The 461373-nt window shown below is 61.0% G+C and carries 390 protein-coding genes, 4 tRNA genes, 11 pseudogenes and 1 riboswitch (2 of these 406 only partly in view); of the genes and pseudogenes, 210 read left to right on the top strand and 195 right to left on the bottom strand.

Features of this window, described 5'->3' with window-relative positions; translation table 11 throughout:
- On the bottom strand, positions 1–110 hold the start of the coding sequence (pbpC, locus tag C4J87_RS03180; RefSeq protein ID WP_124365694.1) for a peptidoglycan glycosyltransferase PbpC. 2221 nt of this gene lie to the left of the window's left edge; only the first 110 of its 2331 coding nucleotides appear in the window; it begins with the start codon at positions 108–110; its stop codon lies off the left edge, out of view.
- 90 nt (positions 111–200) lie between these two features.
- Here pbpC and C4J87_RS03175 point away from each other — a divergent pair, with 90 nt between their 5' ends.
- Entirely contained in the window at positions 201–494 is a 294-nt protein-coding gene (locus C4J87_RS03175; protein WP_124365693.1) for a hypothetical protein, read from the top strand.
- 137 nt (positions 495–631) lie between these two features.
- On the opposite strand, the gene C4J87_RS03170 is transcribed toward C4J87_RS03175, so the two are convergent.
- Positions 632–5527, bottom strand: coding sequence for an alpha-2-macroglobulin (locus C4J87_RS03170; protein WP_124365692.1), 4896 nt, complete (start codon positions 5525–5527; stop codon positions 632–634).
- Between the two features lie 289 nt (positions 5528–5816).
- Here C4J87_RS03170 and C4J87_RS03165 point away from each other — a divergent pair, with 289 nt between their 5' ends.
- Entirely contained in the window at positions 5817–7160 is a 1344-nt protein-coding gene (locus C4J87_RS03165; RefSeq protein ID WP_124365691.1) for an MATE family efflux transporter, read from the top strand.
- Between the two features lie 129 nt (positions 7161–7289).
- Here the strand turns inward: C4J87_RS03165 and speA are convergent, their stop codons facing one another.
- The 4 genes from speA to C4J87_RS03145 form a co-directional block, all read right to left on the bottom strand.
- The gene (gene speA, locus C4J87_RS03160; protein ID WP_124361102.1) at positions 7290–9203 is read right to left on the bottom strand and encodes an arginine decarboxylase; all 1914 of its coding nucleotides are present in this window, start codon (positions 9201–9203) and stop codon (positions 7290–7292) included.
- 142 nt (positions 9204–9345) lie between these two features.
- The gene (locus C4J87_RS03155) at positions 9346–9717 is read right to left on the bottom strand and encodes a translation initiation factor Sui1 (protein WP_124365690.1); all 372 of its coding nucleotides are present in this window, start codon (positions 9715–9717) and stop codon (positions 9346–9348) included.
- 88 nt (positions 9718–9805) lie between these two features.
- Complete coding sequence (locus C4J87_RS03150) at positions 9806–10342, bottom strand: NUDIX hydrolase (RefSeq protein ID WP_124365689.1); 537 nt, start codon at positions 10340–10342, stop codon at positions 9806–9808.
- A 2-nt stretch (positions 10343–10344) separates the two neighbouring features.
- The gene (locus C4J87_RS03145) at positions 10345–11412 is read right to left on the bottom strand and encodes a DUF2333 family protein (protein WP_124361099.1); all 1068 of its coding nucleotides are present in this window, start codon (positions 11410–11412) and stop codon (positions 10345–10347) included.
- 297 nt (positions 11413–11709) lie between these two features.
- On the opposite strand from C4J87_RS03145, the gene C4J87_RS03140 reads away from it, so the two are divergent.
- From C4J87_RS03140 to C4J87_RS03070, 13 genes are all read left to right on the top strand, one after another.
- The gene (locus tag C4J87_RS03140) at positions 11710–13380 is read left to right on the top strand and encodes a PleD family two-component system response regulator (RefSeq protein WP_124361098.1); all 1671 of its coding nucleotides are present in this window, start codon (positions 11710–11712) and stop codon (positions 13378–13380) included.
- A gap of 53 nt (positions 13381–13433) precedes the next feature.
- Complete coding sequence (locus C4J87_RS03135; protein ID WP_124365688.1) at positions 13434–15395, top strand: methyl-accepting chemotaxis protein; 1962 nt, start codon at positions 13434–13436, stop codon at positions 15393–15395.
- 296 nt (positions 15396–15691) lie between these two features.
- On the top strand, positions 15692–16147 hold the full coding sequence (gene aroQ, locus C4J87_RS03130) for a type II 3-dehydroquinate dehydratase (protein ID WP_065951442.1): 456 nt from the start codon (positions 15692–15694) through the stop codon (positions 16145–16147).
- Positions 16148–16171: 24 nt separating this feature from the next.
- Positions 16172–16630, top strand: coding sequence for an acetyl-CoA carboxylase biotin carboxyl carrier protein (gene accB, locus C4J87_RS03125; protein WP_057724122.1), 459 nt, complete (start codon positions 16172–16174; stop codon positions 16628–16630).
- 17 nt (positions 16631–16647) lie between these two features.
- Positions 16648–18009, top strand: coding sequence for an acetyl-CoA carboxylase biotin carboxylase subunit (gene accC / locus C4J87_RS03120; RefSeq protein WP_124365687.1), 1362 nt, complete (start codon positions 16648–16650; stop codon positions 18007–18009).
- A 281-nt stretch (positions 18010–18290) separates the two neighbouring features.
- Positions 18291–19169 carry a 50S ribosomal protein L11 methyltransferase gene (gene prmA / locus C4J87_RS03110; protein WP_124365685.1) on the top strand — a complete coding sequence of 293 codons (879 nt, stop codon included), beginning with the start codon at positions 18291–18293 and terminating at the stop codon, positions 19167–19169.
- Between the two features lie 30 nt (positions 19170–19199).
- Positions 19200–20414 carry a DUF3426 domain-containing protein gene (locus tag C4J87_RS03105; protein WP_124365684.1) on the top strand — a complete coding sequence of 405 codons (1215 nt, stop codon included), beginning with the start codon at positions 19200–19202 and terminating at the stop codon, positions 20412–20414.
- Between the two features lie 185 nt (positions 20415–20599).
- On the top strand, positions 20600–21613 hold the full coding sequence (gene dusB, locus C4J87_RS03095) for a tRNA dihydrouridine synthase DusB (protein WP_124365683.1): 1014 nt from the start codon (positions 20600–20602) through the stop codon (positions 21611–21613).
- The gene (gene fis, locus C4J87_RS03090; RefSeq protein WP_003221275.1) at positions 21610–21930 is read left to right on the top strand and encodes a DNA-binding transcriptional regulator Fis; all 321 of its coding nucleotides are present in this window, start codon (positions 21610–21612) and stop codon (positions 21928–21930) included. The genes dusB and fis overlap by 4 nt, the downstream gene beginning before the upstream one ends.
- A gap of 81 nt (positions 21931–22011) precedes the next feature.
- Positions 22012–23619: a bifunctional phosphoribosylaminoimidazolecarboxamide formyltransferase/IMP cyclohydrolase gene (gene purH / locus C4J87_RS03085; RefSeq protein WP_124365682.1), complete on the top strand. Its 1608-nt coding sequence runs from the start codon at positions 22012–22014 to the stop codon at positions 23617–23619.
- 129 nt (positions 23620–23748) lie between these two features.
- Positions 23749–25041, top strand: a complete 1293-nt coding sequence (gene purD, locus C4J87_RS03080; protein ID WP_124365681.1) for a phosphoribosylamine--glycine ligase — start codon at positions 23749–23751, stop codon at positions 25039–25041.
- Between the two features lie 99 nt (positions 25042–25140).
- Positions 25141–27912, top strand: a complete 2772-nt coding sequence (locus C4J87_RS03075; protein WP_124365680.1) for a hybrid sensor histidine kinase/response regulator — start codon at positions 25141–25143, stop codon at positions 27910–27912.
- 196 nt (positions 27913–28108) lie between these two features.
- A complete protein-coding gene (locus tag C4J87_RS03070; protein ID WP_065883442.1) occupies positions 28109–28705 on the top strand; it encodes a MarC family protein in 597 nt (198 codons plus the stop codon).
- Here C4J87_RS03070 and C4J87_RS03065 read toward each other — a convergent pair.
- The 5 genes from C4J87_RS03065 to cobG all read right to left on the bottom strand — a co-directional run bounded on the left by C4J87_RS03065 (position 28702) and on the right by cobG (position 34052).
- Complete coding sequence (locus C4J87_RS03065) at positions 28702–29481, bottom strand: hypothetical protein (RefSeq protein ID WP_124365679.1); 780 nt, start codon at positions 29479–29481, stop codon at positions 28702–28704. The two genes, C4J87_RS03070 and C4J87_RS03065, sit on opposite strands and share 4 nt — an antisense overlap.
- 237 nt (positions 29482–29718) lie before the next feature.
- Complete coding sequence (cobJ, locus tag C4J87_RS03060; protein ID WP_124365678.1) at positions 29719–31356, bottom strand: precorrin-3B C(17)-methyltransferase; 1638 nt, start codon at positions 31354–31356, stop codon at positions 29719–29721.
- The gene (locus C4J87_RS03055) at positions 31356–32087 is read right to left on the bottom strand and encodes a precorrin-2 C(20)-methyltransferase (protein WP_124365677.1); all 732 of its coding nucleotides are present in this window, start codon (positions 32085–32087) and stop codon (positions 31356–31358) included. Before C4J87_RS03055 ends, cobJ begins: the two co-directional genes overlap by 1 nt.
- A complete protein-coding gene (locus C4J87_RS03050) occupies positions 32087–32713 on the bottom strand; it encodes a precorrin-8X methylmutase (protein ID WP_124361086.1) in 627 nt (208 codons plus the stop codon). Before C4J87_RS03050 ends, C4J87_RS03055 begins: the two co-directional genes overlap by 1 nt.
- Positions 32706–34052 (bottom strand): precorrin-3B synthase, encoded by a 1347-nt coding sequence (gene cobG / locus C4J87_RS03045; protein ID WP_124365676.1) that lies wholly within the window; start codon positions 34050–34052, stop codon positions 32706–32708. Before cobG ends, C4J87_RS03050 begins: the two co-directional genes overlap by 8 nt.
- Before the next feature lie 38 nt (positions 34053–34090).
- Between cobG and cbiE the strand changes: the two genes are divergently transcribed.
- Positions 34091–35296, top strand: a complete 1206-nt coding sequence (cbiE, locus tag C4J87_RS03040; protein WP_124365675.1) for a precorrin-6y C5,15-methyltransferase (decarboxylating) subunit CbiE — start codon at positions 34091–34093, stop codon at positions 35294–35296.
- Positions 35293–36012, top strand: coding sequence for a cobalt-precorrin-6A reductase (locus C4J87_RS03035; protein WP_124365674.1), 720 nt, complete (start codon positions 35293–35295; stop codon positions 36010–36012). Before cbiE ends, C4J87_RS03035 begins: the two co-directional genes overlap by 4 nt.
- Before the next feature lie 116 nt (positions 36013–36128).
- On the opposite strand, the gene C4J87_RS03030 is transcribed toward C4J87_RS03035, so the two are convergent.
- A complete protein-coding gene (locus C4J87_RS03030; protein ID WP_124365673.1) occupies positions 36129–36380 on the bottom strand; it encodes a DUF6124 family protein in 252 nt (83 codons plus the stop codon).
- Between the two features lie 660 nt (positions 36381–37040).
- Between C4J87_RS03030 and C4J87_RS26275 the strand changes: the two are divergent.
- The 19 genes and pseudogenes from C4J87_RS26275 to ureC all read left to right on the top strand — a co-directional run bounded on the left by C4J87_RS26275 (position 37041) and on the right by ureC (position 53325).
- Positions 37041–37374 (top strand): annotated as a pseudogene (locus C4J87_RS26275) (type II toxin-antitoxin system RelE/ParE family toxin).
- Between the two features lie 5 nt (positions 37375–37379).
- On the top strand, positions 37380–37703 hold the full coding sequence (locus C4J87_RS03010) for a DNA-binding protein (protein WP_124365671.1): 324 nt from the start codon (positions 37380–37382) through the stop codon (positions 37701–37703).
- A gap of 144 nt (positions 37704–37847) precedes the next feature.
- A pseudogene (locus C4J87_RS26270) lies at positions 37848–37940 on the top strand (DNA-binding protein); the annotation flags it as partial.
- Positions 37941–38036: 96 nt separating this feature from the next.
- Complete coding sequence (locus C4J87_RS03000) at positions 38037–38429, top strand: DUF2946 domain-containing protein (RefSeq protein ID WP_124361079.1); 393 nt, start codon at positions 38037–38039, stop codon at positions 38427–38429.
- A gap of 47 nt (positions 38430–38476) precedes the next feature.
- Positions 38477–38959 carry a copper chaperone PCu(A)C gene (locus C4J87_RS02995; protein WP_124365670.1) on the top strand — a complete coding sequence of 161 codons (483 nt, stop codon included), beginning with the start codon at positions 38477–38479 and terminating at the stop codon, positions 38957–38959.
- A 10-nt stretch (positions 38960–38969) separates the two neighbouring features.
- Complete coding sequence (locus C4J87_RS02990; protein ID WP_124365669.1) at positions 38970–39359, top strand: DUF2946 domain-containing protein; 390 nt, start codon at positions 38970–38972, stop codon at positions 39357–39359.
- Between the two features lie 93 nt (positions 39360–39452).
- On the top strand, positions 39453–41513 hold the full coding sequence (locus C4J87_RS02985; RefSeq protein ID WP_124365668.1) for a TonB-dependent copper receptor: 2061 nt from the start codon (positions 39453–39455) through the stop codon (positions 41511–41513).
- A gap of 157 nt (positions 41514–41670) precedes the next feature.
- Positions 41671–43032 carry a PepSY domain-containing protein gene (locus C4J87_RS02980; protein ID WP_124365667.1) on the top strand — a complete coding sequence of 454 codons (1362 nt, stop codon included), beginning with the start codon at positions 41671–41673 and terminating at the stop codon, positions 43030–43032.
- 196 nt (positions 43033–43228) lie between these two features.
- The gene (urtA, locus tag C4J87_RS02975; protein ID WP_124365666.1) at positions 43229–44494 is read left to right on the top strand and encodes an urea ABC transporter substrate-binding protein; all 1266 of its coding nucleotides are present in this window, start codon (positions 43229–43231) and stop codon (positions 44492–44494) included.
- Positions 44495–44630: 136 nt separating this feature from the next.
- Positions 44631–46133, top strand: a complete 1503-nt coding sequence (gene urtB / locus C4J87_RS02970; protein ID WP_124365665.1) for an urea ABC transporter permease subunit UrtB — start codon at positions 44631–44633, stop codon at positions 46131–46133.
- Positions 46133–47200 carry an urea ABC transporter permease subunit UrtC gene (urtC, locus tag C4J87_RS02965; RefSeq protein ID WP_124365664.1) on the top strand — a complete coding sequence of 356 codons (1068 nt, stop codon included), beginning with the start codon at positions 46133–46135 and terminating at the stop codon, positions 47198–47200. Before urtB ends, urtC begins: the two co-directional genes overlap by 1 nt.
- On the top strand, positions 47197–48030 hold the full coding sequence (gene urtD / locus C4J87_RS02960) for an urea ABC transporter ATP-binding protein UrtD (protein ID WP_164484508.1): 834 nt from the start codon (positions 47197–47199) through the stop codon (positions 48028–48030). Before urtC ends, urtD begins: the two co-directional genes overlap by 4 nt.
- Before the next feature lie 88 nt (positions 48031–48118).
- Positions 48119–48817 (top strand): urea ABC transporter ATP-binding subunit UrtE, encoded by a 699-nt coding sequence (urtE, locus tag C4J87_RS02955; protein ID WP_124365663.1) that lies wholly within the window; start codon positions 48119–48121, stop codon positions 48815–48817.
- A 31-nt stretch (positions 48818–48848) separates the two neighbouring features.
- The gene (locus C4J87_RS02950) at positions 48849–49688 is read left to right on the top strand and encodes an urease accessory protein UreD (RefSeq protein ID WP_124365662.1); all 840 of its coding nucleotides are present in this window, start codon (positions 48849–48851) and stop codon (positions 49686–49688) included.
- Between the two features lie 144 nt (positions 49689–49832).
- On the top strand, positions 49833–50135 hold the full coding sequence (gene ureA / locus C4J87_RS02945) for an urease subunit gamma (RefSeq protein ID WP_003171437.1): 303 nt from the start codon (positions 49833–49835) through the stop codon (positions 50133–50135).
- 9 nt (positions 50136–50144) lie between these two features.
- Positions 50145–50657 carry a GNAT family N-acetyltransferase gene (locus tag C4J87_RS02940; RefSeq protein ID WP_124365661.1) on the top strand — a complete coding sequence of 171 codons (513 nt, stop codon included), beginning with the start codon at positions 50145–50147 and terminating at the stop codon, positions 50655–50657.
- 5 nt (positions 50658–50662) lie between these two features.
- The gene (locus C4J87_RS02935) at positions 50663–51196 is read left to right on the top strand and encodes a GNAT family N-acetyltransferase (RefSeq protein ID WP_124365660.1); all 534 of its coding nucleotides are present in this window, start codon (positions 50663–50665) and stop codon (positions 51194–51196) included.
- Positions 51193–51501, top strand: coding sequence for an urease subunit beta (locus tag C4J87_RS02930; protein ID WP_124361066.1), 309 nt, complete (start codon positions 51193–51195; stop codon positions 51499–51501). Before C4J87_RS02935 ends, C4J87_RS02930 begins: the two co-directional genes overlap by 4 nt.
- A 123-nt stretch (positions 51502–51624) precedes the next feature.
- Positions 51625–53325 (top strand): urease subunit alpha, encoded by a 1701-nt coding sequence (ureC, locus tag C4J87_RS02925; RefSeq protein ID WP_124365659.1) that lies wholly within the window; start codon positions 51625–51627, stop codon positions 53323–53325.
- Positions 53326–53453: 128 nt separating this feature from the next.
- Here ureC and C4J87_RS02920 read toward each other — a convergent pair whose 3' ends face one another.
- Positions 53454–54392, bottom strand: coding sequence for a DnaJ C-terminal domain-containing protein (locus tag C4J87_RS02920; protein WP_124365658.1), 939 nt, complete (start codon positions 54390–54392; stop codon positions 53454–53456).
- Between the two features lie 236 nt (positions 54393–54628).
- Here C4J87_RS02920 and C4J87_RS02915 point away from each other — a divergent pair, with 236 nt between their 5' ends.
- Positions 54629–55897 (top strand): Hsp70 family protein, encoded by a 1269-nt coding sequence (locus C4J87_RS02915; RefSeq protein ID WP_124365657.1) that lies wholly within the window; start codon positions 54629–54631, stop codon positions 55895–55897.
- A 124-nt stretch (positions 55898–56021) separates the two neighbouring features.
- Here the strand turns inward: C4J87_RS02915 and C4J87_RS02910 are convergent, their stop codons facing one another.
- A complete protein-coding gene (locus C4J87_RS02910; RefSeq protein ID WP_124361062.1) occupies positions 56022–57035 on the bottom strand; it encodes an AI-2E family transporter in 1014 nt (337 codons plus the stop codon).
- Between the two features lie 177 nt (positions 57036–57212).
- Entirely contained in the window at positions 57213–57512 is a 300-nt protein-coding gene (locus tag C4J87_RS02905) for a PsiF family protein (protein ID WP_124361061.1), read from the bottom strand.
- A 236-nt stretch (positions 57513–57748) separates the two neighbouring features.
- On the opposite strand from C4J87_RS02905, the gene C4J87_RS02900 reads away from it, so the two are divergent.
- Entirely contained in the window at positions 57749–58279 is a 531-nt protein-coding gene (locus C4J87_RS02900) for a bacterioferritin (protein WP_124365656.1), read from the top strand.
- A 117-nt stretch (positions 58280–58396) separates the two neighbouring features.
- On the opposite strand, the pseudogene C4J87_RS02895 reads toward C4J87_RS02900, so the two are convergent.
- A pseudogene (locus C4J87_RS02895) lies at positions 58397–60462 on the bottom strand (AsmA family protein).
- Positions 60463–60819: 357 nt separating this feature from the next.
- Between C4J87_RS02895 and C4J87_RS02890 the strand changes: the two are divergent.
- Complete coding sequence (locus tag C4J87_RS02890) at positions 60820–61188, top strand: hypothetical protein (protein ID WP_124365655.1); 369 nt, start codon at positions 60820–60822, stop codon at positions 61186–61188.
- Positions 61189–61339: 151 nt separating this feature from the next.
- Positions 61340–61972, top strand: coding sequence for a TetR family transcriptional regulator (locus C4J87_RS02885; protein WP_057702615.1), 633 nt, complete (start codon positions 61340–61342; stop codon positions 61970–61972).
- A gap of 4 nt (positions 61973–61976) precedes the next feature.
- On the opposite strand, the gene C4J87_RS02880 is transcribed toward C4J87_RS02885, so the two are convergent.
- Positions 61977–62474, bottom strand: a complete 498-nt coding sequence (locus tag C4J87_RS02880; RefSeq protein ID WP_124361056.1) for a C40 family peptidase — start codon at positions 62472–62474, stop codon at positions 61977–61979.
- A gap of 339 nt (positions 62475–62813) precedes the next feature.
- Between C4J87_RS02880 and ureE the strand changes: the two genes are divergently transcribed.
- The 5 genes from ureE to C4J87_RS02855 all read left to right on the top strand — a co-directional run bounded on the left by ureE (position 62814) and on the right by C4J87_RS02855 (position 66472).
- Positions 62814–63314 carry an urease accessory protein UreE gene (gene ureE / locus C4J87_RS02875; protein ID WP_124365654.1) on the top strand — a complete coding sequence of 167 codons (501 nt, stop codon included), beginning with the start codon at positions 62814–62816 and terminating at the stop codon, positions 63312–63314.
- Positions 63311–63985: an urease accessory protein UreF gene (locus C4J87_RS02870; protein WP_124365653.1), complete on the top strand. Its 675-nt coding sequence runs from the start codon at positions 63311–63313 to the stop codon at positions 63983–63985. Before ureE ends, C4J87_RS02870 begins: the two co-directional genes overlap by 4 nt.
- A gap of 22 nt (positions 63986–64007) precedes the next feature.
- Positions 64008–64622, top strand: coding sequence for an urease accessory protein UreG (ureG, locus tag C4J87_RS02865; protein ID WP_017849719.1), 615 nt, complete (start codon positions 64008–64010; stop codon positions 64620–64622).
- 20 nt (positions 64623–64642) lie between these two features.
- Entirely contained in the window at positions 64643–65215 is a 573-nt protein-coding gene (locus C4J87_RS02860) for a HupE/UreJ family protein (RefSeq protein ID WP_124365652.1), read from the top strand.
- A gap of 156 nt (positions 65216–65371) precedes the next feature.
- Positions 65372–66472, top strand: a complete 1101-nt coding sequence (locus C4J87_RS02855) for an AGE family epimerase/isomerase (RefSeq protein WP_124365651.1) — start codon at positions 65372–65374, stop codon at positions 66470–66472.
- A gap of 108 nt (positions 66473–66580) precedes the next feature.
- On the opposite strand, the gene C4J87_RS02850 is transcribed toward C4J87_RS02855, so the two are convergent.
- The 9 genes from C4J87_RS02850 to C4J87_RS02805 form a co-directional block, all read right to left on the bottom strand.
- Positions 66581–67486 carry a cation diffusion facilitator family transporter gene (locus C4J87_RS02850; RefSeq protein ID WP_124365650.1) on the bottom strand — a complete coding sequence of 302 codons (906 nt, stop codon included), beginning with the start codon at positions 67484–67486 and terminating at the stop codon, positions 66581–66583.
- A gap of 186 nt (positions 67487–67672) precedes the next feature.
- Positions 67673–68437 (bottom strand): SDR family oxidoreductase, encoded by a 765-nt coding sequence (locus C4J87_RS02845; protein WP_124365649.1) that lies wholly within the window; start codon positions 68435–68437, stop codon positions 67673–67675.
- A gap of 772 nt (positions 68438–69209) precedes the next feature.
- On the bottom strand, positions 69210–69926 hold the full coding sequence (locus C4J87_RS02835; protein WP_124365647.1) for an ABC transporter ATP-binding protein: 717 nt from the start codon (positions 69924–69926) through the stop codon (positions 69210–69212).
- Positions 69923–70798 (bottom strand): ABC transporter ATP-binding protein, encoded by an 876-nt coding sequence (locus C4J87_RS02830; RefSeq protein ID WP_124361048.1) that lies wholly within the window; start codon positions 70796–70798, stop codon positions 69923–69925. Before C4J87_RS02830 ends, C4J87_RS02835 begins: the two co-directional genes overlap by 4 nt.
- The gene (gene livM / locus C4J87_RS02825; RefSeq protein WP_124365646.1) at positions 70795–72072 is read right to left on the bottom strand and encodes a high-affinity branched-chain amino acid ABC transporter permease LivM; all 1278 of its coding nucleotides are present in this window, start codon (positions 72070–72072) and stop codon (positions 70795–70797) included. Before livM ends, C4J87_RS02830 begins: the two co-directional genes overlap by 4 nt.
- Positions 72073–72074: 2 nt before the next feature.
- The gene (locus tag C4J87_RS02820; RefSeq protein ID WP_048727385.1) at positions 72075–72989 is read right to left on the bottom strand and encodes a branched-chain amino acid ABC transporter permease; all 915 of its coding nucleotides are present in this window, start codon (positions 72987–72989) and stop codon (positions 72075–72077) included.
- 200 nt (positions 72990–73189) lie between these two features.
- The gene (locus C4J87_RS02815) at positions 73190–74326 is read right to left on the bottom strand and encodes a branched-chain amino acid ABC transporter substrate-binding protein (protein WP_124361046.1); all 1137 of its coding nucleotides are present in this window, start codon (positions 74324–74326) and stop codon (positions 73190–73192) included.
- A gap of 374 nt (positions 74327–74700) precedes the next feature.
- Complete coding sequence (locus tag C4J87_RS02810; protein ID WP_124365645.1) at positions 74701–75984, bottom strand: FAD-binding oxidoreductase; 1284 nt, start codon at positions 75982–75984, stop codon at positions 74701–74703.
- Positions 75985–76139: 155 nt separating this feature from the next.
- Positions 76140–77630 carry an aldehyde dehydrogenase family protein gene (locus C4J87_RS02805; RefSeq protein WP_124365644.1) on the bottom strand — a complete coding sequence of 497 codons (1491 nt, stop codon included), beginning with the start codon at positions 77628–77630 and terminating at the stop codon, positions 76140–76142.
- A gap of 154 nt (positions 77631–77784) precedes the next feature.
- Between C4J87_RS02805 and C4J87_RS02800 the strand changes: the two genes are divergently transcribed.
- The 3 genes from C4J87_RS02800 to nadE all read left to right on the top strand — a co-directional run bounded on the left by C4J87_RS02800 (position 77785) and on the right by nadE (position 80885).
- On the top strand, positions 77785–78672 hold the full coding sequence (locus tag C4J87_RS02800; RefSeq protein WP_124365643.1) for a LysR family transcriptional regulator: 888 nt from the start codon (positions 77785–77787) through the stop codon (positions 78670–78672).
- A gap of 167 nt (positions 78673–78839) precedes the next feature.
- Positions 78840–80054, top strand: a complete 1215-nt coding sequence (pncB, locus tag C4J87_RS02795) for a nicotinate phosphoribosyltransferase (RefSeq protein WP_124365642.1) — start codon at positions 78840–78842, stop codon at positions 80052–80054.
- A gap of 3 nt (positions 80055–80057) precedes the next feature.
- Positions 80058–80885: an ammonia-dependent NAD(+) synthetase gene (gene nadE, locus C4J87_RS02790; RefSeq protein ID WP_124365641.1), complete on the top strand. Its 828-nt coding sequence runs from the start codon at positions 80058–80060 to the stop codon at positions 80883–80885.
- A 136-nt stretch (positions 80886–81021) separates the two neighbouring features.
- Here the strand turns inward: nadE and azu are convergent, their stop codons facing one another.
- Complete coding sequence (gene azu, locus C4J87_RS02785; RefSeq protein WP_124365640.1) at positions 81022–81468, bottom strand: azurin; 447 nt, start codon at positions 81466–81468, stop codon at positions 81022–81024.
- Positions 81469–81800: 332 nt separating this feature from the next.
- Here azu and C4J87_RS02775 point away from each other — a divergent pair, with 332 nt between their 5' ends.
- Positions 81801–81983, top strand: coding sequence for a hypothetical protein (locus C4J87_RS02775; RefSeq protein WP_057724239.1), 183 nt, complete (start codon positions 81801–81803; stop codon positions 81981–81983).
- Between the two features lie 115 nt (positions 81984–82098).
- Here the strand turns inward: C4J87_RS02775 and C4J87_RS02770 are convergent, their stop codons facing one another.
- The 7 genes from C4J87_RS02770 to C4J87_RS02735 all read right to left on the bottom strand — a co-directional run bounded on the left by C4J87_RS02770 (position 82099) and on the right by C4J87_RS02735 (position 94483).
- Complete coding sequence (locus C4J87_RS02770) at positions 82099–82989, bottom strand: transglutaminase family protein (RefSeq protein ID WP_124365639.1); 891 nt, start codon at positions 82987–82989, stop codon at positions 82099–82101.
- Positions 82989–85475 (bottom strand): circularly permuted type 2 ATP-grasp protein, encoded by a 2487-nt coding sequence (locus tag C4J87_RS02765; protein ID WP_124365638.1) that lies wholly within the window; start codon positions 85473–85475, stop codon positions 82989–82991. Before C4J87_RS02765 ends, C4J87_RS02770 begins: the two co-directional genes overlap by 1 nt.
- 160 nt (positions 85476–85635) lie before the next feature.
- Positions 85636–88926, bottom strand: a complete 3291-nt coding sequence (locus tag C4J87_RS02760) for a DUF2126 domain-containing protein (RefSeq protein WP_124365637.1) — start codon at positions 88924–88926, stop codon at positions 85636–85638.
- Positions 88927–89113: 187 nt separating this feature from the next.
- Entirely contained in the window at positions 89114–89563 is a 450-nt protein-coding gene (locus tag C4J87_RS02755; RefSeq protein WP_124365636.1) for a hypothetical protein, read from the bottom strand.
- Between the two features lie 1025 nt (positions 89564–90588).
- Entirely contained in the window at positions 90589–91038 is a 450-nt protein-coding gene (locus C4J87_RS02745; RefSeq protein ID WP_124365635.1) for a hypothetical protein, read from the bottom strand.
- Positions 91035–91967, bottom strand: coding sequence for an NAD synthetase (locus C4J87_RS02740; RefSeq protein WP_124365634.1), 933 nt, complete (start codon positions 91965–91967; stop codon positions 91035–91037). Before C4J87_RS02740 ends, C4J87_RS02745 begins: the two co-directional genes overlap by 4 nt.
- Positions 91968–92179: 212 nt before the next feature.
- Positions 92180–94483, bottom strand: a complete 2304-nt coding sequence (locus C4J87_RS02735; protein ID WP_012721927.1) for a YgiQ family radical SAM protein — start codon at positions 94481–94483, stop codon at positions 92180–92182.
- Positions 94484–94701: 218 nt separating this feature from the next.
- Between C4J87_RS02735 and C4J87_RS26265 the strand changes: the two genes are divergently transcribed.
- Both C4J87_RS26265 and C4J87_RS02730 read left to right on the top strand, forming a co-directional pair.
- Positions 94702–95127, top strand: coding sequence for a dermonecrotic toxin domain-containing protein (locus C4J87_RS26265; RefSeq protein WP_256679962.1), 426 nt, complete (start codon positions 94702–94704; stop codon positions 95125–95127).
- Positions 95121–98657 (top strand): dermonecrotic toxin domain-containing protein, encoded by a 3537-nt coding sequence (locus C4J87_RS02730; protein WP_372238439.1) that lies wholly within the window; start codon positions 95121–95123, stop codon positions 98655–98657. Before C4J87_RS26265 ends, C4J87_RS02730 begins: the two co-directional genes overlap by 7 nt.
- A 6-nt stretch (positions 98658–98663) precedes the next feature.
- Here C4J87_RS02730 and dnaB read toward each other — a convergent pair whose 3' ends face one another.
- The 7 genes from dnaB to rnr all read right to left on the bottom strand — a co-directional run bounded on the left by dnaB (position 98664) and on the right by rnr (position 105950).
- On the bottom strand, positions 98664–100061 hold the full coding sequence (dnaB, locus tag C4J87_RS02725; RefSeq protein ID WP_003188079.1) for a replicative DNA helicase: 1398 nt from the start codon (positions 100059–100061) through the stop codon (positions 98664–98666).
- Positions 100062–100172: 111 nt separating this feature from the next.
- Positions 100173–100619, bottom strand: a complete 447-nt coding sequence (gene rplI / locus C4J87_RS02720; protein WP_003171376.1) for a 50S ribosomal protein L9 — start codon at positions 100617–100619, stop codon at positions 100173–100175.
- 18 nt (positions 100620–100637) lie between these two features.
- The gene (locus tag C4J87_RS02715; RefSeq protein WP_124365633.1) at positions 100638–101531 is read right to left on the bottom strand and encodes a hypothetical protein; all 894 of its coding nucleotides are present in this window, start codon (positions 101529–101531) and stop codon (positions 100638–100640) included.
- 36 nt (positions 101532–101567) lie between these two features.
- The gene (gene rpsR, locus C4J87_RS02710) at positions 101568–101798 is read right to left on the bottom strand and encodes a 30S ribosomal protein S18 (RefSeq protein WP_002551829.1); all 231 of its coding nucleotides are present in this window, start codon (positions 101796–101798) and stop codon (positions 101568–101570) included.
- 28 nt (positions 101799–101826) lie between these two features.
- The gene (gene rpsF, locus C4J87_RS02705; protein WP_003236224.1) at positions 101827–102249 is read right to left on the bottom strand and encodes a 30S ribosomal protein S6; all 423 of its coding nucleotides are present in this window, start codon (positions 102247–102249) and stop codon (positions 101827–101829) included.
- A gap of 309 nt (positions 102250–102558) precedes the next feature.
- On the bottom strand, positions 102559–103320 hold the full coding sequence (rlmB, locus tag C4J87_RS02700) for a 23S rRNA (guanosine(2251)-2'-O)-methyltransferase RlmB (protein ID WP_124365632.1): 762 nt from the start codon (positions 103318–103320) through the stop codon (positions 102559–102561).
- Positions 103317–105950: a ribonuclease R gene (gene rnr, locus C4J87_RS02695; protein ID WP_124365631.1), complete on the bottom strand. Its 2634-nt coding sequence runs from the start codon at positions 105948–105950 to the stop codon at positions 103317–103319. The genes rlmB and rnr overlap by 4 nt, the downstream gene beginning before the upstream one ends.
- Before the next feature lie 225 nt (positions 105951–106175).
- On the opposite strand from rnr, the gene C4J87_RS02690 reads away from it, so the two are divergent.
- A tRNA-Leu gene (locus tag C4J87_RS02690) sits at positions 106176–106262 on the top strand.
- Between the two features lie 8 nt (positions 106263–106270).
- Here the strand turns inward: C4J87_RS02690 and C4J87_RS26060 are convergent.
- Complete coding sequence (locus tag C4J87_RS26060) at positions 106271–106441, bottom strand: hypothetical protein (protein ID WP_164485227.1); 171 nt, start codon at positions 106439–106441, stop codon at positions 106271–106273.
- Between C4J87_RS26060 and C4J87_RS02685 the strand changes: the two genes are divergently transcribed.
- The 3 genes from C4J87_RS02685 (at position 106416) to C4J87_RS02675 (ending at position 109222) form a co-directional block, all read left to right on the top strand.
- Positions 106416–106502 (top strand) — tRNA-Leu (locus C4J87_RS02685). The two genes, C4J87_RS26060 and C4J87_RS02685, sit on opposite strands and share 26 nt — an antisense overlap.
- A gap of 141 nt (positions 106503–106643) precedes the next feature.
- Positions 106644–107669: an iron ABC transporter substrate-binding protein gene (locus C4J87_RS02680; RefSeq protein ID WP_124365630.1), complete on the top strand. Its 1026-nt coding sequence runs from the start codon at positions 106644–106646 to the stop codon at positions 107667–107669.
- Positions 107669–109222 (top strand): iron ABC transporter permease, encoded by a 1554-nt coding sequence (locus C4J87_RS02675; RefSeq protein ID WP_124365629.1) that lies wholly within the window; start codon positions 107669–107671, stop codon positions 109220–109222. Before C4J87_RS02680 ends, C4J87_RS02675 begins: the two co-directional genes overlap by 1 nt.
- 91 nt (positions 109223–109313) lie before the next feature.
- Here the strand turns inward: C4J87_RS02675 and C4J87_RS26585 are convergent, their stop codons facing one another.
- The 13 genes and pseudogenes from C4J87_RS26585 to C4J87_RS02615 form a co-directional block, all read right to left on the bottom strand.
- The gene (locus C4J87_RS26585; protein WP_372238438.1) at positions 109314–110018 is read right to left on the bottom strand and encodes a methyl-accepting chemotaxis protein; all 705 of its coding nucleotides are present in this window, start codon (positions 110016–110018) and stop codon (positions 109314–109316) included.
- 201 nt (positions 110019–110219) lie between these two features.
- A pseudogene (locus tag C4J87_RS26580) lies at positions 110220–110273 on the bottom strand (hypothetical protein); the annotation flags it as partial.
- A 1115-nt stretch (positions 110274–111388) separates the two neighbouring features.
- Entirely contained in the window at positions 111389–112678 is a 1290-nt protein-coding gene (locus C4J87_RS02665) for an adenylosuccinate synthase (protein ID WP_124365627.1), read from the bottom strand.
- 54 nt (positions 112679–112732) lie between these two features.
- Positions 112733–113920 (bottom strand): ATP phosphoribosyltransferase regulatory subunit, encoded by a 1188-nt coding sequence (locus tag C4J87_RS02660; protein WP_124365626.1) that lies wholly within the window; start codon positions 113918–113920, stop codon positions 112733–112735.
- A gap of 293 nt (positions 113921–114213) precedes the next feature.
- A complete protein-coding gene (gene hflC / locus C4J87_RS02655; protein WP_003188064.1) occupies positions 114214–115080 on the bottom strand; it encodes a protease modulator HflC in 867 nt (288 codons plus the stop codon).
- Complete coding sequence (gene hflK, locus C4J87_RS02650; RefSeq protein ID WP_124365625.1) at positions 115080–116255, bottom strand: FtsH protease activity modulator HflK; 1176 nt, start codon at positions 116253–116255, stop codon at positions 115080–115082. The genes hflC and hflK overlap by 1 nt, the downstream gene beginning before the upstream one ends.
- A gap of 96 nt (positions 116256–116351) precedes the next feature.
- Positions 116352–117653 (bottom strand): ribosome rescue GTPase HflX, encoded by a 1302-nt coding sequence (hflX, locus tag C4J87_RS02645; RefSeq protein WP_124361023.1) that lies wholly within the window; start codon positions 117651–117653, stop codon positions 116352–116354.
- Between the two features lie 12 nt (positions 117654–117665).
- Positions 117666–117926 carry an RNA chaperone Hfq gene (gene hfq / locus C4J87_RS02640; protein WP_016976904.1) on the bottom strand — a complete coding sequence of 87 codons (261 nt, stop codon included), beginning with the start codon at positions 117924–117926 and terminating at the stop codon, positions 117666–117668.
- Positions 117927–118019: 93 nt separating this feature from the next.
- The gene (miaA, locus tag C4J87_RS02635; RefSeq protein ID WP_124361022.1) at positions 118020–118991 is read right to left on the bottom strand and encodes a tRNA (adenosine(37)-N6)-dimethylallyltransferase MiaA; all 972 of its coding nucleotides are present in this window, start codon (positions 118989–118991) and stop codon (positions 118020–118022) included.
- Positions 118991–120904 (bottom strand): DNA mismatch repair endonuclease MutL, encoded by a 1914-nt coding sequence (gene mutL, locus C4J87_RS02630; RefSeq protein ID WP_124365624.1) that lies wholly within the window; start codon positions 120902–120904, stop codon positions 118991–118993. The genes miaA and mutL overlap by 1 nt, the downstream gene beginning before the upstream one ends.
- Positions 120904–122325: an N-acetylmuramoyl-L-alanine amidase gene (locus C4J87_RS02625; RefSeq protein WP_124365623.1), complete on the bottom strand. Its 1422-nt coding sequence runs from the start codon at positions 122323–122325 to the stop codon at positions 120904–120906. Before C4J87_RS02625 ends, mutL begins: the two co-directional genes overlap by 1 nt.
- Before the next feature lie 15 nt (positions 122326–122340).
- Positions 122341–122811, bottom strand: a complete 471-nt coding sequence (gene tsaE / locus C4J87_RS02620) for a tRNA (adenosine(37)-N6)-threonylcarbamoyltransferase complex ATPase subunit type 1 TsaE (RefSeq protein WP_124365622.1) — start codon at positions 122809–122811, stop codon at positions 122341–122343.
- Positions 122799–123659 carry an NAD(P)H-hydrate dehydratase gene (locus tag C4J87_RS02615; protein ID WP_124365621.1) on the bottom strand — a complete coding sequence of 287 codons (861 nt, stop codon included), beginning with the start codon at positions 123657–123659 and terminating at the stop codon, positions 122799–122801. Before C4J87_RS02615 ends, tsaE begins: the two co-directional genes overlap by 13 nt.
- 63 nt (positions 123660–123722) lie before the next feature.
- Here C4J87_RS02615 and queG point away from each other — a divergent pair, with 63 nt between their 5' ends.
- On the top strand, positions 123723–124787 hold the full coding sequence (gene queG, locus C4J87_RS02610; RefSeq protein WP_124365620.1) for a tRNA epoxyqueuosine(34) reductase QueG: 1065 nt from the start codon (positions 123723–123725) through the stop codon (positions 124785–124787).
- On the opposite strand, the gene C4J87_RS02605 is transcribed toward queG, so the two are convergent.
- Both C4J87_RS02605 and orn read right to left on the bottom strand, forming a co-directional pair.
- Positions 124784–125401, bottom strand: coding sequence for a trimeric intracellular cation channel family protein (locus tag C4J87_RS02605; protein WP_177412764.1), 618 nt, complete (start codon positions 125399–125401; stop codon positions 124784–124786). The genes queG and C4J87_RS02605 overlap by 4 nt on opposite strands.
- 178 nt (positions 125402–125579) lie before the next feature.
- Positions 125580–126122: an oligoribonuclease gene (gene orn, locus C4J87_RS02600; RefSeq protein WP_010213620.1), complete on the bottom strand. Its 543-nt coding sequence runs from the start codon at positions 126120–126122 to the stop codon at positions 125580–125582.
- A gap of 108 nt (positions 126123–126230) precedes the next feature.
- Here orn and rsgA point away from each other — a divergent pair, with 108 nt between their 5' ends.
- Complete coding sequence (gene rsgA / locus C4J87_RS02595; protein WP_005784215.1) at positions 126231–127262, top strand: small ribosomal subunit biogenesis GTPase RsgA; 1032 nt, start codon at positions 126231–126233, stop codon at positions 127260–127262.
- Positions 127263–127548: 286 nt separating this feature from the next.
- Complete coding sequence (locus C4J87_RS02590) at positions 127549–127944, top strand: type II toxin-antitoxin system PemK/MazF family toxin (protein WP_124365619.1); 396 nt, start codon at positions 127549–127551, stop codon at positions 127942–127944.
- A gap of 60 nt (positions 127945–128004) precedes the next feature.
- Here C4J87_RS02590 and motB read toward each other — a convergent pair whose 3' ends face one another.
- Together motB and motA are read right to left on the bottom strand one after the other, a co-directional pair.
- Entirely contained in the window at positions 128005–129024 is a 1020-nt protein-coding gene (gene motB, locus C4J87_RS02585; RefSeq protein WP_124365618.1) for a flagellar motor protein MotB, read from the bottom strand.
- 3 nt (positions 129025–129027) lie between these two features.
- Positions 129028–129879 carry a flagellar motor stator protein MotA gene (gene motA / locus C4J87_RS02580; RefSeq protein ID WP_124365617.1) on the bottom strand — a complete coding sequence of 284 codons (852 nt, stop codon included), beginning with the start codon at positions 129877–129879 and terminating at the stop codon, positions 129028–129030.
- A 167-nt stretch (positions 129880–130046) separates the two neighbouring features.
- On the opposite strand from motA, the gene C4J87_RS02575 reads away from it, so the two are divergent.
- From C4J87_RS02575 to asd, 3 genes are read left to right on the top strand one after another with little or no spacing between them, the layout of a single operon-like run.
- Positions 130047–131582, top strand: a complete 1536-nt coding sequence (locus C4J87_RS02575; protein ID WP_124365616.1) for an HDOD domain-containing protein — start codon at positions 130047–130049, stop codon at positions 131580–131582.
- A 57-nt stretch (positions 131583–131639) separates the two neighbouring features.
- A complete protein-coding gene (locus C4J87_RS02570; protein WP_124365615.1) occupies positions 131640–132455 on the top strand; it encodes a rhodanese-like domain-containing protein in 816 nt (271 codons plus the stop codon).
- Positions 132456–132471: 16 nt separating this feature from the next.
- Complete coding sequence (gene asd / locus C4J87_RS02565; RefSeq protein ID WP_124365614.1) at positions 132472–133332, top strand: archaetidylserine decarboxylase; 861 nt, start codon at positions 132472–132474, stop codon at positions 133330–133332.
- Between the two features lie 116 nt (positions 133333–133448).
- On the opposite strand, the gene serB is transcribed toward asd, so the two are convergent.
- Positions 133449–134663: a phosphoserine phosphatase SerB gene (gene serB, locus C4J87_RS02560; RefSeq protein ID WP_124361009.1), complete on the bottom strand. Its 1215-nt coding sequence runs from the start codon at positions 134661–134663 to the stop codon at positions 133449–133451.
- 133 nt (positions 134664–134796) lie between these two features.
- On the opposite strand from serB, the gene C4J87_RS02555 reads away from it, so the two are divergent.
- The gene (locus C4J87_RS02555) at positions 134797–136329 is read left to right on the top strand and encodes an AhpA/YtjB family protein (protein ID WP_124365613.1); all 1533 of its coding nucleotides are present in this window, start codon (positions 134797–134799) and stop codon (positions 136327–136329) included.
- Between the two features lie 187 nt (positions 136330–136516).
- On the opposite strand, the gene C4J87_RS02550 is transcribed toward C4J87_RS02555, so the two are convergent.
- From C4J87_RS02550 to C4J87_RS02530, 5 genes are all read right to left on the bottom strand, one after another.
- Positions 136517–137227, bottom strand: a complete 711-nt coding sequence (locus C4J87_RS02550; protein WP_124365612.1) for a membrane integrity-associated transporter subunit PqiC — start codon at positions 137225–137227, stop codon at positions 136517–136519.
- A 173-nt stretch (positions 137228–137400) separates the two neighbouring features.
- Positions 137401–139665: a DNA topoisomerase IV subunit A gene (parC, locus tag C4J87_RS02545; protein WP_124365611.1), complete on the bottom strand. Its 2265-nt coding sequence runs from the start codon at positions 139663–139665 to the stop codon at positions 137401–137403.
- A gap of 70 nt (positions 139666–139735) precedes the next feature.
- Positions 139736–140731, bottom strand: coding sequence for an esterase-like activity of phytase family protein (locus C4J87_RS02540; RefSeq protein WP_124365610.1), 996 nt, complete (start codon positions 140729–140731; stop codon positions 139736–139738).
- Complete coding sequence (gene parE / locus C4J87_RS02535; protein ID WP_124365609.1) at positions 140731–142635, bottom strand: DNA topoisomerase IV subunit B; 1905 nt, start codon at positions 142633–142635, stop codon at positions 140731–140733. The genes C4J87_RS02540 and parE overlap by 1 nt, the downstream gene beginning before the upstream one ends.
- A 46-nt stretch (positions 142636–142681) precedes the next feature.
- Positions 142682–143290: a YqiA/YcfP family alpha/beta fold hydrolase gene (locus tag C4J87_RS02530; RefSeq protein WP_124361003.1), complete on the bottom strand. Its 609-nt coding sequence runs from the start codon at positions 143288–143290 to the stop codon at positions 142682–142684.
- Between the two features lie 222 nt (positions 143291–143512).
- On the opposite strand from C4J87_RS02530, the gene C4J87_RS02525 reads away from it, so the two are divergent.
- The 4 genes from C4J87_RS02525 (at position 143513) to C4J87_RS26255 (ending at position 147044) form a co-directional block, all read left to right on the top strand.
- On the top strand, positions 143513–144433 hold the full coding sequence (locus C4J87_RS02525; protein ID WP_124365608.1) for a LysR family transcriptional regulator: 921 nt from the start codon (positions 143513–143515) through the stop codon (positions 144431–144433).
- 222 nt (positions 144434–144655) lie between these two features.
- Complete coding sequence (locus C4J87_RS02520; protein ID WP_124365607.1) at positions 144656–145972, top strand: MFS transporter; 1317 nt, start codon at positions 144656–144658, stop codon at positions 145970–145972.
- Positions 145973–146061: 89 nt separating this feature from the next.
- Positions 146062–146526 (top strand): succinylglutamate desuccinylase/aspartoacylase family protein, encoded by a 465-nt coding sequence (locus tag C4J87_RS26260; RefSeq protein WP_256679960.1) that lies wholly within the window; start codon positions 146062–146064, stop codon positions 146524–146526.
- Positions 146526–147044, top strand: a complete 519-nt coding sequence (locus C4J87_RS26255) for a hypothetical protein (RefSeq protein ID WP_256679959.1) — start codon at positions 146526–146528, stop codon at positions 147042–147044. Before C4J87_RS26260 ends, C4J87_RS26255 begins: the two co-directional genes overlap by 1 nt.
- Before the next feature lie 15 nt (positions 147045–147059).
- Here C4J87_RS26255 and cpdA read toward each other — a convergent pair whose 3' ends face one another.
- The 3 genes from cpdA to C4J87_RS02500 all read right to left on the bottom strand — a co-directional run bounded on the left by cpdA (position 147060) and on the right by C4J87_RS02500 (position 149027).
- Positions 147060–147872 (bottom strand): 3',5'-cyclic-AMP phosphodiesterase, encoded by an 813-nt coding sequence (gene cpdA / locus C4J87_RS02510; protein ID WP_124365606.1) that lies wholly within the window; start codon positions 147870–147872, stop codon positions 147060–147062.
- Between the two features lie 97 nt (positions 147873–147969).
- On the bottom strand, positions 147970–148419 hold the full coding sequence (locus C4J87_RS02505) for a DUF1249 domain-containing protein (RefSeq protein ID WP_017138485.1): 450 nt from the start codon (positions 148417–148419) through the stop codon (positions 147970–147972).
- On the bottom strand, positions 148410–149027 hold the full coding sequence (locus C4J87_RS02500) for an NUDIX domain-containing protein (protein ID WP_124365605.1): 618 nt from the start codon (positions 149025–149027) through the stop codon (positions 148410–148412). The genes C4J87_RS02505 and C4J87_RS02500 overlap by 10 nt, the downstream gene beginning before the upstream one ends.
- A gap of 194 nt (positions 149028–149221) precedes the next feature.
- On the opposite strand from C4J87_RS02500, the gene C4J87_RS02495 reads away from it, so the two are divergent.
- Complete coding sequence (locus C4J87_RS02495) at positions 149222–149968, top strand: RsiV family protein (RefSeq protein WP_124360996.1); 747 nt, start codon at positions 149222–149224, stop codon at positions 149966–149968.
- Here the strand turns inward: C4J87_RS02495 and cytX are convergent.
- Positions 149937–151226 (bottom strand): putative hydroxymethylpyrimidine transporter CytX, encoded by a 1290-nt coding sequence (cytX, locus tag C4J87_RS02490; RefSeq protein ID WP_124365604.1) that lies wholly within the window; start codon positions 151224–151226, stop codon positions 149937–149939. The two genes, C4J87_RS02495 and cytX, sit on opposite strands and share 32 nt — an antisense overlap.
- Positions 151227–151370: 144 nt before the next feature.
- Positions 151371–153275 carry a phosphomethylpyrimidine synthase ThiC gene (thiC, locus tag C4J87_RS02485; protein WP_124365603.1) on the bottom strand — a complete coding sequence of 635 codons (1905 nt, stop codon included), beginning with the start codon at positions 153273–153275 and terminating at the stop codon, positions 151371–151373.
- Positions 153276–153423: 148 nt separating this feature from the next.
- Positions 153424–153529: riboswitch (TPP riboswitch) on the bottom strand.
- A 195-nt stretch (positions 153530–153724) separates the two neighbouring features.
- Here thiC and C4J87_RS02480 point away from each other — a divergent pair.
- Positions 153725–155164 (top strand): TolC family outer membrane protein, encoded by a 1440-nt coding sequence (locus C4J87_RS02480; protein WP_124365602.1) that lies wholly within the window; start codon positions 153725–153727, stop codon positions 155162–155164.
- A 124-nt stretch (positions 155165–155288) separates the two neighbouring features.
- Here C4J87_RS02480 and waaA read toward each other — a convergent pair whose 3' ends face one another.
- Positions 155289–156566 (bottom strand): lipid IV(A) 3-deoxy-D-manno-octulosonic acid transferase, encoded by a 1278-nt coding sequence (gene waaA / locus C4J87_RS02475; RefSeq protein ID WP_124365601.1) that lies wholly within the window; start codon positions 156564–156566, stop codon positions 155289–155291.
- Between the two features lie 23 nt (positions 156567–156589).
- Complete coding sequence (locus C4J87_RS02470; protein ID WP_124365600.1) at positions 156590–157480, bottom strand: LysR family transcriptional regulator; 891 nt, start codon at positions 157478–157480, stop codon at positions 156590–156592.
- Between the two features lie 103 nt (positions 157481–157583).
- Here C4J87_RS02470 and C4J87_RS02465 point away from each other — a divergent pair, with 103 nt between their 5' ends.
- Genes C4J87_RS02465 through C4J87_RS02450 form a run of 4 tightly spaced genes read left to right on the top strand, consistent with a single transcriptional unit; the run spans position 157584 to position 160966 of the window.
- Positions 157584–157919 carry a multidrug efflux SMR transporter gene (locus C4J87_RS02465; protein WP_124360990.1) on the top strand — a complete coding sequence of 112 codons (336 nt, stop codon included), beginning with the start codon at positions 157584–157586 and terminating at the stop codon, positions 157917–157919.
- Positions 157920–157974: 55 nt separating this feature from the next.
- On the top strand, positions 157975–159150 hold the full coding sequence (locus tag C4J87_RS02460; protein ID WP_124365599.1) for an FAD-binding oxidoreductase: 1176 nt from the start codon (positions 157975–157977) through the stop codon (positions 159148–159150).
- On the top strand, positions 159147–159959 hold the full coding sequence (locus C4J87_RS02455) for an aldo/keto reductase (protein ID WP_124365598.1): 813 nt from the start codon (positions 159147–159149) through the stop codon (positions 159957–159959). Before C4J87_RS02460 ends, C4J87_RS02455 begins: the two co-directional genes overlap by 4 nt.
- Before the next feature lie 41 nt (positions 159960–160000).
- A complete protein-coding gene (locus tag C4J87_RS02450; protein ID WP_124365597.1) occupies positions 160001–160966 on the top strand; it encodes a metal ABC transporter ATPase in 966 nt (321 codons plus the stop codon).
- 24 nt (positions 160967–160990) lie between these two features.
- Here C4J87_RS02450 and hldE read toward each other — a convergent pair whose 3' ends face one another.
- Positions 160991–162415, bottom strand: a complete 1425-nt coding sequence (hldE, locus tag C4J87_RS02445; RefSeq protein ID WP_124365596.1) for a bifunctional D-glycero-beta-D-manno-heptose-7-phosphate kinase/D-glycero-beta-D-manno-heptose 1-phosphate adenylyltransferase HldE — start codon at positions 162413–162415, stop codon at positions 160991–160993.
- 210 nt (positions 162416–162625) lie between these two features.
- Positions 162626–164431, bottom strand: coding sequence for a lipid A export permease/ATP-binding protein MsbA (gene msbA / locus C4J87_RS02440; protein WP_124365595.1), 1806 nt, complete (start codon positions 164429–164431; stop codon positions 162626–162628).
- Between the two features lie 158 nt (positions 164432–164589).
- On the opposite strand from msbA, the gene C4J87_RS02435 reads away from it, so the two are divergent.
- Positions 164590–166455, top strand: coding sequence for a bifunctional O-antigen ligase/aminoglycoside phosphotransferase family protein (locus C4J87_RS02435; protein WP_124365594.1), 1866 nt, complete (start codon positions 164590–164592; stop codon positions 166453–166455).
- A 109-nt stretch (positions 166456–166564) separates the two neighbouring features.
- Here C4J87_RS02435 and C4J87_RS02430 read toward each other — a convergent pair whose 3' ends face one another.
- The 6 genes from C4J87_RS02430 to C4J87_RS02405 form a co-directional block, all read right to left on the bottom strand.
- Complete coding sequence (locus tag C4J87_RS02430) at positions 166565–167446, bottom strand: glycosyltransferase (RefSeq protein WP_124365593.1); 882 nt, start codon at positions 167444–167446, stop codon at positions 166565–166567.
- The gene (locus C4J87_RS02425) at positions 167443–168591 is read right to left on the bottom strand and encodes a glycosyltransferase family 4 protein (RefSeq protein WP_124365592.1); all 1149 of its coding nucleotides are present in this window, start codon (positions 168589–168591) and stop codon (positions 167443–167445) included. Before C4J87_RS02425 ends, C4J87_RS02430 begins: the two co-directional genes overlap by 4 nt.
- An 86-nt stretch (positions 168592–168677) precedes the next feature.
- Positions 168678–170084: a PIG-L deacetylase family protein gene (locus C4J87_RS02420; RefSeq protein WP_124365591.1), complete on the bottom strand. Its 1407-nt coding sequence runs from the start codon at positions 170082–170084 to the stop codon at positions 168678–168680.
- Positions 170081–170977, bottom strand: coding sequence for a GNAT family N-acetyltransferase (locus C4J87_RS02415; protein ID WP_124365590.1), 897 nt, complete (start codon positions 170975–170977; stop codon positions 170081–170083). The genes C4J87_RS02420 and C4J87_RS02415 overlap by 4 nt, the downstream gene beginning before the upstream one ends.
- On the bottom strand, positions 170978–172735 hold the full coding sequence (locus tag C4J87_RS02410; protein WP_124365589.1) for a carbamoyltransferase: 1758 nt from the start codon (positions 172733–172735) through the stop codon (positions 170978–170980).
- A gap of 132 nt (positions 172736–172867) precedes the next feature.
- Positions 172868–173203, bottom strand: coding sequence for a YceK/YidQ family lipoprotein (locus C4J87_RS02405; RefSeq protein WP_124365588.1), 336 nt, complete (start codon positions 173201–173203; stop codon positions 172868–172870).
- A gap of 205 nt (positions 173204–173408) precedes the next feature.
- Here C4J87_RS02405 and C4J87_RS02400 point away from each other — a divergent pair, with 205 nt between their 5' ends.
- Complete coding sequence (locus tag C4J87_RS02400) at positions 173409–175487, top strand: TonB-dependent receptor (RefSeq protein WP_124365587.1); 2079 nt, start codon at positions 173409–173411, stop codon at positions 175485–175487.
- A gap of 127 nt (positions 175488–175614) precedes the next feature.
- Here the strand turns inward: C4J87_RS02400 and C4J87_RS02395 are convergent, their stop codons facing one another.
- The 8 genes from C4J87_RS02395 to glnE are packed head-to-tail and all read right to left on the bottom strand — an operon-like array spanning position 175615 to position 185567.
- Entirely contained in the window at positions 175615–177066 is a 1452-nt protein-coding gene (locus C4J87_RS02395) for a lipopolysaccharide kinase InaA family protein (RefSeq protein WP_124365586.1), read from the bottom strand.
- Entirely contained in the window at positions 177066–177818 is a 753-nt protein-coding gene (locus tag C4J87_RS02390; RefSeq protein WP_124365585.1) for a lipopolysaccharide kinase InaA family protein, read from the bottom strand. Before C4J87_RS02390 ends, C4J87_RS02395 begins: the two co-directional genes overlap by 1 nt.
- The gene (locus C4J87_RS02385; RefSeq protein WP_124365584.1) at positions 177815–178549 is read right to left on the bottom strand and encodes a lipopolysaccharide kinase InaA family protein; all 735 of its coding nucleotides are present in this window, start codon (positions 178547–178549) and stop codon (positions 177815–177817) included. Before C4J87_RS02385 ends, C4J87_RS02390 begins: the two co-directional genes overlap by 4 nt.
- Entirely contained in the window at positions 178549–179355 is an 807-nt protein-coding gene (rfaP, locus tag C4J87_RS02380) for a lipopolysaccharide core heptose(I) kinase RfaP (protein ID WP_124365583.1), read from the bottom strand. The genes C4J87_RS02385 and rfaP overlap by 1 nt, the downstream gene beginning before the upstream one ends.
- Positions 179352–180476 carry a glycosyltransferase family 4 protein gene (locus C4J87_RS02375; protein WP_124365582.1) on the bottom strand — a complete coding sequence of 375 codons (1125 nt, stop codon included), beginning with the start codon at positions 180474–180476 and terminating at the stop codon, positions 179352–179354. The genes rfaP and C4J87_RS02375 overlap by 4 nt, the downstream gene beginning before the upstream one ends.
- A complete protein-coding gene (waaC, locus tag C4J87_RS02370) occupies positions 180476–181537 on the bottom strand; it encodes a lipopolysaccharide heptosyltransferase I (RefSeq protein WP_124365581.1) in 1062 nt (353 codons plus the stop codon). Before waaC ends, C4J87_RS02375 begins: the two co-directional genes overlap by 1 nt.
- A 1-nt stretch (position 181538) precedes the next feature.
- On the bottom strand, positions 181539–182573 hold the full coding sequence (gene waaF / locus C4J87_RS02365; RefSeq protein ID WP_124365580.1) for a lipopolysaccharide heptosyltransferase II: 1035 nt from the start codon (positions 182571–182573) through the stop codon (positions 181539–181541).
- A 54-nt stretch (positions 182574–182627) separates the two neighbouring features.
- Positions 182628–185567, bottom strand: coding sequence for a bifunctional [glutamate--ammonia ligase]-adenylyl-L-tyrosine phosphorylase/[glutamate--ammonia-ligase] adenylyltransferase (glnE, locus tag C4J87_RS02360; protein ID WP_124365579.1), 2940 nt, complete (start codon positions 185565–185567; stop codon positions 182628–182630).
- A 383-nt stretch (positions 185568–185950) separates the two neighbouring features.
- On the opposite strand from glnE, the gene aceE reads away from it, so the two are divergent.
- The 4 genes from aceE (at position 185951) to msrA (ending at position 193965) form a co-directional block, all read left to right on the top strand.
- Positions 185951–188596: a pyruvate dehydrogenase (acetyl-transferring), homodimeric type gene (aceE, locus tag C4J87_RS02355; RefSeq protein ID WP_124365578.1), complete on the top strand. Its 2646-nt coding sequence runs from the start codon at positions 185951–185953 to the stop codon at positions 188594–188596.
- A gap of 11 nt (positions 188597–188607) precedes the next feature.
- Positions 188608–190248, top strand: a complete 1641-nt coding sequence (gene aceF / locus C4J87_RS02350; protein ID WP_124365577.1) for a dihydrolipoyllysine-residue acetyltransferase — start codon at positions 188608–188610, stop codon at positions 190246–190248.
- 303 nt (positions 190249–190551) lie between these two features.
- Positions 190552–193245: a bifunctional diguanylate cyclase/phosphodiesterase gene (locus tag C4J87_RS02345; RefSeq protein WP_124365576.1), complete on the top strand. Its 2694-nt coding sequence runs from the start codon at positions 190552–190554 to the stop codon at positions 193243–193245.
- Positions 193246–193317: 72 nt separating this feature from the next.
- Positions 193318–193965: a peptide-methionine (S)-S-oxide reductase MsrA gene (gene msrA, locus C4J87_RS02340; protein WP_124365575.1), complete on the top strand. Its 648-nt coding sequence runs from the start codon at positions 193318–193320 to the stop codon at positions 193963–193965.
- A 137-nt stretch (positions 193966–194102) separates the two neighbouring features.
- On the opposite strand, the gene C4J87_RS02335 is transcribed toward msrA, so the two are convergent.
- From C4J87_RS02335 to putP, 4 genes are all read right to left on the bottom strand, one after another.
- Positions 194103–194939, bottom strand: a complete 837-nt coding sequence (locus C4J87_RS02335) for a 23S rRNA (adenine(2030)-N(6))-methyltransferase RlmJ (RefSeq protein ID WP_124365574.1) — start codon at positions 194937–194939, stop codon at positions 194103–194105.
- Positions 194940–195017: 78 nt separating this feature from the next.
- Positions 195018–195743, bottom strand: coding sequence for a DUF4123 domain-containing protein (locus tag C4J87_RS02330; RefSeq protein WP_124365573.1), 726 nt, complete (start codon positions 195741–195743; stop codon positions 195018–195020).
- Entirely contained in the window at positions 195743–197761 is a 2019-nt protein-coding gene (tssI, locus tag C4J87_RS02325) for a type VI secretion system tip protein TssI/VgrG (protein WP_124365572.1), read from the bottom strand. The genes C4J87_RS02330 and tssI overlap by 1 nt, the downstream gene beginning before the upstream one ends.
- A gap of 201 nt (positions 197762–197962) precedes the next feature.
- Positions 197963–199447 (bottom strand): sodium/proline symporter PutP, encoded by a 1485-nt coding sequence (gene putP / locus C4J87_RS02320; protein WP_124365571.1) that lies wholly within the window; start codon positions 199445–199447, stop codon positions 197963–197965.
- A gap of 461 nt (positions 199448–199908) precedes the next feature.
- On the opposite strand from putP, the gene putA reads away from it, so the two are divergent.
- On the top strand, positions 199909–203862 hold the full coding sequence (gene putA, locus C4J87_RS02315) for a trifunctional transcriptional regulator/proline dehydrogenase/L-glutamate gamma-semialdehyde dehydrogenase (protein WP_124365570.1): 3954 nt from the start codon (positions 199909–199911) through the stop codon (positions 203860–203862).
- Between the two features lie 273 nt (positions 203863–204135).
- A complete protein-coding gene (locus C4J87_RS02310) occupies positions 204136–205938 on the top strand; it encodes an acyl-CoA dehydrogenase (protein WP_124365569.1) in 1803 nt (600 codons plus the stop codon).
- Here the strand turns inward: C4J87_RS02310 and C4J87_RS02305 are convergent.
- Both C4J87_RS02305 and C4J87_RS02300 read right to left on the bottom strand, forming a co-directional pair.
- Positions 205935–206225: a cell division protein ZapA gene (locus C4J87_RS02305; RefSeq protein ID WP_057724383.1), complete on the bottom strand. Its 291-nt coding sequence runs from the start codon at positions 206223–206225 to the stop codon at positions 205935–205937. The two genes, C4J87_RS02310 and C4J87_RS02305, sit on opposite strands and share 4 nt — an antisense overlap.
- A complete protein-coding gene (locus C4J87_RS02300; protein WP_124360957.1) occupies positions 206222–206452 on the bottom strand; it encodes a hypothetical protein in 231 nt (76 codons plus the stop codon). Before C4J87_RS02300 ends, C4J87_RS02305 begins: the two co-directional genes overlap by 4 nt.
- Positions 206453–206728: 276 nt before the next feature.
- Between C4J87_RS02300 and C4J87_RS26575 the strand changes: the two are divergent.
- The 5 genes and pseudogenes from C4J87_RS26575 to selO form a co-directional block, all read left to right on the top strand.
- Positions 206729–207499, top strand: a pseudogene (locus C4J87_RS26575) (MCP four helix bundle domain-containing protein); the annotation flags it as partial.
- Positions 207482–208354, top strand: coding sequence for a methyl-accepting chemotaxis protein (locus C4J87_RS26570; protein ID WP_371850830.1), 873 nt, complete (start codon positions 207482–207484; stop codon positions 208352–208354). The pseudogene C4J87_RS26575 and the gene C4J87_RS26570, both read left to right, overlap by 18 nt.
- Positions 208355–208581: 227 nt before the next feature.
- Positions 208582–210324 carry a potassium/proton antiporter gene (locus tag C4J87_RS02290; protein ID WP_124365567.1) on the top strand — a complete coding sequence of 581 codons (1743 nt, stop codon included), beginning with the start codon at positions 208582–208584 and terminating at the stop codon, positions 210322–210324.
- A 49-nt stretch (positions 210325–210373) separates the two neighbouring features.
- Positions 210374–213751 carry a mechanosensitive channel MscK gene (gene mscK, locus C4J87_RS02285; protein ID WP_124365566.1) on the top strand — a complete coding sequence of 1126 codons (3378 nt, stop codon included), beginning with the start codon at positions 210374–210376 and terminating at the stop codon, positions 213749–213751.
- 48 nt (positions 213752–213799) lie between these two features.
- Complete coding sequence (selO, locus tag C4J87_RS02280; RefSeq protein ID WP_124365565.1) at positions 213800–215263, top strand: protein adenylyltransferase SelO; 1464 nt, start codon at positions 213800–213802, stop codon at positions 215261–215263.
- A gap of 4 nt (positions 215264–215267) precedes the next feature.
- On the opposite strand, the gene C4J87_RS02275 is transcribed toward selO, so the two are convergent.
- Both C4J87_RS02275 and C4J87_RS02270 read right to left on the bottom strand, forming a co-directional pair.
- Positions 215268–215669: a type II toxin-antitoxin system HigA family antitoxin gene (locus C4J87_RS02275; protein ID WP_124365564.1), complete on the bottom strand. Its 402-nt coding sequence runs from the start codon at positions 215667–215669 to the stop codon at positions 215268–215270.
- Positions 215666–215962, bottom strand: coding sequence for a type II toxin-antitoxin system HigB family toxin (locus C4J87_RS02270; RefSeq protein WP_124365563.1), 297 nt, complete (start codon positions 215960–215962; stop codon positions 215666–215668). The genes C4J87_RS02275 and C4J87_RS02270 overlap by 4 nt, the downstream gene beginning before the upstream one ends.
- A 223-nt stretch (positions 215963–216185) precedes the next feature.
- Between C4J87_RS02270 and trxC the strand changes: the two genes are divergently transcribed.
- Positions 216186–216620, top strand: a complete 435-nt coding sequence (gene trxC, locus C4J87_RS02265) for a thioredoxin TrxC (protein WP_124365562.1) — start codon at positions 216186–216188, stop codon at positions 216618–216620.
- A gap of 128 nt (positions 216621–216748) precedes the next feature.
- Here trxC and C4J87_RS02260 read toward each other — a convergent pair whose 3' ends face one another.
- Both C4J87_RS02260 and C4J87_RS02255 read right to left on the bottom strand, forming a co-directional pair.
- Positions 216749–216973: a DUF6124 family protein gene (locus C4J87_RS02260; protein ID WP_124365561.1), complete on the bottom strand. Its 225-nt coding sequence runs from the start codon at positions 216971–216973 to the stop codon at positions 216749–216751.
- Between the two features lie 481 nt (positions 216974–217454).
- Positions 217455–218225 (bottom strand): ParA family protein, encoded by a 771-nt coding sequence (locus C4J87_RS02255; RefSeq protein WP_124365560.1) that lies wholly within the window; start codon positions 218223–218225, stop codon positions 217455–217457.
- Positions 218226–218540: 315 nt separating this feature from the next.
- Here C4J87_RS02255 and C4J87_RS02250 point away from each other — a divergent pair, with 315 nt between their 5' ends.
- The 20 genes from C4J87_RS02250 (at position 218541) to C4J87_RS02155 (ending at position 236028) form a co-directional block, all read left to right on the top strand.
- A complete protein-coding gene (locus tag C4J87_RS02250; RefSeq protein WP_124365559.1) occupies positions 218541–219260 on the top strand; it encodes a beta-ketoacyl synthase chain length factor in 720 nt (239 codons plus the stop codon).
- A complete protein-coding gene (locus C4J87_RS02245; protein ID WP_124365558.1) occupies positions 219236–220048 on the top strand; it encodes a 1-acyl-sn-glycerol-3-phosphate acyltransferase in 813 nt (270 codons plus the stop codon). The genes C4J87_RS02250 and C4J87_RS02245 overlap by 25 nt, the downstream gene beginning before the upstream one ends.
- Entirely contained in the window at positions 220026–220295 is a 270-nt protein-coding gene (locus C4J87_RS02240) for a phosphopantetheine-binding protein (RefSeq protein ID WP_124365557.1), read from the top strand. Before C4J87_RS02245 ends, C4J87_RS02240 begins: the two co-directional genes overlap by 23 nt.
- 9 nt (positions 220296–220304) lie before the next feature.
- Positions 220305–220559, top strand: a complete 255-nt coding sequence (locus C4J87_RS02235; RefSeq protein WP_003209389.1) for an acyl carrier protein — start codon at positions 220305–220307, stop codon at positions 220557–220559.
- Positions 220556–221101 (top strand): hypothetical protein, encoded by a 546-nt coding sequence (locus C4J87_RS02230; RefSeq protein WP_124365556.1) that lies wholly within the window; start codon positions 220556–220558, stop codon positions 221099–221101. Before C4J87_RS02235 ends, C4J87_RS02230 begins: the two co-directional genes overlap by 4 nt.
- The gene (locus tag C4J87_RS02225) at positions 221098–222765 is read left to right on the top strand and encodes an acyl-CoA synthetase family protein (RefSeq protein ID WP_124365555.1); all 1668 of its coding nucleotides are present in this window, start codon (positions 221098–221100) and stop codon (positions 222763–222765) included. The genes C4J87_RS02230 and C4J87_RS02225 overlap by 4 nt, the downstream gene beginning before the upstream one ends.
- Positions 222766–222936: 171 nt before the next feature.
- Complete coding sequence (locus tag C4J87_RS02220; RefSeq protein WP_124365554.1) at positions 222937–223671, top strand: glycosyltransferase family 2 protein; 735 nt, start codon at positions 222937–222939, stop codon at positions 223669–223671.
- Positions 223668–224603 (top strand): glycosyl transferase, encoded by a 936-nt coding sequence (locus tag C4J87_RS02215; RefSeq protein ID WP_124365553.1) that lies wholly within the window; start codon positions 223668–223670, stop codon positions 224601–224603. The genes C4J87_RS02220 and C4J87_RS02215 overlap by 4 nt, the downstream gene beginning before the upstream one ends.
- On the top strand, positions 224587–226128 hold the full coding sequence (gene hutH / locus C4J87_RS02210) for a histidine ammonia-lyase (protein WP_124365552.1): 1542 nt from the start codon (positions 224587–224589) through the stop codon (positions 226126–226128). Before C4J87_RS02215 ends, hutH (C4J87_RS02210) begins: the two co-directional genes overlap by 17 nt.
- The gene (locus C4J87_RS02205; RefSeq protein WP_124365551.1) at positions 226121–226546 is read left to right on the top strand and encodes a thioesterase family protein; all 426 of its coding nucleotides are present in this window, start codon (positions 226121–226123) and stop codon (positions 226544–226546) included. The genes hutH (C4J87_RS02210) and C4J87_RS02205 overlap by 8 nt, the downstream gene beginning before the upstream one ends.
- Positions 226543–227226 (top strand): outer membrane lipoprotein carrier protein LolA, encoded by a 684-nt coding sequence (locus tag C4J87_RS02200; protein WP_124365550.1) that lies wholly within the window; start codon positions 226543–226545, stop codon positions 227224–227226. The genes C4J87_RS02205 and C4J87_RS02200 overlap by 4 nt, the downstream gene beginning before the upstream one ends.
- Positions 227210–229528, top strand: a complete 2319-nt coding sequence (locus tag C4J87_RS02195) for an MMPL family transporter (protein WP_124365549.1) — start codon at positions 227210–227212, stop codon at positions 229526–229528. Before C4J87_RS02200 ends, C4J87_RS02195 begins: the two co-directional genes overlap by 17 nt.
- Before the next feature lie 33 nt (positions 229529–229561).
- A complete protein-coding gene (locus C4J87_RS02190) occupies positions 229562–230809 on the top strand; it encodes an NAD(P)/FAD-dependent oxidoreductase (protein ID WP_124365548.1) in 1248 nt (415 codons plus the stop codon).
- Positions 230806–231555 carry a class I SAM-dependent methyltransferase gene (locus tag C4J87_RS02185; protein ID WP_124365547.1) on the top strand — a complete coding sequence of 250 codons (750 nt, stop codon included), beginning with the start codon at positions 230806–230808 and terminating at the stop codon, positions 231553–231555. Before C4J87_RS02190 ends, C4J87_RS02185 begins: the two co-directional genes overlap by 4 nt.
- A complete protein-coding gene (locus C4J87_RS02180; RefSeq protein WP_124365546.1) occupies positions 231552–232034 on the top strand; it encodes a hypothetical protein in 483 nt (160 codons plus the stop codon). Before C4J87_RS02185 ends, C4J87_RS02180 begins: the two co-directional genes overlap by 4 nt.
- On the top strand, positions 232031–233197 hold the full coding sequence (locus tag C4J87_RS02175; protein WP_124365545.1) for a beta-ketoacyl-[acyl-carrier-protein] synthase family protein: 1167 nt from the start codon (positions 232031–232033) through the stop codon (positions 233195–233197). Before C4J87_RS02180 ends, C4J87_RS02175 begins: the two co-directional genes overlap by 4 nt.
- On the top strand, positions 233194–233655 hold the full coding sequence (locus C4J87_RS02170; protein WP_124365544.1) for a hotdog family protein: 462 nt from the start codon (positions 233194–233196) through the stop codon (positions 233653–233655). The genes C4J87_RS02175 and C4J87_RS02170 overlap by 4 nt, the downstream gene beginning before the upstream one ends.
- Complete coding sequence (fabG, locus tag C4J87_RS02165; RefSeq protein ID WP_124365543.1) at positions 233652–234380, top strand: 3-oxoacyl-ACP reductase FabG; 729 nt, start codon at positions 233652–233654, stop codon at positions 234378–234380. Before C4J87_RS02170 ends, fabG begins: the two co-directional genes overlap by 4 nt.
- Positions 234380–235606, top strand: a complete 1227-nt coding sequence (locus C4J87_RS02160) for a beta-ketoacyl-ACP synthase (RefSeq protein WP_124365542.1) — start codon at positions 234380–234382, stop codon at positions 235604–235606. Before fabG ends, C4J87_RS02160 begins: the two co-directional genes overlap by 1 nt.
- 26 nt (positions 235607–235632) lie before the next feature.
- A complete protein-coding gene (locus C4J87_RS02155; RefSeq protein ID WP_124360929.1) occupies positions 235633–236028 on the top strand; it encodes a hypothetical protein in 396 nt (131 codons plus the stop codon).
- 164 nt (positions 236029–236192) lie between these two features.
- Here the strand turns inward: C4J87_RS02155 and C4J87_RS02145 are convergent, their stop codons facing one another.
- Positions 236193–237086 (bottom strand): LysR family transcriptional regulator, encoded by an 894-nt coding sequence (locus tag C4J87_RS02145; RefSeq protein WP_124365541.1) that lies wholly within the window; start codon positions 237084–237086, stop codon positions 236193–236195.
- 171 nt (positions 237087–237257) lie between these two features.
- Between C4J87_RS02145 and C4J87_RS02140 the strand changes: the two genes are divergently transcribed.
- Positions 237258–238484: an MFS transporter gene (locus C4J87_RS02140; RefSeq protein WP_372238437.1), complete on the top strand. Its 1227-nt coding sequence runs from the start codon at positions 237258–237260 to the stop codon at positions 238482–238484.
- 35 nt (positions 238485–238519) lie between these two features.
- Here C4J87_RS02140 and C4J87_RS02135 read toward each other — a convergent pair whose 3' ends face one another.
- Positions 238520–239896, bottom strand: a complete 1377-nt coding sequence (locus C4J87_RS02135) for an L-serine ammonia-lyase (protein WP_124365539.1) — start codon at positions 239894–239896, stop codon at positions 238520–238522.
- Between the two features lie 416 nt (positions 239897–240312).
- On the opposite strand from C4J87_RS02135, the gene C4J87_RS02130 reads away from it, so the two are divergent.
- The 3 genes from C4J87_RS02130 to choV all read left to right on the top strand — a co-directional run bounded on the left by C4J87_RS02130 (position 240313) and on the right by choV (position 243350).
- On the top strand, positions 240313–241260 hold the full coding sequence (locus C4J87_RS02130) for a choline ABC transporter substrate-binding protein (protein ID WP_124365538.1): 948 nt from the start codon (positions 240313–240315) through the stop codon (positions 241258–241260).
- Positions 241261–241329: 69 nt separating this feature from the next.
- The gene (choW, locus tag C4J87_RS02125) at positions 241330–242175 is read left to right on the top strand and encodes a choline ABC transporter permease subunit (protein ID WP_003194913.1); all 846 of its coding nucleotides are present in this window, start codon (positions 241330–241332) and stop codon (positions 242173–242175) included.
- Positions 242172–243350 (top strand): choline ABC transporter ATP-binding protein, encoded by a 1179-nt coding sequence (gene choV / locus C4J87_RS02120; protein ID WP_124365537.1) that lies wholly within the window; start codon positions 242172–242174, stop codon positions 243348–243350. The genes choW and choV overlap by 4 nt, the downstream gene beginning before the upstream one ends.
- A gap of 143 nt (positions 243351–243493) precedes the next feature.
- Here the strand turns inward: choV and C4J87_RS02115 are convergent, their stop codons facing one another.
- On the bottom strand, positions 243494–245428 hold the full coding sequence (locus C4J87_RS02115) for a BCCT family transporter (protein ID WP_256657488.1): 1935 nt from the start codon (positions 245426–245428) through the stop codon (positions 243494–243496).
- Positions 245429–245818: 390 nt separating this feature from the next.
- Between C4J87_RS02115 and betI the strand changes: the two genes are divergently transcribed.
- From betI to yccS, 10 genes are all read left to right on the top strand, one after another.
- Entirely contained in the window at positions 245819–246412 is a 594-nt protein-coding gene (betI, locus tag C4J87_RS02110; protein ID WP_124360922.1) for a transcriptional regulator BetI, read from the top strand.
- 110 nt (positions 246413–246522) lie between these two features.
- A complete protein-coding gene (betB, locus tag C4J87_RS02105) occupies positions 246523–247995 on the top strand; it encodes a betaine-aldehyde dehydrogenase (RefSeq protein WP_124365536.1) in 1473 nt (490 codons plus the stop codon).
- A gap of 77 nt (positions 247996–248072) precedes the next feature.
- A complete protein-coding gene (betA, locus tag C4J87_RS02100) occupies positions 248073–249779 on the top strand; it encodes a choline dehydrogenase (protein WP_124365535.1) in 1707 nt (568 codons plus the stop codon).
- 209 nt (positions 249780–249988) lie between these two features.
- Positions 249989–251431, top strand: coding sequence for a TldD/PmbA family protein (locus tag C4J87_RS02095; protein WP_124365534.1), 1443 nt, complete (start codon positions 249989–249991; stop codon positions 251429–251431).
- Complete coding sequence (locus tag C4J87_RS02090; RefSeq protein WP_124365533.1) at positions 251431–252747, top strand: TldD/PmbA family protein; 1317 nt, start codon at positions 251431–251433, stop codon at positions 252745–252747. Before C4J87_RS02095 ends, C4J87_RS02090 begins: the two co-directional genes overlap by 1 nt.
- A gap of 182 nt (positions 252748–252929) precedes the next feature.
- The gene (locus C4J87_RS02085; protein ID WP_124365532.1) at positions 252930–253820 is read left to right on the top strand and encodes an alpha/beta fold hydrolase; all 891 of its coding nucleotides are present in this window, start codon (positions 252930–252932) and stop codon (positions 253818–253820) included.
- 35 nt (positions 253821–253855) lie between these two features.
- Positions 253856–255283: a multidrug transporter subunit MdtD gene (mdtD, locus tag C4J87_RS02080; RefSeq protein WP_124365531.1), complete on the top strand. Its 1428-nt coding sequence runs from the start codon at positions 253856–253858 to the stop codon at positions 255281–255283.
- A 130-nt stretch (positions 255284–255413) separates the two neighbouring features.
- The gene (dbpA, locus tag C4J87_RS02075) at positions 255414–256751 is read left to right on the top strand and encodes an ATP-dependent RNA helicase DbpA (protein ID WP_256657486.1); all 1338 of its coding nucleotides are present in this window, start codon (positions 255414–255416) and stop codon (positions 256749–256751) included.
- Between the two features lie 158 nt (positions 256752–256909).
- A complete protein-coding gene (locus tag C4J87_RS02070) occupies positions 256910–258088 on the top strand; it encodes an NAD(P)/FAD-dependent oxidoreductase (protein WP_124365530.1) in 1179 nt (392 codons plus the stop codon).
- Positions 258089–258247: 159 nt separating this feature from the next.
- A complete protein-coding gene (gene yccS, locus C4J87_RS02065; protein ID WP_124365529.1) occupies positions 258248–260431 on the top strand; it encodes a YccS family putative transporter in 2184 nt (727 codons plus the stop codon).
- 85 nt (positions 260432–260516) lie between these two features.
- On the opposite strand, the gene C4J87_RS02060 is transcribed toward yccS, so the two are convergent.
- Positions 260517–261254: an ABC transporter substrate-binding protein gene (locus C4J87_RS02060; protein ID WP_124365528.1), complete on the bottom strand. Its 738-nt coding sequence runs from the start codon at positions 261252–261254 to the stop codon at positions 260517–260519.
- 199 nt (positions 261255–261453) lie between these two features.
- On the opposite strand from C4J87_RS02060, the gene C4J87_RS02055 reads away from it, so the two are divergent.
- Positions 261454–261906, top strand: coding sequence for a GNAT family N-acetyltransferase (locus tag C4J87_RS02055; protein WP_124365527.1), 453 nt, complete (start codon positions 261454–261456; stop codon positions 261904–261906).
- Positions 261907–262010: 104 nt separating this feature from the next.
- On the opposite strand, the gene C4J87_RS02050 is transcribed toward C4J87_RS02055, so the two are convergent.
- Genes C4J87_RS02050 through C4J87_RS02040 form a run of 3 tightly spaced genes read right to left on the bottom strand, consistent with a single transcriptional unit; the run spans position 262011 to position 264973 of the window.
- Complete coding sequence (locus tag C4J87_RS02050) at positions 262011–262307, bottom strand: helix-turn-helix domain-containing protein (RefSeq protein WP_124365526.1); 297 nt, start codon at positions 262305–262307, stop codon at positions 262011–262013.
- Positions 262308–262324: 17 nt separating this feature from the next.
- Positions 262325–262825, bottom strand: coding sequence for a M48 family metallopeptidase (locus C4J87_RS02045; protein ID WP_124365525.1), 501 nt, complete (start codon positions 262823–262825; stop codon positions 262325–262327).
- Positions 262826–262867: 42 nt separating this feature from the next.
- Entirely contained in the window at positions 262868–264973 is a 2106-nt protein-coding gene (locus C4J87_RS02040) for a bifunctional diguanylate cyclase/phosphodiesterase (RefSeq protein WP_124365524.1), read from the bottom strand.
- 310 nt (positions 264974–265283) lie between these two features.
- Here C4J87_RS02040 and C4J87_RS02035 point away from each other — a divergent pair, with 310 nt between their 5' ends.
- Together C4J87_RS02035 and C4J87_RS02025 are read left to right on the top strand one after the other, a co-directional pair.
- The gene (locus C4J87_RS02035; protein ID WP_124360908.1) at positions 265284–265949 is read left to right on the top strand and encodes a polysaccharide lyase family 7 protein; all 666 of its coding nucleotides are present in this window, start codon (positions 265284–265286) and stop codon (positions 265947–265949) included.
- 485 nt (positions 265950–266434) lie between these two features.
- Positions 266435–266728 carry a fructose-bisphosphate aldolase gene (locus C4J87_RS02025; RefSeq protein ID WP_124365522.1) on the top strand — a complete coding sequence of 98 codons (294 nt, stop codon included), beginning with the start codon at positions 266435–266437 and terminating at the stop codon, positions 266726–266728.
- 58 nt (positions 266729–266786) lie between these two features.
- Here C4J87_RS02025 and fba read toward each other — a convergent pair whose 3' ends face one another.
- The 6 genes and pseudogenes from fba to tkt form a co-directional block, all read right to left on the bottom strand.
- Entirely contained in the window at positions 266787–267851 is a 1065-nt protein-coding gene (gene fba / locus C4J87_RS02020) for a class II fructose-bisphosphate aldolase (protein ID WP_003177554.1), read from the bottom strand.
- A gap of 270 nt (positions 267852–268121) precedes the next feature.
- Positions 268122–268454, bottom strand: coding sequence for an MliC family protein (locus tag C4J87_RS02015; protein WP_124365521.1), 333 nt, complete (start codon positions 268452–268454; stop codon positions 268122–268124).
- A gap of 60 nt (positions 268455–268514) precedes the next feature.
- Positions 268515–268742 (bottom strand): hypothetical protein, encoded by a 228-nt coding sequence (locus tag C4J87_RS02010; protein ID WP_124365520.1) that lies wholly within the window; start codon positions 268740–268742, stop codon positions 268515–268517.
- A gap of 31 nt (positions 268743–268773) precedes the next feature.
- Positions 268774–269937, bottom strand: coding sequence for a phosphoglycerate kinase (locus C4J87_RS02005; RefSeq protein WP_057014011.1), 1164 nt, complete (start codon positions 269935–269937; stop codon positions 268774–268776).
- A 17-nt stretch (positions 269938–269954) separates the two neighbouring features.
- A pseudogene (epd, locus tag C4J87_RS02000) lies at positions 269955–271009 on the bottom strand (erythrose-4-phosphate dehydrogenase).
- Between the two features lie 169 nt (positions 271010–271178).
- On the bottom strand, positions 271179–273176 hold the full coding sequence (gene tkt, locus C4J87_RS01995; RefSeq protein WP_124360904.1) for a transketolase: 1998 nt from the start codon (positions 273174–273176) through the stop codon (positions 271179–271181).
- Positions 273177–273435: 259 nt separating this feature from the next.
- Between tkt and C4J87_RS01990 the strand changes: the two genes are divergently transcribed.
- The 4 genes from C4J87_RS01990 to C4J87_RS01975 all read left to right on the top strand — a co-directional run bounded on the left by C4J87_RS01990 (position 273436) and on the right by C4J87_RS01975 (position 278008).
- Positions 273436–274431 carry a metalloregulator ArsR/SmtB family transcription factor gene (locus C4J87_RS01990; protein ID WP_124365519.1) on the top strand — a complete coding sequence of 332 codons (996 nt, stop codon included), beginning with the start codon at positions 273436–273438 and terminating at the stop codon, positions 274429–274431.
- 19 nt (positions 274432–274450) lie between these two features.
- Entirely contained in the window at positions 274451–275641 is a 1191-nt protein-coding gene (gene metK / locus C4J87_RS01985) for a methionine adenosyltransferase (RefSeq protein WP_124365518.1), read from the top strand.
- 270 nt (positions 275642–275911) lie between these two features.
- Positions 275912–277573 carry an NAD-dependent DNA ligase LigB gene (ligB, locus tag C4J87_RS01980; RefSeq protein ID WP_124365517.1) on the top strand — a complete coding sequence of 554 codons (1662 nt, stop codon included), beginning with the start codon at positions 275912–275914 and terminating at the stop codon, positions 277571–277573.
- 39 nt (positions 277574–277612) lie between these two features.
- The gene (locus C4J87_RS01975; RefSeq protein WP_124365516.1) at positions 277613–278008 is read left to right on the top strand and encodes a DUF1090 domain-containing protein; all 396 of its coding nucleotides are present in this window, start codon (positions 277613–277615) and stop codon (positions 278006–278008) included.
- A gap of 5 nt (positions 278009–278013) precedes the next feature.
- On the opposite strand, the gene C4J87_RS01970 is transcribed toward C4J87_RS01975, so the two are convergent.
- Entirely contained in the window at positions 278014–278463 is a 450-nt protein-coding gene (locus C4J87_RS01970; RefSeq protein WP_124365515.1) for a cytochrome c, read from the bottom strand.
- Between the two features lie 127 nt (positions 278464–278590).
- Between C4J87_RS01970 and C4J87_RS01965 the strand changes: the two genes are divergently transcribed.
- From C4J87_RS01965 to C4J87_RS01955, 4 genes and pseudogenes are all read left to right on the top strand, one after another.
- Positions 278591–279781, top strand: a complete 1191-nt coding sequence (locus C4J87_RS01965) for a murein transglycosylase A (RefSeq protein WP_124365514.1) — start codon at positions 278591–278593, stop codon at positions 279779–279781.
- A gap of 274 nt (positions 279782–280055) precedes the next feature.
- A pseudogene (locus tag C4J87_RS26565) lies at positions 280056–281114 on the top strand (methyl-accepting chemotaxis protein); the annotation flags it as partial.
- The gene (locus C4J87_RS26560; protein WP_372237489.1) at positions 281100–281972 is read left to right on the top strand and encodes a methyl-accepting chemotaxis protein; all 873 of its coding nucleotides are present in this window, start codon (positions 281100–281102) and stop codon (positions 281970–281972) included. The pseudogene C4J87_RS26565 and the gene C4J87_RS26560, both read left to right, overlap by 15 nt.
- Before the next feature lie 133 nt (positions 281973–282105).
- On the top strand, positions 282106–284013 hold the full coding sequence (locus tag C4J87_RS01955) for a methyl-accepting chemotaxis protein (protein WP_124365512.1): 1908 nt from the start codon (positions 282106–282108) through the stop codon (positions 284011–284013).
- Positions 284014–284065: 52 nt separating this feature from the next.
- Here the strand turns inward: C4J87_RS01955 and C4J87_RS01950 are convergent, their stop codons facing one another.
- From C4J87_RS01950 to hutC, 19 genes and pseudogenes are all read right to left on the bottom strand, one after another.
- The gene (locus C4J87_RS01950) at positions 284066–284800 is read right to left on the bottom strand and encodes an amino acid ABC transporter ATP-binding protein (RefSeq protein WP_124360894.1); all 735 of its coding nucleotides are present in this window, start codon (positions 284798–284800) and stop codon (positions 284066–284068) included.
- On the bottom strand, positions 284793–285752 hold the full coding sequence (locus tag C4J87_RS01945; RefSeq protein ID WP_124360893.1) for an amino acid ABC transporter permease: 960 nt from the start codon (positions 285750–285752) through the stop codon (positions 284793–284795). Before C4J87_RS01945 ends, C4J87_RS01950 begins: the two co-directional genes overlap by 8 nt.
- Before the next feature lie 133 nt (positions 285753–285885).
- On the bottom strand, positions 285886–286683 hold the full coding sequence (locus tag C4J87_RS01940) for a transporter substrate-binding domain-containing protein (RefSeq protein WP_124360892.1): 798 nt from the start codon (positions 286681–286683) through the stop codon (positions 285886–285888).
- Positions 286684–286893: 210 nt separating this feature from the next.
- Positions 286894–287703, bottom strand: coding sequence for a transporter substrate-binding domain-containing protein (locus tag C4J87_RS01935; RefSeq protein WP_124365511.1), 810 nt, complete (start codon positions 287701–287703; stop codon positions 286894–286896).
- 182 nt (positions 287704–287885) lie between these two features.
- Positions 287886–290458, bottom strand: a pseudogene (gene mdoH, locus C4J87_RS01930) (glucans biosynthesis glucosyltransferase MdoH); the annotation flags it as partial.
- Positions 290451–292202: a glucan biosynthesis protein G gene (locus tag C4J87_RS01925; protein ID WP_124365510.1), complete on the bottom strand. Its 1752-nt coding sequence runs from the start codon at positions 292200–292202 to the stop codon at positions 290451–290453. The gene C4J87_RS01925 and the pseudogene mdoH, both read right to left, overlap by 8 nt.
- Before the next feature lie 267 nt (positions 292203–292469).
- Positions 292470–292907: a D-aminoacyl-tRNA deacylase gene (dtd, locus tag C4J87_RS01920; protein WP_124360888.1), complete on the bottom strand. Its 438-nt coding sequence runs from the start codon at positions 292905–292907 to the stop codon at positions 292470–292472.
- Positions 292904–293875 carry a prolyl aminopeptidase gene (pip, locus tag C4J87_RS01915; protein ID WP_124365509.1) on the bottom strand — a complete coding sequence of 324 codons (972 nt, stop codon included), beginning with the start codon at positions 293873–293875 and terminating at the stop codon, positions 292904–292906. Before pip ends, dtd begins: the two co-directional genes overlap by 4 nt.
- 121 nt (positions 293876–293996) lie before the next feature.
- On the bottom strand, positions 293997–294797 hold the full coding sequence (gene hutG / locus C4J87_RS01910) for an N-formylglutamate deformylase (protein ID WP_124365508.1): 801 nt from the start codon (positions 294795–294797) through the stop codon (positions 293997–293999).
- Between the two features lie 11 nt (positions 294798–294808).
- On the bottom strand, positions 294809–296014 hold the full coding sequence (hutI, locus tag C4J87_RS01905; protein ID WP_124365507.1) for an imidazolonepropionase: 1206 nt from the start codon (positions 296012–296014) through the stop codon (positions 294809–294811).
- Positions 296015–296177: 163 nt separating this feature from the next.
- Positions 296178–297710 (bottom strand): histidine ammonia-lyase, encoded by a 1533-nt coding sequence (hutH, locus tag C4J87_RS01895; protein WP_124365506.1) that lies wholly within the window; start codon positions 297708–297710, stop codon positions 296178–296180.
- Positions 297711–297749: 39 nt separating this feature from the next.
- Positions 297750–299258: a histidine ammonia-lyase gene (gene hutH, locus C4J87_RS01890; protein WP_124365505.1), complete on the bottom strand. Its 1509-nt coding sequence runs from the start codon at positions 299256–299258 to the stop codon at positions 297750–297752.
- 132 nt (positions 299259–299390) lie between these two features.
- The gene (locus tag C4J87_RS01885) at positions 299391–300215 is read right to left on the bottom strand and encodes a glycine betaine/L-proline ABC transporter ATP-binding protein (RefSeq protein WP_124360880.1); all 825 of its coding nucleotides are present in this window, start codon (positions 300213–300215) and stop codon (positions 299391–299393) included.
- Positions 300212–301063, bottom strand: a complete 852-nt coding sequence (locus tag C4J87_RS01880) for a proline/glycine betaine ABC transporter permease (protein WP_124360879.1) — start codon at positions 301061–301063, stop codon at positions 300212–300214. The genes C4J87_RS01885 and C4J87_RS01880 overlap by 4 nt, the downstream gene beginning before the upstream one ends.
- A gap of 71 nt (positions 301064–301134) precedes the next feature.
- On the bottom strand, positions 301135–302100 hold the full coding sequence (locus tag C4J87_RS01875) for an ABC transporter substrate-binding protein (RefSeq protein ID WP_124365504.1): 966 nt from the start codon (positions 302098–302100) through the stop codon (positions 301135–301137).
- A 68-nt stretch (positions 302101–302168) separates the two neighbouring features.
- Complete coding sequence (locus C4J87_RS01870) at positions 302169–303629, bottom strand: cytosine permease (RefSeq protein WP_124365503.1); 1461 nt, start codon at positions 303627–303629, stop codon at positions 302169–302171.
- An 80-nt stretch (positions 303630–303709) separates the two neighbouring features.
- Positions 303710–305413, bottom strand: coding sequence for a urocanate hydratase (hutU, locus tag C4J87_RS01865; protein WP_124365502.1), 1704 nt, complete (start codon positions 305411–305413; stop codon positions 303710–303712).
- Between the two features lie 383 nt (positions 305414–305796).
- Positions 305797–306357, bottom strand: a complete 561-nt coding sequence (locus C4J87_RS01860) for a HutD family protein (protein ID WP_124365501.1) — start codon at positions 306355–306357, stop codon at positions 305797–305799.
- The gene (hutC, locus tag C4J87_RS01855; RefSeq protein WP_177412738.1) at positions 306354–307133 is read right to left on the bottom strand and encodes a histidine utilization repressor; all 780 of its coding nucleotides are present in this window, start codon (positions 307131–307133) and stop codon (positions 306354–306356) included. The genes C4J87_RS01860 and hutC overlap by 4 nt, the downstream gene beginning before the upstream one ends.
- Before the next feature lie 78 nt (positions 307134–307211).
- Here hutC and C4J87_RS01850 point away from each other — a divergent pair, with 78 nt between their 5' ends.
- On the top strand, positions 307212–308576 hold the full coding sequence (locus C4J87_RS01850; RefSeq protein WP_124365500.1) for a formimidoylglutamate deiminase: 1365 nt from the start codon (positions 307212–307214) through the stop codon (positions 308574–308576).
- Positions 308577–308670: 94 nt separating this feature from the next.
- Here the strand turns inward: C4J87_RS01850 and C4J87_RS01845 are convergent, their stop codons facing one another.
- The 4 genes from C4J87_RS01845 to C4J87_RS01830 all read right to left on the bottom strand — a co-directional run bounded on the left by C4J87_RS01845 (position 308671) and on the right by C4J87_RS01830 (position 313439).
- On the bottom strand, positions 308671–309240 hold the full coding sequence (locus tag C4J87_RS01845; protein ID WP_124360872.1) for a lipocalin family protein: 570 nt from the start codon (positions 309238–309240) through the stop codon (positions 308671–308673).
- 30 nt (positions 309241–309270) lie between these two features.
- Complete coding sequence (locus C4J87_RS01840) at positions 309271–309525, bottom strand: lipoprotein (RefSeq protein ID WP_033897714.1); 255 nt, start codon at positions 309523–309525, stop codon at positions 309271–309273.
- A 176-nt stretch (positions 309526–309701) separates the two neighbouring features.
- A complete protein-coding gene (locus tag C4J87_RS01835) occupies positions 309702–310712 on the bottom strand; it encodes a class 1 fructose-bisphosphatase (protein WP_124365499.1) in 1011 nt (336 codons plus the stop codon).
- Between the two features lie 276 nt (positions 310713–310988).
- Positions 310989–313439 carry a glycogen/starch/alpha-glucan phosphorylase gene (locus C4J87_RS01830; RefSeq protein WP_124365498.1) on the bottom strand — a complete coding sequence of 817 codons (2451 nt, stop codon included), beginning with the start codon at positions 313437–313439 and terminating at the stop codon, positions 310989–310991.
- Positions 313440–313667: 228 nt separating this feature from the next.
- On the opposite strand from C4J87_RS01830, the gene C4J87_RS01825 reads away from it, so the two are divergent.
- Complete coding sequence (locus C4J87_RS01825; RefSeq protein WP_003237464.1) at positions 313668–314102, top strand: YkgJ family cysteine cluster protein; 435 nt, start codon at positions 313668–313670, stop codon at positions 314100–314102.
- 175 nt (positions 314103–314277) lie between these two features.
- Here C4J87_RS01825 and typA read toward each other — a convergent pair whose 3' ends face one another.
- On the bottom strand, positions 314278–316098 hold the full coding sequence (gene typA, locus C4J87_RS01815) for a translational GTPase TypA (RefSeq protein WP_124365497.1): 1821 nt from the start codon (positions 316096–316098) through the stop codon (positions 314278–314280).
- A 139-nt stretch (positions 316099–316237) separates the two neighbouring features.
- The gene (gene thiI / locus C4J87_RS01810; RefSeq protein WP_124365496.1) at positions 316238–317692 is read right to left on the bottom strand and encodes a tRNA uracil 4-sulfurtransferase ThiI; all 1455 of its coding nucleotides are present in this window, start codon (positions 317690–317692) and stop codon (positions 316238–316240) included.
- A gap of 334 nt (positions 317693–318026) precedes the next feature.
- Here thiI and glnA point away from each other — a divergent pair, with 334 nt between their 5' ends.
- The 4 genes from glnA (at position 318027) to ntrC (ending at position 323056) form a co-directional block, all read left to right on the top strand.
- Positions 318027–319433, top strand: a complete 1407-nt coding sequence (glnA, locus tag C4J87_RS01800) for a glutamate--ammonia ligase (protein ID WP_124360867.1) — start codon at positions 318027–318029, stop codon at positions 319431–319433.
- 182 nt (positions 319434–319615) lie between these two features.
- On the top strand, positions 319616–320152 hold the full coding sequence (locus tag C4J87_RS01795; RefSeq protein WP_124365494.1) for a chorismate mutase: 537 nt from the start codon (positions 319616–319618) through the stop codon (positions 320150–320152).
- Between the two features lie 385 nt (positions 320153–320537).
- Positions 320538–321623 (top strand): nitrogen regulation protein NR(II), encoded by a 1086-nt coding sequence (gene glnL, locus C4J87_RS01790; protein ID WP_005783937.1) that lies wholly within the window; start codon positions 320538–320540, stop codon positions 321621–321623.
- Complete coding sequence (ntrC, locus tag C4J87_RS01785; protein WP_124365493.1) at positions 321620–323056, top strand: nitrogen regulation protein NR(I); 1437 nt, start codon at positions 321620–321622, stop codon at positions 323054–323056. The genes glnL and ntrC overlap by 4 nt, the downstream gene beginning before the upstream one ends.
- A gap of 450 nt (positions 323057–323506) precedes the next feature.
- Here ntrC and C4J87_RS01775 read toward each other — a convergent pair whose 3' ends face one another.
- Entirely contained in the window at positions 323507–323947 is a 441-nt protein-coding gene (locus C4J87_RS01775; protein WP_124365492.1) for a hypothetical protein, read from the bottom strand.
- Here C4J87_RS01775 and C4J87_RS01770 point away from each other — a divergent pair.
- Positions 323946–324401 (top strand): tRNA (cytidine(34)-2'-O)-methyltransferase, encoded by a 456-nt coding sequence (locus tag C4J87_RS01770; protein ID WP_034095446.1) that lies wholly within the window; start codon positions 323946–323948, stop codon positions 324399–324401. The two genes, C4J87_RS01775 and C4J87_RS01770, sit on opposite strands and share 2 nt — an antisense overlap.
- 120 nt (positions 324402–324521) lie before the next feature.
- Here the strand turns inward: C4J87_RS01770 and secB are convergent, their stop codons facing one another.
- The 3 genes from secB to C4J87_RS01755 are packed head-to-tail and all read right to left on the bottom strand — an operon-like array spanning position 324522 to position 325705.
- Positions 324522–325001, bottom strand: a complete 480-nt coding sequence (gene secB, locus C4J87_RS01765; RefSeq protein ID WP_012721755.1) for a protein-export chaperone SecB — start codon at positions 324999–325001, stop codon at positions 324522–324524.
- A 34-nt stretch (positions 325002–325035) separates the two neighbouring features.
- A complete protein-coding gene (gene grxC, locus C4J87_RS01760; RefSeq protein WP_124365491.1) occupies positions 325036–325290 on the bottom strand; it encodes a glutaredoxin 3 in 255 nt (84 codons plus the stop codon).
- Position 325291: 1 nt separating this feature from the next.
- Positions 325292–325705, bottom strand: a complete 414-nt coding sequence (locus tag C4J87_RS01755) for a rhodanese-like domain-containing protein (protein ID WP_124360862.1) — start codon at positions 325703–325705, stop codon at positions 325292–325294.
- A 151-nt stretch (positions 325706–325856) separates the two neighbouring features.
- Here C4J87_RS01755 and gpmI point away from each other — a divergent pair, with 151 nt between their 5' ends.
- From gpmI to C4J87_RS01735, 4 genes are all read left to right on the top strand, one after another.
- Entirely contained in the window at positions 325857–327383 is a 1527-nt protein-coding gene (gene gpmI, locus C4J87_RS01750; protein WP_124365490.1) for a 2,3-bisphosphoglycerate-independent phosphoglycerate mutase, read from the top strand.
- Positions 327384–327641: 258 nt separating this feature from the next.
- Positions 327642–328937, top strand: coding sequence for a murein hydrolase activator EnvC (locus C4J87_RS01745; RefSeq protein WP_124365489.1), 1296 nt, complete (start codon positions 327642–327644; stop codon positions 328935–328937).
- Positions 328938–328967: 30 nt separating this feature from the next.
- Positions 328968–330284 (top strand): S41 family peptidase, encoded by a 1317-nt coding sequence (locus C4J87_RS01740; RefSeq protein ID WP_124365488.1) that lies wholly within the window; start codon positions 328968–328970, stop codon positions 330282–330284.
- A 1-nt stretch (position 330285) separates the two neighbouring features.
- Positions 330286–331059, top strand: a complete 774-nt coding sequence (locus C4J87_RS01735) for a divergent polysaccharide deacetylase family protein (RefSeq protein WP_124365487.1) — start codon at positions 330286–330288, stop codon at positions 331057–331059.
- 110 nt (positions 331060–331169) lie between these two features.
- Here the strand turns inward: C4J87_RS01735 and C4J87_RS01730 are convergent, their stop codons facing one another.
- From C4J87_RS01730 to C4J87_RS01700, 7 genes are all read right to left on the bottom strand, one after another.
- Positions 331170–331925 (bottom strand): ABC transporter substrate-binding protein, encoded by a 756-nt coding sequence (locus C4J87_RS01730; RefSeq protein WP_124365486.1) that lies wholly within the window; start codon positions 331923–331925, stop codon positions 331170–331172.
- A 63-nt stretch (positions 331926–331988) separates the two neighbouring features.
- Positions 331989–332759: an imidazole glycerol phosphate synthase subunit HisF gene (gene hisF / locus C4J87_RS01725; protein WP_003171107.1), complete on the bottom strand. Its 771-nt coding sequence runs from the start codon at positions 332757–332759 to the stop codon at positions 331989–331991.
- A gap of 9 nt (positions 332760–332768) precedes the next feature.
- On the bottom strand, positions 332769–333506 hold the full coding sequence (hisA, locus tag C4J87_RS01720) for a 1-(5-phosphoribosyl)-5-[(5-phosphoribosylamino)methylideneamino]imidazole-4-carboxamide isomerase (RefSeq protein WP_027605077.1): 738 nt from the start codon (positions 333504–333506) through the stop codon (positions 332769–332771).
- Between the two features lie 39 nt (positions 333507–333545).
- Complete coding sequence (locus C4J87_RS01715; RefSeq protein ID WP_005783916.1) at positions 333546–333803, bottom strand: DUF2164 domain-containing protein; 258 nt, start codon at positions 333801–333803, stop codon at positions 333546–333548.
- Complete coding sequence (gene hisH, locus C4J87_RS01710; RefSeq protein ID WP_124365485.1) at positions 333804–334442, bottom strand: imidazole glycerol phosphate synthase subunit HisH; 639 nt, start codon at positions 334440–334442, stop codon at positions 333804–333806. It abuts the gene before it with no gap.
- Positions 334442–335035 (bottom strand): imidazoleglycerol-phosphate dehydratase HisB, encoded by a 594-nt coding sequence (hisB, locus tag C4J87_RS01705; RefSeq protein WP_003237513.1) that lies wholly within the window; start codon positions 335033–335035, stop codon positions 334442–334444. The genes hisH and hisB overlap by 1 nt, the downstream gene beginning before the upstream one ends.
- Positions 335036–335314: 279 nt before the next feature.
- Positions 335315–336976 (bottom strand): OFA family MFS transporter, encoded by a 1662-nt coding sequence (locus tag C4J87_RS01700; RefSeq protein WP_124365484.1) that lies wholly within the window; start codon positions 336974–336976, stop codon positions 335315–335317.
- 324 nt (positions 336977–337300) lie between these two features.
- Here C4J87_RS01700 and C4J87_RS01695 point away from each other — a divergent pair, with 324 nt between their 5' ends.
- The 4 genes from C4J87_RS01695 to C4J87_RS01680 all read left to right on the top strand — a co-directional run bounded on the left by C4J87_RS01695 (position 337301) and on the right by C4J87_RS01680 (position 341029).
- Positions 337301–339517, top strand: coding sequence for an AsmA family protein (locus C4J87_RS01695; protein ID WP_124365483.1), 2217 nt, complete (start codon positions 337301–337303; stop codon positions 339515–339517).
- On the top strand, positions 339514–340581 hold the full coding sequence (mutY, locus tag C4J87_RS01690) for an A/G-specific adenine glycosylase (RefSeq protein WP_124365482.1): 1068 nt from the start codon (positions 339514–339516) through the stop codon (positions 340579–340581). Before C4J87_RS01695 ends, mutY begins: the two co-directional genes overlap by 4 nt.
- Complete coding sequence (locus tag C4J87_RS01685) at positions 340578–340850, top strand: oxidative damage protection protein (protein ID WP_124360851.1); 273 nt, start codon at positions 340578–340580, stop codon at positions 340848–340850. The genes mutY and C4J87_RS01685 overlap by 4 nt, the downstream gene beginning before the upstream one ends.
- Positions 340851–340953: 103 nt before the next feature.
- Positions 340954–341029 (top strand) — tRNA-Phe (locus tag C4J87_RS01680).
- A 175-nt stretch (positions 341030–341204) separates the two neighbouring features.
- On the opposite strand, the gene C4J87_RS01675 is transcribed toward C4J87_RS01680, so the two are convergent.
- Both C4J87_RS01675 and C4J87_RS01670 read right to left on the bottom strand, forming a co-directional pair.
- Positions 341205–342812, bottom strand: a complete 1608-nt coding sequence (locus C4J87_RS01675; protein WP_124365481.1) for a glycosyltransferase family 39 protein — start codon at positions 342810–342812, stop codon at positions 341205–341207.
- Positions 342813–342913: 101 nt separating this feature from the next.
- On the bottom strand, positions 342914–343864 hold the full coding sequence (locus C4J87_RS01670) for an arsenic resistance protein (RefSeq protein ID WP_124365480.1): 951 nt from the start codon (positions 343862–343864) through the stop codon (positions 342914–342916).
- 140 nt (positions 343865–344004) lie between these two features.
- On the opposite strand from C4J87_RS01670, the gene C4J87_RS01665 reads away from it, so the two are divergent.
- Positions 344005–344418: a hypothetical protein gene (locus tag C4J87_RS01665; protein ID WP_124365479.1), complete on the top strand. Its 414-nt coding sequence runs from the start codon at positions 344005–344007 to the stop codon at positions 344416–344418.
- A 117-nt stretch (positions 344419–344535) separates the two neighbouring features.
- On the opposite strand, the gene gabP is transcribed toward C4J87_RS01665, so the two are convergent.
- Positions 344536–345927 carry a GABA permease gene (gene gabP, locus C4J87_RS01660; protein ID WP_124365478.1) on the bottom strand — a complete coding sequence of 464 codons (1392 nt, stop codon included), beginning with the start codon at positions 345925–345927 and terminating at the stop codon, positions 344536–344538.
- Positions 345928–346479: 552 nt separating this feature from the next.
- Here gabP and C4J87_RS01655 point away from each other — a divergent pair.
- From C4J87_RS01655 to C4J87_RS01635, 5 genes are all read left to right on the top strand, one after another.
- Complete coding sequence (locus tag C4J87_RS01655) at positions 346480–347253, top strand: ABC transporter ATP-binding protein (RefSeq protein WP_124365477.1); 774 nt, start codon at positions 346480–346482, stop codon at positions 347251–347253.
- A gap of 13 nt (positions 347254–347266) precedes the next feature.
- Positions 347267–348019, top strand: a complete 753-nt coding sequence (locus C4J87_RS01650) for an ABC transporter substrate-binding protein (protein ID WP_057725474.1) — start codon at positions 347267–347269, stop codon at positions 348017–348019.
- Between the two features lie 74 nt (positions 348020–348093).
- Positions 348094–348789, top strand: coding sequence for an ABC transporter permease (locus C4J87_RS01645; protein WP_065883173.1), 696 nt, complete (start codon positions 348094–348096; stop codon positions 348787–348789).
- A 38-nt stretch (positions 348790–348827) separates the two neighbouring features.
- Positions 348828–349517: an ABC transporter permease gene (locus C4J87_RS01640; RefSeq protein ID WP_124365093.1), complete on the top strand. Its 690-nt coding sequence runs from the start codon at positions 348828–348830 to the stop codon at positions 349515–349517.
- Positions 349498–350685: a methyltransferase gene (locus C4J87_RS01635; protein WP_124365476.1), complete on the top strand. Its 1188-nt coding sequence runs from the start codon at positions 349498–349500 to the stop codon at positions 350683–350685. Before C4J87_RS01640 ends, C4J87_RS01635 begins: the two co-directional genes overlap by 20 nt.
- A gap of 241 nt (positions 350686–350926) precedes the next feature.
- On the opposite strand, the gene bcsQ is transcribed toward C4J87_RS01635, so the two are convergent.
- Entirely contained in the window at positions 350927–351826 is a 900-nt protein-coding gene (gene bcsQ, locus C4J87_RS01630) for a cellulose biosynthesis protein BcsQ (RefSeq protein WP_124365475.1), read from the bottom strand.
- Positions 351827–352154: 328 nt separating this feature from the next.
- Between bcsQ and C4J87_RS01625 the strand changes: the two genes are divergently transcribed.
- The 4 genes from C4J87_RS01625 to C4J87_RS01610 all read left to right on the top strand — a co-directional run bounded on the left by C4J87_RS01625 (position 352155) and on the right by C4J87_RS01610 (position 355596).
- A tRNA-Thr gene (locus C4J87_RS01625) sits at positions 352155–352230 on the top strand.
- Between the two features lie 163 nt (positions 352231–352393).
- Positions 352394–353713, top strand: a complete 1320-nt coding sequence (locus C4J87_RS01620; RefSeq protein WP_124365474.1) for an integrase arm-type DNA-binding domain-containing protein — start codon at positions 352394–352396, stop codon at positions 353711–353713.
- A gap of 344 nt (positions 353714–354057) precedes the next feature.
- Positions 354058–354327: a hypothetical protein gene (locus C4J87_RS01615; RefSeq protein WP_256679953.1), complete on the top strand. Its 270-nt coding sequence runs from the start codon at positions 354058–354060 to the stop codon at positions 354325–354327.
- Between the two features lie 291 nt (positions 354328–354618).
- On the top strand, positions 354619–355596 hold the full coding sequence (locus C4J87_RS01610; protein ID WP_124365473.1) for an integrase domain-containing protein: 978 nt from the start codon (positions 354619–354621) through the stop codon (positions 355594–355596).
- A 374-nt stretch (positions 355597–355970) separates the two neighbouring features.
- Here the strand turns inward: C4J87_RS01610 and C4J87_RS01600 are convergent, their stop codons facing one another.
- Positions 355971–356150 carry a hypothetical protein gene (locus tag C4J87_RS01600; RefSeq protein ID WP_256679951.1) on the bottom strand — a complete coding sequence of 60 codons (180 nt, stop codon included), beginning with the start codon at positions 356148–356150 and terminating at the stop codon, positions 355971–355973.
- A 653-nt stretch (positions 356151–356803) separates the two neighbouring features.
- Here C4J87_RS01600 and C4J87_RS01595 point away from each other — a divergent pair.
- Entirely contained in the window at positions 356804–357358 is a 555-nt protein-coding gene (locus tag C4J87_RS01595; RefSeq protein ID WP_124365471.1) for a Panacea domain-containing protein, read from the top strand.
- A gap of 1 nt (position 357359) precedes the next feature.
- Positions 357360–357779, top strand: a complete 420-nt coding sequence (locus tag C4J87_RS01590) for a hypothetical protein (RefSeq protein WP_124365470.1) — start codon at positions 357360–357362, stop codon at positions 357777–357779.
- 109 nt (positions 357780–357888) lie between these two features.
- Here C4J87_RS01590 and C4J87_RS01585 read toward each other — a convergent pair whose 3' ends face one another.
- The 5 genes from C4J87_RS01585 to C4J87_RS01565 form a co-directional block, all read right to left on the bottom strand.
- Positions 357889–359082: a hypothetical protein gene (locus C4J87_RS01585; RefSeq protein ID WP_124365469.1), complete on the bottom strand. Its 1194-nt coding sequence runs from the start codon at positions 359080–359082 to the stop codon at positions 357889–357891.
- Positions 359063–360094 carry a nucleoid-associated protein gene (locus tag C4J87_RS01580; RefSeq protein ID WP_124365468.1) on the bottom strand — a complete coding sequence of 344 codons (1032 nt, stop codon included), beginning with the start codon at positions 360092–360094 and terminating at the stop codon, positions 359063–359065. Before C4J87_RS01580 ends, C4J87_RS01585 begins: the two co-directional genes overlap by 20 nt.
- 507 nt (positions 360095–360601) lie before the next feature.
- Positions 360602–361195, bottom strand: coding sequence for a hypothetical protein (locus tag C4J87_RS01575; protein WP_124365467.1), 594 nt, complete (start codon positions 361193–361195; stop codon positions 360602–360604).
- A complete protein-coding gene (locus C4J87_RS01570; RefSeq protein ID WP_124365466.1) occupies positions 361186–361986 on the bottom strand; it encodes a hypothetical protein in 801 nt (266 codons plus the stop codon). The genes C4J87_RS01575 and C4J87_RS01570 overlap by 10 nt, the downstream gene beginning before the upstream one ends.
- Complete coding sequence (locus C4J87_RS01565; protein WP_124365465.1) at positions 361987–362913, bottom strand: DUF5655 domain-containing protein; 927 nt, start codon at positions 362911–362913, stop codon at positions 361987–361989. It abuts the gene before it with no gap.
- A 636-nt stretch (positions 362914–363549) separates the two neighbouring features.
- On the opposite strand from C4J87_RS01565, the gene C4J87_RS01560 reads away from it, so the two are divergent.
- Both C4J87_RS01560 and C4J87_RS01555 read left to right on the top strand, forming a co-directional pair.
- A complete protein-coding gene (locus C4J87_RS01560; RefSeq protein ID WP_124365464.1) occupies positions 363550–364365 on the top strand; it encodes a hypothetical protein in 816 nt (271 codons plus the stop codon).
- A gap of 412 nt (positions 364366–364777) precedes the next feature.
- Complete coding sequence (locus tag C4J87_RS01555) at positions 364778–365935, top strand: AAA family ATPase (protein ID WP_124365463.1); 1158 nt, start codon at positions 364778–364780, stop codon at positions 365933–365935.
- 225 nt (positions 365936–366160) lie between these two features.
- On the opposite strand, the gene C4J87_RS01550 is transcribed toward C4J87_RS01555, so the two are convergent.
- Positions 366161–367720 (bottom strand): MFS transporter, encoded by a 1560-nt coding sequence (locus tag C4J87_RS01550; protein WP_124365462.1) that lies wholly within the window; start codon positions 367718–367720, stop codon positions 366161–366163.
- Between the two features lie 158 nt (positions 367721–367878).
- On the opposite strand from C4J87_RS01550, the gene C4J87_RS01545 reads away from it, so the two are divergent.
- Complete coding sequence (locus C4J87_RS01545; RefSeq protein WP_124365461.1) at positions 367879–368778, top strand: LysR substrate-binding domain-containing protein; 900 nt, start codon at positions 367879–367881, stop codon at positions 368776–368778.
- A gap of 51 nt (positions 368779–368829) precedes the next feature.
- On the opposite strand, the gene C4J87_RS01540 is transcribed toward C4J87_RS01545, so the two are convergent.
- Positions 368830–369405 carry a TetR/AcrR family transcriptional regulator gene (locus C4J87_RS01540; protein ID WP_124365460.1) on the bottom strand — a complete coding sequence of 192 codons (576 nt, stop codon included), beginning with the start codon at positions 369403–369405 and terminating at the stop codon, positions 368830–368832.
- Between the two features lie 144 nt (positions 369406–369549).
- Between C4J87_RS01540 and C4J87_RS01535 the strand changes: the two genes are divergently transcribed.
- From C4J87_RS01535 to C4J87_RS01525, 3 genes are all read left to right on the top strand, one after another.
- Positions 369550–370650, top strand: a complete 1101-nt coding sequence (locus tag C4J87_RS01535; protein WP_124365459.1) for an alkene reductase — start codon at positions 369550–369552, stop codon at positions 370648–370650.
- 66 nt (positions 370651–370716) lie between these two features.
- On the top strand, positions 370717–371505 hold the full coding sequence (locus tag C4J87_RS01530; protein WP_124365458.1) for an SDR family oxidoreductase: 789 nt from the start codon (positions 370717–370719) through the stop codon (positions 371503–371505).
- Between the two features lie 59 nt (positions 371506–371564).
- Entirely contained in the window at positions 371565–372563 is a 999-nt protein-coding gene (locus C4J87_RS01525; RefSeq protein ID WP_124365457.1) for an NADP-dependent oxidoreductase, read from the top strand.
- Between the two features lie 103 nt (positions 372564–372666).
- Here C4J87_RS01525 and C4J87_RS01520 read toward each other — a convergent pair whose 3' ends face one another.
- The 4 genes from C4J87_RS01520 to C4J87_RS01505 form a co-directional block, all read right to left on the bottom strand.
- Positions 372667–373953: an OprD family porin gene (locus C4J87_RS01520; protein WP_124365456.1), complete on the bottom strand. Its 1287-nt coding sequence runs from the start codon at positions 373951–373953 to the stop codon at positions 372667–372669.
- 398 nt (positions 373954–374351) lie between these two features.
- Positions 374352–374567: a hypothetical protein gene (locus C4J87_RS01515; protein ID WP_124365455.1), complete on the bottom strand. Its 216-nt coding sequence runs from the start codon at positions 374565–374567 to the stop codon at positions 374352–374354.
- A gap of 237 nt (positions 374568–374804) precedes the next feature.
- A complete protein-coding gene (gene aguA / locus C4J87_RS01510) occupies positions 374805–375911 on the bottom strand; it encodes an agmatine deiminase (RefSeq protein ID WP_124365454.1) in 1107 nt (368 codons plus the stop codon).
- A 121-nt stretch (positions 375912–376032) separates the two neighbouring features.
- On the bottom strand, positions 376033–378939 hold the full coding sequence (locus C4J87_RS01505; protein WP_124365453.1) for an aminotransferase: 2907 nt from the start codon (positions 378937–378939) through the stop codon (positions 376033–376035).
- Positions 378940–379090: 151 nt separating this feature from the next.
- Between C4J87_RS01505 and rfbB the strand changes: the two genes are divergently transcribed.
- The 7 genes from rfbB to C4J87_RS01470 are packed head-to-tail and all read left to right on the top strand — an operon-like array spanning position 379091 to position 386174.
- Complete coding sequence (gene rfbB / locus C4J87_RS01500) at positions 379091–380173, top strand: dTDP-glucose 4,6-dehydratase (protein WP_124365452.1); 1083 nt, start codon at positions 379091–379093, stop codon at positions 380171–380173.
- The gene (gene rfbA / locus C4J87_RS01495; protein WP_124365451.1) at positions 380170–381045 is read left to right on the top strand and encodes a glucose-1-phosphate thymidylyltransferase RfbA; all 876 of its coding nucleotides are present in this window, start codon (positions 380170–380172) and stop codon (positions 381043–381045) included. The genes rfbB and rfbA overlap by 4 nt, the downstream gene beginning before the upstream one ends.
- Positions 381042–381587 carry a dTDP-4-dehydrorhamnose 3,5-epimerase gene (rfbC, locus tag C4J87_RS01490; protein WP_124365450.1) on the top strand — a complete coding sequence of 182 codons (546 nt, stop codon included), beginning with the start codon at positions 381042–381044 and terminating at the stop codon, positions 381585–381587. The genes rfbA and rfbC overlap by 4 nt, the downstream gene beginning before the upstream one ends.
- Positions 381584–382465, top strand: coding sequence for a dTDP-4-dehydrorhamnose reductase (rfbD, locus tag C4J87_RS01485; protein ID WP_124365449.1), 882 nt, complete (start codon positions 381584–381586; stop codon positions 382463–382465). The genes rfbC and rfbD overlap by 4 nt, the downstream gene beginning before the upstream one ends.
- A gap of 36 nt (positions 382466–382501) precedes the next feature.
- On the top strand, positions 382502–384310 hold the full coding sequence (locus C4J87_RS01480) for an ATP-binding protein (RefSeq protein ID WP_124365448.1): 1809 nt from the start codon (positions 382502–382504) through the stop codon (positions 384308–384310).
- A complete protein-coding gene (locus tag C4J87_RS01475; protein ID WP_124365447.1) occupies positions 384307–385692 on the top strand; it encodes a sigma-54 dependent transcriptional regulator in 1386 nt (461 codons plus the stop codon). The genes C4J87_RS01480 and C4J87_RS01475 overlap by 4 nt, the downstream gene beginning before the upstream one ends.
- Before the next feature lie 26 nt (positions 385693–385718).
- Entirely contained in the window at positions 385719–386174 is a 456-nt protein-coding gene (locus tag C4J87_RS01470) for a thioesterase domain-containing protein (RefSeq protein ID WP_124368926.1), read from the top strand.
- Between the two features lie 275 nt (positions 386175–386449).
- Here the strand turns inward: C4J87_RS01470 and cysQ are convergent, their stop codons facing one another.
- Together cysQ and nudE are read right to left on the bottom strand one after the other, a co-directional pair.
- Complete coding sequence (cysQ, locus tag C4J87_RS01465; RefSeq protein ID WP_124365446.1) at positions 386450–387286, bottom strand: 3'(2'),5'-bisphosphate nucleotidase CysQ; 837 nt, start codon at positions 387284–387286, stop codon at positions 386450–386452.
- A complete protein-coding gene (nudE, locus tag C4J87_RS01460; protein WP_124360813.1) occupies positions 387283–387849 on the bottom strand; it encodes an ADP compounds hydrolase NudE in 567 nt (188 codons plus the stop codon). Before nudE ends, cysQ begins: the two co-directional genes overlap by 4 nt.
- 87 nt (positions 387850–387936) lie before the next feature.
- Here nudE and yrfG point away from each other — a divergent pair, with 87 nt between their 5' ends.
- Positions 387937–388599, top strand: coding sequence for a GMP/IMP nucleotidase (gene yrfG, locus C4J87_RS01455; protein WP_124360812.1), 663 nt, complete (start codon positions 387937–387939; stop codon positions 388597–388599).
- A gap of 109 nt (positions 388600–388708) precedes the next feature.
- On the opposite strand, the gene lysM is transcribed toward yrfG, so the two are convergent.
- Complete coding sequence (gene lysM / locus C4J87_RS01450) at positions 388709–389149, bottom strand: peptidoglycan-binding protein LysM (protein WP_003187704.1); 441 nt, start codon at positions 389147–389149, stop codon at positions 388709–388711.
- A 211-nt stretch (positions 389150–389360) separates the two neighbouring features.
- On the opposite strand from lysM, the gene fdhD reads away from it, so the two are divergent.
- The 3 genes from fdhD (at position 389361) to C4J87_RS01435 (ending at position 393284) form a co-directional block, all read left to right on the top strand.
- Positions 389361–390200 carry a formate dehydrogenase accessory sulfurtransferase FdhD gene (gene fdhD / locus C4J87_RS01445; RefSeq protein ID WP_124365445.1) on the top strand — a complete coding sequence of 280 codons (840 nt, stop codon included), beginning with the start codon at positions 389361–389363 and terminating at the stop codon, positions 390198–390200.
- Positions 390197–392545: an FdhF/YdeP family oxidoreductase gene (locus tag C4J87_RS01440; protein WP_124365444.1), complete on the top strand. Its 2349-nt coding sequence runs from the start codon at positions 390197–390199 to the stop codon at positions 392543–392545. The genes fdhD and C4J87_RS01440 overlap by 4 nt, the downstream gene beginning before the upstream one ends.
- Before the next feature lie 259 nt (positions 392546–392804).
- Positions 392805–393284 (top strand): glycine zipper domain-containing protein, encoded by a 480-nt coding sequence (locus C4J87_RS01435; RefSeq protein WP_124365443.1) that lies wholly within the window; start codon positions 392805–392807, stop codon positions 393282–393284.
- Between the two features lie 244 nt (positions 393285–393528).
- Here the strand turns inward: C4J87_RS01435 and C4J87_RS01430 are convergent, their stop codons facing one another.
- From C4J87_RS01430 to C4J87_RS01420, 3 genes are all read right to left on the bottom strand, one after another.
- A complete protein-coding gene (locus C4J87_RS01430; RefSeq protein WP_124365442.1) occupies positions 393529–393960 on the bottom strand; it encodes a thioesterase family protein in 432 nt (143 codons plus the stop codon).
- A 23-nt stretch (positions 393961–393983) separates the two neighbouring features.
- Entirely contained in the window at positions 393984–395921 is a 1938-nt protein-coding gene (locus C4J87_RS01425; RefSeq protein ID WP_124365441.1) for an ATP-dependent DNA helicase RecQ, read from the bottom strand.
- A gap of 210 nt (positions 395922–396131) precedes the next feature.
- Entirely contained in the window at positions 396132–397307 is a 1176-nt protein-coding gene (locus tag C4J87_RS01420; RefSeq protein WP_124365440.1) for a tetratricopeptide repeat protein, read from the bottom strand.
- Positions 397308–397355: 48 nt separating this feature from the next.
- Between C4J87_RS01420 and C4J87_RS26240 the strand changes: the two genes are divergently transcribed.
- The 5 genes from C4J87_RS26240 (at position 397356) to C4J87_RS01390 (ending at position 400469) form a co-directional block, all read left to right on the top strand.
- Positions 397356–397583 (top strand): YhfG family protein, encoded by a 228-nt coding sequence (locus C4J87_RS26240; RefSeq protein WP_124365439.1) that lies wholly within the window; start codon positions 397356–397358, stop codon positions 397581–397583.
- A 171-nt stretch (positions 397584–397754) separates the two neighbouring features.
- Positions 397755–398054, top strand: a complete 300-nt coding sequence (locus tag C4J87_RS01410) for a hypothetical protein (protein WP_124365438.1) — start codon at positions 397755–397757, stop codon at positions 398052–398054.
- Positions 398055–398342: 288 nt separating this feature from the next.
- Positions 398343–398813, top strand: a complete 471-nt coding sequence (locus C4J87_RS01400) for a hypothetical protein (protein ID WP_124365436.1) — start codon at positions 398343–398345, stop codon at positions 398811–398813.
- Between the two features lie 277 nt (positions 398814–399090).
- A complete protein-coding gene (locus C4J87_RS01395; RefSeq protein WP_124365435.1) occupies positions 399091–399447 on the top strand; it encodes a DUF1493 family protein in 357 nt (118 codons plus the stop codon).
- A 158-nt stretch (positions 399448–399605) separates the two neighbouring features.
- A complete protein-coding gene (locus C4J87_RS01390) occupies positions 399606–400469 on the top strand; it encodes a DMT family transporter (RefSeq protein ID WP_256679947.1) in 864 nt (287 codons plus the stop codon).
- Positions 400470–400526: 57 nt separating this feature from the next.
- On the opposite strand, the pseudogene C4J87_RS01385 reads toward C4J87_RS01390, so the two are convergent.
- A pseudogene (locus C4J87_RS01385) lies at positions 400527–400778 on the bottom strand (phosphoenolpyruvate carboxykinase (ATP)); the annotation flags it as partial.
- Between the two features lie 314 nt (positions 400779–401092).
- On the opposite strand from C4J87_RS01385, the gene C4J87_RS01380 reads away from it, so the two are divergent.
- Together C4J87_RS01380 and C4J87_RS01375 are read left to right on the top strand one after the other, a co-directional pair.
- Complete coding sequence (locus C4J87_RS01380) at positions 401093–402154, top strand: hypothetical protein (RefSeq protein ID WP_124365434.1); 1062 nt, start codon at positions 401093–401095, stop codon at positions 402152–402154.
- A complete protein-coding gene (locus C4J87_RS01375; protein WP_124365433.1) occupies positions 402155–403705 on the top strand; it encodes a hypothetical protein in 1551 nt (516 codons plus the stop codon). It abuts the gene before it with no gap.
- A gap of 43 nt (positions 403706–403748) precedes the next feature.
- Here C4J87_RS01375 and C4J87_RS01370 read toward each other — a convergent pair whose 3' ends face one another.
- Positions 403749–405290 carry a phosphoenolpyruvate carboxykinase gene (locus tag C4J87_RS01370; RefSeq protein ID WP_124365432.1) on the bottom strand — a complete coding sequence of 514 codons (1542 nt, stop codon included), beginning with the start codon at positions 405288–405290 and terminating at the stop codon, positions 403749–403751.
- A gap of 179 nt (positions 405291–405469) precedes the next feature.
- A complete protein-coding gene (hslO, locus tag C4J87_RS01365) occupies positions 405470–406372 on the bottom strand; it encodes an Hsp33 family molecular chaperone HslO (protein WP_124365431.1) in 903 nt (300 codons plus the stop codon).
- Between the two features lie 124 nt (positions 406373–406496).
- Between hslO and C4J87_RS01360 the strand changes: the two genes are divergently transcribed.
- Entirely contained in the window at positions 406497–407300 is an 804-nt protein-coding gene (locus C4J87_RS01360) for a phosphatase PAP2 family protein (protein WP_124365430.1), read from the top strand.
- A 136-nt stretch (positions 407301–407436) separates the two neighbouring features.
- On the opposite strand, the gene C4J87_RS01355 is transcribed toward C4J87_RS01360, so the two are convergent.
- Positions 407437–407844 carry an RNA-binding S4 domain-containing protein gene (locus C4J87_RS01355; protein WP_124365429.1) on the bottom strand — a complete coding sequence of 136 codons (408 nt, stop codon included), beginning with the start codon at positions 407842–407844 and terminating at the stop codon, positions 407437–407439.
- 116 nt (positions 407845–407960) lie between these two features.
- Between C4J87_RS01355 and C4J87_RS01350 the strand changes: the two genes are divergently transcribed.
- From C4J87_RS01350 to rimK, 3 genes are read left to right on the top strand one after another with little or no spacing between them, the layout of a single operon-like run.
- Complete coding sequence (locus tag C4J87_RS01350; RefSeq protein ID WP_124365428.1) at positions 407961–408740, top strand: EAL domain-containing protein; 780 nt, start codon at positions 407961–407963, stop codon at positions 408738–408740.
- Positions 408741–408752: 12 nt separating this feature from the next.
- Complete coding sequence (locus C4J87_RS01345; protein WP_124365427.1) at positions 408753–409235, top strand: ATP-dependent zinc protease; 483 nt, start codon at positions 408753–408755, stop codon at positions 409233–409235.
- Positions 409232–410137, top strand: a complete 906-nt coding sequence (rimK, locus tag C4J87_RS01340) for a 30S ribosomal protein S6--L-glutamate ligase (protein WP_007949201.1) — start codon at positions 409232–409234, stop codon at positions 410135–410137. The genes C4J87_RS01345 and rimK overlap by 4 nt, the downstream gene beginning before the upstream one ends.
- Before the next feature lie 140 nt (positions 410138–410277).
- Here the strand turns inward: rimK and C4J87_RS01335 are convergent, their stop codons facing one another.
- Both C4J87_RS01335 and ompR read right to left on the bottom strand, forming a co-directional pair.
- Positions 410278–411591, bottom strand: a complete 1314-nt coding sequence (locus C4J87_RS01335; RefSeq protein ID WP_124360795.1) for an ATP-binding protein — start codon at positions 411589–411591, stop codon at positions 410278–410280.
- A 116-nt stretch (positions 411592–411707) separates the two neighbouring features.
- The gene (gene ompR / locus C4J87_RS01330; RefSeq protein ID WP_003236035.1) at positions 411708–412448 is read right to left on the bottom strand and encodes a two-component system response regulator OmpR; all 741 of its coding nucleotides are present in this window, start codon (positions 412446–412448) and stop codon (positions 411708–411710) included.
- Positions 412449–412803: 355 nt separating this feature from the next.
- Between ompR and C4J87_RS01325 the strand changes: the two genes are divergently transcribed.
- The 7 genes from C4J87_RS01325 to tauD all read left to right on the top strand — a co-directional run bounded on the left by C4J87_RS01325 (position 412804) and on the right by tauD (position 421014).
- Complete coding sequence (locus C4J87_RS01325) at positions 412804–415128, top strand: Tex family protein (protein WP_124365426.1); 2325 nt, start codon at positions 412804–412806, stop codon at positions 415126–415128.
- Complete coding sequence (locus C4J87_RS01320; RefSeq protein WP_124365425.1) at positions 415128–415511, top strand: PaaI family thioesterase; 384 nt, start codon at positions 415128–415130, stop codon at positions 415509–415511. Before C4J87_RS01325 ends, C4J87_RS01320 begins: the two co-directional genes overlap by 1 nt.
- A gap of 214 nt (positions 415512–415725) precedes the next feature.
- Positions 415726–417309 (top strand): glutamate--cysteine ligase, encoded by a 1584-nt coding sequence (gene gshA, locus C4J87_RS01315; RefSeq protein WP_124365424.1) that lies wholly within the window; start codon positions 415726–415728, stop codon positions 417307–417309.
- Positions 417310–417559: 250 nt separating this feature from the next.
- A complete protein-coding gene (gene tauA / locus C4J87_RS01310) occupies positions 417560–418537 on the top strand; it encodes a taurine ABC transporter substrate-binding protein (protein ID WP_124365423.1) in 978 nt (325 codons plus the stop codon).
- Positions 418538–418550: 13 nt separating this feature from the next.
- Positions 418551–419330, top strand: a complete 780-nt coding sequence (tauB, locus tag C4J87_RS01305) for a taurine ABC transporter ATP-binding subunit (RefSeq protein WP_124360790.1) — start codon at positions 418551–418553, stop codon at positions 419328–419330.
- Positions 419327–420163 carry a taurine ABC transporter permease TauC gene (gene tauC, locus C4J87_RS01300; protein WP_124365422.1) on the top strand — a complete coding sequence of 279 codons (837 nt, stop codon included), beginning with the start codon at positions 419327–419329 and terminating at the stop codon, positions 420161–420163. Before tauB ends, tauC begins: the two co-directional genes overlap by 4 nt.
- Before the next feature lie 14 nt (positions 420164–420177).
- A complete protein-coding gene (tauD, locus tag C4J87_RS01295) occupies positions 420178–421014 on the top strand; it encodes a taurine dioxygenase (RefSeq protein WP_124365421.1) in 837 nt (278 codons plus the stop codon).
- 146 nt (positions 421015–421160) lie between these two features.
- Here tauD and mgrA read toward each other — a convergent pair whose 3' ends face one another.
- The 3 genes from mgrA to epsC all read right to left on the bottom strand — a co-directional run bounded on the left by mgrA (position 421161) and on the right by epsC (position 425631).
- A complete protein-coding gene (gene mgrA / locus C4J87_RS01290) occupies positions 421161–422198 on the bottom strand; it encodes an L-glyceraldehyde 3-phosphate reductase (RefSeq protein ID WP_124365420.1) in 1038 nt (345 codons plus the stop codon).
- A 141-nt stretch (positions 422199–422339) separates the two neighbouring features.
- Positions 422340–424301 (bottom strand): choline transporter BetT, encoded by a 1962-nt coding sequence (gene betT / locus C4J87_RS01285; RefSeq protein WP_164487677.1) that lies wholly within the window; start codon positions 424299–424301, stop codon positions 422340–422342.
- 403 nt (positions 424302–424704) lie between these two features.
- Positions 424705–425631: a serine O-acetyltransferase EpsC gene (gene epsC / locus C4J87_RS01280; protein ID WP_124360785.1), complete on the bottom strand. Its 927-nt coding sequence runs from the start codon at positions 425629–425631 to the stop codon at positions 424705–424707.
- Between the two features lie 164 nt (positions 425632–425795).
- Between epsC and C4J87_RS01275 the strand changes: the two genes are divergently transcribed.
- From C4J87_RS01275 to C4J87_RS01215, 13 genes and pseudogenes are all read left to right on the top strand, one after another.
- Positions 425796–426791, top strand: a complete 996-nt coding sequence (locus C4J87_RS01275) for a D-cysteine desulfhydrase (protein ID WP_124365418.1) — start codon at positions 425796–425798, stop codon at positions 426789–426791.
- A 279-nt stretch (positions 426792–427070) separates the two neighbouring features.
- Complete coding sequence (tcyJ, locus tag C4J87_RS01270; RefSeq protein WP_124365417.1) at positions 427071–427865, top strand: cystine ABC transporter substrate-binding protein; 795 nt, start codon at positions 427071–427073, stop codon at positions 427863–427865.
- Positions 427865–428530 carry a cystine ABC transporter permease gene (gene tcyL / locus C4J87_RS01265; protein ID WP_003187646.1) on the top strand — a complete coding sequence of 222 codons (666 nt, stop codon included), beginning with the start codon at positions 427865–427867 and terminating at the stop codon, positions 428528–428530. Before tcyJ ends, tcyL begins: the two co-directional genes overlap by 1 nt.
- A gap of 3 nt (positions 428531–428533) precedes the next feature.
- The gene (gene tcyN, locus C4J87_RS01260; protein WP_124360781.1) at positions 428534–429280 is read left to right on the top strand and encodes an L-cystine ABC transporter ATP-binding protein TcyN; all 747 of its coding nucleotides are present in this window, start codon (positions 428534–428536) and stop codon (positions 429278–429280) included.
- Positions 429281–429590: 310 nt separating this feature from the next.
- Positions 429591–430367, top strand: a complete 777-nt coding sequence (locus C4J87_RS01255; protein WP_124365416.1) for a hypothetical protein — start codon at positions 429591–429593, stop codon at positions 430365–430367.
- A gap of 187 nt (positions 430368–430554) precedes the next feature.
- Positions 430555–431796 carry an SfnB family sulfur acquisition oxidoreductase gene (locus C4J87_RS01250; RefSeq protein ID WP_124365415.1) on the top strand — a complete coding sequence of 414 codons (1242 nt, stop codon included), beginning with the start codon at positions 430555–430557 and terminating at the stop codon, positions 431794–431796.
- A gap of 24 nt (positions 431797–431820) precedes the next feature.
- Positions 431821–433014 carry an SfnB family sulfur acquisition oxidoreductase gene (locus C4J87_RS01245; RefSeq protein ID WP_124365414.1) on the top strand — a complete coding sequence of 398 codons (1194 nt, stop codon included), beginning with the start codon at positions 431821–431823 and terminating at the stop codon, positions 433012–433014.
- On the top strand, positions 433014–434366 hold the full coding sequence (locus C4J87_RS01240; protein ID WP_124365413.1) for an LLM class flavin-dependent oxidoreductase: 1353 nt from the start codon (positions 433014–433016) through the stop codon (positions 434364–434366). The genes C4J87_RS01245 and C4J87_RS01240 overlap by 1 nt, the downstream gene beginning before the upstream one ends.
- A 17-nt stretch (positions 434367–434383) precedes the next feature.
- Positions 434384–434473, top strand: a pseudogene (locus C4J87_RS26235) (outer membrane lipoprotein carrier protein LolA); the annotation flags it as partial.
- Positions 434474–434483: 10 nt separating this feature from the next.
- Positions 434484–435278, top strand: a complete 795-nt coding sequence (locus tag C4J87_RS01230) for a MetQ/NlpA family ABC transporter substrate-binding protein (RefSeq protein WP_124365412.1) — start codon at positions 434484–434486, stop codon at positions 435276–435278.
- Positions 435275–436390, top strand: a complete 1116-nt coding sequence (locus C4J87_RS01225; protein WP_124365411.1) for a methionine ABC transporter ATP-binding protein — start codon at positions 435275–435277, stop codon at positions 436388–436390. Before C4J87_RS01230 ends, C4J87_RS01225 begins: the two co-directional genes overlap by 4 nt.
- Positions 436380–437024 carry a methionine ABC transporter permease gene (locus C4J87_RS01220; RefSeq protein ID WP_034117212.1) on the top strand — a complete coding sequence of 215 codons (645 nt, stop codon included), beginning with the start codon at positions 436380–436382 and terminating at the stop codon, positions 437022–437024. Before C4J87_RS01225 ends, C4J87_RS01220 begins: the two co-directional genes overlap by 11 nt.
- Before the next feature lie 39 nt (positions 437025–437063).
- Entirely contained in the window at positions 437064–437690 is a 627-nt protein-coding gene (locus C4J87_RS01215; protein WP_124365410.1) for a bifunctional 2-polyprenyl-6-hydroxyphenol methylase/3-demethylubiquinol 3-O-methyltransferase UbiG, read from the top strand.
- Between the two features lie 109 nt (positions 437691–437799).
- Here the strand turns inward: C4J87_RS01215 and C4J87_RS01210 are convergent, their stop codons facing one another.
- The 4 genes from C4J87_RS01210 to C4J87_RS01195 form a co-directional block, all read right to left on the bottom strand.
- Positions 437800–439971, bottom strand: coding sequence for a glycoside hydrolase (locus tag C4J87_RS01210; RefSeq protein ID WP_124365409.1), 2172 nt, complete (start codon positions 439969–439971; stop codon positions 437800–437802).
- Between the two features lie 250 nt (positions 439972–440221).
- The gene (locus C4J87_RS01205) at positions 440222–443278 is read right to left on the bottom strand and encodes an efflux RND transporter permease subunit (RefSeq protein WP_124365408.1); all 3057 of its coding nucleotides are present in this window, start codon (positions 443276–443278) and stop codon (positions 440222–440224) included.
- Positions 443275–444345, bottom strand: a complete 1071-nt coding sequence (locus tag C4J87_RS01200; RefSeq protein WP_124365407.1) for an efflux RND transporter periplasmic adaptor subunit — start codon at positions 444343–444345, stop codon at positions 443275–443277. Before C4J87_RS01200 ends, C4J87_RS01205 begins: the two co-directional genes overlap by 4 nt.
- Positions 444342–445424 carry an efflux RND transporter periplasmic adaptor subunit gene (locus C4J87_RS01195; RefSeq protein ID WP_124365406.1) on the bottom strand — a complete coding sequence of 361 codons (1083 nt, stop codon included), beginning with the start codon at positions 445422–445424 and terminating at the stop codon, positions 444342–444344. Before C4J87_RS01195 ends, C4J87_RS01200 begins: the two co-directional genes overlap by 4 nt.
- A 121-nt stretch (positions 445425–445545) precedes the next feature.
- On the opposite strand from C4J87_RS01195, the pseudogene C4J87_RS01190 reads away from it, so the two are divergent.
- A pseudogene (locus C4J87_RS01190) lies at positions 445546–445830 on the top strand (AAA family ATPase); the annotation flags it as partial.
- Positions 445831–446149: 319 nt separating this feature from the next.
- Here C4J87_RS01190 and C4J87_RS01185 read toward each other — a convergent pair.
- The 11 genes from C4J87_RS01185 to C4J87_RS01135 form a co-directional block, all read right to left on the bottom strand.
- The gene (locus C4J87_RS01185) at positions 446150–447004 is read right to left on the bottom strand and encodes a transporter substrate-binding domain-containing protein (protein WP_124365405.1); all 855 of its coding nucleotides are present in this window, start codon (positions 447002–447004) and stop codon (positions 446150–446152) included.
- Positions 447001–447777, bottom strand: a complete 777-nt coding sequence (locus tag C4J87_RS01180; protein ID WP_124365404.1) for an amino acid ABC transporter ATP-binding protein — start codon at positions 447775–447777, stop codon at positions 447001–447003. Before C4J87_RS01180 ends, C4J87_RS01185 begins: the two co-directional genes overlap by 4 nt.
- Positions 447774–448433 carry an amino acid ABC transporter permease gene (locus C4J87_RS01175; RefSeq protein ID WP_124365403.1) on the bottom strand — a complete coding sequence of 220 codons (660 nt, stop codon included), beginning with the start codon at positions 448431–448433 and terminating at the stop codon, positions 447774–447776. Before C4J87_RS01175 ends, C4J87_RS01180 begins: the two co-directional genes overlap by 4 nt.
- On the bottom strand, positions 448414–449079 hold the full coding sequence (locus C4J87_RS01170; RefSeq protein ID WP_124365402.1) for an amino acid ABC transporter permease: 666 nt from the start codon (positions 449077–449079) through the stop codon (positions 448414–448416). The genes C4J87_RS01175 and C4J87_RS01170 overlap by 20 nt, the downstream gene beginning before the upstream one ends.
- Before the next feature lie 227 nt (positions 449080–449306).
- On the bottom strand, positions 449307–450671 hold the full coding sequence (locus C4J87_RS01165) for a TcdA/TcdB catalytic glycosyltransferase domain-containing protein (protein WP_164487643.1): 1365 nt from the start codon (positions 450669–450671) through the stop codon (positions 449307–449309).
- A gap of 323 nt (positions 450672–450994) precedes the next feature.
- Positions 450995–451777: a MetQ/NlpA family ABC transporter substrate-binding protein gene (locus C4J87_RS01160; RefSeq protein ID WP_124365400.1), complete on the bottom strand. Its 783-nt coding sequence runs from the start codon at positions 451775–451777 to the stop codon at positions 450995–450997.
- Between the two features lie 106 nt (positions 451778–451883).
- Positions 451884–452810, bottom strand: coding sequence for a sigma 54-interacting transcriptional regulator (locus C4J87_RS01155; protein ID WP_124365399.1), 927 nt, complete (start codon positions 452808–452810; stop codon positions 451884–451886).
- Between the two features lie 47 nt (positions 452811–452857).
- On the bottom strand, positions 452858–453439 hold the full coding sequence (locus tag C4J87_RS01150) for an alpha/beta hydrolase (protein WP_124360762.1): 582 nt from the start codon (positions 453437–453439) through the stop codon (positions 452858–452860).
- Between the two features lie 466 nt (positions 453440–453905).
- Complete coding sequence (locus C4J87_RS01145; protein ID WP_124360761.1) at positions 453906–454307, bottom strand: biopolymer transporter ExbD; 402 nt, start codon at positions 454305–454307, stop codon at positions 453906–453908.
- Position 454308: 1 nt separating this feature from the next.
- Positions 454309–455031, bottom strand: a complete 723-nt coding sequence (locus C4J87_RS01140) for a MotA/TolQ/ExbB proton channel family protein (RefSeq protein WP_124368924.1) — start codon at positions 455029–455031, stop codon at positions 454309–454311.
- 25 nt (positions 455032–455056) lie between these two features.
- Positions 455057–455860 carry an energy transducer TonB gene (locus tag C4J87_RS01135; protein ID WP_124365398.1) on the bottom strand — a complete coding sequence of 268 codons (804 nt, stop codon included), beginning with the start codon at positions 455858–455860 and terminating at the stop codon, positions 455057–455059.
- 357 nt (positions 455861–456217) lie between these two features.
- Between C4J87_RS01135 and C4J87_RS01130 the strand changes: the two genes are divergently transcribed.
- Entirely contained in the window at positions 456218–457417 is a 1200-nt protein-coding gene (locus tag C4J87_RS01130) for a CynX/NimT family MFS transporter (RefSeq protein ID WP_124365397.1), read from the top strand.
- Here C4J87_RS01130 and C4J87_RS01125 read toward each other — a convergent pair.
- A complete protein-coding gene (locus tag C4J87_RS01125) occupies positions 457388–459727 on the bottom strand; it encodes a TonB-dependent receptor (RefSeq protein WP_124365396.1) in 2340 nt (779 codons plus the stop codon). The two genes, C4J87_RS01130 and C4J87_RS01125, sit on opposite strands and share 30 nt — an antisense overlap.
- Positions 459728–459882: 155 nt before the next feature.
- On the opposite strand from C4J87_RS01125, the gene C4J87_RS01120 reads away from it, so the two are divergent.
- Positions 459883–460827: a LysR family transcriptional regulator gene (locus tag C4J87_RS01120; protein WP_124365395.1), complete on the top strand. Its 945-nt coding sequence runs from the start codon at positions 459883–459885 to the stop codon at positions 460825–460827.
- Positions 460828–460948: 121 nt separating this feature from the next.
- Positions 460949–461373, top strand: the start of a protein-coding gene (locus C4J87_RS01115) for an alkaline phosphatase family protein (protein ID WP_124365394.1). 1183 nt of this gene lie beyond the right edge of the window; 425 of the gene's 1608 nt are visible here — the first part of the coding sequence; the start codon lies at positions 460949–460951; its stop codon lies beyond the right edge, outside the window.

Genomic DNA, 461373 nt, shown 5'->3' with positions numbered 1-461373 from the left:
AGGTCGTCCTGGGGCAGCGGCAAGGGCCAGATACGGTCGGCCAGCCATAGCAGGGCAATGACCAACAACAGGCTCACCAGTGTCCAGCGGGCAACAAAACGCAAATTCAAGCGGGCAAACCTCTATGCTTGTAGGGAACTCGCCTGTCGCTACAACGACCAAAGGCACAGTTACGCCCACCTTCTTATCAGGACACGCACATGCAGGTAGAAAGCTTTTTCGAGTGGTTGGGCCAGGCGCTCGGCTCCGTCATCCGCTTTATCGTCGACGGTCTGAGCGGCTTGTTCGGAGCCCTGACCCACGCCGGCGGCAACTTTATCGATGGCTTGTCGCGCACCCTGGGCATGGACACCTCGATCATCAGCATCCTTACCCTGATCGTAGGGCTATTGCTGCTGTACTCGGCCGTGCGGGCGTTCATGCGCGCGTCGATCATCATGGGGATTATCTGGTTGATCCTGGGGTTGTGGCTGCTCAGTTGGGTTGTGCACTAGATCCAAGAATGTCCCCGATCCCATGTGGAAGGGGGCTTGCTCCCGATAGCGGTGAATCAGTCAAAACATCATTGGCTGACACTCAGCTATCGGGAGCAAGCCCCCTCCCACATTAGTTTCGATTCCAGGTTGAGCGATCAGCGTCCCTTGATCACCATATCTGCCGGGGTTTCGCCCACCGCCTGCCAGTTCGGCCGGTACATCGACTCCACCTGCGGCGGCGGCACGCGGTAGGTGCCCGGCGTTACAGCCCGCGCCAGATAGAGCAAGTGCGTCGTCCCATAGCCATCCAGGTTCATCGCCGCCACATAACGGTCATCACGAAACTCCTGATGCTTGAGCGAGGCGTTCTGCATCGATTCGCGCCACTCCTTCACCTGACTGCTGGCGTTCTCCAGGCTGGCCGCGCTCTGCGCCAGGTTCTGGTTTTCCAGTTCCAGGCCGGCGGGCAGCAGGTCGACCACCAGGGCGTCCGGCACCCGTTGTTTGGCGCTGACCGCCAAGTGCACCAACACCAAATCACCGCTGTTGAGGCTGTGCAGGTTCAGCGGCTGGCCGTTCATGCCCAGGTATTCGCGACGGATGCTCAGATTCTCGCCGCCCGCTGCCGGTGGCACTTGTGGATAACCGGAAAGGGTCAGTTGCTGGTACACCGGCGTTTCGCCCTGGTTGCTCAGGGTCAAGTCGCTGGACAGCAGCTTGTCATCCAGTTGCAGCGTCGATTGCTGATTGTTCAGTTCGCGCACCGCGCCACTGCCGGTCAGCGACACCTGCCAGCTCGCCTCTGGCTGGGCGAGCCCAAGGCGCCCAGCGAGGAACAGTGAATTACGCTCCTGGGTCGACAGATACGGGCTGGCCGCCAACTGGTCCGCCAGGGTAAACAAACGTTCCTCGCGCTTGCCCTTGGCCAGGTCATTTTCTTCCAGCAAGGCCAGGATCATCGCCTGGTCGCGCAATGGGCTGCCGTAGTCGGCCAACCATTCCTTGGCGCTGCGCTGCGCCGCCAGGCCCGCGAGCAACGCCTGGTCCGCACGCGGCTGGTCGCCCATTTTCTGCAGGGCGATGGCCAGCTGCACCAGCGGCAAGCCGGAACGCGCATCACTGCGGCGTTCGAAGATGCTGCGCAAGGCCCCCAGCGGCGCCTGCTGACTGCGCGCCAGGACCATGCCGGCGTAGGCCTGCACGGCGAAACGGGTGTGGTCGGCGTTGTCGCTGTAGTCGACTTCGATCAGGTTGCGCTCCTGCACGTAGCGCAGCAGACGCTCACTGGCTTTCTTCAGCGCCTCGGCCGGTACGGCAAAACCCTGGTCGCGGGCGCGCAGCAGGAAGTCGGTGACGTAGGCGGTCAGCCAATATTCTTCCTCGCCGTCAGCGCCCCACAAACCGAAGCTGCCGTTGTAGCGCTGCATGCCCAACAGGCGTTCGATGCCCAGCTCGATCTTGCGTTTACGCTCGGCATCCGGCTCGCCCTTGATACTCAGGCGTTCGAGCAGCGCGTCGTCGGCATAGAGCGAGGGGTACAGACCGCTGGCGGTTTGTTCCAGGCAGCCGTAGGGGTAAGCCTTGAGCGCACTGATCTGCGCGCCGAGGTTCAACGGCGGCCGGCTGGACAGGCTCAACAACGCCTCGCGTCCAGAGCTGTCGAACTGCTCCAGGGTGCCTGCCGGCAAGCTCCACGGCTGGTCCTTGAGCACGGCGCGGTAATGCTTGAGCAACGCCGGGTAAGCAGGGCGCACGCCCAGGGTCCATTCACGGCTGAACGGCGGCAGGGTTTCACCGGGCAGGTCCAGGCCATTGACCGTGACCTTCACTTTGCCCTGCCCCAGGCCGCCCCAGGCTTTCACCGGGATACGCAGGGTGGTGCGCTGGCCTTGCTTGAGTTCGACCGTTTGCGCGCCAGTGTTGACCAACTCCAACTGCCCTTCGGCACTCAGTTGCACGTCAAGCTTCTGCGCCTTGCCCGAGAGGTTGGACAGGTCCAGCGCCAAGGTGGTCTGGTCACCCCCGGCCAGGAAGCGCGGCGCGGACAGCTCGGCAATCAGCGGCGCGGCGATGACCGTCTTGGCTTGCGCCATGCCATAGCGATCATCGCTCCAGGCCTGGGCCATCAGGCGCAGTTCGCCGTTGAAATCCGGAATATTGACGCTGACTTCACCCTCGCCCTTTTCGTTGAGGGTGACCGGCGCGCTTTGCAGGGCGACGATGGTCACGCTGGTGTCCGGGCGCTTGCCACCCTTGGCCAGTGCCGCATCGCCACCGAACGCCAGGCTGGCCAGGCGGCCCTGCCCGGCTTCGATCAACTGGCCGTAGATGTCGAACTGGTCCACGCCGTAGGCCTTGCGGCCGAACAGGCTGGCGTACGGATCGGGTGTGGGGTATTCGGTGATATTGAGAATGCCCACGTCTACTGCGGCCACCAGCACGTGCACCTGCTTGGGCACACTGCCGTCGGCATTCCTGGCGGCGATCTTCACCGTCAGCGGCTGTTTGGGGCGCATTTTTTCCGGCGCGGTCAGCGTGAGGCCAAGCTTGCGCTGGGTACGATCCAACGGCAGGTGCAGCAGGCCCACCGCGCGCTTGGGGGTGATATTGGCTTTGCGCTCGCCAGGGCGGATTACCAGTGCACTCACGTACAAATCATGCCGCGACCATTTCGGGTCGAGCTTCACGGCGAAGCTTTTACCTTCGGCCGGCACGTCGATTTCCTGCCACCACAGCGGCCCTTCGGCGGACTCCACCAGCAGGTAGCCTTTGCCGGCAGCCGGCGGGGTGACGGTGACATTGGCGGTGTCGCCATCGCCATAGGCGGGTTTATCCAGCGCCAGTTTGACCTGGTCGGGGCGCACGGCGCCGCCTTCGGTGTTGTCCTGGGCCTGGTAGCCGGCCCAGAAGCGCAGGCTGCTGATCAGGCCGGTCTGCGGGTCTTCGACCTCCACGCGGTAAGGGCCCCACTCCACCTGGAAGCTGACCTTCGCGGTATCTCCAGCCTTGATGTCGAGGGTCTGTTCGTCGAGGTTGAGGAATTTCTCGTTGTAGTGATAGCTCCAGCCATCATTGTCGGAGTAGTTCCAATAGTAGTCGCGGCGCTCACGCACCAGACGCACCTTGAGGTTCTGCGCGGCGAGTTTCTGCCCGTCCTGGTTGGCCACCAGCACTTCAAATTCCGCCGGGCCGTCGCCGTTGGTTTCAGTGCCGTCAAACAGCCCGCGCAGGCCCGGCAACTGCTCGGCCGGCCAGATCGGCTGTACCAGGCGCCGGGTGATCGGCCGCCCGCCCGACTCTTGCAGGCTGGCTTGCACGATCAGTTGCAGCGGCGACTTGGCCTCGGCCCATTTGCTTTCCAGGGTCAGTTCTTCCTGGCCCTTCGCGTCGAGCGTGCTTTCGTCCAGTTCGAAATCCTGGCTCAGCTCTTCTTCGGTGACCGAACCGAACTGGAAGCCCGGCAGGGCTTTGACCGCCTCACGCAGCGGGCGCACATAAACCTGCCCGCTGACCCGATTGCCCGAGGCCGGCGCGCCGTACAGATAACGGCCGTTGACCTGGATGACCGGGTCATCCGCCGGGCTCAGCGCGGTGTCGCTGCCCTTGAGTTCCAGCGCCAGGCGCTCGGGCAGGAAGTCTTCGACGAGGAATTCATATAACTGCGGCTTACCATCGCCCAGGTCAAACACCAACTGCCACCGCCCGGTCGGTGCTTCGCCGGCCAGTTGCAGCGCGTATTGATAGAGGCCGGAGGCGTCGGCGTCCCACACGAATTTTCGGCTGACCTGCTCATCCGGGCGGCGCACTTCGACGCTTACCGGTTGCGGCTTGACGACGTTGCCGTCCTTGTCGCGCAACAGCGCGTTGAGCAGCACGGTTTCACCGGGACGGTACAAATCACGCGGGCCGAACACGAAAAACTGCAGCGGATGGGACGGCTGGCCAGCGATGTCGAACTCGGCCAGGTCCAGCGCGGCGCTGTCGAGGCGCAATAAGCTGGTCTGTTCGCCTTGTTTGGCCAGCAGCACCTGGGCTTTTTTCGGCAGCGGCAACTCGGCGTGGCCACCGTCTTCGGTCTTGCCCTGGCCGAGCACACGGCCTTCGGCATCGAGAATTTCCAGCTCGACGCCGTTCAGCGCCTTGCCACCTTCCAGCGCCTGGGTAAACACATCCAGGCGATTGGCATAGCGGTGCACCGACAGGCCGATATCGCTCAAGGTGAACAACGTGGCCGGTTGCGAATAATTGTAGGTGCCTGAGGCGCGCATCACCGCCAGGTACACACCGGGCTGCTGCAATTGCTTGAGGCCGGCAATCGGCAGCAACAGGGTTTCGCGGGTGTTGCGCGCCGGGTTCAAGTCGAAACGCCCGCCGTAGACCAGATCGGCCATCGGTAGCAATTCGCGGGACTCGTAACTTTGCAGGCTGGTATTGCGCCCCCACTGCGCCAGGAACGACGGCAGGGACTCGGGCTTGATGCGGAAGAATTCGACGTCAATCTTGTCGACGTTCAGCGCGATCACCGGCAAGCCTTCGGCCAGGCGCGTGGGCAGCAACGTGCCGCGGCTGGCGAAGCCGACGGTGGCTTGCAGGTCACGGGTTTCCAGGCGGGCGCTGTACTCGGCGGGCAGCAGGTTGTTATTCACCGCTCTGACACCGGGGTCCACCGTGAGCACCAGCTTGCGCTGCGGCTCCAGGTGGCGCAGGCGCAATTCCATCAGGTTGTCGGAGAGTTCCCAGGCGCCATCGACCTTGCCCGAGGTGCTGTCCACCAGATGGACTTTGTCGGCGAACTTCTGATCCGGGTCCAGGGGAATGGAGAAACTCACCGACAAGGTGCTGGCCCCGTCCAGCTGCACCTCGGACACGTCCACCACACTCAACTCGCGCCCGGCGTAGCGCTGCTTCAACGCCGCCACATCCACCGTCGCCTTGGCCGGCTTGGGCGCCACGCTCGCCGCCGGGGCGGAGGGTGCAGACGGTTTATCGGAAGAATCGCAGGCGCTCAGCAGGGCCAGCGCGCAGGCCAGGAACAATCCTTTGTTAAGCATGGGGCACTCGTCGTCAGAGGAAACCGGGGGGTGAACTATATATCAGCGCAAGCCAGGCCGCTGTGGCGGCGATCACATTGACCGACAGAGGGGTGAGCGGGCCTGAATCCAAGCCCGATGCCACAGCCATCGGGGATCGAAATGTGGGAGGGGGCTTGCTCCCGATAGCGGTGGGTCAGAACTGGAGTCAACCACTGACACACCGCCATCGGGAGCAAGCCCCCTCCCACATTGGTTCTGCGGTGTGGCGGGTGGACGGTTACAATGCGCCACCTTCGAAGGAGCCTTCATGACCACCCTGCTCGCCGACTGGCGCCACCGCCCCACCCATCGCCGTGTCTGGGCCCTGGCCGCGCCGATGATCCTGTCGAATATCTCCGTGCCGCTGGTAGCCCTGGTCGACAGCATGGTCATCGGCCACCTGCCCCACGCTCACCAACTGGGCGCCGTGGCCGTCGGGGCCAGCCTGTATACCTTCCTCGCCTGGGCCATGGGTTTCCTGCGCATGGGCTCCACCGGTTTCGCCGCCCAGGCCGCCGGGCGTAATGACGGCGCGGCCTTGCGCCAGATTCTGCTGCAGGGTTTGTTGCTGGCGCTGGGGTTGGCGATGTTGCTGGGAACCGTCGGCATTCCGCTGAGCCACCTGGCCCTGGAGTGGATGCAGCCCTCCGCCGAACTGAACCAGCTGACCCGCGAGTTCTTCCATACGCGCCTGTTTGGTTTGCCTGCCGCACTGGCCACTTATGCGCTGGTCGGCTGGTTCCTCGGCACCCAGAACGCCCGTGCGCCGCTGGCGATTCTGCTGACCACCAACCTGGTCAATATCGCGCTGAACCTGTGGTTCGTTCTCGGCCTGGACTGGGGCGTGGTCGGTTCGGCCCGCGCGTCGGTGATTGCCGAGTGGACCGGCGCCCTGCTCGGCCTGGCCCTCACGCAAAAAGCCCTGCGCGCCTACCCCGGGCATATCGCCTGGGGCGCATTGAAACTGTGGGAAAGCTGGCGCCCGCTGCTGGCGGTGAACCGCGACATCTTTATCCGCAGCCTGGCGTTGCAGTCGGTGTTTTTCATGATCACGGTACAAGGCGCGCGCCTGGGCGATGCCACCGTGGCGGCCAATGCGCTGTTGCTCAACGGCCTGCTGCTGACCGCTCACGCTTTGGACGGCCTGGCCCACGCGGTGGAAGCCCTGTGCGGCCACGCCATCGGTGCGCATGATCGCCAGGCGTTGAGACGTTCATTGGTGGTGGCCTGTGGCTGGTCATTGATCGCCAGCCTGGGCTTCGCATTGCTCTTTACCTTCGGCGGCCATGTGTTTATCGCCATGCAGACGGATATCCCCAGCGTGCGCGAAACCGCCGATATCTACCTGCCCTACCTTGCGGTATTGCCGTTGATTGCGGTGTGGAGTTATTTACTGGATGGGCTGTTTATCGGCGCAACGCGGGCGCGGGAAATGCGCAATGGGATGTTGCTGACGGTGCTGTTGGTGCTGCCGCTCGCCTGGGCACTGCAGGGGTTGGGCAACCACGGGTTGTGGATAACCTTCCTGGTGTTCATGGCGGTGCGCAGTCTAACCCTGTGGGCGATTGCGTGGCGGTTGAATCGGCAGGGCCTGTGGCTGGGCGCCAGCTGAAGAAACCCGATCCAAATGTGGGAGGGGGCTTGCTCCCGATTGCGGTGTGTCAGCCACTAATGTTCTGACTGATCCACTGCTATCGGGGGCAAGCCCCCTCCCACATTTTTAGAGCTATATCAGCTGCTATTACGAGGACAGGTACGACGACCGCGTCAGGCCCAGGCGCAGCGCATCCAGGAACTGGGTGCGCTCCGACGCGGAGATCTTCGCGCTCGCGCATTTGTCACGGTAATGCGTCATCAACTCTTCCGGCGACAAGTGCACATAGCGCAGCATGTCTTCGATGGTGTCGTGGGTCTCGATACCGGCGCTGTACACCGAACCGTCTTCACGCTGATAGATGTTTACCGAGTCGGTGTCGCCGAACAGGTTGTGCATGTCACCGAGGATTTCCTGGTAAGCCCCCACCAGGAAAATACCCAGCAGGTAGTCTTCGCCCTCGTTCAGGGCATGTACCGGCAGGCTGGTCTCGATGCTCTGCTCGTCGACGTACTGCTTGATCTTGCCGTCGGAGTCGCAGGTCAGGTCTTGCAGCACGGCGCGGCGCAGCGGCTCTTCGTCGAGGCGATGCAGCGGCAGGATCGGCAGTACCTGGCCGATGGCCCAGGTGTCCGGCAGGCTCTGGAACACCGAGAAGTTGCAGATGTACTTGTCGGCCAACTTGTCGTTGAGTTCGTCCAGCACCTGGCGATGCGAGCGCTGGCGCGCCTTGAGCGAGTTGTGCAAGCGGCGGCACACGGCGAAGTAGCACTGTTCGGCCAGGGCTTTCTCGGCCAGGGTCAGTTTGCCGTCGGCATACTGGGTAGCCACGTCGCTCATGTAGTGGGTGGCGCGCCAGTAGGTTTCGGTGACCATCTCGATATCGGTCGGGCCGAGCAGGTCTACCAGCCATTGCACGGTTTCCGGCAGGCTTTCCTTGTTTTCGATAGTCGGGATTTCGTCGTTGTGTTTCTCGACGTCGGTCACCTGCACCACCAGCATGGCGTGGTGGGCGGTCAGGGAACGGCCGCTTTCGGAGAAGATGTGTGGGTGCGGCAGGCTCTGCGCGTCGCAGAATTCCTTGAGCATGCCCACCACCACGCCGGCGTAGTCGTCCATGTCGTAGTTGATCGAGCTGGCGTTACGCGAGTGGGTACCGTCGTAGTCCACGCCCAGGCCACCGCCTACGTCGATGTGGTCCACCGGCAGGCCGAGGTTGCGCAACTCGCCGTAGTAACGAATGGCTTCCTTGAACCCGTGCTGGTAGTCGGCCAGGTTGGCGATCTGCGAGCCCATGTGGAAGTGCAGCAGGCGGATGCCCTGGTCAAGGCCCGCCGCGCGGAAACGCTCGACCACCGACAGCAGTTGCGCCGCCGACAAACCGAACTTGGACTTTTCACCGCCGGTGTCAGCCCACTTGCTCGAAGCCAGCGACGACAGGCGCACACGCAAGCCGACCTGCGGCTTGACCTTGAGGCTGGCAGCCTCTTCGATCACCAGCCCCACTTCGGATTCTTTTTCGATCACGATAAACACGTTGTGACCGAGCTTCTGGCCCATCAGCGCCAGACGGATGAACTCACGGTCCTTGTAACCGTTGCAGACGATGGTGCCGCCCTTCGGCGCCAGGGCCAATACGGCCAGCAGCTCAGGCTTGGAGCCGGCTTCCAGGCCGATGGAGACGTTCTGGGTGGCGATGATGTTCTCGATCACCGCTTCCTGCTGGTTCACCTTGATCGGGTACAGCGCGGTGTATTGGCTCTGGTATTCCAGGCGTTCGATGTTCGAATCGAAGGCACCGGTGAGCTGACGGACACGGTCTTGCAGGATATCGGGGAAGCGCACCAGCAGCGGCAACGACAGGCCGCTTTTGCGCAGCGCGTCGACTTGCTCGTACAGATCAACGGGCGTGCTGTTCGGACCGTTCGGACGGACTTCTACGCGACCGGCTTCATTGATCGCGAAATAACCGGCCCCCCAATGGCGAATCCCATAAACGCTGCGGCTGTCCGCAACTGTCCATTGGCTGCCATCGTCTTTGCGTGTGCGTCGTACGGACATCGAAGTCCCCTATAAATGAAGGCGAAGGCGCCACCTCAAGCGGAGGCTGGCGCAGTCTAAAGAATGAAAATGACGATTTGCCTGTAAGGGAGGTAGACCCCGCTTGCAGGACAGAGTTTAGACACAGGTTGGCAAGAGGCTTTCAGCCGCCGGACTTCTTGGCCTTGTAACCGAGCTTGATCAACTCGGCCAACAGCAGTTCGACGTGATCGCCCTGGATTTCGATGACCCCGTCTTTCAACGCGCCACCCGTGCCGCAGCGCTTTTTCAGCGCGGTGGCAAGCTCCTTGAGCGCCTCTTCGGCCAGCGGCACGCCGGTGATGGTGGTCACCGTCTTGCCGCCTCGGCCTTTGCTCTCGCGGCGTACGCGGGCAATGCCGTCGCCTTCGGGAATCAGGGTGTGTTTGCAGGTGCACGAATCCACGGGCTGACGACAGTCCGGGCAGTGTCGACCTGCATCGGTGGAAAATACCAGGCCACCGAGGGCGGCGAAGGATGCGGCTTTCTTGGCCACCGGCAATCCTCTAGGGGATGAAAAGTGGCGCAGTGTAACGGCAAAAAGCCAAGTTGCTAAGGGCCAAATGGCGCCATTTCATGCAACTTTAGCGACGCAACGCCAGATAGCGCCGCAGGCCCTCTTTAGCGTCCGGGCAGTAAGACTTGTGTTTCGCCTCGCTCAACACCGTTTCAACCGGCAGGAAGCGCGCTTCCATGACTTCTTCGGGCTGCAGGCACAGTGGCCCGTCCCATACCGCAGAGTAGGAGGTGCACCAAAGCCTGCTGTCGCCGTCTTCGAAATAGAAATGGTCATGTTCGGCCAATTCCACGCCGCTGACGCCGAGTTCTTCTGCAAGCTCACGAGCCGCCGAATCGGCATAGGTTTCCCCTGCCGCGACCATCCCGCCCGCGGCCGTGTCCCAGAACCCGGGGTACAGTGCTTTGCTCAGGGTGCGCCGATGCACGCACAACTCACCCTTGGCATTGAACAAAAATATGAAGGTGCAACGGCCGATCAAGCCACGCCGGCGAAGGTCGGACCTGACCAGGTGGCCGAGCAGGTTGTCCTGCTCGTCGACCCAACAGATCAGTTCAGCATCGGAGGCCTCGCGGTGGGCGGCCTCCCTTTGAATAGCGTCCATCATCAACCCTGGTTGAGGAGCTGACGCAAGTCGATCACCGCAGCGTTGGCCCGGGAAATGTAGTTGGCCATTACCAACGAATGGTTCGCCAGTACGCCGAAACCACTGCCATTGAGAATCATCGGACTCCACACCGGTTCCTGCGAGGCCTCCAGCTCACGAATGATCTGGCGCACGCTGACGGTGGCGTTTTTCTTGGCCAGCACATCGGCGAAATCGACTTCGATGGCGCGCAGCAGGTGGGACAGTGCCCACGCCTGGCCACGGGCCTCGTAGAACACGTTGTCGATCTGCATCCAGGGGGTTTCCACCACTTCCTCATCGACCTGCGGCACTTCACCCGGCGCCAGCGCTTCGGTTTTCAGCGCGGTGTTCAGCTTGACCCGGCCCACGCTGGCCGACAGGCGCTGCGACAGCGAACCCAGGCGGGTGGCGACATCGCCCAGCCAGTTGTTCAGGTTGTCGGCGCGGGAATAGAACAGCGCGCCCTTCTGGTTCGGGTCGGACAGGCGTGCTTCGTAGCGGTTCAGGGAGTTGATGCCTTCCTGGTATTCCGACTCGCTGGACGGCAGCACCCAGCTCTTGTTGTCGAAGTTGAAACGCGGCTCGGCCTTGGCCAGGTCAGCGTCTTCAGCCGACTGCGACTGGGAACGGGCGAAGTCTTTGCGCAAGGCACGGGTCAGGTCACGCACCTGCACCAGCACGCCGTACTCCCAGCTGGGCATGTTGTCCATCCACAGGCCTGGCGGGAAACGGTCGTTGGAAATGTAGCCACCTGGCTTGTTCAGCAAAGTGCCGACCACGGTTTTCAGGGTTTCGACGGTGGTGTAGCCGATCACCATCTGCTTGCCTTCCTTCTCGGCGGCCAGCTGGGCGTTTTGCTGGACCGGGAACAACGCGGGTTCCTGACTCCAATACCAACCCAGGCCACCGGTGACCAGCAAGTACAAGCAGATCACGCTGAGCAAGGCGCGGCTCATCAGCAGGTTGCGAACGTAGCTGCGGTTGGCCGACTTGGGCTCAGGGGCGGGGCCTTTGGCACTGCCTTCGCGGTTTTTCCAGTCCAGCATGGCGATATCCTTTCAATCACTTGAGTTCATGCACATCAATTGTCCGGGTGCGGTCAAACATTCCGACCACAACCCTACCCCATCGTGCCCATCGGTGCGGGCTTTTAAACCAAATTGGCGCATACCGAAGGTTGGACTATAAAGGATGCACACTTTTTACACAGCGCGACCACGAGGTCAAAAAATGAATACCGCAGACACGTACTTAATTGACGTATGACACTCATGCAGCAGAAAAGAGATGCTAGCATAGAGCCATCAGTCGACCTCAGCATGCACCCGCACAGTAGTCAGGATATGACCGAGTCAGAAGACCCCAGCCGCGAGCGTCTCAAGCAGCACTTTGCCCAGCGGGTAATTCATCAGGCACGTCAAATTCTTGAGATCTGGCAGCGCCTGCAGCGTAGCGAATGGTCCAACGCGGATTTCTCCGAGCTCAATGAAGCCAATCTGCGCCTGCAGCGCTTTGCCGAGCGTTTCGAACAGCCCGAACACCGCCAACTGGCCCAGCACATTGGCGAGTCCCTCAAAGCGGTGGATGAAAACCGCGGGCGCCTGAGCAGCCAATTGATCACCGAGCTCAATCGCTTGATGCAGCGCTTGTCGCGCACCGGGCTGCGCCAGGGCGATCAGCTGGAACAAACCCTGCTGCCGCCGATGCGCAAGCCGATCTACGTGATGCTGGCCGACCACAACCGCGCCGAGCGCCTGGCCAAGCAGTTGGAATTCTTCGGCATGAGCGCCCAGTCCCTGGACAGCGTCGCAGCCTTTCGCGCCGCCATGGCCGAGCGCCTGCCTTCGGCCATCGTGATGGACGTGGATTTCTGCGGCACCGGCCTGGGCCTGAAACTGGCTGCCGAAGCCCAGGAAGGCCTGGAGCAAAAGCTGCCGCTGCTGTTTTTCAGCCTGCATGAAACCGACACCCCGACCCGCCTGGCCGCCGTGCGCGCCGGCGGCGAAGAATTCCTGACCGGCACGCTGGAGGCCTCGAGCCTGCTGGAAAAGATCGAAGTGCTGACCTGCGTGGCTCAATATGAGCCGTATAAAGTGCTGATCATTGACGACTCCCGCGCCCAGGCGTTGCATACCGAGCGCCTGCTCAACAGCGCCGGCATCGTCACCCGCACGTTGATCGAGCCGATCCGGGCCATGGCCGAACTGGCCGACTTCCAGCCCGACCTGATCATCCTCGACATGTACATGCCCGCCTGCACCGGCACCGAGCTGGCCAAGGTGATTCGCCACAACGACCGCTATGTCAGCGTACCGATTATCTATCTGTCGGCCGAAGACGACCTGGACAAACAGCTGGATGCGATGAGCGAAGGCGGTGACGATTTCCTGACCAAACCGATCAAGCCGCGCCACCTGATCACCACCGTGCGCAACCGCGCGGCGCGTGCGCGCAATTTGAAAGCGCGGATGGTGCGCGACAGCCTGACCGGGCTGTACAACCACACGCATATCCTGCAACTGCTCGAAGACTGCAGCTTCCGCGCCCGCCGCGAGAACAAGCCGCTGAGCTTTGCCATGCTCGATATTGACCACTTCAAGCGGGTCAATGACAGCCACGGTCACCCCATGGGCGACCGCGTGATCAAAAGCCTGGCGTTGTTTCTCAAGCAGCGTTTGCGCAAAAGCGACTATATCGGCCGCTATGGCGGTGAGGAATTCGCCATTGTGATGCCCGACACCGACCTCGAATCGGCCTGCAAAGTGCTGGACGAGATTCGTGGGCGTTTTGCGGAAATCCACTACCCGGCCCAACCCCAGGATTTATGGTGCACCTTCAGCGCCGGGCTGGTGGAATTGTGCGACGGTTCCGACAGCCTGACGATGGCCGCCCAGGCCGATGAGGCGCTGTACCGCGCCAAGCATGCCGGACGTAACCGCGTGCAAGCCGCTCGCACATCAAAGCAAAGTGCCATCTTTTCACCGGAATCCACTGATTCGGTCATAACTTTGTAATGTAAACGCAATAACTTCAGGCACTTATCTTTTGCTGTCGGTTGAAACCACGCATGCGCCTGAAGCTGCTGACCAATCTCAATACCCTTTTGTTGGTGGCCGTGTGTCTGGCGCTCGGGGCGACGCTGTGGTGGTCGCAACGAGCACTGGAGCGCCCGTACCTGTTGATGGAGCGCTATCTGGGGCTGTCCCAGGCCTTCGAGAACCAGGCCGCACGCAATATCGACGACTACCTGGCCAGCGGCGATGCCCTGCGCTTGAGCAGCGCCGGCCAGAGCCTGGAAAGCCTGCTGCAGCAGCTCGATTCATTGCCGCCCGAGTTGGCGCAGAACCTGCGACCCAGCCTCACGGAGCTAGACACCTTCAGCAAAACCGACCTGCTCGCCGCCGGCAAACTGGCCGGCGACCCGCAAGCGCTGTTATTGCAGGCCGAACGCGAGCTGGGGGCGAACCTGGAGCAACTGAGCCAGTACGCCAGTGCCGTGAATGCCCCGGACGCGGCGCGCTATCTGCCGCCACTGCTGGCCGCCTCGCAACACCTGGGCAAGCTGTCCCTGGCCCGGGACAAACTGGTGAGCAGCGGTCGCGCCGAATTGGCGGATGATGTCGAGCGTGAAATCGCCAACATTCGTACCCAGGCCGACCTGTTGGCCCAGCTGCCTTTGCTGGGGGTGAAGGCCAGCGCCGAATCCAGCAGCGACGATTTTTCTGCGTTGATGGGCCTGGAAAACGCTGAAAAAACCGAAGCCCAGGATACCGGCGTCGACCTCAAACGTGAACTCAACAGCCTGTTGACCCGCTACCCCGCCGAACTCAAGCGCACCCGCGAACAGATCCAGCAACGCACCGACCTCGCCGCCGCCACACACATCAAGATCACCCGCGTGCGACAAGCCATCGCCGGCCTGGAGCCGGTGGTGCGCGCACAGCACGCCAACATCCAGGGCGAAGTGCGTCTGATGCAGGGGCTGATGATTGGCCTGATCCTGCTGATCGCACTGTTGATCGATACCCTGCAACGCCGCCTGGCGCGGGTGCTGACCCACCTCGCCCCGGCGCTGTCCACCTGGGCCGAAGGCAACTTCAGCCAGCCGATCGCCTTGGGCAGGACCAATCGCGAACTGCGCGACATCGAAGCCTCGCTGAACCGCCTGCGCGCTTATCTGGTGGACCTCGTCGGCACGATCCGCGGCAATGCCGAAGAAGTCGCCGGCAGCAGCCGCACCCTGGCCGAACTGAGCAGCGGTTTGCACGACGGCGCCGAACGCCAGGCCGGGGACACCGCGCAGATTCGTGACTCCCTGGGCGAACTGGAGGCGACCATCCAGCAAGTGGCGGGTGATGCCAGCCAGGCTGCAGGCGCGAGTCGCAGTGCCGGCGTCGCCGTGGAACAAGGCCAGCGGGTGATCGGCCTGAGCCTGGCCGGGCTCCATGCCCTGGTGGGTGAAGTGCAGCAAAATGCGCAGATGATCGAGAAACTCGCCGCAGAGTCCGCGACCATCGGCGGCGTGCTTACGGTGATCCGCTCGATCGCCGACCAGACCAACCTGCTGGCGCTCAACGCGGCGATCGAAGCGGCCCGCGCCGGTGAGGCCGGACGGGGTTTTGCCGTGGTCGCCGACGAAGTGCGCTCCCTGGCCCAACGTACCGCCGGCGCCACCGCCGAAATCCAGGGCCTGATCGCCGGCCTGCAAACCGCCGCCCACCAATCGGTACAAGGCATGCGGGCCCAGGTCGAACACGCCGAAGCCACCGCCGAGCAAGCCCAGGCCGCCGATGGCGCGCTGGATGAAATCGTCGGGGCGATCCAGACCATCTCCGCGACCGCCGTACGCATCGCTGACGTGACGGCGCAGCAAAGCGGGGCCGTGAGTGAGATTCGCGACAACAGCGAAAGAATTCACCAACTGGGTGAAGACAACCTGCGGCGTATCGGCCAGGGACGCAGCCAGGGCGAGCATCTGCTGGTGCTGGGCGGGCAGCTCAATACGGCTGTAAAAGCCTTTCGGGTCTGACCCGACCTTGCGCCCAGTGAAGATCAAAATGTGGGAGGGGGCTTGCTCCCGATAGCGGTGGGTCAGTCGAAGCATTTATAACTGACACACCGCAATCGGGAGCAAGCCCCCTCCCACAGTGGATCCCCATTGAATTCATAACAGTGTTGCCAATGACCAGATCCTGAGCCACAGTCACAAATTTCGCGCAATCCTCGCTAATCGTGCTGGCTACTGCATAGAACTGGACAGTCACAAAGGCTTTGCGGCATAGTCGCCGGGTTCTGCCGTACCCCACCAATAACAAGGAACAGCCGATGGCGACCTTACTGGTTCTTCACGGACCCAACCTGAACCTGCTCGGCACCCGTGAACCGGGCGTCTACGGGGCAGTGACCCTGGATCAGATCAACCTCGATCTGGAACAGCGGGCCCGTGTCGCCGGCCACCATTTGCTCTACCTGCAAAGCAATGCCGAGTATGAATTGATTGATCGCATCCATGCCGCGCGTGGCGAAGGCGTGGATTTCATTCTGATCAATCCCGCCGCTTTTACGCACACAAGCGTTGCATTACGTGACGCGCTGCTGGCGGTGAGCATCCCATTCATCGAAGTGCATTTATCGAACGTGCACAAACGCGAAGCTTTCCGCCATCACTCTTACTTCTCCGATGTAGCGGTAGGAGTGATCTGCGGCCTTGGCGCCAGCGGTTACCGACTGGCCCTGGAGGCCGCCCTGGAACACGTTGAAGAACAGGCTAAACGCCCCTGACCGACCCTTGGGAGTTGATGATTCATGGATATCCGTAAAGTTAAGAAACTGATCGAACTGCTGGAAGAATCCGGTATCGACGAGCTGGAAATCAAGGAAGGCGAAGAGTCCGTACGGATCAGCCGTCACAGCAAGACCCCGGCTCAACAGTTCTACGCGCCACAGATGCAAGCACCGGCTCCGGCCGCTGCCGCACCTGCCGCTGCTCCAGCCGCCGCGCCTGCAGCGCCAGCAGCCCCTGCGCTGAACGGTTTCGTGGTCAAGTCGCCAATGGTCGGTACTTTCTACCGCACCCCGGCACCGACCTCGCCAGCCTTCGTTGAAGTGGGCAAGACCGTGAAAGTGGGCGACACCATCTGCATCGTTGAAGCGATGAAGATGATGAACCACATCACGGCTGAAAAAGCCGGCGTCATCGAATCCATCCTGGTAGAAAACGGTCAGCCGGTTGAGTACGACCAGCCGCTGTTCACCATCGTTTGAACCGCGGAGCGCCTTCGATGTTGAAACCTGCGAAGAAACTGCAAAAAGTCCTGATCGCCAACCGCGGCGAGATCGCGCTGCGTATCCTGCGCGCCTGTAAGGAAGAGGGCATCAAGACCGTCGCTGTTTACTCGACGGCCGATACCGAATTGATGCACGTGAAACTGGCGGACGAGAGCATCTGCATCGGCCCGCCCCTGGCGACCAACTCGTACCTGAAAGTCTCGAACATCATCGCTGCCGCCGAAGTGACCGGCGCCGATGGCATTCACCCAGGCTACGGTTTCCTCGCGGAAAACGCCGATTTCGCCGAACAGGTGGAAAAATCCGGGTTTGCCTTCATCGGCCCGAAAGCCGAAACCATTCGCCTGATGGGCGACAAGGTCTCGGCCAAGGACGCCATGATCGCGGCCGGCGTGCCTACCGTTCCCGGCTCCGACGGCCCGCTGCCGGAAGACGAGGAAACCGCCCTGCGCATTGGCCGTGAAGTCGGCTACCCGGTGATCATCAAGGCCGCCGGTGGCGGTGGTGGTCGCGGCATGCGCGTGGTGCACAAGGAAGAAGAACTGATCGAAGCCGCCAAGCAGACCCGCTCCGAAGCGGCTGCCTGGTTCGGCAACCCGATGGTCTACCTGGAGAAGTACCTGACCAACCCACGTCACGTGGAAGTGCAGGTACTGTCTGACGGCCAGGGCCATGCGATCCACCTGGGCGACCGCGATTGCTCGCTGCAGCGTCGTCACCAGAAGGTACTGGAAGAAGCCCCGGCACCGGGCCTGGACGAGAAAGCCCGCCAGGAAGTCCTGGCGCGCTGCGTCAAGGCGTGCATCGACATCAACTACCGTGGCGCCGGTACTTTCGAGTTCCTCTACGAGAACGGCCGTTTCTACTTCATCGAGATGAACACTCGCGTGCAGGTAGAGCACCCGGTGTCGGAGATGGTCACCGGTATCGACATCGTCAAGGAGATGCTCAGCATCGCCGCCGGCAACGTGCTGTCCTTCACCCAGGACGACGTGAAGATCCACGGCCACTCCCTGGAATGCCGGATCAACGCCGAAGACCCGCAAACCTTTATGCCGAGCCCAGGCCTGGTCAAGCATTTCCACGCGCCCGGCGGCAACGGCGTACGTGTGGATTCGCACCTGTACAGCGGCTACAAGGTTCCGTCCAACTACGACTCGCTGATCGGCAAGCTGATCACCTGGGGCGCGACCCGCGATGAGGCCATGGCCCGCATGCGCAACGCCCTGGACGAAATCGTGGTCGACGGCATCAAGACCAATATCCCGCTGCATCGGGACCTGGTGCGTGATGAAGGCTTCTGCGAAGGTGGTGTGAACATTCACTACCTGGAACACAAGCTGGCCAACCAGTAAGTGCTCCACCCAACATAGCCGCCTTCGGGCGGCTTTGTTGTTTCTGGCAGCCACACACCAACCACCTGTGGGAGGGGGCTTGACTGATCGTTCCCACGCTCGGCGTGGGAACGCATCTTGTGACGCTCCGCGTCACGGACGCGGAGCGTCCAGAGCAGCATTCCCACGCGGAGCGTGGGAACGATCATCAGCAATGTCGTCTTCTGCTGTTCGCTCGCGTAAACTTGCGCGCTTTCGCAGCCCCATCCCGCTGCACACTCATTTTTTCAAAGGTGCCCGCCATGCCTTGGCTGCAAGTCCGTCTCGCCATCAGCCCAGAACAAGCCGAAACCTACGAAGACGCTTTCCTCGAAGTCGGCGCCGTGTCGGTGACCTTCATGGACGCTGAAGACCAGCCGATCTTCGAACCGGAACTCAACACCACCCCGCTGTGGTCCCACACCCACTTGCTGGCCCTGTTCGAAGACGGTACCGAGGCCGCCAGCGTGCTGGCCCATCTGGAATTGCTCACCGGCACCCCGCTGCCGGAGCATCACAGCGAAGTGATCGAAGACCAGGATTGGGAACGCAGCTGGATGGACAACTTCCAGCCCATGCGTTTCGGCCAGCGCCTGTGGATCGTACCCAGCTGGCACGCCGCCCCCGAGCCGGATGCCGTCAACCTGCTGCTGGACCCGGGCCTGGCGTTCGGCACCGGCACTCACCCCACCACCGCGCTGTGCCTGGAATGGCTGGACGGCCAGGACCTGAGCGACTGCAACGTGCTCGACTTCGGCTGCGGCTCGGGGATCCTGGCCATCGCCGCGCTGCTTCTAGGCGCCAAGCAGGCCGTGGGCACCGATATCGACGTGCAGGCCCTGGAAGCTTCCCGCGATAACGCCGGGCGCAACCACATTCCCGAAGGCAAGTTCCCACTCTATTTGCCTGAGGATTTGCCCCAGGTACAGGCCGATGTGCTGGTCGCCAACATCCTCGCCGGGCCGTTGGTGTCGCTGGCGCCGCAGTTGTCGAACCTGGTCAAGCCTGGCGGGCGCCTGGCACTGTCGGGCATTCTCGCCGAGCAAGGTGAAGAGGTCGCCGCCGCCTACGCCAGGGATTTCGAGCTGGACCCCATCGCCAACCGTGACGGCTGGGTACGCATCAGCGGTCGTCGGCGCTAGAATGAGCGCTTGTCTGAATCGGATGGCCGCATGAGCGACAGTTTCGTCACCCAGTGCCCGCATTGCCAAGCACGCTTTCGCGTCAACCACGCTCAATTGAGCGTGGCCCGTGGCGTGGTGCGCTGCGGCTCCTGCCTGCAGGTGTTCAACGCTGCGCGCCAGTTGCTGGAGCAGCGAGCCTCGGTGCCGGCAGCGCAACCTGAACAGTCCGGCGCTGATGAACCCACGCCTGAGCCGCCGCGCGCAATCAGCCAGAAACAGTGGACAGCCCAAGAGCTGGACCTGGACAACCTGGACCTGGACGAGGAACTGGCCAAGCTCGAGCGCCGCGAAATTCAGCACACCCAGCCCGTCGGCGCGGACCGCCGCCAGCCCGGTGCCGAGCGTCGGCACAGGGAAGATGCCCTCAGCGCCAGCCGCAATACAGTCAAGGCCGAGGAAGAAAAGTGGGCCGCCAGCCTGTTCAGCGAGCCGCCGCAAGAGCGCGTCCTGCCCGCCGAAGCCGAGCCGGAGCCGAGCGAGCGCACCGAGCCGTCCCTGTCGTTTCACCGCGACGATCTCGACGACGACGAACCGCCACTTCGCTCGACCCCGGACGACGATCCCGATCCACCCTTCACGCCCCTGACGCCAGCGGCGCAAGCCACCGACGACCGCCCCCACGCCCGGCGCAAGCGCGCGCGTGCCGAGGCCAATGTCGACGAGGTGTTCCAGGACCTGGAGGACGACCCGCTGCACCTGTATGCGCAGAAGCGTCCGTCAGGCCTGGGCCGCCGCCTGACCTGGATCGTGCTGGTACTGCTCGCCGCCGCGGGCCTGGCGGGCCAGTACATTGCCTACCAATTCGACGAACTGGCCCGCCAGGACGCCTATCGTCCGTGGTTCCAGCAACTGTGCCCGAAATTGGGCTGCACCGTGCCATCACGGGTCGACATCGCCCACATCAAGAGCAGCAACCTGGTGGTGCGCAGCCATCCGGAGTTCGCCGGGGCGCTGGTGGTGGATGCGATCATCTACAACCGCGCGACCTTCTCCCAGCCCTTTCCGCAGCTGGAGCTGCGCTTTGCCGACCTAAACGGCGGCCTGATCGCCAGTCGGCGCTTCAAGCCGGCCGAGTACCTCAGCGGCGAGTTGGCCGGGGTCAGCGAAATGCCGTCGCAGACACCGATCCACATCTCCCTGGACATCCTTGACCCCGGCAGCAAAGCGGTGAACTACAGCCTGAGCTTCCATTCGCCCGAGTGAAGCTGCGCCAGAACCGAGGTTTGACGGCGGTTTATTGACTGCGCCGACGTCAACCAAACCGCTGGCGATAAAAAAATAACTGTTCAGATTTTATCCAATTCAGCCTTTATCCAGTCATCGAGAGCGGGTATCATGCCAACCCTTTTTCGAACTCTAATGATCCGGCCCCACAACAGGGAAGTCCTATGTCGGCGGTACGCATCGGCCCATATACATTGCACAACGGCTTGATCCTCGCCCCGATGGCGGGCGTCACGGACCAGCCCTTTCGTCAGCTCTGCAAACGTTTGGGCGCGGGTCTAGTAGTCTCTGAAATGGTCACCAGCGACATGAGTTTGTGGAACACCCGCAAGTCGCGGATGCGCATGATCCACGAAGGTGATCCCGAGCCACGCTCGGTGCAGATCGCCGGGGGTGATGCGCAGATGCTGGCGGAGGCGGCCCGGGCCAATGTGGAGCTGGGCGCGCAGATCATTGATATCAACATGGGCTGCCCGGCCAAGAAGGTCTGTAACAAGGCCGCAGGCTCCGCCCTGTTGAAAGATGAGCAGTTGGTTGCCGAGATCCTGCAGGCCGTTGTCGCCGCAGTCGATGTGCCGGTGACCCTGAAGATTCGGACCGGCTGGGACCGGGACAACAAGAATGGCCTGACGGTGGCGAAGATCGCCGAACAGGCAGGTATTGCAGCGCTGGCGGTGCATGGCCGCACCCGTGCCGACCTTTACACCGGGGAAGCCGAATACGACACCATCGCCGCGATCAAGCAGGCGGTGTCGATGCCGGTGTTTGCCAATGGCGATATCGATTCAGCCGAGAAAGCCCGGCGCGTTCTGCACGCAACCGGCGCCGATGGCCTGTTGATCGGCCGGGCCGCCCAGGGGCGGCCATGGATTTTCCGTGAGATCGAGCATTTCCTGCGTACCGGCAACGTGTTGCCGGCACCGGGACTGACCGAGGTGGAACGTATTCTGCTAGAGCATCTGGCCGCCCTGCACACCTTCTATGGGGATGTGATGGGCGTACGCATTGCTCGCAAGCATGTCGGCTGGTACCTCGCCACCTTGCCGGGCGCCAGGGAATTTCGCGCTCAGTTCAACCGTTTGGATGAAACGCAGGCACAGGTCGCCACCGTTCGTGAGTTCTTCGCCGAACGTGACAAGAGCCTGGGAACAGGGGATGGAGAAGGGGTGGCCGCATGACGATGATGACCGAGACTTTAGTGAGTGGAACAGCACCCGTGAGCGACAACGTCAATTTGAAACAGCACCTCAACACGCCGAGCGAAGAAGGCCAGACCCTTCGCGGGAGTGTCGAGAAGGCGCTGCACAATTATTTCGCCCACCTCGAGGGCGCTTCCGTCACGGACGTGTACAACCTGGTGCTCTCCGAAGTCGAGGCGCCCCTGCTCGAAAGCGTGATGAACTACGTCAAGGGCAACCAGACCAAAGCCAGTGAGCTGCTGGGCCTCAACCGGGGCACGTTGCGCAAAAAGCTCAAGCAATACGATTTGCTGTAAGCATTCAATCAAACCAGAAAGGCGCCCGCGTAAAAACGGTCGCCTTTTTTGCTGACTCCTTTGCTTTTGATGGAAATTGAGATGACCGACCAGACTACCCGCCTGCCGATCCGCCGCGCCTTGATCAGTGTTTCCGACAAGACCGGGATCCTCGAATTTGCCCGGGAGCTGGAAGCCCTTGGCGTGGAAATCCTCTCCACGGGCGGGACCTTCAAACTGCTGCAGGACAACGGCGTGGCCGCAGTAGAAGTCGCGGACTACACCGGTTTCGCGGAAATGATGGACGGTCGGGTCAAGACTCTGCACCCGAAAATCCACGGCGGCATCCTGGGCCGTCGCGGTATCGATGACGCCATCATGAACGAGCACGGCATCAAGCCGATCGACCTGGTGGCGGTTAACCTCTACCCGTTCGAAGCCACCATCAACAAGCCAGGCTGCGACCTGCCGACCGCCATCGAAAACATCGATATCGGCGGCCCGACCATGGTTCGCTCGGCCGCCAAGAACCACAAAGACGTGGCCATCGTGGTCAACGCCAGCGACTACACCCAAGTGCTCGACAGCCTGAAAGCCGGTGGCCTGACCTACGCCCAGCGGTTTGACCTGATGCTCAAGGCGTTCGAACACACCGCCGCCTACGACGGCATGATCGCCAACTACATGGGCACCGTGAACCAGGCCGCCGACGTCCTGAGCACCGAAGGCCGCAGCCAGTTCCCACGCACCTTCAACAGCCAGTTCATCAAGGCCCAGGAAATGCGCTACGGCGAGAACCCGCACCAGAGCGCGGCGTTCTACGTGGAAGCCAAGCCGGCCGAAGTGGGCATTGCCACCGCCACCCAGTTGCAAGGCAAGGAACTGTCCTACAACAACGTGGCCGACACCGACGCCGCGCTGGAGTGCGTGAAGAGCTTCGTCAAGCCGGCCTGCGTGATCGTCAAGCACGCCAACCCGTGCGGCGTGGCCGTGAGCCCGGACGCTGAAGGCGGGATCCGCCAGGCGTACGAACTGGCCTACGCCACCGACACCGAATCGGCATTCGGCGGCATCATTGCCTTCAACCGTGAACTGGATGCCGAGACGGCCAAGGCCATCGTCGAGCGTCAGTTCGTCGAAGTGATCATCGCGCCAAGCGTCAGCGCAGAGGCCCGCGCCATCGTTGCCGCCAAGGCCAACGTGCGCCTGCTGGCCTGCGGCGAATGGTCGGCTGAGCGCGCCGCAGCCTGGGACTACAAGCGCGTCAATGGCGGTTTGCTGGTGCAGAGCCGCGACATCGGCATGATCGGCAGCCAGGACCTTAAGGTCGTGACCAAACGCGCGCCGACCGAGCAGGAGATCAACGACCTGATCTTCGCCTGGAAAGTCGCCAAGTACGTTAAGTCCAACGCCATCGTCTACGCCAAGAATCGCCAGACCATCGGTGTCGGCGCCGGCCAGATGAGCCGCGTGAACTCGGCACGTATCGCTGCGATCAAGGCCGAACACGCCGGTTTGCAGGTAGCCGGCTCGGTAATGGCTTCCGATGCGTTCTTCCCGTTCCGTGATGGTCTGGACAATGCCGCGAAAGCCGGTGTGACCGCCGTGATCCAACCGGGCGGTTCGATGCGTGATGCTGAAGTCATCGCTGCTGCCGACGAAGCTGGCATCGCCATGGTCTTCACCGGCATGCGCCACTTCCGCCACTGATCGATCGTTCCCACGCTCCGCGTGGGAATGCCTCTTGTGGCGCTCTGCGTCACGCTTTGGGACGCGGAGCGTCCCGTGTTGCATTCCCACGCAGAGCGTGGGAACGATCATGCTAACGAGGTTTTTGAAATGAATGTTTTGATCATTGGCAGCGGTGGCCGTGAACACGCCCTGGCCTGGAAAGTTGCCCAAGACCCACGCGTCCAGAAAGTTTTCGTTGCCCCGGGTAACGCCGGTACCGCCATTGAAGCCAAGTGCGAGAACGTCGCTATCGACGTGCTGGCCCTTGAGCAACTGGCAGATTTCGCCGAGAACAATGTCTCCCTGACCATCGTCGGCCCGGAAGTGCCGCTGGTGGCCGGCGTCGTCGACCTGTTCCGCAGCCGTGGCCTGGATTGCTTCGGGCCGACCGCCGGCGCCGCTCAATTGGAAGGTTCGAAAGCTTTCACCAAGGATTTCCTGGCGCGCCACAAGATCCCGACTGCCGACTACCAGAACTTCACCGAGATCGAGCCGGCCCTGGCTTACCTGCGTGAAAAAGGCGCGCCGATCGTGATCAAGGCCGACGGCCTCGCTGCGGGTAAAGGCGTGATCGTCGCCATGACCCTGCAGGAAGCCGAGGACGCCGTGCGCGACATGCTCGCCGGCAACGCCTTTGGTGACGCCGGTTCGCGCGTGGTAATCGAAGAATTCCTCGACGGCGAAGAAGCCAGCTTCATCGTGATGGTCGACGGCAAGAACGTACTGCCAATGGCCACCAGCCAGGACCACAAGCGCGTCGGCAACGGCGACAGCGGCCCGAACACCGGCGGCATGGGGGCTTACTCCCCGGCGCCGGTGGTCACCGCCGACGTGCACCAGCGCGTCATGGACCTGGTGATCTGGCCGACCGTGCGCGGCATGGCCGACGAAGGCAACGTCTACACCGGCTTCCTCTATGCCGGCCTGATGATCGACAAAGCCGGTAACCCGAAAGTCATCGAGTTCAACTGCCGCTTTGGCGACCCGGAAACCCAACCGGTGATGCTGCGCCTGCAGTCGAGCCTGGTGCTGCTGGTGGAAGCCGCGCTGGCCCAGGCCCTGGACAAGGTCGAAGCCCAGTGGGACCCACGCCCGAGCGTCGGTATCGTGCTGGCGGCCGGCGGTTACCCTGCCGATTACGCGAAGGGCGATGTGATCGAGGGCCTGGAGGCAGCAGCCGCGCTGGAAGGCAAGGTGTTTCATGCTGGCACTGCGCTGAAGGACGGCCAGATCGTCACCGCCGGTGGCCGCGTGCTGTGCGCCACCGCGATGGGCGCCAGTGTCGACGCCGCGCAGCAACAGGCGTACAAACTGGCCGCGAAAATCGACTGGAAAGGCTGCTTCTATCGCACCGACATCGGTTACCGCGCCATTGCCCGTGAACGTGGCGAGAGCAACTGAGTAGCTATCCGTTCGGGTAGGTAAGGGCCTCTGGCCCTTGCCGTACTCATGCCCCCGCGCATAGTTAACCCGTGCATTCACCTACGAAGGGACTTCGCCTTGCGCTGGCTCAGGATCGCCTTAGCTTTTACAGTCAGCCTGCTGACCTTGCTCTGCCTGGCCCCGGCTCAAGCCGCTGCGCAAGGCAGTGGTTGGGCAGTATTGCTCGATGAGCAGGCCGACCTGCAACTGAGCGATATCCGCTCCGCCCGCTACACCAATCAATTCAGCCCCATCGAACTGGACCGGATTACCGCCGCGCAGCCAGACGGTGCGTTGTGGGTACGCTTCAAGCTGCAACCCGGCAAGCATGAACAAGTGCTGCGGGTGTTCGCGCCGGACCTGTCGCACCTGAGCCTGTATGTGTTGGACGGCGATACCCTGGTGGAACAGCAGACCACCGGCACGCGCCAGCCCCAGGCCGAGCGCCCGCTGCCGAGCAGTGACTTCATGCTCCCGATGCCGCAGAGCCAGCGCCCGCTCGAGGTGTACCTGCGCCTGGTGTCGGAGCACGAGCTACGCCCTTACATCACGCTGGAACCCGCCGTACTGGCCGCCGCCAACCAGAACCAGACGCTGCTCTATGGCCTGTTGTTCGGCGTGCTGCTGATGCTGATCCTGCATAACCTCACACGCTTCGCCTACCACCGCTCGCGCAGCAGCCTGTGGCTGGCGGCCTGCGAAGTGCTGTTGATGCTCAGCCTGGCGCTGTTGCTCAACGTGGTGGGGCCATGGCTGCCGAACTGGCATGCGATCCAGACCCCAGGCGCCTACCTCGCGCTGCTGCTGACCGCGCCCTGCGGGCTGATGTTTGCCTATCGTTTCTTCATGCCCCTGGGCCCACACCCGCTGAACAAACTGTTGATGGCCGACATCTTGTTGATCGTGCTGTGTGGCCTGCTGCTGTTGTTCGTCAACACCCTGCCGCTGAACATCATCACCTACGCCCTGGTCGCGCTGGCCGGCCTGAGCATGCTGTTTGTCTCGGCCTATCACTGGCAAAGAGGCTATCGCCCGGCGCGCCTGTTCGTGGCCGGCATGGTGGTGTTCAACATCGGCACGCTGATCATTCTGCCCGCCCTGCTCGGCCTCACGCTGGTGGCGCCGCAAGGCCTGATCGTGACCCTGCTCACGTTTATCTGCCTCAGCGGCCTGTTGATGAGCCTGGCCCTCGGCGAGCGCCAGCGCGCCATTGTCGAAACCCGCTTCAGCCTCAGCCGCGACCTGGCCGCCAGCAACGCCGAAATTGCCGCCAAGGCCGAATTCCTGGCGAAGATCAGCCACGAAATCCGCACCCCCATGAACGGCGTGCTGGGCATGACCGAGTTGCTGCTGGGCACGCCGTTGTCGGTGAAACAACGCGACTATGTGCAGACCATCCACAGCGCCGGCAACGAGTTGCTCACGCTGATCAACGAAATCCTCGACATCTCCAAGCTCGAGTCGGGGCAGATCGAACTCGATGATGTGCAGTTCGACCTCAACGCGCTGATCGACGACTGCCTGAGCATCTTCCGCGCCAAGGCCGAGCAGCAGAATGTCGAGCTGATCAGTTTCATCCAGCCCCAGGTGCCGCGCGTGATCAGCGGTGATCCGACACGCCTGCGCCAGGCGTTGCTGAGCCTGCTGGAAAACGCCCTGCACAAAACCGACGAGGGCGAAGTGCTGATCGTCGTGGCCCTCGACGAACGCAGCACCAAGCCACGCCTGCGCATCGCGGTACAAGACAGCGGCGTGCCGATGGAAGCCGCCGAACGCGACGCCCTGCTGCACAGCGAACTGCACAGCAAGAACTTCCTCTCGGCGACACGCTTGAGCGGCCACCTGGGCCTGGTTATCGCACGCCAGTTGATCCTGTTGATGAACGGCGAGTTCGGTATAAAGAGCGGCAGTCACCAAGGCAGCACGCTGTGGCTGACCCTGCCGCTGGACCCGGAACGCTTGGAGCATCCGACCTCCGATCTCGACGGCCCGCTCAAGGACGCACGCGTACTGGTGGTGGACGACAACGACACCTGCCGCAAGGTGCTGTTGCAGCAATGCTCGGCCTGGGGCCTGAACGTCAGCGCCGTGGCTTCCGGCAAGGAGGCCCTGGCCCTGCTGCGTACCAAGGCGCACCTGCGCGATTACTTCGACGTGGTGCTTCTGGACCAGAACATGCCCGGCATGACCGGCATGCAACTGGCGGCGAAGATCAAGGAAGACCCGAGCCTGAACCACGATATCCTGCTGATCATGCTCACGGGCATCAGCAACGCGCCGAGCAAGATCATCGCGCGCAACTGCGGGATCAAACGCATCCTGGCCAAACCGGTGGCCGGCTATACGCTCAAGACCACACTGGCCGACGAACTGGCCCAACGCAGCAAAGGCGTGACCCACCCTCGCCCCGCTCCAGCCGCCCCGGCAGTGATTACGGTGCCCAGCGACTTCCGCATCCTGGTGGCCGAAGACAACAGCATCTCCACCAAAGTGATACGTGGCATGCTCGGCAAGCTCAACCTCAACCCGGACACCGCCAGCAACGGCGAAGAAGCGTTGGAGGCGATGAAAGCCCAGCGTTATGACCTGGTGTTGATGGACTGTGAAATGCCGATCCTCGATGGTTTCTCCGCCACCCAGCAGCTGCGCGCGTGGGAAGTCAGCCACCAACGTGTACGCACGCCGGTGGTGGCGCTGACTGCGCACATTCTTTCGGAACACAAGGAACGTGCGCGCCAGGCCGGGATGGATGGGCATATGGCCAAGCCGGTGGAGCTGTCGCAGTTGCGCGAGCTGGTGGAATTCTGGGTGGCGCAGCGCCAACAACGGCCAGAGCACGCCCCCTCCTGACTGATCGTTGACTGATCGTTCCCACGCTCCGCGTGGAAACGCCGCCTGGGACGCTCCGCGTCTTGCGCCTGGCGTGACGCGGAGCGTCACCGGATGCTTCCCACGCGGAGCGTGGGAACGATCAGCCCCCTCCCACATTTGATCTCTGGCGCCTGATAGACTCCTCCACACTTCCACCACCCGCGAGCCGCCCCTCATGCTCCATGTGTTGTTCAGCGTTTACCTGAAGATGCTGGTGCTCTATAGCCCGTTCTTTGTGCTGTCCTGCTTTATCAGCCTGACCCGTGGTTATTCCAGCAAGGAGCGGCGGCGCCTGGCGTGGAAAGTCGCGCTGGCGACGCTGGTATCGAGCGTGCTGCTGTACCTGTTCGGCCGGGTGATTTTCAGTGTGTTCGGTATCACTGTGGATGCCTTCCGCATCGGTGCCGGCAGCGTGCTGTTTATCTCCGCCCTGGGCATGGCCCAGGGCAAGTCGGCGGTGCAGACCGATAACGTGCAGCAGGACGTGACCATCGTACCGCTGACCATCCCGCTGACGGTCGGCCCCGGCACCATCGGCGCGCTGCTGGTGATGGGGGTAAGCCAGCCCCACTGGGACGACAAGCTCACCGCTATCCTCAGCATCGCCCTGGCCAGCCTTACCGTGGGCGTGGTGCTGTACCTGTCCAATCGGATCGAACGAATTCTCGGCGACCAGGGCTTGCAGATTGTCAGCCGGTTGATGGGGTTGTTCGTGTGTGCCCTGGCCGCGCAAATTATCTTTACCGGGGTGCGCGGTTATCTGGTGACCTAGATCCGGTATTTGGCAATGGCCGACTGCACCTTGTCGCCCGCGCTGTCACGCATCAGCTGAAGGGTCTTCTCGTTGACCACCGAGGTATTCAGCACCAGGCAGGTCTGCCCGCTGAAGGCCTCGAACGATGAGCTGTCCCATTCAAGGAACGGCAAACCCACCTGTTTACTCACGCCATGGCTGCTGTAGGTCACCAGCACCATCATCACTTCGCCATTAGTTTGCGCGCAGGACGCCACGCCAAAGTCACCGCCCTGGTGCACGCTGCAGTTGCGCTTGAACAAATCGAACGACGCCGGCTGTTGCTTCAAGGCTTCCAGCGCATCCGCGGCCAGTTTCGGCAGCAGGCTGAGCAGCGGCCCCGACAACGACATCGAAGCGAGCATCGCGCCGATGATATTCAGTGCGGCCAGTTGCACCGTCAGCCCCTCGCCGACCCGTGAGACTCGCTCAAAACTGCTGCGCAACGGTAACCAGCCGAGGCTGACCATGACCTTGATAAATTCGTCGTACCAGGCCTCGGTGCCCCGATGAACCTTCAATACATCGCTCACATAGCTGCTGGCCAACAGGTAGCTTTTGCGAATGTACTCGCGGTTAAGCCCGGACAACCCCTCGGCGAAAGAAATCACGCCGTTGTTGACCACCGCCGCATTGCAGTCATCTTCGGTGTCCAGCGGTGAAGCCGCGTGCGTAGCTGGCGCACCCGGCAATTTGTAGGCGGCAATCAACTTGCGCCTTTTGGTACTGTTGATCCTTCTGTGATGTCGCTCCATTTCCAATTCTCCACGTACACCCCGACTCGGGGCTTGTAACCACACTAGTCCACTGACCGGCGGGCTTTCCAGACGACAAACATCCCTTGGCGCGGCTCGGCCAAGCGCGCCGTCCAGCAATAGCGCGGCATGCACGAAGGGCTTCATGGTTTCGCCGTGAAAAAAAGAAAAAGCCCCGGACGACTACAGGAAAATCCTCGAGTCATTCGGAGCTTTCGGACCACCGCCGAGGTGTTTTCAGGAGGCGGGTTTACCGCCGTACCAGCGCGGTGTGTACACCCATTCCCCGCCGCCGGCACGCGCAAAGGTGCAGGTGGTGGACGAGCCGACCAGCACCATGGTGCGCATATCCACTTGGTCCGGGGTGAGCTGGCCCAGCGTGGTGACGCGCAGCGTCTGGCCGGGGCGACCGATATCACGGCCCAGTACCACCGGTGTTTCAGGCGTGCGGTGCTGCGCGACGATCTCCAGCGCACGCCCCAGTTGCCACGGACGCGCACGGGAAATCGGGTTATAGAACGCCAGCGCCAGGTCGGCCTGGGACGCGAGGTCCAGACGCTTTTCGATGATCGACCAGGGCTTGAGGTTATCCGACAGCGACATCACACAGAAATCATGCCCCAGCGGCGCGCCCGCCTGGGCAGCGGTGGCCAGGGAAGCCGAGACGCCAGGCAGGATTTGCAGCTCGACCTGATGCCAGGCCGGGTCGCTGGACTCATGCAACGCCTCGATCACCGCAGCGGCCATGGCGAATACACCGGGGTCGCCGGACGACACCACCACCACCGAGCGCCCTTGGGCGGCCAGTTCGAAGGCGTGACGTGCGCGCTGCATTTCTTCGCGGTTGTCCGTGCAGTGCTGCACCTGGTCATCACGGAACGGCCCGGCCATGCGCACGTAGGTTTCGTAGCCCAGCACATCGGTGCAGCGCGCCAACTCAGCCTTGACGGCCGGCACCATCAAGTCAGCGGCGCCAGGGCCAAGGCCGATCACGGCGAGACGGCCACGCGGGCGGCCTACCTGTGACACATCCACCGGCTGCTCGGCCACGCTGAGGGTGATGTCCGCGTGCGGCTCAAGCTTGGCAAAGCGCAGCGGCACACCCAGCTCCGACGCGGCCTCATGCAACGAGGCTTCGGCCATCTGCCTGTCGCTCGCCAGCAGGCACGCCAGCGCTTGCACGGCAACGCCGGCCTCGTGCAAAGCCTTGCGCACACGTGTCGCCAGGTGCGCACCCGGCTTGCAGGTGACGCAGACCGTCTTCGGGTAGATCAGCAATTCGTTGGCGGCAGGCGTACGCTCGGCACTGCCCACATGAATCGCCAGGCGTGCCCTCGGGTCCTGCGGCAAATTGGCCTGCTCCAGCCAGGGCGCCGCGCCTTCGATGCGCACGCGCTCACCGGCCAGCAGGTCCGAGACAAAGCGCTTGCCCAGCTCCAAGTCCGCCAGCTCGTAACCCTTGGGCGGGTTGAGCAGGCAGGTGCCGAACCGCAACTCGCCGCTGGTGGTGATCGCCGCTGCCACGCCCAACGCGGCGGCAATCTCCCGCGCCATCACATTCACGCCGCCCAGGCCGCCCAGCAGCGGCACCACGGCGCTGCCGTCTTCGGCGACGGCCAGCACGGCCGGCTCCTCACCCTTTTCGAGCAAGAGCGGCGCGAGGGTGCGGATCACGATGCCGGCGGCGCACAGCGCAATCAGCGGCGTGCCTTGCTGGTAGAGCTGGCGCAGGGTGGCGCCGAATTCGCTGTAGCGTTGGTCTGCACCCTCAACCCGACCGTCCAGGCCATGGATCAGCGCAGCCGGGTAAAGCTGCTGGATCCTGCGCGCGGTCGCCAGGCTGCCCTGGCCCAGAATGACAATCGCCGGGCTCATCAACCTTGCCACCGTTCACCGGGTACGATGATCAACGAGAAATACGGCGACGACATCGGCTCCACCTGATCCAGCGGCACGATTTTCTGATTGGCCATGGTGGCGCGCTCCACATACAGCGCGCGCCCGGCCAGACCGAGTTCTTCCAATACCTGGCGCACCTTGGGAAAGTTGCGCCCCAGCTTCATGATCACCGCCGCATCCGCGTCCGCCAGTCGGCGCTTGAGGTCATCGTGGGGCAACACGCCAGAGAGCACCGACAGGCTCTGATTGCGATACACCAGCGGCGCGCCCAATACCGAAGCACCGCCCAGCATCGAACACACGCCCGGGATGACCTGCGCCTCATAGCGTTCGGCGAGGCGGTCGTGCAGGTACATATAAGAGCCGTAGAAGAACGGGTCGCCTTCGCAGATCACCGCCACATCGCGGCCGGCATCCAGGTGCGCGGCCACAGCGACACTGGCCGTGTCGTAGAAATCGCTGATCACTTGCTCATAGGACAGCGGCGCCGGCAGCGCCTCGGTGGTCACCGGGTACACCAGCGGCATCAGGGTTTGCTGGGGCACCAGGTGGTCTTCGATGATGCCGAAGGCATTGCCCTTCTTGCCCTTGGCCACGAAGTACGCCACCACCGGCGATTCGCGCAGCAGGCGCAGCGCCTTGAGGGTGATCAGTTCCGGGTCACCGGGCCCTACGCCCAGGCCGATCAGACGTCCGCGTGCAGGCATTATTCAACCTCCGTGGCGAGCGCATTGACGGCGGCGGCGGCCATGGCGCTGCCACCCAGGCGGCCCTGCATGATCACGAACGGCACGCCACGGCTATCGGCGGCGAGCATCGCCTTGGATTCGGCGGCACCAACAAAACCCACCGGAAAACCCAGGATCAACGCCGGTTTCGGCGCGCCGGCGTCGAGCATTTCCAACAGGTAGAACAAGGCGGTCGGCGCGTTGCCGATCACCACCACGCTGCCGGCCAAATGCGGGCGCCAGAGTTCCAGGGCAGCGGCGGAGCGTGTGTTGCCAAGCTCGCGCGCCAGCTCCGGCACGCTGTCGTCACGCAGGGTGCAGATCACCTTGTTGTTGGCCGGCAGGCGCGCACGGGTCACGCCTTCGGAGACCATCCGCGCATCGCATAAAATCGGTGCGCCCGCCGCGAGCGCGTCGCGCCCGGCCTTGCCTGCGCCGTCGGAAAATTGCAGGCCGTCGATGGCCTCGACCATGCCGCATGCATGAATCACCCGCACCGCGAGTTTCTCCAGGTCCGCCGGGATACGCGCCAGGTTGGCCTCCGCGCGAATAATGGCGAAGGAGTTGCGATAGATCTCCTGACCGTCGCGGATGTAATCAATCATCGGTGTTGCTCCGTGGGCGAGCGCGCAGCAAGGCGCCCGCCGCGTCAATAGAAAGAGTGCGCGCGTGCAGCCGGCCAAAACCTGGATGAGCAGCGTCGCGAAAATAGAGGTCGTAGTGGCCGGGGCTCACCGCCAGCAAGGTGACCGGCGCGGTGTGTGCAGCGGCGCAGGAGCGCGGGCAGCCGGACAGGTGAACGTCGTGACCCGGTTGCAGGGCGGCCAATTGCACGGCGTCGGCCTTGGTATCCGACAAGCCTTTGCCGCAGCCGCTGGAACCGGTGCAGGCGATCATGCGCGCCAGGGGTTGATCGGCTGCGCAGAGAAAGCCCAGTTGCGCCAACTGCTCGGTCACCACGCCTGGCTGTGTGAGGTTAGGCAGCAGCACGCCCTGCCAAGGGGTGAACCGCAAGGTCGCGTCGCCATACTCGCAGGCCAGCTGTGCAGCGCCCTTGAGCATCGCCGAATCCAGGCGGCCCAATGGCGCGGCGGCGGAGACATAGAACCGGCCTTGCTGGCGCTGTGGATAACTGCCCGGATGGTCTGACGCGCCGCTGGCCGGGCGGTTGAAGCCATCCGCAGGCAGTAGCGGCAGGCGCAGGCGGCTCAGTAAGTTATCCACAACCAGATGGCGCATGCGCGTTTGTTCCGGCGTGGCCAGGTCGAGAAAGGCTTCGAGCACGGCCACCACCAGGGCATGGCCCTGGTCCAAGCGCACAGCGGCCAACGGTGCATTCAGGCCAGGACAGCCGGCCAGGCCGAACGCGAGCAGGGTTTCACCCGCCTGTTCGAAGGCCGACAGCCACAGATCGTGATGATGTTCGAGCATCGCCAAGGCCTCGAAGCCATCCAGCTGCACGGCGAATTTGGCCGACAGCTCATGAAAGCGTGGATGGTTTTCCAGGGTGGCGAGGATCTGCCCGGCCAGTGGGCGCGTGTCGAGCAGCATCTGCGAGTCGATGCCGGCGCTGGGGCTGAGCATCAGGTTGCGCACGTCATCACCGCCCGCATTGCTCGGGCCGAGGCCTGCCGCCAGCAACATCGCGATCAAGGCCTCCTGCTCGGCGCCGATCCCGCGAATCTGCAGGTTGGCGCGGTTGGTCGCCTCGATCACCCCGCCCGCGTACGCCTGGGCAGCGTCCGCCACGGCGTTGGCCTGGGCCGCGGTGATCGAGCCACCGGCCAGTTTGATCCGACAAATACCGCCGTCCAACGCCTGGACGATGCGCAACAACCCCGGACAAGCCGAGGGGCGCAAGGTATTCAGAGCGGGCGTTGGGTTCACGGGGCTTCCGGTTGACGGGTAAAGGCGCGGTATTATGCCTGCTTTGTCCGGCGGCATGAAAAGCCTGCCCGTCGGATGTCGTTCAAGGAATTGATATGTCGCCCTGGCTGACGGTAGTAGGCATCGGTGAAGACGGCTTCAAGGGCCTGGGCAGAAACGCCCGGCACGCCTTGCTGCGCGCCACACGGATTATAGGGGCGCAGCGCCAGTTGGACCTGTTGCCGGTGTGCATTCGCGGTGAGCGCGAGTTGTGGCCGAGCCCGTTCTCCCTGGAACCGGTACTGGCGCGGCGCGGTACGCCTGTATGTGTGCTCGCCAGCGGCGACCCGATGTTTTATGGCGTGGGCGCCAGCCTGGCGCGACAGATTGCGGCGCAAGAGTTGCTGATTGTGCCCGCGCCGTCGTCGGTATCCCTTGCAGCCGCGCGTTTGGGCTGGCCGTTACAGGACGTGGTGACGTTATCCGTGGTGGCTCGGCCCGTCGCGGCAATCAACGCGCATCTGGCCAGCGGTGTGCGTTTGTTAGTGCTGAGTAATGACGGTGGCAGCCCTGCGTTGATCGCGGCTGTGTTGACCGAGGCCGGGTTCGGGCCGAGCCGATTGAGCGTGTTTGAACACTTGGGCGGGGCGAATGAGCAACGTGTCGACGGCCTGGCCGAGGGTTGGCAGCACCACTCGGCCGCCGATCTGAACCTGGTCGCCATCGAGTGCCTGGCCTCGCCCGACACGCCACGCCTGTCGCGCCTGGCAGGCCTGCCGGATAGCGCCTTTAAGCACGACGGCCAACTGACCAAGCGCGATGTGCGCGCCATGACCCTCGCGCGCCTGGCCCCCATGCCTGGCGAGCTGCTGTGGGACGTGGGCGCAGGCAGCGGTTCCATCGGTATCGAATGGATGCGCACTCATCCCAGTTGCCGCGCACTGGCGATTGAAGCCGACGCAGGCCGCCAAGACTTGATCGAACACAATCGCGACGCCCTCGGCGTGCCCGGTCTGCACCTGGTACGCGGCACCGCCCCGGACGCCCTGCATGGCTTGCCGACACCCGACGCCATCTTCATCGGCGGCGGCGTCACCCGCGACGGCGTGCTCGACAGCTGTTGGCAACAGCTGCGCCCCGGCGGTCGACTCGTCGCCAACGCCGTAACCCTGCAAAGCGAAATGACCCTGATGAACTGGCGCGCCGAGCACGGCGGCGAACTGACGCGCATCCATGTGGCCCAGGCCCAGCCGCTGGGAGAGTTCGATACCTGGCGCCAGGCATTGCCGATCACCTTGCTGGAAGTGGTCAAGCCGCTATGAAACGGATTCTGCTGCTGGGCGGCGTGACCGAAGCGCTGGCCATCGCGCGGACGTTAGGGCCGCAGCATATCTACAGCCTGGCGGGCGTGGGACGTGTGCCGACCGATCTCACCTGCCAGGTACGGGTCGGCGGTTACGGTGGCGCTGAGGGCCTGGCGCAGTTTGTTCGGGATGCGGGGATCAGCCTGATCCTCGACGCGACCCATCCTTATGCAGCGCAGATCAGCCAGAACGCGGCGCGGGCGGCGCAGTTGTGCGGTGTGCCCTGCTGGGCGTTGCGCCGACCGGCATGGCAGCCGCAGGCCGGTGACGATTGGCGTGAGGTCAGTGATTGGGCCGAGCTGATCGAAGCACTCAAACCGTTCAATCGTCCCCTCTTCACCTTGGGTCGCGAACCGTTGCAGCACCTCGACGAAATCCCCGCCAACCAATTCTGGACGCTGCGCGCGCTGGATGTGTATCCCGGCAATGATCGCTGTGAAGTGATTGGCGCGCGTGGGCCGTTCCTCATCGAAGAAGAACGCGCGTTGTTTGAACGATGCGGGATTGATGTGCTGATCAGCAAGAACAGTGGCAGCACAGCCACCGAGCCGAAGCTGGAAGTGGCGCGGGAACGGGGGGTGCCGGTGTTGGTGTTGAAGCGGCCGGTGTTGGCGGCGGTGGATCGAGAGTTCTCCACAGTGACAGCGGCCTTGGAGGCCATCCACGCTCACTGAACAACACCGGTCCAATGTGGGAGGGGGCCCGCCCCCGATTGCGGCGTGTCAGTCAATGTCTTATTGGCTGATCCACTGCATCGGGGGCAAGCCCCCCCCACATTTACGCCGAGTTGTCAGTTGCCTGCCACTATGGCCTGCCCGACACCATCATGAGCTCGTTCGGCTAACAACTGCGCAAGCTCAATCAACTGCGCGACGCCCAGCAATTCCTCTCTTTTCGATCCTTCCAGGTCAAAGGCAATGTCGCAACTCAGCGCATTGGCCGAGGCGAGTGTTTCGCTGAGGTTGACCAGCAGGTCTTCGGTGCTGACTCCATCGGCTACGGTGAACAGCCGGATGGGGGGATTGGGGGTGGGTTTGATCATTGTGAAGCTCCTTAATCTAAGTGGAGCTGCCAACTAATCGCCGCGACGCGATGGGGGTGGCAGCTGTGCGCAGGTTCGCGGACCGGAGATTAAGGAAGCCGGCATACCCGAAGGTATCCCGCGCACAGCCACCATAGCGCCGCACAGTAGACGATAAAAAAGCGTCAACTGAAAGGAGGCAATGCTTAATCAATCCGAGCCGCGACGCCCGACCGCTGCGTTTGCAGCGGTGTACGGAGACTAGAGATTGAGTTTCCTACCGGCAACCTCAAAGAGTTGTCGGAGATTTCTGTTTGATCGTTCCCACGCTCCGCGTGGCAACGCATCCCGTGACGCTCCGCGTCACAACCTCTAGAGCAGACGCAGAGCGTCCTGGGCGGCATTCCCACGCAGAGCGTGGGAACGATCGAAACCTCAAAGAGTTGTCGGACGTTTCTGGTCAGGTCTCACTCTTGATCGTTCCCACGCTCCGCGTGGTAACGCACTCCTTGACGCTCCGCGTCACAACTTGAGAAACGGACGCCGGCCGATATTGGCTCAAGTAGACAAAAAACTCCTGTCGCCTGAAGAAACACTCAGCTCGTTGGCAAATTTCATTTGATAAGTCAGGATCGCTCGCTTGCTTGATCAGTAACCTATTTGTTACCTTCAGGACGGCTAATGATTGAGATTGAAGAATACCGACGCGCTAACGAATCCAGTCCGTTCGATGAGTGGTTTTCATCTTTGAGTGTCCCAGCGGCAGCTCGAGTTTCAACCGCTTTGGTTCGACTTGAAACGGGCAACACCAGCAACATCAAGTGGTTCGATGGGCTAGGCGAATACCGCATCGATTGGGGGACCAGGCCTGCGAATCTATCTGATACAAGAAGGCCACCGATTAATCATCCTGTTCGGTGGTGGCGACAAGTCCAGTCAAAAACGCGATATCAAAGTCGTAAATTCGCTGATCAATGAGCATCAGCGTGGCAAGAAATTGAAACAAAAGAGGTAACCAACATGGCGCTTACCCGCAGCTACAAACACACCATCGCCGAACGTGCTCAGCGCGACCCCGAATTTGCCCAAGCGCTCCTTGATGAGGCCGCTACGCTGTTTCTCAATGGTGAGCCGGAAATATCGCGCGTGATTCTACGTGATTTGGTCAACGCCACCGTTGGCTTTGAAGGCCTGGCGAAAGAAACCGCCAAACCGAGTAAAAGCCTGCACCGGATGCTGTCAGCCGGCGGCAATCCTAGTATGGATAACCTCGCGGCGATTTTTGCAGTGATTAGAAAAGCCTTAGGTGTCGATATGCAGGTCCACGGAGTTCCTATTGCATAATTCGCGATACCAAACGTCCAACGTGACTTGATCGTTCCCACGCTCCGCGTGGCAACGCATCCCGTGACGCTCCGCGTCACAATTACTAGAGCAGACGCAGAGCGTCCTGGGCTGCATTCCCACGCAGAGCGTGGGAACAATCGAAAAGCCCTCTCCAGCACTGGCAATCCCGAGTTCGCGACTATCATGAAAGTAATGAAGGCCTTGGGTCTCAAGCTTCACGCCACGGCAATCTGATAGCACTGCGACACCAAACCACACCGCCCCTTTTTACTTATCCCCCCGATCAGGCTAAATACCCGCCTGATCGATTAACCCTACGGATTATCCGCCATGGCCCGTCAACGCTTTGCAATTGCCTGGATCGCCTGCCTTGCAGTGCTGTTCAATGCGTTTGCCATGCCGCTGGCCGGTGCGATGCAGCAGGTGGATGACCCGGTCAAGCGTCTGATGTGGGGCAGTTTCTGCTCTTCCAACGGCGCCAGCTTGAAGACGCTAGCCCTAAGCACGCTGGAGATTCCGGCGGCGCCGGATGATCACTCTGCCATGCAGCATTGCTGGTGTTGCTCAGGTTCGGCATCGTGGGTGGCGTTGCCGGGGCATGTGCCGCAGCTGTATGTCACACGGTTCGAAGCCCTGCGCAGCCTGCCGGCGCCTGCACTGCAAAACCCCACGCCACGCCAGCAATGGCCGAGCCTCAACCCCCGAGCCTCTCCAACGGTCTGATCTGCTTCGCAAGTGAACTGCGTTTAGAACTGTTCTGGAGAACTGCCATGCTCAAATCTTCCCTGCTTCTGGCGGCGTTGCTGCTGCCGGTGTTCAGTGCCGCCAATGCCGAGGACTACAAGGTCGGCGACCTGTTGGTCAGCGATCCCTGGTCCCAGGAATTGCCGCCAAATGCGCCCACCGTTGCGGCGTACTTCGTGATTCATAACAGCGGCGCTTCGTCGGATCGCCTGCTCAGCGTCGAAACCAGCGTCGCTGAAAAAGCCGAGCTGCACGAACATGTGATGCAAGGCGACCTGATGAAGATGCGCCAAGTGCCCAGCGTCGCCGTGCCGGCCAAGGGCGAGCTGACCTTCGCGCCGATGGCTTACCACGTCATGCTGCTGGGCCTCAAAGACCCTAGCCTGTTGGCCGACGGCAAGCAGTTCCCGCTGACCCTGACCTTTGAGAAGGCCGGCAAGGTCGACGTGAACGTATCGGTTCAGAAAACGCCGCCTATGGCCGCCCACGCGCACCAGCACGCCCAATAGGCTGACGTCGATGGGCGCCCTTCGCGCCAGGTCGTCTCCACGCCCGCGCTTGATGCGTGGCAGTTGGATCAGCCTGTTCGCCATGCTGATGATCTTTGTCGGCCCGCTGATTTCCCAAGCGATGCCGATGGATCATCACGCCGGTATGTCGATGGACATGCCGAGCTGCCATGGCGAGCCCAAGCCCACCAAGGCCCCCGACGAGCACCACGTACTCTGGGAAAAGTGCGGCTATTGCAGCCTGCTCTTCAGTTGCCCGGCACTGCCCGGCGGCGTGTCCTTCATTGCCCTCGACGCCCCGCCGCCCGCCAACGCCCTTCCCCCCGCCCCGCGCCTGGGCCATGCCCGGCAAAGCATCTTTCCCGGCGCCCGCAGTCGTGCGCCGCCCATCGCCTCGTAAGCCCCTCATAGCGCTACTTCATACCGGCCGACTTTAAACAGACAGCCGCAGGCTGCTGGCCGTGTCGTTTACGATTGATTGATGGAATTTTTCATGTCCAGGTTTTCTGCCGACACCCGTTTGGGGGTTGCCCCTGCTTTTGCCGTACTGTGCGGCGCACTGCTTGCTCCGCAGGCCCACGCGGACGAACACGAATTGAGCCCCACGGTGATCACCGCGATCGCCCCCAGCTCGCCACTCACCGTGGTCACCAACCCGAAAGACCCACGCCAGCCAGTGCCCGCCAGCGATGGTGGCGACTACCTCAAGACCATCCCCGGCTTCGCCCTGGTACGCAATGGCGGCACCAATGGCGACCCGGTGCTGCGCGGCATGTTCGGCTCGCGCCTGAATATCCTCACCAACGGCGGCATGATGCTCGGCGCCTGCCCAGGCCGGATGGATGCGCCCACCTCGTACATCTCGCCGGAAACCTACGACAAGCTCACCGTGATCAAGGGCCCGCAAACCGTGCTGTGGGGCCCCGGTGCGTCAGCCGGCACCGTGCTGTTCGAGCGTGAACCGGAACACTTCGGCGAGCTGGGCACGCGGCTCAACGCCAGCGTATTGGCCGGTTCCAACGGCCGTTTCGACAAGGTCATCGATGCCGCTGCCGGCGGGCCGCTGGGCTATGTGCGGGTGATCGGCAACCAGGCCCATGCCGACGATTACAAGGACGGCAACAACGACACGGTCGCGTCGCGCTATGACAAATGGAACGGCGACGTCGCCGTCGGCTTCACCCCCGACGCGGATACGCTGCTCGAGCTCACCGCCGGCCGTGGCGATGGCGAGGCACGTTACGCCGGGCGCGGTATGGACGGGTCGCAGTTCCTGCGCGAAAGCCTGGGGCTGCGCTTCGAGAAGTCCAACCTCGGCGAGGTGCTGGATAAGCTTGAGGCTCAGGTCTACTACAACTACGCCGACCACGTGATGGACAACTACAGCCTGCGCGTACCGTCCGGCACCGGCATGATGGCCGGGCCCATGGCCTCCAACGTCGACCGCCGCACCCTCGGTGCAAGGGTCAAGGCCACGTGGCGCTGGGCCGATGTGCAGTTGATCGGCGGCCTGGACGCGCAGACCAACGAACACCGCGCGCGCAGCAGCATGGGCGTCGACACCTACAAGGAGCTGCCGCGCGACAAGGACGCCAACTTCCACAACTACGGCGTATTTGGCGAGCTGACCTGGTACGCCGCCGACCGCGACCGCCTGATCACCGGCGCACGCCTGGACCGCGCCTCGGCCAAGGATTTTCGCCAACGCACCGGCTCGGGAATGATGTCGCGCCCCAACCCGACCGCCGGCGACACCCGCGCCGATACCTTGCCGTCCGGCTTTGTGCGCTACGAGCACGACCTGGCGGACACCCCCACCACGCTGTATGCCGGCGTGGGCCACGCCGAACGCTTCCCGGATTACTGGGAGCTGTTTTCCCCCAACACCGGCGCGCTCGGCTCGGCCAATGCCTTCGACGGCGTAAAGCCCGAGAAGACCACCCAGCTGGATTTCGGCGCGCAATACAAAACCGCCGACCTGCAAGCCTGGGCCTCGGCTTACGTCGGCCAGGTGCGCGACTTCATCCTGTTCGACTACCGGCCCGGCATGATGGGCACCACCTCCCAGGCGCGCAATGTCGACGCGCGCATCATGGGCGGTGAACTGGGTGCGGCCTACACACTGACGCAACACTGGAAAGCCGACGCCAGCCTCGCCTACGCCTGGGGCAAGAACAGCAGCGACGGCAAGGCACTGCCACAGATGCCGCCGCTGGATGCGCGCCTGGGCCTGACCTACAGCGAAGATGATTGGAGCGCCGGGGCCTTGTGGCGCGTGGTCGCGGCGCAAAACCGTATCGACCCGAACAAGGGCAATGTGGTCGGCAAGGACTTCGACAAGAGCGGCGGCTTTGGGGTGTTCTCACTGAACGCGGCGTACCGCATCAATAAAAACTTCAAGGTCAGTACCGGTGTCGACAATTTGTTCGGCAAGGCTTATGCCGAGCATTTGAACCTGGCCGGCAACGCCGGGTTCGGTTACCCGGCCAGCGACCCGCAAGCCATCAAGGAGCCGGGGCGCACCCTCTGGACCAAGGTGGATATGAGCTTCTAAAAGCGTCGGGGGCAAGTCGAATCGTCGCACCGCCCCTCCCACATTGGATCGGGTTCACAGATTGAGCCTTGTGAACACAGTCAAGTGTGGGAGGGGGCTTGCCCCCGATGGCGGCCTGACCAACGACAAAAATTCAAGCTTTTGCGGAGCATCCCTGATGACCACTCAAAAAATCTCCTTCTACAACCTGGCCTGGCGCTGGCACTTCTACGCCGGGCTCTTCGTCGCCCCCTTCATGGTGCTGCTGGCCCTGACCGGCATCATCTACCTGTTCAAACCCCAGCTCGATCCCCTGATGTACGGCGACCTGCTCAAAGTGCCCGCCGCCGCGCAGGCACTCAGCGCCGACGCGCAACTGCAACGGGCCAAGGCCGCTTACCCTCAGGCCGCGATCAGCAAATACCTGCCGCCCGCCGACGCCACCAGCAGCGCGCAGTTCGTGATGCAACACCAAGGCCGCGAAATCACTGTATTCGTCGACCCGTATCGCGGCACCGTCCTCGGTGAGCAGGACGCCAAGAACAACCTGCAAGCCATCGCCCGCGCCCTGCATGGCGAGCTGATGATCGGCATCACGGGTGATCGCCTGATTGAGCTTGCTGCCGGTTGGGGCGTGATGCTGGTGGTGTCCGGCCTGTACCTGTGGTGGCCGCGCGGTCAGTCATCGGCGGGTGTGTTATGGCCACGCCTGGGCAGCCGAGGGCGGTTGTTCTGGCGCGACCTGCACGCCGTAGCCGGTTTCTGGGGCGCGGCATTCCTGCTGGTGATGCTGCTCAGCGGCATGACCTGGACGGGGTTCTGGGGCAAGCAATACGCCGACCTGTGGAACACGTTCCCGGCGGCGATGTGGAACAACGTGCCGCAATCGGACCAGCAGGCGCGCAGCCTCAATACCGCCAGCCAGCAGACCGTGCCCTGGGCGATGGAAAACACGCCGATGCCGATGTCGGGCGATCATGCCGAACACATGAATCACGGCGCCATGCATGCAGGCCCCGCCGCGCCCACCGTCAGCCTGCAACAGGTGGTCGACCTGGCCACGGCGCGCCAGGTCGAGCCCGGCTACAGCATCACCTTTCCCACCACGGCCACGGGCGTGTTCACTGTCGCGGTGTTCGCCGACGACCCACGCAACGACGCCACGCTGCATGTGGACCAGTACACCGGCAAGGTGCTCGCCGACGTGCGCTGGGCCCATTACAACGGCGTCGCACGCGCCACCGAAACCGGCGTGATGCTGCACGAAGGCAAGATGTTCGGCTGGGTCAACCAGCTGATCGTGCTGGTGATCTGCCTGATGATCCTGCTCAGCGCGGTGAGCGGCGTGGTGATCTGGTGGAAGCGTCGGCCGCAGGGCGGGCTGGGTGTGCCGCCTCTGCGTCATGATTTGCCCAGATGGAAAACCGCCATGGCGATCATGCTCGGGCTGGCAATCATTTTCCCGTTGGTGGGCGCTTCGCTGATCGTCGTGTGGGTGCTGGACCGCCTGATCCTGTCACGGGTCAGCGTCACCGCTTAGTAGTGGATTGCGCAACGCCCTGTTTTGAAGCTTGCCGTGCACTGCGCAACGGAATGTGGCGCCATGCTGGTGCGCCACTGTGCCGAGGCGCCTCCCGAAACCGCCTGTAATCCTGTGCCTCGCGTAGCAGGCACAGCCCTTGCAAAGTCGTGTGTATCTGCCCAACAAAAACTATCGGTTTTACGGAGATCGCACCATGAAGCGTCGCAGCTTGATCAAGGCTTTCACTTTGTCGGCATCCATTGCCGCCATGGGCATGACCTGGACCCTCCAGGCCGCCGAGACCATCAAGGTCGGCATCCTGCACTCGTTGTCCGGGACCATGGCGATCTCCGAAACCTCGCTCAAGGACATGGCGCTGATGACCATCGACGAGATCAACGCCAAGGGCGGTGTGAACGGCAAGATGCTCGAGCCGGTGGTGGTCGACCCCGCGTCCAACTGGCCGCTGTTCGCCGAGAAAGGCCGTCAGTTGCTGACCCAGGACAAGGTCGCCGTGGTGTTTGGCTGCTGGACCTCGGTGTCGCGCAAATCGGTCTTGCCGGTGTTCGAAGAGCTCAATGGCCTGCTGTTCTACCCGGTGCAATACGAAGGCGAAGAAATGTCGCCGAACGTGTTCTACACCGGCGCGGCGCCGAACCAGCAGGCGATCCCGGCGGTGGAGTACCTGATGAGCGAAGAAGGCGGCGGCGCCAAGCGCTTCTTCCTGCTGGGCACCGACTATGTGTACCCGCGTACCACTAACAAGATCCTGCGCTCGTTCCTGCATTCCAAAGGCGTGGCGGACAAAGACATCGAAGAGGTCTACACCCCGTTCGGCCACAGCGATTACCAGACCATCGTCGCCAACATCAAGAAGTTCTCCGCCGGCGGCAAGACCGCAGTGATTTCCACCGTGAACGGCGACTCCAACGTGCCGTTCTACAAGGAACTGGCCAACCAGGGCCTGAAGGCGACCGACGTACCGGTGGTGGCGTTCTCCGTGGGTGAAGAAGAGCTGCGCGGCATCGACACCAAGCCACTGGTGGGCAACCTCGCGGCCTGGAACTACTTCCAGTCGGTGGAGAACCCGGTGAACCAGAAGTTCGTGGCCGACTGGAAAGCCTACGCCAAGAAACACAACCTGCCAGGCGCAGACAAGGCCGTGACCAACGACCCGATGGAAGCCACCTACGTGGGCATCCACATGTGGGCGCAGGCGGCGGAGAAGGCCAAGTCCACCGACGTCGACAAAGTGCGTGAAGCCCTGGCCGGCCAGACCTTCGCCGCACCGTCCGGCTTCACCCTGACCATGGACAAGACCAACCACCACTTGCACAAGCCGGTGATGATCGGCGAAATCCAGGCTGACGGGCAGTTCTCGGTGGTGTGGCAGACCAACGAGCCGATCCGTGCACAACCGTGGAGCCCGTACATTCCGGGCAATGACAAAAAGCCCGATTACGCCGTGAAGAGTAACTAAAGCCCCACCACAGGCCAAATGTGGGAGGGGCTTGCTCCCGATTGCGGTGGCTCAGTAGCAACTGTGCTGGCTGACACACCGCTATCGGGGGCAAGCCCCCTCCCACACTGTCCGCGCATGATCAGGACATTTTGTTATGCCTACTGCCCTGCACCGCTATTTATTCGCACTGCTGCTGTGGCTGCCTTTGGCCGCACACGCCAGCGACGCCGAAGACTTCATCAACGCCAACCCGGCGCAGCAAGCCAAGCTCCTCCAGGACTGGGCCGCCCAGCCAGACCCGGCGCGCATCGAACTGGTGGACGCGCTGCAACAAGGCCAACTCACCGTCAACGGTGAAACCAAGACCGTACGCCTGAACAACCGCCTGCGCGGCCTGATCGATAATGTACAGGCCAGCCAGCGACTGCTCGCGGCCGATCCCAAGGTACGCCTTGATGCGGCGCGCACCCTGCAAAAAAGCGCGGTGCCGGCCCAGCTTGAATTCCTCGACCAACGGCTCGCCACCGAGCCCGATGAGCAAGTGCACAGCGCCCTCAGCCTGGCCCTGGCCAACCTGCAATTGGTCGACAGCGACCCGGTGGTGCGCCTGGCCGCCGTGCGCTTGCTCGGCAGCACGGGCGATCCGCTGGCCCGCACGCGCCTGGAGACGTTGCTCGCGCCCGGCGTCGAAACCGATGCCACCGTGCATACCGCCGCCGAGACCAGCCTGGCCCAGGTCAAACGCAAATTGATGGTCGGGGAGATCCTCGGCCAAGCCTTCAGCGGCATGTCGCTGGGCTCGATTCTGCTACTCGCGGCCCTGGGCCTGGCGATCACCTTCGGCCTGCTGGGGGTGATCAATATGGCCCACGGCGAAATGCTGATGCTCGGCGCCTATTCCACCTATGTCGTGCAGTTGCTGATGCAGCGCTACGTGCCCCAGGCCATCGAGTTCTACCCGCTGATCGCGCTGCCGGTGGCGTTTTTTGTCACCGCCGCCATCGGCATGGCGCTGGAGCGTACGGTGATTCGTCACCTGTATGGCCGCCCGCTGGAAACCCTGCTCGCCACCTGGGGCATCAGCCTGATGCTGATCCAACTGGTGCGGTTGGTGTTCGGCGCACAGAACGTCGAAGTGTCCAACCCCGCCTGGCTGTCCGGGGGCATTCAGGTGCTGCCCAACCTGGTGCTGCCGTACAACCGCCTGGTGATCATTGCCTTTGCGCTGTTCGTGGTGGTGCTGACCTGGCTGCTGCTGAACAAGACGCGCCTGGGTCTCAACGTGCGCGCCGTCACCCAGAACCGCAACATGGCCGCCTGCTGCGGTGTGCCGACCGGGCGGGTAGACATGCTCGCCTTTGGCTTGGGGTCCGGCATCGCGGGGCTGGGCGGCGTCGCCCTGAGCCAGATCGGCAACGTCGGCCCGGACCTGGGCCAGAGCTACATCATCGACTCGTTCCTGGTGGTGGTGCTCGGCGGTGTGGGCCAGCTCGCCGGCAGCGTCACGGCGGCCTTCGGCCTGGGCATCGCCAACAAGATTCTTGAACCGCAGATCGGCGCCGTGCTCGGCAAGATCCTGATCCTCGCGCTGATCATTCTGTTTATCCAGAAACGCCCGCAAGGACTCTTCGCACTGAAAGGACGGGTGATCGACTGATGAACCAGCCATTGATGCTTACGGCAGCACAGAAAGCCGGCCCCAAGGTGACGATCACCGTCGGCGCGATCCTGCTCGCGGTGCTGCTGGCGCTGCCGTTGCTGTCGCTGTTGCCGGCGGAAAACGCCTTTCATATCTCCGCCTACACCTTGACGCTGGTGGGCAAGATCCTCTGCTATGCCATCGTCGCCCTGGCGCTCGACCTGGTGTGGGGCTACGCCGGGATGTTGTCCCTGGGCCACGGTTTGTTCTTCGCCCTGGGCGGTTATGCGATGGGCATGTACCTGATGCGCCAGGCGTCCGGCGATGCGTTGCCGGCGTTCATGACCTTCTTGTCGTGGACCGAATTGCCCTGGTACTGGGCGGGCACCCAACACTTCTGGTGGGCGCTGTGCCTGGTGGTGCTGGCGCCGGGGTTGCTGGCCCTGGTGTTCGGCTTCTTCGCCTTCCGCTCGCGGATCAAAGGCGTGTATTTCTCGATCATGACCCAGGCCCTGACCTTTGCCGGGATGCTGCTGTTCTTTCGCAACGAGACCGGGTTCGGCGGCAACAACGGCTTTACCAATTTCCGCAGCATCCTGGGCTTCGGCATCACCGAGCCGGGCACGCGGGCGGTGTTGTTCGTGGCCACGGTGCTGCTGCTGGTGACGAGCCTGTACCTCGGTTGGCGCCTGGCCCAGAGCAAGTTCGGCCGGGTGCTCACCGCCTTGCGTGATGCGGAAAACCGTCTGATGTTCTGCGGCTATGACCCGCGCGGCTTCAAGCTGTTCGTGTGGGTATTGAGCGCAGTGTTGTGCGGCTTGGCGGGGGCGTTGTATGTGCCGCAAGTGGGCATCATCAACCCCAGCGAAATGTCGCCGACCAACTCCATCGAAGCCGCCGTGTGGGTGGCGCTCGGCGGGCGTGGCACCTTGATCGGCCCGTTGCTCGGCGCCGGCGTGGTCAATGGCATGAAGAGCTGGTTCACCGTGGCCTTTCCGGAATACTGGCTGTTCTTCCTCGGGGCGTTGTTCATTCTCGTCACCCTGTACCTGCCCAAGGGCGTTATCGGCCTGCTGAAGAAATGAGGAACGTCATGCTTGAACCTATTTTCGACGCGGGCAGCGGCCGCGAGGCCATCGGTATCGGCCAGGCTGCGGGCAAGGGCCTGAACACCCGCCACGGCACCATCCTGACCCTGGAAGACATCAGCGTCAGCTTCGATGGCTTCAAGGCCTTGAACGACCTCAACCTCTACATCGGCGTCGGCGAGCTGCGCTGCATCATCGGCCCCAACGGCGCAGGCAAGACCACGCTGATGGACGTGATCACCGGTAAGACCCGGCCCAGCCACGGCAAGGCCTGGTTCGGCGAAACCCTGGACCTGACCGGCATGAGCGAAGTGCAGATCGCCCAGGCGGGTATCGGCCGCAAGTTCCAGAAACCCACGGTATTCGAAGCCCTCACGGTGTTCGAAAACCTCGAGCTGGCGCAGAAGACCGACAAGTCCGTCTGGGCCAGCCTGCGCGCGCGCTTGAGCGGCGAGCAAAAAGACCGCATCGACGAGGTGCTCGACACCATCCGCCTCACGGCCTCGGCACAGCGCCCGGCCGGGTTGCTGTCCCACGGGCAGAAGCAGTTCCTGGAGATCGGCATGCTGCTGATGCAGGACCCGCAACTGTTGCTGCTGGACGAACCGGTGGCGGGCATGACCGATGCCGAAACCGAATTCACCGCCGAACTGTTCAAGGGCCTGGCGGGCAAGCATTCGTTGATGGTGGTGGAGCATGACATGGGCTTTGTCGGCTCGATCGCCGACCACGTCACCGTGCTGCATCAGGGCAGCGTGCTGGCGGAAGGGTCGCTGGAGCAGGTGCAGGAAAATGAGCGGGTGATCGAGGTCTACCTCGGTCGCTGATCGTTCCCACGCTCCGCTGATCGTTCCCACGCTCTGCGTGGGAATGCCGCCCTGGACGCTCCGCGTCGTTTCATTAGGAGGTTTGAGAATGCTGCAAGTCGACAAGCTGCACCAGTACTACGGCGGTAGCCATATCCTGCGCGGTCTGTCGTTTGACGTGCAGATCGGCGAAGTCACCTGCCTGCTCGGCCGTAATGGCGTGGGCAAGACCACCCTGCTCAAATGCCTGATGGGCCTGCTGCCGGCCAAGGAAGGCGCGGTGAGCTGGGAGGGCAAGCCGATCACCGGGTTCAAGCCGCATCAGCGCGTACATGCTGGCATTGCCTACGTGCCACAGGGCCGGGAAATTTTCGGCCGGCTGACGGTGGAAGAAAACCTGCTGATGGGCCTTTCGCGCTTCCCCGGTGCCCAAGCCAAGGAAGTGCCGGCCTTTATCTACGAGCTGTTCCCGGTGCTGCTGCAGATGAAGCACCGGCGCGGAGGGGATTTGTCCGGCGGCCAGCAGCAACAGTTGGCCATCGGCCGCGCCTTGGCGAGTCGCCCGCGCTTGCTGATTCTCGATGAGCCCACCGAAGGCATACAGCCCTCGGTGATCAAGGAAATCGGCGCGGTGATCAAGAAACTCGCGGCACGCGGTGACATGGCGATTCTCTTGGTGGAGCAGTTCTACGACTTCGCCGCTGAACTGGCCGACCAGTACCTGGTGATGTCCCGTGGCGAAATCGTGCAGCAGGGCCGGGGCGAAAATATGCAAAGCGAGGGTGTACGCGGACTGGTAACCATCTAATCTGTAGCGTCCTAACGATAAGCACAAAACCATGAACCTGCCCGTTACCCCTGCCCTGTTCACCCCCAGCTGGCGCGCCGAGCTGGAACTCGGCTATGCGCGTTTCGGCGACACCACACGCCCGGTGCTGCGCCGCCACCTCGGCCCGCTGCGCGTACAAAAACACCTGTACGCCGAAGGCCCCGAGGTGTGCCAGCACATCATCGTGCACCCGCCGGGCGGCATTGCCGGCGGTGATCGCCTCGACATCAGCGCGCAGGTTGCCCAAGGCGCCTGGGCGCAATTGACCAGCCCCGGCGCGGCCAAGTGGTACCGCGCCAGCGGCCCGGCGTTTCAGCAGTTGGATTTGCGCGTGGAGGCCGGCGCGACCCTGGAATGGCTGCCCCAGGAAACCATCGTGTTCAGCGCCGCCCAGGCCGAACTGAGCACGCGCATCGACCTGCACGGCGATGCGCGGTTGTTCTACTGGGACGTGGTCGCCCTCGGGCGCCCGGCCAGCGGCGAGCAGTTCGACCTCGGCCACTTTCAATCGCACCTTGATATCCGCCGCGACGGCCAGTTGCTCTGGCATGAGCGCCAGCGCATTGTGGGCGGCGATGGGTTGCTGGACTCGCCTATCGGGCTGGATGGGCAACCGGTGTTTGCCACGTTGCTGGTGACCGGTGAAATCGATGCTCAATTGCTCGAACACTGCCGCTCACTGCCCCACGCGGTGCGCGGCGATTTGACCCAACTGCCCGGTTTGCTGGTCGCGCGCTGCCTGGCCAGCGAAGCGCTGCTGGCGCGGGGATGGTTGATTGAATTATGGAAACTGTTGCGCCCGGCGCTGCTTGGCCGCGAAGCGGTATCACCGAGAATCTGGAGCACATGAAGATCAAAATGTGGGAGGGGGCTTGCTCCCGATAGCTGAGTGTCAGGCAATGCATCTGCTACGGACCCACCGCTATCGGGAGCAAGCCCCCTCCCACACTTGATCTGCATTGTATTTAAGAATGTATTTAAAGGACCTTGAACCATGGATTTGACCCCACGGGAAAAAGACAAACTGCTGATCTTCACCGCCGGCCTGGTAGCCGAACGCCGCCTGGCGCGTGGGGTGAAGCTCAACTACCCGGAAACCATCGCCTATATTTCCGCCGCGCTGATGGAAGGCGCCCGCGATGGCCGCACTGTGGCCGACCTGATGCACTACGGCACGACCCTGCTCAGCCGTGAGCAAGTGATGGAAGGCATTCCGGAAATGATCCCGGACATCCAGGTCGAAGCCACCTTCCCGGACGGCACCAAGCTGGTCACTGTCCATCAACCCATTGCGTGAGGCGCGGCAATGATTCGTGATGCTACCGAGCAAGACCTGCCGGCAATCCGCGATATCTACAACGACGCGGTGTTGAACACCACGGCGATCTGGAACGAACAGCCGGTCGACCTGGCTAACCGCCAGGCGTGGTTCAGCGCCCGCCAGGCCCAGGGCTATCCGATCCTGGTGGCGGTGGAAAACGCCGAAGTCACCGGCTACGCCTCGTTCGGCGACTGGCGGCCCTTTGAAGGCTTTCGCTACAGCGTCGAGCACTCGGTGTACGTGCGCAACGACCAGCGCGGCAAGGGCCTCGGCCCGCGCTTGCTGCAGGCCCTGATCGAGCGCGCGCGCAGCTGCGGCAAACAGGTAATGGTGGCGGCCATCGAAAGCGGCAATCTGGCCTCGATCCACCTGCATGAACGCCTGGGTTTCGTCATCACCGGGCAGATGCCACGCGTGGGTATCAAGTTCGGCCGCTGGCTCGACCTGACCTTTATGCAACTGGCCTTGAACCCGGGCGCCGAACCGCCCAAGGAGTGAGATCGATGAGCGCTGCGCAACTGCGTCGAGTCAATGCTGAAAGCTTTGCCCATTACCGCCTCGGCTTGATCGAGCTGTTGCTGGACGCGGTCCGACATGGCGCCTCGGTGGGCTTCATGGCCGACTTCGATGAGACCCAGGCCCGCGCCTACCTGACCGGTGTGCAAGCCGGCATCGAAGACGCCAGCCTGTTGCTGTGGGTGGTGGTGCGCGATGAGCAGGTGGTCGCCAGCGTGCAGTTGGCGCTGTGCCAGAAAGCCAATGGCCTGAACCGTGCCGAGGTGCAGAAGCTGCTGGTGCACAGCCGTGCGCGGCGCCACGGCCTGGGGCAGCAATTGATGAATGCCCTGGAACTCGCCGCACGCCAGCACAAGCGCGGCTTGCTCTACCTCGACACCGAAGCCGGCTCCGGCGCCGAGGCCTTCTACCAGTCGCTGCGCTACACCAAGGTCGGCGAATTGCCCGACTACTGCCAAAGCCCGGACGGGCGCTACAGCCCGACCGCCATTTACTTCAAGACCCTGGGGCAACCTGCATGATTCCTGGCGAATTCCAGATCCAGCCTGGCGAGATCGAACTGAACGTGGGCCGGCGCACCATCAGCCTGAGCGTGGCCAACAGTGGCGACCGGCCGATTCAGGTGGGCTCGCATTATCATTTTTTCGAGACCAATGATGCGCTGACCTTCGACCGCGCCGCGAGCCGCGGCATGCGCTTGAATATTCCGGCGGGCACGGCGGTGCGGTTTGAGCCGGGGCAGAGTCGGGAGGTCGAGCTGGTGGACTTGAGCGGTGGGCGCCGGGTGTTTGGGTTTGCCGGTCGGATCATGGGCGACCTCGACTGATCGTTCCCACGCTCCGCGTGGGAATGCCGCCATGGACGCTCCGCGTCCGCTCTTAACATCGTGACGCAGAGCGTCACAGGATGCATTCCCACGCAAAGCGTGGGAACGATCGAGGACACACACATGAAGATTTCCAGACAAGCCTACGCCGACATGTACGGCCCCACCGTTGGCGACAAGGTCCGCCTGGCCGACACCGAGTTGTTCGTCGAAGTGGAGCAGGACTTCACCGTGTATGGCGAAGAAGTGAAATTCGGCGGGGGCAAGGTGATCCGTGACGGTCAGGGCCAAAGCCAGTTGCTCGCCCATGAAGTGGTCGACACCCTGATCACCAACGCGCTGATCATCGACCACTGGGGCATCGTCAAGGCCGATGTGGGCCTGAAGAACGGCCGCATCCACGCCATTGGCAAAGCCGGCAACCCCGACATCCAGCCCGGCGTGACCATGGCCATCGGCGCCAGCACCGAAGTGATCGCCGGCGAAGGCATGATCCTCACCGCCGGCGGTATCGACTCCCATGTGCATTTCATCTGCCCGCAGCAGATCGAAGAGGCGCTGACCAGTGGCGTCACCACCATGATCGGCGGCGGCACGGGACCTGCCACCGGCACCAACGCGACCACCTGCACCTCAGGGCCTTGGCACCTGGCGCGCATGCTGCAGGCCAGTGATTCGTTCCCGATGAACATCGGCTTTACCGGCAAGGGCAACGCAAGCCTGCCCGAGCCGTTGATCGAACAGGTCAAGGCCGGCGCCATTGGCTTGAAGCTGCACGAAGACTGGGGCACCACGCCCGCCAGCATCGATAACTGCCTGAGCGTCGCCGATGCATACGATGTGCAGGTGGCAATCCACAGCGACACCCTCAACGAATCCGGCTTCGTCGAAACCACCCTCGCCGCGCTCAAGGGCCGCACCATTCACACCTACCACACCGAAGGTGCCGGTGGCGGGCATGCGCCGGACATCATCAAGGCCTGCGGCTTGCCGAATGTGCTGCCCAGTTCCACCAACCCGACGCGGCCGTTCACCCGCAACACCATCGACGAACACCTGGACATGCTGATGGTCTGCCATCACCTGGACCCGAGCATCGCCGAAGACGTGGCCTTCGCCGAAAGCCGCATCCGTCGCGAGACCATTGCCGCCGAAGATATCCTGCACGACCTCGGTGCGTTTTCGATGATCAGTTCCGACAGCCAGGCCATGGGCCGCGTCGGCGAAGTGATCACCCGCACCTGGCAGACCGCCGACAAGATGAAAAAACAGCGCGGCGCCCTGCCGGGTGACGGCCCGGGCAACGACAACTTTCGCGCCAAACGCTATATCGCCAAGTACACCATCAACCCGGCGATCACCCATGGCATCAGCCATATCGTCGGCTCCATCGAAGTCGGCAAATGGGCCGATCTGGTGCTGTGGCGCCCGGCGTTCTTCGGGATCAAGCCCACGCTGATCCTCAAGGGCGGCGCGATTGCCTCCAGCCTGATGGGCGATGCCAACGCTTCGATTCCGACACCGCAGCCGGTGCACTACCGGCCGATGTTCGCCAGCTTCGGCAGCTCACTGCATGCCACCAGCCTGACCTTTATCAGCCAGGCGGCGCAGGAGGCCGGCCTGCCCGAGGCCCTGGGTTTGAAAAAGCAGATTGCGGTGGTCAAGGGCTGTCGCGAGGTGCAGAAGAGCGACCTGATCCATAACGATTACCTGCCGGATATCGAGGTGGACCCGCAGACGTATCAGGTCAAGGCCGATGGTGTATTGCTGTGGTGTGAACCGGCTGAAGTACTGCCGATGGCGCAGCGGTATTTCCTGTTCTAACAACCGCCTCACTGTAACTGTAGGAGCGAGCTTGCTCGCGAAGCACTCAAGGACGCCGCGTTTATTCAGGTTGTACGCGTTATCGTTGACGATCTTCGCGAGCAAGCTCGCTCCTACATTAAGGCAGCTTAGAAGTTCTCGCGCGGGTTGAAGTTGGCTTTCTTGGCCAGCTCCTGCCACAACGCTTTCACCTCGTCGCTACCTGCCGGCGGCATCACCGCCTTGAGCTGCACGAACAGGAAACCACGCTGGCCAGCCTTGTTCAGCAACCCGTGGCCCTTGGCGCGCATGCGCTGGCCGTTCTGGCTGCCGGCGGGCACCTTGAGGTTGATCTTGCCGGTCAGCGTAGGCACCGGGACTTCCGTGCCCAGCGCCAATTCCCACGGCGCCAGCGGCAGGTTGATCACCAGGTTTTCGCCATCCACTTCGAACTTGGCGTGGGGCGCGAACTTGATGATCAGGTACAGATCACCGTTGGCGCCGCCGCCAATTCCGGGCGCGCCCTGGGCCTTGAGGCGGATGCGTTCACCGTCGGCCACACCGGCCGGGATCTTCACGTTCAGGTTCTTGACCGTATTGCTCACGTGCCGGCCAGAAGCGTCGTACTGAGGCACCTGGAAGCTGATCTGCTTGGACTCGGTGGACAGCGTCTCCTCGAGGGACACCGACAACTGCATCTCTACGTCCTGGCCCTTGCGTCCGGCAGGGCGGCGCTGGCCGCCGCCGAACCCGTCGTTGCGCGAGCCGAAGATCGAGCTGAAGAAGTCCGAGAAATCCTCAGTGCCCGCGCTACCGCCAAAGCCGCCACGGCTCTGCCAGCCAGGTGGCCCCTGGAACGGCTGACCGTGCTGGCCATATTTGCGCAGCTCGTCGTACTCGGCACGCTTGTCAGCGCTCTTGAGGGCTTCATAGGCTTCAGACGCGTCCTTGAACTTGGCTTCGGCGTCTTTTTCCTTGCTCACGTCCGGGTGATATTTGCGCGCGAGCTTGCGATAGGCGGCTTTGATTTCCTTGTCGTCGGCGCTCGGCTCGACACCCAGAATCTTGTAGTAGTCTTTGAAATCCATCGGTGGTTCACCATCCTTAAACGAGATCGCACAGCCCGGACACAAGGTGCGCTGGTTTGCACGTGTTGAGTCTTGCGGCCTGGGGTGCGTCGGAGTTTTACAGGCACTTGCCGTATGCACCAGATGTGGGGGCGAATCACGCGCTTTCAAGCGCTATTTAACGGATGGTCGGCCTACGCATCCGGCGTCGACTGGCATACACTGCGCGGCCGTTTTGCAACCGGAACCCGATCGACATGAAAAACCCATCCCCAGCCCGTGCCTGCGGCATCGACTTCGGCACGTCCAACTCCACCGTCGGCTGGATCCGCCCCGGCGAGGAGACGCTTATCGCGCTGGAGGACGACAAGATCACCCTGCCGTCAGTGGTGTTCTTCAACTTCGAGGAACGCCGCCCGGTGTACGGTCGCCTGGCGCTGCACGAATACCTGGAGAACTACGAAGGCCGCTTGATGCGCTCGCTCAAGAGCCTGCTGGGTTCCAAGCTGATCAAGCACGACACCAGCGTATTGGGCACGGCGATGCCGTTCACCGACCTGCTGGCGCTGTTCATCGGCCAGCTCAAGAGCCGCGCCGAAGCCACCGCCGGCCGCGAGTTCGAAGAAGTGGTGCTGGGGCGCCCGGTGTTTTTCGTCGATGACGACCCGATGGCCGACCAGGAAGCGGAAAACACCCTGGTCGACGTGGCCCGCAAGATCGGCTTCAAGGACATCTCGTTCCAGTACGAACCGATTGCCGCCGCGTTCGACTATGAGTCGACCATCGAAAAAGAAGAGCTGGTGCTGATCGTCGACATCGGCGGCGGTACCTCCGACTTCTCCCTGGTGCGCCTGTCGCCGGACCGTCGTCACAACGACAACCGCCAGAGCGACATCCTCGCCACCGGTGGCGTGCACATCGGCGGTACCGACTTCGACAAGCAGCTCAGCCTGCAAGGCATGATGCCGCTGTTCGGCTACGGCAGCCGCATGAAAAGCGGCGCCTACATGCCGACCAGCCACCACATGAACCTGGCTACCTGGCACACCATCAACTCGGTGTACTCGCAGAAATCCCAGCTGGCCCTGAGCAGCATGCGCTACGACATCGAAGACACCGGCGGCATCGACCGCCTGTTCAAGCTGATCGAACAGCGTGCCGGGCACTGGTTGGCGATGGAAGTGGAAGAGACCAAGATCCAGCTGACCCATGAAGACAGCCGCCTGGTGTTGCTGGACCGGGTTGAGCCTGGCTTGAGCGTGGAACTGAGCCGCAACCTGTTTGAATCGGCCATCGATGGCCTGCTCGAGCGCGTGCGCAACAGCGTGACCCAACTGCTCAACGACGCCTCGGTGGATGTGGCCCAGGTGGACACGGTGTTCTTCACCGGTGGTTCCAGCGGGATCCCGGCACTGCGCCACAGCATCTCGGCGATGCTGCCGAATGCGCGGCATGTGGAAGGGAATATCTTTGGCAGTATCGGCAGTGGGTTGGCGATTGAGGCCAGCAAACGTTACGGCAACTGAGTTGTAACTTGAATCTGCGGCGCCCCCATCGGGAGCAAGCCCCCTCCCACCTTTGATTTGTGAACACGGTCAAAATGTGGGAGGGGGCTTGCTCCCGATGGCGTCAGCCCAGGCAACACAAAACCTAAACCATCCCACCGAGCTTCAGCTCACTCTTCAAATACGCATAATAAATCGGCCCCGCCACCACCCCCGGCAAGCCGAACGCGGCCTCGAACACCAGCATCGCCAACAACAACTCCCACGACTTGGCACTGATCTGCCCGCCGACGATGCGCGCGTTGAGGAAGTACTCGACCTTGTGAATCACGATCAAATACCCCAGCGCCGCCACCGCGACCCAGATCGACAGCGACAACGCGACGATGGTGATCAGGGTGTTGGACATCAGGTTGCCGATTACCGGCAGCAGGCCGAGCAGGAAGGTCAGCACGATCAGGGTTTTGGTCAGCGGCAGGTGAATGCCACACAGCGGCAGCACCACGGCGAGGAACACGGCGGTGAAGGCGGTGTTGAGCGCGGCGATCTTGATCTGGGCGAAGACGATGTTGCGAAACGCCTGGACCAACAGGTGCAGGCGGTCGAACAACGCGGCGGCCAGGGGTTTGCGCTTGGTCAGGTCGGGCACGCGCTGCAGGGCGATGATCGCGCCGAGCACCATGCCGATCAGCAAGGTGACGAACATATGAGCCGCGTCTTTGCCGACCAGTTGCAGTTCGCTCAGGTGTTTGCTCAGCCAGTCGCCGATGGCAACGCGGAATTCGGCGGCGCTGGCGGGCAGATAGGCATCGATGGACGGCGGTAACTGGCCGCGTGCGCGGTCGACCACATGCATGAATTTATCCAGCGAGGCGCCGGGGTTTTCCGCTTCGTGCAGCAGGAAGCTGATCGCGCCGGCGAAGATCAGCGTGAGCACGCTGACGATCAAGGTACCCAGCAAGGCCACCGCCAGCCAGCGCGCACGCCGCCCTTCGATCAGGCGCTGTAGCTGGGGCGTAAGCATGTTGACCAGTTCATAGACCAACAGGCCAGCCAGCAGGCTGGGCAGCAGTTTCAGCGGCAGCACCAGCAGCAACCCGCCGAAAATGATGATGTAGCTGGACAGCAACAACACATGACGCTGAGAAAACGTTGGCATACAGCCTCAAAACGAACGGCGTTAAAGGATGTGCAGGAGCGAGCTTGCTCGCGAAGGTCGCCAACGATAACGCGTTTATTCTGAATAAACGCGGGGGTAATTGAGTTCTTCGCGAGCAAGCTCGCTCCTACAGGGGGGCTGTGTACGAGTGTCGCAGCCTTCTATGGCCTGGGGCTATCAATTCTTCAGGCAAGTACTCATGAAGGTCTTGCGCGCATCACCGGCCAACGCCTTGGTTTTCGCCGACGCGTTGCAATCCTTCATCTTCTGCTGCTGCGGGGTCAGGGTCTTGGCGTCATTGGCCGCCGGGGCCGACAGGCAGGTCTTCATGAAGGCCTTGCGCTCGTCGCCCTTGAGGGTCTTGGTGGAGGCTTCGGCATTGCAGGTGGTCATTTTGTTTTGCTGGGCGGTGGCGGCAAAACCTTGGGAACACAGCAGCAGGCTCATCATGATCAACGGAATACGCAGCATCTTCATGGAGTTTTCTCCCGGTTACCGTGCCGAAGGGCGCGGCCTACAGCGCAGTGTAGTCAAAACTCGTTACAACTTCACCGGCCATGGATATTCCAGTCGCCGCGATGCCAGTACACGGAGTGCTCATGACACATCCGGTTAAATCCGATAAAACTTTTCGCCCTTTGCGCGACTCACAACCTGGAGCGATCACGCCGGCAGAGCGTGGCGTAAAACCGGATTAGCCCCAGGAGATTGAGATGACTGAAGCACACTTGACTGACGTTGCGACCCTGCGCAGCCGCGCCCGCCAGAACGTCGAAAACGGTGCCGTGACCGAAGGCTATAACGCCGACCGCGAAGAAATCATCCGCCTGCTCAACGAAGCGCTGGCCACAGAGCTGGTCTGCGTGTTGCGCTACAAGCGTCATTACTTCATGGCCAGCGGCCTGAAAGCCAGCGTCGCCGCCGACGAGTTCCTGGAGCACGCCACCCAGGAAGCCGAACACGCCGACAAACTCGCCGAACGCATCGTGCAACTGGGCGGCGAGCCGGAGTTCAACCCCGACCTGTTGTCGAAGAATTCCCACGCCCAATACGTGGCGGGCAATTCGCTGAAAGAAATGGTCTACGAAGACCTGGTGGCCGAGCGCATCGCGGTGGACAGCTACCGCGAGATCATTCAGTACATCGGCGATAAAGACCCGACTACCCGTCGCATCTTCGAAGAGATCCTGGCCCAGGAAGAAGAACACGCCGATGACATGGCGGATATTCTGCAGGGTCTGTAACCCGCAACACCGCAATACCCCTGTGGGAGGGGCTTGCTCCCGATAGCATTGTTTCAGTCAAAGATTGATTGGCTGATACACCGCTATCGGGAGCAAGCCCCCTCCCACATTTCGTTATTACTTCACGGTTTTCGGCGCCTTGCCTTCTCGCATCTGTTGCAGCAACGGTGCGCACGCATTCGGCTCGCCGCCACTTGGGGCGACCAGTGCAAGCAACCCGGCAGCCGGGCCGGCGATCACACCCAGGGCGACCATGCCCGCGCCGCGCAGCGCCAGGGGGATGGCTTTCACCCCGGCATTGGGCTTGATGAACGGCCCGTTCACATATAACGGCGAGCGCAGGGAGAACAGACGAAAGCCCTTGGACTCCGGCGTGATGGTCAGGTCCAACTGCTCGGTCGCCATATTCGCTGTGCCATCGACGTAGATGATCGCGTTCTCGGTATCGAACACAAACAAGCGTGTCGTCGCCAAACCGGTCTTGATGCCGAAGTCCGCCGCCGCGCAGTTGATCTTCACTTCCTTGTCGCCAAACAGGCGCCCCACCACGTAGTTGCCCACGTTAAGGCCAGCGATTTCCATCAGGCCACGGCTGATGGCGCCGTCGTTGATCAGCATCTTCAAGTCACCGTTGGCCGTGCCCAGCAGTGCTGCCACGGAGTTGCCGCGCCCGGCAATATCGGCGTCGCCGTTGAGTTCACCAAAGCTGGTTTTCATCGGTTCAAAGGTCGGGAACAGCTGTTTGAGCTTGAAGTTACGCGCCGTGAGTTTCGCGCGGCCTTCCATCGGCGTGGTGCGGCCGTTCAAGCGGATCTGCGCATCGAGTTTGCCGCCGGCCACGCCGAAGCGCAGGGGCTCGAGGCTCAGCTCACCATCATTGAGCACCAGGTGCGTATAGAGGTCGGTGAAAGGCAGGTCGGCGCTGTGCACAATGCGTTTGCCGGTGAATTCCACGTCGGCATCCATCTCGCGCCAGCGCTCGGTGCGGAACTCTTCAACCGGCAAGACTTTGGTGGCCGGTTGTTTGCTTTCGCCGCCACGGGCTTTCTGCTTGGCGTTGGAGTCGGCGCCGATCAAGGGTGCCAGGTCATCCATCAGCAGCTGGTTGGACACCAGCGCGCCGCTGAGCTTGGGCCGTGGCTGGCTCGCAACGTAGGCCAGGTTGCCGTGGATGTCGCTGTTGCCGATCTTGCCGTTGAAGTTTTCATAACGAAATGAAGCGCCGCTGGCTTCGTGCAGCTTGGCGATCAAATGACCGTCGGTTGAGTACGCCGGCGAATCGGGCAATGTCACGCCAGTCAACGGGTAGAGGTTGCCGAGGCTGCTGCCCGACAGCTTCAGGCGCAGGTCGAGGGCGCCGAGGTTGAGCGGGTCGGTCAGGGTGCCGGCCAGGGCGATGCTGGTGTCGGCGATCTGGACCTGGGCCTGCAGCGGGAACGGCTTGGCCGCGTCCTGCAAGGCGAGCAGCCCGCCAATCTTGCCGGTGCCGGCGAGCGTCTGGCCATGGTATTGGCCTTTGACCTTGAGGCCGAACGCATAGTCCTGCGGCGCCGAGCCTTTCTCCAAGGCCTTTTTGGCATCGGCGTCACCGACGATTTCACCGAAAGGAATCGGTTTGCCCAGCGGGTCGATGATCACATCGAGGCGGGTCTTGAGGGTCTGGTCGTCGAGGGTGACGTGGCCCTTGTCGAAGCCGATGGCGCCGATGTCCACCACCCAGCTGGAAGGCTCGGCGTCGGGGTCCTTGGGGTCGAACTTGAAGGTCCAGTTGGCCCGGCCGTCCGCCAGGCGCTGCAGGTCGGCGCTCGGTTCGGTGAGGTCGATACGCGGGATCACCACACGTTGTGCCAGCAAGGCCAATGGCGAAATACGCAACTCGACTTTCTTCAGCGTGACCATCTGCGGCTGCTTGGACCAGTCGGGGTTGCCCAGGCTCAGGTCTTCGGCAATCACATGGGGCCACGGCACCCACGCCCGCCAGCCGCCTTCGTCGGGCTCGCGCTGCCACACCACCGCCAAGTTGCCATTGATGGCGAACGGGCGGTGCAACTCTTCGGAGACCTTGGCATTGAGGGGGGCTTGATGCGGTTCCAGTCGAAGAACACCAGGACCAATACCGCGATGGCAATCAACAGAACGAAGCTGGCGCAGCTCCAAGCGACAATTTTTCGAGTGCGCGTCATTGCACAGGGCTCCTGAATACGACTGGCTGGGCAACAGCCTTTGACACAGCTTATAGGACTACGACTGGCAAAGTGCCTGGGGGTTTAACGCAACGGCCGATTTAGCCGAAAAAACCGATTTTCCTGATCAATCCGACAAGGTTGATCATCAACGACGCACCATTGTTACCCAGGTTCGTGTCGAAAATACCCACCCCGGTGCAAAACCGCGTGCTTGAGAGGCGCGTTCTAGAGCCTCCCGTGGGAACAATCAATTCTGTTGATTATTACCATTGTCTTTATGAACTTTTATATCGACTTATCAAGAGTAGCATTAGCCCTGTACCCACTTTATCGCCCTCCCAAGGAGCAACCCTCATGAAACGCCAAGTCGCTACCGTCCTGTTATCCATCCTGGCTTCCAGTGCCTTTGCCCTGCCAGCTGCCGAACAGGCCACCCCACAGAACAAAGCCCAAGCCGTGCAGTCCAGCCAGACCCTGGCGCGCAGCGGTTCGCAAGAAGACGAAAATCGTGACTACGCCAAAGGCGCCGTCGCTGAAAACGGTTCGGAACAGGCCAACAAACGCGCCTACACCGAAGGCCTGACCGAAGGTGGCAACGACCGCCTGCAAGAAAAAGGTCTGGTAGAAGGCGGTGCTGAACAAGCCAATGATCGTGCCTACACCCAAGGTCTTGCCGAAGGCGGTGCCGACCGTCTGGAAGAACTGCATCAAGCACAGAGCTAAGCCCATGGTGGCCCAGAAAAAAGCCCGGTCTGTCGATCGGGCTTTCGCTTTTATATAGACCGCGTCACGTCTCGCCCCCGCCAAGTTCGACGCCGGCAAAGCGGTTTTGCTAGAGTGCGTCGCTGTACTCGCCGACAAAGCCCATCCGCTCATGCTGCCCCGCGCCGAACAGAAGCAACAGACCCGCCTCGCCTTGATGGACGCTGCCCGCCATCTGATGGAGTGTGGCCGTGGGTTTGGCAGCCTGAGTCTGCGCGAAGTGGCCAAGACAGCGGGTATCGTGCCTACCGGGTTCTATCGCCATTTCGCCGACATGGACGAGCTTGGGCTCGTATTGGTCAGTGAAGTCGGCCAGACCTTCCGCGCCACGATTCGCCTGGTGCGCCACAACGAATTCGTAATGGGCGGGATCATCGATGCGTCTGTGCGGATCTTTCTCGATGTGGTCTCGGCCAACCGTTCCCAATTCCTGTTCCTGGCCCGCGAACAATATGGCGGTTGCCTGGCGGTGCGCCAGGCCATCGGCGCCCTGCGCGAAGACATCACCCGCGACCTGGCGGCCGACCTCACGCTGATGCCCAAGCTGCAACACCTGGATGCCGAAGGTTTGCACGTAATGGCCGACCTCATCGTCAAAAGCGTATTCGCCACCCTGCCCGACATCATCGACCCACCCGCCCACGCGTTGCCTGCCCATCTCACGCCCCAGGCGAAGATCACCCAGCAATTGCGCTTCATCTTTATCGGCCTCAAGCATTGGCAAGGCCTGGGCAGTACCGAGTAATGCCTCAGCCGGCCGTATGAAAGCGCTTGGCCGTGGTGTAGTTCTTGCTCCAATAGGTATTGCTCAACGAATCGATACGCACATTTTTGCCGGTACGCGGTGAATGAATGAATTTGCCTTCGCCGATATACAGCCCGACGTGACTCACCCGCCCCTGCCCGTTGCCTTTGAAAAAGACCGCGTCGCCCGGCTTCAACGCAGTGCGCTTGATGGTCGCGGCGGTGGAACGGTGCATCGCAGCCGTAGTGCGCGGAAGCTGAATATTCGCTTCGGTCTTGAAGAGATAGACCAGGAAACTGCTGCAATCGAACCCTTGCTCGGTAGACGTACCGCCCCACTTGTAGGGTGTGCCGAGCAATTGATGGGCCCGGTCGATCACATCGTCGACCGAGGACGATGCGGGCTTGGAAACAAAGGTGGGCGGCTGTTGAAGAGTGGCCGAGGCTGATGAGATAAGGCACGACAGGCTGACAATGACGGAACAGATAAGTGACTTGAACATGATGAACATCGCAGTGAATTAAACACGGCGCGAATCTTAAACAACCCCCGTGTAACTTCACGAAGGCCGATTCCCGTAGCCTTGTGGGAAAAATCCTTAAAAACGCCACGAAGAATTGGATGAAAGAAGTTTCATGCAACACACGGCCGCTCACCACGCAAAATGCCCTTTTCCGGTGCTAAAACCCGCTTAAGCGCACCAAATTGCAACACAGATGCACTCAGCGAGTGCCCTGCCTTGTGGCGCTCGCGCCCTGCTGACAGGAAATTCCTACGCGCCTGCCGGGTTGGCAAGCCCCTTGCTCTAGCTCCCTTATCGCTCATAGCCGGAAGCTTTCTGATGCTGGTGATCCACCGCCGAATCGCCCCGCAAGCCCTCTGGGCCGCCGAACTGCTGCTGAACTTCGAAGCCCGCAGCAAAAGCCGCCTGCGCTGTTTCAGTGCCGAGGGTGAAGACGTCGGCCTGTTTCTGGAGCGTGGGCAACCGCCGCTGCATGATGGCGAATTCCTACAAGCTGAAGACGGACGCGTCGTACGTGTCTGCGCGCGCCCTGAACAGCTGCTGCATGTCACCTGCCGCAACGCGTTTGAACTGACCCGCGCCGCCTATCACCTTGGCAACCGCCATGTGGCCCTGCAGGTTGGCGATGGCTGGCTGCGCCTGCTCGATGACTATGTGCTCAAGGCCATGCTTGAGCAGCTGGGCGCCGACGTGCACACCATTGAGGCGCCCTTCCAGCCTGAACACGGGGCCTACGGTGGTGGCCATCATCATTCGCGGCATGGCGATGAAGCCTTCAACTACGCGCCCAAGCTGCATCAGTTCGGCGTGCGTCTATGAACCCAGCCTGGGCGCTGTTGCGCCTGGCCAGTCCGCAGTTGCCGATTGGTGGCTACAGCTATTCCCAGGGCCTGGAAATGGCCGTGGACAACGGCCGCGTCAACGATGCCGCCAGCGCGCGGCGCTGGATCAGCGATCAATTGCTGCTCAACCTCGCGCGTTTCGAAGCGCCGTTGCTGCTCGCCCATTGCCGCGCGGCCACAGAACAGGCGTGGCCACGCCTGGCGCAGCTGTGTGAAGAACACCGTGCCAGCCGCGAAACCCGCGAGCTGTATCAGGAGAGCCGGCAGATGGGCTACTCCCTGCAGCAACTGCTCAATGGCTTGCCGGAACTGGACGCCGCCGCCCGCGACTTTCTTGCCCAACACCCTGAACCCCATCTCGCCCTCGGCTGGGCGCTGGCCGCGCGGGCCTGGGCAATCAGCCCCGAAGACGCGCTCGCCGCCTGGCTATGGAGCTGGCTGGAAAATCAACTGGCCGTGCTGATGAAAACCCTGCCCCTGGGCCAGCAAGCCGCGCAGCGCCTGACCAGCGAGCTGCTGCCGCTGTTGCAACAGGCCCAGCAGGAGGCCGACCGCATCGAACCCGATCATCTGGGCAGCGCCGCCTTTGGCCTGTCTTTGGCGTGCATGGCTCATGAACGCCAGTACAGCCGCCTGTTCCGTTCCTGAGACTGTTTTTGGAGAACCTGACATGAACACACAACCCCTGCGCGTCGGCATCGGCGGCCCGGTAGGCTCCGGCAAGACCGCCCTGACCCTGGCCCTGTGCCTGGCGCTGCGCGACCGCTACAACCTGGCGGTGGTCACCAACGACATCTACACCCGCGAAGACGCCGATTTCCTGGTGCGCAACCAGGCCCTGGCGCCGGAGCGCATCATCGGCGTGGAAACCGGCGGCTGCCCGCACACGGCCATCCGCGAAGATGCCTCGATCAACCTGGAGGCGGTGGACCAACTCAACCGGCGTTTTCCCGGCCTGGACCTGATTCTGGTGGAGTCCGGCGGCGACAACCTGTCGGCGACGTTCAGCCCCGAGCTGTCAGACCTGACCATCTATGTGATCGATGTGTCCGCCGGCGACAAACTCCCGCGCAAGGGCGGGCCCGGTATTTGCAAATCCGACCTGCTGGTGATCAACAAGATCGACCTCGCGCCGCTGGTGGGTGCCTCGCTGGAGTTGATGAACAGCGACACCCAACGCATGCGCAATGGCAAACCCTTTGTGTTCAGCAACCAGAAAACCGGCGTCGGCCTGGATGAAATCGTCGCCTTTATCGAACGCCAAGGCCTGCTGACCGCTGCCTGATCCCCCTACGGAGCCTGTGTATGAACCTCAAGAAACTGTTCGCCGCCGCCACGTTGCTGCTGGCCCCCGCCCTCGCGTTTGCTCACCCGGGTCACGGCGACAATGGCCTGGTTGCCGGCATCAGCCACCCGCTGGGCGGTCTCGATCACTTGCTGGCCATGGTTGCGGTCGGGTTGTGGGCGGCGCAGCAAAAAGGCAATGCACGCTGGGCTCTGCCTTGCGCTTTCGTCGGCACCATGTTGATTGGCGGCATGCTGGGGTTTGAAGGCCTGCAATTGCCGGCGCTGGAAAGCGGGATTGCCGCCTCGGTGCTGGCGCTGGGCCTGGCGGTGGCGCTGGTAGTACGGCCGCCGTTGTTCGTGGCGGTGGCGGCGACGGCGTTGTTTGCCCTGTTTCACGGCGTGGCCCATGGCTTGGAACTGCCGGACATGTCCAGCCCCTGGGCGTATGCGGCGGGGTTTGTCGGCGCAACTGCGGCGCTGCACGCGGCGGGCTATGCGGTGGTACGTTTGCTGCCAGCGGCGGCGGCACCGTTGGTGCGGGTGGCCGGGGCTGCGTCGGCGGCGACTGGGGTCTGGTTGTTGGCGGGCTGATAGATCGTTCCCACGCTCCGCGTGGGAATGCAGCCGGGGACGCTCCGCGTTCCTACGCATGACGCGGAGCGTCATGAAAAGCATTCCCACGCAGAGCGTGGGAACGATCAGCCTGATACCATGCGCGCCACACCCCTGCCGTGACGACGCCAGCCGATGCCCCAACCTCTTTTGAACTCCGTGCTCACGCACTTCCACAACCTGATCGTGCCGCTCTGGCAGGGCCCGGGCTGGAATGCCGACCTGGCGCTGCCGTACGAGGCACTGGACGCCGATCACCAGCCGTTACCCCCACAACGCTACCGCGCCATGGCCTGCGCCCGGCAGTTGTACCTGTTCGCCAGCCTGATCGGCGAACCCGGTGCAGCCTTTGCCGAGGAACGCGCCGCCACACTGTTCCGCTCCTTGCAACGACACTTCCACGACGCCGAACACGGCGGCTGGTTCTACAGCATCGACCCGGCCGGGCAGCCGCTGGATAAACGCAAAGACCTCTACACCCACGCCTTCATCATCTTTGCCTGCGCCCATTATTGGGCCAAGGTGCGTGAACCGTTGGTGGAATCGGTGCTCAATGCCGCGCTTGCCGTGGTCGCCGAACGCTTCGCCAGCGGCGACGGCCTCTACGAAGCGGTGCTCGAGCGCAACTGGTCAAGCCTCAAGTCGGGCCCCTTGCAGAACCCGCTGATGCACCTGGCCGAAGGCTTTCTCGCCACACTGGCGGTGCGTGACGATCCCCTCACGCGTGACGCATTGCTGGACTTGGCCGGCGCCCTGCAAAAGCGCTTTATCGACCGCCAGCACGGCGTAATGATGGAAAAACCCCTGGGCGCTGTGGATAACTGGTTCGAGCCAGGGCATCAGTTCGAGTGGTTCTTTTTGCTCGAGTCGTCGCAGGTGCTGCGCGGTACAGCGCTGCATGCCTCACTGACGCGAGCGTTTGCGTATGCCGAGCAAAAGGGTGTGGATAAGTTAAGCGGTGCGGTCAGCGGCATGCTGTCTGTGGATGGCACGGTGCGCGACGGCACCCAGCGTATCTGGGCGCAGGCTGAATACCTGCGGGCGTTGACCCTGAGACCTGACAGCGAGGCAGTGCTGCAGCGTCAATTGCTGGCGCTGCAAGAGCATTTCCTGCATGGGAAGGGTTGGCATGAATGCCTGGATGCCGACGGTCAGGTGAGCCGCCGGGATATGCCTTCTACCACACCTTATCATTTGGCGACTTGCTATCAGGGTCTGACCCAGCATTTGGGCTGACCTTCAGGCCTCATCGGGAGCAAGCCCCCTCCCACACTTTGATTTGTGAATGCATTCAAATGTGGGAGGGGGCTTGCTCCCGATGGCCTCACCTCGGTCTAACTGACTTCACGCAATCCACTTGCGATCCCCCGTAAAACTGATCGTCAGCCAGCGAGCCGCATCCGGCGTGCCGAGCCCAGTGGATATCTCTTCGCGCAGCCGGTCGAGGGTCGCGACGTTATCCACCGGGTAATCCGCCGGCAACACCACATGAATTTCGATGAACCGCGCCCGCCCGTGCTTTTGCACATAGGACACGTAGTCGTCGAAGCCATGCCTGGCCTTGGCCGCGTCCATCACTTCACGCACGGTGTCGTCCAGGTGATCCGGGGCGATCCCCAGCACCTCACGCAACGCCGGGCGCAGGATCTTGAACGCCGGTGCCAGCATGCTCAGGGCCAACAGGATCAGGATCAGCGGGTCGACATACACCGCCCATTCGCCATACCCCTGGGACTTGAGCAGCAGTGCCGCCAGAAAGCTGATCAACAGGCCTACCGACAGCATCGCATCCACCAGCCAACTGATGTTGTCGAACTGGATCAGCGAGGATTTCAGCGTGCGATTGCGGTAGCGCACATAGAAGAAGTAGGCGAACTCCACCACGGTAAACACCGCCGCATAAATGATCACCAGCCCCAACTCGATCTCGCGCCCGCCGTTGATGATGCCGAACACGCCGTTGAGAAACGCATAGATGGCGATCAACAGCAGAAAGCTGCCTTCGATCAACAGCACCATAGGCTCCAGGTGCCAGTAACCGAACTGGAACCGCTCGTTGCTTTTCTTGGCGATCAGCTTGGCCGTGATCAGCATCAACACCTTGATGGCGGTGGCGATCAGCGAGAAAAAGCCGTCGAACAGAATGGATTGGGCGCCGGATATCACACCCGTGACAATCCCGGCGATCGCAACTGCGAACATCAGGATGGTCGATTGTTTGAGCAGTGCCTGCTCACCTCGGTTACTCACATTTCCTCCCGTCAAAACCTTTAAACCGCACAGTGCGGAGGGTTTTCAGGAGCGGAGTGTACCTTTGATCGTTCCCACGCTCTGCGTGGGAATGCATGGTGTGACGCTCTGCGTCACCAGCAAAGCGCGACGCAGAGCGTCCCCGGCGGTATTCCCACGCGGAGCGTGGGAACAATCAGTTGAGCCTTACTTGGCCCCACGCTCAATCGCAAACCCAGCCCAGGTCTGGCTCACCGGCATCAGCTCCAAGCGGTTGATATTCACGTGCGCCGGCGTATTCAGCACCCAGAAGATCGTGTCGGCAATATCCTGCGGCTGGATCGGCTCGGCGCCCGCGTAGGTCGCGTCATAACGCGCCTGATCACCGCCGAAACGCACCAGGGAAAATTCGCTCTCGCACAAGCCCGGCTCGATGTTGGTCACCCGCACACCGGTGCCTTGCAGATCGCAGCGCAGGTTCAGCGAGAACTGCTTCACGAACGCCTTGGACCCGCCATACACATGGCTGCCCGGATAAGGGTAGTTACCGGCGATGGAACCCAGGTTGATGATCCCGGCGCCACGGCCATGGGCGATCAGGCGCGGCAGCAGCAGGTTGGTGGTGGTCAGCAGCCCTTTGATATTGGTGTCGACCATGGTTTCCCAATCGTCGAGGTTGCACTTGGGCGCAGGGTCGGTGCCCACGGCCAGGCCGGCGTTGTTGATCAGCCCGCGCAACGTGGCGAACGAGGGCGGCAGGTTGGCAATGGCGTCTTCCATGCCTTTGCGATCCCGCACGTCCACCACCAGGCCATGCACTTCGGTCTGCTTGGAGAGCTCTTCGACCAGCGCATTCAAGCGCTCGGCACGCCGGCCGGTGAGCACCAGTTTCCAGCCGGCGTCGGCAAAACGGCGGGCACAGGCTTCACCGAAACCTGAAGTGGCGCCAGTAATAAACAGCGTGTCGGACATGGTGGTCTCCTTGCGGGCAACGGGAAAAGTTGCCAGCAGAATGCCCTTACGCTGCCCTCGCGGCAACCGCTACGCGCGCATCTTCCTACTCGCCTGATCACTTTTTAACCACGCCGGGCAGAGCTATGCAGATCAGGGCCTGCAGCCACATACGCGCAGGTTATCCACAACTGCGCCCACAGTCTTTGGGGGCAAGTGCAAATCGCCTTGAGCCGCGTGATACAAGGCCTGCAGGAGCTTTTAGAAAGTTTTTTGCTTGACCTGGAAAGAGGCGTATGTAGGCGTTTTCCCCGGTGAACATCTAGACGATGGCTCCAGGCCAGTCATTCCGGCCTCTGCGGCAGTCTTTCCAGAGTTTAGTCACAGACTTATCCACAGGCAGGAGTGACATGCAACGGTCATATACCTGTGTCTTTAAACAGGTTGACAAACCCCTCGAAGGGTCGCGAAAAAGTGGCTGATCAAATACTAACCACACCGCTGCAAGCCACGGTTTCAGAGGCCTGCAGCCAGCTACTCCCACCTTACCCACAGCCGGTTCCACAGCGGATGGGGACAAGTCAAAACTGTGACAAAACAGGGATTTGCGGCGGCTATATGTCGCGCTTTGGAGGGGAGCTGAATTTGTTTTCCACAATTTGGCGCAGGCCTTGTGGATCACACAAAACAATGTGGGAGGGGGCTTGCTCCCGATAGCGTTTTGTCAGTCAGCACATCTGAAACTGACACTCCGCTATCGGGAGCAAGCCCCCTCCCAGAGGATACCGCGCAGTCAGTGCCCGCCCAGGTAGGCGTTGCGCACTTCCTCATTCACCAGCAGTTCCTTGCCCGTACCGGTCAGGCGAATCTCGCCGTTGACCATTACATAGGCGCGGTCCGACAAGCGCAGGGCGTGGTTGGCGTTCTGCTCCACCAGGAAGATGGTCATCCCGGTGGAGGCCAGCTCGCGCAGGGTGGAAAAGATCTGCTTCACCACGATCGGCGCCAGGCCCAGGCTTGGCTCATCGAGCAGCAACAGCTTGGGCCGGCTCATCAGCGCGCGGGCGATGGCGAGCATTTGCTGCTCGCCACCAGACATGGTCATTGCGCGCTGGTTACGCCGCTCCTTGAGCCGTGGAAACAGCTCGAACATGCGCTGCATGTCTTCCTGCGCGAACTTGTCGCCAATGGGGATGGTGCCCATCAGCAGGTTTTCCTCGACGGTCATGTCGGGGAATACCCGCCGCCCTTCCGGCGATTGCGCGATGCCGTTGGAGGCGATGTAGTGGGACGACTTGTGGGTAATGTCCACGCCGTTGTAGAGAATCTGCCCCGACTCGGCCCGTGGCTGGCCGAAGATCGACATCAGCAGCGTGGATTTGCCCGCGCCATTGGAGCCGATCAGGCTGACGGTTTCGCCCTCGTTGATGTGCAGCGAGACTTTTTTCAGGGCCTGGATCGGGCCGTAGAACACGTCCAGGTCCTTCATTTCGAGGATAGGCCCGTTCATACGAGTTCCTCTTCGTCTGCGCCCAGGTAGGCGGCGATCACTTTCGGGTCGTTGCGGATCGCGTCCGGCCCGCCTTCGGCGATCACGTTGCCGTGGTCCAGCACCACGATGTGGTCGGAAATACTCATCACCATGCCCATGTCGTGTTCGATCAGCACCACTGTGAGGTCGTGTTCGTCGCGCAGCAGGCGAATCATCGCGCTGAGGGCTTCGGTTTCCTGAGGGTTGAGGCCCGCTGCCGGTTCATCCAGGCAGATGATCTGCGGCCGCGTGCACATCGCGCGGGCGATTTCCAGGCGGCGCTGCTGGCCGTAGGAAAGCTCGCCGGCGAGGCGGTTGGCGCAGTCCACCAGGTCGACCACTTCCAGCCAGTAGAAGGCGTGGTCGAGGGCATCGCTTTCAGCTTTGCGGTAGCCCTTGGTGTTGAGGATACCGGCGAGCATGTTGCGGTTGACCCACATGTGCTGGGCCACCAGCAGGTTTTCCAGCACCGACATTTCCTTGAACAGGCGAATGTTCTGGAAGGTCCGCGCCAGGCCCGCGCGGTTCACCAAATGGGTGCCGCCGAACATCTTGTAGTACACCCGGCTGAAAAAGCTTTTCGGCGAGACGAAATCGGTGGCCTGGAAGCGCTCACCCAATAACTGGATCACATTGGTCTGCTTGCCACGCACGTTGAGTTCGATCTTGCCGCCACTGGCCTTGTAGAAACCGGTGAGGCAGTTGAACACGGTGGTCTTGCCTGCGCCGTTGGGGCCGATCAGGGCAAAGATCGAGTTGCGCTTTACCTTGAGGCTCACGTCGCTCAAGGCCTTGATGCCACCGAAGTGCATCATCAGGTGTTCAACGGAAAGGACGACTTCCTTGCTCATGGCGCCACTCCTTTACGTGGTGTCACACCGGTACGGCTGATGCGGATCAAGCCGCGCGGTCGCCAGATCATCATCACCACCATCAGCACGCCAAACAGCAGCACGCGGTATTCAGAGAAGCTGCGCAGCAGTTCCGGGGCAACGGTCAACACGAACGCCGCGATCACCACACCGACCGTCGAGCCCATGCCGCCCAAGACCACGATGGCCAGGATCAGCGCCGACTCGAAGAAGGTAAACGACGACGGGTTGACGAAGCCCTGGTAGCTGGCAAAGAACACCCCGGCCAAACCGGCCGTGGAGGCACCGATGGTGAACGCCGAGAGCTTGACCAGTACGTGGTTCAGGCCCATCGAGCGACAGGCGATTTCATCTTCGCGCAGGGCTTCCCAGGCACGCCCGACCGGCATGCGGGTCAGGCGATGCTTGATGTACAGCACGGCCAGCACCACCAGGAACAGCACGATGTAGATGAACATGAACTTGATATTGGGGTTGTAATCAATGCCGAAGAACTCGTGGAACGGGATGCCGCCGTCCTTGGCACGCTTGCCGAACTCCAGGCCGAGGAAGGTCGGCGAAGGCACCGGCATGCCGTTCGGGCCACCGGTGAACGACAGCCAGTTGTTGAGCACCAGGCGAATGATTTCACCGAAGCCCAGGGTCACGATGGCCAGGTAGTCACCATGCATTCGCAATACCGGAAAGCCGAGTATGCACCCCGCCAACGCCGCCGCGATGGCGGCCAGCGGCAGCACCGTCCAGAAACCCAGGCCGAGGTATTGGTAACCCAGCGCCAGGCCGTAGGCGCCGATGGCGTAGAACGCCACATAACCCAGGTCGAGCAGACCGGCCAGGCCCACCACGATGTTCAGGCCCAGGCCGAGCAATACGTAGATCAGCCCGAGGATCACCACGGTCAGCAGGTACTTGTTGGCAAAGATCGGAAACACGATGGCGATCACGATCAACGCCGGAATGATCCAGCGCAGCCGCGACTTGTAGTCCGGCGCCAGCACGTGCACGCCGGAGCCGCTGCTTTCGAAACCCTGCAGGATCTTCACGCCCTTGGGGGTTTGCAGGAACAGGCTGAGGGCAAAGCGCCCGGCCATCACAATGGCGACCAACGTGGCCACGCGCGCCGGTTCCAGGTTGAAGCTGTAGCCGTCGAGCACCACGCCGACGATCGGGCCGAACACGATCAGCGAAATCAGCCCGGCGAGGACCGTATCGACCACACTTTTCTTGATATCGATAGATTTGGCAGCAGACATGTTTACACCTTCGCCACAAGTGGGCGACCAAGCAGGCCCTGGGGACGGAAAATCAGAATCACCACCAGCAGGGAGAAACTGAACACGTCTTTGTAGTCGGAGTTGATCAACCCCGAGAACAGCGACTCGGAGATACCGAGGATGATCCCGCCCAGCATCGCCCCAGGCAGGGAGCCGATGCCGCCGAGTACCGCTGCGGTAAACGCCTTGATGCCGATGATGAAGCCGGCATAGAAGTCGAAGGTGCCGTAATTGAGGGTGATCAGCACGCCGGCCAGCGCGGCCATGGCGGCGCCGATGACGAATACGTAGGAGATCACGCGGTCGGTGTTGATGCCCAGGATCGAGGCCATCTTGCGGTCTTGCTGAGTGGCGCGGCACATGCGGCCGAGCTTGGTGTATTTGATGATGTAGGTGAGCAGCGCCATGCCGGCGAATGCCGCCACGAGGATGAACACTTTGGTGTAGGTGAGTTGCACGAACCCGGTGCCGATATCGACGCGCCAGGCGCCGGCCAGCAGGGTGGGAATGCCTTGTTGCTTGGCGCCTTGGGCGATCTGCGCGTAGTTCTGCAGGATCAGCGAGATACCGATGGCGCTGATCAGCGGAGCCAGTCGGGTGGAGTTGCGCAGCGGTTTGTAGGCGACACGTTCGATGACCCAACCGTACACGCCGGTGACGACGACGGTGAAGACCAAAGTGCCGAGGATGAGCAGCGGGAAGGATTCGATGCCGAAGTAAGCCAGCAGTGCCAGACTGATCGCCGCGAGGTAAGCGGAAATCATATAAACCTCGCCGTGGGCGAAGTTGATCATGCCAATGATGCCATAGACCATTGTGTAGCCGATGGCGATCAGGCCATAGACCGACCCGAGGGTCAGGCCGTTGACCAGTTGCTGCAGGAAAATACCATCCATAACGCAATCTCACGCGGTGAGCACCTGCACACCGGTGGGTGTGCGGCGCTTCTGGAGGAAAAGACAGATCTTGATAACAGCACGGTCTCCTGTGGGAGGGGGCTTGCTCCCGATTGCGGTGTGCCAGTCAATAGATTTGAACCTGATCCACCGCTATCGGGAGCAAGCCCCCTCCCACATTGGGACTGTGGTGCAGAGCCTTACTTCTGCTTTTCCAGCTGGTGGTATTTACCGTCTTTGTCCCACTGGTAAACCACATAGTCGGAGATTTTCAGGTCGCCCTTGGTATCCCAGGCCTTTTCGCCCATGACGGTTTTAACCGGGTGAGCCTTCAGCCACTTGGCCGCGTCCTCGCCCTTGTTCGACTTGGCGCCGTTGAAGCCGGCGGCCAGGGCCTGGATCGAGGCGTAGGCGTACAGGGTGTAGCCTTCGGGTTCGGTGCCGTTTTTACGGAACTGCTCGACCACCGCCTTGCTGTCCGGCAGCAGGCGCGGGTCGGCGCCGAAGGTCATGTAGACGCCGTCCACGTACTGCGCACCACCGGCGGTCGCCACCAGTTCGTCGGTCACTATGCCGTCATCGGACATGAACTTGACGTCTTTCAAACCAGCTTCACGAATCTGGCGAACCAGCGGGCCGGCTTCCGGGTGCAGGCCGCCGAAGTACACGACGTCGGCGCCCAGGGAGCGGATCTTGGTGACCAGCGCGCTGAAGTCTTTCTCGCCACGGGTCAGGCCTTCTTCCAGCACCGGCTTCACGCCGCGCTTGGTCAACTGGGCAGCGGTGGCGTCGGCCAGGCCCTTGCCGTAGGTGTCCTTGTCGTTGATGACCGCGACTTTCTTGCCCTTGAGCACGTCGACGATGTAGTCGCCGGCGACGATGCCTTGCTGGTCGTCACGCCCGCACATGCGGAACATGGCGCCCAGGCCGCGCTCGGTCACCTGGGGGTTGGTGGAGCCTGGGGTGATTGCAATGATGCCCGCTTCGTCATACACCTCGGAGGCCGGGATGGTGTTGGAGGAGCAGAAGTGCCCGACCACGCCGATCACTTTGTCCTGGTCGGCCAGGCGGTTGGCCACGGCCACCGCTTGTTTCGGCTCGCAGGCGTCATCGCCGGCCACCAGCACGATCTTCTCGCCGTTGACGCCACCCGCCTTGTTGACCTCATCGGCTGCCGCCTGGGCACCCTTCATGTACTGCTCACCGAAAGCGGCGTTGGCACCCGTCATCGGGCCTGCCACGCCAATTTTCACATCAGCTTGAACAAACGTAGAAACACCCAGCGCCGCTGCAACGGCGAGGGCCAGAAAACCTTTCTTGTAAAACGTCTGGGACATGAGTGGTGCTCCGATATTTTTGATTTTTGGCACGACAACTTGCATTCAAACTTTTCACTGAAAGCTCAGAGCAAGCCGCGTGCCATTACTTTTTTATTCTTCAAAAAGACACGGTGTCATTGTTATTGCTGGCGTTTCGAGTCCTTTCGCCAGGACGTGCAACCGTCTAGCCCCGACAGGTGCAACCGGCAAGCAAAAAAAGTACAACCCCGAACGGTGGCACCTGCAACCGGAGGGATAAACGACCGCTCCGCTAGTTGTAACCAGGTGCGTAACGGAACTGCACATTTACAGTGCGCGATTGCTACGACTTGCACCAATACAGATGGGTAGCCGGCTAAGAAAATGCCGGCTTCCGCGCGCTATTTCGCGGATCAGATCACGATCCGCAGGCATTGCCCCGCGTGATACAGCGAGAATCCCGCTTCATACAGGCAACTGCGCAGGCCTGCGCCCGCCAGCGGCTGCATCGGTGTAAAGGGAATCGGCAGCGCCTGGGGATTCTGGTGACACAAATAGTCGGCAAACGCTTTACCGACCACGCTGCCGGTGGTCACTCCCCGCCCGTTATAGCCGGTGACCGCCACCAGCCCCGGCGCCGGCTCGAACAAACGCATCAGGTGATCGGGCGTAAAGGCGATGCAGCCGGTCCAGGTGTATTCCCACTGCACCGATTTGAGATACGGGAAGTAGTGCTGCTGCACCCGATCGGCCCACGCCTTGAGGAACCAGGCCGGTTTCTGGTTGCCGTTGCCCAGGCTACCGAGCAACAGGCGGCCATCGGCATCGCGGCGGATGCTGCTCAGCACCTGGCGCGTATCCCATGAACCCTGGCCACCCGGCAGGATGCGTGTGGCGGCGTCATCGGTGAGCGGTGCCGACGCAACCTGATAGTAATAACCTGGGAAGAAATTGCGGCGCAGCTCGGTCCATTCGCCTTCGGTGTAGGCATTGGAAGCGATCACCACCTGTGCGGCCCGCACCGCGCCATGGGCGGTCTGCACCAGCCAGTCTGCGCCCTGGCGCTCAAGCTGGGTAACCGGGGAATGATCGAATAACTGCCCGCCCAACCCGACTGCCGCATTCGCCAGGCCGCAGGTGTAGGCCATCGGGTTCAGGGTACCGGCGCGTCGGTCCAGCAACGCGGCGGCGATTTTCGTGGTGCCGGTGGCCTGCTCGCACGCCTGCCCGGTCAGCAACTCGACCGGCGCACCGCGGCGCTTCCATTGCGCTTCGCGGCTGCGCAAGTCCGCCTCGCCACGAGCGTTGTGTGCCATGTGCAAGGTGCCCTCGCGGCGCAGTTGGCAATCGATGGCGTATTTGTCGATCAGGCCGAACACCAGCGACGGCGCGGCGCCCAACATGCGGTTGAGCTGACTGCCCACGGCTTCGCCGAAACCGGCTTCGATCTCATCCGGCGGGATCCACATGCCGGCGTTGACCAGCCCGACGTTGCGCCCCGAACCGCCATGGCCGGTGCGGTGAGCCTCCAGCACCGCGACGCTTTTACCCTGTTCCAGCAAGTGAATGGCCGCCGACAAACCGGTGATGCCGGCACCGATCACGCACACATCCACCTTGATTTCGCCTTTGAGCGCAGCGCGATCCGGCCGGCTCGGGGTGAGGTGTTCCCACAAACATGTTTCGCGTAAAGGCATTGCCAGACTCCGGGATGGACCCACCACCGATCGTTCCCACGCTCTGCGTGGGAATTTAGCCCTGGACGCTCCGCGTCCGCTTTAACGTCGTGACGCGGAGCGTCACAGGATGCAGTCCCACGCGGAGCGTGGGAACGATCATCATCACTGCGGCTTTAGTCGAATGTAATGCCTTGAGCTAATGGCAACTCCAGCGAGTAGTTCACGGTATTGGTCTGGCGCCGCATATACCCGCGCCACGCATCCGAGCCCGACTCACGCCCGCCGCCCGTCTCCTTCTCACCGCCAAACGCACCACCGATTTCCGCGCCACTCGGGCCGATGTTGACGTTGGCAATGCCGCAGTCACTGCCCACCGCCGACATGAACTGCTCGGCTTCGCGCACATCGGTCGTGAAGATGCATGACGACAAGCCCTGTGGCACCGCGTTGTTCAGGCGCAGGGCCTCGGCGAAGTCGGTGTAGCCGACCACATACAGAATCGGCGCGAACGTTTCGGTGCACACTACGTCGCTCTGCTCGGGCATTTCCACAATCGCCGGCGACACGTAGTAGGCGTTGGGGAACTGGTCTTCGAGCTGGCGCTTGCCGCCGAACACCTTGCCGCCCTCGCTCAGAGCTTGCTCCAGGGCGTCCTGCATGTTGTCGAAGCCGTGCTTGTCGATCAGCGGACCGATCAGGTTGCCTTCCAGCGGGTGGCCGATGCGCACCTTGGCGTAGGCGGCCTTGAGGCGGGTGACGATGTCGGCCTTGACCGACTCATGGGCAATCAGCCGGCGCAGGGTGGTGCACCGCTGGCCGGCGGTGCCGACCGCACTGAACAGGATGGCGCGCACGGCCATGTCCAGGTCGGCGCTGGGGCTGAGGATCATCGCATTGTTGCCGCCCAGTTCGAGGATGCTGCGGGCAAAGCGCGCGGCAACTTTCGGCGCCACTTCGCGGCCCATGCGGGTGCTGCCGGTGGCGCTGATCAGCGCCACACGCGGGTCATCCACCAGCGCGGCGCCGGCATCGCGACCGCCGATAATCACTTGGCTGAGGTACTGCGGTGCATCCTTGAAATTCTTCAACACCCGTTCGAACAGCGCCTGGCAGGCCAGCGCGGTGAGCGGGGTCTTTTCCGACGGTTTCCAGATCACCGCATTGCCGCACACCAGCGCCAGCGTGGTGTTCCACGCCCACACGGCAACCGGGAAATTGAACGCGCTGATCACGCCGACCACGCCCAGCGGGTGCCAGGTTTCCCGCATATGGTGGCCGGGGCGCTCGGAGGCGATGGTCAAGCCGTAGAGTTGGCGTGACAAGCCGACGGCGAAGTCGCAGATGTCGATCATTTCCTGTACTTCACCCAGGCCTTCCTGGGTGATCTTGCCGGCTTCCCAGGATACCAGCTCGCCAAGGTCGGCCTTGTACTGGCGCAACATGTCGCCCAACTGGCGCACCAGCTCGCCGCGACGCGGGGCCGGCACTTTGCGCCAGGCGTCGAATGCATGCTCGGCGCGACTGACCTGCTGCTCCACCTCGGCGGCGCCTTCCCAGTGCACACTGCCGATACGGCTGCCATCGATCGGCGAATGCACGGGTTGTGTACCCGCCTGGTACAGCGCCGGGTCTACCCCTAGACGGTCAAGCAATGCGGCAACCATGGGTCACTCCTTCAAACAAAAGCAGAAAAATGTGCGCCGCAACCGGCGCGGCGATCCAGGCCTCATTTGTAGCTGGCCCAAGACTTGCCAACAAACGACGATTAGGCGAGATATCATTCCGTTTATTCATGCAAAGAATAAAAAGAGGCATGCCGTGCTGAACAAAAGACATTTGCCCTCGATCACCGCCCTGCAGTGTTTCGAAGCCGCCACCCGCCACCTGAGCTTTACCCGCGCCGCCGAGGAACTGAACCTCACCCAAAGCGCGGTGAGCAAACAGGTGGCGCAGCTGGAAGAGTTGCTGCAACACCTGCTGTTTCGCCGGGTGCGGCGCCGCTTGCAGATGACCCCGGCGGGCGATCTGTACCTGGTGGAAGTGCGCAAGATCCTCACCCAGGTGGAGATGTCTACCCATTACCTGCGTTCCTACGGCGGCGAAACCGAAGTACTGCGCGTGTCCACGCCCTACACCTTCGGTGCGCGCTGGCTGGTGCCGCGCCTCAAGGGCTGGCGCCTGCGCCACCCGCAGATTCATTTGGACCTGTGCAACGAACAGGAACCGGACGAACTGCTGCAAGGCAAGGCCGACATGGCGTTCTACTTCGGCCAGGGTTCACGCCCCGGCACCGAAAGCCTGAAGTTGTTCAGCGAAGAACTCATCCCTGTGTGCGCCCCGGAGAGCCTGCCGACAGCGCCGTTCACCGACCCCACCCAACTGAGCGAGCTGGTGCTTCTGCAAAACGCCTCACGCCCTCAAGGCTGGCATGACTGGTTCGCCAGCCAGGGCTTCCACACCGAGCACAGTTACCACGGGCCGCGCTTTGACACCTTTTATATGTGCATTCGCGCGGCGCAAGTCGGCTGCGGCGTGGCGCTGCTGCCACGCTTTCTGGTGGAAGAGGAACTGGCCGACGGCAAGCTGGTGATTCCCTGGCAGCATGCAATGCCGAGCCAGGATGCGTATTACCTCTCCTATCCGGAGCATTCGGCGGAGGTGCCCAAGGTGCGCGAATTTGTGAAGTGGATGCTGGAGCAGGTCTGATTCTGGGATGCATTTCAACTGTGGGAGGGGGCTTGCTCCCGATGAGGCCAGTAGCCACACCAAAAAAATCACTGGCAAAACCCCACAGGTCTATGCGCCACTAGCCCCCTTCCTCAATTGAGCGTAAAGGCCGGCGCCCCTCGCCGACCCGTCTGGAGATTCCCGTTATGAGCGAGAGTGTGTTTGCCGATCGCATCGTGCAGAACCTGCTCGACACCGACTTCTACAAGCTGACCATGATGCAGGCGGTGCTGCACAACTACCCGAACGTGGAGGTTGAATGGGAGTTTCGTTGCCGCAACAGCGAAGACCTGCGCCCTTACCTGGCGGAGATTCGCTACCAGATCGAGCGCCTCGCCGAGCTGAGCCTGAGCCCGGACCAACTGGGCTTCCTGGAACGCATCAGCTTCATGAAGCCGGATTTCTTGCGTTTTCTCGGGCTGTTCCGTTTCAACCTGCGCTACGTGCAGACCGGTATCGAGAACGGCGAGCTGTTTATCCGCCTGCGCGGGCCGTGGCTGCATGTAATCCTGTTTGAAGTGCCGATGCTGGCCATCGTCAGCGAAGTGCGTAACCGCTACCGCTACCAGACCGTGATCCTGGAGCAGGCCCGCGAGCAGCTGTACCGCAAGTTCGACTGGCTGACCGCCAACGCCAGCAGCGATGAGCTGTCCGAGTTGCAAGTGGCCGACTTCGGCACACGTCGGCGCTTCTCGTACCGGGTGCAGGAGGAAGTGGTCAGCGTGCTCAAGCACGACTTCCCTGGGCGTTTTGTCGGCACCAGCAACGTGCACCTGGCCCGCGAGTTCGATATGAAGCCGTTGGGCACCATGGCCCATGAGTGGATCATAGCCCACCAGCAACTCGGCCCGCGCCTGATCGACAGCCAGATCGCCGCCCTTGATTGCTGGGTCCGCGAGTACCGTGGCCTGCTGGGCATCGCCCTGACCGACTGCATCACCACCGACGCGTTCCTCGGCGACTTCGATTTGTACTTCGCCAAGCTGTTCGATGGCCTGCGCCACGACTCCGGCGACCCGGTGCAGTGGGCGGAAAAAGCCATCGCTCATTACCACAAGCTCGGCATCGAGCCGATGAGCAAGACCCTGGTGTTCTCCGACAGCCTCACACTGCCCAAGGCCCTGGAGATTTTCCGTGCGCTGCGCGGTCGCATCAATGTGAGCTTTGGCATCGGCACCAACCTGACCTGCGATATTCCAGGGGTGGAACCGATGAGCATCGTGCTTAAAATGACCGCCTGCAATGGCCAGCCCGTCGCGAAGATTTCCGATGAAGCGGGCAAGACCCACTGCACCGACCCCAATTTCGTCGCCTATTTGCGTCACGTTTTCAAAGTACCTGCCCTATCCAGCAAGGAGTGAATCATGCAAGCCGTACAGCGTGAGATTGCGCAGCAGCTCAAGGTGCAAGCGCCGTTCAAAGACCAGGCCGCCCTTGAGGCAGAAGTCGCCAGGCGCGTGGCCTTTATCCAGGACTGCCTGCGCAATTCCGGGCTCAAGTCGTTGGTACTGGGCATCAGTGGCGGTGTCGACTCCCTGACCGCAGGCCTCTTGGCCCAGCGCGCCGTGCAGGAACTGCGCGCCAGCAGCGGCGACGAGGCCTTTCGGTTTATCGCCGTGCGCCTGCCCTACGAAACCCAGTTCGACGAACTCGAAGCCCAGGCGTCGGTGGACTTCATCGAACCGGACGAGCGCCACACCGTCAACATCGGCCCGGCGGTCAAAGCCCTGGCCAATGAAGTCGCGGCGTTCGAGGGCAAACCGGTGGCCTCCCGCGACTTCGTGCTGGGCAACACCAAGGCGCGCATGCGCATGGTCGCGCAGTACACCATCGCGGGCGCGGCCGGTGGGCTGGTGATCGGCACCGACCATGCGGCAGAAGCGGTCATGGGCTTCTTCACCAAGTTCGGTGACGGCGCCTGCGACCTGGCGCCGCTGAGCGGGCTGGTGAAAAACCAGGTGCGGGCGATTGCGCGGCATTTCGGCGCGCCGGAGTCGTTGGTGGAGAAAGTGCCGACCGCCGACCTGGAAGACCTGTCGCCGGGCAAGCCGGACGAAGCGTCACATGGCGTGACCTATGCCGAGATCGATGCGTTCCTGCACAGCGAGCCGGTGCGTGAGGAGGCGTTCAGGATTATTTGCGAGACGTACCGCAAGACTGAGCACAAGCGCGTGATGCCGTTTGCGCCTTGAGGTGAGGCAGAGGGTTTTGCGTTGATTGTCAGAATGCCATCGGGAGCAAGCCCCCTCCCACATTCGACCGCATTCTCATGCTGGAACTCGGTCAACTGTGGGAGGGGGCTTGCCCCCGATGAACGATAACGCGGTCTTATTTGACGACCACAGTCCCTTTCATCATCGAGATGTGGCCTGGGAACGAGCAGAAGAACGCGTAATCGGTACCTGCGGCCAGTTTAGACACATCGAAGGTCACCGAATCTTTCTCACCAGCGCCAATGATCTTGGTGTGGGCGATGATGCGGTCGTCACCTGCTTTCAGGTAGTCCTTGTCGATGCCAGCGGCCATGCCGTCGGTGGCAACTGGCTGCATGTTGGCTGCGCTGGTCAGCACCCAGTTATGGCCCATGACGTTTTTCGGCAGGCTGCCAGAGTGAGTCAGCTCAACGGTGAACTGCTTGCAGCTCTTGTCGATGGTGATTTCTTTGGTGTTGAACGACATCTGGTCGGTGGAGTCGACAGTGACCTTGCACTCTGCGGCAAGCAACTGGCCGCTAGCCAGAGTCAGCAGGGAAACAGCAACGAGTTTGGCGAACATGTGAATCTCCAAGGCAGGGTTGAATAACGCGTATTGCGACAAGGGTGCCTCATTCAGGCGTGAGTTCTTATGATCTGCATCAACAGATTGTATACAACTTTAGGCTATCAGCCTGATCAATACAATCTACCAGCCAACGTCGCGGCAACCGAATATGATCGGCCCATCCCCCTTGGAGCCTGAGCCATGCACCTCAATCAACTGTTCAACGGCCTGCTGGCCGCTTACGCCAGCGGTAAGTGAAGGCCAAGCGCGCTGCGAAGCTGCTACCATAGCGACCCAAGGCAGCCGCGCGCCGCCCACCCTCACCTTCGTACCCTAGAGGATCGCCCATGGCCAAACCTAATTACTCCTTCGCCAAACGTCAGAGAGACTTGGCCAAGGAACAGAAGAAAGAGGAAAAGCTGCAACGCAAGAAAGCCGCTGCAGATGAAGAAGCGGGTGCACTGAACCCGGATGCGGAAGGTGAAGTGGCAGCAGACGAGACTGAAACCCCGAAAGACCCGGCTGAATAATTGATCGTTCCCACGCTCTGCGTGGGAATGCAGCCTTGGACGTTCCGCGTCCCGGCGCACAGTGACGCTGAGCGTCACCGCAGGCGTTCCCACGCAGAGCGTGGGAACGATCCCGTTACATCAGCGGCATCACCGTCACCCGCACCTCCGGGTCATGGCTCCCTCCTCCCAGGATCACCCCTCGCAACGGCGACACATCGGAAAAATCCCGGCCCCACGCCAGGGTGATGTGCTCCAGCGCCGGCTGCACATTATTCGTTGGATCGAAGTCTACCCAGCCCGACTCCGGGCAGAACACCGACACCCATGCATGCGACGCATCGGCGCCGATCAGCCGTGGCTGGCCGGGCGGTGGCTGGGTCAGCAGGTAGCCGCTGATATAGCGTGCCGCCAGCCCCCGCGAACGCAGGCAGGCGAGCATCAGGTGGGCGAAGTCCTGGCACACGCCGCGACGGCGCTCCAGCACTTCCACCAGCGGCGTGGCGACCTGCGTGGCTTCGGCATCAAAGGTGAATTCGCTGAAGATCTTGTGCATCAACGCCTGCACGCCTATCAACAACGGCGCGCCAGGCGGGAAGCAGCTTTCGGAGAATTCGACGAAGGTTTTTTTCAAATGCACGTAAGGCGATTCGAAGCGATAGCGGCAGGCTTCGATCACCTCCAGCGACAGCGGTTGGCTGCTGTAGGTGAGGCTGTCACGGGTGCGGTCCCACGGCGGCGATTGCCAAAAGTCCAACGCGGGTCGCGCCAGCACTTCCACGGTCAGCCCTGCATTGACCAACAGTTCATCATGGGGCCGCTCGAACGCCAGGCGCGTGATCGGGTTGCCGAACACGTCCAGTTCATCGCGGCGTGAAGAGGGCTGCGGGCTGATATCCAGGGTTTGCCAGGTGCAGCGTTGCCACGCACAGGGCCGTGGCCATAAATGCGCCAGCTGCTGGGCCAGGGACACCGGACTGTCGTAGTGATAATGGGTGTCATGGAAAATCTGGTAGCGCGCACTCATCACACCGACACCGTTTGCTGGCTGACATCATCCACATGGGCAAAGTGACGCAAGGCCAGGCGATCCGACACTTGCCCACTCTCATCGGCCACCGCTTGCAGCAGGTCGGCCAGGCCATCCAACGCGGCACGCACGCTGGATTCGCCGAACAGCGGGTTCTCCAGGCACCCCAGGTCAAAGCGCGCCAACTGCTCCACCAACGGCCCCAGGCCGGTTTCCCGTGGTACGCCGAAATCATCGTTCAAGCGCCGCAAGGTACGGCTCACCAGTTTCAGCTGGAACAGCACCGCATGGGGGTTCTGCTCGTCGAGCAACAGCAGGTCGAGCACCGGAATCAGTTGCGGCACTGCGAGGTAACGCGAGCGGTAGGTGATGCTGCTGTTGCCCAGCTCCAGCAACCACTCCAACCCCGCCTGATCGAATACCGCCACACCGCGCAGGAACGCGGCAAGGCTGCTGCTGAGAAACTGCAGGCGCTCGATACGCCGCCCCATCATCAAGAAGCGCCAGCCTTCATCGCGGGTCATGTCGTCCAGGGCAAACCCCGACAGCGCCGCCAGGGACATCACCAGGCGGTTGAGGAAATCCAGCAGTTGACCGAAGTCTGGGGTTTCGCTCTCTAGCTCCATGGCTTCGCGTTGCAGTTCCACCAGGGCCTGCCAGTTTTCCCGGGACAACTTGCCGCGCACCTGGGACGCCGCCCACTGCAAGCGCTGCAGATTGGCGCGCAGGCTCGACGGCCAGTCATCGCCGAGCAACGCGGCCAGCAAGCGTTCGGGAAGCGCCCCTTCATCCGGCAACAATCGCAGGCTCTCACCCAGCTCCACCGCCGCCTGCAGCGCCAACGGATCGTCGCCGTCGACATAGCGCGCCAGCACGATACGCAGCCAGCGCGCGCTGTCATCACAGCGCTCGCAATAACGCCCAAACCAGAACAGGTTTTCTACCACGCGTGACGGCAGATACGGATCGCGGCGCACCAGGTCGTGTGCGCCGATCGCGCGCTGGGCGCGCCATTGCTCGCCACCGGGGGCACGCTCGCCGAGTACCCAGGTGTCCTTGCTCGCACCGCCGCGCTGCATCGACACCACTTCGGCGTCGGCGTCGGCGGCCACGCGGGTCAAGCCGCCGGGCAGTACGCGGTAGCCGTCGTCACTGGCCACGGCGTACACGCGCATGCCGATGGCGCGGTGTTGCAAGTGGTCATCCACGGTGTGCCACACCGGCGCCTGGGACAGCTGCGCCAACTCCTGGGCGACGTAGGCGTAGGGCCGCGCGCGCATGCGTTCGGCCAGGGCCTGGCGTTGTTCGGCGTTCAGGTCGCGCCCGAATACCGGGGCGAAACTCTGCGAGGGGAATGCCGGTTTGATCAGCAACTGCGGCAGCTTTTCCAGCGCCTCGGCCAGCACCGGCGCCTCACCGCACCACCAGGTGGCGATGGACGGCAGGATCAGTTGTTCACCAAATAAAAACTCGTTGATCTTCGGCAGGAAACCGAGCAGCCCCGGCGACTCCAGCACGCCACTGCCCAGGGCATTGGCCACCAGCACATTGCCTTGGCGCACGGCATCGAGCAGGCCGGGTACGCCGAGGGCCGAATCGGTGCGCAGCTCCAGGGGGTCGCAAAAGTCGTCGTCCAGGCGACGCATGATCGCGTTGACGCGGCGCAGGCCACTGAGGGTTTTGAGGAACACCGTGCTGTCACGCACGGTGAGGTCGCCGCCTTCCACCAGCGGGTAACCGAGCTGACGGGCGAGGTAGAGATGTTCGAAATAGCTTTCGTTGAAGCGCCCCGGCGTGAGCAATACGATCAGCGGCGGCTGGTCATCGCCGGGCGCCTGGCGGGCCAGGGTGTCCTGGAGGGTGCGGAAGAAACCGGTGAGGTGTTGCACCTGCAGGTCACGGTACAGATCCGGGAAGGCGCGGGACACGATGGTACGGTTTTCCAGGGCGTAGCCGGCGCCCGACGGGGCTTGGGTTCGGTCGGCGGTCACCCACCAGCGACCATCCGGCGTGCGGGCCAGGTCCACGGCGAACAGGTGCAGAAAGGCCCCGTCCGGCGGCTGGATGCCCTGGCACGGCCAGAGAAAGTTGTTGTGGCCAAAGACCAGCTCGGCGGGCAGCAGGCCTTCTTTGATCAGGCGCTGCGGGCCATAGAGGTCGGCGAGGACGGCATTGAGCAGACGCGCCCGCTGGGCAATACCGGCCGACAGATGCTGCCACTCATCAGCAGCCAGCACATGGGGCAACAGGTCCAGTTCCCACGGACGATCGGCGCCCTTGGGGTCGGCGTAGACGTTGTAGGTCACGCCGTTTTCCTGAATCTGCCGGGTCAGCAATGCCTGGCGCTGGGCCAGTTGGGCCGGCGTGCTGCGTTGCAGGTGGTCGAGCAGGCGCTGCCAATGGGCCCGCACTGCGCCGCTGTCATCCAGCAGTTCGTGATAGGTGCCTGGGGTAAGGGGGTAACGGTCGAGCAAGTCGGACATGGAACGCTCGGCAGAGGCAAGGGAAGTCAGGTTAACTCAACAAACACTGCAAATCCCCTGTGGGAGGGGGCTTGCTCCCGATGGCGGTGAATCAGTCAACTCATGTATCGGCTGATGCTGCGCCATCGGGAGCAAGCCCCCTCCCACATCTGGATCGCGTTCAATCATTTTTATTGGGGAAACGCCGCAGGTCGAGAGTCATTGGCAATTCATCGTTGATAACTACAGTTGGTACGTCCAGCTTGCCTGGACTATGCCCCAAGCGGAAAAACCGCGCCATCCGCCGGCTCTCGGCTTCATTGGCATTCACCGGCAAGCTGTCGTAATTGCGCCCGCCCGGATGGGCCACGTGGTATTGGCAGCCGCCCAGCGAACGCTGCATCCAGGTGTCCAGCAGGTCGAACACCAACGGCGCATGCACCGCGATGGTCGGTTGCAGGCAGTTGGACGGTTGCCAGGCACGGTAACGCACGCCGGCGACGAACTCGCCGACGCGGCCGGTGGGCTGCAGCGGCACCGGGATGCCGTTGCAGGTCAGCAGATAGCGTTGCGCCGGCAAGCCGCTCAATTTCACCTGCAGGCGTTCCAAGGACGAATCCACATACCGTACCGTGCCGCCCACCGCGCCCTCCTCGCCCAGCACATGCCAAGGTTCCAGGGCCTGACGCAGCTCCAGCTCGATACCACTGACGGCATAGTCGCCGACCTTGGGGAATCGGAATTCCAGGTGCGCGGCAAACCACTCGGCGCGCAGCGGGTAACCGGCGGCGTTGAGCTCGACGATCACATCCGCGAAATCCTGCTCGATAAAGTGCGGCAGCAAGAAGCGGTCATGCAGTTCGGTGCCCCAGCGCGCCAGCTTCGGTGGCGCATAAGGCTCACGCCAGAAACGCGCGACCAGCGCCCGCAACAGCAATTGCTGGGTGAGGCTCATGCGCGCATGGGGCGGCATTTCAAATGCGCGCAGTTCCAACAGGCCCAGACGGCCGGTGGCGCCGTCGGGGGAATAGAGCTTGTCGATGCAGAACTCGGCACGATGGGTATTGCCCGTAACATCGATCAGCAGGTTGCGCAGCAGCCGGTCGACCAGCCAGGGCGGGCATTCTTCGCCCGGCGCGGGCATTTGCGCAAAGGCGATTTCCAGCTCATACAGTGCGTCGTTGCGCGCTTCATCCACCCGGGGTGCCTGGGACGTCGGGCCGATAAACAGGCCGGAAAACAGATAGGACAGCGATGGATGGTTGTGCCAGTAACTGATCAGGCTGCGCAGCAGGTCGGGCCGGCGCAGGAACGGTGAGTCCTTGGGTGTCGCGCCGCCCAACACGAAATGGTTGCCGCCGCCGGTGCCGGTGTGGCGGCCGTCGATCATGAATTTCTCGGTGGTCAGGCGGGTTTGCCGCGCCTCTTCGTAAAGAAACTCGGTGCGTTCCACCAACTCGTCCCAGGTGGCGGACGGCTGTACGTTGACCTCGATCACGCCAGGGTCCGGCGTGACGCGAAAGTTGCTCAGGCGCGTATCGGCCGGCGGCTCATAGCCCTCCAGCAACACCGGGCAATGCAGTTCTTCAGCGGTGGCCTCGATGGCCGTCACCAGCTCCAGATAGTCTTCCACGCGCTCCAGCGGCGGCATGAACAGATAGAGGCGCCCTTCCCGTGCTTCGGCACACAGCGCGGTGCGGGTCAGCCAGTCGGCGGATTCATCCAGCTGTGGCGCACGCTCTTCACTCGGCGCGGGCTCACCATGGCTTTGCAGTTGCGCGGTGGTCGGCAGTTGCGGTTGATCCTGATTCGGGTCGGTCGGATGCACGAACGGATATTCCGCCGCCGTCACCCAAGGCTGCGAGGCCAACGGCAGTCGATAACCCAACGGCGAATCGCCGGGCACCAGGCGGCAGTGATTGTCGCGCAGGTACCAGCGCCCGCTCTGCCAGCGATCATTGGCGGCAGTGCGCGCCAGCGGCAGCACCTGGCCGATGATTTTATCCAAGCCTTGGCCGAAGACTTTGCGCAGGCGTTCGCGCTCCAGGTCGTCGGTTAAACGCGGGTCCTGGGCAGTGACGTTTTGCGGCAGCGCGCCTTCGCGCCACAGGTAGTAGAAATTGTCTTCGAACGCCGGAAACACAAAGCGCGCCGGCAGCTTGAGGCGTTCGGCAACGCTGGCCAGGAAGCGCCCGGCCAACGGGCCATCCGCACCATAGTCTGCTTGCTCATCGGCGATCAGCGCACTGTTGTGCCAGATCGGCACGCCGTCGCGGCGCCAGTAGCAGTTGAGCGACCAGCGCGGCAGTTGCTCGCCGGGGTACCACTTGCCCTGGCCGAAGTGCACCAGGCCCTGGGGCGCGTAGTGCTTGCGCAGGCGCTGGAAAAGTTCAGCGGACAAGCGGCGCTTGTCCGGCCCCAGGGCGGCGGTGTTCCACTCGGCGCCGTCGGGGTCGTCGATGGACACGAACGTCGGTTCGCCGCCCATGGTCAGGCGCACATCGTCCCTGAGCAGGTCACCATCGATCTGCCGACCCAGGGCCTGGATCGCCAGCCACTGCTCTTCGGTGTAGGGCTTGGTGACCCGTGGGGCCTCCCAAATTCGCTCTACCGACATTTCGTGCGTGAATTCGCACGCGCACGGTTCCACCAGCCCACTGATTGGTGCGGCGGATGACGGATCGGGACTGCAAGCCAAAGGAATATGCCCTTCACCGGCGAACAACCCGGAGGTGGCATCCAGGCCGATCCAGCCGGCGCCGGGTAGATACACCTCGCACCAGGCGTGCAGGTCAGTGAAGTCCACTTCGGTACCGGAGGGGCCGTCCAGGGCTTTGACGTCGGCGGTGAGCTGGATCAGGTAGCCAGAGACAAACCGCGCTGCCAGCCCCAGGTTGCGCAGCAGTTGCACCAGCAGCCAGGCCGAATCGCGGCACGAGCCCGAGGCGTTTTCCAGGGTGAATTCCGGGGTTTGCACGCCCGGTTCCATGCGGATCAGGTAGCCGATATCGGCGGCCAGGCGCTGGTTGAGCCCGACCAGGAAATCCACGGCCGGCAACGGTGTGCGGTCGATACCGGCCAGGTAGGCGGCAAACTTCGGCGTCAGCGGCAAGGTTTCCAGGTAAGGCGCCAGCTCGCGCTGCTCATCGGCGGCGTAGCTGAAAGGGATGTTCTCGGCGTAGGGCTCGAGGAAAAAGTCGAAAGGGTTGAAGACCGCCATCTCGGCGACCAGATCGACTTCGATGCGCAGCTGGTCAGTCTTTTCCGGAAACACCAGGCGTGCCAGGTAGTTGCCCTGGGGGTCTTGCTGCCAGTTGATGAAATGCTGCTCGGGCAGCACTTTCAGCGCATAGGACAAAATCCGCGTGCGGCTGTGGGCAGCCGGGCGCAAGCGCACAATCTGCGGCCCGAGTTCGACAGCGCGGTCGTAGCGGTAATGCGTAACGTGGTGCAACGCGACATGAATCGACACGGCGGCCTCCTGCGAGCCAGGGCATGGGCACAACGCGCGCAAGACTTATGCCAGAGCGGCAGTCATTGCGCTTTATCGTGGAGCCCGGTGCAGTACAGCACCAAAACAACGCCATCGTACGTGCCATGGTGCAGCCGCCGCACATATTTGTGGCGAACCTTTGGAGGGAGGTGGCGAATCTACCCAGTCATGGGGCCTTGTGCCTGGCGCCGAGGGCTTGGCGCAGGTGGCGAATTTCAACGAGTTTGGCGCGCATCTCGCGCTGCCCCTTGCTGTTGAGTATCAGCAGCCCGAACAGTGGAAAAACCAGCGCCAACCCATAAAGAACACGATGAGGGCCGTATTGGATCATCGGCAACACAAACAGCAGGCAGGCGACGTAGATACCGACCATCACCCATGTCCAAGCGGGCTTACCGCGCAAGATCATAAAGTTGCTATGCACCGTCAGCAGCGTGAACACCGCCCCGGCCAGCATGATCTTGAGCCCGACTTGAGCAAGGGGCGCATCATCAAAATAGGTGACGAACGCCAGCGCCACGGCCAACGCCAATGAAAAATACGCCGCAAATACGCCGCCCAGAAACGTCAGAAAGTAATGCCTGAAAAAGTCCCGGAGCGTCATCAATTCGCCCATTCTTTTACTTCCTCGTACAGCCCGATCGCGATGGTATTGACGTTTCCGGAGTAGGCGCTCCCGCCGAACCCTACGACTGCGCTCAGGGCGTCCTTGATCTGCCAATCGTTGACCTCGGGCCTGCCACCTCAAGCGTTGTGCGGGCAAGCCATTGATGCATTGCAGCGAACTCGCGCCCGCCGCCTACCCTATCACCACGACGACGGAACTAGCGACCGCACTGAACGGCACCAGGAGGGTACCGCTGGCAATCGCAGCCCAACTGATGACAGCACCCAGACAGGAGATCCCGGTGTTCACGGCCTCGCCGATCAGCCTGGACTCTCTGGGGTGCTCATCACATGTTGAGCGAATTGTGTCGGCCGATGCTGAACAGGGGGTTGCTCATGGGGGCTCGTCCTTGAAAGGGGGTGACTGAACTGACGCTATCGGGGGCAAGCCCCCTCCCACACTTGGATGTGTGAATACATTCAAAATGTGGGAGGGGACTTGCCCTCGATAGCCGTAGGTATCTACACACTTTGGCGTAGCCCTGAACCTGTGGCGAGGGAGCTTGCTCCCGTGGCGAGCTGGCGGCCTATAGCTATCTGACTGATGCCGCGCGATCCAAATGTGGGAGGGGGCTTGCTCCCGATAGCGGCCTGACAGCCGACCAAGATGTTGGATCAAGGCGAGTACATATCCGTTGCTGCGGTAACGGCTGCTATGGGTTCCGCCCTTACGGCGGCTCACTTTTGAAAAGCGCAAAAGTAAGCAAAACGCTCTTGCCCACCACTCGGCACCTCGCTTAGGCTCGGTGTGCCCGTAATCCGACATTGATTTGGGGGGCCGCCGCCACGCGCCATCCATGGCGCGGGGCGGCTAAACCGGCATCCCTGCCGGTTTACCCCCCAAATCAATATCGAATTCCGGCCAGCGTGGTTTAACGGGGCGCCTAGATCAAAAGCAAGATCACAAGCAAGAGCGGCTCGCTTCGCATCGTGATTACCGTAGGCTGCTACACAGTTATGTAGATACCTATGCAGTCATGGGGCCTTGTGCCTGGCGCCGACGGCTTGTCGCAGGCGCCGTATTTCAAGTAGCCGCTGACGCATTTCGCGATGGCGCTTGCTGTTGAGCAACAGCAACCCCAGCAGAGGGAATAACACCGCCGAGCCGTACACCAGGCGATTGAGGTCGTACTGAATCATCGGCAAGACGAACAACAGGCATGCGCCTAGGTATCCCGCCACCAGCTTGGCCGCCCAGGGATAGCCACGCGCGATCATCACGTTGCCAAACACCAGCACCGCCACCAGCAGCAGGATCGCAGCCCCGGAATAATTGGACTTGAGCGCTGGCTCTACCCCACGCAAATAGGTCACGCCCGCCGTGGAAACGGCAACTGAGCCGGAGAAGATCGCCATGAAAACAGTCCCCATGAACACCGGAAAATAACGGGCGAGAAAACTGCGCATATCGGGGAAGCCGCTCATTCGGTCAAATCCTCGTACAAGCCGATCGCAATGGTGCTGGCCGTACCGACATGCCCTGTTCGATAGCTACCGGTGATACCCAATAGGCCGCCCAGCGCATCTTTCAATTGGGTCAGGGTGGCGTGACGGATTTCGGTGGAGCTGTAGCTCTTGGTCAGCTTGCCGGCGCGCTGCTGCAGCTTGAGTAACTTGGGCGTCAGGCTCGGATCGCGCAGGCTGAGCAACTCCTTGGTCAACTTCTTGCGCTCCTGACGGCTCAGGCCCTTGAGCAGTTCATACCAACTCTTACCCAACGCGGCGGCCTTGTTGGCCTTGAGCAGCCTAACCGTGGTCAAGGCCCCCGTGCCAATACCCACCAGCGAGGCCGCATCAAGGATGGGTGAAACCGCGCCATACCATTCGGCGTCGTCCATGCGGTCGTTGGCATCTGGGTCAAGCACTTCGTTATAGGTACGCGCAACACCAAACCCGCATTGGGCGCTGCTGGCCAGCGCCGCCGTAATGCCAATGCCCACGACAAAAGCGCTGGCACCGGCTGTGAACGGAACGGCGACGCTGCCGCTGAACACCACGATCCAACCGATCACCGCTGCGCCGCAGGAAAGCCCCATATCAAATGCCTCCTTCTGGAGGCGTCCTTCACGGGGATCTGTCTTCACCTGTTCCACAAACTGGGCAGGCGAAATGTACTTCTGCGCCTCGCGTAAAATGATGCGCTTGGGCTTGATACTGCAAATCGGCTTGAATTCGCGCAGGGTAATGACGTTGAAGTCAGCGTCGATGTAGACGACGCCTGCGCCAACGATGCCTGGGTCGGCGTCGATGGCCGCGAACAGGCGCGGCAGGTTGATCTGGCTTTCAATACGCTGGCGCGCCATGAACTGGGAGCGGTTGGAGTCCATGCCGATGGTGAGCAGGGGGTTGCTCATGGGGCGTTCTTCCTTGGTTTGGGTGGGGACTGGACGGGCGCTATCGGGAGCAAGCCCCCTCCCACATTTTGAATGTATTCACAGGTCAGAATGTGGGAGGGGGCTTGCTCCCGATAGCGATCCAATGCCCGCCACCTTACCAAACAGGCTCACCACCGGCCAGAAAGCAAAACGCCAGCACGAGGCTGGCGTTCTGCATATTTAAGCTGCGATCAACGCGGCACAACCGGCTTGCGCGCAGGCTTGCCGCCTTTGCCCTTCGCCGCATCGGTACGTTCCTTCGCCGCCTGCTTGTTCCGTGCCTGGGCCGCGGCCTTGGCTTGCTCACGCTTGTCCCACGGGTTGCTGCCGTCGCTGCCACGGGGTGGCAGGCCGGTGTGCTGGGTGAGAATTTTGGTGGTGGTTTCCTTGGCGACCTTATGGCTGCCGGCCGGCGTCGAGTTCTTGCGACGGGCGCTCTGGTAGCTGTCGGTGGACGGCTGGTGCAGCGGGATCAGTTGGTCCTTGCCCGGCCCGATCAGGTCGGCGCGACCCATGCGGGTCAGCGCTTCACGCAGCATCGGCCAGCCTTTCGGGTCGTGGTAGCGCAGGAACGCCTTGTGCAGACGGCGCTGCTCCTCGCTCTTGACGATGGTCACCGCGTCGCTCTTGTAGGTGACCTTGCGCAGCGGGTTCTTGCCCGAGTGGTACATCGCGGTGGCGGTAGCCATCGGCGACGGGTAGAACGCCTGCACCTGGTCGGCGCGGAAGCCGTTGCCCTTGAGCCACAGGGCCAGGTTCATCATGTCTTCATCGGTGGTGCCGGGGTGGGCGGCGATGAAGTACGGGATCAGGTACTGTTCCTTGCCGGCTTCCTTGGTGTACTTCTCGAACATGCGCTTGAACTTGTCATAGCTGCCGATGCCCGGTTTCATCATCTGGTTGAGCGGACCTTCCTCGGTGTGTTCCGGGGCGATCTTCAGGTAGCCACCGACGTGGTGGGTGACCAGCTCTTTCACATATTCCGGCGACTCGACGGCCAGGTCATAGCGCAGGCCGGAGGCAATCAGGATCTTCTTCACACCCGGCAACGCACGGGCGCTGCGGTACAGCTGGATCAACGACGAGTGGTCGGTGTTCAGGTTCGGGCAGATGCCGGGGAACACGCACGACGGCTTGCGGCACGCGGATTCGATTTCCGGGCTCTTGCAGGCGATGCGGTACATGTTCGCGGTCGGGCCGCCGAGGTCGGAAATCACCCCGGTAAAGCCCGGCACCTTGTCGCGGATCTCTTCGATCTCGCGAATGATCGACTCTTCGGAACGGTTCTGGATGATGCGGCCTTCGTGCTCGGTGATCGAGCAGAAGGTGCAGCCGCCGAAGCAGCCACGCATGATGTTCACCGAGAAACGGATCATGTCGTAGGCCGGAATCTTCTCCTTGCCATACGCCGGATGCGGTACGCGGGCGTACGGCATGCCGAACACGTAGTCCATTTCTTCAGTGGTCATGGGAATGGGCGGCGGGTTGAACCACACGTCCACTTCACCGTGCTTCTGCACCAGGGCGCGGGCGTTGCCTGGGTTGGTTTCCAGGTGCAACACGCGGTTGGCGTGGGCGTAGAGCACCGCGTCGCCACGGACTTTTTCCACCGACGGCAGGCGGATCACGGTCTTGTCGCGGGTCATGCGCGGGCTGGCCAGGATCTGCACGACCTTGGCCTCTTCCGGATCGTCGACAGGGCCTTTCTCTTGCTCGATAGCGCAAGCCTGGGTGTCCTGGGTGTTGACGTACGGGTTGATGATCTTGTCGACCTTGCCCGGACGGTCGATGCGCGTGGAGTCCACTTCGTACCAGCCGGCCGGGGTGTCGCGGCGAATGAACGCGGTGCCGCGCACATCGGTGATGTCTTCGATCTTGTGGCCCCACGACAGGCGCTGGGCGACCTCGACAATCGCGCGCTCGGCGTTGCCGTACAGCAGGATATCGGCGGTGGCGTCGATCAGGATCGAGTTGCGCACGCGGTCCTGCCAGTAGTCATAGTGGGCGATGCGGCGCAGGGAGGCCTCAATGCCGCCGAGCACGATCGGCACGTTCTTGTAGGCTTCCTTGCAGCGCTGGCTGTACACCAGGCTGGCGCGGTCCGGGCGTTTGCCGGCCATGCCGCCTGGGGTGTAGGCGTCGTCGGAACGGATTTTCTTGTCGGCGGTGTAGCGGTTGATCATCGAGTCCATGTTGCCGGCCGCGACGCCGAAAAACAGGTTCGGCTCGCCGAGCTTCATGAAGTCGTCTTTGGACTGCCAGTTCGGCTGGGCAATGATCCCGACGCGAAAGCCCTGGGACTCCAGCAGCCGGCCGATGATCGCCATGCCGAACGACGGATGGTCAACGTAGGCATCACCGGTGACGATGATGATGTCGCATGAATCCCAGCCAAGCTGATCCATCTCCTCCCTGCTCATCGGCAGGAATGGCGCAGGACCGAAACATTCGGCCCAGTACTTGGGATAGTCAAATAACGGCTTGGCTGTTTGCATGACGGTGACCGGTGTTGAGATGAAAAATCGCGGGCGCGGAATATAGCACAAATTTTGACCAATTCCGACGGTAATGGTCGGCTTTTAAGCCAGAGGCTCACGGGGCTGCAGACCACGCTCCTTTAATAGAAGGCGCGGGGGCTAATCCGCTAACCGTTGATCGAAAATTCCATGGGTAATCTGCGGCAGGTCAATCATCACTCCGGATGGCCTAGCCCATGAGCAGTCCCTTGCCACAATCGCCCCACAAGGCATTCATCAAATCCAACTTACCGGCCTGGCTGACCCAGGCGCCGGCTTCGCAGCTCGCAGATTTTCGCCGCGACCTGATCAGCAGCAATCAGGCCAGGCACGACCTCAAGGCCCTGATGGATGAACTGCAGAACCCCGAGGAGTTTGCCCGGCCTTTGTTACGCCAGACCCTGCGAACCGAGTTTTTCGGTTTGCAGGACGACGAGAACGCCATCCTGTCCCGTGAATGGAAAAACCATCATCTGCTGGGCCTGATCCGTACACACGCCCGCACCACCCGGCAGACGCTGCTGGAAGCGGCCCTGCAGAATTTCGAAGCGACCGAAGCCGAGACCGGCGGCATGGAACCGGCAGCGCCATTTACAATCCCGGCCCCACCGGCGAAGTGCTGAGCATTATTGCTGCGACACGCTTCGCCAGCGTCTGCCGCAACCTGGATATCGGCAGCCAGTACCTCGCGCATATCGATAACGTGCTTGAACCCGCGCCCAACTCCGGCACGTCCCGTACCGCCGCCGAGGTCATGCAACTCTTGTCCAGTCAAGAGCAGCTTGCCTTTGGGGTCGCACTGCATATCGCCTACCTGCAAAATGCGTTCACCACCTGGCAGTTTCTGCAACTGCGCAGCCTCCAGACCACTGGAAATAACATCGACATACGGTGCAGCCTTTTGACCCTCCAGGATGTTGTTCTGCCCAATGTCATGGTGATTCAGGCGTCGGCGATCGGGCTGCCGATGGTTCTCTACACACCCCAGGACCCCAGCGCGGCGTTTCGCCTGCATCCAACCTGGGAGGATCTCCACCACGGCCTGGCCGAACGCCTGGAACAGCCGCAGTACCTGGCTTTTTTCACTCGCCTGGTACCGTTGCAACATCAGGACAGCCTGTTGCATCTGGCCCCGCGACCGTCGCCGAATGCGCGCCCGAGCCTGGTGAGCACGCTCAGCCTGACCCCGGTCCGTACGCATGTGTTTCAGGACATGGCTACGCAACGCATCATCCAGATCAGGAATGACGCACGCATCCTGGCGGTGCCCACTGCCGACGTCGACCTGGTGAGCCGGCAGAAGCGTCTTCAGGGCTATCTGGAACTGGGTAAGTCACTGTTGTTTTTTGCCGCGTCATTCATTCCAATCGTCGGTGAAGTGCTGTTGGCCGTCAGCGCCTTGCAGCTGCTCAATACCGTCTATGACGGCTTCGCCGCCTGGAGCCGCGGCGATAGCGAAGAGGCCTTGAACGACTTTCTCGACGCGGTGGACGACGTCGCGATGGCAGTCGCCACCGCAGGCGTGATCAAGACCGCCGGCTTCGGTGTAAAACTGCTGAAAGTGCACGTGGCCAACAAGGGCTTGCGCCTATGGAACCCCGACCTGACCCCCTACCGGCATCCCAAGATGCTGCCCGACGGCCTGGTCGCGGATAAGCAGGGTTTGTATGAACACGCGCAGCAGCATTACCTGAAGCTCGATGATCAGGTTCATGCCTTGCAACGGGCGCCCGATAGCCAGCAATGGCAGTTGTCCCACCCCACCGACCCCGACGCCTACGCGCCGCCCGTGCGGGGCAACTCTGTCGGCGGATGGCGCGTCGAGCATGAGACCCCCGCCGACTGGGACGACCTCAAGCTGATCCAACGCCTGGGCCCGGACGGGGCCACGATCAAACAGCCCGCCGTTGAGCCGATCCTGCTGCTCGGCGGCATGGACAGCGCCGGCCTGCGCGAACTCCATCAGGACATGCTGAGGCCGCCGCCGTTGCTGCGGGACACGATCAAGCACTTCAACCTGGACCAGGAGATCGCCGACTTCAACCTCGATCGCGCCGAAGGCACTAAGGTTACACCGCAGTCCCCCTTCATCCAGTTTCACTTGGTGTGTGCATTGCCGGAATGGCCCGCGACCCGGCGGCTGAAAATCGTCGACGAACGGCAACAGGTACTGATCAGCCACGGTAACGGCGCCAACGCGATCGAGGTGAGCGCTTCACGCTTCAGAAAAGGCGAACTGCTGCATTCACTGCAGGAGCAGATGCCGCGGGCAGAATTCAATCAATTGCTACCTGCGCTGTACATCGACTATTTCACCCCGGTCGAAAACCTTGCCTCACGCCTGCAGGAAAGCGTTCCGGCACAACGCCAGCGCCTGTTTTCGTTGCTCGATAGCCACGGCGAGGAACCCGTCAGCCAGGTTGAACAGGATCTTCGCCCAACCATGCCCGAACTGTCCAAGCGTCACCTTGAAGAAATGGAAACCACCCTCAGCTCGCAGGAACGGCAACGCCTGCACCAGGAGAAAAAACTGCCGTCAACACAAGAGTGGGAGGCCACCCAATACCGCGACGTGGCGCGCAGCGCACGCATCCACAAAGGCATTTTTCTCGATTCGATGAGCAGTAACGAGAGCGTGCCACTGGTGCTGCACACTCTGGAACAGTTGCCAGGCTGGCCAGGCGCACGCCGTATCGAGGTGTACGAAAATGATAACAGCGGCCCGCTGCTGGGACATATTGGCAGCGAACAGGACAGTCTGCGTCACATCCTGATCCGCCAGGGCGAACAGTACGCCGTGCAGGACGCCGAGGCGACAGAGCTGCATGCACCGAGCACGCTGTTCAGCGCGCTGGAACATACGCTGACCGAGGCCGAACGCAGCGCGCTTTTGCGTGAGTCGAATGCACGCACGCTCAAACAAGCCATCCACCAGCATAGCCTGGCAATGATCGCCAAACCGCCGCTGCCGCCGCTCGCCAGGCTAGCCCCAACGGCGCCAGTGCAGGCCCTCGGGATTGCGCTTGATCCACTGTTCGCCACGCAAACCGCCCCGGCAGGCCTGACGCTGCGCGCTGATGGTATCCATCAGTCAGCTCCGCTGCCCAACGGTGGCTATCACTATTACGTCCTGGAGGGCGGGAACTACTTTCAGGTCAAAGCCGAAGGGCAGAAATGGCGACTGATCGATGCCCGCAGCCCGTTCAGGGCTTACCGGCCCTACCTGCGCGCAAAAACCTCCGGTGGCTGGGATATCGATCCGAGCAGCCAGGGGTTGATGGGTGGCATGCAAGCGGCTGCTTTGCCGTCGGGAGAGCCGATGGAGCTTAGCGACGAGTTTGAGTCGGCGCACTCATCCAGCGAATACGACTCAGCAGAAGAAGGCACGGTCAACAGCCTGTATACGCCGAAGGAGATGGAGACCATGCGCTCCACACGAAGCTATCAACACAGCCAGAACTATCGACGCATTTATGATCGCGCCAACAATGGCCGCTACCCCCTGCGCGATTTAACCGGTCGCCCATTGCGGATCAGAAGCATACAAATCCGCAGCAAATCGCTCACGTCCGATCAAACTTTCAGCAAGGAACTGATCCTGCCTTTTTTGCAGTGGGAAGGGTATGAACGGGTTGCACGCCTCTATGAAGACAAACTAGAAGTGACACCCTTCACCGCGGCCCACCAAAAGTGTGTGCAGGAGGCAGTGATGATCGGCGAGCAGACCGTCATAAGCAGGAAGCCGCTGATAAAAGGTGAGGCGCTCGGCGTCTATGGCGGGGAACTGGTGCCGTATTATGTGGCGGCTTATCGGCAGGATCCCTATTTGATCGACGTCAAACCTTTTGAACCCATTCCCGCTGCACCACAGCCGGTCATTTTGTCGGGTGACAACGTACTTTCGCGAATAAATACGATTTTTGAGTACGAAGCAAATCTGCCGATCAGGCAGGCATCCACGGGCTATAACGTAGAGGTTGCGCGGTTCAACGTCACGACACAGATTGCTGAGCAACCCAGGGACAACTTTTTCCTCAGTGCATTCTTTGCCAGTGAAGATATCCCTGCCGGTACCGAGTTGCGCTGGAACTACCAATACAACGAGCCCACGGTGAGGGCGCTGTTCGGTGCGCTCCCTCAGGCAAACGCCTGAAGCCGATTACTCATCGTCATCGAAGTTGTAGCTGCCCGGCGCGAGGTTCTCAAAGCGTGTGTACTTACCGATGAACGCCAGGCGGATAAAACCGATCGGGCCGTTACGCTGCTTGCCGATGATGATTTCGGCAATGCCCTTGTGCTCGGTTTCGGGGTGATACACCTCGTCGCGGTACACGAACATGATCACGTCGGCATCCTGCTCGATCGCGCCGGACTCACGCAAGTCGGAGTTCACCGGACGTTTGTTGGGACGTTGTTCCAGGGAACGGTTGAGCTGGGACAGCGCCACCACCGGGCAGTTGAATTCCTTGGCCAGGGCCTTGAGGGATCGGGAGATTTCGGAAATCTCGTTGGTGCGGTTGTCGCCGCTGGAACCCGGAATCTGCATCAACTGCAGGTAGTCGATCATGATCAACGCAATGTCGCCGTGTTCACGCACCAGGCGACGGGTGCGCGCGCGCATTTCGGACGGGCTGATACCGGCAGTGTCATCGATGAACAGCTTACGGTCGTTGAGCAGGTTGACCGCCGAGGTCAGGCGCGGCCAATCGTCATCCTCGAGCTGGCCGGAACGCACTTTGGTCTGGTCGATACGGCCGAGTGACGAAAGCATACGCATGATCAGCGATTCGCCTGGCATCTCGAGGGAGTACACCAGCACCGCCTTGTCACTGCGCAGTACGGCGTTTTCCACCAGGTTCATCGCAAAGGTGGTCTTGCCCATCGACGGACGGCCGGCCACGATGATCAAGTCGGACGGCTGCAGGCCGCTGGTCTTCTCGTCGAGGTCGGTGTAGCCGGTGGAAATACCGGTAATTGCGGCATCGGTGTTGAACAAGGTGTCGATGCGGTCGATGGCCTTGGTCAGCAGGTCATTGACGCTGACCGGGCCGCCGGTTTTCGGGCGGGCTTCGGCGATCTGGAAGATCTGGCGCTCGGCTTCGTCGAGGATCTCGGCGGCGGTGCGGCCTTCGGGGTTGAAGGCGCTGTCGGCGATTTCGGTGCTGATGCCGATCAACTGGCGCAGGGTGGCGCGCTCGCGGACGATCTGCGCATAGGCCTTGATGTTGGCGACGGACGGCGTGTTTTTCGCCAGTTCGCCGAGGTAACCCAGGCCGCCGACTTGGGAGGTCTGGCCTTCCTTGTCCAGTTGCTCGGCCAGGGTCACCACGTCGATCGGTGAGTTCTGGTCGGCCAGCTTGGCGATAGCACGGAAGATCAGGCGGTGGTCATGACGATAGAAATCCCCGTCCGAGACTTGATCCAGCACGCGTTCCCAGGCGTTGTTGTCCAGCATCAAGCCACCGAGCACGGCCTGTTCGGCCTCGATGGAATGCGGCGGCACCTTCAGGGCAGCGGTTTGCAGATCGTATTGCTCAGGAGCGGAGATTTCGTTCATGGCCACTTGGAATTTAGGGGTGTGTAGAAAAACAAAAGGCACGACCTGTAAACAGGATCGTGCCCGATGTTAACCGGCTGACACGCGAGGTGCCAGTCAGTTAGGTGCGGCTTAAGCTGCTACCACGACAACGCGTACGGTGGCTTCAACTTCGGCGTGCAGGTGCACGGCTACGTCGAATTCGCCTACGTTGCGGATGGTGCCGTTCGGCAGACGAACTTCGCTCTTCTGCACTTCAACGCCGGAGGCGGTCAGTGCATCAGCGATGTCGTGGGTGCCGATCGAACCGAACAGCTTGCCTTCGTCACCGGCGGTGGCAGTGATAGTCACTTCCAGCTCAGCCAGTTGGGCAGCGCGAGTTTCGGCCGAAGCTTTTTTGTCTGCTGCTGCTTTTTCCAGCTCGGCACGACGCTCTTCAAACGCAGCCAGGTTGGCAGCGGTTGCAGCGGTGGCTTTGCCGTATGGCAGCAGGTAGTTACGACCGTAGCCGGCCTTAACGTTCACTTTGTCGCCCAGGTTGCCCAGGTTGGCGACTTTTTCCAGAAGGATCAGTTGCATGTGAAAATCCTCTAACTTTTAACCTTCACCGTTCGCGCTATCGGCATCTTTCGACGCCAGACGTCCGCGAAAATCAATCAGGCCGTCGACAATGGCCAAAACCACGAGTAACGGATAGATCAGCTGCATGAACAGCAACAGCGTGACGTACAACCCCACCAGCCAGAACCTGGCCAGGCGCTTGCGCGCAACCAGCCCATGAATCAGGGCCAGCCCGGCAAATACCAGCGGTACACTGCAAATCGGCGCCAGCAAGGCCATCTGTGGACCGAAGTTCGGTCCGACAACCATGCACGCCAGCAGCAACATCGCCGGCCCCGCAGGAATTCTGATACTGCGAAATTCGCGACCAAAACCACCCGGGTTGTACAACAACGCCTGCCAATAACGCCCAAGAATCAGGCTCAGCACGCTGACACCCTGCAACAAAGCCGCAATCAGGCCGGTCAGGACCGGCGCAATCAGTGACGCAAACCGCGCTCGCTCATCTACCGACAATTGCTGGTAGAGATCCCCGAGGGCCAGCGGCAGGATCTTGACGATTTCCTGCGCCAGCGCCTCGATTTGCGGGCGGAAAGCCGCGCCAAGCATCACTGAGTACACCAACCCCAATGCCACGCTGACCAGCAGCGTGCGGACCCAGGACTCACTTGCGCGTAAAACCAACGCAAGGCTCGATGACCCCAGCAGTACCAGAAGTACCCGTGGATCACCCATTTGCAGCCACCAGATCAAGGCCGGCAACAAACCCAGGGCAAGAACGCCAAGGGCGTCCTTCAAACCGCGCCGCAGGAGCACAAGGCAACCTGCGGCAGCACCCAACCAATAAAGCAACGGCAATGCTGCACAGCCAGCCACTACCAGAGTGGCCTGCATACGACCGCGCATGATGAACTCAGCTAAGGCGCGCATGCATTCAATCCCTTACTACTTGTCGACTGCCCGGTCTCAGCGGCCGTGGCTGTCGGTGTAGGCCAGCAGGGCCAGGAAGCGGGCGCGCTTGATAGCGGTGGCCAGCTGACGCTGATAACGTGCTTTGGTACCGGTGATACGGCTTGGAACGATTTTGCCGGTCTCGGATACGTAGGCTTTCAGAGTGTTGAGATCTTTGTAATCGATCTCTTTCACGTCTTCAGCGGTGAAGCGGCAGAATTTACGACGACGGAAGAAACGTGCCATTTGATAGGCTCCTTAAAAGGTCCGTGGATTACTCGTCAGCGTTATCGCTGTTGTCGCTGTCATCACTATCAGCGCTATCAGCGCCTTCGTGCTCAGGACGGTCGCGACGCTCACGGCGCTCACTGCGGTTTTCTTCAGCCTTGAGCATCTCGGATTGGCCGGTAACGGCTTCTTCGCGACGGATGACCAGGTTACGGATCACTGCATCGTTGTAGCGGAAGTTGTCTTCCAGCTCGGCCAGGGCCTTGCCAGTGCATTCAACGTTCAGCATCACGTAGTGAGCCTTGTGAACATTGTTGATTGCGTAGGCCAGTTGACGACGGCCCCAATCTTCCAGACGGTGGATTTTGCCGCCGTCTTCTTCGATCAGCTTGGTGTAACGCTCAACCATGCCGCCGACTTGCTCGCTTTGATCCGGGTGGACCAAAAAGATGATTTCGTAATGACGCATGAATGCTCCTTACGGGTTGTAGCCTGCCGCTCAAAAACGGTCAGACAAGGAGTGAATGACACTTATGGATCTTGCCGCAGGGGAGGCACATGCGTGCCTGCCAGGTGGGCAAGGGGCGCAATTGTAGAGAAGGGGAAGGAGCGGCGCAAGGTGATTGGTGATTATTTGAACAATCCCCCAAACACCACAAAAACAAATGTGGGAGGGGGCTTGCTCCCGATGGCGGTGTTTCAGTTACAGATGTTGTGACTGACTCACCGCAATCGGGAGCAAGCCCCCTCCCACAGTTTGATCCGGGCCAGGCCTGGCTTACTTCTTGGGCTTGGCCTTCGCTTTCGCGCCGCGCTGACGCTGGGCTTCGAACAGGCACACGCCCGTTGCCACCGAAACGTTCAGGCTGCTGACGCTACCGGCCATCGGCAAGTGCACCAGGTAATCGCAATGCTCACGGGTCAAGCGGCGCATGCCCTTGCCTTCGGCGCCCATGATCAGGATGGTCGGGCCGGTGAGGTCCTGGTCATAGATGCTGACTTCAGCCTCCCCCGCCGTGCCGACAATCCACAAGCCGCGTTGCTGGAGCTTTTCCAGGGTGCGCGCCAGGTTGGTCACGGCCACCAGCGGAATCACTTCCGCCGCGCCGCAGGCGACTTTACGCACGACCGGCGTGAGGGTCGCCGACTTGTCTTTAGGCACGATCACCGCCAGCGCGCCGGCGGCATCCGCCGAACGCAGGCAGGCGCCGAGGTTGTGCGGGTCGGTCACGCCGTCCAGCACCAGCAGCAACGGCGCGCCTTCGGTACGGTCGAGCAGCTCGTCGAGCATGGCCTCGCCCCACACCTGGCTCGGGCTGACGTCGGCAACCACGCCTTGGTGAACGCCTTCTACCCATACGTCCATTTCACGGCGTTCAGCCTGGCCGATGGCAACCTTGTTCTGGTTGGCCAGCTCGACCAGCGCCTGCACGCGTGGCTCGCTGCGACCTTCCGCCAACCACACTTGCTTGACGCGCTTGGGGTGGTGACGCAGCAGTGCTTCTACGGCATGCACGCCGTAGATTTTTTCCAGACTCATGGCTTGGCCTTAGATTTGCGCGACCCGCCGCTTTTCGCGGGGGCCGAACCCGCTTTGGGCGGGCCTTTACGGTGTTTACTGGGTTTGCTCGAGGGTTTTTCCGCCCCTTGGGACTTTCCCCCAGACGCCGCTTTACCACCGCTTTTGGCTTCGTTGAGCAACTGCTGCTTCAACTCGCGACTCTTGCGCAGCTCGGCATTTTTCGCCGCAGCGTCGCTTGGGCGATAGGCTTCCGGGGCCTTTTCCTTGGCCGACGAACGACGACCAGCCTTGGCCGGCGCAGGCTCGGCGGCCGCCGCTTTCGCAGGAGCCCCTTTGCCTTTGCTGGCCGGCGCGGTGGTTTCGCCGCCACGCTTTTTGCGACCCGCAGGCTCGGCCGGCTTGTCAGGCATACCGAAGTCGATCTTGCGTTCGTCGAGGTCGACGCGCATGACCTGCACTTCCACCGTGTCACCCAGGCGGAAACTGCGCCCGGTGCGCTCGCCCGCCAGGCGGTGATGCACTGGGTCGAAGTGATAGTAGTCGCCCGGCAAGGCGGTGACGTGCACCAGGCCCTCGACGTAGATGTCGGTCAGCTCGACGAACAGGCCGAAACCGGTCACGGCGGTGATCACACCCGGGAACGACTCGCCCACGCGATCCTTCATGAATTCGCACTTGAGCCAATTCACCACATCGCGGGTGGCTTCATCGGCGCGGCGCTCGCTCATGGAGCACTGCTCGCCCAACTGTTCCAGGGCCGCTTCGTCGTACGGATAGATCCGTGCCTTCGGAATGGTCATGGCGCCGGCGCGCTTGACGTGCGGGGTGTTCTGCTTGGAATGGATCACGCTGCGGATCGCGCGGTGCGTGAGCAGGTCCGGGTAACGACGGATCGGCGAAGTGAAGTGGGTGTACGCCTCATAATTCAGGCCGAAGTGGCCCTGGTTATCAGCGCTGTACACCGCCTGGCTCAACGAGCGCAGCATGACGGTCTGGATCACGTGATAATCCGGACGGTCCTTGATGCTGGCCAGCAGAGCCTGGTAGTCCTTCGGCGTCGGGCCGTCCTTGCCTTTGTGCAGGGACAGGCCGAGCTCACCGAGGAAGGCGCGCAGTTTTTCCAGGCGCTCCGGCGGCGGGCCGTCGTGCACCCGGTACAGGGCAGGAATCTCGTGCTTTTTCAGGAACTCAGCGGTGGCCACGTTGGCGGCCAGCATGCATTCCTCGATCAGCTTGTGCGCGTCGTTACGCGTCGTTGGGGTGATCGCGGCGATCTTGCGCTCGGAACCGAAGACAATCCGGGTTTCCTGGGTTTCAAAATCGATCGCGCCACGCACATGACGGGCACCCAGCAACACTTTGTACAACGAGTACAGCTGCTTGAGGTGCGGCACCACGTCGGCGTACTCGGTACGCAGGGCTTTGGCTTCGCTGGTCTTCGGCGCTTCCAGGATGGTGCTGACCTTGTTGTAGGTCAGGCGCGCCTGGGAATGGATCACCGCTTCGTAGAACTGGTAATCGGTCATTTCGCCGGTTTTCGAGATGGTCATCTCGCACACCATGGCCAAACGGTCGACTTTCGGGTTCAGGGAGCACAGGCCGTTGGACAGCTGCTCGGGCAGCATCGGGATGACGCGCTCAGGGAAGTACACGGAGTTGCCGCGCACCTGGGCTTCGTTATCCAGGGCCGAACCGATCTTCACGTAGCTGGACACGTCGGCAATCGCGACGAACAGCTTCCAGCCGCCGGAGAACAGGCGCAGTTTGCCAGGCTTGGCTTCGCAGTAGACCGCATCGTCGAAGTCGCGGGCGTCTTCGCCGTCGATGGTGACGAACGGCAGATGGCGCAGGTCGATGCGCTTCTCTTTGTCCTTGTCTTCGACTTCCGGCTTGAGCTTGGCGGCTTCCTTGAGCACAGCGTCGGGCCAGACGTGAGGAATATCGTAGGTGCGCAGCGCGACGTCGATCTCCATGCCCGGCGCCATGTAGTTGCCGACCACTTCAACGATGTCGCCCTGGGGCTGGAAGCGCGCAGTTGGCCAGTGGGTGATTTTCACCTCGACGAACTGGCCGACCTTGGCGGCGCCATTGCGGCCCGGGGTGATCAGCACTTCCTGCTGGACCTTCGGGTTATCCGGCACGACGAAGCCGATACCGCCTTCTTCGAAGTAACGGCCGACGATGGACTCGTGGGCACGGGACACCACTTCGACGATCACGCCTTCACGACGACCACGACGGTCCAGCCCGGAAACACGCGCCAGCGCACGGTCGCCGTCAAACACCAGGCGCATTTGCGCAGGGCTCATGAACAGGTCGTCGCTGCCGTCATCCGGGATCAGGAAGCCGAAGCCGTCCCGGTGACCGGCGATGCGGCCGAGGATCAGGTCGAGCTTGTCGACCGGCGCATAGGTGCCACGGCGGGTGTAGATCAGCTGAGCGTCGCGCTCCATCGCACGCAAACGGCGGCGCAGGGCTTCGAGCTGGTCTTCGGTGGTCAGACCGAATTCTTCAACCAGCTGCTCACGGCTAGCAGGCGAACCCCGATCGGCGAGGTGCGCCAGGATCAGTTCGCGGCTAGGAATAGGGTTTTCATATTTTTCCGCTTCACGAGCGGCCTCGGGATCGAGGGACTGCCAATCGGCCATTAGAGAGTTTTCACCTTGTCTATATGCGGGTTAGTTTGGCATACGCGTATTGAAACGGGAAATTTCAGGCATCAACAAGTGTTTAAAAGCCCTTTGTAGCCCACCGACGCATACCTTGCACGACCATTGAGGGAATTTTCCAGGCTTTTTTCATACCGGGGGTTTACAGCTGAAAAAGGGCTCCGTATAGTGCGCGCCATCGACGACGGCAACGTTGTTGATGCTGCCCAGGTGGTGAAATTGGTAGACACGCCAGCTTCAGGTGCTGGTGATCGCAAGGTCGTGGAAGTTCGAGTCTTCTCCTGGGCACCAAATTCAGATCAAACCCGCGAAAGCGGGTTTTTTCGTTTCAGGTCTTTGATTCTTAACGTAAAACCTGATTTATTTTTTTGAATCAGGGGTTTACAGATCAAAAAGCCCGCCGTATAGTTCGCCCCATCAACAGCGGCAACGTTGCTTGATAATGCCCAGGTGGTGAAATTGGTAGACACGCCAGCTTCAGGTGCTGGTGATCGCAAGGTCGTGGAAGTTCGAGTCTTCTCCTGGGCACCAAATTCAGATCAAACCCGCGAAAGCGGGTTTTTTCGTTTCTGGGGTTTAAAACTTGGTGGTGGGGCCTGCTCATGCGCACTTGAGAAGGTTTATCGTTTATCCTTGTAAGAATTTGTAGCTTACAAGTGAGGAAAACCCCGGATGATGATCCGCGATACCCGTCTCAAGACCTCCCTTCTGCGTGGCCTGACCATCACTCTGCTCGGCCTGACCCTGCTCTCGCCCGCCGCCCATAGCGCCGAAAAGATCTCCCTGACCCTGTACAACGGTCAGCACAAGGAAGTCGGCGATGAACTCGCCAAAGCCTTCGAAGCCAAGACCGGCATTCACGTCAATGTACGCAAAGGCAGCAGCAATCAACTGGCCAGCCAAATCGTCGAAGAAGGCGACCGCTCGCCTGCCGACGTGATCTACACCGAAGAATCACCGCCGCTGAACAAGCTGGGCGAGCAAGGCCTGCTGGCCAGGATCGACGCCAGCACCCTCGATGTATTGCCCAAGGACTATGTCGGCAGTAACGGCGACTGGATGGGCGTGACCGCACGCACCCGCGTCGTCGCTTTCAATCCCAAGCTGATTGCCGAAAAAGACCTGCCCAAATCGGTGCTGGATTTCGCCGGTCCCGAGTGGCAAGGCAAGGTTGGCTTCGTGCCCACCAGCGGTGCGTTCCAGGAGCAGGCGGTGGCTATCATCAAGCTGCACGGGCGTGAAGCCGCAGAAGAATGGCTGACCGGCCTGCGCGCATTCGGCAAGGTGTACAGCAACAATATGGTTGCGCTCAAAGCCGTGGAAAACGGCGAAGTCGCCACCGTGCTGGTGAACAACTATTACTGGTTTGCCTTGAAGAAAGAGAAAACCAACCTCGACTCCCAACTGCACTATTTCACCGACGGCGATGCCGGCGGCCTGATTACCGTGTCTTCGGCTGCCGCGCTGAAATCCAGCAAACACCCCAAGGAAGCCCAGCAACTGCTGGCGTTCATGGCCAGTGAAGAAGGCCAGCGCGTGATCACCAACACCTCGGCTGAATACCCGCTGCGCAAAGGCATGCAGTCCAATCGCGGCCTCAAGCCTTTCAACGAACTGCAGCCGCCGAAAGTCACCCCCGCCGACCTGGGCAATGCCGAAGAGGCCCTGGAGCTGGAACGTGACGTTGGCTTGAACTGATGAACCCATCGCTCAGCGCCGCAGGTTTTCGCCCCCGGCGCAAACGCCCTTCGATCTGGCTGCTGTTGCCGGTGCTATTCCTGGTAGGCCTGAGTCTGTTGCCGCTGGCCTATGTCGGGCTCAAGACCTGGCAGGCTGGTTGGGCGCAGGCGGTGCATCTGCTGTGGCGACCTTATGTCTTCGGGCTGCTGCGCAACACCCTGGCGCTGATGGTGGGCGTGACGGTGGTGTGCGGCGTGGTCGGCCTGTCCCTGGCCTGGTTGCTGGAGCGCAGCAACCTGCCTGGACGGCGCCTCTGGGGGGTGATCCTGTGTCTGCCGTTTGCGGTGCCGGCGTTTGTCAGCAGCTTCACCTGGGTGTCGCTGAGCGCCAACTTCGAAGGCCTCGGCGGCGCGATCCTGGTGATGAGCCTGTCCAAATACCCGCTGGTGTTTCTGCCGGTGGCCGCGACACTGCGTAATCTTGATCCCGCCCTGGAAGAATCAGCGCGCACCCTGGGCCTGAATCGCTGGGGCGTATTCCGGCGCATCACCTTGCCGCTGTTGTGGCCCTCGCTGGTGGCCGGCGCGCTGCTGATTGCGCTGCACATGCTGGTGGAGTTCGGGGCTTTGTCGATCATCGGCTTGCAGACCTTCACGACCGCGATCTATCAGCAATTCGAGCTGGAGTTCAGCAACGCCAATGCGGCGATGCTCTCGGCGGTGCTCCTGGCGATGTGCCTGACCCTGCTGTGGCTGGAACTGCGCATGCGTGGCAAGGGCCGCCATGTACGTATTGGCCAGGGCGCGGCGCGGCATGCCGAACAGGTGAAATTGGGCAAGTGGGCGCCGCTCGGTCAGCTGTATTGCCTGGCGCTGGCAGTCATCGGCAGCGGCATTCCGCTGGGGATGCTCGGTTATTGGCTGGCCGTGGGCTCATCGGCGGCGTTTCCGGTGGCCGAGATCAGTGAAGCGTTGTTATCGTCCCTGGCGCTGTCCCTGGGTGGCGCAGCGGTGTGCCTGGCGTTGGCGGTGCCGGTAGGCTTGCTGGTGGTGCGCTATAAAGGCCGACTGGCGATCTGGGCTGAACGCCTGCCCTACCTGCTGCACGCCCTGCCCGGCCTGGTGATTGCACTGACCCTGGTGTATTTCGCCCTGCATTACGTGCCGGCGCTGTATCAAACGTCGGCGCTGCTACTGATCGCCTACGCGCTGTTGTTTCTGCCGCTGGCCCAGGCGCCGATACGCACGGCATTGAACAAGGCCGCGCCCCAGCTGGAAGAGGCAGCGCGGACGCTCGGGGCATCGCCCTTCAGTGCGTTTTGCCGGGTGACACTGCCGATCATCTTCCCGGCACTGGGTGCGGCGTTTGCCCTGGTGTTTCTGGATGCGATGAAGGAATTGACGGCGACCTTGCTGTTGAGTCCGACTGGGTTGAACACCTTGGCGACTGCCGTGTGGGCGCATACGTCGAATGTGGAGTTTGCGGCGGCGGCGCCTTATGCGGCGTTGTTGATCCTGGTGTCGGGGCTGCCGGTTTATTTGCTGACGACGCGGATGTATCTGAGTCGCTGAGACAGCTATCGGGGGCAAGCCCCCTCCCACATTTGGAATGCGTTCCCATGTGGGAGGGGGCTTGCTCCCGATGAGGCCAGAACAGGCAACACTAAGCTCGGAACTGCCCCAAACTCGCCTTCAACTGCGCCGCCAGCCCGTCCAGCACCTTGCCACTGGCCGTGGTTTCCACCACCGCCTGGGCAGCACGCTCAGCCTGGGCGTGGATCACCTCGACGCGCCCACGCACCGCATGCGCGCCCTGGGCCTGGTGCTCGGCCGCGCGGGTCGCCAGGCCTATTGCCGCATGCACCTGCTCCACCGAAGCCTGCACCGTGTGCTGCAAACGCACGCTCTCGCGCAGTACCAGCAAGCCCTCACTGGCCTGGCGCCCGGCTTTGCCGATGGTGTCCACCGCCTCACGCGCGCCCTGTTGCAACGCCACGATATGCGCCTGGATATCACCGGTGGAGCTTTGGGTTTTACTGGCCAGTGCGCGCACTTCGTCTGCAACCACCGCAAAACCGCGCCCCGTTTCACCGGCGCGCGCCGCTTCGATGGCGGCGTTCAGGGCGAGCAGGTTGGTTTGCTCGGCGATCCCATGGATCACCGTCAGCACCACTTCAATCTGCTCACTCTGTTGGGCCAGGCGCTCAATGACCTGGGACCCCGCCTGCACCTGCCCCGCCAACGCCTCGATCAAACTGCCAACTTCGGCCGACGTGCGTGAGTTCTCATCCGTCGCCTGGCGAATCTCCACCACCTGTTGCAGCGCCGCCTGCATGGCATGGCTTTCGGCCTGGGCCTCATCGGCCATCTGCGACAGTGCGCGCAGGCTCTCGGCGACTTCATCACGCTGCAAACCGGCAGCCTTGTCGGCACCCGCATTGCGCAAGGTCATCGCGCCGATTTCCACACCGGTGCGCTGGGCCACCTCACCCGCTTCGCGCACGATGGGCTGCAACTTATCCACAAAGCGATTGACCGCCGACGCCATGTCGCCGATCTCATCCTTGCTGCTGATTTGCACCCGCTTGGTAAGGTCGCCCTCGCCCGCCGCCAAATCATCCATGGCAGCGATCAGCAGCTTCAAGCGGTTGACGACGCGGCGACCGAGCACGATGGCGATCAGCAGTAATACGCCAAGACCGACCAGCGCCAGGCCCATGCCGATGCGCCAGCGCAGGGTGCCGGCGGCCTCTTGAACCGCGCTGGTGGTGTTGGCGGTCATCTGGGTGGCGGTGGCTTGCGCCGATTGCAGGCGCGCGCCCATGGCCGCAGCGCTATCCGCCGCTGCGCCTTTGAGGCTGTCACCGACCAGTTGATCACCGCTGGCAATCAGCGCGGCAAAACGCTTGTCCAGCGCTTGCAGATCGGCCTCGACCGACGCGGTGGAAACCCCCATGCGGACCTTGCCGATCTCCACGCCGTTGGGGCTGATCGAGGCTTCGACGTAATACACCGCAGGATCAGTCTTGGCCGCGTCCAGCACTTTATCCAGGGCCCGCTCCCCCGCGCCCTTTGCCAACAGGGCCTGGTTGATCGGGTTTTCACGGTTCAGGTAACGGGTCAGGTGCTCGCCCGCCGCGTCGTCATACACCACGAACAACACGTTGGGATTGCGCTGCGCACGCCGGGCGAACTCCGACAAGGTTGGCACATCGCTGTCCCACATGGCTCGCGGCGCCACCGACGCCAGCAACTGCGCCATGTCATTGGCAGAGTCCTGCAGATCTTTTTCCAGGGTCGCACGCAATTGCTTCTGCTCTTGCTGAAGGCGCGTGGAAAGCCCTGCGGTCAGACGCTGACGGGTGCTGGTGGACAAACTGTCCAGACTGGACGTGACTTCCTTGCCGGCCTGGGCCAATTCGCCGGACAGTTTCTGGCTGTCGATGCCCAGGCGATTACCCAAATCTGCCTCCAAGGCGGTGACTGTGCTCCGCGTCAGCGCGACGGCCACCAGCACTTGCACCAAAAGAGCGATACCTAGGGTAACGAATACTGGCCGCAACAGACGACTTTGTAACAACGAGAGAACGGCAGACACTGGGAATCCCTCCACCACGGGTGCCATTAAATTGATAGCACCTCGGAAAGAAGGAAACACAGCAAGGGTCGTGCCGCTTGCCAGACACAAACGACAAAGGGCTCCCGAAGGAGCCCTTTGCTTTTTACATCAACAGCTTATTAAGCGAACGGATGACGCAGAACGATGGTCTCGTTACGGTCCGGGCCCGTCGAAATAATGTCGATCGGCGCGCCAATCAGCTCTTCAACGCGCTTGATGTAAGCACGGGCATTGGCTGGCAGCTCTTCCAGGGTCTTGGCGCCCACGGTCGACTCGGTCCAGCCCGGCACTTCTTCGTACACAGGCTGCAGGCCCACGTAGCTGTCGGCGTCAGTAGGAGCGACGTCATTACCTGCGGCGTCTTTGTAACCGGTGCAGATGTTGATGGCTTCCAGACCGTCGAGCACGTCCAGCTTGGTCAGGCAGATGCCCGAGATGCTGTTCACATCGATAGCGCGACGCAGGATAACAGCGTCGAACCAGCCACAACGACGGGCGCGGCCAGTGGTTGCGCCGAACTCGTGGCCTTGCTTGGCCAGGTGCGCGCCGACTTCGTCGAACAGCTCAGTCGGGAACGGGCCCGAACCTACGCGGGTGGTGTAAGCCTTGGTGATGCCCAGGATGTAGTCCAGGAACATCGGGCCAACGCCCGAACCGGTAGCAACGCCGCCAGCGGTGGTGTTGGAACTGGTCACGTACGGGTAGGTGCCGTGGTCGATGTCGAGCAACGAACCCTGGGCGCCCTCGAACATGATGTCTTTGCCGGCGCGACGCAGGTCGTGCAACTCGGCCGTCACGTCCAGCATCAGCGGCTTGAGCAGCTCAGCGTATTCCTTGCATTCGGCCAGCGTCTTTTCGAACTCGATGGCCGGTTCTTTGTAGTAACCCACCAGCATGAAGTTGTGGTAATCCACCAGTTCACGCAGCTTGTCTTCAAAGCGCGGCATGTTGAGCAGGTCGCCCACACGCAGGCCACGGCGCGCCACCTTGTCTTCGTAGGCCGGGCCGATGCCGCGACCGGTGGTGCCGATCTTCAGCTCGCCACGGGCCTTTTCACGGGCCTGGTCCAGCGCCACGTGGAAGGACAGGATCAGCGGGCAGGATGGGCTGATACGCAGGCGCTCACGCACCGGTACCCCTTTCTCTTCCAGCTTGGTGATCTCGCGCAACAGGGCGTCCGGTGCAACCACCACGCCGTTGCCGATCAGGCACTGCACGCCTTCGCGCAGTACGCCCGACGGGATCAGGTGCAAGACGGTTTTTTCGCCATCGATGACCAGGGTGTGCCCCGCGTTGTGGCCACCTTGGTAGCGCACTACGGCGGCAGCATGTTCGGTCAGCAGATCAACGATCTTGCCTTTGCCCTCATCACCCCATTGGGTGCCCAGGACTACGACATTCTTACCCATAACACTTGTCCTCATTCGCGCAAACTTGGTGCCGGCGATGGCCGGCAGGAAAACTCAAGAAGCCAGTGGCGATACTTGCCAAAGCCCGTTCTGCTGAATCAATTGTCGGTCGCAGTCCGCTTCACCGGCGGCGGCCAATGGCTGCCCAGGCAAGGCCTGGACGACACGCTGACCCTCACTGCGCAACTGGCAAACCTGCTGCCAGAGTGCCGCGTCCGTACTGTCGGGCATCCAGATGCCACCAGACGGCAGCTCGACCTCAGCACGCCCCAGGGTCACCAGGGTTTTCAAATCGGTGGAAAAGCCAGTGGCCGGACGGGCGCGACCGAAGTCGGCGCCGATATCGTCGTAGCGACCGCCCTGGGCGATGGCCTGGCCAACACCCGGAACGAACACCGCGAACACCACACCGGTGTGGTAGTGGTAGCCGCGCAACTCGCCCAGGTCAAAATACAGCGGCAATTGCGGGAAGCGCGCCGACAACTGCTCGGCAATCGCCAGCACATCGTCCAGGGCCGCCAACACCGGCGCTGGCGCATTGGCCAGACGCTCACGCGCAGCCACCAGCACTTCACGGCCGCCGCACAGGTTGACCAACGCGCGCAACATCTGCGCGAGGTCAGCCGGCACGCCTTCGGTGAGGGCGATCACTTCGTCAATCGCCTTGCGTTGCAGGGCGTCGAACAGTTGTTGCTCGGCTTCACCGGACAAACCAGCGGCACGAGCGAGGCCACGGTAGATACCGACGTGGCCCAGGTCCATGTGCACGTCCGGCACATCAGCCAGTTGCAGCATGGCCAGCATCAGGCTGATCACCTCGATGTCGCTGCTCGGGCTCGCATCGCCATACAGCTCGGCGCCCAACTGGATCGGGCTGCGGGACGATGACAAGGCACGTGGCTGGGCATGCAGCACGCTGCCGGCGTAGCACAGGCGGCTCGGGCCTTCGCGGCGCAGGGTGTGCGCATCGATACGCGCCACTTGCGGCGTGATGTCGGCACGAAACCCCATCTGCCGGCCCGATTGCGGGTCGATAACCTTGAAGGTGCGCAGATCCAGGTCCTGGCCCGCGCCGGTCAGCAGGGATTCCAGGTACTCGATATGGGGAGTCACGACAAACTCGTAACCCCAGCTCTGGAACAGATCCAACACCTGGCGACGCGCTATTTCAATGCGCGCAGCTTCTGGTGGCAGTACTTCTTCGATGCCATCTGGCAGCAGCCAGCGGTCTACCGTTGCCATTACGCCATTCCCCTATGATCCGGGCGGCCAGCCCTCGGCCGAGCCTTGAGTGAAGCAGAAAATACCCGCCGCCTGCATAAACCACGCGCAAGAGCGACGTGACGAACGACCTGTAACCGGCCTCGTCGGGCACTTTCCTCGAAAAACCTGTCACGCCTGCCGAATCGAACATGCAGACGCAAAAAAGCCGGGAATTTCCCGGCTGCCGCATCATACACCCGTTTTCTGAAAGGATCACCCCGCCAGGCATTTTAGCCGCCCGACGGAGTGGTTCCTACAAAGAGACAGGCCTGTTACTTGGACTTTTCCAGGTAGCGGAAGAAGTCGCTGCTTGGGTCCAGCACCAGCACGTCGGTCTTGTTCGCGAAGCTTTCACGGTAGGCACGCAGGCTACGGTAGAACGCGTAGAACTCCTGGTCCTGGCCGTAAGCCTTGGCGTAGATCGCTGCGGCTTGAGCATCACCATCACCACGGGCCTCTTCAGACTCGCGATAGGCTTCTGCCAGCAGTACACGGCGCTGACGATCGGCATCCGCACGGATACCTTCGGCCAGCTCGTTACCCTTGGCGCGGTGCTCACGGGCCTCACGCTCACGCTCAGTGCTCATGCGCTCGAACACGCTGCGGTTCACTTCCTTGGGCAGGTCAATGGCCTTGACGCGCACATCGACCACTTCGATACCCAGCTCTTTCTCCGCCATGGTGTTCAGCGAACGAGTGATGTCAGCCATCAGCGCATCACGTTCACCGGATACCACCTCATGCAGGGTGCGCTTACCAAACTGGTCGCGCAGGCCCGATTCCAGACGGCGCGACAAACGCTCGTCGGCAATCTGCTTGAGGCCGGAAGTCGCGGTGTAGAAGCGCTCGGCGTCCTTGACGCGCCACTTGGCGTAGGCGTCAACCATCACGGCTTTCTTTTCCAGGGTCAGGAAGCGCTGTGTCGGTGCATCCAGGGTCATCAGGCGGGCGTCGAACTTGCGCACCTGGTTGACGTAGGGGACTTTCACATGCAGGCCCGGCTGGACATCCGCCTGGACCACGCGACCGAATTGCAGCAGCACCGCACGCTCGGTCTGAGCCACGATGTAGAAGCAGTTCCAGGCAGCGATGACCACGACGACGCCCACAATCAGGGCGGTCAGCGATTTATTGCTCATCAACGGCTCTCCCTGGTACGTGTTTGCTGTTGCAGCAAGTCAGCGGCCGCACGGGCGCTCGCTTCGTTGGCAGCGGCATTCGAACCGGTGGACGGCGCGCTGGCGCCGCTACGACCACCTTCGATCATCTTGTCCAGCGGCAGGTACAGCAGGTTGTTCTGCCCACCCTTGCTGCCGGTCACGAGAACCTTGCTGGTATTGCTGAAGACTTCCTGCATGGTGTCCAGGTACAGACGCTCACGGGTCACCTCAGGTGCCTTGCGGTACTCGGCAACCAGTTTGGTAAAGCGGTCTGCCTCACCCTTGGCACGGGAGACCACTTCGTCGCGATAACCGTTGGCATCTTCGAGGATGCGCTGGGCTTGACCACGGGCTTCCGGCACCACGCCATTGGCGTAGGTTTCTGCCTGGTTGCGCGAACGCTGCTCGTCTTCACGGGCACGGATCACGTCGTCAAAGGCTTCCTGCACTTCACGCGGTGCGGCAGCGCTCTGTACGTTGACCTGGGTGACCGTGATACCGGTGCGATAGGTATCGAGGAACCGTTGCAGGCGCTCCTTGATTTCGCTGGCCATCAATTCACGCCCTTCGGTCAGCACCTGGTCCATGGCGGTGGAACCCACCACATGGCGCAAGGCACTTTCGGTTGCGTGTTGCAGGCTGATTTCCGGCTGGTCGACGTTCAGCACGAAGTCCTGCAGGTTGGTGATCTTGTACTGCACGGTCAGCGGCACTTCGACGATGTTCTCGTCTTCGGTCAGCATCTGGCCCTGCTTGGTGTAGGCACGCTCACGCGTGACGTTCTCCATGTACTTCTTGTCGATCGGCGGGAAATAGATGTTCAGGCCTGGCCCGACAGTCTCGTAGTACTTGCCGAAGCGCAGCACCACGGCTTGCTCCTGCTCGTCCACTACATAGACCGCGCTGTACAGCCAGACGGCCGCAAGCACGACAAGGCCCAGGCCCAGCAGGCCATAGCCACCGCCCTTGCTCGTGCGACCACCCTCGTCACTACCGCGTTTTTTTCCACCACCGAACAACCCATTCAGGCTTTCCTGCAGCTTTCGGAAGGCCTCGTCGAGATCCGGTGGCCCCTTGCGGTCGCCATTATTGCGGCGCTTACCACCCCAAGGATCCTGATTATTCGAGTTGCCACCCGGCTCATTCCAAGCCATAGCGCTCTCCATCTGATAAAGCAAAGACGCACCCACGGCGCGCCGACCAATGCTACAGAATGCCTGCCACCGCGGCACAACCGCTTTCTCAGGCTTTTATTGCAAAGTGTGTTGCTCGATGAACTCTGCCGGTACAACACCCTCGCGACTGACCAGTCGATTGAGCTCCGAGCGCGGCAATCGAACGTCCAGCAAGCTGACACCTTCTTCGTCGTGTTCTTCTTTCTGTACCGCGCCCAGCTCGAAAAACTGTGCACGCAGTCGAGCAAAACGCTGCGGCAAGCGCAAGGTGCCCACGAACAAATCGCTGCCGAGCAACTCGGCAATGGCTTGTTCCAGCAGCTCCAGGCCACTGCCATCACGCGCCGACAGCCAGACCCGCTGAGGCTTGCCGTTCTCGTCGCGCTGAATTTGTGGCTCGACGCCTTCAAGCAAATCGAGTTTGTTATAGACCTCGAGGATCGGCAAGTCCTGTGCACCAATCTCGCCCAGCACTACCATCACCTGCTCGATCTGCAGCATGCGATCCGGTTCAGCCGCATCGATTACGTGCAACAGCAGGTCGGAATTGCTCGACTCTTCGAGCGTAGACCGAAATGCCTCGACCAGCTTGTGCGGCAAGTGCCGGATGAAACCCACGGTATCGGCCAGGACGATCGGCCCCAGGTCGCCGATATCCAGGCGGCGCAGGGTCGGGTCGAGCGTGGCGAACAGTTGGTCTGCCGCGTACACGTCCGATTTCGTCACGTTGTTGAAGAGTGTGGATTTGCCGGCGTTGGTGTACCCCACCAGTGACACGGTAGGGATATCCGCACGCGAACGGCCTCGACGCGATTGCTCGCGCTGGCTGCGCACTTTTTCCAGGCGGCCCTTGATCTGGCGCAGGCGAACCCGCAACAGGCGTCGGTCGGTTTCCAGCTGGGTTTCACCCGGGCCACGCATGCCGATGCCGCCGCCCTGGCGCTCAAGGTGAGTCCAACCGCGCACCAGGCGGGTGCTCATGTGGTCAAGCTGGGCCAGTTCGACCTGCAGTTTGCCTTCATGGGTACGCGCGCGTTGGGCGAAAATATCGAGAATCAGACCGGTGCGGTCGATCACGCGACACTCGAAGACACGTTCGAGGTTACGTTCCTGACTGGGCGTGAGGGTGTGATTGAAGATCACCAGATCGGCTTCTTCAGCGTGGACCAGGTCGCGCAATTCCTCGACCTTGCCGCTGCCGATCAGGTATTTGGCGGTTGGCCGATGACGCGGCACGTTAAAAAACGCAACGGTCTCGGCGCCGGCCGAATTTGCCAACTCCTGAAACTCCTGCGGATCTTCGCGCGCCTCAGGGTCCTGTCCATCCAAGTGAACGAGGATTACTCGCTCACCACCACCGTGGCGCTCAAAGAACAAAGGAGACTCCTATCAGGCGTTACCTGGCTCAGCGTCAGCTGCTTCATCACCTGCTGCGCTAGGCAGACGGATCGGACGAACAGGGACGACTGTAGAGATAGCGTGTTTGTAAACCATCTGGCTGACGGTGTTTTTCAGCAGGATCACGAACTGGTCGAACGACTCGATCGTACCTTGCAACTTGATACCGTTGACCAGATAGATGGAAACCCCCACTTTCTCTTTACGTAAAGTATTCAAGTAAGGGTCTTGTAGCGAATGCCCTTTTGACATGTGCCGCACTCCTTTAAGGATCAATAATAAAAATCGGAAAATAAATAGCTCATGGCCGTCACACCCCCAAGGATAGACGGCAATTGCAAGGACTCAGCTCAATATGGAGACCGTTCCCAAGTATTTCAAGGCGCGTGACAGATTGTCGCTGTCCAGGCTGTCCAGCCAGTGCAAATCGCTCCAGCTGCGCAGCCAGGTGAACTGGCGCTTCGCCAATTGGCGCGTGGCAATGATGCCGCGCTCCTGCATTTCGGCTGACGTCAGCTTGCCATCCAGATGATCCCAGACTTGGCGGTAGCCTACAGCACGTATCGAAGGCAATCCTGGATGCAGATCACCTCGGGAACGCAGTGCTACGACCTCCTCCACAAACCCCTGTTCCAACATAATTGTGAATCTTTGTGCAATTCGTTCATGCAGCACCTGGCGATTTGCCGGAGCGATGGCCAGATTCGCCACAGTATAGGGCAATTGTGACTGACCAGATGCGTCTGCATCAGCACTTTGCGCAGTTTGTTTCAGCCTGTGTTCAGTCATGGTCTGGCCGCTGACGCGCCAGACTTCCAGCGCACGGGTAAGCCGCTGGGGGTCGTTGGGGTGGATGCGCGCCGCAGACACCGGGTCTACCGCCGCCAGCTGGTCGTGCAGGGCCTGCCAGCCGAGGCGCGCGGCTTGATCTTCAAGCTCGGCGCGCACCTGGGCGTCAGCGGGCGGCATGTCCGCCAGGCCCTCCTGCAGAGCCTTGTAATACAGCATCGTGCCGCCGACCAGCAGCGGGATGTTGCCCCGCGCGGTGATTTCAGCCATGGCGGCCAGGGCGTCGGTACGGAAATCTGCGGCCGAATAGCTTTCGGACGGGTCGATAATGTCGATCAACCGATGCGGATGCCGGGCTAACAGCTCTTTCGAAGGCTTGGCCGTGCCGATGTCCATGTCCCGGTAAACCAGGGCAGAGTCGACGCTGATCAGCTCGCACGGCAAGACCTTGGTCAGCTCGATGGCCAGGTCGGTCTTGCCCGCGGCCGTCGGGCCCATCAGGAAGATCGCGGGGGGCAAGGCACTCATCAGCGACCGCGCAGGAACAGTTTGTCCAGATCATCCAGGCCCATCTGGGTCCAGGTCGGTCGGCCATGGTTGCATTGGCCACTGCGCTCGGTGTTTTCCATGTCGCGCAGCAGGCCGTTCATTTCCGGCAGGGCCAGTCGGCGGTTGGCGCGGATGGCACCGTGGCAGGCCATGGTGCCGAGCAGTTCGTTGATATGCGCCTGGATACGGTCGCTGGTGCCGTATTCCATCAGGTCCGCCAGTACGTCGGACACCAGGCGATTGGCCTCAGCCTGCTTGAGCAGCGCGGGAATCTGGCGGATCGCCAGGGTCTCCGGGCCCAGGCGTTGCAGTTCAAAGCCCAGCTTCTGGAACACGCCGTGGTGTTCCTCGGCACAATCGGCTTCCCGCTGGCTGACTGCCAGGGATTCCGGCACCAGCAGTGGCTGACCACTGAGCCCTTCACTGGCCATGGCGATCTTCAGGCGCTCGTACATGATCCGCTCGTGGGCGGCGTGCATGTCTACCAGCACCAGGCCGTGGGCATTTTCCGCAAGGATGTAGATGCCCTTGAGTTGCGCCAGCGCGTAGCCCAGCGGCGGAATATCACCGCCGCCCTCGGGCAAGGCAACCGTGCCCGGCTCGGCACCCGGCAACGGCGCGAAGAATTCACGGTAAGCCGCCTGGGCCTCAGCCACCGGCACGGTCGATTGCGGCCGTGGGGTGTATTGATATTGATAACCCGCGCCGGCGCCCGAGTTGGGTGCCGTGTAACTCGGCTGCGGCTGCGATGATTGCAACAGGTTACCGGCGAGGCTCATTTCGCCCTGGGGACCGAACTCGCCGGCCTCAGGGCCGCTCGGGCGGACCACCGCCGTTACGATTGGCGCGGACAACTGGTCATCCGGGCGCACATCGCCCAGGGCGCGATGCAGGGTCCCGTAGAGGAAGTCATGCACCATGCGCCCGTCGCGGAATCTCACCTCGTGCTTGGTCGGGTGCACATTGACGTCGACCACCGAGGGGTCGACCTCGAAAAACAGCACAAACGTCGGATGCCGACCGTTGAACAATACGTCGCGGTACGCCTGGCGAACCGCATGGGCCACCAGTTTGTCGCGCACCGCACGGCCGTTGACGAAGAAATACTGCAAATCGGCTTGGCTGCGGGAGAAGGTCGGCAAACCGACCCAGCCCCATAGGCGCAAGCCATTGCGTTCGATTTCAATCGGCAGCGCCTGCTCCAGGAACCCGGCACCGCACACGGCCGCCACTCGCCGAGCGCGCGCGGCGTCATCATTGGCTTCGTGCAGGCTGAGGATGGTCTTGCCGTTGTGGCGCAGATGGAACGCCACATCGAAGCGCGCCAGGGCCAGGCGCTTGATCACTTCCTGCAGGTGGTCGAATTCGGTTTTCTCGGCCTTGAGGAATTTGCGCCGCGCCGGGGTGTTGAAGAACAGGTCGCGCACTTCCACCGAGGTGCCCACCGGATGGGCTGCCGGCTGGACCCGCGGCGCCATGTCGCGGCCTTCGGTCTCTACTTGCCAGGCCTGTTCGGCGCCGCGCGTACGGGAAGTCAGGGTCAAGCGGGCCACGGAGCTGATGGAGGCCAGGGCCTCACCGCGAAAGCCCAGGCTCATCACTCTTTCAAGGTCTTCCAGGTCGCGAATCTTGCTGGTGGCGTGACGGGCCAGGGCCAGCGGCAGGTCATCCGAAGAGATGCCGCTGCCATCGTCACGCACCCGCAGCAGCTTGACGCCGCCCTGCTCCACATCTACGTCGATGCGCTTGGCGCCGGAATCGATACTGTTTTCCAGCAGTTCCTTGATCACCGACGCCGGGCGCTCGACCACCTCACCTGCGGCGATCTGGTTAGCCAGGCGCGGGCTGAGCAATTCAATGCGCGAGCCACTATTCAACACAGATTCGCTCATTACTGCGCCGCCAATTCAGTGCCGGGGATGGTCAACATCTGGCCAATTCTCAACTCGTCGGTTTTCAGGTTGTTAGCGCTGCGCAAGGCGGCGGGGGTGACCTGGAAACGTACGGCCAGCATCGCCACGGTGTCGCCAGGCTGCACGCGGTGGTCACGCGGGCCCTGGGCGATTTTGCCGGAGTCACGCAACCAGGCGATGTAAGTGCCCGGTGGCGGGTTCTGTTGGAAGAACTGGCGCACGCCGGCGCTGATCGAGCGCGCCAACGCTTGCTGGTGGCTGGCACTGGCCAGCTTCGAGGCCTCGTTGGCGTTGGAAATGAAGCCGGTTTCGACCAGGATCGACGGGATATCCGGCGACTTCAACACCATGAACCCGGCCTGCTCCACGCGCTGCTTGTGCAGCGAGGTGACCCGGCCAATGTTACTCAGGACTTTCTGGCCGACGTTCAGGCTGGACGTCAGCGAGGCGGTCATCGACAAGTCGAGCAGTACGCCGGCGAGCATTTTGTCTTTGTCATCGAGGGAGACGTTGCCGGCCCCGCCGATCAAGTCGGAACGGTTTTCACTGTCGGCCAGCCAACGGGCGGTCTCGGACGTGGCGCCACGATCGGACAAGGCAAACACCGACGCACCGAACGCCGCCGAGGATGGGGCGGCGTCGGCGTGGATCGATACGAACAGGTCCGCGCCCTTCTTGCGGGCGATTTCGGTACGCCCGCGCAACGGGATGAAATAGTCACCGGTACGGGTCAGTTCGGCGCGATAGCCTTTCATGCCGTTGACCTGGCGTTGCAGTTCGCGGGCGATCGCCAGCACCACGTCTTTTTCATGCTGGCCGCGCGAGCCGGACGCGCCGGGGTCTTCGCCACCGTGGCCGGCATCGATCACCACGATAATGTCGCGCTTGCCTGCCGGAGCGGGCGGCGGCGGTGGCAGCTTGACCTGCGGCTGCGAGGGGTTGACCGGCACCGCCGGCACCGTCGCCACGCTGGGCGTCGGCGCAGGCGGCGGGGCGGCATCGGCGGGGTTGTCGAACAGGTCGACCACCAGGCGGTTGCCATATTGGGCGTTGGGCGCCAGGGAGAAGCTTTTGGGGGTGACCGCTTTTTTCAGGTCGATGACCACGCGCAAATCGGTCGGCGTACGCTGGGCCGAACGCATCATCGTAATCGGGGTGTTGGCGGTGGAGACTTTCAGCGGTGCAGCCAGGGTCGCACCGTTGATGTCGATCACCAGGCGATCAGGCGCCGTGAGGGTAAAGACGCTGTGCTGGACCGGGCCCGACAGGTCGAACACCAGTCGCGTGTTATCCGGCGCTCGCCACAGGCGGACACTCTTGACCTGTGAAGCAGCCACAGCATTGACAGTCATTGCCGCAAGCAACACCCCCACGACAGCAACCAACGCGCGAAAGCGCATACCTAACCCCACCAATTATTTGAATTCCAATGCCAGAGCATCACGCCACGCTTCACCGCGCGGGCTCTGGGGCAACAACTTCAGCTGACGTCCGTGCTCGTGCGGCGTAATGGTAATGGTCATGTCAGGCTTTGGCAAAAAGCCTGTGCCTTTATCTGGCCACTCGATCAGGCACAGCGCGTCTTCGTCGAAGTAATCACGAATGCCCATGAACTCCAGCTCTTCAGGGTCGACCAGGCGATAGAGGTCGAAGTGGAAGGCACGCACGTCACCGATCTCGTAGGGTTCGACCAGGGTGAACGTCGGGCTTTTTACCGCACCGGCATGGCCCAACCCGCGAATGATGCCCCGGGACAGCGTAGTCTTGCCCGCCCCCAGGTCACCTTCGAGAAAGACCAGCCCCGCCCCGCCCGTCACCCGTGCAATAGCGTGACCGAACGCGACCATCGCGTCTTCATCGGCCAGGAAAAGATTTACTTCAGGCACGGCGACTGCTGCTCCAGCAATTGACGAATGGCAGGTATCAGGTCGCTCGCTGCCAGCCCGCGACCGAAGGTGCCCTGGCGATCCCCTGCCGTTGCGTGCAGCCACACGGCCAGGCAGCTGGCCTCATACGCCGGCATGCCCTGGGCGAGCAATGCGCCCACGAGGCCGGCCAATACGTCACCGAGCCCTGCCGTCGCCATGGCGGGATGGCCCTGGTCACAACGTGAAACGCGCCCGTCCGGGCTTGCAATCAAACTGCCGGCACCCTTGAGAATAGCCACTGCGTCGAATTTACGGCTCAACGCGCGCGCCACCTTAAGGCGGTCGGCCTGAACCTCGGCTGTCGAAATGCCCAGCAGCCGTGCGGCTTCGCCTGGATGCGGGGTGATCACGCAATTGGCGGGCAGGCTGACGCTGCCGGTCGCCAATTGATTCAAGGCATCGGCGTCCCAGACTTGCGGCAGGTGCGCGTTGGCGGCGACGGACAGCAGGCTTTTACCCCAGGACGCGTCACCGAGACCGGGGCCGATCACAATGACCGAGATTTTTTCCAGCAAGCCCATCAGTTGATTGGCCGAACTCACGCCTACGGTCATCACTTCCGGCAAGCGCGCCAGCGCGGCGGGAACATGCTCCACGCGGGTCGCCAGGGACACCATGCCGGCGCCACTGCGCAACGCGCTCTCGGCACTGAGCAGCGCGGCGCCGCCAAAGCCTCGGTCGCCGCCAATCACCAATAGATGGCCAAACTGCCCTTTATGGGCGTCCGGTGAGCGCGCAGCCAGTTGCGGCAAGTGGCCGGGCAACAGCGGCTGCACGTCGGTTATTTCGTGTTTTGTCTGAGGCATGCGTCTTCAAGCTCCGATGTCTGGCAGAATTATACGCATCTAACCTGTGGTTTCCCGTGTCTCATGCCCGCTATTACCTCCGATCTGCCCGCCCTCGCCCAATCGATCAAAGACTGGGGCCGCGAGCTGGGTTTCCAACAAGTCGGCATCAGCGGTCTCGACCTGGCTGAGCATGAACAGCACCTGCAACGCTGGCTCGACGCGGGCTACCACGGCGAGATGGACTACATGGGCGCCCATGGCAGCAAACGCTCCCACCCCGAAGAACTGGTGCCCGGCACCTTGCGCGTGGTGTCACTGCGCATGGACTACCTGCCCGGCGACACGCAAATGGCGCAACTGCTGGCCGAGCCGGAAAAAGCCTATGTCTCGCGTTACGCCCTGGGCCGCGACTATCACAAGCTGATCCGCAAGCGCGTGCAGCAACTGGCTGACCGTATCCAGGCGCAGATCGGGCCGTTCGGCTTTCGAGCCTTTGTCGACAGCGCACCCGTACTGGAAAAAGCCATCGCCGAACAGGCCGGCCTCGGCTGGATCGGCAAGAACACCCTGGTACTCAATCGCAAGGCCGGCAGCTATTTCTTCCTGAGCGAACTGTTTGTCGATTTGCCGTTACCGGTCGACCCACCCCATACCACCGAGCACTGTGGCCGCTGCACGGCGTGCCTGGACATCTGCCCCACCAACGCGTTCGTCGGCCCTTACGTGCTGGATGCCCGGCGCTGCATTTCCTACCTGACCATCGAGCTCAAGAGCGCCATTCCCGAGGACCTGCGCCCACTGATCGGCAACCGGGTATTTGGCTGCGATGACTGTCAGATCGTTTGCCCGTGGAATCGTTTCGCCCGACCCACTGGCGAAAGCGATTTCAAGCCACGGCACAATCTGGATAACGCGACCCTGGCCGAACTGTTTATGTGGGACGAGGATAAATTCCTCAGCAGCACCGAAGGCTCACCCTTGCGCCGGGCCGGATACGAGCGCTGGCTGCGCAACCTGGCGGTGGGCCTGGGTAACGCACCCTCGAGCATTCCGGTGCTGGAAGCCTTGAAGGCGCGGCGCGACTACCCGTCGGAACTGGTGCGTGAACATGTGGAATGGGCGCTGAACCAGCACGCCGCTCGCTAGTGGACGTCGTCGTTGTAGACGAACTTGGGCATTTCCCAGTGAAACCGGATCGCCAACAGGCGCAGTAGAAAGCCGCTGAACAAGGTCAGCAGGATCGCCTGTTCGCTGGGCAATTCCAGATACAGGCACAGCAAGTAAAACCAGGCGGCGAGGAACGACACGCTGGCGTACAGCTCACGGCGGAAGATCAGCGGGATGTCGTTACAGAAGATGTCCCGCAGGATGCCGCCAAATACGCCGGTGATCACCCCGCTGACCGACGCAACCAGCATGCCGTGCCCCATTTCCAGGGCGGTCATGCAGCCGATCAAAGTGAACGCCACCAACCCCACGGCATCCAGCGCCAGGAACAGCGAGCGCAGATGGCGCATCAACGGTGCGATAAAGATAGTCACCAGTGCGGCGACGGAGGTCAGCACCAGGTATTCAGGGTGCTTGACCCAGGTCAGCGGGTAATGCCCCAGCAACATATCGCGCACCGAACCGCCACCCAGCGCCGTTACGCAAGCGATCAGCACCACGCCAAACCAGTCCATACCACGCCGGCCGGCGGACAAGGCGCCCGTCATGGCTTCGGCGGTGATGGCGATGAGGTAGAGCATCAGCAGCATGATGGCGATCCTTGCAGAGAGGCCGGCAGTCTAATCATTTGCTGATGGCACCAAAAGGGGGCGCTTGGCGATAAACCGAGTCGCCTGCCATCGGGGGCAAGCCCCCTCCCACATTGGGACGCAGAGCGTCCTGGGCTGCATTCCCACGCGGAGCGTGGGAACGATCCAAGGCGGAAGGTCTTCAAGCCTTGATGAAATGCTTGCGGTAATGCTGCAACTCGGCGATCGACTCGCGAATATCATCCAGCGCCAGGTGCGTGCTGCCTTTATGGAAGCTGTCTTTGACCTCCGGCGCCCAGCGTGCAGCCAGCTCTTTCAAGGTGGACACGTCCAGGTTGCGATAATGGAAGTAGCTCTCCAGCGCCTTCATATGCGTATAAAGGAAGCGACGGTCCTGGCAGATACTGTTACCGCAGATCGGCGATTTACCCTTGGGCACCCATTTTTCCAGGAACGCGATGGTTTCGGCTTCGGCTTCGGCCATGCTGATGCGGCTGTCGCGTACTCGCTGGGTCAGGCCGGAGTTGCCGTGGGTGCGGGTATTCCATTCGTCCATGGTGGCGAGCACCGCATCGCTGTGATGGATGGCGATCACCGGACCTTCGGCCAAGGTGTTGAGGTTGCTGTCGGTGACAATCGTTGCCATCTCGATGATGACGTCGGTGTCGGGGTTCAGACCGGTCATTTCCAGATCGATCCAAATCAGGTTCTGTGGGTTTTGCATGGCTTGATTCTCTTGGCACCTTGGCGTAGCCGGGCAGTTTAGCAGGCGGCGCCGTGCTAGACTCGCGACCGTTTCACCCAACTTTTGCATTATCGACACGGAACACCAATGGCCAAACGCCAGCTCAATCGTCGCCAAAACTGGCGCATCGAAAAGATTCAAGGCGAACGCGCAGCGCGCGCCGCCAAACGAGAGTCCTCCGCCGTGGAAGCGCTTGAGGGCGGCGACCTGGGTCCCGAACAAACGGGCCTGGTGATCGCGCACTTCGGCGTACAGGTCGAAGTCGAGGCGCTGGAAGGCGAGCTCGCCGGCTCGGTATCCCGCTGCCATTTGCGCGCCAACCTGCCTGCGCTGGTGACCGGCGACAAGGTGGTCTGGCGTGCCGGCAACCAGGGCATCGGCGTGATCGTCGCCCAGTTGCCCCGCAGCACCGAGCTGCGCCGCCCCGACAGCCGCGGCCAGCTCAAGCCGGTGGCGGCCAACGTCGACATGATCGTGATTGTGTTCGCGCCGCTGCCCGAGCCCCACGCCAACCTGATAGACCGCTATCTGGTCGCCGCCGAGCATGCCGGTATCCGTCCGCTGTTGCTGCTGAACAAATTTGACTTGATCGACGAGCAGAACGCGCCGGCGCTTAACGCATTACTGGCGGTCTACCGCACGCTGGGTTATCCGGTACTGGAAGTCTCGGCACACCACGGCAACGGCATGGAACAGCTGCAACAGCAGTTGGACGGGCGTATCAGCGTGTTTGTCGGCCAGTCCGGCGTGGGCAAATCGTCGCTGGTCAACAGCCTGCTGCCGGAAGTCGACACCCGTGTCGGCCCTCTGTCGGAGCTGTCCGGTCAGGGCACCCACACCACCACCACCGCACGGCTGTTCCACTTCCCCGGAGGCGGCGAGCTGATCGACTCCCCAGGCATTCGTGAATTCGGCCTCGGTCATGTCAGCCGCAGCGACGTGGAAGCAGGCTTCATCGAGTTCAACGACCTGATCGGCACCTGCCGCTTCCGCGACTGCAAACACGACCGCGAGCCGGGCTGTGCATTGCTCAAGGCCCTGGAAGATGGCCGCGTGCAGCAGCAACGGATGAATAGCTATCGGTCGATTATTGCGAGTTTGCCTGAGAGCAGTTACTGATGGTCAACTTCTTGGTACATATAAATCAGGACGCCGATCCTCATAATCCATTGATTTAATAGGTGCAGGCATCAAGAATTCAGGCCAACTCGGTGGCTTACAAACACAAGCTGGCTTGTATTCGGATTTTCTGATGCCCATAATTGCTCCGTCACCAGCGAAAGCTGGCAGGAGTCTGGATCCTTTTCGGAGTTGATCCAGCGGCGCAGAAGGGGCGAAGCAAGCTCCGCTGCGTGTCGAATGAAGCCGCCTTCGGGCGGCTTTGCTTTTTGTGGGGTATTAACAATTGGCTCTCTACTATCACCCCAAACAGGGCGATGTACTGCTGTGCGACTTCACGCGGGGCTTTGTGGCTCCGGAGATGCTGAAGATCCGTAAGGTCGTAGTGATATCCCCAACCTCTACGCACAATCGCAAACTGTGCACCGTGGTGCCGATTTCCTCTACTGCACCAGATATCCGGCACGACTGGCACCATCTGCTACGCGCCAACCCACTTCAATCCGACGGTTACAAAGAGCTGTGGGTAAAGTGCGACATGATTTACACCGTCAGCTTCGAACGCCTCGACAAACTGCACAGAAAGACCCGCTCCAAGGGTCGAGAGTACTTCGTACCGCGCCTGTGCGCGGATGATATGCGAGGCGTAATCGGTGGCGTCAAAGCGTACCTGCCACTCTGACCGCAAATGAAAACGCCCCGGCTGATCGGGGCGTTTTCATTTCTGGCTTATAGAGACCGCTTACGGCGCAGGCGCAGGCGCCGTCGGGTCCTTCACGCCACCATCATCAAACAGGTTCAGCTTCTGGCGCAGTTCATGGGCCGGCAGCGGCTCCTGCCCTGGTGGGAGCGCATTCGGGTCCGCCGGTACTTCACCGGGGGCGCCTTCACCCTGAGCCGGCTGTGGCGGTGGCGGTTGATCGCCCTCGATCGCACGCTGGGCCTTTTTGGTCAGCACGACGATGTCGATCCGACGGTTGATCGGGTTGAACGGCTCCTTGGGGTCAAACAGCTGCGATGACGCAAAGCCCACCACCCGCGCCACTTGCGGGTCCGGGTAGCTGCCAGCCACCAGCGCACGGCGGGCGGCGTTGGCGCGGTTGGCCGAGAGCTCCCAGTTGCCGAAGTCGCCCTGCCCCGCGTAGGGCTTGGCATCGGTGTGGCCGCTGATACTGATCTTGTTCGGCACCGCCTTGATGGTGTCGGCCATGGCCAGCAAGATATCTTCGAAGTACGGCTTCAAGCGTGCGCTGCCGGAATCGAACATCGGCCGGTTGGCGGCGTCGGTGATCTGGATGCGCAAGCCTTCCGGAGTGATCTCGAAGGAAATCTGATCCTTGAACTTCAGCAGTTGCGGGTTTTCCTCAACTTTGGTCTGCAGCTCCTGCAACAACAGCTCGAGGCGTTCTTTCTCGACCTGTTCGGCCATGGTTTCGACCTTATCGCGCTCGATCGGGATTTTTTCCTGGGGCGATTCGGTCTGCACTTCCGGGTTGATGGTGCGCTCCGGCGCCAACTGCGGCGAGCCACCCAGGTCGATCACGAAGGGCGTGCCACTTTCCGAAAAACCAATCGGGTCCTTGAAGTAACCCGCGATGGCAATCTTCTGTTCAGGGGTAGCGGTGGACATCAGCCACAGCACCAGGAAGAACGCCATCATTGCCGTCGCGAAGTCGGCAAAGGCGATTTTCCAGGCGCCGCCATGGTGCCCCGCTGCGAAGCGCTTGACGCGCTTGATGATGATCGGCTGGTTGTTTTCCATGGCTTAGCGACCGCGAACCGCTTGTTCCAGCTCGGCGAAACTTGGGCGATGTTTCGGGTACAGCACTTTGCGTCCGAACTCTACCGCCAGCGACGGCGGCATGCCGGATGCCGAAGCCACGAGGCACGCCTTGATCGCTTCGTAGAGGTTGATCTCTTCCTTGGCATCGTGGGCCAGCGACGTGGCAAGCGGGCCGAAGAAACCGTAGGCCGCGAGAATACCGAAGAAGGTACCGACCAACGCCGCGCCGACGTGCATGCCGATGGCCGCCTGGTCGCCCTCGCCCAGGGAAGCCATGGTCACCACGATACCCAGCACCGCCGCAACAATACCGAAACCGGGCATGCCGTCGGCAATGCCAGTCACCGCGTGGGAAGGATGCTCCAGCTCTTCCTTGAGGCTGAACAGCTCCATGTCGAACAAGCCTTCGAGCTCATGGGGGGCCATGTTGCCGGAGGACATGATGCGCAGGTAATCGCAGATATACGCGGTCATGCGCTCGTCCTTGAGCACGGCGGGGTACTTGGCGAAGATCGGGCTGGCGGCGGCGTCTTCGATGTCTCCTTCAATCGCCATCATGCCTTCGCGGCGGCTCTTGTTGAGGATCTCGTAGACCAGCCCCAGCACTTCCAGATAGAACGTGTGCGAGAAGCGCGAGCTGAACATGCCCAGCGACTTCTTGATCACATGCATGGTCATGTAGCCGGGGTTGGCCTGCAGGAAGGCGCCAAAGGCGGCGCCGCCAATGATCAACACTTCGAAAGGCTGAATCAGCGCGGCAATTTTACCGTGGGACAGGACGTACCCACCGAGCACACTTGCGAGGACGACAATGATGCCGATAATTTTAGCCATAGGGGATCTGTACTTGCGCCGTCGGGTTCATGGACATAGTGGGTGCAGCTGAAAAACTCTTGTTCTACTTATCGGCAAAACTGCGCCAGACTATAGCCCGTTAAGGCGAAAAGCCAATTCAGCCCGTTCAGGGCGTGTTGAACACAAGTGACGATCGCGCCCCAATCATGGCTAATGAAACGACAGTCCCAACTGCAAAACCCGCCACACTCGCCGCCTGGATCAAGTGCCTGGACGACGTGCTGCTGCCCGTTCCCCAGGCCAGCCACGAGCGCGTGTGCAAAGCCATTCGCGACAGCCGCAGCTCGTTAAGGGACATTGCCGAACTGATGCAAGACAGCCCGGCCCTGGTGCTCAGCGTGATGCGCGAGGCCAACAGCCACACTCACGGCAGCCTGGCGGAACCGGCGGAAAACCTCGAAGTGGCGCTCAACCGCCTCGGTCTCAAGCGCGCCGAAGAACTGCTGGCACGCCTGCCTTCGGTGCCGGCCCTTGAAATTCCCGTAGCGCTGCGCCAGCTGCTGCTGATCAGCCAGCATGCCTCGCAACAGGCCAACGGCTTGTTCGGCAACCGCCTGGCGCGTCTGTGGCAGGACATTCATTGGGGCAGCCTGTTGTTTCTGTCACCGTTGTGGCCGATGGCCGTCGCCTACCCCAAGCTCTTGGAAGAATGGGAACTGCGGGTGATCCACAAAGGCGAGTCGGCGCGCCAGGTCGAGCAGCAATTGTTCGGCGTGCGCCTGCTGGACCTGTGCCTTGGCCTGACTGCGGCCTGGCACCTGCCGATCTGGGTGTCCCAGGGCTACAATCTGTTACTGGGCGAGCGGCGCCTGCTGGTCAAGGCCTTGCGTATCGCCCGCGAAGACGACCCTCTGCGCCACCAACAATTACTCGATGCCGAACCCAACCTGCGCCGCTGGCTGAACCAGCCGGCCAACACCGTACTGCTGGCCAACGGCCTGGCGATGTCGGCGCAGGAGTCCTGGGCCTGCCCACACACTGAACGCTGGCAACACCTCACTGCGCTGTACCTGCAGGAACCACTGGGCGATGTGCAACAGCAGGTGCACCAGCAAGCGGTAACCAGTGCCCGCAGCACCCTGATGCCTGACCTCTGGCACCCGGCGCTGTCGCTGATCTGGCCGTGGCATGTGCAAAAAGTCCATCGTGGCCTGTTGCCCGCGCCGCCGCCGACGGCCGAATCGCTGGCCGTGTGGCGCAGCCGCTGCACGGAGCTGCTGGTCGAGCCGAGCCGCTTTGCCAACGCGATGCACCTGACCACTTGCGCCAGGGAAGCCCTGGTCGCCAGCGGCATGCAGCGCGTATTGCTGTTCATGGCGGATCGTGCCTTGAGCACCTTGCGCGTGCATCAGGCCGATGGCTTGCCCAGGGACGCTGCCAACCTGAGCCTGGATGTGGTCAACAGTACATTGCTGCAACGCCTGCTGGAAAAGTCCGCCCAGGTGCGTCTCAGCCCTGACAACCATGCGCAGTTCTCCGCCCTGCTGCCACCGATCCTGCGGCGCCTGTTTACCGGCGAGCACCTGCTGTTGCGCTCGCTGAGCTGCAATGGCCGCGTGGTGATGCTGATGGTGGCGGACCAGGGTGGCGGGCCGTTCTCGGAAACCACCGTGCAAGCCTTTGGTAAAACCGCGCAATGCATCGAAAAGGCCCTGCACAGCTTTACCAACCGCAGCGCCTGATGCTTGCGCTACAATCGCCCTCCTTTATTGCCAATATTCGTGCCCAGGAGACCTCACATGCCTGACTTCTCTGGCTTGCCGCTGGTGATCGAATCCAGCGACCTGCAAGGTCGCCTGGATGCCGACCACCTGATTCTGGTGGACCTCACCAGTGCCGCCCGCTACGCCGAAGGGCATATCCCCGGCGCGCATTTCGTTGACCCCAAGCGCACCCAATTGGGCCGGCCCCCCGCGCCAGGCCTGCTGCCGCACAAGACCGACCTGGAAAAGCTGTTCGGCGAGCTGGGCCACACCCCCGACGCCACCTATGTGGTCTACGACGACGAGGGCGGCGGCTGGGCCGGGCGCTTTATCTGGATGCTCGACGTCATCGGCCACCAGAAATACCACTACCTCGACGGCGGCCTTCTGGCGTGGCTGGAGGAAAAACACCCGGTTTCTACCGAGGAGCCCGCGCCAGCCGGTGGCCCGGTCAGCCTTACGCTGCACGACGGCCCCACCGCCACCCGCGAATACCTGCAAAGCCGGCTCGGCGCAGCCGACCTGGGTATCTGGGACGCACGCGGCCCGCTGGAGTATTCCGGCGAAAAAGTGCTCGCGGCCAAAGCCGGGCACATCCCTGGCGCGGTGAACTTCGAATGGACCGCTGGCATGGACAAGGCGCGCAGCCTGCGTATCCGCCGCGACATGCCGCAAATCCTCGAAGACCTCGGGCTGACCCGCGATAAAGAAATCATCACCCACTGCCAGACCCACCACCGCTCTGGCTTCACCTACCTGGTGGCCAAGGCGCTCGGTTATCCGCGAGTCAAAGGTTATGCCGGTTCCTGGGGCGAATGGGGCAACCACCCCGACACCCCCGTCGAGATTTGAAGCTTAAGGACACTTAATGAAAAAGCAGTTGTTTATCCTCAGTCAGTACTTGCTGCCGCACCACCTGCTGTCGCGCTTGGCCGGCTGCATTGCCGAGTGCCGCGTGCGCTGGTTCAAGAACGCCTTCACCCGCTGGTTCGCCAAGCGTTACCAGGTGGATATGTCCCAGGCGCTGGTTGAAGACGTGACCGCCTACGAGCATTTCAACGCCTTCTTTACCCGCGCACTGAAAGACGGTGCGCGCCCACTGGACCAAACTCCGGGCGCCGTACTGAGCCCGGCCGATGGTGCGGTCAGCCAGCTCGGCCCGATCGAGCATGGCCGTGTGTTTCAGGCCAAGGGCCACAGTTTCAGCGTGCTGGAATTGCTCGGCGGCGACGCCGCGCTGGCTGCGCCGTTCATGGGCGGTGACTTCGCCACTATCTACTTGTCGCCCAAGGACTATCACCGCGTACATATGCCACTGGCCGGTACCTTGCGCGAAATGGTCTATGTGCCGGGGCGGATTTTCTCGGTGAACCAGACCACCGCCGAGAACGTGCCGGAACTGTTTGCGCGTAACGAGCGGGTTGTCTGCCTGTTCGACACCGAACGCGGCCCGATGGCCGTGGTATTGGTGGGCGCGATGATCGTAGCCTCGATCGAGACGGTGTGGGCCGGGCTGGTAACACCACCGAAGCGCGAGCTGAAAACCTTCCGCTATGACGAAGCTGCTCGCGCACCGATTCACCTGGAGAAAGGTGCGGAGTTGGGTCGCTTCAAGTTGGGTTCTACTGCGATCGTGCTGTTTGGGCCGGACCAGGTGCAGTGGGCGCAGGAACTGGCGGCGGGCACGCCGGTGCAGATGGGCCAGGGTATCGGCTCACCTAAAGCCTGATGATCATTCCCACGCTCTGCGTGGGAATGCAGCGCAGGGCGCTCTGCGCCCCCAAAGCCTGACGCAGAGCATCACAGAAGGCATTCCCACGCGGAGCGTGGGAATGATCTGTCGAGTTAGAGCTGACCGTCGCGATCGCGCAAGCCCAGCAGATACAGCACCCCATCCAACCCCAAGGTCGAAATCGCCTGTTTGGCCGATTGCTTGACCAACGGCTTGGCACGAAACGCCACACCCAACCCGGCAATCGCCAGCATCGGCAAGTCGTTCGCGCCGTCGCCGACCGCAATGGTCTGCTCCAAACGCAAGCCTTCCTTGTGCGCCAGCTCCTTGAGCAGGTCCGCCTTGCGTTGTGCATCGACAATCGGCTCCACCGCCACGCCGGTCACTTTGCCATCCACCACTTCCAGCTCGTTGGCGAATACATAGTCAATGCCCAGCTTGGCCTGCAGCTGCTTGGCGAAATAGGTGAAGCCACCAGACAGGATGGCCGTCTTGTAGCCCAGGCGCTTGAGTTCGGCGAACAGGGTTTCGGCGCCCTCGGTCAGGCGCAGGGACGCGCCGATTGAATCGAGCACGCTCACATCCAGGCCCTTGAGCAACGCCAGGCGCTCCTTGAAGCTGGCGCGAAAATCCAGCTCGCCGGCCATCGCGCGCTCGGTAATAGCCGAGACTTGCTCACCCACACCGGCGGCCTTGGCCAGTTCGTCGATGACTTCGGCTTCGATTAGCGTGGAGTCCATGTCGAACACCGCCAGGCGACGGTTGCGTCGGAACAGCGAGTCCTCCTGGAAAGCGATGTCGACATTCAGCTCCTGGGCCACGCTCAGGAATTCAGCGCGCAGCGCCTGCGCATCGGCCGGCTCGCCCCGTACGGAGAACTCGATGCAGCCCTTGCCTTTGTCTGCGGGTGTGTCCAAAGGCATGCGACCCGACAGACGGTCGATATGGTCGATGTTCAAGCCGTAGTGCGCCGTGATCGAGCTGACGCGCTGCAACTGTTCGGCCGTGACCTTGCGGGTGAGCAAGGTCACGATATGGCGTTTTTTGCCCTGGCCTTCGACCCAATGCTGGTAATCGGCTTCTGACACCGGCGTGAAACGCACCTGCTGATCCAGCTTGTAGGCCGTAAACAGGATGTCCTTGAGTACCGACGAAGCCTGCTCGTTGCTGGGGATTTCCACCAGGATGCCGAACGACAGGGTGTCGTGGATCACCGCTTGGCCGATGTCGAGAATGTTCACACCACCCTGGGCCAGAACGCCGGTAATGGCAGCGGTGAGACCCGGTCGGTCAAGACCTGTGATGTTGATCAGGACAATTTCGCGCAAAGCGCACCCCCAGGCTGGAAAAAAACCGCATTCTACCCACTTTCAGTGATCATCGGGCACAGCCAGCGCTTTGCCGGTCATGGGCCTGTCGCTATACTGCGCGTCAACTTCACGGACCAAGAGCCGAGCGCAAGTGAACCGGCCCACGCCAGTAAAAACCGATAACTTCTTCCTGCTGATCTTCCGGGCACTGCGCCACCGCCGTGTACCGATCGCATTACGCATCGCCAGCCATAACGTGATCCTGGTCGCCCTGGCCCTGGTGATCTACGCCTGCGTAATGGGTTTGCAGTTCAAGCAGGCCATGCACGAGCAGGCCGACGCCCTCGGCGAGAGCCTGACCACCCAGACCGCCACCTCGGCGACTGAGTTGTTGGTGTCCAACGACATCCTCAGCCTCAACGTGCTGCTCAACAACCTGACCAAGAACCCGCTGGTGGCCCACGCCGCCATTTATAGCGTGGACAACCGGATCATGGCCGAAGCCGGGCAGCGCCCGAAAAACGGCCTGCTGGGCGAAGCCGAGGGCCTGTATCAGAGCAATATCACGTTTCAGGATGTAAAAGCCGGCCAATTGCGCATCAGCCTGGACATGCAGCAATTCCAGCAGCCGATGACCATCAGCCTGCAGAGCATGGGCATCTTGAGCGCGATCCTGCTGGCCCTGGCCCTGGCGTTGAGCCTGCGCCTGGGACGGCATATCTCCACGCCGTTGATGCAACTGCGCATCTGGCTGCGCGATATCGACGAACACACCCCAGCCACCGACCGCCAGGACGAAATCGGCGACCTGGCGCGCCAGCTGCATGCCAGCTTCGCCCCGGAGCCGACCGTGCCTGAGGTCGAACCCGAACCCGAGTACGACGACGCCGACTACACCGACGAACCTGAGTTTGAAGTACGCGACCTGCGCGACCCAGGCTTCGACGAAAGCGCTCCGGTAGCGGGCTTGAAGCCTGCGCCGCGGCATGTAATCAAGGCCGAAGAAGACGAGCTGGACGACGAAGACCCGTTCGCCGACCTGCGCGATACCGCCGAGGCCGCGCCCGTCGTGGCGCCGAAGCCGCTTCCCGCCAAAAGCAGCGAACCTCAGTACAGCGCCGTACTCGCTGTGCAACTGGGTGCCCAGGACCAACTGCGCCGCCTGCCCCGCGCTCGCTTGACGGAGCTGCTGGAACGCTATCGCGACTGCCTCGACCAGGCCGCCTCGCTCTACCAGAGCGAACTGCACACCCTGAACGACGGCAGCACGCTGATGCTGTTCCACAGCGAAGACAGCGGCGAGGACTACCTGACCAACGCCATCTGCTGCGGCGAGTTGCTGCGCGCCCTGGGCCACGCCCTGCAGATCGAAGTAGCGGACAGCGGTATCACGTTGCAACTGCAACTGGGCTTGACGGTGGGTGATGACCTGTTCGGCATCAGCCAGATCGACCTGCTGCTGACCGAGATCGCCCAGGATGCCTTGGCCTTGTCGCAACACAGCCGCAACCTGCTGCTGGTGGAGCGCAAGATCAGTGAAGACACGCTGATCCGCCAACGCGCACGCATCCGCCCGATTGCCAGCCCTGAGGGCGCCAGCTGTGTGGAGCGCTTGATGGAACCTTATCCCTCAATGCTGGAACGGCAGCTGGCGCGGATGCATGAGACCCGCACAAGGACATAAGGCACGCAATTGCTCCGTGTGGGAGGGGGCTTGCCCCCGATAGCGGAGTATCAGTCAGCACATCACTCACTGAACCACCGCCATCGGGGGCAAGCCCCCTCCCACATTTGACTGCGCCATGGCTTCTATTTCAGATACAAAAAAGGCCCGCTTACTCAGCGGGCCTTTTGTTTGTCTGCTATTCAGATCAAAACCTGAACACTTCCAAATCCGTACGAATCGGTGTCGCCATCGGCATCTTGGGTTTTTCCGGTGTGGCCGGCTTGGCCTGTGCCGGCGTCTGTTTGCGCGGGGCCTCGGCAATCGGCGGCTGGTTGGCCAACGGCTTGATCGCCACCGACAACTGTTGCGCCAGGTGCTGCAACAATACGCCCTGGGCCTGGACCTGGGACGCCGTGGTGCCGCTATGTTCTTCCTGCAGGTGCACGATGCGGTTGTCCCGAACCTGGCCGCGACGGTCGATCAGGCGCCACTGTGCATCCAGGATCGCCGGCTGCGAGGTACCGGAGTCAAGCCGCGTGATCGTCAGCAGCACCTGCACATCCGGGGTAAACCCGGAGGGCCCCGGCGCCAGCACCACACGCTGGCTGTCCAGCTGACCGGCCACCTGACGCAACATCAATTGATTGATATCGGAGGACAGGCTGCCCGCCCAACGACCATCGGTGGAACCTTGCAGGCTGCCGTCGTTCTGACGTTGCAGCAGGGTTTCGCGTTGCAGGTAATCGGCAACGATTACCGGCCCCAGCAGAACGGCCATGCCGGCGGTTTGTGCTGGCTGAGCCGGACTTCCGCTGTCCAGCTGGTACAGCGACACCGGCTGGTGCGTGCTGCAACCCGCCAGCCCCAACAGGCCAGCGAGCATCAAAAATAGAGGAAGGCGTGGAGCAGTCATCATCCCATCCAGGTGGCTGCCGCACGGCGAACCACAATGTAATACTAAAAATAACCTAAATACGCTCGGCCACGCCGGCGCTGGAAAGGCCATATCATCCGTGAATATGCGCCATGACTCCAGCGCCAAAGCGTCGATCTACGCGTTAAATCGTAGATCAAGGCCTCTAGTACGCCTTAAGCAGGCGTTTCTACCAACAAAGCATCCACTCTCTGGAAGCCGCGAGGCAGTTTGTTACCGCGTCGACCGCGCTCGCCCTTGTAATGTTCAAGGTCGTCAGGGCGCAGGGACAACGTGCGCTTGCCGGCCTGGAGCACCAGGGTTGAGCCTTCCGGGATGACGGCGATGTCGGTCACGTACTCTTCGCGACTGGCCACCCGCTCTCCAGGGATACCGATGATCTTGTTGCCCTTGCCCTTGCCCAACTGCGGCAAGTCGCTGATCTTGAACACCAGCAAGCGCCCTTCGGTGGTCACCGAGGCCAGCCAGTTATGCTCGCGATCCTCCACCGGCCGCGGCAGGATCACCTTGGCGTTGTTCGGCAGGCTCAACAACGCCTTGCCCGCCTTGTTCTTGGCCTGCAGGTCTTCACCCTTGACCACGAAACCATAGCCGGCGTCGGACGCGATGACGTACAGCGAATCATCGTCCGGCAACAGCACGCACTCGAAATTCGCCCCCGGCGGCGGCGTGAGGCGCCCGGTCAGCGGCTCGCCCTGCCCGCGTGCTGAGGGCAAGGTGTGGGCCGGCACCGAATAACTGCGCCCCGTCGAATCGATAAACACCGCAAATTGGTTGGAACGCCCAGCCGCCGCAGTCTTGAAGCCATCACCGGCCTTGTACGACAGGCCGGTGGCATCAATATCATGCCCTTTGGCGGAACGAACCCAACCCTTTTCCGACAGAACGACGGTAATTTTCTCGTTAGGCAACAGCTCGGTTTCTGTCAGAGCTTTCGCTTCTGCGCGCTCGACAATCGGCGAGCGGCGGTCATCGCCGTAGGTTTCGGCGTCTTTGATCAGTTCACTGCGCACCAGCTTCTTGAGCTTGGTTTCGCTGCCCAGCAGCGCCTGCAGCTTGGCTTGTTCCTTGAGCAGCGCGTCCTGCTCGTCGCGCAGCTTCATTTCTTCCAGGCGTGCCAACTGGCGCAAGCGGGTGTCGAGGATGTAGTCAGCCTGGATTTCGCTCAGCTCGAAGCGCGCGATCAGCTCGGCCTTCGGGTGCTCGGCGGTACGGATGATATGAATCACTTCATCCAGGTTGAGGTAGGCAATCAGCAAGCCGTCCAACAGGTGCAAGCGGCGCTCGACCTTGTCCAGGCGAAATTGCAGGCGGCGGCGCACGGTCTGCACGCGGAACTCCAGCCATTCCACCAGCAAATTGCGCAGGTTCTTGAGCTGTGGCTTGCCGTCCAGGCCGATGATGTTGACGTTGACCCGGTAGCTGGACTCAAGGTCGGTGCTGGCAAACAAATGCTGCATCAGCACTTCATGATCAACCCGGCTATTGGTCGGGATGATCACGATGCGGCAAGGGTTTTCGTGGTCGGACTCATCGCGCAGGTCGGCGACTTGCGGCAATTTCGACGGTTTGGCCTGCATCAACGCGGCGATCTGCTCCAGCACCTTGGCGCCGGATACCTGATGCGGCAACGCGGTCACAATAATGTCGCCGTCTTCGACGTGGTACACCGCGCGCATGCGCACCGAGCCCTTGCCGGTTTCGTACATCTTCAGCAGGTCGGCGCGCGGCGTGATGATTTCCGCCTCGGTCGGGTAGTCCGGGCCCTGGATATGCTCACACAGCTGCTCGACCGTGGCTTTTGGCTCATCCAACAGGCGCACGCAGGCCGTGGCGACTTCGCGCAGGTTGTGCGGCGGCACGTCGGTGGCCATGCCGACCGCGATGCCGGTGGTGCCATTTAGCAGGATGTTCGGCAAACGTGCCGGCAATACCAGGGGTTCGTCGAGGGTGCCGTCAAAGTTCGGCCCCCAGTTCGCGGTGCCTTGGCCCAGCTCGCTGAGCAGTACTTCCGAGTAGCGCGACAGGCGCGCCTCGGTATAACGCATGGCGGCGAAGGACTTGGGATCATCCGGCGCACCCCAGTTACCCTGGCCATCGACCAGGGTGTAACGGTAGCTGAATGGCTGGGCCATCAGCACCATGGCTTCATAGCACGCCGAATCGCCGTGGGGGTGGAACTTACCGAGCACGTCACCGACGGTACGCGCCGACTTCTTGTGCTTGGAGTCGGCGTCCAGGCCCAACTCACTCATGGCGTAGATAATGCGCCGTTGTACCGGCTTCAGGCCGTCGCCGATATGCGGCAGGGCACGGTCCATGATCACGTACATGGAGTAGTTGAGGTAGGCATTTTCGGTGAAGTCAGCCAGCGATCGGCGTTCTACGCCATCTAAGCTGTCTGCGAGGATGTCACTCATGCGGGCCTCATCATGGGGTAAGGCGCAACGGAATTGCCGCTGCGCTGATTCAATTCAAATTCGTGACGGCTCATGGCTGGGCACTCCAGCCACCGGCCGGGGCGGCGAAACGATAGACCACCGGGCGCTTTTCACCATCGGCACGCGCGCCGAAATTATTGTCGATGCCAATCCAGGCACCGTCGGCGTCCACCGCCAGGGCTTCGGCCAGGCCGTAAGGCTGGGGGTAACGCCGCTCGGGCGTCAGGGTTTCGTCGGCAAACGACCAGCACAGCTCAACCTTGGCCGTCACCGTATCGCGCCGGCAAATCTGGAACGCATTGCGCTCCAGGGTAAACAGCTTGCCGTTGAACAGCGCGAGGTCGGCAAAGTCCTTCGACACCGCCTTGGCGTTGGGGAACTGCGCCGGTTGCACTTCCAGGCCGGCCTCGCTCAACAACACGCAAGCACCGTCGCAATCCCACACGCTCTGCCCGCGCTTGATCGAAACCAGGCCGCGGCGCTCACGCTCGGCCGCCAGCCAGATCCGATCGCCTTGCGGGTTCACCGTCAGGCCCTCGAACAACGCATTGAAGTGCAGCAACATGCCGCTGGCCCGGGCCTCGCGCACCATGCCTGGGGCAATTTTCAGCCACTCGGGTGCGCCTGCTACCGGCACCTGCAACACCGCCGCGTGGGCTTCGCTGACGATGTAGCGGTTGCCTGCGGCATCACAGCTGATGCCTTCGAAATCCAGGTCGCCACCGCGAACGAACGAAGCCGCCTTGGTGCGCGAGCGCAAACCCCACGGCAGGCCGGATTCGGGCACGGGGGGTACGTCGATCTTCACCACTTCGGCGGTCCAGGTCGGCGCGCGGGTGTCCAGGCGATAAATCTGCTCATCATCACGGTCCGACACGGTCCACAATTGCTCGCCACATAGCGCCAGGCCCGACAGGTTCCCGCCGCGCATGCCGTCTACCGGGTGTTCCGACACCAGCTTGAGCTCAGCCACGGGCGCGGCAACCACTTCGGTGGTCGCCAACCCGCACACCATCAGGATCGCCAGGGCGACGCCTGTGCGCATCAGCCCAGAACCTCGGCCAGGTTGCCTTTGGATTCGAGCCAGGCTTTGCGATCCGGTGCGCGCTTTTTCGCCAGCAGCATGTCCATCATTTCCGACGTGCCGGCGAAGTCTTCCAGGGTCAACTGCACCAGGCGCCGGGTGTTCGGGTCCATGGTGGTTTCGCGCAGTTGCGGCGGGTTCATTTCGCCCAGGCCCTTGAATCGCGTGACCTGTGGCTTGCCGCGTTTCTTCTCGGCCACCAGGCGGTCGAGAATGCCATCGCGTTCGGCTTCGTCCAGGGCGTAGTAAATCTCCTTGCCCAGGTCGATCCGGTACAGCGGCGGCATGGCGACGTAGACGTGACCGGCATCCACCAACGGGCGGAAGTGCTGCACGAACAACGCACACAGCAGGGTTGCGATGTGCAGGCCGTCGGAGTCGGCGTCGGCGAGGATGCAGATCTTGCCGTAGCGCAACTGGCTGATGTCCGCCGCGCCCGGGTCGACGCCGATGGCTACGGCAATGTTGTGCACTTCCTGGCTGGCCAGGACTTCGCTGCCGTCGACTTCCCAGGTGTTGAGGATCTTGCCGCGCAACGGCAGGATCGCCTGGAACTCCTTGTCCCGCGCTTGCTTGGCGGAACCACCGGCGGAATCACCTTCCACCAGGAACAGCTCGGAACGCATCGGGTCCTGCCCGGCGCAATCGGCCAGCTTGCCGGGCAATGCCGGGCCCTGGGTGATGCGCTTGCGCTCGACCTTCTTGCTGGCCTTGAGGCGACGACCGGCGTTGTTGATCGCCAGTTCCGCCAGGGCCAGGCCCAGCTCCGGGTGCTCGTTGAGCCACAGGCTGAAGGCATCCTTGACCACACCGGAGACAAACGCCGCCGCCTCGCGGGACGACAGGCGCTCCTTGGTCTGGCCGGAAAATTGCGGCTCCTGCATTTTCATCGACAGCACGAAGGCGATGCGCTCCCACACGTCTTCCGGCGCCAGCTTCACGCCGCGTGGCAGCAGGCTGCGGTATTCGCAGAATTCGCGCATGGCATCCAGCAGGCCCTGGCGCAAGCCATTGACGTGGGTGCCGCCCTGGGCGGTGGGGATCAGGTTGACGTAGCTTTCCTGCACGCTGTCGCCGCCTTCGGGCAACCACAACAGCGCCCAGTCGACGGCTTCCTTGTTACCGGCCAGGCTGCCGCAGAACGGCGCGTTGGGCAGGCGCTCGAAGTCGCTGACGGAGTCTTCCAGGTAGGAGCGCAGGCCGTCTTCGTAGTGCCACTCGACCTTCTCCCCCGTGCCTTTGTCTTCAAAGCTCACCAGCAGGCCCGGGCACAGCACGGCCTTGGCCTTGAGCACGTGCTTGAGGCGGCTGATGGAGAATTTCGGCGAATCGAAGTATTTCGGGTCCGGCGCGAAGTACACGCTGGTGCCGGTATTGCGCTTGCCAACGGTGCCGATCACCTGCAGGTCGGTGGCTTTGTAGCCATCGGCGAAGGTCATCTCGTACTCGTTGCCGTCGCGCTTGACCTTGACCCGGACGTGGTTCGACAGCGCGTTGACCACCGAAATACCCACGCCGTGCAGGCCGCCGGAGAACTGGTAGTTCTTGTTGGAGAACTTGCCGCCGGCGTGCAGCTTGGTAAGGATCAGCTCGACGCCCGACACACCCTCTTCGGGGTGGATGTCCACTGGCATGCCGCGACCGTCATCGGACACTTCCAGGGAGTGATCGGCGTGGAGAATGACCTGCACCGACTTGGCGTGGCCGGCCAGGGCTTCGTCAACGCTGTTGTCGATGACTTCCTGGGCGAGGTGGTTCGGCCGACTGGTGTCGGTGTACATGCCGGGGCGTTTGCGCACCGGGTCGAGGCCCGAGAGGACTTCGATGGCGTCGGCGTTATAAGAGCTAGCGCTGGGAGTGGCCATGGGGTCTCGTCGTGAGTCGTTCGATTAAAAAAGTGACCCGCGATTTTTACAGTGACGAAAAATCGAAGGATTGATACTGATCTGCGCCAATGCCGGCAAAGCTCAACAGTGCCGGCAATTGCTGGGCGAACCCTTGGTAACCATGGTCGCCACCGGCCTGGATGCGCAAGGCACAGGCCCGGTAATACTGCTGGGCCAGGCGATAATCCAGGGTTTCATCCCCGGTCTGCAACCACACCTGATAACGCGCGGCGTCTTGAGGAGCCGGCACTTCCAGCTCGGCCAGCGCTGTGACGTGATCGTGGGTCAATTCCCAGGTTTCATCGGTGTAGAGGTTCTTCTGGGTGCCCAGGTAACCGTCAAACATCCGATGGGGGCTGACCGCCGGGTTGACCAGCAACGCCTTGAGGCCATGGCGTTCGGCAAGATGGGTTGCATAGTAGCCGCCGAGTGAGCTTCCCACCAGCAGTGGCCGACCCAGTTGCGCGATGGCTTCCTCCAATTGAGGAATCGCCTGACGCGGGTGGTGATGCAGGGCCGGTACACGCAACTGGTCGGCCAGGCCGAGGCTGTCCATCACGGTCATCAACTGGCTGGCCTTGTTGGACGCCGGTGCGCTGTTGAAACCGTGGATATACAAGATTGATGCGGACATGCCGGGCTCTCCATGCTTGCGCCAAAGAGGCGCAGTTTACAGGTAACAGCGGGGTCGTGGGTGCAGCCCATCGCCGCTGGCGTTACTATCCGTTCCACGACCCTTAAGCACCTGATCGGCTGCAAATTGCTCATTTTTTGATCAGCGCACCCTTTCTTCATTGCTTGTGGAATTCGCCGGTACTGGCGGCGCGTTAAATAGGTCGCCGAGCGGGAAAACAGCATGCAACTGGAATGGCTTGAGGACTTTATTGAACTGACCCGCACCCGCAGCCTGTCGCGCGCGGCGGAAAATCGGTGCGTCACGCACCCCGCGTTCGGGCGACGTATCCGGGCGCTGGAAGAATGGGTCGGCACGCCATTGATCGAACGTACACAACCGGTGTCACTGACCCCTTGCGGCGTACTGTTTCTGGATGCTGCAACCCAATCGCTGGAACTGCTGACCGCCGTCAGAGCGCAATTCAAAGGTGGCCCCCTGAGCCGCGATGAACCCGTGCGTATCGCCACCGGGCGAACCCTGGCCTGTGACTTCTTCCCCGACTGGTACGAGTCGCTGCACCCGCAATTGGGCAGTTTTGCGGTGTCACTGCTCACCAGCGGTGCGCAAGAGGCCATCAGCCGGCTGTCGGCTGGCGAAGTCGATCTGCTGCTGAGCTTTTCCAGCCCGCTGACCCAGTCATTGATCGACCCGCAGCGTTTTGACTCTCGAGTGCTGGCAAAGGAGCAATTGCTACCGGTCAGTGCGCCGGACGCTCAGGGCCAACCGCGCCAGCAGATAGCCGCAAGCAGTAACGCCCTCCCCATTCCCTGGCTGGCCTTTTCACCTTCCCTTGCGCTGCGCGGCGTGCTGGCGCAGCACCTGGAGCGACTGCCACAGCGCCTGGCGTTGCGGATGGTTTACCAGGCCGATTCCTATGATGCGATTCTGGAAATGGCCAAGCGTGGCAAGGGCCTTGCGTGGTTACCGCAGATGGTCGTCAACGATGCGCTGGCGTCGGGCGAACTGCTGATTGCAGGCGGCGCCGAGTTTTGCGTCAGCTTCGACGTCTCGCTGCATCGGTTACGCGATAACCAGAGCGAGATGGTGATGAAGATATGGGAAGCGTTGGCAGCGTTTGAAACGCTGCCGCCCCCCTCATAATCGCCCGTTTTTCCGCTTCACCACCGCTACCAGCCGCGGCTGGCCTGGCCCGTGCCAAAACAGCTCAAACCTGTGCCAAATCAGCAATTGCCGCTACACCGCTATTGATTCACTTTCATCCGGGCTTTCACCCATAACAATTAACGCTTTCGATCTCGCCAGGCCGCGTAGCAGCTTGGGCGAATCCGAATGCCAAACGTGAAATACACCCGGGGCACACCCATGACCGCTCAATCACCCGTCTTACCCTCGGCAACGACCCCAGCCCGACGAGGCCCATGGAAGGAAATCATCGCTGCCAGTTTCGGCAATGCGCTGGAGTTCTATGATTTGTTGATCTACGGCTATTTTGCAGTCGTCATCGGCAAACAGTTTTTCCCCTCCGATAACGAAACCACCTCACTGCTGCTGGCCGTGGGCTCATTCGGCATTTCCTTTCTGATGCGTCCGCTGGGCGCAATTGTGCTGGGTTCCTACACCGACAAAGCCGGGCGTAAAGCCTCGCTGACACTGTCGATCATGATCATGTTGCTCGGCACCGCAACAATCACTTTCGCACCCACCTATGAACAGATTGGCTTGGCCGCGCCGCTGTTGATCATCGTTGCGCGCATGCTTCAGGGGTTCTCCACAGGCGGTGAGTTCGGCGCCGCGACGGCGTTTATGGTCGAACACGCAGACGCCAAGCGCCGGGGCTTCTTTGCCAGCTGGCAACTGTCCACCCAAGGGCTGGCAACCGTCCTGGCAGCGGGGGTCAGCGCGATCCTCAGTTATGTACTGTCGGATGTGCAGTTGAACGAATGGGGCTGGCGCGTCGCATTCGGTTTCGGCCTGCTGATCGGGCCGGTGGGCTATTACATTCGTACACAAATCGATGAAACCCCGGACTTCAAGAAAACGCTGGTCAGCAGCACGGCCAAAACCCCGCTGCGAGATGTCTTGATCAAGGGGCATGTCAGCCTGCTGCTGGCTATCGGTGTAGTGGCCGGTGCGACCGCATTCAATTATGTCCATAAGTTGTACATGCCGATCTACGCGTTCAAGCAACTGAACATCACCGCCACGTCTTCTTACCTCGGGGCGCTGATGACGGGCGTGACGTTAATGCTGATGGCGCCGGTATTTGGCGGGCTTTCAGACCGCTACGGACGATACCGGGTACTGACCATTGCGCTGTTGATTACCGGGTTTTCGTCTTACCCGATGTTCGTGCTGCTCAACACCTTCCCCAGCTTCACCACACTGCTGATCGTGCAAGCCCTTGTTGGCTTGTTGATCGCAGCCTGCCTGGGGCCGATTCCAGCGATGCTTTCCGACATTTTCCCGACCAGCATTCGCGGCACGGGCCTGGCGCTGAGCTACAACTTTTCCGTCACCCTGTTTGGTGGTTTTGCGCCATTGATCGTGACCGCGTTGATCGAAGCCAGCGGCAGCAAGCTCGCACCGAGCTTTTACGTGATGGGGACCATCTTGATCAGTGTCGTGTCGATCGTCTGCCTCGGCCGGCGCATGCGCGGTACGCAACCTTCGGCCAGTTGAGCCGGGCCCTTATAAAAGCCAGCTTCCCAATTGTGATTGTCGCGCCCTATCTGGCGACACGTCTAAACGTTGGTCTATCGGAGACAGAAATGAAAACCTTAGAGCAAGTGCGTGCATCCCTGAAGCCATATCCGGTTGAGGTTAACTTCCCCGACCTCAGCCCATGGAAAAACGGTAATGGCGAGATCGACTACGTTTACAGCTTCGACAGCGGCGAACCGGGGCCGCATGTTTTGATCATGGCATTGACCCATGGGAATGAAGTCAGCGGAGCCATCGCGGTAGACACCCTGTTACGCAGCGGTATCCGTCCGCGCAAGGGCCGCTTGTCACTGGCGTTCGGCAACGTTGAGGCCTATCAACGCTTCGACCCGCAAAACATCGACGCGTCCCGCTTCATTGACGAGGACATGAACCGTGTGTGGCTGCCTTCCGCACTGGACGGCGAGCGAGAGTCTGTCGAGTTGTGCCGCGCCCGTAAGCTGCGACCGCTGATCGACGACGTCGATTTTCTGCTCGATATCCATTCAATGCACGAAGAGTCCCCCCCCTGATGATGTGCGGGGCGTGCGCCAAAGGCCTGGCATTTGCAAAATCGTTGGGTGTACCGGCCACCGTCGTCGCCGACGCCGGCCACGCCAATGGTCGACGCATGCGTGACTACGGCGGGTTTGGTGACGCCAAAAGCACCAAAAACGCGCTGCTGATCGAAACAGGTCAGCACTTTTCAAAAAAGAGCGAACACGTCGCCCTCGATATAGCCGCTCGTTTCCTGGTGGCGACTGAAACCGTCACCGGGGCTGACGTTTCGAGGTTTCTAAGCCGGGAACAGCCCGTTGCCCAGCACTGTTTGCAGGTCACCGATCCGGTGATCGCGAACAGCATGGACTTCAGTTTTACCGATGACTTCCGTGGCCTGGAACGGATCGCTCACGCGGGAACAGTGATCGCCCGAGACGCCGAACGCGAAATCCTCACGCCGTATGACAACTGCGTGTTGATCCAGCCCTCGCTGCGACACTTGGGGCAAGGCGTTACCGTGGTCAGGTTGGCGAAGGCGCTGGACCTATAGCCGCGCCGTCGGTGGTCAATAGCCGTTGCTGCCGTAGTCCACCTGGAACGCGAAGCCTTCGAGCCTCTCTACGCCGGTCTCCAACCGCCCGTCGGCATGCAGGCGCAGCCAGCGATAGCCCGGCGCTTGCTCGCTGACCTTGAAGTGCTCACTGCCGGGTGCGAACTGGATGCACGTGGACGGCGAAGCCAGCAGGCGTACACCATTGCGCTCGCGGTCGATTTCTTGGTGCACATGGCCCCAGAGCACCGCCTTGACCTGCGGGAAGCGGTCGAGCACGGCAAACAACGCATCGGGGTTGCGCAGGCCGATAGGCTCCATCCAGGCACAGTCGATCGACACCGGGTGATGATGGAAGCACACCAGATGATGCCGGTTCGGCGCTTCGCTCAAGGCCTGGGCGAGTAATTGCAGTTGCTGGTCTTGCAGGTAGCCGGGCACGGAGCCGGGTACGGCGGAGTCCAGCAGGATGATGCGCCAATTGCCGACATCGACCACCGGCTCCAGCAGGTCGCTGTGCACGGCAGCCTGGGCCATGACCTGCGGCTCATCGTGGTTGCCGGGAATCCAGCGCGCGGGAGCACCTATCGGCGCGGTCATATCGCGAAATTGTTGGTATGACGCCAATGTGCCGTCCTGGGAAAGATCCCCGGTGGCCAGCACCAGATCGATAGACGGCTGCTGTTCGCGGACCAATTCGATCACCCGCTGCAGGCTTTCGCGGGTATTCATACCCAGCAGCGTGCCGTCGGCCTCGGCAAACAGATGGCTGTCGGTCAGCTGCACCAGCAGCACAGCGTCAGGGTTCACGGCGGATACGCTCGGCAAGGCGCTCTCCCTAGCAATCACAGGAATAGATAGTTGGGGCAATTATGCTAGGGCAGGACACAAAGAGGAAACCTGGACAAACGGACACCGTTCACATCTAACGCACGACTTCGAACTCATGGCCCAAGGCCAGGCAGTGGCTCAACCATTCGCCGAGGAACACATTGAGCTGGGCCTTCTCATCGGGCTGGTGCATGAAAACGTTCGGGTAAGGATAGATGCTGCGAAAGCGCCGTGCATGTTCGGCGCTGATCACTTCGGCCATGCGCGCATCGTGGTACACCTGCACTTCCAGCTGCGGCACCGGCAACCACGGCAGGCTGTGTTCCTGGCGCACGCGCAGGGTGGTGGTGTACGGGCAATTGACGATGACTTCCAGGGTCAGCACGCCGAGCATCTGGTCGCCGTGGGTCACGGCGATGCGCCGCGCCTCGGGCGCGTGGCGCATATCGGGGAGCAGGCGCATCAGCCGCGCATAGTTGGCCTCGCACGCGGCTTGCAGCCCGATCAGGTCGACCCGATAACGTTCCCGTGCCTTTACTGCCATAACCCCCTCACTTCCGCGCGATTAAGCGCAAGCCATTGCAGGGCGATAATGCTGGCTGCGTTGGAAATCTTACCGTCGCGTACCGCCTGCAACGCATCTTCGAATGCCCAGGTGGTGACGCGAATGTCTTCTGCCTCTTCTTCCAATCCATGGATACCACCCGCCTGGGCGCTGTCACAACGGCCCAGGTACAAGTGGACAAATTCGGTGCTGCCGCCAGGCGAGGGGAAATACTTGGTGATCGGCCACAGTGCGGAGAACGTCAGCCCAGCTTCCTCCTCGGCTTCGCGGTGTGCAACCTCCTCCGGCTGCTCGTCCTTGTCGATCAGGCCGGCGACCATTTCCACCAGCCAGGGGTTGTCGGTACGGCCCATGGCGCCCACGCGGAACTGCTCGATCAGCACCACTTCATCGCGCTGCGGGTCGTAGGGCAGCACGCACACCGCATCATGGCGCACGAAGACTTCACGATTGATCACGCGGCTCATGCCGCCGTCAAACTTCTCGTGGCGCAGCTGCACGCGATCGAGCTGGTAGAAGCCTTTGTAGGCAGAGTCGCGCTGAACAATTTCGATTTTATTCGGCGTCGACTTCGTAAAATCCGTCATATCCTTCCTCGTCATAAGCCGTGCAATGGGCGCCATCCTAACGCGCCCATGCAGGTTGGCGCAGCCCCTTTCCGGTTGCCGGGATAGACGGCGGGCGTCAAACTCACTCTAATCAGTCTAGTGGCGAACTGGCGGCCTTGTTGGCAGTCCAAGCGCTACTCTTTTCGCTTTCCATCGATTTACGAAGGACACACATGTCGCTTTTAAAAATCGCCTCCGTGGCTTGCATTGCCTTGACCCTGGGTGCCTGCCAGAGCCTGTTCCAACCCAGCCAGCTCAAGCCGCTGGACGTTACCACCGACAAGTCGGAGCAAACCAAACCCGGCTGCGGCAGCCCTGACTGCCCGCTGGTGAACATCGATACCGTGCATTTCCCCGCCGACCCGCAACTCGACAGCCTGGTGGAGCAGCGCTTGCTGCAGATGACCCGCACCAGCCCCGGCGCCAGCGTTCCGGCAACCCTGAATGCCTACCGGGACAAGTTCCTGCGCGAATCCCCCGACCGCCACAGCATGTATTTGCAGGCCAAGGTACGCGAGCAGCATGACGCCCTGGTGATCGTCGAAGTGTCCAGCTACCTCGACACCGGCGTAGCCCACGGTGAGCCTGGCCGCGGGTTCATCAACTATTCACGTGTGCTGCATAAAGAGCTGGGCCTGGCCGACATGCTGTTGCCCGGCCAGGAGCAGGCCTTCTGGAATACGGCAAAAGTTGCCCACAATAGCTGGTTGATCAACACCAAGATGGACCGCGATCCGGAGTTCGTGAAGAACTGGCCGTTCCAGAAAACCCCGAACGTGGCCTTGACCAGTGGCGGCGTGGTGCTCAAGTACAACGTGAGCACCATCGCGCCTTATGCACAGGGGTTGATCGAAATCACCATCCCCTATGCGCGCCTTACCGGTGTGATCAAGCCTGAGCTGATGCCCGCGCGCCACTGACCGCCCGCCCCAGGATGAACTGCAGCAGCCCCGCCAGCAGCAATGCCGGCAGGGTTGCGCCGATATCCGGATAGAGGTTGGCCAGCAGATGATAGGTAGCGATGCCGCCCAGCCAGGCCACCAGCGCTGGCCAGTGCAGCTGGGTCACCGCGCCCTGGCGCCGATGGCGCAGGATGAAGTGATCCACCAGTACCACGCCGAACAGTGGTGCAAATACTGAACCGATCAGCAACAGGAAGTTCTGGTATTGCGCCAAGGGCGCAAAGCAGGCGATCAGGGTGCAGATCACACCAATGGCCAACGCCAAGTGCTCGACCTTCAAGCGCAGCAGAATCCCGCTCGACACCGCTGCCGAGTGAATATCGGCAAACGCGTTTTCCGACTCGTCCAGCAGGATCAGCAACAGCGGAATACCCAGGCCGGCGCCGGCCAGGGCCAGCAGCAATGCATTGACCTCACCGCTTGGCGCAAATGCCAGGGTGTACGCCACCCCCAGGCTCATCAGCCAGAAATTACCCACAAAGAACCCCAGCGCAGTGCCGCCGAACACGCTTTTGGCGCGCTTGCCGAAGCGTGAGTAGTCGGCAATCAACGGCAGCCAGGACAGCGGCATGGCGATGGCAATGTCGAAGCCCACCGCAAACGGCATCGAGCCATCACCGGCCTGGGCCCACAGGGCAGCGAGGTCGGCCTTGGCGAACAGGTTCCAGGTCAGCCACAGGCAGGCCGCAAGCAGCAGCCAGATACCCCATTTGCGCAGGATCTGCCGCACGAAGGTCAGAGGGCCGCTCACCGCCAGCAAGGTGGCAAGGCCGCCGAAGAACAGCGTCCACAGCAAGGGGCTCGTCAGCAGGCTGCCTTCGCTGAACGCTCTTGTGCCCAGCAGACTGGCGGCATCGCGCATCACGATGATTTCGAACGAGCCCCAGCCAATCAATTGCAACAGGTTCAACAGCGCCGGCAGGCTGGCGCCCTTGGCACCGAGGCTGAGCTTGAGTGCGGCCATGGCGGACAAGCCGGTGTCGCTGCCGATCACACCGACGGATGCCAGCAACAGCACGCCCACCAGGGTGCCAAGGAAGATGGCCAACAATGAGCCGGACAAACCCAGGCCCGGCGCCAACAGCGCGCCGGTTTGCAGGACCATCAGGCCGATGCCGAGGGAGAACCACAGGGAGAACAGGTCGCGGGCGCCGAAGACGCGCTTGTCGGTGGGCACCGCGATGTCGGGGGAGTAGGTACTCGGTTGAATGTCCAAGGGGGGCATCTCTGAGGGGCATTTTTTGTTTGGGAGATAGCTATCGGGGGCAAGCCCCCTCCCACCTTTGACTGTGTGAAACCGATCAAATGTGGGAGGGGGCTTGCCCCCGATGAGGCCCATACAGGCACCTTAAATCCCGGATCAGACCTTCTTGTACAGCTGACTGCCTTCCTGCTTGAACCGCTCCGCCTGCTCGGCCAGGCCCTTGGCCACGTCCACATCCACCGCTTCAATGCGCTGGTTAGCGGCGTACTCACGCACTTCCTGGGTAATCTTCATCGAGCAGAATTTCGGCCCGCACATCGAGCAGAAATGCGCGACCTTGGCCGAATCCTTCGGCAGGGTTTCGTCGTGATAGGAACGCGCGGTGTCCGGGTCCAGGCCGAGGTTGAACTGGTCTTCCCAGCGAAACTCGAAGCGTGCCTTGCTCAGCGCGTTGTCGCGTATCTGCGCACCCGGATGGCCCTTGGCAAGGTCGGCAGCATGCGCCGCGATCTTGTAGGTAATGATGCCGGTCTTCACGTCATCCTTGTTCGGTAAGCCCAGGTGTTCCTTGGGCGTGACATAGCAGAGCATGGCGCAGCCGAACCAGCCGATCATCGCCGCGCCGATACCGGAGGTGATGTGGTCATAGCCTGGCGCAATATCGGTGGTCAGCGGCCCGAGGGTGTAGAACGGCGCTTCGTCGCAGCACTCCAGCTGCTTGTCCATGTTTTCCTTGATCAACTGCATCGGCACGTGGCCCGGGCCTTCGATCATGGTTTGCACGTCGTGCTTCCAGGCGATCTTGGTCAGCTCGCCAAGGGTTTCCAGTTCACCGAATTGCGCGGCGTCGTTGGCGTCGGCGATCGAGCCAGGGCGCAGGCCGTCGCCTAGGGAGAAGCTGACGTCATAGGCCTTCATGATTTCGCAGATCTCGTCGAAATGCGTGTAGGTGAAGTTCTCTTTATGGTGGGCCAGGCACCACTTGGCCATGATCGAGCCGCCACGGGACACAATGCCGGTGACGCGCTTGGCGGTCAGCGGTACGTAGCGCAACAACACGCCGGCGTGGATGGTGAAGTAGTCGACGCCCTGCTCGGCCTGTTCGATCAAGGTGTCACGAAACAGCTCCCAGGTCAGGTCTTCGGCGGCGCCACCGACTTTTTCCAGGGCCTGGTAGATCGGCACAGTACCGATCGGCACCGGCGAGTTGCGGATGATCCACTCGCGGGTTTCGTGGATGTGCTTGCCGGTGGACAGGTCCATCACCGTGTCCGAACCCCAGCGAATACCCCAGGTCAGTTTCGCCACTTCTTCTTCAATGGACGAGCCCAGCGCGCTGTTGCCGATGTTGCCGTTGATCTTCACCAGGAAGTTACGGCCGATGATCATCGGTTCCAATTCGGTGTGGTTGATGTTGGCCGGGATTATCGCGCGGCCACGGGCGATTTCTTCACGCACAAATTCAGGGGTGATGATTTTCGGCACGCTGGCGCCGAAGCTGTGGCCGGCGTGCTGCTGGTCAAGCAAGCCACTGGCGCGGGCTTCTTCAAGCTTCATGTTTTCGCGGATGGCAACGTATTCCATCTCGGCGGTGATGATGCCCTTGCGCGCGTAGTGCATCTGCGTGACGTTAGCCCCGGCCTTGGCGCGGCGCGGGTTCTTTACATGGGCGAAACGCAGGGCGGTCAACTTGGCATCGCTCAGGCGCTGTTGACCGAAGTGCGAACTCAGGCCCGACAGGCGCTCGGTGTCGCCGCGAGATTCGATCCAGGGCGAGCGTACATCGCCCAAGCCTTTGCGCACGTCGATGATCACGTTGGGGTCGGTGTACGGACCGGAGGTGTCGTAGACCACCACGGGCGCGTTGATTTCGCCGCCGAAATCGGTGGGCGTCACATCCAGGCTGACCTCGCGCATCGGCACACGAATGTCCGGGCGAGTGCCTTGTACGTAGATTTTCTGCGAGCGGGTAAACGGCTGCACGGAGCCGGAGTCGACCTTGGCCGATTCACTCAAGTGCACGGTGTTTTTCAGTTTTGTACTTTTTATTTCTGTGCTCATCACGGGCTCTCCAACTCTCCAGGCGGTGGATGTTTGTCGGAGCGAACCTGTGACGGACGGAGGCACTGGAACCAGTGCTGTGCTTGGCGCACGAGGGCTGTTCGATTGTCGAACAACATCCCGGACGAAGCACAAGAGGACTCGCCGGGTGACGAGAAATCTTGTTCCCTACGCAGGCGCTAACCTGATCAGGTTCAACGGGATCCGGTATTTACCGATCTCAGCCTTCCAACAAGGCACCCCGACAAGAACGCGGCCAGTCTAGACCATGGCGTGGGCAAATTGCCAATGGCGCCGCATTGGGCATGATAAATGGCGTGATTGCAGGATTGTTGTGCCGCGGTCCGGCCACTACACTCGGGAGCTGCCTCAAGGCTTGACGCTCCAGTTGGGTCACCGTAGCCTTGGCCAACAAATTATCATCGTAATATTTACTCAGGGATCGACTCATGCTGCGCAAACTTTCACTGGCAGTTGCCGTGTCTTGTGCGACCCACACAATGGTCTGGGCAGCTGAAGCGCCCTTGTCTGCCAGGACCGACCTGGTCAGCGTCTATCAGGAAGCGGTGGACAACAACGCTGATCTGGCCGCCGCACGCGCCCAGTACGGCGCGCAGAAAGAAGTAGTGCCCCAGGCTCGCGCCGGGTTGCTGCCGAACCTGACCGGCGGCGCTGATATCAACAACGTACGCACCCAGATCGACACGCCGGCCGCCACCGCCAATCGCGATGCGCACTCCTGGCGTGCAACCCTGAGCCAGCCGCTGTTCCGTGCCGACCGCTGGTTCCAGTTGCAAGCTGCCGAAGCCACCAACGAGCAGGCGGCGCTGCAGCTCTCGGCGACCGAACAGAACCTGATCCTGCAGAGCGCCGAAAGCTACTTCGCCGTGCTGCGCGCCCAAGACAACCTGGCCTCGACCAAGGCCGAAGAAAATGCCTTCAAGCGCCAGTTGGACCAATCCAATGAACGCTTCGATGTGGGCCTGTCGGACAAGACCGATGTGCTGCAATCCCAGGCCAGCTATGACACGGCACGAGCCAACCGCATCCTCGCCCAGCGCCAGGTGGAAGACGCCTTCGAGGCGCTGATCACCCTGACCAATCGCCAATACAATTCGATCCAGGGCATTGTCCATACGCTGCCGGTGTTGCCACCGCTGCCGAACGACGCCAAAGCCTGGGTCGAAACCGCCGGCCGCCAGAACCTGAACCTGCTGGCCAGCAACTACGCCGTCACCGCCGCCGAGGAAACCCTCAAGCAGCGCAAGGCCGGCCACGCGCCCACCTTGGACGCGGTGGCGCAGTACGAAAAAGGCGATAACGATGCCCTGGGTTTCAGCAACCCGAATGCATTCCGCACGCCTTATCGTGGTGACGTCGAACAGCGCACCATCGGCCTGCGCCTGAACATTCCGATCTACAGCGGCGGCCTGACCAGCTCCCAGGTCCGTGAGTCCTACTCGCGCCTGGGCCAGACCGAGCAGCAACGCGAAGGCCTGCGCCGCCAGGTCGTGGAAAACACCCGCAACCTGCACCGCGCGGTGAATACCGACGTGGAGCAGGTACAGGCGCGCCGCCAGTCGATCATCTCCAACCAGAGCGCGGTGGAAGCCACGGAAATCGGCTATCAGGTGGGCACGCGCAATATCGTCGACGTGCTCGACGCCCAGCGCCAGCTCTACGCGTCGGTGCGCAACTACAACAACAGCCGCTACGACTACATCCTCGACAACCTGCGCTTGAAGCAGGCTGCGGGCACGTTGAATCCAGGAGACCTGCAGGACCTGACGCGCTACCTCAAGGCCGACTACAACCCGGACAAGGACTTCCTGCCACCGGACCTGGCCAAAGCCGCCGCCGAGCAACTGAAGGCCCGCCCGGGTTCTTGAGAACACTGCAAAACCAATGTGGGAGGGGGCTTGCCCCCGATGACGAAGTGTCAGTTAAAACCATTTAAACTGACAGATCGCTATCGGGGGCAAGCCCCCTCCCACATTTTGGATCGGTGTTGGGTCAGTGACTTATCAGTCTGTCCAGCCCATCCAGCAAGCGCTTAAGCGCGCCCTGGTTGGCCTGCATCACCTTCAATCCCGCCTGCGCCATCCTGCGCGCATCCTGCGGCAACTCGAACAGCTGCCGCACAGCCTCGGCCAAGCCTTCTGCATCATCCACTTCACGCAACGCCCCGGCGTCGCGCATCATCGCGGTGATTTCCAGGAAGTTGAACAGGTGCGGCCCCATGATCACCGGCTTGCCCAGCGCGGCAGGCTCCAGCGGGTTGTGCCCACCGGTCGGGACCAGGCTGCCGCCGACAAAGGCGCTGTCGGCCAAGGCGTAGAGAAACAGCAACTCGCCCATGGTGTCGCCGAGCAACACTGAGGTGTTTACGGTGACCGGCTCGCCACTGGAACGACGTACCGTGGCAAAGCCCTGCTGCACGCAACGCTCAAAGGCCGGGTCAAAGCGTTCCTGGTGACGCGGTACCAGGATCAGCAAGGCGTTGGGGTAGCTGGCGAGCAATTGGCGATGGGCCGCAAGCACGACTTCGTCTTCACCTTCGTGGGTGCTGGCGGCGATCCACACCGGCCGCTCGCCGGCACCCCATTGTTCGCGCAGGGCAGCGGCGCGGGCCGGCAGTTGCGGGTCGACGGTCAGGTCGAACTTGATCGAGCCGGTGACTTCAACGGTTTCAGGACGCGCGCCGAGGCTGCGAAAGCGTTCGGCCTCGGTCTCGGTCTGCACCGCAATCAAGTTCATTTGCGCCAGCATCGGCGCGGTCAGCCTGGCAAACCGGGCGTAGCCCTTGGCCGAGCGCGCCGACAACCGCGCATTGGCCAGGGCCACCGGAATACCGCGCTGGGCGCAGGCGTGAATATGGTTAGGCCACAACTCGGTCTCCATGATCACCGCGAGCCTGGGCTGTACCCGATCGAGGAAACGCTTGGCGGCGCAGGGCAAGTCGTACGGCAGATAGCAATGTTGAATGCGCGGCTCATTGGCGAACAGCGCCTGGATTCGCTCGGAACCGGTGGGCGTCATGCAGGTGACGGTCATCGGCAACTGCGGATAACGCTCCAGCAGGGCGCGGATCATCGGCGCGGCGGCGATGCTTTCGCCCACCGACACCGCATGCACCCAGATGCCGCCGGGCTGCATCACCGGCAAGCCATAGGAAAACCGCTCGCCCACGCGCTTGGCATAGGCCGGCGCCTTGCGCGCGCGCAACCATAGACGTAAAGCCACCAACGGCAGCGCCAGGTAAAACAGACAGCTGTAGAGAGTTCTATTCATGGCGGCGGAGTTTATCGGCTTTTTCAGTCGATCGCCTGCAGGCACTCGGCAAAACGTTCAGCCAAAAAACGCGCGGCGGGCCCAAGGTGCTCATCGCGGCGCCACACCAGTTCAACCACCAGCGCCGGCGGGGTCCATTCGCTGTCCAGTTCAACCATCTGTTGCTGGTAGGTCGGGTATTGCACGATATGCCGTGGCAACCAGGCCCAACCGAGGCCGCTCATCAGCCATTCGGCCAATACGTAGAAGCTGTCGGCCCGCCACACCAGCGGGCTGGCGGCTTCGCTGCCGGGGTAGACGCTGGTCTGGGTCGACATCAGCAACTGGCGAAACTGCGCCAGTCGTTGGCAATCCACGTACTTTTCCTTGGCCAAAGGGTGATTCACTCCGCACACCGTGACCATTTCCACACTGCCCACCACCCGCCGCTCGAGGGCTTCGGGGATCTGGTCGTGGTAGAACAACAGGCCCAGGTCGGCCTGGCGTTCCACCAGCTTGCGCGCCACATCGCCCTGAGCGGCGCTGGACAACTGCACTTCAAGCAACGGATAGCGCACGGCCAGCGCTTCCAAGCTGTCGAGCACCGGCTGGAACAACATCGCCTCGTCCTGGGCCAGGCGCAGGCACGCTTCCTCGCCACGGGTCAACGACAATGCCCGCCCCGTCAGGCGCTCGCACTGGCGCAGCACTTCGCGCGCCTCCTCCAGCAGCACACTGCCGGCTTCGGTCAGGCGCGGCTGTCGGCCGCTGCTACGCTCGAACAGGCTGACGCCGAGGTCCGCCTCCAACATCGCAATAGCGTTGCTGATGGCCGATTGCGCCTTGCGTTGCCCGCGCGCCACGGCAGAGAACGAACGCTGCTCGGCTACGCTGACAAACAGGCGCATCTGTTCCAGATCCCACTGCACACTCATGGCTGAACCTATCTTGAATTCGGATAGGTAATGACTTTACCCCATCTGTTGAACCTCTAGAATGCCGACCTTATCAAACGAGCTTCACCTTGAGGAACGCACCATGAACGCCGCCTACTGTTACTTGGCCATCGCCATCTGCTCGGAAGTGATCGCGACCGTTTCCATGAAAGCCATCAAGGGCTGGAGCACCCCCATCCCGCTGCTGCTGGTGATCGTCGGTTATGGCGTGGCGTTCTGGATGCTTACGCTGGTGGTGCGCACGGTGCCGGTGGGCGTGGCGTACGCGGTATGGGCAGGGTTGGGCATCGTGATGGTCAGCATTGCGGCGTTGTTCATCTACGGGCAGAAGCTGGATATCCCGGCCATGCTGGGGATGGGGCTGATTGTGCTGGGCGTGGTGGTGATTCAGCTGTTCTCGAAAACCGCCGGTCACTGACCGCCACTCAACAGCCTGTATACTGCGCCTCTTGTCTTGAACATTGAGGTCGCCGATGCCATCCGTTATTTCCACCGACGTTCTGATTGTCGGCGCCGGGGTTGCCGGCCTCTGGCTCAATGCGCGCCTGCGCCGCCAGGGGTTTTCCACGGTGCTGGTGGAGAGCGCGACCCTGGGCGGCGGGCAAAGCGTGAAGTCTCAGGGAATCATCCACGGCGGCGCGAAATACGCCCTGCACGGCGCCCTCACCGGCGCCTCCGAAGCGATTGCCGACATGCCGCGCCGCTGGCGTGAAGCCCTGGCCGGCACTGGCGAGCTGGACCTGTCCGGCGTGCGCCTGCTTTCTGAAGCCCACTACCTGTGGTCCCCCGGCACCCTCGCCGGTAATCTCACCAGTTTTTTCGCCAGCAAGGCGGTGCGCGGTCGCGTGGATCAGGTCAAGGGCGACGAACTGCCCCCGGCGCTGCAAGATCGCCGCTTCAAGGGCAAGGTCTATCGCCTGGCGGAATTGGTAGTGGACGTGCCAAGCCTGATTGAACGCCTGGCGCATCTGGCCGGTGACGGTTTGCTCGCAGGCCGGCAGATCGAACCGCTGCTCGACGACGACACGCTGGTCGGCTTGAAGGTCGATGGCCGCGACATCCGCGCCCAGCGCATCGTACTGAGCGCCGGCGCCGGCACGGCGGATCTGCTGGCGGCCCTGGGCTTGAGCCAGCCGGCGATGCAGACCCGCCCGCTGCACATGATCATCGCCAAAGGCCCAGGCCTCAAGCCGTTGTATGCCCACTGCCTGGGCGGCGGCACCAAGCCGCGCCTGACCGTGACCACCCACCCGGCCGCCGACGGTCGCTGGGTGTGGTACATCGGTGGCGATATCGCCGAGGCCGACGGCGTGGCACGCACGCCGCAAGAGCAGATCGCGACCGCCCAGAAAGAGCTTGCCCAGTTGTTGCCGTGGATCGACATGAGCCAGACCCAGTGGGCCACTCTGCGCGTCAACCGCGCCGAACCACTGCAATCGGGCCTGACCCGTCCCGACAATGCCTTCGTGGCCGAACAGGGTCGCCTGTTGGTGGGCTGGCCGACCAAGCTGGCCCTGGCACCGGACTTCGCCGACCGAGTCATCGCCCGCCTGGAACGCGATGGCATCCGCCCAAGCGCCAGCGCCCCCCTGCCCGAGCTGCCAAAGCCGGCTATCGGCCAACCCGCCTGGGAGCAACTGTTGCCATGAGCCTGCCAACCCTGCACGACCTGCATCGCCCCCTGGGCAGTACCGGCTTGCTGGTGTCGCCACTGGGCCTGGGCACCGTCAAGCTGGGCCGCGACCAAGGGGTGAAATACCCCAGCGGCTTCAAGATTCCGGATGACGACGAGGCGCGGATGTTGCTGCGCCAGGCGCGCCAGCTGGGCATCAACCTGATCGACACCGCGCCCGCCTACGGCCGCAGCGAAGAGCGCCTCGGGCCTCTGCTGCGCGGCCAGCGCAAGGATTGGGTGATCGTCAGCAAGGTCGGTGAGGAATTCGAAGCGGGTGTATCCCGCCACGATTTCAGCGCTGCCCATACGCGGATGTCAATCGAGCGCAGCCTGAAAAGACTTGAAACGGATTTTATCGACCTGGTGTTGGTGCACTCCGACGGCAACGACTTGCATATCCTCAATGATTGCGAGGTGTACCAGACCCTGGCGGCGCTGAAAAAAGAGGGCAAAATTCGCGGTTTCGGCTTCTCCGGCAAGACCGTTGAAGGCGGCGTGAAGGCGCTGGAACAGGGTGATTGCGCAATGGTCACTTACAATTTGAACGAACAAGCTGAAAAAGCCGTCATTGAATACGCGGCGGCCCATGGCAAGGGCATCCTGGTGAAAAAAGCCCTGGCCAGCGGCCACGTGTGCCTGGAGCCTGGAATGGATCCAATTCAGGCCAGTTTCATGTTGTTGTTTGCGCAAACGGGCGTCGCCAGTGCTATTGTCGGGACCATTAATCCGCTGCACCTGGCCCATAACGTGGCAACCGCTGCCCGAGTCATTCGTCAACTCTGATGCCGCCCACGCGGCCGACCCCGTCGCAAAAAGGAGCCGACATGCCGCGTACGCTCATAAGAAAGAACCCCAGCAACTTCAAGACACTGCCGCTGCACGTAGAAGCCACACCCGAAGGCCTGAGCTACCAAAGCGTCGGCATGCCGCTCAACTTCGCCCAGACCCTGCAACGGCGCAAGCCGGTCGAGGTGCCGGACGCAGAACGCTTCACTCTGGAGCTGGCGAACCTCGGCGTCTCGGTGCGCCTGACGCTGCACTGGCAAAACAAGGATTACTGGGTACTGGTGCGCCAGCGGCGCCAGGATCGCGGCGATGTGGTGCTCAAGCTGATCTCCGGCTACGTCCCGGCCCATGAACTGAACCTGCCGCTGCATACCGCCATCCAGGAAATTGCCGAAGAGTGCCTGCTGGAAACCCCGGAAGGCTGGCTCGGCGGGCGCTTCAACGACACGTGGCTGCCGGCGCCCTACTCCGCCGCGCTGCATTACCGTGAAGCCCTGCCGTTTCGCCTGAGCCCGCTGTCCGGCGCCGCGCGCCCGGTGCGCTGTGCGACCACCCAGTTGATCGAGCGCCCACGGGCCTATGTGCACCTGCCGACGGCGTCACTGCAGCTGATTTACGATCTGCGCCTGGAAGTGCCGAAGGAGGCCAAGTCGCTGAGCCTGTTTCATGTGGATGAGCGCCTGGAAGGTGACCAACTGGTGGCGCGCCTGGATCGACAGCGTCCGGATCTGTACTTGATGCCGCTCAAAGACGGCGAGCCGCTGGCCGAGCTGTACACGGTCAAGAAAGATCAGTTGTACCCGGCGAGCACGCGTGGTTTGTACCTGGCCGAAAGCTTCGCCCAGCAGGAGGGCTGGCTGGTGCGTGATGAGCGGATTCGCTGGAAGGACTGGCTGCGCCAGCAAGGCCTGGCAGAACCGGAAAAAGAGTCGAAGCTCAAGCGCTTGACCGGCAAGGCGCAGCAGATGCTGCGCAAGATCGTGCCGAAGAAAACCAGCCGCTAGGCGCGAGCCCAGCGGCCACAGGCTTTATTCGTTATTGCGGATTTTCTCGACGATCGCGGTGGTCGAGCTGTTTTCCACCAGCCCCAGCACTTTGACCGTGCCGCCGTAGGCGCTGACGATGTCCGCACCGACCACCTGGTCGACGGAATAGTCACCGCCCTTGACCAGCACGTCTGGCTTGACCTGGGCCAACAGGTTTTCCGGGGTACCTTCAGAAAAACTGATCACCCAGTCCACCGCACCCAAACCCGCCAGTACCGCCATGCGCCGGTCGACGCTATTGATCGGGCGGCCAGGGCCTTTCAAGCGACTGACGGACGCGTCATCGTTGACCGCGACGATCAGGCGATCGCCCTGGGCGCTCGCTTGCTCAAGATAAGTCACATGGCCGGCGTGCAGGATGTCGAAGCAACCGTTGGTGAAGACAATGCTTTCGTTGTGGGCGCGAGCGTCGTCAATCGCCAACAGCAATTGCTCGAGCCCCAGCACGCCGCGCTCCGAGCCTTCGGAGCGCTGGATGGCGCGACGCAACTCGGGTGCGCTGATGGCAGCGGTGCCCAGCTTGCCAACCACGATGCCCGCCGCCAGGTTGGCCAGGGCCACGGCGTGGGGCAGCTCCTCACCGGCGGCGATGGACGCGGCCAGGGTGGAAATCACCGTGTCACCGGCGCCGGTGACGTCGAACACTTCCCGCGCACGCGCCGGCAGGTGCATCGCCGGATGGCCTGGACGCAGCAGGGTCATGCCGTGCTCGCCACGGGTCACCAGCAGGGCGCCGAGCTCAAGATCGGCCATCAGCGCCGCGCCCTTGCTCACCAGCTCGTGCTCATCGGCGCAACCACCGACGACGGCTTCGAACTCGCTGAGGTTTGGCGTGATCAGGCTGGCGCCCCGATAAATCGAGAAGTCCTTGCCCTTGGGATCGGCCAGCACCGGAATGTTGCGGGCCCTGGCGGCCTGGATCAGCATCTGGTGGTTCTTCAAGGCGCCTTTGCCGTAGTCGGACAACACCAGCACCTTGACGCCTTCGAGCAACTCCTCGACCTGGCTACTGAGGGCCAGGGCGTCGGTGGCGAAGGGTTCTTCGAAATCGATGCGCAGCAATTGCTGGTGACGGCTCATGACCCGCAGCTTGACGATGGTCGGCTGATGCGCGATGCGCTGGAACAACGCGCGCACGCCCGCCCCGCGCAGGCTGTTGGCCAGGCTGTCGGCCGCTTCGTCGTCACCGGTCACACCCACCAGGGAGGCCGGGGCACCGAGCGCGGCAATATTGAGAGCAACGTTGGCAGCGCCACCTGGACGGTCTTCGATTTGCTCGACCTTGACGACCGGTACCGGCGCCTCAGGGGAAATCCGTGAGGTACCACCATGCCAGTAACGGTCGAGCATGACATCGCCGACCACCAAGACAGGGGCTTGATTGAATCGCGGCATGGACAACTTCATGGAGCAACCCACATACAAAATGAACAGGGGCGCGATATTAGCACAGGGTTTGCGCTGGCTTGCGACTGGCGCGATGCCGAATCAAGCGCAGGGCAAATGTGGGAGGGGGCTTGCTCCCGATGGCGGTGGGTCAGCTGGCATTTGTGCAAGCTGACACTGCGCTATCGGGGGCAAGCCCCCTCCCACATTTGAGGTGTGGCGCCTGTTGGATCAGGTGATATCGGCGGGTACCGGCGCATCCAGGCCCATGGCATGCAGGCGGGCGTAATAGCCGTTCTGCGCCAACAGTTCGCCGTGGGTGCCGCGCTCGACGATCCGCCCATCGTCCATCACCAGGATCAGGTCAGCCTTTTCGATGGTGGACAAGCGGTGTGCGATCACCAGCGTCGTGCGGCCCTGCATGACCTTGTCCAGCGCGGCCTGGATATGCCGCTCGGACTCGGTGTCGAGGGCCGAGGTGGCCTCGTCGAGAATCAACACAGGCGCATTCTTGAGCAGGGCACGGGCGATCGCCAGGCGCTGGCGTTGGCCGCCGGACAACAGCACGCCGTTCTCGCCGACCTGGGTATCGAAGCCCTTGGGCAACTGGTCGATGAAGTCCCTGGCGTTGGCATCTGCCGCCGCCGCCTCGACGTCCTCGCGTGGCGCGCCGGCCAGGTCACCGTAGGCGATATTGTTGGTCACGGTGTCGCTGAACAGGGTCACGTGCTGGGTCACCTGGGCGATGTGCTTGCGCAGGTTGAGCAGCTTGTAGTCTTCGATCTCGATGCCGTCGAGCAGGATTTCACCGCTTTCGTGGTGATAGAACCGCGGGATCAGGCTGGCCAGGGTCGACTTGCCACTGCCCGAGCGCCCCACCAGGGCGATCATCTGCCCAGGCTCGGCGGTAAAGCTGATGTCCTTGAGCACATGGCGCTCGGTGCCCGGGTAGGTGAAGTTCAGGTTGCGCACTTCCAGGCGGCCGCTGACTTTTTCACGCTCGAGGGTGCCGTGGTCGACCTCTACTTCTTCGTCCAGCTGTTCGAAAATGCTTTCGGCACCGGCCACGCCTTTCTGGATAGTCGAGCTGACTTCCGACAGTTGGCGGATCGGTTTAGGCAACAAACCGGCCAAGGTGATGTAGGCCACCATGTCACCGGCCGACGCATCGCCTCGCAGGTACAACACCAGGAACATCAGCACCGCCATCGCGGAGTAGATCACCAGTTGCAGCGCCGGCGTGTAGATCGCCCCGGTACGGGTCATGCGCAATTGCTTGTTGGTGTTGCTCTGGCTGGCCTTGAAGAATCTTTTTTCCTCGTAGACCTCGCCGCCGAAGCTGCGCACCACGCGGTAGCCCTGGATGGTTTCCGAGGCGACGTGGGTGACGTCACCCATGGCCACCTGGATCTTCTTGCTCTGCTTGCGGAATTTCTTGCTGGCAGTGCTGACCATAACCGCAATCAACGGCAGGATGGCGATCATCACCAGCGTCAGGCGCCAGTTCATGAACAGCAGCGAGGCGAACAGGAAGATCACCGTCATGCCTTCGCGGATCACCACCTTGATGGCATCGGTTGCCGCCCCCGTGACCATGGTCACGTTGAAGGTGATACGGGAAATCAGGTGGCCGGAGTTATGGTTGTCGAAGTAACGGTTTGGCAGCGTCAGCAGGTTGTTGAACAACTGCACGCGCAAATCGTGGACCAGCCCCAGGGAGACCTTGGCCAACAGGTAGTTGCCCAGGAATGAGCCCAGGCCCTGCCAGGCCGCGATCAGAATGATCAGCAGCGGCACCGCTTGCAGCAACTGCAGGTCGCGCAAGAACGGCACGGTCGGAAACAGCACGGCTTCGGGGTTGGACAGGCCGTCGACGAAGTATTTGAGGATGTAACCCAGCATCGGTTGGGTCGACGCGAAAATCAGAAATCCAAGGATACTCAACGCGAACAAGCCCATATAAGGCTTAACGTAACTGAGCAGGCGGAAGTATATTTTCAAGCTCGAAGGGCTTGCGCTCGGACTGGAGTCGGTCATATCACGCGGCGTTTTGAAAAAGGAGGCTGACTTTAGCACAGCTTCTCTGTTGTACTTGCACCCGGCGTAACCCGCAGCCCGGTTGGATCAGACGGGCGACATTACATAGCCACTACCTTAAGATGGTCGGCTTTCTCTTTCTGGAATGGCTTTATCGTATGCACTCAAAGCGCCTTATCTATGGCTCAAATCGCGTTTTCGACTTCCTGGTCCTGTGGATTTTGCCTGTTGGCTTGTTGTTGCTCTTGAGTGCGCTGTTCTTCGTCGGCAACCGTAACGTACTGCACCGGATTTTCTACATCCTGTTCAGCGTGCCCACCTTGTTGCTGTTGTGCATGCGTCCCCGGGAACTCAAGGACCTGCTGCGCGAACCTATCGCCCTGGCGTTCCTGGCGTTCTGCGCCTGGGCCTTGACCAGCCTGCTCTGGAGCCCCGAGCACAGCACCGACACCGATTTTTTCAAACGCCCGTTGAACACCTTCATGCTGTTTGGCGGCTGCGCGCTGCTGCTGCATTACCGCAACGAGTTGCTCAAGCCGATTTTCTTCGGTGCCGCAGTGATTGCACTGGTGGTGTGCCTGGCCAACCTGATGGCGTTCGCCAAGGGCTACCAACCTGGCATGCGCATGATCGGCGGCCTTGGCGCCCTCGACAATCCGCTGCTCAGCTCTCACCTGTTCGGCTTTTTCACGGTGTATTGGCTGTACGTGTGCATGACGACCCAGCGCCTGAAAGTGTTGTGGTTCAGCGTGCCGGCCCTGGCGATCATGACTATGGCGGTGCTGGCAACCGGCTCACGTACCCCGTTGGTGGCGTTGATGCTGGCGATTGGGTGGATGGCTTTAATCAGCCGCAATCGTCGTTCGGTGCTGCTTATCGCCGGTACGGTGGTGGGAGCGGCTGTGCTGGTAGTGTTCTATCCCGAATGGATTATTTCGCGCGGCAGCTCGTTCCGCCTGGAGCTGTGGAGCATGTCGCTGCAGCTTATCGCCGAGCGTCCCTGGATCGGCCATAGCTATAATTCCGAGCTGTACCTGACATTGGCAGACGGCTACCAACTGCGCGAACCCCACAGCTTTGCCCTTGGCGTGCTCTATTACGTCGGCATCATCGGCTTCATCCCCTGGATATTCATGCTCGGCTGGGCCCTGTACAAGAGCCTGCAGCAACGCGCGCAACCGCTGTTTATCCTGGCATCGTCGCTGCTGGCCTACGGCATCGGTGCCGGCCTGACCGAAGGCGGTGGCATCCTGTCGCGACCCAAGGAGCATTGGTTCCTGCTGTGGATCCCGCTGGCAATCATTGCCGGCCTGAGCGTCGCCCAGCGCCACCGCAGCCTGCTGCGCATGCCTGTGCAATCGATCAAGCCCCAGGCATTCGACCAGCTGTGCAGCAATGCCCATGTAATCGAAGCCGATGGCCTCGGGCCAAAAGTCCTGCGCCTGGAAGATGGCAGCTTCCTCAAGCTGTTCCGCCCACGCCGCTGGTACACCTCCGGTAGCTTCAACCCGTATTCCGAGCGCTTTGCCAGCAACAGCGAGCAATTGCGCACCCTGGGCATCCCCGCACCGCACATTCTCGGGCTCTACTCCCTGCCTGATGCCAGCAGCGCCGTGGCCTACACGCCCCTGCCCGGCCTGACCCTGCGCCAGGCCCTGCAAAGCCTGGACAGCAGCCTGCGCGAATCGCTGGTCGAGCGTTTTGGTCGGTTCATGGCGCAATTGCATGAGCGCGGCGTGTACTTCCGCTCGCTGCACCTGGGCAACGTGTTGCTGATGGACGACGGCGAGTTCGGCCTGATTGACGTCGCCGACCTGCGCATCTACCCGTCGTCCCTGCGCTACGCATTGCGCCAGCGTAATTTGCGCCACATGCAACGCTATCCGCAGGACCGCAACTGGCTGTTCGAAACGCACTTCGAGCAACTGGTGAAGGGCTACGCAACGGTTGCGAGCCCAGCGGCCACTGCGAAAATTCGCGAGCAGGTACGCAGCCTGGCCCATCCAGGTGATAAGCACCTGTAGGAGCGAGCTTTCTCGCGAAGATCGTCAACGATAACGCGGGCATTCAGGGTGCCCGCAGTGTCCTTGAGTTTTTCGCGAGCAAGCTCGCTCCTACATGGGTCGCGCCGTTTCAGCTTTTGAGCGGTGCCAGGTAGAGCCGCACCAACCCGCGCAAGGTTTTGCGGCCCCAGAACTTCAGGGGAATCTGCTTGAGAATCTCGCGCGCCAACGGCCGGTCGCGCTGGGCGGTCTTTAAGAACATCGAGTTCAGGAAGTTGTAGCGCACCGCGTCATAGGCCGGGTGGTCGCTGAACTTGGCGTAGGTCTTGAGGATGTTCTGGATCATGTAGCGGTGGTTCTTGTAGGTGTTGCTGCCGTGCTGTCGATACTGCGCCATCACCACGTCAAGGGCGTCGATGGTGTAGCCCGCCGCCGTGATCTTCAATTGGATCAGCAGGTCCTCGAGGGGAATCTGCGGGTCGAAACCGCCGACCTCCTCGAGCACGTCCCGACGAATCAGCATGGTGGGCGCCGGTGGGAACGGCTTGCGGTCCATGAACATGTCGTCAAAATCGAGACTGCGAAACGGCACATCGCGACGTTGCTTCTTCTCCGGGTGCAGGTTGCCATCGCCATCGATCAGCTCGATGTTGCCGGCGCACATGCCCACCTTCGGCTTGCCCTCCATATACGCCACCTGAGTGGCGATACGGTCCGGCAGCATGATGTCATCCGAACCGAACGGTGCGATCAGGCTGCCCTTGGCGCGAGCGATCGCGCCGTTGAGGGTGGCGCTGAGGCCCTGATTCTGTTGCACCTGAAAATCAAAACCGTGTTCGGCCTGTAAGCGCCGGATGCGCTCGACGCTGTCATCCTTGGAACCATCGTCGACTACCAACAACTCGATATGGGGGTAGGTCTGCCCCAACACGCTGAGGATGCTCTGCTCGATGTACCGGGCATGGTTATAGGAAGCAATGATCACCGAGACCAGGGGTTGCTGCTGATTCATGCTCTACCTACTTCACGCAAACCGGTTTCAATCAGGGCCAGGTACTTGTGCTTGAACTCGTCGAGGGTGTGGTTGGCTTCCAGATAGCGGAACACCTCTTCACCCTTGGCGCGCAGCTGCTCATCGCTCAGCGCCAGATAGGTATCCAGCGCCTCGGCCAATTGCTCGACATTGCCAGGGTCATGGGACAAGCCGCCCGCGCCCTGCACCAGGGGCAGCATCGCAGGGCCGTTGGACGCGATCACCGGCAAGTGGCCGCTCATGCCTTCCAGCAGCGCAAGGCCCAGGCCTTCGAACAGCGATGGCATGGTCCAGATGTCGAAGCCGCGCACGTACTTCATGCCGTCTTCGCGAAAGCCCAGCAAATGCGCACGGCCCGTCAAGCCCAGGCGCTCGATGTCGGCGCGCAGATCGGCTTCGGCACGCCCGGAACCAATGATGCCCACCTGCGCCTCAGGGTATTTGTCCTTGAGGGTGGCAAAGGCTTGCAGCAAATGGGTGTGGCCCTTGATCGGCACCAGGCGGCCGAGGGCGCCGATCATGCGCGCGTCCATCGGCAGGCCCAGGGCTTGGCGGGCGTCCTCGCGGGACAGTTGCAAAGCTTCTGCCTGGGGAATATCGATCGCGTTGGTCACATAGGTGGTGTTCTCGCGGGTGAACCCGCAGTTGAGGTCCACCAGGTAGTCCTTCACCGCCTCCGACACACCGACGAACCGCCAGGCCGGGCTCACCCAACGCCGGGTCTGGCGCCGGCGATAGCCACGGGCATACTCGCCGAAACCGTGGGAGATGCCGATGCACAACGGGATCTTCAGCCAACGGTTGAGCGACAGCATCATGTTCACCGATTTGAAGCGGTTACAGATGACCACGTCGAATTTCTGCTCGCGGCAATACTTGTAGATCTGCCACATGGCGCCAAAGCGGATGCCCTTGAGGGACTTCTCCGGCAACTCGAAATAGTGGGAGTGCTCGGCCACGCTCAAGGGCTGGCCTGGCTGCGGACGCCCACTGAGAAAACCGGAGGTCACCTCGAAACGCTCAACCGGCAGGGATTTGACGATCTGCTCACCCAGGTCGGCGAAATCATGGGTCTTGACGTTGTAGTCCGGCTGTAACTGCAAAACCTTGAAACGCGGCTTCATAACTCTCCATGCAGCGATCTGGCTACGGGCGCACGGCCCGGTAAAAAACAGCGACAGGCCCATGCCGGCCTGCCTTCGATAGGGTCTCAGTCCTGCTTAAGGACCCACAACAGCTCGTGACGACGCACGGCCTTGCGAAAGAATTCGTTCTCGCCATAAGGCGATGGACTACGGCCCGCCAGCACCTGCTGCAACCACTTGCGCACGCGACGCTTGAACGGCGCTCGCGGCTGCAGATCATGCATCATGCCCAGCGCCATGGCCTTGTCCTGCTGCTGGCGCAAGGTCAGGGTGAAACTGCACGGGACCAGCGCTACGGCGGCATCGAAATGCGGCGGCAGCGCCACCCCGGCCCCGGAATCGCCCATCGGCCAGCGGTCGTTATCATGCAGGTGATTGGCGTAGCCGAGCAATGTGTCGGGCTGCCACGCCAGGCCATGCAACGCTTCAAGCACCGCCGCATGGGCACAGATATGATCGGCGTGCGGGTCGAGCAACGGCGTGGGCAACACGATCACCTGGGGCTGCGCCTTGAGCAGCAGTGCGCGCAGGTCGGCGATCAGGTTGTGCCAGGTCGGCGCGCCGTCCACATCCCCGGGCAAAGCAAAGCTATTGAATTGACGGAACAGTCGCGTATCGGCCAAGTCGGCTTCGCGCGAGGCCTGAGGCTGATCCGGCGCGGCCTGCATGGCCTGCAATTGCATGCAGAAATAACCCAGTTGCACGCACTGCGCCTCGGGCACACCGGCCCAACGCGGCACGGCAACGCTGTCCCAGGCGCGCAGGCGACCCTTGAGCCGCGCCGCCTCAGCTTTGGGCAACCCCATGTGCTGGTAATGCTCGGCTTCGATTTCGCCGGCGGTCAGGGTCACGATCCAGCTTTGTGTCGCCTGGCTGTAAAGGCTGAACGCGGCCAGCTCGGCATCGTCGGCGTGGGGGGCGATCACCATTACGCGTTGCTGGCGATAGTCGGGTTGGCGAAAACGCCATAGCGTCGGCTGGCCCTCGACCCGGCAAAAACGTCCGCGCAAGACGATATTGCCCGCCGCAAGTGCTTCAGTGGCGCCGGTCAGGTTGAGATAACGCCGCCCGGCGACACCCCGTTCGAAGACTTGCCGGTCCGGTGTGTCCAGGCCCAGCACGTCCAACGCCGGGTCGAGGAAGCGCCCTAGCCATGAGCTTTTCAACTCAACCCCAACGATCAGGGTTTCATCGGCCGCCAACGGCGCTTCCAGCAATAGCCGTCCTGCCTCTAGACGCAAACCGGGCTGTTCGCTGCCGGCCGGGAAGGCGTACGCATAAGGGTCTTTTGGCGAGTAGAACAGGTGGTCGGCAAACCAGGCTTCATGGGCTGCCCACAGCAGCACCGCGAGGATCGGCGGCAGCCACCAGGCCACCAGCACACCGGTCGCGATCAGCACCAGCAAGCCTATCAACAGCGCAATGCGCTTGTTGCGCCGATGGCGCTTGAGCAGTTGCTGTTTGCGGCTCATACGCTGAACACCGGCACCGGGTTGCACCAGCGCTCCTTGTATTCGCGGTCGGCGCGCCCGAAGGAAAAACGCAGCGACTTGTCGGCCGCACGCGCCTGCTCCCAGGCACTTTGGGTATTAAGGAAACTCAACACGCTGCCGGGGCTGAACGCGCGAGTTTCAGGGTCGACACCGCCGTTGACGTATTCGGCGCTGAACCATTCGCGGGACTGCACCTGATACACCAACTGCACAGCGATTGCGGCGTCGTTGAGAAACAGCACCGAACCGAACAGAAACTCCTTGAGCAGCTCCAGCACCTCGGCCAAGCGCGCCGCGCCGGCCGCCGGGAACCCCCAGCGGCGCTGGAACAGGTCGCAATAGATCGCCGCCAGTTCCACGCTGGAAAACTCGTTGACCGCCCGCACCACGCCACCCGCTTCTTCCAGCAAACGCAACTCACGCCGCTGGTTGTAGCGAAACTTTTTCGAGAGTTCTTCAGGGGTGCGCGCCATGGCCAATTGCTCGGCCTGGGGCTTGAGGGTGCTGATGCGCCCTTCGTTCAGCGCTGACAAGTAACGCCCACGGTGGCGCAACGGTACCTGCGCATCGGCGGCAATCGGCAGGATGAGCTCGGCATTGCCCAGGTCAAACAGGCCCTTCCTGCCGGTGCGCTTGAGTACGTCCTTGGACAGGGCCAGGTCGCGCCCCCAGGTGGCAATCGCCCCCTTGAGTTCGCCATCCTGCTCCCAACCCAGGTAGCGCACCGGAAGCTGCGCCAGGCCGGCCAAGCGTTCGATCACCTGCGGATGGGTCGCCACACTGCCGCCGTAACGCTGCCAGGCCTGGGCGTAAACCTCGGCCTCGACAGGCGTCCAGCCACGTTCACGCCAGCCCCGCAAGCGGTTCAGCATTTAAACCACGGCGTCATAGGGGTCCACGCCATCCTTGACCACCAGGATGTCTTCCATGATCAGGTACTGCAGGTCGGAGCCGAAGAACATGTTCAGCGCGTCGGTTGGCGAGCAGATCATCGCTTCGCCACGACGGTTGAGCGAAGTGTTCAGGGACACGCCATTGCCGGTCAGGACTTCCAGCTCCTTCATCATGTCGTAGTAGCGCGGGTTGTATTCGCGCTTGAGCACCTGGGCACGGGAGGTGCCGTCTTCATGCACCACCTCCGGCACGCGGGTTTTCCATTCTTCCGAGACTTCAAAGGTGAAGGTCATGAACGGCGCCGGGTGATCGACCTTGATCATCTGCGGGGCCACGGTGTCGAGCATCGACGGGCAGAAAGGCCTCCAGCGCTCGCGGAACTTGATCTGGTGGTTGATACGGTCGGCCACGCCGGTGGCGCTGGGGCAACCGATGATCGAGCGACCGCCCAGGGCACGCGGGCCGAACTCCATGCGGCCTTGGAACCAGGCCACCGGGTTGCCATCGACCATGATTTTGGCGATACGCTTGGGCATGTTTTCGATCTTGCGCCAGTTCGGCTTGCTCGCGTGCTTGGCGCACGCCGCGATGACGTCTTCGTTGCTATAGGACGGGCCGAGATAGACGTGCTCCATCTTCTCCACCGGCACACCACGGGCGTGGGAGACATAGGCGGCCGCACCCACGGCAGTGCCGGCATCGCCGGACGCCGGCTGTACGAACAGCTCTTTGACGTCATCGCGGGCAATGATTTTCTGGTTCAGCTTTACGTTCAGCGCACAGCCGCCGGCAAAGGCCAGCTTGCCGGTGTCCTTGAGGATGTCGCCCAGGTAATGGTCGATCATCTGCAAGGCCAGTTTCTCGAACAGTGCCTGCATGCTGGCCGCGTAGTGGATGTACGGCTCGTCGGCAATATCGCCTTCGCGCTTGGGCCCCAGCCACTCGATCAGTTTTGGCGAGAAGTAGAACCCCTTGCCCTTCTCTTTATAGCGACGCAGGCCGATGACGTTGGCGTAATCGGTGTTGATCACCAACTCGCCATTTTCAAAGGAGGCCAGGCGCGAGAAATCGTATTTGCTGGCATCGCCATAAGGCGCCATGCCCATGACCTTGAACTCACCGTCGAGCATCTCGAAACCGAGGAACTCGGTGATCGCGCCATAGAGGCCGCCCAGGGAGTCCGGATCGTAGAATTCCTTGATCTTGTGGATCTTGCCGTTTTCGCCGTAACCAAAGAACGTGGTGGCGTATTCACCTTTGCCGTCGATGCCCAGGATCGCGGTTTTTTCCTGGAAGCCGGAGCAGTGGTAGGCACTGGAGGCGTGGGCCAGGTGGTGTTCAACCGGTTCGATCTTGATTTTCTTCGGATCAAAGCCCAGTTGCTCCAGGCACCAGACGATCTTGTTGCGATAGCGCTTGTAGCGGCGGTTGCCCATCAGGATCGCGTCGAGCGCGCGGTCCGGGGCGTACCAGTAACGCTTGGCATAGTGCCAGCGCGCTTCGCCGAACAAGCTGATCGGAGCGAACGGAATAGCCACCACGTCAACGTCGGAAGGCTTGATGCCCGCTTGCTCCAGGCAGAACTTCGCCGACTCGTAGGGCATGCGGTTCTTTGCATGTTTGTCGCGTACGAAGCGCTCTTCTTCGGCGGCCGCGATCAGCTTGCCGTCGATATACAGGGCCGCGGAAGGATCATGGCTAAGGGCGCCGGACAGGCCAAGAATCGTCAATGCCACTGGGGTCTAGCCTCTTTTAGTCTGCATGCAGGCGGGTCGCGCCTGAAAAAAGTGTGCCTCCCGCACGGGCGGGAAACAGCTAAAGGGCGGGATTATAGCTTAAAAGCACTAGGAAGCTGTTAGCGCCAAGGGCTAGCGAAGCTCAAGGTTACCGTCGGCGTTTTGCCGGTAGAGGGTATAGGGCAGGACGAGCGTATCCAGCACTCCGGAGACGGGCACATCGAGAATGGCCCACGGAATACCGTTCAGCGAGAGTCCGCCTGCGGAACTGGGCGGCCCGTGCAGGACACACAGGTCATACGCCACGCCGCTGTAGATGCGTGAAACAGACTGGCAATAGGTTTTCTTGCCCCTGAGCTCCCGAACAGTGACGTCATCACCTCGCAGCACAGTGGTCGCGGTACCGCAGCCGCCCAGCAGCAAAGATATTCCCAGCAGCACCGATAACCGCACGATAAGCGTCCACATATTTGCTTCTTCTTTCTTATTGAGAGGACCGAAAATCTAGCACCCTAGAGCCGCCGACTCAGGTTTCCATAGCCGCTGCCTAGCGTAGGAAACCTCTCATTCGGCCCAACGGCAAGGAACTCGGCAATTCCCAGGCTGAATCGTTAAACTCGCGATATTTGCACCCGCGCACTGTGTCGGGTGGCGCCACGGACCTGACCTGTTCATGAACTCATCTACCCCCGCTTGCCTGGCCCTGCTCCTGGGCCTGGTCAATACCGCCCAGGCTGACGATGCGCCGCTGATCCTCGACCCCAGCGTGGTCACCGGTTCGCGCAGCGCCAGCCCCACCTTTGACCTGCCCTACTCGGTCGACGGCATCAGCCGCGAACAGATCAGCGACGGCCAACTCGGCATCAACGCCTCCGAAGCCTTGTCCCGTGTGCCCGGTCTGGTGGTGCAGAACCGCCAGAACTACGCGCAGGACCTGCAAATCTCCTCCCGTGGCTTCGGCGCCCGCTCAGCCTTCGGCGTGCGCGGCATCAAGCTGCTGGCCGACGGGATTCCCGCCAGCACCCCGGACGGCCAGGGCCAGGCAGCGACCTTCAACCTCGACACCGCCGAACGCATCGAAGTCCTGCGCGGCCCCGCCGCGACGCTGTATGGCAGCAACGCCGGCGGGGTGATCCAGATGTTCTCTCGCGACGGCGAGGGCCCGCCGCGCATCGGTGCCGAAACCCTGGTCGGCAGCGACGGGCTGAACAAAAACCACCTCACCGCCGAAGGTGCGGCCAACGGCGCCGGCTTCGTGCTCGACGCCTCGCGCATGGACACCAACGGCTATCGCGACCACAGCAGCGCGCGCCGCGACCAGACGTTCGCCAAGCTCAATTTCCAGCCGGATGACGACAGCAAGCTGGCGTTGATCTACAGCAGCCTGGAACAGAATGGCACGCAAGATCCGCTGGGGCAGACCTGGGCGGCGTACAAGGCTGATCCACGCTCGGTGAGCGCCAATGCGCTGACCTACAACACACGTAAAAGTATCGATCATCAGCAATTGGGCATGAATTACGAACGGTACTTTGGCGAGGCGACCTTGCAAGTCAACGCCTACACCGGGCGGCGTAGCGTGATTCAGTACCTGTCGATCCCCAAGGGCACGCCCGCGAACGAGCGTGGCGGTGGCGTCGTGCAATTCGACCGCAAGTTCTACGGTGGCAGCGTGCGCTGGATGCAGCCCATCGAGCGCGCGCCGGGCGAGTTGATGATCATCACCGGCCTGGACGTCGACCAGAGCGAAGACAGCCGCCACGGCTATCAGAACTACAGCGGCAACACCCTGGGCGTGAAAGGCCAGCTACGCCGTGACGAAATCGACACCGCTCGCAGTCTCGATCCCTACATCCAGGCCAACTGGGCCCTCGACCGCTGGACCCTGCAAGCCGGCATCCGCCATAGCACCATGCAGATGGACGTCGACGATCAATTCCTGAGCAATGGCGACGCCAGCGGCAACAAGACCTACCAGAAGAACACCCCGTCGATGAGCGTGATGTACGCGTTCACGCCCGACCTGCACGGTTACATCAGCGCAGGCAAAGGCTTCGAAACCCCCACCCAGGCCGAGCTGGCCTATGCGCCAGGCAATGTCGAAGGCTTCAACTTTGGCTTGAAGCCGTCTGACAGCACGCAATACGAAATAGGCCTGAAGGCTCAACTGGCCAACACCCGAGTCAACGCCGCCGTGTTCCAGATCACCACTGAAGACGAACTGGTCGTGCAGCAATCCATCGGTGGCCGCACCAGCTACCAGAACGCTGGCCGAACCTTGCGGCGCGGCTTCGAACTGGGCGTGGAAAGCCAGCTCAGCGAGCACTGGAGCACCAGCCTCGCCTATACACGCCTGCAAGCGACCTACGACAGCGCCTTTGCCAGCGGCGCGAATACCATCGACAAAGGCAACTACCTGCCCGGCGTGCCGCAAACCACGCTGTTCACCGAACTGAACTGGAAACCGCGCGACTGGGTCAGTACCGCCCTCGAAGGCATGTACCGCAGCAAAGTCTACGTCGAAGACACCAACCGCCAACACGCCGCACCGGGCTACAGCGTATTCAACTGGCGCGCGCGGTTCGAGCAAAAGGCAGAGCACTGGACCTTTCACCAGACCTTGCGCCTGGATAATTTGCTGGATCGTCAGTACGTGGGCTCAGTGATCGTGGGGGACGGCAATGGTCGCTACTACGAAGCGGCGCCGGGGCGGTCATGGTATGCGGGGGCGGGGGCGGAGTATCAGTTCTGAACGCAGCGCCTGGGCGGGCCTATCGGGGGCAAGCCCCCTCCCACACTGACTGTGCTCACCTCTTCAAATGTGTAAATACAGTAAAATGTGGGAGGGGGCTTGCCCCCGATAGGGCCGAAGGCCCGCTTCAACCGGCGGCGCTGACCTCTTTAGGCAAACGCTGATCAATCACCTGATACAACGCACTGCCCTGCGGCCAATTACGCATGAACCGCGCACGATCCTTGGCATACGCCCCAGCGAAGCTGGCAGCGGAGTGGTGCTGGCACATGGCGTCGAGATCGATCATCGCCCAGCGGTCTTCACTCCAGAACAGGTTGTGGCCTTTGAAGTCTCCATGGCTGATGCGCTCGCGGATCAACTCGGCGAACAACCGGTCCAGCGCCAACAGCTCATCTTCAGGCGCATCGCCGTTTTCAACATAGGGCGCAAAACGCTCGATAATGTCGGGTCCAGGCAGGTATTCAGTGACCAGATACGCACGGCTGCGCAACCAGAAAAAGCGCTTCTCCAACACCGCCAGCGGCTTGGGCGTGGCGATGCCAAGGAATGCCAGGCGATTGCCTTCGCGCCAGGAATGCCAGGCACGGCTGGGGCGCCAGAAGCGTTTGAGCCAGTGGGCGAAACCCTTGATGTTGTAGCGTTTGATCACCAGGGGCCGGCCGGCCACTTCGACCTTGGCCACGCTCGCCGCGCCACCGGTCTTGTACAGATGGCCCTGGTCGAGCAGCGCATCGGCCTGCTCCAGCACGGGCAGCATGGCCGCCTCTTCTTCACGCCGAATCGCGCGCAGGCCGAAGGCGCCACGCACCACGCTGAACAGCGTGCAGTCGCGACCGACCTTGTTCAGGTAGTCCCTCAAGCGCCAGGCGCTGACTTTGCGCACCTGCTTTTCGAGCGCTTCCAGGGGCAAGGCATGTTCGCCGTTTGCCAGCAGGTAGTACACCAGCAATTCTTCGGTAAACGGCTCGAGGTTTTTCGGCAACTGGGCAAAGAACACCCCGAGGTTTTCCAGCACCCGATTGCGCGACAGCGGCTTGCCCGCCTCTTCAACACGAATGCCGGCACCATCGATCAAATACAGTTTGCCGTCGTGGCGCAGCAGGTTGTCCAGGTGCAGGTCTTCCTGCCACAGCCCTTGGGCATGCATCTGCGCAATCGCGCCCAGTGCTTCGGCGAGCACGGCGGTTTGTTCGTCGGCCAAGGGCGGCAAGCCTTCGACAGCGAGCCAGGCGTCGGCCAGGCTGTGGGCGCCTTCGAGAAACTCGAACAGCAGCCAGCCCCCCTCGCCTTCCTGCAAACCGTCGGCCAGCAACAGCGGTGTGGTCAAGCCTTGCTCGGCCAACAGTCGCACACCGCTGAGCTCACGTTGAAAATGTCGCGCCGCCTTGCTGCCCACCAATAACTTGGCCAGCACCGGGCGACCGCGCCACACGGCGCCGCCGACGTAGCGCTGCCCCGGCAATACCCGCAACAGGCTGAGCAGTTGCAGTTGCCCCGGACCTGCCGCATCCGCCAGATCGAGGGTCAGCGGCAGGCGGGGTGTACGACCGGCATTTTTCAGCTCGGACAAACGCATCAGCGGTTCTCCTTGTGGCTACGGCGCGCCGTCAGGCGCTGGTGCCAGGTAGACACCAGTGCACTGTCTTCGGGCTGCTCAAGGTAAGCCGCCAACAGCTGTCGCACCTGGGCGTCTGTCCACTGCGGTGCGCGGCGCAGCAGCGGTTCCAGGTCCTTGACCCGGTCACGCCAGCCGAACAACAGCGGGCGGGTCTTTTCCAGGTCGATCAGTTGCGCGGCATAGCTGTCGCCACGGCCCTGCAGGAAAATATGCTTGGGATAAAAGCAGCCGTGCACCTGGCCCACGCTGTGCAAATGCCGCGCAAGCTTGCCGCAGGCCAGCAGGATCGCGTGCTGCTGGGCGTCGCTCAGTTGCGTCCATTGCTCCAGCAACGAGTCAAGGTCGTTCCAGCCGTCCAGCGCGCGGGTGAGCAGCATCGCACGGCGCTCGCCCGCAACCTTGCGCTCGCCAAAAAAGGCTGCCTGCAAGGCCGGGATACCCAGCTTTCGGTACAGGCTGATATTGCGAAACTCGCGGGCAAAACTCGGTTCGCCAAACGGCCGGTGCAAGGTGCGCGTCAGGTAGTTGCTCTGGCGCTTGAGGTAGTAACCCTGACCTTCAAGCTCCAGGCGATACACGCTGCTCCAGCCGTCGCCGCTGGTGTTCGGCTCGTCCACCGCATCCAGTTGCCGGGCCCACAGCGCGTCGAAGCTAGCCAGGCCGTTGCGCTCAAGCAAAGCGCGGTCTTCGGCCGCCAGGAAGTCACTCATTCACGTCCCTCGAAAAACTTCACCACATGGCGAATTCGTTGTTTGTCCGACGTCTTCAGGTGCGTGCGTTGGCGGTATTGCATGTAGAAACGCAGGCGCTGGGTGGCCGACAGATGATACTTGGCGACCTTGTCCAGGCAGGCCAGGTCTTTGGTAATGCGGTACTTGAGCCAGAAACCGCGCCAGAAATCGCCGTTGGGGCAGTCGATCAGGTACAGGGTGCGCTGGTCGTCGACCAGCAGGTTGCGCCACTTCAAGTCGTTATGAGTAAAGCGGTGATCGTGCATGGTGCGCGTGTATTCGGCGAGCTGGCGGCTGATCGCATCGACCCACGTGGGGTCTTTGAGGCGCGCATCGTTGCGCTCAGCCAACGCCGACAGGTCTTCAGTCTTGGGCAGCTCACGGGTGATCATCGCGCCACGGTCGTAGGCCAATCCGCTGCGTTGCAGGCCCCAGGCGATGACCTCGGCGGTGGGAATGCCCCACTTGGCAAAGCGCTTGAGGTTCTGCCACTCGGACTTTACCCGCGGCCTGCCCAGGTAGCGGCGCAGGCCTTTGCCAGCCCCGACATAGCGCTTGACGTAATAATTGACCCCGCCGCGCTCCACCCGAATCACTTCCGACAGCGGGTCGCGGGTCAGGCGCTCGCCTTGCAGGGCAAACACCGCTTCCAGGCTTCCGAAGTCGTCCGCGAGGGCGGCGTAGGCAGGCTCCAGATTCCAACCCGCCATCAGAGCGCATCCCCGTAGCGCTGCTTGCGCGCATAGAGCTTGGCGGCCATGCGCTCCAGTTCGCGTAACAACGCGGTTTGCTCGGCGAAGATCTGGCGCAACGGCTGCTGAAAGTAATGCTTGAGAAAGCGCAGCTTGTCGCGCTGGGTCAGGCCGATTTCCAGGGCAGAGTAATACAGCCCGGCCAGGTCTTTGTTGCGCCAGCGCATGGGGATCGTCGCACGCACCTGGGCGCGGTGCAGGTCGATCACCGACAGCTTGAGGGTATCGACCGCAATGGGCCGGTCGGTGTGCAGCAGGAAGTGGCAGAGGTAGCAATCGCGATGATTGACGCCGCCCCGGTGCATCGCCCCGACGGTGTTCGCCAACTCGACGGTCAAGGCGTGCTTGATCGCCGGCACCGGCGGTTGCTTGACCCAATCAAGGGTCAGGTCTTCCAGGCTGATGATCGGCGTCAGCTCTTGCGTGATGATGAACGAATGCTGGTCGGCCGGGTTGCTGCCTTTTTCGCCAAAGGCCACCGCCGTCATGGTCGGCACGCCCAGTTCCTGCAAGCGCTGGATTGCCAGCCACTCCTGGCCTGCGCCCAGCACCGGCAATTTGGCGGTGACCAGGTTCTTGAGGATTTCGCCCCAGCCGATGCCACGGTGGATCTTCACGAAATAGGGTTGGCCCTGCACCACCGTACGCAACGTACGGCGAGCGGCCAGCTCGCGGAACACCTGGCCTTGCAGCTTCTCGACCTCGGCGAACGCATCGCGTCCGGCCCAGAGGGTATTGAAGGGTTCGGCTAGAATCAACTTCATCGGTTTGGCTCCGCCAGAATCAGGTCCGCAGCGTACTGCGGCATGCTAAACAGGTCGGCCGTCTCGGCGAAGGCCAGACCATTGCGACTCCAGGTCGCGCGCGCGTGTGGATCTTCGAGCATATCCACCAGGTACTGGTTGAGCTGGGCCTGTTCGAACGGTTCGTCCAACACCCGGCCGCTCTGGGCCTTGTCGATGTAGAACGCGTAGCCGCAGACCCGGCTCACCAGTACCGGGAGGCCGGCGACCACCGCTTCGACCAGCACCATGCCGGCCGCCTCGTTGTAGGCAGGGTGAATCAACAGGTCCGCCCCGAGCAGGAACCGCGGGATATCGTTGCGGCCTTTGAAGAACCGCACCTGGTCGCCCAGGCCAAGCGCGGCGCTCTGCAATTGGAAGACTTTGGGGTCGTCCTGGCCGATTACAAACAGGCGGGTGCGTTTCTTCAGCTTGGACGGCAATGCGGCGACGGCCTTGAGGCTGCGGTCGACGCCCTTGGTCTTGAAGCCCGAACCGATCTGTACCAGCAGCAAGTCATCCTCGGCCAGGCCGAACTCACGGCGAAACTCAGCGCGGATGTCGGCAGCGTTCGGCGGCGCGCGCCGGTCACGGGCGATACCCGGCGGCAGCAGGTGGAACCGCTCGGGCTGGGTGCCGTAATACTGGCTGAACAGTTGCTGTTGATGCTCGGACAGCACCATGATCTGGGTCCTGGCGTTCTTGTCGAACACCGCACGCTCGTATTCGGCAAAGTGCTTGTAGCGCCCGAACCAGCGGTACATCGGGTTGCGCAGCGTCTGGGCCTTGTCTTCGAACACGCCGTCGGCGGCGAAGTACAGGTCCAGCCCCGGCATCTTGTTGAAGCCCACCACGCGGTCCACCGGGCGCCTGGCCAGGTCGGCCTGGATCCAGGCGTAGAGCTTTTCGTTGCGGCGATGGTTGACCAGCGCCTTGACCGGCGCCACCAGCACTTCGAAGCCGGGCGGGATATCGCCTTCCCAGATCAGCGTATAGACACGAATCTGATGGCCGCGCTGCTGGCACTCCAGGGCGATGCGCATGAAGTCGCGCTGCAGGCCACCGAAGGGAAAGTATTTGTACAGTACGAAAGCCAGTTGCATCAGTGCTGCTCCTCAGCCAGTAACAACGCGCTCAGTCGGCTTGCTACGCGCTCAGGATTCAGGCGCGTGAAGCACAGGGGCGACTCGCGCGTGATGTCGAACCGCCGCAGGTCATCGGCGGTGGGTTGGTAGGTGCAGTGCTTTTGCAGGCACGGCGCACACGGCCAGTCGCTGGCCAAGTGGACCTGGCCTTTGCCGTAGGCGCCGGTGAGGCCCGGGTTGGTCGGCCCGAACAGCGAAATGGTCGGTACATCCAGCGCCGCCGCCAAGTGGCCGAGGCCGGTGTCCACCGCCACACAGGCGCGCGCACTGGCCAATACACGGGCCACGCCCGCCAGGTTGAGTTTTGGCAGCACTTCGGCGTTGGGCAAGCCCTGGGCCAGGCGCTCGGCGCGGGCTTTTTCGGCGGCGTTGCCCCACGGCAACTTCACGTCCACGCCCAGGCGGGCCATGCGTTCGGCCAGTTCGCGCCAGTAGGCTTCGGGCCAGTGCTTGGTGTCCCAGGTGGTGCCGTGCAGCAGCAGCACGAAGGGTTTCTTCGGCGGCAGGCCAAGCAGTTTTTCGACGCTCAGCCCATAGTCGCCCAGACCCTTGGGCAGGTCATAGCCCAGCGCCACGGCAAACAATTGGCGCAACCGCTCCACCGCATGTTGCCCACGGGCCACGGCCAGGCGTCGGGAATAAAAACGCGCCGCCAGGGGCTCGCGGGCCGAGGTTTTATCGAAGCCGGCGACCGGCGCCCGCACGTAGCGGGTCAGCCAGGCGCTTTTGAGCAGGCCCTGGGCATCGATCACCAGGTCATACTTGGTCGACTGCACGGCCTGTTTGAAACGCCGCCATTCGCCGCTCTTGATGGTTTGCCAGAGGTTCTTGCGCCAGCGACGAATCGCCACCGGGATCACCTTGTCCACCGCGGGGTGCCAGGTCGGAATTTCGGCAAAGCCTTCTTCCACCACCCAATCGAAACGGATACCGGGGATCGCCCGCGCCGCGTCGGTGAGTGCCGGCAAGGCGTGGATCACGTCGCCCAGGGATGAGGTCTTGATTACCAGTACCCGCAACTCAGTGAACCTCGACCACGTCGCCCTGCAACCGCTGCAAGGCATCGGTTACCGGCTGCGGCAGCAATTGGCGCAGGCAGTTGTAGTGGCCGAAACGGCAGGTGCGATCAAAACAGGGGCTGCAATCCAGGCCCAGGCGCACCACTTCGACCTGGTCGGCCAAGGGCGGAGTGAACCCAGGGGACGTAGAGCCGTACACCGCCACCAACGGGCGATTCAGCGCAGCGGCGACGTGCATCAGGCCGGAGTCGTTGGACACCACCGCGTCGGCGCACGACAGCAAGTCGATGGCCTCGGCCAGGGACGTCTCGCCACTGAGGTTCACCGCCTCTTCGCGCAGGCCCGGAATCAGGCGCTGGCGAATATCCTCACCCACCGCATGATCGTTTTTGGAGCCAAACAGCCACACTTGCCAGCCTTCGCGGATCTTGGTCTCGGCGACCTTGGCGTAGTGTTCCGACGGCCAGCGCTTGGACTCGCCGAACTCGGCGCCCGGGCACAAGGCCAATACCGGGCGGTCCAGCGCCAGGCCGAACTTGGCCAGCGCCGCATCGCGGGTCAGCGGGTCGATCTGCAAGCTGGGGCGCGGATACGGCGTGGGCAGCTCGGCGCCGGGTTCGTAGGCCAGGGCCATGAAACGCTCGATCATCAACGGGTAGCGCGCTTTGTCCAGGGTGCGTACATCGTTAAGCAGCACATAGCGAAACTCGCCGCGCCAGCCGGTACGCTTGGGAATGCCGGCAAAAAACGGCACCAGCGCCGACTTCAGCGAGTTGGGCAACAGGATCGCCTGGTCGTACTGGCCGCCCATGGCTTTGCCGATGCGCCGACGGGTCGCCAGTTCCAGCGCGCCATGGCCGAGCGGAAAGCTCAAGGCCTTGCGCACCTGAGGCATGCGCTCAAGGATCGGCCGGCTCCACTCAGGGGCGAGCACGTCGATCTGGCAGTCCGGATAGCGCAGCCGCAGGCACTGGAACAGTGTCTGTGCCATCACCATGTCACCGACCCAACTGGGCCCAACGATCAGAATATTCATGTAGTTTCCACAAACGATGCGGGGAGGCTTATGCCTCCCCGCCCTAATAGTGTTTCAGCTCAAACCGAGCGCCTGCCAGATTCGCATCACCTGGCGCCGCTCGTCTGCAAATTGGTCCCCGGCCACCGTGCCCGCCTCGTTCTGCAAGGCTTGGCGGTGCGCGGCGGAGCGGTACGCCTTATACACCTCGCGCAACAAATGGGCATCGGCGGCGGGCATCAGCCCGACCTGCTCCAGGCCTTCCAGAATGCGGATATTGTCGGTGTAGCGCAGCAACGATGGATGTTGCGCAGACCACGCCAAAGCGGCGTATTGCACCATAAATTCAATATCGACGATACCTCCGGCGTCCTGCTTGAGGTCGAACAGCGCCGTGGCTTCGAAGGCATTGGCGCCCATACCGGCCGCTGTGCTCCGGGTCCCCAGGTTGTCACGCATCTTGGCGCGCATCTCGCTGACCTCCTGGCGCAGCTTCGCCAAGTCCCGTTCACGCCCCAATACCTTGGCGCGGACCTGCTCGAAGGCCTGGCCCACATCCTGGCTGCCGACCAACACCCGCGCGCGTATCAGCGCCTGATGCTCCCAGGTCCAGGCTTCATTTTGTTGATAGCGGTCGAACGCGCCCAGTGAGCTCACCAACAACCCGGACGCACCTGAAGGTCGCAGGCGCATGTCCACCTCATACAACTGGCCGGAGTTGGTCTGGGTGGTCAGCAAGTGAATGATGCGCTGGCCCAGGCGCGTGAAGAACTGCGCACCGTCGATCGGCTTGGCGCCGTCAGTCTCGGCCTGGGGGTCGCCGTCGTGGATAAACACCAAGTCCAGGTCCGAACCATGCCCCAATTCGATACCGCCGACTTTCCCATAACCGACAATGATGAAGCCAGGATCGCACAGGCTGCCGTCCAGCCGTTGCGGCGAGCCGTGGCGGGCAACGGTCTGGCGCCAGGCCAGCGCCAGCACCTGTTCGAGGATGGCTTCGGCCAGCCAGGTGAGGTAGTCGCTGACCTTCATCAATGGCAGGCTGCCGGCGATTTCCGACGCGGCCACCCGCAGGCGGTGCGCCAGCTTGAAATGGCGCAGGGCTTCCATCTGCTGCTCGAGGTCGTCTTCAGGGATACGCGTAAGGCGCTCGCGCAATTCGGCGGCCAGCTCCGGCGCCAACGGCGGCTTGAACAGGCGCCCTTCGTTGAGCAGCTCATCGAGCAACAGCGGGAAACGGGTGATCTGCTCGGCGATCCACGGGCTCGCGGCGCACAGCGTCAGCAGACGGCGCAGGGCGTCGGGGTTTTCAGTGAGCAGCACCAGGTAAGCGGAACGCCGGGCGACCGCCTCGACCAGCGGCAATACGCGCTCCAATACCAGGTCCGGGTTGGCGTGCTCGACAGCCTGGGCCAGCAAGCGCGGAATAAACGCATCCAGTCGCTCGCGGCCGAGGCGCTGCATGGCGCGCAGCTGCGGACTGCCGCGCAAGCCAGCCAGGGCCTTGAGGGCCTTAGGCGCATCGGTGAAGCCGCCTTCGCTCAACTGGCGGCAGGCGGCGTCGTCATCCTGGGATTCTTCCCACAGCGGCAACCATTCCCCGCCGACGACCAGCTCGCTTTCTTCGCCCTCTTCTTCATCAGGGTCGGCAATCACCTGGCGGAAGTGCCAATCCACCCGCCCACGCCAATACATCAGGCGTTCGTGGAACGCGGTCCAGTCGGCAAAACCGAGCATGAAGGCAATACGCGCCTGGTCTTCCGGGCTGTCCGGGAGCATCTGGGTCTGGCGGTCGGCGATCGCCTGGATCGCGTGTTCGGTGTAGCGCAAAAACTCGTAGCCATTGCGCAACTCACTGATCACGGCGGCCGGCAAGTAACCCTGGCCCTCCAGGGTGCCCAGCACATTCAATAGCGGACGTTGCTGCAGGCTGAGATCGCGGCCACCGTGGATCAGCTGGAACGCCTGGGCGATAAATTCCACCTCACGAATACCGCCCGAACCCAGCTTGATATTCTCGGCCATGCCTTTGCGCCTTACTTCCTGCTGGATCAGTTGCTTCATGGTGCGCAGCGCTTCGATGGCCGAGAAGTCCAGGTAACGGCGATAGACGAACGGGCGCAGCATGTCGAGCAACTGCGCGCCGGCCAGTTGGTCACCGGCGACGACGCGGGCCTTGATCATGGCGTAACGCTCCCAGTCACGGCCCTGGTCCTGGTAGTACTGCTCCAGCGCGTTGAAGCTCAGTACCAGCGCGCCGGCCGAACCGTAGGGGCGCAGGCGCATGTCGACGCGGAACACGAAACCGTCGACCGTCATCGGGTCGAGGGCCTTGATCAATTTCTGACCAAGTCGAATGAAAAACTCCTGGTTATCCAGGGAGCGCTTGACCCCCACCGTCTCGCCGCCTTCTGGGTAGGCGAAGATCAGGTCGATATCCGACGACAGGTTAAGCTCCACCGCCCCGAGCTTGCCCATGCCAAGGATGACCATGTGCTGCGCCTCGCCACTGCGCCGCCCGGTTGGCGTGCCGAACTGCACACAATGGCGCTGGTACAGCCATTGGTAGGCCTGGTCGATGCAGGCGTCGGCCATGTCGGAGAGGTCGCGGCAGGTTTGCACCAAATCCGCCTGGCGGGTCAGGTCGCGCCAGATGATGCGCACTTGCTGGCGCGTACGCTGGCGCCGCAGCACACGGCCGAGTTCGTCTTCTGTTTCGGCCTGTTGCACGGCACCGGCAATCTGCCCGCACAGCTCACCCGGCGCAAACCCCCGGTCCAGCTCGCCCCAGGCCACCAGCTCAAGCAACATCAAAGGGTCACGCACGCTCTGTTCAATGACAAAATCACTGGCGGCGCACACCCGCGCGAAGTCGGCCCACCGTTGCGGCGTCCAGCCAGAAAGGCCATGATCGTCATCCAGCGCGGCCACCGCGTCACGAAATGACTGCTCGGCCCGGCTGGCGTAAGGCAAGAGAATGGCCGGCAGTTCGGCCAGCGTTGGAAGGCTCATGGTCTATCCTTGATCGGCGTGTAAATGGCGTGTAGTTGTGAACGCAGGAGCCATGCTCGATGAAGGACTGTCGAACAAAAGTTAGAAATAGCTGAAATTAAATTAATCTTGGCAGGCAACATCAAACTTTCACCTTTTCTTGTTCGCAATAGACCAACAATAACGATTATGCTCACCAGCCAGACCGAGTCATACGCTCAGTCTTGTGTAGTTTTACTACTCGTATATACATTCGAAAGGCTGAAATGGCCGACGATTTGTAGTAAAACTACAGGACGCCGAAGCAACCTTCGGCCATCCAAGAATTTATGTCGTCTGCCCACAAGGCCAGTCGCAAACTTCAGGCAACCGATTCTGGTAGCCTTTCCGCCCTGGAGCAAGCCATGCAAGACCTCGATCCCGTCGAAACCCAGGAATGGCTGGACGCCCTGGAATCGGTTCTCGACAAAGAAGGCGAAGACCGTGCTCACTACCTGATGACCCGTATGGGCGAACTCGCGACCCGCAGCGGCTCGCAATTGCCTTACGCCATCACCACGCCATACCGCAACACCATCCCCGTTACCCACGAAGCACGCATGCCTGGCGACCTGTTCATGGAACGCCGCATTCGCTCGCTGGTACGCTGGAACGCCATGGCGATGGTAATGCGCACGAACTTGAAGGATTCGGACCTGGGCGGTCACATCTCCAGCTTCGCCTCCAGCGCAACCCTGTATGACATCGGCTTCAACTACTTCTTCCAGGCCCCGACCGACGAACACGGCGGCGACCTGATCTACTTCCAGGGCCACACCTCGCCAGGCGTCTACGCCCGTGCGTTCATGGAAGGTCGCATCACCGAAGAGCAAATGAACAACTTCCGCCAGGAAGTCGACGGTCAGGGCCTGTCGTCCTACCCGCACCCTTGGCTGATGCCTGATTTCTGGCAGTTCCCGACGGTATCCATGGGCCTGGGCCCGATCCAGGCGATCTACCAGGCACGTTTCATGAAGTACCTGGAAGCCCGTGGCTTCATTCCCGAAGGCAAGCAGAAAGTCTGGTGCTTCCTGGGCGACGGCGAGTGCGACGAGCCGGAATCCCTGGGCGCCATCTCCCTGGCCGGCCGCGAGAAGCTGGACAACCTGATCTTCGTCATCAACTGCAACCTGCAGCGCCTCGACGGCCCGGTTCGCGGCAACGGCAAGATCATCCAGGAACTCGAAGGCGTGTTCCGCGGTGCACATTGGAACGTGACCAAAGTCATCTGGGGCCGTTTCTGGGACCCGCTGCTGGCCAAGGACGTCGACGGTATCCTGCAACGTCGCATGGACGAAGTCATCGACGGCGAGTACCAGAACTACAAGGCCAAAGACGGCGCGTTCGTGCGTGAGCACTTCTTCAACACGCCTGAACTCAAGGCGATGGTTGCCGACCTGTCCGACGACGAGATCTGGAAACTCAACCGTGGCGGCCACGACCCGTACAAGGTCTACGCGGCGTACCACGAAGCGGTCAACCACAAAGAGCAACCGACCGTCATCCTGGCCAAGACCATCAAGGGTTATGGCACCGGTGCCGGCGAAGCGAAGAACACCGCGCACAACACCAAGAAAGTCGATGTCGACAGCCTGAAGTTGTTCCGCGACCGCTTCGACATCCCGGTCAAGGACGAAGAGCTGGAGAACCTGCCGTTCTTCAAGCCTGAGCCGAACAGCGCCGAAGCCCGCTACCTCAGCGAGCGTCGCACTGCACTGGGCGGCTTCGTGCCGCAACGCCGCGCCAAGAGCATGAGCATCCCGACGCCGCCACTCGATACCCTCAAGGCTATCCTGGACGGCTCGGGCGACCGCGAAATCTCCACCACCATGGCCTTTGTGCGGATCCTCGCGCAGCTGGTCAAGGACAAGGAAATCGGCTCGCGTATCGTGCCGATCATCCCGGACGAGGCCCGTACCTTCGGTATGGAAGGCATGTTCCGTCAGTTGGGCATCTACTCCTCCGTCGGCCAGCTCTACGAGCCAGTCGATAAAGACCAGGTGATGTTCTACAAGGAAGACAAGAAGGGCCAGATCCTCGAAGAAGGCATCAACGAAGCGGGCGCCATGAGCTCCTTCATCGCTGCCGGTACTTCGTACTCCAGCCACAACCAGCCGATGCTGCCGTTCTACATCTTCTACTCGATGTTCGGCTTCCAGCGCATTGGCGACCTGGCTTGGGCCGCAGGCGACAGCCGTACCCGTGGCTTCCTGATCGGCGGTACCGCCGGCCGTACCACGCTCAACGGCGAAGGCTTGCAACACGAAGACGGTCACAGCCACATCCTGGCTGCCACCATCCCGAACTGCCGCACCTTTGATCCAACCTACGGCTATGAGCTGGCGGTGATCATCCAGGACGGCATGAAGAAGATGACCGAAGAGCAGCAGGACGTTTTCTACTACATCACCGTGATGAACGAGTCCTACCAGCAGCCCGCCATGCCGGCTGGCGTGGAAGAAGGCATCATCAAGGGCATGTACCTGCTCGAAGAAGACACCAAGGAAGCGGCGCACCACGTACAGCTGATGGGCTCCGGCACCATCCTGCGCGAAGTGCGTGAAGCGGCGAAGATCCTGCGTGACGAGTTCAACGTCGGCGCCGACGTGTGGAGCGTTACCAGCTTCAACGAACTGCGTCGCGACGGCCTGGCCGTGGAACGCAGCAACCGCCTGCACCCGGGCCAGAAGCCTGCACTGAGCTACGTCGAAGAGTGCCTGGCCGGCCGTAAGGGTCCAGTCATCGCCTCTACCGACTACATGAAACTGTTTGCTGAACAAATTCGCCAGTGGGTCCCGTCCAAGGAATTCAAAGTCCTGGGCACCGACGGTTTCGGCCGCAGTGACAGCCGCAAGAAGCTGCGTCACTTCTTCGAAGTCGACCGTCACTTCGTGGTGTTGGCAGCCCTGGAAGCCTTGGCTGACCGTGGTGAGATCGAACCCAAGGTGGTGGCTGACGCCATCGTCAAGTTCGGGATCAACCCGGAAAAACGCAACCCACTGGACTGCTGAGGAGATTTTTTGTGAGCGAACTCATTCGCGTACCTGACATCGGCAGCGGTGAAGGTGAAGTAATCGAGCTGTTTGTGAAGGTTGGCGACACCGTCGAAGCCGACCAGAGCATCCTGACCCTGGAGTCGGACAAGGCGAGCATGGAAATTCCTGCTCCCAAGGCCGGCGTGGTCAAAAGCCTGAAAGTGAAGCTGGGCGACCGCCTGAAAGAAGGCGACGAACTGCTGGAGCTGGAAATCGAAGGTGCCGCTGATGCGGCCCCTGCGGCGGCTCCTGCTGCCGCTGCACCTGCACCGGCTGCTGAAAAGCCTGCTGCTGCCGAGGCTGCTCCAGCCCCGGCCGCCGCACCTGCCGCCGCCACCGTCCAGGACATTCACGTTCCGGACATCGGCTCGTCGGGCAAGGCCAAGATCATCGAGCTGCTGGTCAAGGTCGGCGACACCGTCGAAGCCGACCAGTCGCTGATCACCCTGGAGTCCGACAAGGCCTCCATGGAGATCCCATCGCCGGCTGCCGGCGTGGTGGAAAGCATCGGGGTCAAGCTGGAAGACGAAGTCGGCACTGGCGATTTCATCCTCAAGCTGAAAGTACAAGGCGCTGCGCCTGCTGCTCCAGCACCTGCCGCCGCTCCGGCTGCGGCCAAGGCTGAAGCGGCTCCGGCCGCTGCTGCTCCTGCTCCGGCTGCAAAAGCTGAAGCTGCACCGGCTCCTGCCGCCGCACCTGCGCCAAGCGGAGCCAAGGTTCACGCCGGCCCTGCCGTGCGTCAGCTGGCCCGTGAATTCGGTGTCGAGCTGGGCGCCGTCGCGGCCAGCGGCCCTCACGGTCGTGTGCTGAAGGAAGACGTGCAGGCCTACGTCAAGGCCATGATGCAGAAAGCCAAGGAAGCGCCAGCTGCCGGCGGCGCTACCGGTGGCTCGGGCATTCCGCCGATCCGCACCGTGGATTTCAGCCGTTTCGGCGAAATCGAAGAAGTGCCGATGACCCGCCTGATGCAAATCGGCGCGGCAGGTCTGCACGCGAGCTGGTTGAACATCCCGCACGTCACTCAGTTCGACCAGGCCGATATCACCGACCTGGAGGCTTTCCGCGTTGCGCAGAAAGCCGTGGCCGAGAAGGCCGGCGTGAAACTGACCGTGTTGCCCCTGCTGCTCAAGGCCTGTGCGCACCTGCTCAAGGAACTGCCGGACTTCAACAGCTCGCTGGCGCCAAGCGGCAAGGCGATCATTCGCAAGAAGTACGTGCACATCGGCTTTGCGGTGGACACACCTGACGGCCTGCTGGTACCGGTCATCAAGAACGTCGACCAGAAGAGCCTGCTGCAACTGGCTGCCGAGGCTGCTGCGTTGGCCGCCAAGGCCCGCGACAAGAAGCTCACCCCGGACGACATGCAGGGCGCGTGCTTCACCATCTCCAGCCTCGGGCACATTGGCGGTACTGGCTTCACGCCAATCGTCAACGCGCCGGAAGTGGCGATCCTGGGTGTGTCCAAGGCAACTATCCAGCCAGTCTGGGACGGTAAAGCGTTCCAGCCCAAGCTGATGCTGCCACTGTCACTGTCCTACGATCACCGCGTGATCAACGGCGCGGCGGCGGCACGCTTCACCCAGCGCCTGAGCCAGCTGCTGAACGACATCCGCACCATCCTGCTGTAAGCCGCAGCGGCCTCCCGTCGGCGGGAGGCCTTTGCCGCACCGATTTCCGAGCGCCACGCTCGTACCTCAACCCCGCCACTTGGCGGGGCTTTTTTTGCCCGTTTGTTGTATACATAGGACAGGCTTGTACACCTTCCGTCACTTCGACTGCAGAAACGCCCTGGGCGGCCGATAACAGGGTTATAGCACTTAGCCTTCATCCTCTCTTGTCAGTGCGTGCCGCATGATGCAACCTTGCCGCAGGCAACAGTAAAGAGGGCGTGAGCCCGGCGCCGTGCGCATTTTTCCAAGCGAGTTTCCCCCATGAAAAGCCAACCCGATGTCGCCCGAACGGCGGCCGAGGTAGTGACGCAATTACCGGTGCCTTCGCGCCTCGGTATGCTGCGTTTCGAGCGGCTTAATGAGGCAAGCTGGGCGCTGCTCTACCTCGACCCCAATTGCGAGCGCCAATTCGGCCTGCCGGCGGTCGAGCTCTGTGCCCTGATCGGCACGCCGTACGCCAGCCTGATGGAGCCCCAGGCACGCTATCAACTGCACGACGCGATCCAGCAGCAACTGAGCCTCAGCCCCCACTACCTGGTGCGCTACACCCTGCACACCAACGATGGCCCGCTGAGCCTGCTGGAAATGGGCGAGGCCTACAAACAACACAATCGCCACCTGCTGCGCGGCTACCTGATGGTGGTTGATGGCCTGTTCAGCGAAATTCCCGCCACGGTGCCGACCGCCGACCTGGAGAACCAGAACAGCCGCCTGCAAATCGCCCTGGAACTCAACCAGCGCGCGCAACAGGAACAGCTGCAGCACCTGGAGCGGGTACGCGCCCAGCAGGAGTTGATCCTGCTGCTGGCCCGCCAACGCTACACCACGCCCAATTCGCTGCAAGAAGCCGCCGAACTGATCACCCGCAGCGCCTGCGACATCTACCAGATCGATTGCGCCAGTATCTGGAACCTGGAAGGCCAGCGCCTGGTGCCGATTTCGGCCTATCACCGCGCCGATCAGCAATACCATGTGCCTGAAGCGATTGACGCCAGTTGCTTCCCCGATTACCTCGAAGCCCTGCACAGCAGCCGCGCGATCGATGCCACCAATGCCCTGCGCGACCCGCGCACCCGGGAAATGGCCGAAAGCCTGTTCGCCAAGGATATCCACGCCATGCTCGACGCGAGCATCCGGGTGGATGGCCAGGTCGTAGGCGTGCTGTGCCTGGAGCAAAGCGGCAGCTCGCGTGCCTGGCAGTCCGATGAAATCGCCTTTGCCGGCGAGTTGGCGGACCAGTTCGCCCAGGTCATCAACAACCACAACCGCCGCACCGCCACCAGCGCTCTGCACCTGTTCCAGCGTGCCGTGGAACAAAGTGCCAACGCCTTTCTGCTGGTCAATTGCGATGGCGTGGTGGAGTACGTCAACCCAAGTTTTACCGCGATCACCCAATACAGCGCCGAAGAGGTGCACGGCCACCGCCTGGCGCAGTTGCCGGCCCTGGAGAATCTCAGCGAGTTGCTGTTCGATGCGCCGTCGAGCCTGGCCAAGAGCAACAGCTGGCAAGGTGAATTCAAAAGCCGACGCAAAAACCTCGAACCCTACTGGGGCCAGCTGTCGATCTCCAAGGTGTATGGCGACAACCGCGAGTTGACCCACTACATCGGCATCTACGAAGACATCACCCAGACTAAGCTGGCGCAACAGCGCATCGAACGCCTGGCCTATACCGACAACCTGACCAACCTGGGCAACCGCCCGGCCTTCATCCGCAACCTCGACGAGCGCTTTGCCCGCGACAGCGACAGCCCGATCAGCCTGCTGCTGGTGGACATCGACAACTTCAAGCGCATCAACGACAGCCTCGGGCACCAGACCGGGGACAAGCTGCTGATCAGCCTGGCCCGTCGTCTACGCAACAGCCTGAGCAGCGGCGGCAGCCTGGCGCGCTTTGCCAGTAACGAGTTTGCGGTGCTGCTCGATGATGCCGACCTGGAGACCGGCCAGCAGGTCGCCAGCCAGTTGCTGGCCACCCTCGACAAGCCGATGTTCGTCGACAACCAATTGATCAGCGTGACCGGCTCCGTAGGCCTGGCCTGCGCACCGCTGCACGGCCGCGACCCGCAGACCCTGATGCGCAACGCCGGTTTGGCCCTGCACAAGGCCAAGGCCAACGGCAAACACCAGGTGCAGGTGTTTACCGAAGCCCTGAATGCCGAAGCGAGCTACAAACTGTTCGTGGAAAACAACCTGCGCCGCGCCCTGACCCAGAACGAGCTTGATGTGTTCTACCAGCCCAAGCTGTGCCTGCGCAGTGGCCGCCTGTTGGGTATGGAAGCGCTGTTGCGCTGGAACCATCCGGAAAAGGGCATGATCCGCCCCGACCAGTTCATCAGCGTGGCCGAAGAGACCGGCTTGATCATCCCCATCGGCAAATGGATCGCGCGCCAGGCGTGCCGCATGAGTCGGCAGTTGACAGCGGCGGGCCTGGGTAATCTGCAGGTAGCGATCAACCTGTCGCCCAAACAGTTTTCCGACCCGGACCTGGTGGCCTCGATTGCCACCATCCTCAAGGAAGAACAGCTGCCGGCCAATCTGCTGGAGCTGGAGCTGACCGAAGGCCTGCTGCTGGAGGCCACCGAAGACACACGCCTGCAACTGGACCAACTGAAGAGCTTTGGCCTGACCCTGGCCATGGACGACTTCGGCACCGGTTATTCGTCGCTGAGCTACTTGAAAAAATTCCCCATCGACATCATTAAGATCGACCGGAGCTTTATCCACGAAATCCCGGATAACCAGGACGACATGGAAATCACCTCGGCGGTCATCGCCATGGCCCACAACCTCAAGCTCAAGGTGGTAGCCGAAGGCATCGAGACCGCCGCGCAATTGGCGTTCCTGCGCCGGCATCGGTGCGACGTGGGCCAGGGCTACCTGTTCGACCGGCCAATCCCCGGCGCAGAGCTGCTGGAGAAGCTTAAACGCTACCCACGCGGGCCAATCGCCTGACAGCGCTGTAACACTCGGGCACACTGGCTGTCTGACAATTTACTGCTAATCAACCTGACGAGAGGACTGATCATGGTCTTGCGCTCGGAAATTCTGGTGAACAAAAACGTGCTGCCTACTCAAGAACAAGCTCTGCCTGGCCGTGAAACCCCGATGAACCTGCCGCAGACGCATTTCGTCAACGGCAACCCGCTGCTGGGCCCGTTTACCGACGACGTCGGTTTTGCGATCTTCGGCCTCGGCTGCTTCTGGGGCGCGGAACGCAAATTCTGGGAGCGCGATGGCGTGGTCAGCACCGTGGTCGGCTACGCCGGCGGCTTCACGCCGAACCCGACCTACGAAGAAGTCTGCTCAGGCCTGACCGGCCACAGCGAAGTCGTGCTAGTGGTGTATGACCAGGCCAAAGTGAAATACGAAGACTTGTTGAAGATGTTCTGGGAACTGCACAACCCGACCCAGGGCATGCGCCAGGGCAACGATATCGGCAGCCAATACCGCTCGGTAATCTATGCCACCACGCCGGAGCAACTGGCGGCGGCCAAAGCCAGTGCCCAGGCTTATCAGCAAGAGCTGACCAAGGCCGGCCTGGGCGAGATCACCACCGAAATCGACGAAGCGCCGACGGTGTACTTCGCCGAGGCGTATCACCAGCAGTACCTGGCGAAGAATCCCCAAGGTTATTGCGGCATCGGCGGCACCGGCGTGACCTGCCCGATATAAAGGGGCAACACAGCTCAAAATGTGGGAGGGGGCTTGCCCCCGATTGCGGTGTATCAGTGACAGATGTACTGACTGACACTCCGATATCGGGGGCAAGCCCCCTCCCACACTGGTTTTGTGTCTGGCTTGAGATAAAGCTATTCAGCGATGAGCCAATCCATCTGCCACCCGCCCTGGGTCTGGCCCAGTTGCCTGGACAGCCACGGCAGCAATTCACGCAGCTCCTCTTCCAGGCCCCACGGCGGGTTGGCAATTGCCAGGCCTGAGCCGGTCAGGGTGTTGGGCGTGTCCAGCGGATGCACCAGCAGCTCTACGCGCAACAGTTTCGGCGCACCGGTGCCGGCCAGGTCCTGGTAGAAGCGGCGCAACATGCGCGGGTCTTTCACCGGATACCAGATCGCCGCGACTGTCTGACGCATGCGGCTGACGGCTTCCTTGAGGGACGCCGCGCAACGCTGCATTTCATCGAGCTTTTCAAACGGTGGATCGATCAGCATCAGCGCGCGTTTTTCCGGCACCGGCAACAGGGCGCGCGGCACATGCCAGCCTTCGCCCAGGTGCACCTTGACCCGACGATCACCCTTCATGTTGTCCTTGAGCAACACGCCGTCTTCCGGGTGCTTTTCGTTGAGCAGTACACGGTCCTGGGCGCGAGTCAGGCGCCGCGCCAGCTCCGGCGAACCTGGGTAGTAGCGCAACTGGCCATCCGGGTTCATCTCGTGGAGCACGCGCATGTAATCGGCCGTGAGCGGCGGCAGGTCGCTTGCGCCCCACAGGCGGGCGATGCCTTCCAGGTATTCACCGGTGCGGTTGGCCTGGTCACCCTGCAGGTCGTACAGGCCGATGCCGGCGTGGGTATCGAGGTAGGCGAACGGCTGCTCCTTGCGCGACATCAAGGCGATGAGGCGGGTCAAGGTCAGGTGTTTGAAGACATCGGCGTGGTTGCCGGCGTGAAAGGCGTGACGATAATTCATGGTTGCTCCTGCGCAGGGGGCGAAGTTTACCTTCTACCGGCGCAAAGGTGCAGGGCCGCATGGCGGCTAGTGTTTTTGTCAACTCAACTGCGCAGCGAGGTAATCGGCCAGCGCTGCATGGTTGATCGCCGGCCTGCGCGCGAGCCAGGTGAGCTTGTGCCGCAACGTGCTCGGCGTGAAGGCGGCATACAGATCGGGACGCTGCTCTTGCAGCCATTGCAACAGATTGTCGACGAGTACCTGCGGCGAGTGCTCAGCCAGGTGCCTGAGCAACGGCTCAGGCACTCGCCACCAGGGCCAGGTTTTCGCGGGTGTCACCGGGCCAGTCGCCACTGTCAGCGGCTGGCCATTGATCAGATAACGTCCAAACACCGGCAAGACCGTCCCTGCCTCGTCACCCAATTGCTGCCACATCGGCTGAAACTGAGCGCCATCCCAGAAGCGTAGGAACACCGCCTGGTCATTGGGCATAAACACCTTGGTCAAGCTTTGCAGATGGGCAACTACGGTTTCCAACGGGCTGGAGGACACCGCCAGCCAACCCCAATCCACGGCTTGCACAGTGGCGACCCAATCGAGAAATGCGCTGCCCGACTCGACGATGCCCACGTAAGGCATCACCTCATCCCAAGCGTCGTAGGCCGTGCCGGCCCAGATCGCGTGCGGCGCCGGCCCTGCCGTCATGGCTTGCCAGGCGGCAAGTGGCTTGGCGTCGCTGGTAGTGCCTAGCACGACAAAGATTCGCTCACCGGCAAGCAGCGGGAACTGCGCCAGCCAGGTGCTGGGGTCCATGGGCGTCTGCATCAAGAAACACTCCGTGCATGCTCGGGGATACTGCACTGCCCGTCACGGCAGCGTTCGCACTCTTCACAAAAAGGCGCGCTGCGTTTCAGGCTGGCGATTTGCACAGGGCTCAGGGCGAGCGGGACCGCCGCCAGTGCTGCCTCCTCCAAGCCCGGCCTCAACGGCGCCGCCGCAGGGGCTGGCGCCCCGCCAAGCTGGATCGGCACGCTGCTGAAAATACCGCCCGCCGACAGCGTGATCGACTGCCCTCCCGCCTGAATCGTAACGCTGGCTCCCGCGTCGATAACAATGCTTTGCCCGGCCGCCAACTGAAGGGTGCGACCGGCACGCATGTGCTGAGAACCGCCGACTACCAGGTGGTCATCCTGCTTGAGTTCCGTCAGGCGGTTGCCATGGGTGATGCGCTGCTCTTCGCCCTGCAACTCATGGTGCGATTCGCCGCCCACCCTCACCCGGCGCTGGTTATCGACCTGCACCTGTTGGTCATGCAATACATGCTGGGTCCAGTCGCGCTGAGCGCGCAGGTAGATTTCCTCGGCGCCCTTGCGGTCCTCGATGCGCAGTTCGTTGTAGCCTCCGCCACCAGGGCTGCTCTGGCTGCGAAAAATACTGCGGGTTTTGTCCGCCGGCAGGTCGAGGGGCAAACGATTCGCCGCGTTGGGCAGGCAACCCATGACCAGCGGCATGTCCATGTCGCCATCGACGAAACCCACCAGTACCTCCATGCCGACTCGCGGGATCAGCACCGCCCCATAACGGTCATGGGCCCAGCCGCTCGCCACGCGCAGCCAACAGCTGGAATGATCGTTGTGCTCACCGTCGCGGTCCCAGGCCATCTGCACTTTGACACGACCGTACTCGTCGCAATGGATTTCACTGTCGACAGGCCCGGTGACCACCGCGTTCTGGTAGCTGGATAGGTGCGGCCGGGGCGTGATCAGAGGCGTTCGAAACGGCACATCCCAGGGCGTCACTACAAAATCGTTGCTATAACCCGCAGGCAAGTCATCCCTATAGGTGTCAGGCGCAGACTCTTCCAACACTTGCGATTGTTGCCCCGTGTGGTGCAATTGGGTAACCAGCCACAGGTCATTCCACTCCTGACGCGGGTGGCCAGCCATCTTCAGAAACCGCCCAGTGCCCAAGGCCGGCTGATCGCTGATGCCGCTGGCTTGGCGAAAGTCGCTGCGATGACGCTCCAACACACGCTGTGCCAGGTACTTGCCATGCGCACGATCGGTAAAGTTTCCAGGGTAACGTTGCTCGTCCAGGGGCAGGTGCTGCCCGCTGGAGGCCGTGCTTTCCAACACCAGGCTGGGCTTTTTGAAGTCGTAGGCCCGCAGGTTCACGCCGGCGGTACGGGTTTTCAGCCGCAGGATGAAGCGCTTTATCGCAGGGGCCTCGGCCACCATCCCGGAACCGGCCAGGTAGGGGGTGACCTGGTCCGGCTGGCCAAACACACTCTGGTCATCGCCAAACACCAACAGGTGACGCTCGGGACTGTGCTGAAAGTGATAGTGAATGCCCGACTCAACGCACAAGCGCTGAATGAACTGCAGATCGGTTTCGTCGAACTGAACACAGTACTCACGCTCGGGATATTTTCCGCTCAGGCGGAACACGAAGGTATCACCCTGAATGTCCTGGGCCTCCAACACCCGAGTAATGATCTGCGGCACGGTTTTCTGCTGAAAGATCCTCTGGTGAGTGCTGTGCTCCAGATAGGCCAACTGCGGCACCAGGGTCATCTGGTAACGGGTAAGCCGCTTGCCCGAATCGCCTTGCGCGACCCGGTAAACTCGGCCATGGATACCGTGGCCCTGAGCGTCAAACCCGAGGAACGCCTGACGGTGCAGCAGGCCATCGAGGTCCAGATCGGGTCGCTCGCTAACCAACTCAAGGTCAAAGCGAAAGGGCAGGCTGATAAATTCGTCGCCCATGAACCCATGAACCTTGAGATCATAAGGCTCCCCGTCCAGGGTCAGGTTAAAGGCACTTTGATTGGCAGGAGCGAACATCCGGTGTTTCTCTGCGAAGGGTGGGTGAGTGATTCTGCCTCAGCCGTTTGCCGAGTCGAGCGCTGTGCCGGCAAATAAGTAACGTCCTACATCGACAGTGCCGAAATCCTGCGCAGGGCTTTTTTTCTTCAAAAAAAAGGCCCAGCATCCATAGGACGTGGGCCTTCTTTTCGAATACCAGGCGATCAACGCCCGGCTGTATTACTTATTGAGGTTGTAATCTTTTTCTGCGGCATCAAAGCGCTCGACCATACCGGCAGTCGGTGCACCCATCTTGCTCACGAAGTAGATCGCCAGGCTGGCGAAGATGAAGCCTGGGATGATTTCGTACAGGCCCAGCACTTCGAAGTGCTTCCACACGATCACGGTGATCGCGCCGACCAGGATGCCGGCCAGTGCGCCGTTGCGGGTCATGTTTTTCCAGATCACCGAGATCAGCACCACAGGCCCGAAGGCGGCGCCGAAACCGGCCCAGGCGTAGCTGACCAGGCCCAGTACGCGGTTTTCCGGGTTGGCGGCCATGGCGATGGCGATCAAGGCCACCACCAGCACCATGATCCGACCGACCCACACCAGCTCAAGCTGGGACGCGCCCTTGCGCAGGAATGCCTTGTAGAAATCTTCGGTCAGGGCGCTGGAGCACACCAGCAATTGGCAGCTCAGGGTACTCATGACAGCCGCCAGGATGGCCGACAGCAATACACCGGCAATCCATGGGTTGAACAGGATCTTGGCCAGTTCGATAAACACGCGCTCAGGGTTTTCGGTCACGGGACCGGCCACCTCAGGATGCGCCGAGAAGTAAGCGATGCCGAAGAAGCCCACCGCCACGGTGCCGCCCAGGCACAGGATCATCCAGGTCATGGAGATGCGACGCGCGTTGGCAATCGACTTTACCGAATCCGCCGCCATGAACCGCGCGAGGATGTGCGGCTGGCCGAAATAACCCAGCCCCCAGCCCATCAGCGAGATAACGCCGATGAAGGTGGTGTTTTTCAGCATGTCGAAGCTGGTCGGGTCCTTGGCTTCAATGGCCAGGAAGGTGGTGTCCACGCCGCCGGTCGCCAGCAGTACGATGATCGGCGTCAGGATCAACGCGAAGATCATCAGTGTGGCTTGCACGGTATCGGTCCAGCTGACCGCCAGGAAACCGCCAACAAAGGTGTAGGCAATGGTCGCTGCGGCACCGGCCCACAGGGCAGTCTCGTAGGACATGCCGAAGGTGCTTTCGAACAGGCGGGCACCGGCCACGATGCCGGAGGCGCAGTAAATGGTGAAGAACACCAGGATTACCACAGCGGAGATGATCCGCAGCAGCCCGCTTTTATCTTCGAAGCGGCTGGAGAAGTAATCCGGCAGGGTCAGGGCGTCGCCGTTGTGTTCGGTCTGCACGCGCAGGCGGCCGGCCACGAACAGCCAGTTGAGGTAGGCACCGACGATCAGGCCGATAGCAATCCAGCTTTCCGACAAGCCCGACATGTAGATCGCGCCCGGCAGGCCCATCAACAACCAGCCGCTCATATCGGAAGCGCCGGCGGACAAAGCGGTCACCACGCTACCGAGACTGCGGCCGCCCAGGATGTAATCGGAAAGGTTATTGGTGGAGCGATAGGCCATCAAGCCGATCAGTACCATTGCTGCGATGTAGATCACGAACGTGATCAGGGTGGGATTACTAACGCTCATAGAAGTGACGCCCTGGCTTTGTTTTTATGTAGCGACGGTCTGTCAGCGCGCTACCGGTGGTTAACCGGTAAACGATGCTGCCTGCCGCGCATTTATGACTGGCGTTTCCCCAGGAAAGCCGCCAGCCGATGAACCGACCTGTGGAAGTGGTTGCACCTTGGTGCGCGAATGCTATTCAACAAAGCAAATAAGGTGCAACCAGTTTCTCGCGAATAAGTTGCACCTACGCGGATTTCAGGACAAACACCGGTTTTTTGCTCCTTTTCGGAGCAAGAACAATCCATCTCAGAAGCAAATGCACCAACAAGAAGTCAATTCGAGAGAAGGCCGGAATTTTTCCGATCAACCGTCGGAAATTTCCTGAATAAAAAGGGTTGCACCCGGTTGCACCTCTTCATGGGCGAGGCTAATCTTGCCGCCAGCAGATGCCACTCGGTAGTGGCACCCATGAGGATAAGAAAATGGCTACGACCACCCTTGGGGTCAAACTCGACGACCCGACCCGCGAGCGCCTGAAGGCTGCCGCGTCCTCCATTGATCGCACGCCGCACTGGCTGATCAAACAGGCAATTTTCAATTACCTGGAGAAACTCGAGGGTGGTGCAACCCTTTCCGAGCTCAACGGCTCGGGCAGCAAGGATGCCGACGACGCTGGCGAAGTCCAGCATGACCACGCCCACCAGTGCTTCCTTGAGTTCGCCGAGAGCATCCTGCCGCAATCGGTACTGCGCGCCTCGATCACCGCCGCTTACCGTCGCCCCGAGCCGGAAGTGGTGCCGATGTTGATCGAGCAGGCGCGCCTGCCGGTAGAGATGGCCGAAGCCACCAACAAGCTGGCCGCCACGATTGCGGAAAAATTGCGCAACCAGAAAAGCGCTGGCGGCCGTGCCGGTATCGTTCAGGGCCTGCTGCAGGAATTTTCCCTGTCGTCCCAGGAAGGCGTGGCGCTGATGTGCCTGGCCGAAGCGCTGCTGCGCATCCCCGACAAAGGCACGCGCGATGCGCTGATTCGCGACAAGATCAGCACCGGCAACTGGCACCCCCACCTGGGCAACAGCCCGTCGCTGTTCGTCAATGCTGCTACCTGGGGCCTGCTGTTGACCGGCAAACTGGTCGCGACCCATAACGAAGCAGGCTTGACCTCGTCCCTGAGCCGCATCATCGGCAAAAGCGGCGAGCCGATGATCCGCAAGGGCGTCGACATGGCCATGCGCCTGATGGGTGAACAGTTCGTCACCGGCGAGACCATCGCCGAAGCCCTGGCCAACGCGAGCAAGTTCGAAGCCAAGGGCTTCCGCTATTCCTACGACATGCTCGGGGAAGCCGCCCTCACCGAACACGACGCCCAGAAGTACCTGGCTTCGTACGAACAAGCCATTCACTCCATCGGCAAAGCGTCCCACGGCCGTGGGATCTATGAAGGCCCAGGCATCTCCATCAAGCTCTCCGCCCTGCACCCGCGTTACAGCCGCGCGCAGTACGAGCGGGTGATGGACGAACTGTACCCGCGCCTGTTGTCGCTGACCCTGTTGGCCAAGCAATACGACATCGGCCTGAACATCGATGCCGAAGAAGCCGACCGCCTCGAGTTGTCCCTGGACCTGCTCGAGCGCCTGTGCTTCGAGCCGCAACTGACTGGCTGGAACGGTATCGGTTTCGTGATCCAGGCCTACCAGAAGCGTTGCCCTTACGTGATCGACTACGTGATCGACCTGGCACGCCGCAGCCGCCACCGCCTGATGATCCGTCTGGTCAAAGGCGCGTACTGGGACAGCGAAATCAAGCGCGCCCAGGTTGAAGGCCTGGAAGGCTACCCCGTGTACACCCGCAAGGTGTACACCGACGTTTCCTACATTGCCTGCGCACGCAAACTGCTGTCGGTGCCGGAAGCCATCTACCCGCAGTTCGCCACGCACAACGCCCATACGCTGTCGGCCATCTATCACATTGCCGGTCAGAACTATTACCCCGGCCAGTACGAGTTCCAATGCCTGCACGGCATGGGTGAACCGCTGTACGAACAAGTGGTGGGCAAAGTTTCCGAAGGCAAGCTGAACCGTCCGTGCCGCGTGTACGCACCGGTCGGCACTCACGAAACACTGCTGGCGTACCTGGTGCGCCGCTTGCTGGAAAACGGTGCGAACACCTCGTTCGTCAACCGCATCGCCGACCACTCCATCTCGATTCAGGAGCTGGTAGCCGATCCAGTGGCGAACATCGAGCAGATGGCGACAGCGGAAGGCGGCTTCGGCCTGCCGCACCCGCGTATCCCGCTGCCGCGTGACCTGTACGGCAGCGACCGCGCCAACTCGGCCGGTATCGACCTGGCCAACGAGCATCGCCTGGCATCGTTGTCCTGCGCCCTGCTGGCCACCGCCCACAACGACTGGACAGCCGCGCCGATGCTCGGTTGCGCCGCCAGCGAGCAACCGGCTGCAGCGGTGCTGAACCCGTCCGACGTGCGCGATGTGGTCGGTCACGTTCAGGAGGCCACCGTCGAAGACGTCGACAATGCCATCCAGTGCGCCATCAGCGCCGCCCCGATCTGGCAGGCCACCCCGCCCGCCGAACGCGCCGCAATTCTGGAGCGCGCCGCCGACCTGATGGAAGGCGAGATCCAGCCATTGATGGGCCTGCTGGCCCGTGAAGCCGGCAAGACCTTCGCCAATGCCATCGCTGAAGTGCGCGAAGCCGTGGACTTCCTGCGCTACTACGCGGTGCAGGCGCGTAATGATTTCACCAACGACGCCCACCGCCCGTTGGGTCCGGTGGTGTGCATCAGCCCGTGGAACTTCCCGCTGGCGATCTTCAGCGGCCAGGTGGCGGCGGCATTGGCTGCCGGTAACCCGGTGCTGGCCAAACCCGCCGAACAAACCCCGTTGGTCGCCGCCCAGGCCGTGCGCATCCTGCTCGAAGCCGGCATCCCGCAAGGCGTGCTGCAATTGCTGCCAGGCCAGGGCGAAAGTGTCGGTGCCCGCCTGGTCGGTGATGATCGTGTCAAAGGCGTGATGTTCACTGGCTCCACCGAGGTTGCGCGCTTGCTGCAACGCAATGTCGCCGGTCGCCTGGATGCCCAGGGCCGTCCGATTCCGCTGATCGCCGAAACCGGTGGCCAGAACGCCATGATCGTGGATTCCTCGGCGCTCACCGAACAAGTGGTGATTGACGTGGTGTCGTCGGCCTTCGACAGCGCCGGCCAACGTTGCTCGGCCCTGCGCGTGTTGTGCCTGCAGGAAGATTCGGCAGACCGTGTCATCGAAATGCTCAAGGGCGCCATGGCGGAATGCCGCCTGGGTAACCCGGAACGCCTGTCGGTGGATATCGGCCCGGTGATCGACGCCGAAGCCAAGGCTGGTATCGAGAAACACATCCAGGCCATGCGCGACAAAGGCCGCAACGTTTATCAGGTGGCGATCGCCGATGGCGAAGAGATCAAGCGTGGCACCTTCGTGATGCCCACCCTGATCGAACTGGAAAGCTTCGACGAGCTGCAACGCGAAATCTTCGGCCCGGTGCTGCACGTGGTGCGCTACAAGCGCAAAGAGATCGACCAGCTCATCGGCCAGATCAATGCCTCCGGCTACGGCCTGACCCTGGGCGTGCACACCCGCATCGACGAGACCATCGCCAAGGTGATCGACAACGTCAATGCCGGTAACGTCTACGTCAACCGAAACATCGTGGGTGCCGTGGTGGGCGTGCAGCCGTTCGGCGGCGAAGGCCTGTCGGGTACCGGCCCGAAAGCCGGTGGCCCGCTGTACCTGTACCGCCTGCTGTCGACTCGTCCTACCGATGCGATCGAGCAATCCTTCGTACGTGGCGACGCATTGACTGCACCGGACCTGCGCCTGCGCGACGCCATGAGCCAACCGCTGACCGCGTTGAAAACCTGGGCCGACAGCCACAACTTCAGCGAACTGAGCGCCCTGTGCAGCCAATTCGCCGCCCAGTCGCAAAGCGGTATCACCCGCCAACTGGCCGGCCCGACCGGCGAGCGCAACAGCTATGCGATCCTGCCGCGTGAACACGTGCTGTGCCTGGCGGAAGTGGAAGGTGACCTGCTGACCCAACTCGCTGCGGTATTGGCGGTAGGCGGTTCGGCGGTATGGCCGGAAACCGAACTGACCAAGGCCGTGTTCCCACGCCTGCCGAAAGATATTCAGGCGAAGATCAAGCGCGTGGCCGACTGGACCAAGGACGACGTGGTGTTCGACGCTGTCCTGCATCACGGTGATTCCGACCAACTGCGTGCGGTGTGCCAGCAAGTGGCGCAGCGCGGTGGGGCGATTGTTGGGGTGCATGGTTTATCCCAGGGTGAGACGTCCATTGCCCTGGAGCGGTTGGTGATCGAGCGGGCGTTGAGCGTTAACACCGCTGCTGCCGGCGGTAATGCGAGCCTGATGACCATCGGTTAAACGCGGGCTGATCGTTCCCACGCTCCGCGTGGGAACGCAGCTCAAGGACGCTCTGCGTCCAGAAGCGTGACGCGGAGCGTCAAGAGAGGCGTTTCCACGCAGAGCGTGGGAACGATCTTAAACACACTGCTATCGGGGGCAAGCCCCCTCCCACATTTGGCCTCAGTTCAATTCCCTGCCTGCGTTTTGCTCCTCCATCACCCAGATCAATCTTGCTATCCAGCCTCTATTCGCGCACTTAGACTCACGGCAATTCCTTAAAGGTAAGCCGCCATGTCCGAGACGCTGCTCAGTTCCCGCAATCTGGCTTTCGAGCTGTATGAAGTCCTCGATGCCGAGGGCCTGACCCAGCGCGAGCGGTTTGCCGAGCACAATCGCGAAACCTTCGACGCCGCCATCAGCACAGCGCGCAACATTGCCGAAAAGTACTTCGCGCCTCACAACCGGAAAAACGACGAGAACGAACCGCGTTACGAAGACGGTAAGGCGATTCTGATTCCGGAAGTGAAACCGGCGGTGGATGCTTTCCTGGAAGCCGGTTTCCTCAATGCCGCCCGCAGCTTCGAAGCCGGCGGCATGCAGTTGCCGACCCTGCTGTCCCAGGCCTGCTTCGCTCACTTCCAATCCGCCAACGCGGCCTCTACGTCTTATCCGTTCCTGACCATGGGCGCCGCCAACCTGATCGAAAGTTTCGGCACCGAGGAGCAGAAACAGCGCTTCCTGCAACCGATGATCGAAGGCCGCTTCTTCGGCACCATGGCCTTGACCGAGCCGCACGCTGGCTCATCCCTGTCGGATATTCGTACCCGCGCGGAGCCTGCGGCTGACGGCAGCTATCGGCTGAAAGGCAACAAGATCTTCATCTCCGGTGGCGACCATCCGCTGTCGGAAAACATCGTGCATATGGTGCTGGCCAAGCTGCCCGATGCACCGGCCGGGGTGAAGGGCATTTCGCTGTTTATCGTGCCCAAATTCCTGGTCAACGCTGACGGCAGCCTGGGCGAGCGCAACGATGTACTGCTGGCCGGGCTGTTTCACAAGATGGGCTGGCGCGGCACCACGTCCACAGCACTCAATTTTGGCGATAACGGCAACTGTGTCGGCTATCTGGTGGGCAAACCGCACCAGGGCCTGAGTTGCATGTTCCAGATGATGAACGAGGCACGGATCGGCGTCGGCATGGGCGCGGTGATGCTCGGTTACGCGGGCTATCTCTACTCGCTGGAGTACGCCCGCGAGCGTCCGCAAGGCCGCCTGCCGGACAGCAAGGACCCAAGCACCGCGCCGGTGTCGATCATCCAGCACGCCGATATCAAGCGTATGCTGCTGACCCAAAAGGCCTACGTGGAAGGCGCCTTCGACCTGGGCCTGTACGCCGCACGCCTGTTCGACGACACCACCACCCTGCCAAGCGAAACCGAACGCAAACAAGCCCACGAGTTGCTGGACCTGCTGACCCCCATCGTCAAATCCTGGCCGTCAGAGTTCTGCCTCAAGGCCAACGAACTGGCGATCCAGATTCTCGGCGGCCATGGCTATACCCGCGAGTACCCGGTCGAGCAGTACTATCGCGATAACCGCCTGAATCCGATCCACGAAGGCACCCATGGCATCCAGTCCCTGGACCTGCTTGGGCGTAAGTTGGCGCAGAACGGCGGGGCCGGGCTCAAGCAATTGATTCGATTGATCGCCGAGACAGGTGCCCGAGCGCAGCCATACCCATCGCTCACCGCACTGAGGGAACCGCTGGAGCAATTGGTCAATCGCCTGCAAACGGTCACCCTCGGCCTGCTGAGCGATCTCGCCCAGGGCAAGATCAACAGCAGCCTGGCGAACTCGGCGCTGTACCTGAAAGTGTTCGGGCACACGGTGATTGGCTGGCGCTGGCTGGAACAGGCGATTCGCGCCGAAGAAGGTCTGGCCAAGGGCAATGCGGCCGATGTGGCCTTCTATAAAGGCAAGCTCCAGGCCGCCCGGTACTTCCTGACCTGGGAAGTACCAAGCTGCCATCATGAACTGGCGATTCTGGAGGCACGCGACGATACGTGCCTGGGCATGCAGGATGCGTGGTTCTAAGGCTGGATCGCCTTGGAAATCACCTCGACCGTGGCGCTGACTTGCTCTTGGTAACGGTCGAGTTCCTGTTGGTGAGCCTGCTGCATTTCGATCTGCTCGGCGCACAGGTTCAGCGCGGCCAATACCAATAATTTGTCACCAATGAGGGTAGGGTACTTTTTCTTGGTCGTGGCCAGGGAAGCCTTGAGCATGGTCACGGCGTGCATCAGGGTCTGGTCTTCCCCGGCCGGCGCCTTGATCGAGTAATCCTCACCGAGAATCGAAACGACCTTTATCCCTTCATTCATGCGCTGACAGGCCCTGCGCTCACACGCTCAACCAGTGCCTGGATGCGGGCGGCGGTGGCGCCATGCTTTTCTTCCTGTTCCATCAGGTTCAGTTGCAGGCTGTCGTTTTCGTCCTTGGCCTGGGCCAGCTGCGCCTTGAGGGATTCGTTGCTGCTCAGCAGGTCCTGGTTCTGCTGTACCAGGTCGTTGACCAGTTGTTCCAGTTGGCTGAGGGATGCTTCTAACATTTTGATTTCTCGGGCTTTTTAAAAGGGCGGTGACGATAAAGAAAATTCACCTCGGATGCCAGGGTTATCCCCGGCGCGCAGCCCGATGTTCAAGGGCCGGGCCGCGCTTTCGAGCCTTAGTGACTGCAATTACCCGATCTGGTTCCTGAATCCGTGCAACCCCCGGTCAGCTGCGACAAAAGCGCGCGCCCCCTTAAGACTTTAGTCGCAGGGCCGATACGCGATGCACACCCCGTCTCATGGCCGCACGGATCGCGCTTCTCCCAGGATTCCAGCATGTCCCTTCGTAATATGAATATCGCCCCGAGGGCTTTCCTCGGCTTCGCGTTTATCGGCGCGTTGATGTTGTTTCTCGGCGTGTTCGCCCTGAACCAGATGAGCAAGATCCGTGCTGCCACCGAAGACATCACCCTGTCCAGCGTGCCAAGCATCCGCGCCCTCGACGAATTCACCCAGCTGACCTTGCGCCTGCGCGTGTTGTCGTACCGCTTGCTCACCAACCGCGAGCCGGAGGTACAGCAAAAAACCCTGGAAGCCTTCGACGTGCGCAACCAGCAGATCCGCACCGCCCAGGGCGTGTATGAAAAGCTGATCGAGAGCCGCGAAGAACGCGCGACCTACGATGAATACGTGCGATTGCTGGCCCAGTACCATCAGATCGAAGAGCGCATGAAAAGCCTGTCCCGGGCCAACCAGGTCGACGAATTGCGCGCCCTGCTCAACACCGAACTGCTGAACAACTCCGAGCAGGTCAATGCGGTGCTCGGCCGCCTGCTGGAAATCAATAACAGCATGGCCCTGGACACCAACCAGCAGGCCAAAGACCAGTACGACCTGGCTTTCAACATGGTCGTGGGCCTGCTGGTGATCGCCACTGCGCTGACCCTGTTGTTCGCCTGGCTGCTGACCCGCAGCATCACCGTGCCGATTTCCCAAGCGCTGGAAGCGGCCGAAGAAGTGGCCGAAGGCAACCTCACGCGCCCGATCAAAGTCGACGGCAACGATGAGGCCGGCCGCCTGCTCGCCGCCATGGCCAAGATGCAGGACAAACTGCGCGACACCCTGCAACGTATCGCCGGCTCCGCCACGCAGCTGGCGTCGGCCGCCGAAGAGCTCAACGCCGTCACCGACGAAAGCGCGCGTGGCCTGACCCAGCAGAACAATGAGATCGAACAGGCCGCCACCGCCGTGAACGAGATGACCAGTGCGGTCGAGGAAGTCGCCCGTAATGCCGTGAGCACCTCTGAAGCCTCGCGCAACGCCACCACCTCGGCCGGTGATGGCCGTGACCTGGTACAGGAAACCGTCAGCGCCATCGAACGCATGAGCGGCGACGTGCAAGCCACCGCCACCTTGATCGGTGAGTTGGCCAATGAATCCCGCGATATCGGCAAAGTGCTGGACGTGATCCGTGGCCTGGCCGACCAGACCAACCTGCTGGCCCTCAACGCGGCCATCGAAGCGGCGCGGGCCGGTGAGGCCGGGCGTGGTTTTGCGGTAGTGGCGGACGAGGTACGCGCGTTGGCCCATCGCACCCAGCAGTCCACCAGCGAGATCGAGCGCATGATCGGCAGCATCCAGGCCGGCACCGAGCATGCGGTGGATTCGATGCGCAACAGCACTGAGCGCGCCGAATCCACGCTGAACATCGCCAAGGGCGCAGGGATGTCGCTGGACACCATCAACACGGCAATTGTCGAGATCAACGAGCGCAACCTGGTGATCGCCAGTGCAGCGGAAGAGCAGGCGCAGGTCGCGCGGGAAGTCGACCGTAACCTGGTGAATATCCGCGATCTGTCGGTGCAATCGGCGACAGGCGCCAGCCAGACCAGCGCGGCGAGCAGCGAGTTGTCGCGCCTGGCAGTGGATTTGAACGGCATGGTGGGCCGCTTCCGGCTGTAAAAATGTGGGAGGGGGCTTGATCGTTCCCACGCTCCGCGTGGGAATGCCTCAGGTGACGCTTTGCGTCACGACGTCAAGAGCGGACGCGCAGCGTCCAATGAGGCGTTCCCACGCAAAGCGTGGGAACGATCTTTTGACAGCGCAGCAATTCAACAGGTTAGAATCCCTGGCACGCAGACTGCATGGTCAGTTTGCGCCCTGTCTTTCCCTGCTCTGGAGTACTGCCTTTGAATGCGACGACCATCAACAGCCTGTTCTTGATCGGCGCGTTGCTGGTGAGTGCGAGCATTCTGGTGAGTTCTCTGTCGTCGCGCCTGGGCATCCCGATCCTGGTGATCATCCTGGCCGTGGGCATGATCGCCGGCGTCGATGGCGGCGGCATCATCTTCGATAACTACCCGACCGCCTACCTGGTGGGCAACCTGGCGCTGGCCGTGATCCTGCTCGACGGCGGTTTGCGCACGCGGGTGGCGAGTTTCCGCGTGGCACTCTGGCCTGCGTTGTCCCTGGCCACGGTGGGCGTGTTGATCACCACCGGCCTCACTGGCATGGCCGCGGCCTGGCTGTTCGACCTCAACATCGTGCAGGGCTTGCTGATCGGCGCCATCGTCGGCTCCACCGACGCCGCAGCCGTGTTCTCGCTGCTGGGCGGCAAGGGCCTGAACGAACGGGTGACCGCCAGCCTGGAAATCGAATCCGGCAGCAACGACCCGATGGCGGTGTTCCTCACCGTGACCTTGATCGACATGCTCGCCAGCGGCCAGACCGGCCTGCATTGGAGCCTGCTGACCCACCTGATCCGCGAGTTCGGTATCGGCGGCCTGGTCGGCCTGGGCGGCGGCTGGCTGATGCTGCAGATGGTCAACCGCATCAACCTGGCCACCGGCCTGTACCCGATCCTGGTGATCGCCGGCGGCCTGTTCGTCTTTGCGCTGACCAACGCCTTGCACGGCAGCGGCTTTCTCGCCGTGTACCTGTGCGGCCTGGTGATCGGCAACCGTCCGGTGCGCAGCCGTCATGGCATCCTGCATATGCTCGACGGCATGGCCTGGCTGGCGCAGATCGGCATGTTCCTGGTGCTGGGCCTGCTGGTCACGCCCCATGACTTGCTGCCGATCGCCCTGCCGGCGCTGGGCCTGGCACTGTGGATGATCCTGTTTGCACGGCCGCTGTCGGTGATGGTCGGCCTGTTGCCCTTCAAGGCGTTCCACGGCCGGGAAAAAGCCTTTATCGCCTGGGTCGGCCTGCGCGGCGCGGTGCCGATCATCCTCGCGGTGTTCCCGCTGATGGCCGGCCTGCCCCATGCCCAGCTGTACTTCAACCTGGCGTTCTTTATCGTGCTGGTGTCGCTGCTGGTGCAGGGCACCAGCCTGCCGTGGGTGGCCAAGTTGCTGAAAGTCACCGTACCGCCAGACCCGGCGCCGATTTCTCGCGCGGCCCTGGAAGTGCACGTCACCAGCGAGTGGGAGCTGTTCGTCTACCGCCTGGGCGCGGAAAAGTGGTGCATCGGCGCCGCCCTGCGCGAGTTGAAAATGCCCGAGGGTACGCGGATCGCGGCGCTGTTCCGTGGCCAGCAACTGCTCCACCCGTCGGGTAGTACGGTGCTGGAAGTCGATGATTTGCTCTGCGTCATCGGCCATGAACACAACCTGCCGGCCTTGGGCAAACTGTTCAGCCAGGCCCCACAACGCGGCCTCGACCTGCGCTTCTTCGGCGACTTCGTACTCGAAGGCGACGCCCAACTCGGCGCGGTGTCGGCCTTGTACGGGCTCAAGCTCGAGGGTATCGACCCGGACATGCCGTTGAGCCGCTTCATCACCCAGAAAGTCGGCGGCGCGCCGGTGGTGGGCGACCAGGTGGAGTGGAACAACACCATCTGGACCGTCGCGGTCATGGACGGGAACAAGATTGGCAAAGTCGGCGTCAGATTCCCCGAAGGAAGTCGCCCGGGCCCCGGTCTCTTCCTCTAAACTGCGGGGCCACAACGCCCCGATTCTTCATCTAGCTCGACCGGTCTCTATGCCAACCCTGCGCACTTTTCTCGCCACTGCCCTGCTGGGCCTGACTCTTTGTGTTGGCACCGTTCACGCGGCCGACCCACCCAGCGCCGACGCCGTCCAGCAAACCCTGGACAAACTGCCCGACCGCAAGCTGCCCGACGCCGACATGAAGGCGTTGCAGAGCATCCTGCAACAGACCCTGACGTTCCTGGCTAACAAGCAAGAGTACGAGCAGCGCCTGGCAGACCTGAAGCGCCAGCTGGAAGATGCCCCGCGCCAGACGACGGACAACCAGCGCGAACTGACTCGGCTCAAGGCCACCAAAATCATCCCGGTGGCCCAACGCTACGCCAGCCTGCCCGTGCCGCAGCTTGAACAATTGCTGGTGCAACGCACCACCCAGCAAGGTGATTTGCAAAAAGAACTGGCCGACGCCAATAGCCTGACCATCGCCGCCCAAACCCGCCCCGAGCGCGCCCAGACCGAGATCAGCAGCAGCCAGACGCGCATCCAGCAGATCAATGCGACCCTCAAGACCGGCAAAGACAACGGCAAAGCCCTCAGCGCCGACCAGCGCAACCAGCTCAACGCCGAACTCGCCGCCCTGAATGCGCTGATCCCCCTGCGCCGCCAGGAACTGGCCGGCAACAGCCAGTTGCAAGACCTGGGCAACAGCCAGCACGACCTGATCCAGGAAAAAACCGCGCGCCTGGAGCAGGAAATCCAGGACCTGCAAACCCTGATCAACCAGAAACGCCTGGCCCAGTCCCAGCAGACGGTGACCCAACAGTCCATCGAAGCACAGAAAGCCGGCGGCAGCAGCTTGCTGGCCACGGAAAGCGCGGCCAACCTGAAGCTCTCCGACTACTTGCTCAAGAGCACCGACCGCCTCAACGACCTGACCCAGAAAAACCTGCAGACCAAGCAGCAACTGGACACCGTCACCCAAAGCGATTCAGCGCTGGACGAGCAGATCAACGTGCTCAAGGGCAGCCTGCTGCTGTCCAAGATCCTCTACAAACAGAAGCAGGCGCTGCCACGCCTGACCGTCGACCGTGACCTGGCCGACGACATCGCCAACATTCGCCTGTACCAGTTCGAGGTCAACCAGCAGCGCGAGCTGATCAGCTCGCCCAGCGCGTATGTGGATAACCTGCTGGCCAACCAACCGCCGGACGAGGTCACCCCGCAATTGCGTCGCACCCTGCTGGAACTGGCAATTACGCGCAGCGACCTGCTGGAGCGCCTGAGCCGTGAATTGAGCGCACTGCTCAACGAATCCATCACCCTGCAACTGAACCAGAAACAACTGCTGAGCACCGCCACCACCCTGCGCGCCACGCTCGATGAGCAGATGTTCTGGATCCCGAGCAACAAGCCGCTGGACACCGAGTGGCTGGAAACCGTACCGGCGCACCTGAGCAAGCAAATCACCACCCTGCCCTGGGCCTCCAGCGTCAGCGAACTGTATGACGGCCTGACCCAGCGCCCGTGGCTGTTCCTGCCGCTGCTGCTGTTGATCGGCGCGCTGCTGTGGCGGCGCAAGGCGCTGTATCAGCGCCTCAACAAAGTTCACCTGGACATCGGTCACTTCAAGCGCGACAGCCAGTGGCACACGCCCCAGGCGATCCTGATCAATATCCTGCTGGCGATGCCGGTGTCCCTGGGCCTGGCGCTGTGCGGCTATGCGTTGCAGATCGACGCCCGTGGGCAAAACGCCAACCTGGGCTCGGCTTTGTTGCAGATCGCCCAGGCGTGGCTGGTGTTCTACACCGCTTACCGCATCCTGGCGCCCGGCGGTGTGGCCGAGCTGCACTTTCGCTGGGAAAAGCCCCAGGTGGAATTCCTGCAAGGCTGGGTACGCAAGCTCGGGCTGGTGGTACTGGCCCTGGTGGCCGTGGTGGCAATCGCCGAGCACCAACCGGCGGCGCTCGCCGAAGATGTGCTGGGCATCGCCGTGGTCCTCACCTGCTATGCCTTAATGGCGTGGTTGCTCAGTCGCCTGCTGCTGAACAGCCCCACCCATGAAAAAGCTTCGCTGTTTCGCAAGACGATCGGGCTGGTCTTCACCGCACTGCCCGTCGCATTGTTTATTGCCGTGTGCTTTGGCTACTACTACACCGCACTGAAACTCAGCGACCGCTTGATCAACACCCTGTACCTGCTGATGTTCTGGCTGGTAATCGAAGCCACCTTCGTGCGCTGGCTGAGCGTTGCCGCCCGACGCCTGGCCTATGCGCGCGCCCTGGCCAAACGCCAGGCCGCCAAGGAAGCCGGTGAAGGCGAAGCGGTGGTGGAAGAGCCCACCCTGGACATCGAAAAGGTCAACGAGCAATCCTTGCGCCTGATCCGCCTGGCCTTGCTCGGGGGCTTTATCGCAGCCCTGTACTGGGTCTGGTCGGACCTGATCTCGGTATTTTCCTACCTCGATAACGTCACGCTGTACGAATACACCAGCGGCACCGGCTCGAATATCAGCATGGTGCCGATCAGCATCGGCGACATGCTCGGCGCGCTGATCATCATCGGTATCACCTTCGCCCTGGCACGCAACCTGCCCGGTCTACTCGAAGTATTGGTGCTGTCCAAACTGGAGCTCGCACAAGGCAGCGCCTATGCCACCACGACGCTGCTGTCCTATGTGATTGCCGGCGTAGGTTTTGTCTCCACCTTGTCCACCCTGGGCGTGAGCTGGGACAAGTTGCAATGGTTGGTGGCCGCGCTGTCGGTCGGCCTGGGCTTCGGCATGCAGGAAATCTTCGCCAACTTCATCTCCGGCATCATGATCCTGTTCGAACGCCCCGTGCGCATCGGCGACACCATCACCATCGGCAACCTGTCGGGCACGGTGAGCAAGATCCGCATTCGCGCCACCACCATCACCGATTTCGACAACAAGGACATCATTGTCCCGAACAAGACCTTCATTACCGGGCAACTGATCAACTGGTCGCTGACCGACACCATCACCCGGGTCACCTTGAAACTGGGCGTGGACTACGGCTCCGACCTGGATCTGGTGAAGGAATTGTTACTCAAGGCCGCCAAGGAAAACCCACGGGTACTCAAAGAGCCCGAGCCCCACGTGTATTTCCTCAACTTCGGCGAAAGCACCCTCGACCACGAGCTGCGCATGCATGTGCGCGACCTGGGCGACCGCAACCCTGTGCTGGACGAGGTCAACCGCTTTATCAACCGTGAGTTCAAGAAACAGCACATCAACATCTCGTTCAGGCAGATGGAGGTGTACCTGAAAAACATGCAAGGCCACGAATACAAACTGGTTCCGGTGGAAGACGAGCACAAGACCATCGTCGCGCCCGAGCAGGACACTCCCGAGCCGCCCGCCGGAAAGGTCGCGGACGCGCCTGAACCACCGCCGAGCAAACTCGACTAACGAATTACCCCCAGCAAAACGCTGGGGGCATCCTGCTGGAGATGGCCGGTGAAAGCCCTCGACGAACTGACCTTCGACAACCGCTTCGCACGCCTGGGCGACGCGTTCTCAACCCACGTGCTGCCCGAGCCCCTGGACGAGCCGCGCCTGGTGGTGGCGAGCGACGCCGCCATGGCCCTGCTCGATCTCGACCCGACCACGGCCGAAACGCCCGTGTTTGCCGAACTGTTCGGCGGCCACAAGCTGTGGGCCGAAGCTGAACCGCGGGCGATGGTCTATTCCGGGCACCAGTTCGGCGGCTACACCCCGCAACTGGGTGATGGCCGAGGGCTGCTGCTGGGCGAGGTGTATAACCAGGCCGGTGAGCATTGGGACCTGCACCTCAAGGGCGCAGGCATGACGCCCTACTCGCGCATGGGCGACGGGCGTGCGGTATTGCGCTCCTCGATCCGTGAGTTCCTCGCCTCCGAAGCGCTCCATGCTTTGGGCATTCCCAGCAGCCGCGCCTTGTGCGTGATCGGCTCCAGCACGCCGGTGTGGCGTGAGAAGCAGGAACGCGGGGCGATGGTGTTGCGCCTGGCACCCAGCCATATCCGCTTCGGGCATTTCGAATATTTCTATTACACCAAGCAGCCCGAACAGCAGGCCGAGCTGGCTGAACACGTCTTGAACCTGCATTACCCCGAGTGCCGGGAACAGCCTGAGCCGTATCTTGCGATGTTCCGTGAAATCGTCGAGCGCAATGCCGAGATGATCGCCAAATGGCAGGCCTATGGCTTCTGCCATGGCGTGATGAACACCGACAATATGTCGATCCTGGGCATCACCTTCGACTTCGGGCCGTTTGCGTTTCTGGATGACTTCGATGCGCACTTCATCTGCAACCATTCCGATCATGAGGGGCGTTATTCCTTCAGCAATCAGGTGCCGATCGGGCAGTGGAACCTCAGCGCGCTGGCCCAGGCGCTGACGCCGTTTATCAGCGTTGACGCCCTCAAAGAAGCCCTTGGCCTGTACCTGCCGGTGTATCAAGCGCACTACCTGGACCTGATGCGTCGCCGGCTGGGGCTGACGACCGCCGAAGACGACGACCAGCAGCTGGTGGAACGCTTGCTCAAGCTGATGCAGAACAGCGGCGTGGACTACACGCTGTTTTTCCGACGTCTTGGCGATGAGCCGGCAGCCTTGGCAGTCACGCGGCTACGCGATGACTTTGTCGACCTGGCCGGTTTCGATGCCTGGGCCGACCTGTACAAGGCCCGTGTTGCCCGGGACGGGGACGACAGCGAGGCAAAGCGCCGTGAACGCATGCATGCCGTGAACCCGCTGTACATCCTGCGCAATTACCTCGCCCAAAGCGCTATCGCCGCTGCCGAGTCAGGCGATTACAGCGAAGTGCGACGGCTGCATGAGGTGCTGACCAAGCCGTTTGAAGAACAAGCGGGGATGGAGCAGTACGCACAACGGCCGCCGGATTGGGGCAAGCATCTGGAGATCAGTTGTTCGTCTTGAGCCTTTAGATAAAGGTCTCCACGGAGACCCCGAAGCGCTCGGCCAACCACCGAATTTGGCGCACGTTAAGCTGGCGTTTTCCGCTCAATATCTCAGAGACGACTGATTGCGCCCCAACCCCCGGAAGGTCGCTCTGAGTGAGATTGTGCTCGCGCATCATGTAGCGCAGCACATCAACACCGCTGGCCACTGGCATTGGACGATGTTCACGGTCGTAGGCTTCGATCCAGTCGCTGAAAATATCGACTAGGCTCATCAGCGGACTGTCTTCGTCATCGCCCACCAGGCTCAACAGCTCATCCAAACCGCAGACCAGTGCGTCGTAGTCTGCCTCGTTTTGCGGCTTGCGCAGCACAGGCGCAACGTATTCCCAATGCTTTGCCGCTACTCGCATAAGCGCGCTCATCTGATTTTTTCCTTCCATTTGTCTTTCTCATAATCGCGATGGTCAAGCAGATGCTTGATGTAAACGCGTTGCGCCCGATACTGCACCGACGCAATCAGCCTCAGCTTGTTACCGCCAATATCAAACACATGAAATTCGCCCACCTTGTCGGTCGCGGGAAACATGGCTTTCATTGCAGCGAAGTCTCCGGGGTTGTTGCGCTTGATGACGCGGTACCACTGATCCAGAGCCGTTGCTGAACGCGGCCATTTTTCCTTGGCTTCCCAGATCCTTTTTTCACTGATCACTCGCATGCAACGTCCTTATCGCATCTTGCTATGGAGGTTAAGCCTGAATCCGGACTATCGCAATTTGCTATAACCAAAAACAGACCGGTGGCGCACACCAAAAAGCCTAGACAGACGACTCACCGCAGCGCGGGCAAAACTGTGAGCGAATGAGTCTCTGCACCCAGCCTTGATAAATCTCAGCCTCGGCACCAGATACAACCTATTGGCCAGTCCCCAGGAGCCTCCGATGTCTGAACCTCTCGTAATCCCTTGCCCACATTGCAACGGCCTCAACCGCATCCCCGGCGAACGCCTGGGTGATGCTCCAAAATGCGGGCGCTGCAAGCAGCCGGTTTTACTGAACAAACCTTTTGAATTGAAACAGGGCGACTACGCCAGCCAGATCAAGGGCGACCTGCCGTTGCTGGTGGATGTGTGGGCGGAGTGGTGCGGGCCGTGCAAGTCGTTTGCGCCGGTATTTGGACAGGCCGCCGGGCAGTTGGAAGGCAAGTGCCGGCTGGCCAAGCTGGACAGCGAGGCCAATCAGCAGTTGTCGGCGCAGCTGGGGATTCGCTCGATTCCCAGTTTGATTCTGTTCAAGAATGGCCGCGAAATAGCGCGCCAGAGTGGGGCCTTTCCGTTGCCGCAATTGATGAGTTGGTTGCGCAGCCAAGGCGTGTAACCGGCCCATCAGAACAACATCAAACCATGTGGGAGGGGGCTTGCCCCGATAGCAGTGGATCAGTTGCCAAGTGCAGGACTGACACACCGCCATCGGGAGCAAGCCCCCTCCCACATTTTGACCGCGTTTCAGCCTTGGACCAGTGGGGCTTGGCGGTCCATCATTTGGCTGACCAGCATGACGCCAAGCTCACTCAATTGATGGATAGCCAAGGCCACGTCGCGGTGTTCGCCGGTGAGGTCGTTGGACAGGTTGAGTAATAAGGTGCGGACTGAGGCGAAGGTTTCGTAGCTGTTGAGCACGAGGGTTTCGGTGGATAGGTTGGGTACCACATTGAAAAGACTGATAGACATGCATTTGTTCCCTGATAGGGCCGCTACCGCTCCGCTACTAAACGAAGGGTGGCAGCTGTACGCAGGTTAGTAGACCGGGGAACAAAGCAAAGACCGGCGCACCCGAAGGTGCCCTACATACAGCCACCATCAGATAGGCGGTAAACGCCATGCTGTTGGAGCGGTACAAATGCTTTGGTCGTTAGGGCTACTAAACCCGATCACTGAACATTCAGCGACCGGCAAACCTTAGAGACGCCCATCCAGACGCACAAGCCGGCGGATTCTGGCGTAGCTGTAGGCAAGGTTACAAGGCACAAGCCCTATTGCCAGACCTGTCCTACAGCCTCTGTGGGACAAATCCAAACTTCAGTTGGAATGCACACTAAATGTGGGAGGGGGCTTGCCCCCGATGGCGGTGGGTCAGCTACAGATAACCTGGCTGGCACACCGCTATCGGGAGCAAGCCCCCTCCCACATTGGATCTATGCAGCCCTTAAGATCAGGCGCTTTCCAGCAGGTTATGCAGTTCCACAAACTGCAGCGTCAGCTTATGCCGTGGGTCCAGATGAATCAGCGGCTTGCTCTCCTGATGCGACTCGCGCATGCGCACCGAACTGACCAGGTACACCGGCAGCACCGGCAGCCCTTCGGCAATCAATTCGTCGAGGATCTGCTGCGGCAGGCTCGCCCGGGCCTGGAACTGGTTGACCACAATGCCTTCGACTTCCAGGCCTTCGTTGTGGTCTTCCTTCAATTCTTCGATTTCAGCCAACAGGCCATACAAGGCCTGGCGCGAGAAGCTGTCGCAATCAAAGGGAATCAGCACACGATCAGCGGCAATCAGCGCCGACACCGCATAGAAATTCAACGCCGGTGGCGTATCCAGGTAAATGCGGTCGTAATCCTCGCTCAACTCATCCAACAGCTTTCGCAGCTTGTTGATCTTGTGCTTGGCCTCAAGCTTGGGCTGCAGGTCTGCCAGTTCCGGGGTGGCGGTGATGACGTGCAGGTTGTCGAACGGCGTTTCGTAGATATCCACCTTGTTTTTCTTCGAAAACGGCCCGGAAGACAGGGTTTGCTTGAAAAAGTCGGCGATCCCCATGGGGATATCGTCGCCGGTCAGCCCCGTAAGGTACTGGGTGGAGTTGGCCTGTGCATCGAGGTCCACCAACAGGGTTCGGTAACCTTCGCTGGCGCTGACCGCCGCCAGGTTGCAGGCGATGCTGGACTTGCCCACGCCGCCTTTCTGATTGAACACCACGCGCCGCATGGGAAAACCTCCGTGTATCAATGAATGACCGAGTGTAGAGCGCAAAAGCGCCGGTTAGCTACCTCGTTCATCCATACGCTGTGTCTGGCCCACGAATGAATGGGAACGCTCCGACAATCCAGTTCGGCCCTCTATCGCGCACAATTTGTGAATCCGTCCAATTTATTTGTGATCCGTCGTGAACAAATTTTTACCAATATTTGCTAGAAGCCCACGGCACCGGGATAATGCGCGCCATTCGGCCATTGCCCTCTGTCCCGGAATCCGGGGCCATTGGCCGCACATGGAAGCCCGCAGGGGCGGGATAACTTCTCAGTGATCAACTTCAACATCGCCCAATGGCGCGCCTGGGCCCCTGGCCTGGAGCGTGCGGACGACTGGCAGGCCTGGTGCCGGGACCCGGTGTTGCTGCCCGCCAGCGATGCCTCCCCGGATGTGTCATTTTTGCCAGCCATGCAGCGCCGACGCTTGAGCCGTCTGGCGCGCATGGCATTCAGTGTGGGCTGGCCGCTGGCCGAAGGCCGTGAAGCGCTGCCGCTGGTGTTTGTTTCGCGCCACGGCGAGACCCCGCGCACCCTCGACATCCTCAGTGACCTGGCCAACGAGCAGCCGCTGTCGCCGACCCAGTTCAGCCTGTCGGTGCACAATGCGGTGATTGGCCTGTGGTCAATCCTGCGCAATGAAACCAGCGAAATGACCGCCCTCGCCGCCGCTGGCGATGGCCTCGAACACGGCCTGCTCGAAGCCGCCGCGTTGCTCAACGAAGGCGCCCCGGCGGTATTGCTGGTGATTACCGAGGAACAACCGCCCGAGGCGTATGCCAGCTGGATCGCCGACGTGCCCTTCCCCTACGCGCTCGGTCTTTTGCTCACGCCCGGCGACGAGTGGCAACTGGAACTAAACAGCAGCGCTGTCCAACTCACTCAAACCCAGTGGCCCCACGCCCTAAACCTGCTGCGCACCCTGCTGACCGAACAGGGCGCCTGCCAACATGCCTGGAAGAACCGAGTATGGAACTGGCGACGCAAATCCTGACCGACAAACCACGGCAGGCCTATTACTGGCGCCTGTTCGCCACAGCCACCAGCTTCTTTATGTTCGGTGTCGGCGGGCTGTGCCTGCGCTTGCTGGTATTCCCGCTGCTCAGTTGTCTGCCGGGCGACGCCAGGCAGCATCAACGACGCGCACGTCACACCATCAGTTGCCTGTTCTGGTTTTTTATCCGGATGATGAAGTTTCTGGGCATCCTCACCTACAGCGTCGAGGGTGCGGACAAACTCGGCCGCCCCGGCCAGATGATCGTCGCCAACCACCCGTCGCTGATTGACGTCGTGTTCCTGATCGGCCTGATGCGTCAGACCAATTGTGTGGTCAAGCAGAGCCTGTTTCAGAACCCGTTCACCCGCGGCCCGGTGCGCGATGCCGGCTATATCAGTAACGACGGCAGCGCCGACATGCTGGACGCGGCCGCCGACGCCCTGCGCGCAGGCCAGACCCTGATCATCTTTCCCGAAGGCACCCGCACCACACCCGGCGCGCCACCTGCCTTTCATCGCGGCGGCGCGGCCATTGCGCTGCGCGGTGCGACAATCATCACCCCGGTGGTGATCAAGGTCAGCCCCACCACCCTGACCAAGGCCGAGCCCTGGTATCGCATTCCCAGATGCCGATTCCACTTCAGTTTGCGCGTGGGTGCCGATATAGAACCACAGGCGTTCGCCGCACTGGGCCCCGCGCCCCAGGCGTCACGCAAGCTCAACGATTACCTGCATCACTATTTCATTAAGGAGCTCGCCGAAGATGAGCGACCAACACCGCCTTGAGCACGAGATAAAGACGCTGATCATCGAGGCCCTGGGCCTGGAGGACATCAGTGCCGACGACATCGGCAGCGACCAGACGCTGTTCGGCGAAGGCCTGGGCCTGGATTCGGTCGACGCCCTGGAACTGGGCCTGGCCATCCAGAAAACGTACGGCATCAAGATCGACGCCGACGCCAAGGACACGCGCAATCACTTCACCAACGTGGCCAGCCTTGCGGCATTCGTCACGGCCAGACAGGCAGCTTGAGACCGGACCATGCAAACTCGTGACGATATTTTCAACACCCTGCGCGACGCCTTGGTGGAACTGTTTGAACTGGAACCTGAACGCGTCACCCTCGATGCCAACCTGTACCAGGACCTGGAAATCGACAGCATCGATGCGGTGGACCTGATCGACCATATCAAGCGCCAGACCGGCAAGAAGATCGCCGCCGAAGAATTCAAGGCGGTGCGCACCGTGAATGACGTGGTTGAGGCGGTGTACCGTCTGGTCCAGCCCGCCGCATGAGCCGGCTGATCGGCCTTGGCCTGTTGCTGGCGGGGCTGCTGTACCCCTTTGCGGTGTATTACGGCACCGAGCATTTTGCGCCATGGCAATTCGGCCTGCTGCTGGGCAGCCTGTGGCTGCTGCGCGCGCTCACCGCTGCACGCCGCCCCGGCAGTCGCTGGATGGCGGTGGTGGTGATTGTGTTTTGCCTGGCGCTGGCCTGGTTCGATAACCCGCAGTGGCTGCGCTGGTACCCCAGCCTGGTCAGCGCGTTCATGCTGGCACTGTTCGGCCTGAGCCTTAAATACGGGCCGCCGATGGTCGAGCGCCTGGCGCGCATGAGCGACCCGCAGTTGCCGCCGCATGCGATTGTGTATACGCGCCGGGTCACCGTCGTGTGGAGTGTGTTTTTCCTGGGTAATGGCCTGCTCGCCGCCGCCCTCACCCTGTGGGCGCCGCTGAGCTGGTGGACGTTGTACAACGGCTTGATCGCCTACGGGCTGATGGGGCTGTTGTTTGCCGTGGAATGGCTGGTACGACAAAGGGTTCGAGGCCGCGTATGAAAGGTTTGAAACTTGAGCATCTGCTGCTCGAGCCGCAGGAACACCGCCAGGTCACCCTTGAGCCTGCGCTGAATCATGCACAACTGGTGGAACAATCCCTGCGCCTGGCGGCAGGCCTGCAAGCGCGTGGCATACAGCGCCTGGCGGTGCACCTGGAAGACGCGGGCGTGCTGGCGATTGCCCTGCTCGGCGCCTGGCGTGCCGGGGTCAGCGTGCTGCTGCCGGCCGACCTGCAACCCCAGACCCGTCAACGCTGGGCCGCCGCCGTGGATGCCTGGCTGACGCAGGCATCGGACCTGGAGGCGCTGTATCACACGCCACTTAGCCCAGCCGCACTCGACCTGGATAGCTGCCAACTGAGCCTGTGCACCTCCGGCTCCAGCGGTGAACCCAAACGCATCGACAAGTCGCTGCGCCAGCTGGCCAATGAGGTCCAGGCGCTGGAAGCGCTGTGGGGCGTCGACCTGAAAGACGCCTGCATCATCGGCAGCGTCGCCACCCAACATATCTACGGGTTGCTGTTCCGCGTGCTGTGGCCGCTGTGCGCCGGTCGCACGTTTGTGCGCAGGCAACTGGCATTCCCCGAGGACCTGCAGCGCGCCAGTCGCGAGCATCCGCACTTCGCCTGGGTGGCCAGCCCGGCGCTGCTCAAACGCATGGGCGATAACCTCGACTGGCCGGCGCTGAGCCAGGTTTCACGGATGTTTTCCTCCGGCGGTGCCTTGCCTGTCGAGGCCGCCGCCAGCCTCTACGACCGCTTGCAGCAATGGCCGACGGAAATCCTCGGCAGCTCGGAAACCGGCGGTATCGCCTGGCGCCAGGGTGCCCAGCCGTGGCAGCCGTTTACCGATGTACAACTGAGCCAGGATGCCGACGGTGCCCTGCGCATTGCCTCGCCTTACTTGCCCGAGGGGCATATCGAACAGACCGCCGACGCCGCGCGCATCCATGCCGATGGCCGTTTTGAGCTGCTCGGGCGCCTGGACCGCATCGTCAAGCTGGAAGAAAAACGCATCGCCTTGCCGATGCTCGAACAGGCCTTGATGAACCATCCATGGGTTGCCGACACCCGTCTGGGCGTGGTGCAGGAAAATCGCGCCTCACTCGGCGCCCTGGTGGTGCTGAGTGCCGAAGGCCTGCATGCCCTGCGCAACCAGGGCCGGCGCACGGTGACCCAAACCCTGCGCCAGCACCTGAGCCAGCATTGCGAAGCCCTGGCCTTGCCCCGCCGCTGGCGTTTGCTGCGCCAATTGCCGCTCAACAGCCAGGGCAAGCTGCCCCAGGCCGATACCGAGGCGCTGTTGCTGGCGCCGCGCCCCAAGGCGCCGGAGGTGCTGGCGCAGGTCGAAACCGACGGCGAATGGACGTTGCAACTGAGCGTTCCGCCGGACCTGGCCTATTTCAGCGGGCATTTCCCGGTGACGCCGGTGCTGCCGGGGGTGGTGCAGGTGGAATGGGCCATCAACCTGGGCCAGCAATTGCTCGACCTGCCGGCGACGTTCGCCGGTATGGAAGTGCTCAAGTTCCAGCAACTGGTGCGCCCCGGCGATCACATCGAATTGCACCTGCGCTTTGACCGCGAACGCAGCAAGTTGTACTTCGCCTACCGCAATGGCGTCGCCGCCTGCTCCAGTGGCCGGATAGTGCTGGAGCCTGCCAAGTGAATAGGCTTTTGTGGCGAGGGAGCTTGCTCCCGCTGGAGTGCGCAGCACTCCCGACTCACGCACCGCCATTTGCCAAGATGAATTCGTTCGCCTGCATTGGGGCTGCTTCGCAGCCCAGCGGGAGCAAGCTCCCTCGCCACAAGATGAGCGACAACCTTGAGAAGGTCCACCATGCATAACCCCTGCGCCCTGATCCCGGTCTACAACCACGAAGCCGCCGTGCCCGCCGTGGTCCACAGCCTGCTGGACAGCGGCCTGCCCTGCCTGTTGGTGGACGACGGCAGCAGCGCGGCCTGCGCGGCGGTGCTCGCGCAATTGGCGCTGCTGGAGAATGTCACCCTGCTGACCCTGCCGAGCAACCAGGGCAAGGGCGGCGCGGTCATGGCGGGCTTTCGCGAAGCCGCGCGACTGGGTTACACCCATGCCCTGCAGGTGGACGCCGACGGCCAGCATGACCTGCGCGAAGTCGAGATCTTTATCGACACGTCCCGCCGGCACCCCGACGCCGTCATCTGCGGCTACCCCGAATACGACGACAGCGTGCCCAAAGGCCGCCTCTACGCACGCTACCTGACCCACGTGTGGGTGTGGATCAACACCCTGTCGCTGCAGATTCGCGACTCGATGTGCGGCTTTCGCGTGTACCCGCTGGCCCCCACGCTGGCGCTGATGGACTCGGCCTACATCGGCACGCACATGGATTTCGACTCGGACATCCTCGTGCGCCTGGCCTGGCGCAACCAGCCCATGCGCTGGTTGCCGACCCAGGTGCATTACCCCGCCGACGGCCTGTCGCACTTCCGCCTGTTCCGCGACAACCTGCGCATCAGCGCCATGCACGCGCGGCTGTTCTTCGGCATGCTGGTACGCGCGCCGGCCATCTTGTGGCGCCGGTGGCAGGCATGAGCGACAGCGGCAAACACTGGGCCGATCGCGAGGAGCGCGGCAGCTTCTGGTTGATGAAACTCACGGCGATCGCGGCAAAAGTCCTCGGCCGGCGCCTGTTGAGCCCGTTGCTCTACAGCATTGTGTTGTACTTTTTCCTGTTCGGCCGCACCGCGCGCCAGAGCGCCTGGCACTACCAGCGGCGCCTGGCGCAGTGGAGCGGGCGTGATGACCTGCTGCCGAGCCACAGGACGGTCTTTGCCCAGTTCATGGCCTTCGCCGACTCACTGCTCGACAAGCTGGACGTGTGGAACGGCAAGCTGCGCCTGGAGCAGATCGACATCAACGACCCGGCGCAATTACGCGGCCAATTGCGAGGCGAGCGCGGGCAGATGCTGGTGGGCGCGCACCTGGGCAACCTGGAAGTGTGCCGCGCCCTGGCGGAAATCGGCGAACGCGTCACCATGAATGTGCTGGTGCACACCAAGCATGCCGAGCGTTTCAATCGCCTGCTGGGCGAAGCGGGCGCGACCCATTTGCGCCTGATCCAGGTCAGCGAGCTGGACCCGGCCACCATGCTGCTGCTCAGCCAGCGCCTGGACGACGGCGAATGGCTGGCGATTGCCGGCGACCGCATCCCGCTGCACGGCGGGCGCACGGTGCGCGTGGATTTCCTCGGGCATGCAGCCGCGTTCCCCCAAGGCCCGTGGCTGCTGGCCGGCCTGCTCAAATGCCCGGTCAACCTGCTGATGTGCCTCAAGCACCAGGGCCGCTATCGCCTGACCATCGAGCCCTTCGCGCAATCGATTGAATGGAAGCGCAGCACCCGCGAGCAGGTCATCGCCCTGTGGACCGCCCGCTACGCCGCGCGCCTGGGCGAGTTCTGCCTGCAGGCGCCTCAACAGTGGTTCAACTTTTACCCTTTCTGGAAGACCGATGACGACGCCTCTTGAGTCGATCACCTTTGGCGAACGCCCCCTGCGCATCGAAGACGTACTGGCCCTGGCCAACCGTCAGGTGCCTACCTGCTTGCAGAACGATGCCGCGTATCGCCAGCGCATCGCCAAGGGCGCACAGTTTCTTGACTCGCTGCTGGACAAGGAAGGCGTGATCTACGGCGTGACCACCGGTTACGGCGACTCGTGCGTGGTCGCGGTGCCGTTGCACCATGTCGAAGCGCTGCCGCGTCATCTCTACACCTTCCACGGTTGCGGCCTGGGCAAATTGCTCGACGCCCAAGCCACCCGCGCCGTGCTGGCGGCGCGCTTGCAGTCGCTGTGCCATGGCGTGTCGGGCGTGCGCGTGGAACTGCTGGAGCGCCTGCAGGGTTTCCTCGAACACGATGTGCTGCCGCTGATTCCAGAAGAAGGCTCCGTGGGCGCCAGCGGCGACTTGACGCCGCTGTCGTATGTGGCGGCGACCTTGTCCGGCGAGCGTGAAGTGCTGTTTCGTGGCGAACGGCGCCAAGCCGCCGACGTGCACCGCGAACTGGGCTGGGAGCCGCTGGTACTGCGGCCCAAGGAAGCCCTGGCGTTGATGAACGGCACGGCGGTGATGACGGGTATTGCCTGCCTGGCCTTCGCCCGCGCCGACTACCTGCTGCACCTGGCCACGCGCATCACTGCGCTCAATGTGGTGGCGCTGCAAGGCAACCCGGAACACTTCGATGAACGCCTGTTCGCCGCCAAGCCCCACCCCGGGCAAATGCAAGTCGCCGCCTGGCTGCGCCAGGACCTGGCTATCGATGCACCGACTGCACCGCTGCACCGCCTGCAGGATCGCTATTCGCTGCGCTGCGCGCCCCATGTGCTCGGCGTGCTGGCCGACAGCCTGAATTGGTTGCGCTCGTTTATCGAAATCGAGCTGAACAGCGCCAATGACAACCCGATCATCGATGCCGAAGCCGAACGCGTGCTGCACGGCGGGCACTTCTACGGCGGGCACATCGCCTTTGCCATGGACAGCCTCAAGACCCTGGTGGCCAACGTCGCCGACCTGCTCGACCGCCAACTGGCACTGCTGGTGGACGTGCGTTACAACCACGGCCTGCCGAGCAACCTGTCGGGCGCGCCGGCCGACCGCGCAATGATCAACCATGGCTTCAAGGCCGTGCAGATCGGCACCAGCGCCTGGACCGCCGAAGCGCTGAAAAACACCATGCCGGCCAGCGTGTTTTCGCGCTCTACCGAGTGCCATAACCAGGACAAAGTGAGCATGGGCACCATCGCCGCCCGCGATGCGATCCGCGTGCTGGAGTTGACCGAACAGGTCGCCGCCGCCACCTTGCTCGCCGCCAACCAAGGGGTATGGCTGCGCGCCCAGGCCGACGATGCCCGGCCGTTGCCACCGGCGCTGGCGGCGATGCATGACGCGCTGGCCAAGGATTTCCCGCCGGTCATTGAAGACCGCGCCCTGGAAGGCGAACTGCGCCTGTGCCTGCAACGTATTGCCGCGCAACACTGGAGGCTGCATGCGTAGTCCCGGCGTATTGCACAGCGACACTGAAATCCTCGTGCCGTTTTTCGATATCGACTCGATGAACGTGGTGTGGCACGGGCATTACGTGAAATACCTGGAAGTGGCGCGCTGCGCGCTGCTGGACAAAATCGGCCACAACTACATCGCGATGCTCGAAGCCGGCTACGCCTGGCCGATCATCGACATGCAACTGCGCTATGTGCGCGGCGCGACCTTCGGCCAAACCCTCAACGTGCGCGCCAGTTTGGTGGAGTGGGAGAACCGCTTGAAGGTGAATTACCTGATCACCGACCTCGCCAGCGGCGAACGCCTGACCCGCGCCAGCACCGTGCAAGTGGCGGTAGAGATCGCCAGCCGCGAGATGCAACTCGCTTCCCCCAAAATATTCACCGACGCCGTAGAAAGGGCCTTGAAATGAGATCCCCTGTAGGAGCGAGCTTGCTCGCGAAGACCTCCAACGATAACGCGCAGCACCTGACACCCCGCAGGGCCCTCAGGTTTTTCGCGAGCAAGCTCGCTCCTACAGTGTCCGCGTTGTTACTGAGCTTCAGCGCCCACGCCTTCGACCTGCAACAGCTCAGCGATCAACTGGCCAAACCCCGCGTGATCCACGGCAACTTCATCCAGGAAAAACACCTGCGCGCCCTGCCCCAGCCGCTGGTCAGCAAAGGCACCTTCGTGCTGGCCAAGGACTACGGCTTGCTGTGGCTGTTGAAGACCCCGCTGCAACAGGACTACCGCATCAGCGCCCAGGGCATCGCCCGGCGTGACGCCAACGGCTGGCAATTGCTGCCCAACAAGAGCGCCGGCGCCGAGCAGAACCGTCTGTTCCTCGCGGTGCTGCAGGGCGACAGCAGCGGCTTGCAACGTGACTTCGAACTGCAACTGCAAGGGCAAGCCCAGCAATGGAAGCTGACACTGATCCCGCGTTCGCTGCTGCTCAAGCAAGTCTTCACCCAGATCAATATCGACGGCGGCGAGCTAGTCAATACCATTGAGCTGCTGGAAACCCAGGGCGACAGCACCCTGCTGCGCATGCAGGACAGCAACGCCAACCAACCATTGAGCATTGCCGAGCAACATGACTTTGCCCAGTGAGCGCCTGCTGCCGCGCCTGTTCCTGACCCTGCTGGTGGCCGTATTGGCCCTGGCCGGCTGGCAGTGGCGCCAGGGTGCGCCGCTGTCGGCCAACTTGATGGAGCTGGTGCCCGGCAGTGCGCCGGATGCGCTGGAACTCAAAGCCGAACAACGCATGCAGGAGCCGCTGAACCGCGAGATGCTGGTGCTGGTGGGGCATGCCGACCGCCAACGAGCGCTGGCCGTGGCGCAGCAACTGGCCGAGCGCTGGCAAGCCAGCGGCCTGTTTGAAAAGGTGCAATGGAACCTGCAAGCCGACTTGCCGGCGCTGCGCGAACAGCTGCTGCGCGGTCGCCTGGCGATGCTGGCGGCCAAGGACCGCGAGCAACTGATCGAACAGCCTGAGGCCTTCATCCAGCAGCGTGTGCAGTCGCTGTTCGACCCCTTCACCGGCTTCAGCCTGGTGCCGAGCCAGGACGACTGGCTGGGCCTGACCGGGCGCATCCAGAACAGCCAGCCACAACACGGGGCGGTACAGCTGGATATCGGCAGCGGCGCGCTGATCGCCGATGCCGACGGCAAAAGCTGGGTGCTGCTGCGGGCGCGCACCACCGGCAATGCGTTCGATATGAAACTGCCGCTGCAAGTGGCCGATCTGCTCCAGGCCAGCCGCGCCGAGGCCGACCAGCAAGGTGTGCAACTGCTCGCCGCCAGCGGCTTGCTTTATGCGGCCAATGGGCAGCAGCAAGCCACGCGGGAAATCACCTGGGTCGGCGGCGGCGCAACCGTGGGCATCCTGCTGTTGCTGCTGCTGGCGTTCCGGCGCTGGCGAGTGCTGCTGGCGTTCGTGCCGGTCGTGGTCGGCATGCTGTTTGGCGCCGTGGCCTGTGTGGCGCTGTTCGGCCATATGCATGTGATGACCCTGGTGCTGGGCTCGAGCCTGATCGGCGTGGCGGTGGATTACCCGCTGCACTACCTGTCCAAAAGCTGGAGCCTGCAACCCTGGCGCAGTTGGCCGGCATTACGCCTGACCCTGCCAGGGCTGAGCCTGAGCCTGGCCACCAGTTGCATCGGCTATCTGGCCCTGGCCTGGACGCCGTTCCCGGCGCTGACACAAATCGCGGTGTTCTCCGCAGCCGGCCTGGTCGGCGCCTATCTATCGGCCGTGTGCCTGTTGCCCGCGCTGCTCAGCGGTGTGGAACTGCGCCCGGCGCAATGGCCGCTGCGCATCGCCGAACGCTTGTGGCAATGGCGGGCGGCATTGATCAAGCGCGTACCAGGCTCGGTGCTGCTGGTGTGGGTGCTGTTGTTCTGCGCCGGTGGCCTGTGGCAGTTGAACACTAAAAACGATATCCGCCAGTGGATCGGCGCACCACCGCAATTGCTGCAGGAAGCCCAGGCCGTGGCGCGCATCACCGGGTTCCAGCCCACCAGCCAGTTCTTTCTGGTGCGCGCCGAGACTCAGCAGCAGTTACTCGAACGCCAAGCGGCGCTGGGCCAGCGCCTGGATCAACTGGTGAACATGGACAAGCTGCAGGGTTACCTGGCGCTGAATCAACTGGTCAACCTGCCCGCCGAGCAGCAGCAACTGCGCGCGGCGCTGGATACACTCGCGCAGCATTGGCAACCGCTGCTGGACCTCGGCGTGCCCGCCGCCGCGCTGCAGGCCGAGGTCGCGCAGTTGCAGGCGCTGCCCACCGAAGACATCGACGCCGCGCTCAAAGGCCCGCTGGCCGAGCCATGGCGTACGCTGTGGCTGGGCCCGGTAGACGGCGGCGTGGCGGCGATGGTCAGCCTGCAAGGCCTGAACAACCCGGCCTTGCTGCGGGTGCAGGCCGTGGATTTGCCCGGCGTGCAACTGGTGGATCGCCTGGGTGACTTGAACCGCGTGTTTGCCGATACCCAAATCAGCGCCGCCGAGTTGAAGTTGCTGTCCTGTGTGCTGATCGTGGTGCTGTTGATGCTGCCCTTCGGCTTCATCGGCGCGTTGCGCATCGTCGCGCTGCCGTTGCTGGCGGCGCTGTGCAGCCTGGCCAGCCTCGGTTGGCTGGGCCAGCCGCTGACGCTGTTCAGCCTGTTCGGCCTGCTGCTGGTCACGGCCATCAGCGTCGATTATGCGATCCTGATGCGCGAGCAGATCGGCGGTGCTGCCGTGAGCCTGCTGGGAACCTTACTGGCCGCGCTGACCACTTGGTTATCGTTCGGCCTGCTGGCCGTCTCCAGTACCCCGGCAGTGAGCAATTTCGGCCTGTCGGTCAGCCTCGGCCTGGCATTCAGCTTTATGCTGGCGCCCTGGGCCGGGCAACAGAAACACGCCTTATGAATGTGATTATCGCCAAAGCGGCAAGGAGCCTTCGTGCCCACAGTTGAAATGGAACGTCGCCAAGTGGTGGTGATCGGTGCCGGGCCGTCCGGGGCCATCGCGGCCGCGCTGCTCAAGCGCAAAGGGCATGATGTATTGATTATCGAGCGCCAGCATTTTCCGCGCTTCTCGATTGGCGAAAGCCTGCTGTCGCACTGCATCGACTTTATCGAAGAAGCCGGCATGCTCGACGCCGTGCAGGCGGCCGGCTTTCAACTGAAAACCGGTGCCGCATTCGCCTGGGGCGAGCGCTACAGCGCGTTCGATTTCGGTGACACCTTCAGCAACGGCAAGCCGACGACCTTCCAGGTGCAGCGCGCCGAGTTCGACAAGCTGCTGGCCGATCAGGCGGCACTGCAGGGTGTGGAAATCCGCTACGGCGAAAGCATCGTCGGCGTGGACTTTTCCGGCGAGTGTCGTTACCTGCACGTACGCCGCGAGAACGGCAGCGAGTACCACCTCAAGGCCAAATTCGTGCTGGATGCCAGCGGCTATGGCCGCGTGTTGCCGCGCCTGCTGGACCTTGAAGCCCCGTCGAATTTTCCGCTGCGCCAGGCCGTGTTCACCCACGTCGAAGACCGCATCGAACACCCAGGCTTCGACCGCACCAAGATTCTGGTGACCACCCATCCCGAGAAGCGCGATATCTGGTTCTGGACCATCCCGTTCAGCAACGGCCGTTGCTCGGTGGGCGTGGTCGCGGCCAAGGAGCACTTCGACGGCCACGACGGCGACCTCGACGCCTGCCTGCGCGGGTTTATCGAGCAAACCCCGAGCCTGTCCGGCGTGCTGCAAAACGCCGTGTGGGACACCCCGGCGCGCAGCATCGGCGGCTATTCGGCCAACGTCAAAACCCTGCACGGTCCGGGCTTTGCGCTGCTGGGCAACGCGGCGGAGTTTCTCGACCCGGTGTTCTCTTCCGGCGTGACCATCGCCATGCGTTCGGCGAGCATGGCCGCCGGCTTGCTGCATCGCCAACTGCAAGGCGAAACGGTGGACTGGCAAACCGAGTTCGCCGAACCGTTGAAGCGCGGCGTCGACACCTTCCGCTGCTACGTCGAGGGCTGGTACGCCGGGACGTTCCAGGATGTGATTTTCCACGCCGGCAGTTCGCCGGAGATTCGCCGCATGATCAGTTCGATTCTCGCCGGTTACGCCTGGGATGAACGCAACCCGTTCGTCAGCGAGCCCAAGCGGCGCCTGCGCATGTTGTCGCAAATCTGCGCGAGTGAGACGGTATGACCAGCCCTGCCGTTGAAAAAAACTACCTGAGTAAGAACTACGTCGAAGAAACCCGGTTCGGCTTCTGGTTCCTGCGCAGCCACACCTGGCAGCACCATGTGCTCCGCGTAGCGATCAACGACCTGCGCAGCCTGTTCAGCGAACCGCTGCCGGTGGCGCCGGTGTTGCTCGACGCCGGCTGCGGCCAGGGCAAATCCTTCAACTTGCTGCAGCAGGTGTTTGCGCCCTCGCGTTTGATCGGCCTGGATGCCGACCCCCACAGCCTGGCGCTGAGCCGCGAAGAAGCCGCTCGCCAGGGCCTGGCCGTGGAGTTGATCGCCAGCGACTGCGCCACCCTCGACGTTCCCGACGCCAGCGTCGATATCGTGTTTTGCCACCAGACCTTTCACCACCTGGTCGAGCAACATCGCGCACTCAAGGAGTTTTATCGGGTACTCAAGCCGGGCGGCTATTTGCTGTTTGCCGAGTCCACCGAAGCCTATATCGACACCTGGGTAATTCGCTGGCTGTTCCGCCACCCGATGCACGTACAAAAAAGCGCCGAGGAGTATCTGCAGATGCTGCGCGAGCAAGGCTTTGAATTCGGCGCGGGGAACGTCTCGTACCCCTATTTGTGGTGGAGCCGTTCCAGCGATTTCGGCCTGCTGGAACGCTGGGGCCTGCGCAAGGCGCCGCCGGTGGGCCAGCGTGAGGAAACCCTGGTCAACTGTGTGGCGCGCAAGCCGTTAGAGGCCGCGAGCTCATGATGCGCCGGCTGTTGATGGGTTGCCTGTTGCTGCTCAGCGCGTGCGCCAGCCAGGCACCGTTACCCGAGAAAATCCCGGCGCTGGCCTTGCCGATGCAATTGCATGTGCAACGCCTGGAGGGCGAGCGCAGCCAGGACTGGCTGTTGGTGATCCAGCGTGAAGGCGCGGCGATTCGCTGGTCGATGATGGATCCGCTGGGCATTCCCCAGGCCCGGCAGAAGCTGATCGACGGGCAATGGCAGGCCGATGGCTTGCTGCCGCCCGATCCCCAGGCGCGAGCGCTGTTCGCCGCGCTGCTGTTTGCCCTGGCCTCGGCGGATGACGTGCGTGCGCTGTATCCTTCGGCCCAGGCCAGGGACCTCACGCGAACGCTGCCGGGCCATTGGCAAATCGTCTATCAGTCCTCGGAGGTGTTCAGCGTGAACATGGCGGGCCAACCGTTGAGCTATCGCATTACTCCGCTGGGAGTCGGCCGATGACCGCTTACCTCAATGCCCTCGGCGTGATCTGTGCCCTCGGGCGCGGCCAGGCCGAGGTCAGCCGCAGCCTGTTTGCCGGTGACTGTTGCGGCATGCGCGCCGAGAGCGGCTGGGTGCCGGAGCGCGTGGTGCCGGTCGCAGCGGTGCGCGGCGAACTGGCGACCATTCCGGCGCAATTGGGCCAGCAGAGCAGCCGCAATAACCAGTTGCTGCTGGAAGCGGCGTTGCAGATCGAGGCGCAGATTCGTCAGGTGATCGACACCTACGGCGCCTCACGGGTGGGCGTTGTGCTGGGCACCAGCACTTCGGGCATCGACGAAGCCAGTCGCGGCATTGCCCACTACCTGCGCGATCACGCGTTCCCTGGCGACTACGACTACCAGCAGCAGGAACTCAGCGCTCCGGCGAATTTCCTCGCCGACTGGCTGCAGTTGAGCGGCCCGGCCTATGTGATTTCCACCGCCTGCACGTCCAGCGCCCGCGCATTGATGAGCGCCCAGCGCCTGCTCGACTTGCGCGTGTGCGATGCGGTGCTCTGCGGCGGCGTCGACAGCCTGTGCAGGCTGACGCTGAACGGGTTTACCGCGCTGGAAGCGGTGTCTGCCGAGCGCTGCAATCCGTTCTCGGTGAACCGCGACGGCATCAATATCGGCGAAGCGGCGGTGTTGTTCGTGATGAGTCGCGAGGCGGCGCCGGTCGCCCTGCTGGGCAGTGGCGCCAGTTGCGACGCGCACCATATCTCCGCGCCCGAGCCCAGCGGCAAGGGTGCGTTGCAGGCGATGCGCAAGGCCCTGGCCAACGCGAAACTTACGCCCGAGCAGATCGGTTACCTGAACCTGCACGGCACCGCCACCCAACACAACGACGCCATGGAAAGCCAGGCGGTCGCCAGCCTGTTTCCGGGCGGCGTGGCCTGTTCGTCGACCAAACCCATGAGCGGCCATACCCTCGGCGCGGCGGGCGCATTGGAAGCGGCGTTCTGCTGGTTGAGCCTCACTCACGGCCTTGTCCCGCCCCATGTGTGGGACGGCCACCTTGACCCGGCGCTGCCCGCGTTGCAGTGGGCGCACAAGGGCGACACCCTGGAAAAACCCTACCTGATGAGCAACTCGTTTGCCTTCGGCGGCAACAACGTCAGCCTGATTATTGGAGAGGCCCCATGATCGATTGGCCACTCGCCGAACTGCTGCCCCACGCGGGCGACATGATCCTGATCGACCAGGTGCTGTCGTTCGATGAAGAGCAGGTGCATACCCGCCTCACCGTCAAGCCCGGTGGCCTGTTCAACCGTGCAGACGGCAGCCTGCCGGCCTGGGTCGGTATCGAGCTGATGGCGCAAAGCGTCGCCGCCTATGCCGGTTGTCGCGCGCGCCAGCAAGGCCTGGCGGTGGAACTGGGCTTCCTGTTGGGCACGCGTAAATTCGAGTGCAACGTGGAACACTTCCCGGTCGGCACCGAGCTGAACATCCACGGCCTGCGCTCCCTGGAAGACGACAATGGCATGGGGGTGTTCGAATGCCACCTCACTGGCGACGCAATCCAGGCCAGCGCACGCTTGAACGTATTTCGACCGCCCCAGGCGGCCAACTATTTAGCTGAAACGAAGGACGAAACGCCATGACTGAATCCGTACTGGTCACCGGCTCCAGCCGTGGCATCGGCCGCGCCATTGCCCTGCGCCTGGCCCAGGCCGGGCATGACCTCGTGCTGCATTGTCGCAGCGGGCGTGCCGAAGCCGACGCGGTACAGGTCGAGATCCAAGCCCTGGGCCGCCAGGCGCGGGTGCTGCAGTTCGATGTGGCAGACCGCGCCGCGTGCAAGGCAATCCTTGAAGCCGATGTGGAGCAGCACGGCGCTTATTACGGCGTGGTGCTCAACGCTGGCCTGACCCGCGACGGCGCCTTCCCGGCCCTGTCGGAAGAGGACTGGGACGTGGTGATGCGCACCAACCTCGACGGTTTCTACAACGTGCTGCACCCGGTGATGATGCCGATGATTCGTCGGCGTGCCGCCGGGCGCATCGTGTGCATCACCTCGGTTTCCGGGCTGATCGGCAACCGTGGCCAGGTCAACTACAGCGCTTCCAAAGCGGGCCTGATCGGCGCAGCCAAGGCGCTGGCCATCGAGCTGGGCAAGCGCAAGATCACCGTCAACTGTGTCGCACCGGGCTTGATCGACACCGCCATGCTGGATGAAAACGTACCGGTGCAGGAGCTGATGAAGATGATCCCGGCGCAGCGCATGGGCACCCCGGAAGAAGTCGCCGGGGCGGTGAACTTCCTGATGTCGGCCGAGGCCGGCTATATCACGCGCCAGGTGTTGGCCGTGAACGGGGGCTTGTGCTGATGAAGCGCGTCGTCGTCACCGGCATGGCCGGCATGACCTCCCTGGGCAGCGATTGGGACACCATCGCGGCCAACTTTCGCGCCAACCGCAGCGGCATCCGGCGCATGGATGAGTGGGACCGTTTTACCGAATTGAACACGCGCCTGGCCGGGCCGATCGACGATTTCGTCGTGCCCGCGCACTGGACGCGCAAGCAGCTGCGCAGCATGGGCCGTGTCTCGCGCCTGGCAGTGTGGGCAGCGGAGCAGGCGTTGCAGGATGCCGGCTTGCTCGGTGACGCGTCGATCAAGGACGGGCGCATGGGCGTGGCGTGTGGCTCGTCCACCGGCAGCACCGATGAGATCAAGGCGTTCGGCAACATGCTGCTGAACTCGGTGGCCGAGGGGCTGAATGCCAACTCCTATGTGCGCATGATGCCGCACACCACGGCGGCGAATATCAGTATCTTTTTTGGCCTGACCGGTCGCTTGATCCCCACGTCCAGCGCTTGCACCAGCGGCAGCCAGGGCATCGGTTATGCCTACGAGGCGATCAAGTTCGGCCGCCTGCCCTTGATGCTGGCCGGAGGCGCCGAAGAGCTGTGCCCCACCGAGGCGATGGTGTTCGATGCGCTCTATGCCACCAGCCTGAAAAACGACGCCCCCCAAACCAGCCCGCGCCCCTACGACAGCGGCCGCGATGGGCTGGTGATCGGCGAAGGCGGCGGCATGCTGGTGCTGGAAGAGTTGGAACACGCGTTGGCGCGGGGTGCGCATATTCATGCGGAACTGGTCGGTTTCGGCAGCAATGCCGACGGCCAGCACACCACCCGTCCGGAGCAGAAAACCATGCGTCGCGCCATGGAACTGGCGCTGGAGGATGCCGGGCTTGAGCCGTCCGCCATCGGCTACGTGAACGGCCACGGCACCGCCACCGACCAGGGCGACATCGCCGAAACCCTGGCCACCAGCAGCCTGTTCGGCCCTCGCATGCCCATCAGTTCGCAGAAGAGTTTCCTTGGCCACACCTTGGGCGCGTGTGGGGCGCTGGAGTCATGGTTCAGCATCGAGATGATGAACCGCGACCAATACGTGCACACCTTCAACCTGGACGCCGTCGACCCGCACTGCGGCGCGCTGGATTACCTGCAAGGTGGCTTTCGCGAGATGCATCACGACTACGTGATGAACAACAATTTTGCCTTCGGCGGCGTCAACACCTCGTTGATCTTCCGCCGCTGGTCCTGACTTCTAAATCAATTGGAGAAAACGGAATGTCTTCCCTGCTACGCGCTACCCTGATCACCCTGGCCCTGCTGACCACCGCCGGCTGCACCAATAAACCGGTACTTAACACCCAGCACGAACTGCCGGCCACCACTCAGGTCAGCGAAGAAAAAATGAAACAGGTGATCGTCGCCGCCCTGCAAAAACGCGAGTGGACGGTACAACGCCTGAGCCCGCAACTGGTGCAGGCCGAGATCACCGTGCGCAACCAGTTTTATGCAGCCATCGATATTCGCTACACCCGCAACAGCTACGCCATCACCTACCGCGACAGCCGCGACCTGGGCTACAAGGACGGCAAGATCCATCGCAACTACAACCGTTGGATCAGCATGCTGGACCGCGACATCATGGCCGGGTTGCGCTCGGCGGGAATGCAGTAACGCTGATTGTTTGGATCGTTCCCACGCTCCGCGTGGGAACGCTGCCTCGGACGCTCTGCGTCCCGCCGCGAGTGCACGGTTGCAGTCCCCTTCACCTGGGTGACGCGGAGCGTCACGGGATGCATTACCACGCGGAGCGTGGGAACGATCGGATGTGACCCGGCCTACACCTGCGCCTTACGCGTCAACAACTCCACAAACGCCTGCGCCATCGGCGTCTGCGCGCCCTTGCGCTGTACCAGCCACACCGCCGTCACCGCCTCCGGGTCCAGCAAGGTGCGGTACACCACGCCATCGATGCGGATACGCTGGTAAGACGCGGGCAGCACCGACACCCCCAACCCTGCCGCCACCAGGCCAATGATGGTCATCGCCTCGCCTGCTTCCTGGGCAAAGTGCGGGCTGAACCCGGCGTCGCGGGCCAGATTGAGCAATTGTGCGTAGAGACCACTGCCATAACTGCGCGGGAAAAATACAAAGGGTTCGTCAGCCAATTGCGCCAGGTGCAAGCCGCCTTCGCTGCCCTGGGCCAACGGGTGCCCGGCGCTCAATACCGCCACCAACGGCTCGCGCATCAGCTCGATCACACTGAGGGAATCCGGCAACGGCAACGGTCGCATGAGCCCGACCTGGATCGACTCATCGAGCAACGATTCGGCCACCTGGGTGCTGCTCATTTCTTGCAGGCTCAAATGCACCGCCGCAAACGCCTGGCGAAACGCAAAGATCGCCTGCGGGATGCTGGCGTTGAACGGCGCCGACGACGTGAAGCCGATTTTCAGCTCTCCAAGCTCTCCCAACTGCGCACGTCGCGCGACGTCTGCCGCTTTATCGACCTGCGCCAGCACCAGGCGCGCCTCGTGCAGAAACAGCCGCCCTGCTTCGCTCAGCTCGACCCGACGATTGGTACGCTCAAATAAGCGCGCACCCACGTCTTGCTCCAACGCCTGAATTTGTTGGCTCAACGGCGGTTGCGAGATGCCCAGCACTTGCGCGGCGCGGCCAAAATGCAGCTCCTCGGCGACGGCGATGAAGTACCGCAGGTGACGTAATTCCATGCAAACCTCATTAGGTCGCTAAAGCTATCAAACGGGTCGAACAATATATTGGAAAGAATCATTAGCCAGCTATATTCTTTTTCGTATTGCCGGCCGTGGCAGTCTTTCCTCCCCGAGGTCACCGTGAAATCTGCTGTTGCTGCACACGCTCAAGAAGCCCCGCCCACTGCCCTGGATGAGGTCGTCGCGCAGCTCAACGACGAGTACATCGAAAAAGGCACGCCGATGTTCATGCGCACGGTGTTGGCGCTGTTCTCCGGCGGCTTTGCCACGTTTGCCCTGTTGTATTGCGTGCAGCCGATGATGCCGGCGCTGTCCCACGAGTTTTCCATCAATGCCGCACAAAGCAGCCTGATCCTGTCGGTCGCCACGGCGATGCTTGCTTTCGGCCTGCTGATTACCGGGCCGGTTTCCGACAGGCTGGGGCGCAAGCCGGTGATGGTCGCCGCGTTGTTCTGCGCAGCGCTGGCCACCATTGCCAGCGGCTTAATGCCGAGCTGGGAAGGCATCCTGTTGATGCGGGCGCTGGTGGGCTTGTCCTTGAGCGGCCTGGCCGCCGTGGCCATGACCTACCTGAGCGAAGAGATCCACCCGCAGCACATCGGTTTGGCCATGGGCCTGTACATCGGCGGCAATGCGATTGGCGGCATGAGCGGGCGCCTGATCATCGGCGTGCTGATCGACTTCGTCAGTTGGCACACCGCAATGCTGATCATCGGCGGCCTGGCGCTGATCGCCGCGACGGTGTTCTGGAAAATCCTCCCCGAATCGCGCAACTTCCGCGCCAGCAGCCTCAAGCCGCGCAACCTGCTGGAAGGTTTTGTCATGCACTTCAAGGATGCGGGCCTGCCGTGGCTGTTCCTTGAAGCGTTTCTGCTGATGGGCGCGTTTGTCACGCTGTTCAACTACATCGGCTATCGCCTGCTGGCCGATCCGTATGACCTGAGCCAAGCCGTGGTCGGCCTGCTATCGCTGGTGTATCTGTCAGGCATCTACAGCTCGGCAAAAATTGGCTCTCTCGCCGACCGCCTGGGCCGCCGCCGCGTGCTGTGGGGCACCATTGTGCTGATGCTCGCCGGCATGGCCCTGACACTCTTCACCCCGCTATGGCTGGTAGTGCCGGGCATGCTGATCTTTACCTTCGGCTTCTTCGGCGCCCACTCGGTGGCCAGCAGCTGGATCGGCCGTCGTGCGGTGAAGGCGAAGGGACAGGCGTCGTCGCTGTATCTGTTCTGCTATTACGCAGGTTCAAGCATTGCCGGCACAGCGGGCGGATTCTTCTGGCACTTTGCCGGATGGAACGGGATAGGCGCATTTATCCTGGCGTTGCTGATCGGCGCGTTGCTGGTGGCGTTGAGGTTGGCGAAGTTGGCGCCGCTGGGCCATGTGAAGACCTGAGGTCACCTGCGTCTGCCGATGCAGGTGACCCGGTCTCAGCACTCAACCGCACTCACCGCCAACCCGCCCCGCGACGTCTCTTTGTACTTGTCATGCATATCCGCACCGGTATCGCGCATGGTGCGGATCACCCGGTCCAGGGAGATAAAATGCTGCCCATCGCCGCGCAAGGCCATTTGCGCGGCGTTGATCGCCTTGACCGCCGCAATCGCATTGCGCTCGATACATGGCACTTGCACCAAGCCGCCCACCGGGTCGCAGGTCAGGCCCAGGTTATGTTCCAGGCCGATTTCCGCAGCGTTGCACAGTTGCTCGGGGGTAGCGCCGAGAATTTCCGCCAGGCCCGCTGCGGCCATGGCGCAGGCGGAACCGACTTCACCCTGGCAACCGACTTCGGCGCCGGAGATCGAGGCGTTCTTTTTGCACAGAATGCCCACCGCCGCCGCGCCGAGCAGGTAGTCGACCACGTTGGCCTCCGTCACCTCTTCACTGAACTTCATGAAGTAATGCAGCACTGCAGGGATGATCCCCGCTGCGCCATTGGTGGGCGCCGTCACCATGCGCCCACCGGCGGCGTTTTCTTCATTGACCGCCAGGGCGAACAGGTTCACCCACTCCATGGCACTCAAGGTCGAACCGATCACATTGGGCTTGTTCAACTCCTGCAGACTGCGGTGCAACTTGGCCGCGCGACGGCGCACGTTCAAGCCGCCAGGCAGGATGCCTTCATGCTTGAGGCCTTCCTCCACGCATGCTTGCATGGCACGCCACAGGGTCATCAGGCCACTGCGGATTTCTTCTTCGGAGCGCCAGACCTTCTCATTGGCCAGCATCAGTTCGGCGACGCGCAGGTTGTGGGTCTTGCACAGCTGCAACAGCTCTGCGGCGCTGGAAAAGTCATACGGCAGCTCGGTGCGGTCCATGTCCGCCACGCCGCTCTGGGCCTGGGCTTCATCCACCACAAAGCCTCCGCCCACCGAGTAGTAGGTGTCGCGGTGCAACTCGCCGTCAGCATCGAACACCACCAGGGTCATGGCGTTGGGATGGAACGGCAGGTTTTCGTCGAGCAGACGCATGTCCCGTGACCATATGAACGGCACCGGCAAGCGGCCGTCGAGCAACAGGGTCTCGGTTTCGCGCAGCGTGTGAATGCGCACGCCAATCTGGGACGGGTCGATTGCGTCCGGCCACTCGCCCATCAGCCCCATAATGGTGGCGGTGTCGCTGCCATGGCCGATGCCGGTGGCCGACAAGGAACCGTAGAGTTGCACTTCGACACGCCGAACCTGTTCCAACACGCCACGTTCGCGTAACGTTTGAACGAACAACGCCGCAGCGCGCATGGGGCCGACGGTGTGAGAGCTGGAGGGCCCGATGCCGATCTTGAACAAGTCGAAAACGCTGATAGCCATTAACCTGAAACTCCTCGATAAGCGCGGCCAGGCTTGAACGAGGTGCTACGCTCAGATCGCCCAGATGGCGGCATCATCCAGCTTTTATCCGCCGTCACGGCGTCTCACACCGACGCACCCATGCTCACCAGCGTCGCTAACGTGCGATCGCCTGTTTTGGCCGTTTTTAACGGTGCAGATGAGTAAAAACTGCAGTTTCACTGTGGTAAAAATCTGTAAGCGACGTCACCGACACTGGATGCGACCCTCCCTGTACTGGATACGACGCCCCCTGTAGGCGTCAGATTTTCACTGGTACATGATCAGTCTCGACTCGTTTGCAAGGCACCGTGCCAGAGCTGTCCGACGCATACTCCAATAGCAGCACCTATAAAGCGCGGCGAATGCCGCCAGAAAAAACACAGGAGTCTACCCCGATGAAAGGTTCACCCTCGTTGTTGTTGGCCGCCATGCTGAGTCTGCCGGTCATGGCGCACGCTGCAGAACCGGAACAATGCAAGACCGTCAACTTCTCCGATGTCGGCTGGACCGACATCACCGTCACCACCGCGACCACCAGCGAAATCCTCAAGGGCCTGGGCTACAAGCCGCGCACCACGATGATTTCGGTACCCGTGACCTACAAGTCCCTGGCTGACGGCAAGAACATGGACATCTTCCTCGGCAACTGGATGCCGACCATGGAAAACGACATCAAGCAGTACCGCGATGCCGGCACCGTGGAAACCGTACGCGCCAACCTGGAAAACGCCAAGTACACCCTGGCGGTGCCCGAAGCGCTGTATGACAAGGGCCTGAAAGACTTCGCCGATATCGCCAAATTCAAGGATGAGCTGGGTGGCAAGATCTACGGCATCGAGCCGGGTAACGACGGCAACCGCACCATCCAGACGCTGATCGACAAGGATGCCTTCGGTCTCAAGAAAGCCGGTTTCAAAGTGGTCGAGTCCAGCGAAGCCGGGATGCTCTCCCAGGTTGAACGCGCCACCAAGCGCGGCCAGGCCATCGTGTTCCTCGGCTGGGAACCGCACCCGATGAACACGCGTTTCAAGATGAAGTACCTGACCGGGGGTGACGATTCGTTCGGCCCCAACTACGGCCAGGCCACCATCTACACCAACACCCGCAAGGGCTACACCCAGGAATGCAGCAACGTCGGCCAGTTGCTGAAAAACCTGCAGTTCACGCTGAACATGGAAAGCACCCTGATGGGCAACGTCCTGGACGACAAAATGAAGCCCGATGCTGCCGCCAAGGCCTGGCTGCAGAAGAACCCGCAAATCCTCGACACCTGGCTGGCCGGTGTCACCACCGTTGATGGCCAACCGGGTCTCGATGCCGTTAAAGCTTACCTCGCCAAATAGCACCCGCTGACCCCGGGGCGGTGCGCTGCCCCGGGATGTTTCCCTCTTCGCATGTGGACATTCACTACCATGCTGACTGAACAGAAAATCCCACTAGGCCAGTACATCGCTGCCTTCGTCGACTGGTTGACCCAACACGGTGCCAACTATTTCGACGCAATCGCATCGACACTGGAAACGATGATCCACGGCGTGACGTTTGCGCTGACCTGGTTCAATCCGCTGGCATTGATCGGTCTGATTGCGCTGCTGGCTCACTTTATCCAACGCAAATGGGGCCTGACCGTCTTTGTCATCGCCTCCTTCCTGCTGATCCTCAACCTGGGGTACTGGCAGGAAACCATGGAAACCCTCGCGCAGGTGCTGTTCGCCACCCTGGTCTGCGTGGTCATCGGCGTGCCGCTGGGCATTGTTGCCGCGCACAAGCCGATGTTCTACACCATGATGCGGCCGGTACTCGATCTGATGCAGACCGTACCGACCTTCGTCTACCTCATCCCTACCCTGACCCTCTTCGGGCTGGGTGTGGTGCCCGGCTTGATTTCCACGGTGGTGTTCGCGATTGCCGCGCCGATCCGCCTGACCTACCTGGGCATCCGCGATGTACCGCAAGAGTTGATGGATGCCGGCAAAGCCTTTGGCTGCTCGCGCCGTCAGTTGCTCTCACGCATTGAACTGCCCCACGCGATGCCGAGCATTGCCGCCGGTATTACCCAATGCATCATGCTGTCGTTGTCGATGGTGGTGATCGCGGCGCTCGTCGGCGCCGATGGCCTCGGCAAGCCGGTGGTCAACGCACTCAACACCGCTGACATCGCCCTGGGCTTCGAAGCCGGGCTGGCCATCGTGTTGCTGGCCATCATGCTCGACCGTATCTGCAAACAACCCGACGCCAAAGTAGGGGGTGATGCATGAGCATTATCCGATTCGATAAAGTCGACGTGATCTTTTCCAAAGACCCACGCGAAGCGCTCAAGCTGCTGGACCAGGGCATGAGCCGTAACGAAATCCTGAAGAAAACCGGGCAGATTGTCGGCGTTGAAAACGCAAGCCTGGATGTGGAGAAAGGTGAGATCTGCGTGCTGATGGGCCTGTCGGGCTCCGGCAAATCCAGCTTGCTGCGCTGCATCAACGGCCTCAACACCGTCAGCCGTGGTCAGTTGTTCGTGGAGCATGAAGGTCGCCAGATCGACATCGCGTCCTGCACTCCCGCCGAGCTGAAAATGATGCGCACCAAACGCATCGCCATGGTGTTCCAGAAGTTCGCCCTGATGCCCTGGCTGACGGTGCGCGAGAACATCAGCTTCGGCCTGGAAATGCAGGGCCGTCCGGAGAAGGAACGGCGCACCCTGGTCGATGAAAAACTCGAGCTGGTGGGCCTGAGCCAATGGCGCAACAAGAAGCCCGATGAGCTGTCCGGCGGCATGCAACAGCGCGTGGGCCTGGCCCGTGCGTTGGCGATGGACGCCGATATCCTGCTGATGGACGAACCTTTCTCCGCCCTCGACCCGCTGATCCGCCAGGGCCTGCAGGATGAGCTGCTGGAGCTGCAACGCAAGCTGAGCAAGACCATCGTGTTCGTCAGCCATGACCTCGACGAAGCCCTCAAGCTCGGCAGCCGCATCGCGATCATGAAAGACGGCAAGATCATCCAGTACAGCGTGCCGGAAGAAATCGTGCTGAACCCTGCGGACGACTATGTGCGCACCTTCGTCGCCCACACCAACCCACTCAACGTACTGTGCGGTCGCAGCCTGATGCGCACGCTGGATAACTGCACGCGGGTGAACGGTTCGGTATGCCTGGACCCAGGCGCCGACTCCTGGCTGGACCTGGCCGAAGGCAACACCATCCAGGGCGCACGCCAGAATGGCGTGGTGATGAACCTGCAGAACTGGGCGCCGGGGCAAGCGGTGGAAGGCCTGGGCCGGGTGCCGACGCTGGTGGACTCCAATATCGGCATGCGTGACGCCTTGCAGATCCGCTATCAGACGGGGAACAAGCTGGTGTTGCATGACAACAACAAAGTGGTGGGGATCCTGGGCGACAGCGAGCTGTATCACGCCCTCCTAGGCAAAAACCTGGGCTGACCAACACCGCAAAACCCCTGAAGGAACCGGGCCAATGTGGGAGGGGGCTTGCTCCCGATTGCGGTGTATCAGCATCAAATGTGCTGACTGACACACCGCAATCGGGAGCAAGCCCCCTCCCACATTTAGCGCATTGCCTGGCTTCAGCTATAGACCCGGCCAAGGAGCTGGCGATGGCTTTCGAACTGATCGAGCACGTCACGGGTGATCTGCTCCTGGGTGAAGCCCATCAGGTCGTATTCCTGCGGCCCGTTGTGCAGGTACACCTCGGCGCGGTAGTAGCGGGTGCGTTCTTCTTCGGGCAGGTCAGTGGGCGCCGAGGAATAAGCATCCAGGCTGACTTCGTAGACGAACGGGTTGCCCTCTTCCATCTCGATCCGCACACCGATGCAGCGTTTGGATTTGCCCAGCAAGGTCTGCACTTCCAATCCCTGCTCGCGCAACGCTGTGGCGGCTTCTTCCAATGCCGGCGTGACGTGCTTGTCCATAAAGCGTTGCACGGTGCCCTGGCTCGGTTGCAGGTCGAGCGCGGTCAGGCGCTCGCTGAACCCCCGGCGCCCGCGTTCAGCCAACTGCGCCTGCTCTTGTTCGATGGCCACATCCTGGCGCATGGCCTTGTGCAAACCGAACATGAACAGAATCAGCACCACCGAGAACGGCAACCCCGCCAGCACCACCATGGTCTGCATGGCTTCGAAGTTGCCGGCGAACAGCAGGCCGATGGTCACCAGGGTGATCACCGCCGACCAGAAGATCCGCAGCCAGTGCGGCGCATCTTCATCCACGTTGCCGCCTTTGCACGACAGGTTGGCCATCATCACCGCGCCGGAATCCGCAGGCGTCAAGAACAGCACGAAGCCCACGAAGATCGACACGCCAATGACGATTTTCGACGCCGGGTAATGCTCAAGCAGCTGGTAGATGGCCATGGACGGCTGTTCCAGCGCAGTCTTGCCCAGCTCCACCGCGCCATGGTTCAGCACCAAGTCCAACGCCGAATTACCGAAGATCGACAACCACGCCAGGGTGAAGCCCAGCGGGATCAGCAGCACGCCGGCGACCAGTTCGCGCACGGTGCGGCCACGGGAAATGCGCGCAATGAACATGCCCACGAATGGCGCCCAGGAAATCCACCAGGCCCAGTAGAACAGGGTCCACAGGCCCATCCAGCGCTCGGTCTTGTCGGCGTCGCCTTCGTACACATAGAGGTCGAAGGTTTTCAGAATGATGCCGTTGAGGTAGTCACCGGTGTTTTGCACCAGGCCGTTGAGCAGGTGCAGGGTGGGGCCGAACAGCAGCACGAAGATCAGCAAACCGCTGAACAACACGATGTTGAGGTTGGACAGGCGGCGAATGCCATTCTCCACACCCGACACCGCAGCGATGGTCGCCACCGTGCTCATCACAATGATCACGATCAGCAGGTTGGTGTTGCTGTGCGCCATGCCGAACAGGTTTTCCAACCCGGACGACACCTGCATCGAACCGATCCCCAGGTTGGTCACCAGGCCGAGCAGGGTCACGAACATGCCGAAACCGTCCACCGCATGGCCGGCCGCGCCCTTCACCCAACGCTCGCCCACCAGCGGGTACAGCGCCGAACGCAGGGCCAGCGGCTGGTTGTGGCGGTACGCGAAGTACGCCACGGCCAGGCCGACCAGCGCATAGATCGCCCAGCCATGCAGGCCCCAGTGCAGGAAGGTCAGTTGCAGCGCCTGACGTGCCGCGCCATTGCTGGCGGCCGTGCCTTCGGGCGGGTTGAAGTAGTGGTCCAGGGGCTCGGAGGCGCCGAAGTACAGCAGCGAGATGCCGATGCCCGACGAAAACAGCATGCCGGCCCAGGCGCCGTAGCTGAAGTCCGGGGTGTCGTCCTTGCTGCCCAGTTTCAACTTGCCGTAGGACGAAAACGCCAGGCCGACCACGAACACCAGGTAGGCGGCGATGACCACCATGTAGTACCAGCCGAAGCTTTTCGACAGCCAGGCCTGGGCGACGCCGAGCATGCGCCCGGCCTCCTGCGGGGCGATGATCAGAATGGCGGTCAACAACAGAATCAGCGCGGTGGAGGTGTAGAACACCCAACCGTTGACCCGGACCTTTTCCGGCGGGGTCTTTATAAGAGAGGCAGAACTCATGGCGCAGATGCTCCGGGCAGTGCGAGAGAGAAACACAAGGCAACGGTTATCCCGGGACATCGATTTTTCGGCAGTCGACGGACGGGTGTTATAAAGACACCCCGAAAATCCCCAACCCCGCCGAAGCGGTAGCCAGGCCCTGATACGGCCTGTTTCAGGGGTTTTCGCAGGTGTCAGAGGGCGCGGCTCCCAGGTAGGAAATATCTGTAGGCAGCGACCATTTGTCGCAGAGCTTATTCTTTGTTGATTGAACGTTCAATCAAAACAAAATAGACTGGCCTTCAAGCCGATGGACGTGGATCGCCTGTCGGCAGGCCAAAGGAGAGGTGCTACATGCCCAAGGTCGGTATGCAACCCATACGCCGCCAGCAGTTGATCGAAGCCACCTTGACGGCCATCGATCAGGTTGGGATGGGAGATGCCAGCATTGCGCTGATCGCCCGCCTGGCGGGTGTCTCGAATGGCATCATCAGTCACTATTTTCAGGACAAGAACGGCCTGATCGCAGCGACGATGCGTTACCTGATGAACGCGCTGATCGAGAACGTCCAGGAACGCCGGCGTGCCCTGAACGATGACAGCCCAAGGGCGCATCTGCGGGTGATCATCGAAGGCAACTTCGACGCCAGCCAGGTCAACGGCCCGGCAATGAAAACCTGGTTGGCCTTCTGGGCGACCAGCATGCATCACCCGTCTTTGCACAGGTTGCAGCGGATCAACGATCACCGCCTGTATTCCAACCTGTGCTGCCAGTTCCGCCGTGCGATGCCGTTACCCGAGGCACGCAGCGCAGCTCGAGGCCTGGCGGCCCTGATCGACGGTTTGTGGTTGCGCGGCGCCTTGTCGGGAGACGCTTTCGACACGGAGCAGGCGCAACGGATCGCTTACGACTACATGGATTTCCAATTGGCCAAGCAGGTGAGTTAGAGCCCTTATAAACGCTCAACCCCTGAACGTCCGCCGCGCAGTATTGCCACATCCCCATGGCCCACTGTTCGACGGGTAACGCCAACCACTTATGCACTTGCGAGGACTTTATGGCCCGTTTCGACCTGCAAAAACTCTACATTGACGGCGGCTACAGCGACGCTGGCAGCGATGCCACCTTCGAAGCCATCAACCCGGCTAACGGTGAAGTTCTCGCCCAAGTGCAACGCGCCACCAAGGAAGACGTCGAGCGTGCCGTGGTCAGCGCTGAAAAAGGCCAGAAGATCTGGGCCGCCATGACCGCCATGGAGCGTTCGCGCATCCTGCGTCGCGCCGTCGACATCCTGCGCGAGCGCAACGATGAGCTGGCCGCCCTGGAAACCCTGGACACCGGCAAAGCCTTCTCCGAAACCAAGTACGTCGACATCGTCACCGGCGCCGACGTGCTGGAGTACTACGCGGGCCTGGTGCCGGCCATCGAAGGCGAGCAGATTCCGCTGCGCGACACGTCCTTCGTCTACACCCGCCGCGAGCCGCTGGGCGTGGTTGCTGGTATCGGCGCGTGGAACTACCCGATCCAGATTGCCCTGTGGAAATCCGCACCGGCCCTGGCCGCTGGCAACGCGATGATCTTCAAGCCAAGCGAAGTCACCTCGCTGACCACCCTGAAACTGGCCGAGATCTACACCGAGGCGGGCGTTCCAGCCGGCGTATTCAACGTACTGACCGGCAGCGGCCGTGAAGTCGGCACCTGGCTGACCGAACACCCACGCATCGAGAAAGTCTCGTTCACCGGCGGCACCGACACCGGCAAGAAAGTCATGGCCAGCGCGTCGAGCTCGTCGCTCAAGGAAGTGACCATGGAACTGGGCGGCAAGTCGCCGCTGATCGTGTTCGAAGACGCCGACCTCGACCGTGCGGCCGACATCGCGATGATGGCCAACTTCTACAGCTCCGGCCAGGTCTGCACCAACGGCACCCGTGTGTTCGTGCCCAAGCACCTGCAAGCGGCGTTCGAAGCCAAGATTCTTGAACGTATTGCGCGCATCCGTGTGGGCGACCCGCAAGATGACAACACCAACTTCGGCCCACTGGTCAGCTTCGCGCACATGGAGAGCGTGCTGGGCTACATCGCCAAAGGCAAAGAGCAAGGCGCACGCCTGCTGTGCGGCGGCGACCGCCTGACCGACGGCGCCTTGGCCAAGGGCGCCTTCGTCGCACCGACTGTGTTCACCGACTGCACCGATGACATGACCATCGTGCGTGAAGAGATCTTCGGCCCGGTGATGAGCATCCTCACCTATGAAACCGAAGAAGAAGTGATCCGCCGCGCCAACGACACCGACTTCGGTTTGGCTGCGGGCCTGGTCACTAAAGACCTGAACCGCGCGCACCGCGTGATTCACCAGCTGGAAGCGGGTATCTGCTGGATCAACGCCTGGGGCGAATCCGACGCGAAGATGCCGGTCGGTGGCTACAAGCAATCCGGTGTGGGCCGTGAAAACGGGATCAGCTCGCTGAATAACTTCACCCGCATCAAATCGGTACAGGTTGAGCTGGGCGATTACGCCTCGGTGTTTTAACACCCGGGATTTGTATTGCCTTTGAGGCTTGCCCCCGATGAGGCCCGACCTGACCACACATCAAGAGGGTGCATTCAATGTCCCAAGAATACGACTACATCATTGTGGGTGCCGGCTCTGCCGGTAACACCCTGGCGACCCGTCTGACCGAAGACGAAGGCGTCACCGTCCTGTTGCTGGAAGCCGGTGGCCCGGACTACCGCCTCGACTTCCGTACCCAGATGCCCGCCGCCCTGGCGTTCCCGCTGCAAGGCCGTCGCTACAACTGGGCCTACGAGACCGACCCAGAGCCACACATGGACGGTCGCCGGATGGAATGCGGTCGCGGCAAGGGCCTGGGTGGCTCTTCCCTGATCAACGGCATGTGCTACATCCGCGGCAACGCCATGGACTACGACAACTGGGCGAAATTGCCGGGCCTGGAAGACTGGACCTACCTGGACTGCCTGCCGTATTTCCGCAAAGCCGAAACCCGCGACATCGGCCCCAACGACTACCACGGTGGCGAGGGCCCGGTCAGCGTGACCACGCCCAAAGCCGGCAACAACCCGCTGTTCCACGCCATGGTTGAAGCCGGCGTGCAGGCCGGTTACCCGCGTACCGAAGACTTGAACGGTTACCAGCAAGAAGGCTTCGGCCCGATGGACCGCACCGTCACGCCGAACGGCCGTCGCGCCAGCACCGCACGCGGTTACCTGGACGTCGCCAAGAAGCGTTCGACCCTGACCATCGTTACCCACGCCCTCACCGACAAAGTGTTGTTCGAAGGCAAGCGTGCGGTCGGCGTGCGTTACCTGATCGGCGCCGCTGAAGAGCGTGTCGAAGCCCGTGCGCGTAAAGAAGTGCTGGTCTGCAGCGGCGCGATCGCTTCGCCGCAGCTGCTGCAACGCTCTGGCGTCGGCCCGGCCAAACTGCTGGAAAGCCTCGACATCCCGGTGGTCCACGACCTGCCAGGCGTCGGCGAAAACCTGCAGGACCACCTTGAGCTGTACCTGCAATATGCGTGCACTCAGCCGGTGTCGCTGTACCCTTCGCTGCTTTGGTACAACCAGCCGGCCATCGGTGCCGAGTGGCTGTTCAACGGCACGGGTATTGGCGCCAGTAACCAGTTCGAAGCCGGCGGTTTTATCCGTTCGCGTCCGGAATTCGAATGGCCGAACATCCAGTACCACTTCCTGCCGGTGGCGATTAACTACAACGGCAGCAACGGGGTGAAAGAACACGGTTTCCAGGCACACATGGGCTCCATGCGTTCGCCGAGCCGTGGCCGTGTGCAGTTGAAGTCGAAGAACCCACGGGACTACCCGAGCATCCTCTTCAACTACATGGCCACCGAGCAGGACTGGCAGGAATTTCGCGACGGCATCCGCCTGACCCGTGAAATCATGCAGCAGCCGGCGCTGGACCCATACCGTGGCCGCGAAATCAGCCCGGGTATCGAGGTGCAAACCGATGAACAGCTCGACCAGTTCATCCGCGAGCACGCCGAGACCGCGTTCCACCCGTCCTGCTCGTGCAAGATGGGCACCGACGAGATGGCGGTGGTCGATGGCGAGGGTCGCGTGCATGGCATGCAGGGCCTGCGTGTGGTGGATGCGTCGATCATGCCGATCATCACCACCGGCAACCTGAACGCTCCGACGATCATGATCGCCGAGAAAATCGCCGACAAGATCCGTGGCCGCCAGCCGCTACCGCGCAGCACCGCCGACTACTACGTGGCAGGCGATGCGCCAGTGCGTGGCAAGCCGCTGCGTGAAGTGGGGCCGCTGCGCAATAACTGATACACCGCCAACCGATCGTTCCCACGCTCCGCGTGGGAATGCCGCCCTGGACGCTCTGCGTCTGCTCTTGAGGTCGTGACGCGGAGCGTCACAGGATGCATTTCCACGCGGAGCGTGGGAACGATCACCTCCCCCTCCTTGATCAGCCCCCCAGCCCCGGCCTACTCTGTTGGCCTGCCCCGCGCTGAGCTGCCCACAAGGAAGGCCCCATGTTCGAACACCACGCCACGCTCAAACAACACTTCAGTGCCCTGCGCACCACCGCCCAATTCTTCTCCCTGCGCTATGTGCGCGAATCCGGCCGGTACCTGTCGGTGCGCAAGAACGTCGCCGAGCCGCCACACCTGAGCCATGACGAAGGCGCCATGCTCACCGTGCGCCTCAACGGCGTCGAAGCTTACGCCGCGACCAATGATCTGTCCCTGGCCGGCCTGCAAGCCGCCCTCGAACGTGCCGAACAGCAGGCCCGGCGGATCAAGCCCCACGCGCTGCTCGACCTGCGCGAGCAAGCGGTGTCGAGTGACGTTGCCGACTACCTGTCTCCCGACTTCGACCAGCCCTTCCCGTCCCTGAGCGACTGCTACCAACTGCTCGGCGATGAGTCGGCCGCCGTGCCCAGGGATGAGCGCCTGGTGAGCTGGGACGTCAGCCTCGGCCAGACCACGGTCGAACAGATCTACCTCAATACCGCTGGCGCACAATTGCGTCAGGCCCAGCGCTTTGTGTTTCCCGGCGTCAACGTCACCGCCTTCGATGGCAACGACAGCCAGACCCGCACCCTTGGCGGCAGCAACTTTGGCCAGCAAGGCGGGCTTGACGTGATCAGCCGCTTCGGCCTGATCGGCGCCGCGCCACGCGTGGCCGACGAGGCCCTGCAACTGCTGCTGGCACCGAACACGCCCCAGGGTCCGCGTGACCTGCTGCTGATGCCCGACCAGATGATCCTGCAGATCCACGAGTCCATCGGCCACCCGCTGGAGCTGGACCGCATTCTGGGCGACGAGCGCAACTACGCCGGTACCAGCTTTGTGAAGGCCAGCGACTTCGGCCATCTGCAATACGGCTCCAACCTGCTCAACGTGACGTTCGACCCGGACATCCCCGAACAGCTCGCCAGCTACAGCCATGACGATGACGGCAGCCGCGCCAGCAAGCAGTTCCTGATTCGCGAAGGGCTGCTGCTCAAACCTCTGGGCGGCGCGCTGTCGCAATTTCGCGCGGGGCTGGGCGGTGTAGCCAACAGCCGTGCCAGCAGTTGGAACCGCCCGCCGATCGACCGCATGGCCAACCTCAATATCGAGGCGGGTGACCAGAGCCTGGCCCAACTGATTGGCGGTATCGAACACGGCATCCTGATGTCGACCAATCGCTCCTGGTCCATCGACGACGCGCGCAACAAATTCCAGTTCGGCTGCGAATGGGGCCAACTGATCGAAAACGGCGAGCTCAAGGGCGTGGTCAAGAACCCCAACTACCGCGCCATTTCCGCGCAGTTCTGGCGCAAGCTCAGCGCGGTCGGCGATGCCAGTACCTTCAAGGTGCTGGGCACACCGAACTGCGGCAAAGGCGAACCCAACCAGGTGATCCGCGTCGGCCATGCTTCGCCGGCGTGTGTGTTCAGTAACGTCGACGTATTTGGGGGAGATGCCTGATGAACGACTTCAAGGCACTGGTGGACTGGCTCAAACAGGCCATCACCGAGCAGGAACAGTTTCACCTCGGCTATGCTGCTGAAGCGTCCGAGTTCGTGCGTTTCAACCACGCCCAGGTACGCCAGGCCGGCCAGGTGCAACAGGCCAGCCTCAACCTCAAGCTGATCAACGCCGGTCGCCATGCCGACCTCGGCATCACCCTGGCGGGTGATCCTCAGCTGGACCGCCAACGCCTCGCCACAGGCCTGCAACAGTTGCGCGAAACCTTGCCGTTGCTGCCGCCAGACCCCTACCTGCTGCTGAACCACAACGCCTGGCAAAGCCACAACGAACAACTGCGACCCTTGCCGGAACTGACCCAGGTGCTGCAAGACATCAGCCAGGCCGCCGAAGGCGTGGACCTGGTCGGCTTCTATGCCGCCGGCCCGATCAGCCGTGGCTTTGCCAGCTCCGACGGCGCGTTCGGCTGGCACCAGGCCAACAGCTTCAACTTCGACTTCAGCCTGTTCCATGCCAATGGCGAAGCGGTCAAGGCCAGCTATGCCGGGCACACCTGGGACAGTGCCGAGTTCGCCCGGCGCGTCCAGCAGGCCCGCGACCAGCTTGAGTTCCTCGGCCGACCGTTGCACCCGCTGGCACCGGGACAATACCGCGCCTACCTCGCTCCAGCGGCACTCGAAGAAATCATCAGCATCGTGACCTGGGGCGGTTTTTCCGCCCAGGCCATCGCCAGCAAGGGCAGTTCGCTGCAACGCCTGTATGCCGGGGAACAACACCTGAGCCCGCTGGTAACGGTGACCGAGCAGATCAGCGGTTCACTGAGCCAGGCATTTTCCACCGAAGGCTACCCGCGCAGTGACGTCACGTTGATCCATGCCGGCCAGGCCGACGGCCAATTGGTCAACTCGCGCAGCGCCGCCGAGTATGGCCTGAGCGCCAATGGCGCCAGCAGCGACGAATCCCCCAGCGCCTTGCAAATGGCCGCCGGTAACCTGGCCCAGGCCGATATCCTCAAGCAGTTGGGCACCGGGTTGTACATCAGCAACCTGTGGTACCTGAACTACTCCGACCTGCCAGCGGCGCGCCTGACCGGCATGACCCGCTTCGCCACGTTCTGGGTGGAAGACGGCGAGATCAAGGCGCCGGTCAGCACCATGCGCTTTGACGACAGCGTGTTCAGCCTGCTGGGTTCGCAGTTGGAAGCGCTGACCGCTGACCGGGAACTGCTGCTGTCGGCCAGTACGTATGGCCAGCGCAACACCGCGTCCAACCTCCTGCCAGGCGCCTTGGTCAAGCGCCTGACACTGACCTTGTAATCCAAGAAAATCCCCTGTGGGAGGGGGCAAGCCCCCTCCCACATTGTCCTGTGTTGATTTCGGACACTTCGCTGAGCCCCTTCCTACCGTTCAATCCCATACTCCGGGCAGCCTGTTGTCGCCCGCAATAAACCTCGTTATAAAAGCTAATGGCATACCGCCACACGACAGGGAGTGTTGCGATGACCCAGGCAAGTTTTGTCATAGACAAGCTGTACAAGCACTACAACGTCCACGTAGAGCAACTGGGCAACGACCCACACAGAAAAACCGTGCTGATGGTCAATGGCGCCCTGTCCACCACGCGCTCCTTTGCCCGCACCAGTAAATGCCTGGCCGAGCATTTCAATGTGCTGCTGTTCGACCTGCCCTTCTCCGGCTATTCCCGCGAGCACAATACCGACCTCGACCTGGTCACCAAGGATGACGAAGTGCAGATCCTGCGGGCGCTGGTGCAGCGCTTTGCGGTCAACCATCTGGTCTCGGCCTCATGGGGTGGCATCTCCACGCTGCTGACCCTGGCCCATAACCCGCCCTCCATCGAAAGCTCGGTGGTGATGGCCCTGGCGCCCAACCTCAACCAGGCGATGCTCGAGTACGTAGAGCGCGTACGCGTGTTGATCGAGGCCGATGACAAATCCGCCGTCGGCCATCTGCTCAACGAGACGGTCGGGAAATACTTGTCGCCCCGCCTCAAGCGCAACAACCACCGCCATCTGGCGAACATGGCCACCACCGAGTATCGCCAGGCACGCTTTCATATTCATCAGGTGCTGGCATTGGGCGATGGCAACTACCTGCCGGCGCTCAGGCAGATTGAAACGCCGGTGCACTTTCTCAACGGTACGCTGGACGAATACACCCCCGCCGCCGATGCACAACTGTTCGGCAGTTACGTGAGGCGCAGCAGTTTCGCCGTGGCCGAACATACTGGCCATTTGCTCGACCTGGAATCCCGCGAGGCAGCGCTGGCGGTGCACCGCGCCTTGCTGGATTTTTTGGTCGGCGAACACGCGGCCTTGTCGGACTTAGACGAACCGCCAGTGGGAAAAGCAGCGACGGATGGCGCATAATCGCCGACACATAGCCTGCTAACAAAAGGGATCCCATGCCGAATCGTGCCCCTCTCGACGCCAAGACCGCCCGCTGGCTCCCCTGGGTGGTAGCGATTGCCTTCTTCATGCAGTCGCTGGACGGGACGATCCTCAACACGGCATTGCCGGCCATGGCCCGGGACCTGGCGGAAAACCCGCTGCGCATGCAGGGCGTAGTCATTGCCTACATGCTCACCGTCGCCTTGCTGATTCCGGCATCCGGCTGGATCGCCGATCGCTTCGGTACCAAGAAAATCTTCTTCGGCGCCATTTTGCTATTCAGCATCGGATCATTGCTGTGCGCGCTGTCCAGCAGCTTGAGCATGCTGGTGGGTGCGCGGGTGATCCAGGGTTTGGGCGGGGCGCTGATGCTGCCGGTCGGGCGCCTGGTGGTACTGCGCGCCTATCCCCGTTCCGAGCTGGTGCGGATCATGGGTTTCATCACGATCCCCGGCCTGCTCGGCCCGTTGCTCGGCCCGACCCTGGGCGGCTGGATGGTGCAATACCTGACCTGGCACTGGATCTTCCTGCTCAACCTGCCGGTGGGCATGATCGGCTGCTATGCCGTGTGGAAATTCATTCCCGACCTGCGCGGCAGCGAGCGCACGCGCTTCGATGGCCTGGGTTTTGTGCTGTTCGGCGCGGCGATGGTGCTGATCACCATCGCCATGGAAGGCCTGGGCGAACTGCACTTGCCGCACCTGCGGGTGATGTTGCTGCTGTTCGGTGGCCTGGCGTGCCTGGCGGCATATTGGCTGCGCGCCGGGCATGTCGATAATCCGCTGTTCTCCCCGGTGCTGTTCAAGACCCGCACCTTTGCCGTGGGCATCCTCGGCAACCTGTTCGCACGCCTGGGCAGCGGCGCCCTGCCGTTTCTGGTGCCCTTGCTGCTGCAGGTGGCGCTGGGTTATTCGCCGTCGGAAGCCGGCATGAGCATGCTGCCGCTCGCGGCGGCGGCGATGTTTGCCAAGTCCATCGCCCGACCGCTGATCGAGCGCCTGGGTTATCGCGTGGTGCTCACCGGCAATACCCTGGCCCTGGGCGCGATGCTGGCGAGCATGGGCCTGGTCAGCGAGCAGACGCCCTATCCCGTGCTGCTGGGCATGCTCGCGGTGCTGGGCGCGATCAACTCCCTGCAATTCACCGCGATGAACACCGTGACGCTGATCGACCTCGACGACGCCCAGGCCAGCAGCGGCAACAGTTTGCTGTCGGTGGTGGCGCAACTGTCCCTGAGCCTGGGCGTGGCCTGTGCCGGTGCGCTGCTCGGCGGTTTTACCTTGGAGACCGGCAACGATGGGGTGAACACGGTACTGGGCGCGTTCCAGTTGACGTTCCTCACGGTGGGCATCATGGCCATGCTGGCGGCGGCGATCTTCCTGCAATTGTCGCCAAAAGACGGCAAACGCGTGGTCAGCCGCGAGCACGACCTGGAGCATTGAACGGCGGCTCGTCTAGAACTTGCGGGGAAATTCCCACGAGACTGGTACACTGCGCGACATTTTGTTTTGCAGAGCCAGTCCCGTGACCACCATCGCCACCGCTTTTAATACTTTGCCCCTGTCCGCCGCCATGCTGGCTAACCTCGACTCGCTGGGTTATGTCGAGATGACGCAGATCCAGGCGCAGAGCTTGCCGGTGATCCTCAAGGGGCTGGACCTGATCGCCCAGGCCAAGACCGGCAGCGGCAAGACCGCCGCGTTCGGTATAGGCCTGCTGAACCCGATCAACCCGCGCTACTTCGGTTGCCAGGCCCTGGTGATGTGCCCGACGCGCGAGCTGGCCGACCAGGTTGCCAAGGAAATCCGTCGCCTGGCCCGCGCCGAAGACAACATCAAGGTGCTGACCCTGTGCGGTGGCGTGTCCCTCGGCCCACAGATCGCCTCCCTTGAGCACGGTGCCCACGTGATCGTCGGCACCCCGGGGCGTATCCAGCAGCACTTGCGCAAAGGTTCGCTGGTACTGGACGGTTTGAACACGCTGATCCTCGATGAAGCCGACCGCATGCTCGACATGGGTTTCTACGACGCCATCGAAGACATCATCAGCAAGACCCCGCCGCGCCGCCAGACTCTGCTGTTCTCAGCCACCTACCCGGTGAGCATCAAGCAGCTGGCCTCCAAGTTCATGCGCGCCCCTCAACAGGTGAAAGCCGAAGCCTTCCACTCCGACGACCAGATCGAGCAGCGTTTCTACGAGATCTCGCCGGAAGAGCGCATGGACGCCGTGACCAAGGTGCTGGCGCATTTCCGCCCGGCTTCGTGCGTGGCGTTCTGCTTTACCAAGCAGCAAGTGCAGGAAACCGTGGATCACCTGACCGCCAAGGGCATTTCCGCCGTTGGCCTGCATGGCGACCTGGAGCAGCGTGACCGTGACCAGGTGCTGGCCATGTTTGCCAACCGCAGCACCTCGGTACTGGTCGCCACCGACGTGGCCGCCCGTGGCCTGGACATCGACGCACTGGACATGGTGATCAACGTCGAACTGGCCCGCGACTCGGAAATCCATATTCACCGTGTCGGCCGTACCGGTCGCGCGGGTGAGACCGGCATCGCCATCAGCCTGGTGGCGCCGTCCGAAGCGCACCGTGCCCAAGCCATCGAGCAGTTGCAAAAGTCGCCCTTGAACTGGGACCAGCTGGACAACCTCAAGCCGCAGAGCGGCGGCCCGCTGCTGCCGCAGATGAGCACCCTGTGCATCGCCGCCGGGCGTAAAGACAAGGTTCGCCCAGGCGACATCCTTGGCGCACTGACCGGCGATGCCGGCATTCCGGGGGCCCAGGTCGGCAAGATCGCGATCTTTGACTTCCAGGCCTTCGTCGCCGTGGAACGCGGGGTCGCCAAGCAGGCGCTGCAGCGTTTGAACGACGGCAAGATCAAAGGCCGTTCGTTGCGCGTGCGGATTCTGTAACTCGATCTCCTGCCTAATGAAGATCCAATGTGGGAGGGGGCTTGCTCCCGATTACGGTGTGTCAGTCAGTACATCTGTTACTGATACACCGCCATCGGGAGCAAGCCCCTCCCACATTTGACTGTATTCCAATTCAGAATTTGTATGAGGACATTGCTGTGCGCTCGACCGAAGTTGTGATCATTGGCGCCGGCGCCGCAGGCTTGATGTGCGCGCTGACCGCCGCGGGGCGGGGGCGCAAGGTGATGCTGATCGACCATGCGAACAAGGCCGGCAAAAAGATCCTGATGTCCGGCGGTGGCCGCTGCAATTTCACCAACCTGTACACCGAGCCGGCCAACTTCCTCTCGCACAACGCGCACTTCTGCAAGTCGGCACTGGCGCGCTATACCCAGTGGGATTTCATCGGGCTGGTGGCCAAGCACGGCGTGCCGTACCACGAAAAGAAACTCGGCCAGCTGTTCTGCGACAACAAGTCCAGCGACATCCTCGGCATGCTGCTCGACGAATGCATCCAGACCGGCGTGAGCCTGCACCTGGACACCTCGATTGAAGCCATCGCCAAGGTCGACCACGGCTACCAGTTGCAGACCACCCTGGGCGAACTGCGCTGCGAGTCCTTGGTGATCGCCACGGGCGGCCTGTCGATCCCGACCCTCGGCGCCACCGGTTTCGGTTATCAAGTGGCCAGGCAATTTGGCCATGAGCTGCTGCCGACCCGCGCGGGACTGGTGCCGTTCACCATCACCGATCAGCTCAAGGACTTGTGCGGCGAGCTGTCGGGCACCTCGGTGGACTGCCTGGTCAGCTGCAACGGCCAGAGTTTTCGCGAGAACATCCTGTTCACCCATCGCGGCCTGAGCGGGCCGGCGATCCTGCAGATTTCTTCCTACTGGGAATCCGGCGACACCGTGGAAATCAACCTGCTGCCCGACCACGACGCCCACGCCTGGCTGCAACAGCAACAGGCCGAGCGCCCCAACAGCGAGCTGAAAACCCTGCTGGGCGAGATTTTCACCAAGAAGATGGCCAATCTGCTGGCGGAGACCTGGTTCGCGTCCAAGCCGATGAAGCAGTACACCCACGCCGAAATCGCCGATATCGCTTCGATGCTCGGCAGCTGGCAGTTGGTACCGGCGGGCACGGAGGGCTATCGCACCGCCGAGGTGACATTGGGCGGGGTGGATACGCGGGAAGTGTCATCCAAGACCATGGAGTCGCTGAAAAGCCCAGGGCTGTACTTTATCGGTGAAGTGCTGGATGTAACCGGCCACTTGGGCGGGTTCAACTTCCAGTGGGCCTGGGCGTCAGGCTATGCGGCTGCGCAGTACGTCTGACTCAACACAGTTAAAAATGTGGGAGGGGGCAAGCCCCCTCCCACATTTGGTCTGTGGTGAGCCAGGGAAATATTTTGCGGGTGGATGTGATCACCACCCTTGCCGTGGCGTCCTTGATAGCTCAATTTAGCGGCATCGTCCCGGAAGACTCCCGACTTCATGTCATCGACCTCGTTCAAGCAGTCCCTGCGGCGCCTGTGGGCACTGGATAAATTCAGCTACAGCATTCGGGTATTCATCGCCCTGACCGGCAGCATGGCGCTGTGCTGGTATCAGGATGAAATGACGCTGTTGATCCCGCTGTTCCTGGGGATTATCGCCAGCGCCCTGGCCGAGACCGATGACAGTTGGCAAGGCCGCCTCAACGCCCTGGCGGTGACGCTGGTGTGCTTCAGCATCGCGGCGCTGTCGGTGGAACTGCTGTTCCCTTACCCCTGGCTTTTCGCGGCCTCCCTGGCCCTGGCCACGTTCGGCCTGACCATGCTCGGCGCGCTCGGCGAACGCTATGGCGCGATTGCCTCGGCCACATTGATTCTGTCGGTCTATACCATGATCGGCGTGGACCAGCGCGGCGGTGCCGTCAGTGATTTCTGGCACGAGCCCTTGCTGCTGGTGGCGGGTGCGGCCTGGTACGGCGTGCTGTCGGTGCTGTGGCAGGCGCTGTTTTCCAACCAGCCGGTGCAGCAGAGCCTGGCGCGGTTGTTCCGCGAGCTGGGGCGCTACCTCAAGCTCAAGTCGTCGCTGTTCGAACCGATCCGCCAGCTGGACGTAGAGGCGCGGCGTCTGGAATTGGCCCAGCAGAATGGCCGGGTCGTCGCCGCCTTGAACGCCGCCAAGGAAATCATCCTGCACCGCGTCGGCAATGGTCGCCCAGGCTCGAAGGTCAGCCGTTACCTGAAGCTGTACTTCCTGGCGCAAGACATCCACGAGCGCGCCAGTTCGTCCCATTACCCGTATAACGCCCTGGCCGAAGCCTTCTTCCACAGCGACGTGCTGTTCCGCTGCCAACGCCTGCTGCGCCAGCAAGGCAAGGCGTGCCAGGCCCTGGCCGAGTCGATCCAGCTGCGCCAGCCGTTCATCTATGACGACAGCTTCGCCGAAGCCCTGGGCGATTTGAACGCCTCCCTGGAACACCTGCGCATCCAGAGCAACCCGGCCTGGCGCGGCTTGCTGCGCTCGTTGCGCGCCCTGGCCGCCAACCTGTCCACCCTCGACCGCCTGCTCGGCGACGCGAGCAACCCCGACGCCCTGGCCGACGCCACCGACAGCAACCTGTTGGACCGCGCCCCGCGCAACCTCAAGGAAATGTGGACGCGCCTGCGCACCCAGCTCACGCCGACCTCGCTGCTGTTTCGCCACGCCCTGCGCCTGTCCCTGGCACTCACCGTCGGCTACGCCACGCTGCATGCCATCCACGCATCCCAGGGCTACTGGATCATCCTCACCACGCTATTTGTTTGCCAACCGAACTACGGCGCGACGCGACGCAAGCTGGGCCAGCGGATCATCGGCACCGCCATCGGCCTCACGGTGGCCTGGGCGCTGTTCGACCTGTTCCCCAGCCCGGTGGTGCAATCGATGTTCGCCATCGCTGCCGGCCTGGTGTTCTTTATCAACCGCACCACGCGCTACACCCTGGCCACGGCAGCGATCACCCTGATGGTGCTGTTCTGCTTCAACCAGGTGGGCGATGGCTACGGACTGTTCCTGCCACGCCTGTTCGATACCCTGCTCGGCAGCCTGATCGCGGGCCTGGCGGTGTTCCTGTTCCTGCCGGACTGGCAAGGCCGGCGCCTGAACAAAGTGCTGGCCAATACCCTGACCTGTAACAGCATCTACCTGCGCCAGATCATGCAGCAGTACGCCGCTGGCAAGAGCGACGACCTGGCCTACCGCCTGGCCCGTCGCAACGCGCACAACGCCGATGCGGCGCTGTCCACCACCCTGGCGAACATGCTGATGGAACCGGGGCATTTCCGTAAGGAAGCGGATGTGGGCTTCAGGTTCCTGGTGCTGTCGCACACTCTGCTCAGCTACTTGTCGGGCCTTGGCGCACACCGCGACACCCAACTGCCGGCCGAGGTGCGGGAGCAGTTGATCGACGGTGCCGGGCACGCCCTGGCGTTGAGCATCGACGAGATCGCCAGTGGGCTGGCGAATAAACAGCCGATTGCGATTCAGAGTGATGAGGAGGAAGCACTGGCGGCGCAGCTTGAGCAGATGCCGGATGAGATCGACGAAGGCCAGCGGCTGGTGCAAACGCAGTTGGCGTTGATTTGTCGACAGTTGGGGCCGTTGCGGACGTTGGCGGCGCACCTGATCAAGGATACCCGCGCGGCTTAGGCCGCTATCGGGGGCAAGCCCCTCTCAAAGTGGAATGCAGTCAAATGTGGGAGGGGGCTTGCCCCCGATGAGGCCCTCAAGAACACTACATCCCATGCGCCTTCATCAACCTGGCATAACTGCCATCCGCCTTCATCCTGGCAATCTCCCGATCAAAGCCGGCCACGATCTGCGCATGCTCGGGGTTCTTCAGGCTGACCAGGATATGCAGGCTGTTCTCACTCAGCGGCTTGCCCAGGAACTCCACGGCATTGCGCACCCTCGGTGACTCCCGCGCCAGGTAGTAACGCGCCACGTACTCGTCTTCCAGCGTCAGCCGTACACGGCCCGCCGCCAGCATGCGCACGGCCATGGCAAAGTTATGCACCGGGACTTTCTGTAACAGCGCATCCTGGTCGAATGCCGCCGAATAGGCATAGCCGCGCACCACGGCAATGCTTTCGTCGTGCAACTGTTCCAGGCTCTGATAATCGATAGCGTCGTCGCGACGCTTGATAAAACGCACACGGTTGACCAGATATTGCTCGGAAAACTGCCCCAGCTGCGTGCGGGCATCGTCGTACCACGCGTTGATCAGCACGTCGTAGCGCCCATCGCCTACACCCTTCAGCGCGCGCGCCCAAGGCACCTGCTCAAAATCACTGGCATACCCCGCCCGAGCCAGCGCGGTGCTGACGATATCCGTGGCCAGCCCGCCGTTGACCAAGGTGACATCGGTAAACGGTGGCCAGCCATCCGCCACCAGACGCAGACGCTGCGCCACCACCGGTTGAGCCAGCAGCAACACTGCAATCAAAGCAACGGCACGAGACAATCGCGGCATGCTTAAAATCCTTGGCGGACAGGCGATGGCCTGATAACAGTAGCTCATCAATGAGCGTCTATTGCTTATTACACAAAGAAGTCGGCCGCGCATGCACTGAATGATGGCAAATTGACGCTATTCACAAAATAGCCGGTTTTAGACAGCAGCGCCGGTCGCGCTTACTATCCCTGCCAAGCCTTTGACAAGAGCGCACATCATGACGGTTGATTGGGTCTGCAAACATCACGACGATCTGGGCAAGGAACAGCTTTACGCCATCCTGCGCCTGCGCGGCGAGGTGTTCGTCGTTGAACAGAAATGCGTTTACCAGGACATTGACGGGCAGGACCTGTCAGGCGATACCCACCACTTGATGGCCTGGAACGACAATGAGCTGGTGGCCTACCTGCGGCTGCTGGACCCAGAGACCCAGGGCGGCGATGTGGTGATCGGTCGAGTGATCGTCGCGCCATCGGCACGCGGCACCGGGCTGGGACATTTGATGATGGAAGAGGCCCTCAAGCAGATCGAGGATATCTGGCCCGAGACACCGATTTTTCTGTCAGCCCAGGCGTACTTGCAGGGGTATTACGGACGGTACGGGTTTGTGGTGGCGGGAGAGGAATACCTGGAAGACGATATTCCACATATCGGGATGCGACGAGTCTGAGGGCCTCATCGGGGGCAAGCCCCCTCCCACATTTGAATGTATTCACAAATCAAGTGTGGGAGGGGGCTTGCCCCCGATAGCGTCAGGCCAGGCACTGCAAGCCTTCAGGGATAACCCAATACCCGCTTGATCGACACCAGATTCCCCTCGATCCACCGTCGATCAATCGCCCCCCAATCACGAATCCGATAACGCCCGGCATGGTTACGGGCGCCATCCTCCTGCTCGAACTCGCACACAATATCCAGATCGGCCAACGCCGCAATCGTATCCTGCGCCGTGCGCCGGGGCATGCCAGTCGCTTCGGTCAATGCAGGGACGCTGCTGGCCAGCCCGCTGTCGATCAGGTACGCCACATACAGGCGGCGGTAGAAGCTGCTCTTGGTCTTGCTCACATCCATGGTCAATCGCCTTGTGATTAGGGCTTGCCCTGCAGATCGCGCCAGGTGAGGTACACCCGCAGGTCGAATTCCACCTGGTGGTAGCCGGGCATCATGTGTTCACAGAGTTTGTAGAACGCCTTGTTGTGGTCCGATTCCCTAAAGTGCGCCAGCTCGTGCACCACGATCATGCGCAGGAACTCGGGAGCCGCTTCCTTGAACAGCGAGGCGATGCGGATCTCTTTCTTGGACTTGAGATTGCCACCCTGCACCCGGGAAATCGTGGTGTGCAATCCCAGGGCGCGGTGGGTCAGGTCCAGGCGGTTATCAAACAGCACCTTGTCGATCGACGGCGCATTGCGCAGGTGTTCCTGCTTCAAGGCCAGGGCGTAGCTGTACAGGGCCTTGTCGCTCTGCACGGCGTGCCGCTCGGGATAACGCTGCTCCAGATAGGCGCCCAACTGGTCCTTGGCGATCAGCTGGCGAACTTGCTCCTGAAGGGCAGCGGGATAGGCCTGGAGGTATTTCAACGCGGTCATGGGGTCTGCAACGTGGTTCGGACAGGCGCCAGTGTAGCGAATTCAAAGCGCGTGAGGGTGCGACCAACCGACAACGTCCTCGGCCATCAGCGGCGCCGCCGCCCAGGTGCCCTGGATGAACGAGCAGCCATGGGCCTTGAGCCACTGCGACTGCTCAAGGGTTTCCACGCCCTCGGCGATCACCAGCACATCAAAATGCCCGCACAGCTCGATGATGCTGCGCGCCATCGCTGCATCCCGTGCCGAGCCTGGCAGGCGGGCCACCAATTGCGGGTCCAGCTTGAGGGTGTCGAACGCCAGGTCGCGCAGATGCGCCAGGGAGCACCGCCCTGAGCCAAAGTCATCCAGGGCGATACGCACCCCAAGCCCACGCAACAGCTTGAGCTGCTTGGTCGATTCCTCAAGGTTACTCATCAGGCAGTCTTCACTGATTTCCACTTCCAACTGCCGCCCCTGTAACCCGTGCCTTTCGAGGACCTGGCGCAGTTGGCTGGCCAGGTTGGGCATATTGAACTGGCTGCTGCTCAGGCTCACGCTCAGCACCAGCTCTTCATCGAACGCCGCTTGCCAGGCCTGGCGTTGGGCGGCGACTTGCTGGTAAATCCAAGTGCTCAACTGGCTGATCAAGCGCGCCTCTTCCAGCAACGGCAAAAACAGACCCGGCGACACATCGCCGACGCTCGGGTGCTGCCAGCGCAGCAACGCCTCGACACCGCGCAAGCGCCCGTCCTCCAGCGACACCTGCGGCTGGTACACCAAGGTGAATTCCTTGTTTTGAATCGCGGTGCGCACACTGTCTTCCAGCATCAGGCGTGAACGGGCTCGGCCGTTCATTTCCTGGTCGTAATAGCGATACTGCTGACGGCCGGCGCGCTTGGCTTCGTACATGGCGATGTCCGCCGCGCGCAACAGGCCGCTCAGGTCCGAGCCACAGTCGGGAAACGTCGCAATACCGATGCTGACCCCAAGCATCACCTCCAGACCGTCGACCTGCTGGCACACCGACACCCGTTCGATCAGTTTTTCCGCAATCTTCGCCGCCTGCTCCGGGAACTCCAGCTCCAGCAAGGCAGTGAATTCATCCCCGCCCATGCGTCCCAGAATGTCGTAGGAGCGCAGGCACGCCTGCATCTGCTCGGAAACCCAGCGCAGCACGCGATCACCGGCGTCGTGGCCCAAGGTGTCGTTGACTCGTTTGAAGCCATCCAGATCCAGGTACAGCAACACTAGCGACTGCTCATTGCGCTCGCTGCGCGACAACATGTTGCCCACTGTCTGGTAGAAGCCGCGACGATTCAGCAGCCCGGTCAGCGGGTCGGTCACCGCCTGGAACTCCAGTTGCTGGTGCAAGTGACGCACCTCGGACATGTCCAGCACCGTCACCACCATCGCCTTCTGCTCTGCGGGCAAGGGCGCGCAGGACAACGCCACCGGCACCTGTTGACCACGGCTGGTGCGCAAGATGGCATCGTGCAAGCGCCACGTTTCGCCTTTGCGATAGGCCTCGTACATCGGGAACCCCAACCAGGCGGGCACATGGGGTTTTTGCAGGAAGCTCAAGAAACTCTCGCCTTGCAACTCCGCCATCGTGGCGTTGAGCAGCCTGGAGATCGCAGGGTTGGCATACTCAATCACGCTGCCCTCGCCCACCACCAGAATGCCTTCGGCGGCGTTGTCCAACACCGAGGCATTGAAGGCGCGAGCGGCCTCCAGGTCATGGCTCAACCGCTGCAGGGCGCGGCGATTATGCTGATGCTCCAACAGCGCCTGCACCTTGGGCTTGAGGATATGCGGGTCGAAGGGCTTGAACAGATAGTCGATCGCACCGCTGGCATAGCCTTTGAGCACCGCGTCGGGCGACTGTGCATCGGCGGTGAGAAAGATGATCGGCGTCATGCTCGTACGCTGGCTGCCCCGCATCAGGCGTGCCACCTCGAAGCCATCCATACCGGGCATGCGCACATCCAGCAATACCAGATCGACGTCGTAGACCAGTAGCAATTCCAGGGCCTCCATACCGGAAGCGGCGGTAATGATTCGCCAGTCTTCGCGCTGCAACACTGCACGCATGCTGACGAGATTTTCCGGGTAGTCATCGACCACCAAGAGAACTGAACTGCCGTCGCCGAGGTTTGGAGCGCAATCCATGCTACGTCTCTTCCTTAAGGAACTGCACCGGTCACTTCGGGTACTTTAAACCGGACAAATAATGAGGCCTCACTCTAGCCCCGGTTATAAAAAAGCAGAAGTAACGTCGATGCCATCATTGCGCCAAAGCCGAGGCAGCCGACTAACGGTAAGGCTCTGTAGCCCGCGTACCATGGGCAACATGGCTTTTTGGCATTCTGCTGACGCCAATAAATTGCCAGTCAGTGTTAACAACTTGGTTAACACCACCTATAAAGAACCTGTGCAGCCCTCGGGCTAAAGCTTTCACCCCTCGTAAAAGGCCAACACCATGATCGACCTTTCCACCTGGAACCTGAGCATTCCGGTCGGCTCCCCGCCCACGACCATCGAAACCCCGAAGCTGCTCAACGGCTTCAATGACCAGTACTTCCAGGCCGAAGGCAGCGATGTGCAGTTCTGGACCCCTGTCACCGGCACCCGCACGGAAAACGCCATCTACCCGCGCAGCGAACTGCGCGAAACCTACGCCGACGGGCGCCTGCGCAACTGGACCTACCCCGAGGCCGATAACTTCCTGCGCGCCACGCTCACCGTCAACCAGGTACCGTCCACCGGCAAGGTGGTGATCGGCCAGATCCACGCCTACGACAGTCAGAAACCGCTGATCAAGCTGGAGTACCAGTTCAAGGAAAAAACCCAGACCGGCAACATCGTCGCCAAAGTGCGCATGCGCCCGGACGAATCTGAAAGCCGGGTAATCATCGTTGCCTCCAATGTGCCACTGGAAAAGACCTTCACCTATGTGATCAACCTCAACAAAGCCGGGCTGCTCAGCGTGTACGCGGCCGACAGTGAGTGGAATGAACGCATCGGCGCAGCCTGGGCCGACAAGCCGCTGTACTTCAAGGCGGGGGTGTATGTGCAGGACAACAGTGGGGATAGCAAGGAAGGGGCAAAGGTGACGTTTGCGAAGTTGGATATTGATCATGAATAGGTGGACTGGCCTCAATGCGCGTAGGCCATGTCCGATGAGCGCGAGGGTCATTCCCCAGTAAGTGCAGACACTTGAATCCCCTGTGGGAGGGGGCTTGCTCCCGATGGCGGTGTATCAGCTTGCACATGCAGTGACTGACGCACCGCCATCGGGAGCAAGCCCCCTCCCACATTTGCCCTGCTTGGCCTGAGAGGCCGGTGTTCGTCCTACAGCACCGTTGCGGCCAGACAGATCGCCGCTTATAGTTCGCCTCGTCGCTGGCATTGATCGGTGGCAGGGTTTCGCAGCCCTACAGAGTTAATTCCGCACCCGTCAAAAACAGCCCAGGCTCCCGGCCGACGGTGTCTTTGTTATGGCGGCTGTGCGTGGGAGACCTTCGGGTCTGCCGGGTCTTAACTCCTCGGTCTGCGAACCCGCGTACAGCTGCCACCCAATTTGTTTCGCAGCAAACGGTGGCTATTCTTCTTTCGAGTTAAGGATTTGCCATGAACAACCAACTTCCGCCCCGCCGTTTTTATCCCTGCACTGAGTCCGCGACCGATTCGCCCGTGCTCTTGATCGACAGCGACGCCCCACTGCTCGACCTCCACGCCTGCCTGCGCGAACGCCTCAACGTCGCATTGGAACACCTCAACCTGATGGCCTGCTCCAGCCTGCCGGACTTCGCCGAGCGCGACCTGAACAACGTGGCCAACACCGCTCGCATTCTGGTGCAAGACGTGAGCGACGTGTTCCGGGTCATCGAACACCGTGGTTTCGATACACTGCCTGCAAACTGATCAAATCCCACCCACAAAAAAGCCCGCATCACTGCGGGCTTTTTTTGAAACGCGAGGCTTAGTTCACCTTGGCGTTTAGCTCACCTTTCAGGTAACGCTGGTACATCGCTTCCAACGAGATCGGCTTGATCTTCGAAGCATTACCGGCAGTACCAAAGGCTTCGTAACGTGCGATACATACATCACGCATTGCAGTCACGGTGGCGCCGAAGAATTTACGCGGGTCGAACTCGCTCGGGTTGGTGGCCATCAGGCGACGCATCGCGCCCGTGGAAGCCAGACGCAGGTCGGTGTCGATGTTGACCTTGCGCACGCCGTACTTGATGCCTTCGACGATTTCTTCAACCGGTACGCCGTAGGTTTCTTTGATGTCGCCGCCGTACTGGTTGATGATCGCCAGCCACTCTTGCGGTACCGAGGAAGAACCGTGCATCACCAGGTGGGTGTTGGGGATGCGTTTGTGGATTTCCTTGATGCGGTCGATGGCCAGCACGTCGCCGGTCGGTGGCTTGGTGAACTTGTAGGCGCCGTGGCTGGTGCCGATGGCGATGGCCAGGGCATCTACCTGGGTCTTCTTGACGAAGTCGGCGGCTTCTTCCGGGTCGGTCAGCATCTGGCTGTGATCCAGCACGCCTTCGGCGCCGATGCCGTCTTCTTCGCCGGCCATGCCGGTTTCCAGGGAACCCAGGCAGCCCAACTCGCCTTCAACCGATACGCCGCAGGCGTGAGCCATGGCCACGGTTTGTTGGGTAACGCGTACGTTGTACTCGTAATCGGTCGGGGTCTTGCCGTCTTCGCCAAGGGAGCCGTCCATCATCACCGAGCTGAAGCCAAGCTGGATCGAGCGCTGGCACACGTCAGGGCTGGTGCCGTGGTCCTGGTGCATGCACACAGGGATGTGCGGGAATTCTTCGATGGCCGCGAGGATCAGGTGGCGCAGGAACGGCGCACCGGCGTATTTGCGGGCACCGGCCGAAGCCTGGACGATCACGGGGGAGTCGGTCTTGTCAGCGGCTTCCATGATGGCGCGCATCTGCTCAAGGTTGTTGACGTTAAAGGCTGGGACGCCGTAGCCGAACTCGGCTGCGTGGTCCAGCATTTGACGCATGCTGATAAGTGCCATTGTGTTGTCTCTCCCGGTCGAGGGTCGTTAATCGTGCAAGCCTGCCGTAGCGGCGGCTGCTATTCAAGTTATTGCAGATCAAGGGGTTGAGCCTTGTGCTGCTGAATCGTTATTGCTGATGTAGCCGACTCAAATTCCAAGTTGAAACCGAATCAATGTGGGAGGGGGCTTGCCCCCGATAGCGGCCATCCTGACACCCATGTGCCGACTGACACACTGCAATCGGGGGCAAGCCCCCTCCCACATTTGGATCTCATCTCATGACAGATCTCAGTTGGCCTTACAGCCGCGCCCAATCAAATCATCCGTGGCCGTCCAGTAAATCAGGCCTTCCTCACCCTTGGTGTGAAACGCCAGCTGATCATTGCTGTACAGCACGCCCGAAGCCGCAACGTCCTGCTTGAGGCGATAAACCTGGTCGGAACCGCCGAGGCGTACATCCACCTCAGTGCGGGCCGGGTTGGCGAAGCGCCAATTGACCTCGGCCTTGCTGTCGCAGGTCCACGTCGTCCATTTACCTTCCGGCCCAGCCTTGTCGAACATGTTCATGCTGCTGCAACCGGCCAACAAGGCCAGGGTTGCCAGGGCGATAGCGCCTTTCATTGCCAATCCTCGCAGGGCGACACAAGGCCGCCATTGCTGTGGGTTAGTGGATCAGACCCGTCAAGGGCAACCCTGTTCCTGACCGTTGGGCGCGGAGTCGTATTTCTCCAGCCGGTCATTGCCCATGCGCTTGTTGATCACCGGCATGGTCTCGGCTTGCCAGTCGGCCTGGTAGCAGCTTTTCTTCTGCACCGGCCCCGGCTTTTCAGCTTCCGGCGCCGCGCTTGGCGTGCTGCTGCAGCCGGCCAACAGGCCCACTGCTATCACCAGTGCCAACGACTTGATCATGGGACGCTCCTTTTTCCTGATCACGCGCGCCTTAACCTTTGGCTCGGGTTTCCAGCACTTCAACGGCCGGCAGTACTTTGCCCTCGACGAACTCGAGGAACGCACCGCCGCCGGTAGAAATGTAGGAGATCTGATCAGCAACGCCATATTTATCGATGGCCGCCAGGGTGTCGCCACCCCCCGCGATGGAGAATGCCGAGCTTTCAGCGATGGCTTTGGCCAACACCTTGGTGCCGTTGCCGAATTGGTCGAATTCGAATACGCCGACCGGGCCGTTCCACAGAATGGTCTGGGAGGCTTTCAACAGCTCAGCGAAGTTGGCTGCGGTTTGCGGCCCGATATCCAGGATCATGTCGTCGTCGGCTACGTCAGCGATGAGCTTGACGGTGGCTTCGGCGCTTTCGGCGAATTCCTTGGCGACCACCACGTCCACCGGCAGCGGCACGCTGACTTTGGCGGCGATGGCGCGGGCGGTGTCGAGCAGGTCCGGCTCGTACAGCGACTTGCCCACCGGGTGGCCGGCTGCGGCCAGGAAGGTGTTGGCAATGCCGCCGCCGACGATCAGCTGATTGCAGATCTGGCTGAGGCTGTTGAGTACGTCCAGCTTGGTGGAGACTTTGGAACCGGCCACGATGGCGGCCATCGGTTGCGCCGGAGCGCCCAGGGCCTTGCCCAGCGCATCCAGCTCAGCGGCCAGCAGAGGGCCGGCAGCGGCGACCTTGGCGAACTTGGCCACGCCGTGGGTCGAGCCTTCGGCGCGGTGGGCGGTGCCAAAGGCGTCCATCACGAACACATCGCATAGCGCCGCGTATTGCTGGGCCAGCTCGTCGCTGTTCTTTTTCTCGCCCTTGTTGAAGCGCACGTTTTCGAACAGCACGATGTCGCCAGGCTTGACGTCAACGCCGCCCAGGTAGTCAGCCACCAACGGTACGTCGCGGCCCAGGGCCTTGCTCAGGTATTCGGCCACAGGTTTGAGGCTGTTTTCAGCGGAGAACTCACCTTCGGTCGGGCGACCCAGATGGGAGCAGACCATCACGGCCGCGCCTTTTTCCAGGGCCAGCTTGATGGTCGGCAGCGAGGCCAGGATTCGCGCATCGCTGGTGACAACACCGTCCTTGACTGGGACGTTGAGGTCTTCGCGAATCAGTACGCGCTTACCTTGCAGATCGAGGTCGGTCATCTTCAACACGGTCATGGGTCGCAGTTCCTGAATTACTGTTGAGGTTGTTTGGAAGCCACTTGCAGATAGTGTTCTGCAACATCGAGCATTCGGTTGGCAAAGCCCCATTCGTTGTCGAACCAGGCCAGGATGTTCACCAGCCTCGGGCCGGAAACGCGGGTCTGGCTGGCATCGACAATCGCCGAATGCGGGTCATGGTTGAAATCGCAGCTGGCGTGGGGCAACTCGGTGTAGGCCAGCAAGCCTTTGAGCGGGCCGCTGGTGGCGGCGTCGCGCAATATCCGGTTGACCTCCACCGCATCGGTATCGCTCACGGTTTGCATGGTGATGTCCAGACAGGACACGTTCACCGTCGGCACCCGTACCGCTTTGGCCTGGATTCGCCCGGCAAGTTCCGGCAGCAATCGCTCGATGCCACGCGCCAGGCCGGTGGACACCGGAATCACTGACTGGAACGCCGAACGCGTGCGGCGCAGGTCTTCGTGGTGATAGGCGTCGATCACCGGCTGGTCGTTCATGGCCGAGTGGATCGTGGTGATCGACACGTAGTCCAGGCCGATCGCCTGGTCCAGCAGGCGCAACAACGGCACGCTGCAGTTGGTGGTACACGAGGCGTTGGACACCAGCAGCTCGGCGCCGGTCAGGCAGTCCTGGTTGATGCCGTAGACGACGGTGGCGTCCACATCCGCCTCGCTGGCCATCGGCTGGGAAAACAGCACGCGCGGAGCGCCGGCATCAAGAAAACGCTGGCCGTCGGCACGGGTGTGGTAGGCACCGGAGCACTCCAACACCAGGTCGACGCCCAGCGCCGCCCAGTCGATGCCCTCGGGGTGGCACTGCGCAGTACTTTTACGCAGTCGCCATTGATATGCAGACAATCGTCCTCGACCCGCACTTCGCCAGGGAAGCGGCCATGGGTGGAGTCGAAACGTGTCAGGTATTCGATGCTGGCCATGTCGGCCAAGTCGTTGATCGCAACAATTTCAAACCCTGCCGCCGCCCCTCGCTCGAACAGAGCACGCAAGACGCAACGACCAATGCGGCCGTAGCCGTTGAGTGCAACTTTGTAGGGACGCGGTTGGGGCATGGGGTTCTCGCAGTAGGGGCGACACAAACCACTGTAGGAGCGAGCTTGCTCGCGAAGAACTTGAGAGCGCCGCGTTAAACCAGAAACGCTGCGTTATCGTTAACGATCTTCGCGAGCAAGCTCGCTCCTACAGTAGAGGCGGTGGTCAGTGGGCCACCGCGTTAGCGCCTTAGTCTTCCAACAACTCTTCAGCCTGGCCCAGGATGTTTTCCAGGGTGAAACCGAACTCTTCGAACAAGGCAGGTGCCGGTGCCGACTCACCGTAGGTGGTCATGCCGATCACGCGGCCTTCCAGGCCTACGTACTTGTACCAGTAGTCGGCGTGAGCCGCCTCAATGGCGATACGTGCGCTGACCTGCAACGGCAATACCGATTGCTTGTAGCCGGCGTCCTGGGCTTCGAACACGCTGGTGCACGGCATGGACACTACGCGAACGTTGCGGCCCTGGGCGGTCAGCTTGTCGTACGCCTGAACGGTCAGGCCCACTTCGGAACCGGTGGAGATCAGGATCAGTTCCGGCTCACCGATGCAGTCCTTGAGCACATAGCCACCACGGCTGATGTCGGCGATCTGCGCGTCGGTACGCACCTGGTGCTGCAGGTTCTGGCGCGAGAAGATCAGCGCCGAAGGGCCGTCCTTGCGCTCGATGGCGTGCTTCCAGGCCACGGCGGATTCCACCGCGTCGGCAGGGCGCCAGCAATCCAGGTTCGGCGTGGTGCGCAAGCTGGTCAATTGCTCGACCGGCTGGTGCGTCGGGCCGTCTTCGCCCAGGCCGATGGAGTCGTGGGTGTACACATGGATCACGCGCTTCTTCATCAGCGCGGCCATGCGTACCGCGTTGCGGGCGTACTCCATGAACATCAGGAAGGTCGCGCCGTAAGGCACCAGGCCGCCGTGCAGCGACACGCCGTTCATGATGGCGCTCATGCCGAACTCGCGCACGCCGTAGTACATGTAGTTGCCGCTGGCGTCTTCGGCCGACACGCCTTTGCAGCCTTTCCACAACGTCAGGTTGGAACCGGCCAGGTCGGCCGAACCGCCGAGGAACTCAGGCAGCAGCGGGCCAAAGGCGTTCAGGGTGTTCTGGCTGGCTTTACGGCTGGCAATGGTCTCGCCCTTGGCCGCGACTTCGGCGATGTAGGCCGAGGCTTTTTCCGAGAAATCGGCCGGCAGGTCACCGGCCAGGCGGCGTACCAGCTCATTGGCAAGCTCAGGGAATTCGGCGGAGTAGGCAGCGAAGCGCTGGTCCCACTCGGCTTCGGTGGCCAGGCCTTTTTCCTTGGCGTCCCACTCGGCGTAGATGTCGGCCGGGATCTCGAACGGGCCGTGGTTCCACTTCAGCGCTTCGCGGGTCAGGGCGATTTCCGCGTCACCCAGCGGGGCGCCGTGGCAGTCTTCCTTGCCTTGCTTGTTCGGCGAGCCGAAGCCGATGGTGGTCTTGCAGCAGATCAGGGTCGGCTGCGCGCTCTTGCGAGCGGTGTCGATGGCGATCTTGATTTCTTCCGGATCGTGGCCGTCGACGTTGCGGATCACCTGCCAGTTGTAGGCTTCGAAACGCTTGGGGGTGTCATCGGTGAACCAGCCTTCGACTTCGCCGTCGATGGAAATGCCATTGTCATCGTAGAAGGCAATCAGCTTGCCCAGGCCCAAGGTGCCGGCCAGGGAAGCGACTTCGTGGGAAATGCCTTCCATCATGCAACCATCACCCAAAAATACGTAGGTGTGATGATCGACGATATCGTGGCCCGGGCGATTGAACTGCGCGCCCAAGACTTTTTCAGCCAGCGCGAAGCCAACCGCGTTAGCGAGGCCCTGGCCCAGGGGACCGGTGGTGGTCTCGACGCCTGGGGTGTAGCCGAATTCCGGGTGGCCCGGGGTGCGGCTGTGCAACTGGCGAAAGCTCTTGAGGTCATCGATGGTGACGTCGTAGCCGCTCAGGTGCAGCAGCGAATAGATCAGCATCGAGCCGTGGCCGTTGGACAGTACGAAACGGTCACGGTCGGCGAACGACGGGTTGCTCGGGTTGTGCTTCAGGTAGTCACGCCAAAGTACTTCGGCGATATCCGCCATGCCCATCGGGGCACCGGGATGGCCGCTGTTGGCTTTTTGCACGGCATCCATGCTGAGGGCACGAATGGCGTTGGCACGCTCACGACGGCTGGGCATCGCTGATCTCCTGGGGGCTTGAACAAAGAAACGGAAAAAAGGACCGGCATTTTCCCTCAGCCACCGCCTGCGGGCAATGACAGATAGTCACTTGAAGCGGTTTTTCCTGCGGTTTGCCCGCCAATCCCTTGCAGAACCCGGATGCCGGTTCGTCCAAAGGTTATAGCGCCCGCTTATAACTGCCACTTATCGATCAATATCAAAACTTTTTGATATTGGCCTTGCGGCGATTACCACCCGTCACTAGACTGCTGGCCTTATGAACCTACCCGTGCCCTCCCTGCGTCCTGACGACGGCGATGAACTGGCTGCCCTTTGCAAGGCTGCAGGTGATCCGTTGCGCTTGAACGTATTGCGCGCACTGGCCAACGATTCCTTCGGCGTATTGGAGCTGGCGCAGATCTTCGCCATCGGCCAGTCCGGCATGAGCCATCATCTGAAGGTACTGGCCCAGGCCGACCTGGTGGCGACCCGCCGCGAAGGCAATGCAATTTTTTACCGTCGCGCCCTGCCCCACACCGAGTTGCTCGGCGGCAAACTGCACGCCGCCCTGCTTGACGAAGTGGACAGCCTGGACCTGCCGAGCGACGTACAGTCGCGCGTCAGTCAGGTCCATGGGCAACGCGCCGCTGCCAGCCAGGATTTTTTCGCACGGGTTGCCGAGAAATTTCGTGCTCAGCAAGACCTGATCGCCGGCTTGCCCCAGTACCGCGAAAGCGTACTGGCGCTGCTGGACAAGCTGAGCTTCAGCAATGAGGCTACGGTCCTGGAAGTCGGCCCTGGCGATGGCGGTTTCCTGCCGGACCTGGCGCGGCGCTTTGGCCAGGTGACGGCGCTGGACAACAGCCCGGCGATGCTTGAACTGGCGCGCCAGCTGTGTGAACGCGAGGCGTTGGGCAACGTCCGCCTGCAACTGGCCGACGCCCTGAGCGACACCCGCCTGCGGGCCGATTGCGTGGTGCTGAACATGGTCTTGCACCACTTTGCCGCCCCCGCCGACGCGATCAAGCAAATGGCCGGGTTGCTGCACCCCGGCGGCAGCCTGCTGGTAACGGATTTATGCAGCCACAACCAGAATTGGGCCAGGGAGGCCTGCGGTGATCTCTGGTTGGGTTTTGAACAGGACGATCTGGCCCGTTGGGCCACCGCTGCGGGACTCGTTCCCGGGGAAAGCCTCTATGTAGGTTTACGTAATGGTTTCCAGATTCAGGTCCGCCATTTTCAGCGACCGACTGGCGACACTCACCATCGGTAAATATCAGGAAAACATCGAGATGAGCGAATACTCCCTTTTCACCTCCGAGTCCGTGTCTGAAGGGCATCCGGACAAAATCGCCGACCAGATTTCTGACGCGGTGCTGGACGCCATCATTGCTGAAGACAAGTTCGCCCGTGTGGCGTGCGAGACTCTGGTGAAAACGGGCGTGGCGATCATCGCCGGCGAAGTCACCACCACGGCCTGGGTCGACCTGGAACAGATCGTGCGCGACGTGATCACCGACATCGGCTACAACAGCTCCGACGTCGGCTTTGACGGCGCGACCTGCGGCGTGATGAACATCATCGGCAAGCAGTCCCCTGACATCAACCAGGGCGTCGACCGCGCCAAGCCTGAAGATCAAGGCGCTGGCGACCAGGGCCTGATGTTCGGCTACGCCAGCAACGAAACCGAGGTGCTGATGCCCGCGCCGATCACCTTCTCTCACCAGTTGGTACAGCGCCAGGCCGAAGCACGTAAATCCGGCCTGCTGCCGTGGCTGCGCCCGGACGCCAAGTCCCAGGTCACCTGCCGCTACGAAGGCGGCAAAGTGGTGGGTATCGACGCCGTCGTACTGTCCACCCAGCACAACCCGGATGTCTCCTACAAAGACCTGCGCGAAGGCGTGATGGAGCTGATCGTCAAGCACGTACTGCCTGCCGAGCTGCTGAGCAAGGACACCCAATTCCACATCAACCCGACCGGCCAGTTCATCATCGGCGGCCCGGTGGGCGACTGCGGCCTGACCGGTCGCAAGATCATCGTCGACAGCTACGGCGGCATGGCCCGTCACGGCGGTGGCGCGTTCTCCGGCAAGGATCCATCCAAGGTCGACCGTTCCGCTGCCTACGCCGGTCGTTACGTGGCCAAGAACATCGTCGCCGCCGGCTTGGCTGAACGTTGCGAGATTCAGGTGTCCTACGCCATTGGTGTGGCCCAGCCTACTTCGATCTCGCTGAATACCTTCGGTACCGGCAAGATCAGCGATGACAAGATCGTCAAGCTGGTGCGCGAGATCTTCGACCTGCGCCCTTACGCGATCACCACCATGCTCGACCTGCTGCATCCGATGTACCAGGAAACCGCAGCCTACGGCCACTTCGGTCGTACCCCTGCGCAGAAGACGGTCGGCGACGACACCTTCACCACCTTCACCTGGGAAAAAACTGACCGCGCCAACGACCTGCGTACCGCTGCCGGTCTGTAATCGTTCGCGGCTGACAAAGCCCCGCCAGGTTCGCCCGGCGGGGCTTTTTGATTTTCAAAGATTGCAACAAAATCGTTGAAACCGAGGCCGAAGTCGACGCGGCCAGCAAAATCGGGCGGCCGAGGCTGATAACCACGACGCGCCGGAGGCGTTGGACGGCTGGTTCAAGCAGGCAGAAACACCCGGTAAAAAGCCCCGCTCGGTCGGGGCTTTTTTGTGGCCGTGCGGATCACTTAGGCTGAACGCCCTTTTCGAGCAAGGATGCTCCCGATGCGCGCGTCAATGGTTCTCCTGATTGGCTTTCTATCGTGCTGGGCCTGGGCCGAAGACTGTCCCGAGGATGCCCGAGCGCAAATCGACACGTTGACCAGGCAGGTCAGCCAGTGGGATGACGTCTACCATCGACAGGGTCAATCCCCCATCAGCGATGAACTGTACGACCAGGCCCGCCAACGCCTGACTCATTGGCGCAAATGTGACCTTCAACCCACACCCAGGGCTTACAACCCGCTGGCAAGCTCACGCGGCACGCTACGCCACCCGGTCGCGCATACCGGCCTGGAGAAGCTGCTGGACGCGTCCGATGTGGGTGAGTGGCTCAGCACCCGCCAGGACGTCTGGATTCAACCCAAGGTCGACGGGGTAGCCGTGACCCTGGTGTATCGCAAGGGCCAGCTGCACCAACTCATCAGCCGCGGCGATGGCCTGCTCGGTCACGATTGGACAGCTTCCGCGCGCAAGATGCCGGGTATCGTCCAGCAACTGCCGGACCCCGTCGACGCCGTGCTGCAAGGCGAGCTCTACTGGCGCCTCGACGGTCACGTACAGTCGGCAAACGGCGGGCTCAACGCGCGTAGCAAAGTGGCCGGCTTGATGAACCGACGCCAATTGAGTGACACCGAGGCGGGCGGGATCGGGTTGTTCGTCTGGGCCTGGCCCGAAGGCCCGGCGAGCTTCACCGAGCGCCTGGCCACGCTGGCACGGTGGGGGTTCACCGACAGCCAGCGGTATAGCCAGTCCATCGACAGCATCAGCGATGCCACGCGCTGGCGTACACATTGGTACAACCATCCGTTGCCGTTCGCCAGCGACGGGGTGGTGTTGCACCAGGCTGCGCGCGCACCCGCCAAACGTTGGCAAGCCAGCGCACCTTACTGGGCGGTGGCCTGGAAGTACCCTGCGACCAAAGCGCTGGCACTGGTACGCAAAGTACAGTTCAGGATCGGGCGTACCGGGCGTATCACACCGATTCTCGAACTGGAACCGGTGCGACTGGATGACCGGCAAATCAGCCGAGTCAGCGCGGGTTCGTTGAGAAACTGGCAGGCCCTCGACATCCGGCCCGGCGATCAGGTATCCATCAGCCTTGCCGGCCAGGTCATTCCCCGGCTCGACGAGGTGATCCTGCGCAACAACACCCGAGTGGAAGTGCCAGTACCCGATACTCGAGACTTTCACGCCTTGAGCTGCTGGCAGCTGGACCCTGGCTGCGAGGAGCAACTGCTCTCGCGCCTCACCTGGCTGAGCAGCAACCAGGGCCTGGCCTTGCCACATATGGGGCGGGAAACCTGGAACGTATTGATCCAGGCCGGTCTAATCGCAGGCTTTCTCGATTGGTTGACCCTGGATGCGGCAGAGCTTGCTAACATTGATGGCTTCGGCGAACGCACCCGCGCGCGGGTGCTCGACAGTATTCACAGCGCCCGGCAACGCCCGTTTGCACAATGGCTCAAAGCCCTTGGCGTACCGCCTGCGGCGCGCAACAACCTGGAGGGCGACTGGCATACCCTGGTCGCCAAAGACACCCAAGCCTGGCTGGCCTCGGACGGCATCGGCCCGGGCCGCGCAGCGCAACTGAGCGCCTTTTTCCGCGACCCGCAGGTCCAGGCATTGGCTGAAACATTACGTGAAGCCGGCATAGACGGTTTCTGAGTCCGGCCCGACCCTCTGAATGCTACTTGGAGTCCTTATATGAAATTTCTTGCCCCTCTTGCCTTGCTGACTGTCGCAAGCTTCATGGCCACGCCGGTGCTGGCCGCCGACGAAGCGCCCGAACTGACCGGCTGCGCCGCCAAGCGCCAGGCCATCAGCACCCAGATCGAACAGGCCAAGGCCCATGGCAACAGCGCCCAACAGGCCGGCCTGGAAAAAGCCCTGAGCGAGGTCACCGCCAACTGCACTGACGCATCGCTGAAGAAAGAACGCGAAAACAAGGTGCTGGATGCCAAGCACGAAGTCAGCCGCCGTCAGGCCGACCTCGACAAGGCCATGAAAAAAGGCGATCCGGACAAGATCAACAAGCGCAAGGACAAGCTCGCCGAATCGCGCAAAGAACTGCAGGATGCGGTGGAAGAACTCGACCAGTAAACCGGTCAGTGGTCCCGAAACTGCTTATGGCAGGCGCTGCAGGCATCTTCAACTTTCTGCACTGCAGGTTGAAGATTGCTGGCCTTATAGGGCTGGACCCGGCTTGCGATCACCAATTCACCGGTGGCCGCTTCAAGGTCGCGGGCCATTTGCTGGAACTGCGCCTGCTTTTGCCACACCTCGTCCCTGGCACTGGTGTGGTCCTCTTCACGCACGTTCGGGAAGTGCTGCCAGGGTTGATGGGACAACGCGTCCAGCTTGACCGCGCCGTCGGCGAACTGGGCGCCGTCGAAAGGGATGCGCCCGCGCAACATGCCGCCCAGGCCTTCGGCGGTCTTGAGCATCTGTTTGAAGATCGCCTTGCGCTGGCCCAGGGGGGAATTGGGGTCAACCCCGCCGCAGGCGGACAAGGCCAGGCAGGCCAACACTACAACGGTCATATTTTTTAAAGTCATGGTGGCTCAGGGTCACGGAAACGGCGGTCAGTATCCCCGCCCCCTCCGCAAAGACCAATAGCCCTATTAATAATAAGGATTGCCCAAGCGCGAAAAAGCACGGGCAATCGCTTCAGGAATTACGTGCATGAATGTCAATTGGAAACCCTGGAGCCGCTTGGCGTGGGCTCTACCGATGATCGCGCTGCTGGCCGGCTGCGACGTGGGCAAAGACGCTGGCAAAGAGACAGCCAAAGAAGAGGCGCCCAAACCCCATGCCGTCGCCACTTACGTGAGCGCTCCGTGGGAAGCGCTGCCGGCGGTTTCCGACAGCGACTTGCTGGCGGGCTTCGAATCCTGGCGCAGTGCCTGTCAGCGCCTCAAGGCCGACCCGATCTGGAGCGCGACCTGCGCAGCGGCAGCCAGCGTACCGGGCAATGCCGTGGCGGTTCGCGGGTTTCTTAAAGAGCGCCTGGATGTATTCGGCCTGCGTTCAGCCGACAACACCCCGAACGGCCTGATCACCGGCTACTACGAGCCGGTCTACCCCGGCAGCCTGACCGAAACCGCCACCGCGCATGTGCCGGTGTACGGCGTGCCGGATGACCTGATTATCGTCAACCTGGAAGCAATCTACCCGGAACTCAAGGGCAAACGCCTGCGCGGCCGCCTGGAAGGCCGCGTGCTCAAGCCGTATGACGATGCCAGCACCATCAACGGCCAGGGCTCGACCGCCAAGCCGATAGCCTGGCTGACCGATCCGATGGACCTGCAATTCCTGCAGATCCAGGGCTCTGGGCGTATTCAACTGGCCGGTGGGCGTCAACTGCGCGTGGGGTATGGCGACCAGAACGGCTACCCCTACCGCCCTATCGGCCGCTGGCTGGTCGAGCAAGGCGAGCTGAAAAAAGAAGAGGTGAGCATGGGTGCCATCAGCGCCTGGGCCAAGGCGCACCCGCAGCGTATTCCAGAGTTGTTGGCGAGCAACCCCAGCTATGTATTCTTCAGCGCCCGCCCCGACAGCAACGAAGGGCCGCGCGGGTCGCTGAATGTACCATTGACGGCGGGGTACAGCGTGGCGGTGGACCGCAAGGTGATTCCGCTGGGCAGCCTGCTGTGGCTGTCGACCACCAAACCTGACGGTTCAGCCATCACCAGACCCGTCGCAGCCCAGGACACCGGGGGGGCAATCACCGGCGAAGTGCGGGCAGACTTGTTCTGGGGCACAGGCGAGGCAGCGGGCGAGTTGGCGGGGAACATGAAGCAACAGGGGCAGATCTGGATGTTGTGGCCCAAGGGTGCGGCGCTGCCTCAGGCGCCTGTCACGGACGCTCTATGATGATCGGGGCAAGCCCTAATGCCTGTCAGTTAAGCGAAAGTGCTCCACTGTAGGAGCGAGCTTGCTCGCGAAAAACGTCTAGGCAACGCGTTCATTCTGAATAAACGCGGGGGCTCTGAGTTCTTCGCGAGCAAGCTCGCTCCTACAAAAAGCCTTAACTGACTGGCATTAGGGCAAGCCCCCTCCCCCAGTGAATCGGTGGCGCTACAGAATCCCGTGCACATGCCGATAGCCTGTGAATAAGTCCAAGCCTTGTTCCAGGGGAGTTCGCAGCATGTATCGTTGGTCGGCCGAAAAGCTCGGAAATGTGAGCGTCAAAACCAAACTGGGCGTAGGCTTCGGCCTGGTGTTGCTGCTTACGTTAATCATCACACTCACCGGCTGGACCGGGCTATCCAGCGTGATAAGCCGTGGCGACAAACTGGGCTACATCGCCAGTCTCAACGACTTGAGCAAGGACCTGCGCATCGCGCGACTGGACTTTGAAATGCGCCGTGGCGAACAGGGCCCGGCAACTGTCAATGGCCTTCTCGGCCAACTGGAAAGCGGCCTGAAAACTGCGCGGGCGCTGATTGAACAGCCCGCCGATATCGCGTTGGTCGATGACCAACTCGCGGCGGTTGACCAGTACAAGCGTGCATTCGACGCCATGGTCCAGGCAGGAGCCAATCGCGAAAACGCGCGCAGCAAACTCGGCGATACCGCCGACAACGCGGTGCTCAAAGTCGGCGAAGTGGAAAAGGCCCTGTTACAGGGCGACAGCGTCAGCCAGTTCAACAGCATCGTCGACCTGAGCAAGCTGATCCAGCAGGCGCGGTTTCAGGTTCGCGGCTACACCTACAGCGGCAAAGTCGAGGCCGAGCAGCCTGCGCTGGATGCCATCGACAATGCGCTGAAGAAAATCGCCGCCCTTAACGGCCAGCTACCTGACCAATTCTCGACCAACCTGCAACAGGCCAGCGCCTCGCTGCAAGCCTACCGCGCCGCTGTCAGCCAGTACCGCGACTCGCAGGTGGCCAGCGCCGCTGCGCTGAAACTCATGAACGTCCAAGGCGACATTCTGCTGGACCGCAGCAGCACACTCACCGCCTCGCAAACCGTGGTCCGCGACAGTGATGCCGCGCAAGCCAAACGGCTGTTGCTGCTGGCTGCCCTGCTGGCACTGAGTTTTGGTCTCTTCGCCGCCTGGGCCATCACTCGCCAGATCATCATTCCGCTCAATCAAACCCTCAAGGTCGCCGAACGCGTAGCCTCGGGCGACCTGAGCCACAATCTGGAATCCGCGCGCCAGGATGAACTCGGCCAACTGCAACGCGCCATGCAAAGCATGACCGTGGGCCTGCGCGAGTTGATTGGCGGCATCAGCGATGGCGTCACGCAAATCGCCAGCGCCGCCGAGCAGTTGTCGGCAGTGACCGAACAGACCAGCGCCGGGGTCAACAGTCAAAAGATCGAGACCGACCAGGTAGCCACGGCCATGAACGAGATGGCCGCTACCGTGCAGGAAGTTGCGCGCAATGCCGAAGAAGCCTCGGAAGCCGCCGTGGCCGCGGACCTGCAGGCCCGTGAAGGCGACAAGGTGGTTGGCGAAGCCATCGCCCAGATCGAGCGCCTGGCCACCGAAGTCGGCAATTCGACGATCGCCATGGCAGACCTGAAGCGCGAAAGCGACAAAATCGGCAGCGTGCTCGACGTGATCAAGTCCGTGGCCCAGCAAACCAACCTGCTGGCGCTGAACGCGGCCATTGAAGCGGCGCGCGCCGGCGAAGCCGGGCGTGGCTTCGCCGTGGTGGCCGATGAAGTGCGCAGCCTGGCGCAGCGCACACAGAAGTCCACCGAGGAGATCGAGGAACTGATCGTCGGCCTGCAAAACGGTACCCAGCAGGTGGCGACCATCATGGACAATAGCCGCGGCCTGACCGACAGCAGTGTCGAACTGACCCGCCGCGCCGGCAGCGCATTGGAGAACATCACACGTACCGTTTCGACCATCCAGGCGATGAACTCGCAGATCGCCACGGCCGCCGAGCAGCAAAGCGCGGTAGCCGAAGAGATCAACCGCAGCGTGTTGAATGTGCGCGATGTCTCCGAACAAACCTCTTCAGCCAGCGAAGAAACGGCGGCGTCCAGCGCAGAGCTGGCACGCCTGGGCATCTACCTGCAAACCCTGGTCGGGCGCTTCCGCATCTGACTGACTTGAGCGGCGGCCGATTGAGGCTGCCGCACCTTGTGAAATTTCCTACACAGTTATCAGCCCGCCCTCACCTCGATTCGAATTAGCGTTCATCTGTCGCGAAACGCTTTTTCTGATTGGGAGGTGTGCCATGTTTTCTCGGCTGACCCGCATACTGGTTAACGCCAGTGTTCGCCTCAAGCTGGCTCTGGGTTTTGGCCAAGTGCTGATCCTCAGTTTCATGATCGCCGCGGCGGGCTGGCAAGCCCTGAACGCCGTGCTTTATCGGTCCAATAGCCTGACGAGCCTGGGCGAACTGGCCGTGTACGCGGAGGCCATGCGCGCCGACCGCACCGTCTACCGCACCCTTGCGGACAAAGCCAGCCTGGCCCAGATGACGCAGAAGACCGAGAAAATCGACCAGCTCCTGGCAGACCTTTCGCATCGATTGGTAGACCCGACCGATGTGCAACGCAATGAGGAGGCGACACGCCTGGTGGCTGGCTTGAAGGCCGCGCTGGCGGAGCTGCCCGCGTTGATCGAGCAGCGAGAGAGTGTCCGGCCAGCGCTCAAAAAATCCGCCCTGCAAGCCAGTGACACCCTGGCCCAATTCGCCAGCGACTTGCCCGACCAGAATGACGAAAAGGCGCTCGACGCCATTGAGCAACTGCGCCAAGCCATGGAGCAGGCCGAGGATCGCGCCCAGAATCCCGCCTGGGCCGCCGAGTCGTTGCAAGCCTATGCCGAGGCAGCAAGCCAGGCGCTGGATGCGCTGGACATCGCACAGAAGGCGGTGTTCATGCTGCCCGTGGACTCAGCACTGCTCAAAACCGACCTGAACGACTACCGTGCACAACTGCTCAAGCTCAAGCAAGCCCAGCTCAACGTCGAAACCGTGCAAAACCGCTTCGAACAGCAGCTCAATGAGTTGCGCGAGAACAGTAACTTGCTGAGCCAGAGCCAGAACACCAAGCGCAATGACGAGGCCGACCACACGCGCACGCTGCTGATTGGCGTCACGGCGGCTGCACTGGTGCTGGGCGCCCTGGCCGCGTGGTGGATTGCCAGCCAGATCGCCTCGCCGTTGCGTGACATCCTCGTTGCCGCCAACCGTGTCGCTCAAGGCGACCTGAGCCACGACACCCACGTGGAGCGCCGCGACGAACTGGGCCAGCTGCAACAAAGCATCGGGCAAATGACCCGCAGCCTGCGCAGCCTGATCAGCAGCATCGGTGACAGCGCTCGGCAGATTGCCGGTGCGGCGACGCAGTTATCCACCGTGACCGAACAGACCCGCAACGGGCTGAACAATCAGAAAGATGAAACCGACCAAGTGGCCACGGCGATGAATGAAATGCTCGCCACCGCCCAGGAAGTGGCGCGCCATGCCGAACGCGCGTCCGTTGCAGCGAACGAAGCAGACCAGCAGGCCGGCGCCGGCGAGCAGGTAGTCATCCAGGCGGTTGAGCAAATCGGCAACCTGGCCAGTGAAATGGCCTTATCCGGCCGCGCGATGCTGGCTCTGCAAAAAGAGAGCGAAAAGATCGCCAGCGTGCTGGACGTTATCAAGTCCGTGTCCCAGCAGACCAACCTGCTCGCCCTGAACGCCGCCATCGAAGCGGCGCGCGCAGGCACTGCCGGGCGAGGGTTTGCCGTGGTCGCCGATGAAGTGCGCAGCCTGGCCCAGCGCACACAGGAATCGGCTGAAGAGATTGAAGGGCTGATCCTTGGGTTGCATAACGGCACCCAGCAGGTCGCGGACATCATGGACAGCAGTCGCAACCTGACCGACAACAGCGTTGCCCTGACTCGCGACGCCGGCGAGGCCTTGGCAGCGATTGCCCGCACGGTATCGGTCATCCAGGAAATGAACCCGCAGATTGCCGCCGCCGCCGAACAGCAAAGCGCAGTGGCCGAGGAAATCAATCGCAGTGTCTTGAAGGTGCGGGATGTGTCGGAACAGACCGCCGCCGCCAGCGAGGAAACGGCGGCCGCGAGTGTTCAGTTGACGAGGTTGAGCCTGGATCTGCAGACGCTGATCGGCAAATTCAAGCTCTGAAACACCGCCATCCAATGTGGGAGGGGGCTTGCTCCCACATAGGCGCCCGAACCTATAAGACCTGGCGCAGGAAAGCCTGGGCCCGCGGGTCCTTCGGCGCCGCGAAGAACTCGGCAGGCGCCGCGTCTTCCAGCAATTTGCCGTGATCGAAGAACAACACCCGGTCTGCCACCTCGCGGGCAAAGCCCATCTCGTGGGTAACGCACACCATGGTCATGCCTTCCAGTGCCAGGGTCTTCATGACATCCAACACTTCACCGACCATTTCCGGGTCCAACGCCGAGGTGGGTTCGTCGAACAGCATCACCTTGGGCTCCATCGCCAACGCCCGGGCGATGGCGACCCGCTGTTGCTGGCCGCCGGAAAGGCGTGACGGGAACTCATTGGCTTTCTGCGCAATACCCACCTTTTCCAGGAGTGCCAGGGCCTTGGCCTCACGCTCTTGCTTGCCGCGCTTGCGCACGACCTTTTGCGCCAGGCACAGGTTTTCCAGCACGGTCATGTGGGGGAACAGGTTGAAATGCTGGAACACCATGCCGACTTCACGGCGATAGGCATTCACATCGGTCTTCGGGTCGGCCAGCTGCAAACCGTCAATGCTGACCGAACCTGAGTCGAACTCCTCCAGCCCATTGAGGCAGCGCAGGAAGGTGGACTTGCCGGAGCCGGACGGACCGATCACCACCAGCACTTCGCCCTTGGCCACCTGGGTGGTGACATGGTCCACCGCACGCACCACATGACCACGGGTGTCGAAGACTTTTACCAGATCGCGGACTTCAATCACTTTGCGCGAGCCTCCGCTCAAGCCGGCTGGCCATTTTCGACAGCGGCAGGTTGATCAGCAGGTACAGGCCTGCCACACAGAACAGAATTTCAAACGGCGAAAACGAGGTGGTGATCACTTCGCGTCCACTCTTGAGCAACTCGGTGATCGCGATCACCGAGACCAGCGAGGTATCTTTCACCAGGCTGATGAATTGCCCGGCCAACGGTGGCAGCACGCGTTTGAACGCCTGAGGCAACACTACATGGCGCATCGACTGGCTGGCGCTCAAGCCCAGGGAGCGCGCGGCCTCGTTCTGGCCACGGGTGATCGACTGCACACCGGCACGCACGATTTCCGCCACATAGGCGCCGGTGAACAGCGACAGTGCGGCGATCCCGGCAAACTCCCGTGACAGGTTGAGCACCGTGCCGATAAAGAAATAGAAAATGAAGATCTGCACCAGCAGCGGTGTACCGCGCACCAGTTCGACGTAGAGCGTCGACAGGTCGCGCAAGGTCGGGTTGCTGGAAAGGCGGCACAAACCGGTGGCCAGGCCAATCGCCAGGCCCAGGACGCCGGACACCACCGACAACCACAGCGTGGTCCACAGGCCCCACATCAGCGGCCCCAACGCCCAATGACGGTTGACACCGATGACGTCACCTTCAGCCACATCATCGCCGCGCGCCACCTGCAGGCTATTGTCGGCAACCGTCAGCGTTTGTTCGGTGCCGGCGTCATTGCGCAGGGTAACCTCGGCCACGTCGCCTTTGCGTACCAGTTCAATGACCGTCGAAATATCCGCCGCACGCTGCGCTTCCTCGGCCTGATAGGCGAAGTACTGCGGCACGCGGTTCCAGCGCCATTCGTAGGACATCAGCGAGGTGGCGTAGTACAAGGCACCAGCCAGGCCGACCAGTACGAGCACCGTCAGCAGGTGCCAGGGCCATTGGGCTTTTTTCTGTTTCATTTCAGATTCCGGGATTAGAGCTCGTTCCCACGCTCCGCGTGGGAACGCCTCAATGGACGCTCTGCATCTGCTTTGTGACGCGGAGCGTTACGGGCTGCATTCCCACGCGGAGCGTGGGAACGATCAATCAGCCTTATTCCATGTCCTTGAGCCACTCGGAGCTCTTGAACCACTTGTCATGGATGCGATCGTAGGTGCCGTCGTGCTTGATCTGGTGCAGGAAGTTGTTGATGAAGTTGACGCTGTCGTAGTCGCCTTTCTTCAGGCCGAACGCCAGGGGTTCGAAGGTGAAGGGTTCGTCAAGGAACACCAGCTTGCCATTGCCGACTTTCTTCTCGGCCACCACGTTGTACGGTGCGTCGTAGACAAACGCGTCAGCCTTGCCATTGACCACGTCGAGCACGCCTTCCTGCTCGTTGTCGTAGCCGTGGTACTTGGCTTTGGCAATCAGTTTTTTGGCAACCATTTCACCGGTGGTGCCAAGCTTGGAGGTCAGGCGGTACTTTTCGTCATTCAGGTCTTTGTAGGACTTGATGGTGCCTTCCAGGTCCTTGCGAATCAGCAGGGTCTGGCCGACCACGATGAACGGTTCGCTGAAGTTCAGGCGCAGATTGCGTTCCTGGGTCAGGGTCATGCCGCTGCCGATCATGTCGAACTTGCCGGTCAGGAAGGCCGGGATGATACCGTCGTAACCGGTAGACACCAGTTCCAGCTTGACGCCCATGGACTTGGCGAGGGCCTTGAGGATGTCCACTTCGAAACCGATGATGTCACCGCGTTTGTCGGTCATTTCGAACGGCATGTAGGTCGGGTCCATGCCGACTTTCAGCGTGCCGCGCTTGACCGCATCATCGATGGCGCCGGCCTGGGCCGCAGTGGCCGCCACCAGCGCGGTGACGCCGAGCATCAGCATCGAAAGATACTTTTTCATCATCAAGTCCCCTGAACGGTTCTTATAAAGTGGGCGCACAAAAGGGCTGCGCCATTTCGGGGTGCGATCCTAACCCACTCGTTGCCCGTCACAAAGGTTTCACGGCTAAATGTTATCGGCGTGTGTAAGAGGAACCCTATGGCGCCGCGCATGACCGCAGGCCTAGACCGGTCAGCGCCTGGGTTCACTAATGGGTTGATGTGTAAGCAGTTATGACGACAAGTCAATTTCCGCGATCCAGGCAGTGTCCTTGAACCACTTATCATGCAATTGATCGTAGGTCCCGTCCTGGGCCACTTGGTTGAGAAAATGATTGATCCAGTTGAGGCTGTCGTAATCACCTTTTTTCAGACCGAACGCCAGAGGCTCAAAGGTAAACGGCTGCTCCAGCGTCAGTAATGCGCTGTTCTCGGGCCGGGCCATCGCGATCAGGTTGTAGGGCGCATCATAAATAAAAGCGTCGGCCCTGCCCTCCACCACCTCGCGCACACCCTCCTCCGGCGTTACGAAACTCATCAGCCGGGCCGCCCCCAGGAAGCGCTGCGCCGCCGCCTCGCCGGTGGTGCCTTCGGTGACCGCGATCCGATAGCTCGCCTCGTCCAGGTCTTCGATGCTCGACACCGTGCCGGCCAGGCGCGGATGCAGCAGGACGGTCTGGCCCACCACGATAAAAGAATCACTGAAATTGAGCTTGAGGTTGCGCTCCTGGGTGACCGTCATACCGCTGCCGATCAAGTCGAACTTCTTCGTGGTCAGCCCCGACAGCAACTCCGTATAGGGCACCGTGACCAGTTCGAGTTCAACCCCCAGCGCGCGACTCATGGCGTGGAGCAAATCGATCTCGAAGCCGACGATGCGCCCCTGCCTGTCCGTCATTTCGAACGGTACGTAAGTCGGCGTGGTGCCGACTTTCAGCACTCCACGGCGAACGGCGTCGTCAATTGCCCCGGCGTTGAGCAAGCCTGTGTGAATCAATGCGACAACACCCATCAGCAGTGCCGAACCATACCTTTTGAACATGTGTGCCCCCGTGGCGAGTCAAATTGGGGGCGATGCTACCCCAGCCACAGGCACGGCAAAACGCTTCGAACGAAGGTTTTTTGTTTCGAAATAACAAGGGGTTAGCAAACAAAGGAAGGGGCGGTAAACGCTGTAGGACAAGCGCTTGGAACACCCCCGAGGTGAGCCCTCGGGGGCGTCTGAATCAGGCCGGTAGAGCCTGGGACGACTGCGGTTGCAGGGGTAGCAATGGTGCGTGCGGGTCAGCCTTGATCGAAGCACGCCAAGCGTCCAGCCACTCGGCATGGCCTTCGCTCCATACCTGTTCATGCAAGCGAGCCAGGGCCACCGGATCGCTGAGCAAGGCCAGGCGTTCGCCGTTGTTGAGGCCGGCCGGGCCGACTTTCAACGCGTGGCGAACACGCTCCCCACGCAGGTACTCGATCGGCTCCGCCTCGCGGTGACGTGAAGTCGCCAGGGCGCAGGCCAGGGCGTTCTGCTGTGGGTCGACCACCGAACGTACGAACCCGTCGTTAAGCGCGTGCCAACGGTTTTCGTGGGTGTACTTCTCGGTCGACAGCAACGCCTGCGGTGGATTGTATTCCTCGGGGATCAGGAACAGGCTCTCGTCGCGAGACTTGAGGCCCAGCTTGACCCGACTGGAAATCACCGACACCGGGATCGACAGCATCAGCGAACCGACGATGGGGATCAGCCACCACAAGAAGCTCGGGTTCAGCCACACCACCAGCAGTGCCCACAAGAAGCCCAGCACAGTCTGCGGACCGTGGCGCTTGACCGCTTCGCTCCAAGGCGTGGAGTCGTCGTCGCGTTGCGGCGAGTTCCAGGTCGCAGCCCAGCCGAGGAACGCGGCCAGTACGAAACGGGTGTGGAAGATCATGCGCACCGGCGCCAGCAGCATGGAGAACAGCATCTCCAGCAGCATCGACAGGGTCACCTTGAACTTGCCGCCGAACTCTTTCGCGCCCTTGGCCCAGATCAGGATGATGCTGAGCAATTTAGGCAGGAACAGCAGCACGATGGTGGTGGAGAACAACGCCACCGCCTTGTCCGGATGCCATTGTGGCCACAGCGGGTACAACTGGCGTGGCGCCATGAAGTACTGCGGCTCCATCAGGGTGTTCACCGCCAGCAACGCGGTGGACAGCACCAGGAAGAAGAACCACAACGGCGCCGACAGGTAGGACATCACGCCAGTCAGGAACACCGCACGGTGCACCGGGTGCATGCCTTTGACCAGGAACAGGCGGAAGTTCATCAAGTTACCGTGGCACCAGCGACGGTCACGCTTGAGTTCGTCGAGCAGGTTCGGCGGCAGTTCTTCGTAGCTGCCCGGCAGGTCGTAGGCAATCCACACGCCCCAGCCGGCACGGCGCATCAGCGCGGCTTCGACAAAGTCGTGGGAGAGAATCGCACCGGCGAACGCGCCTTTGCCCGGCAACGGCGCCAGGGCGCAGTGCTCGATGAACGGCTTCATGCGGATGATTGCGTTGTGGCCCCAGTAATGGGATTCACCCAGCTGCCAGAAGTGCAGGCCGGCGGTGAACAGCGGGCCGTAGACGCGGGTGGCGAACTGCTGCATGCGCGCATACAGGGTGTCCATGCCCGACGCACGCGGCGCGGTCTGGATAATCCCGGCATCCGGCGTGGCTTCCATCAGGCGTACCAGGCTGGTCAGGCATTCGCCGCTCATCACGCTGTCGGCGTCGAGCACCACCATGTACTTGTAGTCCCCGCCCCAGCGACGGCAGAAGTCGTCGAGGTTACCGCTCTTGCGCTTGACGCGACGGCGACGGCGGCGATAGAAAATCTTGCCGAAACCACCGGCTTCGCGGCACACGTCGAGCCAGGCTTGCTGTTCGGCAATGCAGATATCGGCGTCGTTACTGTCGCTGAGCACGAAGAAGTCGAAGCGGTCCAGATCGCCGGTAGCCGCCACCGATTCGAACGTCGCGCGCAAACCGGCGAATACCCGAGGCACGTCTTCGTTACAGATCGGCATGACCAACGCGGTGCGGGCATCCTTCGGAATCGGCTCATTACCAGCACTTTTACCGGAGATACGGTACTTATCGTGGCCGGTCAGCAGTTCGAGGAAGCCCATCAACGCGGTCCAGAAACCGGCCGAGACCCAGCAGAACAGAATCCCGAACATGATCAGGATACTGGTCTGCAGTGCGTAAGGCAGAACCTGGGTAGCGGTTTGCAGAAGGGTCTGGTTGCGGATTTCGTCGAAGTCCACCAGCGACCAGCCCTGGTACGGCATGATGCCTTTCATGTACCAGCCGGCCACGATGGTCTGACCAAGCATCAGCACCAACAGGATATAGCGCCGGATCGAACCCACGGTACGCCAGCGCGCAGCCGGCAGGACCCGCTCGTCTTTCGGCGGCTTGGGCGGGTTGGTACGACCCGTCATCCGGCGCCAGCCGCGTACCAGGATATTGGTGCGCCAAGGCTCGGGCACGACTTTGGTTCGACGGATCGGCGGCGTGGCCTTCAGGCAGACGCGACCGCTGGCGTCGAGCGCCAGCATCTCGGCGTCCTGCAGCTCTTCGGCCGTGCTGAGGGTCAGCCTGCGGCCCACCGACGCTTGGGCGGCGTCGGTAGGTGCGTCGAAGGTTGCGGACGACAGGCGTTCGTGCAATTCGCTGAAGGAGCTGCAGCCCGCCAGTTCGGCACGCTGCTCAGCGGTCATGGGCAGATGCGCCAGGTACTCGGTCAGAGTCTCTGGCTTGACTTGTGAATTACTCATCGGCGGGCAACTGGTAGCTCCAGGTTTCGGTCAGGACTTGTTCGGTCTTGGCCGGCTCCGGCGTGACAGGCGCCGGGGCAGCTTCTGGCTGCTTGGCGTCCTTGTCCTTCGCCTCTTTGGCGTCTTTCTTGGCCTGTTTCTCATGTTGCTTGGCCAAGACCTTGTCAGCCTTGAGCACGTGGGTCGACACCTGTTCTGGCTCGGCCTGTGCGATCTCCTGCACCAGCGCGGCGCGCATTTCAGTCGGCTTGCTCGCGTCCTTGATTTTCATGCGCAGGGTCAGGCGCCAGCCTTTGGTGTGCTCGTTGTAGCGCACGCTGTTTTCAACCAGCTCGGCGTTGTCGCCAACACTCACCTGGCTGCGCACCGGGGCGTCCGGCAGCAGTTTCTTCAGGGCCGGGCCTTCGAAGTCGACCAGGTAAGCCACGCTGCCGTCCGGCTGACGGATCAGGTTGGATTGCTTCACGTCACCGGTGGAACGCAAGGTCTGTTTGACCCAGGCACTGTCAGGCGAATGGAAGGCAGCATCGTCCAGCGTCCAATGCAGGCGGTACGACACGTCCAGCGGCTTGCCGACTTCCGGCAGTTCGGCCGGGCTCCAGAAGGCAACGATATTGTCGTTGGTTTCGTCAGCAGTCGGAATTTCTACCAGGTCGACGGTGCCTTTGCCCCAGTCGCCTTCAGGTTCGATCCAGGCGCTCGGGCGCTTGTCGTAGTTGTCGTCCAGGTCTTCGTAGTGGCTGAAGTTGCGGCCACGTTGCAGCAGGCCGAACCCACGCGGGTTTTCGACGCTGAAGTTGCTGACCGACAGGTGTTTAGGGTTGTTCAACGGGCGCCAGATCCACTCGCCATTGCCGGCATGGATCGACAGGCCGCTGGAATCATGCAGCTCGCGACGGTAGTTGAGGACCTTGGACGGCTGGTTGGCGCCGAACAGGAACATCGAGGTCAACGGGGCCACGCCCAGCTTGCTGACCTTGTCGCGCAGGTACATCTGGGATTTGACGTCGACCACGGTGTCGGTGCCCGGACGCAGAATCAGGCGGTAGGCGCCCGTCGCACGTGGGGAATCCAGCAGGGCGAAGATCACCAGGTGCTTGTCGCCCGGCTTCGGACGCTCGATCCAGAATTCGGTGAAACGCGGGAATTCTTCGCCGGACGGCAGCGCGGTGTCGATCGCCATGCCACGGGCCGACAGGCCATACACCTGATCCTTGCCGACGACGCGGAAATAGCTGGCGCCAAGCATGGTCATGATTTCGTCTTGCTTGTCAGCCTTGTTGATCGGGAACAGCACACGGAAGCCGGCATAACCCAACTGTTCGGTGGCTTTTGGATCAAACTTTACGTCGCCGAAATCGAAACGATTGGGGTCGTATTTGATTTCCTGGACGCTGTCAGCGGTGACTTCATTGATTTTCACCGGTGTATCGAAGTGCATACCCTGGTGATAGAAGGACAGCTTGAACGGGGTGTTCTGATCGGCCCACTCGGCTTTTTCGTTGCGGAAACGAATCTTCTGGTAGTCAGCGAATTTCATTTCGCGGAATTCGTTCGGCAGATTGCTGCGCGGAGCTTCGTATTTCTGCCCAGCCAGTTCTTTTGCCTTGGCCGACACATCGTCCAGACTGAATGCCCACAGTTGACCCGCGCCGAACAGGCAAAACAGGGCAGAGCCCGTCACCAGTGCGTTTCGTAACCGTTTGGCAGACAATTTTGGTGCATTACAGGGACTAACAATCACGAGCAACCCTCGCCGAAAACAGATCAAAAAACCAACGGCCAGCTATCTATATGCCAGGTTGGCGAGCATTGTTCCGACTCCTCAGGGGCAAAATGATTCCCCACTGGTTTGTCGGACAAGTCTCTACCTAAGTCAAAAATGGACCAAACAACGCTGATCCCCGTAGCGCGCGATTATCTAGTAGCCCGCGAGACAACGCATCAGGGACAACGAAGTATTTGTAGCGAAACCCTGCGTTTTTAGGCATTAACGTCGCTTTTCATACATTCAGGTCTGTAAGAGGAAGGTCACAGGGCCATCATTGACCAGATGCACCTGCATATCCGCGCCAAAACGCCCTGACGCCACCTTGCCATGCAATTGTTGCGCTTGTAACAACAAGTGATCAAACAGCGCCGCTCCCAGGGCCGGCGGGGCCGCTGTGGAGAAGCTTGGCCGCAGCCCGCTTTTGGTGTCCGCCGCCAGCGTGAACTGCGACACCAGCAGCAAACCGCCGCCGATGTCCTTCAACGACAGGTTCATCTTGCCCTCGTCGTCGCTGAACACCCGATAGTTAAGCAGCTTATGCAGCAGTTTATCGGCGCTCTCGGGGGTATCTGAAGGTTCGACGGCCACCAGCACCAGCAAACCCTGCTCAATCGCCCCGACGACTTCGCCGGCAACCTCGACCCGGGCGCCTCGCACCCGTTGCAACAGGCCCTTCATGCTTCTTCAGGCGGTAAATCAAGCAGGCGTCGTGCCATTTCGCCGGTTGCGCGTACCAGCGCATCGGTAATCCCAGGCTCGGACGCCGCATGGCCCGCTTCGCGGATCACCTGCAGTTCGCTGTTCGGCCAGGCCTGATGCAGCTCCCAGGCGTTATCCAGCGTACAGATCATATCGTAGCGGCCATGGATGATGACGCCAGGCAGATGGGCGATCTTGTGCATGTCGCGAATCAGCTGGTTGGGCTCCAGGAACGAGTTGTTGGTGAAGTAATGGCATTCGATCCGGGCAATGGACAAGGCACGCTGCGGCTCGGAGAAGCGCTCGACATGCTGCGGGCTCGGGCACAGGCCAAGCATGCGCCCTTCCCAACCGGACCAGGCCTTGGCTGCATGCATCTGGGCGATCTGGTCGTTGCCGGTCAGGCGCTTGTGGTAGGCCGCGATCATGTCGTGACGTTCATCGACAGGAATCGGCGCGAGGTAGTCCTGCCAGTAGTCCGGGAACAGGCGGCTCGCACCGGCCTGGTAGAACCATTCGATGTCCTGTGGACGTGCGAGGAAAATGCCGCGCACGATCAGGCCATGCGCGCGCTCGGGATGGGTTTGCGCGTAGGCCAGGGCCAGCGTCGAACCCCAGGAGCCACCGAACAGCACCCATTTGTCGATGCCCAGGTGCTCGCGGATGCGCTCAAGGTCGGCGACCAGATCCCAGGTGGTGTTGTTTTCCAGACTGGCGCGGGGCGTGGAGCGCCCGCAGCCGCGCTGGTCGAAGGTGACGATGCGGTACAGGTTCGGATCGAAGTAGCAGCGGCTCTGCGCATCACAACCGGAGCCTGGGCCGCCATGGATGAAAACCACGGGCAGCCCTTCGGGGGAGCCGCTTTCATCGACGTACAGGGTGTGAACATCATCGACTGCCAGATCGTGCCGGGCATAGGGTTTGATCTGCGGGTACCAAGTCTGCATTGCGCGCTCCGTAGGGTGTCGGGTTCATCCCTGGGGGACGTCTATTATTTTTGCCGTCTGGCATCATAAACCCGAATTGTGCAATGAGCATGCCCTTGAGCGCTTGTACCGGTGTCAGCCATTATCGATAGCGGGTTTGCCCCCATGCCAGCAATGCTTGCAGCAATTGTTTCAGCACCACCTGGGTCGGCTCGGCCAGGTCGGGGCGATAGCGGAACGGCTCGACCTCCTCCATATAGGTGCTCTGGCACAACTCCAACTGCACCGCATGAATATCCTGCGCCGGGTCGCCGTAGTGCCGGGTGATATGGCCACCCTTGAAGCGCCCGTTCAGCACATGGGTGTATTGCGGGTGATTGGCGCAGATGGCTTCGAGCTGGCGGGCCAGTTGCGCATCGCATGCGGCGCCGTTGAAGGTGCCGAGGTTGAAGTCCGGCAATTTGCCGTCGAACAGGTGCGGGATCACCGAGCGGATCGAATGCGCGTCGAACAGCAGCGCGTAGCCGAACTCGGCCTTTAGGCGGGCGAGTTCCTCTTGCAGCGTGCGGTGATACGGGCCCCAGATTTTTTGCAGATAGGTAGCGCGCTCGGTCTCGGAGGGTGTCTGTCCGTCGCGGAACAACGGCACGCCATCGAACAGCGTCTCCGGGAACAGGCCGGTGGTAGCGCCCGCGTAGAGCGGCTTGTTATCGGACGGCCGATTCAAGTCGATGACGAACCGCGAATACTCGGCCGACAAGGTGCTGGCGCCCAGTTCATCGGCAAAGTCATACAGCGTGGGGATGTGCCAGTCGGTGTCCGGCAGGCTTTGCGCTTCGGGGATCAGCCCGGCTTCCACTGCAGGCGTCAGGCGTAGGCCCGCGTGAGGCATGCTGATCAGCAGCGGCGTGTTGCCTTGTTTGAAGGTCAGAACTTTATCCACAACGCGACTCCTTACACAGTGACGTCGACGCCATGGCGTACGACGCGTTTATCCAGTTCGCCACCCAGCCAATAGGCCAGGTCGGCGGGGCGATCGATCTGCCAGGCGACAAAATCCGCGACCTTGCCCACTTCCAGGGAACCATGGGTATCGCCCATGCCCAGCGCGGTGGCCGCATGCTGTGTGGCGCCGGCCAGGGCTTCTTCCGGGGTCATGCGGAACAGGGTGCAGGCCATGTTCAGCATCAGGCGCACCGACAGTGCCGGTGAGGTGCCGGGGTTGAGGTCGCTGGCAATGGCAATCTTCACGCCGTGCTTGCGCAAAGCATCCATGGGCGGCAACTGGGTTTCACGCAGGAAGTAGAACGCGCCCGGCAACAACACGGCGACCGTGCCGGCAGCAGCCATGGCGATGGCATCCTCTTCGGTCATGAATTCCAGGTGATCCGCCGACAACGCCTGATAGCGCGCTGCCAGGCTGGAGCCGTGCAGAGAAGACAATTGCTCGGCGTGCAATTTCACCGGCAGGCCGAGTTGCTGGGCCACCTTGAACACACGTTCCACCTGCTCGGTGGAAAACGCCAGGTATTCACAGAAGGCATCTACCGCGTCCACCAGCCCTTCGGCCGCCAGGGCCGGCAGCATGTCGTTGCAGATGTGCTCGATGTAGTCATCGGCGCGGTCTTTGTATTCCGGCGGCAACGCGTGGGCCGCCAGGCAGGTGGCGCGCACGCTCACCGGCAGCGCTTGCCCAAGGCGTCGCGCCACACGCAGCATCTTGCGTTCGTTGGCCAGGTCCAGGCCGTAGCCGGACTTGATCTCCACCGTGGTCACGCCGTCGCGCAACAGACTGCGCAGGCGTTTTTCCGCGCTGACGAACAACTCATCTTCCGTCGCCGCACGGGTAGCGCGCACGGTGCTGGCGATGCCGCCGCCCTTGGCCGCGATGTCCGCGTAACTCACGCCCTGAAGGCGTTGCTCGAATTCGCCGCTGCGGTTACCGCCAAACACCGTGTGGGTGTGGCAGTCGATCAGCCCGGGGGTGACCCACGCGCCTTGCAGGTCATGGACCTGGGCGTAATCCGCCGTCGGCACTTGGCTGCGCGGGCCGATCCACTCGATGAGCGAATGTGCGGTGACCATGGCGGCGTCCTCGATGATCGAGTATTTGCCATGAGCCATGGTCGCGATGTGGCAGTGTTGCCAAAGGGTTTTCATCAACGCCTCCCTCAGTTATCGATGAGACATTCTTATGAGGAGAAGATCGTTCCCACGCTCTGCGTGGGAATGCATCCTGTGACGCTCCGCGTCACCACTCTAAAAGCGGACGCAGAGCGTCCAGGGCGGCATTCCCACGCAGAGCGCGGGAACGATCGGTGGGTTACAGGCTCGGCAGCAACTTGGCCGGCACCAGTTCATTCAGGCAGCGGCTGGCAAGCAGTTCGCTGGCGGCGATGATGTCCGGGGCGAAGAAACGGTCCTTGTCATAGAACGCCACTTTGTCACGCAACAGGCCACGGGCTTTTTCCAGTGCTGGCGAGGTTTTCAAGCCGTCGCGCAGATCCAGGCCCTGGCAGGCGGCCAGCCACTCGACAGCCAGAATGCCACGGGTGTTTTCGGCCATTTCCCACAGGCGCTTGCCCGCAGCCGGGGCCATGGACACGTGGTCTTCCTGGTTGGCCGACGTCGGCAGGCTGTCGACGCTATGGGGATGGGCCAGCGCCTTGTTTTCGCTGGCAAGGGCCGCAGCCGTGACCTGGGCGATCATGAAACCGGAGTTGACCCCGCCATTGCCCACCAGGAACGGCGGCAATTGCGACATGTGCTTGTCCATCATCAACGAGGTACGGCGCTCACTGAGGGAGCCGATTTCGGCGATGGCCAGGGCCATATTGTCAGCGGCCATGGCCACCGGCTCGGCGTGGAAGTTGCCACCGGAAATCACATCGCCTTCTGCGGCAAACACCAGCGGGTTATCCGACACGGCGTTGGCTTCAACGACCAACACGTCGGCAGCCTGGCGGAACTGGGTCAGGCAGGCGCCCATCACTTGTGGCTGGCAACGCAGGGAATACGGGTCTTGCACCTTGTCGCAGTTCTGGTGCGACTGGGACACCTGGCTGCTTTCGCCGAGCAGGTCACGATAGGCCGCCGCCGAATCGATCTGCCCACGTTGGCCGCGCGCGGCATGAATGCGCGCGTCGAAGGGTGAGCGCGAGCCGAGCACCGCTTCCACGGTCAGGCCGCCACAGACCAGCGCGCCGGCGAACAGGTCTTCGCCCTCGAACAGGCCGCGCAAGGCGTAGGCGGTGGACACCTGAGTGCCGTTGAGCAGGGCCAGGCCCTCTTTGGCAGCCAGGGTCAGCGGCGTGAGGCCGGCGATTTTCAATGCGTCGGTGGCCGAAAGCCACTCGCCCTGGTAACGCGCCTTGCCTTCGCCGAGCAGCACCAGGGACATATGGGCCAGCGGCGCCAGGTCACCGGACGCACCGACCGAGCCCTTGAGCGGAATATGCGGGTAAACCTCGGCGTTGATCAGTGCGATCAGCGCGTCGATCACCTGTCGACGAATCCCGGAAAACCCACGGCTCAGGCTGTTGACCTTGAGCACCATGACCAGCCGCACCAGCGCATCGCTGATCGGCTCACCCACGCCGGCGGCGTGGGACAGCACCAGGGAACGCTGGAGGTTTTCCAGGTCTTCACTGGCGATGCGGGTCGAGGCCAGCAGGCCGAAACCGGTGTTGATGCCATAGGCGGTGCGGTTCTCGGCGAGAATCTGCTCCACACAGGCCACACTGGCGTCGATCTGCGCCGTGGCGCTGTCATCCAGGCTGAGGGTTACCGGCTGCTGGTAGATGGCCCGCAGTTGGGCAAGGCTCAGTTGGCCTGGAATCAGGTTTAGCGCAGTCACATTCGTTCTCCTTGTGAATTGTTCTTCTTGAATAGGTGTTCAGTGCACATTCGGTAATGCGGTGTGTTTGAGCAGGTGGGCGGCCGCCGCGATGTCCGGCGCCAGCCAGCGGTCCTCTTCGTAGGCCGGTACGACTTCGCGCAGCAAGCGCCAGGCGCGGTCGGTGCCGGCGCCGAAGCGCTGGTCCTTGAGGAACTCGAACGCCTGGGCCGCCAGCAGGTATTCGATGGCCAGAATCTGGGTAACGTTGGCCAGTAGCTGATGCAGTTTGAGCGCGGCGTTGGTGCCCATGCTCAAGTGGTCTTCCTGCAGGCCCGAGGTGACAAAGTTGTCGAGCACCGCCGGTTGCGCCAACTGGCGGTTTTGCCCGCACAAGGACGCGGCGACGTACTGCACGATCATCATTCCGGAGTTGACCCCCGGTTTGCTCACCAGGAATGCCGGCAGGCCGCTGACGTGCGGGTTGATCAGGCGGTCCAGGCGGCGTTCGGCCACCGAGCCGATTTCGGCCATGGCGATGGCGAGCATGTCGGCGGCCAGCGCCACGGACTGCCCGTGGGGATTGGCCTGGGACACCACGCGGTAGTTGCCCGGCGTGCCGAGCAGCAGCGGGTTATCCGTGGCGCTGTTGAGTTCGGTCTCGATCTGGCGGGTCGCGTGCTCCACCTGATCGCGCGCCGCGCCGTGGATTTGCGGGATCGAGCGCAGGCTCAAGGCGTCCTGGGTACGAATGCCCCGGCTGCTGGCGATCACTTCACTGCCGTCGAGCAAGGCGCGCAGATGGCGGCCGACGTGCTGCATGCCAGGGTGCGGCTTGAGGGCGATGATTGCTTCGTCGAACGCGTCGATCTGGCCGCGCTGGGCTTCAAAGCTCATGGCGCCGATCACGTCGGCCCATTCCAGCAAGTGATGCGCATCGGCCAGGGCCAGGCAGCTCAGGCCGGTCATGCACGGCGTACCGTTGACCAGGCACAACCCATCCTTGGCGCCGAGCACCACCGGCTGCAAACCTTCGGCTGCCAACGCTGCTTGCGCGGTCACCACCTGGCCGCGATAGCTGACGTTGCCGACCCCGAGCAGCGCCACGCCGACATGGGCCATGTGGGTCAGGTAACCGACCGAACCCTGGGACGGCACCTGCGGCGTGATGCCATGGTTGAGCAGCGCCAGCAGCGCATGCACCACTTGCGGGTGCAGGCCGGATTTGCCGTGACAGTAGTTGATGATGGCGGCGCAGATGATCGCGCGGGTCTGCTCGTCGCTCAGCGCCGGACCGACACCACAGGCGTGGCTGAGCAAGGTGTTGCGCGACAGCTGGCTCAGTTGCTCGCCCTCAAGCGAAACATTGCACAGCGCGCCCAGGCCGGTGTTCACCCCATAGGCGCGTTCGCCGCTGGCGACGATGCGCTGCACGATGGCCTGGGCATTGTCGATACGCGCCCAGGCGTGGCCCGAGAGTTCGAGCACGGCGCCGTGGCGGGCGACGGCGACGACGTCCTGCCAGTGCATTGGGGCGTCGGCGAGGGTGATTTTTGTTGCCTGGGACATTTTCAGCCTCTTAAGTTGATCGTTCCCACGCTCTGCGTGGGAATGCCGCCTGGGACGCTCCGCGTCCCGCTGTCAGGGAGTGACGCAGAGCGTCACGGGATGCATTCCCACGCGGAGCGTGGGAACGATCAGTCAGACCACCGCCGCCCGCCGCTGAACGAACCGGTCCACATATTCATCCGCCGGCGAATGCAGGATCTCCCTGGGTGTGCCGACCTGAATCAGCTTGCCATCCTTGAGGATCGCAATGCGGTTGCCGATGCGCACCGCTTCGTCGAGGTCGTGGGTGATAAATACGATGGTCTTGTGCAGGGTCTTTTGCAGCTCGAGCAACTGGTCCTGCATCTCGGCGCGGATCAGCGGGTCGAGGGCGCTGAAGGCCTCGTCCATCAGGATGATGTCGGTGTCAGCCGCCAGGGCGCGGGCCAGGCCGACACGTTGACGCATGCCGCCAGAGAGCTGGTGCGGGTATTTGTTTTCATAGCCCTTGAGGCCCACGGTTTCGATCCAGTGCAGGGCGCGTTCGGCACACACCTGCTTGGTTTCGCCGCGCACTTTCAAGCCATAGGCAACATTGTCGAGCACGCTCTTGTGGGGCAACAAGCCGAAGCTCTGGAACACCATGCTGATCTTGTGGCGACGGAATTGGCGCAAGGCCTCCATGTCCAGTTGCAGAATGTCTTCACCGTCGACCAGGATCGCGCCGCTGGTGGGGTCGATCAGGCGATTGAAGTGACGCACCAGGGTGGATTTGCCGGAGCCCGACAGGCCCATGATCACAAAGATCTCACCGGTACCGATGCTCAGGGACAGGTCGTTCACACCCACCACGCAACCGGTCTCGGCCAGCACCTGATCCTTGGTCTTGCCCTGGCCAATCAGCGCCAGCGCTTCTTTGGAGCGGTTGCCGAAGATCTTGAAGACGTTCTTGACTTCGATTTTGCTGACAGTAGTCATTTGCTCGCCTCATGCCGTGGACGACCATAGGCCTGGGTAATGCGGTCGATGACCACGGCGAGAATCACGATCGCCAGCCCGGCTTCGAGGCCTCGGCCGACGTTGAGGGTCTGGATGCCGACGAGTACGTCTTCACCCAAGCCACGGGCGCCGATCATCGAGGCGATCACCACCATCGACAACGCCATCATGGTGGTCTGGTTGATGCCCGCCATGATGCTGGGCAGCGCCAACGGCAGTTGCACGCCGAACAGCTGCTGCCAACGGTTGGCGCCGAAGGCGTTGATGGCTTCCATGACTTCGCCGTCGACCTGGCGGATACCCAGGTCTGTGAGGCGGATCAGCGGCGGCGCGGCGTATATGACCGTGGCGAAAATCGCCGGCACCTTGCCCAGGCCAAACAGCATCAGCACCGGGATCAGGTACACGAAGCTGGGCATGGTTTGCATGATGTCGAGCAACGGCATCAATACCGAACGCAAGCGATTGCTGCGCGCGGAAAGAATGCCCAAGGGGATGCCGATCAGCACCGAGATCACCGTGGCGACCATCATCAGCGCCAGGGTCTGCATCAGTTTGTCCCACAGGCCGACCGCGCCGACGAGGAACAACAAACCGACAATCACGGCCGTGGTCACCACCTTGCGCGTGGCGTGCCAGGCGATGACGCCGACGATGGCCAGCATCAGCCACCAGGGCGCTGCGCGCAGCAGGCTTTCCAGATTGACGATGGCCCATAGCAGGGTGTCGGAAATGTGCCGGAACACGTCGCCGTAGTTGGTGACCAGCGAATCCACCCAACCGTTGACCCAGTCGGCAATGGAAAACGTAAAACTCTCAGGAAACATAGCGTGCTCTCGATCCAGTGGGTTGAGGCCAGGCGTCCGGCTGCCCCTGAGGGTAGCCGGACACGCTTGACCTACAAGGCCGCGTCGATTTTCTTGGCGGCGTCTTCGCTCACCCAGGCGTGCCAGACTTCAGGATGTTCCTTGAGGAAAATTTTCGCCAGTTTCGGCGACTCGATCCGCTCCTTGGCCATGCGGCCCAGGTTCTGGTTCAGCAGGTCGATGGGCAGGTTGACCTTTTCCAGCACGGCCACCAGTTCCGGCGCTTGCTCGTGGAAGGCCTTGGACAGGCCGACCTTGATGCTCACGCTTTTATCCACGCCCGGTTTTTCTTCCAGCTTGACCAGATCCACCTGGCCCATCAGCGGCGTCGGCGACCAGTAGTAGAACAGGATCGGCTCGCCGCGCTTGTAGCTCGACAGCACCGCCGCATCCAGCGCCGGGCCAGTGCCGGGGCGAAAGTTGGTGTAGGTGCTTTCCAGGCCGTAGCTTTTGAGCATTTCACTGTTATCCAGCTCGCAGGTCCAGCCGGCCGGGCAGTTGTAGAAGCGTCCCTTGGATGGTTCTTCCTGGTCCTTGAACACCGCAGCGTACTTGGCCAGGTCGGCAATGGTCTTGAGGTCCGGGGCCTTGGCTTCCAGCTTGCGCTTGGCGTCGCCTTCGATCACGTAGCGCGGCACGTACCAGCCTTCGATGGCGCCAACCACCGGCGCACCGACGCCAACGACTTTGCCGGCCTTCTCGGCCTTGTTCCAGACTTCGCTGCGGCCGACCCACTCTTCGGCAAACACTTGGATGTCGTTACTGCTCAGGGCGTTTTCCATGGTGATGGAGTTGCCCGGCAGGCTGTCGGTTTTGCAGTCGTAGCCTTTCTCCAGCACGGTTTGCAGGATGTCGGTGAGCAACATGCCGCTTTCCCAGTTCAGCCCGGCGAACTTCACCGGCTTGCCGGATTCGCACCAGCCGGCCGCCTGGGCGCCGGCGCTTGCCAGCAAGCCCGCAGAAAACAACGTGGTCAGCAGGGTCTTATGCATTTTCATTGTGTGACGCTCCCAATCATGAAATGGATTACGGCAGTCAAAAGGCATCCTGCCTTGTCCACATCCCGTCAGGCCTGCGCCGCAGCGCGACCGATACCGCTTGTTTGCGTGGGTGCAACGCTGTCCTGCTCGATCGGCAGGATCAGTTGATCAGGCATCGTGCCGTGCCATTTTTTCGCGCACAGGTAGTACAGGGCCGCCGGCAACACCAGGCCGATGATCCAGGAGATATCCACCCCACCCAGGGTTTCTACCAGCGGGCCGGTATAGAACTTGGTGGAAATGAACGGCAGCTGCACCAGCACACCGAATACATAAACGCTGATGCCCAAGGGGTTCCAACGCCCATAGCGACCTTTGGGGTCAGCCAGCGCCGGCACGTCATAACGCTCGCGGGTGATGCAGTAGTAATCCACCAGGTTGATCGCGCTCCAGGGCGTGAAGAACGCCAGCAGGAACAGGATGAACGACTTGAACGCCCCAAGGAACGAATGCTGGCCGAGCAGCGCGATCAGGGTGGCCGTGCCGACAATCGCCAGCACGAACAGCAGGCGCTGCAGGCGCGATACCCGCAGGTGGCCCTGGAAGCCGCTGATGATGGTCGCGATACACATGAAACTGCCGTAGGAGTTCAGCGTGGAAATCGTGACCTTGCCGAACGCGATACTGAAGTACAGCAACGCCGCCGCTGCACCGCTGCCGCTCAGGCCAACGATGTAAGCCACTTCGTGCCCGACGAATTGCCCGTTGGCCATGGCGGCGGCAAACACGCCGAGAACCATCGCCACCTGCGCGCCGATGACCGACCCTGCGCCAGCCGCCAGAAAGGTTTTCACCGAGGAGGTGCTGCTCGGCAGGTAACGTGAGTAATCCGCCACATAGGGCCCGAACGCGATTTGCCAGGACGCGGCCAGCGAAACCGCGAGCAAGAAGCTGCTCCAGCTGAAATGGCGGATCTGCAGCAATGCGCCGATGTCGGCCTGGCCCATCAAGCGGCTGAACAGGTAGACGAAGGCGATCACGCCAATGACGCTGGCGACGCGCCCGATGAAGTGGATCACCCGATACCCCAGCACCGTAACCAGCACGATGACACTGGCGAAGATCAGGATACCGACGCTGTCGCTGACCCCGAACAACTGGCCCAGCGCCTGCCCGGACAGCACCGTGCCGGTTGCCGTGAATCCCAGGTACATCAGGCACACCAGCACGATCGGGATGGCCGCGCCATACACGCCGAACTGCACCCGGCTGGAAATCATCTGCGGCAGGCCGAGCTTGGGCCCTTGTGCGGCATGCAACGCCATCACCCCGCCGCCCAGCAGTTGGCCGATCAACAGACCGATCAACGACCAGAACACATCCCCGCCCAGCACCACGGCCAGGGCCCCGGTGACGATAGCCGTGATCTGCAGGTTGGCACCCAGCCACAGGGTGAACTGGCTCAATAGACGACCATGTCTTTCCGCTTCCGGGATGTAGTCGATCGAACGCCTTTCGATCAACGGGGTGGTGTCGTTTGCAGCCATGGGTGTTCAACCTCTGATGGATTGTTTTTATGTACTACACCAATCAACTGTGGGAGGGGGCTTGCCCCCTCCCACAATGGTTACTTGATCATCGGCAGGTTGAGGCCCTGTTCCTTGGCGCAATCGATAGCAATCTGGTAACCCGCATCCGCATGCCGCATCACCCCGGTAGCCGGATCGTTATGCAGCACCCGCGCAATGCGCTCGGCCGCTTCGTCGGTGCCGTCACACACGATCACCATGCCCGAGTGCTGGGAAAAGCCCATGCCGACGCCGCCGCCGTGGTGCAACGACACCCAGGTCGCGCCGCTCGCAGTGTTGAGCAAGGCGTTGAGCAGCGGCCAGTCGGACACGGCGTCGGAGCCGTCCTGCATGGATTCGGTTTCACGGTTGGGGCTGGCCACTGAGCCGGAGTCGAGGTGATCACGACCGATTACGACAGGCGCGGACAGCTCGCCGCTGCGCACCATCTCGTTGAACGCCAGGCCGAGCTTGGCGCGCTGACCCAGGCCGACCCAGCAGATACGCGCCGGCAAGCCCTGGAAGCTGATGCGCTCGCGGGCCATGTCCAACCAGTTGTGCAGGTGGGCGTCGTCGGGGATCAGTTCTTTGACTTTGGCGTCGGTCTTGTAAATGTCTTGCGGGTCGCCCGACAGCGCAGCCCAGCGGAACGGGCCGATACCTCGGCAGAACAGCGGGCGGATGTAGGCCGGTACGAAGCCTGGGAAATCGAAAGCGTTTTCCACGCCTTCTTCGTGGGCCATCTGACGGATGTTATTACCGTAGTCGAAGGTCGGAATGCCTTGTTTCTGGAACTCGAGCATGGCTCTGACGTGCACCGCCATCGACTGTTTGGCGGCCTTGATCACAGCGGCAGGCTCGGTCTTGGCGCGGGCGCGGTATTCGTCCCAGGTCCAGCCGGCCGGCAGGTAGCCGTTGAGCGGGTCGTGGGCGCTGGTCTGGTCGGTGACCATGTCCGGGCGCACGCCACGCTTGACCAGCTCCGGCAGAATTTCAGCCGCGTTACCCAGCAGAGCAATGGAGATCGCCTTGCCTTCCTGGGTGTACTTGGCGATGCGCGCCAGGGCGTCGTCAAGGTCGGTGGCCTGCTCGTCGACATAGCGGCTGTTCAAGCGGAAATCGATGCTGACCTGCTGGCATTCGATGTTCAGCGAGCACGCGCCGGCCAGGGTCGCGGCCAAAGGTTGGGCACCGCCCATGCCGCCGAGGCCGGCGGTGAGGACCCAACGGCCTTTCAAGTTGCTGTCGTAATGCTGGCGACCGGCTTCGACGAAGGTTTCGTAAGTGCCCTGGACGATGCCCTGGCTGCCGATGTAGATCCAGCTGCCGGCAGTCATCTGGCCGTACATGGCCAGTCCCTTGGCATCCAGTTCATTGAAGTGTTCCCAACTGGCCCAGTGCGGCACCAGGTTGGAGTTGGCGATCAGTACGCGCGGGGCATTGCTGTGGGTCTTGAACACGCCGACCGGCTTGCCGGATTGCACCAGCAGGGTTTCGTCGTCGTTCAGATTCGTAAGGCTCTCGACAATCTGGTCGTAGCACTCCCAGTTGCGCGCGGCACGCCCGATACCGCCGTACACCACCAGCTCCTTGGGGTTCTCGGCCACTTGCGGGTCGAGGTTGTTCATCAGCATGCGCAGCGGCGCTTCAGTCAGCCAGCTTTTGGCGGTGAGCTTGTTACCGCGGGCAGCGCGGATTTCGACGTCACGGTATTTTGTAGGCCTTGCTTTCGAAAAATCGGTCACAGCTGGACTCCTCGGCATGATGCGCGAACATTGATGGTGCGAAGCAGAGTCTTACGCACACATCTTTACTTGTATGTACAAGCATATGCAATCAAGCGGCCAACTTTCAGAGCGAGGGTTTGGATTTTTTTCGAAAGGGCGTGGGAGCCTTGGAAATTAAGGCTTCGAGGCGTGATGAAATTTCTTACGAGGGAGTCTCACAGCGAGGGAGGTTTGTCACGACAACGTGGCTTTGCGCCGTGCTGGGGCGTTAAGTAACAATTTGGTGCGGGGCTGTGGAAACAGATCCTAAGAGCAACACAAAACAAATGTGGGAGGGGGCTTGCTCCCGATAGCGGTGTGTCAGTCAAAGATATATTGACTGACCCACCGCTATCGGGAGCAAGCCCCCTCCCACATTTTTAACCGCGCTGGGTCAGTTCGATCAGGCAGCAGCGGCCACTGACCGAAATATCCAGCAAGCCGGTGTTACCGTCCACTTGCAGGCAATCGTGATGACCCAGCACATGGTCCAGCACCTTCACTTCATCCGCCACGCTGAACACCAGCACAGTATGCGCCGAGCTGAAAAACCGCTGTACGCCATCCACCCACTGCAACCGCGCGTGATAACGCTGGGGCGAGTAGATCAGGTTGAAATCGCGGATCGGCCCGGTGATCAAGCGGCACGCCACCTGACTGTCACCCTTGAACGCGAACGGTTGCAGCGGTAACAAACCGCGCTGCTCCTCACCGTCCACCGTCAACACCATGCCCGCGCCTTTGATCACGGTGATCACGCGCTGGTAGCCAGCGAAGGTGGAAAATCCACCCGACTCGGCGATGTCGGCAATCGACAGGCGCCAGCCGAAACCATCGAGGCCGGTGCCCGCATCACGGGTGATTTCTTCGGTGCTGCCGCCGCCGTTCTTCCACGGCATGCGCACGTAGTCGGCAGCGCGCCAGACGTTGACTGAACTCATTTACTGAAGCGTCCTTCAAGGCTGTGCCGCGAACCTGGGTGAATCAAGCGCGCGGCCGTCACCGGCTGGCGGCCAGACCAGGTGCGTCGGCGGATCAACAGGCAGGGCTCGCTCGGCTCGATCTGCAACAGCTTGCACTCGGCAGCATCGGCGAGGATGGCTTCGACCACATGCTCGCCCTCCGTCAGCGGTGCGACCTGGTTGAGGTAGGCGTAGGGCGTTTGCTGGGTGAAATCCTGTTGCAGGTATTCCGGCGCAACCAGGGCGTTGACGAAACGGTCTTCGATCTGCACCGGAATGTCGTTTTCGAAATGCACGATCAACGAGTGAAACACCCGCCCGCCTTCGCGCATTTCCAGCGCGACGGCACGTTCCGAACCGGCCGCTTCTTCGCCCAGGGTGATGACCTGGCACGTATGCCGATGGCCGCGGGAGGCGATCTCATCGGCAATGTTGTGCACTTCAAACAGCGCCGACTGACTCTTGGGCTCGGCGACAAACGTACCGACGCCCTGCATGCGCACCAGCAAACCTTCGGCCGTGAGCTCGCGCAACGCGCGGTTGATGGTCATGCGGCTGAAGCCCAGTTGGCTGACCAGCTCGCTCTCCGACGGCACGCGGTAATGGGGCGGCCAGTTGCCGTTGAGGATCTGCTGGCTGATCATCTGTTTGACGCGGGCATACAAGGGCGCCGGACTTTCGTCCATGTGGGCAGCCAGCGGAGACTTGGCAGGCGGAGTCGGCACAGGGAATCCTTGCAGGGGGAAAAGATGCATAGATTGCCGGAGTTTACCGAGCAGGCAAACGTCTGTATATGTATATACAAATAAACACACGACCGGGGTGCCTTGATCATGTCCGCTTTCTTTGCCGAACGCGCGCTGCTGCCTGATGGCTGGGCCAATGATGTACGTCTTGAAGTCAGCGCCGATGGAGTGCTGACACAGGTTGAGGCCAATGCCAGCGCGGTGGGCGCCGAACGGCTAAGAGGTCCGGTATTGGCCGGCATGCCCAACCTGCATTCCCACGCTTTCCAGCGCGCCATGGCGGGGTTGGCGGAAGTGGCGGGTAATCCGAACGACAGCTTCTGGACCTGGCGTGACCTGATGTACCGCATGGTCGGCAAGATCAACCCGGAGCAGTTGCAGGTCATCGCGCGCCAGCTGTACATCGAGATGCTCAAGGCCGGCTACACCTCGGTGGCCGAGTTTCACTATGTGCACCACGATGTCAGTGGCCAGCCCTATGCCGACCGCACAGAGCTGTCGCGCCAGATCAGCCAGGCCGCCGCCAGCAGTGGCATCGGCTTGACGCTGGTGCCGGTGCTTTATACGCATTCGGGGTTCGGTGGCCAGGCGCCCAACGACGGCCAGCGCCGGTTTATCAACAGCACCGACAACTATCTGGATCTGCAGTCGCGCTTGCAGCCGATGCTCGCCGCGCAACCTGCGCAGCAACTGGGCCTGTGTTTCCACTCCCTGCGTGCGGTCACGCCCGAGCAGATCAAGGACGTGCTGGCCGCCAGTGATCAGGTGTGCCCGGTGCACATCCACATTGCCGAACAGCAAAAAGAAGTCGACGACTGCCTGGCCTGGAGCGGCAAACGCCCGTTGCAGTGGCTGTACGACAACGTGGACGTCGACGAGCGCTGGTGCCTGGTGCACGCCACTCACGCCGATGCCGACGAAGTCGCGCGCATGGCCAGGAGCCGGGCGATTGCCGGTTTGTGCCTGACCACCGAAGCCAACCTGGGCGACGGGATTTTTCCGGCGGTGGATTTTCTGGCCCAGGGCGGGCGCATGGGCATCGGGTCCGACAGCCATGTGTCGCTGAGCGTGGTGGAAGAACTGCGCTGGTTGGAATACGGCCAGCGCCTGCGCGATCAACGGCGCAATCGCTTGTATCGCAATGACCAGCCGATGGTCGGGCGCACGCTGTTCGATGCCGCATTGGACGGCGGCGCCCAGGCATTGGGCCAGCCGATTGGTGGATTGGAGGTGGGCAAGCGCGCCGATTGGATCGTGCTGGACGGCAACGACCCTTACCTGGCGACAGCGACAGGGGACGGCATTCTGAATCGCTGGCTGTTCGCTGGCGGTGATCGACAAGTGCGGGATGTGCTGGTCAACGGCCAGTGGGTGGTGCGGGATGGGCATCATGCCGGCGAGGAAGAAAGCAGCCGGGCATTCACTCAGGTCCTGAGAAACTTACTCGGTTAAAAATGTGGGAGGGGCTTGCTCCCGATGGCGATGTATCAGTATCAGATGCGCTGATTGACACACTGCTATCGGGGGCAAGTCCCCTCCCACATTTTTACTGCGAGGTTTTCGCCATCTGCTTGTCGGACGTGCGCCAGATCAAACGCGTGGTGTCATACCCCTGCTGTCGTGCCCTGCTCAAGAGGTCTTCACGTGTATCGGCGCTTACCGTTGGCGTACGCGACAAAATCCACATGTAACGCCGGCTCGGGCTGCCGACGATGGCGGTCTTGTAGTCATCGCTGACATACAGCACCCAGTAATCGCCCTTGGCAACGCCCGGCAACAACGACGTAAACCAGTTATCGAATTCTACCCAGAGCTTGTCGGTCTTGCCCGGCACTTGCGGCGTGGCCGTGCCTTTGGCTTCCTGCCATTTCCACTCAGGCGTCAGGCAGCGATTGAACACCGACATGTCGCCATCCGGCAACAAGGTGTAGCGGGCTTCGGATTGCGCGCAGTTGCGCTGGAAGTACATCGGCAAGCGAGCCAACTCATACCAGGTGCCCTGGTAACGCTTGAGGTTGACGTTGCTCGCGGTCTTGGGTTGCAGATCATCGCCAGAATGGCTGGCGCAGCCCGCCAAAAACAGGCTGGCGCAAAGGAACACAACAAAACGCATCATTCTTCTTCTCCCGCAGGCTCGCGCCCCGGTTTACTTCAGGCCTTGCCCGGAAAACATCAGAACTTTGTCACCGGCGTACTGCACGCTGATAAAGCTGTTTTTATCGCCCCAGGTGCAGCTGGACATGCCCAGTGCGCCGGAACAATCGGTCGGCTTGCCCAGCAACGACTCTACCTCGGCCTTGGCCATGCCGGCCGACAGTTTCTGGTAGTTTTCTTGATTGACCTTGCTGCAGGCGGCTAACAGCACGCAAAAAGCCAGCAGGGCGAGACGGCGTAAAGACATGGAAAAGCTCCTGGAGAGACAAAGCAGCTGGGGTATCTGCCAGAAGCTTAGAAGGGAAAAGAGGTGTCTGGTTCCCGACGAGCGAAAACAAAAAAGCCCCGAAAACGCTGAAACGTTTCGGGGCTTCTTTAACGGTGATCCGCCTCACAACACGGCGGATAACCTATCGCAGCAGCTTACTTCTTGTGATACGCCGTCACACGCTCAACTTCTTCCTTGGAACCCAGGAACACCGCCACACGCTGGTGCAGGCCTTCGGGCTGGATGTCGAGGATGCGCTGGTGGCCGTCAGTGGACGCCCCGCCCGCCTGCTCCACCAGGAACGACATCGGGTTGGCTTCGTACATCAGGCGCAGCTTGCCCGGCTTGGACGGCTCGCGGTCGTCACGTGGGTACATGAACAAGCCACCACGGGTCAGGATGCGGTGCACATCGGCAACCATGGCCGCGACCCAGCGCATGTTGAAGTTTTTCTTCAGCGGGCCTTCCTCGCCTTCCATCAACTCGTTGACGTAGCGCTTCACCGGTTCTTCCCAGTGACGCTGGTTGGACATGTTGATCGCAAATTCCTGGGTGGAGGCTGGAATGGAGATGTCTTCGTGGGTGAGCACGAAGCTGCCCATTTCGCGGTCCAGGGTGAAGCCCTTGACGCCGTCGCCCAGGGTCAGCACCAGCATGGTCTGTGGGCCGTAGATGGCGTAACCGGCGGCGACCTGCTCGGTGCCCGGCTGCAGGAAGGCCTTTTCGTTCAGGGCTTCGTTCTGGCTCAGGTATTCGTTCGGGCAACGCAGTACCGAGAAGATGGTGCCGACCGGCGCGTTGATGTCGATGTTGGACGAACCGTCCAGTGGGTCGAATACCAACAGGTACGCGCCTTTGGGGTATTTGCCCGGAATCTGGTAGGCATTGTCCATTTCCTCGGAGGCCATGCCGGCCAGGTGACCGCCCCATTCGTTGGCTTCGAGCAGGATTTCGTTGGAGATAACGTCGAGCTTTTTCTGCACTTCGCCCTGCACGTTTTCAGTGCCCATGCTGCCCAGGACACCACCCAGTGCGCCTTTGGACACGGCGTGGCTGATCTCCTTGCAAGCACGCGCCACCACTTCGATAAGGAAGCGCAGATCGGCAGGCGTGTTGTTGCTGCGGGTCTGCTCGATCAAATAGCGACTCAAGGTAACGCGGGACATGGACGGCTCCGGAGAATGGGGGGCTTAAAAACCCGCGCAGTTTAACGCGAGTCGGGGCTGATTTCCTCTAATCAGAGGATTTAACGCCAATAGAGTTCACGGCTGGTCCTGCGGTTTGCGCAACATGGCGCCTGGTATATCGACGCGGACCCCATGTGGGAGGGGCGGTGCGACGATTCGACTTGTTCCCGATAGCGGTATGCCAGTCGACATAGCTGTTAACTGATAGACCGCTATCGGGAGCAAGCCCCCTCCCACATTTTTTTACTGCGGTGTTTAGTCGAGGGCTTTCCAGATCTCGGTGGCGTATTCGCGAATGGTACGGTCCGAGCTGAACCAGCCCATCCGCGCCGTATTGAGCACCGCCGAGCGCCACCAGGCCTTGGAGTCATGCCAGTGCGCCTCGACCCGCGTCTGGGCGTCCCAGTAGGAGTCGAAGTCGGCACACACCAGGAAGCGGTCGTAGTCGATCAGCCCGTCGATCAAACCCACATACCGGCCCGGATCATCCGGCGAGAACACCCCGCCACGGATCGCCTGCAGCACATCGCTCAAGCGATGGGAGGCGGCGATTTCCGGCCCGGCGTTGAACTCACCGGTGTGCTTGCGGCCTTCGACCTGCTGGGCACTGAGGCCGAAGATGAACATGTGCTCGGCGCCCACCCGCTCGTGCATCTCCACGTTGGCGCCGTCCATGGTGCCGATGGTCAGCGCACCGTTGAGGCCGAACTTCATGTTACTGGTGCCCGACGCCTCGAAACCGGCGGTAGAAATCTGCTCCGACAAATCCGCCGCTGGGATGATGCTTTCCGCCAGGCTGACGTTGTAGTTGGGCAGGAACACCACCTTGAGCAGGCCGCGTACGGTCGGGTCGTTGTTGACGGTGCGCGCGATATCGTTGGTCAGCTTGATGATCAGCTTGGCCTGGTGATAACTCGCCGCCGCCTTGCCGGCGAAGATTTTCACCCGCGGCACCCAGTCGACCTCCGGCTCGGCCCGGATCGCCTGATACAGCGCCACGGTGTGCAGCAGGTTGAGCAACTGGCGCTTGTACTCGTGGATCCGTTTGACCTGCACGTCGAACATCGCCGCCGGGTTCACCGAAATACCCAGGCGCTCATGGATGATCTCGGCCAGCGCCCGCTTGCTGTGCAGGCGTTGGTCGGCGAAGGCTTTGCGGAAGGTCTGTTTCTCGGCGAAGGTTTCCAGCTCGCCCAGGCGGGTTTCCATGTTGTCGAGAATGTCAGGGCCCAGGGCTTGCACCAGCATATCGGTGAGCTTCGGGTTGGCCTGGTACAGCCAGCGGCGGAAGGTGATGCCGTTGGTTTTGTTGTTGATGCGCTCAGGGTAGAGCTTATGCAGTTCGGAAAACACCGTGCTGCGCATCAACTGGGTGTGCAGGCCGGACACGCCGTTGACACTGTGGGAACCGAGGAACGCCAGGTTGCCCATGCGCACACGGCGACCGTTGTCTTCTTCAATCAACGACACGGCGCGCAGCACGTCGAAGTCGTGAATGCCCTTGGCGCGCAGAGAGTCGATATGCTGGGCGTTGATCAGGTAGATGATCTGCATATGCCGGGGCAGCATGCGCTCCATCAAACCGACCGGCCAGGTTTCCAATGCCTCGGGCAGCAAGGTGTGGTTGGTGTAGGAAAGCGTTTCGACGGTGACGTCCCACGCCGCTTCCCACGGAATGTCGTGCAGGTCGACCAACTGGCGCATCAACTCGGCCACGGCGATGGACGGGTGGGTATCGTTGAGCTGGATGGCGGCGTGTTCGCCCAGGCTCAGCACCGAGCCGTGCATGTTCTTGTGGCGGCGCAGCAAGTCTTGCAACGAGGCGGAAACGAAGAAGTATTCCTGGCGCAGACGCAGTTCCTGCCCCGCTTCGGTGCTGTCGGCCGGGTAGAGCACCCGGGAAATGCTTTCGGCGCGGGCCACCTCGGCCACGGCGCCCAAGTGGTCACCGGCGTTGAAGCGCTCCAGGTGCAGGTCTTCCACCGCACGGGCTCGCCACAGGCGCAGGGTGTTGACGCTGGCACCACGCCAGCCGACCACCGGGGTGTCGTAGGCAACGGCACGTACTGTTTCGCTGGGCGTCCACACCTGGATCAGCTTGCCGGAGGCGTCCGGCAGGGTTTCGACGCTGCCGCCAAAGCCGATCGGGTAAATCACCTCGGCCCGCTCGAACTCCCACGGGTTGCCGAAATCCAGCCAGCGTTCGGTCTGTTCCTGTTGCCAGCCATCGACAATCGCCTGGCGGAACAAGCCGTGTTCATAGCGAATGCCATAGCCGTGGCCGGCAATGCCCAGTGTCGACATGCTTTCCATAAAGCAGGCGGCCAAGCGCCCCAGGCCACCGTTGCCAAGCGCCGCGTCGGGCTCCAGCAAGCGGATGCGCTCAAGGTCCACACCCAGCTCGGACAGCGCGTCGCGTGCGATCTCGAGCACGCCGAGATTGCTCAGGCTGTCATAGAGCAGGCGACCGATAAGAAATTCCAGGGAAAGGTAATAGACCCGTTTCTGGCCTTTGCGGTATATGCGCCGCGTATGGTCCATCCAGTGGTCGACCATCTGGTCGCGGGCGGCCAGGGCAATGGCTTCGAACCAGTCGTGGTCGAAGGCGTGATCCGGGTCCTTGCCCACCGCGTAGGTGAGTTTGGTCAAGACAGCATCGCGAAATGCGGCTACCTCTGCTTCTCGTGCAAGTGGTTCCTGAGACATCAATTGCGACCTCGGGCGAGATAGAAGGAGTTGCTAGAGCCTAGACGGTCTGACAGACGGTGGACGCTCTGGTTCGTCAGTTTTTTAACTCATTGCGCATTGCATGAATTTGATGCAGAGGTCGTGCCTGATCGCCGTTCGCGCAGAAACTCTGAAAAGGTTGTTCAAAAAACCACCAATCCCGGTATGATCGCGCGCCCGGATACAGCCCCACCTTTTGGAACCCTGATGAAGCCTCAACTGATCGCCGCCGCGGAACTCGACCGTCTCGAGACCTGGCAGAAATATTCCGCCCACATGTGCGGTGGCTGCGTGTCCAGCTGCTGCACGCTGCCGGTCGAAGTGAAGATCAAGGACCTGATCCGCATCGGCATCGTCGATGAGTTCGAGCGCGGCGACCCGCCGAAGAACATCGCCAAGCGGTTGCAGAAGGAAGGCATCGTCGAGCGCTTCAATTCCAAATCCGAAATTTTTACCTTGCAGCGCATGAGCAACAACGACTGCCTGTACCTGGATCGTAAGACGCGCTTTTGCACTATTTATGACAAGCGCCCGGATACCTGCCGCAACCACCCGAAAATCGGGCCGCGGCCGGGGTATTGCGCGTACAAGCCCAAGGAAGTGGTGCGCGAGACTAATTTCAAGACACTCGACAAGTTCTGATGATCGTTCCCACGCTCCGCGTGGGAACGCAGCCCTGGACGCTCCGCGTCCGCTCTTAAAGGCGGGACGCAGAGCGTCCCCAGAGGCATTCCCACGCAGAGCGTGGGAACGATCAGACATAAAAAAACGCCCCCGGCCTTTCGACCGGGGGCGTTTTTATTCAGCCTGAGTTAACTCAGTTCTTGGCTTTCTTGGCAGCGCGGGTGCGCTCGCCTTCGTCCAGGATCTTCTTACGCAGGCGGATCGACTTAGGCGTGACTTCACACAGCTCGTCGTCCTGGATGAATTCCAGGGCCTGTTCCAGGGTGAACTTCACCGGTGGAACCAGAGCGATGGTTTCGTCTTTACCCGAAGCACGCATGTTGTCGAGCTTCTTGCCTTTGGTTGGGTTGACGCCCATGTCGTTGTCACGGCTGTTCAGACCAACGATCTGGCCGTTGTAGATCTCTTGACCGTGTTCAACGAACAGCTTGCCACGCGCCTGGAGGGTTTCCAGGGAGTAGGTCAGCGCCTTGCCGGTTTCTACCGATACCAGAACACCGTTCTGACGGCCGGACATGTCGCCGGACTTCATGGTGTCGTAGCGATCGAAGATCGAGGTCAGGATGCCAGCACCGTTGGTCAGGGTCAGGAACTGGTTACGGAAACCGATCAGACCGCGAGCAGGGATGTTGTATTCCAGACGCACACGGCCTTTGCCATCCGGCACCATGTTGGTCAGGTCGCCCTTACGCAGGCCCATCTCTTCCATCACCTTGCCCTGGGATTCTTCCGGGGTGTCGATGGTGACGTTTTCGAACGGTTCCTGCTTCACGCCGTCAACGGTACGGATGATCACTTCCGGACGACCAACACCCATTTCGAAGCCTTCGCGACGCATGGTTTCGATCAGTACCGAGAGGTGCAGCTCACCACGGCCGGAGACCTTGAACTTGTCGGCCGAGTCGCCTTCTTCAACGCGCAGAGCAACGTTGTACAGCAGCTCTTTGTCCAGACGCTCCTTGATGTTACGGGAGGTCACGAACTTGCCTTCTTTACCGCAGAACGGCGAGTCGTTGACCTGGAAGGTCATGGAAACGGTTGGCTCGTCAACGGTCAGAGGCTTCATCGCCTCGACGGTGTCCGGCTGGCACAGGGTGTCGGAGATGAACAGCGAGTCCATGCCGCTGACGCACACGATGTCGCCAGCGAAGGCTTCTTCGACGTCGATACGGTGCAGGCCGTGGTGGCCCATCAGCTTCAGGATACGGCCGTTACGCTTCTTGCCATCCGCGCCGATCGCGACAACCGGGGTGTTCGGCTTGACGCTGCCACGGGCGATACGGCCAACGCCGATAACACCCAGGAAGCTGTTGTAGTCCAGTGCCGAGATTTGCATCTGGAACGGGCCTTCACGGTCAACCTTCGGTGGTGGAACGTGGTCAACGATGGCCTGGTACAGCGGGGTCATGTCTTCCGCCATGGCGGTGTGTTCCAGACCGGCAATACCGTTCAGGGCCGAGGCGTAGATCACTTGGAAATCAAGCTGCTCTTCGGTGGCACCCAGGTTGTCGAACAGGTCGAAGATCTGGTCCAGAACCCAGTCCGGACGCGCGCCTGGACGGTCAACCTTGTTGATGCACACGATCGGACGCAGGCCGGCTTCGAAGGCCTTCTTGGTCACGAAACGGGTTTGCGGCATAGGGCCGTCTTGAGCGTCAACCAGCAGCAGAACGGAGTCAACCATCGACATTACGCGTTCTACTTCGCCGCCGAAGTCGGCGTGGCCCGGGGTGTCCACGATGTTGATGTGGTAGCCGTTCCAGTTGATTGCGGTGTTTTTTGCCAGGATGGTAATACCGCGCTCTTTTTCCTGGTCGTTGGAGTCCATCACGCGCTCGTCGTTGAGCTCGTTGCGCTCCAGGGTGCCGGATTGACGCAAGAGTTTGTCTACCAGGGTGGTTTTACCATGGTCAACGTGAGCAATGATGGCGATGTTACGTAGATTTTCGATCACTTGTGTATCTCGATCAGAGGATTCGGTGTGCTGACAGGTCGTGGCAGCGATTTACAGTAGAGTCAGGCCTTGCCGTTACAGCTTGACGGCAGAGTCGGGGGGCCGGTGACGCAGGCCACAGGCAAACAGCCCCGGGCTCTTAGCTCGGTCGATAAACGCGCACATTGGCATGCCCCTCACTGAGCAAATGGTGGGCATGCAGGCGACTCATCACGCCTTTGTCGCAATACAGCAGGTACTGACGGCTGTCATCCAGTTCCTTGAAACGCGCGTTCAATGCATAAAACGGCAGCGTTTGTACGTCGATGCCAGGAATTTCCAGCGGCTCATCTTCGGCGGCATCCGGGTGACGGATGTCGATGATGATCTGGCCGGCCAGGGCTTCGCTGACTTCTTCGATCTGCACATCCTGGCCCAGCTCGTCGATGACGCGATCGATCGGGACCAGTTTGGCGTTCTCGAGCGCTCGCTCCAGAATCGCCATGTCGAACTGTTGTTCTTCATACTCCACGCGGTTGCGCTTGGCGTGGGTCTTGGGGTTCACCGAGATGACCCCGCAATACTCAGGCATATGCTTGGCAAAATCGGCGGTGCCGATCTGCTCTGCCTGATCGATGATGTCCTGCTTGTGGCTGGCGATCAGCGGGCGCAACACCAGTTTCTCGGTGACGCAATCGATGATCGACAGGTTTGGCAGCGTCTGGCTGGAGACCTGGGAGATCGCTTCACCGGTCACCAGCGCGTCGATCTGCAAGCGATCGGCAATCCGCGACGCCGCGCGCAACATCATACGCTTCAATACGACGCCCATATGACCGTTATCGACTTTGCCGAGAATTTCGCCCAGCACTTCCTCGAACGGTACGCTCACAAATAGCACGCGTTGGGAGCTGCCGTACTTCTTCCAGATAAAGTGTGCAACTTCCATCACGCCCAATTCGTGTGCACGCCCGCCCAGGTTGAAGAAGCAGAAGTGGCTCATCAGGCCGCGACGCATGATCTGGTAGGCCGCCACGGTGGAATCGAAACCGCCGGACATCAATACCAGGGTCTGTTCCAGGGCGCCCAGCGGGTAGCCGCCGATGCTGTTGTGCTGGCTGTGGATCACGAACAACCGTTTGTCGCGAATTTCCATGCGCACTTCAATTTGCGGCGTTTTCAGGGAAATTCCGGCGGCGCCGCACTCGCGACGCAGCTTGCTGCCGACATATTTTTCCACATCCATGGAGCTGAACGGATGCTTGCCGGCACGCTTGCAGCGCACCGAAAAAATCTTGCCGGCCAGCGCGTCACCGAAGTGCTGTTTGCACTTCTCGGTAATGTCGTCGAAGTCGCCCAGCGGGTACTCATCCACCTGCAGGAAATGCGCGATACCCGGCATGCAGCTCAGGCGTTCGGTCATGTCCTTCAAGGCTTTGGCGTCGGTCAGGCGGGTTTCCAGCTCGAGATTGTCCCACACGCCATTCACCACCACAGCCGGGTCCAGGTCACGGAGCACGGCACGGATGTTCTTGGCCAATTGACGGATGAAACGCGTCCGTACCGGTCGGCTCTTGATGGTGATCTCGGGGAAGACTTTAACGATTAATTTCATGGAAACAGCGCGCGCCGGGCCTGCTGAAAAAGGGGGGCGCGGATTATAGCGGAAATCGCTCAAGGTTTAACCAGTTAATATGCAGCACATTCGCTGCGCACCAAAACGGGTCATTTGCGCCCATTAACGCTACATTGCAGTGCGCTATTTGCCGTGCTTTGGCCGATTGCACCGTTATAGGGGCCATTTTGACGTAAAAAGACCATGTTGGCGCACTGGCATGCAATTTGCTCTCTTGTGAGGCAGGTTGCCTTGGCGGAGTATCCGCGCCGGCATCACCCAAATTCTAAGGGCTAACTCCACTACCCTAGCCCGAAGCCACCCGGAGGACACCATGTCGAAGTCGGTTCAACTCATCAAAGATCATGACGTTAAATGGATTGATCTGCGCTTCACGGACACCAAAGGTACTCAGCACCACGTGACCATGCCGGCTCGCGACGCGCTGGATGATGCTTTCTTCGAAGAAGGCAAGATGTTCGACGGTTCCTCCATCGCTGGCTGGAAAGGCATCGAAGCCTCCGACATGATCCTGATGCCGGACGACAGCACTGCCGTCCTCGACCCGTTCACCGAAGACCCAACCCTGATCATCGTCTGCGACGTGATCGAGCCTTCGACCATGCAAGGCTACGACCGCGACCCACGTGCGATCGCCAAGCGTGCCGAGGAATACCTGAAGTCGACCGGTATCGGCGACACCGTATTCGTAGGCCCGGAGCCAGAATTCTTCATCTTCGATTCGGTCAAGTTCAAGTCCGACATCTCCGGCTCCATGTTCAAGATCTACTCCGAACAAGGCTCGTGGATGTCCGACCAGGACGTGGAAGGCGGCAACAAAGGCCACCGTCCAGGCATCAAAGGTGGCTACTTCCCTGTTCCGCCGTTCGACCACGACCACGAAATCCGTACCTCCATGTGCAACGCCATGGAAGAAATGGGCCTGGTCATCGAAGTTCACCACCACGAAGTGGCGACTGCCGGCCAGAACGAAATCGGTGTGAAGTTCAACACCCTGGTCGCCAAGGCTGACGAAGTCCAGACCCTGAAGTACTGCGTACACAACGTGGCTGATGCCTACGGCCGTACCGCTACCTTCATGCCTAAGCCGCTGTACGGCGATAACGGTTCGGGTATGCACGTTCACTTGTCCATCGCCAAAGAAGGCAAGAACACCTTCGCCGGCGAAGGTTATGCCGGCCTGTCCGACACCGCCCTGTACTTCATCGGCGGTATCATCAAGCACGGTAAGGCCCTGAACGGCTTCACCAACCCGTCGACCAACTCCTACAAGCGTCTGGTCCCAGGCTTCGAAGCGCCGGTGATGCTGGCCTACTCGGCCCGTAACCGTTCCGCCTCTATCCGTATCCCTTACGTGTCCAGCCCGCGCGCTCGTCGTATCGAAGCCCGCTTCCCGGACCCGGCGGCCAACCCATACCTGGCTTTCGCAGCCCTGGTCATGGCTGGCCTGGACGGCATCCAGAACAAGATCCACCCTGGCGACGCCGCCGACAAAAACTTGTACGACCTGCCGCCTGAAGAGGCCAAAGAGATTCCACAAGTGTGCGGCAGCCTGAAAGAAGCCCTGGAAGAACTGGACAAGGGCCGTGCGTTCCTGACCAAAGGCGGCGTATTCAGCGACGACTTCATCGATGCCTACATCGAGCTGAAAAGCGAAGAAGAAATCAAGGTTCGTACCTTCGTACACCCACTGGAATACGAGCTGTACTACAGCTGCTGATCCGGTAGCGCTGCTTGACTTAGCGTGATGGCAAAAGGCCTCCTTCGGGAGGTCTTTTTTTGCGCAATTTTTGTAGGAGCGAGCTTGCTCGCGAAAAACGCAAAGACACCTCATTTCTTCAACATTTACGCGCTATCGTTAACGACCTTCGCGAGCAAGCTCGCTCCTACAGGGGATCGCCTTTGAAATCTCGATTCGTATTTGCCTTGATGTTCGTCAGTGCCGGCGCTTGCGCCGCACCGCCTACCCTCGAGCCGCTGCTCAACAGCATCGCCGAGCGCCTGGAAATAGCCGACCAGGTAGCCTTGAGCAAATGGGACAGCCATAAACCCGTGGAAGATAAAAAGCGCGAGCAGGAAGTGATCGCCAGCGTCGTCGCCCAAGCACCGAGCTACAAACTGGACCCCGCCGCCGCCGAGCAATTTTTCTCGGCGCAGATCGAGGCAAACAAACTGGTGCAGTACACCCACTTGTCCGACTGGCAATTCCAGGGCAAGGCCCCCGACGATCCGCGTCCGGACCTGGTCAAGCAGATTCGCCCGCGATTGGATGAGCTGCAAAAACGCCTGCTGCAGCAGTTGGCCGACTTCACGCCCCTGCGCACAGACCCTCAATGCCCGCAATGGCTTGCCGAGGCGGTGCATGAGCCGCTGAATGATCCGCTGCGCCAATTGGCGATGATCCGCGCCACCGCGGAGCTGTGCGTTTACAAAGGTTAACTCGTGCAAACCCAATCAAAACTGTGGGAGGGGGCTTGCTCCCGATAGCGGTGTATCAGGCATGTAGATGTCGACTGACACTCCGTCATCGGGGGCAAGCCCCCTCCCACATTTGATTTGCATGTATTCAGGACCGTCTCTGGCAGCTCCCTGAACAACCTTTACAAACCGCACTATATTGGTGCGATAGGTTGCACCCATCCCAGCGACCCAGCCCATTTTGGTTCGATTCTTCCCGAACAAGCTGGCAGAGCGCCACAGTTTCGCGCCTGAACCCCTTATTTCAGGGCTTTAACGCTTCTTTTCGGAGCCTTGGTTTGGTTTTTGCATTTTCCTTGTATCAGCGTGTGCCTCAAGCCTGCGCCTTGCTCCAAAAGAGGTCCTGATGACCATCAGTGATGCACTGCACCGTTTGCTACTCGACAACCTGACCACCGCGACCATCCTGCTCAATGCCGACCTGCGCCTTGAGTACATGAACCCGGCGGCGGAGATGCTCCTGGCCATCAGCGGCCAGCGCAGCCATGGGCAGTTCATCAGCGAATTGTTCACCGAGTCGGCCGAGGCCTTGAGCTCGTTGCGCCAGGCCGTGGAGCAGGCACACCCGTTCACCAAGCGCGAAGCGATGCTCACCGCCCTGACCGGGCAGACGCTGACTGTCGACTACGCGGTGACGCCGATCCTGAGCAATGGCGCGACGCTGCTGCTGCTCGAAGTGCACCCCCGCGACCGCCTGCTGCGCATCACCAAGGAGGAGGCGCAGCTGTCCAAGCAGGAAACCAGCAAGATGCTGGTGCGCGGCCTGGCCCACGAGATCAAGAACCCGCTGGGCGGCATTCGTGGCGCGGCGCAGTTGCTGGCCCGCGAGCTGCCGGAGGAGCATCTCAAGGACTACACCAACGTCATCATCGAAGAGGCCGACCGCCTGCGCAACCTGGTGGACCGCATGCTCGGCTCCAACAAGCTGCCGTCGCTGGCGATGACCAACGTGCACGAAGTGCTGGAGCGCGTCTGCCAACTGGTCGAGGCCGAAAGCCAGGGCTGCATCACCCTGGTGCGCGACTATGACCCCAGCATCCCCGATGTCTTGATCGACCGCGAGCAGATGATCCAAGCGGTGCTCAACATCGTGCGCAACGCCATGCAGGCCATCAGCAGCCAGAACGAGCTGCGCCTGGGCCGCATCAGCCTGCGCACCCGCGCCCTGCGCCAGTTCACCATCGGCCATGTGCGCCATCGCCTGGTGACCAAGGTCGAAATCATCGACAACGGCCCGGGCATTCCTGCGGAATTGCAGGAAACCATCTTCTTCCCCATGGTCAGTGGCCGCCCGGACGGTACCGGGCTGGGCCTGGCCATTACCCAGAACATCATCAGCCAGCATCAGGGCCTGATCGAATGTGAGAGCCATCCCGGCCACACCACGTTCTCGATCTTCCTGCCATTGGAACAAGGAGCCCCCACGACATGAGCCGTAGTGAAACTGTCTGGATCGTCGATGACGACCGTTCTATCCGCTGGGTCCTGGAGAAAGCCTTGCAACAGGAAGGCATGACCACCCAGAGCTTCGACAGCGCCGACGGTGTGATGAGCCGCCTGGCTCGCCAGCAGCCGGATGTGATCATCTCCGATATTCGCATGCCCGGCGCCAGCGGCCTGGACCTGCTGGCGCGGATTCGCGAACAGCACCCGCGCCTGCCGGTGATCATCATGACGGCGCACTCGGACCTGGACAGCGCTGTCGCGTCGTATCAGGGCGGCGCCTTCGAATACCTGCCCAAGCCGTTCGATGTGGATGAGGCGGTGGCGCTGGTCAAGCGCGCCAACCAGCACGCCCAGGAACAGCAGAACCAGGAAGCCCCGCCGGCCCTGACGCGCACGCCGGAAATCATCGGCGAAGCGCCGGCGATGCAGGAAGTGTTTCGCGCCATCGGGCGCTTGAGCCACTCCAACATCACCGTGCTGATCAACGGCGAGTCGGGTACCGGTAAAGAGCTGGTCGCCCACGCCCTGCATCGCCACAGCCCTCGGGCAGCCTCGCCGTTCATCGCGTTGAATATGGCGGCTATCCCGAAAGACTTGATGGAGTCCGAGCTGTTCGGCCATGAAAAAGGCGCGTTCACCGGCGCGGCCAACCTGCGGCGCGGGCGCTTTGAGCAAGCGGACGGCGGCACCCTGTTCCTCGATGAAATCGGCGACATGCCCGCCGATACCCAGACCCGCCTGCTGCGGGTGCTGGCCGATGGCGAGTTCTATCGCGTCGGCGGGCATACGCCGGTCAAGGTCGATGTACGCATCATCGCGGCGACCCACCAGAACCTGGAAACCCTGGTCCACGCCGGCAAATTCCGCGAGGACTTGTTCCATCGCCTCAACGTGATCCGCATCCACATCCCGCGCATGTCGGACCGCCGCGAAGACATCCCCACCCTCGCCCGTCACTTCCTCAGCCGCGCCGCCCAGGAGCTGGCCGTCGAGCCGAAGCTGCTCAAGAGCGAGACCGAGGAATACCTGAAGAACCTGCCATGGCCCGGCAACGTACGCCAGCTGGAGAACACCTGCCGCTGGATCACGGTGATGGCCTCCGGGCGCGAAGTGCACATCAGCGACCTGCCGCCGGAACTGCTGAGCCTGCCGCAGGATTCGGCACCGGTCACCAACTGGGAACAGGCACTGCGCCAATGGGCCGACCAGGCCCTGGCACGCGGCCAGTCGAACCTGCTGGACAGCGCCGTGCCGGCGTTCGAGCGGATCATGATCGAGACCGCGCTCAAGCACACCGCTGGCCGCCGTCGCGATGCCGCCGTGCTGCTGGGTTGGGGGCGTAATACCCTGACGCGCAAGATCAAGGAGTTGGGGATGAAGGTCGACGGCGGGGATGACGACGACGGTGACGAGGCATGATCACCGCCCTCTGATCCACCGAAGATCCAATGTGGGAGGGGGCTTGCTCCCGATAGCAGTGGTTCAGTCACAACATCTGTGTCTGATCTACCGCTATCGGGAGCAAGCCCCCTCCCACATTTGGATCTTCACAAGGCTCATAGTCATGCACCGATTCAATGCACCATGAACCGGCATCGGGCATGGAGCCGGCACCCGAAAGATTGCTACGACTGAAAAACTCTCCAAAGCTCAAACCACCAAAGCCCCGAATTCCGGGGCTTTGCGCTTTCTTGCAAGTTTTTACGAGGCAATTTGCAAACTCTGGCACGCCCCCTGCAATAACTCTTGTACTACCCAGTTTCGGGGACCTTGGTACAGGCAGGCCGAGAATCCCCTCTTTAACACCGAAGCCCTAGGCTTCACCCCGTTTTGGGAGCCCTGGTACAGGCAGGCCGGGAACTCCCTCTTTTATTGCTCGTGGAGATGGATCTCCAGCCGCCAGCGGTCATCGACCTCTTCGCCCTTCCACTCCCCGCGTAATGGTCGAGCCGCCACCAGGTTCAGCAGCACGCCGCTGTCGGTCTTGCGGACGCGCCAGTTCACGTCCTTGTCATTGACCTTGAGTTGCCCACTGGCGGCCTTGCCCTGTGCGTCGAACAGCAGCGCCACGGTGCCGTCGATATGCTCGCCATGCAGCTTGGGTTCGCTGTTGAACCACACCACCAAACCGTCCGCCGCAGGTTCCACCTGTTGCAGCTCGACCGGGTCGGCAGTGGTCAAGCGACCGATCATCAAGCCAATCATCAAGCCGACAATCGCCAGTGAGCCGAGCACCCGCGGCAATAGCTTCGGCCTCGGGTCGTCTTCGGGGGTAGAATGCAGCGCATCTTTACCTTCGGAGCCGTGCATGTTTCACGTCATCCTTTTTCAACCAGAAATTCCGCCGAATACCGGCAACGTTATCAGGCTGTGCGCCAACAGTGGCTGCCACCTGCATTTGATCGAGCCGCTGGGCTTCGACATGGACGACAAACGCCTGCGCCGCGCCGGGCTGGATTACCACGAGTACGCTACCCTCAAGCGCCACGCCGACCTGGCAAGCTGCCTGGAAAGCCTGGGCCACCCGCGCTTGTTCGCGTTCACCACCAAGGGCTCGCGGCCGTTTCATGATGCCAGCTTCGCCGAGGGTGACGCGTTTCTGTTCGGCCCCGAGAGCCGGGGCCTGCCGGCCGACGTACTCGACGCCCTGCCCGACGGCCATCGCCTGCGCTTGCCGATGCGCGAAGGCTGCCGCAGCCTGAACCTGTCGAACACCGTCGCCGTGGCGGTCTATGAAGGCTGGCGGCAACTCGGCTTCAAGTAACACCGCATAGCAAATGTGGGAGGGGGCTTGCCCCCGATAGCGGTATTTCAGCCAGCATATCTGTAGCTGACCCACCGCCATCGGGGGCAAGCCCCCTCCCACATTTTTTACCGCATCGACTTATTGAACCGTCGACGAACCTTCTTGTTGCATGCGCTGCAGCTCTTGAGCGTACAGGGCATCGAAGTTCACCGGTGCCAGCATCAGCGCCGGGAACGAGCCACGGGTGACCAGGCTGTCCAGGGTCTCACGGGCGTACGGGAACAGGATATTCGGGCAGAACGCGCCCAGGGTGTGGCTCATGGACGCTTCGTCCAGGCCCTGGATCAGGAAGATACCGGCCTGCTGCACTTCAGCGATGAAGGCCACTTCTTCGCCGTTCTTGACGGTGACCGACAGGGTCAACACGACTTCGTGGAAGTCACCTTCCAGGGCTTTTTGACGGGTGTTCAGGTCCAACGCAACGCTTGGGGTCCACTCCTGGCGGAAGATGGCCGGGCTTTTCGGTGCTTCGAACGACAGGTCACGCACATAGATGCGCTGCAGCGAAAACTGTGGGCCTTGGGCTTCTGCTGCTTCGGTGTTCTGTTGATCAGTCATCGCAGATCCTTCTCTATCTTGGGGCTTTTAGGGGTTAGGCGGACAGCAGCGCATCAAGTTTACCGGCGCGCTCAAGGGCAAACAGGTCGTCGCAGCCACCGATGTGCCGGGTGCCGATCCAGATCTGCGGGACCGACGTGCGCCCTGCCTTCTGGGCCATTTCGGCGCGCACCTGGGGCTTGCCATCGACTTTGATCTCTTCGAAGGCAACGCCCTTCTTACCCAGCAAAGCCTTGGCTCGCACGCAATAAGGGCAATAATCGCTGGAATACACGACAACCTGGCTCATATCACTTCACCAGCGGCAGGTTATCGGCCTTCCAGCTGCCGATACCGCCGGACAGTTTGGCGGCGGTGAAGCCGGCCTTGAGCATTTCACGCGCGTGAGTACCCGAATGCTGGCCCTGGGCGTCGACCAGGATGATGGTCTTGGCCTTGTGCTTTTCCAGCTCGCCCAGGCGCGCCATCAGCTTGTCCTGGGGAATGTTCAGGGCGCCGACGATATGGCCGGCGGCGAAATCCTTGGCCGGGCGGATATCCACGACAACCGCTTCATCCTTGTTGACCAGCGCGGTCAGCTCCGACGTGCTCAGGCTGCGGCCACCACGGCTCAATTCGTGAGCGATCAGCAGCGCCAGCAGGATGACGAAGGCACCCACGAGCAGATAGTGGGCAGTGGCAAATGCAATCAGGTGATCAACCATCAAGGAGGTTCCAGGGCGTTAAAATGGCGGTAAGTATACACAGCCGCCAGGGGCGGCCAACCCCCGTAAAGCGGTGACGCGGTTGGAACTTCGCTTTAAACTGCCACTCCCTTTTCCATTGTCTTCCTTTATTACCGCCGCGAGAGGATCTATGACTACCACGCCTAAACCTTTGGTCCTGATAATTCTCGATGGCTTCGGACACAGTGAAAGCCACCACGACAACGCTGTGTACGCAGCGAACAAGCCCGTGCTGGACCGCCTCACCGCCACCGTACCCAACGGCCTGATCTCCGGTTCCGGCATGGACGTGGGCCTGCCGGACGGTCAAATGGGCAACTCGGAAGTCGGCCACATGAATCTCGGCGCCGGACGAGTGGTCTATCAGGACTTCACCCGTGTGACCAAAGCGATCCGCGATGGCGAGTTCTTCGAGAACCCAACCATCTGCGCTGCGGTGGATAAAGCCGTCGCCGCCGGCAAGGCCGTGCACTTCATGGGCCTGTTGTCCGATGGCGGCGTGCACAGCCATCAGGACCACCTGGTGGCCATGGCCGAGCTGGCCTTCAAGCGCGGCGCCGACAAAATCTACCTGCACGCCTTCCTCGATGGCCGCGATACCCCGCCGAAAAGCGCGCAGTCGTCCATCGAACTGCTCGACACTACCTTCGCCGCCCTGGGCAAGGGCCGTATCGCCAGCATCGTGGGCCGCTACTTCGCCATGGACCGCGACAACCGCTGGGACCGCGTGGCCCAAGCCTACAACCTGATCGTCGACGGCCAGGCCGAATTCAACGCCGCTACCGCCCAGCAAGGCCTGGAAGCCGCCTACGCGCGTGGCGAGAGCGATGAATTCGTCAAGGCCACCACCATCGGCGAGCCGGTGAAGGTCGAAGACGGCGACGCCATGGTGTTCATGAACTTCCGCGCCGACCGTGCCCGTGAGCTGAGCCATGTGTTTGTCGACGACGGCTTCAAAGACTTCGAGCGCGTGCGCCAGCCGAACGTCGAGTTCGTCATGCTGACCCAATACGCTGCCAATATCCCGGCCCCCTCGGCATTCGCTCCGGGCAGCCTGGAAAACGTGCTGGGCGACTACCTGGCAAAAAACGGCAAGACCCAACTGCGCATCGCCGAAACCGAAAAATATGCCCACGTGACCTTCTTCTTCTCCGGCGGGCGTGAAGAACCGTTCCCCGGCGAAGAGCGCATCCTGATCCCCTCGCCCAAAGTCGCCACCTACGACCTGCAGCCAGAAATGAGTGCGCCGGAAGTCACCGACAAGATCGTCGACGCCATCGAGCACCAGCGTTACGACGTGATCGTGGTCAACTATGCCAACGGCGACATGGTCGGTCACAGCGGCAACCTGGAAGCGGCGGTCAAGGCCGTGGAATGCCTGGACCTGTGCGTCGGTCGCATTGTCGATGCCCTGGACAAGGTCGGTGGCGAAGCGCTGATCACGGCGGACCACGGCAACTGCGAGCAGATGTCCGATGAATCCACCGGCCAGGCCCACACGGCCCACACCACCGAACCGGTGCCATTCATCTACGTCGGCAAGCGCGATTTCACAGTGCGCAACGGTGGCGTACTGGCGGATGTGGCGCCGACCATGCTGATGTTGATGGGGCTGGAGAAGCCAAAAGAGATGACCGGGACTTCGATCTTGGTCTGATCTAAACAGCAACGCATAACAATGTGGGAGGGGGCTTGCTCCCGATAGCGGTGTGCCAGTCGACACTTATGTGACTGAGCTACCGCAATCGGGAGCAAGCCCCCTCCCACATTGGATCTCGCACGTTTGAAAGATATCTTTTTGCCATACCACCACCACTCGGCACCTATCTTGCCCGCCAGCCCCAATTGGGCGTTTTTTTTGCAGCGCTTGGCGGGCATACTAGGCCGTCCCTTTCCCCTGGTGTCGCCCGCCTCTATGCTTCGCGCCTTGATTACCCTCGCTCTTGTCTGCCTGCTCCAACCGGCGTTTGCCGATGAGCGTGCACAAACCCAACAACAGTTGGACGCTACGCGTCAGGACATTACCGAGCTGAAAAAACTGCTCGGCAAGCTCCAGGAAGAGAAATCCGGCGTGCAGAAAGACCTGCGCGGCACGGAAACCGAAATGGGCAAGCTGGAGAAGCAGGTCCAGGAGCTGCAAAAAGAATTAAAGAAGAGCGAGTCGGAACTGGAGCGACTCGACGCTGAGAAAAAAAAACTCCAGAGCGCACGCGTTGAGCAGCAACGCCTGATCGCGATCCAGGCCCGCGCCGCCTACCAGAGCGGCCGCCAGGAATACCTCAAGCTGCTGCTCAACCAGCAGAACCCGGAAAAATTCGCCCGCACCCTCACCTATTACGATTACGTGAGCCAGGCACGCCTGGCGCAATTGAAGAGCTTCAACGAAACCCTGCGCCAGTTGGCCAATGTCGAGCAGGAGATCAATGACCAGCAGGCACAGCTGCTCGACCAGAAAACCGCACTCGACACCCAGCGCAACGAGCTCGATAAAGTCCGCAAGGAACGCCAGCAAGCCCTGGCCAAGCTCAACGACGACGTGAAAGCCCGCGACGCCAAGCTGCAAGCGCGCGAGCAAGACCAGGCCGATTTGGCCAAAGTGCTCAAGACTATCGAAGAAACCCTGGCGCGCCAGGCGCGCGAGGCCGAAGAAGCGCGGCAAAAGGCGTTGATCGCGCAGCAGGAAGCCGAAAAAAAGCGCCAGCGTGAGGCCGAACTGGCAGCCACTACCGATGCGCCGGCCCCACGCAAGCCGGCACATGCGGCGCCTGGCCCATTGGTTTCCAGCAGTGGCGAGTCGTTCGGCGGGCCTTTTGCTTCAGCTCGCGGAAAACTTCCATGGCCCGTTGATGGTCGACTATTGGCACGCTTTGGGGAAACCCGTGGCGACGACACCCGCGCCAAGTGGGATGGGGTGATGATCAGCGCCTCTGCCGGCAGCCAGGTCCACGCCGTCCACGGCGGGCGCGTTGTGTTTGCCGATTGGCTGCGCGGGGCCGGTTTGCTGGTGATTCTTGACCACGGTAATGGCTATTTGAGCCTTTACGGCCACAATCAGACGTTACTCAAGTCGGCAGGTGATGTGGTAAAAGCCGGTGAATCCATCTCCACTGTCGGTAACAGTGGTGGCCAGGACACGCCGGCGCTGTACTTCGCTATTCGTCAGCAGGGTCGCCCGAGCGATCCCGCACAATGGTGCCGATCCCAAGGATAGGGTCGCATCTACATTAGGAGCTCGTTCGACATGCTGCATTTGTCCCGCCTCACTTCGCTGGCCCTGACGATCGCCCTGGTGATCGGCGCGCCTCTGGCTTTCGCCGATCAGGCCGCACCGGCTGCGCCCGCCGCTATGGCCGCGACCACCAAGGCGCCGTTGCCGCTGGACGAGCTGCGTACCTTTGCCGAGGTCATGGACCGGATCAAGGCAGCCTATGTCGAACCCGTAGACGACAAGACCCTGCTGGAAAATGCCATCAAGGGCATGCTCAGCAACCTCGACCCGCATTCCGCCTACCTGGGCCCGGAAGACTTTGCCGAACTGCAGGAAAGCACCAGCGGTGAGTTCGGCGGCCTGGGCATCGAAGTGGGCTCCGAAGACGGCCAGATCAAAGTGGTCTCGCCCATCGACGACACCCCCGCGTCCAAGGCCGGCATCCAGGCCGGCGACCTGATCGTCAAGATCAACGGTCAGCCGACCCGCGGCCAATCCATGACCGAAGCCGTCGACAAGATGCGCGGCAAGCTCGGCCAGAAAATCACCCTGACCCTGGTGCGCGACGGCGGCAACCCGTTCGACGTGACCCTGGCCCGCGCGACCATCACGGTCAAGAGCGTGAAGAGCCAGTTGCTGGAGTCGGGCTACGGTTACATCCGCATCACCCAGTTCCAGGTCAAGACCGGCGACGAAGTGGCCAAGGCCCTGGCCAAGCTGCGCAAGGACAACGGCAAGAAGCTCAACGGCATCGTGCTCGACCTGCGCAACAACCCAGGCGGCGTGTTGCAGTCGGCGGTGGAAGTGGTCGATCACTTCATCACCAAGGGCCTGATCGTTTACACCAAGGGCCGTATCGCCAATTCCGAGCTGCGCTTCTCGGCCACCGGCAACGACCTCAGCGAGAACGTACCGCTGGCCGTGCTGATCAACGGCGGCAGCGCCTCGGCATCGGAGATCGTCGCCGGCGCCCTGCAAGACCAGAAGCGCGGCGTGCTGATGGGCACCACCAGCTTCGGTAAAGGTTCGGTACAAACGGTGCTGCCGCTCAATAACGAGCGTGCGCTGAAGATCACCACGGCGCTGTACTACACGCCCAATGGTCGCTCGATCCAGGCCCAGGGCATCGTGCCAGACATCGAAGTGCGCAGGGCCAAGATCACCAACGAGATCGACAGCGAGTACTACAAGGAAGCCGATCTGCAAGGCCACCTGGGCAATGGCAACGGCGGGGCCGACCAGCCGACCGGCAGCGGCGCCAAAGCCAAGCCGATGCCGCAGGACGATGACTACCAGTTGGCCCAGGCGCTGAGCCTGCTCAAGGGCCTGAGCATCACGCGCAGCCGTTGATATGCGTGTTGCACTGATTATCGCGGTGCTGTGCAGCCTGGCCGGATTCGCCCAAGCGACGCCGGCCGGCGAACCGCACAAAGCCTACCTGACCCTGATCATCGACGACCTTGGGCAAAACCTGCCCAGGGATCGTCGCGTGCTGGCCCTGCCTGGGCCGGTCACCACCGCGATCATGCCCGACACCCCCCACGCCGCCGAATTCGCCCGTGAAGCCCACAAGGCCGGCAAGATTGTCATCCTGCACATGCCCATGGACCCGGCCACCGGGCCGTTCGCCTGGCACCCTGAGCTGTCGATCGAAGAGCTGGGCAAGCGCCTGGACGCCGCATTCGCGGCCGTGCCCTACACCGCCGGCATCAATAACCATATGGGCAGCCGCATGACCGCGCAGCCGGCAGCGATGGCGTGGTTAATGGGCGAGCTGCAGCGGCGCCACAAGTTCTTTGTGGACAGCCGTACCAGCGCACAAACGGTGGCTGCGGCTGAGGCGCAGAAGATTGGTTTGGCGCATGTTTCGCGGGATGTGTTCCTGGATGACGAACGCACCGAGGCGGCGATTACCACGCAGTTGCAAACCGCAATCAAGCTGGCACACAAGCAGGGTTCGGCGGTGATGATCGGGCATCCTTATCCGCAAACGCTGGCGGTGCTGGAGCGCGAGTTGCCCAAGCTCAAGGCCCAGGGTGTGGAGTGGATTGATATCAAATTGATGATCAGTGTGCGCAGCAATCAGGCCATGAGTGCCCACGGCAAAAACGGCATCTATCGCTGACGGCCCCTCCGCCCCTGTAGGAGCGAGCTTGCTCGCGAAAAACCTGAGACCGCCGCGTACACCCAGGAGGCTCGCGTCATCGTTGACGTCTTTCGCGAGCAAGCTCGCTCCTACAGGTATTGCGCCATGATTTCGTCTACTCGACCGCTCTTGCGCAACTCATCCAGCGCCGCCTGGAGCTTGGCAACCATCTCATCCGGCACATCCTTGTTCAACGCAAGGTAAAGCTGCGCACTGTTGAACCGCAACACCGTCTTGAGCCCGGTTACCCCTACTTGTCGCGCCAGGTAACGGCCAGCAGGATCGCCGGTGGCCCACAGGTCTATCTGACCCTCCATGAGCTTTTGCGCATTATCCTGGTCACGCAAGGCGACAATCGGCTTGAGCCCCTGCTTGTCCAGGCTCTGGGCAATGGCATCGCCCTTGTAGGCGCCAATCCTGTAGCGGCGCGCCTGCTCAAGGCCATCGAGCTGGATCTTGCTGTCAGCCTTGGCCAGCAGTACCCAATCGTCCGGGCCGATCGGGCCGACCCATTTGAACAAGGCTTCACGGTCCGGCAAGCGCGCCATGACGAACACGCCATAGCCAGGCTTTTCCAGGGCGAGTTTGTAGATTCGCTCCCAAGGAAACCGCAACGTGAGATTGTAGGAAATGCCGGCGCGCTTGAAGGTTTCACGCACGATGTCCACGGCGATACCTTCGATGTTCTCGTCTTTGGCGAAGTTCTTGCCGTTTTTCGCCATGTTGTAGGGCGGGAAATTTTCCGTCAGTAACACCAGGGAGGCGTCGGACGAGTCTTCGGCGTTTGCCGTAGCCACCATGAGCATGGAGGAACTGGCGAGGGCGAGCAGCAGGTGTTTGAACATGAAGGCTACCGGAATCCATGGCAAGCGCAGAGAGTGCCGCGAGCCTGCCATGGTGTCCAGCGTTTAGCGAACGACGATACCGCGCGCGGCCATGTAGGCCTTTGCCTCGGGGACCGTGTATTCGCCGAAGTGGAAAATACTCGCCGCCAGCACCGCGCTGGCGTGGCCTTCGATGACGCCATCGGCTAGGTGCTGCAGGTTGCCGACCCCGCCGGAGGCGATTACCGGGATGCCCAGCGCGTCGCTGATGGCGCGCGTCACGCCCAGGTCGAAGCCGTTTTTCATGCCGTCCTGGTCCATGCTGGTCAGCAGGATTTCACCGGCGCCCAGGCCTTCCATTTTCATCGCCCATTCCACCGCGTCCAGGCCGGTGGGCTTGCGCCCGCCATGGGTGAAGATCTCCCAGCGCGGGGTTTCGCCAGGGCCGGAGACTTTCTTGGCGTCGATGGCAACCACGATGCACTGCGAGCCGAAGTGCTGCGCGGCCTCGCCGACGAATTCCGGGTTGAACACCGCGGCGGTATTGATCGAGACCTTGTCCGCGCCGGCATTGAGCAGGTTGCGGATGTCTTGCACGGTGCGCACGCCGCCGCCCACGGTCAGCGGGATAAACACCTGGCTGGCCATGCGCTCGACGGTGTGCAAGGTGGTGTCGCGGCCGTCGACGCTGGCGGTGATGTCGAGAAAGGTAATTTCGTCGGCACCTTGCTCATCGTAGCGACGGGCGATTTCCACCGGGTCGCCGGCATCCCGGATGTTCTCGAACTTGACGCCCTTGACCACGCGACCGTTGTCGACGTCCAGGCAAGGGATGATGCGTTTGGCCAGCGCCATGGTCAGTCCTCAGCCGTTGTAGGCGTCGCAGTAAGCCTGGGCTTCGGCAACGTCCAGGGTACCTTCGTAGATCGCGCGGCCGGTGATGGCGCCGATGATGCCAGGCGCCTTGGCGTCCAGCAGCGACTTGATATCGCCCAGGTTGTGGATACCACCGGACGCAATCACCGGAATCTTCGTCGCCGCCGCCAGCGCTGCGGTGAACGGCACGTTGCAGCCCTGCATCATGCCGTCTTTGGCGATGTCGGTATAAACGATGGCGGACACGCCGTCGGCTTCGAACTGCCTGGCCAGGTCGATCACTTGCACAGTACTGATCTCAGCCCAGCCGTCGGTGGCGACGAAGCCGTCTTTGGCGTCCAGGCCCACGATCACTTTGCCTGGGAAGGCGCGGCAGGCTTCGGCAACGAAGGCCGGGTCTTTCACGGCCTTGGTGCCGATGATCACGTAGCTCACGCCGGCCTTGACGTAGTGCTCGATGGTTTCCAGGGAACGGATGCCGCCGCCGATCTGGATCGGCAGGTTCGGGTAGCGCCTGGCGATGGCAGTAACCACCTCGCCATTGACCGGCTGGCCTTCGAAGGCACCGTTCAAGTCCACCAGATGCAGACGACGGCAGCCCCCTTCCACCCATTTGGCAGCCATGCTCACCGGGTCATCGGAGAACACGGTGGAATCTTCCATGCGGCCTTGGCGCAGACGTACGCAGGCGCCGTCCTTGAGATCGATAGCGGGGATAATCAGCATCTGGCAAACCTTATTCGATATTCAGCAATGCTTGGGAAATCAGGGTTTCTCAAGCGACCACAAGTCGCTTTCGATGCTTTCGAACCTTTCTTTAAGGAGCGTCTGCGTATCGAAAATCGCCCTGTTGTAATAGTGCGGCGCCACTTCGGTGGTGAACAGCTCAAGAATCTCGGCGACCTCGAACGAGCCCAGCTTGAGCTCGAAGCGGTCCTCCATGAAACGCTTGATCTTGTCGGTAGCCTCACGTTCCTGCTCGGGCGTGAGGTTCAAGATCGGCGGCTTGGGCTTCTTGGCCATTTACCAGCGACCGTTCCACGCGGCAAAGTTCTGCAGCAACTGCAGGCCATGGGTATGGCTCTTCTCCGGGTGGAACTGCACGGCAAAGCGCGAACCGTCGGCCAGCGCGGCGGCGAAGTCGACACCGTAGTGCCCGCCACCCACCACCTGCTCGGGTTTACCGGCGGCGATGTAGTAGCTGTGCACGAAGTAGAAGCGCGCCATGTCCGGCACTTCGTGCCACAGCGGGTGATCCATGCTCTGGCGCACTTCGTTCCAGCCCATGTGCGGGACTTTCAGGTGGGCGCCGTCTTCATGCAGGTCCTTGCCAAAGAACTTCACCTGGCCTGGGAACAGGCCGATGCAGTCAACGCCATCGTTCTCTTCACTGCTGTCGAGCAAGGCTTGCATGCCCACGCAGATGCCGAGGAACGGGCGGTCCTGGCTGACTTCACGCACCAGGCTGTCAAAGCCCAAACGGCGGATCTCGGCCATGCAGTCGCGAATCGCGCCCACGCCTGGGAACACCACGCGGTCGGCTTCGCGAATCACGCTGGCATCGCTGGTGATCAGCACCTTGCCGGCCCCTACGTGCTCGAGGGCCTTGGCCACCGAGTGCAGGTTACCCATGCCGTAATCGATAACCGCGACCGTCTGCATTACAAAACGCCCTTGGTCGACGGCATTTGCCCGGCCATGCGGTCATCGAGCTCGACGGCCATGCGCAGCGCGCGGCCGAAGGCCTTGAATACGGTTTCGATCTGGTGGTGGGTGTTGGTGCCGCGCAGGTTGTCGATGTGCAGGCTGACGAGTGCGTGGTTGACGAAACCCTGGAAGAATTCCTGGAACAGGTCGACATCGAAGCCGCCCACGGTGGCGCGGGTGTAGGGCACGTGCATCTGCAGGCCTGGGCGGCCGGAGAAGTCGATGACTACGCGCGACAGCGCTTCATCCAGCGGGACATAGGCGTGGCCGTAGCGACGAATGCCTTTTTTGTCGCCGATGGCCTTGGCAAATGCCTGGCCGAGGGTGATGCCTACGTCTTCCACCGTGTGGTGGTCGTCGATATGCAGGTCGCCCTTGCTGACGATATCCAGGTCGATCAGCCCGTGACGGGCGATCTGGTCCAGCATGTGCTCAAGAAAAGGGACACCGATATCAAATCGGGCCTTTCCGGTGCCATCCAGGTTGATCGAGGCTTTGATCTGGGTTTCCAGAGTGTCGCGCTCGACGGACGCCATACGTTCGACCATCACCAGCTCCGCAAATCATTGGGCGAAAAAGGCAGCCATTATAGGGGCGCGGGCGCTAAACAGAAACATCGGAGGGGATAAGACTGACGAGTTGATCAAAGCGCCCCAGCATGGTGCGCGAAGATCATTCCCACGCTCTGCGTGGGAATGCCGCCTGGGACGCTCCGCGTCCCGCCAACGGGTGCAAGACTCAGAGCCTGCGCGCTGGTAACGCGGAGCGTCACGGGATGCATTCCCACGCGGAGCGCGGGAACGATCAGGCACAAAGGTTTTGCAGTGTTAGTGGAACAACACGGCCGTCTTCTGCAGGGTCACCCATACACCCCACGCCAGCGGAATGCCCACCACCAGCCAGGCGGCGATCGCCATGGGCACGGTGCCGGGAGCCGCTTTCCACTCCAGGGAAGTGCTGGCATCAGCACCTTTGTCATGGCCCAGCGCCTGTTCGGCGGCAAGTTCCGCGTCGGTCATGAAGTACTTGTCGGCGACCGGACGCACCAGCAGGTTGCAGATAAAGCCCAGCACCAGGAGGCCGGCGAGGATGTACAAGGTGATGTCATAGGCCGCAGCGCGTTCCACGCCGATGCTCAGCTGATATTCACGCAGGTAGTTCACCAACACCGGGCCCAGCACGCCGGCCGCAGCCCAGGCGGTCAGCAGGCGACCATGGATCGCGCCGACCATTTGCGTACCAAACAGGTCGGCCAGGTAAGCCGGCACCGTCGCAAAACCACCGCCGTACATCGACAGGATGATGCAGAACGCCGCCACGAACAGCGCCACGTTGCCCAGGTGCCCCAGGTTCGGGATCAGCGCGTACAGGGCAAAGCCCAGGGCGAAGAACACGAAGTAGGTATTTTTACGGCCCAGGTAGTCGGAGAACGACGCCCAGAAGAACCGGCCACCGATGTTGAACAGGCTCAACAACCCGGTGAAGCCTGCCGCAATGGCTGCAATCGACGCCAGTTGCCCGGCATCCAGCTGACCAAACGGCACATCCACACCCAGCAGCTTGCCGCCGAACACTTCCTGCAACAGTGGCGACGCCATGCCGAGGATGCCGATACCGGCCGATACGTTCAGGCACAGCACCAGCCATACCAGACGGAATTGCGGGGTTTTCCACGCCACGTTCACATGTACATGACGGTGAGTGATCATCGCGTTGCTGGCTTTTTTCGCCGGCGCGGTCCAGCCCTCAGGCTTCCAGCCGGTCGGCGGCACGCGATACGAGAGTGCGCCGCCGATCATGAACACGAAGTAAATCGCAGCCATCACCAAAAAGCTCTGCCATACGCCCACGCTGGTCGGCGAAGCGAAATGGCCCATCAGTGCTGCGGCCAGCGGTGCGCCGACCATCGCGCCTCCACCGAAACCCATGATCGCCATGCCGGTAGCCATGCCGCGCTTGTCCGGAAACCACTTGATCAGGGTCGATACCGGCGAGATATAGCCCAGGCCCAGGCCGATACCGCCAATGACCCCGGAGCCGATCCACATCAGCCAGATCTGGTGGGTATAGATACCCAAGGCCGAGATCAGCAGGCCACCACACCAGCACAGTGCCGACACGACACCGGCCTTGCGTGGCCCGGCGTGTTCCAGCCAGCCGCCCCAGATTGCTGCCGAGCAGCCCAGGAAGATGAAGAACAGGGTGTAGATCCAGCCCAGCATGGAGATGGGCCAGTCGCATTGGGACGAAAAGACTTGGGCGATGAAGCCCATGTCCGGCGCGCAGGCGACCGGTGCGGTGATACCCAGCGCCTTCGACAGCGGCAACCAGAACACCGAGAAACCGTAGGCCATGCCGATGCACAGGTGGATGGCCAGGGCGGCCGGCGGAACCAGCCAGCGGTTGAAGCCGGGCTTGGCGATAATGCGTTCCTTGGACAGGAACGCAGGCGGTGCGGCGTTGATATCGGCCGCAGTGCTAGTGCTCATTGGTGTTTCCCCCAGTTATTGGTATGCGTCCGTCAGGCGCTCTCCCCCTCGGCCTTGCACGCAAAGCGTGACCGTTTTTTTGGGTGAAACTCCATTTTGGCGCGACGATACGTCGCAGAAGGCGGACGAACGCGCAGAGATTAGCACTTGCGGACCAGAGAAAAACCAAAGTGACATCACTTTTTTCAGCAAATCGGTTTTTTTTGACGCCAGAATCTTGTTTCGGCGGTCGTAGATACAATGTAACGATCCACGAACTGATGCAGGCCGTCGGGCGTTATACTCTGCGGCTAAATTTTGAAATCGACATACAAGGACTCGCCCATGAAAGCGTTCGGCAAAATCCTGGGTCTGGTATTTCTCGGGCTGTTGCTGATCATTGTGGCTCTCGGCTTTGCCCTGACCCATCTCTTCGATCCCAACGACTACAAAGAAGAAATTCGCCAGATTGCCCGCGACAAGGCCCACATCGAGCTGACGCTCAATGGCGACATCGGCTGGAGCCTGTTCCCCTGGCTGGGCCTGGAGCTGCACGAAGCCGGGGTGGCGACCCTGACCAACCCGACCCAACCGTTCGCCGACCTGCAGATGCTCGGCCTGTCGGTACGCGTGCTGCCGCTGCTGCGCCGCGAAGTGCAGATGAGCGATGTGCGCGTCGAAGGCCTGAACCTGCGCCTCAACCGCGACAAGAACGGCCACGGCAACTGGGAAGACATCGGCAAGAACCTGCCCGATGAACCCACGGGCACTCCCGCTCCCGCGCCAGTCGAGCCGGTGGCCGAAACCAAGCCGGAAAAACCGCCGCAGCCGATCCGCCTGGACATCGACAGCCTGACCATCAACAACGCCCGCGTTGAATACAACGATGAACAGACCGGCAAGCAGTTCAGCGCCGAAAGCATCCAGCTCAGTGCCGGCGCGATCCACGAAGGCGCCAACATCCCGCTGAAACTTACCGCGTTCCTGGGCAGCAACCAACCGGTCATGCGGCTCAAGACCGAGCTGAACGGCAATCTGCGCATCCAACGCGCCCTCAAGCGCTACCAGTTCGAAGACATGCGCCTGAGTGGCGAAGCTACCGGCGAGCCGCTGCAAGGCAAGACCCTGACCTTCTCCACCCAGGGTCAAGTGCTGGTGGACCTGGCGGCCAACTTCGCCGAATGGACCAACCTGAAACTCTCGGCCAACCAATTGCGCGCCTTGGGCGAACTGCGGGTCAATGACCTGGACAAAACCCCGCAAGTCAGCGGCGCGTTGTCGGTCGCCCAGTTCGACCTGGCCAAGTTTCTGGAGAGCGTCGGCCACCCGCTGCCGGCCATGGCGCCGGGCAGCCTGAGCAAAGTCGAACTGGTCAGCCGCCTCCAGGGCACGCCGACCAGCGTTGCGCTGGAAGACCTGAACCTGAAGCTCGATGGCAGCACCTTCACCGGTCGCGTCGCCGTGGATGATTTCGCCAAACAGTCCCTGCGCGTGCAGCTCAAGGGCGATACCTTCAACGCCGACAATTACCTGCCGGCCAAATCCGACGCCGCCAAAGGCGCCACCGCCGCACGCCAGGCCGAAGTGCAGAGCAACGAAGCCGGGGCGATGGCCGCCGGCGGCACCACACCGCTGCCGGAAGCGCCGACCAAGGGCGCCTGGAGCAGCGACAAACTGCTGCCGCTGACCCGCCTGCGCAGCCTGGATGTGAACGCGGACCTCGCCTTTGGTCAACTGACCTTGAGCCAGTTGCCAATCCAGAATGCAGTATTGAAAGCCTCCGGCATCGACGGCCAGCTCAAGCTCGACAGCCTCAGCGGCGGTCTCTACAACGGTACGTTCCAGGCCAACGGCAGCCTCGACGTGCGCCAGGACATCCCGCTGCTGGCGCTGCAAAGTCATATCAAGCAAGTGCCCGTTGAACGCATCCTGCAGGCCCAGGGGAAAACCCCGCCGGTCAAAGGCCAGATCACCCTCGACAGCAACCTGAGTGGCCGAGGCAACAGCCAGAAGGCCCTGATCGACAGTCTCAACGGTACCGCCAACGTCGTGATCAACAACGGCGTGTTGCTCAATGCCAACATCGAGCAACAACTGTGTACCGGTATCGCCCTGCTCAACCGCAAGACCCTGAGCACCACGCCACAAGGCAAGGACACGCCCTTCCAGGAATTGCGCGGCAACCTGACGTTCCGCAATGGCGTGGCCAGTAACCCTGACCTGAAGGTGCGCATTCCGGGGCTGACGCTCAACGGCGATGGTGATGTCGACCTGCGCGTGCTGGGTATGGACTACCGCGTGGGCATCATCGTCGAAGGCGACCAGCGCGACGTGCCGGACCCGGCCTGCCAGGTCGGCGCCAACTTCCAGGGCATCGAGGTGCCGCTGCGTTGCCGTGGCCCGCTGGAACTGGGCGCCAAGGCCTGCCGCCTGGACAAAGACGGGCTTGGTCAAGTCGCCATCAAGGCGGCGGGCAATCGCCTTAACGAGAAGCTCGAAGAGAAGCTCGACAAAGTGAATCCAAAGCTCAAAGACGCACTGAAAGGCTTGTTCAACCGATGAGAAACGAGCAGTTTTCAGCGGCGGTACTCGACTGGTACGACCGCCATGGTCGCCACGACCTGCCCTGGCAACAGGGCATCACACCGTATCGGGTGTGGGTGTCGGAGATCATGCTGCAACAGACCCAGGTCAGCACCGTGCTCAATTACTTCGACCGGTTCATGGCGTCCCTGCCGACGGTCGAAGCCCTGGCCGCCGCGCCGGAAGACGAAGTGCTGCACCTGTGGACCGGCCTGGGTTACTACACCCGGGCGCGTAACCTGCAAAAGACCGCAAAGATCGTGGTAGCCGAATACGGCGGCGAGTTCCCCAGGGATGTCGAAAAGCTCACCGAGCTGCCCGGCATCGGCCTGTCCACCGCCGGAGCGATCGCCAGCCTGAGCATGGGCCTGCGCGCGCCGATCCTCGACGGCAACGTAAAACGCGTGCTAGCACGCTTTACCGCGCAAGAGGGCTACCCAGGCGAACCCAAGGTCGCCAAGCAGCTGTGGGCCACCGCAGAGCGCTTCACGCCCCATGACCGCGTCAACGCTTACACCCAGGCGATGATGGACATGGGCGCGACCCTTTGTACCCGCAGCAAACCCAGCTGCCTGCTGTGCCCGCTGGAAAAAGCCTGCGAAGCGCACATGCTCGGCCTGGAGACGCGCTACCCGATCCCCAAGCCACGCAAGACCATCCCCCAGAAACGCACGCTGATGCCGATGCTGGCCAATGCCGAAGGCGCGATCCTGCTTTACCGTCGCCCCTCCACAGGCCTGTGGGGCGGTTTGTGGAGCCTGCCGGAGCTGGACGACCTGGAAGATCTCGATCATCTGGCCAACCAGCACGCGCTGGCACTGGGCAAGCACCAGGAACTGCCGGGGCTGATCCACACCTTCAGCCACTTCCAGCTGGCCATCGAACCCTGGCTCGTCCAGGTCGAGGAAAGCGCCCATCACGTGGCCGAGGCCGACTGGCTCTGGTATAACCTCGCCACCCCGCCGCGCCTGGGCCTTGCCGCCCCGGTAAAAAAACTGCTGAAGCGCGCGGCTGACGTATTGAACGCAGGAGAGTCGTCATGACCCGCACCATCATGTGCCGCAAGTACAAAGAAGAACTGCCCGCACTCGAACGCGCCCCTTTTCCGGGTGCCAAGGGCCAGGACATCTACGACCACGTCTCCGCCAAAGCCTGGGGCGACTGGCAAAAACACCAGACCCTGCTCATCAACGAAAAACGCTTGAACATGATGAACGCCGAAGACCGCAAATACCTGCAGGGCGAAATGGACAAGTTCTTTTCCGGCGAGGAATACGCCCAAGCCGAAGGCTACGTTCCGCCTGCTCAATAATTGATCAAAAACCGGGGTCGGCACGTAAGCGACGGTAATAATTAAATATTTTTTGAAAACTTGCTTGACGACCCCCTGAAAAACCCGTTTAATGCGCCCCGTTGCCCAGATAGCTCAGTCGGTAGAGCAGGGGATTGAAAATCCCCGTGTCGGCGGTTCGATTCCGTCTCTGGGCACCAAAATACCGAAAAACCCCAAGGAACCATGTTCCTTGGGGTTTTTTATTGCCTGCGATTTGATGGTGGCCGGAATTCTTCTCAGACGCCTTTCACTTATCTGAGCGCTGTTTTTGAGATAGTGCAGGCCCTCATGAGGCCTTGAACACTTGGATAATCCCTATGCTTGAAGAGCTTCTTACCTGAGCAAAAACACCATCAACGGATTGTCATTCAATCGCCCCTGAAAGCTCGGCGCCAATGGTTCCACTGGCGAGCCCTTCAACAGCGCCGTGTCCTTGCGCGGCACAATCACCCAGGATGGCCGGGGCAATGTGACGAGCTTCTCAAGCTCGTTACGCCCGACGAACAGCGGCTGCTCATCGTGATCCAGGTTCATCATGTAGCGCACCGCCCAGGTGTCCCGGGCCAGGTCGACAAATACCAGAGGCCCCGGCTGCGCATCACGCAATGCCTCTACCTGGCGGACAAACTGGCGGGTATCGAACTGAAGATCCTTGGCCGGTTCGATGACGCTCACCAGCAGCAACCACTGGGCCGCCAGGGCGATTGCGCTGAGCCACACCAATCGCGTAGCCCGATGCCACGCAAGCATCGCCGCCCCTTGCAGCAACCCCAGCACGCCGATCAATAGCGGCATGGACACGTCAGGCCAGTAACCCTGCTTGTGCCAGGCATGCCGACACACAAACAGCACCACCACGCACAGCGCCGGCAGCGCTACAACGAGCCCTTCGTAACCGCGACGCACGCCAACGAGCCAGCCTTGCGCCTGGAGCAGCCCATAAGCCGCGACGGCGGCAAACATCGGCACCATGGGCAGAATGTAATAAGCACGCTTGAAATGCGGCACGGACAGGCCGAGCAGAATCATCAGGCCGCACGCGCCAAGCCGTATCAGCATCTGCACATCATCATTGGCCCAGCGCTCCGCCCAGCGATGACGCAGCGCAATCAAGGTAGCCAGCGCCAATGGCACCACCGGGAAGTAGCGGTACAGACTCAGCTGGAAGTAAAAGTAGAACGGCTCGCCAGACTCATCGAGGCGTCCGCCGACCTGCATCTTGAACACCTCATTGGCAAAGGCATCGCCACCACTGATGCGCGCGAGCTTCATCAATAGCCACCAGCACGCCGCCAGCAACACCAACCCGACAACGCCGTGAATCAACACCTGCCTGACCCGCTCCCCCGGCCGGCCCAGCGCCCAGTACACGCATACGACGCCACACACCTCGATCAATCCCAGCGGCCCGCGAATCGCAAAGGCCAGGATAAACAGGGGGAACACCGCAAGTTGCCTGCACCGCGAGCCCAGGCGCTCACCACTGTGCAGCAGGTAGAAAGTGCCGATGCACAACAGCGCGATCATCTGGTCCAGGCACACCGAGCGCGACTTTTCGAGCAACTGGGTGGTGAGCAATGTCAGCAGCACCGTCAGTAATGCCCAAGGCCGGCTGGACGGCGCCAGCAGGCGATAGATCAACGCAATCACGCCGGCCGAAGCCAGCGCGGTGGGCAGCACATTCGCCAGATGGTTGGGCGCGTCGAACAGCCGGGCGAAGATAAAGCTCAGGAACGTCGCGGTGCCGGGGTAATCCGCGTACGGCTGGCCATAGGTGGTGGGGAAAAGACTCGCACCGTGGCGAAACATTTCCTGCAGGAACAGCGCCCAACGGCCGTCAAAGCCCTGGGGCTGCTGGTCCCAGATACCCCAGGTGAACAGCAATAAGGCAATCAGAAAAATGCCCAGTGACTCCAGGCGAAAGCGGTTGCGATGATCCATCGGGTGACCTGTCAGGTGGGAAGCGCGGGCTTATGGTGCCGACCGCCTCCCTGAATAGCGCCTGAACAAACCTGATTATTCACGCGTCAGCGGCTGGCGGGCTACACCAGGGCCGGGATCAGGCGGATATAAATCAACTGCGCGACCAGCTCGACCAAGGTCTGCAGGATCACCGCCGTCGCGGCCAACCCGCGCACGCCTTCAGGCAACGCCAGCGCCAGGGGCAGCACCACCAGCGAATTGCGGGTGGATGCGCTGAACGTCACCGCACGCGCCGTGGCCGCCGGCAGCGCAAACAGCCGCGCGGCCAACATTCCCATCAGCGGTGCCAGCAGCACGAAGCCTGCGTAGATCGGCAGCACTGGCAGCAGTACGCCGATGTCCCGAATCACCGATGTGATTTGCGAGCCAATCACCACAAACAGCACGAGCGCCATCGCCGGCACCGGCAGCCAGGCCCAGGCGCTGTTCCACCGGCCGATCAGCATTGATCGCCGGGCGAAGAACAGGGTCAATGTGGCCAGCAACATCGGCGCCACGATCAACCCCAGGAACGCTTCGATAAACGGCCCGACCGCGATCACCACCCCGGATTGCGTGCCCAGCATCAAACCCAGGTACACCGGCAGCAAGGCCAACTGCATCAGCAGCAGTAACGGCGTGGCCGCCAGAACCAACCGCGAGTCGCCTTTACCGATGTGAGTAAACACCACCACGTAATCGATACACGGCGTGAGCAACACCAGCAACGCGCCCACCAACAGCGCAGGGTGCCCCAGCAGGCCACGGGTCAGCGCCCATACCAGCAAAGGCACCAGGATGAAATTGGCCAGCAGCAACGCCGCCATGAAGCGCTTGCTGCCCCAGCCGCGGCGCAGATCCAGGAAAGGAATTTGCAGGAACATCGCGTACATCAATACCGCGATGGCCGGCGTGATCAGAACGCTGAGGTCCTGAGCGTACGACGGCGCGAATACGCCACACAGAGCGGCGAGCAGGATGGCGCCAAAGTAGACGGGAATCTGGTTGTGCTCGAGGGTGTCGCGGGTCATGAAGACGCTCTGGCAAGTTGCAAAGGCCAAGCCTATTCATCTATTGCCTGGCGGTCGAGTTGGATGAGCGACCAAACCTTCTTGGGATTTCTCCCAACCTGCGCTTCAATACCTGCCCCAAACCCCAGGACGTTACGCCCATGGCCTCGCCAAACAAGCAGCAAAAACGCGCCCAGCGGGCAAAAACCAAGGCCAAGCAAAACCGCACCCAGCGTGCCGTCGCAACCAAGCCGGACGCGTTCGCAGGCGATGACAGCCGTATCGACCTTGAGTCGGTGGACTTGACCGAGCTGTTCCAAGAGATGCGCACGGCGGGCGAAATCAGCCAGCAGGCGCTGTGTGCGGTATTCCTGGCGCACCCGCTGCTGGCGCTGGTGCTGGAGCAGGAAGGCGAAGAGGAAGCGACCGACTTTATCCTGGCCGCGCTGATCGAATATCGGCAATGGGCCACTGACAGCGATGACGAGGCCGCCGCATTGGCGTGGATCGAATCGCCGCAGTTCCAGGCGGACTATGTAGCAGCGTCCCAGGCCCTGACGAGTTCAGCAGACTGACACATACAAAATGTGGGAGGGGGCTTGCTCCCGATGGCAGTGTGTCAGTCACTTATTTGTTAACTGACCCACCGTCATCGGGAGCAAGCCCCCTCCCACATTTTGATCTGCATTTCGTCAGTTCAGTACGGCAGCGCCCACTCTCTGCGCCTTGCGACGATTTGCAACAAACAGCCCCGCCAACACCACCAGCAAGCTCAGGATCCCTGTCGCGATGATCTCAACGCGGTGCGCTTCCTGGAACAGCATGATGGTCAGCGTGCCCACGATAAAGACCATCACCGCGTAGGTCAGGCCCGGGAACAGCCACATCTTGAACACAATCTTCTCACCCGCTGCCGTACGCTTCTGACGCATGCGCAGTTGCGACACGGCAATCACCAGATACACCAGCAAGGCAATGGCGCCCGAACTGGCCAGCAGGAATTCGAACACCGCCGCCGGCGCCACATAGTTGGCAAACACCGCCAGGAACGCAGCGCCCGTGGACAGCAACACGGCCCAGTAAGGCGTGCCGCTTTTATTGGTGCGTTTGGCCACAGCTGGAGCATCGCCACGACGGCCCAGGGAGAACAGCATGCGCGAGGCGGTGTACAACGCAGAGTTGAGGCAGCTGGTCACGGCAACCAATACCACCAGGTCGACGATCAGCTGGGCATTCGGGATGCCCATGCGCTCGAGCACGGTCTGGTAGGAACCCACGGCAGCCAGCGTCGGATCATTCCAAGGCACCAAGGACACGACGATGAAAATCGACAAGAGATAGAACAAACCAATCCGCCAGATCACCGAGTTGGTGGCCTTGGTGATTTGCTGGCCGGGGTTCTTCGATTCTGCGGCAGCGATGGTCACGATCTCAGTGCCCATGAACGAGAACATGGTGGTCAGGATCGCCGCCAGCACCGCGCCCATGCCGTTCGGCATAAAGCCCTGGGTGTCGAACAGGTGCGATACACCGCTGACCTGGCTGGTGGGCAAAAAGCCGAAAATCGCCGCCAGGCCAAGGATGACAAAGCCCACGATCGCCACGACCTTGATCAGCGCGAACCAGAACTCGAACTCACCGTAATTCTTCACACTGAACAGGTTGGTCGCCGTCAGCAGCAAGGTGATGATCAGGGTAAAGGCCCAAATGGCTACGCCCGGGAACCAGGCATGCAGGATGGTTGCGGCCGCGTTGGCTTCCAACGGAATCACCAGCACCCAGAACCACCAGTACAGCCAACCGATGGTAAACCCGGCCCAGTGGCCGATCGCACGGTCGGCGTAAGTAGAGAACGAACCGGTGTCCGGTGAGGCAACGGCCATTTCGGCCAACATGCGCATCACCAGTACCACCAGCGTACCCGCAGCGGCATATGCCAGCAGTACGGCAGGGCCGGCGGCAGCAATCGCATGGCCGGAGCCCACAAATAAACCGGCACCAATCACCCCGGCAATCGAGAGCATGGTCACGTGACGCGGTTTAAGCCCCTGTTCGAGGTCATTGCAGCTTTGCGTACTACTCATTGACACACCTTTGGGAGGAATTGCAAAAACGGTTCGCCCGGCCCGGAGTCTTTCGTGAAAAGAAACCAACAGGGCGTTCTTTATTTTTTACGCAAGTTTTGCGCCAAAATATTACAAAGCCTGAATTGACGCGGGCTGTAGGACAATTCCTCAGTCGTCGCAAGTCATTGAGAACAATGGCATTCCGCTATAGCGTTACCGAGCGACCCACTTTCACCGCGCATGAGCGCACCAAAAACACACACAAAAAGTAGGCGGCGCTCTATAAAGGGGCCGATATGCACCGTTTACCCGGTTAACCCTTCCAACACCCGGCCAAAGCTGGCACCATCGCGCCCTTTTTTACGCGAAGCCTGTGGATTGGCCAGGTCCAAACGTCTGTTAGTTGTTGATGGCGCGACACGCTGCTGCGCCGATGCGACACCCTGCCGCAGACCACCTGTTAACCGTCCGCAGCGCTGTTGGCTGTCATCCAAACGCTATGCTAGCTTGGCGCCTCGCCAGGAAGGCGGCCCAACAGCAGGAATGCAATGCACACAATGAGGACCGCACATGGCCGAGGCCGCGCCCGCGCTTGAAATCCGCAACTTGCACAAACGCTACGGTGAGCTGGAGGTACTCAAAGGTATCTCGCTGACCGCTCGCGACGGCGATGTGATCTCGATCCTGGGTTCCTCCGGCTCCGGCAAGTCCACCTTCCTGCGCTGCATCAACCTGCTGGAAAACCCGCACCAGGGCCAGATCCTGGTGGCCGGCGAAGAACTCAAGCTCAAGGCCGCAAAAAACGGCGAGTTGATGGCCGCCGACGGCAAGCAGATCAACCGCCTGCGCAGCGAAATCGGTTTTGTGTTTCAAAACTTTAACCTGTGGCCGCACATGAGCATCCTCGACAACATCATCGAGGCCCCTCGCCGCGTGCTCGGCCAGAGCAAGGCCGAGGCGATAGAAGTGGCCGAGGCCTTGCTGGCCAAGGTCGGTATCGCCGACAAGCGCCACGCCTACCCGGCTCAACTGTCCGGCGGCCAGCAACAACGCGCAGCGATTGCGCGTACGTTGGCGATGCAGCCCAAGGTCATTCTGTTCGATGAGCCAACGTCGGCGCTTGACCCGGAAATGGTCCAGGAAGTACTTAATGTGATCCGCGCGCTGGCCGAAGAAGGCCGCACCATGCTGCTGGTCACTCACGAAATGGGCTTCGCCCGCCAAGTGTCCAGCGAGGTGGTGTTCCTGCACCAGGGCCTGGTCGAAGAGCAAGGATCGCCACAGCAGGTGTTCGACAACCCGCTTTCGGCGCGCTGCAAACAATTCATGTCCAGCAACCGCTAACGGAGCAACATGCATGCAGACCTATAAAAAATTCCTTCTGGCCGCGGCCGTCTCGATGGCGTTCAGCGCCACGGCCATGGCAGAAACCTTGAAAATGGGGATCGAAGCGGCCTACCCGCCCTTCAACAATAAGGACGCCAGTGGCAATGTCGTCGGTTTCGACAAAGACATCGGCGACGCCCTGTGCGCCAAGATGAAAGTCGAGAAGTGCGAAGTGTATGTGTCCGACTGGGACGGCATCATCCCGGCCCTGAACGCCAAGAAATTCGACTTCCTGGTGTCCTCGCTGTCGATCACCGATGAGCGCAAGCAGGCTGTCGACTTCACCGACCCGTACTACTCCAACAAGCTGCAGTTCATCGCGCCAAAAGCCACCGCCGACTTCAAGCCCGACGCCGCCTACCTCAAGGGCAAGGTGATCGGCGCACAACGTGCGACCCTGGCTGGCACCTACCTGGAAGACAAGCTGCCGGACACCGAGGCCAAGCTGTATGACACCCAGGAAAACGCCTACCTCGACCTGACTTCCGGCCGCCTGGACGGCATCCTGGCCGACAAGTACGTGCAGTATGAATGGCTCAAGAGCAAAGACGGTTCGGCCTATGAATTCAAGGGCGACCCGGTTGTAGAAAGCGACAAGATCGGTATCGCCGTGCGCAAGGGCGACCCGCTGCGCGAGCGCCTGAACAAAGCCCTGGCAGAGATCAAGGCAGACGGCACCTACAAGAAGATCAACGACAAGTACTTCCCGTTCAGCATCGAATGATCTGAACGGCCTGACCGGCGCGCTCAGCCGAGCGCGCCGGCTTCCAGCAATGCCTGCCGCGATATGAAAACACCATGAATTTCGACCTCTACGGATTCGGCCCGGCCCTTGCCGCCGGCGCGCTGATGACCGTCAAACTGGCGCTCACGGCCCTGTGCCTGGGCCTGGTGCTCGGCCTGGCCGGTGCCTTGGCCAAGACCTCACCGTACAAGCCGTTGCAATGGCTGGGCGGTGCTTATTCGACCATCGTTCGCGGTATTCCCGAGTTGCTGTGGGTGCTGCTGATTTATTTCGGCACCGTCAACCTGATGCGTGCCCTGGGAGAATTTTTCGGTAACCCCGACCTGTCCCTGAGTGCCTTTGCCGCCGGCGTCATCGCCCTGGGCCTGTGCTTTGGTGCCTACGCCACGGAAGTGTTTCGCGGTGCGATCCTCGCCATTCCCAAGGGCCACCGTGAAGCTGGTGTGGCGTTGGGGCTGTCGAAATTTCGGATTTTCACGCGGCTGATCATGCCGCAGATGTGGCGCATCGCCCTGCCGGGCCTGGGCAATCTGTTCATGATCCTGATGAAAGACACCGCTCTGGTATCGGTGATCGGCCTGGAAGAAATCATGCGCCACGCGCAGATCGGCGTGACCGTGACCAAGCAGCCGTTCACCTTTTTCATGGTCGCCGCCTTCATGTACCTGGGCCTGACCGTGCTCGCCATGACCAGCATGCACTTCCTGGAAAAACGCGCCGCCCGCGGCTTTGCAAGGAGCGCCCAATGAGCGCTGATTACAGCTGGCTGTCGCATTTCGACCTGGGCCTGAACTGGGCCGTGATCATCAAGTGGCTGCCTAAATTGGCCCAGGGCGCGACGCTGACCCTGGAGCTGGTGGCAATCGCCGTGATTGCCGGCCTGCTGCTGGCGATCCCATTGGGCATCGCTCGCTCATCACGCCGCTGGTACGTGAGCGCCCTGCCCTATGCCTACATTTTCTTCTTCCGTGGCACGCCGTTGCTGGTGCAGTTGTTTCTGGTCTACTACGGCCTGGCGCAATTCGACAGCGTGCGTGGCAGCTTCATGTGGCCCTACCTGCGCGATCCGTTCTGGTGCGCCACCGCCACCATGACCCTGCACACCGCCGCCTATATCGCTGAAATCCTGCGCGGCGCGATCCAGGCCATTCCCCCGGGCGAGATCGAAGCAGCTCGCGCCCTGGGCATGTCCAGGCCCAAGACACTGTTCTACATCATCCTGCCCCGTGCCTCGCGCATCGGCCTGCCGGCCTACAGCAACGAAGTGATCCTGATGCTCAAGGCCAGTGCTCTGGCCAGTACCGTGACCTTGCTGGAACTGACCGGCATGGCCCGGACCATCATCGCCCGTACCTACCTGCCGGTGGAGATCTTCTTCGCGGCCGGGCTGTTCTACCTGGTGATGGCCTACGTGCTGGTGCGCGGTTTCAAACTGCTGGAAAAATGGCTGCGCGTCGATGCATGCCAAGGACGTTGAGGCACGCTTCCAGGCACTGGATGCGTTTCTGATCGAGCACCAAGGGCTGTGGCGACCGCGGCCCTTTACCCAGCTTCGATTGTCCTGGGAAACCGAACATCCGGCGCTAGCGCAGTGGCTACGCCAACGCTCGCTGGACGATGCCGAAGCCAGCCACAATCACCCCCACGACCTGCCGGCGCCCGCGCCTTTTCCACAGTTGGCCGCACAGGCGCTGCGCCTCAGCGCCGTGGACAAATTGCCGACACACGCGCTTGCACCCGCTCGCCATCGCCTGGATGTCGACGTTCCGGGGCGCAAGTGGCAGCAGATCGAAGCCTTCGGCGCCGCCCTGAATTTTGCCGCAGAGCCCCACCACTGGCTGGACTGGTGCGCCGGTAAAGGCCATCTCGGCCGCCGCCTGCTGCAACCTGGCCAACAGCTGACCTGCCTGGAATATGACCCGGCCCTGATTGCCTCCGGCACAGCCTTGAGTGATCACCACGGCTTGCGCGTCACCCATCGCCTGCAAGACGTGATGGCGGATGTGGCGATCAGCCCCGAGCACACACCCGTCGCCCTGCATGCCTGCGGCGACCTGCACGTGCGCATGCTGCAACTGGCCAGCGCTGCCGGCTGCAAGCAACTCGCGCTGGCGCCGTGCTGCTATAACCGCATCGGCGCCGACCACTATCAAGCGCTGTCCGCGACCGGGCGCGCGTCAGCACTGCACTTGTCGATCGACGATCTGGGCCTGCCGCTGAGCGAAACCGTCACTGCCGGTAACCGCGTACGCCAGCAACGCGATACCTCCATGGCCCGGCGCCTGGGCTTCGACCGGCTGCAACGGCAGCTGCGGGATTGCGACGACTACCTGCCCACGCCGTCCCTGCCCACGAAGTGGCTGGATAAATCCTTCGCTGACTATTGCCAGGAGCTGGCACGCCTGAAAGATTTATCCACCGGTGAACAGGATTGGGAGGCGCTGGAAGCACACGGCTGGCGCCGGCTAGCCGAGGTGCGAAACCTGGAACTGGTCCGAGGCCTGTTTCGCCGCCCGCTGGAAATGTGGCTGGTACTGGATCGCGCGTTATTCCTGATGGAGCACGGCTACAACGTCGAGCTCGGCAGCTTCTGTGAACACACCCTTACCCCACGCAACCTGATGGTGCTCGCCGAGCGCGATTAAGGAGCACAACTTCCTACCGCGCCCTGTGGATAACTCTGTTGATGAATTCTTTACCAAAGCTGTAGCCATCAGCGCTACAGACCAAAAGCAGCGCTGGTCATTTTTTGTTCACACAATAAAACGCACGCAAAACAGGCAGTTGCAGCGTATTGAGAACGGCTCCACAAAATGGCCGTTCAGTAACCACCGTTACCAACCGATTGTGCATAAGCATCTGGCGTAAACCGTATAAACCGCGCTTTCACGCGGTTTTCCTCGGTGCCTTCAGCAGCAGGCACAACGCGTTGATATCGTCACTGGCGAGCCGCTTGGTCACGTTATCCAACGGGTCGGCCGCGAAGGCCAAGGCCTCGTTGATCGCCATGTCGCGATGCACCTCCAGCAGGTCTGTGCCAAGCCGATGTTTGAATGCCTCAACCATATCCAGGCTGAAGGCATTGCTTTCATCCACCTGGTTGACCACTACGTGCACAGCCGGTGGGCACTGACCCTCAAGGTACGGGGCGAGCAGCGTGTCCAGATGATCCAGCGTACCAAGGCACGCAGCGTCCGGCTGCACAATAAGCAGCACCACATCGGCCACGTTCAGCGCTTGATGGAAATAGACGTTATTGCCGGCAGGGGTATCGATAATTACCGTCTGCCGCTCGGTCAAGCCCAGCGACGCGAGACGCTGCGCCAGCCAATCGGGCTCATGCTTGAGCCAACGCTCCAGATTCTCCTGCTGCTGAATATCGACATCGCCAAACGTGATCACCTGGCAACCGGCAAACCCCAACTGCTGCAGCGGCCCCCACTGCCCATGCTCCAGACTGGTGCGCCCGATCCCGGGCAAGGTGGAACTGACGCCAAAGTGGTGGTGCAAGGCATTCTGCGGGTCCAGGTCCAACGCCACCACCGATTCACCGTGGCGCTGCAAACCGCTGCTCAACGCCGTAACCAGCGTGCTGCGCCCGACACCGCCATTGATCGACACAAGCGCCACTATTTTTGGACGCAACACAGGAGTGGTCAGCGGTTGGAGATATTGAAGGGGTTGTTCAGGGACACTGCCGAAAAAGTGCATTCGCGCATTGATGCCATCGGCGTCATGGGCGACATCCTTGCCGAACAACGCCAGGATTTCTCTGCTAAGGCTCATAACCTGCTCCTCACGACGCAGCGTTAAGACGTGAAGCTCGGCAAGCGCGGGTACCTACCGCAGGTCTTATTATAGGCGTCCTTGTTTGGGCATTCTGTGACAACGAGTATGGCGTGTCATTATTTTGATGTTTTTGTTTTGTTCTTTCTGGATGAACGGTAAAAAGTCAATTTAATGGCTCTTTTTCTGAGTGTTGCCTACGCACCTTTCATGCAGTGGCATTGGGCAAAAAACACGGCGACTGCGAAAAACCGCAGTGTTTGCAAAAATAGTCAGAATTCAGGGGTTTACAGAACCTTTTCAATCGCTATAATCGTCGCCCTAACACGCCGGTATAGCTCAGTTGGTAGAGCAACTGACTTGTAATCAGTAGGTCCCGGGTTCGACTCCTGGTGCCGGCACCAAATTAGGCTCCATTGCATTCCACTGAATGCTCTGGAAGCCCCGAAAACCCGCCCTTTGGCGGGTTTTTTCGTTCCAGGACCCTCTGTCGGGATCCAACAAAATCCCCTTCCCCGAGGGTATGTTAGGGGTACTGCGATTTCCCGGTCAGGAGCGCGTACCCCTATGCCACGTCTAGCGATCCCCCTCAGCGACCTGCAATGCCGCACGGCCAAAACCCGCGAACGCGCCTACAAGCTGTTCGACGGCGGCGGCATGTACCTTTTCGTCAAACCCAATGGCGTGAAGACCTGGCGCTTGAAGTACACCAAGCCCAGCGGCAAGGAAGGTACGCTCATCATCGGCAATTACCCCATCGTTACCCTTTCCGTCGCACGACGTAAGCGAGACGAAGCCAAGGCGTTGCTGCTCGACAACCTCGACCCAATGGAAGAAAAAAAGAAGGCCAAGATCGTAGCCCAGCGGGCCGCGCTGCTTTTCGAAACCGTTGCCCTGGAGTGGCACTCCGACATGTCCCGCCGCTGGACCGAAGGCCATGCAAAAACCGTAATGAGCCGACTGCGCACCCACGTCTTCCCGCTGATCGGCCAACGACCCATCGCTGAACTCGATACCCACGACCTGCTAGAAATCACCCAGCGCATCAAAGAACGCGGCACCATGGATGTGGCGTTAAGGGTACAGAACTACTTATCCACCATCATGCGCGGGGCCAAAAGGGCTCGGCAGATCACCATGAATCCTGCACTGGATCTGGCAGGCTCGCTTCACGCGCCGCGCACAGTCCATCGCCCAGCCCTCTCTCTCAACCGCCTACCCGAACTGCTGCACCGTATCGACAACTACAACGGCCGCGAACTGACGCGCCTCGCCGTCCTGTTGACGTTGCATGTATTCGTCCGCTCCAGCGAACTGCGCTTCGCTCGATGGAGTGAGTTCGACCTCCAACGCGCCATGTGGGAAATCCCCGATACACGCGCACCGATTGAAGGGGTACGCAACTCCACACGCAGGACCAAGATGAACGGCGACATTCAAATGGTTCCGCTATCGCCGCAGGTCATCGAAATACTGGAGCGTCTGCGCAGCCTGAGTCGCTTTTCAGAGTTGGTGCTACCGGGCGACCACAAGTACTGGAAGCCCATGTCCGAGAACACTGTGCTCCGCAACGTCGGCTATGACACCAGCAAGGACGTGTGCGGCCACGGTTTCAGGACCATGGCCTGTAGCGCCCTGCTGGAGTCCGGGTTATGGACCGACGCAGCCATCGAAAGACAAATGAGCCACAAGGAACGCAACCGTGTGCGCGCCGCGTATATCCACAAAGCTGAATTTCTGGAGCAGCGCCGGCTGATCATGGCGTGGTGGAGCAACTACATTGATGCCAATCGCAGCGGCCATGTAATGCCTCACGAATTCGCTCACCCAGTCGGCAACAACATCACCGCCCTACAAAATAGCCGTGGTGCGTCCAAACGTGGGTAAGCCAATGAGATCCCCGCAGTCCGCCCTTCCACGCGGGTCCATCCAAGCGGGGCTGCAAAGCCGCCCTGCTTGGATGGACCTCATTTAAAAAATCTAAAGCCCACGCAACTGTCTGTGGAAAACCACTGATTTCCACCGGTGGATAATTTCATCCACAGCCGCAGAACTCCCGAAAATTGGAGTCTTGACCCGAATTATCCACAGGCGTAGAAAAGATCGGGCAAAGCGCTGTCGTCGACAGCAACCCAGGTAGCCAGAACCTTTGAGGCTACGCCACATCGTGGTGGTTCTCCCAAAGTGCGATTAGCGTCCGGCGGCTCGCACGATCACTCGCCGAGTGATGGATGCCTACTTCAGATCATTGCCATTGCGGCAAATACATCCCCTACCCAGCTGCCCTGCAGCAACCTATCCGCTTGGCCATTTCACTGCGCCAATCTGCGCCCGTCTCTTTCTTCTGGAAAGAGACGGGCGCTCCTACCGCTGCTGCAGCCCAACTCGTACAAGGCGTTGCGGCATTCCCCCTCATGACAATCGGCGTGACAAACACCGAAGTCACCAGCAACAGCGATGCAGATGATGGTGCCGCAGCCCACGGAATGGACTGCACCTGACTGACAGTCAGGCATGCCCCGGTCATCGCTTCACTGCCTTCACCCGACTCAGGATCTCGCGGCATTGGTCTCGTCAGCCAGCGCAGCCTCCACCCGCCCACCTCTTCGGAAGTGTTCAGGAGGCCAGATCATGAGATGCCCAAGCTCCCGGTCGTAAAGAGCCGCCAGTCCCGCGTTAGTGGACAACCCTCACAGGTCGCAGGGACCTTGATCCCTGATAACACTCAACATTCTCGGCGGGATGACGTGGGGAAAGGCTTCAAACGGTTTGGCTTCGAGAGGAGTTTGATCATGGGATTAGTAGGTAAACGTAACGGGCGAAATTTTGGCTATGGCCGGCAGTTGAGCTATGCCGGGCCGCAGGCGTTGCGCGATCTGTTTGGCGGAGGGCATTACGGCACGGTCAAAGCGCACAGTGATCGGTGGCAGGCATTCGTGCACTGGTGTCGATCAGAGGAGGGGCCAGGGTTTAACGATGCGCGACAAATTGATCGGCAGACCTTGCTGGACTACGCCGGACATCTGCGTCAGCAAGTTGAACAAGGCGCTATCGGTATCGCCACCGCGCAAAACCGGTTGTCCAGTGTGAACAGGACCATGGCAGCGCTTCGCGGTGATCCGTATGTGAAAGTGCAGAGCCCGAGCAAGGCACTGGGCATGCAGCGCACCAATGCCCGCACCATGGCACCGCAAGGCCAAGATCGCGAACAAGTGAAGCGGATCGTTGAAGTGCTCTGTGAATATCAGAAGCCGCGAGTCGCTGCCATTACCCTCTTGGCGCGAGAAACCGGAATGCGTTTGCGCGAAGCCATTCTGGCTGACCTACCCAGACTGCAATACGAAGCCGAAAAACACGGCAAGATCAACATTCAGGACGGCACCAAGGGAGGTCGATCAGGCGCGTCGGCACCGCGCTGGATTGCAGTAAACGATCACATCCTTGATGCGCTGAAATTTGCCCAAGAGGTATCGCCTGACGGTAGCCGCAATCTGCTAACTCCGGAAGAGAGCTATGCCGAGTTCACGCGCGAGACCGTCCGACCCGCTCGGGACATGCTGCATAAGCACAACCTGAAAGGCTTCCACGAACTACGTGCGGCCCACGCTTGCGAACGTTACGAGGAGATCACCGGGCATTCTGCACCTATCAATGGTGGTAATTACTACAGACAAAACCAAGCCCTTGATCTACAAGCCCGGCTACAAATAAGCCATGAACTGGGGCACGGTCGCATCGACGTCGTATCGGCGTACATTGGGGGACACTAATGAGCAAACCATTCGACATGGAGCTGTTCCTGTCTGGTGTGCTAACCGGATCGAATGCAACCCGCAAGCGTCACCTTCGTCAGGCAAAGATTATCCAAACCGCAATCTCTGAGCGCTGGCAGCGAGACAATCCGTGGACCTGGAAGCAAAAGCATCTCGTATGGTTCCTGAATCACAGGATGGACGATCGAGCAGAAGAGACGCGCTATTATTACCGTTTAACCGTTCAACTAATTACTCTACGACTTAGAAAATCATGGCTGCCACCATAATAAATTTCTGAACCGCGAACCGAACTGAACGACCGCTCTTTATTGAAAACATTCAATATTTTCTTGCGTAACCGCTTCGAACCACACGCCCTATGTAGCTATTCAGTCCTCGCCCGCAACAGCCAACCGCTGCATCTCGCTCACCATAGCTGCCCCAGGTCTTGATGAGTTGTAAACGTAGTTTCGATATACGCCAGATGCAAATCTGACAATTATTGAGCCTTGACCAAGCTCATAGGCCACAACATTTGAAACACCGCTGAGATTTTTGTAATGCTCCATGCGACCACCTTTCAAAAATTAATAGCCAACTGCCACACACCCTAATGTAGCTTGGAAATCCTATCCACAGGAAGATATTTGTAAACAAAAGCAAATAGATCGTGTTGCAGTCCAACTACCTAATAAAACTTCGTTAATTTCCTCATCGCCTACCTAGACACAAATACACCTTAAATTTGATACGAACGCTGGACCAGTGAGATTATGTATCCAATCCTCGGTACATATTATTTTTTGAGTAGCCTGAACAGCTACTCCATATATAAATTCATATACCTATCGTGCTCCACCAATTTTTTACACAGTCATGCGGCAACTTCTCGTACACCATTTGCGTGACAAGCATCGTATGATCACTGGTAACAATTCTTTTACGTGATAGTGCTTTACCCTATGGGGCTGTATCTGAGCGGCGACAGGTATACCCAGATCATAAAATCTCTGTTTTTACCGGACTCATGATCTTGCTGCACCGGTCTCAACAGACAACGCGGCCGCAATCCGTCAATGACGTTCTGGGCCAGACCAAGGAATACTCATGCTCCCTGGCCGTAAGGAGCCACCAGTCACGGTTAGGTGACCTATCTGAAGGATTGTAGAAACACTCACGCAAGCTGTAGCCGCAAGAGAGGGTCATCAGCTATGCTATAGGCATGCTCATAGAACACAATCGCGAAAAACTCATCGAAGCGGTGAAGTTTTTTGCCCTGCACACAAAAAAACTTGGAAAAACAAAGCTTTATAAGCTTTTGTATTTCCTAGACTTTACTCATTTCCGAGACACCGGAAAACCGGTTACTGGATTGGAGTATTTCGCATGGCCAATGGGTCCTGTGCCCGTAGAGCTCCAAAACGAGTTCCCTAATCCTAGTGCAGACTGGGACGGAAATTGCACGTTTAAAAAGGTCCGCACTCAGGCTGGGGAGATGCTCGCCGTCAACGCTACCAGCACATTTGACGGTACCTATTTTTCCAAGCGGGAACTGAGAATCATGCGTGAACTGGCCAACGAATTCAAAGATTCTACAGCCGAACAAATGGTTGAGCGTACTCATCTAGAAAATTTACCTTGGCACCAAATATACGAAGTCGAAAAACGTAAGCAGGCACCTATTCCTTATGACATGTCACTGCGTAAGCAAGACGCTGATCTCATGAATGAGTCAATCTCGGATCGACAAGAGATGCTCACTATATTAAGGACATAACTTGCAAGCAGGCACGGTACTTTTGCACAAATCTTTTATGTTTGCCGACGGAGCTACTAAGGATAAATATTTAGTTGTCCTAGGCAAGGCTCAAGGCACTGTATTAGCAGCAAAAACCACATCTAAAGGGCATCGCTATCGAAATGATTTCGGATGTCAAAGCGCCAATCAGTACCCTGCATTCTTCTTGCCGGCGAAGTCTTGCTGCTTACCTCTAAACACATGGATTTGTTTGGGCGACTTTTACGAGCTTAAAGAGGACGCACTTATTGGCGGCATCACATCTGGAAATGTATTTAGGGTTGGACTGCTGGGCGACACATTTACAAGAGATGTACAGTTTTGCGCTAAAGGTTGCGACGACATATCTTCGCACCAAGAATCAATCATTGATAGCAGCCTAGCGCCAGCTCAAAATTAACGGATCACCAGTTTTAACCATACCAACTACAGTTTTTTGAAAGCATATATGAGATGGTTATTCGCTCTCCAACCAACACGAAAGTTCTATATATTTGATTAGAAAAAATTCAAAATCTAAAAATATCTCGAGCTTGATCTGTAAACACAAAGTAAAAAACCAATGACGCACTGAACGCTACTAAAAGCAGCGCCAAAACCAAGTATATCGCCAAATACTGCAAAACCAACCTATCACACAAACTTTTAAAAATATTAACAAACGCCGGCTGAGCGCTGCTCATCTTTTGCTTATATTTATCTCTTAAACGAACAACCTCCTCTTCAATTGAATCAAGAGTCAATTTTTGATTCCATATAAAGCCGATCATAAGCGCACTAAAAAAAATCACACCAAGCATAAGCGCTGTATTATAGATAAATTGGGCATCCAATAGCTTAGTTTCTTTCATCTGGCTTACGGCCAAAACCGTAGCTACAGGTATACCCAGGATTTGCCCCTGAATATCTGATATAGCCTTATGAATCTTGATTGTCATATCTAACTTTAACAACTCTAGTTCATCTCTAACCTTCTCATAAGTAAAACTAGATGCAAAGCTATCATAGCCGAGGATTAGAGTTTCCAACAGCAAAGCTATATTTTTTATAAGATACTTGAATCTACATTGTGCAGGCAGATCCGTTGTGAACTTTACAATCGTCTCCGTAAAAATTGCTTTCTTCTGTGATGCGTGAGGTTCTGACTGGCAGAACTCTATCAAATCACTTAAAACTTGCGAATCCACACTTAAAATATCGGCCTTTGAATAGATTATCGGTATCACGTATCGACCAGAATTAAAAAATACCGCCTCTTCTTTTCTATGGTCTAGATAGTGTGCCGCAGCCCCAATCGACTCAATGAAAATCAATAATTTCCTGTAGTTAAATACTTCGACAGGCACGTCTTCATCTTTCGAAAAAAAGGACAATTCATGTATATAATAATTATTTCGCTCGGATAGCTTTGCCTCAGGCGCTTTCAAATAATCATCAAAATCAAGCGCAAACACTCCTAACCCAGTACGAGGAGGCGTTACTTCTACCTTAATCTTCTGACCAACCTCCAGACTATCGGGATCACCTGAAAGTATGCTTATTCCTGAATCGTCTGCATTATCCTCATGCGCCAGCAGTTTAATTGCGTCTAATAATGGCTGTTCCGTTATATTTAGAAATCCAACCCCGCTATCTAAAGAACCTACACTTCTATATATTTCGAGCAGATCCGAAAACTTAACCCTACGCCCCATCTTCTTCATACTCTTCAGTCAATCGCGATAAAAGATCGGAGGGTAAATCAGAAATTGTTAGCGTGCCTGCGCCGGCATCAAATACGATCTGACCGTGGCTGATAGCTTTACGATCAAACTCAATTTTCCAGTTGGGTGTCTTACCAAAAAACTTTACCAGCTTTTTCAATGGCCTTTTATCAGGTACAAAACCATCGGAGATATTTAGATCCGCCTCAACCAAGCTCTCGGCTAAAACCTCAGGTGCATGGGGCCACAACTCATTTGAAAATACTTCAACCTCAAAAGGGATGTCATTATCAGCATATCTTTTGCAAATCGTATATGCGGACCTCAAAAAATCATCTTTCGTGACTTCATCCATTTCCGATGACGCTGCAAACGATTCTAAAGCAGCAATGAGATTTTGAGTTTCGATAATCGCAGCTATTGTGCTATCACAACCTAAGAACTGCTTAAAATAATCTGATACTCGATCTTGCCCCTTACCCTTTAGAAAACTGAGATATTTATCTCCTCCAACAGCCCACTGAGAAAGATCAACACGCCCTGCGAGCCTAAAGCCTTTGACATCTAAATAAACACTATCTTCAACGTCTTTATCACCGGTAATTGCTGCACCAAGCTCATCATTAAGCATCGCAACCAACATGTAATCACGAGAGTCGCGCTGAATATGAGCAATAAATATATGTCCTCCGGTCGATGCGGTGCCTTGCGCACAGGAACGAAGGATACGCATCATATTTAAAGTTGCGTCATAGAAATTAACTGAATTGTTTATATAGTAGTCACGCAGATGAACCTGAACAGGGAAATTCACTATATCGGCTTCAAATCTACCATGAGACTTCCCTGTACGCTTCCCATACAATAAAGACAGTTGATCAACTAATCGCTGCATTGTATGAGTAACAATTAAGGCAGAGTCTCCAGGATCTATTTCAAAACCACTCTCGCCGCGGTTCAAATCATGAATAACGACATTTAATATGTCATTGATAGGTGCAGCTGAAACCATACGCCCGATTCCCTTTGGCAAAAATATTATTAATAATTTTTTCCTACGAACAAGCTGAAGTCTACCTCAGCAAATTAAATATGTCAAAATGACATCACTCCAATCAAAATCACTTTTCCACAATAGTCTCCTGCTATAGCCGAAAGACATCTAGCGATAGCATTAAACTATTTTACGCCCACTACAAAAAATCTTTCGTTTATTATTAATTTTACCGATTAGCAAATCAGCGTATGTACTTATCGCGTATATTATCGACATCTCGCCATCTACGGGCGCGACTATTATTTAATCTTATTCACTAATTGAATCTTGATAAATAATACAATTATCTGAACTGGCTGTTCGTTACGTTATGACGACTAGACACGCCACAATTCGGTTTTAATAAAAACTATAGGTAGCGGGCGCATTTATAGTCATTTTCGGGGTACAAGAAGGTAAAATCGGAGGGAACTCGGCGCGTCGTCGAAGAGCCCTCTCATGGAGACTTATAAACTATTCCTATTAAGCGCTGCTGGCAGGTAAAACGATGAACTTAGAAATCAGCGAAACTGCATCCTGAGGAGCCAGAATGAAATTAGCCAGCGGCACCTCCAACCATGTGCCCTCCATATCATCGGTCAGTGTGGATATACTATCGGCTTCTCCCGCCGGGTGTTCCGCTTGCTCCCACTCGCTTTTGATATCAGCGGATGAATTAGCTTTCAGCCAGTACAGGTAAATCCGCAGTACCGGCGTCGCGTCAGGTAGATTGGTCGGATTAGGTTGCCCCTTATACAGCCGTAGCTCGGGTAGCACTGAAGGATCAGTGCGCAATTGCAACTCAATGGCAGCCTGGTTGCCGTCGTCGCTGCGTATGTACACAAACTGTGTGGCGATCAGGGGTAGAAAGTCCCACGCCCACTTGCTGGACGGTTTGGTCGATGACTTGCATGGGCGGTCAAAACTGATAGGCCCCCAGTACCAGAAGCTAGCGCCGAAACTCGAGGCCAAGTCATCCAAAGCGGGCAGTATTCGTTTATAAAACCCAGCCAGTAGGCGATGAGAACGCTGTACCTGATTTACCAGCGAAACAGCTTGATCACGGCTCATGTCCATTGAAACTCTTCCTTTTCGAGCTCCCGCACAATAGGTAGCAGGGACGTCCAATCGATATAGGTAATGTTTCTATGCTCGGTATTTGCCTTAGGACCCCATTCCAGCAGGCTAGCAAAGCTCTCACTGAGTCTTTCTGCTGAGCTGCAAAGCGGCAAAAGGTCGCTGAAGGGCGCCGTAGCTGTGACCATTCCAAACAGGTGGAAAGCCTCAAACCAGTCGTTGAAAATGCGCGCGTCGCGTACCTCGGCGTCATTGAGCATAGGACTAATACCAGTCAGCAGATCCCGCCACTCACAGCAGAAAACCCGCAAGCTGAGCTCTTCGAACTCATCTTCCAGTTGTTGCGCCATGGCTCGCCAACCCGGCATGTTGCGCCCCAGAGCAAGTAGCACGATACGCTTTTCATCATCGTTATCGCTCTGCAGTGACTGAACCTCGTTTCGCCATTGCTGAGATGATTGCGACCCACCGAAAGGAGGCTTCACCTCAACCAACAACAGGTGCCGGTCAAACTCCATGACAACATCAGGTTCGACGTATTTACGCCCATCAAACCCGTCCAGCTTGGGCCAGAACTGTATATCCCGCAGTTGGCCAAACTCTTCGGCTGCCATTTTGCCGATGAGCATGGCCAGTATTTGTTCCTGCGCTGCATCTGAGAGATATGGCAGCCGTCCAAAGAACACTGCCGTAAGCAAGTCCTCGCGCTTACGAAATAACTGACGCCAGCTGATGGGTTGCCCATCGAGTTCTACTCGCCCTGCCTTTCCATGCAGGATTGCCGTCAACATCTAGTTCTCCTGGTAACTACGCTCAATCAGCACTTTGGCTTTTTCCAGATCCGCATCGTCACGCAGACTTAGTTCCAGATCGCCCGTACCCCAGTGGCCAATACTGCGCACATCGCGGCTGAAGCCTTCTTCCAGCGCCAGAGAATCTGGACTGAGCTTGAGAAATATCAGCAGGCGCTTAGGCTGGATCACCACGCTGGCGAAGTTTTTTAGGCGGCGGAAAGCCACATAGAGCTTCAGCGACTTTTCCTGAACATCGTCGCCGAGGGAATGCAAGTAGCTAGTGGTTTGCTCATAGAGCGTAGCGATCTCCAGCGGGGCGTGGTTTAACTGTTCCTGCCAAGTCTTATCCTTGCCTACGGATGCTGTCTTGCCCGGTTCTACCTCGCCCGTCTTGGTCGAAACAACTGCTTTGGCCACACTGACCGCATTAACAAGCTCCAGCAGCAACAGGTCATCACCAAACAGCTTATAACGGACCAGCTCGATATTGCGCTGGATTAGTTGCACAGCGTGCTGATCGTAACGGGTGAAGTCGGCAGCGATGCATAGCAAACGCGTGCCACTCCATTCAATCTGCTCGGCGGCGTCTTTGCCGAGTTTTTCCATCACCAGCCAGCGGAACTCCGCTTGGTGGTCGAGCAGCCAGTCCAAGTAGAATAGGCCCTGATTGATAACATTCTCGTTGCTGTGGCGCTTGTATTCGATGATTACTGGGCAAAAGTTCTCGTCCAACCCCATGGAATCGATACGGCCCTTGTGAGTCTTGCCGGTGGCGTACTCGCTTGCAAGAAAGCGCACGCCGAGAAAACACTCCATCTGCGCCTCGATCAGGCTTTGTAGTTGTTTTTCCACCGCCGCTGCACGACCGGGTAGCTCGCAGGCCCAACCATTGGCGTCCAGTCGAAATAGTTGAATATCGCTCATGCGCCCTGCTCCTCTTCATCCTTAATGTGGCAGCGCACAGCGATCTGGCCATTGGCTGCGGCAGAGCTCAGAGTACTGCGGACCGCTTTGAGCTGATCGATTGTGTTATTAGCTTGAGCGAACAATGCGTCTACTCGGACTAGTTGTAGTCACAACGTAACAGGTCGGACCGATCAGATGTGGCCGGACAGTGATCTTTGGTTCACGAGGCGAAAATCTTTGTAACAACTTCCAAGGCGAGTGGACGCGCCACCGGGAAACAGGTGGGGATGATTATGCTGTGGAAGAGCATGGAGGCCCACCTTTGCATTCGACCAAAAGAATACCCGCTCATATGGTCCTTGATACAGGTAATGCTAGTCGTTTCAAGCATTGATAGCAGGTTCCCGGTTCGACTCCACTGAGCGCCATAACTAGCTGATTTATTTATAGTTACTAGTTGGGGTACGCCGAATTTTCCACCGAAATCCATATGCCCAGAAAACTTGGCCTCTCCGAAACATACCGTTCGTCTGGTGCCGGCACCATATAAATCAAGGGCTTGCAGCGATGCAGGCCCTTGTTTTTTGCGCTAGACGTAACAAGCGACGTAACAAGGCCGCGTTTTTCGCACTACCAGCACTCAAGGAGACGTCTGTGCCATTGATTGATGAGGCGTTGCGCGTTTTAGGGCTGGGGTGGATTGGCGGCCTGCTCGGCATTGGCGGGCTTATATTCGGCTATGTCACTTATGTTCGGTCCCGCAGACGAACTACGATGGCCTACGTTCATCTAGGCGAGCACCTGCTGGGCAGCGCTTCAGACACACTGCCGCCCCTGATAGACGTCCGATACAACGGAATCGCCATTCCTCGCCTGACAAAATCCTTAGTTATCATCTGGAATAATGGTGAAAACACGGTCGCTGGTACGGATATTGTCGTTAAAGATCCGCTTCGCCTGCAGGTCGGAACTGATGGGGATATTCTGTCGGTTTCAGTGCTGAAAACAAGTCGTGTGGTAAACGACGTTCGCATTTGTCACTCAGAAAGCACAGCTGCTAATGAGGCGATGCTGACGTTCGATTTTCTGGACGCCAATGACGGCGTGGTGGTTGAGATCCTGCATACGAGCACTGATCGGAAGCCACGTATCAAGGGAACATTGCGAGGACTGCCGAAAGGGTTTACCAACCTTGGTCAGTTCACGCGGCCAAAGCCTCAGAAGAACGCGAGAAAAGACAAAGTATTAAAGGTAGTTTCCACAGTTTCCATATTCCTTGCTTGCTCAGCAGGTTTTTTCACCGCGATGTACAGCCCTTCTTTTTCTCTTTCTGATATGCAGCAAAGCTTAAATTCAGGGACCTACGCTGCGGTCGGGGCTCTGGCTGGCTTTTTCTGCATGTGGGTTATTGATGCTCTCAGCTCTCGACGTCGGTACCCGAAAAGCCTCCACCTTGAAGCTCTTGAGTAAGCCTGTCTTGGTTACCGGGTCTCAGGGCCCGCAGTGCCCCTTCGCTGACCTTCGCCCCGTTAAAGATAATACAAGCGCTCCCCTGGCCATCAAACGGCACAGAACGGGGATGCTCTCGGCTCAGTTTTGATATGACGGACTTGAATAACAGTGTCATAACCGGACCGATACCGTCAGTATCCTCAACCGTCTTCCAGAATTGCTTCAGCTCTGAATCAGACAAGGCTCGTTCGACAGGCGCCGAGACTTTATCGACCCTCACCATTGCTGCAGGGTTGATCTCAAGGCTATTCATCCCCAGCCTCCCTCCTTTTGAATCACCTCTTTCCGCGCCCAGATTCCAGATTTCACTCTTTATGCTAAATTATGAATCGGAAATAATTATGGCTTATCCATAAAAAGGGATAATTGCATGAGCAGCATATTTCAGCGTCCTGAATTGGCTGAATCGATGGCAAACCAGCTTCTTAACCCAGGCGTATTAGATGAAGGTCTGCGCTCGGGTCTATTTTTGTCTGGCCTGCGTCGTACAGGTAAAACGACGTTCTTGCGCAACGACCTCATCCCGGCCCTGGAAGCAGCAGGCGCACTGGTGATTTACGTCGACCTCTGGAGCGACACGCTGGCCAACCCGGCAACGCTCGTGCATAACGCCATCCACAAGACCCTGAAAGAACTGCAAACGCCGGGCTCTTCAGTCCTGGAAATGCTCAAGCGAGTCAGCCATGTCGATCTAGGCGCAGCAGGATTCAAGTTCGGCTTCAAACTCGACAGCATCGGCAACGCCGACGGCCCCACATTGGCGCAGGCGCTCACAGAGGTCGTCGACCAAGCGAAGACCCATCTCGTGCTGATTATCGACGAGGTGCAACATGCCATTTCTTCCGATGATGGCAACCAACTGCTCCTGGCGCTCAAGGCTGCTCGTGATGCAATCAACCCACGTCCGAATACACCGGGCTACTTCCTCTTTATCGGCACGGGCTCCCACAGGGCCCAAGTAAGCGAGCTGACCGCCAAACGTAACCAAGCATTTTCCGGCGCGACTTCGGCCGCGTATCCACTGCTAAAGGGTGATTACGTTGAATTCCTGCTCAACCGACTGGCAATGACGGTGAAGAAGGAAAAGCTCCCCTCACTTGAAGCCGCCATCGAAGCCTTCAATACCTTGGGCAATCGTCCTGAGGAAATGCTCAAGGCATTGCGTCAGTTACTGCAGCAGGACGGTGAGCCTGATCTTTTCCTCCCCGTGATTGCCAGTACTTTACGATCAGCAGCGGCAAGTATTGAGCTAGAAAAAGTCGAACAACTGGGCAGCCTGGCTCAGGCGATTTTCAATAAGATCGCGGCTACGGAAGGCGATGCTCGGGGGATTTTCTCTACCGATGCAGCAGCTGAATATTCGAAAACGGTAGGTCGCGAAGTACGGGTTGAAGAAATTCAACCCGTTGTGATTGCGCTGGTGGCAGAGAACATCATCATGCGGCGCGGGCATGGGATTTACGCGATTACGGATCAGTTTGTTCAGGAGATTTGGCTGGAGGAGCGGGCGTTGATTGAGGGGCGGTAGGATAAGAAAATGAAATTTGTCGTCTTAGTTCTAAAGCGAAACGTGGCGCAACCAAGTAAGCGCTCGGTCTTCATATCTCGGTGATCTACGTTGCGCCCCACGAAAATATCGGACAGCTTTGTCCTTTACGATACGACACTTTCGATGCACATAGATCCTACTCAAGACCTAACATCGACGGCGGGTGAGCTCGATTGGAATCGTCGCCCGTTCGTGTCCGCCCGATCACTCGCCGTCACCGACGATCACCGGGCGAACGGCTTCCACCGGCTGATGATCATGCGCGCTGACTCGACCCAGTGTTGCGTACACAGCAATGGCCGTGAGCACGCTGCCAGCAGCCAGGATGAAAAGCAGATGCCGAAACGCACTCGCGTACTCGAAGCGCAACAGGTCCGACTGCCCTGGCAGTTGAATGCCTGCGCTCTGCAAATCGCCGAGCGCTGCCCGGCTGGAGGCGTCCATTATCTGATGCGCTGCAAAATGGGTGACGCCGTCGAACAATCCCCATTGAATGAACGTCGCCAGTAATGCCCCGGCCACGGCGATCGCTATCCCGTCGGCGGAAACGCGAACTGCGTTGAAAATGCCAGTAGCCATACCCGCACGTTCTTTTTCCACCACGCTGACGGCCATGCCATCCATCAACCCCCACGGCAGGCCAATACCGATGCCGACCAGCGCCATGGGCATTACGGCATTGCTGGCACCGCTATCGAGCACAACGGCCAGCCAGAACAACCCGGCAGCCACCAGCACCAGTCCGACTGCCGAGAGCATCCCTGAGGTGTAGTGTCGCGCGAGCTGAGCCGCCAGGAACGGTACAAACAACAACGGCGCGGCCAACGCAATCATCATCTTTCCGGTTTGCATGGCACTGAGCCCATCGACCCCGATGAATCGCGCCGGCAGCATGATAATCAGGACCACGAAAAAGAATGCTGGGCTCGCTGCAAGGATCTGCACGCCGACGAATTTGGATTGTTTGAACAACGAAAGGTCGAGCATCGGGCTACTGGTACGGCGCTCAATCATCACGAAAATCATGAACAGCACGATCGCGGCGGCGACACTCCCCAAAACGACCGGGCTGGCCCAACCATCCTCTGGCGCGAGGAGAATGCCATAAGTGAACAACGTCAGCGCGGCCGTGAAACTCAGAGCGCCTGGCCAGTCCATACCGTTGTTAGCCGGGTCTTTGGAATCCGTCGCACTCACGCACACGAGCAAGAACCCCGCGATGCCTATTAATGCAGTCGCGTGGAACGTCCATTTCCAACCTGCCGAGTCGACCAACACCCCGGCGGCCAGTGGGCCGAAGGCTAGCCCAATGCCGAAAGTCGTACCGAGCAGACTGAATACCTTAGTGCGCTCTGCACCATGGAATACCTGAGCCAATGACGACATGGCGCCGGCGAATGCGGCTGCTCCGCCCAACCCCTGCACAAGGCGCAGGATATCGATCTGCAATACAGTCGAAGAAAAGGGAATAGCCACGGTAGACAACACGAAGATGACCAGGCCAATCAGCCAGACCCGCTTACGCCCATAGATATCCGTCAGGCTTCCCGCCGCCATCATGGCGCTGCCATAGGCGAGGATATAAGCGTTGACCACCCAACTGAGCTCCACAGCAGAGCCACCCATGGCCGCGCTGATGGACGAGAGCACTACGGCAGGCCCGGTAAAGCAAAGCGGGATGAGCACGCCTGTCAGGCAAGCTGCAAAAAGCTGTATCCACTTCAATAACGGGGGAGCCGTCTGAGCGCTATATGTTGAGTTCATCTGAATGGTTCCTTCATTGGCGTGCGCAGGTGTGGTCCCTCGCGCACAGTTGTCTGCGGTGATCGGCCCATCGAGAGGTTAGGGCTTGCGTCGTCAAACAAAAACAGGCCTATAATCCGAACATATCGGACCCTGGTGTCCGCAGTGAGGTCCGTCCATTGGAATCGCTTGGCAGCATTTCATTATTTGTATTGGTGGCTGAGACTCGAAGCTTTACCGAGGCGGGAAAAAGACTGGGGATTTCTTCGTCGGGCGTCGGCAAAAGTATTGGCCGGCTGGAGGACAGGCTCGGTGTACGCCTTTTCCAGCGCAATACACGAAGTATCGCCCTGACGCTGGAAGGCTCACTGTTTCTTGAACGCTGTCGACGGATACTTTCAGAGCTTGAAGCTGCAGAAATGGAGCTGAGCAACGCGCGTGAAAAACCGCGGGGCAAATTGAGGATCAGCTTGCCTCTCGTCAGCGGACTCGTCATGCCGGCCATCATCGAGTTCATGCGCACCTATCCCGAAATAGAACTCGATATCGATTTTTCTGATCGCATGGTCGACGTTATCGAGGAAGGGTTTGACGCCGTATTACGCACAGGCGAGCCCACTGACTCGAGATTGATTTCCAAACGACTGGGATGCTTCCAGCTCCAGATCGTGGCGTCTGCGGACTATCTCGCACAGTACGGTATACCCAAACACCCAGCGGATCTCGCCACGCATTCATGCCTGTTGCACAAGTTTCCTTCGACGGGAAAAGTGGAGCCCTGGCCGTTACGTATTGCACCAGGGGAGCCGGATTTCGAGCTACCTCAGACCATGGTGTGCAACACGACAGAGGTGATTGTCGATGTGGCTCGCTCAGGCCTGGGAGTTGCGTGCCTGCCCGACTTCATGACGGCCCAGTCGATCAAGAACGGCGAATTGGTTCAGGTGTTGGCGGACTATACGGTCCATACCGGGGTATTCAGGCTGGTGTGGCCTTCCAGCAAACATCTTTCGTTGAGACTGCGAGTCTTCATAGACTTTATGCACAGCCAGTTATTCAACAGCGCCTTGAACGAGTGACTGGTGTGTGGGGAATGCGCGCCTGCACAGCGCGGCAGCCCCCCACCCTCTTTAAGCCTTACCCGACAACGACTCCGTCATCTCCCCCCGACACACCGCCAAAATCTCATCCGCCAACGCCGAGTCATCAGGACAAGCGCGCGACAGCACAATCGCACCCACCGCCCTTGCCAGCAGATCGATCATTTTCACCCTCGCCTCATCCGGCGCGGCATCCGGTCCGGTTGGGTATTTTTCGCTGAGGGCTTGCAGCATGTGCTCGATGCCTTCGGCGAAGGTCGATTTCAAATCGCCCGACTGACGCGCCGCGTCGCCGCACAACGCCGCCATGGTGCAGCCCGTGGCGCGGCTGTCGCGATGGGCCCTGGACACGTACATGTCGATGAAGTCCTTCACGCTCAATGTTTCGGCGCCGGCGAGGGATCGGGCAAGGCTGTTGGCCGAGGCTTCGGCCATCAGGTCGGCCTTGGAACCGAAATGTTTGTAGAAGCCGCCGTGGGTGAAGCCGGCGGCGGCCATCAGGTCGGCCACGCCGACGCCGTCGAAACCGCGCTCGCGAAACACCACTGAGGCCGTTTCGACGATGTGTTCCCGGTTTGCTTGGGCCTGGGCCTTGGACACGCGCATGTTCGCTACCTCTCTACCGCTGAATTCATGGGCTGATGATACATAGATGTCGTTCATAATCAAAACAGTTGACAGTTTAGATTTCGATCATCATCCTAATCGCAAGTGACATGACCTCTACCCACGGGCACGGAACCAACATCCATGAGCGATCTGAATCTGTTTACTCCCTACACACTTGGCAACCTGACGCTGGCGAACCGTGTGGTTCTCGCGCCACTGACGCGCAATCGCGCGAGCAAAGGTTTTGTGCCGAGTGAGTTTGCTGCTGCCTATTACAGCCAACGGGCCAGCGCGGGCTTGTTGATTTCCGAAGCTTCGCAGATTTCGCAGCAGGGTCAGGGTTATCAAGACACCCCGGGCATTTACACGCAGCCGCAGATAGACGGATGGCGCGCGGTGACCGATGCCGTGCACGCCAAGGGTGGGAAAATTTTCCTGCAGCTGTGGCATGTGGGCCGTGTGTCCCATGTGGATCTGCAGCAGCAAGGCGTAGCGCCGGTCGCGCCTTCCGCGCTTCGTGCCGCGACCAAGGTGTTCGTCAATAACCGCTTCGAGGATGTTTCAGAGCCGCGTGCACTGGAGGCTGACGAACTGCCAGGCATCGTTAACGACTTCCGCCAGGCAGCGGCGAACGCGATTGCGGCGGGCTTCGACGGCGTGGAAATCCACGGTGCAAACGGCTACCTGCTGGATCAGTTCATCAAGGACGGCGCCAACCAGCGTACGGATGCCTACGGTGGTTCGATCGCGAACCGGGCGCGTCTGTTGCTGGAAGTGACGGCGGCCGTGGTCGACCAGATTGGTGCTGATCGCACCGGCATTCGCCTTTCGCCTGTGTCGCCAGCCAATGGTGTATCGAGCAGCGATCCACAAGCTCAGTTCGATTACGTCGTCGACCAACTCAATGCGCTGAACATCGTGTATCTGCACGTCGTCGAAGGCGCGACCGGCGGCCCACGGGACGTCGCGCCCTTTGATTTCGAGGCCTTGCGCCAGCGCTTCAAGAACACCTACATCGCCAACAACGGCTACGACCTGGACCTGGCCGAGGCACGCGTGGCGCATGACAAGGCCGATCTGGTCGCCTTTGGTCGGCCATTTATCGGCAACCCCGATCTGGTAGAGCGGCTCAAGACCGGCGCGCCACTGTCCGCCTTCGACCCCGCCACGCTCTATGGCGGCGGTGCGGCAGGTTACATCGACTACCCGACGCTTGCCGAATCAAGCGCTGTCGCGAACTAGGCGTCGGCTGATCGAGCCTGGTTCTACGCGTGCCTCAATCTCAACCCCTGATAAAGAGCTGACATCATGACTACCCGCCCTACTGTTCTCATCACTGGCGCTTCCACTGGCATCGGCGCGGTGTACGCCGAGCGTTTCGCCCAACGCGGGCATGATCTGGTGCTGGTCGCCCGCGACCACGCGCGCCTGGAAACGCTCGCCGCGAAGTTGCAGGACGAACACAACGTCGCCATTGACGTGCTTCAGGCCGACCTGACGCAACTCAGCGACCTGCACAGCGTTGAAGCGCGCCTGCGCGATGACGCGCGCATCGGCATCCTCGTCAACAATGCCGGCGCCGCACAATCCGGCACGTTCATCGAGCAAAGCACCGACAGCGTTGCGCAGTTGGTGGCCCTCAACACCACCGCGCTGGTGCGGCTCGCAAGCGCCATCGCGCCACGCCTGGCCAAAGCAGGTGACGGGGCTATCATCAACATCGGTTCGGTGGTGGGGCTGGCGCCTGAGTTCGGCATGTCGGTCTATGGGGCGACCAAGGCGTTTGTGCTGTTCCTTTCCCAAGGCCTGAGCCTGGAACTGTCGCCCCAGGGTGTTTACGTACAAGCCGTACTGCCCGCCGCCACCCGCACGGAGATTTGGGACCGCGCCGGTATCGACATCAACACCCTGAGCGAAATCATGGAAGTGGGTGAGTTGGTCGATGCGGCACTGCTTGGTTTCGACCGACGCGAATTGGTGACTATTCCTGCGCTGCAGGAAGGCGAGCGTTGGGATGCGCTGCAAGCCGCGCGTGGGGGGTTGTTGGGGCAGATCAAGCAGTCCACGGTGGCGCAGCGCTATTTGACTCAAGCCTGAACGGCTTGACGTTGCCGGGGCCGCGCCTCGCTCATTCCACCGACAAGAGTAGTTGCACCATGAAAGCATTTTTTATCGACCGCTACGGTAAGCAGAACGGAATGATTGGCGAAGTGCCCGACCCTGCGGTCGGTGTGCATGACGTGCTGGTCCAAGTGCATGCAACGAGCGTGAACCCGTTGGATTCGAAGATAAGGGCGGGGGCGTTCAAACTGATCCTGCCCTATAAACTTCCCTTGATATTGGGCAATGACCTGGCTGGCGTGGTGGTTCGCACGGGTGCGGCGGTGACGCGATTCAAGCCGGGAGACGAAGTGTACGCTCGGCCTCCCGACGCGCAGATCGGGACCTTCGCTGAACTGATCGCCGTGAACGAAGACGCGCTGGCGCTGAAACCGTCGAACCTCGACATGGCCCAGGCGGCGTCCATCCCCTTGGCCGCCTTGACGGCCTGGCAGGCGCTGGTTGAAACCGCCCAGGTGAAAAAAGGCCAGACGGTGTTGATCCATGCCGGCTCCGGCGGTGTTGGCACGCTTGCCATCCAGCTCGCCAAACACCTCGGCGCCTTCGTTGCCACCACCACCAGCACGCCCAATGTCGAATGGGTGAAAGCACTTGGGGCGGACGTGGTCATCGATTACAAACAGCAGGACTTTGCCAACGAGTTGCGCGATTTCGACGTGGTGTTGAACAGCCTCGGCACTGATGTACTGGAGAAATCGGTCAAGGTTCTCAAGCCTGGCGGCCAGCTAATTTCCCTGTCGGGACCGCCGACCGCGCAATTTGCCCAAGCCCATGGCTTGCCATGGGTACTGGGGCAGGTCATGCGCCTGCTCAGCAGCGGCATCCGCAGAAAAGCCCGCAAACAGGGGGTGAGCTATGCGTTTTTGTTCATGCATGCCGATGGGGTACAGCTGCAAGAAATCACTTCGCTGATCGAGGCCGGCGTCATCAGACCGGTCATTGATCGCTCTTTCCCGTTTACATCGACCGCAGAGGCGTTGCGGTACGTCGAGCAGGGCAGAGCAAAAGGCAAGGTGACCATCACGCTCCGATAGGTTTTTTTACTATCGAGGGTGGCGCTGCTGATTTTCACCCTAAAAAAAACCCCGAACCAGTCGGGGTTTTTTACGCCTGGCATCAGGCGCGACCTGCAATCAATCAGAAAACATTGATCGGGTAGTCGGCGAACAGGCGGACTTCGTTACCGCCCACGTTGTATTCGCTGGCGTTGTTGGAAACGCGCAACCACGAGGCGCGAGCACGCAGGCTCAGGTCTTTGGCCGGGCCGCTCTGGACCACGTACTTGAACTGGTTCCAGATTTCACGCTCGGTGCCATCGCCACGGCCAGTGCCGTCGTCGATGTTGGTGCCGCGTACATAGGCAATGTTGTAGGTCAGGCCCGGTACACCGAAGGTGGTGAAGTCGATGCCGTAGCCCGCTTGCCAGGAGCGCTCGTCCTTGCCGTTGAAGTCGGACCAGTAGGAGTTGGCCAGCAGGATGGTATTACCGCCGTCGCCGATGCCGCCAGCGTTGCGGTAGCCGCCGTACAGGTAGCCGGTGTCACCGGTGCTGCGCTGGTGAGCGACAGTGAAGCTGTGCGCGCCAACGGCCCAGGTAGCGCCCAGGCTCCAGATTTTGTTGTCGCGCGCGTCGGCGTCTTTCTGGTTTTCCAGGGCGAAGCTGCGGTCCAGCTTGGTTTTGTAGCCGTTGAAGTCAAAGGTCAGCGACTGTTTCTCTGGCAGCGCCAGCACATAGTTGACGTTGACGTATTGCTTCTTCAGCACGTCCTGCATGTCGGAGGCATACAACGCTGCCGACAGGCTTTCGGTGAATTTGTAGCTGCCGCCGATGTAGTTGATGCTTTTCAGGCCACCGCTGTCGCTGCCTTCGGCGCTCTTGCGTGCTTCCTTGGTGAAGTGGCCGGCGTCCAGTTGCAGACCGGCGATTTCCTTGGAAACGATCGAGGTGCCCTCGTAGGTTTCCGACAATAAACGCGAATTGTCGTACTGCAACACAGGCACGGCTGGCATCTGCTGACCGTATTTGATCACGGTGTTGGAAATGCGCGCCTTGACGGCTGCGCCACCTTTGGCCAGATCGTTGGCCGCTTCACCGCTATCGCCTTGCTTGAAGAAGTCGATACCGCCCGCACCGCTGCGACCTTTGCCGCCGTCCAGACGGATAGCGTATTGGCCAATCACGTCCACACCCACGCCCACAGTGCCCTGGGTGAAGCCGGACTCGAACTTGCCGATAAAACCCTGGCCCCACTCGGCCTTGTCCTGCTTGCCGTTTTTGTAGTCCCGGCTGATGTAGGCGTTGCGTGCTGCGATGTTCAGGTGGCTGTCTTCAACGAAACCCTTGGATTGCTCCTGGTCGTTCGCCATGGCTGTCGATGCGCTCAAAATCCCCAGAGCGATCAGACTCATCCGTTGCTTCAACATTTCTTATATTCCTTATTACTGGTTGAGTACGCGCTATGACACCAGGCCCCGTATCGCTTTCTGGTGTCGACTTTCTCCAGAAAAAACAAGGCCCGCGGACGACTGAACTGCCGCGGGCCTTTTCTTATTGGATGAGTCATGGCTGTTAGCCACAGGCGTTGGACGCAATCCTATGCGCGCGTTGAACTATGTGTCAATTTCGTGAACCGCCTGTATTTAGGCTAAATAATTCTAAGCACAGACCTATAGCGCTTTGGCTGTAGGAGCGAGCTTGCTCGCGAAAAACTTCCAGGCAACGCGTTCATTCTGAATAAACGCGGGGGCCCTGAGTTCTTCGCGAGCAAGCTCGCTCCTACAAAAAAGCCCTTGCCCCCTCCCATATTGATTCGTCGGCGCTTTCAGTTACGCTCCAGCGCGCACAACACCTGCACCTCATCCTCCGTGAACAAGCCCGCCGGGTAGCGTTCACTCATCACGCTGCGCAAGTCAGGCTGTTGCCTGCCCCGGCGCGCGCCGTTTTCCTTCAACCAGAGCGCCAGCGCATGGATCGCGTCGCCGTCGACCCGCACCGGGTGGAACGTGCGCGTGTACATCGGGTTGATTTCGGCATTCATTTCAGCGCTCTCTCCTGCTGCGTGAGCGGCTAACTTACTCAAGGTTTGTGACAGAACCATGCGGTCATCACCTTGGCGCTCTGTGGTGTGTTTGCCGATACAAGAGCTATGCCAATCTCCCGCATTCACAGGTATTGAGGCACAAAAAAGCCCGCGACCGTGCTGGATCGCGGGCTTGCCGGGAATACTGCGCTCGCGCAGTGCTCGCTCGCCCTCAAGGCGCTGTTACAACTGCACTCAATTTCTCTGCGGTGCTGGCTGCTGCTGGGTCAGGCAGTGAATATTGCCACCCCCCAGTAACAGTTCGCGGCCCGGCACCATCACCACTTCGTGTTGTGGGAACAGGTTCTGCAGGATCTGCTTGGCCTGATGGTCCAGCGGGTCATCGAAACTCGGCGCGATGATGCCGCCGTTGACGATCAGGAAGTTGACGTAGGAACCGGCCAACCGCACGCTCGGATTACGTTCCTGGCTGCCGTCTACCGGATCGACACCGGCACATTCTTCTTCGGTGGCATACAGCGGCCCCGGAATCGGCATCTTATGCACCGTGAACGAGCGGCCGCGGGCGTCGGTGCTGCTTTGCAGTACCTCCATGGCGGCATGGCAGCGCGGGTAGTTCGGGTCTTGCGGGTCATCGGTCCAGGCCAGCAGCACTTCACCTGGGCGCACGTAGCAGCAGAAGTTATCCACATGGCCGTCGGTTTCGTCGTTGAACAGGCCATCCGGCAACCAGATGATCTTATCCACAGCCAGGTTGGCGCTGAGCACCGCTTCAATGGCGGCGCGGTCCAGATGCGGGTTGCGATTGCGGTTCAACAGGCATTCTTCGGTGGTGATCAGGGTGCCTTCGCCGTCGACGTGGATCGAACCGCCCTCCAGCACAAAACCTTCGGTGCGATAACGCGACGCGCGCTCGATCTCGAGAATCTTGCCGCCCACCTGTGCGTCACGGTTCCACGGCGCATACAGGCCGCCATCGAAACCGCCCCAGGCGTTGAAATCCCAGTTCACCCCGCGTACTTCACCGCTGTCGTTGATCACGAAGGTCGGCCCCGTGTCCCGTACCCAGGCGTCGTCGCTGGACATTTCCACCACGCGGATATTCGGTACGTCCAGGCGGCTACGAGCGTTTTCATACTGGCCGGCGGAGACCGCAACGGTCACCGGCTCGAAACGTGCGATGGCCTTGGCCACCGCCACGTGGGCCGCTTGCGCCGGTTTGCCGCCGAGCCGCCAGTTGTCCGGGCGCTCGGGCCAGATCATCCAGGTTTGAGTCTGTGGCGCCCATTCGGCGGGCATATGGAAGCCATCGGCGCGAGGCGTGCTGTGCAGGGTGGTCATGGCGATCAGGACTCCGAATGGGGTGAAGGCCGACTTTATAACGGATAAATATCGGCTTTAACAGTGAACATGAGTAACAGTAAGGATCAACTACGGAATTTAGTCGATAACAATCGAATGACTACAGCTCATCCAACACCTTCGACAGCATGTCGACGAAGAAATCCACACTGCGCCGGGTCGTGACCATCGGCGGCTTGATCTTGAGGATGTTCAGGTAGTCGCCGGTCGGCTGCATGAAGATTCCCAGTTCGCGCAGACGGTCGCATAACAGCGCAGTCTCTTGTGTCGCGGGTTCCAGGGTTTGTCGGTCACGTACCAGTTCAAGGCCCAGATAGAAGCCGGAACCGTGTACCGCACCGACTAACGGGTGATGCTCGATCAACGCTTGCAGGCGTGTCTTGAAATATCCGCCCACTACCTGGGCGTTTTCCCACAGTTTTTCCTCTTCCATCACATCCAGCACCGCCATGCCGATATGGCAGCTCACCGGGCTGCCGCCCGATGACGAGAAGAAATAGCCCTCGGCCTCCAGGGCTTCGGCAATCTCTCGACGGGTGATCACCGCGCCCAGCGGCTGCCCGTTGCCCATCCCCTTGGCCATGGTAATGATGTCCGGCACGACGCCCTGCTCTTCAAAGCCCCAGAAAAAATGCCCCATGCGGCCATAACCTACCTGCACCTCATCGGCAATGCAGACACCGCCCTGGGCGCGGACCAGCCCATAGACCTGCTGCAAATAGCCGGGCGGCAACGAAATGCCACCGGCGTTGCCATACACCGGTTCGCAGATGAAACCCGCCAGTTGGCGTTGGCTGGCGGCGATTTTCGCCAGGTTATGCTCCACGCTTCGTACATAGTCAGGCGCACTGTCTGGCCCGCGAAACTCGCCCCGGTAGGTATTCGGCGCCGTCACCGGGTGCACCCAGTCCGGGCGGCTGCTCAACGCCTGGGGATTATCGGCAATCGAGGTAGACACCGCGTCCGCCGCCACCGACCAGCCGTGATAGGCCTCCAGCACGCTGAGCATGTCGCGCCCGCCGCTGTAGGCCCAGGCCAGGCGGATCGCCAGGTCATTGGCCTCGGTGCCGCTGTTGACCAGGAACACCCGGTCCATGCCCGCCGGCGCCAGCGCCAGCAGGCGTTCGGAAAACTCGGCAATCGCCGCGTAGTGAAAACGTGAATTAGTGTTGAGCAACGACCATTGCCGCGCCGCCACTGCTGCCATGCGCGGGTGGCCGTGGCCCAGCACCGCCACGTTGTTGAGCATGTCCAGGTAGGAGCGGCCCTGCATGTCGATCAAGTGATTGCGCCAGCCCCGCTCGATACGGGGCGGGTCGACGTAATAGTGCTTCTGCGAACGGGCGAAGCTGGCGTCGCGCCGGGCCAGCAGGGCTTCGGGGTCCAGCTCCGGTTCGGCATCACAGGCCAGCCCGAGCAGCACCGCCGGTGACGGGCACAACGCCTGCCACGCCGACGCCCGGGAAGGCGCACAGAACAGCGGGGGTTCCAGGTCGGCACGACACAGCTGCACGATCAACGGCCCGTGGACTTCACCGAGTATTTGCCCCTTCACCACCTGCGCACCGGCTTTGAGCCGCGTTGTCACACCCCATACGCGCAGATTCAGGCGCTCTTCGTACACACACAGCAAGCCGTCGGCGCCCTCGCGCAGTGTCCCGGCGAAGGGTGCCTCAAGCACTGTGCCATGGGGCAGGCTTAATTCGACATGAAGAGCGAAGGTGTCCGGTTCCACAGCACTGTCCGGGCGGGTGCGCGACAACCGATATTGCCCATAACGGCTGGCTGCCAGCCCATGCACCGCAGCGGCTTCATTCAGCAGCCGCCGATCCATGCCCGGCGTCTCCCAATTGCCCGCCTCGAAATGCGGGCTGAGTACGCCCAGGTCGATCAGCGCGAACTCCCGCCCGACCAGCCCCGGCAGCAAGGGGGCAAAGTCCTGGTTGGCCAAGGCAGGCAACGCCTCGCCGACGCTACTCAGGATCGCCGCTTCCATCAGTTCGAACGGCACCGACGTGGCGACATGGAAAATTTCCCACTCGTGCTCGGCGTTCTTCAACAGGTAGGCGTTATCAGGGTCCAGACGTCGCTGCTGCTCACTGCTCAACACCAACACCGCCGCGCGGGCGACGATCAACGGCCACAGCGCGCGCAACTCTTCATGCTGCAACGGCGTGATCGCATGACAGGCCTGGATCGCCGGCAGGATGGCAAACGGGTCGCCCTCAGCGTGATGCAGCAGCGCAGCGCACGTCACCGACAGGTCAGCGATGCGCCAGGTGTGTACCAGGTCGCCGAAATCGATCACACCCTGGACCTGCCAATGCCGCTGCGCATCGCGCTGCCAGACCACGTTGTCATCGGTGATGTCCATGTGCACGGCCTGCCAGGGCAGGTGTGCAGCCAGAGGGCGGATATGCGCTTCGATCCGCCCGGCGACTTGCTCCAGTGCAGTGCGATGGGGAAGCTCGGGCAAGGTCGCTAGCAGATAAGTGATCAGCTCCTGCGCGTGGCGTGGGTCCCATTGCAGGGTGCGATCCAGTCCTGGATGGGTGAACGTTGACAGTGCCAGGCTCATTCGCCCGCACAGGTCGCCGAACCCTGCGATCACATCGCGGCCCAGGTGAGGCAAATCGGTCAGCGGCTGGCCGTCGATGTAGTCCAGTAGCCGCAGGTGCAGGGTTTGCCCACCGACGGTGACGCTCAGCAGTTCGTCGCCATTGAGGGCCTTGATGACCCTGGGCACGCGCACCTGTACGTGGGCCTGCAGCTCGTTGAGGGCTGCATGCTGGGCCAGCAGCTCGATTGCGGCGTAGTCACCCCGGCAGATTTTCAGAACGAAGCGGCCCAAGGCGCTGTCGATCCTGTAGTTAAGGTCTTGTTGGCTGCCCAACGACTGCAATGTGCCCCTGAGGCCGTAATGCTGCTCAAGCAAATGGGCCGCCTGCTCAAGGCTCAACTGGGGGCAAGGCAAACTGGCACGATGGATCAATGTGGCAAGCAACATTGTGACGACCTCGGTTTTATCAGGCGTCTATATCGCCATTGTTCCGGGGCGTTAATCAACCCCTCTTGCTCGCCGCGCTTGCGCCCGCCCGATTCACAACTCAAGCTATGCTTCTTTCGCTTAATGTCCGTCTAAGGAAAAGGCCCTCGACATGCGTATTCTCATCACCGGCGGTGCCGGATTTATTGGCTCGGCCCTGATCCGGCATCTGATCCAGCACACAGAGCACGAAGTGCTCAACCTGGACAAACTCACTTACGCCGGCAACCTTGAGTCGCTGTCCAGCATTGCGTCCAACAGCCGCTATGAGTTCGTCCAGGCCGATATCATCGACCAGGCCACCGTCAGCGCTGTGCTGGCGCGCTTCAAGCCCGAAGCGATCATGCATTTGGCGGCCGAGTCCCATGTGGACCGGTCCATCGACGGCCCGTCGGATTTCATCCAGACCAACATTGTCGGTACCTACAGCCTGCTGGAAGCCACCCGGGCGTACTGGCAGACGCTGGCAGAACCGGCTAAAAGCGCATTCCGCTTCCACCACATCTCCACTGACGAGGTGTATGGCGACCTGCACGGCGTGGACGATCTCTTCACCGAAACCACGCCCTACGCCCCCAGCTCGCCGTACTCTGCGAGCAAGGCAGCCTCCGATCATCTGGTCCGCGCCTGGCAGCGTACCTACGGCTTGCCGGTGCTGCTGACCAACTGCTCGAACAACTATGGGCCGTTCCACTTCCCCGAAAAGTTGATCCCTCTGGTTATCCTCAACGCCCTGGCCGGCAAGCCGCTGCCGGTCTATGGCGATGGCTTGCAAGTGCGCGACTGGCTGTTCGTCGAAGACCACGCCCGTGCGCTGCTCAAGGTGGTGACTACTGGGGTGGTAGGCGAGACCTACAACATCGGTGGCCACAACGAACAGAAGAACATCGACGTAGTTCGCGGCATCTGCGCCCTGTTGGAAGAGCTGGCGCCACAGCGCCCAGCCGGGGTGGAAAAATTCACCGACCTGATCACTTTCGTCAAGGATCGTCCGGGTCACGACCAGCGGTACGCGATCGACGCCAGCAAAATCGAGCGCGAATTGGGCTGGGTCCCGGAAGAAACCTTTGAAACCGGCCTGCGCAAGACCGTGCAGTGGTACCTCGATAATCTGGAATGGTGCCGCAGGGTCCAGGACGGCAGTTATCAGGGTGAACGACTTGGCAATACTGACGTAAAGGATCTGATCGCATGATGAAGGGAATTGTATTGGCCGGCGGTTCCGGCACCCGTTTGCACCCCATTACCCTGGGCGTGTCCAAGCAACTGTTGCCGGTGTATGACAAGCCGATGATCTATTACCCGATCTCGGTGCTGATGCTGGCGGGGATCAAGGACATCCTGGTGATCTCAACGCCCGTGGACCTGCCGCAATACCGCAACCTGTTGGGCGATGGCAGCCAGTTCGGCGTGCGTTTCAGCTATGCAGAGCAGCCTTCGCCGGACGGCTTGGCGCAAGCGTTCATCATTGGCGAAGAATTCATCGGGGATGACCCGGTGTGCCTGATCCTGGGCGACAACATCTTCCACGGTCAGCATTTCGGTGATCAATTGCGCAACGCCGCGAAACGCCCATCGGGCGCCACGGTGTTCGGCTACTGGGTGAAAGACCCGGAGCGTTTTGGCGTGATCGATTTCGACAAAGAAGGCCGTGCCCTGTCGATCGAAGAAAAACCGGCGAAGCCCAAATCCAGCTATGCCGTGACCGGCCTGTATTTCTACGACAACGACGTGATCAAGATCGCCAAGGCCGTCCAGCCTTCGCCACGCGGCGAGCTGGAGATCACCGACGTCAACAACGCCTACCTCAAGCGCGGCGACCTGCACGTTGAGCGTTTCGGTCGCGGTTTCGCCTGGCTCGACACCGGCACCCACGACAGCTTGCTGGAAGCGTCGACCTACGTGCAGACCATCGAGCACCGCCAGGGCCTGAAAGTAGCCTGCCTGGAAGAGATCGCCTACGAGAACGGCTGGATTGATCGTGACTATCTGCTGGAACGTGCGAAATATTTCGGCAAAACCGGCTATGGTCAGTATCTGTACACTCTGGCCGGGAACCCTAAATGAATGTGAGCACCACTGAGCTGCCTGGTGTATTGGTCATCGAACCAAAGGTTTTTGGCGATGACCGCGGCTTTTTTTATGAGAGTTTCAACGCTCGCGAGTTTGAAAACGCCAGCGGATTGAAACTTCAATTCGTGCAGGACAACCACTCACGCTCGTTGAAGGGCGTGTTGCGCGGCTTGCACTACCAGGTAGAACACGCCCAGGGGAAACTGGTGCGGGTGACGGCCGGGGAAGTATTGGATGTGGCGGTGGACATCCGCCGCAGCTCTCCTCATTTCGGTCAATGGGCCAGCGTGCGCTTGTCCGCCGAGAACAATCGTCAACTGTGGATTCCACCCGGTTTCGCCCATGGGTTCGTTGTGCTGAGCGATTACGCCGAATTCCTCTACAAGACGACGGATTACTACACGCCGTCTGCAGAGCGGTGCATTCGCTGGGACGACCCGGACCTCAATATCGATTGGCAACTCAATGGGCCACCGACCCTGTCCGCCAAGGATCAAACCGGTAAAAGCCTGAAAGATGCGGACCTGTTCCCGTGACAGCCCCCCTGAAAATACTGATCACCGGCCAACACGGCCAAGTCTCCAAAGAGCTGCAACAGCGGCTCCACGGCCTGGGCGAGCTCATCGTCCTCGGCCGCGACCAGCTTGACCTGGCCAACGCCGAGCAGATTCGCCAACAAGTGCGCGCTTACCGCCCAAGCCTGATCATCAACGCCGCCGCCCACACGGCGGTCGATCAGGCCGAAAGCGAACCGGACGCTGCCTTCGCCGTCAACGCCATCGCCCCCGGCATCCTAGCCGAAGAAGCCAAGGCCCTGGGCATCCCGCTGATTCACTACTCGACCGACTACGTGTTCGACGGCAGCAAACCGGCCCCGTACACCGAAAGCGATTCGCCCAACCCACTGGGCGTCTACGGCCAGAGCAAGCTGGCGGGCGAGCAGGCGATTGCGGCCGTGGGCGGGAAGTATCTGATTCTGCGCACCAGTTGGGTATATTCGAGCCACGGCAAGAATTTCCTGCTGACCATGCAGCGTCTGCTGCATGAGAAGCCGCAGATGCGCATCGTCGCCGACCAGATTGGCGCGCCAACATGGGCCGGGACCATCGCCAACAGTACGCGTGCGTTGATTGAGCGCTGGCAAGCCGGTAACGCCGGGGATTGGGGGGTTTACCACCTCACGGCCCAAGGCGAAACGTCGTGGTTCGGCTTTGCCGAGGCCATTGGCCAAGCCCTTCGCGCTGCAGGCAAACCCTGCGCCGAGCTGGAAGCGATCCCGTCCAGCGCCTATCCAACACCCGCTAAACGCCCGCTGAACTCGCGCCTCGATTGCAGCCGCCTGCAACAGCAATGGCAGGTCAGCCAGCCGCAGTGGCAAGACGCATTGCACGAGTGTCTTGCCGGGCAGCACTAGGCATAATGCGCCTGTACCCACAGGCGCACGATTCCCATGACCCCACCCCTTCCGCGAAGACCCCGCTGGCGCAGCCTCGCCCTGTTGGCGCTGTGCCTGGCGCCGCTGCTCTGGCCGCTGGAGCACCTGGCCGAGCGCTACTACCGCAGCGAGCTGGCCGGGCAGAACCGTCAGACCCTCGACCTGTACGTCGCCAACCTGTTGGGCACCCTGCACCGCTATGAAGTGCTGCCGCAGATCCTCGGTGACCTACCGGCCTTGCGCACCGCGCTGGATGCGCCTCACGTCAGCACCAACCTGGTCAACGCCAACTCGCTGCTCAAGGACGTCGCCGCCCAGGCCGGGGTGGAGGTGATGTACCTGATGGACACCACCGGCAAGACCCTCGCCGCGTCCAACTGGGACAAACAAGACAGCTTCGTCGGGCGCAACTTTTCTTTTCGCCCCTATTTCAGCGAAGCCATGGCCGGGCGCCTGGGGCGGTTTTTCGGGCTGGGCACCACCTCGGCCAAGCGCGGTTACTTCTTCGCCGCCGCCGTACGCGATGGCGAGAACATCATTGGCGTGCTGGTGGTCAAGGTGGATCTGGACCATACCGAGAGCTTGTGGGGCAACACCCCGGAACAACTCCTGGTGACCGACCACAACGGCGTGGTGATCCTCACTTCGCGCCCGCAATGGCGGTTCCGCGCCACCCGGCCGCTGACCGCCGCAGAGCGCCAGGCCATTATTGCCATTCAGCCTTATCCCACCCGCGACCCTCAGCCGCTGAACCTCAGCAGCAGCGCCTGGCTGCGCCAATCCACCGCCATCGCCGAGACAGGCTGGAATGTGGAAATCCTCGCCCCCCAATCCTTGATCAACCGCCCGGTGCGTACCGTGGTGGCCGTAGGCGGCGCGACCTTGCTGGTGCTGATGCTGCTGCTCGGCTTGATGATGCAGCGCCGCCGGCATTACCTGGAGCGCATCGCCTTCGAAGCCAAGGCCCGCCGCGAGCTGGAAATGCGCGTGGCCGAGCGCACCAGCGACCTGGAAGGCCTGAACCGGCGCCTGAAACAGGAAGTGCTGGAGCGCGAACACGCCCAGCAGGAACTGGTACGTGCCCAGGATGACCTGGTGCAGGCCGGTAAACTCTCGGCGCTGGGCACCATGTCGGCCAGTATCAGCCATGAACTGAACCAACCCCTGGCAGCGATTCGCAGCTACGCGGAAAACGCTGAAATCCTGCTCGACCATGAACGCACCGCCGATGCGCGCGGCAACCTCAAGTTGATCAGCGAACTGACCGGGCGCATGGCCTCGATCATCGCCCACTTGCGCGCGTTCGCCCGCCGTGACCGTCACGCGCCGGAAAGCGTGGCGTTGCAACCTGCGCTGGACGATGCCCTGGCCTTGCTGGCCAAACGGCGGCGATCAATGGAAGTGGAATTGATCCGCGACTTACCCGAAGCGACCTTATGGGTACAAGCCGGTGAAACCCGTCTGCGCCAGGTGCTGGGCAACCTGCTGGCCAATGCCCTGGACGCCCTTACCGAAAAAGGTCCGCCACGCAAACTGTGGCTGAGTGCCCAAACCACTGACCAGGGCGTCAACCTGTACATTCGCGACAATGGCCCGGGCTTTTGCATGGAGGCATTGGGCCGCGCCAGCGAGCCGTTCTACACCACCAAGACGCGCACCCAGGGCCTGGGCCTGGGCCTGGCGATCTGTGACACCCTGATGCGTGCCTTCGGCGGCGAACTGCTGTTCGCCAACCACAAGGAAGGCGGCGCGCTGTTAACCTTGAAATTGCGTGCCGGCTCGCCGGGCGTCAGTCTGCAACCGTCCGAGGACCGCAGTGTATGAGTATCGATAACCAGATTCAGGTGGTGCTGATCGATGACGATCCCCATTTGCGTCAGGCGCTGTGCCAGACCCTGGACCTGGCCGGGCTGAAAGTGCTGCCCCTGGGCGAAGCCAGCGGCCTCACCGCGCGCTTGTCGCGGGACTGGTCGGGCGTCGTGGTCAGCGATATCCGCATGCCCGGCATGGACGGCCTGGAGCTGCTCGCCGAGCTGCACGGCCAGGACCCTGACCTGCCAGTGCTGCTGATCACTGGCCACGGTGACGTGCCGCTGGCGGTGCAGGCCATGCGTGCCGGCGCCTATGACTTTCTCGAAAAGCCCTTCGCCAGCGACGCCTTGCTCGACAGCGTGCGCCGCGCCCTGGCCCTGCGCCGACTGGTGCTGGACAACCGCAGCCTGCGCCTGGCCCTCAGTGACCGGCAGCAACTAAGCACGCGCCTGGTGGGGCATTCGCCGCAGATGCTGCGCCTGCGCGAGCAAATCGGCGCACTGGCAGCGACCAAGGCTGATGTGCTGATCCTCGGCGAAACCGGCGCCGGCAAGGAAGTGGTCGCCCGCGCCTTGCACGATCTGTCGAGCCGCCGCAGCGGTCCGTTCGTGGCGATCAACGCCGGGGCCCTGGCCGAATCGGTGGTGGAAAGCGAGCTGTTCGGCCATGAACCGGGCGCGTTTACCGGCGCGCAGAAGCGCCGCATCGGCAAGTTCGAATTCGCCAATGGCGGCACGCTGTTCCTCGATGAAATCGAAAGCATGAGCCTGGATGTACAGGTCAAGCTGTTGCGCCTGCTGCAGGAGCGCGTCGTGGAGCGGCTGGGCGGCAATCAGTTGATTGCACTGGATATCCGCATCATCGCCGCCACCAAGGAAGACCTGCGCCAGGCGGCCGACCAGGGCCGCTTCCGGGCCGACTTGTATTACCGCCTGAATGTCGCGCCGCTGCGCATTCCGCCATTGCGCGAGCGCGGTGAGGATGCACTGATGCTGTTCCAGCACTTCGCCGACGAAGCCAGCAGTCGCCACGGCCTGCCCCTGCATGAGCTGCAACCGGGCCAGCGCGCGCTGCTGTTGCGCCACAGTTGGCCGGGTAACGTACGCGAGCTGCAAAACGCCGCCGAACGCTTTGCCCTGGGCCTGGAATTGGCCTTGGACAGTACGCTGGACAATCCATCCGCCAGCACACTGACCTCCACGCCCGGCGGCTTGAGCGAGCAAGTCGAACAATTCGAAAAAAGCCTGATCGCCGCCGAACTGACGCGCCCCCACAGCTCCATGCGCAGCCTCGCCGAAGCCCTCGGCGTGCCCCGCAAAACCCTGCACGACAAACTGCGCAAGCATGGCCTGAACTTCGCCGACAGCGCCAACCATAGCGCAGACGACGAATGACCCTGCCCATCCGCCAAGAGACCGCCATGAGCCGCGACAGCCGTTACCTGGAATCCATCCTCCACCACGACATCCCCCTCACCCGGGAAATGGGCCTCAAGGTGCTCGACTGGCAACACGGCCAACTGCAACTGCATTTACCCTTGCAGGCCAATATCAACCACAAGAGCACCATGTTTGGCGGCAGCCTCTACTGCGGCGCCGTGCTGGCGGGTTGGGGTTGGTTGCACCTGAGACTGCGCGAAGAGGGCATCGAAGACGGGCACATCGTGATTCAGGAAGGGCAGATCAGCTATCCGTTGCCGGTGACGCAGGATGCGACGGTGATTTGCGCGGCGCCGGAGGAGAAAGTGTGGAAGCGCTTTGTCGCAACGTACAAGCGTTATGGGCGAGCGCGGTTGACGTTGGAGACGTGGATTGTGAATGAGGGCAGCGCAGAGCAGGCCGTGTCGTTCACCGGCCAGTACGTCCTGCACCGCTAAAAATGTGGGAGGGGGCTTGCTCCCGATAGCGGTGTATCAGCAGCACATTCAGTGACTGACACTCCATTATCGGGAGCAAGCCCTAATGCCAGTCAGTTAAGGCTTTTTGTAGGAGCGAGCTTGCTCGCGAAGAACTCAGGGCCTCCGCGTTTATTCAGAATGAACGCGTTGCCTGGGCGTTTTTCGCGAGCAAGCTCGCTCCTACAGTGGACCACTTTCGCTTAACTGACTGGCATTAGGGCAAGCCCCCTCCCACATTTAGATCGGCTCAGACTTCAAGAACGGGCCAGGGTCAACAGGCGCTTACGCCACGCCGCCTTGGCCGGCAACGCCAGGAAGAACGGGTTCAACAACGATTCCCGCGCCGGGTAGCTGAACGGTTTGCCATTCAACTCCAGCACTTCGCCCCCTGCCCCTTCCAGCACGCCTTGCGCCGCCGCAGTGTCCCACTGCGAAGTCGGCGCCAGGCGCGGATAGCAGTCGGCACTGCCCTCGGCCAACAGGCAGAACTTCAAAGAGCTGCCGATATTCGCCAGTTTCAGCTCCCCCAAGCCTTGGCTCAACCCCTCCAGCAAACGCTCCTGCTCCGGGCTGGTATGACGGCGGCTGGCAACCACGGTAAAGGCTTCACCCGCGGCCGGCCCCTGGCGCACCTGGATCTGCCTGGGCGCGGCATTCACATCCGAACGCCAAGCCCCCAGGCCCGCGCCGCCGAAGTAGCAACGACCACTGGTGGGCATCGACACCACGCCGAACACCACGCGGCCTTGTTCGATCAAGGCGATATTGACCGTGAACTCTTCACTGCCACCAATGAATTCCTTGGTCCCATCCAACGGGTCCACCAGCCACCAACGCTGCCAACCGGCGCGCACGCTCTGGTCGATATCGGCGTCTTCTTCGGACAGCACCGGAATGCTTGGGTCCAGCGCAGTCAGGCCAGCGAGAATCAGATGGTGCGCAGCCAGGTCGGCGGCCGTCACCGGCGAATCATCCGCTTTGGAGGTAACCGCGACGTCGGCACGCCAGTACGGCAGGATGGCTTCACCGGCCTGGCGAGCCAGTTCGATGACGGGGGCGATAAAGGGGTGGCCCAGAAACAGCTCGCTCATAAGGTAAACACTCCACGCTGGGTCAGCAGGTCTCGCACCAGGTACAGCGCGGCAAGTGCCCGGCCCTCACTGAACTGCTCGTTTTGCGCCAGTGCCGACAGCTCACGCAGGTTGACCCGCTCCACGCGCATGGGCTCGGGCTCATCGCCTTCCAAGCGCTCTTCATAAAGCTCGGTGGCCAGCACCACCTGGATTTTCTGGCTCATGTAGCCAGGTGACAGCGAAAGCTCAGTGATGTGTTCCAACTGGCGTGCGCCATAGCCGGCTTCTTCCTTGAGTTCGCGGTCGGCCGCCGCCAGCACATCCTCGCCGGGCTCGATCAAGCCTTTAGGCAAGGACAGCTCATACTCGTCGGTGCCACCGCAGTACTCTTCCACCAGCAAGGCATGGTCTTCGTCGATCATCGCGACGATCATCACTGCGCCGTAACCGGCACCACGGCCCACCAGGCGCTCGTAGGTCCGTTCAACGCCATTGGAAAAGCGCAATTGCACTTCCTCCACGCGGAACAAACGGCTACTGGCGACTATTTCGCGGGCGAGGACGGTGGGTTTCTGGCGCATGAACGGCTCCTTGGCGTGATCGGGTTACTATACCGTGGCTTTTCCGATTGTCTGTGTCGGATATCTTTACTTACATGAGAACGCCCCATGCCCTCTTTGCCCTGGCACGCCATCGACACCGTCCTGCTGGACATGGACGGCACCTTGCTCGACCTGCACTACGACAACCATTTCTGGATGGAGCACCTGCCCCAGCGCTATGCCGAACTGCACGGTGTAAGCCGGGCCATGGCCGAAATGGAACTGCAGCCCCTGTTCGAGCGTAACGCCGGACAGTTGCAATGGTATTGCCTGGATTTCTGGAGCGCCGAACTGAAGATCCCAGTGCGCGAACTCAAGCTTGAAACCGCCCACCTGATCGCCCTGCGCCCGGACGCCGATACATTTCTGGCGGCAATCAAACAGGCCGGCAAACGCGTGATCCTGATCACCAATGCTCACCGCGACTCGCTGTCATTGAAGTTGGAGCGCATTGAGCTGGCGCCGTACTTCGAGCAACTGATCAGCTCCCACGATTACGGTTTTCCCAAGGAAAACCAGCAGTTCTGGGAAGCGCTGCACGCTGATATCCAGTTCGACCCGGCCCGTAGCCTGTTTATCGACGACACCCTGCCGATCCTGCGCAGCGCCAGGGAGTTCGGTGTGGGGCATTTGCTGGCAGTCAAAGAGCCCGACAGCAAAAAGGGGCCCAAGGACACCGCAGAGTTTGCGGCTGTCGAGGACTACCGCGATCTCATAGCCGGACTCTGAACCCATGTGGGAGGGGGCTTGCTCCCGATAGCGGTATATCAGAAACACATCCAGTGACTGACACACTGCCATCGGGAGCAAGCCCCCTCCCACAGGGTTGTTGTGCGTATTACTCAGGAATACGCAGGGTCTGGCCTGGGTAGATTTTGTCCGGGTGCGACAACAGCGGCTTGTTTGCCTCGAAAATCTTGTTGTACTGGTTGGCATTACCGTACACAGCCAGGGAAATCGCGCTGAGGGTATCGCCCTTTTTCACCACGACGAAACGCGCAGCGGTAACCGCAGGACCCGTGACGGTGATCTGATCATCCACGCTCGCCACGCCGGCGATGTTGCCCAGTGCCAGCAGGATCTTCTCTTTCTCTTCCTGGGTGGCCACTTCACCGGTCACGGTGACCTTGTCGCCATCCACCGTGGTTTGCACGTTTGGATTACCCAGGCCCACCTTGCTCACATGCTCCTTCAACTGTTCACTCGCGTTAGCATTACCCGGCGTCAACAGGTCGACGATCTTTTCGCCGGCTTCTTTGATAAAGCTGAAAATACTCATAGTGCGCTCTCCTTGGGTTTAAGTTCCTGATGCCCAAGACTAGACCAGTCCCAAGGTTTTGGGTTCCAGCGCTCCCGAAGACGAGCAGACGACCGCGCAAAACCGAGCCTTGATCGACGCCGCCTATCACTACATCAATACTGGCAATTAGACGCGACCCTTTGTCGCGCCTAGTCTGAACACTGATCAATCCGTCGGTGGTAATTGCCTCATGAACGCCAAGCGCCCAACCTGCGCGGCGCCCGCCCTTGAAACGCCCGCGCCCGCCGCCAGCCAGAGCTATGAGTACAGCAATCTCGAACACACAGACGTCGGCAGTACTGCGCTGGCCGAAGAGGTGGCGTTGGCGATTGCCTATAACGACATCAGCCAGGCCGTCATGCTGGTGACGCCGACCGACCTGGAAGACTTCATTGTCGGCTTCAGCCTTGGCAGCGGCATTATCACCGACGTCAGCGACATCTATGACCTGAAGCTCAGCGGCTCGGGCTCTGCACAGTATGCCCAGGTACAGATTTCCAGCCGGGCGTTCTGGAACCTCAAGCAGCAGCGCCGCCAATTAGCGGGCACCAGCGGCTGCGGGCTGTGCGGCGTCGAAGCCATGGAGCAGGCTTTGCCCGACCTGCAGGTGCTGCCCGGCGCACCCTTGCCACCCGCCGCATGGCTTGATGGCCTGCGCCAGCGCATCAGCGCCTTCCAGCCCCTGGGCCAACACAGCGGCGCGGTGCACGCGGCCATATTTATGAACAACCAGGGCGAATTGCTGATGGGCCGCGAAGACATCGGCCGGCATAACGCCCTGGATAAATTGATTGGCGCACTGATCCGCCAACAGATTCCGACCGACGGCGGCCTGGCAATTGTCACCAGCCGCTGCAGCCTCGAATTGATCCAGAAAGTCCTGCGCGCGGGTATCCAGACCTTGGTCAGCCTGTCGTCGCCCACCGGCCTTGCCCTGCAATGGGCGCGCCGGCATAACCTCAATCTCATCCACCTGCCGCAGAAAAGCGCGCCGCGGGTTTACAGCCCAGCGATGGAGTACCAGCCATGAGCCTTCACCACCAAGCCGACCAAACCCCAACCCCACGCTACAAGCCCTATAAAGGCCCGGCAGGCGGCTGGGGTGCATTGATCAGCGTGGCGCACGCTTGGCTGACCAGCGACAACGCGCTGAAAAACCTGCGCATGATGCTCAAGACCAACCAGAACGGCGGTTTCGACTGCCCGGGCTGTGCCTGGGGCGACTCGCCGGAAAGTGGCATGGTCAAGTTCTGCGAAAACGGCGCCAAGGCGGTCAACTGGGAAGCCACCAAGCGCCGCGTGGACGCCGCATTCTTCGCCAAACACAGCGTGACCGCGCTGCTGGAACAAAGCGATTACTGGCTGGAGTACCAAGGGCGTCTCACCGAGCCTATGCGCTACGACGCCGCGACCGACCGCTACCAGCCCATCAGTTGGGACGCCGCGTTCGACCTGGTCGGCAAGCACCTCAATGCCCTGCCCAGCCCGGACATGGCCGAGTTCTACACCTCGGGCCGCGCCAGCAACGAAGCCGCCTATCTGTACCAGCTGTTTGTGCGCGCCTACGGCACCAACAATTTCCCGGACTGCTCGAACATGTGCCACGAAGCCAGCGGCGTGGCCCTGGCCCAGAGTGTGGGCGTGGGCAAAGGCACTGTGACCTTTGATGACTTCGAACATGCCGACGCAATTTTCGTCTGGGGCCAGAACCCCGGCACCAACCACCCGCGCATGCTCGAGCCGCTGCGCGAAGCGGTGAAGCGCGGCGCTCAGGTGGTGTGTATCAACCCCCTGAAAGAACGTGGCCTGGAACGCTTCCAGCACCCGCAACATCCGCTGGAAATGCTCACCAACGGCGACAAGCCAACCAACACCGCCTACTTCCGCCCGGCGCTGGGCGGCGACATGGCCATTCTGCGCGGCATGGCCAAGTTCCTGCTGCTGTGGGAGCGTCAAGCCTTGGCCGAAGGCACGGAAGCGGTGTTCGATCACGACTTCCTCAACGAACACACCGTTAACGTACTGGACTATCTGGGCCAGATCGACGACACCTCGTGGGAGGAAATCGTCGAGCAGTCCGGCCTGACGCTGGTGGAGATCGAGCAAGCCGCGCGCATGTATGCCAAAGGCAAAAACGTGATCATGTGCTGGGCGATGGGCATCACCCAACACCGTCACTCGGTGCCGACCATCCAGGAAATCGCCAACCTGATGTTGCTGCGCGGCAATATCGGCCGCCCAGGTGCCGGCCTGTGCCCGGTGCGCGGTCACAGCAACGTGCAGGGCGACCGCACCATGGGCATCAACGAACGCCCACCGGTGGCATTCCTCGACTCACTGGAGCGCCGCTTCCAGTTCCAGGTGCCGCGCACCAATGGGCACAACGTGGTCGAAGCCATCCACGCGATGCTGGAAGGCCGCGCCAAGGTGTTTATCGGCCTTGGCGGCAACTTCGCCCAGGCCACGCCGGACAGCACCCGCACGTTCGAAGCATTGCGTAACTGCGACCTGACTGTACAGATCAGCACCAAGCTCAACCGCAGCCATCTGATGCACGGCAAAGACGCGCTGATCCTGCCGTGCCTGGGCCGTACCGACATCGATATTCAGGCCGAGGGCCCGCAAGCGGTGACTGTGGAAGACTCGTTCAGCATGGTCCACGACTCCAACGGCCAATTGCAGCCGCTGTCGAAGCTGATGAAATCGGAGCCCGCGATTGTGGCGGGCATTGCCGCCGCGACCCTGGGCAGCAAACCGGTGGATTGGAATTGGCTGGTGGCTGACTACGGACGCATTCGCGACCTGATCGCCGACACCATCCCAGGCTTCAAGGACTTCAACGAGAAGCTCAAAAACCCGGGCGGTTTCTACTTGGGCAACTCCGCTGGCGCACGCCGCTGGAACACCCCATCGGGCCGCGCCAACTTCCGACCGAACGTCCTGCCCAAAGACCTGATTCACGAACGCACCCACGCCACAGGGCGTGTGCCGGACCTGATCATGCAGTCGATGCGTTCCCACGATCAGTACAACACCACTATCTATGGGCTAGACGACCGTTATCGCGGCGTCAAAGGCCAACGGGACGTACTGTTCGTCAACGAAGCCGACATCATCCGCCTGGGCTTCAAGCCGGGGCAGAAGGCGGACATCATTTCGCTGTGGGAAGACGGCCGAGAGCGGCGCGTCAAGGGCTTCACCCTGCTGGCGTTCGATATTCCGGCCGGGCAGGCCGCTGCTTACTATCCGGAAGTGAACCCTCTGGTGCCGTTGGAAAGCACTGGCGACGGTAGCCATACGCCGACGTCGAAGTTTGTGGCGATTCGTTTGGAAGCGGCGAGCGATAATGGGCTGATCATGGCGCGCTCGGCCTGACACGGGTTTGTTTGAACTGCCGCTTTGGCAAAGAAGCCCGCACGATCACTGCACATTCTGCAGGCACAAAAAAAGGCCGCTTTTTATATAAAAGCGGCCTTTCCCAAGTAGCTAAAGACTCGTAAAAACAACTTAAGTTCCCTATACAAAACAGCAACTTAGCAAATTGTATACAACTGCTGCCGCCGGTCGGATTTCGATTGTCAGCGGCTCGATACAACCTCAGGATCGCGCCGTCATCCCCTTGAGGTTTCCCTGAATGAAGTTCTCCTCGATTCTCTTGTTGTCCCTTGGCCTGGTCAGTGGCGCAGCCATGGCCGGTGGCACCACCGAAGCCGGTGTGGGCGGCGCATTGGGCGGGGTTCTAGGCTCGGTTGTCGGCCAGCAGTTGGGCGGCAACACCGGTTCGACTATCGGCGCAGCGCTGGGTGGCGCGGGCGGTAGCGCGGTCGGCGCCGACAAGCGCAGCCGTGGCGAAGCCGCCATTGGCGGTGCACTGGGCGCAGCCGGCGGCAACGTGGTAGGCCGCAGTGTCGGCGGCAGCACCGGCGCACTGATCGGCTCAGCCGCCGGCGGTGGGGCAGGTGGCGCGCTGGGCAACTACATGGGCAACAAGAGCGATGACGATGACCGTCGTTACCGTGGCCGCGACGATCGTCGCTACTACCGTGATGACCACCCTGGCCGCGGTCATGCCTATGGGCATCGCAAGAACAAACATCACTACCGTCACCGCTAAGCTTTAAAGAACACTGCAAATCAACGTGGGAGGGGCAGGCCTTAATGCCGTCAATTAAGGCTTTTTGTAGGAGCGAGCTTGCTCGCGAAGAACTCTGGGCCTCCGCGTTTATTCAGATTGAACGCGTTGCCTAGACGTTTTTCGCGAGCAAGCTCGCTCCTACAGTGGACCACTTTCGCTTAACTGAATGGCGTTAGGGCAAGCCCTCTCCCACATTTGGTTTTGCGGTGTTTGTCTGAACGAGTCAGACCACCAACCGCTGCAACGCCTCGCGCAACCTCCCCGGAATCGTCACCGGCTGGTTCGTGCCCCGGTCGACAAACACATGCACAAAACGCCCCGCCGCACAGGCTTCCTGCTCGCCTGCCTTGAATACCGCCAACTCGTATTGCACTGAGCTATTGCCCAACTTGCCCACCCGCAGGCCGATATCAATGCGCTCAGGGAAAGCGATCGACGCAAAGTAATCGCACGCCGAACTGACTACAAACCCGACCACTTCCCCGTCATGAATATTCAACTCGCCCTGTTCGATCAGGTAGGTATTCACCGCCGTGTCGAAAAAGCTGTAGTAGGTGACGTTATTCACATGGCCGTACACATCATTGTCGTGCCAGCGCGTAATAATCGGCTGGAAGTGTGCGTAATCGGCACGTTGTGGCACTGAGTCAGGCATGGGCACCTCTCGTTAGAAGGAGTTTACAGGTCATTCAAATGAGCTTCGGCCCACTCACGAACCTCGGCGTAGGGGTAGTCCTCCAGCGCAGCGAACCCGGGAATACCCCGCGCCTTCAACTTGGTGAACAACGGCACGCTGATCCCACCCAGAAAGCGCGTCAACCGTTCCGCACCCGGCAATTGGCCGGTGTGCTCATGATGCCTGTGGATAAAATCACCGCACAGCCCCATAAAGTTTTTATCCACAAGCGGCGGCAGGCGCGGCGGCGGCGGTAGATGGGCGACGTGCCCATGGCACACCGAGCAATGCCCGCAACGCTCAGGTACATTTTCGTCGCCAAAATAGCGCGCCAGGCGTTGCCCAAGGCACTGCTCGGTGGCGAACAGATCAAGCATGGCGTGAATCCGCGCCACTTCTGTCACCTCGTGCTGCTTGAAGCCTGTGTATAACTCGGCGCTCAGTACCTGTGGGTCGAAATCGGTGTTCAGCAAGCTGTAGACCTCGGTCATCTGCTTGCTCTCCAATTCGATCAGGCCCTGTTCCTGGAAGTAATCCAACGCTTTCACCACACGACTGCGCTCGGCGTTGTGCTGCTGGTAGAGCGCCTCGAAATCCACGGTCGCCCAGGTTTTCGCGCGCTTGCACACCTGGATGATCGCCGCGACAAACTGTTGCCGCTCCCCGGAAAACCGGGCCAGCAAGGCCTCGGGTTCGATCAGGTACTTGAAACGGTACTCGGCATAAAACGCGTAGCGCGGTGCGATCACGCCCTTGAGCTCCAACTGCACCAGCAGCGTCTTCAACGGCAGCTCGCGAATATTACTGTGGTCCGATAAAGACCTGAGTAAAAACTCCCATTGGCCCTCGTCTCGCGCGGCCTGCACCTCTTCCAGCACCCGGCGGATACCTTCCTGCTCCGGCGTATCACCGTACACGAAGTTTTCCAGCACATTGAGGCTGTCGCGATTGGCCAGCACCAGGCAGTCCGAAGGCTGGCCATCGCGCCCGGCGCGGCCGATTTCCTGGCTGTAATTTTCGATGGATTTGGGCAGGTCGAAGTGCACTACATTGCGGATATCACTCTTGTCGATGCCCATGCCAAACGCGATGGTGGCGACGATGCAATTGGAGCGCCCTCCCATGAAACGCTGCTGGATGCCCTCGCGTTTGTCGTGGGGCAAACCGGCGTGATACGCCTCGGCCTGGATGCCGTTACGGTTCAGGTGCTCGGCGATCTGCTCGGCGGTTTTTTGCAGGGTGACGTAGACGATGCTCGGCTGATTGGCCCGCTCGCTCATCCATTGCACGAGACGCCGGCGTTTGTCCGCGCCGCTCACCGGTTCTACCAACAAGTTGAGGTTGGGCCGGTAAAAGCCCGTGGTAATCACATCCTGCGGCGCAATGGCGAACTTGGCCTGCATATCGGCAATCACCTTGGGCGTGGCCGTAGCCGTCAGCAGCAGCGCTTGTGGGATCTTGAACTGGCGCTGGTAGTCGGGAAGCTTCAGGTAGTCCGGACGGAAGTTGTGGCCCCACTCGGAGATGCAGTGCGCCTCATCCACCACCAGCAGCGAGAGCTGCACACTTTGCAGGAAGTTGCGGAAACGCTCGTTTTTCAAGCGCTCCACGGAAATCATCAGGATTTTCAATTCCCCTGAACGTGCGCGAGCCATCACGTCATTGGCGTCCTCGCGGCTTTGCGCCGAGTCGATGCTGCCCGCTGAAATGCCGTGACGCCGCAGGAAACCCAACTGGTCCTGCATCAATGCCAACAACGGCGACACCACCAGCGTCAGGTGTGGCAGTAATACGGCTGACAGCTGATAACACAGGGACTTGCCCGACCCGGTGGGGAAAATAGCGGCCGCCGAACGACCGGCCAGCACAGCGCTGACCGTCTCTTCCTGGCCCAAACGAAACTGTGGATAACCAAAGACCTGCTGGAGGGTGTCGTGCATAGGCTGTCACTCCATTGACCGTTGAACGTGGCTTAAAAACGTAGCCCATTAAGTTCAGCGGATCGAGAAAGGTCGCATGGAAAAAAGAGACAGGATGATACACAGGGTGCAGCAATGGCCTTGGGCCAAATACGACTGTAGGAACACCAAAAACCAAATGTGGGAGGGGGCTTGCCCCCTTCCACATTTCAAAACCGCGCTACAACCGAATCAGCGGTTCTGCACCCGCTCAATCGCCGTGTCGTACACCGGATTGGCCTTCTGCTCCTTGGCCAACTGGTAGTGACGCAGCGCATCCGGGAACTGGCCCGCCGCTTCGTAGATTCGCGCAATGTTGTAGTAGGCACCCGCGCGTACGGTTGCCGCATTGGCCCCCGTCGCCAGGGCGATAGCCTTGCGGTTGGCCCAGATCGACTCGGCGGTGTTGCCAGCCTTCTGATACGCCAGGCCGAGGTTGCCATAGGCTTTACCTAAGCCGTTATCCAGATCAATGGCCTGACGGAACAGGTCAATCGCCTGGTCCAGATTACCCGCCTGGTAGGCCGCTTCACCCTGCACATTCAGACGCTTCGCATCGGTCTGTGCGGAAGAGCTGACGGCCACTGCGGTAACGGCGACGCTGTCATCCAGCAATGGTTTGACTTCGTTGAGTACATTGGCGGCATTCACGGTCACGCCGCTGAAGGTGTTGATGTCCTGGAAATCGCCACTGCCGGTCATGCGGAACACGGTCCACAGGTTACCGCTGCGGTTTTTCGGCACGTAGTAGGTGCGCACCAGCGATTGGCCCATGTACACGAATACTTTGGCTTCACTGTTGGACAACTGACGCGAGCCTGGATTGCCGCCGTTGCTGTAGTCATGCACAGCGTAAACGTAGCTTTCACCGTAGTGTTTTTTCTGCAGGGTGATGGTTTCCGGGCCATAGCTGTCGGTGTCATCCACGTCCAGTTCGGCGTCGGTGCCGGTCTTGTTCTCGAAGTAGATATTGTTGCCGGGGAAGATCATATGGGAGTCGAGATCGTCCGGCGTCTGGCCCCAGCTCAGCACCACGCGCAAGCCATCGAGGTTTTCCATCACAGGGCTGATAGCGTAGGTCATGCCCTTGCACGGGCACTTCACCACCAGATTGGAATAGCCCGGTTTTTTGATGATCAATAGGTTGCTGGCGTCGTCAGCCGCCTCGCTGGTCAGCGTCACCTGCCCTTGAGCGTCGGTGCGGCCCACCACGTTCTGCGCACCGTTGCGTTGCAGCAACACCTCGGCGTCGGCGATTTTCTGGTCCTTGACCACCGCACTCAGCACCTCGATCGGCAACTGCTCGGCCTGAACGGAAAAAGCCACCGCACACAATGACATCGCCGAAGCGACACGAAGCAAACCCATGCTAATTCCCTTTAAGTATTGGGCGGAATTGCCCTACAAGATTTTGCGGTGAAACATACGCTGAATTCAGCACGCTGGCGGATTTTTTATAAGGAATGTGACGTGGTTATAGCGAACACTGACCGCACGATGAAACCAGCCTCTGTCTTGGAGAACTGCGCCGTGGAAGAGATGACGTTCAAGCAGAAACAGGCTTACTACAAGAAGATTCAACGCTCCAACTATCTCGCCAGCTTGCGTCACGGGATGCATTCCCACGCAGGAGCGTGGGAATGATCTGAGGCCATGAACAGTTAAACCATTCGTTTATTGCCCGAGAACACACTCACTTCTAAGGTTCGTTCCGTCGCTGCCAAATCAGCGACCGGGTTTGGTCATCCGAAAAACAGCAGGGACAAACGTGCCAACTCGTTTGGTGTATTTCTTTGAATCTGTATTGGAACTGAAATGACAAAGCCCAACCTCCCAACCAATCGTTATCGCATTCTGCGCACTAACTTCACCGATACCTACCCCCTCGTCATCGACACCGAAGCCAAAGCCGAAGACATCCAGTCCGCCGCCCACCAGCGCATCCGCGCAGCCACGGACCTATTGGAAACCTTCTCCTGCCTGACCTTCGAACACGCCGACCTCAAAGACATCTCCCACATCACCAACGCCTTGTACCTGCTCGTCCAGGACGGCTGTGATTTGCTGGAAGCGGCGCAACATGTACAGCTGCAACCCGAACAACCGCAAATCTAAGCAACACGCTTTGAGCGAGCTTGCTCGCGAAAATCGTCAACGATGACGCGGTAAAGCAGAAGAAACGCGGCGTCCTTGAGTTTTTCGCGAGCAAGCTCGCTCCTACAATTGATCCGCTTTGCCTGTTAAATCACCGCCAAGCCAAAAATCCCGGAAACGGTTGTAGGAAACCTCCAAATACCGCGACATCCCTTTCCCAAACTGCTCCAAACACCCGCTCGACCCTCTGCAGAAGTTACCCGTAGCTGAATGAAAATAGCGCGGTCTCAACTTTCTCGGCAGAAACCTGTGAACATCGAAAGGACTCAACACATCGGCCACTATGGCGTCATCTTCACAGTGATTCGCTTCACTGTTGTGCCTGACAATCGGCATGCTTTGGCCAATCTATGCCTGCTTGAAACAAAAACGGCAGCGCGACAAGTGCGCGATCAGATACGTAGGCTGTACGAAAAAATGCTGGCCAGAGACTTGCCATGCGAAATGGCGGTCGCGATTTCCCATCCTTTGAGACGGAACCAGGCCGATCGGTTAAACGACCAAAACGTGCTCATCAAACAAATAATCTCCGGAGCGGTTAAAGCACCGGGCATTGCCATTTCAACCGTAACCGCGGGCTTCGTTGGAGATACTATTTCCGGCAAGCTTCGTAGATATCACGCTGGAGACATCATCATCGGTCTGGATGCCAGTGTGAGAGGAGGCATAGGACCTCAGCGGTCAACACTCTCAATGCATGTCTACTCGGACGAGTCTTAGTGACATGGCCCTTTACCTTCAATCCGCTTCCTTTCTCATTATCTATTTGGTGCTGCACTACCACATCACAGACCCAATGCTTAGAAAGCACTTCGCAGTCACATTTCTCACAGCAAGCCTTATTTTGACGTTCCTACTACCCTATGTAGCGGTGATCCTCAGAATGCCCATCCTACCTGTCTTTGTATTTTTGATAGGCTTGGCACTCTTCATCACCCGAAACAAATACCGCCTAAAACGCAACAGCCCCCCTCACCCACTTCTACGTGCGCCCACCATGAACCTCGCCCCGAACTTCCCCAAAGACCCCGTCATGCAGCAACTCCTGCAACTACTGCACGAAGAAATCGGCCTGCCGAAACACAAGACCATCCATCTGCAAACCTCACTCAATTTCGACCTGGGCTGTGACGGCAGCGAGGCCAAGCAACTGATGGAAGCACTGGAGCAGGAATTCGCCCTCGACTTGGGCGACTACGACACTTATCGGTACTTCAACCCGCCGGTGTTTGATGTGTTCTTGAAGCGGCGCGCCAAGGGCCGTGGTGATAAAGTCCCGCTGACCATTGGTATGCTCTACCTGGCGATCAAGACCCACAGCTGGGACACACAGACGCTGGAAAATCTGAGCTGATCTAAAGAACGCTGATATCCAAATGTGGGAGGGGGCTTGCCCCCGATAGCAGTGTGTCAGCCAGCAAATTTTTGACTGTTAAACCGCAATCGAGGGCAAGCCCCCTCCCACATTAGCTTTGCGCAAATCTGCCGAGCGATACATAACAAGGACCTTACATGGACGTAACGATGGGCCTGCTGGCCGCCCTGCTCTGGGGCGGCACCGACTTTCTGGTGGGCCTCAACGCCCGGGCCGTTGGTGTTAAACGCGCGGTGTATTTCGGCCAAGCCCTCGGCTTTTTGATCATGACCCTGCTGCTGGTCAGTTTTCCTGCCTTCTTTTTCAAATCCCTCAATGCGCCGTTGAGCGTCTGGCTCCTGGGTATCGCGGCCGCGCTGCTCACCGTGTCCGGCGCCCTCGCACTGTCCAAGGCCTTCGCCCTGGGCAAAGCCGCCATCGTTGCGCCACTCGTGACCTCATACGGCGTAGTCACCACCTTGCTGTCCTGGGCCAGCGGCGAGCAGATCAGCCTGATCCAACTCGGCTGTATCGGCCTGTGCGTCATCGGCGTGATCCTTTCCAGCCTCCATAAGGACAACGGCGTACCCCACAACAATCCGCGCCTGTCCATCGCCTACGCCATGCTCGCCGCGCTGCTGTACGGCACCAGTTTCTGGCTGCAAGGCCGCTATACGCTGCCGGCGCTGGGCCCCATCACCATGCTGTGGCTGGGTTACCTGGTTGGGGGGTGCGTAATGGTGATGATGGTGCTGAAGATCAAGGACGGCTTGAAAATCCCGCCGCTGAAAAACTGCGCGACATTGACCGGAGCGAGCGTGATGAACCTCGGTGGCTTCTCGGCGTTTTCGTGGGGGGCGATGGCAGGGTCGGTTTCGGTGGTGACGGTGATCAGTACGCTGTCAGGTGGGATTGCAGCGATCCTGGGGTTTGTGTTTTTCAAGGAGCGGCTGACGGCGGTGCAGGTGCTGGGGGTTGTGCTGGTACTGCTCGGAGCAGTGGTTTTGCACATCGCCGACTGATCTTTCGCGCACAAAAAAGCCGCCCACAAGAGGCGGCTTTTTCACAACAAACGAGTCTTACAACTTAGGCCCTGCAGCCTTGATCGCATCGAGAACTTCAAACTTCTTGAAGTTCTCGATGAACAACCCAGCCAACGCCTTCGCCGCTTCATCGTAGGCAGCCTTGTCGGTCCAGGTGTTACGTGGGTTCAACAGGCCGGTCTCGACGCCCGGTACGGCCAATGGCACGTCGGGGTTGATGGTGGTTTCGGCACCGATCAACGCGCCGCTTTGGATCGCTGCGATCACGCCACGCGTGGTCGGGATGTTGAGCGCCTACACAATCAATTTTCACTAAGCCAATAGCGTTTATAGAGTATCCAAAGCGACGTCACTCGCATCACTTAATGCTAGCAAAATGATGCCATTCCAGTTTAGTCTCTGAAATAGATCCGATCGCCAGCGCAGCGAATAAAACGGTAAAACTCAAGGATGGGGTCTGAGAAAATGGAAGTTCGATATTGAATTCAAACAAATATGAGGGTATCCGTACTCAAGGCCCATAAGCGGTTGATAAACACGCGCCGACAAAATTTTCAAAAAATAAAAATTACTCAGCTAGAAATCATTCAAAAGAGGTTCCTATGGCAACTCTTGATAGAAACAGCGTTATTAGTACTTGCTTTTTCCATGTAGACATTCTGAACAAAACAAAAGAGCAAATCGCTGGAGATCTTAAAAACCAAGATCTCGAAGTTTATCTCGAAACACTCTTAGTAGAAATCAACAATAAAGAGCAAAAACGAATTTTTGATTTTAGCGAGCCGGAAAGTGCCTTCAAACTCTCAACAAGAACAGTATCGGAAAGCGCAGACTTAAGTGTCAACTTTGCTGGTGAGCATTTAGCTCAGAAGTTGCTAGACCAAGAAATAAAAACCAATGAGCAATATAAGCATCTCGGAAAAAATGACGGCGCGCACGTGAAAACTGGCAGCTTTCTACAATTTATCTACAAAGAAAATGGTAATTTGCGTTATCTTGGCGTAAAAGTCGACCATTTAGTAATTTTAGATGATATAGACTTCAAGAAAAGAAAGGGGCTCAGCCTAACGGAGAAAGTATACAAAGCATTCAAGGTTGACTTCGATGATAAAAAGTCCCCTACATGCATCAACATCTATGACTCAAAATCCGGCCTGACTAAATATTGGTGGGCAGAGTTTCTTGAGTTGAGGGAAAGAAATACAGATACTTTCAACACAACTACGGCATGCACGGAAACGATAACTAAGCTCGCCACGCTAAAGAAAGAGTTCCCTCAAGACTACACAATACTTAGAAACGCGACGGTTGCAGCCTTCAAGCAGGAAGGCTCAATGGACTACTTTAAATTTGTTGACGCAACAATATCTAATTATAAGTCAGACAACAACGAATTCGAAGAAGCAAAACAAAAACTTATTATAAAGCTTAAAGACCTACCAAAAAACAAAGGCTTCGATACTGTTTTTGAATTAGTGCCCTCAGCCGTACCTTTCCGAAATACAAATTACAAACTCACCACCGAGATTTCTCTTTCAATCCGAGAAGGAATCAGTAATTTATCCGAAAAAGTCTGGTCCGAGATCACGTCCGATGGACGAGAGCTCGTGGTCATTGAATCAAAACTTGCCAAACAATTCAAAAGAAAAGAACGAGAACTGTAGATGTTGAATTTCTCCGATCTCAAGAATAAATCCAAAACATTCGAAGCCCAAGATGTACTTTCTAGATACACGCTTGACGCCAGCTTTGAGCTACATTCTTGGCTAGACATTAAAAACCTAGTATCTCAGCTAGAGAAAATATCAGTTAGGGATAATTTTGAATTTACAATTGAATTGGATGGATCGGATAAAACAATAACTTCTTGCACACCAAGTGAACTAAATAAACTAGAGATTCACTACAACGAGTACAACGGAGACAACACAACCTTAACATTAGAACTAAAAATCAATAAAAATTTCATCGAACAAACCTATTCGATTTACAACTTAAAACTTTTTGCAGACTTCCTTTCGTCCCAAAGCATACTAAAATCTATAGAGCTCCTCAGCAGGAATATGAGAGAGCAACTTATATTCGAAGTTTTTGAAGAAATAAATAACTTTGGAAGCAAGACAATAAAATTCATAAGGCATGGCGAAAACATAAGCAAAATTGAAGCACAAATGCAGCAAAAACGTAATAAAAAAATAGCATCCTTCAAAGAAGGAACCACATTAATAGGATTGCCCTACAATTTTACGGCGGCCGATTTCGACTTCTCAATGCAAGAAAATACATCATCTAAACTAATAAAATTTTTCCAAAATTCAAAACTTATTTATGCTCTTGCATATTTATCTAACAGTACAGAAGTTAATACGCGCGGAGAAATTCAATTTAAATTCAATGGCTACCGCTCTTTTAGTACAGTAGCTCAGCAACCGGAGGGCCTTAAAGAAAACAATAAAATTGTATTTAAGATTTACTCGTGGGTCTTCTCAGACGGTCCCTCCACTGACAAACTAGGGTTAGTGCGAAATATCTTCACCCTTAACAGTCAAGACGGAAAACTCAACTTAACAATTAATACCTGGCATACAATCCAATCAAATTATGAAATATACTTAAAGGAAAATGTAACTCAATATCTTGAATTAAAAGGAAAACTTTTAGAATTTATATCTGAGTTCAATAAGCGGGCCTTAGACTCGACCGACGGCTTTATAAGCTCGTTTCAAAATAGCACAGTTGCCTTTATCTCATTTATAGTCTCAGTCGTAGTAATTAACGGACTAAAAGATGCGGGTTCTGAGAAAATATTTTCCAAAGAGTACTTTTTAATTTCTATTTTTATCTGTGTGGCGTCTACTTTCTGGTTATATTTTTCCAGAAAAGATACACAAGACAGGATCGTTTATATAACGAAACAGACGAAAAATTCAATTCTGTCGAATTACAAAAACATTTTAAGTGAGGAAGAATTAAATTCAAGCATTGATCCTGTAATCTTTAGTGTAGATATTCACACAGGAGAAAGAATCAGAAAATACACAGTGCTATGGGTGTTGACCATTGTGTCATTTTTTCTGGTATTTTCAATTGGAGTTGGTATCTCAAAATCTGACATTGAAAAGTCCAGCCCTAAAAATGATTTAGTTACTCCGCCACCGGCTAAAGACCAAAGCAAAAAAACTATTCTGCCTAAAACCAATCTTCTATCTACATAAAAAACCGCCCCTGGAGGCGGTTTAGTAATTTACGATTAATTACTTACAACTTAGGCCCAGCAGCCTTAATCGCATCGCTCACTTCAAACTTCTTGAAGTTCTCGATGAACAACCCGGCCAACGCCTTCGCCGCTTCATCGTAGGCAGCCTTGTCAGCCCAGGTGTTACGTGGGTTCAGCAGGCCGGTCTCGACGCCCGGTACGGCCAATGGCACGTCGAGGTTGATGGTGTCGAGGTGTTCGGTTTCGGCACCGATCAACGCGCCGCTCTGGATCGCTGCGATCACGCCGCGCGTGGTCGGGATGTTGAAGCGTTTGCCGACGCCGTAGCCGCCGCCGGTCCAGCCGGTGTTGACCAGGTAGACCTTGGAGCCGAAACCACGGATGCGCTTGATCAGCAGCTCAGCGTATTCACCGGCCGGGCGCGGGAAGAACGGTGCGCCGAAGCAGGTGGAGAAAGTCGACTTGATGCCGCTGCCCGAACCCATTTCGGTCGAGCCCACCAGTGCGGTGTAGCCGGACAGGAAGTGGTAGGCCGCTTGTTCTTCGCTGAGGATCGACACGGGCGGCAGAACGCCGGTGAGGTCGCAGGTCAGGAAGATCACCGCGTTGGGCTCGCCACCCAGGTTCTTTTCGGAACGCTTGGCAACGTGTTCCAGCGGGTAGGCGGCGCGGCTGTTCTGGGTCAGGCTGACATCGGCGTAGTCGGCATGCCCGGCTTCGTCGATGACGACGTTTTCCAGCACGGCGCCGTGCTTGATGGCCTTCCAGATAACCGGCTCGTTCTGCTCGGACAGGTCGATGCACTTGGCATAGCAACCGCCTTCGATGTTGAACACCACGCCTTCGCCCCAACCGTGTTCGTCGTCACCGATCAGGTAACGGCTTTCGTCGGCGGACAGGGTAGTCTTGCCGGTGCCGGACAGGCCGAAGAACAGGGTCACATCGCCTGCTTCACCGATGTTGGCGGCGCAGTGCATCGGCAGCACGTCGGCGGCCGGCAGCAGGAAGTTCTGCACCGAGAACATGGCTTTTTTCATTTCGCCGGCGTAACGCATGCCGGCGATCAGCACTTTTTTCTGGGCGAAGTTAAGGATCACGCAACCGTCGGAGTTGGTGCCGTCACGCTCTGGCACGCACTCGAAGTTGGCCACGTTGAGCACTTGCCACTCTTCACGACCGGCCGGGTTGTATTGGGCCGGGTTGATGAACAGGCAGCGACCGAACAGGTTCTGCCAGGCCGTTTGGGTGGTCATTTTCACGGCCAGGTAGTGGTCTTCGGCAGCCCCTACGTGAACGTGGGAAACGAAATGCTCTTGCGCATTGTTGAAGGCCTCGACGCGAGCCCAGAGGGCATCGAACTTGTCGGCCGGGAACTTGCGGTTGATCGGGCCCCAGGCGATTGCGGCCTGGGTGGTCGGTTCTTCAACGATGAAACGATCGACCGGCGAACGACCGGTGCGGTGACCGGTTTCTACGACCAGCGCGCCAGTATCGGCAAGCACGCCTTCACCGCGCTGCAGGGCTTCTTTGACCAGATCGTCAACACTCAGATCGGTGTATACGGCGTTATTGGCTTGCGTCATGAGGTTCCCCGTCGGCCTATGGCCGAGTGCTCCAAACGTTTTGTAGTAGAAAGTTGCGCACTACTACCGCGAAAAAAGTGGGCCGGATTATGCCAGAAAAGCCCAATAAGAGTAGGGCCCTCCCGTCAGAACGCCTCTAATCCGGCATTTGACAGGTGATTTACCTGTGCTTAAACGTTTTAGTGGCGGGTGTCGGAAGGGGTGTCGATGCCTGCGCCGGCGAATAATTGGGCGACATCGGCAGCATCGAACAGATAACGCTCGTTGCAGAACTGGCAGTCGATCTCGATATGGCCACCGTGTTCCACCACTAGATTCTGCGCATCTTCCAGGCCCAGGCTGATCAAGGCATTGGCCGAGCGCTCGCGGGAGCAACTGCAATTGAAGCGCAGGGACTGTTCGTCGAACAGGCGCACGGCCTCTTCGTGGTAAAGGCGGTGCAGGATGGTTTCGTTGTCCAGGCCCAGCAGCTCTTCGGCCTTCAACGTGTCGGCTAGGGCGATGATATGCCGCCAGCTTTCAGCGCGATCATCCTCATCCTTGATCCGGTCAGCCGGCAATTGCTGCAACAACAGGCCGCGAGCGCGCTTGCCGTCGGCGTTGAGCCAGAACTTGGTGCCGACTTGCTGGGACATTACAAAATAGTTGGTAAAGCAGTCCGCCAAGGTCTCGCCGTCGAGGTCAACGATACCCTGGTAGCGCTGGCCCTCGGTGGGGTCAACGGTGATCGCCAGCACGCCATCGGCCATCAGCTCGGAAAAGGTGGCATCCGGTGTAATCCGGTCGACGTCATAACGGGCCAGGCCACGGATCTCGCGCTCGCTGGAACACTCGATCATCAGCATCGGGATCGGACCTTCGGAACGCGCCTGCAGGATCAGCAAGCCATCGAATTTCATCGTGCCCACCAGCAGCGAAGCCGCTGCCATCAACTCACCGAGCAACTGCGCGACCGGCTCCGGATACGCGTGTTTGGCAAGGACTTCGGCATAGCTGAGTTCCAACGAAACCAATTCGCCGCGGGCGTCGTTCTCGTCAAAGATAAAGCGTTGGGTGAAGTCGGTATCCGGTAGATCAGTCATAGGTCTGGGTATCTGAAGTGATGACAAAATGATTACAACGTTTATAAAATTAAACGCTTTAGCACCATATTGGTGCGGATTCTCCTGAAAACAAGGAGCTTAATAGGACGATGAGGGACAGTTTATGAACAATCCGGGTTTGTTCCAAGCGAACTGGAACCTCCGGCGATGGGCTCTTTGCAATCTACTCGCTATCGCGCTGCTGTGTTTTTGGCTGTGGCCCACGGGGCAGATGCTGTGTGTGATTTTCGACGAGTGGCTGTTTCATCTGCTCAATGGTCCGCTGGCGAGCAACTCCACTTGGTTGCATGTGTGGGCCGTGGCGAGCCTGCGACCGTTTGATGCGGTCGTCGGGGTAATTCTGTTGGCGCTGCTGATACGCGGCGATTGGGTGTTCAAGGCCGTGCAGGTTCGCCAGGCGTTCTTTGGCTTCCTCAGCATTCTTTTGTTGTTGCTGTTTATCCGAATGCTGTTTTCCAAACTCGCGGCGCAGATGGGTTGGCAGCACAGCAGCCCGTCGATGGTGATCGGCGGCGCAGTGCAGATGAGTGATTTTTTCCCTGGGCTGGAGAAAACCTGGGAACTGAAAGACCGATCGAGCCAGAGCTTTCCCGGCGATCATGCTTCGGTGTTGTTGATCTGGGCGATGTTCATGACCCTGTTCGCCCAGCGCATCGGCCAGGTGCTGGTGATCTGGGGCCTGGCGCTGCTGTTCATGATGCCGCGACTGGTAGCAGGCGCGCACTGGGGCCAGGACGATTACATCGGCGGGGTTTTGCTGGCGCTGTTGGCATTGGGTTGGGGTTACTACACGCCGTTTGCAGCGAAGGTGTCGGGGTCCCTGTTGCGGGTAACAGCGCCGGTTTTCGGGTTGCTTGGCAAATTGCCGGTGATCGGGCGATTGAGTGTGATGCGCGCAAACCCTTAACACCACCGGCCAAATGTGGGAGGGGGCTTGCTCCCGATAGCAGTGGATCAGTCAGCTTATCGGTAACTGACCTACCGCAATCGGGAGCAAGCCCCCTCCCACATTTTGATCTCCTTTGGGTTGGAGATTCGTGTAATCAATCATCATTGCCACTGCCGCGAAACTTGAACAAGTCACGGCGTTGCTTTTTGCTCGGCTTGCCATCGGTGGTCAAACCCGAAGCTCCCGCCTTGCGCATGGCCGCAGCGTTCTCGCGCTTGGTAATGCTGGCTTCGGTCTCCGCATACAGTGTCTGCGCTTCTGGCGCGCCCCGGCGCACGACAGAAAGGGCCTGAACCACGACGGTCTTTTCATCGAACCCTGTACGAATCTGAAACTCGTCGCCGACACGCGGTTCCTTCCCCGGCTTGCAGCGCTCGCCGCGATGGTGCACCTTGCCGCTCTCGATAGCGGCCTTGGCCAGGGCACGGGTTTTGTAGAAACGCGCGGCCCACAGCCACTTGTCCAGGCGGACCTTTTCTTCCTCTTCCTGTTTTTGAGCCACTTGAATTCCTCGCTCTGAAAAATGTCGCAACCTTACCGTTGAAACGCTTCGACGCATAAACCCTGAGGCTCACCTAAGATACGCCAGGTAGCACTCTGTTTTCGCGAGGACACGCTGTGACCGACTTTCCCGTTTCACTCACCTCGCCCAACCAGCGGTGCGTGGGTTGCCAGCAAAGCGAGCCTCTGGGGTTCGATTTTGCTTTCGCCTACCAGCCTATCGTAGACCTGCGTGATCATTCGATATTCGCCAATGAAGCCTTGGTGCGCGGCATCCAGGGTGAAGGCGCGTCGTCGGTGCTGGCCCACGTCAACGCAACCAATCGCTACCGCTTCGACCAGCGCTGCCGCACCCAGGCAATTGCCGGCGCTGCCGCCCTGGGCATGCAGACTCACCTTTCCATCAATTTCATGCCCAATGCCGTTTACCGTCCGGAACTGTGTATCCGCAGCACCCTGGAGGCCGCCCGCGCGCACAATTTTCCGCTGGACCGCCTGATTTTCGAGACACTGGAAAGCGAGCATGTAGATAACAATCGCCATTTGACGAATATTCTGCGTGAATACCGCGAATTCGGCTTCAAGACCGCCATCGATGATTTCGGCGCGGGCTATTCGGGGCTGAATCTGCTGGCCGATTTCCAGCCGGACCTGATCAAACTCGACATGGCGCTGATTCGCGATGTCGACCAAGACCGCGTCCGTCAGGTGATCGTCCGGGGGATTGTCACAATCTGTGAGCAGTTGGGGGTTACTGTCATCGCCGAAGGCATCGAAAGTGCCGGCGAGCGGGACTTCCTCTCCGACTGTGGAATATTTCTAATGCAGGGCTATTGGTTCGCCAAGCCCGCATTCAATGCCCTGGCCAAGGTTTCGCCTGACGCCTGGGCACATTGACCGGTACCCATATTGAAGACATTTGACCATTTGACCGTTGTGGGTCTGCGAGAGTGGGTGGCGCTTCCCGACCTGGGAGTGGCTGGCCTGCGCGCCAAGATCGACACCGGCGCCAGTACCTCGAGCTTGCACGCCACTGAAATCGAGCCATTCGAGCGTAATGGCGAAAAGTGGGTGCGTTTTACCGCCCACTTGGGCAGCGTGGTGCAACTGCGTCACCGCCGCTGCGAGGCGCCCCTGGTAACGATGAAAACCATCAAGAGCTCCAACGGCCATGCGCAGGTGCGCTACGTGATCAGCACCTCCCTGGCGTTGGGCGATCGGGTGTGGCGGGTGGAGTTCACCCTGGCTTGCCGCAAAGCCATGCGTTATCGCCTGTTGCTAGGCTCCAAGGCGCTGATTGACGGCCATTTGGTGGTCAGCCCGGGCGTCAAGTACGTTCAAGACAAGCCGGTGTTCCCGGTCTCTACTATTTCTGCCCCAGGTGCTGCATGAAGATCGCTGTGCTGTCGCGAAACCCGCGTCTGTATTCTACCCGCCGCCTGGTCGAGGCCGGCACTGAACGTGGCCATGAAATGGTGGTGATCGACACGTTGCGGGCCTATATGAACATTGCCAGCCACAAGCCGCAGATCCACTACCGGGGCAAGCCGCTGGAAGGCTTTGACGCGGTGATCCCGCGCATCGGCGCCTCGGTGACGTTCTATGGCTGCGCGGTGCTGCGCCAGTTTGAAATGATGGGGGTCTTCCCACTGAATGAATCCGTGGCCATCGCGCGCTCGCGGGACAAGTTGCGCTCGCTGCAGCTGCTGTCACGCCGGGGTATCGGCCTGCCGGTCACCGGTTTTGCCCACTCCCCGGATGACATCCCCGACCTGATCGACATGGTCAATGGCGCGCCGCTGGTGATCAAGGTGCTGGAAGGCACCCAGGGCATCGGCGTGGTGCTGTGCGAAACCGCAACGGCGGCGGAATCGGTGATCGAGGCGTTCATGGGCCTCAAGCAGAACATCATGGTGCAGGAGTACATCAAGGAAGCGGGCGGTGCGGATATCCGCTGCTTCGTGGTGGGCGACAAGGTGATTGCCGCCATGAAACGCCAGGCCAAGCCGGGTGAGTTCCGCTCCAACCTGCACCGTGGCGGCAGCGCGAGCCTGATCAAGATCACCCCGGAGGAGCGCATGACCGCGCTGCGTGCGGCCAAGGTCATGGGGTTGGCCGTGGCAGGTGTGGATATCCTGCGCTCCAACCATGGCCCGTTGGTCATGGAGGTGAACTCATCGCCGGGCCTGGAAGGGATCGAGACCACCACGGGCAAAAATGTGGCGGGGATCATCATTGAGCATCTGGAAAAAAATGGCGGGCCGAACATGACCCGAACCAAGGGAAAGGGCTGAAAAGCTCTGCCCCTGACACAACATCAGTTCAGATGTGGGAGGGGGCTTGCTCCCGATAGCGGTGGGTCAGTCACATCTGCATTGACTGACATTCTGCTATCGGGAGCAAGCCCCCTCCCACATTTGATTCATGTTGTCTGTTAGACCGCATCCCTGGGCAACATCAACCCAAGCGGCAGGCGCACCCGTGCCTCCAGACCGCCCTCTTCGCGGTTGCGCAACTCGACATTGCCGCCATGCATCGACGCAATCCGCCGCACAATCGCCAAGCCCAAGCCTGTACCCTTACCGCCACGGGCGCGGTCGCCACGGGTGAACGGGTTGAAGATGGCCTCCAGTTCCGCCGGGTCGATACCGGTGCCGCGGTCCATCACGCTCAGCACCACATAGGGCGCAGCGCTGTCGCCAGACACGTACGCCGCTACTTCCACATCCGAACCGGCATGATGCAAGGCATTGCCGATCAGGTTGTTCAGCAGGCGCTTCATCGACACCCTGCGCAACGCAAACGGCTGAATCGGTTCCAGGCGCAGGCGCACCTGCTCACCGCTCTGGTTGTAGGGTGCGACCACTTCACGAACCAGATCGGTCAGGTCAACCTCCTCCACTACCTCGTCGCGCCCATCACGGATGAATGCCAGGAATTGGTCCAGAATCGCGTCCATGTCCTCGATGTCGCGCACCATGTCATCGGTGAGGTCGGTATGGTTGCCCATCAACTCCAGGGATAAGCGCAATCGCGTCAACGGCGTGCGCAGGTCATGGGACACGCCCGCCAGCATCAGCTCGCGCTCGCGCCCGGCCTGCTCGACATCCTCCGCCATCTGGTTGAACGCGCCGTACACCTCGGTCATCTCACTGGGCGTATCGCTGACTGGCAGGCGCACGCTGCGCCCCTGGCCCAATTGGCGGGCCGCGAACACCAGGCGTTTGAGCGGTTGATTGAGCTGGCGCACGAAAATCCACGCGGACGCGGTTGAAAGCAAGCCAATGGCGAGGAACCAGCCCAATACGTTCCAGATTTTCTGCCCGCGCAACGGGTGCGGATACAGCGGTACCTTGATCCAGGCATCTCCCAGGCTGGGCGCCCTCACCCACAGCGCAGGCGACACATGCATGCGCAGCCGCACCTCGGTGTCGTCGCCCAGTTCCGCCTGCATCTGGCGCTGGTAGATCTCACTGTAGGGCCAATGCTGTTCGCCCTCAGGCACGCCGGCCCCATCAACCCGGATCAGGGTTGAGGCCTTGGCTACCTTTTCACGGTTCTCTGGGTCTACGGCCCAGTAGGCGCGCAACGTCAAGGCGACGCCATGGCTGTATTGCCGATCCACCAGCACGTCCTCGTTCATCAAGAGATAAACCAGTGTGAGTGCCTTCGAAAACAGAACGACGATCAGCACCAGCCAAAGGGTGCGGGAGAAGAAACTTTGCGGGAACCACAGCGGGGTTTTCATAGGAGACAGCTAGACACCTTGCAGGAACGAGCGGCGCTCGCAGAATTGCAGACGCCGGACACCCCGTCGATCCTCATGGAATCAAACGCCGGATGCCCGCCCCTGCAAATCATCGGTCACTTGGTTGCGGTGCCATCCGGCACAAACACATAACCCACACCCCACACCGTCTGGATATACCGCGGCTTGGAAGGGTCCGGCTCGATCATCCGGCGCAGTCGGGAGATCTGCACGTCGATGGAGCGCTCCAGGGCGTCCCATTCTCGGCCACGGGCCAGGTTCATCAGCTTGTCGCGGGTCAGCGGCTGGCGAGCGTTCATCACCAGAGCCTTGAGCACCGCGAATTCGCCGGTAGTGAGCATGTGCACTTCGTCGCCACGCTTGAGCTCGCGGGTCGCCAGGGACAACTCGTAGTCGCCAAAGGTCACGCTTTCGTCTTCGCTGCCCGGCGCGCCCGGTACCGACGGGGCCTGGCGACGCAATACGGCCTTGACCCGGGCCATCAGCTCGTCCGGGTTGAACGGCTTGGCCAGGTAGTCATCAGCGCCCAGTTCAAGGCCCTTGATGCGGCTCAGCTCATCACCCTTGGCAGTGAGCATGATGATCGGGATCTGGTTGTTCGCACCGCGCAGACGCTTGCAGGCGGTGAGGCCGTCTTCGCCGGGCAGCATCAGGTCGAGCACGACCAGATTGAACACTTCACGCCCCAACAGGCGGTCCATCTGCTCGGTGTTCGGCACCGCGCGCGCCCGGTAGCCTTTGGAGTTGAAAAAACGCTCCAGCAGGCTGCTCAGCCCCGGATCGTCGTCAACGATGAGAATTTTTTCGCCTTCAGCAGTTTGTGCAGTGCTGCTCATTAGATGCTCCTCTTATCTCGGCGCGCATTATGGCCTAGCTGCCGTTATACGCACCGTGTGCATTGTTAGCAGATTTTTCCTCTACTGCCAGCCAAGCCGCGCTCTACGACCACTGGCGCAGTAGCCCCCAAGGGCAGAACGCTGGTTATAATGCGGCGCCTTCGTGCAGGGCAACGTCAGATCGTTACCGTTTACTGCCAGGCTTTTTTTACCCGCTTGTCGTGTTTTTTCGATTTCGAGGGTCAATAGACTGCCTCTTGACCCAGGCAGCGGCGCCAGTCGGGCCGCTCAACCAGCCTCGCAAAGCCTTGTGTTTCGGGCCTGCGAGCTGCTTTTCAGAATTTCAGGTGGTTTTATGGACAGCATCAACAGCCGCATCGCCGAGGAACTCGGTGTACGCCCACAACAGGTCGAAGCGGCCGTCGCGCTACTGGATGAAGGCTCCACGGTGCCTTTCATCGCCCGTTACCGAAAAGAAGTGACCGGCAGCCTTGACGACATCCAGCTGCGGCACCTGGAAGAACGCCTGCGTTACCTGCGAGAACTCGACGAGCGGCGTATCAGCATCCTTGCCAGCATCGAGGAACAGGGCAAGTTGACCCCGCAATTGGAACGCGACATCAAGCTCGCCGACACCAAGACCCGCCTCGAAGACCTTTACCTGCCGTATAAACAGAAACGTCGCACAAAGGGCCAGATCGCCCTGGAAGCGGGCCTGGGCGACCTGGCCGACGGCCTGTTCAATGACCCGTCGCTGACCCCGGAAGCCGAAGCCGCGCGCTTTGTCGACGCGCAAAAAGGCGTCGCCGATATCAAGGCTGCCTTGGAAGGCGCCAAGTACATCCTGATGGAGCGCTTCGCGGAAAACGCCAGCCTGCTGGAAAAACTGCGTACCTACCTGAAACAGGAAGCCATCCTCAGCGCCCGCGTCATCGCCGGCAAAGAGGAAGAAGGCGCCAAGTTCCGCGATTACTTCGAACACGACGAGCCCCTCAAGAGCATGCCGTCCCACCGCGCCCTGGCGATTTTCCGTGGCCGCAACGAGGGCATTCTCAGCTCCGCGCTGAAAGTCGGCGACGAACTGCCGGGCACCATGCACCCGTGCGAGGGCATGATCGGTCAACAATTCGGCATTCAGAATCAGAATCGTCCTGCGGACAAGTGGCTCAGTGAGGTCGTGCGCTGGACCTGGAAGGTCAAGCTCTATACCCACCTGGAAACCGACCTGCTCGGCGAGCTGCGCGACGGCGCCGAAACCGAGGCGATCAACGTATTCGCCCACAACCTGCATGACCTGCTGCTGGCCGCTCCGGCGGGTCCACGCGCCACCCTGGGCCTGGACCCGGGCCTGCGCACCGGCTGCAAGGTCGCGGTGGTCGACGCCACCGGCAAGCTGCTGGACCACGCCACCGTCTACCCGCACGTGCCGCACAACAAGTGGGACCAGACCCTCGCCATCCTGGCCGCCCTGTGCGCCAAGCATGCCGTGGACCTGATCGCCATCGGCAACGGCACCGCCAGCCGCGAAACCGATAAGTTGGCCGCTGAGCTGATCAAAAAATACCCGGCCATGAAGATGACCAAGGTCATGGTCTCCGAGGCAGGCGCTTCGGTGTACTCGGCCTCGGAACTGGCGTCCAAGGAATTCCCGGACCTTGATGTATCGATCCGCGGCGCCGTGTCGATTGCCCGTCGCCTGCAGGACCCGCTGGCCGAGCTGGTGAAGATCGATCCTAAATCCATCGGCGTCGGCCAATACCAGCACGACGTGTCGCAGCTCAAGCTGGCGCGTGGCCTGGATGCGGTAGTGGAAGACTGCGTAAACGCCGTGGGTGTGGACGTGAACACCGCTTCCGTGGCGCTGCTCGCACGTATTTCTGGCCTCAACGCTACCCTGGCGCAAAATATCGTTACTCACCGCGACGAAAACGGCGCCTTCAAAACCCGCGCCGCGCTGAAAAAGGTCGCGCGTCTGGGCGAGAAAACCTTCGAGCAAGCCGCCGGTTTCCTACGCGTAATGAACGGTGATAACCCGCTGGATGCCTCTGCGGTTCACCCGGAAGCCTACCCGCTGGTGCAACGAATCGCTGCCGAAACCGACCGCGACATCCGCTCGCTGATCGGCGACGCCGCGTTCCTCAAGCGTCTGGACCCGAAGAAGTACACCGACGAAACCTTCGGCGTGCCGACCATCACCGACATCCTGCAAGAGCTGGAAAAACCCGGCCGCGACCCGCGCCCCGAATTCAAGACCGCTGAGTTCCAGGACGGTGTCGAAGACCTCAAGGACCTGCAACTGGGCATGATCCTCGAAGGCGTGGTGACCAACGTGACCAACTTCGGCGCATTCGTGGATATCGGTGTGCATCAGGACGGTTTGGTGCATATCTCTGCGCTTTCGGAGAAATTCATCAAGGACCCGCGCGAAGCGGTTAAGGCCGGTGACGTGGTCAAGGTCAAGGTGATGGAAGTCGACATCCCACGTAAACGCGTTGGCCTGTCGATGCGCATGAGCGACACCCCCGGCGAGAAAATCGACGGCGCCCGTGGCGCTCGTCCTGGCTCGGCCCCGCGCTCGTCGCAGAACACCGCGCCGCGCAAGGAAACCGCGACAGCCGCTCCGAGCAACAACGCCATGGCTTCGCTGTTCGCCAACGCAAAACAGTTGAAGAAGCGCTGATGGAGATTCCGGCCGGTTTGACCCAGAGCGCGTTCAGCGAACTGATCGGCTGCCGCCTGCAGCGCCTGGATGAGGGCGTTGCCGAAGTGGCCCTGAGCCTGGCGCCGCATTTGCGCAATCGCGGCGGCAAGCTGCATGGCGGCGCGATTTTCAGCCTGGTGGACATCACCATGGGCCTGGCCTGCTCCAGCGCCCATGGGTTCGACCAGCAGAGCGCGACCATCGAGTGCAAAATCAACTATATCCGCGCCGTGGAAGACGGTGACGTACTGTGCACCAGCCGGGTGATCCACGCCGGCAGGCGCACATTAGTGGTCGAAGCCGACGTGTACCAAGGCGACAGACTTGTCGCAAAAGCACAGGGCACGTTCGCTGTCCTATAGCTCCCCGCCCATGATTTGAGTTAATTTCGGCCCTGTGACAACAGCGTCGGAATTTTCTCGCTGCGCTGTAGCCCAATTCATGGAGTGAAGTCGGCATATTCAGAGCGGGTCAAATCGACTCAGAACCAGGCGATCACGCCAGTTTCAACTTCACCCTTGTAGACCGTCTTGCCCACCCCCATATTGGGGCGACTGACGCGTGAAGGAATCCAACTTGAGCGAACTTCTCAACCGCCGCCTGGCTCTGCTCGGCAAGCGCGAACACCTCTCCCTGCTAGAGCACTGCCTGCATGGCATCGAGCGTGAATGCCTGCGCGTCACCAGCGAGGGCCGCCTGGCCCAGACACCGCATCCGGAAGCCCTGGGCGCCGCGTTGACTCACGAACAGATCACGACCGATTACTCGGAATCGCTGCTGGAGTTCATCACTCCCGCGCTGCCCAACCCGGCCGATACCCTGAGCTGCCTGGACAAGATCCACCGCTTTGCCTACACCAAGCTGGGCAGCGAGTACCTGTGGAGCCCCTCGATGCCGTGCCCGTTGCCGGCCGAGGAAGATATTCCGATTGCCTACTACGGCACCTCCAATATCGGACAGCTCAAGTACGTTTATCGCAAGGGCCTTGCCCTGCGCTACGGCAAGACCATGCAGTGCATTGCCGGTATCCACTACAACTTTTCGTTGCCGGAACAGCTGTGGCCGCTGCTCAAGGAAGCCGAAGGGTTTGTCGGCACCGACCGCGACTATCAGTCCACCGCCTATATCGCGCTGATCCGTAACTTCCGGCGCTACAGCTGGCTGTTGATGTACCTGTTCGGTGCCTCGCCGGCCCTGGACGCCGGCTTCCTGCGCGGTCGCTCGCACCAGCTTGAAGTGCTCGACGCCGACACCCTGTACCTGCCGTACGCCACCAGCCTGCGCATGAGCGACCTGGGTTACCAGAGCAACGCCCAGGCTGGCCTGACGCCGTGCTACAACGACCTGGCCAGCTACACCGACAGCCTGCGCGAAGCGGTGGCAACGCCCTACGCGCCCTATGTCGAAGTCGGCACGCACAAGGACGGTGAATGGGTGCAGCTCAACACCAACATCCTGCAGATCGAAAACGAGTACTACTCCAACATCCGCCCCAAGCGCGTGACCTATACCGGCGAACGGCCGATCCAGGCCCTGATGGCACGAGGCATCCAGTACATCGAAGTGCGCTGCCTGGACATCAACCCGTTCCTGCCGATGGGTATCGACCTTCCAGAGTCGCGCTTTCTCGATGCGTTCCTGCTCTATTGCGCGCTGAATGACAGCCCGCTGTTCGCCAATAATGAATGTGGGAATGCCACCTCCAACTTCCTCAGCGTGGTCAAGGAAGGTCGCCGTCCGGGCCTGCAATTGCAGCGTGAGGGCCAAGCGGTGGATATGAAAGAGTGGGCCACCGAGCTGCTGGAACACATCGCCCCCCTGGCCGCCCTGCTCGATGCAAGCCACGGTATCACCGAGCACAGCCAGGCGCTGGACGCGCAGTTGGCGAAGGTCAATGACCCGTCACTGACGCCGTCGGCTCAGGTGCTGGCAGCGATGGCCGAGCGCAAGGAAAGCTTTGCGCAGTTCTCCCTGCATCAGAGCGAGGTGCATGCTGAGTATTTCCGCAAGGAGCCGCTTCCCGCTGAGGAACAAGCGCGCTTCGAGGCACTGGCGCGTACGTCCCTGGCCCAGCAGGCGGAGCTTGAGCAAAACGAGGTGGGCGATTTCGATGTGTTTGTGGGGTCGTACCAGGCGAGTATTCTGGCGATCAGTAACTGATTAAACGCCGAAGCTGCTTTAAAAATGTGGGAGGGGGCTTGCCCCCGATAGCAGAGTGTCAGTCGACCGATCAGTGACTGATCCACCGCTATCGGGGGCAAGCCCCCTCCCACATTTGCTCTCTGTGCATTCAAATTCACGGTTACTTCTGCAACTAAGCTAATTCGAAAATGTTATTTATTTTCGGATTCTTAGATCATTTAGTCTCCTCACACGCCGACCCCCGGCCGCCTGATCGAGGAGCTTCCCTTTGAAACTGCTGACCCCCCTGCGCTTGCTGGCGGCGTTGTCCCTGGCCGGTGCCAGCCTGTTTGCCCAGGCGGCGGATGTGACCGTCGCGTACCAGACCACCGTCGACCCGGCGAAAGTCGCCCAGGCCGATGGCGCCTATGAAAAAGCCACCAATGCCAAAATCGACTGGCGCAAATTCGACAATGGCGCCGATATCATCGCCGCCATCGCTTCGGGCGACGTGCAGATCGGTTACCTCGGTTCCAGCCCGTTGACCGCCGCGATCACGCGCAACGTACCGGTGCAGACCTTCCTCGTCGCCACCCAGATCGGCGGCGCCGAAGCCCTGGTGGCGCGCGATGGTTCGGGGATCAACAGCCCGCAGGACCTGATCGGTAAAAAGATCGCCGTGCCGTTCGTGTCCACCGGTCACTACAGCCTGTTGGCCGCGCTGAAGCACTGGAACATCGACCCCTCGAAAGTAACCATCCTCAATCTCGCACCACCGGCCATCATCGCCGCCTGGAAGCGCGATGATATCGACGCCACCTATGTGTGGGACCCGGCCCTGGGCGTAGCCAAGGAAAACGGCAAGGTGTTGATCACCTCCGGCGAGCTGGCCAAGTTCGGTGCACCGACCTTCGATGCCTGGATCGTGCGTAAGGACTTTGCCGAGAAGCATCCGGAAATCGTCACCGCCTTCGCCAAAGTCACCCTGGATGCCTACGCGGCGTACCGCAAAGACCCACAAGCCTGGCTCGCCGACAAACGCAACGTCGACAAACTGGTGAAGCTCTCCGGTGCCAAGGCCAGCGACATCCCACTGCTGTTGCAAGGCAACGTCTACCCGCTGGCCGCTGACCAGGTGACCCTGCTGGGCGCACCGACCACCAAGGCCGTCACCGACACTGCGGCGTTCCTCAAGGAACAGGGCAAGGTCGATGCCGTGCTCCCAGACTACGCCCCTTACATCAGCGCCAAATTCATCACTAATTGAGGAGTTCATCGCGATGGCCTTGCTACAACTGGAGCGCATCAGCGCACAGTACCCAGGCGCTCCGGAACCGGTACTGGCGGATATTTCACTCGAGCTTGGGCCCCAGCAATTGCTGGTGGCCCTCGGCCCGTCCGGCAGTGGCAAAACTTCGCTGTTGAACCTGATTGCCGGTTTTGTCGAGCCCTCGGCCGGGCGCATCACCCTCGATGGCGTGCCGGTCAAGGGGCCCAGTGCCGAGCGCGGCGTGGTGTTCCAGGACGATGCCCTGTTGCCCTGGCAGGACGTACTGGCCAACGTCGCCTTCGGCCTGGAACTGGCCGGCGTGCCCAAGGCGCAACGTGAAGTGCGCGCTCGGGAAATGCTCGCGCTGGTGGACCTGGGCGGTTTCGACAGCCGCCGCATCTGGCAACTCTCCGGCGGCCAGAAGCAACGCGTCGGCCTTGCCCGCGCCTTGGCGGCCGACCCTCGTGTATTGCTGATGGACGAGCCTTTCGGCGCCCTCGATGCCTTCACCCGCGAACAGATGCAGGAGCTGCTGCTGCAAGTCTGGCGACGCACGGCCAAGCCGGTATTCCTGATCACCCATGACATCGAAGAAGCGGTGTTCCTCGCCACCGATTTGATTCTGCTGGCCCCCAACCCCGGCCAGATCGTCGAGCGCCTGCACCTGGACTTCGGCCAACGCTACGCGGCGGGCGAATCGGCACGGGCAATCAAGTCCGACCCGCGCTTTATCGAAACCCGCGAACACGTGCTGGGCAAAGTGTTCTCGCAACGGCAGGTGTGCGCATGAGCAGCTACGAACTCGCTGCCACGGCGGCCAAGCCGGTGACACACGCCGTCATTCCATTACGCCGCCGCGTGAGCACGCGCTGGATCAGCCTGTTGACCCTGTTGGCCTTGCTGGCTATCTGGTGGGCCGTGACCGCCACCGGTTTGATCGAGCCGCTGTTCCTGCCGCCGCCCTCTGCCGTGTTGCAAAAAGGCTGGTTGCTGGCGACTACGGGGTATATGGATTCCACCTTGTGGCAGCACCTGGGCGCGAGCCTCAGCCGCATCGGCCTGGGTTTGGGCTTTGCGGTGCTGACGGCCGTGCCGGTGGGCATCGCCATCGGTGCCAACCGTATGGCCCGTGGCATTCTCGATCCGCTGATCGAGTTTTACCGGCCGATCCCGCCGCTGGCCTATCTGCCGTTGATCGTGATCTGGTGCGGCATCGGCGAGCTGTCCAAAGTGCTGCTGATTTACCTGGCGATCTTTGCGCCGATTGCCATTGCCACCGCGACCGGCGTACGCACGGTCGACCCGGCCAAGTTGCGCGCCGCACAGTCGCTGGGCGCGACCCGGGCCCAGTTGATCCGGCATGTGATCCTGCCCAGCGCCCTGCCCGACATCCTCACCGGCGTGCGCATCGGCCTGGGTGTGGGGTGGTCGACCCTGGTGGCCGCCGAGCTGATCGCCGCCACCAGCGGCCTGGGCTTCATGGTGCAGTCGGCGGCGCAGTTTCTGGTCACTGACGTCGTGGTCCTGGGCATCCTGGTGATCGCGCTGATCGCCTTCGCCATGGAAATGGGCCTGCGCGCCCTGCAGCGTAAATTAGTGCCGTGGCATGGCCAGGCACACTGAGTGATGATGAATAAATGAGCAGCCTGACCGTTACCCCCCTAAGCATCGCGCTCGGCGCCCAGATCAGTGGCGTCGATATCACCCAGACACTGAGCGCCGAACAGCGCGACGCCATCGAACAAGCCCTGCTCAAGCATTCGGTGCTGTTCTTCCGGGACCAGCCGATCACCCCGCAGCAACAGGCGCGGTTCGCGGCGAATTTCGGCGACCTGCACATCCACCCGATCTACCCCAACGTACCGGAACAGCCCGAAGTGTTGATCCTCGACACGGCGGTCACCGATGTGCGTGATAACGCCGTATGGCACACCGACGTGACCTTCCTGCCCACACCCGCCCTGGGCGCGGTGCTCAGCGCCAAACTGCTGCCGGCGTTCGGTGGCGATACCTTGTGGGCCAGTGGGATTGCGGCTTATGAAGCGCTGTCCGAGCCATTCAAAGCGTTGCTCGATGGGCTGACTGCCACCCACGACTTCACCCAGTCTTTCCCACTGGAGCGCTTTGGCAACACCGCCGACGACCGAGCCCGCTGGGAAGAAGCCCGCCAAAAAAACCCACCCCTGTCGCACCCGGTGATCCGCACACACCCGGTGAGCGGGCGTAAATCGCTGTTCGTCAGCGAAGGCTTCACCACCCGGATCAATGAACTGGAATCGGCCGAAAGCGCGGCGGTTCTCAAACTATTGTTCGCCCATGCCACACGCCCGGAATTCACCATCCGCTGGCGCTGGCAGGAAAATGACGTGGCGTTCTGGGACAACCGCGTGACCCAGCATTACGCGGTGGATGACTACCGGCCGCAGCGGCGCGTGATGCATCGGGCAACCATCCTGGGCGATGTGCCGTTCTGAGTCATACACACTTCAAGCAACACTGAGGACCAAATGTGGGAGGGGGCTTGCTCCCGATAGCGGTGGGTCAGTCACTGTATCTATTGACTGATCCACTGCCATCGGGAGCAAGCCCCCTCCCACACTTTTAACCCAGTTGTGTCAGGTCATTCAGCGGTGGATGGTTTTTCCCACAAGTTGATCCCACCTTCCTGGGCAAACCGATCGATCTCCGCCAGTTCCTCCGCGCTGAAACTCAGGTTCTTCAACGCCCCGACGTTCTCGATGATCTGCTCCGGCCGGCTGGCACCGATCAGCGCGCTGGTCACCCGTGGATCACGCAGGGTCCAGGCCAGCGCCATTTGCGCCAGGCTCTGGCCACGACGCTGGGCGATTTCGTTGAGGGCGCGAACATGGGCAATGTTGGCGTCGGACAGGTGCTTGGCCTGCAGCGAGCCACCACCCGGGCGGTTAACTCGTGCGTCGGCCGGCACACCGTTGAGGTACTTGTCGGTGAGCAAACCCTGGGCCAACGGTGTGAACGCAATCACCCCGGCGCCGAGCTCTTCGGTGGTGTCGAGCAGGTCTTTTTCCACCCAGCGGTTGAGCAGGTTGTAGGCCGGCTGGTGAATCAACAGCGGCACTTTCCACTCGTTGAGCAGCGCTGCCATCTCACGGGTTTTTACGCCGGAGTAGGACGAGATACCGATGTACAACGCCTTGCCCTGCTGCACGGCGGTGGCCAGCGCACTAGCGGTTTCTTCCAGCGGCGTGTCGGCGTCGAAACGGTGCGAATAGAAAATATCCACATAGTCGACGCCCAGGCGTTGCAGGCTCTGGTCCAGGCTCGCCAGCACGTATTTACGCGAACCGCCGCCCTGGCCATAGGGGCCGGGCCACATGTCCCAGCCGGCCTTGCTGGAGATGATCAGCTCGTCGCGGTAGTGCTTGAAGTCTTCGCGCAGCAACCGGCCGAAGTTGATCTCGGCGCTGCCGTAGGGCGGGCCGTAGTTATTGGCCAGGTCGAAGTGGTTGATGCCTGAGTCGAATGCGGTGCGCAGCAGGGCACGCTGGGTGGCGATCGGGGTGCTGTCGCCAAAGTTGTGCCACAACCCCAGGGACAGTGCCGGCAGCACCAATCCACTGCGGCCTACGCGGCGATAAGGGATAGATTCATAGCGGTTTTCGGCAGCAATGTACGTCATCGAATCCTCTCTAGGCTTGGGGCAAACAAGGCCTGGGAATAAGGTTATTCCCAGGCCTTTCAGCCCGCTGAATCGCTTAAGTCTGCCTTTCCCTTTTACAGCAAAGACCTACTTGAGAGGAACGGTGCGCCGTACGTTTTCTCAGCGCACCAGGTGCAGGAACTGCAGGTGCCGCTCGTACTGGTCGAGGATGTCGTTGATGATCTGCTCCTTGGTGTAGCCCACCAGGTCGTAGTCCTGGCTGCCCTCACGCAAGTGCACTTCCGCCCGATAATAGCGGCGATTGTTGAGCTGTTTGGACCCCATGCCGCCGCGCGCAAATGAAGGCGTGAAATAGCCGCGCATCTGCACCTGGTAAACAAACGGATGCTCTTCGCCGTGGCCGATTTCCAGGCTGACGCTGTCGTTGGACGGGTCGGGCTGGGTGACGACGTTGAGGCCTTTTTCGACAAACACCGCCGTCACTTCTTCGATCGCCGGACGTACCGTGGTCTCAAGGAAGCGGTACACCTCATCCCGCGACGGGAAATGCACGGCCTGACTCAAACGCTGGCGCCAACCGCCCGTGCCCTTGCGTGAGCCCGACACCGGCGCCAACGAATGCAACTGCGCGATCTGCTTTTGCGATTCAAGGTAGAACGCCTTGTGCAGCCCCCACATCATCAGCAACAGGATCAGCGAGAACGGCAGCGAAGTCAGCACCACCGCGGACTTCAACGAATCGATACTGCCGGCAAACAGCAAGGCGCTGGTGACCAGGGCGGTCATTGCGCCCCAGAACACGCGCAGCCATTTCGGTCCGTCTTCATCGGCGTTGCCGCCCTTGGACGACAGGGTCGACAGCACCACGGTGCCGGAATCGGCCGAGGTCACGAAGAACACAAAGCTGATGAACACCGTGACCGCAATCACGGTTTTGCTCCACGGGTAGGTTTCCAGCAGCAGGTACAGGCTCATCGACGGTTCATCGATGGCGGACTGGCCCAGCGCGGTCATGCCGTGGTTGAGCACCTGGTCGATGGCGCTGTTGCCGAAGATCGACATCCACGCCAGGGTGAAACCCAGCGGGATCAGCAGCACGCCAAACACGAATTCACGGATGGTGCGGCCACGGGAAATGCGTGCGATGAACAGGCCCACGAACGGCGACCATGCGATCCACCAGGCCCAGTAGAACACCGTCCAGCCACCCAGCCAGTCGCTGGGTTTGTCGTAGGCGTACACATCGAAACTCTTGGTCGGCAAGGCGCCCAGGTAGTCCCCGATGTTCTGGATCAAGGTGTTGAGCAAATGCTGGGTGGGCCCGGCAAACAACACAAACAGCAGCAGCGCGCAGGCCAGCAGCATGTTGATGTCGGACATCACCCGCACGCCCTTGTCGACACCGGCCACGGCGACGATGATCGCCGCGCCCATCATCAAGGTGATCAAGCCCACCTGGATCCACTGCGTATGGGCAATACCGAACAGGTAATCCAGGCCGGAATTGAGGTGCAGCACGCCAAAGCCCATGTCGGCGCCCAGGCCGAACACCGTGGCGATGATGCCGAAGCCATCCACCGCGTAACCGATCGGGCCATTGATGCGCTTGCCGATCAATGGGTACAGCGCCGAACGCAGCGCCAGCGGCAGGTTATGCCGGTAGGCGAAGTACGCCAGGGCCATGCCGACAAACGCGAACACGCCCCAGCCGTGCAGGCCCCAGTGCAGGAACAGGATCTGCATGGCCTGGCGCGCCGCATCGGCATTCAGCGCCTCGCCCTGGGGCGGTTGCACCAGGTGGGTCAACGGCTCGGACACGCAAAAGAAGAACAGCGTGATGCTGATCCCGGCGGCGAACAGCATGCCGGCCCAGGACAGGTAACTGAATTCGGGCTCGTCGTGGTCGGCACCGAGTTTTATCTTGCCGTAGCCCGATAACGCGGTGACCACCACGAAGACCAGATACAGGGTCATCGCCAGCATGTAGTACCAGCCGACCGTATTGGCCGCCCAGTTTTGCGCCGCCAGCAGCCAGGCACCGGCCTGTTGCGGGATAGCGATGACAGTGATGCCGAACAGCAGAATAGCCGTGGCAGCAAAGTAGAAGACGGGCGCATTCATGTGCACCTGACCGCTGGACGGGGTAGACGATGCACTCATGAACCATGCACCCCCGAGGTGTGAAATGTGGCTGTCAATAACGGACTCAGCAAAGGTAAGCCTCCTGTTGTGAGCGGGCAGCGAACCACCGGTTTAACTTGAACGAACGTTCAAGTTAAACATGGATAGGCGGTTTGGGACTAATTTCGGGGCCGAGTGGTAGGTGATTCCTACACTAGCTTAGGGATTGGTATGACGCGTGAGGACCGGAATTCGTTCAGCAATGACGGGATGATTTTGGAATGCAGTCAAACATGTGGGAGGGGGCTTGCTCCCGATAGCAGTAGGTCAGCCAACACAGGTATTGGCTGATCCACCGCTATCGGGAGCAAGCCCCCTCCCACAGGGGATTTGTGCAGATTCCTTACTTTTGCGCACCATCATCATGCTGCAGATTGGCCTGGGTAATATTCGCCCCGGCCGGCACGCTGCGGGTCAGCCACACATTACCGCCAATGGTCGAACCCTGGCCGATGGTAATCCGCCCCAGAATCGTCGCGCCGGCGTAGATCACCACGTCATCCTCAACGATAGGGTGACGCGGATGGCCTTTCTGCAATTGCCCATCTTCATCCGCCGGGAAGCGCTTGGCGCCCAAGGTCACCGCCTGGTAGATGCGCACGCGCTCACCGATGATCGCCGTCTCGCCAATCACCACGCCGGTCCCGTGGTCGATGAAGAAACTCGGGCCGATCTGCGCGCCGGGGTGGATATCGATACCGGTGGCCGAATGAGCGATTTCCGCGCTGATCCGCGCCAGCAAGGGCAAACCGGCGCGGTATAGATGATGGGCCAGACGATGGTGAATCACCGCCAGGATGCCGGGGTAGCACAGCAGCACCTCATCCACGCTGCGCGCGGCCGGGTCTCCGTGGTAGGCGGCCAGTACGTCGGTATCCAGCAGGCTGCGCAACGCCGGCAAGGCCAGGGCGAAATCCTGGATCAGGCGAATGGCCTGGGCGTCGACCTCACGGTCATCCTGGCCGCCCTGGCGCGCGGCGTAGCGCAGCTCCAGGCGGGCCTGGGCGAGCAAGGCGTTAAGGGCGACGTCGAGGGTATGCCCGACGTAGAAGTCTTCACTTTCTTCGCGCAGGTCCACCGGGCCCAGGCGCATCGGGAACAGTGCGCCGCACAAGGCTTCGAGAATCTGCGCCACCGCCTGGCGAGACGGTAGTTCGCGGCCTCCATGTTCGCCACTCAAGCGGCCATTGCGCGTTCGCCACTGGTCCCGGGCGCTGCGCAGTTGGCTGACAATGGTCTGCAGTTGCCAATGGCTGGAACGCTCACTCACGGTATTCACTCCTGACGAAATGGCCTCACTTTACGGTATGGCCCTGGCAGCGCTTAAGAACCAATGGTGTGAGGCTAAGAACCATCTGACATAAGCGATTGGCGGTTGCCCGATGAAAAGTGCCTGCCTATAGTCGCCCCATCACTCAGCCACCGTGCATAGCCATGATCAAACAACAGCTCGACCGCTTTAACCGTCTGGAACTGTTGGGCGGCGCCACCGCCCTGGAAAAACTCGAGCGGCTGTCGGCCTGGCTGGGCAGGGATATCTACGTCAAGCGCGACGACACCACCCCACTGGCCATGGGTGGCAATAAATTGCGCAAACTTGAATACCTCGCCGCTGACGCCATCGCCCAGGGCGCCGATACCCTGGTCACCGCCGGCGCTATCCAGTCCAACCATGTGCGCCAGACCGCCGCGCTGGCCGCCAGGCTCGGCCTGGGCTGCGTCGCCCTGCTGGAAAACCCCACCGGCACCGAAGACCCCAACTATCTGGGCAACGGCAACCGCCTGTTGCTGGAGCTGTTCGACGCCAAGGTGGAGCGGGTAGAAAACCTCGACCATGCCGACGACCAACTCAACGCCCTCGCCGACCGCCTGCGCAGCAACGGCAAGAAGCCCTACCTGGTGCCTATCGGCGGCTCGAATGCCCTCGGTGCGTTGGGGTATGTGCGCGCGGGCCTGGAGCTGGCGGCGCAGATCGAAGACAGCGGCCTCGACTTTGCGGCGGTGGTACTGGCCTCCGGCAGCGCAGGCACCCACAGCGGCCTGGCACTGGCGTTGAGCGAAGCGCTGCCGAACCTGCCGGTGATCGGCGTCACCGTGTCGCGCACCGACGAAGCCCAACGTCCGAAAGTGCAAGGCCTGGCCGAGCGCACGGCCGAGCTGCTCGGCATGCAGGTGCCGGAAGCCTTCAAGGTGATCCTGTGGGACGAATACTTCGGCCCGCGTTATGGCGAGCCGAATGCGGGTACGTTGTCGGCGATCAAACTTCTGGCCAGCCAGGAAGGTCTGTTGCTCGACCCGGTCTACACGGGCAAGGCCATGGCCGGCCTGCTGGACGGTATCGGGCGCCAGCGGTTCGCAGACGGGCCGATCATTTTCCTGCATACCGGCGGGGCGCCGGCGTTGTTTGCTTATGACTCAGTATTTAACTGACCAGATGCTGTCAGTGTGGGAGGGGGCTTGCCCCCGATAGCAGTGGGTCAGCCAGCACATGTGTTGGCTGGTGCACCGCTATCGGGGGCAAGCCCCCTCCCACATTGGATCACCTACATATTCCAGAAAGAAATATAAATAATGATTTATATTATTTTCAAGTCTTAAAAACCGCCTTTATCATCGCGCCGAAGGCGAAGACGCGCACCGCGCTTTAAGGCAGGATACGGCTACTGCGTCACCGGCTTCGCTCACCATAAAAAACCACAGGGGCTCTTCATGACTATTTCTGTATTGCGTCGCACATTGCTGGTCGGCACATTGGGCTTGGCGCTCGGCGCAGGCATGCTTGGCCAGGCGGTCGCCGGCGAGCAACTGAACACCATCAAGAAAGCCGGCGAGATCAAGATCGGCCTGGAAGGCACCTACCCACCGTTCAGCTTTGTCGATGAAAGCGGCAAGCTCAGCGGCTTCGAGGTGGAGCTGTCCGAGGCGCTGGCCAAGGAGCTGGGCGTCAAGGTCAAGCTGCAAGCCACGCCATGGGACGGCATCCTCGCCGCCCTGGAATCCAAACGCCTGGACGCCGTGGTCAACCAGGTGACGATTTCCGAAGAGCGCAAGAAGAAGTATGACTTCTCCAAGCCCTACACCATTTCCGGTATCCAGGCGCTGACCCTGGCGAAGAATGTCGACAGCATCAAGACCGCCGACGACCTGGCCGGCAAGAAAGTCGGGGTGGGCCTGGGCACCAACTACGAACAATGGCTCAAGGAAAACCAACCCAAAGCCATCATCAAGACCTACAACGACGACCCGACCAAATTCCAGGACCTGCGCATCGGCCGCATCGACGCGATCCTGATCGACCGCCTGGCCGCTCTGGAATACGCCAAGAAAGCCAAGGACACCGCCGCTGCCGGCGACGCCTTCTCGCGCCAGGAAGCCGGTATTGCCCTGCGCAAGGGCGAGCCTGAACTGCTCGACGCGGTAAACAAGGCCCTCGACAAGCTGCGCGCCGACGGCACCTTGAAGAAGTTGTCCGAGAAGTACTTCAACGCTGACGTCACTCAATAATGGAAGCAGGTTTCCAACTCGCGCTGGACTCCGCGCCCTTTCTGCTCAAGGGCGCGTATTACACGGTGATCCTCAGCCTGGGCGGGATGTTTTTCGGCCTGCTGCTGGGCTTCGGCCTGGCGTTGATGCGCCTGTCGCGCTTCAAGCTGCTGAGTTGGACGGCGCGGGTCTACGTGTCGTTCTTTCGCGGCACGCCGTTGCTGGTGCAACTGTTCCTGATCTACTACGGCTTGCCGCAAGTGGGCATCGAGCTGGACCCGATCCCGGCCGCCATGATCGGCTTTTCGCTGAACATGGCCGCCTACGCCTGTGAAATCCTGCGGGCCGCCATCGCGTCCATCGAGCGTGGCCAGTGGGAAGCCGCCGCGAGTATCGGCATGACCCGTGCGCAGACGTTGCGCCGGGCCATCCTGCCGCAAGCCATGCGCACGGCCTTGCCGCCGCTGGGCAACAGTTTCATTTCGCTGGTCAAGGACACGGCGCTGGCTGCCACTATCCAGGTGCCCGAGCTGTTCCGCCAGGCGCAACTGGTCTCGGCGCGCACCTTCGAAATTTTCACCATGTATCTGTCCGCAGCCCTGATCTATTGGATCCTGGCGAGCATCCTGGCGCATCTGCAAAATCGTCTGGAAGACCGGGTCAACCGGCACGACCTGGAGTCTTGAAGCATGATCGTGGTTGAAAAGCTGACCAAACAATTCAACGGCCAGGTGGTGCTCAACGGTATCGACCTGGAGGTCAAGGCCGGCGAAGTCGTGGCCATCATCGGCCCCAGCGGTTCCGGCAAGACCACCTTCCTGCGCTGCCTGAATTTTCTCGAAGAACCCACCAGCGGCCGCATCAAGGTGGGCGACATCGAGATCGACAGCAGCAAGCCACTCAACCAGCAACAGGGCCTGGTGCGACGCCTGCGCCAGCACGTCGGTTTTGTCTTCCAGAACTTCAACCTGTTCCCCCACCGCACCGCGCTGGAAAACGTCATCGAAGGCCCGATCGTGGTCAAGAAGATGCCACGCGAGGCGGCGACCGAACTGGGCCGCAAGCTACTGGCCAAAGTGGGCCTGGCGGGCAAGGAGGCGGCTTATCCTCGGCGCTTGTCCGGTGGGCAGCAACAGCGTGTGGCGATCGCTCGGGCGCTGGCCATGGAGCCGGAGGTCATCCTGTTCGACGAACCCACCTCGGCCCTCGACCCCGAACTGGTGGGTGAAGTGCTGGCGACCATCCGCAGCCTGGCCGAAGAAAACCGCACCATGGTGATCGTCACCCACGAGATGAGCTTTGCCCGGGATGTGGCCAACCGTGTGATCTTTTTCGACAAGGGCGTGATCGTCGAACAGGGTGAAGCCAAGGCGCTGTTCGCCAATCCCAGGGAAGAACGCACCCAGCAGTTCCTGAGCAAGTTTCTCGCCCATTGACCCAGTTTTTTGTGGCGAGCCGGCTTGCTCGCCACAAAAAGCCGCTCCTACACCGAAACGCCATTGCTGCCGGTAAAACACCACGCTGCGCCCCTCTTGGAATACCCCTTCCAGTCAGACCCTTCTGAATATCCTCCAACCCGCCGTTTAGCCTTTTGCCGCCATTGACGCCCCCGGCCCAACCCTCTTATCTAGCGTCCAGAGGATTGGATCCTATCCCGGCTACTCACTGAATCGTTCTTTCGGCCCCTTTGCGCACCCGCGCCCAGGCCCGGAACGATTGCTGCTGGCTGCATCAAGGAGATCACTTATGACGCACACTACAACCCCGGCCATGCTGACCGCACCCACCCTGCCCCAAGCCGTTCGAAACGGCATCAGTGCCCACGCGGCTGCCCAATTGCAGGTCGACATCGCACCTTACCCCGGCATGGAAGAAGGCGACCTGATCGAGCTGTTCTGGAACAACTGCTTTGCCGCCTCACGCCGGGTGACCGCCGGCAAAATCGGCACGCCTACCCACCTGCGAGTGCCGGAAAGTTTTGTACAGGATGGCCCGGCGCGGGTGCATTACCAGATCATGCAGATCGGCCACGGCCCGGCGCGCTCGGCCACCACCCAGGTCCGGGTCAAAACCAATTACCCGGGCGGCGCGCCGTCGGCCCTGTACAGCGACGAAAACCAGAACCTCGCGCCGGTCAGCCTGCCCGAGACCATTCGCCGCCAGGGCGTCAACAGTCGCCAGGTGCAACGCGGAATTCCGCTGAGCATCGAGCCTTACGCGAACATGGCCAGTGGCGATGCCATCACGTTGCGCTGGGGTGACGTGCGCATGGACCTGCCGAACATCCAGGCCAGGGACGTCGGCCTGGCGGTGCAGGTCTGGGTGCCTTCGACAGTCATTATCGAAGGCGGTGACGACTGCCGCCTGGAGGTGACGTACTGCATCCTGGACCGCGTCGGCAACAATTCGCGCTGGGCGCCAGCCCGCACCTTGCGCATCGCCGCCTGGGTTCCCACGCCCCTTGGTGCAGCCAAGGACGTGTATCAACCTCGCCCTTTCGGCTCTCCCTGCGAACCGGGGTGACGCGCCTTCTATGCATATTCCTAAAAGTTAGTTTATTTAAAAAATAAACACGCTTAGGGTATATGCACCGGACCACCGGACATTCCTGATTGTTTTGTTTTTATTTCATTGAATGCGAGGTCGGTATGGTCAGAATTACCCCGGTGCATAACGCCAGGGCATTACGTGCAGCCAAGGAGCGGCGCTGATGTCTAACTTGGCTCTAACACCCCTCCAGAGTGATCTGGACGTAGCCCCACTGTTGTTGCCGGCCACGGTGCTGCGCAACGACGCCCAGGCGCTGAGCGCCGCCCATGAGCTGGCCGACGCCGCGCGCCTGCAAGCCGCCAAGCGCGACCAGCAACGCCAATTGCCCTGGGCGCAGGTCGAACAGTTCACCCGCAGCGGCCTGGGCAGCATTTCCATTCCCCGTGAGTACGGCGGCCCGCAGGTTTCATTCGTCACCCTGGCCGAGGTCTTCGCGATCATCAGCGCGGCCGACCCGGCCCTGGGGCAGATCCCGCAGAACCATTTCGGCATCCTGCACCTGTTGCAAAACACCGCCAGCGAGCGCCAGAAAAAGCAGCTGTTCCAGAGCGTGCTCGACGGTTGGCGCATCGGCAATGGCGGCCCGGAACGCGGCACCAAAAATACCCTGGAGCTCAAGGCGCGTATCACTGCCGAGGGTGACGGCTACGTGGTCAGCGGCCAGAAGTTCTACTCCACCGGCGCTCTGTTTGCCCACTGGGTGGCCATCAAAGCGCTCAACGACGACGGCAAGCAAGTCATGGCGTTCGTGCGCCGTGGCAGCGAAGGGCTGCGCATCGTGGATGACTGGTCGGGCTTTGGCCAACGCACCACTGCCAGCGGCACCGTGCTGCTTGACCGGGTACCGGTGGACGCAGAACTGGTGGTGGACAACTGGCGCCTGGGCGAAAGCCCGAATATCCAGGGTGCCGTCTCGCAATTGATCCAGGCGGCCATCGACGCCGGCATTGCCCGTGGCGCCCTGGACGACACCATCGCCTTTGTACGTGAACGCTCGCGCCCGTGGATCGACGCCAAGGTCGAACGGGCCAGCGACGACCTGTATGTGATCGCGGACATCGGCAAGCTGAAAATCGAACTGCACGCCGCCGAGGCGCTGTTGCGCAAGGCCGGCCAGGTGCTGGACCAGGTCAGCGCTGCGCCGATCACCGCGCAGTCCGCTGCACGCGCCTCGATCGCCGTCGCCGAAGCCAAGGTACTCACGACCGAGGTGGCGTTGCAGGTCAGCGAAAAACTCTTCGAGCTGGCCGGCAGCCGCGCCACCCTCGCCGAATTCAACCTTGACCGGCACTGGCGCAATGCGCGGGTCCACACGCTGCATGACCCGGTGCGCTGGAAGTATCACGCCATCGGCGCCTATCGCCTGAACGGCACTTTGCCGGCTCGCCATTCCTGGATCTGACCGACCAGACATCTGGAGAACATCATGACTTTCTCTCACCCCGTCGCGGTCATCACCAGCGACGAACAAGCCCTTATTGTCGCCAGCGACCTGGCTGAGGACTTGCGCCGCGACAGCGCCCAGCGCGACCGCGAGCGCCGCCTGCCGCTGGCCGAGCTAGACGCCTTTTCGCGCTCCGGCCTGTGGGGCATCAGCGTGCCCAAGGAATACGGCGGTGCTGGCGTGTCCAACGTCACCCTGGCCAAGGTCATCGCGCTGATTGCCCAGGCCGACGCGTCCCTGGGCCAGATCCCGCAGAACCACTTCTATGCCCTTGAAGTGCTGCGGGTCAACGGCAACCCCGAGCAGCAGCAGCGCCTGTACGCCGAGGTCCTGGCCGGCCAGCGCTTTGGCAACGCCCTGGCCGAGCTGGGCACCAAGACCGCCCACGACCGTGTGACCAGGCTCACGCGTGATGGCGAGGGCTTTCGCATCAGCGGGCGCAAGTTCTACGCCACCGGTGCGATCTACGCCCAGCGCATCCCCACCTCGGTGGTGGATGAACATGGGGTTCAGCAACTGGCCTTCGTGCCCCGCGACAGCGCGGGCCTGAGCGTGATTGACGACTGGAGCGGCTTCGGCCAGCGCACCACCGGCAGCGGCTCAGTGGTGTTCGACAACGTGTGGGTGGCGGCGCAGGACGTGGTCCCGTTCCAGAGCGCTTTCGAACGCCCGACCACCGTCGGCCCCTTGGCGCAGATTCTTCATGCCGCCATCGACACCGGTATCGCCCGCGCCGCCTTCGAAGACGCGCTGCATTTTGTGCGCACCAAGACCCGTCCCTGGATCGACTCGGGCAGCGACAAGGCCACTGATGACCCGCTGACCTTGAAGAGCTTCGGCCACTTGAGCATTCGCCTGCACGCCGCCGAAGCGCTGCTGGAGCGCTCGGGCGAATTCCTCGACCGTGCCCAGGCCGACAGCAATGCCCAGACCGTCGCGGCCGCCTCCATCGCCGTCGCCGAAGTACGCGCCTTGAGCACCGAAATCTCCCTGGCCGCCGGCAGCACGCTGTTCGAACTGGCCGGCAGCCAGGCGACCCTGGCCGAGCATGGCCTGGATCGCCACTGGCGTAACGCGCGGGTGCACACCCTGCATGACCCGGTGCGCTGGAAATACCACGCGGTGGGCAATTACTACCTCAACGATGAAAACCCGCCGCTGCGGGGGACTATCTGATGAGCAAGAAAAAAATCCTGCTCAATGCCTTCAACATGAACTGCATCGGGCATATCAACCACGGTTTGTGGACCCATCCACGGGACACGTCCACCCAGTACAAGACCCTCGAGTACTGGACTGACCTGGCAAAAATCCTCGAGCGCGGGCTGTTCGACGGTTTGTTTATCGCCGATATCGTCGGCGTGTATGACGTGTACCAAAAGTCCATCGACGTGCCGCTCAAGGAAGCAATCCAGTTGCCGGTCAACGACCCGCTCCTGCTGGTTTCGGCAATGGCGGCCGTCACCCGGAACCTCGGCTTCGGCCTCACTGCCAACCTGACCTACGAGCCGCCGTATCTGTTCGCCCGGCGCATGTCCACCCTCGACCACCTGAGCCGGGGCCGGGTGGGTTGGAACATCGTCACCGGCTACCTCGACAGCGCCGCCAAGGCCATGGGGCTGACCGAACAGGTCGAGCATGACCGCCGCTATGACCAGGCCGATGAATACCTGGAGGTGCTGTACAAACTCTGGGAAGGCAGCTGGGAGGATGACGCGGTGGTCAACGATCCCCAGGCGCGGGTGTATGCGCAGCCGGGCAAGGTGCACAAGGTGGAACATCACGGCGAGTTCTATCAGGTGGAGGGCTATCACCTGTGCGAGCCATCGCCGCAGCGTACGCCGGTGCTGTTCCAGGCCGGCAGTTCGGACCGTGGCCTGCAGTTCGCCGGGCGCCATGCCGAGTGCGTGTTCATCAGCGGGCAGAACAAGGCCGCGACCCGAATCCAGGTGGACAAGGTGCGCGCCAGCGCGGTGGAGGCCGGGCGCAATCCGGATGACATCAAGGTGTTCATGGGCCTGAACGTGATCGTCGGCGCGACCGAGGAACTGGCCTGGGCCAAGCACGCCGAGTACCTCAGCTATGCCAGCGCGGAGGCCGGCGTGGCGCACTTTTCGGCGTCCACGGCGATCGACTTTTCCGAGTACGAACTGGATGAACCGATCCAGTACGTGAAAAGCAACGCCATCCAGTCGGCGACCAAGAACCTGCAGAACAACGACTGGACCCGACGCAAATTGCTCGCGCAGCACGCCCTCGGTGGGCGCTACATCACGCTGGTGGGGTCGCCCGAGCAGGTCGCCGACGAACTGGAATCGTGGATCAGCGAAACCGGCCTGGATGGCTTCAACCTCACGCGCATCGTGACGCCGGAGAGCTATGTGGATTTCATTGATCTGGTGGTGCCGGAGCTGCAAAAGCGTGGGTCGTACAAGACTGAATATGAGCAGGGAACGTTGCGCGAAAAAGTCTTCCATGGCACTGCGCGTCTTCCCGAACAACACACCGGGTCTACCTACCGCCACTAACCCCTGTAGGAGCGAGCTTGCTCGCGAAGATCGTTAACGATAACGCGGTGCATCTGGTTTACCGAGGCGCCCTCAAGTTTTTCGCGAGCAAGCTCGCTCCTACAATTGGAAATTCATATGAAAAAAATAGTGCTCTCCCTGGCCTTCGGTTTGTTCAGCTCGGCCGTATTCGCCGCCGATGCGCCGTTGAAAGTCGGCACCACCGCCGCCTTCGCGATTCCCCTGGAAGCCGCCGTGGAAGAGGCCGGCAAACAGGGCCTGAAGGTCGAACTGGTGGAATTCACCGACTGGATCGCGCCGAACGTCAGCCTCGCCGCCGGCGATATCGATGTGAACTACTTCCAGCACATCCCCTTCCTGGAAAACGCCAAGGCCGCCGCCGGCTTTGACTTGGTGCCCTATGCGCCGGGCATCATCAACAACGTCGGCCTGTATTCGAAGAAGTACAAAAGCTTCAATGACCTGCCCGAAGGCGCCAGCGTGGCCATCGCCAACGACCCGATCAACAGCGGGCGCGGCCTGCAACTGCTGGCCAAAGCCGGGCTGATCACGCTCAAGCCGGGCGTGGGCTACAAGGCCACCGAAGACGACATCGTCAGCAACCCGAAAAAGATCAAGATCCTGCAGGTGGAAGCCGTGCAACTGGTGCGCGCCTATGACGACGCCGATCTGGTGCAGGGCTACCCGGCGTACATCCGCCTGTCCAAGACCTTCGATGCCGAGTCGGCGCTGCTGTTCGATGGCCTCGACCACCCGGAATACGTGATCCAGTTCGTGATCCAGCCCAAGAGCAAAACCGACCCGAGGGTGATCAAGTTCGTCGACATTTACCAGCACTCGCCGACGGTGCGCGCCGCCCTGGATAAATCCCTCGGCAAGCTCTACCAGGTCGGCTGGGACGATAAAAAATGACCGCTGCCAACGCCCAACTGCGCGACCTGGGCACATTGCCCAGGGACGCCGAGCAGACCGAACTGCATCCGGACTTCAACAGCGCCCATGTGCGTTTCATCAACCTGGGCAAAACCTATGACGGCACGGTGCATGCCCTACAAGGCATTGACCTGGCGATTGCGCGCGGCGAAGTGTTCGGCATCATCGGCCGCAGCGGCGCCGGCAAGTCGTCGCTGATCCGCACCATCAATCGCCTGGAACAACCCAGCAGCGGGCGCGTGCTGATCGATCAGGTGGATATCGGCAGCTTCGATGAAGACCGCCTGGTCGCGCTGCGCCGGCGCATCGGCATGATCTTCCAGCACTTCAACCTGATGTCGGCCAAGACCGTCTGGCAGAACGTCGAACTGCCGCTCAAGGTCGCCGGGGTGTCCAAGCCGCAACGTGAGCAGAAGGTGCGTGAGCTGCTGGAACTGGTGGGTTTGCAAGACAAGCACCAGGCCTATCCGGCGCAGCTCTCGGGCGGGCAGAAACAGCGCGTGGGCATCGCCCGTTCGCTGGTGCACGACCCCGAGATTTTGCTGTGCGACGAAGCCACCTCGGCGCTGGATCCGGAAACCACCCAATCGATCCTCGGCCTGCTGCGCGAGATCAACCGGCGCCTGGGCCTGACCATCGTGTTGATCACCCACGAAATGGCGGTGATCCGCGACATCTGCGACCGCGTGGTGGTGCTGGAGCATGGGCGCATCGTCGAGCAAGGCCCGGTGTGGCAAGTGTTCGGTAACCCGCAACACGAGGTGAGCAAGACCCTGCTGGCGCCGCTGCAACATGGGCTGCCGGAAGAACTGCAAAACCGTTTGCATACCCAGCCTGAATCGCCGGAAGCCGCCGTGGTGCTGCGCTTGCAGTTCACCGGCAGCGCCAGCGATGAACCCGACCTGGCCGCGCTGTTCAGTGCCCTCGGCGGCCGCGTGCGTCTGCTGCAGGGCGGTGTCGAACGGATTCAGGGGCATGCCTTGGGGCAACTGCTGCTGGCGGTGAATGGCTCGCCCCATAGCACCGAAGAACTGCGCAACCGCGCCGCGAACTGGGCACAACAGGTGGAGGTGCTGGGCTATGTGGTTTGATCGTTTAGTACAGGGCGCCATCGACACCTTGTTGATGGTCGGCGTGTCGTCGTTGATCGCCTTGCTGGTAGGGATTCCACTGGCGGTGTTTCTGGTCACCAGCGACAAAGGTGGCATCTACCAGGCACCGGCGCTGAACCGGGTGCTCGGGGCCTTCGTCAATCTGTTCCGCTCCATTCCGTTTCTGATCCTGATGGTGGCGCTGATCCCGTTCACGCGCCTGATCGTCGGCACCACCTACGGCGTATGGGCGGCAGTCGTGCCGCTGACCATCGCGGCCACGCCGTTCTTTGCGCGCATCGCCGAAGTCAGCCTGCGCGAGGTCGACCATGGCTTGATCGAAGCGGCGCAGGCCATGGGGTGCCGCCGCTGGCACATCATCTGGCACGTGCTGTTGCCCGAAGCGCTGCCGGGAATCGTCGGCGGGTTCACCATTACCCTGGTGACCATGATCAACTCGTCGGCCATGGCCGGGGCGATTGGCGCCGGTGGCTTGGGCGACATTGCGTACCGCTATGGCTACCAGCGCTTCGATACGCAGATCATGCTGACGGTGATTGTGCTGTTGGTGGTGTTGGTGGCGGTGATCCAACTCGGCGGGGATCGACTGGCGCGGGTGCTGAACAAGAGGTGAGGTATAGTCGGCGCATCCCAGCGCCCGGTATTGCCTGTCATGACCCTCAAGCCCGACGACCTTAACCAAATTACCGCCACCACCCTCGGCCATTACAACAAAGTGGCCGAAGACTTCCGCGAGGGCACCCGCGATCACGATGTGAGCCAGAACATCGACGCGTTGCTGCGGCACATCCAGGGCACGCCGCCGTTTACCGTGCTGGATTTTGGCTGCGGGCCGGGGCGGGATCTGCAGACCTTTACACGCCTGGGGCATATCGCCGTGGGGCTCGATGGTTCCGAGCGGTTTGCGCAGATGGCGCGGAACGACAGTGGCTGCGAGGTGTTGCAGCAGGACTTCCTCAAGCTGGACCTGCCCGACGGGCGCTTCGATGGGGTGTTTGCCAATGCGGTGCTGTTTCATATTCCCAAGCAGGAATTGCCCCGGGTCCTCAAGCAACTGCATGGCACGTTGAAGCCTGGGGGCGTGCTGTTCAGCTCCAACCCTCGCGGTGACAACCAGGAAGGCTGGAATGGGCCACGGTATGGGTCTTATCACGATCTGGAGGCCTGGCAGGCATTGCTGACAACGGCGGGGTTTGTGGAGTTGGAGCACTATTACCGGCCGGCGGGATTGCCTCGGGAACAGCAGCCTTGGTTGGCCAGCGTTTGGCGTCGGGTTTAAGTGATGTATTGCTTGGGCTGACGCTATCGGGGGCAAGCCCCCTCCCACATTTGGAATGCATTCCCCTGTGGGAGGGGGCTTGCCCCCGATGACGGACTGATGGACGCCGCTACTCCACCTGATACACCACCGATTTCTCATCCAACACCGCTGTCACACTCCTTGCCGCAAACTCCTCTCTCGACCCGGTGGAAAAATTCGCCACCAGCCGCGTGCCATCGGCAAACGTGGTTTCCTGCACCTGCCGATCCGCCGTCAGCCAACGAAACCCGGTCATCGCCTGGGTTGCCAGGCGCTCATGCAGGGGACGGAAAAATCGGTCCTGGCGCTGGATCAACGGCAGCCGTTCCTTGAGCGTCGCAGCACTCAGGTGATACAGCGGCGGTACGTTATAGAGCAACTGCGTCAGCTCATTTTCAGCCCGCACATTGCTCAGTTTGAGACTATCGAACAGCCAGTGATGGGTGGTGATCACCGAGCCATGGAACACCGCCTGGTACAGCGGCAGGCGCAGCGTCGGATCGAAGTAGAGCGTGCGAAACGGCTCGTTCAGCGGCACCGACTTGAAGAACACCGCCGGTTGCTCCGGCGGATACCAGTTGCCCACGTAGTAGGGCGACTGTTTGTCCTGAGTCATGTCGCGATCCCCCCAGCCCAGCACCGGGGTTTGCATGCCATGGGCGAACAGGATCCCCTGGGCGGTGATGGCGTTGCCGTCTTCGGAGCCTGTCGGCAATTGCAGCGTGGTGTTCAGCCAACGGGACGCATCGATATTGCCTTCAGCGTTTTGCGCCTGGGTCATCGGTGCGCTGTCGCGGTAACTGTCGAGCAGCATGCTGGTAGCGTACGCATCGAGAAACCAGGCGTTGAAGCCGGCCCTGGCCTGTACGGCTTTCACCCGCGCTTCCAATAACGGCCGCACACAGCGCGGATCGGTGTAGTGGCCGGACCGCTGGAAGCCAGTCTTGAGCCGGCCGTCCTTCAATACAATGGCGCAGTCGCGGTAGGCCTTGCTGCCCAGGTGGGCGGTGGTCCAGTCGGGATTTTCGGTGGCGGACAACGCGGTTTGATAGGAGTCGTAGGGCGCCATCAGGTAGCCCGCGTCGACACCGGCGCGGATGGTTTCGGGGTGCCACAGGCCGCCTTCCCAGCCTTCGCCCAGGGTCAACATCAAGCGTGGCAGCCCGGCGTCGCGCAGTGTCTGTACTACCTTGCTGCCCCAGGTGTCGGGGCTACCGCCGAGGGCACCGGCAAAATCCACGGCCAGTTCGCGACGCAACTCACCGTAGCGGGCGGCAAGACGGGTCATATCGGGCTCGTCCACCTGCCAGCTCTGCCGGGCCTTCTGGTTGATCGCCGCGTTGAGGCCGCGCAACAGCACGGTTTGCTCGTAGCGATTCAACCTGCGCGGCTGCGCCAGCAGCGCTGCGGAGTCCTTGTCCAACAGGCCCTTGAGCGCATGATCGCGCAAGCGCTTGAGCAACAGCGGCCAATCACGCACATCCTCCAGCGCCAGCAGGTCATTGCCCCACAGGTAGGCATGGCTGGCGCCCAGCAGTTTTTGCGCGCCCGGCGTATGTCGCAGCTTGACCTCCAAGGGTTCGTAACGGTCCTGTTCGACCATCCATTGGCGATAGCGCTTGGCGCCGGCCAACGGGTCGCTTTCGCCCAGGTGCAACAACAGGGTCATGGGCGCGGCAGGTGCGAGCGACGTGAACTCATGGGCCAACGACAACGCCTGGCCTTGCCAGCGCAGGCGGTTGTTGTAGGGATTGGTCAGCAGCCAGTTCAAGGTGAAGGCGCCGTGATCGACACCCCACAGCGGCAGGCTGAGGTCCTGGGTGGTGTTGATATCGCCCTGCGCCACCAGGAAATCGCTCCACAGGGCATTGCCGGCCGGCACGTAATGCCCTTCGGCCAACGGCCACATAAACCCCTTGCCCAGGGCGCTCGCCGGCTGCACAAGGATCGGCAGTTCACCGTCTTCCCGCGCCCTGATCGACAGCAGCAGGTCGCGCTGCTCAAGGCTGGCAGTCACGCGATAGGCACCGTCGTCCCATTGCCAACTGACCTGTTGATCGTTTTGTGCGAGTTGACTGACGGCGCGGGCCGATACGCCTTGGGAGGCTTGAACCTCGGGTTGGCCGCTGGGTGTCACACGGATGGCGAGGGTGGCCGGGTCGAGTTCGACTCGCCACAACGGGTTTTCCAGTACGGTGCTGGCAAAGGCCAGGGGCGACAGGAAGCAGCAGAGCAGCAAGGTATGACGCAGACGGTTCATGGCAGGCGACCGTTGAGAGGTGGAGGCCGGAGGGTAAAACACTCAACGGGGTGACCAGGGCAACACCCGTCGCTTCCGGAAGTTTCCCACGTCTCAAAGATCGTTCCCACGCTCCGCGTGGGAATGCGGCCCGTGACGCTCCGCGTCACCTGTGCGCAGTAGCCGAAATTTGCAGCGCTTGGCGGGACGCGGAGCGTCCCAGGAGGCGTTACCACGCGGAGCGTGGGAACGATCAGCCCCGCTCACATTTTTAACCGCGTTCTTCCTGCTGTGGCTCGCGGATCTTGTACCAGGCCACATATAGCGCCGGCAGGAACAACAGCGTCAGCAAGGTGGCGATGATGATCCCGCCAATCATCGCGTAGGCCATCGGCCCCCAGAACACTTCCCGCGCAATCGGGATCATGCCCAGGCTCGCCGCCGCCGCCGTGAGCAGGATCGGCCGGCGCCGATGCTCGGTGGCCTCCACCACGGCGTCCCACGGTGTGTAGCCGGCCACTTCATATTCGTGGATTTGCGTCACCAGGATCACCGAGTTGCGGATGATGATGCCGATCAGCGCGAGGATACCGAGGATCGCCACAAAGCCCATGGGCGTGCCCGTGGGAATCAGCGCCAGCACCACGCCAATCAGCCCCAGCGGCGCGACACTCGCCACCAGGAACATCTTCTGCACGCTGTGCAGCTGGATCATCAGGAACGTCGCCATCAGGAACAGCATCAACGGCACCACGCTGGCAATCGGGCCCTGGGCCTTGCCGCTTTCTTCCACGGTGCCGCCGGTGGCGACTTTGTAACCCACCGGCAGGCCGTCGCTGAACTTCTGAATAGTCGGCGCCAGCTGCTTGACCAGGTCGGTCGGCTGCATCTCGTCGCGCACCGCGGCCTTGATGGTGATGGTCGGCTTGCGGTCGCGACGCCACACCAGCGGCTGCTCCAGCTCGTAGCGCACGGTGGCGAAGGCCAGCAACGGAATCGAGGTGCCGTTGGGCGTGACGATCTGCAGGTTCTGCAAAGTTTCCGGCGTACCGCGTTCGGCGTCTTCGGCGCGGCCGACCACGTTTATCAGGTAAATGTCGTCGTGCACCTGGGTCACCGAGGCGCCGCTGACCACGCTGTTCATCAACTGCGCCACGTCTTCCGACGACAGCCCCAGTTGCCGCGCCTTGTCCTGGGCGATGTCGACGCGCAGCACTTTGCCCGGCTCGTTCCAGTCGTAGATGATCTCGCCCAGGTGGGTGTTCTGGTCGAGCAGGGTCGCCAGTTCGATGGCGTGCTTGCGCACCTGGTCGGTGTCTTTGCCGGACACGCGATACTGGATCGGTCGTCCCACCGGCGGGCCCATTTCCAGCGGTTGCACGAAACTGCCGATGCCGACGAAGTCATCGCGCAGGCGCTTCTGCAGGCGCGCAATCAGGGCACCACGCTCTTCCAGGCCCTTGCTGACGATCACCAACTGCGCGTAGTAGGGGTTTTCCAGTTGCTGGTCCAGGGGCAGGTAGAAACGGATCGCGCCCTGGCCGATATAGGTGCTCCAGCGCGTAATGTCAGGGTCGTCCTTGATGATCGCTTCCAGACGGTCGACCGCCTTGCGTGTCTCGTTGATCGAGGCGTTTTGCGGCAGGTTGAGGTCGACGAGGATTTCCGGGCGATCCGACGACGGGAAGAACTGGTTCTGCACAAACTGCATGGAGAACACCGACGCCACAAACAGGCCCACGGTGATGCCAATGGCCCACCAGCGATTACGCATGGCCCACAACATGCCGCCATTGAACGCGCGGCCGATGCGCCCCGGCTCGGCACTATGGGGCTTCACATTGGCGCTGAGGATATGCACGCCGATCACTGGCGCAAACAGCACCGCCACCACCCACGACACCAGCATCGCCACGGCGATGACCGCGAACAAGGTGAACGTGTACTCACCCGCCGAACTCGCGTTGAGGCCAATCGGCACGAAACCGGCGACGGTCACCAGCGTGCCGGTGAGCATCGGGAAGGCCGTGGAGGTGTAAGCGTAGGTCGCCGCCTGCTCCTTGGTTTCGCCTTTTTCCAGGCGTGTGATCATCATTTCCACGGTGATCATCGCATCGTCCACCAACAGGCCGAGGGCGATGATCAACGCGCCCAACGACACCCGCTGCATGGTGATGCCGCTGTATTCCATGAACACGAACACCAGCGCCAGCACCAACGGAATCGAGCACGCCACCACCAGCCCGGCACGCATGCCCAGGCTGATAAAGCTCACCACCAGCACGATGATCACCGCTTCGAACAGCGCGCTGGTGAAGCCACCGACCGCCTCTTCCACCACTTCGGCCTGGTCCGAAACCTTGTGCACACCGACGCCCACCGGCAGGTCGGCGGTCAGCTCATCCATGCGCCCGTGCAGCGCCTTGCCGAACGACTGGATATTGCCGCCCTTTTGCATCGCAATCGCCAGGCCAATCGCCGGCTTGCCGTTGAAACGGAACATCGGCCGTGCCGGGTCGACGTAGCCCCGGCTGATGTCGGCAATGTCGGCCAGGCGATAGAAGCGGTCATTCAGGCGCAGGTTGACGTTGGCGAGGTCCTTCTCCGAGGCGAACTGCCCCGAGGTGCGCACGGAAATCCGCTCCGGCCCGGCCTCGATCACGCCGGCGGGGGTCACGGCATTCTGCGATTGCAGGCTTTGCACGACCTGGCGCTGATCGATGCCCAGGGCCGCCAGCTTGCGTGTGGAAAAATTCAGGTAAATCACTTCGTCCTGCTGGCCGATCATCTCGACCTTGCCCAGCCCCGGCACCGAGCGGATTTCGGCGCGCACCTGCTCCACGTAGTCGCGCAACTGGCGCATCGACAGGCCATCGCCGGTAAAGGCGTACACCGAGCCGAACACATCACCAAATTCGTCGTTGAACGACGGCCCCTGCAAGCCCTGGGGGAAGGTGCCGCGAATATCGTCGATCTTCTTGCGAACCTGGTACCAGATCTCCGGGATGGCCTTGGCGCTGGTGGTGTCCTTGAGGAACACGAACACCGTGGATTCGCCCGGCCGGGTGTAGCTCTTCACATAATCGAGGGAGTCGAGTTCCTCGAGTTTTTTCTCGATGCGGTCAGTGACCTGCTTGAGGGTTTCTTCCTGGGTCGCGCCCGGCCAGCGGGTCTGGATGACCATGGTCTTGATGGTGAACGAGGGGTCTTCCTCGCGGCCCAGGTTCATGTACGAAAACACGCCCATCAGCAGCGCGACGAACATCAGGTACCAGACGAAGGACTGATGCTTGATGGCCCAGTCGGATAAGTTGAAGCTTCCTTTCATCGCGGGCTGGCCTCGTCGATTTTGACTTTCTGCCCGGGTTTCAGGCTGTTCACACCGGCGGTGACGACGCGCTCGCCGGGCTTGATGCCAGCGTTGAGCACTGCGCTGTCGACGTCACGGCTGACAACCGTGACGTCACGCGGTTGCACCGTCTGGCTCTGGGGGTCGAGCAGCCAGATGCGGGTCTTGCCATCGACTTCCTGCAAGGCGCTCAACGGCAGCTCGATACGCGGCGCGATGGCACTGCTCAAGGTCACGCTGATGGCGGTGCCCAGGCGAAACGCGGCGGGCGTGTCAGTCAGGCTCAAGCGTGCTCGACGGGTGCGCGTGGCGCTTTGGGCCTGGGGCTCGATCTCGCGCACGATGGCGGTGGTGTGCACGCTGGGGTCCAGTTGCCCGGCCACCAGGAACACCACATCCGCCGGCAAGCGCTCGGCGAGGCCGGCGGGCAGGTCGATCACCGCTTCCTTGATGTCCGGGCGGGCCAGGGTCACCACTTGCTGGCCGGCGCTGACCACCTGGCCGGCCTCGGCGTTCCAGGCGGTGACGATGCCGGCGTGGTCGGTGCGCAGTTCGGCGTAGTTGAGCTGGTCCTTGGCTTGATTGACCGAGGCGCGGGCCTGGTCGAGGGTGGCCTGGGTGGTTTTCAGGTCAGTCTGGGCCACGTCCAACTGCGCCTGGGCGCCGACGCCACGGTCGAACAGCTCTTGCTGGCGGCGGGCATTGGCCTGGGCATTGATGAACTGTGCCTGCACCCGCGCCAGGTCACCCTGGGCGGCGCGCAATTGGTTCTGCTGGTCGGTGGGGTCGAGGACGGCGAGCAAGGCGCCCTTCTCTACCTCGGCGCCCACGTCCACGGCGCGGCGGGCGATACGGCCCGGTACACGGAAACCCAGGTTACTTTCGTAGCGGGCCTGAATGGTGCCGGCAAAACGACCGAGGTGTGCCTGGTCTTCGGCCTTCACCTCCATGGACAACACCGGGCGCACCGGTTCGGGCGGCGCGTCTTCCTTGGAGCAGGCCACCAGCAACAGGCCGGCGGCGAGGATCACCGTCAGGTGCTTCATGGCTGGGCTCCTTGCTGGGCGATTTCGACGAGCATGCCGGGGTGCAGCAATTGCCCACCGGCCACCACGACTTTTTCGCCGCCTTTAAGGCCGTCGCCGATGATCACTTTGCCGGTGAGGTACCTCGCCACCGTGACCTTGTGCAGTTGCGCCTTGCCGTCGCCGTCTACCAGCCACACGGCGGGTTCGCTGAGGTCCTTGGTCAAGGCCGACCACGGCAACTCGATGCTGGCCTTGGCCGGGCCATTGGCGGTGGCGCTCACCACCGAGCCCAGTTCCATGCCTTTGGGCAGGCTTTGCAGGGCAATCTTCACTTGCACGGTGCCGGTATTGGCGGCCACGGCAGGGGTGACTTCGCGGACTCTGCCCACTGTCTTGATGCTCGGGTTATCCAGCAGGCTGACGGTGATCGGCGCGTCCGGCGGCGGCTCCACCAGCAGGGATTCGTAAACGTTGAACACCGCGTCGCGTTCGCCATCGCGGGCCAGGCTAAAGATCGGCACGGTGGCTTGTACGACCTGGCCGACTTCAGCCTGGCGCGCGGTGATAATGCCCGGCGCATCGGCGACCAGCGCGGTGTAGCCCAGTTGTTCACGGGCATTGGCCAACTGCGCCTGGGCGGCGGCCAGGGCGCTTTGGCTGCTGCGCAACGCGGCCTGGGCGGCGTCGTATTCGCTGCGGCTGGTGTAGCCCTTGGGCAAGAGTTTTTCCTGGCGCACGAAGGCGGCGGCGGTTTGCTTGACCCGCGCCTGCTCGGCCACGACCTGGGCCTGGGCGGAATCGACGTTGGTCTGCAGGTCCTTGGGGTCGAGCTTGGCCAGCACTTGCTTGGCTGTCACCCGATCACCGACGTCGGCCAGGCGCTGGATGATCTTGCCACCCACCCGAAAGGACAAATCGGTTTGCACCCGCGCCTGGACATCCCCGGTCAGCGTGACCGCTGCGGCGAAATCCGCCGGCTGCACGGTTTGCACGAACACCCGCGAATGGGCCTTGGGCTCGGCCTTTTCCTGGCCACAACCGCCCAGCAGCGTCAGTAAGCCAAGCCCGAATAAAAATGTGGAAATGCGACCGCCCATGCAGGCTCCTTTTGCGTGATGCCGACGTGCCAGTGTGTATGCGACTGTGAGCTTAGATCAGGGTTCCTTATCTGCATGGAGGATCCCATACTTCAATGGTTCCCCTACCGACTCAATTGCCATGCTCAAGACCCTCGCGGTGGCCTATTACCGCTCGATCAATAAATTGGTGGTGCCCCTGGGCCGCTTGAATCTGGTGACAGGCCCCAACGGCAGCGGCAAGTCCAACCTGTATCGCGCCCTGCGCCTGCTGGCCGAAACCGCCCAGGGCGGGGTGATCAATGCCCTGGCCCGGGAAGGCGGGCTGGACTCGACGTTCTGGGCCGGGCCGGAAACCATCAGCCGGCGCATGCACAGCGGTGAAGTGCCGGTGGAGGCTGTCGTGGCCCAAGGTGTCAAACGCTTGTTGTGCTGGAGAAGGTGCTGGGGAGACGCGGATTGTGGGGCAAGGGATGCTGGATGCGCCGGCGTGGCAATGGCCGGAATAGAGGGTGACTGCACAGGCCTCATCGGGGGCAAGCCCTAATGCCAGTCAGTTAAGGCTTTTTGTAGGAGCGAGCTTGCTCGCGAAGAACTCAGAGCCCCCGCGTTTATTCAGAATGAACGCGTTGCCTAGACGTTTTTCGCGAGCAAGCTCGCTCCTACAGTGGAGCACTTTCGCTTAACTGAATGGCATTAGGGCAAGCCCCCGATAGCGGCAGAACAGCCAACACAAAAGCCAGGCCTCAGCCCTGCCACTTCCCGCCTTCAACAATCACACTCTCAGGCTTGGTGTCATCGCTCAGCTCTTTACGCACATATTGGTCATAGAGCTTGAGCAAGAACTTCTCTTCGCCCAACTTGGCCAACTCGGCATTCACCCAGTCGCGCAGTTCGATATTGCCCTTCTTCACCGCCGGGGCAATCGGTGCTTCGTCACCGAGCTTCTGCTCCAGCACGCGGTAGCCGGGGTTCTGCTTGGCCCAGCTGAACAGCACCAGGTTGTCCTGGGCGTAGGCATCGCCACGGCCGGCCGACAGCGCTTGCAGCGACTCGGAGTTTTTCTCGAACTTGAGCAGCTTCCAGTCCGGGTGGTTCTTGGTCAACCAGATGTCGGCGGTGGTGCCGGTGGTGACGATGGTGGTGCGGGTGGCCAGGTCATCCAGGTTCTTGACCGGGCTGTCGTTCGGCACCAGCGCCTGTACCGCGACTTTCAGGTTGGGGTTGGTGAAGTCCACCGCTTCCTTGCGCTCAGGGGTCACGGTCATGTTGGCGAGGATCAGGTCGACTTTGTCGCTTTGCAGGAACGGGATACGGCTGGCCGGCTCCACCGCGACGAACTCGACTTTGTTTTCATCGCCCAACAGGTCCTTGGCGAATTGGCGGCCGATGTCGGTATCGAAACCGACGTAGCGGCCGGCTTCGTTGACGAAGCCGAACGGCGGCTTGTCGGTGAAGACGCCGACGATCAGCTTGTCGCGGGCCTTGATCTTATCGATGGCACTCACCGCGCTGGCGGCAGGTTTGGCAGGCTCTTCGGCCTTCTTGTCGCAGCCGGCCAGTAACGCGACGGCAAACAGTGGCAGCAGTAACTTTTTCATAGCAGCTCCGGTTCCTTGATCTTTCTGGGCAGTGTTGAAACAAAGGAGAACTTCTCCAGGAACTGCTGCGCGCGTGCGGTTTGCGGGTTCGTAAAGAATGCCTCGGGGGTGTTGTGTTCGAGGATGCGACCGGCCTCCATAAACACCACGCGGTCGGCGACGGCGCGGGCGAAGGCCATTTCGTGGGTGACAATCAGCAGGGTCATGCCGTCGCGGGCCAGGCCCTGGATGACTTCCAGCACTTCCTTGACCATTTCCGGGTCGAGGGCGGCGGTGACTTCGTCAAACAGCATGACCTGAGGGTTCATGCACAGCGAACGGACGATGGCGATGCGTTGCTGCTGGCCGCCGGAGAGCTGGCGTGGGAAGGCGTCGCGCTTGTCGGCCAGGCCCACGCGCGCCAGCAGTTTTTCCGCCTGCTCACGCGCTTCACGCGGGTCGCGCTTTTGCACCTTCAAGGGGCCGAGCAGAATGTTGTCGAGCACGCTCATGTGCGGGAACAGGTGGTAGCTCTGGAACACCATGCCGATGTCCTGGCGCACCTGGCGCCAGTCGGTATGTTTTGCCAACAGCTCGTTGCCGGCGAACCGCAAGTGTCCGCTGTGAGCCACTTCCAAGCCATTGAGGCAGCGCAGCAAGGTGCTTTTGCCGCAACCGCTGGGACCGAGGATCACCACCACTTCGCCGCTGTGCACGCTCAGGTCGATGCCCTTGAGCACCTGCTGTTCGCCGAAGAATTTGTTGAAACCCTGAAACTCGATCAATGCGCTCATGCTTGGGCCCAGCGCCGTTCCAGCACCTTGGAGGCGGCCGACAACGGGTAGCAGATAAAGAAGAAAAACAGGAACAGCGCGCCGTAGATCAGCACCGACTCATAGGTGCGCTCGATGATTTGCTGGCCGACCTTGATCACATCCACTACGCCGATCAGCACGGCCAGGGAGCTGGTCTTGATGATCCGCGTGTAGACATTGATGGTCGGCGGCGTCATGCGTTTCAGGGCCTGGGGCAGCAGCACGTAGCCGTACAGCTGCGGGTCGGACAGCCCGATCGACAAGCCGGCTTCGCGCTGGCCACGGGGCAGCGAATGCAAGGCGCCGCGCACCACTTCGCCGACTTCGCTGGCGCCCCACAACGACAACACCAGCACCGCACACCAGAAACTGGGGATGCTCAGGCCGAAGAAGATCGGCAGGCCGAAAAACAACAGGTACAGCCAGACCAGCACCGGAATGGCGCGAAACAGTTCCAGGTAAACCCGCAGCAGCGCATTGATCACGCGGTTGTCCAAGGTGCGCAATACGCCATACAACACGCCGCCGACCGTGCTGAAGGCGATGCTCAAGAACGAAATCGACAGGGTTTGCGCAGCGCCCTTGCCCAGTTGCGGCAACGACACCCATAACAATTCAAGACCCGAACTGGCCATGCTGGAGCCTCCTTTCCAAGCGGCTGAGCAACAGCGACAACGGCAAGAACAGCAGCACGCAGATCAGCGTCAATACGGCGAGCATTTCGTAGGTCTTGTAGTAGAGCGCGATGTAGCTCTTGGTGGTGTAGAGAATCTCCGGCACCGCCACAGCGGAAACCACCGTGGTCTCCTTGAGCAGAAAGATGAAATTGGCGAACAGCGCCGGCAGGCTGAGGATGCCGGCCTGGGGCAGAATCACATGGCGCAGCAGCTGCCAGTCGGACAGGCCGATGGACTTGCCTGACTCGATCTGCGCCGTTGGCACCGCTTCCACACCGGCGCGCAGCACTTCGGTGAGGTAGGCGCCGCCGAGGAAGGTCATGGTGATGATCGCCGCCCAGAACCCGGAAATATTCAAGCCCAGGGCCGGCAGCGCGAAATACACGAAGAACAGTTGAATCAGCAGCGGCGTGTTACGCGCAAGCTCCACATACAGCGCCACCAGCCGCGACAGATAGGGCGTGCGAAACACCAGCAGCGCCGCGTTGATCAGCGCCACCAGCAAGGAGGTGGCAATGGCGATCAGACCCACTTGCAGCGTCACCCCGACCGCTTTGAGAAACGCCGGCAGGGTGCTGAGGATAAATGCGAAATCGAAGGTCATGTGCAGTCCAAATCGCCGCATGGGTAATGCCGCGAGCGCAGTCCGTTCCGGCGTGGATAACGTCGGGTAGCGCGAACTTTAAAGGTATAAAAAGCAAAGTTTAAATACCGAAATAGCATATTGATATCACCCAAATAGCTAACCTATTGGGGGATTGCCTAACCGAGCGCAAGACGTGAACGCGTCGATAAAAAAGCCCCGCCGACAGGCGAGGCTCTCAACACTATTTAGCCCCTCTTCAGCGCGTCGGGCTGGCCGCCACCGGCCATTGCTTTGGTAGCGCTGTTTTGCTGCTCTTCGGTCTCAAAATTGACGTAGTTGTCGGGGAATTTGAAATGGGAATCCACGAGCTTCCAGTACTCTTCGTTTTGCGGCTTTGCTTTGTCCCATATTCGATCAGCCAGAGAGCGGGCGTCGCTGCGCACCAGATCCGGCTGCCCCTTCGCTTGCTGTATCACTTTGTCGACGTGCCCGCGTAATGCATTGGGGCCGGTGGTTTCAATAGTGCTTTTATTCGGGCGACTGAAGTAACGGTCACCGCCGTACTCATTGCCCTTCATGGAACGGTAGTTGTTGCCGATGTCATCAATCAGGCTGGACAGCATCGCACTCTGGGCATGGCTGGAAAATAAGGCGTTGGCGAAATAAGGGGTGGCGCTGCCCTTTGCGTCATTTTTGCCTTCAGCCATGCCGACCAGCATTAAATCGGGATGGGCATGCAGTGCGCCATCGAGGGGTCGTACGCTCTCCAGATCAATATCCGTATAAGTGCCCGCATAACGATTGACGATTTCATAACGTGCCACGTCCGAGGCTGCAGCATAGCCACCGTTGCGTCCGATAATTTCGTGTTGATACACGTCTTTGTTCTGTAATCGAATGTCCGAGGGATTGCTCAGGTCACGAATCTGAATGTTCTTTTGATCGGCAAACCGCTCTTTTAAACTCGTCAGCGTACTGATATCACGGGGAGGGTTACTCGCATAACGGTCCCAGGATTTTGTCGTCTGGTCCAGAATCACGGCTTCTGCTTGATAAAACTTATCGTCGGTGCGCTGCGCGTAACGCTCAAATCGGTCAAGTACCTGCCGAGCGTTAGCAGCGGTCACGTTTCCACCTTCGGGCAGCAGTAGCGCTTTCAACTGTTTGTTACTTGAGGCAGACAGCTCTTTGTTCAACTCGCTGATGACTTGTGACTGTTCTGCAGGTTTACGCTGCCTGGGAGATTCCGTAGTCACTTTGAGCTGGCTGAATAAACCGCGAATGGGACGCTCTGATTGATAGCCTGGATAAATAGCTTCCGCCTTTGCCTGCGCGGACTTATTCGTGGCGTAAGCATCAAATTGAGTGGAATCCACCCAAAGCGTGACTTCATGGTTAGGGTTCTTGGCTGCCCACTGACGCAAGTATTCATCCTGCTTGACGCTTGGTTCCGAGCCCACCCACACCATATGGATATTGTTCGGGACGGGCTTGAATTCGCTTAGAGGGTAGGTGGATTCAAAGCTCTTAGGGCTCTGGGGCTGGGCCGCTACCGGACTCATGCTTGGGGAGGTGGTGAGCAGTTGATGCGAAGAGACATGCTGAGTCATAACTATTGGCTCCAAAAAGCTGACAACACTTGCCGGCGCCTCCATGCGTTAATTCCTTCATCGACTCCAAGCCTGCGGGTAAAAAAACAAAAAAACAAAGATACAAATGTAAGATTATTTAAGAAACATAAGCCGGCAATTCAAGAAAACATCCAATGGAACTAATCCACAAACAAAACCAATAAACTCCCTTAATGTAACGGGTATAAAGTTGCGCTCCACAACTTAACGCCTCACTTCGGCGCCCTGTATCTGTCACAAAAAAAACGCCGGCGCTTTATTAGCCACCGGCGTTGAAACCTTGAAGGGGGTTTTGACTTACATCAGAACGCCGGCACCACCGCACCGTTGTACTTCTTCTCGATGAAGGCTTTGACTTCGGGGCTGGTCAGGGCCTTGGCCAGTTTCTGGATCGCGTCACTGTCCTTGTTGTCCGGGCGAGCGACCAGGAAGTTCACGTAGGGCGACTTGGCGTCTTCGATGATCAGCGCGTCTTTGGCTGGGTTCAGACCGGCTTCCAGGGCGTAGTTGGTGTTGATCACGTCCAGGTCAACCTGGTCGAGTACGCGGGGCAGCAGCGCCGACTCCAACTCCTTGAATTTGAGGTGCTTGGGGTTGTCTTTGATGTCCTTGAGCGTGGACAACGGGTTGGTCGGGTCTTTCAGGGTGATCAGACCGTTCTTCTGCAGCAGCAACAGGGCGCGACCACTGTTGGAGCCTTCGTTCGGGATGGCCACAGTGGCGCCATCTTTGAGCTCAGAGATGTTTTTGACTTTTTTCGAGTACCCGCCGATAGGTTCAACGTGCACGCCGACGACGGTCACCAGGTTAGTGCCTTTGCCCTTGTTGAAGTTTTCCAGGTACGGCAGGGTCTGGAAGTAGTTGGCGTCCAGGCGCTTCTCGGCCACTTGCACGTTCGGCTGTACGTAGTCGGTAAAGACTTTGATCTGCAGGTCTACGCCTTCCTTGGCCAGGGTTGGCTTGACCAGCTCAAGGATCTCGGCGTGCGGGATCGGGGTGGCGGCCACCACCAGTTTCTCGTTGGCCTGGGCGAAGCTGGCAGTCAGGGCAGCCGCCAGTGCGGTAAACAACAGAACCTTTTTCATGCAATGTCCTTCTAACGACCGTTTTTATGTGGAGTGCCAGCGAAGTGCTATCGCGGCGTGGAGTGGACAATACCTAGATTTTTTATTCCCGAACAATATCTTTTATTCACGTTGATATTCCATTTTGCTCATACAGGAAGGTACGCAGCGTCTCCCGTTCGGTGGGACTGGCGTTCGCGAAAATCCGCTGCACCAGCTCCAAGGGCGAGCCGGCGGCGGGAAGGTTCAGATGCTCGGGCAGAATCTCATCGCCGCTGCTCACCAACAGGGCAAAGTGGATAACGTTTTCCAGCTCGCGAGTATTGCCCGGCCAGCTATGACGTTCCAGCACGCGCTGGGCGGCGTCGCTGATCAGCGGCACCGGCAGTTCCAGGCGCTGGCTGTAGATGCCCAGGAAGTATTCGGCCAGGGACAGGATGTCGCCGACCCGCTCGCGCAATGCCGGCAGGTCCAATTGACCTTCGCTCAGATAATGGAACAGGCGCTCATGGAACTTGCCCGCTGCCACCGCCTGGGCCAGGTCGATGCTGGTGGCGGCCACCAGGCGCACGTCCACCGGGCTGGGTTGGTGGGCGCCGACGCGGGTGACTTCGTGGTTTTCCAGGGCGGCGAGCAATTTGACCTGGATCGGCAACGGCAAATCGCCGATTTCGTCCAGGTACAGCGTGCCGCCATTGGCCGAACCGAACCACCCCGCCCGGCTGCTCGCCGCGCCGCTATGGCTGCCGGCGGCATAGCCGAACAGCTCCGCGTCGGCATAAGTCGGGCTGATCGCGCCGCAATTGACCGACACAAACAAGCCCGAGCGATCACTGCCACGGTGAATATGCCGCGCCAGCAGCTCTTTGCCGCTACCGGTCTCGCCGCGAATCAACACGGGCAGCGCACGCGGTGCGAGACTTTCCAGCTCTTCGCGCAGCTGCCGCGAACGTGGGTCGACGAACACCAGCGCCTTGGCGCGGATGCTCAGCGGGCTTTTTTCGGCATCGGGGAAGGTCAGCAATGGCTGGCCGTAGGTTTCATGCAGACTCATGGCAGGCTCCCGCCCCCATCCACTCAGGGACAGGGCGTTGAAATAGGTTATGCACGGCGCCGAGCGTGATGCTCGAGGCGATTTTGCAGGCGATAGAGGTACGCGAAACCCTGCTCCCAGCGTTGGTGGCCGGACTTCACATTGATATGCCCGGCCCCCGACAGGATGCCGGCTTCGGCGCCCCAGTGACGCGCCAGCTCCAACGCCCGTGGCGCGCTGACGGCACTGTCGTTGTCGGAACTGACCACTTGGCTGGGAAACGGCAACAGGTCGGTAGGAATCGGCGCAAAGTTGCGCAGGGCGGGGGCGCAGGCCGGACGTTCGACGTCCGCCGGGGCCACCAGCAAGGCTCCGCGCACCTGGCGCAGGAAATTCACAGGCGCGGTGGCCGCCCAATGCGCCACGGTGATGCAACCCAGGCTATGGGCGATCAGGATCACCGGCGTGCTGTCGGCGGCGATGGCCTCGGCCAACGCCGCCACCCAGTCTTCGCGGCGCGGCGTAAGCCAGTCATCCTGCTCCACGCGAGCACTGTTGGGCAGGCTGTTCTGCCAGTGACTTTGCCAATGATCTTCTGGCGATCCTTGCCAGCCCGGCACGATCAGGTAACGAATCGATTCGCTGTGCATGGGTGTGCCCTCCTGCAGCGTTTAACGTTGCAGACCAGTATAGGGACGCGGTTTATATTCGTTAAGGAATAAGAAGCTATTTATTAATAACCAAAATCTCAATCCCGCACGCAGTCAAATGTGGGAGGGGGCTTGCCCTAATGCCAGTCAGTTAAGGACGAACACTGTACCTGTGGCGAGGGAGCTTGCTCCCGCTGGGCCGCGAAGCGGCCCCAAAAATGGGACTGCTGCGCAGTCCAGCGGGAGCAAGCTCCCTCGCCACAGGTTACTTTTTACCCTTTCTACTTCTTAACTGACTAGCATTAGGGCTTGCCCCCGATAGCATTCTGTCAGTCAGCACATCTGGTACTGATACACCGCTATCGGGGGCAAGCCCCCTCCCACATTTATCTCATCGGCGATCCAAAAAAAAAGGCCGCACCCTGCCAAGGAAACGGCCCAAAAATCGTCGAGGCTTTGTTGCGACTCAACGTGCGGTAATCACCGACAGCTTGGTTATCCCCGCGCGCTCGATAGACGCCATGGCTCGCGCCACTTCGCCGTAGTTCACGCCATCGTCAGCCTGCAGTTGCACCCGCACATCGGGGTCCTTGGCCTTGGCCGCCTGCAGCTTGAACTCCAGCAGGTCCGGCTGGATTTCGTCCTTGTTGATAAACAGTTTGCCGGCACCGTCGATGCTCACCACCAGCGGGTCTTTCTGCTCGACCGGGGCCACGGCCTCGGTCTTGGGCAAGTTGATCGGAATCGCATTGGTGAGCAGCGGCGCGGTGACGATAAACACCACCAGCAGCACCAGCATCACGTCTACCAGCGGCGTGACGTTGATCTCGCTCAGCACCTCGTCGCTGTCTTGGGTGGAGAAGGCCATGTCAGGAGGCCTCCTTCACTTTTTGCGGTTGGGCGGCGCTGGTCTTGGTCAGCGCTGGGTGCAACAGCACGCGAAAGGCGTTTTTCTGCGCGAGGCTGTAGAAGTCGTGGGCAAAGTCGTCCAAGTCGGCAGCCGTCAGCTTCAGGCGACGCAGGAAATAGTTGTAGACCAGCACCGCCGGCACCGCGACGGCAATCCCCACGCCCGTGGCGACCAGCGCCGCACCGATGGGGCCCGCCACGGTTTCCAGGCTGGCCGAACCGGCGGCGCTGATGCCCTTGAGCGCCTCCATGATGCCCCACACCGTGCCGAACAAGCCGATAAACGGCGAGGTGCTGCCGATGCTGGCGACCACGGCCAGACCGGTTTCCAGGGAGCGGCGTTCACGCACGATCTGCTGGCGCAAGGCACGTTCAAGGCGGTCCTGATGATTGATGGCCTGACTCAGGTCAGCCGCGTGCTGGGTATCGCCGACCTGGATCGCGGCGTAACCGGCATGGGCTACTCGGGCCGCCGCGCCCGGTTGGGTTTCGGTCAATTCGGCGGCGGCGTCCAGGCTTGAGGCAGCCCAGAATTTTTTATGAAACCGGCGATCCTGGGCCTTGAGGCGCCCGAATTGCACGCCCTTCAACAACGCCAATCCCCAGGTGGCGACCGAAAAGACCACCAACAGCCAGATCACCGCGCTTTCAATGGATTCAAGTGGAGATGCCAAAGCCATGATGTGTTCCCTCTGTGCAGCTGAATAATTAATGGATCTTGAAATCGATCGGCACGCTGACCCAGCCGTCCTGGGCCACGTCACCCTGCTTGGCCGGCACGAAGCTCCAACGCTTCACGGCGGCCAGTGCGGCGTCATCGAGTTGCTGGCGACCGCTGCTTTTCTGCAGCTGGATCTCACCCGGTTTGCCGCTGGCCAGTACGTGCACCCGCAACAACACGGTGCCCTCCCAGCCGCGGCGCTGAGCCAGCGACGGGTATTCCGGCGCCGGGTTCTTCAGGTACGCGGCGTTGGCCGAAGCGGGCGTTACCGGGGCCGGCGCAGGCGGTGCAACAGGTGCCGGCGGCGCGGGTACAGGCGGCGCGGGCGGCTGTTCGATCGCCTTGGGTACCGGCTTGGGCTCAGGTTTGGACACGGGCTTGGGTTTGGGTTTAGGAATCGGTTTGGGCGGCGCCGGCTTGGCGGCCAACTCATCCACCACCGGCGGCGGCTCGACCATCGCAGGTGGCGGCGGCACGGGCGGTGGCGGCTCGACCACGGGTGGCGCCGGCCGGGAAAACTCGATGGTCATCGGCGGAATTTCCGGCGGCACCACTGGCAGCACCGGAGTGGGCTTCTGGCTCACCCAATAGATCACGGCGCCGTGCAAGGCCAACACCAACAAGCCCAACAGAATGCCTTCGCGTCGGCTGGAAAACCGCTTGGGGGTCTGTTGCAGGCGTAACTGCCCCAACGGCGCACGGTGCGGCCGGCCAAGGTCGACCAACTCACCACCCGGTGCCAGGCGCCATTGCGCCTCTTGTGCACTGGCGGCGGTCTGGACATTGCCCATTGATTCACTCCCTACGGCTTTAAGACCAAAAAACCGACAGGCCTGCTTGAAAGGCCGTCGAGGGCTGAATCATCGGGGTTGAGCGCTTATCTCTTAAAGTAATCTTTAAAGTTATGGATATATCTGAAGCGAATATAAAAATACGTCCCCTGCGTCAAGCCCGCGTCTTCCGTGGCTTTGCGCGAAGCGCTTGTTTTTGCATGCGTTTACGGCATACAAAATATTCAGCGAAGGCATGGTTCAAACGGGATTTGCGTCGCACCAGGCAAGCAACTCACCACGGGCGTGCTCAGGCTGTCGACCCAGCACAACGGCTGGCATACTCCCTGCCTCTTTTTGCACTCCGGCAGGTCCTGCATGACGCTTAACCATTCGATCGCCAGCAAGCTCGCAGGCTGGGGCCTCCTGGTGGTCCTGGGACTGAACCTGCGGCCCATCCTCAGCTCCATCAGCCCGCTGCTCGGTGAAATTCGCCAAGCCACCGGCCTGAGCTTTCAGAGCAGTGCCTTGCTCACCAGCTTGCCGGTGGTGTGCATGGGGTTGGTGGCGCTGGTGGGCGTGCGGGTAGAAGCACGGCTGGGTGAGCGGCGCGGTATTGCGCTGGGACTGGTGATGATTTTGCTGGCGTGCCTGGCGCGCTGGCTGATGGGCCAGGCCTCGGCGCTGTTGGTCACGGCATTGCTCGGCGGCGCGGGTGTGGCGCTGATCCAGGCGTTGGTACCGGCGATGATCAAGCGCGAATTTCAGCACCGAGTGCCGGTGGCGATGGGCGTGTATTCGGCGTCGCTGATGGCCGGTGGAGGGCTCGCGGCGCTGCTCAGCCCGGTGGTGGCCACGTATTTCCAGCAATGGCAGGCGGGCCTGGGCGTGTGGCTGTTGCCGGCGCTGGGGGCGTTGTTGCTATGGGCAGGGTTGCCACTGGGCGCCGCCCGAAATACACAGGTTGCCCCGGCCTTCAAAGGCCTGCGCAACCGCCGCGCCTGGCTGCTGGCGCTGTATTTCGGCCTGGTCAATTGCGGCTACATGAGCATGGTGGCCTGGCTGCCCGCCTACTATCAGCAACTGGGTTGGGGCGTGCTGCCCAGCGGCTCGTTGCTGGCGTTCATGACCATTTTCCAAGTAATCGCCGCGCTGTTGATGCCAGTACTGGCGCAACGTGGGATCGACCGTCGCCCGCTGCTCGGCTTCAGCCTGTTGGCGCAAACCCTCGGCTACCTCGGCCTGATCATCGCGCCCACCGCATTCCCCCACCTATGGGTGGCCTTGTGCGGGTTCGGCCTGGGTGCGTGCTTCGCCCTGAGCCTGCTGCTGACCCTCGACCATCACCGCGACCCACGCCAGGCCGGGCAACTGGCGGCCTTCGTACAAGGCGTGGGCTTTTTGATCAACGCTATTTCGCCGTGGTTGACCGGCTGGCTGCGCGAACTCACCGGCCACTTCGTCAGTGCCTGGGTCGTGCTCACGGTAACGGCGGTGGCGATGCTGCTGGTGACGCGGGTGTTCAGCCCGGCCACCTACCGCACCGGGCTAGAAGTCGTAGCGCCCGGTCACGCCTAGGGTACGCGGCGTGCCCAGCAGGCCTTCGTAACCGCCGTTGCCGCCGGTCCACAGGGTGGTGTAGTAGGTTTTGTCGAAGGCGTTTTTCAGCCACAACGACACATCCCACTGGCCTTGCTCGTAGTTGCCGCGCAGGCCAGTGGAGAGGTTGACCAGCGCATAGGCGGGGATCTGCCCGTAGTCGGAATCTTCCACCGTGCCCACCGCCTTGGAGCGGAAGGCATAACTGGCGGTGACGTAGGGTTCAAAGCCGTTATCCAGGTTCCACTTGTACTCGCCGTTGGCATTGGCAATCCATTTCGACGCGCCCACCACTTGGTGCCCGGTCAAGTCGCAGGACGCCTGCGCACCGGGGCGCAGGCTGACTTCCGGCGGGCATGGCGCGTCCTTGTAAGACAGATAACTCACGTCGTTGAACGAGCCGTTGATATTCAGCGTCAGGCCCTTGATCGGCACCAGGGTGCTTTCCACTTCAACGCCCCGCGAGCGCACGGAGCCGGCGTTGGTGAGGTATTGCACACGGTTGTCCTGGTCGTAGGCGTTGGTCTGGTAGCCGTTGACCTGGGTCCAGAACAGGTTGGCATTGAGCTGCAGGCGTCGATCCCACAACGTGCTCTTGAAACCCAACTCGGCATTGTTGGCCCGCTCGGTGCCGATCAGCAGCGAGTCGGCCCCGGCCGTCGGCGCCGAGCCCACCGCCAGGTTGACGCCACCGGACTTCTCGCCGTGGGACAGCGTCGCGTAGCCCAGCAGGTTGTCGTTGAAGTGATAACTGAGATTGAGCAGCCCCGACGGCGTGGCGCTGTATTGCGTCAGGTCACCCGAGTCATACGCCCCGGCACGCCCGCGCCGCGCCGTGGCAGCCGCGCCGCTGACCGCTGCGCCGCCGAGCGGGGCATTGCGTGTCACCCAGGCACTTTTTTCTTCGTAGGTGCCGCGCAGGCCGGCGGTGAAATCCAGGCGTTCAGTCAGGTGCCAGGTGCCTTGGGCGAACAGCGCAAAGCTGTCGGTGCGGATGTGCCCGTTGCCGACGCTGCTCACATTATTCAACGAGCCGGTCGGCGTGCCGTTCCAGATGTCCGCCTTGGGGCCGTAGTAGGCGAAGGCTTGGTTATCCAGGTCTGAGCCGAAGTAGTAGGCGCCGAGCACGTAGTCGAAGAACCCGCCCTGGGGTGAAGCCAGGCGAAATTCCTGGGACCACTGTTTGTCTTCCACCGATACGCCGGCGTTATACGAGGCCGGCACGTTAAGCCCGTCATCATTGCGCGGGGTGAAATTCCACCAGCGATAGGCGCTGACCGACGTCAGGGTGAAATCGCTCGGCAAGGTCCAGTTGGCCTCCAGCGACGTTCCGCCCTGAAACACCGTGACGTGCTGGTCATTGTCCAGATTGACCTTGCGGTGGGTGCCGTCGACCAGCGTGGCGCCCGCTGCGTTGGCCCTGGACTGGTAGAGGTTGGTACCGTTGATGGTCGGCCCGGTGCTGTAGAGCACACGGGTACCGGCGCTGGAATCCTCCTCGTTGTAGTCACCGATCCAGCGCAGGTTGAACGCCTCATTGGGCTTGTACAGCAGTTGCCCGCGAAAGCCCTGGCGTGAACCGCCATTGAGGTCGTGCCCGTCATGCTCGTTCTTGATGTCGCCGTCGCTGCGCGTGCGATAGGCCGAAAAGCGCCCGGCCAGTTCATCGCTCAGCGGGCCGGAAATCGTGCCCTTGGTCTGGAAATAACCGTCCTCGCCCAGCGAGGTTTCGATGCTGCGCTCCGGGGTGAAACTCGGCGCGCGCGTGCTGATATTGATCACCCCCGCCGTGGTGTTCTTGCCGAACAACGTACCTTGCGGGCCGCGCAGCACCTCGAGCTGCTCGATGTCCATGAGGTCGAACACCGCCATGCCGGGACGGCCGAGGTACACGTTATCGATATACAACCCCACGCTGCCTTCCAGGCCGTCACTGGCCGGGTTGTTGCCCAGGCCGCGAATCGACACGCTGGACTGGCGCGCATGCATATAGGCGACGTTGACGCTGGGCACCAGTTGCTGCAAATCCTGAATCCGGTACACCCGCTGGCTCTCCAGCGCTTGGCCGCCGACCACGCTCATGGGCGTCGGTACCGCCTGGGCGCTTTCGGTGCGCCGCCGTGCGGTGACCGTGACGGTTTCCAGCTGACCACTGGCGCTTTCGCCCGCAGGCGCCGGCTCGGCCGCGTGGCTGGGCGTCCAACCGGCACTGCCCGCGAGCAACAGGGCCAAGGGCAGGCGCTTGAGCGTCCAGGGAGAGCAAGGTAAAGCGGGCGTGAACAGACTCATGAGCGGCTCCGGAACCCGGGAATATTCAATCTCTGATATTCCTTTAGGTTATTTATTTATGTTTTTACGAACATTTACTGCATAAGAGATAGCCTTTATAAGGAGTCGACCTAATGCATAGCCAATGCATTTCCCGGATATTTTTGATGTGAAAAATGCATATCGACCTGCGCCAGCTTCGCCACTTCATCGCCCTCGCCGAACAACGCAGTTTTGTCGCGGCGGCGTTGACGGTGAACCTGTCGCAATCGGCCTTCAGCCGCAGCATCCAGGCCCTGGAACACAGCGCCGGCTGCCAGTTGGTGGACCGCGGGCGCAAAGACCTGGCGCCGACCAAACAAGGCCAGGTGCTGCTCGAACACGCCCGGCGCCTGGTCAGCGGCGCGCAGCAACTGGCTAACGAAATCAGCCAATTCAATGGCCTCGAGGCGGGCGAACTGCGCTTCGGTTGCGGCCCGGCGCCGGCGGGCGGCTTGATCCCCCGCGCCATCGGCAGTTTTATCGGGCGCTATCCCAAGGCCCGCGTGCAGTTCCAGGTGGACGACTGGGAAAGCTTGAGCAAACGCCTGCTCAGCGAAGAGTTCGAATTCTTCGTCGCCGACACCCGTCATTTCGAGGCCAACCCCGACTATCACACCCATCGCCTGCGCCCGCGCCGCTGGTACTTCTGCTGCCGCGTCGGCCACCCCCTCGCCGCCCGCGACAGCGTCAGCGCCGCCGAACTGATGAGCTATCCGCTGGCCGTGACCATCCGCCCACCGAACCTGCGCAAAGTCATCGTCGACCTCAGCGGCCGACCGGATTACCTGCCCAATGTCGAATGCGAAAACGGCTACAGCCTGCTGGGGGTAGTGCTGCGCTCGGACGCCATCGGTATCGTCAGCGCCAACAGCGACGTGCTGCAGATGGCTCGCGGCGAATTGGTGTGCCTGACGATCGACGGCCTGGATGAAAACCTGGAGGAGCGTTACACCCGCTACGGCATCGTCAGCCGCGCGGGGTATCGGTTGTCGCCGCTGGCGGAGGCGATGATTGAGCAGATCAAGGAGATTGATGAGTTGGATGAAGACATTTGTACGCTGGAGAATGTCGCTGTGTGAACCGACGCCATCGGGGGCAAGCCCCATGCATTCACTGCATGAAACCCAGACCCCAAATGCACTTGCCAGCGCCCATCCGAACGGCGAAAACCGTCACCTGTCCTCCGTTCGGTGAAGCCTCATGTCCAAACCCCAACCCGTGCGCAATGTGCTGTACATCATGTGCGATCAACTACGCCGCGATTACCTCTCGTGCTACGGCCATGCGCATTTGCACACCCCCAATATCGACCGCCTCGCCGCTGCCGGCGTGCGTTTCAGCCGGGCTTACACCCAAGGCACCATTTGTGGGCCGTCGCGAATGTCGGCGTACACCGGGCGTTATGTCAGCAGCCACCAGGTGGCGTGGAATGCCGTGCCGCTGCCGCTGGACGAATTGACCATTGGCGACTATCTGCGCCCCCACGGCATCCGTACTGCGCTGGTGGGCAAGACCCACGCCACGCCGAATCTGGATGCGCTGCAACGCGTGAACATCGACCCCGAAAGCGCCCAGGCCGAGCCGCTGAATGAAGTGGGCTTCGACGCCTACTTTCGTCACGACGG

Origin of the sequence: Pseudomonas sp. R1-43-08 (genome assembly GCF_003852255.1) — a bacterium.
In the GTDB taxonomy this organism is placed as follows: domain Bacteria; phylum Pseudomonadota; class Gammaproteobacteria; order Pseudomonadales; family Pseudomonadaceae; genus Aquipseudomonas.
Note: the sequence above shows the minus strand (reverse complement) of the source record. Positions and strands in the feature narration are given on the sequence as shown.

Coding starts and splice junctions, on each gene's coding strand:
- C4J87_RS03175 (WP_124365693.1), top strand. CDS start 201: ATGCAGGTAGAAAGCTTTTTCGAGTGGTTGGGCCAGGCGCTCGGCTCC.
- C4J87_RS03170 (WP_124365692.1), bottom strand. CDS start 5,527: ATGCTTAACAAAGGATTGTTCCTGGCCTGCGCGCTGGCCCTGCTGAGC.
- C4J87_RS03165 (WP_124365691.1), top strand. CDS start 5,817: ATGACCACCCTGCTCGCCGACTGGCGCCACCGCCCCACCCATCGCCGT.
- speA (WP_124361102.1), bottom strand. CDS start 9,203: ATGTCCGTACGACGCACACGCAAAGACGATGGCAGCCAATGGACAGTT.
- C4J87_RS03150 (WP_124365689.1), bottom strand. CDS start 10,342: ATGGACGCTATTCAAAGGGAGGCCGCCCACCGCGAGGCCTCCGATGCT.
- C4J87_RS03145 (WP_124361099.1), bottom strand. CDS start 11,412: ATGCTGGACTGGAAAAACCGCGAAGGCAGTGCCAAAGGCCCCGCCCCT.
- C4J87_RS03140 (WP_124361098.1), top strand. CDS start 11,710: ATGACCGAGTCAGAAGACCCCAGCCGCGAGCGTCTCAAGCAGCACTTT.
- C4J87_RS03135 (WP_124365688.1), top strand. CDS start 13,434: ATGCGCCTGAAGCTGCTGACCAATCTCAATACCCTTTTGTTGGTGGCC.
- aroQ (WP_065951442.1), top strand. CDS start 15,692: ATGGCGACCTTACTGGTTCTTCACGGACCCAACCTGAACCTGCTCGGC.
- accB (WP_057724122.1), top strand. CDS start 16,172: ATGGATATCCGTAAAGTTAAGAAACTGATCGAACTGCTGGAAGAATCC.
- accC (WP_124365687.1), top strand. CDS start 16,648: ATGTTGAAACCTGCGAAGAAACTGCAAAAAGTCCTGATCGCCAACCGC.
- prmA (WP_124365685.1), top strand. CDS start 18,291: ATGCCTTGGCTGCAAGTCCGTCTCGCCATCAGCCCAGAACAAGCCGAA.
- C4J87_RS03105 (WP_124365684.1), top strand. CDS start 19,200: ATGAGCGACAGTTTCGTCACCCAGTGCCCGCATTGCCAAGCACGCTTT.
- dusB (WP_124365683.1), top strand. CDS start 20,600: ATGTCGGCGGTACGCATCGGCCCATATACATTGCACAACGGCTTGATC.
- fis (WP_003221275.1), top strand. CDS start 21,610: ATGACGATGATGACCGAGACTTTAGTGAGTGGAACAGCACCCGTGAGC.
- purH (WP_124365682.1), top strand. CDS start 22,012: ATGACCGACCAGACTACCCGCCTGCCGATCCGCCGCGCCTTGATCAGT.
- purD (WP_124365681.1), top strand. CDS start 23,749: ATGAATGTTTTGATCATTGGCAGCGGTGGCCGTGAACACGCCCTGGCC.
- C4J87_RS03070 (WP_065883442.1), top strand. CDS start 28,109: ATGCTCCATGTGTTGTTCAGCGTTTACCTGAAGATGCTGGTGCTCTAT.
- C4J87_RS03065 (WP_124365679.1), bottom strand. CDS start 29,481: ATGGAGCGACATCACAGAAGGATCAACAGTACCAAAAGGCGCAAGTTG.
- cobJ (WP_124365678.1), bottom strand. CDS start 31,356: ATGAGCCCGGCGATTGTCATTCTGGGCCAGGGCAGCCTGGCGACCGCG.
- C4J87_RS03055 (WP_124365677.1), bottom strand. CDS start 32,087: ATGCCTGCACGCGGACGTCTGATCGGCCTGGGCGTAGGGCCCGGTGAC.
- C4J87_RS03050 (WP_124361086.1), bottom strand. CDS start 32,713: ATGATTGATTACATCCGCGACGGTCAGGAGATCTATCGCAACTCCTTC.
- cobG (WP_124365676.1), bottom strand. CDS start 34,052: ATGCCGCCGGACAAAGCAGGCATAATACCGCGCCTTTACCCGTCAACC.
- cbiE (WP_124365675.1), top strand. CDS start 34,091: ATGTCGCCCTGGCTGACGGTAGTAGGCATCGGTGAAGACGGCTTCAAG.
- C4J87_RS03035 (WP_124365674.1), top strand. CDS start 35,293: ATGAAACGGATTCTGCTGCTGGGCGGCGTGACCGAAGCGCTGGCCATC.
- C4J87_RS03030 (WP_124365673.1), bottom strand. CDS start 36,380: ATGATCAAACCCACCCCCAATCCCCCCATCCGGCTGTTCACCGTAGCC.
- C4J87_RS03010 (WP_124365671.1), top strand. CDS start 37,380: ATGGCGCTTACCCGCAGCTACAAACACACCATCGCCGAACGTGCTCAG.
- C4J87_RS03000 (WP_124361079.1), top strand. CDS start 38,037: ATGGCCCGTCAACGCTTTGCAATTGCCTGGATCGCCTGCCTTGCAGTG.
- C4J87_RS02995 (WP_124365670.1), top strand. CDS start 38,477: ATGCTCAAATCTTCCCTGCTTCTGGCGGCGTTGCTGCTGCCGGTGTTC.
- C4J87_RS02990 (WP_124365669.1), top strand. CDS start 38,970: ATGGGCGCCCTTCGCGCCAGGTCGTCTCCACGCCCGCGCTTGATGCGT.
- C4J87_RS02985 (WP_124365668.1), top strand. CDS start 39,453: ATGTCCAGGTTTTCTGCCGACACCCGTTTGGGGGTTGCCCCTGCTTTT.
- C4J87_RS02980 (WP_124365667.1), top strand. CDS start 41,671: ATGACCACTCAAAAAATCTCCTTCTACAACCTGGCCTGGCGCTGGCAC.
- urtA (WP_124365666.1), top strand. CDS start 43,229: ATGAAGCGTCGCAGCTTGATCAAGGCTTTCACTTTGTCGGCATCCATT.
- urtB (WP_124365665.1), top strand. CDS start 44,631: ATGCCTACTGCCCTGCACCGCTATTTATTCGCACTGCTGCTGTGGCTG.
- urtC (WP_124365664.1), top strand. CDS start 46,133: ATGAACCAGCCATTGATGCTTACGGCAGCACAGAAAGCCGGCCCCAAG.
- urtD (WP_164484508.1), top strand. CDS start 47,197: ATGAGGAACGTCATGCTTGAACCTATTTTCGACGCGGGCAGCGGCCGC.
- urtE (WP_124365663.1), top strand. CDS start 48,119: ATGCTGCAAGTCGACAAGCTGCACCAGTACTACGGCGGTAGCCATATC.
- C4J87_RS02950 (WP_124365662.1), top strand. CDS start 48,849: ATGAACCTGCCCGTTACCCCTGCCCTGTTCACCCCCAGCTGGCGCGCC.
- ureA (WP_003171437.1), top strand. CDS start 49,833: ATGGATTTGACCCCACGGGAAAAAGACAAACTGCTGATCTTCACCGCC.
- C4J87_RS02940 (WP_124365661.1), top strand. CDS start 50,145: ATGATTCGTGATGCTACCGAGCAAGACCTGCCGGCAATCCGCGATATC.
- C4J87_RS02935 (WP_124365660.1), top strand. CDS start 50,663: ATGAGCGCTGCGCAACTGCGTCGAGTCAATGCTGAAAGCTTTGCCCAT.
- C4J87_RS02930 (WP_124361066.1), top strand. CDS start 51,193: ATGATTCCTGGCGAATTCCAGATCCAGCCTGGCGAGATCGAACTGAAC.
- ureC (WP_124365659.1), top strand. CDS start 51,625: ATGAAGATTTCCAGACAAGCCTACGCCGACATGTACGGCCCCACCGTT.
- C4J87_RS02920 (WP_124365658.1), bottom strand. CDS start 54,392: ATGGATTTCAAAGACTACTACAAGATTCTGGGTGTCGAGCCGAGCGCC.
- C4J87_RS02915 (WP_124365657.1), top strand. CDS start 54,629: ATGAAAAACCCATCCCCAGCCCGTGCCTGCGGCATCGACTTCGGCACG.
- C4J87_RS02910 (WP_124361062.1), bottom strand. CDS start 57,035: ATGCCAACGTTTTCTCAGCGTCATGTGTTGTTGCTGTCCAGCTACATC.
- C4J87_RS02905 (WP_124361061.1), bottom strand. CDS start 57,512: ATGAAGATGCTGCGTATTCCGTTGATCATGATGAGCCTGCTGCTGTGT.
- C4J87_RS02900 (WP_124365656.1), top strand. CDS start 57,749: ATGACTGAAGCACACTTGACTGACGTTGCGACCCTGCGCAGCCGCGCC.
- C4J87_RS02890 (WP_124365655.1), top strand. CDS start 60,820: ATGAAACGCCAAGTCGCTACCGTCCTGTTATCCATCCTGGCTTCCAGT.
- C4J87_RS02885 (WP_057702615.1), top strand. CDS start 61,340: ATGCTGCCCCGCGCCGAACAGAAGCAACAGACCCGCCTCGCCTTGATG.
- C4J87_RS02880 (WP_124361056.1), bottom strand. CDS start 62,474: ATGTTCAAGTCACTTATCTGTTCCGTCATTGTCAGCCTGTCGTGCCTT.
- ureE (WP_124365654.1), top strand. CDS start 62,814: ATGCTGGTGATCCACCGCCGAATCGCCCCGCAAGCCCTCTGGGCCGCC.
- C4J87_RS02870 (WP_124365653.1), top strand. CDS start 63,311: ATGAACCCAGCCTGGGCGCTGTTGCGCCTGGCCAGTCCGCAGTTGCCG.
- ureG (WP_017849719.1), top strand. CDS start 64,008: ATGAACACACAACCCCTGCGCGTCGGCATCGGCGGCCCGGTAGGCTCC.
- C4J87_RS02860 (WP_124365652.1), top strand. CDS start 64,643: ATGAACCTCAAGAAACTGTTCGCCGCCGCCACGTTGCTGCTGGCCCCC.
- C4J87_RS02855 (WP_124365651.1), top strand. CDS start 65,372: ATGCCCCAACCTCTTTTGAACTCCGTGCTCACGCACTTCCACAACCTG.
- C4J87_RS02845 (WP_124365649.1), bottom strand. CDS start 68,437: ATGTCCGACACGCTGTTTATTACTGGCGCCACTTCAGGTTTCGGTGAA.
- C4J87_RS02835 (WP_124365647.1), bottom strand. CDS start 69,926: ATGAACGGGCCTATCCTCGAAATGAAGGACCTGGACGTGTTCTACGGC.
- C4J87_RS02830 (WP_124361048.1), bottom strand. CDS start 70,798: ATGAGCAAGGAAGTCGTCCTTTCCGTTGAACACCTGATGATGCACTTC.
- livM (WP_124365646.1), bottom strand. CDS start 72,072: ATGTCTGCTGCCAAATCTATCGATATCAAGAAAAGTGTGGTCGATACG.
- C4J87_RS02820 (WP_048727385.1), bottom strand. CDS start 72,989: ATGGATGGTATTTTCCTGCAGCAACTGGTCAACGGCCTGACCCTCGGG.
- C4J87_RS02815 (WP_124361046.1), bottom strand. CDS start 74,326: ATGTCCCAGACGTTTTACAAGAAAGGTTTTCTGGCCCTCGCCGTTGCA.
- C4J87_RS02810 (WP_124365645.1), bottom strand. CDS start 75,984: ATGCCTTTACGCGAAACATGTTTGTGGGAACACCTCACCCCGAGCCGG.
- C4J87_RS02805 (WP_124365644.1), bottom strand. CDS start 77,630: ATGGTTGCCGCATTGCTTGACCGTCTAGGGGTAGACCCGGCGCTGTAC.
- pncB (WP_124365642.1), top strand. CDS start 78,840: ATGAGCGAGAGTGTGTTTGCCGATCGCATCGTGCAGAACCTGCTCGAC.
- nadE (WP_124365641.1), top strand. CDS start 80,058: ATGCAAGCCGTACAGCGTGAGATTGCGCAGCAGCTCAAGGTGCAAGCG.
- azu (WP_124365640.1), bottom strand. CDS start 81,468: ATGTTCGCCAAACTCGTTGCTGTTTCCCTGCTGACTCTGGCTAGCGGC.
- C4J87_RS02775 (WP_057724239.1), top strand. CDS start 81,801: ATGGCCAAACCTAATTACTCCTTCGCCAAACGTCAGAGAGACTTGGCC.
- C4J87_RS02770 (WP_124365639.1), bottom strand. CDS start 82,989: ATGAGTGCGCGCTACCAGATTTTCCATGACACCCATTATCACTACGAC.
- C4J87_RS02765 (WP_124365638.1), bottom strand. CDS start 85,475: ATGTCCGACTTGCTCGACCGTTACCCCCTTACCCCAGGCACCTATCAC.
- C4J87_RS02755 (WP_124365636.1), bottom strand. CDS start 89,563: ATGGGCGAATTGATGACGCTCCGGGACTTTTTCAGGCATTACTTTCTG.
- C4J87_RS02745 (WP_124365635.1), bottom strand. CDS start 91,038: ATGAGCGGCTTCCCCGATATGCGCAGTTTTCTCGCCCGTTATTTTCCG.
- C4J87_RS02740 (WP_124365634.1), bottom strand. CDS start 91,967: ATGAGCAACCCCCTGCTCACCATCGGCATGGACTCCAACCGCTCCCAG.
- C4J87_RS02735 (WP_012721927.1), bottom strand. CDS start 94,483: ATGCAAACAGCCAAGCCGTTATTTGACTATCCCAAGTACTGGGCCGAA.
- C4J87_RS26265 (WP_256679962.1), top strand. CDS start 94,702: ATGAGCAGTCCCTTGCCACAATCGCCCCACAAGGCATTCATCAAATCC.
- dnaB (WP_003188079.1), bottom strand. CDS start 100,061: ATGAACGAAATCTCCGCTCCTGAGCAATACGATCTGCAAACCGCTGCC.
- rplI (WP_003171376.1), bottom strand. CDS start 100,619: ATGCAACTGATCCTTCTGGAAAAAGTCGCCAACCTGGGCAACCTGGGC.
- C4J87_RS02715 (WP_124365633.1), bottom strand. CDS start 101,531: ATGCGCGCCTTAGCTGAGTTCATCATGCGCGGTCGTATGCAGGCCACT.
- rpsR (WP_002551829.1), bottom strand. CDS start 101,798: ATGGCACGTTTCTTCCGTCGTCGTAAATTCTGCCGCTTCACCGCTGAA.
- rpsF (WP_003236224.1), bottom strand. CDS start 102,249: ATGCGTCATTACGAAATCATCTTTTTGGTCCACCCGGATCAAAGCGAG.
- rlmB (WP_124365632.1), bottom strand. CDS start 103,320: ATGAGTCTGGAAAAAATCTACGGCGTGCATGCCGTAGAAGCACTGCTG.
- rnr (WP_124365631.1), bottom strand. CDS start 105,950: ATGGCCGATTGGCAGTCCCTCGATCCCGAGGCCGCTCGTGAAGCGGAA.
- C4J87_RS02680 (WP_124365630.1), top strand. CDS start 106,644: ATGATGATCCGCGATACCCGTCTCAAGACCTCCCTTCTGCGTGGCCTG.
- C4J87_RS02675 (WP_124365629.1), top strand. CDS start 107,669: ATGAACCCATCGCTCAGCGCCGCAGGTTTTCGCCCCCGGCGCAAACGC.
- C4J87_RS26585 (WP_372238438.1), bottom strand. CDS start 110,018: ATGGCCGATGAGGCCCAGGCCGAAAGCCATGCCATGCAGGCGGCGCTG.
- C4J87_RS02665 (WP_124365627.1), bottom strand. CDS start 112,678: ATGGGTAAGAATGTCGTAGTCCTGGGCACCCAATGGGGTGATGAGGGC.
- C4J87_RS02660 (WP_124365626.1), bottom strand. CDS start 113,920: ATGGCAACGGTAGACCGCTGGCTGCTGCCAGATGGCATCGAAGAAGTA.
- hflC (WP_003188064.1), bottom strand. CDS start 115,080: ATGAGCAATAAATCGCTGACCGCCCTGATTGTGGGCGTCGTCGTGGTC.
- hflK (WP_124365625.1), bottom strand. CDS start 116,255: ATGGCTTGGAATGAGCCGGGTGGCAACTCGAATAATCAGGATCCTTGG.
- hfq (WP_016976904.1), bottom strand. CDS start 117,926: ATGTCAAAAGGGCATTCGCTACAAGACCCTTACTTGAATACTTTACGT.
- miaA (WP_124361022.1), bottom strand. CDS start 118,991: ATGAGTGCCTTGCCCCCCGCGATCTTCCTGATGGGCCCGACGGCCGCG.
- mutL (WP_124365624.1), bottom strand. CDS start 120,904: ATGAGCGAATCTGTGTTGAATAGTGGCTCGCGCATTGAATTGCTCAGC.
- C4J87_RS02625 (WP_124365623.1), bottom strand. CDS start 122,325: ATGCGCTTTCGCGCGTTGGTTGCTGTCGTGGGGGTGTTGCTTGCGGCA.
- C4J87_RS02615 (WP_124365621.1), bottom strand. CDS start 123,659: ATGCCTCAGACAAAACACGAAATAACCGACGTGCAGCCGCTGTTGCCC.
- queG (WP_124365620.1), top strand. CDS start 123,723: ATGCCCGCTATTACCTCCGATCTGCCCGCCCTCGCCCAATCGATCAAA.
- orn (WP_010213620.1), bottom strand. CDS start 126,122: ATGCAAAACCCACAGAACCTGATTTGGATCGATCTGGAAATGACCGGT.
- rsgA (WP_005784215.1), top strand. CDS start 126,231: ATGGCCAAACGCCAGCTCAATCGTCGCCAAAACTGGCGCATCGAAAAG.
- motB (WP_124365618.1), bottom strand. CDS start 129,024: ATGGAAAACAACCAGCCGATCATCATCAAGCGCGTCAAGCGCTTCGCA.
- motA (WP_124365617.1), bottom strand. CDS start 129,879: ATGGCTAAAATTATCGGCATCATTGTCGTCCTCGCAAGTGTGCTCGGT.
- C4J87_RS02575 (WP_124365616.1), top strand. CDS start 130,047: ATGGCTAATGAAACGACAGTCCCAACTGCAAAACCCGCCACACTCGCC.
- C4J87_RS02570 (WP_124365615.1), top strand. CDS start 131,640: ATGCCTGACTTCTCTGGCTTGCCGCTGGTGATCGAATCCAGCGACCTG.
- asd (WP_124365614.1), top strand. CDS start 132,472: ATGAAAAAGCAGTTGTTTATCCTCAGTCAGTACTTGCTGCCGCACCAC.
- C4J87_RS02550 (WP_124365612.1), bottom strand. CDS start 137,227: ATGATGACTGCTCCACGCCTTCCTCTATTTTTGATGCTCGCTGGCCTG.
- parC (WP_124365611.1), bottom strand. CDS start 139,665: ATGAGTGACATCCTCGCAGACAGCTTAGATGGCGTAGAACGCCGATCG.
- C4J87_RS02540 (WP_124365610.1), bottom strand. CDS start 140,731: ATGCGCACAGGCGTCGCCCTGGCGATCCTGATGGTGTGCGGGTTGGCG.
- parE (WP_124365609.1), bottom strand. CDS start 142,635: ATGGCCACTCCCAGCGCTAGCTCTTATAACGCCGACGCCATCGAAGTC.
- C4J87_RS02530 (WP_124361003.1), bottom strand. CDS start 143,290: ATGTCCGCATCAATCTTGTATATCCACGGTTTCAACAGCGCACCGGCG.
- C4J87_RS02525 (WP_124365608.1), top strand. CDS start 143,513: ATGCAACTGGAATGGCTTGAGGACTTTATTGAACTGACCCGCACCCGC.
- C4J87_RS02520 (WP_124365607.1), top strand. CDS start 144,656: ATGACCGCTCAATCACCCGTCTTACCCTCGGCAACGACCCCAGCCCGA.
- C4J87_RS26260 (WP_256679960.1), top strand. CDS start 146,062: ATGAAAACCTTAGAGCAAGTGCGTGCATCCCTGAAGCCATATCCGGTT.
- C4J87_RS26255 (WP_256679959.1), top strand. CDS start 146,526: ATGATGTGCGGGGCGTGCGCCAAAGGCCTGGCATTTGCAAAATCGTTG.
- C4J87_RS02505 (WP_017138485.1), bottom strand. CDS start 148,419: ATGGCAGTAAAGGCACGGGAACGTTATCGGGTCGACCTGATCGGGCTG.
- C4J87_RS02500 (WP_124365605.1), bottom strand. CDS start 149,027: ATGACGGATTTTACGAAGTCGACGCCGAATAAAATCGAAATTGTTCAG.
- C4J87_RS02495 (WP_124360996.1), top strand. CDS start 149,222: ATGTCGCTTTTAAAAATCGCCTCCGTGGCTTGCATTGCCTTGACCCTG.
- thiC (WP_124365603.1), bottom strand. CDS start 153,275: ATGAGCACAGAAATAAAAAGTACAAAACTGAAAAACACCGTGCACTTG.
- C4J87_RS02480 (WP_124365602.1), top strand. CDS start 153,725: ATGCTGCGCAAACTTTCACTGGCAGTTGCCGTGTCTTGTGCGACCCAC.
- waaA (WP_124365601.1), bottom strand. CDS start 156,566: ATGAATAGAACTCTCTACAGCTGTCTGTTTTACCTGGCGCTGCCGTTG.
- C4J87_RS02470 (WP_124365600.1), bottom strand. CDS start 157,480: ATGAGTGTGCAGTGGGATCTGGAACAGATGCGCCTGTTTGTCAGCGTA.
- C4J87_RS02465 (WP_124360990.1), top strand. CDS start 157,584: ATGAACGCCGCCTACTGTTACTTGGCCATCGCCATCTGCTCGGAAGTG.
- C4J87_RS02460 (WP_124365599.1), top strand. CDS start 157,975: ATGCCATCCGTTATTTCCACCGACGTTCTGATTGTCGGCGCCGGGGTT.
- C4J87_RS02455 (WP_124365598.1), top strand. CDS start 159,147: ATGAGCCTGCCAACCCTGCACGACCTGCATCGCCCCCTGGGCAGTACC.
- C4J87_RS02450 (WP_124365597.1), top strand. CDS start 160,001: ATGCCGCGTACGCTCATAAGAAAGAACCCCAGCAACTTCAAGACACTG.
- hldE (WP_124365596.1), bottom strand. CDS start 162,415: ATGAAGTTGTCCATGCCGCGATTCAATCAAGCCCCTGTCTTGGTGGTC.
- msbA (WP_124365595.1), bottom strand. CDS start 164,431: ATGACCGACTCCAGTCCGAGCGCAAGCCCTTCGAGCTTGAAAATATAC.
- C4J87_RS02435 (WP_124365594.1), top strand. CDS start 164,590: ATGCACTCAAAGCGCCTTATCTATGGCTCAAATCGCGTTTTCGACTTC.
- C4J87_RS02430 (WP_124365593.1), bottom strand. CDS start 167,446: ATGAATCAGCAGCAACCCCTGGTCTCGGTGATCATTGCTTCCTATAAC.
- C4J87_RS02425 (WP_124365592.1), bottom strand. CDS start 168,591: ATGAAGCCGCGTTTCAAGGTTTTGCAGTTACAGCCGGACTACAACGTC.
- C4J87_RS02420 (WP_124365591.1), bottom strand. CDS start 170,084: ATGAGCCGCAAACAGCAACTGCTCAAGCGCCATCGGCGCAACAAGCGC.
- C4J87_RS02415 (WP_124365590.1), bottom strand. CDS start 170,977: ATGCTGAACCGCTTGCGGGGCTGGCGTGAACGTGGCTGGACGCCTGTC.
- C4J87_RS02405 (WP_124365588.1), bottom strand. CDS start 173,203: ATGTGGACGCTTATCGTGCGGTTATCGGTGCTGCTGGGAATATCTTTG.
- C4J87_RS02400 (WP_124365587.1), top strand. CDS start 173,409: ATGAACTCATCTACCCCCGCTTGCCTGGCCCTGCTCCTGGGCCTGGTC.
- C4J87_RS02395 (WP_124365586.1), bottom strand. CDS start 177,066: ATGCGTTTGTCCGAGCTGAAAAATGCCGGTCGTACACCCCGCCTGCCG.
- C4J87_RS02390 (WP_124365585.1), bottom strand. CDS start 177,818: ATGAGTGACTTCCTGGCGGCCGAAGACCGCGCTTTGCTTGAGCGCAAC.
- C4J87_RS02385 (WP_124365584.1), bottom strand. CDS start 178,549: ATGGCGGGTTGGAATCTGGAGCCTGCCTACGCCGCCCTCGCGGACGAC.
- rfaP (WP_124365583.1), bottom strand. CDS start 179,355: ATGAAGTTGATTCTAGCCGAACCCTTCAATACCCTCTGGGCCGGACGC.
- C4J87_RS02375 (WP_124365582.1), bottom strand. CDS start 180,476: ATGCAACTGGCTTTCGTACTGTACAAATACTTTCCCTTCGGTGGCCTG.
- waaF (WP_124365580.1), bottom strand. CDS start 182,573: ATGAATATTCTGATCGTTGGGCCCAGTTGGGTCGGTGACATGGTGATG.
- glnE (WP_124365579.1), bottom strand. CDS start 185,567: ATGAGCCTTCCAACGCTGGCCGAACTGCCGGCCATTCTCTTGCCTTAC.
- aceE (WP_124365578.1), top strand. CDS start 185,951: ATGCAAGACCTCGATCCCGTCGAAACCCAGGAATGGCTGGACGCCCTG.
- C4J87_RS02345 (WP_124365576.1), top strand. CDS start 190,552: ATGAAAAGCCAACCCGATGTCGCCCGAACGGCGGCCGAGGTAGTGACG.
- msrA (WP_124365575.1), top strand. CDS start 193,318: ATGGTCTTGCGCTCGGAAATTCTGGTGAACAAAAACGTGCTGCCTACT.
- C4J87_RS02335 (WP_124365574.1), bottom strand. CDS start 194,939: ATGAATTATCGTCACGCCTTTCACGCCGGCAACCACGCCGATGTCTTC.
- C4J87_RS02330 (WP_124365573.1), bottom strand. CDS start 195,743: ATGCAGACGCCCATGGACCCCAGCACCTGGCTGGCGCAGTTCCCGCTG.
- tssI (WP_124365572.1), bottom strand. CDS start 197,761: ATGTTCGCTCCTGCCAATCAAAGTGCCTTTAACCTGACCCTGGACGGG.
- putP (WP_124365571.1), bottom strand. CDS start 199,447: ATGAGCGTTAGTAATCCCACCCTGATCACGTTCGTGATCTACATCGCA.
- putA (WP_124365570.1), top strand. CDS start 199,909: ATGGCTACGACCACCCTTGGGGTCAAACTCGACGACCCGACCCGCGAG.
- C4J87_RS02310 (WP_124365569.1), top strand. CDS start 204,136: ATGTCCGAGACGCTGCTCAGTTCCCGCAATCTGGCTTTCGAGCTGTAT.
- C4J87_RS02305 (WP_057724383.1), bottom strand. CDS start 206,225: ATGAATGAAGGGATAAAGGTCGTTTCGATTCTCGGTGAGGATTACTCG.
- C4J87_RS02300 (WP_124360957.1), bottom strand. CDS start 206,452: ATGTTAGAAGCATCCCTCAGCCAACTGGAACAACTGGTCAACGACCTG.
- C4J87_RS26570 (WP_371850830.1), top strand. CDS start 207,482: ATGGCCAAGATGCAGGACAAACTGCGCGACACCCTGCAACGTATCGCC.
- mscK (WP_124365566.1), top strand. CDS start 210,374: ATGCCAACCCTGCGCACTTTTCTCGCCACTGCCCTGCTGGGCCTGACT.
- C4J87_RS02275 (WP_124365564.1), bottom strand. CDS start 215,669: ATGAGCGCGCTTATGCGAGTAGCGGCAAAGCATTGGGAATACGTTGCG.
- C4J87_RS02270 (WP_124365563.1), bottom strand. CDS start 215,962: ATGCGAGTGATCAGTGAAAAAAGGATCTGGGAAGCCAAGGAAAAATGG.
- trxC (WP_124365562.1), top strand. CDS start 216,186: ATGTCTGAACCTCTCGTAATCCCTTGCCCACATTGCAACGGCCTCAAC.
- C4J87_RS02260 (WP_124365561.1), bottom strand. CDS start 216,973: ATGTCTATCAGTCTTTTCAATGTGGTACCCAACCTATCCACCGAAACC.
- C4J87_RS02255 (WP_124365560.1), bottom strand. CDS start 218,225: ATGCGGCGCGTGGTGTTCAATCAGAAAGGCGGCGTGGGCAAGTCCAGC.
- C4J87_RS02245 (WP_124365558.1), top strand. CDS start 219,236: ATGGAACTGGCGACGCAAATCCTGACCGACAAACCACGGCAGGCCTAT.
- C4J87_RS02240 (WP_124365557.1), top strand. CDS start 220,026: ATGAGCGACCAACACCGCCTTGAGCACGAGATAAAGACGCTGATCATC.
- C4J87_RS02235 (WP_003209389.1), top strand. CDS start 220,305: ATGCAAACTCGTGACGATATTTTCAACACCCTGCGCGACGCCTTGGTG.
- C4J87_RS02230 (WP_124365556.1), top strand. CDS start 220,556: ATGAGCCGGCTGATCGGCCTTGGCCTGTTGCTGGCGGGGCTGCTGTAC.
- C4J87_RS02225 (WP_124365555.1), top strand. CDS start 221,098: ATGAAAGGTTTGAAACTTGAGCATCTGCTGCTCGAGCCGCAGGAACAC.
- C4J87_RS02220 (WP_124365554.1), top strand. CDS start 222,937: ATGCATAACCCCTGCGCCCTGATCCCGGTCTACAACCACGAAGCCGCC.
- C4J87_RS02215 (WP_124365553.1), top strand. CDS start 223,668: ATGAGCGACAGCGGCAAACACTGGGCCGATCGCGAGGAGCGCGGCAGC.
- hutH (WP_124365552.1), top strand. CDS start 224,587: ATGACGACGCCTCTTGAGTCGATCACCTTTGGCGAACGCCCCCTGCGC.
- C4J87_RS02205 (WP_124365551.1), top strand. CDS start 226,121: ATGCGTAGTCCCGGCGTATTGCACAGCGACACTGAAATCCTCGTGCCG.
- C4J87_RS02200 (WP_124365550.1), top strand. CDS start 226,543: ATGAGATCCCCTGTAGGAGCGAGCTTGCTCGCGAAGACCTCCAACGAT.
- C4J87_RS02195 (WP_124365549.1), top strand. CDS start 227,210: ATGACTTTGCCCAGTGAGCGCCTGCTGCCGCGCCTGTTCCTGACCCTG.
- C4J87_RS02185 (WP_124365547.1), top strand. CDS start 230,806: ATGACCAGCCCTGCCGTTGAAAAAAACTACCTGAGTAAGAACTACGTC.
- C4J87_RS02180 (WP_124365546.1), top strand. CDS start 231,552: ATGATGCGCCGGCTGTTGATGGGTTGCCTGTTGCTGCTCAGCGCGTGC.
- C4J87_RS02175 (WP_124365545.1), top strand. CDS start 232,031: ATGACCGCTTACCTCAATGCCCTCGGCGTGATCTGTGCCCTCGGGCGC.
- C4J87_RS02170 (WP_124365544.1), top strand. CDS start 233,194: ATGATCGATTGGCCACTCGCCGAACTGCTGCCCCACGCGGGCGACATG.
- fabG (WP_124365543.1), top strand. CDS start 233,652: ATGACTGAATCCGTACTGGTCACCGGCTCCAGCCGTGGCATCGGCCGC.
- C4J87_RS02160 (WP_124365542.1), top strand. CDS start 234,380: ATGAAGCGCGTCGTCGTCACCGGCATGGCCGGCATGACCTCCCTGGGC.
- C4J87_RS02155 (WP_124360929.1), top strand. CDS start 235,633: ATGTCTTCCCTGCTACGCGCTACCCTGATCACCCTGGCCCTGCTGACC.
- C4J87_RS02145 (WP_124365541.1), bottom strand. CDS start 237,086: ATGGAATTACGTCACCTGCGGTACTTCATCGCCGTCGCCGAGGAGCTG.
- C4J87_RS02135 (WP_124365539.1), bottom strand. CDS start 239,896: ATGGCTATCAGCGTTTTCGACTTGTTCAAGATCGGCATCGGGCCCTCC.
- C4J87_RS02130 (WP_124365538.1), top strand. CDS start 240,313: ATGAAAGGTTCACCCTCGTTGTTGTTGGCCGCCATGCTGAGTCTGCCG.
- choW (WP_003194913.1), top strand. CDS start 241,330: ATGCTGACTGAACAGAAAATCCCACTAGGCCAGTACATCGCTGCCTTC.
- choV (WP_124365537.1), top strand. CDS start 242,172: ATGAGCATTATCCGATTCGATAAAGTCGACGTGATCTTTTCCAAAGAC.
- betI (WP_124360922.1), top strand. CDS start 245,819: ATGCCCAAGGTCGGTATGCAACCCATACGCCGCCAGCAGTTGATCGAA.
- betB (WP_124365536.1), top strand. CDS start 246,523: ATGGCCCGTTTCGACCTGCAAAAACTCTACATTGACGGCGGCTACAGC.
- betA (WP_124365535.1), top strand. CDS start 248,073: ATGTCCCAAGAATACGACTACATCATTGTGGGTGCCGGCTCTGCCGGT.
- C4J87_RS02095 (WP_124365534.1), top strand. CDS start 249,989: ATGTTCGAACACCACGCCACGCTCAAACAACACTTCAGTGCCCTGCGC.
- C4J87_RS02090 (WP_124365533.1), top strand. CDS start 251,431: ATGAACGACTTCAAGGCACTGGTGGACTGGCTCAAACAGGCCATCACC.
- C4J87_RS02085 (WP_124365532.1), top strand. CDS start 252,930: ATGACCCAGGCAAGTTTTGTCATAGACAAGCTGTACAAGCACTACAAC.
- mdtD (WP_124365531.1), top strand. CDS start 253,856: ATGCCGAATCGTGCCCCTCTCGACGCCAAGACCGCCCGCTGGCTCCCC.
- dbpA (WP_256657486.1), top strand. CDS start 255,414: ATGCTGGCTAACCTCGACTCGCTGGGTTATGTCGAGATGACGCAGATC.
- yccS (WP_124365529.1), top strand. CDS start 258,248: ATGTCATCGACCTCGTTCAAGCAGTCCCTGCGGCGCCTGTGGGCACTG.
- C4J87_RS02060 (WP_124365528.1), bottom strand. CDS start 261,254: ATGCCGCGATTGTCTCGTGCCGTTGCTTTGATTGCAGTGTTGCTGCTG.
- C4J87_RS02055 (WP_124365527.1), top strand. CDS start 261,454: ATGACGGTTGATTGGGTCTGCAAACATCACGACGATCTGGGCAAGGAA.
- C4J87_RS02050 (WP_124365526.1), bottom strand. CDS start 262,307: ATGGATGTGAGCAAGACCAAGAGCAGCTTCTACCGCCGCCTGTATGTG.
- C4J87_RS02045 (WP_124365525.1), bottom strand. CDS start 262,825: ATGACCGCGTTGAAATACCTCCAGGCCTATCCCGCTGCCCTTCAGGAG.
- C4J87_RS02040 (WP_124365524.1), bottom strand. CDS start 264,973: ATGGATTGCGCTCCAAACCTCGGCGACGGCAGTTCAGTTCTCTTGGTG.
- C4J87_RS02035 (WP_124360908.1), top strand. CDS start 265,284: ATGATCGACCTTTCCACCTGGAACCTGAGCATTCCGGTCGGCTCCCCG.
- C4J87_RS02025 (WP_124365522.1), top strand. CDS start 266,435: ATGAACAACCAACTTCCGCCCCGCCGTTTTTATCCCTGCACTGAGTCC.
- fba (WP_003177554.1), bottom strand. CDS start 267,851: ATGGCACTTATCAGCATGCGTCAAATGCTGGACCACGCAGCCGAGTTC.
- C4J87_RS02015 (WP_124365521.1), bottom strand. CDS start 268,454: ATGAAAGGCGCTATCGCCCTGGCAACCCTGGCCTTGTTGGCCGGTTGC.
- C4J87_RS02010 (WP_124365520.1), bottom strand. CDS start 268,742: ATGATCAAGTCGTTGGCACTGGTGATAGCAGTGGGCCTGTTGGCCGGC.
- C4J87_RS02005 (WP_057014011.1), bottom strand. CDS start 269,937: ATGACCGTGTTGAAGATGACCGACCTCGATCTGCAAGGTAAGCGCGTA.
- tkt (WP_124360904.1), bottom strand. CDS start 273,176: ATGCCCAGCCGTCGTGAGCGTGCCAACGCCATTCGTGCCCTCAGCATG.
- C4J87_RS01990 (WP_124365519.1), top strand. CDS start 273,436: ATGAACCTACCCGTGCCCTCCCTGCGTCCTGACGACGGCGATGAACTG.
- metK (WP_124365518.1), top strand. CDS start 274,451: ATGAGCGAATACTCCCTTTTCACCTCCGAGTCCGTGTCTGAAGGGCAT.
- ligB (WP_124365517.1), top strand. CDS start 275,912: ATGCGCGCGTCAATGGTTCTCCTGATTGGCTTTCTATCGTGCTGGGCC.
- C4J87_RS01975 (WP_124365516.1), top strand. CDS start 277,613: ATGAAATTTCTTGCCCCTCTTGCCTTGCTGACTGTCGCAAGCTTCATG.
- C4J87_RS01970 (WP_124365515.1), bottom strand. CDS start 278,463: ATGACTTTAAAAAATATGACCGTTGTAGTGTTGGCCTGCCTGGCCTTG.
- C4J87_RS01965 (WP_124365514.1), top strand. CDS start 278,591: ATGAATGTCAATTGGAAACCCTGGAGCCGCTTGGCGTGGGCTCTACCG.
- C4J87_RS26560 (WP_372237489.1), top strand. CDS start 281,100: ATGCAAAGCATGACCGTGGGCCTGCGCGAGTTGATTGGCGGCATCAGC.
- C4J87_RS01955 (WP_124365512.1), top strand. CDS start 282,106: ATGTTTTCTCGGCTGACCCGCATACTGGTTAACGCCAGTGTTCGCCTC.
- C4J87_RS01945 (WP_124360893.1), bottom strand. CDS start 285,752: ATGAAACAGAAAAAAGCCCAATGGCCCTGGCACCTGCTGACGGTGCTC.
- C4J87_RS01940 (WP_124360892.1), bottom strand. CDS start 286,683: ATGAAAAAGTATCTTTCGATGCTGATGCTCGGCGTCACCGCGCTGGTG.
- C4J87_RS01935 (WP_124365511.1), bottom strand. CDS start 287,703: ATGTTCAAAAGGTATGGTTCGGCACTGCTGATGGGTGTTGTCGCATTG.
- dtd (WP_124360888.1), bottom strand. CDS start 292,907: ATGAAGGGCCTGTTGCAACGGGTGCGAGGCGCCCGGGTCGAGGTTGCC.
- pip (WP_124365509.1), bottom strand. CDS start 293,875: ATGCAGACTTGGTACCCGCAGATCAAACCCTATGCCCGGCACGATCTG.
- hutI (WP_124365507.1), bottom strand. CDS start 296,014: ATGAAAACCCTTTGGCAACACTGCCACATCGCGACCATGGCTCATGGC.
- hutH (WP_124365505.1), bottom strand. CDS start 299,258: ATGTCCCAGGCAACAAAAATCACCCTCGCCGACGCCCCAATGCACTGG.
- C4J87_RS01885 (WP_124360880.1), bottom strand. CDS start 300,215: ATGACTACTGTCAGCAAAATCGAAGTCAAGAACGTCTTCAAGATCTTC.
- C4J87_RS01880 (WP_124360879.1), bottom strand. CDS start 301,063: ATGTTTCCTGAGAGTTTTACGTTTTCCATTGCCGACTGGGTCAACGGT.
- C4J87_RS01875 (WP_124365504.1), bottom strand. CDS start 302,100: ATGAAAATGCATAAGACCCTGCTGACCACGTTGTTTTCTGCGGGCTTG.
- C4J87_RS01870 (WP_124365503.1), bottom strand. CDS start 303,629: ATGGCTGCAAACGACACCACCCCGTTGATCGAAAGGCGTTCGATCGAC.
- hutU (WP_124365502.1), bottom strand. CDS start 305,413: ATGCCGAGGAGTCCAGCTGTGACCGATTTTTCGAAAGCAAGGCCTACA.
- C4J87_RS01860 (WP_124365501.1), bottom strand. CDS start 306,357: ATGAGTTCAGTCAACGTCTGGCGCGCTGCCGACTACGTGCGCATGCCG.
- hutC (WP_177412738.1), bottom strand. CDS start 307,133: ATGCATCTTTTCCCCCTGCAAGGATTCCCTGTGCCGACTCCGCCTGCC.
- C4J87_RS01850 (WP_124365500.1), top strand. CDS start 307,212: ATGTCCGCTTTCTTTGCCGAACGCGCGCTGCTGCCTGATGGCTGGGCC.
- C4J87_RS01845 (WP_124360872.1), bottom strand. CDS start 309,240: ATGATGCGTTTTGTTGTGTTCCTTTGCGCCAGCCTGTTTTTGGCGGGC.
- C4J87_RS01840 (WP_033897714.1), bottom strand. CDS start 309,525: ATGTCTTTACGCCGTCTCGCCCTGCTGGCTTTTTGCGTGCTGTTAGCC.
- C4J87_RS01835 (WP_124365499.1), bottom strand. CDS start 310,712: ATGTCCCGCGTTACCTTGAGTCGCTATTTGATCGAGCAGACCCGCAGC.
- C4J87_RS01830 (WP_124365498.1), bottom strand. CDS start 313,439: ATGTCTCAGGAACCACTTGCACGAGAAGCAGAGGTAGCCGCATTTCGC.
- C4J87_RS01825 (WP_003237464.1), top strand. CDS start 313,668: ATGAAGCCTCAACTGATCGCCGCCGCGGAACTCGACCGTCTCGAGACC.
- thiI (WP_124365496.1), bottom strand. CDS start 317,692: ATGAAATTAATCGTTAAAGTCTTCCCCGAGATCACCATCAAGAGCCGA.
- glnA (WP_124360867.1), top strand. CDS start 318,027: ATGTCGAAGTCGGTTCAACTCATCAAAGATCATGACGTTAAATGGATT.
- glnL (WP_005783937.1), top strand. CDS start 320,538: ATGACCATCAGTGATGCACTGCACCGTTTGCTACTCGACAACCTGACC.
- ntrC (WP_124365493.1), top strand. CDS start 321,620: ATGAGCCGTAGTGAAACTGTCTGGATCGTCGATGACGACCGTTCTATC.
- C4J87_RS01770 (WP_034095446.1), top strand. CDS start 323,946: ATGTTTCACGTCATCCTTTTTCAACCAGAAATTCCGCCGAATACCGGC.
- C4J87_RS01775 (WP_124365492.1), bottom strand. CDS start 323,947: ATGCACGGCTCCGAAGGTAAAGATGCGCTGCATTCTACCCCCGAAGAC.
- secB (WP_012721755.1), bottom strand. CDS start 325,001: ATGACTGATCAACAGAACACCGAAGCAGCAGAAGCCCAAGGCCCACAG.
- grxC (WP_124365491.1), bottom strand. CDS start 325,290: ATGAGCCAGGTTGTCGTGTATTCCAGCGATTATTGCCCTTATTGCGTG.
- C4J87_RS01755 (WP_124360862.1), bottom strand. CDS start 325,705: ATGGTTGATCACCTGATTGCATTTGCCACTGCCCACTATCTGCTCGTG.
- gpmI (WP_124365490.1), top strand. CDS start 325,857: ATGACTACCACGCCTAAACCTTTGGTCCTGATAATTCTCGATGGCTTC.
- C4J87_RS01745 (WP_124365489.1), top strand. CDS start 327,642: ATGCTTCGCGCCTTGATTACCCTCGCTCTTGTCTGCCTGCTCCAACCG.
- C4J87_RS01740 (WP_124365488.1), top strand. CDS start 328,968: ATGCTGCATTTGTCCCGCCTCACTTCGCTGGCCCTGACGATCGCCCTG.
- C4J87_RS01735 (WP_124365487.1), top strand. CDS start 330,286: ATGCGTGTTGCACTGATTATCGCGGTGCTGTGCAGCCTGGCCGGATTC.
- C4J87_RS01730 (WP_124365486.1), bottom strand. CDS start 331,925: ATGTTCAAACACCTGCTGCTCGCCCTCGCCAGTTCCTCCATGCTCATG.
- hisF (WP_003171107.1), bottom strand. CDS start 332,759: ATGGCGCTGGCCAAACGCATCATCCCTTGCCTGGACGTCGACAACGGT.
- hisA (WP_027605077.1), bottom strand. CDS start 333,506: ATGCTGATTATCCCCGCTATCGATCTCAAGGACGGCGCCTGCGTACGT.
- C4J87_RS01715 (WP_005783916.1), bottom strand. CDS start 333,803: ATGGCCAAGAAGCCCAAGCCGCCGATCTTGAACCTCACGCCCGAGCAG.
- hisH (WP_124365485.1), bottom strand. CDS start 334,442: ATGCAGACGGTCGCGGTTATCGATTACGGCATGGGTAACCTGCACTCG.
- hisB (WP_003237513.1), bottom strand. CDS start 335,035: ATGGTCGAACGTATGGCGTCCGTCGAGCGCGACACTCTGGAAACCCAG.
- C4J87_RS01700 (WP_124365484.1), bottom strand. CDS start 336,976: ATGAGCACTAGCACTGCGGCCGATATCAACGCCGCACCGCCTGCGTTC.
- C4J87_RS01695 (WP_124365483.1), top strand. CDS start 337,301: ATGAAAGCGTTCGGCAAAATCCTGGGTCTGGTATTTCTCGGGCTGTTG.
- mutY (WP_124365482.1), top strand. CDS start 339,514: ATGAGAAACGAGCAGTTTTCAGCGGCGGTACTCGACTGGTACGACCGC.
- C4J87_RS01685 (WP_124360851.1), top strand. CDS start 340,578: ATGACCCGCACCATCATGTGCCGCAAGTACAAAGAAGAACTGCCCGCA.
- C4J87_RS01675 (WP_124365481.1), bottom strand. CDS start 342,812: ATGGATCATCGCAACCGCTTTCGCCTGGAGTCACTGGGCATTTTTCTG.
- C4J87_RS01670 (WP_124365480.1), bottom strand. CDS start 343,864: ATGACCCGCGACACCCTCGAGCACAACCAGATTCCCGTCTACTTTGGC.
- C4J87_RS01665 (WP_124365479.1), top strand. CDS start 344,005: ATGGCCTCGCCAAACAAGCAGCAAAAACGCGCCCAGCGGGCAAAAACC.
- gabP (WP_124365478.1), bottom strand. CDS start 345,927: ATGAGTAGTACGCAAAGCTGCAATGACCTCGAACAGGGGCTTAAACCG.
- C4J87_RS01655 (WP_124365477.1), top strand. CDS start 346,480: ATGGCCGAGGCCGCGCCCGCGCTTGAAATCCGCAACTTGCACAAACGC.
- C4J87_RS01650 (WP_057725474.1), top strand. CDS start 347,267: ATGCAGACCTATAAAAAATTCCTTCTGGCCGCGGCCGTCTCGATGGCG.
- C4J87_RS01645 (WP_065883173.1), top strand. CDS start 348,094: ATGAATTTCGACCTCTACGGATTCGGCCCGGCCCTTGCCGCCGGCGCG.
- C4J87_RS01635 (WP_124365476.1), top strand. CDS start 349,498: ATGCATGCCAAGGACGTTGAGGCACGCTTCCAGGCACTGGATGCGTTT.
- bcsQ (WP_124365475.1), bottom strand. CDS start 351,826: ATGAGCCTTAGCAGAGAAATCCTGGCGTTGTTCGGCAAGGATGTCGCC.
- C4J87_RS01620 (WP_124365474.1), top strand. CDS start 352,394: ATGCCACGTCTAGCGATCCCCCTCAGCGACCTGCAATGCCGCACGGCC.
- C4J87_RS01615 (WP_256679953.1), top strand. CDS start 354,058: ATGCCTACTTCAGATCATTGCCATTGCGGCAAATACATCCCCTACCCA.
- C4J87_RS01610 (WP_124365473.1), top strand. CDS start 354,619: ATGGGATTAGTAGGTAAACGTAACGGGCGAAATTTTGGCTATGGCCGG.
- C4J87_RS01600 (WP_256679951.1), bottom strand. CDS start 356,150: ATGGAGCATTACAAAAATCTCAGCGGTGTTTCAAATGTTGTGGCCTAT.
- C4J87_RS01595 (WP_124365471.1), top strand. CDS start 356,804: ATGCTCATAGAACACAATCGCGAAAAACTCATCGAAGCGGTGAAGTTT.
- C4J87_RS01585 (WP_124365469.1), bottom strand. CDS start 359,082: ATGAAGAAGATGGGGCGTAGGGTTAAGTTTTCGGATCTGCTCGAAATA.
- C4J87_RS01580 (WP_124365468.1), bottom strand. CDS start 360,094: ATGGTTTCAGCTGCACCTATCAATGACATATTAAATGTCGTTATTCAT.
- C4J87_RS01575 (WP_124365467.1), bottom strand. CDS start 361,195: ATGGACATGAGCCGTGATCAAGCTGTTTCGCTGGTAAATCAGGTACAG.
- C4J87_RS01570 (WP_124365466.1), bottom strand. CDS start 361,986: ATGTTGACGGCAATCCTGCATGGAAAGGCAGGGCGAGTAGAACTCGAT.
- C4J87_RS01565 (WP_124365465.1), bottom strand. CDS start 362,913: ATGAGCGATATTCAACTATTTCGACTGGACGCCAATGGTTGGGCCTGC.
- C4J87_RS01555 (WP_124365463.1), top strand. CDS start 364,778: ATGAGCAGCATATTTCAGCGTCCTGAATTGGCTGAATCGATGGCAAAC.
- C4J87_RS01550 (WP_124365462.1), bottom strand. CDS start 367,720: ATGAACTCAACATATAGCGCTCAGACGGCTCCCCCGTTATTGAAGTGG.
- C4J87_RS01540 (WP_124365460.1), bottom strand. CDS start 369,405: ATGCGCGTGTCCAAGGCCCAGGCCCAAGCAAACCGGGAACACATCGTC.
- C4J87_RS01535 (WP_124365459.1), top strand. CDS start 369,550: ATGAGCGATCTGAATCTGTTTACTCCCTACACACTTGGCAACCTGACG.
- C4J87_RS01530 (WP_124365458.1), top strand. CDS start 370,717: ATGACTACCCGCCCTACTGTTCTCATCACTGGCGCTTCCACTGGCATC.
- C4J87_RS01525 (WP_124365457.1), top strand. CDS start 371,565: ATGAAAGCATTTTTTATCGACCGCTACGGTAAGCAGAACGGAATGATT.
- C4J87_RS01520 (WP_124365456.1), bottom strand. CDS start 373,953: ATGTTGAAGCAACGGATGAGTCTGATCGCTCTGGGGATTTTGAGCGCA.
- C4J87_RS01515 (WP_124365455.1), bottom strand. CDS start 374,567: ATGAATGCCGAAATCAACCCGATGTACACGCGCACGTTCCACCCGGTG.
- aguA (WP_124365454.1), bottom strand. CDS start 375,911: ATGACCACCCTGCACAGCACGCCTCGCGCCGATGGCTTCCATATGCCC.
- C4J87_RS01505 (WP_124365453.1), bottom strand. CDS start 378,939: ATGTTGCTTGCCACATTGATCCATCGTGCCAGTTTGCCTTGCCCCCAG.
- rfbB (WP_124365452.1), top strand. CDS start 379,091: ATGCGTATTCTCATCACCGGCGGTGCCGGATTTATTGGCTCGGCCCTG.
- rfbA (WP_124365451.1), top strand. CDS start 380,170: ATGATGAAGGGAATTGTATTGGCCGGCGGTTCCGGCACCCGTTTGCAC.
- rfbC (WP_124365450.1), top strand. CDS start 381,042: ATGAATGTGAGCACCACTGAGCTGCCTGGTGTATTGGTCATCGAACCA.
- C4J87_RS01480 (WP_124365448.1), top strand. CDS start 382,502: ATGACCCCACCCCTTCCGCGAAGACCCCGCTGGCGCAGCCTCGCCCTG.
- C4J87_RS01475 (WP_124365447.1), top strand. CDS start 384,307: ATGAGTATCGATAACCAGATTCAGGTGGTGCTGATCGATGACGATCCC.
- C4J87_RS01470 (WP_124368926.1), top strand. CDS start 385,719: ATGAGCCGCGACAGCCGTTACCTGGAATCCATCCTCCACCACGACATC.
- cysQ (WP_124365446.1), bottom strand. CDS start 387,286: ATGAGCGAGCTGTTTCTGGGCCACCCCTTTATCGCCCCCGTCATCGAA.
- nudE (WP_124360813.1), bottom strand. CDS start 387,849: ATGCGCCAGAAACCCACCGTCCTCGCCCGCGAAATAGTCGCCAGTAGC.
- yrfG (WP_124360812.1), top strand. CDS start 387,937: ATGCCCTCTTTGCCCTGGCACGCCATCGACACCGTCCTGCTGGACATG.
- lysM (WP_003187704.1), bottom strand. CDS start 389,149: ATGAGTATTTTCAGCTTTATCAAAGAAGCCGGCGAAAAGATCGTCGAC.
- fdhD (WP_124365445.1), top strand. CDS start 389,361: ATGAACGCCAAGCGCCCAACCTGCGCGGCGCCCGCCCTTGAAACGCCC.
- C4J87_RS01440 (WP_124365444.1), top strand. CDS start 390,197: ATGAGCCTTCACCACCAAGCCGACCAAACCCCAACCCCACGCTACAAG.
- C4J87_RS01435 (WP_124365443.1), top strand. CDS start 392,805: ATGAAGTTCTCCTCGATTCTCTTGTTGTCCCTTGGCCTGGTCAGTGGC.
- C4J87_RS01430 (WP_124365442.1), bottom strand. CDS start 393,960: ATGCCTGACTCAGTGCCACAACGTGCCGATTACGCACACTTCCAGCCG.
- C4J87_RS01425 (WP_124365441.1), bottom strand. CDS start 395,921: ATGCACGACACCCTCCAGCAGGTCTTTGGTTATCCACAGTTTCGTTTG.
- C4J87_RS01420 (WP_124365440.1), bottom strand. CDS start 397,307: ATGGGTTTGCTTCGTGTCGCTTCGGCGATGTCATTGTGTGCGGTGGCT.
- C4J87_RS01410 (WP_124365438.1), top strand. CDS start 397,755: ATGACAAAGCCCAACCTCCCAACCAATCGTTATCGCATTCTGCGCACT.
- C4J87_RS01395 (WP_124365435.1), top strand. CDS start 399,091: ATGAACCTCGCCCCGAACTTCCCCAAAGACCCCGTCATGCAGCAACTC.
- C4J87_RS01390 (WP_256679947.1), top strand. CDS start 399,606: ATGGACGTAACGATGGGCCTGCTGGCCGCCCTGCTCTGGGGCGGCACC.
- C4J87_RS01380 (WP_124365434.1), top strand. CDS start 401,093: ATGGCAACTCTTGATAGAAACAGCGTTATTAGTACTTGCTTTTTCCAT.
- C4J87_RS01375 (WP_124365433.1), top strand. CDS start 402,155: ATGTTGAATTTCTCCGATCTCAAGAATAAATCCAAAACATTCGAAGCC.
- C4J87_RS01370 (WP_124365432.1), bottom strand. CDS start 405,290: ATGACGCAAGCCAATAACGCCGTATACACCGATCTGAGTGTTGACGAT.
- hslO (WP_124365431.1), bottom strand. CDS start 406,372: ATGACTGATCTACCGGATACCGACTTCACCCAACGCTTTATCTTTGAC.
- C4J87_RS01360 (WP_124365430.1), top strand. CDS start 406,497: ATGAACAATCCGGGTTTGTTCCAAGCGAACTGGAACCTCCGGCGATGG.
- rimK (WP_007949201.1), top strand. CDS start 409,232: ATGAAGATCGCTGTGCTGTCGCGAAACCCGCGTCTGTATTCTACCCGC.
- C4J87_RS01335 (WP_124360795.1), bottom strand. CDS start 411,591: ATGAAAACCCCGCTGTGGTTCCCGCAAAGTTTCTTCTCCCGCACCCTT.
- ompR (WP_003236035.1), bottom strand. CDS start 412,448: ATGAGCAGCACTGCACAAACTGCTGAAGGCGAAAAAATTCTCATCGTT.
- C4J87_RS01325 (WP_124365426.1), top strand. CDS start 412,804: ATGGACAGCATCAACAGCCGCATCGCCGAGGAACTCGGTGTACGCCCA.
- C4J87_RS01320 (WP_124365425.1), top strand. CDS start 415,128: ATGGAGATTCCGGCCGGTTTGACCCAGAGCGCGTTCAGCGAACTGATC.
- tauB (WP_124360790.1), top strand. CDS start 418,551: ATGGCCTTGCTACAACTGGAGCGCATCAGCGCACAGTACCCAGGCGCT.
- tauC (WP_124365422.1), top strand. CDS start 419,327: ATGAGCAGCTACGAACTCGCTGCCACGGCGGCCAAGCCGGTGACACAC.
- tauD (WP_124365421.1), top strand. CDS start 420,178: ATGAGCAGCCTGACCGTTACCCCCCTAAGCATCGCGCTCGGCGCCCAG.
- mgrA (WP_124365420.1), bottom strand. CDS start 422,198: ATGACGTACATTGCTGCCGAAAACCGCTATGAATCTATCCCTTATCGC.
- betT (WP_164487677.1), bottom strand. CDS start 424,301: ATGAATGCGCCCGTCTTCTACTTTGCTGCCACGGCTATTCTGCTGTTC.
- C4J87_RS01275 (WP_124365418.1), top strand. CDS start 425,796: ATGATCAAACAACAGCTCGACCGCTTTAACCGTCTGGAACTGTTGGGC.
- tcyJ (WP_124365417.1), top strand. CDS start 427,071: ATGACTATTTCTGTATTGCGTCGCACATTGCTGGTCGGCACATTGGGC.
- tcyL (WP_003187646.1), top strand. CDS start 427,865: ATGGAAGCAGGTTTCCAACTCGCGCTGGACTCCGCGCCCTTTCTGCTC.
- tcyN (WP_124360781.1), top strand. CDS start 428,534: ATGATCGTGGTTGAAAAGCTGACCAAACAATTCAACGGCCAGGTGGTG.
- C4J87_RS01255 (WP_124365416.1), top strand. CDS start 429,591: ATGACGCACACTACAACCCCGGCCATGCTGACCGCACCCACCCTGCCC.
- C4J87_RS01250 (WP_124365415.1), top strand. CDS start 430,555: ATGTCTAACTTGGCTCTAACACCCCTCCAGAGTGATCTGGACGTAGCC.
- C4J87_RS01245 (WP_124365414.1), top strand. CDS start 431,821: ATGACTTTCTCTCACCCCGTCGCGGTCATCACCAGCGACGAACAAGCC.
- C4J87_RS01240 (WP_124365413.1), top strand. CDS start 433,014: ATGAGCAAGAAAAAAATCCTGCTCAATGCCTTCAACATGAACTGCATC.
- C4J87_RS01230 (WP_124365412.1), top strand. CDS start 434,484: ATGAAAAAAATAGTGCTCTCCCTGGCCTTCGGTTTGTTCAGCTCGGCC.
- C4J87_RS01225 (WP_124365411.1), top strand. CDS start 435,275: ATGACCGCTGCCAACGCCCAACTGCGCGACCTGGGCACATTGCCCAGG.
- C4J87_RS01220 (WP_034117212.1), top strand. CDS start 436,380: ATGTGGTTTGATCGTTTAGTACAGGGCGCCATCGACACCTTGTTGATG.
- C4J87_RS01215 (WP_124365410.1), top strand. CDS start 437,064: ATGACCCTCAAGCCCGACGACCTTAACCAAATTACCGCCACCACCCTC.
- C4J87_RS01210 (WP_124365409.1), bottom strand. CDS start 439,971: ATGAACCGTCTGCGTCATACCTTGCTGCTCTGCTGCTTCCTGTCGCCC.
- C4J87_RS01205 (WP_124365408.1), bottom strand. CDS start 443,278: ATGAAAGGAAGCTTCAACTTATCCGACTGGGCCATCAAGCATCAGTCC.
- C4J87_RS01200 (WP_124365407.1), bottom strand. CDS start 444,345: ATGAAGCACCTGACGGTGATCCTCGCCGCCGGCCTGTTGCTGGTGGCC.
- C4J87_RS01195 (WP_124365406.1), bottom strand. CDS start 445,424: ATGGGCGGTCGCATTTCCACATTTTTATTCGGGCTTGGCTTACTGACG.
- C4J87_RS01185 (WP_124365405.1), bottom strand. CDS start 447,004: ATGAAAAAGTTACTGCTGCCACTGTTTGCCGTCGCGTTACTGGCCGGC.
- C4J87_RS01180 (WP_124365404.1), bottom strand. CDS start 447,777: ATGAGCGCATTGATCGAGTTTCAGGGTTTCAACAAATTCTTCGGCGAA.
- C4J87_RS01175 (WP_124365403.1), bottom strand. CDS start 448,433: ATGGCCAGTTCGGGTCTTGAATTGTTATGGGTGTCGTTGCCGCAACTG.
- C4J87_RS01170 (WP_124365402.1), bottom strand. CDS start 449,079: ATGACCTTCGATTTCGCATTTATCCTCAGCACCCTGCCGGCGTTTCTC.
- C4J87_RS01165 (WP_164487643.1), bottom strand. CDS start 450,671: ATGACTCAGCATGTCTCTTCGCATCAACTGCTCACCACCTCCCCAAGC.
- C4J87_RS01160 (WP_124365400.1), bottom strand. CDS start 451,777: ATGAAAAAGGTTCTGTTGTTTACCGCACTGGCGGCTGCCCTGACTGCC.
- C4J87_RS01155 (WP_124365399.1), bottom strand. CDS start 452,810: ATGAGTCTGCATGAAACCTACGGCCAGCCATTGCTGACCTTCCCCGAT.
- C4J87_RS01150 (WP_124360762.1), bottom strand. CDS start 453,439: ATGCACAGCGAATCGATTCGTTACCTGATCGTGCCGGGCTGGCAAGGA.
- C4J87_RS01145 (WP_124360761.1), bottom strand. CDS start 454,307: ATGGCCTTCTCCACCCAAGACAGCGACGAGGTGCTGAGCGAGATCAAC.
- C4J87_RS01135 (WP_124365398.1), bottom strand. CDS start 455,860: ATGGGCAATGTCCAGACCGCCGCCAGTGCACAAGAGGCGCAATGGCGC.
- C4J87_RS01130 (WP_124365397.1), top strand. CDS start 456,218: ATGACGCTTAACCATTCGATCGCCAGCAAGCTCGCAGGCTGGGGCCTC.
- C4J87_RS01125 (WP_124365396.1), bottom strand. CDS start 459,727: ATGAGTCTGTTCACGCCCGCTTTACCTTGCTCTCCCTGGACGCTCAAG.
- C4J87_RS01120 (WP_124365395.1), top strand. CDS start 459,883: ATGCATATCGACCTGCGCCAGCTTCGCCACTTCATCGCCCTCGCCGAA.